Raw genomic sequence first — 461,373 nt, 5'->3', positions numbered from 1 at the left:
ATAAGAAAATGGCAACAATTTATGCACGTGTATTTCTGTTTCTACAATTGACTTGCAACTTTCCGTACTATGAAATGCTGTATGCTCAAGGTATAATGCTGCAATTGTTTCTAATTCTTGTATATCCACATTTGTTTTTGAATTTTTCAAATCCTCAATTTCCCTGCGTACACTTTCCACTCCATATTCTGGAACATATACGCCTTTATCTGTATAAAGTTGATAATATAAACCATTCTCTTCAAGATATTCTACTATTTTAAGTGCCTGCATATTTTGAATTGGATATCTTTTCATCATTTTTTTATCTTTATATATAAGTGCACCATTTTCTGCAATGATCGGACACTCTAAATCAGCTTCTAACAATAATCGTTCAATATCGACAATAGAACGTCCTGTACAAATCGCTACAACATGGCCCGCTTCTTGACATGCTCGAATTGCTTTTGCATTCTCTGTACTAATCATTTTATTCCCTGAAAGAAGGGTTCCATCTAAATCAATTGCTATTAATTTCATTATTTCTTCACCACTTTCTAAAATACACGAGTTCTACCTATATTCAAGGTATCGTTTTCACACTGATCTCGTGAGGTTCTCTTTAGTTATAATTTATGAAAAGCGTTTCAGGTCAAGAAATAATTAAAAATAAAATCAGAAGCTTTTCTTTTTAAAGAAAAGCTTCTGATTTTAAACTATGAACTATAACTAATATATTTCGTCTCACACATGTACACATTCTTTTCTTCAGTTGGGACATATATTTTAAACTTTTCTAAACGTTTTCCGTAAACATGAATAGTGACAACGCTTTCATTTTCTGCTATTTCAAGAATATGACAATCAGCTGGTGGAATGACTTTATCTGTTTCTCCTTCTCCCAAATAAAGATTTCCTGTATGAGTTAAATAAACAAGTGAATTTTCAAGCTGCTGCGTTTGTATAAAGTTCTGCACCATTATTCTTCCTGTAAATACGCCTTCTACTCCCCATGTGCCATCATGATCATGTAAAGGAGTCGATTGTCCATCTTTCCATACAAGAGCTACTACTTCAAAACGATTTAAAGGATCTTCATAAAGCAAGTGTCGTGCATATTGAGCCGAATTCGCCTTCTGTTTTTCTAACGGAAGCCATGTTTTCTTTTCTAAAAGTTCTTCTAATAATTTTTCAATCCCACAAACAATTTGATCTTCTAACAAATTACTATTTATTAAATCCGTTACAGCTTTAATAAATGTTTGGAACGTCTTACTTCCATTACACGTTAACATAAGCATCCTCCTCTACTCTTATTCACACACTTCCATACTAAATAACCAACTAAAATTTTACAATTGAGAAATAAAAAAACAAGGTACAGTAAATTTGTACCTTGCTGAACAGTTTATTGAGTTTTAAGCGAATAGGTAAGAATTTTGAATTAAATCATAATATGCTTTATCCTTCTCTTCGACGTTTTGAGAATATGGGGGCTATAACGAAAAAAGTACATACACAAGTCGGTAAGCCAAATCGAAATATGTACGACATAACTGAAACAGGAGAAGAAATCTTTTCTGAAATGTTGCGCGAGTTTCCCGAAAAACTCGCGACAAACAATATAGAATTTCTTGTTCGTATCGCGCTTTTTGAAAAGCTTGATTATGAAGCTAGAAAAGAAGTTTTAACAATACGCCAAGACATACTACATAAACAACTTACTGCTATTCAATCTTTAGATACTAGTTCACCTTTTATTACAGAAGTAATTGAATTTAGTAAATCACGTATCGAACATGAATTGCTCTGGATTACATCACTTATGAAGAAAATATGAAAAAATAACAATAAAAGTTAAAAACAATGAATGAAAATGAGATTTATTATCAATACTATAATTAATAAAAGGGCAACCACGATTTGGCTACCCTTCAAAAATTTATACTTCCGGATCGAAAGTTTTGCAATCTGTTTCTTCTGTAGTCGATGCTTGTTTTCCTTTATGACTTACTACATAAATTGCGTCTGCGCTACATTTATTGCCGTTAGCCCAAAATTTACAGTTGTTTACTTCACATAAAACGTCTTGTGCCATAGTATCACACCTCCTCGTTCTATTATCATTAACAAAATTCGGAGGTATGATACTTTTAGTTATGCATTTTTTATTACCTTTTTAGCTTTCTTAATGGCTCTATATCTCCTTGTACAATAGCACCTATATTTTCAGTTATTTTTTCAATATGAAAATGCCACCATTGAATTTGCAATAACTCCTCTATTATTGTATTTGTAAATCGTTCCTTTATTTTATTTGCAGGGTTTCCACCAACAATTGTATATGGTGCAACGTCTCTAGTCACAACCGATTTAGCTGCTATTATTGCACCATCCCCTATTTTTATTCCAGGCATAATTGTTGTATCCATACCGATCCAAACGTCATTTCCTATAACTGTATCACCTTTGTAAGGTAAATCAGACAAATTAGGTGTATACTTCTCCCACCCATTTCCAAATATATTAAATGGATATGCCGAAAATCCATCCATCCGATGATTCGCTCCATTCATAATAAAGGTAACTCCATTTGCAATACAACAAAACTTTCCAATGATAAGGCGATCTCCAAGAAATTCATAATGATGTAATACTCGATCTTCAAATGTTTCTCCATCTTTCGCATCATAATATGAATAATCTCCGGCGAGTATATTAGCTTTCGTTATTGTATTTTTTATAAAGTGAACATTTTTATTTCCTTCAATAGGGTATTTAACATTTGGATTAGGATTCATGTTGCACAGCACTTCCTTTCCTATTCATTTCACTCTCTACTGCTATAACTGGCTTTAAATTGTATATAGGTAAAATAAATAATAATCCAATTATAAATAGTAAAGCTGTGCCTTCGTACATCGTACTTAATGAGAACATTTCTTTTAATGAACCAGCAATACTCATCGTTACTACCATTGAACCGGTGAATAGCGGACTTAAAATGCCATTTACACGACCAATAAAATCAGTATCACTATTTTGAATAATGAGCGTATTAATACCTATTTGAATACAAGGAAGAGCTAAACCGCTAAAAAGTTGTGCTATGAGTGTTACCCATAAATTGGTGGAATAACCTATAATACCGATGCCAATTGCCTGACCAAGCATACCGATAATTAACATCTTTTGCGGCGCAACATTTTTTGCAAACACCATCGCTAAAGCACCGCCAACAATCATTCCTGCACCATTTACTGTTAGTAACCATTGTAAACTCTCTTTTGATAATCCTAACTGCTCAGTCACAATAAAAATACCTAACGGCTGAATTAAACCAATTCCTAGTCCTGCTGCCATAAAACAAAGCCCTAGCAAAGTTAATGCTTTTTTCTTTTTCACATATTTAATACCATCAAGCATTTCCTGTAATATAGTGATTTCTTTCTTCTCATTATCATTCTCAAGATCTTTCGGAAGAAATAACAACACAGCTGCTGCAAGTAAAAAAGCGATACCTGTAATAATGATTGAAATATAAATTCCAAAACTATGAAAAATAAATGTTCCAAGAATCGGTCCTAACACCATAAATATCGCAAATATTGTTTGATAAATAGACATTGCTAATTGAATTTGTTCTGCCGATAAATGCTGTTTAAACAATTTCATGCCAGATGGCTGAGAAAATTGCGAAAGGATTGCAGAAATAAGTGTGACAAAAAACACGATTTTCCACGTTCCAAACATTAGAGTAATTAATACTGCAAATACTGATAAAGAACTTAAAGTCTCACACCATATCATAGTCCTCTTCGGCTTCCACCTATCAGCAAACGTTCCACCAATAAAGGAAAAGATGAAAATTGGAGCAAACTCCGCCACTGAAATCATCGAAATAGCAAAAGCATCACCTTTTGTCATTTCCATTACATATAGTAATACCGCAAAGTTCCGAACCCATATTCCAATTTGTAAAAATAATGCTGATGCTAGAATCCCCTGTACAAACCGGTTTTTTAATACTTGTGATACCCCATTATTTTGTTTCATTTCTACATTTGTCGACATAAAAAAGCCCCCTATTTCATGTTCTGAACAGGAGGCAGCACAAATCATATGAAAAGACTATATTTTCGCAGAGCGAAATACATCCCTTTTCTATAAATGTACAGACTAATCCTATTCAGAAGAATATTTCGTTTTTTAACGAAGATCTCTTACAAATAGAATTAGTTGATCATTGGGATGTTTTCACCCTTCCGTTTCGAATTTAAATAACACATACATACTCTATGTAAAACATTTTCAATGTATGCATGTCTTATAATAAATATTCTAGAATGTTAATGGTAATTCCTCTAAAGAACGCATTAAATAATTACCTTGCCATTTAATGTCTTCACGATTCCCTTTTATTTGTAGTTTTGGCATTCTCTCAAACAAAGTAGTAATAGCAATTTTTGCTTCCAACCTAGCAAGTGGAGCGCCTAGGCAAAAATGGCTACCATGTCCAAAGGCAATATGGCGATTGTTCTCGCGAGTAATATCGTATACTTCCGGATTCTCAAATACTGTTTCATCACGGTTTGCAGAAGCTAAGGCAATGACAACCATATCTCCTTTTTCAATTATTTGGTCATGAATTTGAAAAGGTTCATCTGCCCATCTTGAAGTTGTAACCTCAACCGGGGAATAATATCGTAATCCTTCCTCAATTGCTGCATCAATTAACTTTGGATTTTCTTTTAATAACTGTAATTGATCCGGATTTTCAAGAAGTGCTAATACCGTATTTGTTATTAAATTTACCGTTGTCTCATGCCCTGCAACAATTAGTAACATTATCATTGAATATAGTTCCCGAGCGTTAAGTTTATGTCCTTCACTTTCTGCAAGTATTAAAGCACTAACCAAGTCCTCTTTCGGTTCTTTTCGTTTCATATCAACTAAATATTGAAGGTATGTAATAAACTCAGATAGTTGCTTTTCAGTTTCTTTTATTTCTTCTGGTGTTTCTGGATAAGCAATGACAGCATGCGACCAAATTCTAAATTTCGCTTGATCTTCTTTTGGAATGCCGAGCATTTCACTTATTACAATGATTGGTAAAGGAAATGAATAATCATCCACAAGGTTTAATGAACCTTTCCGCTCAACTTCGTTCAATAAATCATCTGCAATATCCTGAATTCTTCCTTCCAGTTGTGCAATCATCTTCGGTGTGAAAACTTTTTGCACAAGTGATCGCAGACGATTGTGGTTAGGTGGATCTGAATTTAACATGTGCGTCGTTAAATGATCACTATTGTCAACAGTAAGAAACACATTTAATGTATCTTGAGAAAATACATTGGCCGGATCTTTTTTTAAGCGACTGTCTTTTAAAAGCGGCAAAGCATCTTCATATCTTGTAATAAGCCACTCTGCACCTAATTCAGTTTTATTCACAAATAAGATAGGTTGCATTTTACGAGATTCTTTATAAATTTCATATGCATCTTCTTTAAACTGAGCTGAAGCTAAATTGATGCCATCCTCTATTCTTAGCCCAACTTTATTTTTCATTGACATTGTATTCCCTCACTCTCATTTGTTTTAAAAAAACAACCAACATATGCATTATACGCTAATAAAAACGTGAAAATTGTAACTTTTTAATCAAAACCTTACTTCGTATATTGAAAAATAAAAAAGTGAGGGAGTAAAATCTTTCTACTCTCTCACTTTTCTTTATGCGAAGCACATGAAATTACTAATTTGTTGATAGCGATAACTTATTTTACGACGACGACCACCTTGCCACGTGTAACCTGATACTCCATTTCTTCTCACTTCGGTCGGGAAGAACCATAAATCCCTTCCGAAAGGACCAGGACGATGTAAGCGTAAATAGCCCCATCTTCCTAGACAGTTACACATCCAAGATTTCATATTACCTGGTTGTGCAGGAGAAGCAAATGTAGACGGTAACGACGGCGCTTGTGACGGAGGTGGTGACGTTGGAGCATCTTCCGCATCATCTGGTCTGTAATCTTCTTGTTCAATATCTCTCACTTCATTTGTAGGTTCATACCCGTAGTTTTGTGGATTATAATACATCGCTTGATCATATGGATAATTTTGTTGGTTATACATATTAATAAATCACCTTCTTTTCATTACCTTTACCATTCATATGTGATATGCCCTCTCTGGGAAGCTTATGTATAGCCTAAATTCAACAAAAAATAAAGCTCGTATTTTAAAAATACGAGCTTCTTCATAAACGGAATAGATGTATTATTTTCTTAATTTCACACTATAGAAACGCATTTCATCTAATGAACCTTCAAATTCAAATACTTCTTGTTTAATTAATTCCTTTAAGCGATATTCTAAAAACGTATCGCCAACTGATTGCTCTACAAGACCAAGTGCTTCACCAATTACTCTAGGAGCTTTTAGGAATTCTTGATCAGCACCTATACTTTTCGCGCATTCAATAATAAATTGATCAAAATAATTTTCTTGTACAGAACGCACTTCATTGTCTGTCCAAACTCTTAAAAATCCCGTACTTTTCGAGAGACTATCCCACTCATGTTCAAACTGCAGACGATTCTCTACAGTTAAATACGGCAATTTTACAAAACTTTTTTGAATTAGAGCTAAACTTTCAGGTGGTAACTCTCCTGTTCCACGAATAACATACTCTAGTTTTAATATTTCTTTACTTGCTTCAGATGTATTCATAACGCGAATACTTTTCTTATTTTTTAATTGCGCCATTACAAAACATAGACCTACATGTTCATGTGCGTTATCGGCTTTCCAAATTGTAATAGGCGTTTCACTAGGAATAGCGTATAGTTCTTTCATAGTTTCTAAAAACCTTGGTAAATACTCTTCTTCAAAATAATTTTCATAAGCATTTAAGTTGTTTACTAACCATTCCTGTCTTGCTAGTTGCCCTTCATTCATATGTAACTTATTTATTGGCCCAATTGAAAAGAATTCAGAAAAAGCAACAACCATCTCTTCCAATCGTTCTTCTTGACCAAGCATATGCTTTAAACATCCAGCTGTTGAATCATCAAATGCAATATGTACGTGTGAGACTTCTTTTACATTTCTTTTATAAGATGTATTACTCGTTAGTTGCTTAGGAATATCCATCAAATTTTTAATAGTATCTTCACTATAGTTTTCTTTTAATAAATTTAATTGGATTAGAATACTTTGAAGTAAATGTTTTGCTTCATCTTCGTGCATATCCTCTACAGCATTTTTGATTTTATCTATCATATAATTCCCTCTATTCATTTCATAAATAACGTAGATTATAGTGTATCACTTTATAATCATTCTTTAAAAGCTTTTTGGTCAAATCATGTATTACACAGATTGCTACGGCTAAAATTACTAAACATTTTGTAAATCCTTTAATTTAAATGTATAATTATATAGAAAATAAAAAATATAGGAGCTATATGTATGGAAAAAGTATTTACTAATTATAAATATTATCTAAAAAATTGGAGATTTATATTTATTTGTATATTACCTGCTGCTGCTTTATTATATACACTTGATGTTACCTTTGAACTACTGTTTCATCAAAATTTCTATTTGTCTAATTTAATAATTGCTGTCATTTTATTTTTAATATTTATTAACGTAAAAGATAAATTTAAAATCAAAAGTTAAAGAAAGCTATAATTGAAATGAAACCGTTGTAGAGCTACATTTTTCATAAAAAATAAGGGCACCCTGCTATTGGAAGCCCTAAAGTGATTAGAGGTTTTTTCTGAGTATTGATTCGGACACGAAGATCTTGTCCTACTATTTACTATATGCTTGTACTTATTTTATTGTGCATATATTAAATATCATATCTAGCTACTTCATATATCCATTGTACAATTATCATATACATAAAAAAACATCCTCCTGGATGTTTTTTATGTACACATTTTTAAGCTTCCATAAATTTAGCCGGTACACCGATTTTTTCAACTACAGAAGATATATTAGTAGGATTAATCATTACATTTTCAATACTAACTAATTTATTTTCTAGTAGCCCATTCTCTGTAGTAATAAGTTCTTCAAACCGAGCTAAAGTCATCGAGAATTTGTGTTCACTTCCACCATTCATACTGACTTTTACGTACTTCATAGTGTCACCCGCCTTTCATAATAATCTATAATTCGGTAAAAAGGCACTTACATCCTTTTATTTACTCCTAGATTTTTCACTTTTACATTTGCCAATTCACGTTTATATTATTTTGAAGAAAACAACCACTATTTTATGTTCACGCTATAATTGCTAATAAGAATGATAAAGATAAAAATACACAAAGTGGTATATAAAGCAGTATCCATTCTAGCAAATTGGGTATCTTTTTTTCGCTTAAAAATACCAAAATAATGAAACTCACCAATTACTCTTATGAAAAATACAATCATACACACCCAGGATGCCACTTGAACAATACTATTAGGAAATGCAAAATGAACAATATTAGTTTGTTGTAATAAAATTATTGCTGCCATACTTAATAATAACGCAATGATCAATGTCATTCCTGCACCTGGTGTAAACGCCTTTTCTCCATCTTTAGTCGGAATAACACTATTTGTCGCCCACTTACCTCCGAAAGCCCAGTAAACATGTAAAAAGCTAACTAAAAATAATATACTGACGGCAATATATATAATAATAAGCATTTTATCCTCCCATTATTTTATTGGAGTCCTCAGTTTTAAATTATGCTATAAATTTCTCATTAGCAATCTATATGTAATTACAAAAAAGCCTTTAATGATAAATCATTAAAGGCTTACTAATATTTCTTATGCATTATACCTATTTCTACGACGTTCCATCCTTGTTTGTCCTTGAACAGTACCTTCTTTATATTGATGTATTTGCTCTTTCATTTCATATGTTGCAGCTGGAGCCGGTTCTTCGTAATTATGCTCATGTAGTTTTTCTGGTGTTTTTCGTTTTGATACTTTTTTACCAAACTTAAATAATTTCATCCTAAATTTAGGTAATCTTGGAAGTGGAATCTTAAAGGATAATTTTTTGCGTTTCTTTTTTTGTTTAAATAGATTTATATTTTCTTTATTATCATCTTTCTCTTTGCGGTGAATTAACATCGCAAGTAATCCACCAAATATAAGTCCACCAACTAAAAGCATGATATATTTGAAATTGCTTGTCATTAAGCTAGACATACGTTCAAGTATGACTAACGACTGTACTTCTTTCATATCCCAAAGTAAAGCGGACCATAATGCAAATAAACCGAAAGTAAGTCCATATGTACGAAAACGGAATAAACATGGGACTAAAGCGATACAAGAGGCAATTTTCGCATTCGCTATTATTGAACTAGTTGAAATATCTTGATGCCAAATGATTAACAATAATGTAATAAATGGCGCATACGCTATCCAACTACATATACGTGAATATATTTTTTTCGCAAAATAACTACCGAAACTAGTAAAAAATAAAAGACCTCCAATATATAAAGATTGTTCTAGTGGGATTTGCTTTAAAATTCCTGCAACTGGAAAGAGGCCGCTCAATAGCATTAATAGCACATCTAATTTCTTCACAATTCCTCATTCCTTTCAAATTTCTTTTGAGTTAATACATATTGCTTTTCCATATGATGTAGTTTTTTATTTCTAAAAAACATCTTAATCCTGTATGGAAATAAAGTAAATATGTAAAAGAGAAGATACATGACAAAAGATATCCTTATTTACATGAAAAAATGACAAATCCTGACCTATATAATGAACAGGATTTGTCTATTATTATTTAAATTAGAATAATTGAATCTTTCTTTTCTATTTTTATAATATCTACATCCAATTCATCATCAAACTCTTTAAACTCTCTTGCATCTATATCCGTCATATCACGAATGATTTTATAAGCATTTCGCATAAGTGTGATTTCATTAACTAAAGCTATTTTCAAAGACGACATATCAGCGATAATTTATGTCTATTCCGAATAGGTGTTAGCAAGTTCGTTTGCAAACTTGTTAGCACTTTTTTATATTTCTTCTATTACATACACCTTCGCAAGAACATCATATTTAGCAGCTAACTCTTCCAATTTCTTTTCTCTATATTTCGTCACTGTAAAAAAATGAATCACTGGCATTTTCCCGTTATGCTTCTGTTTATAAATTTGGGTAAACTCTTCATATTTTTTTATCTTCTCTTCATTCACTTTCATTTTCTGCGAGCGATCTACCTCAACTGCATGAAGTATATTTTCTTCATCCCGAAACTTCACATCCGGAACTATTTTCTTTTTCTCTTTATTCTTTATATAACGTATATCCGTTTCAATCTGCCAGTTATCTGGACAAAATAAATGTAACCACGCTTCATTCCGTAATAACGCATGCGCAAGCTTCCCTCTCGAAACAACCTTACCATCATCACCAAACATCGCGTGCCCTTCGTTATTGAGATAATACACATATTCTTTCCCTTGCATGGTTTTACTCACGTATGGTTTTAAATCCCCCAAAATACGGTTTGCATTACGTATACCACCCATATTATGCACACTCATTAAATGTCTTCTCGTTGCAAACTGAAGCTTCCTAATCGTCGCAAGTATCGCCATCTGACGGTTGATTTTCATATGGCTCTGGATGTTCATGTTTTTCCACCTCATATTCTTTTAGATGTTTCCACATAACTATGTCATCGATATACGGCACTTGCAGTACGGTGAAGCTTTCCTTCATATATATAGCTCTTCCTGGAATAGATGGTAGTTGTTCTAATCCGGACTGATCGATTACAACCTCTGATGCGGTACGAGTCGGTAAACGGAAGCCGAGTTTCGCGTTCGCCATCTGTTTTACTACCCTTGGCAATGTATCTCCTGTAGGATATTGCGTACAGAAGACAATACGAAACCCAAGTGCCCCTCCAACACGCGCAATATGACTAATCATGTATTGGCACTCTTCCAGCATTTTATTATGAGCTCTCGGTAGCCCTTTTGCAGGTGCAAGTACTGCTCCTTCATCCACTACAATGAAATACCGGTCCTTTTCTTTCGTGTGAACAATATTCTTGATACCACGTTCTTTCATGTACTTCCCACGTTCATGCATTTTTTCCATCACTTTCAGCAGCATGCCGTGTGCTTGCTCTGAAGTTTCTACGATTTGTTCGACTTGTTTCAGTTTTTTATATTCACTAAATTCAAGTCCTTCTTCTTTTAAATCAATCAAATAAAAATGAGCATGATCAGGATTTGCTAATGATAAGGAAGCGAACATATTTTTAAGGAAGACTGTTTTCCCCATACGAATTAATCCCCCTACAGCCATATGCGGTGTTTCATCGAAATCATGATAAACAATTGTTTCTAAACTCTGGCCAACTGGAATACGCCATTTCCCTTTCGTTACTAAATCCATTGACCATGACCAGTTCTTCGGTATTTCTCTACGGAACACACGGATGTTCAATTTATAATTATCGTACTGGATACGTACTGGTTTATTTAACCCTTCTGAAACTACATCCTCAACCTTCTGTATGATTTTACTCGGCATACCAAGCGGTAAAGTATATACATAAGTCGTACTACGATCATCATCAATTTGTTTTTGGAACTTTGGATATTGCAATTTGTCTTCATTATTTCTTTTAATCGCAATTCCAGCCACCTCAAAAAACACCTGTATTTTTCTCTTATCATCATTTTTACTTTTGAACTTTTCACCGAATAATGCCACTGTCAAACCTGCAGCTGGAACGAGTAATAATTCAATCAATTACCACCGTTTGATCTCCCAAGCTCTATGATTACAAGTGAATTTCATTACGACAGTAGTAGCTGGATAAACAGTTCACCGTTGCTACTAAAATCTGTATCTAAAGAAGCTCAAAATCTAATTACTAAAATAAACAAGAATTATAATGAAGATTTCAAATACGAAAGCGTATATATCAGCGGCGGCCAGATGGGCGATGGTGAAAGGGTAGAATTACTTTCCTCTAATCCTAATTTAGGAAAGATTTATGATTATGGACAAGGGCAACTCTATTTAGTAGGTGAGAATGAAAATGATTTCATGATTACATTTATAATTGATAAAGCTACTGTAGAGTTAGCAAAAAATTGGATTACTTTAATAAATCCAGATTTAAATCTAGATAAAGAAATTAACGATATTGTTGCATTGCCTTTCAAAAATTCAGGGGAGCGAGATTATCACGCATATTTAGATAAGGGTAACTACAAAATGGAGTTAGGCACAATGCCTGCATCAAATGGTTATGAAAGAATAGACATAAGTGTTAAAAGAAAATAATTGATAGAAATAAAAAAGAGCCGCCCAACAGGACGGCTCTTTTTTATTTCACATACACATACGCTTTATTTACAATTAAGCAGATTTTAGTTCACATAAATATTATTATACTAATCTAAAATTTCCGTATTTACATTTTTTTCTTTTTATCTCATAATTTTAATTGGGAAAGGGAGGAAAAAAATGGTTCAAATCAAAGTAACACCTGAAATGCTAGAAGAAGTGGCTAATCGTGCAAATAATACCAGAATCGCATTAGAATCTATACATAATAATTTATGTAACGAAATAGATCAATTGTGTTTTCAGTGGATTGGTGCCTCTAATCAACAGTTCATTCAAATGTTCAATGATGCGAGACCAAAAGCTTTTACATCTATCAATTCACTTGTAAAAGTAGAAGAAGACTTGAAACGGATTGCTGAAAAATTCCGCAATGCAGATAATCAAGATGTTACAATGGAAGAAGGTGCAATGTGTGGTAAACCTTCCTCTGAAGAAAAAGGTTTTGATGGCGGTAAACTAGCTCGAGATATAGCCGGTGAAATAAGTGGTGAGTATGATATTAAAAGAGCGTGGGATGGTGTTGATCCATCTACTGGTGAAAAACTATCAACCTGGGATAGAATCTTTGCGGGTGGGATGGCAGTAGCTGGTCTTACACCAGTCGGGAAACTTGCTAAAGTGGGAAAAGGCGTTAAGATGACGCATGCTGCAATAGAAAGTAAAAACCTTTTACGAGGAGAAGATTACTTAAAAGCAGCAACAAGACCAAATGGTATCGGTAAACCACATATTGGTGAGAACGGAAACCTAATCCCAGCAAATAAAGAAGGGATGTATAAAGGCCGACAAGTAACTGTAACTGAACATATCTTAGGTGGATATCGCAGAGGAGCAAAACATAATAGTCCTTATACTAGTTTCTCGATAAAACCTGAGGTTGCAAGTAATTATGGTAAAAATATTATTGATATTGATTTACCTGCTCTAAGAAAGGGGATTAGGGACGGTGAAGTAAAAGATGTTGCTATTTTAAGCCCTAAGCAAATAGAGCGTTTAATAAAGCAAGATTCCGCCACTACAGATCACTGGAAAAATCTCGCTTTAAATTGGACTAAAAGAGATACTGAATACCTTATTAGAGGAGAAATTCCTAGTAAATATTTTAACATTAAGAAATGAGAGGGATATTCGCTATGAAACTATACTTTAAAGATATACATTTAGGAGACATTTCAAATGTAAATGGTGATGGTTTTTGGATGTATGGAAATATTAATTTCACTAATAACATTTCTGATTTCAAAGAGTTTCTTAACAAAATGGTAGATGAAAATAATCCGCCTTTAGATGATGTAAATCCAATCCTATTGGATGAAAATAATTGGTTTGTATCTAAAAATAATCAATTAGAGGGAATTGGAATACCTGCCGTCTACTTTGATTCAAATGAAATAGAATGGCGTTGGAGATAAATAAAAAGGTTCTCAGTTAAGAGAACCTTTTTCACTTCACATATACATAGGTTTCATTTGCTATTACATAGTAAATCTCACTTAACTTCATACCACCCAAGAGTATGAAAGGATTGATCATTAATGAATATTCTAGAAAAATTAAACGATTCCTTCACTTTAGAAGCTCAGGAATCACCAGCGAGTAAAGAGACCATTCAAGAATTACAAAAGTTCTCATCAATAGATGTACCATTAGATTATTTAGAAGTAATCCAAAATTGTACAAACGCAGAGATTAATGTACAAAATGAACTTTACATACGTATTTGGGGCCCTACTGATTGCATAGAGATGAATAAAGCACATGATATTCAAAAATATATACCAAATTCACTGGCAATCGGTGATGATGAAGGCGGAAAAGCATTATTATATGGAGATGGAAAAGAAGGATTCGGATTATATACAGTGGATTTTGGAGATTTAGATAATGAAGAAGCAATTAAAATAGCTCCTTCATTAAAAGCATTGTTAATAGATGGTGTCGGAGTAGAGGAATTGTTGTCATAGTTAATAAAATAACAACCGAATCATTTATATCGAGTCGGCTGTTATTTTTGATTAAGCTATCCTTTTGTTTTACTTCAAATACTCATACCACCAATCTCTACGATCAAGGTACTCCTTCATCGCATTTAATTGAGCATCTGAAGTTGGATCAGAAATAAAATATGCTAATCCATCAGGTTGTAAAATGAACTTAGCTGTCATTTTTAACGATGTCAATGCTCCCATAACATCTTCAATATACTCTCTTGAAAATGCTCCTGATTGGATGATATTTAGTTTAGTTGTTTGAACTTGCTCTTGCACTGCTCCAGTAAACCAAGAAAGCAGCTTTCCTCCTATCAATTGATTTAAATCACAATTACCGATACCAGGTACATTTCCTGTTTCCATGTACGCCAAAAATCGCAAGGATATGCTGGCTTATTACCAACATATTACCAACTTTCTTAGCACCTCAACAGTATAACTCATCGATAAAGGCTTATATGCCGGCTCTCATATCCTCCATGGATTTGTCTATTATTATTTAAAGTAGAATAATTGAATCTTTCTTTTCTATTTTTATAATATCTACATCCAATTCATCATCAAACTCTTTAAACTCTCTTGCATCTATATCCGTCATATAGCTCTTTATTACTTTCGCCATATGCATGGAATATGGCATGTGTATATTCTTTTCCAAAAGCATACTTGAATTACAGCACATGTAATGTACCATTTTGGCAATATAGTTCCTTTCAACAGCTTTTACACCTAGAGGTAATATTTCAAGTATATATCGATGCAATGTTTCACTATCATTACACAGATACTCACCAGTGCTATAATACATTCCCTTTTGATCTATATATAAACTCGTACTATCTAATACGTCATCACATTCTATCACACCGTATTTGGGTACATCAAAAGATATATTTATTCTTACAGCATTTAAGTTTGGAACCTTTAGCACATCTGGAACAATGTCAGGGAAAGTATCTATATCAATTTTTTCATTTTGTAACTCTTTTATCCAATGTTTTCTTACATTCGCATCTATAATGAAGTATACTTGCTCATTTTGCTCTTTTGCAGGTTGTAAAATTTCCGCTAATGTTTCAGAAACAAATTGTTTAAATTGAATGCCCATATCATTTCTTTTTGAAGGCTGCGGTAAAAAGGTGTTATGTTTATCTACATTTAATAATAAACGATCAATCGTTTGCCACTCTATATTCCCATATAATTTATATGAAATTTCTTTTCCTTTTATTTTTGAAAAAATGGGTAAGAAATCAAATTTCGAGATTCGTTCAATTGATAAATTAACATATGTACAAGGTAAATTTATCTTATTCCAACTACGTTTTAAAAATCCTTTTTGTTCTAATAAACTCAAAATACCATTTATAATCGTTTTACGAGACACACTTTGGCCTATAAATAAATTAATAAATGCTGAAATACGGTTTGTTCGTGCAAATCCTTCTCTAACAATTTGCTTTGGATCAATTTTTTCACGTCCATCACAATTTTTCATTGCAATTAACGCCAATGTCGCATCATTACGCTTACCTGCAGTAGCATAAACCGCTTTCATAACATCCTCTACTAAATTCGTTTTATACTTCTGGCAATATTGCATCTTATATGGATTTTGCAATACTTTTTCAATATTACATCTTACTATTTTTAACAACACTGGAGAATCTGCATTTAATATATATGATGACTCACTGATTTGAGCTAACACCATTTCACTTTCAAATAATGCTTGTTCTACTTCCAGCGATATTTTTTCAGACCATATTTCTAGCGTTATAGTCTCTAATCCTTTTGGTGCAATTAAAGGGAATACTTCTTTCCTATTGCCTGTTTCAATCTTTTTACATTCTGGTAGTAATGTGAAATAAGAAAATTTTTGCTGAAACCCTTTAAATAGATACTCTCTTTCTTTTGCTTTTATACCAGATCTTATTTTAGTACCTTGAACTTTATATATTCTCTCATTGTATGGAAGAAGTACCCTAAGATTTGCTCCTAGCATATAATCTTTCGGATATTGAAGAATATGATCTAATTCAACTTCTCCACCTATACGAAAATCATCTTTTAAATTTCTAAATATCTTAATCCATTTGATGCCGTTTGTAGCCTGCTGAACTTTTAGTTTTACAAATCGTAATTTCTTATTATTCAATGCAAATTCTGGAGTAGAAATTAATATCATGCCCCGTTTTCGTCTTAATAGCAAAGGGATGTCTGGATGGTTATATTCTTGATAAAATCTCCGAATTCCTATTGAAACATTTAATAATGGAATGTTCTCTCCTCCGCGCGTTATATATTCGAACCGAAATACATAGGCGAAATAGTCTTGTGTTTTTTCATCTTTAATAGGCTCTGACATCGCCTCACAAATATTTTGTGATCTAAGAGGAGAAAAATATATATCTTCTTCATTTATATTTTCTAATTGTACAGGACGTTCACAAAAAATATGTGAAATTAAAGCGGGCACCCATTTAGAATATACTTCCTTATCATGTAGTACTGTTAAATTAGAAATTAAATCGTAATGCCATTCATATTTTGGCGATTCTATTAATTTATTAGGTTTCCAATCATGAATAATCTCATACCAACTTTGAAAAATATAATCAAGTTGTTCTTTTCTAATAGGTTCTTTACATACAATCCATGGTGTATTTTCATTTAGTACATATGGATTATGCTGAATAAATAATATATCAGAAAACATATCATATAATCTTTCATTTAATCGTTTCAACTTACTCGTTAATAAAAATGTCTTATAATGTATCTCTACAATATCGAGCCATTCAATAGGAAAATATATAAATGATACGCTTTCGTTTAAAAGAGGTTCTATTATATTTTCAAATGTTAACAACTTTAATTTTCCCATAAAATGATTACTTCCTTTCTTCATTTTTCTTGATCTCAAAAAAAACTAAAGTATCATCACATAATTTAATTATTTAAAAGAGAAGCAACTACTGCTTATCCGACTTATATATTAATGACATGACTCTGATAAAAGTTAAAAGAAATTTTCATACATATCCCTCCTTTTATATAATAAACACAATATATTAAAATTATACAATATTAGTAACGTATTGTATTTGGGATTTACAATAATTTTACAAAAGATTATAAAAGAGGTATTGACCATACATATGTATATCAAATCCTCTTTTCACTATCCTATTACCTTTTTCGCTTCTTTATTCACTGACCACTGCTCTAATGTATAAGTCATTTCCCAAAATGAATATTCATATTGGCTGCTAATAATAAAATGCTGTTTCACTGCGGTACGTACCATCTTTCTGTACGTTTCTTTTTAATTCTCGTGCAATAGAGGAGTGATGTCGCTTCAGAATGGCACCAATTTCTCTCGTTGAATGAACTAATTTATGAAGTGCTTCTAGTTATCCACATTCAAACGTAGTAACATGGGAATAGCTCATACTCGTCCTCCGTGTAAGTAAGTGGGGTGGTAACTTCTACTTTACACGAAGCGAGGTGAGTTTTTTGTTTTTTTAGGTGTCGCACTTAATAATACAATTCGTCAAATTAAAAAAAGACGCACTTAGATTGATGCGTCTTTTTACGATACTTCTTTTGTTAAATCATATACATAAGTATGATTCATACCTGTAAATAGCAATACCTCTTCTCTTTACCCTATTACGTTTTTCTCTTCTGTACTTATCGGCCACTTTTCTAAAGTATAAGCCATTTCCCAAAATGAATATTCATATTGACTGCTAATAATAAAATGTTGTTTCATTCGTTTACGGTCTGCCTCTGTTACTTGTTCAGCGATAGTATCTAACCTTGTAATTTGCTCTTCAACTAATGTTCGGAACCAATCAGATCCATAAGCAGAAATCCATTCGTTATAAATCGGCTCTTCTGGCTTACACTCTTTTAAACGCTCACCAATTTCATAATACAACCAATAACAAGGTAAAATGGCTGCAATAATATCGCCTAAATGTCCTTCATACGCAGCACGGTACATATGTGAAGTATATGCATATGCAGTTGGAGCAGGGATAAAATTATCTTTTTCTTCTTGTGTAATCCCTAGTTTCTTCGCAAAATTCTCATGTAAAGATAATTCCGCCTCATATGTATTTTGAGCATGATGTGCCATGCGAGCAGTCGTTTCTAATTCAAGCGCTTTTGCAGCTCCTAATGTTTGTACTCTAGCAAAATGACTTAAATAATAGGAATCTTGAAGCACGTAATAGCGAAAACTAGCTAAATCTAACGTTCCTTCACCAAGTTTTTTTACAAAAGGATGATGAAAACTAGCTTCCCAAATTGAGTCTACTTCTTTACGTAATGATTGTGAAAAAGTCATGTAAATCCCTCCAATTATGTATGAAATTTAAGTATTTACCCACCATTATTAAATCTGTAAAACAAAAAAACTTTCTTTACAGACGTAAAGAAAGTGAAATTGACAATATTTATACATGAAACAGCAATGTCTTTCCCACTTCCCTACGCTGGCATTAACCAGATCAGGTACTAAGAGTCTCAAATTCCAATTTGATCTCAGCCTATAATAGGCCCCCCTAGTGGATAAAATATTTAATTTTCGTATTGTATTCATCATAACATACTTCATGTAACTGTCAAAAGTTATTCATGATACCACTACTTAAAATCCTTCGTCTTTTCTTACTCTTAATGAAGTTTCAATAATCATATCTAATAGTTTACTATATTCAATTCCCGCTGCAGCTGCACTTTTTGGTAGTAAACTCGCTTGCGTCATCCCTGGTAATGTATTAATCTCCATTACATATGGAATACCATCCTTCACCATCATATCCACCCTTGCATAAACGCTGCATTTTAATGCTTTATAGCAAGCCAGTGACGCTTTGTTTACACGTTCCTTAAGTTCAGCTGGAAGTTCAATAACTTCTTCAATTGTACTAGTATCATCATATTTCGCATTGTAATCAAAGAACTCAGCCGCATGTCGAATTGAAATGATAGGTAACTGTTTTCCATCAAAAATGGAACATGTAATCTCATCACCTTTAATGTACTTTTCTATTACTACTTCAGAATCCCATTCGAACACAGTTTCCAGCATTGAAATTAATTCGTCTTTATCATAGACAATCTTTACCCCCACACTCGAACCACCAGAGTTTGGTTTTACCACTAATGGAAATCCTAACTTATCTAATTCATCAACATTTAGATCCTCCATTTTTGTAAGTTCAATCCAATCAGGTGTTTCTATTCCTTCATAACGTAGAATCTTTTTCGAAACATTTTTGTCCATACATATACCGCTAGATAACATATTGCTCCCGCTATAAGGAATACCTAAACTTTCAAGCGTTCCTTGAACTGTCCCATCTTCTCCATATTTCCCGTGTAATGCGAGCAGCGCAAAATCAATGTCTTTCGCTTTTTCGATTAAATCCATTTTTTCATTTAACGTAATTGGTACTATTTCATATTTATTTTTATCTAAATGTGCAATCATTTCATTTCCAGTCATAATTGATACTTGTTTTTCAGAGGATACTCCTCCCATAATAACGCCAACTCTCATTTCCTCAACTCCAAATTTCATTTTTTATTGTATCACCAATTATTTTAATTCCCCGAACTATTTCTTCTTCTTTCAAACGTGAAAATCCTAATCGAAACGTGTTCGCTCCTCCTCCATCAGAATAAAACACATCTCCAGGAGAAAAAGTAACCCCTTGCTCATAACACTTTTGCAAAAGTGTGCGGGCATGAATTTTTTCTTCTAACTCTATAAATAAATGAAGTCCACCATCACCGGTCATTCTTTGAAACGGAATGTACTCGTTACACGCCCCAACAGCTAACTCATATTTTTTCTTATAAACAGATCTTGCCTTTTTTAAATATTTTTCAAAATATCCTTCATGTAAATATTGAAAAAGAACAGCTTGATCTAAAGTAGATGTGTGAATAGTTCTTGCTCTTTTCACACTTTCTAAATAATGAATTAGTTCTTTATCTGCAATGATCCAGCCTACACGTAAGCCAGGGAAAAGTACCTTTGAAAAGCTACTAATATAAATCACATTATTACCAGCACCAGCAAAAGTTAATAATGGTGCTAAATGTGAACCTGAATAACGTAACTCTTCATTAAATCCATCTTCTATAATAGGAATCTTATATTTTGAAAATAATCTCATCAGTTCCGTTCTTTTCTCTGAACTCGTCACAATGCCGGTTGGATTATGATAGGAAGGAATTAAATACGCAAAATCAAACTCTTTTTCACGCAAGCTTTTTTCAACTTGATTCGTATCAATACCATCTTCATTCATATCAATACCATGAACTTCAAGGCCATGTAAGCGGAATAGCTTCAGCGCAGCATGGTGAGTTGGATTCTCACAAATAACTCGACCTGATTTCTTTGATAACGAGGATAGAACAATATCTAACCCTTCAGTAAATCCATTTGTAATTAAAATATCTTTGTTCGAAATATCTACACCTTTCATTTCCATATAATGAAGTAGATATTTCATTAACGGTCTATAGCCTTTTGCGTATCCGTAATTTAATACGACATCACCTTCAATGGACATACGAGTAAGAAAAGCTCTTTTGAAATTTTCCACATCAAATAGCTTTTCGTCCGGAGCAATACTGTTAAAAACAATCATTCCTTTTTCCCAACGAACACCATGTTTCATTAAATCTAATTCATCCGCTAATAAAGTAACTGTATTAAGTTTATTTTTCCAATCTATTTCAACAGACGAAGTGTTCGATATATCAACCTTCGCAACAAAATTCCCTTTTCCTTTAACTGCATAAATGAGCCCTTCTTGCTCTAAATCTGCATAAGCAGCGAGTACAGTGTTTCTGCTTACACTAAGTAATTCACTTAGTTCCCTTGTTGAAGGAATTTTTTGATCCCCGAGCAAATGCCCTTTCATAATCATCTTCTTTAAATAATCTTTTAATTGAATATAAACGGGACGATCTTTCACAACTTTAAAATCTTTAAACAATTCCTTACCCCCTGCAATCATTTTTGCATAATTATTTCATTCTTAAAAGGTCCACTACATATGTATTTTTTATAAAGGGCGGTACGGTTTTATAAAGTGAAACTTTAATCAATTAGTAACTTTACTCCCCGTTAATACGTGACAAATCTTTACGATATAAATTAATTATATCTTTTAAAGCTGCTGCTGCGGCTCCGCGTGGATTTGATGCACCACCAATTGTAGTAACTTGGCCCATCGTATCTGTAAAGAACGTAATCCCTTTTTCTGTCCCATTTACATTTGCTAGCGGATGATCTTTATCTATTTTGCACGGTTCAACATTTAAATTTACATTGCCATCCTCATCTTTATATGCTGATGCAATTAATTTAATAAATTTATTTTGTTCCTTAGCATTTCGAATTTGTTGTTTTGTAACATGTTCAATTCCTTTTATATGTATATCTGTAAGCATATGCTCTGTTCCCATTAAACTGTTTGTCAAAAGTAACAATTTACACGCACTATCAGAACCACTTACATCTAATATTGGGTTCGTTTCAGCAATTCCTTTACGTTGCGCTTCTTTCAGTGCTTCTTCAAACGTAATATTTTCCTCATTCATTTTCGTCAGAATATAATTTGTTGTCCCGTTTAATATTCCTTCTATTTTTTCAATATGGCAACCAGCTAAACTAAATTGACCAATATCAAGTGTAGGTAATGCGGCCGCAGTTGCACCACTATATCGAATTCGTACATTCGCAATTTTTGCTGCTTCATTTATTTCTCTCCAGTTTGTAACAAGCGCACCTTTTGAAATTGCTACTATGTCCATTTGTTTTTCAATCGCTTGTTTTATATATTGTTTTCCTGGATTTCCATCTTTAAGGTTTGTAACTGTTGATTCTACCAGCACTGTACCACTTATGTTATCTGTTGCACGTTCCTCCGGATGATATTCTATATACTTCTCAATTGCTGCGCTACTGCTACCATACGTTAATAAGTCCTGAATAGATAACCCATCCTCATTATGTATTGCAACATTTCTACCTAATAAGCCACTTACAACTAACTCTATACCATATGTTTCATATATATATGAACATTTTTCATGTAGTAATTTTATAAACTCTCTTCCTACTGTTCCATATCCTGATAATACAACTTTAATTTTCATAATATCCCCCCATATTTTTCTACCAAAGCCCTCTTTCAATATAATATAAAGCGCCCTCGAATTCCATCGAGAGCGCTTTATTACTATCTATTTCGGTAAACGTGATAACTTTTCAGCAATTGCTCTATAAAACTCTTGAATGCTAGAAAAACCTAACGTGTCCGAAACACTTAATCCTACCATGTCGAAATGGTCCCAATTTGCTTTCGTTTCGATATGATTCCATTTCCCAATCTGTAATGACTCGCTATTATTTACAGTAGCATGAGATGATGGTGCAATCATAGAATTTGTATTTACTACACCATCATTTTGCCACCAAGAAGTATTAATTAATGGACGATTTTCTTCATACCTTGCATAGGAACCTAAGAAAAATGCATTCCCCATTAACACCTTATTCATTGTTATATGAGGCAAATGTAAACCTGTTATAGGTGCTGCTTGTGATGCATGTCCACTATAGGATAAGTAATACACATTTGGTTGCGTCTTTACCCAATTATTTAACTCCTTTGCACCATCTGTACTTAAATCCCATTGACTTATATCTTTTGTATTTTTCCAAATTGAACTATTTAGAATACGATCAGTATATTGTAAAGAGGACTCTCCAGCAGTCTTCTTTAACCCCCATTGATCCAATTTAAAATCATATAGTGATAAATTATCGTTTCCTCCAAAACTTGCAGCTGTAATGAGTAAATCTTTAACGAACGGTAGTAGAAGACTACCATCCGCAAGTGTTGTACCGTTGTGAGGAGTTGCTAATGTTGTAACACTATGAACATATGATTTCTCGCCCTCAAATAGTGGTGATATTTTGGTGTTTGGGTGATTTTTTACATAATTTTTTTCTTCATAACTGCCTTCTTTTAATATCTGTACCAATGTTCTAATTGTTTGTCCACCCATGCTATGTCCAACTAAATGTACTTTATTTGTTTCACTCCAACTCTGCGTGAAACCACTATAAGTTCTTCCAAAACGATTATGTCCATGTTTCTCAGCATGTGCGGCACCGTAGTCTACTGTTCCACCGTTAATTTGGGCATATAATTCACATGCACGATCCCAGTTACTAGAAACTGGCCCAACGGCTGCAGTATGAACTGTATAACCATTGCGTTTCAAATCTTCCTGTATATCATGAACACCACCCCAATATTTAACCCCTAGCATTTCCTCTCTACCCCATCCGGCAAACCCGTTTACTAAAATGATCGGATAATTATTTTGTTGACTCTCTTCAGCGTATATTACTTTCGTGGCGAATGAACATACAGTCATCAATGCAAAAAAACATATTTTTAAAAATAACTTCCCCATACTTCCTCCCCCTAATAAAACGTTTACATTTTTAAATTTACAGCATGCTTTAATAACTTAAACATAATGTAAAGTATTTTATATACGTTGTATATATAGAAAACATATACAAATGTTGATAAATATTTACTTTTTACAATACATCTTGTAAATCTGTTTATTTGAATTTATAATTAGATATAGTTTCCTCATGTTAAAAAGATTTAAAAACCATAAGAAAACTAATCTCATTGCTTCAAAAGGAGGAAAAATCATGCAAATCGGATCAAATATTCATACATTGTCTCAACCTACTAAAATAACTCCATCTAATCTTGAGCATAATACTATCTCTTCTACTAAACTTGAAAGTAAGAAAGTAAATGATCCCATCAAGTTCGATATTCGTTCATCCGAAAAAGAAATGAAACAGCCAGAGCATAAATTTAATGAATTAGATTTATGGAAGATGCTAAAAGATAAAGGTGTTCCTTTATGGATCATCCTTGAAATGCTACAAAAAGTTCGTAAAGAAAAAGAAGCTCAAAATAATTCGACTCAAAATACTAATGCGATTGAGGAAACAAACGAGACTCGATTAAATGAAGTAATGTAATCTTTTTTATATAAATAGTCTATAAACTAAAAAGAGTTCAAGCTTGATAAAGTTTCTATCAAGCTCGAACTCTTTTTTAAGATTTTTCTCCAATCGTTACAAACTGAAAAGATACTTCTCCTTCCAAACCTTTAATTAGCTTTTTTACTTTGACATTTTCATTAATCATTGTATTATCTGTCGACATTTTAGGTTTTTCGTCACCTATAGATTTTTTAAATTGAAGAAGATGCATTTTTGTTTCATTTGCTTTTATTTCCTTATATACGCTATTTTTTGCTACAATCACATACCATTGTGTTGGATAAATACGCTTGTTACCTATCCAAGCGTCACTATTGTATATGACAGGAATCTCTTTCCCTTCTAGTTTAATACTTTTCAAAGTCTTTTCGTCGTCTTGCGCAAACAGTAGCGAACCCTCTTTTGGGAATTTCGGTAACGTATTTACAGGTATATAATTAGAGCCATTGTCTCGTTCACGAAAAACTTTAGCTTTAATCAATGCTTGTGCTGTAGACTCATTTAAAATTAATACCTGTCCGTTTCCAACTTTACCTTTTTTTACAGAAAATACTTCATTTTCTTTCGTAATTTCCTGATAACGATTAATAATTGGTGAAATTTTATTTTCATCTCCAATGATTAATATACCGTTTGCAGGAAATAGATTCTCCTTTTTAGAACATGCACTAAAACTTATTAATAGTAGTATCGTTAACATAAAAATAGTTAGAGTTCTTTTCATCGCGTTTCCTTTCATCATACAGTTGATTTTTCACATACTTTCATATAGTCTTACAAGCTAATAAACTCTATTGTTCCATAACCTTATAAAGCTTTTGCAGGTAACGCCAACGGGTTATAAAGAAATATAAAACTTGTATACAAATAAATGAAATTAAAATTACGATAGAACTATTCATAATAGAAAAATCGAGTAATTGTTGTAATGCCATATAAGCGACTACGGTATGTATCACTGCAATGATAATCGGTAAGAAGAACATTAATAATAACTGTCTCGTTACAACTTTCTTTAGCTCGCGTTTACCTAATCCCATTTTCGAAATCATTTTATATTGCTGTTGATCACGATCCAAATCCGTATATAATCGGAAATAGATAAAACTAGCAGCGAATGTAAAGAAGACGATTCCGACTAAAACACTTGCCATAAGTAATAGTCCATTCGTTTGCTTCGCACTTAACAAATCTAGAGTTAAAGCTCGAAATTGAAAACTACCTTCTTCTTTCGCGAATGTACTAATTAATTCGTTTGAAATTCTCTTCGTTTTTATCCAATCGTCTACAACAAATCCGTAAGTACGATATGGAATATGAATATTATTTGGATCACTAGTAATAGGTATTTCATCATATACTTGATCCTGAACAGCGATATATATTTTTCTAGTATCATGTGGTAAAACTAAATTTTCTACAGCTTTTTCCACTTGAAATGTCTTTGTCCATTCACCTTGAATGACTTCTATACTTTTTTTATAGTCGCCATTTTTAAATTCGTGTTTTTGTGATACGACTCCAGGAATTAATAAAGTTTCACCTTCATTTTCAATTGTTTCTTGTTGATATCCAAGTGCTTTAGCAAGATCGTTATATTCGCTTAACTTCATTACAATTACATTACTTTCTGTGTATATATATGAAGCTGAAGCCATTCGATATGGAATATTAGCATCAGCAAGATGTTTTTTTATAATAGAAAGATTTTTATTTAATGCTTTATTGTTTTCAAAATCCTCATATAAAAATGTATACGGATTTGTCATCCTTACTAAATCTTTACTTCCAATTGCAGCTGTTGTACCAATCGCTGTAAATGCAACTGCTGAAACAATAGAAACTATAAAAAACATTGTTGCATTATCTTTCATACGGTAAATTAATTCAGAAATCGTTAATATATTTGTTCTCTTTAAAAAGAAAGATTCTCTCCTTTTAGCAAGATGTAATATATACACGCTACACTGTGTATATAAAAAGTACGTTCCTATAATTACTAGTAGGACACCCATTCCGAGCGTAGTAAAACTGGAACTTGAAATGAAACGAAATACTAAGAAATATCCATATCCTATACTAATTAAAGAAAGTAGTGATAATAAAATTGAAGATTTCGGTTCAGGTTTTGGTTTTTCCTCTGCTCGAATAAGTTCCACAAGTTCCGTTATTTTTACCATTTTAAATGTAAATAGTGAAACAATGAAAAATAAGAAAAGAAAAGTGATAATCGTTAATAATACAGCCTTCACTGGTGTATAAAAAGGCAAACCATTATTAATCATTAATACACTTGCGCTTATCAATAAGACTAGTTTAGAAAATATGAGTCCAATGAAAATCCCTATACAAATTGAACCAAATCCAATCAACATATTTTCAATTAATAATAATTTCTTAAATTGTCTCATTGACATACCTTGCATCATTAATATGCCAAATTCTTTCTTACGAGTTTTTAAAAATGAACTAACTGAATATAGGATAAAGAAAAATGAAAATACAAAAATCAAACCTTGCGAAATTGTAAATCCCATCGTACCATATGCACTTATTGTTGCACTTGTTGATTTTAATTCCCCTTGTAAATCAGGATGAAATAATAAAAGGGCATATGTAAAGAAAATCATAATAGAAAATGCACTACTTAAAAAATGAGCAGCATATGTACGCTTATTCCGAAAAATATTATTAAATGCGAACTGACGAAAAGTCATGCCTTTTCCCTCCTAACAAAGAAAGGACATCCATAATCTTTTGATAAAAAGTTTGCCGACTTTCACCACGATAAATTTCGTTATACAGTTGACCATCTTTTATGAAGATTACTCGGCTGCAAAAACTAGCTGCATACGGATCATGTGTAACTAACATCATCGTTGCCTTTTCTTCCTTATTAAGCGTATCCAGCATCTCCATTACATCATTTGAAGATTTAGAATCTAAATTCCCGGTCGGTTCATCAGCAAGTAATAATTGCGGCTTATGAACAATTGCACGAGCAATTGCTGTTCTTTGAGCTTGTCCCCCTGAAATTTCAAACGTTCTTTTATTCAAGATATCTGTAATATTTAATTTCTCTGCAATTTCTTCTACTCGTTTGTTCATTTCTTGCACAGAAACACCATCTAATGTCATCGGCAATACGATATTTTCCTTCACTGTAAGCGTACTAAGTAAATTAAATGATTGGAATACAAATCCTAATTGTTTTCTACGGAATAAAGCCAAATCTTCAGATGATAACTGGAAAGGATTCGTACCATTTATTACTATTTCTCCCGATGTTGGAGAGTCAATAGTAGATACCATATTTAATAACGTTGTTTTCCCGCTACCAGATGGCCCCATGATCCCTATAAATTCACCTTCTTGAATTGATAAATCAATATCTACTAATGCTTTAAAAGGTATTTTCCCTTTATATACTTTACTAATATTTTTCGCATGTAAAATTCCCATTTCTATTCTCCCTTCATTTGCACGTCTCATAACAGAGTGTAAATGAATTGTCTTACAGTTCATATTGATTCTTCTTTCATTTATCTTACACGCTTGTAAGATTTCTGAAAAAACTGATAATAACATTATTTACAAATTAAAATTAACGCATAACTATCTTATAATAATTGTATAGTGGTAGGAAATACAATCTCCTATCTTTATTATACGAAAAAGAAAAGACCGATAATGGTCTTTTCCTTCCCGAAGTTATATTTTTAACTTACGCCTTTAATTGAAATGTATTTGATAAATACTCTCTGCATCACTGATCGTAAACTCTTGTAGGTATAGATCTCCACAATCTATTTTAAATAACTTAGTGAATCTATCTTCTTCCATGTTAATCCCCCTTACTTATATTAAAGCTCCTTAATCTGCTTCGTAAGTTCCATAAATCGTTCATCCAGAGCTTTATATTCTTTATCTTTAGAAGTTAAAAAGCTTAATTTCCCTAATACTTCTTGTCTTTCTGTTTCTAATGTTAAACGTAGCTCTTCGATTTCGTCTCTTGTTTTCGTAGGTTCTTCGAGCTGCTTTTGTATTGTATTGTTTACAAACACAAGCTTTGTATTAGTTGTTTTCTCCAGAAAATATCGATCGTGAGAAACGATAACGAGCGTTCCGTTATACTCAGCTAATGTATTTTCAAGCTGTTCACGTGAAGGAAGATCAAGGTGATTCGTAGGTTCATCTAAAATAAGTACATCTTTTTCATCTAAAATATAAGCCATTAGCTTACATTTTACTCGTTCACCCATACTCATATATCGAATCGGCTCTTTCCATTGGGAAGATTCAAACCCTAAATGTTTCATTAAATTTTGGACTTTTCCTCTTTCTTCAAATGTCTCTTTATAAAATAAATCTTCTGGTGTTTTATTAAGTGGTAAATCAAATACTTCTTGTGTTAAATAACCGATGTTTGCTGATGGTGAAATCCATACTTCTCCTTCAGCAGTTTCGTTTCCCATGATCATCTTCAATAAAGTTGTTTTCCCGCTACCATTAGGCCCAATAATCGCAACCTTCTCACCGTGCTGAATGGTAAAATTAACGTTTTCAAATAATGTCCGATTATTAAATTCTTTCCGCAATTGTTTTACTTCTAAGAAACGTTTCCCTACTTTTTTACTCGCTTGAATAGAGAATTCAACTGAATACTCCTCTTTCACACGTTCTACCTTCGTTTTCTCTAGCTCTTTTTCGAGACGTTTTCGTTTCGACTTCACTTGTGCATCCATGCGCTTCGCTTTTACACGATAAAATTCTTTAACTCCTTCTTGTTTTGTAGACTGCGCATGTGCCTTTTGTGACCATGAACTTAGTTCTTTTATATGAGTTTCTACTTGTTCTATCTTTTTTTGTTGTTTTTCATATTCACGTTGCTGCGCCATTCTTTTATGTTCACGCGCTTTCATATAACTCGTATAATTCCCGCTATGATCAATTAATTTCTTATCCTCAATTGACCATATTCTAGTCGCGACAACATCTAAAAAATATCGATCATGCGATACGACGATAACTGTACCTTTCATATTTTTTATTTGTTTAATAAGAAATTCCGTACTCATCTCATCTAGATGATTTGTCGGTTCGTCTAATATTAAGACATTAGGATTTTCAGCAAATCCTTTTGCTAATCGAACTTTTAGCTTTTCACCACCACTTAAAGTAAGAAAATCATTCGTTGGCACGCCCCATTTCGCAAGAAGTTCTGCTTCTTTTGCAATTATATCCTTACTAACAAAAGATTCTTTTTCTTGTTCAACATATGCTGTTGTCATGTTCATTTGCATCCATTCAACAGTACCTTTTGAAGGCTCAATCTTCCCATTTATTAATTGAAGTAACGTTGATTTACCGGCACCATTTTTACCAATTAATCCGATAACATCCCCTTGTTTTACTGTCACATTCATTTTCTCTAACAACATATTTTCCTTTATTTCAACATAAACATCATTTAATTTTAATAGTTCTTTCATAATACCGATCCCTTTCATTAAGGGAGAATAAAAAAATCCTCCCAAATAAATTTGGCAGGATTAGTCGTTAAAATATTTATACCCAAATAAGCTATTGCGCAACATAAATAGCAATACCGTTGTATGGAAATTGGGCAGACTAATCCTATTTTTTAGAAATTGAAATGTATTGAATTTCAACATTTAAAAATAAGATTAGTTAATCATCGTCCACCCATCATTCCTTTCTGTCGTTAATAACCATATTGTACCATACTAGTACTGTATGAGTAAATGTAATTATATGTGCTGTTAAAAAGATTGCTTTCTTTTAGATTTATTTATCATTCCTTAACTTCATGTTGAATAAGCACAAATTACATTGATTGTAATACATCCTTTAGGTTTCCCCAGTAATAAATTTTATATAAAAACAAAATCTTATTCGTTATCCAATAACCACTTATTGTTTTTCGATAAATTTTTATTGATTATTCCCTTGTAATAAGCTATTATATCTTTACAGAAAATATTAATGTAAGGATTGAATTTATGGACAGGACATTAGAAATCACAAAGTTAAATATGTTTGTAAGGATTTTTATCCTCCCGATTATAGTAGGGATACTTGTTGGTATACTAACGAAATTGGGGCAAGGTATACTTCCAGGAAATTGGCATTCATTAGCTAACTTAGGAAGCGTTTGGTTAGTTCCATCCTTTTTCGTGGCTAGCTTTAGTTATTCTAAGCGTACAGCTATGCTTTCTGGTATCCTTGCACTACTCGGTATGGTATTAGGCTATTATGGTTATGCAATAGTTATTAAAAATGTAGCTCACTCTATTTATTTTATATCTGTATGGATTGTATGTGCATGTATAGGAGGAACGATCTTTGGAATTGCAGGTTTTCTATGGAAAGATACTACAAATCCACTTCATAAATTCGGAAGCGCACTTTTAAGTGGAGTTTTTGTAACGGACGGACTTCACATTCTATTAAACTTTGAAGATTACAGTCACATGTTACCTGTTGGATATACGGAAGTGATAGTCGGAATTATCTTGATTCTTGTATTAGAACGCTCTAATGCTTATCGTGTGTCTTCTTTCTTAATGATGATTCCTATCACTATTTTAGGATTAATTGGGTATAAATTATTAAGTTTGTTTACTTAATTACAATACTGTATCATGAAAAAACAAAAGACTAATTGTATTATAGTCCACAAAACATATCACGTATTCGAACATTACACTTATACATAGGATAGATCCATGAAGCTATCTCTTTCAAAGGGGTGGCTTTTTTCTTACAAAAATATTTATCAGCTTTTTATTAAATCCTTCAAATTTAACAATCGTATTTATTAGTGTGTCATTATACATACTAATATAACGTTTTACCATTTCATATAACCGCTATAAAAAAAGGCTAAAAAACTTATTTCCAAAGCTCTTTAGCCTAGATCACTTATTTATACATTATAAAATTTAATTCGTACAACCGTACCTTTACCAACTTCTGAATGGATTTCTACACTATGTCCTAATTGCTTCGTAATTTCATATACGAGATATAGCCCCATTCCAGTTGATTCTTTAAAATCTCTACCATTTTCTCCTGTAAAGAAAGGTTTAAACACTCTTGGCAAATCTTGCTTCGGTATGCCTACACCATTATCAGCAATTTCAAGTATAACATTATTACCTTCCTTACAAGCTTTCACTTTAATCTTCTCTCGACTACCAGATGAATATTTAATCGCATTTGATAGTATTTGTCCAATTAAAAATTGTAACCATTTCGCATCACTTTCTACTGTAATGTCCTTATCAATTTTAAGCTCTGGATATACAAAATTCCGGATAAAGAAGCGTTTATGTTCATGCACAGAATCATTCACTATTTTATGTAATTGTACTCTTTCCACATAAAAATCTTGTGTAAATGCTTCTAAACGTGCGACATACAGTGCCATCTCTAACCCCTTTTTCAGCCTATCTGTTTCCTCATTTATACTTTCAAAACGCGAATCGACTTCATCCTGTGTAATTAATTCTATTACAGATAAAGGTGTTTTCATTTGATGAATCCACTGATTCATAAAAGTTAAATGATCATTATTTTTTCTTTCTTGTATGTGGAGCTGATTTTGATAATGGCGATATTGTACCTCAAGCAAGTCTTGAAGCGCAGCAGATATAGCTGCAAAATCAGATTTTTGAACAGATTCATCTAAAGATTGCATCGGGTTTGCTAATCGTTCATAGAAAGTACGATGAGTAAAGTAACGAAATACTAAATAGCCTACCATAAAAAAGGCACCTAAAAACATTGCATACAATGCCGTCGCGATATGCTTATGCCCATCAAACCAATATACGAGAAATATGGATAATAGTTGGATGACTGTAAAACAAATAAGAGGTATATGATCACGTATAAACAGCCTTATCATTTTTCCATACCAGTATCCCAAGTAATATGTAGTCTATATCCAACACTACGAATCGTTTCAATCGCATCCTCAATCTGTAACGTTTTCAACTTTTTTCGCACACGTGTTGTATTTACACTCAATGTATTATCATCAACATAGGATTCGCTATCCCATAATTTATTTAATAGTACTTCTCTACTCACAACACGCGGATAATTTTTCATTAACATTTCTAATAAAATAGCTTCATTTCTCGTTACATCAATTTCTTGATTCTTAAGCTTCAATACAAGCCTTTCAGGATATAAACAAAGACCATGTTGCTCAACCATCCGTTCTTCTACTTTCGGTGCATAATCTCCGTAAGCACGCCTTAAATGACTTCGAATTTTAGCCATTACAACTTCGTAATGGAATGGCTTTGAAATGAAATCATCGCCACCGTTTTCTAGCGCCATAACTTGATCCATCGTACCTTCACGAGCTGAAATAAATAATATCGGACATGTAGAAACTCCGCGAATTTGACGACACCAATAGTAACCATCAAAACTCGGTAAATTAATATCTAATAAAACTAACTCTGGTTGTTCTTCTAAAAAAATATTTAATACATTATGAAAATCCGATACAATAATCCCTTCATACCCATATTTCGCAACATGTGTTGATAATAGTTCTGCAATTTTCATATCGTCTTCTACAATCATAATTTTAACCATGTGTTTACTCCTTTTTCGATCCACAATCTTATATTCAATTATATAAAATAAATACTACCTTTTTTTATATAATCCGTAAATCAAAAAAGATACTTTTATACAAAATCATCCTTCTTCTATCATTTCTTATTTAATATGGAATTCACTCATAGTAAACCCCAATTTCTCCACATAATTCATCCCTAATTCCATTCGAGCAGTCTTCAGCGGGTCCACAACTTGACAAACTTTTAAATCGCCGGCTGCTGATAATAAAAGCGTGGCATCAGCTTTAGACATTTCTAATTCTTCATGTAAAAATGTCACCATATTACGTACAGCTCGATTCGCTGCATCATCTAGCAATTTTTCTGAAGCTATCGTCATTACTTTTTCTTTTTGAATAGCCATTGGCAATGGCCATTTCTTTCCTTTTATAATCTGAACTGTTACCGTCACCTCACCAGCAACCTCTACTCCACTAACCCCAATTTCACCATCGCCCATCGCTGCGTGTAAATCACCTAATGCTAATAGAGCACCAGGAACATTTACAGGTAATAATAATGTTGTCCCTTCTTTTATCTCTTTACAGTCCATATTCCCGCCGTGATCATGTGGTGTGCCACATGAAATGCTCGCTTCTTTCGGCGCTGTTCCAATTACACCGATCATTGGATTAATCGGGATTTGTAGTTCATTTGAAAACAAAACATATTCATTATGTACTGAGACAATTTTCACTGTATTTTCATGTAGCTCTTCACCCATTACACCAAGATTTGCACCTGTAGTTAAAACGCCTTTCTCTGCAATTTTTATCTTTTCAATGGTAACAACTAATATATCACCAGGTTCTGCACCATTAATATATACCGGACCAGTCGCTGGATTAATCCGGTTCCAATCTAACTCTTGAAACACAACATCTTCAGAATCAATTTGATTTTCAAAGCAATCATATGTTTCGAATATAAGGCGACTCCCAATTTCCACTTCCATACATGGTTTATTTTCTGGTGACATTGCGTAAATGATATGTTCTTTCTGAATTCGATACATATTATCTCTCCTCTTTATATTTGTCTACAATTACTAATTAGCTTTTTTCATAAAAGCTCCTTTTAATAATTAAGAAATTTACATATAGAAAAGCACTTAGCTTATTTTCATACATACACTCTTTACTATAACAGGTAAAGAAAGGTGGTATCACTATGCCCCTTATTCCATATAACGAAAGCGATGTTGATTTACTAGCTCGTTTAATGCGTGCTGAAGCTGAAGGCGAAGGTCGACAAGGTGAACAACTTGTTGGCTGCGTAGTAGTAAATCGTGTACTTTGTGATTGCTTAGATTTTAAACAACTCCGTACCGTACGTGATGCTGTATATCAAAGCCCTGGTGGATTCGAAGCAGTGCAATACGGATATTTTTATCAACGCGCTCGTGAATCAGAAAAAGAAATCGCACGAAAAGTTTTACAAGGTGAGTGGCGCTGGCCTGCACGATGGGCTCTTTGGTATTTCCGTCCAGTTGGAGCTTGTCCGCCCGAATGGTATAATCAGCCGTTTGTAGGACAGTTTAAAAGTCATTGTTTTTATGAACCTAGTGGTGATGAATGTCCGAAATTGTATTCACGGTAGTAAAATTTGGAACGCAAGTACTTAGCTGAGTACTTGCGTTGCTTTTTTAGAAATCTAATAATTCGATAAATTTTTCGATACCTACAACATGTATTAATAACGGTATACGAGGGCCACTGGACTGATTCATAATAAGCCTATAAATTATAATAAATAATTGTTTTTGATTTTCTTTCATTATTTTTTTATTTTCATGATGACAAATCGAATAAAATTGCTCCATTATGTTTGAATAATTTTTATTTGAACGCAATATTTTACAAACTTCTACTAACCATTTTTTCTGCTTTCCCTCTAATGTGTTATAAAACTCTGTATTTTTCTCCTGATTTACCGCCATTAATTTTTCGGATTGAAAGTTTCTTATCCAATGCTCTGCACGATTACTTATCGCTCTCATTTCATCTAACGCATAGCTCCTATCTATTTTCTCTAATATCTCCTGTAAAATAAATGAGTCAAAATTTAATAACGGCAACGTTCCTGCTACTTGATTAAATTTCGGATATTCTTTAAATCCGCTATCAACTCTAGAAAGTTTAATTGCATCAAATAAATCTTCATTTTTGAGCGTTTTATTTTTATAACTATCTTTTAATCGTTCATACTCTGTATAATTGCGAATCACATCTTCATCAAGACCGATATGAAAAGATGCGCTTGGTCTATATTTTACAAACATAAATAGAATCACTTCTGGTAAATACACTTTTAACAACTCGCTAGGTGTAATACTATTCCCTGAGGAACTAGACATTTTTTCATGATGCCCTTTAATTCCAATAAAATCGTAAGCAATGTAATGAGGCGCTTCACGATTGAATATTTTTCTCGCAATTTCTTTTGATACATTATAACTACCCGTTTCTGATGAATGATCTCTTCCGCCCGGCTCAAAAACAATATCCTCTATCATCCATCTCATCGGCCAATCGATTTTCCAATTCAGTTTCATTTCATTTGTATTTAATACCGATAATTCAGTTTGATTTCCGCATTCACATTCATACCGAACTGTTTTTAATACTTCATCAAAGTGTGTAATCGTTGTCGCATCTTTCCCGCATTTCTCACAATATAATGTAACCGGATAAAAGCCCTCTCGCTCTTCTTCACTACACTCTCCCGTTTTAAAACTCATTAAAATATCATATATTTCTTTTCTTTTATATAAAGCCTCCAATATGTTTTTGTTATATCTTCCACTTCTATATTCAGCATGTTGATATATGAATTCCACTTCAATCCCAAATACTTGAAGCGATTCCTCAAACTCTTTTTCAAAATGCTCGGCATATGAATTATGACATCCATACGGATCTGGTATATCACAGTATGGCATTCCGATATACTTTACAAAAGATGAATCAACATTTTTAGGGACTTTTCTAAATCTGTCGTAATCATCCCATGAAAATATAAAACGAGTCTTTTTCCCTAAATCTTGAAGCGCCCTTACAACAAAATAAGTCGTTACGATTTCACGAAAGTTCCCAATATGAACAGAACCAGATGGACTAATTCCAGATGCGCAAACAAAAGTTTCTTTGTTTGGATGTTTTCTAATTAATTCGTGTGCTACTTCATACGCCCAATGCATATGTTACTCACCTCAATTGTTTTTTGTTTTCAGATTTTCAGTTTTATACAATAAAAAAACTCCCACCCCCAAGATTATTCATCTTGAGGACGAGAGTTATTAGCTTCGCGGTACCACCTCAGTTTGTCAATATGTCGCCATATTAACCTCTTCAGGTACGGCAAAATATGCTTATACCCTATCTCTATAACGGGAGATCCCGTCGCACCATCCCTAAATAAATTAGTTCCTTGCGCAGCTCCAAGTCTTTTTTCATTAAGATGTATACTACTCTTTCTCAGCTACCAGAGCTCTCTGTACGTATTCTTTCTTAACTACTCTTCTCTTCCATGCCATTTTACATATTAGTTTTTTCATATGATAATTTAAAATAGTTTCATTGTCAAACTTTTCCGAAATAAAACAGTATAATTATCTAAAAAAATTCTTTATCGCTTCTAATTGAATTTTGTGGCTACACTCATCACAACAATATACCCCTTTTGGTTTCTCTTTAAATCGCTTATATTTTTCACTGCCTTCATAAACACGAAATATATTTTTACAAGAAAAACAAACAATTTCATAAAACATCATATGCATTTTCCTCTCAATATTTATACATTGTTTTAATCACTCGAGAAAATCAGTTTTTCCATGGTACAAATCTTAATATTTTCTGATTAAAAGGTTTGCCTCTATTCTTATCGAATTATATAAATATCTTATAAAGCGAGGTGAACATCTTGGACAGTAATATAGAATTAGTTTTAGATGCGAAAGCAAGTTTAGCTGAAGGACCATCTTGGAATGAAAAAAGCAACTTTTATACTGGGTTGATATTGTGGAGAAACAATTATGCATATTTAGTCCTACCGATAATACAAACCGAGTAATTGCTCTCAATCAACAAATTGGCTGTGTTGTTCCATATTTAGATGACGTACTACTCCTAGCTATGGAAAATGGCTTTTATTCTATTAATCTAGGAACAAAAAAACTGACACATATTTTTGACCCTGAACCACATTTATTTAAAAATCGTTTTAATGATGGAAAATGCGATCCGGCAGGACGTTTTTGGGCAGGTACTACAGATACATACGGTATTAATGCTGCTGGCTCCTTGTATTGTTTAAATAATAATTTAAAGGTAGAGAAAAAAGTTTCAAATGTAAATACATCAAATGGAATTGCTTGGTCACCTGATTATACATACCTTTACTTTATTGATACACCTACTAAAAAAGTAGTTCGTTTTCATTATGATATAAGTACTGGAGAAATTTGCAATCCAAGCGATGTAATCCTTTTCTCTGAGAATGAAGGTCTACCTGATGGTATGACAATTGACAAGGAAGGTTGCTTATGGATTGTTCATTGGGGAGGTTCAAAGATTACTAGATGGAACCCTTCAACTGGTGAACAAATATTAAGTATCCCGATTCCAGCGCTATATGTAACATCTTGTACATTTGGAGGGCCTAATTTAACCGACCTATATGTTACAACAGCCAGAACAAGAATGACGGATGACGAATTAAAGCAATATCCACATGCTGGTGGTATTTTTCGAATTCAAACAAATGTAAAAGGTTGTCCTACCCATTCATTTTACAATAATAATATTGGAGCTGAAACACTATGAATCGCATTAATTTTATAAGACAAGAAGAAAAGAAATATCACGACCTTTGTTATGAACAATACAAACTATTTGAAACTGGTTCTTGGCTGTACAAACCGGTTAAAACGGTTATGGATTTGATGGATTATTTTGAAGGAAAAAACAACTTGCAAGTACTTGATCTCGGCTCTGGCGTTGGAAGAAATAGTATTCCCATTGCCCAAAAGATTCAAAATGCGAGTGGTACTGTTACATGTGTGGATTTACTTGATTCTGCTTTAACAAAATTACAAACTTATAGTAAAGAATATGGTGTAATTAATAATATTAAAATAGAACAAGTAGCAATTGAAAACTACTACATTCAACCTAATACTTATGATTATATCGTTGCAGTATCCAGTTTAGAGCATGTTCAATCAGAAGAAGATTTAAAAAACGTGCTCCATTCTATGAAAGAAGGTACAAAAAGCGGCGGTATGAATTGTTTAATTATTAATTCGAACATACAAGAAATTGACTTACATACAAATGAAGAGTTAGATGCTTTAATTGAAATTAACCTTCCTACTGAAGATATGATATATCTATTAAAAAGCATTTATAAGGAATGGAAAGAAATTAAAGTTGAAATAAAAGAATTAGTCTATGATATTGTTCGCGATGAAAGGCATATTCAATTAAAAACAAATGCTATTACGTTTGTAGTTCAGAAATAATCGTATAATAAAGATATGATTATTTCTCTCAGATTTATTTTTATTGCACGAAATTTGCAACTTTAAATATTTATGAAACAAAAAATAAAAGAGCACTTGTTTCCGCAAGTGCTCTTTTGGGGATTTTGAGATACCCTATTAACGAAAGTTAAGGTTACTTAAAGTTAAAAGGTATTTCTATTATATGCTTGTCCTCTTTATTTGTGCATAATTAATATATAAATATATTCAATCATTCTTAATAACTTTTAGTTATAGTTCTTTCTTACATTTTATCGTTAAAAAGTTGATTGAAGGTTTATTTGCCATGTTCTTATTTGGTTCATCAATTTCCGAAACTTGTACTAGTCCATATTTTTTAAAATCCTGTTTTATAGATTCAGAATCATAGAAGAACATTTTTACACCTTCCATTATCTCATAATAATCTTTATCCAACTGTTTTCCTTTGCCATACATTGGAGCTTTTTTAGAAACAGTTGTAAAAACCATATATCCACCAGGTTTTAACTGATTATAACAATCTTTAATAAATTTCTCTCTTTCCTGTTCATTCAACAAATGAAGAAGTGCATGACTAAATATACCATCATACAGTTTATTATCAAAAGGCATTTCATTTACTGAACCGTGATAGATACTAACATCTTCTAGTCCGTTTTCTCTTGCTAAATCGATCGCTGTTTTCGAAATTTCAATACCTGTTACATTTATACTATTTTCGATAAATACCTTTGCGTTTCTTCCATAGCCAATACCCGGAACTAATATGTCTTTAACATTGTTTTCCACAAAAAAATCTTTTGTCAAAATTGCAGATTCTGTAGGTTCAAACCCCCACATCGTTTGTTTCTCAATAAAACTTGATTCCCAAAATTCCATTATATTTCTATCTCCTTATTTTTATCTCATGTTTAATATCACATGAAAGACCTATTCCATTTTAACGCTGCTTTTTTCACCACAGTCACTATAGGTCCATTGAATATAGCATATTAATAAGCCTATATCTAATTTAAAGATTGGCTGAATATCTATTCTAAATATTAGCTTTTACAATTAGAAAAAATAAAAAATGCCAATACTTCAATTGTATATTGGCATTTCACATAAGAAATTATCTTTTTATATTGTACTGATCTATTACTTTTTCTAACACTTCTAAAGTGATTGGCTGAGCTTTCTCTATTAATTGGTAACCAATCCGCCCATTTGGTTCAGCTGTAACTTGCTGTAAACTTTTTAAATCATGAATCCCTTTTTCTCTTAATTGCATATATAGTTGTTGTTCCGACATTTTCGCCTTCATCAAATTCTCTTTTACAATCTCTCCATTTTCTACTATTATAATGCTACTGCCATTTAGGAATTGTTCCATCTTCTTTGATTTCAATTCAAAGAAATGAATGATAAGAAGTACGCACGCAAATATTGCAGCTGCAAATATAGATGGGACTACTTTCCTACTTAATACCGGTTCTACAATAATACGTGCAATTGATACTACTATAATGATTTCAGCTCTTGTCATTTGGCTAACAGATTTACTACCTGTCATTTTTAATGCAATAATCCCAGTCAGAATTAAAATAATGCTTTCAAAAATCATATTCATAATAGCCCAATCCTTTAATGGTGAATGTTACTAGCATTCCCATTTCATATAGCATTCTAAATGTATTTTAATTAAACTTTTTTGTAAAAATTAAACTTACATATACTGAAAAAGAATCTATTTTGACCAACCTTTTTTCAATAAGGATTTGATAATCCATCTTCCATTATCAAAAAAATAAAAAGCACCCGAATGGATGCATATAGATTAAACTTATTCATTATTACTTTCTTCACTTTCATCATCAACTGATTTGGAGTCTAACATGCTGCCTATATCAGGCGGTAAAGTTAACTCTATTCCAGCTATTGGTTGATTATCTTCATTAAACCATTGTTTCTTAAATTTAATCAATTCTTCATTTTTCTTATTTTCATTCATATTATCCCCCCTTTTATGTTTGATATTAAACTCTTTACTTAATATGTACACTGAGAAAGATAATATACTATTTGTACATAATGAAAGAGCAAAAACCATTCTCTGTTTTCACAACCCGTTGTACCTATTAAAGAATCCCCGTACATGTTACTCCGCGCTCTGCTATCATATTAGTGTCTAAACATATGTGGGCTATGTGACAAGTACCTGGTCATTTTGTCCATTATTCATATGAGACAAATACTTTTAAAAGGGTAATTATTCCTTGACTTAATTCCTCAAAACATTGAATGAGTCCTGTATGTTGTATTTCATGTTGAAAAATCTCTTCTATCCATGGTGTTTTTTCTATTTGACTAAAAAACCAATCTGCATGTTGTTGATAATTATATCCGTCACTTGAACCAATGATCCGCAGTTCTTTCTCATAAAAATCAGCGGTTAATGTTAGTTCTTCAATATTACCATCAGAAAGTATACATATTTGTCCATTAGTTTTAAGTGCTTTTTGTAATGTATGAAATCCGCTATTTGTAGCAGAACATTCGAAACCGTAATTATATGTTTCTATTATTTGTTCTTCTGAAGCATATATGTTTTTCGCACCAAACTTCTTTGCAAAATCTCTTCTATTTTTATTAGGTTCAACAACATCTACATGCTTAACACCTACATAGTATTTTAAGAAATAAAAAGCAAGTAAACCGATAACTCCCATTCCAGTTATAAGTACCTTTTCATCTTGTCGCGGATTTAGTTTCAATATACCTTTAGCAGCATCACACGAAAGAATAGATAATAAAGCTACTTTAGGTTTTATATAACTAGGTACTCGAATTACTTTATACCCCTTAACTACTCCTATCGTTTCATGTCCATAAAAAGAAACTACTTTATCTCCTATGTTTAAATTCTTTACTTTATTACCAACTTGAATCACTTCACCGTAACTTTCATATCCAGTTTTTCTTGGATAAATAGGATGTGTATCTGTAACATCGGATCCATTATACTGAGGTAACTCTGCTCCAATGCTTATTGCACCTGCAATTGTTTTAACGATAATTTCATCATCCTGTATAGACTTTATTTTACACGTTTTCCACTTAAGGTATTTTGGTCCTTCTAAAACTATTTTATTTTGTTCCATTTATAACCCTCTCATTTTATAAAATTTATTCTCACTAAATTTCAAACAATGTATAATAGATTCATCAAAAATTTAAGCTATAACGTTGGCTAGCACCCAACAGTGATAACATGATAATTGAATTTGATGGATATGGTATAAATGAGTATGTAGCTGGACAATGCGTTTCCATTACGAAATTAAAAAGGATGTATTTGAATGTAAAACATGAGGGGATTTCTAACGGTGGTGTCATCGATTTGTTTTGTGTTCGACATAATTATGACCGTATTCCCTGCTCTTTTTGTAAAGACTTTATAAGTGAGATTGTAATCAATCTAGATACCGACTATATTTATTTACCTAATTCTATAAGCCTATCTTTGTCCTTTGCCTTTGTTTACCGTACATTTCTGCCCAGCACCTAATAAACAATTAGCCCTACATTAACTATTCTGACAACATTTTAAGAAAAGTTGTTGCCGCCCAAATGAAATACGCAAGTTGCGTCATGATATACATCGTAATTTCAAAACCTGTAAGCTTTCTTTCCCTTTTGATTTTCTTTAAATATCTATAAAAACAAAATGAACATAGAAGTAATAAAACAATAGACATTTGAAATAGATTTTCCACTAAAAGAACTGCCATTTATTTCATCACCTTTCCAATAAAAAAGTATATAGTTCAAGCATATCATGTTAATGGAAGTAATTACCTTAATTTTCAAATTAAATAATCTTCCTAAGTAAAAGAAGTCACTTTTTTTTAATGTTTCAATACAATATTATGTAATTCACTACGCTCTATATAATATTAGATTACTTTTTCTTTTAATGTACATGCTTAGGAGGAAGTTTTACATGCAATTGATTCATAACATAAAAAAAGCGTTTCATAACTTATGTGACTACGATACGGCAAATCTAATATCCGCTATTCAATCATTAAATATTACACTTCATAAAATATCTCCTTTTATTACTTCACCACTTAACCTTGAATACGGAAGAAATGTTATCTATAAGTCTGAATTTGTGGAGATTTTAGTATTAAATTTCCCTAGAAAAGCAAAGACTCTTATTCATGATCACGGAATATCTATAGGATGTATATTAATAGTCAATGGTACGCTACAAAATATTACGTACGAAAAAAATAGAGAATGGATTGAAGAGTTTACAGAGGGAAATATTTTCACCGTAAAAAAAGATACTGTGCATAAAATGTATAATGCTACAGATTCAACAGCAATAACATTCCATGTATATTCACCACCATTAAAAGATGTACAAATATATGAGTAGTCTTTAAAAGGAGGAAATATGCAAAATTTAAAGGATCACTATATAAAGAGCTTACAAGATGGTCGAAATGTTTGGCTCTATGGAAAAAAAGTAGATGTAACTACAGACAACAATTTTTCGGGGACACTATGTACCATTTCTAATTTATTTTCGTTATTTGATGATCCCAAACATAGAGATTCTATTGGATATGTGAGCCCAAAAACGAAAGACTTTGTTCATAAATCATTTTTAGTTCCGAATTCCTATAATGAATTATTAATGAGAAGAACTGCATTTGAAACATGGGGTTATGCTACAGACGGTGTAATGAGTAGACTATCTGATTACGCAAGATCGAGACTTACTGGCTGGTACGTATCAAGAGATTTTTATAAAAAGTTCGATGCACAGTTTCCAGATAAAATCGCATCTTATTACGAAAAAGCTAGGGATAATCACTTGTTTTTAAGTGTAGTCCAACGTGATCCACAAATAAATCGCTCAACAGAATCAATGTTAAATGCAAATGACTTAGGGTTGCTAAGAGTTACAAAGGAAACTTCTGATGGAATTTATTTAAGTGGTGCGAAAATGATAGGAACTGCTTCTCCTTATTCAAATGATTTATTAATCTACCCATTAACAAAACTGACTGACGCTCAAAAAGATTTAGCTCACTTTCTTATCGTGGCAGCCAATTCTCCAGGATTACATATGGTTTGTAGAGAACCATATGCAAATACAACTTCAAGCACAGTTGATTCCCCTATTAGCTCACAGTATGATGAAATGGATGCACTATTAATCTTCGATAATGTATTTGTCCCTTGGGAACGTGTTTTACTTTATAACAATCCAGAAGCAATTTGGGCTATAAAATCAGATACAGCTTCTAGTAGTTTAGCTTATCATCAAGCTATAGTACGATTACTAATAAAGCTAGAATTTATAACTGCGATTGCTTTTGAAATTGCTGAAGCAATTGGAGCTCACACTTATTTGCATGTTCAAGAAAAACTTGGAGAATTAATTATGCAAATCGAAACAATTCGCGCACTTTTAATTGCTGCGGAAGTTGAAGGTACTACAAATGAAACAAAAACTTATTTACCAAACTTTAAATATATCGAAACTGCAAGGAATCTTGGTTCTAAATATTATCCCCGCGCAATAGAAATTTTACAATTAATTGGAGCAGGTGGCTTCATTCAACTTCCTTCAAGCTCGATTGATTTCCAGAGTCCAATAGCTGATTTATTAAAAAAGCACTTTAAAGGAACAAATATAGATGCCGAACAACGCACAAAATTATTTAAGTTAGCCTGGGATATTATTGGAAGCCCATTAGGATCAAGACACGAATTATACGAAAGATTTTACGCGGGAGATCCAATACGAAATACAGCTACACAATATGTAAATTATGATAAAAATCACTTTAAAAAGATGCTAAGTAAATATTTATGATGAAAAAGAGCACCCTTTGCTAAGAGTGCTCTTAAAAAATATATAATTATCCAGTTACATATATAGTTGCTCCGACCACAACTGCTACTTTTTCCGTAATGGTTTCATCTTATTCACCTTTATGTTTCTAATTAAGCTTTATAACTTTTGGTATATGCTTCCTATCATATTTCCTCGTATAGATTTCTCCATCTGGAGTAACGAATTGTAAAACAATCTCACCACATACCCCATCTAGTATTTCAAATTCACCTTCTGCATTTGAAATACTGCGTTCCTTACCTTTAATAGAATCTTCATAAATTTTCACATTAAATATAGGTTCGTTATTTTGACCTATGATAATACCTCTTGAATACTTACCAACGACAATGCATTTCTTTTTTATAATAATTAGTCACAACTATAGCTCAAATTATTACAACGGTACACACAAACAAGAGAATTATTTTACGCCTCACAACAAACCTCCTTATTCATTTTATTCTTTTTTTAAATTGAAAATTTAGACGTTCCACTTGTTTGATTTCTTCCACTACTTTACGAATTCCTTCCTCAATCCTATCTTCCTTTACATTCGATACGTTTAACTTTAATAGTCTTTGTTTCGGAAAACTTTTCACATAATTTTTATCAATCGTATCGATACTGATTTGCATTTCACTTAGTCTTTGTATCAACATGTCCGAAATACTTGTTTTATGTACTTCTAAACAAGTATGGATTCCAATTGTATTTTGCTTTTTATATGTGAATAGAAGCGGGTTTTCACTATGCATCCTTTCTAATGCTTCTGCTAGTTTTTTAGATCTATTATTATAGGAAGATTTAATTTTATTTTTATGGCGTTCGAACATGCCACTCTTTATATAAATTTCTAAAGCAGCTTGGGATATCATTGGGCTATCGATATCTAAAATCTTTTTATATGTATGGAAAGCACTCGAAATAATCGGTGGAATAACTGCTACACCAACTCGTAAACCTGGAAAAATAATTTTCGAATAACTCTTTAAATATATGACATGATTACCATGATCCAGGCTATATAATGGATCGGCTTTTGAATCTGTTTCTAAATCTGCTAAATAATCATCTTCCACTATAAATACATTATATTTCTTAGCCAATAACACGATCTTTTCTTTCTCGTCTTTAGAATAAGAAGTTCCAAGCGGATGATGATATCTTGGTATTGTATAAAAGAATTTTATTTTACCTGTTCGAAAAATACGTTCCAATTCATTTAAGTCAATACCTTCATTCGTACGTTTAATACCAATTACTGGAACTTTATTTATTTCTAGATATTCTATATATAAATGATACGTTGGCTGTTCAACTAATATTGTTTCATTTTCATTTGGAAATGAGATAGAAGTTAATATTGCAAGTGCCTGTTGCACGCCTGACGTTATAAAAATATTGTCTTCTTTCGTGAACACTTGATAATTTGCCAACTGTTTTTGAATGACTGGAATTAAAGATGGTAACCCTTTCGGTGTTCCGTATACGAACAAATCATTTTTATAAGTATCAATAGCCTTATTAATGCAATGCTGAAAATCTAAATACGGGAAAACATCTGGATCTGGTGCTGAAGAAGCGAAATCAATTATCTCTTTATTTTCTATAGTACTCCCCGATTTTTTAACAACGTAGTATCCACTTTGAGGGACAGAATATATAATGTGACGCTTTTCTAATTCATGAAGCGCACGTATAACTGTTGCCTTATTACATTCATATTGCGCAACGAGTGACCGTATTGATGGTAATTTCTGTCCTTCTTTTATCCCTCCATGTTGAATCATTTTTTCTATATCATTTAAAATATGTAAATACTTATACATTCTTTCACTCCCTTATAGAAGTATTTAAAAGGTCCCTCATTCTCACAGTCATTATAAAGTAAAAAGAAATACATCCTTTCTATCATTTTTAATTTTAACATTATTTCACATTTCCTCCTCTTAACAAGGAAATTACAATTAATAAATAGAATATCTCTATGAATAAATAAAAAGTGAGGGATATGTAATGCAACGTGTAAATACAATTGATATTAGTAATGTACTACAATTAGAAAAAACTCTTTCGTCTTTATTAAATAAAATGATTTCTTCAAAACTAGACCTAGAAAACTGGTTAAAAGAGCAGTCAAAAGTGATTTGGGAAATCGAAGAACAATTAAGATCACATTATATTGCCTTTCAATGTAATACGGATGATGAAGAAATAAAAGATACTTTTGAACATGATCAACAATTTGTAAAGCCACTTTTAAAGCGGTACCAAAATTTATTGGATAATAAATATTTAAAGTCACCTTTTCGAATGGAATTAGATTCTAACGTATATGGTTTGTTGGATGCAAAAATAAAAAATGCTCAAAAGTTATTTTGTGAGGAAAATATTGAATTAGAAGTAAAGGAAGACAAATTAGTCACAGAGTACTTTGAAATCACTGGAGGATTAATTGGAATTTGGGACGGAGAAGAAAAAACGATAACAGAATTACAATCCTATTTACAAGATTCGAATCGTGACATCCGTAAAAAGGCCAAAACCATTATTTCTGAACAATTTTTATCTGTTGAAAAAGAACTCCAAAACATATTAAATCAATTAATTGAAATTCGCCATCAAAAAGCAAAAAATATTCAACTAGAGAATTATCGCGATTATATGTTCAAAAAATACGAGCGTTTTGATTATTCAGCGAAAGATTGCTATGAACTAGCTGAATCCATACGTAAGTATGTTGTACCTCTTAAAGATAAAATATTACTAGAGAAAAAAGAGAAACTGCAAGTGGATACGCTTCGCCCGTGGGATGTATCAGCTGTAACTCCAGATCAAAAAGTACTTAAACCAATTGCAAATGAAAATGATTTAATTGAAAAGAGCACTCATATCTTTAATAAACTAGATCTTGAATTTTCAACACTATTAAACCGAATGTATAAACACGATTGTCTTGATTTAACAAGCCGCAAAGGAAAAGCAGCTGGAGGCTTTTGTGAGTACTTACCAGCTTCACAATTATCATTTATTTTTATGAACTTAAATTATACACAAGATGATATTATCACTTTTATACATGAAATGGGTCATAGTATTCATAACGAACTTATAAAACCATTAAAATTACGACAATATATAGAAATTCCAGCTGAAACAGCTGAACTAGCTAGTATGACAATGGAGTTATTCTCGCTTAATTATTGGAATAGCTTCTATACAGACAAAAAAGATTTAAAACAAGCAAAAATTAACTTCTTTAAAGATGTTATTTCATATTTACCTGTTATGCTTATTGTCGATCAATTTCAACACTGGCTGTATGAAAATCCAACTCATACTTCTGAAGAAAGAAATAAAAAATACTTACAACTTCAAAAACATTATCAGTCTAACGTCATACATATTGATGGCTACGAAAACTGGATAGCAACGAGTTGGTTACCTGTACTCCATATTTTTGAAGTACCATTTTATTATATTGAATATGCGATCGCCCAACTTGGTGCATTACAAATGTATAAACAATATAAAGAGGATCCCAAGCAAGCACTAGAAAATTATAAAAAGGCATTATCACTAGGAAGCTCGCAATCTATAAAAGAAGTATATGAAGCTGCTGGAATTCGTTTTGATTTTTCTAACGAAACAATTAAGGAACTAATGGCATTTGTAGAAAAAGAATTAGAATTACTTGAGCAATTATAAGAAGAAAGCTGCACCTATATTTTTGGTGTAGCTTTCTTCTTTATTTTATTAATCACCTCTATATACTGAGAATCACCATATCCGATTGTTGGAAATAGTTGAAACAACTTTGTTAATAATTCTTGAGTTGATAAATCTTTATTTTTAGAGATAAATTTCATTACAGCATTATCTTCTTTTAGCATTTTTAAATATAGATCTATAGCCTGATACATTACAGGTGGTACCTTATAGAAAGTCTTTTTATGATTTACTAATACTTCATTGTATACCGAAGAATAATTTCCTAATTCAAGTTCAATTTGATTTACTTTAAATTCATCTTCTCTGAAGCTATTTAAGTATACCTTCCCCTCATAACGAGACTGTTCAAGGTATGAAAGTATTGTAAGTAAGTTCATTTGACAAAACATATCTTCACCAAACCATAAAACAATACATTTATACTCTTTCGTAAAAAGTTTCTTTAATGGATCTATAACCTTTTTTGTGTAACTTTCTACTGAACTGTTATGTCCTGCTGCCCTTGTCTTAATAAATTCTTTATCAAAAACTAGTGTAGTAACTTGGTTTACACACATCGCTTCATTAAATGGTGCGTAATCAGAATCACCCATTAGCTTTTCATTTTTAAATTCTTCATACATCATTTGACCATTCAATATGTTTAATACATCTTTATCAAACAGCTCGCTCTTCGCATTTCGTAATTGCTCAACCTCTATTTTTCTAGAAATATTCATATTAAACTCTCCTTCCTTATTTATATTGAGTTTAACATATGTAATGCTCTGCTTTATTTAAATTATTAAGCAGGAGATTACCAATACTATCCCCTTTTATGTATTCCATAATAATTGCCTGTCTATTTTGTATCTTTATCACTTCAAATACGTTTGGAACTGGCAGCCCGCATGAATAAGCATATTTTTGTTTTTTTGCTTCATTCATAGACTCTGTATCTGGAAGATATTCTTTAAATAATTTCACAATCTTATTATCATATAGATAAATTTCCGCTGTATTCCCTTTTGCAATTGGATTACCTAAAACCACTTCATTTCTCCCCTTAACATAAATTAGAATAACATCTTATACTTCTCTTTACATTCACTATAACCCTAGCTAAAACCTTCTTCACGACTATACAAAAAAACTTACCGCTTTCCATCCTTAAATAGAAAGCGGTAAGTTTAATTTACTTGGAATATCAGCATGGAGATTTGGTGTATGCAAGATAGTAAATGAATACCCTTGCTGAATAAATGATACTTCATTATGTTTACATTCATATGGAACACTATTTTTCTTCAAGTTATTTTGTATGCGTTGTAAAAATGCTTGATCTGGTGTTCCAAAAGAAACATGTACTTTCGGTGGTAAAGCTTTCATCGCAATCGGAATCCATGGTCGCTGCCACCAAGTTGCGACAATGTATGCAGTGCCACCTATAACAAAGTTAAAAATATCCCCATCTTCCATCGTTTTCATATCTAGATTTGATTTTAACCATTTCGTAAATACAGGTACACTTTTAACGGGAAGACCGATTTCCCTTACATATAAAACGTTTAATGGTGAATGCGGTATTAATACATCTTCTTTAACATAACTATGTGCAATAATTTCGAGAAGATTTCCATCTCCGTCTTTAAAGTATAAATTGAATAGATTATTCTCCTCACCAATTATATTTCCATCTTTCCATTTCACAATGAGTAACCCAGACTTTTCAAGCCATTTTGCTGTTTCATGAAATTTTGAATATGAAATTTCAAAGGCGAAGTGCGCAGGTGCAATTGGCTCATACACTTCTTGAAAACTAATTGTTGTATATGGTGTTACTTCAAATTGAATGTAGGATGCTGTTTCTTTTTTTATTGGAAAAGATAATACGTCCCTATAAACTTGTTTTACCCCTTCTATGGAAACAGTTTGTAGTTTTATATCAGAAATATGTGTAATCATTTTACGTCCCCCTATTTCATACTATCTATTCGTATTGTATTACAATTATAAATAGATAAAATCAAACGGAAGGATGGATTTTTCATATAAAAACTACAACTTTAGTATGAATATGTTAGCTTCTTTCATTGCTAGTACAGTAACATTTCAACACCATTATCCTCCATATTTCATTTTTTTGATTAACACTTTACTTATTTTTATTTTTTCAAGTTTCCCCTGCATTGTTCCTATATAAAAAAGCTGCCTTTCCTTAAACGAAAAGCTGCTTTTACAATAAAATACATTAAGATTTTACAGCAATAATCATAAATCTTTTTGAATTCGTACGAATCCCTTTTTCAGAACTATTAACATCAATGAAACTTTGTAAAATAGTAAAATCTTCTGCCTCTTCTCCAAAATTAGGAATAATAGGCGTATGTTTTAATAAGAAAATAAGATCTTCAGGCGTTCTGTAATAATCAGTCACATCATATTCACGTACTTGCACGAGTTCAAATCCTGCACTAATAAGTTCACTCATATACTTTTCTTTTAATATGCCATCTCTTTCACCTAAGCATTGTCCTCGCCCAAATGCTTCCTTAAGATTTAATTTATCATGTTCGCTTACTTGTTGTGTTAAGAAAAAAGCACCTTGTTTCATTACTTTTGCTAACTCAGATGCTATAAACGGTGCGTGACAACTAGAAGCGATATCAAAATGGGCAGGCGGAAACGTTAACGCTTCAGAATTCATTTGAAAAAACTCAACATTTTGTACACCTGATTTTTTAAAATTGGAATGTGCCGTTTCAATCATGCCGTTAGAATTATCAATTCCAATTAACAGTTTAGCTGAAGATGCTATATTAAGTACATTTTCTCCTCCACCTGTACCAACATCAAGTAGGGTGTCTGAAAGTTTACATCTTTCTTTCACTTCCCCGTAAAAGTCCCATGAATCTCCTACAGTTTCACATTTTATTTTACTAAAATCCCATCCATTTACTCTTCCTACTTTATCATAAAAGTTTTTGTACTCTAATTCGTTCATTTTGTATTTTCCCCTCTATTAACGCTTATGCTATTGATTCTTTGTGAAAAAGATCCACCAATTTCCCCTATATATGCCAGCCAATCTTCATAAAACGCTTGAACAGTGCGATATCTTTTATTTTTTTCTTTATGTAGAGCTTTTTTACACATATTATATAATTCTAGTGTGCTCTCCCATTTCTCATAGCTTTTATCATTTTTCCCGCCAATAAAAGCAAAAGCAATTCCGGCTAACACATACACATTCGTTTCGCTTGTAATTTGTGCATGCAGTTCATATTCTTCAGGTGCTTTGAAACGACCTGCTCCCCAAAAATCCTCCCCAACTTTATTGAATACAGGTTTTTTTTGAAAGAAATCAATATCACAGATCGTAAGTTTTGATTGCTCAAAATTATATAAAATACTACCGTCATAAAAATCAACCATGACATATCCTAATGACTCCACATAGGCTGCAAACTCAAAAATTTGTGTCAATATGTTAAGTCTCTCCGTCACTGATAATTGTCTTAGCTTAACAAAAGGCGAATTTGGTGCATGGTGCTTTTCAAACGGTGTAAAGTCCCAATGATTGTGCATGCATTCCCCATCAATCCAATGAAACCTTAAACAAAATCCGTTTTGCATTTGAATAGGATTAATATATGGAACTAGTAAAGGATGTTGAATTTGTTCATACACTTCTTTTGCCTTCATTAATCGTTGGATCGCGTCCTCTATCTTGCCTTTGTATTCTAAATTGCGTGCACCTGCATACTTCAAAAAATAACGTTTTCCATTTTCAATAATACCAAAGCTAATATTTCCTGAATCTTGCTGATCAAACACAGTAAACACTTCTACATCCTTTAACCAATCAAAATTATGCTCCTCAGCCAATGTTAATGGGTATTGATTTTTTCCAATTTTAATATTTATCATGTGCTGCTCCTAGCTTTGAGCGAACGTAGTTGATAGAGGTATGATACGCATACTCAATTTATTTTTACCTCATGCTTGATTTTCTTCTGTTTGTTCATAAAACATCACTCCTTTCAAATAACCGCCCTTAATTACTTTCTATTATATATTATAAAATACAAATTATAAGGAAAATATATTCCATATGCACAAATAGTTTACATAACATTTTTATGGTTTATTTATGTGTGTAATCTACATCTCTCCCCAACCACACATACTATTTAAAACAGTACAGACTGCTTTTACATTCTTCATTTTTATTTCCTCCTTAAAATACATGTAAAAAGTAGGATTAACCAAAAAATTAAAGAATTCTATATATGACAAGTATTGGACGAATTATTTTCAAATTTCTCTATAATAAAGGTGGTATAAACAGTGTGAAACTTACGCAAGAACGTAGCCTTACCGTAAAGACAACTTTTACTAAAGAATACAAGATTTTTATTTTGGGTTTACTCATTTCACGAATTGGGGATTCACTATATACTTTTGCGTTACCTTGGATTGCCTATCAATTAACCGGTTCAGCTGTAATTATGAGTTCTTTATTTGCTATTAACGTATTGCCAATCGTTTTATTTGGCCCTTTAGTTGGTGTAATAATTGATCGTTATGATCGAAAAAAGTTACTTTTGGTAGCGGATATTACTAATATTATTTTAGTAAGTCTTGTTCCAATACTACATTCATTACATCTATTACAAATCTGGCATTTATACATAATTACTTTTATGTTAGCAGTTATGTCCATGCTTTTTGATGTAACAACTGTTACAGTCATTCCGCAAATTGCTGGAGCATCCTTAACGAAAGCCAATTCTTTCTATCAAATGGTCAATCAATTAGCCAGTTTATTTGGTCCAATGATAGCTGGAGTTTTCGTTTCTTTTATTGGTAGCTTTCAGATGCTTTGGATTAATGTTCTTTCATTTATTGCAACATTAATTGCTGTGATATTATTACCGTCTATGAAAACCGTAAACAAGAAATGCCAAGATAAAAATACACTTCAAAATGTACTAGCTGATTTGGTTAATGGATGTAAATGGCTCAAAAATGACCGTTTAAATTTAGCTTTATCTTTTCAAGCTATGATTGGAAACTTTGGAGCAAGTGCGGTTTTAGGTGTGTTCATGTATTATTTACTATCCACATTGCAACTTACGCCGGAACAAAGTGGCTTTAATTATTTACTAATTGGAATAGGCGGGCTCTTAGGAAGCTTGATTGCAGTTCCTTTAGAAAAGAGATTGCAACGCGGTCTTCTAATTCCATTACTCCTATTTGTTGGAGCAATTGGCTTAACTTTTGCGCTTTGGAGTACATATTGGCTTGCTCCCGGAATTGCTTTCGGTATTGCAATGACTTGCAATATTGCATGGAATACAATTGTAGCCACCGTTCGCCAGGAAACCGTTCCATCAAATATGCAAGGGAGAGTTTTAGGATTTTCACGTGTACTTACACGATTAGCTATGCCACTCGGAGCATTAGCGGGAGGCATTATTTCAGCTTATAATCCAGTGTTTATATTTGCTTTAGCTGCTTTTACTAAATTAATTGAAGTCTTTATTGCTTTATATAGTCCGATACGAAAACTATAATAGAAGGAAAGATAACTATGATTGGTTAATTGCAATTACGGATAAGTTTATAAAGAAAAAAGGCATTATAATATGCCTTTTTTCTTTATAATCATTTAACTGGATAACAAACTTCTGTAACCCACTTATTAGGATCCGACTCCATTCCCGGACTCACATGATAAATATTAAACATCGGGCCTGCTAATTCGTAACCTTCTGTCTCAATCCATTTTGCCGCTGCTTCATTTACGTTTGTCATTTGTTCATAACTTCCGCTTACTGTTACAGAAGCTACTTTGATCGGCTCTATTTTAGGATAAATTTAACAGAAATATATACTTCATTCAAGTATATATTTCTGTTAAATGCAAAAAAACAGACAATAAAACAAAAAAATTAACAAACAACAATACCACTCATCAACCGTTTTTAATCTCAACAATTATTTTTATAATATAATAATTACATAATTAATATAAGCTTTAACGTTATTATCCTCTTAATTCAAAAACCTTGTATCTTTATATATTTCAAACCATTGTTGCCATTTATCTTTAGAAAATTCTTTTTCTTCTCCTTCTAAAACGGCAGAAAAAAGATCTAAACAAATATGCCAACCTGCTATATCTTTCGGTGTATGATCAGTTAATTCGTGAATATATTCTTGGAGAAGTAAAAGGGTTCCATTATCCTCTTTATGTATTTCAAATCGGACCCGATCTTTATCCCAAGTAAATTCAAGCACTGAGTTTTGTTGACACTCTATAATATCAATATTTATAAATGAACCATCCATCATGTCGAACTTTATTACACCATTTGTTTTAAGGCTTTCAATCTGCAAATTGGACATCCATTTTTTTAACTTACTATTTTCTGTTAAAACTGACCAAACTTCTTCTATCGAATATGAAAAATGACGTTCAAATTTTACAATATATCCATTAGTTAGTTTCCCGATTTCAGCTATCATATTGATTGCCTCCCTATATAGAATGTATGTTCTTAATTTATTTTACACGAATATAAATATAAAATAAATCTTTATATAAACGAAGTAGTAATTTAAAGTTAAACGTGATGAGAAAAATTTTAATCTTTTCTAAATCAATTTAAATAATCTTGAAAAATAAATATCATTTATGCACGTTTCTTCCCAAAATATAGACTCACGCTCAAATAAAAAGAGCCGCATTTGCGACTCATAAATTTATAGAATTACTCCTGTTTTTGTTGAATGATTTACCGCTTAATCGCATCAACAATTAACGATGGAAAACCAAGTTTATCACCTTTATTTCTAGAATCATACCTTTTCGAACGGAAAATAACACCGTCGTTTGCATCCCATTCATTATAATAAAACTGACCATTTTCATCACAATATTCAAGCAAAACTACCTCAAATCCAGCAGTTTCAAACATTTTCGTTAAAGTTTTATAATTATGAACAATTTTATGACTTGCTGCTGGGTGATCTTTTGGGCCAGGTCCACCTATTTGAACTACATTTTGGTACGCCTCATCTCGAAAAAATGCATCAGGAACACCGCACCGAATATGCCCCTCTTGCTTTAAAAATTCATAGCAAATTTCAGCAGCTCTTACACCTTCTTCAAACGAATAAGCTGTACTATCTACTTTTATATTTTTCTAAATTTGCGAACTAAAGTGAACACTATACCTGCAAAAACCATCCATAAGCCCATTGTTGTACTATTAGTTGTACTGCCCCCCGTGTTTGGAAGCTCTTTATATGTAGACTCTTTTTTATCGGAATTACTGTTGTTTTGGATATTACCGTTATTACTGTTATTAGTACTACCTTTAGCTTTGCTAGCGTCTGTATCCTTCACTAATACTTTTTGTATGGCATGTACCTTATTACCTACAGAATCTGTGACACTATATATTATTTCAAAAGTACCAACTTTAGTGGTATCTCTAATATCTTTATATACTACTTTAGAATTAAGATCACCATCTTCTTTATCCGTAGCTGATACACCTACCATTGGATTGAATTCATCTCCCTTAGTAATTGTAGTTGTAGAAGGTACTTTTAGTATTGGTATGTCATTCTTAACTTCTTCTCTACCTGTGACTGTTACAGTTTGTTTCGCAATTTCTTCATGGCCTTTAGAATTTGTAACTGTATACGTTACTATGTAAGTACCGACTTTAGAGGTATCTACTTCCCCCTCAACTTTTACTTTAGAAGTAAGGTCGCCGTCTTCTTTATCAATAGCTTTTACTTTTGCCATCGGATCGAATGATTCTCCTACAGTAATTGTCGTTGCAATAGGAACTGTTAATGTAGGTTTTAGATCTGATGTTTCTCCATCTCCCTCTACAATTACAGTCTGTGTTACCGTTGCTTTCCCACCTTGAGAATCAACGACAGAGTACTCCACAATGTATTTGCCTGGTTTCGAAGTGTCTACATCACCTTTATGTTCTACTCGATTTGTTAAATCACCATCTTCTTTATCAATAGCTTTTATATTGCTCATTGGGTCAAACTTATCACCGACACGTAGTGTAATTGTTGGCGGTACTGTTAGCTCTGGGACTTGGTTTGCCTCAGTTTTTTCGTTTTCTTTCACGGTTCCTTTAATTTTTGCTGCATCAAAAGCTTTTTGGACCGTTTCAACCTCAATGGAATTTGCCCCATATTTATTTGTTGCAACTTTAAGACAAGCTAATCTTAATTCAGAGAAATTAGAAGTCATGTTCAATTCATCAGTATTTGCATAATAGAAAATATCAAACATTTTATCTTCACCAATACCATTTACAGTTACACCGTTATGAGTACCACCTTGTGCAATTAAATATGCGACTTTATTAATAATACTTGAATTAAAATGAACGCCCTCATTATCCTCTCCGTTTAAATCACTGAATTTACTATAATCATCCGGATACGGTACTCCATCAAAAAATTTGACTGAAGATGGATCTTTCATATTACGGAGAACGGATCCACTTTGTTCTCCTATTGTCCAATTAAATTCTCCATTATTTACATATTTCTCAATAGCCGTTCCCATAATATCAGATAATGCCTCGTTAATTGCCCCGGATTCTCCAAAAAATTCAAGATTAGATTCACTAGATGTAACCGCATGTGTAAATTCATGGCCCGCTATGTCAAACGCTCTAACCATTGGATCACCATATATAAGCATACTAACATTGTTAATATTAGCGCTAAATGCATTCCCCCAATTTTTAGGATCATTTGTTTCTCCAGAATCCCATGCATGTACAACTGAAACTACTTTTTTCCCTTTATTATCAAAACTATTACGCTTATATTTGTCTTTATAAAAATCATATACGTTTGTCGCTAAGAAATGAGCACTTACCGCTTTTGGGTCATTAAATGTTGTTGATGTGCTAGTTGTTAATATACCAGGATAATATTTATCTTCAAAAGTAATATCTCTATAATTTACATCGTACGTCTCAATTCCTTGCCCTCTTGTGTAATCGGCAAGCGCATACTTCCCGTTACTTTGTTCAGAAATACCAAATGTACGAGTTATTCCTAAATCATCTTTTCCAGTCCCGGTTAATGATTTAAAATTACTTTTTTTACTCTCCTGAATAGCTTCAACACGCTCTTCACTTACTTTTAAATCTGACTCTTGCACCATATTTTTCAACATATCACCACTATGAGCATCCACTAAATAAGTTCCAGATACATAGTTTGGTGTGGCAGCTGCAAATGTAACTTGATATGCATTTGTAGCCTGCCCACGATTTTCATCAACAAAAATAACTTCCTTAACTTCTGGCTCAGAAATAAATTGAATATCATTTCCGTACTTCGTATAAATAAATTCCTTTGCTTCTTCTTTTGATAAATTAATAGGATTCTTTAAATCTTCTTTTTCTAAGTTTTGTGCACTTTCCCCTGAAACACTTTTAATAATACCCTTTTTATCTACATGAGCAGTCAATTGGTGTCCATATACTTCTTTTCCTTCATATATTTGTTGCATACGAACAAGTGTAGTCCCATCATATGAACCACGTTTTTGAAGAACCTTGTAATCTACCCCTTTGTCTCCACTAACTTGTTTTGGAGATAAAGCATGTTCCGTCTTTTCCTTAAGTGCATCTTTCACTACGTTCTCTGGCGTTTTTTGTGATGATTTTGTAAGTTCACCTGTACGGAACGAATCCTCTTGAATATCAACTTGCATTTGATCCGTTTCCTCCGCATAACCTATCTCGTATGGTACTATGTTTGTTAAAGCTAATCCTGTTGTTAATGCAACTATAGCTATTTCTTTTTTATTTTTCATGTTATTTTCCTCTTATGATTTCCTAAAATATGAAATTACTAAAATTTATACAATCTATTTCTAATGTAAAAAGATGACTTCTGTAATCAACAAAAGTCACCTCTTCAATATGTAATACCCCTAATATATTTTTAATGCATAATTTCTATATAAAACAGAAAAAGCATTCATTAACGAGCATTTTGCATTACTTTTATTAGGTCATTTATATTTTCAACTTTCTGCTGAAACTGATCAAATCTACTATGTAACAATGAAGGATTCTTATCTTCAGTTGAAATAACTTTTTTTAACTCCTGTTCTAATATATCATATGTATCAAAGAAATTATCAAATTCTACACTTACAAGCTCTTCATTTTCACGATAAAATCTTTTTGTTTCTATATAAGTCATGTATGATTTATTTAAAAAACCTAATGAAATTAAATATTTAGAAGTGTTTTCTTGATAAATAGCAATATCACATGCTATTTTCATATCAGAATAAGTTCTTTGAACGAAAGAATGCAATTCAAAAATCTTAAACTTTAATCCATTATTCATTTCATCCCCTCCATCCTATCTATTCTACATAAAAAAAGAATATTATACAAAATATAATATCATCATAAAAGTAATAATTTAAAAATCAACTTAAGAATAAACAAAACCAAAGCTCTTTCATTAATAGAAAGTTCAATATGTCCACGAGAGGAAAACATATCAAACAAAACGGCAGTCTAGATGCATATACACTCCTTTCAAATTTGATAGGTATTTTACTTTTTATACATAAAAAAGAACGAATCTACATTCGCTCTTCTCCACATATTTATGGTGCAAAGTTTATCATCCGACTTAACATAAATCTCAATATAGTAAACAGTAGTATAAAAATAAATAAACTGCATGCCTACGACTAAGCAGAATACTTCAGCCTCAACTATTTATAAAAAACTTCCTCCATAGTTAAAATATTTAAGATATACAATAATAGTAAATTGTTTATTTTTTCCTTTTAGTTTTCATTCGATGCTGGAACGACAGAGTCGCCATAAATACAGTTATCCCCCACAAGAATAATCCGCCATATGTCACCACATATACCCAAATAGCCAATCCTTCGGTGTATCCTTTAGGAAGTATTCCTAAAAATTGAAACACTGTTAAGAAACTAACTATAACTGTGAATACTCCAACTGCCCATCCTGATATGATTAATAACCATCTCGGTAGCTTCTCTCCCCATGAAGTAACGAGCGCTATAGCAAATAAAGATGCAAGTACTGCTAAGAGAGCTGTGAAGTCTATTCCAATGGTATATAGCGTATATAAAAAGGAGGATCCTTCCTGTAATGTTTCACCAAATCCTGTCACACTTTGAACAGCTTGCTTTGTTGTAAGTCCTACCGTTGATCCCCATGCCCAAAGAGATTTTAAAATTGCATATGGTAACAGGGAAACAGCTGCAACATAACCCCATCCTTTACTCAAATAAACTTTATCATTTATTTCTGAGCCCATACCCTTCTCATATTTTAAGTTCAAAATCCCCTCTCCCTTCTCATATAAGAAATGAATCTCCTTTTAAAAACTATACAACGATTGTACATTTCAGAAGTTATTTATTTGCTTCTTTATTCAAGAATATGGTCCTTTCTTTCAATAAAGCAAGTTGCATTTTTTACAATTTTATTTTACTTTAAAAATTTTATTATCTTTGCACACATTTTTAATGTGATTCTTATATTATTTAAAATAAAAAAATAATAAGCGAAAAGAATATCTCCTTTCGCTTATTATAATAAAAAGTACATTTCATATTGTTCTAATGAACTCTTTTCGAAATCCATTTTTTTCAAATATCCTTCTAGCAAACTATTATTAGGAAAGCCAATAGTTAACGTGGACAACTTCAATTCTTCAATTGCTACTTGTAATAAATTCGTCCCAACACCAATATTTCTATAATCTTTGTCTACAAAAATAAAACTGATTTTACCTTGTTCATTCATACATATAGAACCTTTTAAATCATTATCGACATATGCACCATAAAATGTATGATTTGTTTTTTCGATATAATCCATATCATTTTGCCAGTTTATATGGAAGTGTAACCATTTCTGAATTTCAACTTTAAAAGCTGCAAATTCTAATTGTTTTACTTCAATTCCTTTACATTCTTTAAGCATTATTTTAGTCATATCTTTTAAATTATAATAAGATAGATCGTACACTTTTTCATAGCCTAATTTATTATAAAAACGAATCGCCCGGTCATTACCTACAATGACTTCAAGAAAAAGTTGCTTACACCCGTTTTGAATCGCTTCATCTTTATGCAGTTCAAATAACTTTTGACTCACACCAATACCGCGATACTTAGGGTGAATAGCTAATGTTCCACAACGCATTGTTTTTATACTTTCATAAATCTTAATACCACCAAGTATTACACCAACTGGTTTGTCACCGTCTAAAGAAAGAAACGAGTGTTCTAACGAATTCCCTTCAGCTCCAAAAAACCTTTTTATAAAATCTTCTTTTGAAACTTCCATCTTAATAATATAATCTGAAAACCCATCCCTAAAAGCTTCATACACTAAATCTATATTTATTTCACTGCATCTTTTATATTGAATCATATAAAATTATCCCCCACTTACTCGTGTTAAACTTAACGTTCAAATACATAAGATCTACTAGTCACATCATACTTTAATTTTGAATTCTACTGCTTAATTTGAAATGAACGGACACTTCCCTACATATCTATCACTATTAATTTGTTTTATAACAAACGGTGCAATATCGCCATTTTGTATTTTAATTCCTGGCATATCAACTAAACTCTCTTTTATACTTCCAATACCATTTCCCTCTATAACAAATGGTAATCTAACAATTGTCCAATCTACCTCACTATTTTGGATAATTTGTAATTCTTTATATTTATCTTGCATCATTTTTGGTAAAAACAATTTAAACAAAGTAGCTCCTATTTTATTTACAATTCCCTTCTGATCTCCCGTAACATTTAAAGAACCTCCGGAAATTAGAATATATCTTTTTATTTTAGACTCCTTCATCGCTTCTAAAATATGCTTCGTTACTGTACTAAAAATGTAAGATTCATTTTTCGGTTGACCTACTGCATTAATTACAGCACTACAACCTTGAAGTAAGTCTTGTATCGTTGAAAAGTTACGTGCATCCCCAATAATAGTCTCTATATTTTCATTTATTTTCTCTGTATTTGTAGAGTTTCTCGTTAATATTTTTACTTGATATCCCTTTTCTAACGCTTCATTTACAAGAATTTTTCCAGCTTTTCCGTTTGCACCCAAAATAGCTATTTTATTTGTACTTTCCAATATTAACCCCTCTTACTATCTATGATTTACTACATTAATCTCATATACACGTAAAAAAGCAATTAAATGCTCACACGCTCGTTCACATGCTAACATTTTAAATATTTTTTGTTCCTCTTTCGTTTTATCATTTGCTTGATCTGAAGCAGCTTTTAAACATAAAAAAGGTTTTTTATTGATTTGACATACATAAGCAAAAGCTGCCACTTCTTGATCAACTGCCAATGCCCCATATACAGTATGGAGTAAATATCTCATTTCCGAACTACGGATACGTTGATCTCCAGATAAAAATGTCCCGAAATGAATCGGATCATACGATCGTATTTTTTTTATTCTTCTTACAAGTGATTTTGTTGTTTCAATAGGTGCTGTTCTACCATTATATAAGTTAAAAACATCTTCACCCGAACCAGCAGCAGTGACATCGTGTTGTATTGCGTTCAGTGCCACTACAATATGACCATTTTTCACCTTATTTGATAAACTCCCGCATATCCCTGTCATAAACAACTCATCCGGCTGAAACTCACTAATTAATAATTGTACACAACTAGCACAACTTACCTTCCCAACACCAGTTATAACTGAAATAATTTCCAGATCATTTATAGTATGAAAATGAAATTCCCAAGCGGCTTTTTTTTCAATGCGTTCACTTGGATAAGATTGATGCAAATACGTAAGTTCAGGTTCCCAAGCGGCTACGATTGCAATACGTTTCATTACACACTTCACTTCCCTCACTGTCATTTAAATAATTTATCTATGCTTTCTCTTTTATAATCTGGAATCCACTCTTTATATTTCTCATATAAATTTCGTATTGTTTCTTTATTCTTCGGAATTACTTCACTTCCTCTATCATCATGCATAAACATGATAATATCTTTTGTTGCATTTATGAGAAATACATCTGGATAAGAAATTTCTTTTTTTGCGTCCTAAACGAGGATAAAGATCTGGTAAATCTTCATGATTCGCCGCTTTAATAAGTCGTTTATACTTTATATCACCAGCGAAATATTTTAATGAAAATTGATATGTATAATACAAGTCAGTTTCTTCATCTTCAAATAAAAAAGTATTGTTTCTTGTCTTGTATGATATTTTAAATCTCTTTTTGAATAAATAGACTATATATTTATTTTCTGTGGATTTTTTATATTTCCCTTTTTAAGTCAATAAACATTTGCTATTAAAAACACTTTATCTTCTTTTGAAAATATATCTTCAAATAAGTGTTTATTATATGTATGGTACTAATGTAACCCCAGTAAATATTTCATTCATATATTCTTTTAACTGTATTTTATATTCTTTCTATTCTACAATTTCTTTTAACTGCCAATATGCATCTTCTAGCCAAGGGTGTAAAACTTTCAACGTATCTTTTCTATCCCACAAATATGAAATATATGCAAAAGCTGCATGTTCTAAAGATTTTTCTAACCCCTTTTTTACTTCTACTAAGTATGGTGGTGTCCCATTTTGATCCCATTCTATTTTATCAGCAACAAATAACACTAAATCCATCTTCGTTGCATGTTTACGCAGTGTGGTATGGCAACAAATTGCATCTAAAGTCTCTTCATCATGCACTTTAAATATCTCTTTTGCGATTACTCTCGAAAGTTTTTGATGAATAATCATTGGGAATTTTCGTTCTTCTTCTAATATCTCTATTCCAAATTCTTCAGCAACTACAATCCGTACTTCATTTGGAAAAATTGCACTAATATCATGTAAATATCCCGCAATCGCTGCTTTTTCTTCATCTTCATAAAACATTTTTGCAATTTTCCTCGCCTCATTTGCTACACGAATTGAATGTTTATATGTAGGCTTCTGATTATATTTTAATAAAAAATCTTTAATATCATTTTCTATTTTTCCAGTTGGAGAAAATGAATATATCTCCTTATATAACATAGTAAATCCTCCTTAAAACTAACTTTCAATATAATATATAATCTTAATATCCTTGTGTTTTGTATTCGTTATAAATGTTGTAATCCCTTTTTTAATACGTTACATGAAATTTTATACAGAATCATCGCTACAAGTACATAAATGTTTGATATTATAGTAATGTTAATGATTTGTAAGGAAAGGAACTACATAATGAATAAAAATATATTAATTATTGATGACGATAAAGAAATTGTTGAATTACTTGCTGTTTATTTGCGAAATGAAGGCTATAACATTTATAAAGCATATGATGGCGATGAAGCATTACAAATGATTTCTACATATGAAGTTGACCTTATGATTTTGGATATTATGATGCCAAAACGAAATGGATTGGAAGTTTGCCAAGAAGTTCGTGAAAATAATACTGTACCTATTCTTATGCTGAGTGCAAAAGCAGAAGATATGGATAAAATATTAGGGCTTATGACAGGCGCTGATGATTATATGATTAAACCATTTAATCCATTAGAATTAGTAGCTAGAGTGAAAGCTTTGCTTCGACGATCATCTTTCCAAAATGCCACTTCCCAAAAGAATGAAGATGGTATGATTCGCATTCGTTCTGCTGAAATACACAAACATAATCATACTGTTAAAGTAAATGGCGAATATATTAAGCTTACATCTATTGAATTTGATATTTTATATTTACTTGCGAGTAATACAGGAAGAGTATTTAGTTCTGAAGAAATATTTGAACGTGTTTGGAATGAAGATGGTTATGGTTCAAATAAAACTGTAATGGTCCACATTAGTAATTTACGAGATAAGCTTGAAACAGGAATGAATGGAGAAAAATTTATTCATACTGTTTGGGGAGTAGGCTACAAAATTGAGAAATGAAGCATTTGATATATTAAAAGATATCCCGAAATGGAAACTTATTTTTTGGCTCTTATTAGCTATCACACTCACTCCTATTACTGAATTAATTATATATCGCCTCGTTACGAGTGTAATTGAGAGTTCGCTTACGTTAAGCGAACTTGGTAAAGAATTCATTAGAATTTTTGGTTATGAAAAATATAAAGGAATAAAAGAATCTCTATGGATGATGATTGTCTCTTATTTATTTTTATTTTCTATTTTCTCATCCTACCTATACATTTTTTATCGTCATGAAAGAAAGCTTTACTATGAAACTTGTATAAAAAAAATGATAGAAGAGATTCGCTATATTGCAAATGGAAACTTCAATCATAAAGTTTCTATCGTAAACCATAATTATCTAGAAGAGTTAGCAAGCGGGGTTAATCAAATTGTTGAACAATTGAAAGTCTCGATTGATGAAGAAAGACAGGCAGAACAAGCAAAAAGCGAACTTATTACAAATGTATCGCATGATTTACGTACTCCACTTACCTCCATAGTTGGATACGTGAATTTAATCCACCATGATAATTATAGAGATGAAGTAGAATTACGTCATTATATACAAGTCATTTACGATAAAGTAACTCGTCTTAACGCATTAATGAATGATTTGTTTGAATATACGCGTGTTCAAAATAAAGAATTAAGTTTATATTCTGTCCCTATTGATATTGTGGAGCTTCTTGGACAATTAACAGTTCAATTTCGAATACAGCTGCAAGAGGCTAATATTGATTGTCGCCCCTTTTTCCCATCAAAGAAGCTAATGGTATTAGCTGATGGAGACAAATTAGTACGCGTATTTGAAAATCTAATTATTAATGCTATCGCTTACGGTAACGATGGTGATTATATTGATATTACTGCTTATGAAAGTAATAATATGATCGCAATCGATATAACCAATTACGGCCAACCTATTCCAAGTACCGATTTACCTCATATTTTTGAACGTTTTTATCGCGTTGAGAAATCGCGCTCTACAAACACTGGTGGATCTGGACTCGGATTGGCAATTGCAAAAAGTATTGTAGAATTGCATAAAGGAACAATCGAAGTGTATAGTGATGACAAAAAAACAACATTCACTGTAAAACTACAACCATATAAATGTTAATACAGCTTAATTTTAGGTCCAATTTCTTACGATATAAGAAATTGGACCTTTTATTTTCCAGTAACATCCAAAATTTAATAATCCTTTATAATTCTTTAGAAATTCTTTACCTTTTCTTTCTTCCTAATTAAGCATTCCTTTTTACAATATTATTATCGATGTCATAATAGGAGGATCGCTTATGCAATTCTTAAAAAAATTCACAATTTTATTATTATCTTTTGTTATTACTGCACTTATCGTTTTATATTTTTATCTTTATGTAAATGGCCCAATTATTCAAGCTAAATCAGCTATTTTAATAGATGCTCATTCAGGTGAAGTTGTTTATACAAAAAATGAAGAAACTCCTATACAATCGGCTACTTTATCTAAATTAATGACTGAATATATCACACTAGAACAACTGAATGAAGGAAATATACAGTTAGATGAAGTAGTAAAAATAAGTAACGAAGTTTTCCGAGCAGAAACGAGTCCTATACAAGTAACTTCGAAAGATAAAACGACGGTTCGTGATTTACTTCATACACTGTTATTGACAGGAAATAATCGTTCCGCACTTGCCCTTGCAGAACACATCGCTGGAAACGAAGATAAATTCACACAGTTAATGAATGAAAAAGCAAAACACCTAAAGTTATCACAATCATCTCCGTTTCTAAACGCTACTGGAATGAATAACGATACAAATAAACTTTCAACTACAACAGCAATTGAAGTTGCTAAACTAGCAACACAATTAGTAACAGACTTTCCAGATGTACTGAACGTTACAAAACTAACCTCTTACCAGTTCACCTTCAAAGATACGAAAGTTTTCAACACCAATAAAATGATATATTCCCTTAATAAAAACATTAAACACCAAGGTGTTGATGGCTTACAAACTAGTTTTTCAACTAATGGTAATTATAGTTTTGTCAGTACAGCAAAACGAGGAGATACTAGGCTTATTTCAGTAATATTAGACGCCGAAAATGAAAACAGCACTTTTATTGAAACAAAAAAGTTACTTCAGTACGGCTTTGATCCTTCTTCATACTCTGCACTCCAAGCTTTTAAAGATGCTGTTACATCTTGGGCAGTTTTGCTTCAGTTTAAAAATTTGATTATACAAACATTGTTGATTTTCTTCATTATAACAATTTTAATGTTCTTACATATACGTCAGAAAAAATCCGAGGATTTTAATTAAGAAATCTTCTTATATATATAAAAACGGCTTGCATTTACAGTGCAAGCCGTTTTTTAAATTTATAGTCCTCTCCCAATTAAATTTGCTGAAACAGGCCGAAGATTTAACTCCCTTGCCCATATAGATAGCTGACCGATATGGTGAATTTCATGTACAATTACGTGCCTTAAGATCTCACCATATGTATATGTTTTATCTGTCCACGAAGCTTTTAATATTTTACATTCTAAGTTAGCTGACCATACTTGTAAAAAATCTTCTAATTCTCTTTTATATAAATCAGATAACGCTTTCACTTTTTGGATAGATTGATACTCTTTAAACTGCGGTGCACCATCTTCTTTTTCTTGAAGGGCATTAATCCAACTATACTCAACATCTACAATATGAAATAATGTTTCTAAAATACTTCCAACACCACCAATACGCTTACGGAGTAATTCTTCCTTTGAAAGTTGCTCACACCACTTAAACCAATCATCTCTTACTTGCCAATTGTATTGAAATAAATTATACACATTTATCTCTCCTCTACCTCAATTATCCATTTAACAGCATCTATAATATAATGAGGCTCATCTTTTTGAATATAGTGACCACTTTGTTCTGCAATTACAAATGTATGATTGTTTGATAAGCGTAATAATTCCTCTTGCAATTGTAACCACTTCATTTGTGCTTCTTGCGAATAATAGGCTTTTTTTACCAGCAACTAATACGGCAAGTGGAATATTTCTCATTGACTGACAATGTTTATTTGCTTCACTTAGACTAAACATAAACTCTTCATAAGAACTTTCATATACAAACTGTTTATAGTAAGCTTCCTGAAATTCCAGTGACATGATTGGCAAAAAATCTTCTTTATAATTTTCCGGTGTCGAATCAACCAAAACGATTCCAGACATATCTTCGGGATAAAAATTCGCAAATAAACGTGCATTTATACCACCAAAAGAATGTCCTACAAAAATATAAGGTGGTTTCAATTGTAATTGCTCTAAACAACTTCTCAAATCTTTTACCATTTCAGAACTAATACGTCGCTTGGAACTCTTGCCACTCTTGCCACTTTTCCCTACTCCCGCTCGATCATAAGTGAGTACCGTCCCATATTCCGTCAATTCTTCAGCAATAAGGTCCCATGCCTTTGAATAATCGCCATAACCTGCTTCCATTATAATAACTGGCTGCAACTTCTTTCCTTGAAATACTTTTGAATACATTTTAAAATCATCAACTTGTACATATTCCTCTATACATTTAACCATGGACGATCACTTCTCTCCGATAAAGTTCTTCTTCAATTTGATTAATTATTTCATCTACAGATAAAGATCCATCCAAAACAATATCTGAATTTGGCTTTACAGTATGAAGCGCCTCCAAATAGCCTTTTCTAGCATATGTTATATAATGCTTTAAATCATTATGTATTTCACTCATTGTTTCTTCCTTAAAATCTCGCAAAATTCTTCTAGCCATCGCAATATCTAAAGGCGTATCGATAAATATAGTTACATCAATGAACTGTCGCATTTCACTATTTAAGTATGCAAAAGGATAATCTACAATAATATAATCTACATTACTATCTCGTATAAGATGCTGAATATCCTTAATTAATGGTGTGAGTACCCATTCATTATAATTTGCTCCATCATCAATCCATTTACAAATATCTGCAGGACAGTTATCAAAGTGATAACTATCAAAATATAGCGCTTTTGAATTTATTAACTTATGAGTTAATCTTTCTGTAACAGTAGTTTTACCTCCTCCTGAAACAGCTGCAATTGTAATAATTTTCGTTTTTTTATTCATAAATTCCCACCATACCCCTTTTAATCGACATAACATAATTATAAACAACTATTGTTTTTTATCGCCCCATTCATATTCTAACATACTCATTTCCCATAAATTCCAATATGTCTCCCCTACTTTTTTCGACTCTCTTAATAAGCCTTCTTTTACAAATCCTATTTTTTCGTAACATGAAATAGCCGATGTATTAAAATCATAAACACCAAGCGTTACTCTATGTAGTTTTAATTCATCAAATGCAATATGAAGTACTGCTTTCATCATATTCTTCCCTATGGAACGTCCTCTCATTCTCGTATCACCAACTAGTACTTTACCAATCCTTGCAGATTTATTTATATTATCTATTTGCCCAAGTGAAATATGACCAATTACTTCTTTAGTCTCTTCATCTATTACTTTGAATGCAAGCGTATTTTCACTTTCTATATATTTTTCTAATTGTTGTTCATGTAGGGGATATGTAAATGCATTTCCTGACCATTGTATTAAAAAACCTTCGGAATCAATCCAATTTATTAATTGTTTGAAATCGGATCGTTTAAAGGGTTCTAGTTTAATCAACTTCATTCTCCTTTCATACACCATTCTATATTTACTCAAACTTATTTCTATATATAGAATATATTCTCCTTTTATACGAAATGAAAATAAAGCCATTCATAAGAATGGCTTTACAAAAAACATAGCCCAATTATGCCATGTTTCTTATGTTAACAGTGGTTCAATCGCTTCAATTTTACAAACTGAAATAATTACTGTAACTACCCCAGCACTATTAGCAAGCTTTACAACATCACAAGTAACTGAAGAAACAGTTCCTGCATAATTATTACTTCCTGTTGTAATACGCACTGATCTGTTTACTAACTTTCTCAGCTCATCTCTAATTCCTTGTACACAGCAACAGTCACATGCCTTATTTTGCTCTTCATGTTCTTTTTTACACTCTTCAAAAACATCCCAACAATCATCCTGTTTGCCTGAACACTGTTTACATGAACACTTTTTTCTAGAATTACTATAACGAGATCCCAAAATCTCACCCCCTAGTCATTTCTATTAATATAGTATGTCCACTAGCTTCAAAGTGTATGAGGCAAAAACATAGAAAAGAAAAAACAAACTTTTGTACTAAATCTTTTTATTTTAATTAAAAACTAATCCATTACCGTTTCTACCTTTAATTTAAACCCTTCATTTATGTACAATTCCCAAAAAAATCTCTTTAGTAATTGTATTTAAAAATTTTAAACTGGCCTCCAATAATTTGACGCCAGTATGTATCTATAGAAAATATGAGTTAAAGCTATTTTTTAGAAAGATCTATCAAATTACTATTTAAATCTACTTCAAAACTTTCTTTCTATTACCAAAAAATATTCTATCTATTTGTTGTAATTTTTCCGCATTTACCGTTTCAAAAGTTATCCTATTTACATTTACTATTATTAATAAGTAGCATAGGAGGTGTAAATAGAATATCTTGTATTGTTACAGGTTTAACACAGCCTCTTTGTTTAACGCTTGTTTATAATGTTTCATCGGGTATACTAATATCTTCTACTGTTGATTGTGGAAGTTGTACTCTAGAAACGGAATTCGATTATACTAGTAAGAATCTAGTTATTAGAGTGCCATTTACTGGTGAAGGTACTCTTATATTCAATGACAAATTCCAGGCAAGTTGCGTTACAACGAATTTAACTCAACCTTAGTCCAAGTAATTTTTCAGAGGAAATAGAAGTATAACTTCTACTTCCTCTCTCACCCTCCTAAATTAATAAACAAAACCTAAACTTTTTTCCCATATTAAATTTACAATTTAAAACATGTTGTACAATATTTTTTATTTCTACACTTTAACCTAATTTATTAACTCTTCCCCAAAATCGAACCCCCCTACATTTCATTTCCTATTAATAGAAAAGGAGGTTAAAATACAATGCCTTGTGTTTTACCAGGATTAACTCAGCCAGTTTGCTTAACCATTGTTTACAATATTTTATCTGGCACACTAATATCTTCTTCGATCAATTGCGGCGAATGTGAACAGGAAATTGGATTTGATTATATGAGTAAGAACCTAACAATTAAAATGCCATTCACCGTTGAAGGCTCAATTACATTTAATGATAAGTTTTTAGCTAGTTGCATTACAATGAACATAACTCAACCTTAATTAGATTTATAAATTTTTAAGAGAAGTGGAATTCCCTTTATATTAGTCATTTTAGACATACAAAATACTTAAAAAGTTAGATATATAAACCGTCTCATTGTTTAACTTCCATCTTCCGTTTCCTCACTTTTCTACCTTAATATTTCCACTCTTCTTTTTATCTTCTACTCTTCACTTATATTAGTAAATACAAAAATGAGCTCTAATTAAATAGAGCTCATTCCGAGTTTTATAATTTACTAGACTGCAACCCCTGAATAAACGGAACTACCTCAGGATTCACAAGTGACGATAAATCACCTAATTCTTTCCCTAAATAAGCAGCTTTAATGACACGTCGCATTACTTTAGAATTACGCGTTTTCGGTAAATCTTCTACAATGTGAATATCTTTTGGACATAATGCTTTTCCAATATGAGAGTTTACTAAACTCATTAATTCTTTCTTTAATTCACCTGAGAATGTTACATTGTCTCTTAATACTACAAAACAATGACAAACTTCACCTTTTACATCATCTGGTACACCAATCGCAGCAGCTTCTATGACATCATTATGCTTCACAAGAATAGATTCATATTCAGCAGGTCCAATGCGTTTTCCAGCAATGTTTAGCGTATCATCTGAGCGTCCTGTAATAATATATTGTTCACCATCATAAACAACCCAGTCACCATGAACCCACTTATTTTCAAAACGTGACCAATATGTGTTCACATAACGCTCATCATCTTCCCAGAAACTTTTCGTCATACCAACCCAAGGTTTCTCTAAACATAATTCTCCAACTTCATCACGAATCGGATTGCCCTGATCATCGAGCACAACCGCTGCCATTCCTGGTAAAGAAGCGTTAAAGCTAATCGGTGCAATTGGTTTAATAAGGACGTTTCCGAAAATCCCACCAGAAATTTCAGTCCCGCCTGAATAGTTACAAATTGGTACATTACTTTTTCCAACCGTTTCAAATAGCCACATCCAAGGATCTGGATTCCAAGGCTCACCTGTTGAGGCGAATACTTCTAAACTCTTAAGCGAATGTTTATTTACATACTCATCACCTTTTGCCATTAACGCACGAATTAATGTTGGTGATATACCGAGATGTGTAATTTTATATTTATCAACTGTCTCCCATAAACGATCTGCCTCTGGGAAGTCCGGAACACCTTCATACATAACCATCGTTGCTCCATTAATAAGAGAACCGAATAGTAAAAATGGTCCCATCATCCATCCCATATCTGTTACCCATAATACGCGGTCACCTTGTTTAATATTCATTCCGAACCCCGCATCAAAAGCTGCCTTTAATGGAAATCCAGCATGAGTATGTACTGTCCCTTTCGGTTTTCCAGTTGTACCTGATGTATAAATGAGCATTAATGGATCATCACTATGCATTTCTTCAGCATGTACAAATGGCTTTTCTTTTTCTAACGTACTCCATGAGAAATCATAATTATGCGGTGTAAAATCATTTCCTGCATGACGCACGATAACAACTTTTTCAACAGTTGGACAATGCTCACAAGCCTTATCTACTTCGTCTTTTAATGAAACAACTTTACCTCGTCGTGAAAAACCATCTGCAGTAATAATCATTTTAGATCCTGCCGCTTGCACGCGTGTCATGACTGCATCAGACGCAAATCCTGAGAATATTGGTGAAATAATTGCTCCGATTTTCATTACAGCTAGCATCGCAACAACTGTTTCTGGAATCATCGGCATATAAATTGTGACACGGTCACCTTTTTCAATACCCGCATGTTTCAAACCGTTTGCAACGCGACTTACCCAGCTATCAAGCTCTTCATATGTAAATGATTTTGAAGTTCCATTTTCCCCTTCATACTGAAGTGCTGGTTGTGTTCTTGTTTCATCGTCTGCAAGCCAGCGTGATAAAACCGATTCTACAACATTACATGTTCCGCCATTATACCACTGTGCAAACGGCGTACCATTTTCTAAATCTAGCACTTCTGTATAAGGTTTCATCCATTGATAGCCAACTGCTTTCTCAGCTTCTCCCCAAAACCAAGCTGTTTCTTCGATTGACTTTTTATAAAACGTTTCATAATCTTCATAGCCCAATGATTTCATCCAACCATATAAACGCGTTTTTTCTTTATACTCTTCTGTTGGAAACCAAACTGCTTGTTTCAATGTTTTCCCCTCCTTGACTTTTTGAGCAAGAAAGCCCTAAATAGGGCTTTTAAACTGGATAAACCGGATGTTTACGATCCGTAAATACTTGATATTTACTCATATACATTTCGAATCGTCCTTTTAACTCTTCTCTTAAATTGTTTGGATGAACAATACCATCAATGACCATCTCTGATGCTAAATGGTAAATATCAATATCCTTCTTATACTCTTCGCGTTTTTCAGCAATGAAGCTATCACGCTCTTCTTCTGGTAAAGCTGCAATCTTATTTGCATATACAGCATTGACCGCGGCTTCTGGACCCATTACCGCAATAGAAGCTGTCGGTAATGCTAGGCAGCAATCTGGCTCAAAGGCTGGACCTGCCATCGCATATAAACCAGCACCATATGCTTTACGAACAACGATAGAAATTTTCGGTACAGTTGCTTCACTCATTGCGGAAATCATTTTTGCACCGTGACGAATAATACCAGCACGTTCTACTTTTGTACCAATCATAAATCCAGGTACATCTGCAAGGAACAATAACGGAATATGATATGCATCGCATAAATTAATAAACTTCGCTGCTTTATCAGCTGAATCGTGGAATAATACGCCGCCTTTCATTCGCGGTTGATTTGCAATAATACCTACTGGCTTACCATCAATACGTGCTAAACCTGTAATGAGTTCTTGAGCAAATAATTTTTTCACTTCATAGAAAGAACCTTCATCAATAACTCTATTAATAAGATCTTTCATATTGAAAGGAGCATTTTGATTTTCTGGAATGATTTCTTCTAACGTTTTATCGAATTGTTTCGGTTCTTGAGGTGTAACCAATGGAGTCTTTTCTAAGTAGTTATTTGGAAAATATGAAATGTATTGTCTTGCTTGTGTAATCGCATCTTCTTCTGTCTTACATAAAACATCTCCGCATCCTGATACAGAGCAATGCATACGAGCTCCGCCCATCTCTTCTAAAGTTACCTTCTCACCGATAACCATCTCAGCCATACGAGGAGATCCTAAATACATAGATGCATTTCCTTCTACCATCATTACAACGTCACAAAAGGCTGGAATATAAGCACCACCAGCTGCAGAAGGTCCAAATAATAAGCATACTTGCGGGACTTTACCTGATAATTTCACTTGATTATAGAAGATTCTTCCTGCCCCGCGGCGCCCTGGGAACATTTCAACTTGATCAGTAATACGCGCCCCAGCAGAGTCAACTAAATAAAATAACGGAACACGTAATTTTTCTGCCGTTTCTTGAATACGTAAAATCTTTTCAACTGTACGTGCGCCCCATGAACCAGCCTTTACCGTAGAATCATTTGCCATTACGCATGCAGTACGACCATGTATTTTACCCGTTGCAGTTATAACACCATCAGCAGGTAATCCTGTTTGTTCACAATTTGCAAATAATGCATCTTCTACATATTCACCATTATCAAATAAAAGAGCTAAGCGATCTCGAACGAATAGTTTACCTTTCGCTTTGTTTTGTTCATGATATTTTGGTGCGCCGCCTTGTTTAATCGTTTCAACTCGTTCTTCAAATGTATTCGATTGTTCTTTTTGATCTATCATATTTACTCCCCCTTATACATTGGTGTGCGTTTTTCCTTGAATGCCTGTAATCCTTCTAATCTATCTTTCGTATGGATTACACCTTCATACGCTTGTTTTTCCATTTGTAATCCGGTATGTAAATCAACTTGAATACCGTTTGAAATTGCTTCTTTCGCTAATCGAACAGCAATAGGACCATTACTAGCAATTTTCTCTGCTATTTCAATCGCTTTCTCTTCAAGTAAATGAGGTGGTACAACAAATTCTACTAGACCATATTCTTTTGCTTCTTGTGCTGAAATACGTCTACCTGTATAAATTAATTCTTTCGCTCTACCAACACCAATTAATCTTGGCAAACGCTGCGTGCCACCTGCTCCTGGTATAATTGCAAGTGTAGTTTCAGTAAGACCAAGACTTGCAGATTCAGCCGCAATTCTAAAATCACAAGCTAAACTTAATTCCGTACCACCACCAAGTGCGATTCCATTTATAGCAGCAATAACTGGCTGTGGTAATTGTTCAACCATTTCCATAGTAGTGCGAATCATACTAACAGCATGGCGAACTTGTTCTTCATTCATGCCAGCACGTTCTTTTAAATCAGCACCAGCACAAAACGCTTTTTCACCAGCACCTGTTAGAATAACTACACGAGTATTTGACTCTTCATTTATTTGAGTTAAAATGTTTTGTAACTCTTCTAATAAAGCTAAAGATAATGAGTTTGCTTGTCTTTCACGATCTAAGGAAATCTTTACAACGTGCGGTGTTACATAATCAACTGAAATGTTTTGTAATTGTAGCATCTTCTCACCTACTTATCGTTTTATGTTGAAGCGCTCTATACACATGACTCGGTAATTGGATATTTAATTTACTCTGAATAAATTGACTCGCTCTCAATAACTTCTCTTCATCAATATTCGTTTGGACACCTAACTTATGGAGCATATGAACTAAGTCATCAGTTGCAACATTACCTGATGCTCCTGGTGCATATGGACATCCCCCAAGGCCACCACAAGAACTATCAAATGTTGTAATACCATATTCTAAAGACTTTACTACATTCGCAAGAGCCATTCCGTACGTATTATGGAAGTGCATTGCAAACTGCGAAGCATCATATTTCTTTAATAAATGCTCTAAAACTTGCTCTACTTGTAGTGGATTTGCTACTCCGATTGTGTCGCCAAGAGATACTTCATAAATGCCGTATGAAAATAGTTGATCACATAATTCGTCAACTGCTGTAGCACTTATATCCCCTTCATAAGGACATCCAAATACAGTAGAAACATAGCCTCTTACTTTTTTCCCTTCGAATAATGCCTGTTTTGTTATATCTTCAATTACAACTAATGCTTCTTTAATTGATTTATTAATATTACTTTTATTATGAGATTCACTTGCTGATAAAAAAACATTCACCTCATCTACATTTTGCAAAAAAGCTCGTTCCAAACCATTTTGATTTGGAACAAGCGCTGCATATATAACATTCGGATCCCTTTTCAGCTCAGAAAACACATCATTTGCATCTGCTAATGCAGGGACCCATTTAGGGTGAACGAATGAGGAAACTTCAACGTACGATAATCCCGCCTCTGTAAGTAGTTGGATCCATTTTACTTTATCTTTTGTGCCAACAATCTTTTTTTCATTTTGTAAGCCATCACGTGGCCCGACTTCTTTAATGACAGCAAAATTAGGTAGTTTCAATTCGCTTCCCCCTATATCTCCCTATTCAATTTCTAGTAATACATCTCCTTCATTTACAAAATCGCCTTCTTGCACATTAATTTTCATAACTGTGCCAGCTTCTTCTGAAACGATTGGAATTTCCATTTTCATAGATTCCAAAATGACGACATCTTGCTCTTCCTCTACTGTATCTCCTACTCCTACAACAATCTTCCATACATTTCCTGCCATCGATGCATATACTTTCGTCATCATTTTTTCCCCCTTAGTATTGTTAAATCTTATTTTTTAACAAGTTGTTTCGTTACAAAACCCGTTGTATAAATACCACTTTTGAACACATCATCTTCCAATACTTGAAGCAGCATTGGCGTGTTCGTTTTAATACCTTCTACTTTTAATTCTTCTAGAGCATCATGTAATTTCGAAATTGCTTCTTCACGCGTTTCACCATGAGCAATGACTTTCGCAATCATTGGATCATAGAAAGGTGTAATCGTTACTTGATTCTCCAAAAAGTGATCAATACGTACATTTGTTGGAAGCGTTAAATTTGTAATTTTCCCAGGTGATGGGAAGAAAGTTTTTGGATCTTCTGCATAAATACGTGCCTCAATGGCATGACCACTACGTTTTACATCATCTTGTGTAAACGATAATTTTTCACCACATGCAATTAGAAGTTGTTGTTCTACAAGATCTAAACCAGTAATTTCTTCTGTAACCGGGTGCTCTACTTGTAATCTCGTATTCATCTCTAAGAAATAGAAGTTCTTCTGATCATCTACTAGAAATTCAACTGTACCAGCATTTGTGTATCCTAGAGCTTTGGCAGCTTGTACAGCAACTTCACCCATCGCTTTTCGTGTACCTTCATCTAAAAATGGTGAAGGTGCTTCTTCAATTACTTTTTGATTTCGGCGCTGTACTGAACATTCACGCTCCCATAAATACACTGTGTTACCATGTGTATCTGCTAAAAGCTGAATTTCAATATGATGTGCATCTGCAATATAGCGCTCTAAATACATTTCTCCGTTACCGAAGAAGTTTTGTGCTCTCGTTTTGTTGCTTTCAAATGCTTTGGTGAGCGTTTGCTCAGTTTCCATCAACTGCATTCCAATGCCTCCGCCGCCTGCGGATGCCTTCAACATTAATGGGTAACCAATTTGTTTAGCAATTTCAATTGCTTCTTCAGCAGTTTCAATATTTGTAGTAATACCCGGAACTACTGGCACATCTGCAGCTTGCATCGCAATACGTGATTCGATTTTACTTCCCATCTTCGTAATGATTTCTTCTGATGGACCGATAAATACGATTCCTTCTTCTTTACAACGAACCGGAAAAGATGGATTCTCAGATAATAATCCATACCCCGGATGGATTGCTTCAGCATTTGTCTTCTTAGCTATTTCAATAATTTTTTCAAGGTTTAAATAGCTTTCTTGGACACGCGGCCCACCTACTAAGTAAGCTTCATTTGCCATTTTTACATGCAAGGCATTTTCATCTGCCTCAGAATAAATAGCAACAGTGCGAATGCCAAGTTTTTGACAAGTTTTCATAATACGAACTGCAATTTCCCCGCGATTAGCAATTAATATTTTTTGAAACATAGTGATTCCTCCTTTTTATCTACATCCTAAATGTCTAGCAATTACGAGACGTTGAATTTCAGAAGTTCCTTCACCAATTTCTAATAGTTTTGCATCACGAATATGTCGTTCTACTTCATATTCACGCATATAGCCATATCCACCGTGAATTTGTACTGCTTGATTTGCAATACGGCTTGCTGCTTCAGATGCGAAAAGTTTTGCCATAGCCGCTTCTTTACCGAAAGATTTATCGTTATCTTTTAACCAAGCTGCTTTATGTACTAAATTACGCGCTAGCTCTACTTCAGTTGCCATATCAGCTAATTTAAATTGAATCGCTTGGAAATTAGAAATTGATTTTCCAAATTGTTGACGTTCTTTCGCATATTGCAATGCACGTTCAAATGCAGATTGTGCAATACCAACAGCTAATGCTGCGATTGAAATACGTCCTCCATCAAGTGTATATAAGAATTGTTTAAATCCTTTATTTACATCACCAAGTATATTTTCTTTCGGTACACGTACACCATCAAGTACGATTTCACAAGTATTAGAAGCACGTACGCCCATCTTATCGTAAGGGCTTGAAATCGTTAACCCTTCACTAGTAGACGGTACGATAAATGCAGAAATACGTTTTCTACCATTCTCTTCAACACCGTTGACAGCGGTTACAATAATTGTATTTGCATACTCTGCATTTGTAATCCAACACTTCTCACCACTAATAACATACTCGTCTCCGTCTAATATAGCTTTCGTTTGTGTGCCACCTGCATCAGATCCAGCATTCGGCTCAGTTAATCCGAAAGCACCTAAAGTTTTGCCTGATGCCATTGGAACTAAATATTTCTGTTTTTGTTCTTCTGTACCGAAATAATAAATTGGAGAAGCACCTAATGAAATTGTTGCAGCGTAACTTAATCCTGTCCCACCACAAGCACGACCAATTTCTTCAACTGCTAACGCGTACGATACTGTATCGCCACCTGAACCTCCATACTCTTCTGGGAATGGGATGCCTAATAATCCTAGTTCGCCCATTTTTTGAAATGTTTCATATGGAAACTCTGCAGTTTTGTCATAATACACAGCTTTCGGTGCGATTTCCTTTTCAGCAAAGTCACGTACCATTTCTTTAATCATTTGTTTTTCGCGAGTTAGAGTAAATTCCATTCCGCTACACACCCCTTATCGAATATTGAGTTTCGACAGCGTGCGAGTTTCTACTACAAACATTACGAATGAAAAGACAAGAACATTAGTTAGATAATTGTTATAATTCTGTCATAATTTAATTTTAAAACAGATTCTGTACTAATGCACAAAAAAATTCCTACATTGTTCTACAACAACATAGGAGTTTTCTTGTCGAATTATGTAATTTTATGTTTAATAATCTCTACCTTTACCTGAATCTGAAATCTCTACTAAAGCTTCAGGATATGGTTCGAAATATGTTTGTCTTAATAAATACTTTTCATCAAATCGAAGAGCCCATGATTTTAAAATTGCAAGTAAGCTACTAAGCGGAATTTTCTTTTCTATATACTTTTGTATTAAATTCAAAAAATGCTCTTTTTCTTGTTTTTTCAGCTTTGTTTTAAAGTATCCAAAAATATGCTCACATACATTTACATTTGATGTATAGCGGGGTGTGCGCATAAATAATTCATATAAAGTCTTCTCATAGTTTTCAAATACAACTTCGATCGTTTCATTTTTTTGATTTGCAATAATACGCCCTAATTCCTTTTGTTTCACCTGATTATATGCCATAAATAAATATTTATTATCCGACTGAAACGATACAAGATCTTTCATATTTTTATTATGTTTAATCATCTTGTAATATGCGATTGTAAATAGCCTTGTAAAGAAATGCTCTCTAATAATAAAATTCGACAATCTGCCTTCCTCTTCAATAGGAAGATGCGAAAATTTTTTTATTACTGCTCCGCCAAATAAGCCTGGTCCCTTTCCTTTTGCTGGCGCTTTTTCAAAACTAGAATAAATTTTCACATCACGCGTACCACAACTTGGCGAACGATTTTTTAAAATAAAGCCATCCACATCTGATAACGTTTGTAAAAAGTCATTTGAAAACTGCTCCATTTTTTCAGTTACATCTTCTCGTGTCGACGGTTGCACAAGTCTATTCAAACCGTTTTCTTCTACAATTCGTATCGTTTCACGAGGAGTCCCCAATCCAATCTCGACTTCTGGACAAACAGGTATAAATGTAACAAATGGCTGCAAATTTCGTATAGTTACATCCGGAATCATCTCTCCATTATAACGACAAGCATCAAACTCTAAACATTTACTTACAACGATTGTAGGTTTTGCAAATTGTCGCATTTCATTACCTCCTTAATGCTAGTCCGTATAATATAAATTGTACTAATATTAACATTTTAAGCAAAGTTTGATTCCTTTAATTTTATAATTGCAAATATAGCAAATGATATATTTGCAATCATTCAACTCTATTTTCTATAAATGCGCCCTCTATAATGACGGTTTAAATACTGTGAAACGAATAATATACACATACTCTGGAGAAATTAACACGTAAGAAAGGAGGGATCGTTTTGAAGAAGAAATTATCATCTATTGTAAGTGTTTTAGCACTTTCTATTATGTTTTTAGGTACATCTGCCCATGCTGAATACGATGGAACTAATATGAATAGAGTTAATAACACTGACATTTCAACTCGTGTGAATGACAATAACTTAGACAGAGTTAATAATGATGTAAGAACTCGAAATGTAAATACAACAAATGATTTAAATGATAATCGTGATAGAAATAATAATTGGGCTTGGCTCGGTTTATTAGGACTAGCAGGATTATTAGGTCTTAGAAGAAGAGACAAAGAAGTACGTTAATTTAGAATGTTTTTAGTAAACAAGTACTTATTTATCAAAAATATAACAAATATAAATCGCCTTTTTAAAGGCGATTTATTATTTTACTTAAATGTAACATATGTAATTCATACTTCGACGATTAATTTCGTGGCGTTAATCCGTACAATATAAACTGAATCGTATTTTCAATTTCAGTTTCATCATCCCATTTTTCTTCAGGCAATAATAAAAACCGTGTTAATAATAAACCTAATACAGCTGATAAAGTAAGTCGTAAAACAGAAGATGGGGGCATTTCAATAATCTCCCCTTCTACTTGAAACTTTGCAATTAACTTTTTAAAATGGGAAAGCAACTCTGTTTCTACTAGTTGTTGTATCTCATTTTTCAGTTCTGGCTGAAATGGCACTTCTTGAATTAATATTTTTATCATTGGAAAATGCTTTTTTGCAAATTCAAATCTATTATGAATAATAACTCTTAGAAGCCCTTCATACGATTCATACTCCGATTTAAATATTTCCTTTGCGAAGGCTTGTACGAAAAATGGTGCAGCAAACTTTGTTAATGTCGGCATGACGACTGCTAATAATAAATCTTTTTTCGTTTTATAGTAGCGGAAGATTGTTCCTTCCGCTACACCAGCACGCTTTGCAATTTCACTTGTTGAAGTTGAAGCATATCCTTTTTCTCCAAACATATCAACAGCCGCCTCTAATATACGCATTTGACGTTCATTTCGTTTATCTGTGTTAGTTGCAGCTATTAATTCCTCCAGCCAATCTTTCTGCATTTATAAAGCCCCTTTTTGTCATTTTTATATTTTGCGATGTTTCTTTAAAGCAAATACATTTCCTACTGCAAATAATATTGAAAAAAGTAATAATACGGTAAGATCTAATGCAATCTCTGTAAATCCTTGATTTCGAATCATCACCTGTCTCATTGCGTCAGCGCCATATGTGAGTGGAAATAATTTCCCTAACATTTGAAGCCACTTATTCATCGATTCAATTGGAAACAAACCCGAAAAGAAAATTTGTGGCACAATGACAAGCGGTATAAACTGGATCATTTGAAATTCATTATTTGCGTATGCCGATAAAAACGTCCCTAAAGTTAATGCCGTTAAAGAAAGCATACATGTAATAAGTAGCGTTAGCCATATGGAGCCAGCTACATACAAGTCTAAAATGTAAACTGAAAAACTTACGATAATAATGGATTGTATAAATGCAAAGATCCCAAAACCAATAATATATCCTACAACTATTTCCCATCTTTTAATTGGAGTTGATAATAACCTTTCTAAAGTACCACTTAAACGTTCTCTTACGAAAGATACCCCTGATAAAATGAATACAAAGAAAAAGGTAAAGAAACCGATTAATACAGGACCAAGTCCATCAAACATTGTAAAGTTTTTAGAGCCATGTAAATAATTCACTTCAGGTTTCATAATCGATATATCGTTCTTCTCTGTACTTTTTTGTAATATTTGAAGTACAGCACGATTTTTTGACGAATCGCTACCTTCTAATACAATATTCATTTTTCCATTTTCTAAACGAATGACTGCATCTACCTTTTGATTTTCCAGCTCAGACATTGCCTTTTCTATATTATATTCATAAATTGACGCTTCCTGATTTTTCATCACTTTTACTAACTGAGCGGGCATATCAACAACAGCAATATGCGGTACATAGTCTTTTTGTGTAAACACTAGCGACAATAACCAAAGTAATAACATAGGTGCCCCAAACATCATCGCTAACGAACGTTTATCTCGAAAAAATTGGCGAATAATACGAATGATTACACCGGTAACTCTCATAATTCAGCCACCTCTTCCAACAAAAAGACATCTTCAATCCTTCCTGATGATACCCGCTTTTTCAATTCTTCAGTTGTACCAGTCGCAACTAGCTTTCCTTCTCTAATTAACCCTAGACGTTCACAAAATTCAGCTTCGTCCATAATGTGTGTCGTTACAATTATCGTTGTGCCTTTCTTTTTCAAATCATAAAATTTTGCCCAGATTGTTTTTCTAAGAAGCGGATCTATCCCCACTGTTGGCTCATCTAAAATTAATATTTCTGGTTCATGAAGGAGTGCTATTGCTAATGATAAACGCTTCTTCATCCCGCCTGAAAAATGCTGCACTTGCTTTTTCATATGTTGTGATAATTGTACAAGGTCAAAAACTTCTTCAATTCTTTCTTTTTTATGCTTTCCCTTTAATCCGTACATCGTTGCCATAAAATCTGCATTTTCATATGCTGATAGTTCTTCGTATAATGCATCAGCTTGAGCCATATAACCAATTCTTTTCATTTCATTTAAATTAGGCATGTTCGTGTTGTAAACAAGCACTTCACCTTCCGTTGCTTCGTTAATACCTGCAATCAATTTAATAAGAGTCGTTTTCCCAGAACCTGAAGGCCCAACTAAACCAAATATCTCTGCTTTTTCAACTTGTAATGAAAGATTGTGTAAAACTTCTTTTTTCCCAAAACTTTTTGATACAGTCCGTAAAATAATGGCAGGCTGCTTCACGTATTCTTCCCCCTTCTCTAAAATGAGTGAGTACTCACTTTTATTTTACTCTTGCGTAATTATATGTCAAACTTCATTGATTAGTATGTATTTTCACTCGACGACATTAAACAATGAAACAGAGTCGACATTAGAATTTTATTTCCTAAAGTCGACTCTGTTTCATTTAAACTATAAATTTTACTTTACGTTTTTAAATTCATATACTTCCTAATTCTAGCAACATCTAAAGAATATTCGATAACTAATTGCTGTAACGGTAATATAACTGTGTCGGGATATAAATGTGCATATTGTAATGTTTCTGCATATTTTTCTAATCTTTTTTCTAAATACTTTATAATTTGATCAGGATGAGTTACTAATAAACATTTACAATAATAATGTATTTGTTCCTCAATCGCCGTATACTCTTCAATTTCGTATTCTTTATGCATGTGTACACCCCTTTAAGTTTTTTACATGAATTACTTATCACACTTTTCACTCGACAAATTTTAAGTTTTTTGATTATTTACACTATAACAAACACTGAGGGTCAAATTTTGTTACTTTATGTAACGTAGAAAATTTTTAACAAAATTGTAATGTTTACTCCTGCAAAATACAGAAAGCCCCTTTACTCATTTTTGTATAAAAAAAATCGTACAGCTTAATTTAGCTGCACGACTACAAGTTCTGGCCTATTCAAAATCCTTTGCGGAATGATACTATTACCTAATCCTCTACTTACTACCATAGACGTATTTTGTTCTTCATATAAACCAGCTGTATATGTAGGGAATACCCCTTGATTCGGAGCAACTAACCCGCCAATAAATGGCAATCTAACTTGCCCTCCATGAGCATGACCCGATAATACTAAATCTAGTTGCTCATCAGCGTATTCTGTCAAAAATTCAGGCCTATGGGATAATAATACATCAAATGTATTTGGAGGCATTTCAAATTTCGCTTTTAAAATTGCATCTTTTACAATATTTCCTTCATCACGGTTTCCAGTTACAAACTCCGGATCATCAATACCTAGCAAGTTTATTTCTTGCTCACCCTTTCGAATGCCTACATGTTCATTCCTTAAAACATTGACATCATATTTCTTCAACTCTTTTTCTAAACGGTTATACTTTCCAGACCATTGTTCATGGTTTCCTGTCACAAAATATACAGGATACTTCTTTACAATTTCTCGTATTAATTGCATACTAACTTCTGCATCGTATGATTTACTGTCAATTAAATCACCCGTAATCGCAATAATATCTGGGTCTATGCTTTCAATTTTTTGAATTAATACACCTTGCTTATTGCCAAATTGTTTATTGTGTAAGTCTGAAATTTGTAGAATTTTATACCCTTTAAAAGAGGAGGGTATTTTACTAGAGGTTATTTTAACCTCAGTTATACCTATTAAATTGTTCTGTAAATATAAAAAAGTAATAAAAGCTACTAATATGCCAATAAACAATATGATTCTATTAATATTTCTCTTCATATTCTCTCCTTTTATTTTTATAAAACACTTATTTTATGTTAACAGAATTATATGATACATTTTTGATTTTTATTGAATATAGTACAGTACATGAAATTTCACATCGGATACGTCATATATATTTATTTTACCTTTATCCTCTTAATAATAAAAACACAAAAACGATTCTTTTCATACGAAAAAGAATCGTTTTCTAATTTTATACATCCAATAACATATGGTAAAGAACTGAAATAACTAAGAGATTATTATTTAATAGCATCGATTACAACTTCAGCCGCCTCTTTAATTAGTTGATTATCATAGGTAGCCTCTTTCTCATCTTTACTAGATAAAATTGCGATGATAATAGGTGATCTATTTGGTGGCCAAACGATAGCAATATCATTTCTTGTCCCGTAACTTCCAGCTCCTGATTTATCTGCAACTACCCAATCAGTTGGCACGCCTGCCCGAATAAGTTTGTCTCCTGTAGCATTCCCTTTCATCCAATCTGTAAGAATGTTACGCTTTTGATGCGGAAGCGCATTTCCGACCGTAAAATCTTTAAGATTCCTAGCAATTGCTTTTGCTGTACTAGTATCACGAATGTCTCCTGGAATAGCCTCGTTTAACTCTGTTTCAAAGCGATCAGACATAGTAACCCGATCCCCCATCTTTCTAAGCGCTTTTTCATATCCTTTCGGTCCGCCTATTTTATGAAATAAAATGTTCCCTGCAGTATTATCACTATAACGAACAGCAGCCTCCGCAATTTCTCCTAGTGTCATTCCAGTATCTACATGTTTCTCTGTAACAGGTGAATAATCCACTAAGTCTTCTTTCGTATAAGTAATAACTTCATCTAATTTCTTAGTAGAGTTCTGTTGCAGTAATACCCCTGCCGCTAAAGCCTTGTAAGTTGATGCAAAGGCAAACCTTTCGTTAGGTCGATAAGCGATTGTTTGATTTGTACCAGTATCAATTGCATATACACCTAATCGAGCATCATATTTTTTCTCAAGTTGAGAGAACTCTTTATGCGTCGCCTGGTTTTTATGTTTTATTTTCCCTTTCTTTTCTTTCGCTTCAACTTGCAATGGTCCTCCTGTAAAAGCTTCTAGGCTTGTAATACTTAAACCTAATATACCAACGCATATTCCTATTTTTAGCAGCATCTTGTTTTTCAAAATCATCATTCCTTTCAAATTCTTAACACTTTTTTTACTTACATATAATAGACAATCACTAAAATAAATTTGTTCCATAATCTAAAAAAATTTTATAACTAATATCGGTGTTATTAACAAACTAAAGAGTAGCAACTATGATCGACGCTACCCCTTATTTCACACCTCATCTTTTTACTTATAAATGCTTTATATAAAATAGGGTCTCTTCCCCTGAGAAAAGTACACAAATTTTACTAATTTTGATTAGGACTCTCTGTACTAGCACCCTCACCATGTATACGTTGCTGTTTTAAATCAAAATATGCATCTAAAACTTCCTTTCCAATTATAGAATTAATTCCACTTTTATCATTATGAAGCCACGGAACTACTACTGAGAATGCTACTTCTGGATTATCATATGGAGCATATCCAACTAACGTTAAGTTGTAACATTCCATACGTTCTCCTTTTGCATTTCTACCAATTGGATCATCTCCACCATACACAGTTTGGGCTGTCCCTGTCTTTCCTGCTGGTTTATATGGAGCATTTTTGAAATGCTTTACGCCAGTTCCATCCCCTTCTTGGAATACCCATCTAAACCCTTCTTTTATTCGATCAATATATTCTGTCTTCATATCAATCCGATTTAATACGACAGGCTCTATAGAACGAATAACTTTACCAACCTCTTCTTTAATTGATTGTTCTCGTATTTCTTGTACAATTTGAGGTTGCATTCTATAACCACCATTCGCAATCGTTGAAATATATTGAGCTAATTGCAATGGCGTATACGTATCATACTGACCGATGGAAAAGTCTAGTAAAAAACCAGGTTGACTATCTACTTTTCTCGTTTGTCCAATTATTTCATTCGGTAAATCGATACCTGTTGGGACACCTAAACCAAATTGCTTGAAATAATAACGCATCGTATCAAATGCTCCTTGTTTAATATCCAATGAGCCATTTGGTACGTAATTAACTCCCGCAATTTTTAAAGCTGTCTGGAACATGTATACATTCGAAGATACTTGCAAAGCACGTAAATCATTAATATTACCAAATCCAGATACATTCCATGATTTCTTGGCTTGTGTACCTTTAAATTTCATCGGTGCATCATAAAATTGATCTCCTGGATGTATTGCCCCCGTCTCATATCCAGTTAATAAAGTTGCACCTTTTACAGCTGATCCTAGTTCATACGAAGTTGTCATGTTACCTAATGCCAAATCCTCAATCTCTAGTACTCCTTCTTTTTCTACAATCTTTTTGCCTGCCATAGATAAAACCTGTCCGTTTTTTGGATTCGTCATGACGACAAAAGCTCGATCGAGCAGCGGCTCTGAACTCTTAAAAGCTCTCAAATTTTTCTCTATACCTTCTTCCACTTTCTTTTGTAATTCCATATCAATCGTTAATGTTAAACTTTTACCACTTTTTCCTTTAGCGATTACTTCTGTATTTATAATGTTTCCTGATTTATCAGTTATGTTTTTCACTTCTTCTTTTGTACCATGTAATACATCTTCATATCGTTGTTCAATATAACTTTTTCCGACACGATCATTACGGTTATATCCACGTACCAAATAAGAATCTAAGTTTTCTTTCGGCAGACCTTCTTCACTACTCGTAATATTACCTAATACGGAACGAAACAAATTACCATTTACATAATTACGTTCCCAATCAACCGTTGCATCTACTCCTGGAAAATCCGCAAGATTTTCACTTATCCGCGCATACTCCTCATCTGTTACATCTTTTTTAATAATTTGTGGTGTTAGTTGATAACCTGAACTCATTTTACTTTTAATAGCTAACACCTTTAAATCTTGTTCTGTTAACTCACCCAATTCTACTTCTGTAACGCGACTTCGTCTTAAATCTTCTATTTTTTTATCTAACTCTTTTCCCTCTATTCCCTCTTCTTTAAACGTTTCTATATCTTTCTTAGTAATCTTTGTCTCCGCACGTTTCGTATTCAACTGCATCCAAAAATCTTTTTTATCGATATCAGTTAATTTATTAATATCTTGTTCAGACATTTCAAGTACTTTCGCCAAGTCTTTTGCTGTTTTTAAAATATCGTCACTCGTAATCCCCTTCACCCTGGTATACGTAATTGTACGAAGAGACTTATTATTAACGACCGTTTTCCCTTCTCGATCTAAAATCTGTCCACGCGGAACTGGAATGCTAGTTGTTGCATTTTGACTGTTTTCCACTTGATTCTTATAAGCCTCTCCCTCAACGATTTGTACTTTTCCTAGCTGCATAATAATAGCTGAGAATAGTAAAAATATGCAAAGGAACATGATATTTAATCGAATAGATATATATGTCTTCTGCTTCTTTCCTTTTTGTTCTTTCATAAATCCTCCATATAATTCTTCTGGAACTTCTCACTAATACTTAAACGTTCCCTATATATTACAAACCATTATTCGGTTATAAATAATGTCTTATCTTTTTTTCTAAATCCTTGTAAGTATCAATTTCTTTTGGTATAGCCGCGTAATTGATAAACCTCCCTTCCTTTTTTCTCTCTAGTTTTTTGTCGCTTGCAATGTGACTCATACTATATTTACACATAGGCTGGCTAGTAACTTTTCATACTGATTATTCCTTTCTTCATGCTGTAATACTTAATAGACAATCTAAATAATAAAGTTGTTCCACATTTACAAAAAAAATAATTAACTATAAGATGAAATAGGCTACAAAAGGGAGGATTTTATGTTACATAGAAAAATAAAAAAATGGAGATTTTTTGCGGTTCTTTCTATTGTAGGTTTGATTTTACTAATTTTATTTAAAATCAACTTCATTTCAATTACTATCGCAACTTCTTCAGCTGAAAGAGGAAAAATCTTTGATCAAAATGGTGTAATACTAGCTACAAATAAGAAAGTTAAGTCTCTATATTGCACTTCTAATGATGAAAAGTTATCGAAACAAGATACATCAAACACATTAGCTTTTTTCGATCAATTTTCAAGTAAGTTTCAACATGATATTTCTTCAGAGAGCATAAAATCTCAATTACAACAATCTTGTAAAAAACAGACTATGCATGATATACCGTTATACTCTGATATAGCTGAGAATGAACTTGCATTCATAGACAAAAACAAACCGAATAATGTAATAATTAAAGATGAATGGATTCGATATTATCCTAAACATGAAATTGGTTCACAGGTAATTGGGTATGTAGAAAATAACCTTAATTCAAAGCATATGCCGGTTGGAAAAAGTGGGATTGAGCTGCAATATGAAGATGATTTAAAAGGAAAACCGGGTAAAACTCTTATTTTTAAAATGAATAACAAAGAGTTCTTATGGAACATTCAAAAAGTACAAAAAGGTAAGGATATCAGGCTAGCTTTAGATTCTAAATTGCAACAAAAATCAGAGGAAGCATTACGATCACAAATTAAGAAATTACCTGATGCTAAAGCTGGTTATGCTGTAGTGAGCGATACAAAAACTGGCGCGATTTTAACTATGGCCAACTCAACAGTTTTTGATCCAAATATATTACATACACATGTAACAACTAAAATAAATAACATAAAATCACTTTCGCAAAATAAAGCAATTCAAAAATTAAAATATGGTGAATCTTATGTAAATATGGCTTCTACTATAAAGCCACTTACTATTTTAATTGGATTAAACGAAAAGCTTTTTCAACCTGAAGATACGTATTTAGATAACGGTACTTTTGAGTATGATAATCAAAATAACATTACAAATGCACCCGGAACACCAACAGGTGAGATTACACCGAGGCAGGCTATCATTAATTCATCTAACACATTTATGACAGCAAAAGTAGCTCTTCCATTATTTAACCAACATAATGGCAATATAGAAAAAGTGGCACATATATGGACAGATTATTTAATGCAATTCGGCCTACGTTCTAAAACCGGGATTGATTTACCCTTTGAAGAAGACGGTCAGTATGAATTCCATCCTTCTAATAAGTTTGAAAATGGAATCTCCGCTTTATTAAATGCCTCGTGGGGCGGAAATGAAGTGCATACTCCTCTTCAACTCGCTCAATATGCAGCAACTTTAGCAAGTAAAGGTGATAAATATAAACCACAAATGGCAAGTGCTATTATTGGTCAAGATGGTAAAGAAACAAAAAAGTTTAAACCAATTTTAGAAAGTTCAAATCGTTACCCAATGAACTTTTGGAGTGTCGTACAAGGTGGAATGAGTCAAAATATAGAGGAGATTAAAAAGTTGCCCTTCGACGTCGCTGGTAAAACAGGTATTACAGGTTTTCCGAATGAGCAAGCAAGAATGATCAATCATTCTCTATTCATTGCATATGCTCCTACCGAAGATCCACAGATTGCCGTTTCTGTCGTTATTCCTGGTAGTAATTCAGAAAAAAACATTGCTGCTCTCGTTACATCAGAAATTTTAGATTCCTGGAATACTCTTCAAAAAGAAAATAAAGAGGAAGGTTCATTAAAATGAACCTTCCTCTTTTACCATATAGAATCTATATTTATAATTTTCCATAAACCTTCATTATTCTTTTCGAGCATAAATGAATATTTAATATCAGTTAAAACATACTCTTTTTGTACATATCCAGTATTACCGTTAATTGTCGATATTTTTATATATCCATCATTCTGCACTTTTTCTGGAATCCAAGCTTTTACCATTTCATTAGATACTTCATATAAAACTTGTGATTCTCGCTTTGGTTCAGCTAAAATTTCCGTTTTATTTCCAGTAACAGTTGCATATATAAAATGCACTTGTTTTGATTGATTACTTTCTGTTAATCCACTTGGTACTTTGTATACTTGCTTTGTATCATTTACAAATTCTCCTCCCATTGTAAGGGCGACTTGCAACTCATGAAAAATATCTTCATCAAACTTCAGTTCATCCTTCTTATAACTCTTCCCTTTAAATAGAACTTCATCATTTAACGCTTTGTACAGGTCATTTTCATTTTTTGAGTTCGTACTTTGATATAGTTCATTCATAAATTGTTTTAATGATGGATCTTGAGCAGACTCATCTTTTGTTTTAGGCTTAATTTGAGTACTACTTTGTACTGGTGATTTATTATCATCAAGCCAAGGTTGTTGAACAATGAAAAATAACATTGTACAAACTAAAACAACTACAATAGGTAATGCTTTTTTATGAAATGGTCTTTTATGTTTTACAAAATCCACTTCATTATTTTCGTATATAGACTGCTTTATTTTAGAAATAAATTCTTCTTCATCTTTACGATTCTCCATTGGGCCTTTTTTTATTTTTCTATACCAGTCAGGATTTTGTTTATTGTTCATCACTACTACCCTCCCCTATTAATTTTGAAACCTTACTTCTCGCTCTACTTAATCTCGATTTTACAGTTCCAATGGATACTCCTAATGTTTCAGCCATTTCTTCATATGATAATTCATATTTTGCGTCCAATATAATTATTTCACGGTGCTTTTTAGGTAGTTTTAATACAACCTTCCACACCTCATTCATCTCTTCTTGGTTAAAAAATTCTTGTTCTGCTGACAGGGATTGCTTATCGTCACTAAAAAATCCTATTAAAGATATCCTTTTAAAATAGGAGGATTTCAAATAGTTTATTGCCGTATTTCTTGTGATTTTTAAAATCCACGTTTTAATAGATGACTCCTTTCGAAATGAATTCCAATTTTTAAACACCTTTATAAATACATCTTGCGTGATATCATCTGATAAGTGTGGATCTTTCGTAATAATAAATGAATAATTCCATACATCTTGCCAATAGTCTTTTATAACATAGTCCAGCTCATCATGATTACACTTTTCAATAAACGTCTGTTCCATTTCCACACCTCAAACTTATTTGAATAAACATAAAAACTGCCCTCACTTTTATTATGGTTTCAATATATAGACAAGATACAAGTTTCATTTGTTCCATTTAGTTCGAGTTCTCCAATTGTATCTTTTTTAGATTTTTGATACAAAAAAGAACCCTTATACTAAGGGTTCTGCAACAGAAAATATGAAAAGCCCCCTGCGCAAGGGATTAGTTCATTCAAAAGCTTATTTAGAAGCATCATGTACAGGCAAACTACTAAAGATCAGTTCAGCAACTTTTACATATCCTTTTGAGTTTGGATGAATGAAATCCTTAGACCAAAGCGTATTGTCATTAACTAACTGATGATTCCAAAAGTCAATATGATGAAGCTGATGCTCTCTACTCAATGAAAGTATAACTTCATTTGCCTCTAATAATTGTTCTTTTAACACTTGTTTTTTTTCTGTAGAAAATGGAAGTCTGACTGTAAAATCTGGAAGGTTTGCTATCATAATATCAGCACCTGTTTTACTTAATGTATCTATCATACATTTCATATCTTCCTTATATGCATAATGATTCCAACGTCCTTTTAATACATCGTTTGCACCCGCAATTAGACTAACCAAATCTGGTTTAAAAGCTAATGCTTTTTCCAATTGCTGCGAGCGAATTTCTTTCGTTACTAACCCACGCTTTGCAAAATTGGCATATTCTATATCGTTTACACTCAGTTGAACAAAATGATCTACCCAGCTTTTTAATGCAATTCCCTCAACTTCATCCCCTATCCCCTCTGTAAAACTATCACCAATCGCTACAAATCGCTTCCACATATGTATTCCCCCTTTATTATGAACCATATCTCTACTATAAATATTAATATGATTATAGAAGATATTATCATCCTTTAGATTTCACAGCTAGTTTTTTACAAAAACGATTTCTAAATTCTTTATTAATTAGGAGGTCTAAAAGATGAAATTTTTAAGGCAATCAACCATTATTGGCGCATTGACTGTTGGAGGATTTTTATATTCAAATACAATTGGTACGCTCCCACCTGCCTCTGCTGGATCGCAACCTACACAAAAAGAATCACGATTTTTAGATACTTGGCGGTGGCAAAACTATTTTTTATTACATCATAATGCAGCTTTTATAGAAGAGTTAGCAGTTGGTGACTTAAAGCATGGAGATACATTCGATGTTACTATATATAATGGTATTGTAATAATGTCATTTACAGCATGGAGTGCAATTTTTACGACTTTAATCGGAGCAATATCCGGAGCAATCTTTGGTACAATCTCTTTTAGAAATAAAAGCAAAAATGAAATACTTACATAAAAACGAATTTCTAATAAAACTCTATACAAAAAAATAGCCTATAAAATTTTATAGGCTATTTTTCATTTCATCATTATTACTTAGCTAATTCTTTCGTACCTTTCATTACATCAACGAAGAATCCCCAGTTATTCACAACAGAAGAAATACTAATATGTTCATCTGGAGTATGGACGTTGAATATATCTGGACCGAATGAAATCGCATCTAATTCAGGCATCTTTTGAACGAATACACTACATTCAATCCCAGCGTGTACAGCGAAGATTTCAACATCTTTATTGTATTTTTCTTGATGTACTTTTTCAAATAAATTACGAATTTGTGAATTCGGATTGTATGGCCATTCTGGATACTCTGACTCTATTTCAAATGTTGCGCCAACTAATTCCGCAATACATTTAATCTCATCTGTAATATGTTGTTTTAAACTACTTACAGAACTTCTCACTTCGTTACGTAATTTAATTTCATCTTGCAACGTTTCAATAACACCTAAATTTGTTGAGCTTTCTACTAGACCTTTAATATCCATGCTCATACTTTGAATGCCGTTCGGAATTAAGAATAATGATGAAATAAGTTGCTTTTTTGTTTCTTTAGCAAATACTTTTTCTACTTTCTCATCCAATTTTGTAAGTGTAACATGAACATCTGGATCAACAGCACGCATTTCTTCTTGTAATACTCGTGTCCATGATTCTAGTTTTTCTTCTACTTTCTCTACATCTTCTGTACGTAATACGATTGTAGCTACACTTTCACGCGGAATTGCATTCGTTTTTAATCCACCGTGAACTTCACTTATATCAAATTGAATATTTACTGATAAATCATGTAATACTCTTGCTAATACTTTGTTCGCATTACCGCGTTGTTTATCAATTTCCATACCAGAATGTCCGCCTTTTAGACCACCGACATATAGACGGTATGCATCCATATTCGCTGGTGCTTCATCCCAAATTACTGGAATCGTTTCAACAGCTTTTGCACCACCTGCGCTACTTACAAGCAATTTATGATCTTCTTCAGAATCAATATTAATAAAAATCTTTCCTTCAAAATGATTTGAATCAACAGCGAAAGCTCCGCCCATTGTCGTTTCTTCTTCAGTAGTAATAACTACTTCTAGTGCTGGATGTGGAATGTCTTTTGAATCTAATAAAGCTAATGCATATGCAACTGCAATACCATTATCAGCTCCTAAAGTCGTTTGATTTGCATATAACATGTCCCCGATAATTCTTAATTCAATTGGATCTTTTTCAAAATCATGTACGGTTGCTTGGTTTTTTTCACAAACCATATCCATATGCCCTTGAATAATAATAGCTGGTACATTTTCATAACCAGCAGTCGCTTCTTTTTTAATAATGACATTTAATGCCTCATCTTGAATCACTTCTAAATTACGCTCTTTCGCAAAGCCAACTAAAAAATCACTAATTTCCTTTTCATTACCTGATCCTCTAGGAATCTTTGAAATTTCTGCAAAATGATAAAACACAGGGTGCTTTGTTAATTGTTCTAAAGTAGAATACATTTTTAAGCTCCTCTCAAAATAACAAAATAATATGTAAGTCTTTTATCATTATACCATGATTCATTATTTTCACTTTCTATTTCATACTTTAATATCTGCTTGTTAAACATTTAAATTGCATATAAAAAGAGAAAGAAAATGCACTATGCATTTTCTTTCTCTTTTTTTGCTCTCATATATTTTGAAGTACCATTATTCATTAATTTCTCTAACCGATTTATATTTTCCGTCAATGCACCTTTCACAAGAGAGAAATCTGTATTTGGTTCTTCTTTTTTCTCTTTAAAAAATGAAGACTTTTTTACACTAATTTCAGCCATCTCTTCTCCCCCTTTTCAAAAAAGATACAATCTTTTATTTATATTATATAGCAAATGTAAACAGCATGTACAAGTATCATTTTCTTTTTAATTCATCTTCTAAATCTTCTACTTGCTGTAATGTATCTCCTTTTATTAACGAGAAATCTGTTGTATCTTCAACTCCTACCTGGCATTCTCTCTTTTTCATTTTTGTTAATTATCATAAAATTACCAATATTAATCTACTATTTAATAATAATATTTGATATTATAAAAAAGTAGATTTTATTGGAATTATAATCTAATATATTTTTGGTTAAAATAATTTTTCACACATAATAAATTTAAAAACAACACACTCTATTTACACTATTATACGTCTAGATACAACAGAAAAGAATGAGGTTATTTCTAACAATGGATTCTTTGTTATTGAATCAACAAACACCCAATGGCTATTAACTCGAAATATAATAAATGATTCCTTTGATATAACCTATTTAACCAAAAATCTTTTCGAAAATGAAATAGCAAAACTAATAAAACATTAATCCTTTAAGACGGGAGTATATTTATATTGAATAAACAACAGCATTCTAGCAAAAAAAAGGAAGGTTTTTTCGAAAATAGGATATTACCTATCATCACTGTTCTTTCAGGTGTCATTCTACTAGTGTACAAAGGGTTAGAATTTATTTCAAAGTATGTATTAATTTTAATCTTATTTACACTAATTATTGCTTCGTTATACTTATTGTTTATGAAAGAAATAGTTGGTGCTGTTATTGGATTCATTTTTGCAGCCCTTGGGTATTATATGTATAAAGTCATTTTTAAACAAAAAAAGAAATAACGCATAAACAAATCATAAAGAGGTAATGTAAAAGAGAATGTTTTTACGCATTCTCTTTTACATTACCCTCTTTTATATACTTATATGGAATTGCCTCTACAAATTTTTCTAATCGATCTACATTTTGAGTCAATGCACCTTTCACAAGAGAGAAATCTGTATTCGGTTCTTCTTTTTTTTCTTAAAAAAACGAAGACTTTTGTACATTTACTTCAGCCATCTCTTCTCCCCCTCTTCAAAAATATACATTCTTCTATTTATATTATATCGTAAATGTAAACAGCATGTACAAGTATCATTTTCTTTTTAATTCATCTTCTAAATCTTCTACTTGCTGCATCGTATCCCCTTTAATTAACGAGAAATCCGTTGTATCTTCATTATCTTCTTTAAAAAAATCATTGTCATTATTTTTTATCACTACAATCACCTCTACGTGCTAGTGTAGGAATGATTGTCCGATTTTATACAAGTTTGTCTAAATTCGCTTTACCTTTATGTATAAGTGAAAAGGACAGAAAAAATTTCTGTCCTTATTTACTAAAATAACTATGATGTATTGTTAAATTATATACATTTTCAAAATCTCGATCTTGCAGGTTATTTTTCTTCCCGTCAATAACAATGAAAACATCACTCACTATTTTTGCTGGTATAATTCCGACATTTTCTACTTGTACTGCTCTCTGCTCATTCAATTGCTCAATGTACTCTAACGGAATCATAGTACTAAATTGAGAACGGATACCACGAAAGTTTGTATTTAATTCCTTTGCCGCTTCAAATACAACAATTTTTGCTCCAATCTTTTCCCCATACGAATCTAAAAATGCGTTTAAGCTTTTTGTGTATTCTTCCTCCGTATGCCATTCCATCGTACCGAACACTGCTGGATTGACATTTTGAATGATTGTTGTGTATATTTCTCCCCTTGCTTTAGAAGCAATTAATGACCGTTTTATCGATTGAACCGTCTTGCCGATATCGCTAAATTTCGCTCCCCATATTTCTGAAATATTAGGTGTTAAAATAAATGCAATATCAACGAAAATAACCATTGCAGTGAACATTAAAAGATTTTTCCAGAGGGTTAAATCAATTCCTTTTATCATGAAATACACGGTGACTGATATTATAAACAACCCATACCAAGTCTTTCTAATACGTTGCTTCTTCTCCTCGTACAACTCTTCGTTTTTCCAATAAAAGAAAACAAGTACTAGAAAAACGATTGCTAAAATAAATAAGCCGATTCGAATGTTAGAGATCACCAATGACATCACCCTCCATTCAAAAACTACTCACGATATCATTACATGCACAAGCAACTCTCTTTATGACAAAAGACGTGGACAAGCTTCTAAATTTAGTTACATCGCATATACATTAGAAGGTACCACGTCTTTTATCTTGAATCTACATTGTATATGTAGACAAGCATGTGTTTCAAATTTTCATGTTAAAAAGAAATATGTTTCGGAATTTCCCCTTCAGGTACTTCTCCATCCATACTTAAGTAATAATGACGAATTGGACGTAAATCATCGTCTAATTCATACACGAGTGGTATGCTCGTTGGAATATTTAATGAAACGACACCATCGCTTGAAAGATTATCTAAATATTTTACTAGCGAGCGAATTGTGTTACCATGTGATGAAATGATTACTTTGTTACCATTCTTTAATTTCGGCGCAATTTCTGAATGCCAATAAGCAAGTACTCTTTTCTCCGTATCCACTAAACATTCTGTCAATGGAAACTCACCTTTTTTCAGTGCTTTATATCTTGGATCATTCATTTCATACCTGGGATCATCCTCAGTAAGAGCAGGTGGTCTTACATCAATACTTCTTCTCCAAATATGAACTTGCTCCTCACCATATTTTTGCGCGGTTTCATCTTTATTCAAACCTTGCAATGCACCATAATGTCTTTCATTTAGCTTCCAACATTTATGTACTGGCACCCAGGTAAGATCCATCTCATGAAGTACAATCCATAACGTCCGAATTGCTCGTTTTAATACAGATGTATAAGCTACATCAAAAGTATATCCGTTTTTCTTTAATATCGCTCCTGCTTCTCTCGCTTCACTTAATCCTTTCTCTGATAAATCTACATCTGTCCATCCAGTAAAGCGATTTTCAAGATTCCATAAACTCTGTCCGTGACGAATAAGTACAAGTTTTATCATAATAATTCCCCTTTCGGAAATGTGAATTTTATTGTTCCATTGCGTACACGTATAAAGTATCTAGTAATGTATCTTTTTATCCATTCACTCTATGACCAAATCATAGTTGCCAAATGTATGGATAAAATTTGTTCTTTTTCAAACTATAAAAACAGATATATTTCTTTTTATTTTTGATCGATTGCAACTTCCCTTTTCGATATCCAAGCATCAAAACCTGATCGGCTATGTGCCATTTCATTCATAACTTGATGCCAATTTTCTTCACATGATTCACCAAATTTTGAAAAAATAGCACCCATTTGTTGTCTTTGTACATCGCTCAGTTTTTTCTCTAAATCGGCACCTTGTTCTGTTAAAGATAACTGTTTCACACGGCGATCATGTATAGCTTCATTACTCTCAATTAAGCCCTTTTCCACAAGTTGTCGTAATGGTCCGTGTAGAGCCTGTTTACTTATTTCTAACAGTGATAATAACTCATTTACGCTTATACCTGGAAAGCGTGCGATAAAAAATAAAATTCGGTGATGTACTCGTTGTATGCCATACTCTTTTATAATTTCATCTGGCTTTTCAGTAAATGTTTTATATGCAAAGTAAAATAAGGCTAATGCTTCATTCATCTGTTCTTCTTTATGTTGTGTCATCTACTTTCCCCCTGTATGTAAATTATACCACATTCTCGTAATGAATTTTTAAATCCATACTCTACGTTTATTACAAGACAGCAAAACAATGAGGAGATGATTCACTTGAAAACGCAATATACTGTTAGTACTTATTTATTAGACCGACTAAGCGAATTAGGAATTGAACATATTTTTGGTGTCCCTGGTGATTATAATTTGGCTTTTTTAGATGATGTAATAGCACATGAAAATGTAGAGTGGATTGGCAATTGTAATGAATTAAATGCGGCATATGCAGCAGATGGGTACGCTCGCATAAAAGGAATCGGAGCTCTTATTACCACCTTTGGCGTTGGAGAATTAAGCGCCATAAACGGCATTGCCGGCTCATATGCCGAAAACGTACCAGTTATAAAAATCACGGGCACACCAACAACAAAAGTAATGGAAAATGGAGCACTCGTTCATCATACGTTAGGTGATGGAAAGTTCGATCATTTTTCCAAAATGTATCGAGAAATCACTGTTGCACAAACAAATTTGACCCCTGAACATGCTGCTGAGGAAATTGACCGTGTGTTACGTGCATGTTGGAATGAAAAACGCCCTGTTCATATTAATTTGCCGATTGATGTGTATAATAAACCAATTAATAAACCTACAGAACCAATTTTACATAAACCGATTTTAAGTAATAAAGAAACACTGGATAAAATGCTTCTACATACCATTTCAAAAATAAATAGCGCAAAGAAACCTATTATTTTAGCTGATTTTGAAGTGGATCGTTTTCATGCTAAAGAATATTTATATCAATTTGTAGAAAAAACAGGGTTTCCTATTGCAACGTTAAGTATGGGAAAAGGAATATTTCCAGAAAAACACCCTCAATTTATAGGGATTTATACTGGTGATGTAAGTTCTCCATACTTGCGTAAACGAATTGATGAATCTGATTGTATTATTAGTATTGGTGTGAAGTTAACTGATACTATTACAGGTGGCTTCACACAAGGTTTTACGAAAGAACAAGTTATTGAAATTCATCCCTACACTGTGAAAATTACAGATAAAAAATATGGGCCAGTTGTAATGAAAGATGTTTTACAACAGTTAAGTGATGTAATTGAACATCGAAATGAAGAAACGCTTGATATTAAGCCATTTATTTCAGAATCAATATTAATTACTGAAAAGTTTAATCCAAAGCTACAAATGGTTACACAAAAACGCTTTTGGCAGCAAATGTACCATTTCTTACAAGAAAACGACGTCTTACTTGCAGAGCAAGGAACACCTTTCTTTGGTAGTGCCGCTATCCCTTTACCAAACGACACTACATATGTAGCGCAACCATTATGGGGATCGATCGGCTATACGTTACCTGCTCTACTTGGTACACAGCTCGCTAATTTATCGCGGCGCAACATTTTAATTATTGGTGATGGTTCTTTTCAATTAACTGTCCAAGAATTATCAACTATACTATGTCAAAATTTAAACCCAATTATATTTTTAATTAACAACAATGGTTATACTGTTGAACGTGCAATTCATGGTCAAAACGAACCGTATAATGACATACAAATGTGGGATTACACAAAACTAGCGAACGTATTCGGAACAGAAGAAAAAAGCCTAACATGTAAAGTGGAAAATGAAATAGAGTTACAAGAAGTCTTAACTAAAATAAGTAATGATAAGGATCAACTTACCTTTGTTGAAGTTGTAATGAGCCAAGGGGATCAGCCTGAACTGCTAGCTAAACTTGGGAAAAGATTCGGCCAACAAAATTCTTAATATAAAAAGCATAACCTAATTATATAAAAGGAAAAGGATGGAAAGTTCCACCCTTTTCCTTTTATATATACTATTTTAAGAACCTTCTTCGACTAACGTCTCGTGTGACAAGTCAAAATTCTTAATCAACCTTTAACTTTATAGCTTTTGTAGCAATAAATGTTTTAATATGCTTATCTAATATCCTTGTTCCACCAAAATCATCCTCATAAAAAGGCATTACAAACCTGTTGACAGTTGGAATACCTTTATTAATGTTATTTAATTTCTCAAGCTCTTAACCGAACCCATTAAACAAATAAGCTACAATTTTTCTTTTTTATTCAGCAAGTGTTAACTGCCAAGACACACCATACTTATCATTTAACCAACCAAATCTTTTGCTAAACGGATAGGCACCTAAAGGCATAAGTACTGCTCCATCCTCCGCTAGTTTATTAAAAGCTGTTTCAATTTCTTCTTCCGTATCACAAGTTACATAAAGAGACATAGCTGGCGTAAATGTAAAATTATGATTTACATAACTATCTATGCACATGAACTCTTGCCCGTGTAATGTAAACGTTGCATGAATGACAGTACCCTCTTTACCAGGTCCGTTTTCATCGTAACGAGAGATACTTACAATTTCTGATTGATCAAATAGCGACGTGTAAAAATTCATCGCTTCCTCAGCTTTTCCTTCAAACATTAAAAACGTAGTAATTTTTTGATTTGTGTTACTCATTTAGAGACAACCCCTTGTTATGTATTTATGCAAAATATACATCGGTTAACAAAAACGAACATACATTCTCATTATTATATTGTCTATAAAAACGATGAGTTTGTCAATTATCTACATTCTTATTTCTTCTTAAATAATGCTGTCCAAAGAAATGATTCTCCAAACATAGTATTTGGTTGTTCAATCTGTTCCATCTTTCTAATTTCAATCACTTCAAATCCTTTAAATATCTCTCTTAGTTTTTCTTCCGAATAAGCAAGACCTCCTTGTAAACTCCATCCTCTATATACGTCCCAATCTGTTATTTCTGATCCATTTCGCTCATCTAAATCACCTGCCGCGAAACACGTTAATCCGAAATAACCACCTGATTTCAATGCGTTTTTAATTAAATCCACATAATTGACTCTTCTATGTGGTGGAATATGATGCAAACAGCCCGAATCGTATACAAAATCAAATTCATTTTGAACCTCTAAATTGAAAATTGAATCACAAATAAATTCAATTTCTACTCCTTTTGCTAACGCCCTCTCTTTCGCCCAGCTAATGCCTTCTATAGATAAATCTACTGCTGTTACATCAAACCCTTCATTTGCTAGATAAATTGCGTTTCTACCCGGACCACATCCAAGTTCCAGTACTTTTCCTTTTGAAACCCGCTTTTTTTGTATATACGAAACTAGATTCTCATCTGGAACATTTTCAAAAAACGGAACATCTTTTTCTCTATTCGCATAAAATTCATTCCAAAATGGTTCTGCTGGTCTTAATAATGAATCCAGCATTTTAATAATATCTTCTTGCGTGTGCAACGTTTCATTTTTCATTTGCACCCCTCCAATTTTAATATTCAGAAAATTATTATATATCTTTTAGAACTTTAAGACAAAGAAAAACTCCTACATTCAATAGGAGTTTTTCTCTTTAAAATCCAAGTACAGCTAACCAGTTTAACAACTTCTCTTCTCGCGCTTTTAAATCATCGTTCCTAAGCTTACCTAACTGTATTTCACTAACAATTTCTCCGTCCGCCATAAAAAGAATTCTTTCTGTTTTTGCTGCTACTTTCACATCATGAGTGACTAACATAATGGTCGTTCCACCACGATTAATATTTAATAATATTTGCATTACTTCTTCTGTTGATTTTAAATTTAAAGCACCAGTCGGCTCATCTGCAAAAATAATATTTGGATTATTAATGAGCGCTCTACAAATAGAGACTCTTTGTAATTGCCCCCCAGATGCTTCGGTTATATAATGAGACGCTATATCACTTATCCCCATATTCTCCATTAGCTCTAGAGCACGTTTATTTACTATTTTCTTACTCTCACATTTCGCTAAATATGCTGACAAGATGATATTATCAAATAGGTTCAAGTTTCTAAGAAGGTTGCTCTGCTGAAAAATAAATCCTATTTCAGTAAGACGTAATTTCGCTAACGCTTCTTCTTTCATACATGATAATTCTTTACTATCAATTTTTACACTTCCTGATGACATTTGATCCATTCCACTAATATTATATAGTAATGTCGATTTCCCAGAACCAGAAGGCCCCATGACCGATACAAATTCTCCCTCATAAATCTCTAAATCTATATTTTTTAACACGTGATAATTTGTATTTCCATCCATTGAATATGTTTTGTTTACTTGCTTTACTTCTAAAATTTTTTTCAAGTGATACACCCCTACTCCCCATTTGGCTTTACATCGTTTGTTTGTTTCATAGTAAAACTACTGAAAAGCGTTGTTGCAGTCACACATATACATAATATAGCTGGACATATTACATAAGAAACGATAGGATTCACGACAAACTTTATATGAGCAGCTCCCATAAAAGACCCTAACCAACTTACTAACATTTCACCAAACGTAGCAGCTATACATGTCCCTATCACAATGCCTAATAATACAATGAAGATAGAACGTGTTATATACTGTATACGAATATCTTTACTAGAAAAACCGATATTTTTCATAATTAAAATTTGCGAAGAATCTTTTGCTAATAACATTTTAAAAAACATTGCAGTAATTAAAACTGATATCAATATCGCAATCAAAATAGCCACTTGTGTCACGAGTCTTAATTGTTTAATTGTTTCTCCTAAAGTTTGCGTTACATAATCATTTGTATCTGTTATTTTTACAGAACTAAATTTTTGTTTATACTCCTTCACTTTTTCTTGCAAATCCACTTTAGGCTTCATATCTACATTTACTACATACCATAATATATTTTCATTATTATTAGAAAAACTAGCTTTAGCTGTTTTCCCACCATTCGTTACATCTTGATACATACCACTAATCGTTAGTGTTTTCTCTTTCCCGTCAACAAATAAAACGATATGATCCCCTACATTCTTTTTTAATTCATTTGCGTTCATATAAGAAAGAGAAATTTCATTTTCATTTTTTGGTGCCCTACCTTGGATATAGTCTAATGGAAATTTAGTGAAGTCTCCCATTTCTACATTTAAGTTTTCATGTGTACCATCAGCGTTTACCATTTTAAATGTACTCGTAACAAATGTTGCATATTTTTCTACTTCTTTATCATTTTTTACATATGAAATAACACCCTTAAAACGTTTCTCTATATTTTCAGTTTGCTGTAAATCTATTCGAATATCACTTTTTCCTGTTCCCATATAATTTACAAAATCCGGTGACTGAATCGTATACAAAAAGTTAACAGGTACAACAATCATGAACACAGCTATTATTAATACGATACTTAACACACGATATAACTTGAATCTTTTTATAACATCTTGTATACCAATAAATATATTTACATTTGTAAATTTAGTTTGTTTGAGTGAAAAGGATTTTCTAATCTTTCTTTTTCCTAGTTTATCTCTTGATTGTAAAGCGTCTATTGCTGTAATTCCCCTAAAATTCCGCAAAATAATACGACAGAACAGGATAACGACTAAAAATAACAATGTTGTAATTATGAATGGCACAATATTGTGTAAAATGCTTTTATTTGCCGCCCCCATATAAAGGGTGATATTTGAAGTGAAGATTTTTGTAACAAATAGTGAGAGTATATATCCACATATACATCCACCAGCTGAAATCACAATATATTTTGTTATATATAATTTTTGAATATCTTTGTTATGAATCCCAATTGCTTTCATAACACCAATTTCTCGATAATCTTCTTCCATCGAAGTAATGATCGTAAATCTAATACATAACATTGCAATTAACATTAATAATCCACTTATTATGATAAGTACGGCAGCTATTATTCCGTCTGTTAATGAATTGAGTGTTTTAAATAGTGAGTACGTAATAGAGGGACCTTTTTGAGGTAAGTTCGATGACTTATATAGATTTTCAAATTCATTTATTTTATATTCGTCTGTTAGCTGGAATTCAATAAGATATTCGCTTTCTCCAAAATTTCTTTTTATTCTTTCAAAATCCTTATTGCTTATTACAAATCGTTTTGAACTAACGATTGATGGGTTCATTTGAACATCACGAACAAATGCTGAAATCGTAAATTCTAGTTCATTATTATCTTTAATAACCCATATTTTATCTCCCATACGCAAATTATATTTTTGCATATAATAAATGGGTACACCTATTTCCCCTTTCCTAACATCGACCACTTCATTATTTAAATTTAATAAAAAATCAAACTTACTATTTTGTTTCACGAAACTAATGTCCATTACACTATTATGTTCTGCTTGATTTTTCTTTTTAATAAAAATGTTAGATCCATTTATTTGAACCATCTCAGCCGTTTGCTGTTTTTTTACAAACGGATTTTTTTCTACAAAGGAATCAATTGACTTTTGATTTACTTCTCCGGCATGCATTTGTACGAAGTGCGGTGCGTTTGATACTTTAACCAATTGATCCATTGAGTTCAATAGATTTATAACATTACTTGAAGCACTAGCCATTAAAAGACTTGATAACATGATAAACATAAATAAAATGGTAATTATCATTTTATTTTGAGAGAAATCTCTTTTTAACATTCTCCTAATCATATTAAGCTAGTTCCCTTCATTCGATAGTATTTTCTTCGTCACAACCGCTATTAATAACATTATGAAACTAATAACTAATATAGGTAAATAAATTTTCATGCTGAATTCTTCAAACATAAAACCGTAAATGACTTGCCCAATCGGTACCATACATTGGGATACCGCTGTTATAATTGCCATTACTTTTCCTAAGTTCTCATTTGGTGTTTTCTTTTGAACTACAGTAATCACATAGATGGATACAATTGTCATAATCATTGCAATTAGAATAGAAGAAAGTATAAAGAGAATAAATGGTGGATAGTATCCTAAATTAAGAATAACTGGTGTAACTGATAGTGCCATCGGTATTACTAATAGAGCTATTAAAATCATCCAATAATACAATGTTTTCATCTGTAGCTTTTTCGCAAAAAAACCTATTGATAATGCACCTATTATAGTAGCAAAATCGATCAATCCCATTCCAATGCCATATAACGTGTGGCTACTCTCCATTGTTACTCGTATAATAATTGGAGCACCAACAACAAATAGCGGCGTCAGTATTAAATTTAGTAATGCGGCTAAAAGCATAGATTTCAAAATAAATGACTGTTTTAAAACGTATATAAACCCTTCTTTCATATCCTTTACAATTGTCGGTATGATATGGCTTTCTTGCACTCTCTTTATAAAAGGTATTGTAATAAACATTTCTAAAATCGCAGATAAAAAGAAAGCAAAGCAACTTATTATTACGAGCATTTTCAAACCAATTATGCCGTACAATATTCCTCCTAATACAGGAGCAACTATATTAGATAATGCTTGCACACCATTTACGATACCGTTCGCTTGTTCTAACTTTTTCTCTGGAACTAATTGCGGAATACTCGCCATTACAACTGGTGCGTACATTGCATTAACGATTGCTAGTAAAAACATAATTGTTCCGATCAATAGAATAGATACAGATCCAGTAAATAGCAAAACTATAAAGCTTAATACAATCGCAGCATTTATAAAATCAAAAATAACCATTACATTACGGCGATTGAAACGATCTGCTATCGCTCCACCAAGAGGAGCTAGCAAAAACGGAATACTTGTTACCGCATATAATCCTGCAAATATATCAGCACGCCCTGTTATATCAAGTACATATAATGACAGAGCAAAACGTAAAAGTGTTGAACCTAAAATAGTAATAATTTGCCCACTCACCATTAAATAAAAATCTTTCATCGAAGGTTTTATACTAATAGACATCATAATCACACCCTTTCTTTAATTTAGACCGACTGTCGGTCTATAATAAACAAACAGAAAAAATATTATTTCTGTTTCATTAAAACCTCCAGCATATAATTAAACGATCCTTCTTTCGCTCCAACAGATACTTCCATCATTTTAATATAAGCTTTCACTCTCCTCATCATTTCTTCCGGCTTCCATTGGAATAACCCATCATCAAATATAACTTGCGCTGAAGATAGTAATAGTTCAATCGTTTCTTGTGGATATGAAGTCGAAAATATCCCTTCTTCAATTCCTTGTTCTAAAATTTCTGTTAATACAGGAGATAAATGAATAATGGATTGTACTAAACTTTTTTGATGCATTTCTGCATTATTTGGTTGATGAAATTGCTCAATCATTTTATCTTTTACATCCCCTGATTTTGGCGATTGCTCCATTAAAACTCGAAATAACTTTTCTAATACTGGTATATTTGGATTAGAGACGATTACTTTCGCTTTAGCAACATCTTCTTTAATAATCCTCATAATAATCTCATCCATTACTTCTTCTTTCGATTTAAAATAATGATAAAACGTCCCCTTTGCTATCCCTATCTCTTTTAAAATGTCATTTACTGTTGTTTTTGTATAACCTTTCGTAAGAAATAATCGTTCAGCTGTTTCTAAAATTTCTTTTCTACGCTCCTCATATTCCTTTACTATTCGCATTCAAGTTCCCCATCCCATCAGACCGACTGTCGGTCTATTTAAATTATATGCTTAGTTAGTAAAAAGTTTCCTATTATCGTATATATACAACTCCCTACTTTCTATTTCCTTTATAAATTTTTATTTTTTAACTTCCGTTTAATTTGTTTAAAATGTATCTCATGTTTCTTACCGTCACCTTTCATTTGAGGAAAAGAACGATGCCCCCGCTTGATCCTATTTTTCTTGATTCTTCATTCAAACGCACAATACTTTATAGTTTTTCAGCTCCTTTACCACAAATCTACGCATCTCCTTTTCATCGATGACTTCAAAAAATGACAATTGATTCATACGAAACGGTTTCCCTCTGTTCGATCTATTTACTTATGAATGGATTATTTTGTTAAGTTCCAATATGTAATTTTGCATATTTCATACTTTTAATTTTTGCACATGCGATAATTTATTTATAAAAATATAAATTATTAATAAGGGTGATTTATATGAGCAAGTTCCGAAATAAGATGATTAAATATTTGCAAACATTTTGGGGATGTTTAGCATTTGGTGTATTAATGTTTGCTATCTTCTTAATTATGAATTTAATAGATGCATCTTTAAACACATTAAGCTGGAGAGACTGGCTAGGTTCTGTAGCAGGCGCAGCCATTTTATCTGTTGGGATGTTTACTTTAAATAAATTGGATTTAAAATAAATATTCGGTCAATACTGAATGTAGGCTGTATGCCAACATTCATGTAAAGTAGTCTTCTCTGTATCTCCTTGTATTGAGCAGTTAGCTTTTGCTAGCTGCTCTTTTATTTCGTTCCAGTTCTTACCTCTTAAAGAACTCTTTAACTACGTTTTCCCAATAAATACACATATCTATTCCCCTTTACTATAAAATGAAATCTTTATTTTGTTATACGCTTCCATTCGTTCCATATGCATTCTCCCTTTCTCAACTATTAACCGGACAAGCATATATTATTGTATGGAGGAATCCACTCATAAAAATCTACCTTTCTTGTCAAAGAGCATGCTTATATGTATGTTCCTTTTTATTATGTTTCCTTTCATTTCTAAATAGCATTTTCAACTCTATTCATACTATTTTTTCAACTTTAGGTTACAAACTATTTCTGTAAGCGTAGTATCTCCTTTGTACAATAGGCAATTAGTGTTACCCATAACAGTACATTTCTGCACTATTCACTATAAATTTTCATATATTGTATTGTGCTTGTCCAAAACGTGAGGTTGTTACTCACGCAATCTAAATGAAAGAAAGGAGTGAAAATATGCGATCATCTAGTCGTAAGCTCACGAACTTTAATTGTAGAGCACAAGCCCCCAGTACACTACCAGCTCTCGGTTTTGCTTTTAATGCTACTTCACCTCAATTTGCCACACTATTCACGCCACTACTACTACCTAGTACGGGCCCAAATCCAAACATTACTGTCCCTGTAATCAATGATACAATTAGTACAGGAACTGGTATTAGAATTCAAGTAGCTGGTATTTATCAAATCAGTTATACATTAACAATCAGCCTCGATAATGTTCCAGTAGCCCCGGAAGCAGCGCGCTTTTTCTTAACACTAAACTCATCAACTAATATTATTGCAGGATCAGGAACCGCAGTCCGTTCTAATATCATTGGCACTGGTGAAGTAGATGTATCCAGCGGTGTCATTCTAATAAACTTAAACCCTGGTGATTTAATTCAAATTGTACCCGTTGAAGTAATTGGTACAGTAGATATTCGTTCTGCCGCTTTAACAGTTGCACAAATTCGTTAATAAAAACAATATGCTTGGCTAATTAACATTTAATATTCCTTATACACCCCAAAATATATGTTATAGATTTGACACACATTTATATCAAACAAGCATATTTTATTGTATGGTGACTATGTAGTCACACAAATCTAAAGCGTTCATAAGAGCACACTTATATGTGTGCTTTATTTTTTATGAAAATCAAGCTTTAATATAGCTATTTTGTTTTACTTTATACTCATCACTCTTTTGAACATTTACCTTTTTATTGTTATATTTGCTCATTCTTTTTCTACTTTGTTTTACTAATTAGTTGATTAATTTCGCAAACACCATTTATTAAACATTCCATGTTTCTTCACCCCCTGAATATTTTCCAAATAAAAATACATACTATTTTCAAGCCGCCGTGTCCACGGCTAATACTTCTTTCTTTTGTTACAGCAGAAGCAGATAGATTTTTCACTTATCTGCTTTCTCTGTATATTTTTTAGGGAATCGAAAATAATACGAACAAGCTGTTTGAACTAGCAGCTTCACTCTTCTCGTAATGGGGATGCAAATTATCACAATTAGCTAACTCATTGAGCTCACTGGCAGACAACCAAAATCGTTGTCTGCTTTTTGTATGAGATTTTTTGTTTTACATATACTACTTTTGAACCTGCAGACCAATACGAGCCATTTTGGTGCTTGGGATTTCCCTTCCGGGGATAAGTATTTTTTACTTATCCCTTTTTTTGTATAGACACTTATATTTAGGGTAAAACTAATCACAAGCAGATTTTCTGTTTATGCGTAGTTCTAAACAAGATTACTTTTTCTCCTATTAAAGGACAGCAGGTACGACTGCTAGTCCTTTTTCTTATTTCGCATACTATCCCTTCTGTTAACTTCACACTACATTACCTTCATCGCCGTAGTAAGTAACTTCCCAATAAGGGTGGTAGTTGTGCATCTCAAGTTCCCATCAAACAAAACTAACAAAGTTACAAATTTCTTTCACCAAATCGGCCAATTCTTTGTTTGCAAAAGATGTTTTTATATCGTTATACCAATTGATTTTTTCATAATTCGTATCATCATCAGAGGGGCTAGTACGAATTGCTTTCTCTCGATTTTTTTCGATTAAATATTGTTCATACGTAAGTTGCACTTGTTCTTGAATTACGACATGGTTGTAATACCCTTGTTCTACTGGTTTTGGACTATAAACTTTCCTTTGTAAGTTTTAAATACGGTGAATGAAATTTCCGTTTTTTTCTTGCTATCATCCTTGTTCTATACAAACAAAAAAAGAGCCACAATATTTTGCGACTCTTTACAATTATAATTATTTAACGGCCACGTCTTTGCTGACCTTGCTTTGTACTACCTTTTTTATTACTTGGCTTATTAAATGATCGGTTGTTTTCATTTCTTGAACTATTTCTTGCATCACTTCTTGAGCCATTTCTCGAACCACGTCTTGAATCACTTCTTGAACCTTCACGGCTATCTCTTTGACGATACTCGCCTGATTTCTTCGGAGCCGGCCTTGGTACCGGTTTTCCATTTTCATCTACACGTTTTATCTTCGGTTGTTCGATTATTTCTCTTTGTATTGGTGCACCAAGCGTTTTTTCAATTTCTTCTAAATGTTTTTCATCTTTCGCTGCAACGAACGTAATTGCAATACCTGATCCACCTGCACGTCCTGTCCGGCCAATGCGGTGAATATAACTTTCTACATCTTCAGGGATATCATAGTTAAATACGTGCGTTACACCATCTACATCAAGTCCACGAGCTGCTACATCCGTTGCGATTAAGTACTGAATTTTTGCTTCGCGGAAACTCTTCATAACTCTTTCACGTTTCGCTTGAGGTATATCACCATGAAGTTCAGCACAATTATAACCTAGTCCTTTTAAATTATCATAAAGCTTACTCGCTCTAACCTTTGTACGACAGAAAATAACTGCTAAAAATGGCTGATCACGGTCCATAACAAAACGAAGTGCATCTGGCTTTGCACGATCTGTCGTCTCAATGACACGTTGCTCTATTGTATTTACCGTTACTTCTTCACTTTGTACTTGAACCATTTGCGGTTCATCCATATAACGCTTCGCCAATTTTTTAATATCTTTTGGCATCGTTGCTGAGAATAACATCGTTTGTTTACTACCAGGTGTCTCATCTAAAATATCTTCAATATCATATAAGAAACCGAAATAAAGCATTTGATCCGCTTCATCTAATACAATCGTTGTAAGATTACTCAAATCAATTGTTTCACGTCGTATATGATCTAATAATCGTCCTGGTGTCGCAACAACAATATGTGTATTACCTTTTAACTTTCTCAATTGTTGTGCTACATCTTGACCGCCATAAATCGCTAATACATTAATATCTTCTCTTTGCACAAGCATTTTTTTAATTTCAGTTGTAATTTGCAGTGCTAGTTCCCTTGTTGGTGCAACAATTAAAGCCTGAACATCGCTACATTCTGGATCGATTTTTTCTAAAATTGGTAACACAAATGCTAACGTTTTACCCGTTCCTGTTTTCGCCTGCCCAATAATATCTTTACCTGACAGTATAACAGGAATTGCTTCCTCCTGAATTGGTGTTGCTTCTGTTATTCCATTTTCACGTAATGTATGATTAAAAGTTTCACTAATTCCTAATTCTAAAAAGTTTTTCAAATTGACCACTTCTTTTCCTTATTTTTCACATTAGCTTTCATTGTACCATTTGTTTCGCCAAATATGAAAAATAAAAAAATTCTTATCTTCTTTTTTTATATTCATTATGTACTAGTTGGACAAATTCTTTTTGTTTTATCTCAGAATTTATTAATGCTTTCATATTTGCAGAATTCAAAATGAACTTCTTAATTTTTCTATTACTCCAAATTAATTTTGTATACTTTGTATCTTCGTGTAGCTTTCGAAACCACTCAAATTCGCTTAATTTGGCAATATGATGTTTTAATTTCATGTCATTTTGAGGGAAAAATAAAATGATATCTGCTATTACATCAAATAATAAACTCATCTTCTCCCCTCCTGTACATATATATTTCAATGTTACGGAAATATAGTTATAGGGTGATAAAATTGACAACTACATTCATAAGGATCTTTTGCATATTTTACTTACTATATTTTCAATCCACCACAATTATAACGGCAAAATCTCAAACAGATGTAATCAGTGAATTCAAACATGCTTTGCTCAAAAATGATAAAGAATTAATGCAGTCATATGTAACAGAAGGAGTTAAACTACCTACTTTCCAAAAGGAAAAACCTATTCATGAAATTAAAACCGTACTATCTCCAAAAGAAGATACTACAATTCTTATTTCTTATTTCAAAGGCACTAATGATGAATTTACTATCGGTTTCATTTTGGAAATAGTAACAAAGAATAATAAAATATCTCGAATTAATCAAATTTATGATGGAACGAATCCATTTATGAAAGAAGCTACTATCGTAAAAGAATATGAAATGAAGTGTAAGAAACATATACTTACTCCTACAAAATTCCCGTTCGAAATTCACGAATTTCAAGGATACATCTATAACGATTACTTAAACCTCCAATACTACAATGAAGATATTAATGGGATTTTTAAAATCACTGTTTCACCAGTTCAAAACAAATTAAATTTCTATGTACATAGGGGCGCTAAGTTCTATAGCTTAAAAAATAATATAAAAGCATTATACAATCCTCATTTCGATTCAGCATATGAGCTCCTTTTTCAGAAAAATGGTTTTCAATACACAATTGCAATTGGTAACAAACGCTATATACAAGGAAAATATAACATCAAGGATTTAATTCAAATTGCAGAATCTATGAATTAAAAAACGATCTTTTCTATATAAGAAAGATCGGTTTTTTATTATTTTATATATTGAATTCCCCTCCATGATAGCAATAATACTTTACAGCTTTAAGGTCTTTAATCCTCTTTAAAGACTCTTCCGCTTTTTCTATATCTAAACAAAAATTCGGATTAGCTATTACTAATTCACCATTATCTTGAACGGCTGCATCTCCTGTAATTACACTGTGTAAGTCCGGAAAATATAATGAAATATGTCCCGAAGTATGTCCTGGGGTCGCTACTATTTGACATTCACCATTCAAAATCATTTGGCCATCATGTACTTTTTCATCGACGAAAATATGTCTTATATTTTTTAACTGTTGTATAAACCATTTACCAAATTCTTTTTCTTCATTTGGCATACGTTCTAACATTTCTTCTGCTTGAACTAATCTCTCTGATTTTATATCACCATTAATGTAGTTAGATTCAATTTCACTAGCAATAATATTAACTTGAGGATATTTCACTTTAAAATCATATAAAGATCCTATATGATCGTCATCATAATGAGTAATAATTATATTTTTTAAGTTTTTCATCTTGTATCCATGTTTTAAAATTGCCTCTTCAATTAAAGGTAAAAAATTCATATACCCTGTATCTACTAAAGTTAATTCATCGTTTACTATTATTAAACTTGGATAAATACATTGTTTTTGCTCGTTAAATTCGAATTCAATTGGTAGTTCTATTATCTTCATTTTTCTTCCCCCATACCACTTAATAAATGTTTAATAAAAACTAAATCATTTACATACATTTCGTTCAAATTTACGTTTAATGTGTACTTTCTATATAGCAAAGAAAAAAGCATCCGTTATGAATGCTTTCTTTATCTTACCTGTTCAACTACATAAATCAACTTTGGCCTATCCGAAACCTGATATGTATAGTCTTCATTTTTATGCATATATGTTTCTATCCTATTTATCACTTTAAACATTCTGTCTGAATTCGCACTGAACCGAGATACTGAATCACATAAAACTATTGACCCTTTCTTGTAAAAATTTACAATTTCATAAATATCTCGTTCTAAACAAACTTCTCCTACTTGCAAATCCTCTTTCGCTTCATAGTTATAAATTCCCATTCTGATTCCCCCAAAAAATTGTATTTTTTCTTACAACATCCCCTCGTTACATAAATAATACCACGATAAAATTCTAAAACTCAAACTCATCGGCTTCATCTGAGAAAATAAAAAAACATCACCGAAGTGACTACTTTCAAGAAGATGGGAGAAAAGAGAGGAAAAAATAATTCAAAACAAAGTAACACCTGAAATGCTAGATGAAGCAGCTAATCGATTAATAACAGAATCACATTAGAAGCCTATGAATCACCAGCGAGGAAAGGGGCTATTCAAGAATTACTAAATTTCTCATCAATAGATTATTTAGAAGTAATTCAACATTGTACGAATGCAGAGATTAATGTGAAAAATTAACTTTAATACGCATTACCACAAAACGTTATCTACGTAGTACCTTTACTTGGAACGAACATATACACTGTGAGTCGTTACATAACCAACATTCTATTATTTTGAACAGGTAATTCCCTATTTTTATTGAAATATACATTAAGAAAAACTATAAAATTGATTAGTCTCTCACTTCTTTGTCTATCCTTTTAAAAAATCTATTTTTTTGTAAAAGGAGTGTTTATATGGAGAAACAGAAACTTTGGAAAAAATTCAAGAAAAGCTCAGCAGATCTCGGTAAATCTAGCGTATATGAAAGTATTATTTTATATTACACAATGAGAAAAAAAGGGTTACCTACTAAAGCGAAATTCATCATATTAGCCGCTCTATCCTATTACGTATTAACAATCGACTTTATTCCAGATATAGCTGCTATTATTGGGATTGGCTTATTAGATGATGTTTTGGCGATCGCTGTAGCTCATAAATACGTGATGCGCCATGCAGACGCCGAAATTCGAGAAAAGAGCAAAGTAAAAATGGAGTCATTATTTACTCCCGCACAAACATAATGAAAAAGGAGCTAATATAATGTTACTTAGCTCCTCTTTTATTACACAATGTTTAAATGTACTATTTCATTTCACTTCATTCGCCACAAAAAATTGTTCACAAACACTCGATATGCGCTGTAAGTCTACGTTCCCACCAGATATAACCGCTACTACTTTTTTCCCCTTAATATATGTATCCACTTTCCCTGCAAGTAGAGCAGCAGTAGCTAATGCGCCTGCACCTTCTACAACAGCTTTCCCGCGTTGTAATAAGTCTTTCATCGCTAATTCCAGCTCTTTTTCTGATACTGTTACAATATCATCTACTAATTCTTTTACAACTTCAAAAGTTAAATTGCCTGGTATTTTTACCGCGCAACCATCTGCTATCGTAGGTGCCTCATAATGTTCTATAATTGTACCTTTGTCATAAGATGCCTTCATCCCATGAACATTTTCTGCTTGGACACCAATTATATGAATCGACGGATTAAAAGATTTTAATGCAACAGCAATTCCAGAAATAATTCCTCCTCCACCAATTGGTACAATGACCGTATCAACATCCCACATATCATCAAGAATATCTAATCCTATTGTACCTTGACCAGCCATTACTTCTACATCGTCATATGGATGTAAGTATGTTTCACCTGTTTCTCTAATAATCTCCTCACATTTTGCCTTCGCATCATCAAAGGTTTCACCATGTAAAACCACTTTAGATCCATATCCTTTCGTTGCATCAACTTTCGCTTGAGGGGCAGAAATCGGCATTACAATTTTACTTTTAATACCGAGTAAATGAGCAGATAAAGCAATTCCTTGCGCATGATTACCAGCAGAACAAGCAATTACTCCTCTCTCTTTTTCTTGATCTGTCAGCTGTGACATTTTATTAAACGCACCACGGAATTTAAACGAACCTGTTAATTGCATATTTTCTAATTTCAAGTGAATTTCTCCACCTGTTTTACTAGTCAAATAAAATGATTTTACTAATGGAGTTTTACGAGCATTTCTGTCCAAAATAGTTTGAGCTTTTTTAATATCGTCTATATGCAATGGTAGTTTTTTAGTTATCATACTAACACCTCTTCCAATGTTCTATTCCTAAGTTTTCGTAAGTCGCAACTCCTTTATACGAAATGAAAAAGTCTTTATATATGTACCCCACTCTGTAATACATACATCTGCAAACAATTCAACATCCTCTTCATATCACGTTCTTTATAATGATTTAAGCATGCAATTTGGATCCAATTATTCTTTCGTAAATACGCTGATTCATAATGAACAATATATCCTTGTAACGCTAACGCATCACCGACCGCTTTAGAAGAAAGACCTCCATTTAATTGAATCGTAAGTATAATTGGCGCGGCATATTCTTTAGGTGAAACAAGTTTTAACCCTATACTAGTAATAGCTTCTTCCATATAATCATATGTCTCTTTAATTTTTACAAATGCTTTTTCATCTTCAAATCTCTTCAACGCTTCTTGCAAAGCATTAATTAAATTCCATGAATGGGAATATGGAATACTTTCATTTTCTTCGTACATACCAATATCCATATAGGCTGGTAATGTCTCGTTTACTTTCACATTATGATTATGAAAAATGAAAGATAATCCAGTCAACGATTTAATTGCCTTTCCGCTCACGCCACTCGCAAAATATACATCCTTTAAATCTATCGGTATCGCTCCAATTGAGCTAATACAATCTACACATAGTTTCACTTTATACTTTTCACATAAAACATTTAGCTCGTCTAAATCATTTAACATTCCAGTTGATGTTTCGTGGTGAACAAACCAAAGCCATTCATAATGTCCAGCTCCCATTATTTTTTCCAATTCTGTATAAATAAACGGTTCTCCCATTTCTTTTTTATACGTATCAAAATGTAACTCTGCACGTGTTGCATGCCCGACTAATCTATTACCAAATTCCCCATTTGTTAATACGAGCCCCTTTCCTTTTAAAGAACGTAACTGTAAAGCAATGGCATCATTCGCTAATGTCCCTGTTCCTAACATGATTTGCACACGTTTTGCTTTTGTCATTTGAAGTAATCGTTTCTTTACATTATCCATCGTCACTTGAAATGACTTAGAACGGTGTGAAATAGGCTTAGTAGAAAATGCCTTTCGAACATTCTCTTCAATATCTACTGGTCCGGGTAAAAACGTATACTCTTTCGTCATAATTCCCCCAACACTCGACGCTTCAAACATAGCAGGGGTAACATACATAGGCTGGAATGCTGCTGCTTCTGTACCAACTAACGAATGGAAAGATTTGAATCCCATTTGCTCATATAAAGGTAGTTCACGTGTTGTTGCAGAAATGAGTGCCAATTCATATCCATTTAGAAGTAAATAACGATGTAAAAAGCGAATTAAACCTAATAACGCTCTTCCATTTCGATATTCACTTTCTACTGAAAGTAAACGAATTTCATATACGTTTTCTCCATGTTCTTGCAAATAGAAATCTAGATTTGAAATTTTATAATCTAACGAGAATGGTCGTTTTCCTCGCAACGCAACCATACCTACTAACTTATCGTCATCTAAACAAATTAAATATGTATTTTCTTCATGAAAACAATCTATACGAACACGATCTTTCGTTTCTTCATGTTGCGGAATTTCTTCTACAAATGTTTTATAATTCAATTTATGTATACTTTCAAATTCCCAAACTTGATCAGCAACTTTATAAATTAACCCCATGCCCTATCTCCTTTATCTATTTAATAAAAAATGATAAGTGGAGATTAACCCCACTTATTAAATGTTTATTTCATTCGCGATTTACATATAAAATAAGTACAATGATGAGTGCACTTAAAATAGTCGTAACAATTGAGTAAGAATACAAAATCATGCAAAGTGGTAAACAAGCAATTGTAATTAGTCCTGGCTTCGTAAATCCTTTAAAGATTAAATAAAATATAATGAAAACTGCAACGAGGGTAAGCGCTATCAAATAATCAAATGCGATTAGTCCTCCGATAAATGTTGAAATACCTTTACCGCCCTTACCTTTAAATAAAACTGGATAAATATGTCCAATTATTACAGCCAATAATGTTAGCATTACAAATGTAGAATCTTCAAAAAGGTATTTTGCAATAGAAACTACGATTGCCCCTTTGATCGCATCGCCTAAAAATGTAGCGACGAAATACCCTTTTCCATACACACGGCCCATGTTTCTTGCACCAGGATTACCACTTCCTTCATCCCGAATATCAACGTTATGTCTCCATTTCGTTACTATATAAGCAGTCAATATGTTTCCAAATAAATAAGAAGCCACCAAATACAAAAATTGCATACTATTAATCATATAATCATTCACTTTCTACGTAGGAGTACTTATACAATATTCAAGAACAATGTATATTGTACGTTTCTATCCGCATCCCTTTATACATTTTAACATCATATATTTACAAATCATACAAAAATTCTCATACAGCTATTTTTTAAAATATATATTTTTCATTAAATAATATGTTCCTTTCACTGCTGATTGTGATTGTGATATAAATGTAACTTTTCCTATGCTTTTCTCACAGCATTTCTTAAATTCATCATATATTTCAGGAACGAAACGCAATATACTGCCACTTACTGCAATGGAAGCTGATAAATCAAACTGCATCTTGTTATAAACATCTATTGTAATCCTTGCTAATTCCTTTCCAGCTTGCATCATAATTTCATGTGCAGCATCATTCCCATTTCTAGCTTCCCGAATAACTAATGGTGTGATTGCTGCAACTTTATCTTTTGCAGATCTATAAACTAGACTTTTTATATGAGACGATGTCAAAAGTTGAAACTCATCTTGAATTCTTAAGCTTAATGGACAAAGTGTAACTCCTTGATCCAATTGATTTACCATTCTCTTTAAAGCTTGTAATGCAATCCAATATCCGCTTCCTTCATCTCCTAAAATATGTCCCCATCCACCGCTATACTCATGTACTTCTCCTTTTCTCCCTAGACAAATCGCACCTGTGCCACCAATCGTTAAAATTCCATCCTTTCCTTCTAAAGCGGCTGCATGTGCTATCATTGCGTCATTAAAAACTTCAATTTGTATTCCATACTTCTTTTTTAGACGTAATGTTAATTCATTTATATTTGCTCCGCTTATACCTGCTAATCCTAAACAAATACAAACACAATGCTCTTTCACTACACTTATCTGGCAATGATCAATCGCTTCCATAATATGCACAAGAGCTTCTTCAAAATCTATTAATATGTTTCCAAATCCACTAGTAGCTCTTACAAGTTCATTTCCGTCTTTATCAAATGCAATTGCTTCTGTCTTCGTTCCCCCGCCATCTATTCCAATCATATACTTCATATACGTTCTCCTCATTTTCTTCATATTGAAGGGTACGTTACATTCCCTAAAACTACAGATTTCTTTGCACCTGTTGCACTCGGCACATTACTCGGATTACGATGATACGTTTCGTTTGCTAAAATGGCAAAGGCGATTGCTTCTTTCGCCTCTGAAGAATAGCCTATATCTTCTTGAATGAATATTGTACATTTTTCATCCTTCAATCCATACCGTATCATTTCAACAAGTGTGTTATTATAACTGCCGCCACCGCCTAAAATTACCTCATCAATTTCATAATACGGCAGAATAAACTCCTTATAATGATGAACAATTGAACTTGCTGTAAACATCGTGACAGTCGTTAATATATTTTCTTTACTATACTTTTCATACCGCTTCAATAACTGACTTACAAACTCTTCACCAAACTGTTCTCTACCTGTTGATTTCGGTGGATTCATTTTCAAAAATGAATGATTCATACAATATGTCAAAATTTCTTCTACAACTACCCCTTGTTTTGCAATGTTACCATTTTGATCATATGGCAACTGAAATAACCTTTGACATACTTCATCAATTATCATATTACCCGGACCAGTATCAAAAGCTATAACGTTCTGATCACTTTTTTGACTTGGTATTACGGTAACATTACCAATCCCGCCGATATTTTGTAGTAGTCTATTTTTAGTTGGATGACGATATAAAATAATCTCTGAATATGGTACAAGTGGTGCACCTTGTCCTCCTGCTGCCATGTCCATCGTTCGGAAATTTGAGATAACCGTCGTGTTCGTGTCATATGCTATTACTGCAGGCTCCCCAATTTGTAATGTGGAAGCTATCATATTCCCTTCTGGCTTTGGCTGATGGTAAATCGTTTGTCCGTGAGAACCTATCAAATCTAATTGTTCCAAAGAAAAATTGGCCTCTTTACAAACTTCTTTTACAGCGTTGGCGAAACATAAACCTAACTTAAAATTCAAACTACATATGAGTTGGACATTTGAATTTTCTATTGATAATGCTTGTTGTATTTCACTTTTTATATCATTACGAAATGGAACTGTAGTAAAATGGATGAGTTTAACCTTAGAATCTACACCACTCCCTTCTATACGAACGAGCGCTACATCTATTCCATCTAATGAAGTACCGGACATTACCCCTGCAATATACATAACATGCATGACCTCCTATTTACTAAAAAACAATCATGTAAGTTACAAATGTACAACCGATTGAAAACAATATAAATCTAAAAAACAACTGAGCTTTCGATGCAAACGATCCATCAATGAAAGAAACAACTACTGTAAGCAAAATGCTTGCCGCAATGCTTGTAACAAGCCATATACTATGCATTTGTGATAGATGTAGCATTCTTAATAAAGGCACAAAAAGTAAATTCGCACATATCACTCCAAATAATAATAAAAATACACCTTTATAACTAAATTTTATATTCATTCCATTTCATCCTCTCTGGACTTCATGTGAAAGAAGTGATAGGCAAAATACCTATCACTCATAAATTAAAGCATAAAGATTATGGATTAACAGATTCGCCTTCACCACTCTTCTCAATTTCAAGCATATTTTTGTCGTACATTTTAAAGAATGGTAAATATATAAGGAACGATATTGCTATATTTATAAAAACTAATACAATCGCACGCCAATCCCCACCTGTTGCTAAATAAGCACCAATTGGAGCAGGTAATGTCCATGGCGGCATAATATGCGTTGGTGTTACAAATCCCATTGCAGTTGCAGAATATGCAACAGTTGCCGTTACAAGTGGTGTAATGATAAATGGGATAATTAAAATTGGATTTAGTACAATCGGTAATCCGAATATGACTGGCTCATTTATATTAAAAATACCCGGAACAATACAAGTTCTTGATAATGCTTTCGAATATTTTGATCGACCAAATACAATCATAGCTAATACAAGCCCTAATGTCGCACCAGAACCGCCAATCCATATAAACCATTGATATAACGGCTCTGGTGAAATAAATGGCAACTGATCTGCTCCACTAGCAACTGCTTCTCCATTTTTCCCTAGATATACTTCCCATAATGGCCGAGCAACAGTTCCAACAACCGACACACCATGGATTCCGAATGACCAAAAAAACGTAATTAAAAACACTGGAATCATTACACCGAAGTAACTATCGCCAGCTTTTACTAATGGTGCTGCTAGTTTATCAACAACATGGTGTAAATCAATGCTAAAAACGACAGTTACTAGACTCATAATAATAATAACGAATGCAGCAGGTATAAGTGCTTCAAACGAACGCGATACTGACGGCGGTACTTGTTCTGGCATTTTAATCATTACATTTTTCTTCTTACAAAACCTTAAAATCTCTACGGATAAAATAGAAACAATCATCGTCACGAATAATCCATGACCTCCAAGATTTGTCATCGGAAGCATAAATCCTTTTTTATCAATTAATTCAGGAGTTAATGTTAATAGCAGTGAACATACTGCAAGCTGTGCTCCTGATAAAGCATCTAGTTTATAACTTTTCGCCAAATTATATCCTATTCCAAATGCTATATATAAAGACATAATAAACATCGTTAACCGATATGGTATTAATATACTTGTTTGATTTTTTAATGCCCAAACGGATATGAAACTATCTTTCGGTAAAGGTGGAAATGCTACGATTAAAAAGAAACTTCCTACGATGATAAATGGTAATGCTGAAATCACTCCATCACGGATTGCTTGTAAATGTCTCTGTTCAGAAAGTCTTGCCATCGGTCCAGATAAGTTTTTATCGAGAAACGTGACAAACTTATTCATAACGGTTCCCCCTAACGAATTAAATCATTTACAGTCTTTAATAAAGTCGGTCCACCAAGAGGTGTATATGCTTGCGGCGGTATAATACCACACGGGATAGATTCCTCTTCTGCGAATTTTTTAACAGAATCAAATCGATGTCTAACTTGAGGTGCAACCATTACAACGTCCCAGCCATTCTTTACTTCTTCCTCTACCTCATTTGTTCCAATCGCATGCACTTCCATGTTCATACCCTTTTTCTCCGCCTCCTTTTTTAAAGCGTTTACAACAATTGCGCTGGACATTCCTCCAGAACAAACGAACAAAACCTTCATTTATGAATCCTCCTATACTTATAATTTATTCCCCTTCAAATGAAAGGAAGTTTCACTTTACTAACAAGCATATGAAGTAGTAAATGAATTTAGTTATACTGAAAGTAAATTTCATTAAAAATATTTTTCCTATTAAATTAATGTTTCAATATACAATTTTCTCTATTGCAAGGCCAACCTTGCCTCGTATATTATCTTAGATAATCATATGATAAGGAGGCGTATACATGATCGTTAAACGTTTATTTATGATATGTTGCATCGTCATCTTGTTCATCCCTTTCTCTTTCATTTCCCCTCACTTTACTTATGCTGAAGTAACTACTACGTACAAAAAACACGAATTACGTGCTGTATGGATCGCATCTGTTCTTAATATTGATTGGCCCTCAAAAACTGGCTTACCAATTGAAAATCAAAAACAAGAATTTATTAAATTATTAGACGATGTAAAAAACACTGGTATGAATGCAGTCATTGTACAAATAAAACCAACTGCTGATGCCTTTTATCCTTCCAATTACGGCCCTTGGTCTGAATATATTACCGGTACACAAGGAAAAGATCCCGGATACGACCCACTAGCATTTATGATTGAAGAAGCACATAAAAGAAATATAGAATTTCACGCATGGATTAATCCATACCGAATAACGATGAATCACACTGATATAAATCGATTATCAAATAATCACCCTGCAAGACAGCACCCGGATTGGGTTGTACCTTATGGCGGAAAATTATATTACAATCCCGGTATTCCAGAAGTAAAAAGGTTTATAACTGAAGGTGCTTTAGAAATCGTACAAAATTACGATGTTGATGCATTACATATGGATGATTATTTTTATCCATATAAAGTGGCGGGTGAACAATTCCCCGATCAAAAAACGTACGAATTATATAATAACGGTAGATTTAAAAATATAGAAGATTGGCGACGTGACAATGTAAATGAACTTGTAAGAGATTTAAATACTGCTATTAAACAAGAAAAGTCATATGTAAAATTTGGCATTAGCCCATTTGGCGTATGGCGAAATATAGCTGATGATCCGACTGGCTCTAACACAACTGCCGGCCAAAGAAACTTTGATGATCTTTATGCTGATACACGTGAGTGGATACAAAAAGGTTACATTGACTACATCACACCGCAAATATATTGGAATATAGGTTTCACTCCTGCTGCGTATGACATATTAGTAGATTGGTGGGTAAAAGAAACAAATAATAAACCGATCCACCTATACATCGGTCAGGCGGCCTATAAAATTAATAATAATTCTGTCCCAGCTTGGTCTGATCCAGAAGAATACCCAAGACAAATTGAATTAAATCGGTTATATCCTGAAATAAAAGGTAGTATGCATTTTAGCTTGAAAGATATTAATAACAATCCACTAGGAATTAAAGATAGACTCTCAAAAGACATATATAAATATCCTGCATTAATCCCCTCTATGCCTTGGCTTGATCATGATCCACCAAAACAACCGACTTTAAAAGGTGCTATTCCAAGAGATGAAGGTATTGCTGTAGGTATCATTGATAATAGAGAGAATGATTCTGCTTATTACGCTATTTACCGCGTGAATGGAAAAAGTGAAGTGAATATAGAAAATCCGAAAAATTTACTTACTACTGTAAGAAAGACAAAGCCTGGAGAAATTTATTTAGATAAAACCGTTATTTCTGGAGAAACATATACGTATGTAGTAACTGCAGTTGATCGATTGCATAATGAAAGTGTTGCTTCTAGTCATACTACCGTTAAAGCAAAATAACAACTAATAAAAAAAACGCCTTAAAGCTAAGTATTATAGCTTTAAGGCGTCTTTTTTATTTATTCTTAAACTTCTCAGTCGCTGCTCTCATCTTCACATTCAAATCGTGATCAATCGAGTCACGAATATCCCGCTCTACTACTTCCATTTCTTTTTGGAAATTTTGTAAGTAGATTTTCAATTCTTCTTCTTTTTCGGGACGTTGTGATGGTGGTAGTTGCACCACTAAAGATAACATTGCTATTAAATCTTTCATTAAGAACGTTTCAAGTTTATGTTGTTGTTCAAACATACGTTGCTCTTGATAGTATGGCAGTGCATTTAATACTGAAATTGTAATATCATCAACTGTTTTTTGTAATGAAGGATTTATTGAACGTTTATACGCTTGAATTGTATTTAATGCATCTGGATATCGATCATAAAAATACAATTTATAAAACGATAAATCTGTCGGTTTTACTGTTTGCTGCGTTTCTTGTCTTAAAAAATCTTTTACTTTCATCGCTGCTACATCAATATCTTCATTAGTAAGCTTTTTCGTCGTTTTTGCCATTACATGTACTTTTTTCTGTTTTTCTTTCGGTAACATTGAGAATACTTGCTCTCTCGTACGTTGACCCGATGCACAGAAAAGCGTGTTTAATATATGTTGTTCTTTCTTTCCTTCCGTACGAATCCAACGATAAAAGAGTGGATGTTGTGTAAATTCTTGTAGAAACGGTAATGATTTATTCGATAACTTATCTAAAGAATCGTGTGCTCTTTTATATGGCTTCGTCCACGAAAAATACAGTTTACGTCCGAAATATACAACTAAAACAACGACAGTAAATGCGATTAAAAACAATGTACCGAGTAGTAATAATACAGTTTGAATAAAACTCATTTTTTCACCTCCTCTAAAAGTCTGCTATTTTCTTGGGCGCTGAATGAGTTTTTGTTTCATTTCATCATTAAATGTGTCTAGTTCAATAACAAACTTCTTACTTGACTCGATAATACGTTCTGACGATTTTTCAGAAGCTTCAATTGCAGCAAATACATTTTGGAATGATTCGCGTAATTTATCCATGCTAATTGCAGGATTTTCAAGAAGTTTTGTTGTTTCTTCTGTATTTTGTTTTAATGCCTGAGAATTACTTAATACCATAGACTCAATTGCTTCATTTGTTGCATTCACTGCATCAATTGTTTTACGCTGATTTGTTAATGCTAACTGGATAGCAGCAGAAACTGTTACAACGTTTTGCGTCATCGTAATTGCATTACGAATTGCCTCTGTTAACTTTTCATTATTTTTCTTAATAATGTCTACTGATGCGATAGATTGTAATAACACACTTTTCGCTTGTTGCATATTGCGCGTACGTACGAGTATCTTTTCTAATGCATCATTAATTAATGGAATATCCCTTTGACGTTCTGGATTTTGTTTCTCAGCTTCCAGCATGCCAGCAAGTTTTTTCCCTAAGTATACTTGCTTATCAAGCGCGTGAATTTTATCGTGTGATTGTTCCTTAAGCATCTCTAGGCCAACAGTATCTTCTTGTAAGTTGTCACGGCCAATTAGAAGCGATCTTATAATCTCCTCAATTTGCTTATCTATAGATTGGTATTTATGCACGTATGTTTCAAGTGGATTTTTCTTGAATACTTTAAACATAATTTTCTTCATGCCACTTGCTTTTAATGAGTTCGGATCAAGCTCTGATACTACTTTACGTAATTCTAACAATGTATTCGGGATTTCTTCATTTTTCCCGTTCATCATCGCTGTGACAGGACGTTTTAATGCTGATAACGTTTGTCCTGCTGCTTGTTGTTCTTTATCCCCTAAATCTCCTAGCTGAGACAATACTTTCGATAAATCTGTATTTTGCTCGCTATTTAATTTTTGTACATAAAGATCGGCTTCTTTATTTAATTCATCAAGTTCTTCATCTTTTATAACTGTATCAACTACTACTTCTACATTATTATCTTTCACAATTGATACGGGTTCTTTTTTCTCGAGTTCAGTCAACAAAATCGCTCCTTTATTTATATGTGCGAATTTATGTGCACTATATTTCATCTAATATATTGTATTTCATGTGCAAACAGCCTATATGAAATCAATTTTCAAGAAATACCTGCTTATGCAGTCATTCCCTGTTTCTTACTATAAGTATACCTGTAAACAACATAATTTTCCTCAGACTTAAGACCTAGAGACCGACATGCTGAAGGCGGATTCTTCGTATGTTACGTATATAAATTACGACCTTCCCATCCTACTGTACTCAATCTTTTGACATACACCCTTTTTCAATGTGATAATTATATTGCGTTCAATCCTATTGCTTCTTACGCGCTACAAATGCACCATTTTGAAATGCCAATAACACTGTTTCAAACATTTTATCTTCTTCAATCATTTTTATAAACTCAGCTAATTCACTCGCATGAGAAGTAGCATTATCGACAACAAGAAGACCTTGTGGTTGTAAAATGCGTTTTATATGTTCAAGCCACCACATGTATTGCGTACGCTCTGAATCTAGGAAAATAAAATCAAATGAATGATCTAGTTGTGAATCTAAAAATGCCCCTGCTTCTTGATTGTGAACATCAATCCTTTGCAACAAGTTTGCCTTTTCAAAATTGACAAGTGCCTCTCCAACTCGTTCTGAAGAAAGCTCCACAGTTGTTACATTTCCATTTGTTTCTTCTACCGCATTAGCTAACCACAATGTAGAATAACCATTAGAAGTTCCAATTTCTAAAATGTTTATTGCGCTACACCCTTTTACTAAAATTGATAAAAATTGCCCCATCTCACGAGAAATATTCCGTAATTTTTCTTCCCGTGTTTTTTTATTTCGATCATGCTCTTCTCCATATTGTTCAAGTTGAAATAATAATGAATTTAATGTATCCATTTTTTTCATCGCCTTTCTAAAGCAATATGATGAAAAAGCTCTTGTTGCTCGTCTACTTTCATTATATGCGAAACAAAAACCTTTTTCTCGTTATATGACAAAGATTTATAATTTTTTATAGCATATTGTTTCGTTTTTTGGTAAAGTTAATTTCTACGTGCAATTATTCCATTCATACTATTTTTAATTCAATTGCAGTTGTTAAATCATATAAACCCCATTTAAATGAATCGGTATTTCAAATTCAATTAAGCGCCCTTTCCGGACGCATTTTCTTTGTTTATATATTTCTAGAAGAAAGGATGCTTACAAATGAACGTGATTAGCTTAGATGCTGCTCGAAAACGAAAGCAGCACAAAAAATTAATGATTACTATACCGATTATTACACGTATTTATGAAGAAGACGGGGAAATTAAATTTGAGGTAGCTGGCGAAAAAGATGTACCTCTTGAAATGTTAGAAAAATAATAAAAAGACGCACTTCTAAAGAAATGCGTCTTTTTTATACTATTCTATTTAAGTGCATAAGTTTTTCAGGATTAACCATCATATAAATATTTGAGATTTTCTCATTCTCAAATGTGAATGAAAGTACATAAGTCACTTTGTTTTTCACTTTAACAATAACACCTGGGGCACCATTTACTATCTTATAATCAACATTGTACGCTGATGGGAACTTACTTCTAATTCCAGAGAATAAACGAATAATTCTATCTGCAGAATAGATTGGATGAATCGCAGTTGTAACTTTACCACCACCATCTGCTTTCAATATCGCATCTGTTTTTAATACTTCTAACATACCTTGCGCATCACCACATTGTAGTGATGATACAAACTTTTCAACATAATCAGCCATTTTCTTCGTACTTAATGTTGATTGCTTCGGCTTATCCAATATACTATTTCGTGCCCGTTGAAAGATCTTTCTACAGTTCACACTACTCTTATCAACAATTGAAGCTATTTCTTCGTATTCATAACTGAAAACCTCTCTTAATATGAAAACAATCCTTTCTACCTCAGACAGTTGTTGTAAAAGTAATAAATATGCTGTGGAAAGGGATTCTTTCATAACAAATGACTCTGATGGCTCATTACTTTCTTCTACAAGTGGCTCTGGTAACCACATCCCTACGTACACGTTACGTTTATGCGCTGCCGAACGTAATTTATCAATTGAACGATTTGTCGCCATCTTACACAAATATGCTTTCATATTTTCTATAGACTGAAGATCCTCTATATTATTTAACGAGATAAATACATCCTGAACGATATCCTCAGCATCCATAACACTCCCAAGGATTCTATATGCTAACGAAAATAATAATGGTTGATACGCTTCATATAATTGCTCCGTTTCCATGATGAACTCCCTCACTTTCTAATTGCTTTAAAATGTGTAACGCTGCACGTTTTCCACTTGCTACTGCAGCATCAGCTAATATTTCATCATGCCCAGTCCAATCACCTGCAACGTAAACACCTGGCATTTCAGGGATATTAGGACCTGATTTTTCAACTCGGTTTATATGAGGAAAATCATATACTACTGTTATTTTCGGTAAATATTGTTGCGCAACAACTTCTCTTTTCCAATTTGGATGTAGCAAATCCATTGTACTTTCTAACTGTTCTTTATCTTCATGAGTATGTTTCATCTCTAGTACAGGATTATGGTACTTAATTAAACTCACTGCAATTGATCCATCATCACTTAATTTAGCTGCTCTTGATTGATTCGTGAAAAATATAGGCTGATCTAACCCTAACGCAAATTGATGTGTCGGATTAGGTAATCGTCTCAAACCAATATCTAATGCAGCAACAGTAACCGGTACCGATTGTTCACTCCATCTATACAAACTTGTTCCTTCCACACCTTTAATTATGTTACAAGCTTCTTTCGGTGGAGTCGTCACAATGACTGTACCTACTTCAAATACCTCATCATCAAAACAATATATTCTTTGTTTATCTTCGTAATGCTCTATTTCCAAAACATGCTTTTTATCCAAAAATTGCACCCCGGCATGATTCGCAATGTCTCTTAATTTTGTTATTATCGTCTCCCAGCCACCATCTACATAAAATACCCCATCTTTTATCGAAAGCTGTATTTGCTTTAGTACAGATGATGCTAATTGTATTGTAGGAGCAAACGTATATGTTGTTGTTCGGCATAGCGCATAAAATATATTGCGAACCATTGGATCTTTTATTTCATTTTCTGCCCATGTAGTTAGGCTCACTTTTTGAACTTTTCTTACATCTAAATTCCCTAAACGAATCATAAGACGTGAGAATTGTACTTTTGCAGACCACGAAAGTAGTGGTGTTGATAAAATTGAACGGAAATCTGTTGGTATGGTGAAAATATCCCCTTTCCATATTCCATGTGCTTTTGTAGATGGAATTCCACCCGGTAGATTCATACCGAGCTCATTAAAAGTTAAAAATGCGGCTCCTCCTCTATATAAGGCGTGTGCACCAAGATTCATACAGATCCCATTTTTATTAATAGTCATCCCTCGACCACCAAAGCGATTGGACTTTTCTAAAACAATCACTTTTCTTCCAGCTTTCGCTAAATATATAGACGCTGTTAATCCAGCAAGGCCACCACCAACAATTGCTACATCAAATTTCTTCATAATAAAATCCCTCCTTATCGTTCTACATACAAGACGAACGATTAAGGAGGGATGTGACATGAAAATATATTTTTACTCATCTATTTTATTACATTATTTTTTTATTCGGTCATATTGCATACGAAATAACTCAATTGCAAATGGTATATCCTCTTCACTCTTTATATAATAACTTATCCATCCTGATTCAGGTAATACGTGATGTGGTTTGACAAATCCTTGGTTTACTAATTCATCCCGCTTTAACTTTGGAAATGGTAAATCAACTAACTTATCTCCATGCAGATGACCAAGTTCTTTCTTGCCATAATTTATTTCAATGCCGCCAAATCGATGCGGTTTTTCAGAGACACCTGCCCAGCTGAGCACTTCATTTCTAATCATTTCACTAAATGACATGAACCTTCACCCCTTATTAATGATTGATGTAATATTAAATTAACACGTTCTTTACTTTTTTCCATCAATCCAAAGTATGAATGGATATACGAATATAGTTTCATCTCAACACCTTTATTTTTTACATAATTAAAATAATTTCAAAGGGGATTTATTCTATTATATAGAATTACTATTAAAAATAATTTTAAGGGACGGATTTATATGAGCGAGGTATTATTACAAAAGGCAAATTATCTACAATCTAATGAATTAAAACTCTTGAAAAAAGCTATATATTTTGCAGAGCAAGCACATGATGGACAATACCGTCAAACTGGGGAACCATATATTATTCATCCTTTCGCAATTACAGAAATACTGCTAAATTATAAAGCTGACATTACAACATTGATTGCTGCTTTATTACACGATGTTGTAGAAGATACCGAATATTCTCTAGAAGAAATCGAATCACATTTCGGTGCGACTATTCGATATATTGTAAATGGATTAACAAAAGGGAAAAAACAACAAGATCAAAACAAAGTATTATACGAAGCAATTAATTTTAAAAAATTACTATTATCCTCTCAACATGATATACGTGTTGGCATTATTAAAGTTATAGATCGCCTTCATAATATAAAAACTTTGAATGTTAAAAAACCCGCGAAACAAGTAGCATATGCGAATGAAACATTAACACTTTTTGCGCCACTTGCAAAGCGACTTGGATTATATACAATCCAGTATGAATTAGAAAATCTTGCTTTTCAATATTTACATAAAGAAAGATATAGCAAGGTACTTAAATTCTTAACGGGATATGTTCCACATCTTCAAAAAAATATAACTGATTTAAGAAGAGCAATTCATTCTTTTTATGATACTAACCTTTCATTTGAAATAAACTATGAGTTCCCTCCGATTTATACTACTTACTCACAATTACAAGAAATACAAAACGTATCAGAGGTTTCACAAATTTGTATTACAACTACAAGTGTACTAGATTGCTATAAAATTCTTGGAATGATACATCAATTATACAATCCAACTATAAACTATTTCGAAGACAATATGGCACTTGAAAACAGCCATTTTAATAGCAATTTAAAAACTAAAATCAATATGAATGATACTGAACAAACAATTATCATTCAAACAAAACTTGCAAAAAGATTAAAAAATAATGGTATTTTTTCTTTATTGAATAATGAAACTATGGATATTCAATCCATATCTTATAAAATAATGAATGATACAATTGTGCATAACAATTTATTAACTACAGATCCAATTGCGTTCCACAATCTAGTATCGTACGAACTATTTGAAAATACCATAACGGCTTATACTTCAGATTTACAACCTATTTATTTACCAGATGGTGCTACAATTATTGATTTTACTTTCTCTGCATTTCCAAAAATTGCACATAACATGAAAAATGCAAAAGTAAACGGTATACCTGTTCCACTTAAAACAAAGGTATCCCATTTTGACGTCATAGAAATCTACTTTGATTTAAAACAAAACTTGGTATTAGATTGGCTCAATTATGCCAATACCGCTAAAGCACAATTAATTATTCAGCAAAAACTATCATAAAAAATAGACCAATGCTTCTTATAAAAAGTATTGGTCTGTTTTTTATGATACGAAATACACCCCATATTCTTTATGAAATAAGCAAATTTAATAAGATACCAACAACTGCACACAACCAACAATAGACACATATCCTAATTTTGTAACCTTACTTACTAATAGAAAGGCAGGTAATACAATTGAGTTCCAATATCGACTACACTTCCCCCTCAATTAATTTCACTTATGATTTAAATAAAAGTAATTTTTTTCAAAAAGATGCTCAAAACTATATAAACGTACTTGGCGAGAAACAATTAAATACGTTAGAAAACACTTCTTTATTAGATATCTATTTAAGTACAGGAAATGTTGTAGAGCCGCACATACATCAAAATGCAGCTGAACTTGTTTACTGCATTTCAGGCTCTGCAGTTGTTTCTTTACTTAATCCTTTTACAAATCAAATATTAAACTTACCAATAAAACCGGGGCAAGTTGCCAACATTCCACAAGCTTGGTGGCATTATGAAATTGCTACAGCAGATAACACTCATTTATTAGCAATCTTCGACGCACCAACACCAGAAGTTATTTTTGGTTCTGACATGTTAAGATTAACTCCCACTAATATAATGGCCCATACTTACTGTCTCGATGAGCAACAATGGAAACAAGCGGTATCCCCTATTCAATCCACTACAGTAATCGGTCCTCCAGCAAATTGTAATCAGAACCGCGGAACGATACCCCCTGCAACTCATCCTCCTAATCCACAACAAAACTTATATTACCAAGATTCATATTATTTTCCTCTTTACTGGGGATATTAATTTATATTATGAAAGGACAATTATTTATCTCCTCGGAAAATACGTAGGAGATTTTTTTATTATATACCCATTCCTATTTATTATCGTAACAATTAATAGAATAGCTACATATAATAGTTATATATTTAATTGGAGGTGATAGTACTATGAGTAATTATAACTATCGAAAAAACTACTCTCATAATAAAAATAGTAGTTCATCAACATCCTCTCAGTCTTCGAATTCTCAATCTTCCAATTCCCAATCACAAAGAGACTTAGCCAATCAAGGCTATGTAAAGAAAAAAGGATGTAACTGTAATAAAAACAAATAGTTGATTACTAATTTGTACAATAACATTTTAACACTCACGATAAATAAATTACTTCCCTTTTATTTAAAAGATGAATTCTATTTCTAATAGAATTCATCTTTTTTATTTATAGATAATTTTTCATATCCTATAACTTATTCCATAAACAATAGATTATAAATCATAAATTTTGATTTTTTAACAAAGAGTACTTTCTCAATTGATTTATCGCCTATCTTTCCATAAAATATAGCCCTTCCTAATACAATTAGGAAGGGCTATATACAAATGCCAGTTCAAATTTCTAACAGACATTACAGCAAACTAGACGATATTAATACCTGCACTTACAAATCCAGCTACTGCAGCTATTGGACTTGCTGCTGTTAAGGAAACATATAATAATACTTTATCCCCAGCTGCTACTGGAATAGCTTCAGGTATGATCCCTGATGCTGTAGAACCAATTGCGATTGCAGCAAATGCTGGTGTTAATAATAGAGGTGCGCCTTGTACTGTAAACGTATTACTTGCAGCTGGTGCAGTTAATATTTGTATCTGCACTTGAACAGGTGATAATGGAGATAATGCAGCTGTTGCACTAAAGAAACCTGCTAATGACGTAATAACACCTGCGCGTGGTGCTACAAATGCATAATCACCTACACCTAACGCTAACGTGATACTTGTTCCACCCGTTAAAGCTATACCAGGCTGACTAAAACCAAACCCAAGGAGAGTTCCTGTATTAGCTATTAACGCGTTAACTAACGCAGCTGGTGTTGTACCCGAAGCGAATGGAATAATAGCTCCGCCACCAGTTGCTCCAGTTGCTCCCGTTGCTCCCGTTAGGCCTGTTGCTCCTGCTAGACCTGTTGCTCCTGTCGGGCCTGTTGCTCCTGTTAGACCTGTTGCTCCTGTCGGGCCTGTTGCTCCTGCTAGACCTGTTGCTCCCGTTGGGCCTGTTGCTCCTGTTAAACCTGTTGCACCACCAGTACCTGCTGGACCCGTCGCTCCTGTTGGACCTGTTGGACCTGTCGCTCCTGTTGGACCTGTTGCTCCTCCTCCTGGACCTGTTGGACCTGTTGGACCTGTTGCTCCTCCTCCTGGACCTGTTGGACCTGTTGGACCTGTTGCTCCTCCTCCTGGAGTAGCACCAATTAGTTGAACTAATAAGTTTAATAGAAGTTGTAAGCTTGCAGGATCAAGAATTAAAGAGAAGAAGAATGGTGCAAGAGCACTGAAGAATTGTTGTAATAAAGAAAGTAATTGACTTAGATTTGGATTAGGGGATTGAAGTAAGTTAATAATACTTTGAATTAATTGTTTTAAGAAATTTCCTTCTGGAGAAGGTGCTAATTCATTTAGCAAGTTCAATAGCTGAGTAAACAAATTGAGTAAAGCTAATCTGTTTGCATCACTTGGATTTGCAAAAAACGCTGCAATAGCCGCAATTAAAGAGTTTAGTAAAGTTATTAATCTTCCTAATTGTTCGCTAGTAATTGGAACTGTTTGTGGATTGTTACAACAATCTGGTGTGAAAACAATCGGATTATTGCAGTTGTTATGACCAAAACAATCATTATGTTTCATTTATTTCCTCCTTACCTTTCTTTTATTTGAGTATTTTCCTATTATAAGAACTATAAAATTGTGCATAGATTTAATTCACTTAAAATAGGAAACATGAATAATAATTAAACTTTAAAACGTTATTTAATTATGTTCATGACTCACATATTAATTATATGTTTTTAATAATTGACTGCTTAGATTAAACACCTAAACTTAGAAGTTTATTTTATTTTTCCACGTTTATCTCTTAGGTTTAAAAGCACATTTTAATTTAAATATTAAAACTAAGCATTAGCATATAACCAATAACTTACAAATAATAAGTAATAACACCACCTTTTCAAATAAATAACAATAATATCTTTACTTAAATTATGTTCCTTCTATTATCATAAAGCCGTTTCTATTATCAAAAACTCTCATACAATATAGTGGACAAGTTATTGTATACTTCGTTCCAAAAAACAATATAGGGAGTGAGAATTAATTGCCAATTATTCAACCATTTATGGCATCTAGAAGATTTACATCTACACTAGGAGCTGGTACAGGAACAGGTGCAGCTTTTGCAATTGCTGCTACAGCTTGTTTAAACGATGCTGGCACTACTGCAACTGCTTTTCCGACTTTTACGTATTACAACTTATATGTAAACGGCATTCTTCAACCTAGTGTGAACTCCAGTGTTACTACTGGACCTACTGGTGCTATTACAATTCCTGGCGGAGATGCATTAGACGGTGGAATTCCAATTACAATCGAATTTATCGTCACTTAGTTTTAACTATTTTAATGTAGAGCAAAAAGACAGATCCTTCTTATTTAAGAATCTGTCTTTTTTAATTAATAATGATAAATTGTAAAATAATTGAAGAACCTTGTGATGGTGGTTGATTATCTAATAAAGTTAGCTGGCCAGTACTAACCTGATATAATGGCTGTGGTTGAAGTATTCCATTAATAAACAAATTAATGTAAGAAACCTCATCAGGAGATAATATGTGAGTTGTACCATATTGAGCTAGCCCATCTGAATCTATATATGTAAGTTTTTCTCCATCTGAAAAAGTGTAAAATAATAAATTAGTTGTTGTTATGGGGCCAATAACTCCAGTTGGACCTGTTGTTCCTGTTGTTCCTGTTACTCCCGTTGCTCCTGTTGCTCCCGTTGCTCCTGTTGTCCCTGTTGCCCCTGTTGCTCCCGTTGCTCCTGTTGTCCCTGTTACTCCTGTTGCCCCTGTTGCTCCCGTTGCTCCTGTTGCTCCCGTTGCTCCTGTTGCTCCTGTTACTCCTGTTGCTCCTGTTGTCCCTGTTACTCCTGTTACTCCTGTTGCTCCCGTTACTCCTGTTGCTCCCGTTACTCCTGTTGCTCCTGTTGCTCCCGTTGTTCCCGCTGATCCTGTTGCTCCCGTTGACCCTGTTGCTCCTGTTGCTCCCGTTGTTCCCCTTGATCCTGTTGCTCCCGTTACTCCTGTTGCTCCCGTTGCTCCCGTTGACCCTGTTGCTCCCGTTACTCCTGTTGCTCCCGTTGACCCTGTTGCTCCCGTTGACCCTGTTGCTCCTGTTGACCCTGTTGCTCCTGTTGCTCCCGTTGCTCCCGTTGGAATATAAATTGGCGGAAGAACCGGAAAAGTAGGTCCAATATTTTCTGGTCTTACCATACCTTTATTCAAAGATAATTTTTCATCGCTGTTCAATTTTCTACCTCATTTCACATTTTGTTTACTAATTAACAAAATAAAACCTCTATCATTTTAGAAAAATTCCATAACTACTTTTTCATACTCAAATGATTTTACATAAAGTAAACTTTTTACCGTTACTATAACTAGTAGTATTAATATAATAAAATGATAGTTCCATTCCAAAATACTAAATCGCTACTATTAAACTCTTCGACTCCACTTTCCGGATCTATCTTTTCACCCGCATTATCAACTTCAAATTATAATAATAATTTAATAATTAATTTAATTGCTGGTAATACAATTTCACTTCAACTATTCGGCGTATTATCCATAGTTAATTTAGTTGGGGGTGGTTCAACAGGTGCCTCTTTAACAATTATACGAATCGATTAAAAAATGATTCGTTCTTTTTTATAATAACCATTCTTAAATGCTAAAATAGTAACTATTACATCATTCCTTAAGCTTATATATTAATAACTTCACGACAGTGATTTTGCAATAAGAAACACTTTGTACTATATTCATAGTACAAAGTATCTATACTAAATTTTCCGTATATACATTATCAATTTACACTGCTCTCTGCCAATGTTACATTAAAGGTGAAGGTAGTTTCTCAAATGCGAACCATCTCAATACGTATATGAGAAACAAACTCCAATCCTATACGCGAGAGCAATACTATGTTGACACTCAAACGAGTGTCCTTTTTTATGAATTTCAAAAATAAAACCATCTTTTATAGATGGTTTATCAACGCACTTTTCTTTATATTCTTCGTATAATAGTAAATTTATATAACCGGATAATGTATGGTCATACTTAACCTAGTTAGCGTTCTTCCGAAATTATGATAAGAGTGTGGTCTATCCGCCTTAAAGCGAATTGAATCCCCACTATTTAATTTATATTGACAATCATTTATTTCAATTGTCAATTCCCCTTCAAATACCGTTATAAATTCTTCGGTCCCTTCTTTATGACCTTCCGAACTTAATTTTCCTTCAGTTTCAATTTCAACTGTATAGATTTCAAAGTTCCTATTATCTTGAAAAGGAAAAGATGGATACACTTTATATCTCCCATTGTCTTCTAATAATGCTTGAACATCACTTCGTAAAACGACTTTCGTATCCGGTTGCGGATTATTAATTAAAGAAGTAAAAGACACTTTCAACCCATTAGCTATTTTCCATATCGTTGTTAATGTTGGACTTGACTCTCCACGTTCAATTTGTCCAATCATTGTTTTACTCACACCTGTTAATTGGGCAACTTTTTCTAAACTTAATTTTTCTTTCTCTCGTATTGTTTTTAAATTTTTTGCCAGAATAAGTTGAATTTCTTCCATAAGAAACACTCCTAAACTATATACAATATAACGACCGTTATGTATAATAAAAAGCACACTTTATATTGTTATTTTCGGTCATTATAACATACACCAAATAATTAGGGGGTTTTGAAATGCCTATATTCTCTTTTTTGTTATTTGTTATTATAAGTAGCTTCACACCCGGTCCTAACAATTTCTTAGCTATGACATACGCCAATCAACATGGTTTAAAAAAGAGTATGCAATTTTGCTTTGGAGTAGCTTTCGGTTTTTTCATCCTCACTTCCTTATGTAGCTTCTTTAATATTGTACTAATTAATATCCTACCTATAATTGAATTCCCTTTAAAAATTTTAGGTGTAGCATACATGCTATATTTAGCCTTTAAAATACTCACTAGTAAAACTAGTGCAGATCCAGATGAAAAACATAATAAAAACTTATTTACAGTCGGGATTTTTCTTCAATTTGTTAATCCTAAAGGGATACTATTCGGGCTGACTGTAGTGTCAACTTTTATTCTCCCTTACTATAATTCATATTCAAGTTTTCTACTCTTCTCATTATTTCTAGGTGTAGTCGGGTTAATGAGTACATTCAGTTGGAGCTTATTTGGTTCTATGTTCCAAAAACTTTTATTAAAACATACTACATCATTTAACATCATTATGGCTGTCTTATTAGTTTTTAGTGCTATTTCAATAGTAATTAATTAAATTCAAATTCTCATTTTTTTCTTTTTAAATATATGTTTTGTAAATATACTTGAAATTTCCGGTGAACCTCTGACTTACATGTATTACTTATTATGTATTAAAACAGAAATCTTCTATATCTAATCATATTTATACGAGGTAACATTATAAAAAGAGGAATACTCATAATAAGTAATCCTCTTTTTATGTCCTATCGTTTTTAAAAATTTCTGTTCTACTAAACTAGAATTTCACTTAATTTCATACCACCAACCTTTCCAATCAAGGTAATCCGCCATCCCTTTAAGTTGCAGTATTTATGACTTTAAACTACTCATTTCAAAATCTTTTTATTATAATACAGAAAAATGCGTTATAATATAAGTTACTGGTCTCAAGGAGGAGTTTAATGACTGATAAATATAAATTTTTGATACTCATTGTTACAGCATTTTTTTCTTTCTTTTCCTTAATAAAAGATTTCCGTAACACTTCAAAAAGTTTCTTTTGGGGAAGCTTTGCAATTCTAACAAGCTTTATATTATTATTAACACACGCTTTAGAGTTAACTCCAATACTTCTCCATTCAGCCCAGATGGCTCTTGAGATTATTACAATACCTCGTAAATTATTGTTCCCGTCTGGCACTGAAGTTGCTAGTATTTGCTAACAATTCGTGTATCTAAAAAAATTCAAGTCTATATTTCTAATTATCTTTATAAATATAAAAATGCGGTTTCTCCTTTCTAGAGAAACCGCACCATATCAAAATTCTTATTAAATTTTAAACTGACTCGTATACAGATCAAAGTAAAACCCTCTATCTTCCATGAGAGATTCATGATTCCCTTTTTCTATAATACTTCCATCTTTTATAACAAGGATTTGATCTGCTTTTTCAATCGTTTTCAGTCGATGAGCGATTACGAAACTTGTTCGACCTCTCATTAAATTGTTTAGTCCTTCTTGTATTTGTAATTCTGTTCTCGTATCAATATTAGATGTTGCTTCGTCGAGAATTAATATATCTGCATCTGCTAAAATTGCCCGTGCAATCGCAAGAAGTTGTTTTTGTCCTTGACTTAAATTCGATCCTTCTGAAGCAATTTTCGTTTCATATTGATTCGGTAAATGTTTTATAAAAGAATGTGCAGATGCTGCCTTAGCTGCATTGATTACCTCTTCATCACTAGCATCTAATCGACCATAACGTATGTTATCCATAATCGTCCCAGCAAATAAATACGTATCTTGTAAAACTACTCCTATTTTACTTCGCAACGAATTCATATCATATTCTTTTATGTTTTTTCCATCAATATGAATTTGTCCTTGCTGTATATCGTAAAAGCGCGTTAGCAAATTAATGATTGTTGTTTTGCCCGATCCAGTTGGACCTACTAAAGCAATTGTCTCCCCTGGCCGCGCTTTAAGACTCACTTCTTTTAAAATCGTTTTATTTTCCTCATACCCAAATGAAACATTCTCGAGTGCAACATGTCCTTGTAAATTTTGTACAACGAATGCATCTTTTTTATTTTTGATTTCCGGTACTTCATCCATAATTTCAAAGACACGTTCCCCACCAGCCACTGCCGCTTGAATCGTATTCATTAAAGTTGCGAATTGACTGAGTGGTCTTGAGAATTGACGAGAATAATTAATAAAAGCTGCAATGACACCTACTGTTGTCATTCCATTTAAAGCCATTACTGACCCAGTCCCAATTACAAGTCCCATACCTAAGTTGTTAATAAAGTTCATACTCGGAAAAATAAAAGCTGAAAATGTATCCGCCTTCGTTGCAGAAACTCTTAGCTGTTCATTAATTTTATTGAAATTTTGTACGGTTTCTTTTTCTTTCCCATATAACGTTGTAACATCCGCACCTGTTATAGCTTCCTCAATAAATCCATTTAATTCTCCTAAATCTTTTTGACGCTTTGCAAAGTTTTTACCACTATAAGCAACTAGTTTTTTTGTAACGAAAAACATAATAGGTACTGTAATTAAAGTAACAATCGCTAAAATCCAATCTAATGCGAACATCGCAATCGTCACACCTATAAAAGTTAGCGCTGATGAAATAATTTGTACAACACTTTGTGTCAACGCTTGATTCAAATTATCTATATCATTTGTTACACGACTCATTAAATCCCCTTGAGAACGTACATCAAAGAACCGTAAAGAAAGCGTTTGGATTTTCTCAAAAATATCTTGTCTTATTTTTTGTATCGTTTTTAATGCAACGTTAACCATGACAAATGTTTGTAACCAAGTTAAAAACACTGTAATACCATAAATTGCGATAAGTAACATGCACATTCTTGCTGTGCCATTTAAATCTTTCGGTACAATATATTGATCTATAATTACTCCCATTAAATAAGGACCTAATAATCCAAGTAACGTTGTAGCAAATACTAAAAATATAACGAACGTAAGAGCAGCCTTTTGATAGCCCATATAGTTCCATACTCTCATCACAGTTCCTTTCGTATTTTTAGCCTTCCCCATCTTTGTTGCGTTACGCCCACCTTTATTAGCAAATTGCCCTTGAAAATTACGCATGTTCTTTCCCACCTTCCTTATACAAATTGCCACCTTGGGAAAGATAGATTTCTTGATAAACCTCGCATTGTTCTAACAGTTCTTTATGTGTACCATCACCAACTAATTCACCATTATCTAACACGAGAATTTTATCAGCATCTATTATTGATGAGATTTTAGAAGCAATTAATAATGTTGTTGTTCCTTTATATTCTCTCCTTAATGCTGATTGAATGTTAGATTCTGATTTAGCATCAACTGCTGATGTAGAATCATCTAATACAAGAATAGATGGCTTTCTCACAAGCGCCCTTGCAATGGATACACGTTGTTTTTGTCCACCTGATAAATTCGTCGCACCTTGTGTTACATGATATTGATAAGAATCTTCCAGTTTGTTAATAAACTCAGTCGCACAAGCTGATGAAGCCGCCACTTCCAGCTCTTCCTTCGTTGCATCTTCTTTTCCATAACGTAAGTTCTCTTCTATACTACCTGAAAACAACAATGCCTTTTGAGGTACAAACCCGATTGAACCACGAAGTTTTTGTAAATCGTATGCCTTAACATTTATTCCATCAATACATATTTCACCTTGATCAACATCGTATAAGCGTGGTAACAATTTTGCTAAAGTAGATTTACCACTTCCTGTAGAACCGATAACCCCTACTTTTTCACCTTTACATATGCGAAATGAAATATCTTTTAAAACATATTCATTATTTTTCGTATAACTATAACTAACATTTTTAAAATCAATATTCCCCTCAATTTCCTTAGGTACAAGCGCATTTGTTTCGCTCGTAATATCAACCTCAGTATTTAAAACTTGCTGTACTCGATCCGCAGACGGAAATGCTCGCGCGATTTGCATAAATACCATACTGATAGACATAAGTGACATTAAAATGATATTCAAATAATTTATAAACGCTAATATAGCTCCTACTTGAAGAGTCCCGTTAAATACTTTTTCTCCACCAATCCATAATGTTGCGACAATCCCTCCGCTTACAACTAACATTATGATTGGCATCATTAAGGAAATAAGCTGCACCGCTCTAATATTTATCTTCGTTAAATTTGTATTAACATTTCCAAACTGATTAATTTCATATTTTTGTCTTACATACGCTTTAATAACACGTACTCCAGATAAATTTTCTTGTAACTTTGTATTCACTTTATCTAATGCTTCTTGCACCTTTTTGAACGTCCCGCTCGCTTTACTCGCAATGAATATAATCGCAAGTAATAAAATTGGAACGACTACGAGTAATATAGGAAATAACTCGCGTGCTGTTACAAAAACAATTATGATACTTCCGATAAATAACAAAGGACCACGAACAAGAACACGTAATGTCATCGTCATCGCCGATTGAATAGATGTAATATCATTTGTCACTATCGTTAATAACTTTCCAGTTCCAAACGAATCACGATTTTCACTAGAAAATGTTTCTATTTTCGCAAACACATTTTTTCGTATGTCAGTAGCGAAATTAACAGCTGCTTTTGTAGAATACATCATACACCCAAGCCCTCCAACTAAACCGAGTGCTGCAGCTCCTATCATAAGAAGCCCCATTTTTATTACATAATTCATATCCCGATTTGCTATCCCAACATCAATAATATGTTGCATAATAGTCGGTTGAATTAAGTCCATCGCAACCTCAAGTACCATAAATAGTGGTCCAATAATAGCGAAGAACATGTATGGTTTTAAATACTGTAATAATTTACGAAATGATTTCATACATAATCTCCTTTTCCCATGAAATTACCCCCGAATAACTCATATCCCTCCTTATTTAAGCGCTGTAGTTTGTAATTTCTTTCTTATTCCTATTATATTATGTAAATTAATATTTAACATTATTAAATGATAAGCATTAATGACTTTACGGTCAATAAATGTGCTTTTTATTATATACATATAAAAACCGCATTCCTAATGAAAAGAATACGGTTTTTCATCTATATTTTTTCAGTTGTAAACTCTAAAAACTCAGTCTCAAATCCATTATTTTTAGACGGACTACACGTGTAAAAACCTATTTTAATAGGCTTATTTCCTATATCCTCCATCAAATGAGCGATTCTTATTTGTTCCCATTGGTGGATCTTCTTCACATATATTGTATAATCACCACGTTTACGAACAATTCGAAAACGCAGTTGCTCGTTAGCTAATTCTGTCGGAAAGTCTTGCGTGGACCAATCGGAATATCCATTATTCGTTACGACAGCTCCTAAATGAGATGGACCATCTGGAATATATTCTAATGAAGTTTTCAGCCAACACTTTTCCGAAACCATAACAAAAAGACCAGCTTGATCGAATTTTGAATTTGGATTCATACGCAATTGAACTTCAGCTTGAAAGTCTGTCATCGTCTCTGTATAAAATACATGACCATTCATTACTTCGAATCCATAATGTGTTTTAAGCCAAAAATCTGTTTCGGCTTTCGAGCGGACAATAAGCGCATGATTGTTATTAAGCTTATAATATTCAGGTACATTCATTATAGTAAGTTGCTCAATATGTTCTGGTATATGTGATATTTTCATAGTTCCTCCTTAATAAAGCATCTATATACACATTTAAAATTCTACTAATACTGGGAATTTATAACCTTTCAAATCCAACTCTCTATTACTTCGAACCATTAAATACTTACTTGATTGTAATTCTGTAAACTGTACATCCTCAACCCCTAATTGATCTGGAGAGAAGTAAAATTCGATTTCTGTAAATCTTTCAGCGATCTCCCCACATATTTCATCTAAAACTGGAATTACTGGTGCAAACACTCCATATAATTTCAACTTTTCATTATCTACTTCATACACAATTAGAGCATCTAGTTTCTCTGAATAATACAATCTCTCATTCCATTCCGAATTGTACATATTCAAATAAAACGAAGGATGGAAGTTTAATGTTGAAAAATTATTTGAAAGTCTTTGGCTACTATCTATAGTTTCATGTATTAATTTTCTATCCTCTTCCATATAATAATCTAGCTCTCTAAGTAAGGAATCATTATTATTCTTTTTATCATATGGAATAGTCATCAAATACTCCTGCACAACTTTAAAACCATATGATGTATATAGTTCAGGTTTTTCCGTAAACAATAATGTGCATTCACATTTCTTATCGATTTCTTCTATCATTTTACTCATTAATTGCGTCATGAGTCCTTGTCTTCGAAAATTAGGGTGTGTCATTACCGATTGAATGCCTGCTGCATTTATTCTTTCACCATTCACTAGCAATGGTAACGAGAATACCGCAACGTTTGCAATCGCTTTATCTTCTTGTAAAAATGATAAAGCTTTATATGTATCATCCCAATAACCTCTCTCTGAAAAATCATGCAATGTTTGACTTGGAATCCCAAACACTTCTTCAAATAAAGGAAATAACTGCTCTCTTTTCGGTTCTTCTAAAAGAAGTTTTTCAAAACTTTCAACATTCCCCATGTTGTCCCTCCATATGTTAATTCCATCAAATTAGATATAGTTGTAGAACCTGCTCTTAAAGTAATAGGTCTTACCAATCAATATACTATCATAAAATATAAAAAAAAAGTCTAATTAATTTTATGTTTCGACTATTCGAAAACAAGTCGAATAAAACAATATTAGGATTTTTGGATATTAATGAGTTTATTATATAAAAATAGCGCTTTCTAATTCGTTTTTACTAATAGAAATATACTATTTATAATAAAAGATTTTTATTCTTTTATCCCTTCAAGTCTTTCCTTCGTATTAATTTCTTCTCCACTTATACGCTTTTCAAAAGACTTTCTCCAACTACTTGAAAGTGCATTTACTTCTAATATCCTTTTTATCCCTTCAATATTTTGCTTTTCCTTGTGCATGATACGGTTAGCAAACGCTACTGAAACACCCTTTGGATCAGACTGTAGTCTTTTTAAAGTATCGACTGATGATACCCATCCTTCTTTTAATACGCGAAAATAAAATCCTGTATATCCTGTTTCTTGAAAATATAGTGGTAACTTCGGGATATTGTATTTCTTAGCTAATTTAAAACAAGGTTGCCTTGGCTGCGTTACTTGTACAATTGCTTCTCCAATTTGAAATGTATCACCAATACAAACATCCTCTTCGCGCATATCACTAACTGTTATATTTTCTCCGAAAGCCCCATATACAAGATCTTGATTCAACTCTTTTTCCCAGTATGGATAGTGATCACCAGTATAAACACAAACTGCTTTATCTACTCCTCCATGATGAACTAAGTCAGCTTGTCCATCCCCATTAAATTTTACAAAAGATAAATATACCGGTTCCTTTACTTGTTTCTTATTTATGCCTGTATGAATTACTTTTCCGCCGTATGTAACCTCTTTTGGTAATCCTATATTTAAAGATAATAATTGATATTCATTAGCCATTCTATTTCCTCCTTTAAAGGTGTTACATGTATTTTCTCTCGGTTAATTTTTACAATCCTCTCTGTTATATAAAGATGATTATAAAACCTCTAAAATCATTGTTCAATTCAATTATTTATATAATAATGATAGGTATATCCTATTATTATACTTGAGGTGATTCCAATCGAATTACGACAACTTGAATACTTTTTAGCTGTTTCAAAAGAATTACATTTCACAAAAGCAGCTGAGAAATTAAATATTTCACAGCCTTCACTAAGTCAACAAATACGTGCATTAGAGCATGAAGTTGGAATGCCCCTTTTCGATCGAATTGGTAAAAAAATATCTTTAACCGAAGCTGGGAGGATTTTATTATTACATAGTAAAACAATTTTTCATGAAGTTGAACAAGCCCGTTCTGCTATTCAAGATTTAAACGGATTACAACAAGGTTCCTTAACAATTGGATCATTATTAACCGTCGTAAATTACTTACTACCACCAGCTATTTTAAATTTTAATAATTTATATCCCAATATAGAACTTTCTGTATTAGGACTTCGCACAGGAGATATTCGTGAAAAATTATTACAAAACGAACTAAATATTGGCATTACATTTCTACCGGTGCAAGATAAAGAAATTATTTCTATCCCTCTCTACAAAAGTGAACTTATAATAGTCGTACCAACTGGTCATCAATTAGCTGAACATAATCATGTATCTATTGCTGAATTGCAGAATTACCCTTTAATTCTTTTACCTAAAAATTTCTTTTTAACCGAATTAATTACATCCCATTGTCAAAAATTCAACTTTAAACCAAAACCAATTTTAGAAATTAGTACAATGGAATCTTTAATCCAAATGGTTTCAAAAGGCATGGGGATTACAGTTTTACCAAAACCGTATATAGACTTTTTACAAAATAAAAACATTCAAGCTATTAAAATAGAAAATCCTACTCCAATAATAGAAATAGGGCTTATTTATAGAAAAGATAAATATATGTGTGCTGCAACTCGAGAATTTATTAAACAATTGAAACTAACCGTACATTCTTTACAAAATTAAACGAACAAAAGAGATTATCCTATGAAGTCATTTCATAACGACCTAGTAGAATAATCTCTTTTCATAATGAAATAAAGTATTAACTATAAATTTTAGTGTACCTTTTTGGAAATTGGAATATATTTTGTAAAATAAGCCCCAACTAACAATAATACGATTGAAAATAGCACTGTCAACATACCGCCGAACTGAAACCAATATGCGAACAAATTAAAAATTGCAAGTGAAAAGAAACAAATTGAAGTTAATGCACTCTTCAATCCTTTTATTTCTGCTTTTTTTCTTTTTTGATACGCAATATACATGGAAACGGCTAAAAAAATGATAAAAACAATCATTAATAAAATGTTTAGCATCGGTAATCCCTCCAGTATAAATAACCTCCTTCGGTGCTACCATATTACCCCATTTACCCTTTTGGAATCAATTTATTATTCTCTTCTCTCCAAAAATCAGTATAAGTTTTATTTTCAAAGTTCACATTCACCTCAGAAAAAGGAAGACTCCCTCCAACCTCCAACGAGTACCAGTCATTTAAAAGTGGAGACCCGAAACAAATATTCATTGTGCATTCATGCAAATCAAATAATACGGAATGTAAAGTTCCAAACCATTCTTCATAATTATGCACCGTCAGCCCGGCAGGATATTCTTTTTGTACTAATCCTTTTAAAGACTCTATACTCACTTGTTCATTTCGATTTAAATGTTCATACAATGTGTGATATCGGTTTGTAGATTGTTCTAATCTTCTACTATTCAGTTTTTGAATAGGTAAACTAATTGCGTGGTTTGTTGATACGATAAAATCTTGGCTTTCCTCAACAATTGTGATTATTGATTTATATCCATCAAATATTTCAATACATACTGCATCTACAGGGTCGGCTACTATTAGATTCATATTACTAGCAATTGGTATTTCTTCTATTAGTGACTTAGCCTCCTGCACATTTTTGCATTTCTCCAATAATACTCTAATGACCGCAAAACATTGTAAACCACTTACCGCTGGCTTTCTTAAACCCGCAATATTTCCAACCGGTTGACCACATGCTGAAAATGTAACAGATAATCCATGCTCGTTAACTCCTTCCGTTCGGCCAAAATATTGAGTAGAAAAGCCACTATGTGCATATGCACCTTCAACATGAGTCGAACAAAAACGCATATCATCTATTACTGGTGACAAATCATAGTTTCTTAATACATAAGTATGCTTTAAATCTGTCTTTTTAGGTAAAACAGCACAATGGCTACAACCTGCTTTTAATAGTGTTTGATAATAATACATCATATTTTCAGATGAAATTTTTAATACTTCACAAAACCCTTCAATCTCTTCATTAATTCCTGGACAATAATTATGTAATATGTTCCTAGATTCTGTCCAATGCTGATGCGATATTACATTTTCTTTCTGTATAAATTGCGGAATAAGGTAAGGATGTTGTTTTACAAATTCCCCTTGTTGCTTACCGATTTCATAATGACTTCCTTTTAGCGATGAAAAATACCCCTTTACTTGATACATCTAATTCCCCCTTATTGAATTTATCCATATCGTACCAAATAAATTGTATTCATTCTTGATGTTTTTTACTGTCTTTCAAATCAAATACGGCTGGAATAAAGCGAACAGTTATAAAATAAAAACTAGGAAACTGTAATCTTTAACAGTTCCCTAGTTTCCTTCATACTAAATGATTCCCTCTTCCACCATCGTTTCTGCAATTTGCACCGAGTTCCACGCCGCACCTTTTAATAAATTATCGGAAACGATCCAAAGATGGAATCCGTTTGGTGTATCAGGATCTTTTCTAATTCTACCGACAAATGTATCTATTTTCCCTTCTGCGTATAATGGCATTGGATACAGCTGTTCACTAGGGTTATCCTGCAAAATAACACCTGGTGCATCAAACAATACTTCTTTAATTTCTGCAACAGTTGCTTCTTTTTCAAGCTCTATATAAACCGATTCTGAGTGACCTGATATAACTGGAACACGCACACAAGTAGCTGCCATTTTCAAGTTTGGGTCTTCTAAAATTTTCTTCGTTTCTTGTATCATCTTTACTTCTTCAAAGGTGAAATCATTATCCGTGAATATATCTACTTGAGGAAGTACATTAAATGCAATTGGATAATGTTTTTTATCTTTTTTCGCTGGTAATATAGTACTCTCCACTTCTTCACCTGCAAGTATTGACTTAGCCTGTTCTTTTAATTCTTGAATTGCATGAATACCAGAACCCGATACAGCCTGATAAGTGGAAACGATAATTCGTTCTAATCCGAATACTTTTCGTATTGGCTGAAGAGCTGTTACCATCTGTAATGCTGAACAATTCGGAACTGCTATTATCCCTTTATGTTCCTTTAAAGTGTGCGCATTTACTTCCGGAACAACAAGAGGTACATCACGTGCCATTCGATATTCACTTGTGTTGTCAATTACGATGGCACCGCTAGAGACAGCTTGATTTACAAATTGTCTAGAAACTTCTCCTCCAGCGCTAAAAAAGGCAATATCTACCCCTTCAAAGCTATTTATTTTTGCTTCTTGTATAATGATCTCTCGCCCTTTAAATTGTACTGTCTTACCAGCCGATCTTTTTGACGAAAGTAACGTAACTTCAGTTATATTAAACTTTGTTTCTTTTTCTAACAGTTCAATAATTTTCTGACCTACTGCACCCGTAGCCCCAACAACAGCTACATGATAGCCCTTTTCACTCATCTTTTCTCCTCCAATGTTAAATGAATAAATATTTCTACAATTTCATTTTATAAGGAATTTAATCATTTGGAAAATTGAAATACGTGATATAATCATTCACAAATCATGATAATAAAAGAGGGATTGTTTATGGAAATGAGACACGTTAAAACATTTTGTGCGATTGTTAAGTATGGTGGTTTTTCTAAAGCTGCTCATGCATTAGGTTATGTGCAATCTACAGTTACAGCGCATATGAAAGCATTAGAGAACGATTTACATATTCCTCTTTTCGATCGGTTAGGAAAAAAAGTACTTCTTACAAAAGCAGGTCATCAATTTCATCCTTATGCTTTAGAATTACTTGCAATTTATGAAAAAGCGCAAGAAATCCCTCAAAATACCGATCAATTAGAAGGTACATTGAGTATTACATCAAACGAATCATTAGCAGTATATCGTTTACCACAATTATTACGTACTTACAAACAGAAAAATCCGAAAGTAAATATCGTACTTGAAACAAACACAAATGAACAAGCATTACAAAAATTACATGAAGGAGAAACAGACGTTGTCTTCATAATTGGAGAAAGTATAGAACATAATGATTTTATTACGTGTACTTTTAGTAATGAAACATTTGGATGGATTTTACCACCCCATTACTGTACACACTCTAATCCATTTTATTTACTAAACGATACCCAGTTTATCTTTACGGAACAAAGCTGCGGCTATAGACCGATGGTAGATCGTTTTTTACGTCAAAGCGGGAATATTCCAGCTAAAACATTTGAAACTTCCAACGTTGAAGTCATTAAACAATCCGTCATGTGTGAATTAGGAATTTCAATTCTTCCTTACATCGTTGTACAAGAAAGTTGTCAAAAAGAGCAACTCTGTTTTCAGCCTATTGAAACTCCAACAGTTATTCAAAGCCATGTAATCTATCATAAATCTAGATGGATTTCCCCTGTAGTACAGTCGTTTCTTTCACTATTAAAGGTTATGAAAGTATAAAATAATATGAAAGAAAACATGAGTTGAAATCCTTTAAAGAATATCAACCCACGTTTTCTTTACTACCACTTATATAGTCATCTTCTTTTTATTAGGTGATGTTTTTTCTTTAACTAGAACAAATATGATTGGAAGGACAAGTAAACTAGCAATTGCACAGATTGTTCCTAAAGAAAAAAACGGAAATCCATTACTTATGGCAAGTGACGCTACGCCAGAAGCAATAGTCATCCCAATATACATGGCAGAGCTATTTAATGCCATTACAGTCCCTCGCACAGCTGGTTTTAATTCTGAAATTAGTGCCGTTAATGATGCTTGTCCAAATCCAATAAATAAACTCCAAATAATATGTACAATAATTGCAATTACTAGATTTTCTGTGGAAAGCGAGAATAACATTACACTAATTGAGGATACAATGCTCGCAATGACTATAACACTCTTCTTTCCTATTTTATCAGCTAATTTTCCACCTAAAATATTACCAGCTACACTACCAACTCCTGCCAAAAAAATTACTATACCTATTTTACCAACAGAAATTCCAAAATTATTCTCATAATAAACACCTATGTATGAAAACATGCCATGTAATCCAATTGTCCATAGAAACGTTGCTAATAATGCAAATAAAACTGATATATTTACTACAGTCATTTTCAATGGTGCATCCACCATTTCCGTTAAAGAAACATGCACATCCTCTCTCTCTTTTTCATTTCTTAATATGTGATTAATTAGTAATGTCAGAAATAAAGTTAAAAGTCCTATACTATAAAATGTCCATTGCCAATTTCCTATTTCAGATAAAAATGCGCCTATAGGTACTCCAATGACTGTTGAACCTATCATTGCTCCCATAATTGTTCCCATCGCTTTTCCTCTTGACTCATATGTAACTTTATCTCCTACTAATGCAAAAATACTTGGCATAATCATTGCACCAGATAAACCTGTTAGACCGCGAAATAATAAAAGAATTTCAAAATTCTTCGCTAATCCCGTACAAAATGTAGAAATAGAAAAAATAATAAACCCTATTATAATCATACGTTTCCTTCCAACTCTATCAGACATCATTCCAAATACGGGTGCAGTTATTCCATAACAAAGTGCATAAATAGTAATTAATAACCCTCCACTCCCATCAGGGATACTAATTGTTTCTGTAATTACTGGTAATAAAGGTGCCACTAATAATGAATCTAATCCAACAAAAAAAGCTACAATTGCCAAAATACGTATCATTGACTTTAACTCCATATATAACTCCCCTTTATTTCACATATGAAATAATTATTTATTATTATCCCTTCTTTAATTTTCACTGTACTAGTTTTTATTTCACATATGAAGTATTTATATAAATAAAAATGTAACAGAATGTTACATTTTTACTATATTTAATTCAAGTGCTTCTTCCACTTTAATAATAAAGCCTCTAAAAGTCCTTCTTCTTCTTTCGTAAAACAACCACAATTCTCTTTTAAAAAATCACTATATTGCACATCTACTTGCTTTTTCGTCTCTTCACCTTTTTTAGTTAAATAAACGAGCGTTTCACGTTGGTCATTCGGGTTCTTCTCTGTCATTACGTAACCATCTCGCTTCATCCGTTGAATCATTGTTGTCATATTACTTGGAACACATCCCATGTTTTCAATTAACTTTGACATAGATACTTTCCCAGATTTTGCGAGTACTTGAATCACTCCAAATTGTACATAACTTATATCATATTGTTCAATTGCCTTATCTAGATTTTTTTGGAGTAAATGATAAACATCACGAATATTACCGTAAAGCTCTCTGTTATTCATATGTAAGCCCCTCTATTTTATTTCATATATGAATCATATTCCCATTTATTTCTTGTGTCAACAAAAACACCTTTGTAATTATGATGACAAAGGTGTTTCAACATATCTCTTATTTATTAGTCTGTCCCCCACCTGCAATTAATTTACTACCTGAATATGTACCTTTTTGCATAAACACCTGATTAATCAACTCTTTTTGTTCCGCTTCTGACATTACTCCTGTTCCTTCGCCTAAATTCCCGCTTTGTAATTTCCAAATCTGATTGTGATCCGCATCCATTTTTTCATATTTTCCTTGTTTCCATCTCTCTAAAATATCTGCATATATTTTTCCTTGTACTAGATCATTGTTCTTTACAATATCAAGTAAACTTTCAATACGTTCTTGTGTAATAAAAATATAGCCCCACTTTTGATCAGCTTTCGTTTTTTGATGTGCCATTTCATGTAACGCTGTCTGTATTTTCTCATCTGTCCATTTAAAATTTTTATTAAAGCCGCTATTTGGTAATGAATGATTGCCATTTTCTAAAACCTTTGCATCTTCAGCTTTTACATTACTATCAGCCAGCACTTCTGCTGCCGGAGCAGCGGGTGATGCCTTTTTCGCAGCTGGTTTACTATTATTCAAATAATACAGCATACCATATGTTAAACCTACTCCGATTACCGCCATGCCAGCTATAATTCCAATTATTTTAAAGAATGTTTTCATCTTGCTCGTTTCCTCCCGCATATCTCATTCATAATATCTATTTATCAAAAACAGATGCAGCATCTCTTTTTTCGCTGCTTACTACAATTTTTTCATACTAGTCAACATAAACATAACTTTTACTTTCTAGAAATGTAGCAACTTCATCCTCATCGTTACTTTTAGCAATAACTTTAGCGACTGCCTTTAATTCCTCAATAGCGTTGCTCATCGCTACACCAATCCCACACTTCTCTATCATTTCCATATCATTGTAGTCATCTCCAAAAGCAATAACTTCAGATACGTCTCGATTTAAGTGCTGTAGAACATATTAAATACTATTCCATTTTGAAACTTCTGCATGCATAATTTGACACAATGTCCCATCATCTGTAATGACTCCCCTGCATTCATCAGGCAATTCTTTAATGAATTCCTTGTTTATTGAACCTTTAGTACAAATAATTGCTTTAGAAGCTTTTTCAAAGTTCAAATCTCTTACATCCATAATTTCACATGGTACATTACCAAAATAATCAGTTACATCAAAATTGGAATACCACTTATCACCTATTTCAAGACAAATCTGATGAAGATTATACTTTGTTGCTATTTCCATTTGTTATATATTTTTTATTTCCTGAAGTACATACATATTTCCTTATATTGTATTTCTTTTCTTTAAAAATTGAAAGATTATTCTGTCAAAAACACTATCTTTTCTAAATACTAATTCCACTCAAAGCATTTCATTTTAATTTTATAAAAATAAATGATAGCCTTATATTTAAAGGAGATGAATAAATATGAGTTTATTGCATAACGGTTTAACTTTTTTAAACTTTGATGATACGTATTTATTACAAAATAAACTACATTCTTATTCACATGAAGATATTGATTTTACTCATTTAGAACACGCAAATCTATATTGCGAAAACACTTCTTTAATGCATATAAAAAGAGCATTAAATCGCAGAAAGAATAAAGGAATTACTTTTATAGGTTCTGGAAATTATCATTATGTATCTCATTTATTATTAGAAGAAATAAACAAGCCTTTTACCCTTATACTATTTGATCATCATACTGATATGAACTTACAGGGAGCGAATGAACAGACTCTTATTTCCTGTGGATCTTGGGTATCATTTTCTCTTCGAAATAATGATAATTTAAAGAAGGTAATCATTATTGGGCCTTCTTCTCTTACAATTCATTCTAATGATTGTCCATACGTAGAAATTTTTCCAATTGATATATCACATGAAGTATCCATACATACAATACTTTCACATATTCATACAGAAACAATATATGTAAGCATTGATAAAGATGTTTTAGATCCAAAAGTTACTATTACCAATTGGGATCAAGGGCACATGAAATTATCTAGACTTTTACAATTTATTCATTCTCTAATTATGAATAAATCTATTTATGGTATTGATATTTGTGGTGAACTCCCAGTTTATCCTTCTCAACTTTTCTTACCTAAATATAAAAATGCTATTCATAAAAATGAACAAGCAAACTTACAAATTTTAAAAACAATTTATGAAACGAACTTACATATTCAATATGCATAAAAAGAACGAGTACCTTATAAGGTACTCGTTCTTTTTATGCGCGATTTTCTTTTAACCACTTCGTAATCGCATCTAATCTCGAAACATCAAAACGACTCTCTTCACACACATGTAAACTGTTTAAGTTATTTACAATTTCTAGTTCATTCGTTTTTACACTTTTCGCTTCAATTATTTTGCAGTACCCGTCTGTAATGGCATTTAAATTTTCATAATAACGTTGAAACGATTTTGATATATGTAAATGTTTTTCAAAGTTTCTTCTTCTTTTTGTCTCGTCAAATTCTTTCCGTTTTCTAAGTTCTTCATCATTCGTATATAAATAAAAATATTGATCAGGAAAACCAATTTCCCTATGTATCAGCTTTTCTTTATAAAAGTTTTCTATTAAAGATAATGGCTGATCAAATATTTCAAAATGGAAACACCAATTATAACTAAGCGGCTGATAAATGTCTCCATCAAGTATTACTAATTTATATTGCTCTGACTTCTGCATTGCTATTTTCCAGCGCTCTACTTGTTTTTCAAAATACCATGTTCTATGTTCATTTTTTGGTCTTTCAAATAATAAATTCACTTCAGGTATAATATAAGCACCATAATTCTTTTCTAACTCACGACACGTTGTGCTCTTACCAACCGCACTTGCTCCCTCAAACGCTATAATCCCCATAGTTTCTCCCTCTTTCATTAACTAAAATCTCTTTGTTTCGCTTTTCTCCCCCATAACTGTTTCCATAAAACAATTGAAGCGATGGAGAGCATTATTGTTGTAATGATACTGCCTTCAATACCAAATGTGCCTCCATGCAATATTTCTGGTCCATTTGTTATAGACTTAAAAATCGGAGTGGAATACACATTTGTACCACTAACGGCGAAACCATATACATTATATTGCGCCCAATTCCAAATTGAGTGCCATGCACATATTCCCCATAGACCATCTTCTTTCAATACGTATAAAGCTGCGTATACTCCAACTAATATTATATTCGATATAGATAATATTGTAATTCCCGGATTAAGGAGATGAAGAAATCCAAATAAAAAAGAAGTAACAATTATTCCAACCCATATACGACCTCTAGTAGAAAGAACCGGGAATAACCAACCTCGTACAATAATTTCTTCAGTTGCCCCTTGTATTAAAAATGCAACTAAGGATCCTAATATACCTACTATTACTGTTGAGGTAATATGTTGTACTTGTAATTTTACACTTCCCATTAGTAACAGCAAAATAACTGGTATTGAAATAAATACAAATCCTATTAATGCACCTTTTAAATACTTTCTCATCCATTTCTCTTTCCAAAAACCAATGGATGAAAATGGCCTTTTTTCTACAAAACGAATCCATATAAATAAAATGAGTATAGCTCCTCCAAATGTTAACAGCATTCTAATATTATCATAAATCCCTTTCATGAATGTTGTTTCAACTTTCGGTAAAAATAACATAAACAACATAAATAGTTCACCTAAAGTCAAAAATATAATGGCTAATATTACAGCAAAGATTGGATGGACTTTTTTTCTCCCTGTTTTTGCTGCTTCAATTATTTTAAATGAATTATTTTTCACTCTCTTTCCTCCTTTTCCTTTATTAATATTTAATTCCCACCAGTTAACAACCATATTTTACCACAAGTGACCTATTAATAATATTTCACTCCATTTTTTACATGATTTTGCATAAACCAAAATTAGGAATAATATATAAATAAAAGAGATGTTTTTGTGTCTTTTACCATCCGATTTCACACTGGTATTACCAGCACTTGCTATTTCCCACCATTTGTTGTAAGATAGTAATTAAGGTCAATTTAACAGTATATTTTCTTTGCATATTATCAAGTATCAATCAGGAACATTTTATATTCCTTATGGGTTTTTGATAATATGTGAAATTTTATTTTTCATTCAAATAAGGCCGAACATATTGTAATCTTTTTAATTTTTAGGAGGCATTACCATGACATTAACAGGTAAAGTAAAATGGTTTAACAGCGAAAAAGGTTTCGGTTTCATCGAAGTTGAAGGTGGCAACGACGTATTCGTTCACTTCTCAGCTATCACTGGCGACGGCTTCAAATCTCTTGACGAAGGTCAAGAAGTTAGCTTCGAAGTTGAAGACGGTAACCGTGGACCTCAAGCTAAAAACGTTGTAAAGCTATAATTCAAACAATAAAAAGGTTGTTACCAGCACGGTTAACAACCTTTTTAATATATAACTAAAATTTTTTACATAAAAGGAGTGGTTACATGTATCGCAATCGAAAGAACGATGTAGCAGAAGTACCACCAGAACAAACCCCTGTCTGGGAATGTGAAGCAGAGGATTGTTTAGGATGGATGAGAAAGAACTTTTCATTTGAAGAAGAGCCTAAATGCCCTTTATGTAAAAGTAGCATGAAAAGCGGAGAACGTTTATTACCTAAGTTAGGTTAATTTTTACTTAACCCCTCTTATTTAAGAGGGGTTTTTTATTATAAATTTAAATCTTCAACATCCGTTCGAACTATAGAATACAATAATGCATCATGTTGCTTATTTCCTTGATGAATATATCCACGTAATAATCCTTCTTTATGAAAACCTATTTTACATAACATTTTACAAGAAGTAACATTTTCAGGGTATGTAATAGCACCAATTCTAAATAAGCCTAAATCTTGAAATCCATAACGAATAATTTCCCTGGCTGCTTCTGACGCATAACCATTCCCCCAATAACGAGGATGTAAGTCATATCCAATTTCAGATCGTTTACTCCATAATTGTAAATTATTTAATCCAATTGTACCTATTAAAGTATTTGTTTCTTTTAATACAATCCCCCATCGTATTGCCTTTTTCTCAAAGTAATTTTTTGAAAAAGATTCAATCATACGTGAAGCTTGTCCAAATTCTGTAAAAGAATTCATACCGTAATAACACGTTACCTCATCCAATGAAAAGATTTCATATATTTTTTGACAATAAGATTGTTCTATTTCAACTAAACGCAAACGTTCTGTTTCTAATATAGGAAATGCCATAGGATCACTCCTTTCTTTCTACTTATTCATTATAGCAGAAAACATATTTATAATTAGGAAAGCCCTCAATGTCCCATTAATCAAATATTTCAAGAGTAGCCTCCCCTCTTAATTCAATACGAACTAAGAGTAACCCTTCTTGCATTTACATGATGCGAAAAATAAAGAGATGATCATAGTACATTGATCATCTCTTTATTCCATACTCACTTTTCCCTTCTAAAACAACACCCTACCCCATACATTTATGGTAAAATATAGTCAATACATTATTTTATTGTGGAGGTGTAAATTTCCTTTGTATATATTCATCAGCTTATCCCTCTTACTCATATTACTCATATTTTTATTCGCAAAAAAGTTCACTCCAAACTCATTCATGATGACTAGTTTTAAAGGCAATAGCTTTAAGACATTTTCAATCAGCATTTTAATCGCCGCTACTCTTTCTCTTTCATATGGAATCTATCACGCAGCAACATATCAACCTAAACATTTAGATATCACATTACAAAATCAAAACTTTACTGTTTTCGGTAACGTTGGAGAGCTTGGATATTTCTCAGAAGAATTATTAAAAAAAGATACAGAAGTTAAGCTACATTTTGCCTCTTGGAAACCAATGCAATTAAATAATCCAGAAATAATAGTAAACTATCCTTCAGGTAAACAGGAAACATGGAAACCGAACATAACATTACTTCCTGCCAATAAATTAAAAGAGAAACATGGTATAAAAGAGCTTTATCAACTCTCATCATATTCATTTAAAGAATCCGGTAATATAACATTAACGATTACTGAGAATCATACAACGAATAAAAAGATCTCAATTCAAGTAAAATAAATAAAATGTCCCTCCGTTATATTGGAGGGACATTTTATTTATATATGTATGCTATATTAATTTGTCGGTTCATTTAATGTTGCAATTATCTTATTTGCAGTGTTCTTTCCATTTCCAATACACGCACCAATACCGACACCGTAATATGAGGCACCTGCTAAGTATACATTAGGATATAGATCCGTCATTTTTTCTTGTAATGTTTGAACTGCTTGATTATGTTCTAAATGATATTTCGGCATTAAATCTTTCCATTTTGTCACTTCAACTACTTCTGGTTCACCTTTAATTCCGAGACTCTTTTCAATATCATATAAAGCGACTCGTACTAGTTCTTCTTCATTATAATTTTTAATCGTTTCATATACCGGATTCGTACTCTTATAAAACATTCTCACTAATAGCTTTTGGTTTCCAGATGTATGTTTCCACTTCCGGCTTGTCCATGTACAAGCATCACAATGTAAATCACTGTTTTCTGTTACGATAAATCCTGTGCCGTCCGCTGGTAATTGTTCATCTAGTATGTCAAATCCTAAGTAAATACTTATAAGTGATGAATTTTTAAATGTATGAAACTGCTCGTTTAACTCATTAGACTGTAATAAACTTTCTGCGATATCATGCGGAGTTGCTAAAACAACATAATCAGCTTGGATTGATTCGTGATTTGCAAAGGAGACTTCATAGCGATTACCTTGTTTACTTACAGCTGTCGTTACAACACCCTTCTTAACAACCGTCTCAGTCAGCACTTCTTCTAAACGATCAATAATCGTAGATAATCCACCTTTAAATGATACGAACTTTTTGTTTCCTGCTGATTGAAACTGCTTTTTATTCTCTTCAAAACCTTTAATAATACTTCCATATTTATTTTTATAATCCAGTAAATACGGTAGTGTAGACGCCATAGTAAGCTCATTCAATTTACCAGAATATACACCTGAAAGCACCGGAGCAATTTGTCTTTCTACTAACTCTTTTCCTAAAAAGCTTTCTAAAAATACAGCAAGAGAAGTATCTTTTGTAAACTCTTTATTTTTCGTTATGAAATCTTTTAAAGCAACAATTTTCCCTTTCGTTGATACTAGCGTACTGCTAAACAACGATCGGGCACTCATCGGTATCCCAAATATAGTATCAGAAGGAATTGGATGTAAAATATTATCCGAATATATGTAAGAAATACCCGTTTCATTATATACCATTTCTTCTTCTAAATTTAAATCTTTTATAAGCGGCATGACATGTTCATTACGAGCAACGATAGAATCTGCTCCGGATTCCATAATAAAATCCTTTTCTTCTACACTATGGATTTTCCCACCTAAGTACTCTTCTTTTTCTACAAGGATTAAATTTAAATCTATATTATAATCCTTTTTTAATTTTTCTAAATAAAACATAGTAGAAAGTCCCGTTATACCTCCACCGATGACAACAACTGTTTTCATATGTATTGCGCTCCTAACCGATACAATTAATAATTCCTTTATTATTATACCCAAAAGTCCTTATATTCGACTAGCAACTTGCGCATTCTGTAAGAAATTAGACAATATATCCGAATAAATTTTTGGTTGATCATTATGTACTAAATGACCGGCAAACGGAATAACGGCAATATGAATATTTCCGTTTAATTGTTTGAACGTTGTAACAGCTGTAACTTCATCTTCTGAATCTCCCCCAGCAATACAGAGTGTAGGTATTTGAAGATTCGCTACATCACCAGTTTCATCGAAAGGATACCAATCTTTAACTTGCCACGATTCAAGCAATGCTTTCCAATCACTTTTTTCATGAATTTGATTCATATACGTTATAACTTCTTCATTTTTCATCAATTGCTCGTGACACTTCGCTTCATACTCCAGAGACTCTTCCCAATTATCCCTCTTAACCGGAAAGATTCCTGAAAAAGTTAATGTTCTCACTTTCTCTGGATACTTTTTTGCAAATAATAAAGCGATTAATCCCCCTAGTGAAACACCCGCTATATGACATCTATCAATTTGTAGATGCTCTAACGTATCATATAAATCCTTTGCAGAACGTAGGAAATAATTCTCCAATGTCCCCCCTGATTTTCCATGCCCTCTTAAATCAGGGCGAATGACTTGATAATTTTGTTCTCGAAAAAATGCTACCTGCTCTTCATATTCTACTAAACCTGTCATACCACCAGAATGTAAAAGTACGATTGGTTCCCCTTCTCCTGAAATGTACGTATGTAATATCATGTATCCGCCTCCTCTAAAACAGAATATTCCATCTATTATTAGTATATAGAATATACATCTGAATTTCCAAATAAAAAAGAACTATAACATTTTCACATCATGTCATAGTTCTTCCTATTTTAAAAACATAAAGTAATTAATCAGTTTGTCTATTTCTTGACTTAATGCCAATACTTTTTCATGTTGAATTCCGTAATCTGATACTAAATATAAAAGTTCTTCTTTCTTTATTTCAATTACTTTTTCCAATTTCACTAATTCCATGTCGTTTTACTTCTCTCTCCAATACTAAAATGTATGTATTTTAGTATAGCCTATTTACATAATTAGTAAAAGTAAAATACTCATGTAAAATCTTACATATTTTAAAATAATATACTAACAACAAATAAATTTATATTTTTGTACCTTAATACAGACCATTAGGCTTCATTACGTATTCATAACAAATCGGAATTTCTCTAAAGTTATATCTTTATATTTTGGAGCCCTCCTAATATGATCAAAGTAACTATATGAGAATTTAAAAACATGTCCAAAATCCCAATCAATTGACAAGCCACCTTTTAAAACAGTTTTATTTTCCATCTTTCTATCCCCCGTAAAAAAATCACTTTATACTCATCCTAAAGATGGCGTCAATACAAATAAAATATGATTGGATTCATCACTCTTATTCAAAAAACGATGTTTCACATTTGGCGGGATACGTACAACATCTCCTTCTTCTAAGAAGTACTCTTTGCCTTCTAACTCCACATAAACTTCTCCTTTCATAACAACAGCAATTTCTTCTTTATCTTCATGTGAATAGTGATTTTCCGTTGTATTTGCTTGTTTATTTAGGTCCATCATTAACATTTCAATACGCGCTTTCATAAAATCTGGTGTTAATACATCGTAAACTATGTGATCGCTATTTTCTCGATATACTTTCTTTCTATCTTTCTTCTTAGAAATGAGTGAATCTGTATCAATCTCATTAATAAATAGTGTAAATAGCGGTACATTTAACGCTTTCGCTATTAATTCCAATACACTTAACGAGGGATTCGCATGTCCTCGTTCAATTTGACTAATTAATGAAGTACTAATTCCTGCATAATCCGCAAATTCGCGAATTGTCATCTTATTTTTCTTACGATAACTTAATACAGTTTGTCCAAGCCTATCATGTATCATAGTAAATCCTTCCTTCTTCCATCATAATATATATTTCATCGCTTTTGTGTTGACTTACTAAACAAAGGCAAATAATCCTTTTCTATCGTCTCCGAGACTTATATACTTACCTTTGTACATTTTATCGTATTTAGTTCATTATAATAGACAATCTATCGGAGGGACAAACTTTGAAATCACCTATTCTTTCATATTGCATCTTATTTTTCGGTGTATTCGCCTTATCAACTTCAGCGATTTTTGTAAAATTGGCAGATGCTCCTGCAACTATCATTGCTTTTTATCGATTATTTTTCGCTGCATTAATTCTGTTGCCATTATTACTTTTTAATCGAAACAATCGAAACGAACTAAAAACAATAACAAGAAGACAATGGGGATTCGGATTCATTTCTGGGCTATTTTTAGCTGCACATTATGTACTATGGTTTGAATCGTTACAATATACTTCTGTAGCAAGCTCTACTGTTATCGTAACGTTACAACCTTTATTCTCAATGATTGGTGGTTATTTTTTATTCAAGGAAAGGTTTACGAGAGGCGCGATTATCGGTTGTCTCATTGCTATTTCAGGAAGTATCATCATTGGCTGGCAAGATTTCCAAATTAGCGTGGAAGCCTTATACGGAGATATTTTAGCATTTATTGCGGCAGGAATTATTACCGCATACTTTTTCATTAGCCAATATGTTCGTAAAGATTTGTCACTTATACCGTATTCGCTCATTAGTTATGGAAGTAGCGCCTGTTTTCTTGGTATATTTGCTTATATGAAACACGAATCTCTTATCCATTACTCTACACAAACTTGGCTATGCTTTATTGGTTTGGCGTTTATTGCTACGATTTTAGGGCAAACGATTTTTAATTGGTTATTAAAATGGATGAGTGCTACTGTAATCTCCATGAGCATTTTAGGAGAAACAATTGGGACTTGTATACTAGCGTACTTTATATTAAATGAGACTATTTCTTTACAACAAGGACTAGGCATTACAGTTATTTTTATTGGTCTTGCATTATTTTTATTACAACCAAATTCTAATAAAAAAGCATGACATTATACTGTCATGCTTTCACTATCCATTATGTACAATTAAACCATCAGGTCTAAAACGACTCATCATAATTTCATTAATAAACTTTCCGTGAGCTTTCAAATTTCCTATCTTTACTCCCTCTTCTACAAATCCGAATTTTTCATATAGAGTTTTCGCTTTAGGATTCGTTTCTAAAACACCTAGTTCTACTCTCTCTAACATTAACCAATTATCAGCCAAATCAAGCATTTTTGTAAGAAGAGCTTTTCCAATGCCTTTATTATGATATTCACTATCTACCCCGATAAACAAATCACCCGAATGAGATCTACGTCCAGGACTTTGGGTTAACCCAACAAATCCTACAACTTCCCCATCATACTCTGCGACAAATTCAAATTGATTTGGTGCTAAATTTCGAATTCTATTTTCCATCGCATCTACACGCATGCTAGGTAAGAAAATCATATAAGGTAAAACGTCATCTTGTATGCATATACGGTGAATCGCTCTGGCATCTTGTATTTCTACTGCTCTTACTTTGATCGTCATATTTTCTTCCCTCCATATTCTTAACAATACATATATTCATTCTAGCCTCCCGCATGAAACCCCTTCTCTCCTTTATTTCTTTATGTTATTTTTATATAATTATTTCGGCATAATATTAGCTTTACGAACAAACTTATCTACATTAACCGGTTAACTTTTTACTTTATTATATAACGCAAGCAGCTTTTCCATTGGAATACCATTTACTTTCATACCGGCTATATCACAATTTTCTATTTCCATATTTTTTAGATTACTACTACTTATCGTACTCCCTTCTAAATCACATCTATTAAATGAAATAGGATATTTATTTTCTCCAAGACTTGTATCTTTAAATTGAACTCCACCTAAAATCACCAAACTAAATTTACTGCCAGAAAGATTTAAATCTGCATATGAAGAACTTCTAAAATTAATATTTCTAAACTTGGATTGACTTACATTACAATTGCTCATATTCATATTCCTTATATTGCTGCCAACAAATGAACTATTTTTTAAATTTACTTGATAATACTCTGTATTTTCCAAGTTGCAGTTTTCGTATTGGCTATTTTTCATGTCTTCATTTTTAAATACACTTTCTTTGTTTGAGCTCGTCCCTATTCTTTTCACGTAACAATACTCATCTTCTGATTCAAAAATTGTTTGGTAACCCATCTTTTTATAAAAATGGTGATTATTAATTTGTCTACTCGATGTTTCGAGATCCCAAATCCTTATGCTTGGATATTCCGCTTCTATTAATTTAATAACATTTGATCCAATTCCTTTCCCTTGATAAACAGGCTCTACAAAAATACGATCAATCCGGCCATATGACTTACCTGAGATCGTAACTATAATTCCCCCGATTATTTTTTCATCCATTATTACTTTATAAGAATCCAATTCTTCGATTGAATATCTCATCATTTCTACTGAAGAATACCCTGGTGGTTGGATGTTATAGTCAATAACATCACCTTGACCACATAACCATCGTTCTGCTTCTTCATCAAATGTTCTTGTCATTATTTCTGTTAATTTTTCAGCATCTAAAATTGTAGCTTTTTCTATAGATATTATTGCCATTTTTGTTTTCCCCTTTATTATTACAAGATAATATTTTTGTAAACAATACAGTTATAAAATAAAGAAAATTAAAATTAATCACTCTACTTATTATTAAACTACAAATCAACCTATATTTTCCACTGTTCTTTAGATGAATAAAAAAGAGACCATGCAATATAAACATGATCTCTTCTATTATTTATTTTCACTTGTATATAATTTAAAATTAGTTTTTATTTCAGCCACTCGTTACAACTATTACTTAACTCCTGTAAATCCTCTATAAATCGACTTGCATGATATCCATCACAAACCGAATGATGTACTTGCAATGAAACTGGTAGCATAATCTTATTTTCTTCATTAAAATATTTCCCACAAGTTATAATCGGTAATAAAAAATCACCATCATTATTAATATTAAGATTAAATCCAGTAAAACTAGTCCAAGGTATACTTGAAATCGGAAATACATTAGGCGGAATATTTTCTTTCGTGAAAAGACCATGAACACTAGCATAACATCTCATATCTTTTTCATAATTTTTATAGAAAATGCGAAAATCACTTGAATAATCCGTCCATATACTTGAAAAAGACTTATCATCTTTATGAAAGATTGTATAACTCGGTATCATTTCCTCCCAATAGCCTAAAGCTCCTTCATCATTAAAAGATGTTCGAAATTCTTTATGATTATTTACTACTTTAGAAACTAAGTATATAAAAACGGGATAAAATTTTATTCCCTTTTGATATACTTCCTCTAATAACATCGTGATATCAACATTAACAGTCATACTAAATGTACATTTCAACTTTAAATAATGCTCAAAATACTGCTCTCTATTCCAATTTTCTCTATCAATTACATGAAACTTCATTTTAATAGCCTCCTAAAATTTTCTTTTTATTTTAGGAGGCTAATTTCCTTGCTTTCACCATAATTGTTCACTCCTAACAGTTTACATTTCACCCTAATTGTTTATTTAATTATATTACATCTATAAGAATCAATTCACATATTTCTGGAAATCCATCCACATACTATAAATAAATCAAATAAAATTTGGAGGATTCATACATGAATAACAAAAATATAAATAAAAAAGAAAATGTTATCGAAAACACTACACCTATTCAAAATAATAATACTGCCAATCTTACTATCGAAGAACAAGCAATGAACGGGTTATATGGAATGCCAGAAACCGATATTGAAGATGCTGATCATGCTGCATCTGATGATTTGACTTCAAAAAATTAATTACATTGAAAAAAGCCAAGGAAAATATCCTTGGCTTTTTCAACTACGCATCCACTTTTTGTATCTCTTCACTCTTCCTTGAAAGTTTTCCTGGCCAAAAAGCAAAGCGGCCTAAAACGACTGTGATTGCCGGTACAAGTAGTGGTCTTACAATAAACGTATCTAGTAATACACCAATTGCTGTTACAATACCAAATTGAACGAGCACTTGAATTGGAAGTGTTCCTAATACAGCAAAAGTTCCGGCTAAAATTAAACCTGCAGATGTAATGACACTACCTGTTTGTATAACACCATTTTTTACTGCATCCAAATGATTTTGTGTCTTTCTGTTTTTCCATATTTCTGAAACCATAAAGATATTATAATCTTCACCTAAAGCAACTAGAAATACAAATGCGTATAACGGTATTGCACCTTGAATAGCCGGTGCCCCCATACCGAAGTGAAGTAATATCCATCCGGCTCCTAATGCAGAGAAAAATGATAAAACAACAGTTACAATTAAATAAATCATCGCGACAATTGATCGTAAGTAAACAAGTAATAATAAAGCTATAATACTAATCATTACTGGAATAATAACCGCTTCATCACGTTCTGTAATTTGCTTTGTATCATATAATGAAGCCGTTTCTCCGCCAATCCATAGTTGATCTTCTGCATTACTAACTCCAGCGTCTTTTAATACTTTTTCTACACGAGTTTTCAATTTAGGGATTTGATCTAATGCTTCAATTGAGTATGGATTTTCAGCTAAAGAAACCTCATACATTTTAATTTGCTTATTTTCTTTCCCCTCTTTTGGGTCTTTCACTGTTTTTACGAAAGAAAATTTCTCTAGTTCTTGTTTAATAGGAAGCTCTTTTCCTTTCGTGTCAACAACAACTTTTACTGGCGCTAGTTCACCAGCTGAAAAATGATCACTAATTAACGTAAACCCTTCGCGTGAAGGCATATCTTTAGGAAACGATTCTAATAAGTCATACGTGTATTGAATACGTGGTACAAATGATGCCAATCCCCCTAATACAAATACAGTAAGCATAATGATTGTCCACGGTCTACGTACTACAACATCTCCAAGTTTTTTACTAAAGGCACCTTTTGATTTTTTAACTTTTACTACTTTCTTTTTCCTTCTTGCTAATTCCTCATTCATCGAAGTTGTTCTCGGTACAAACGGGAAGAATGCAGCTCTACCGAAAATTAATAATAACGCTGGTAAAATTGTTAAAGCAGCGATTCCCATAATAAATACAGCAACACTAAATGGTACTGCAAATCGATGGAAGGCACCATAATGAGCAAGTAATAATATTCCTAATCCAAGTACAACTGTTAACGCACTCATTATTATGGCCCCGCCAGAAGCTTTAATTGCAAGTTGCAGCGCCTTATATTTGTTTTCTTCTTCTAACAAGTACTCCCGATATCTCGAAATTAAAAATAGACAATAATCCGTTCCAGCACCAAACAATAGTACTGTCATAATTGATATCGCTTGGGCATCGACTTTAATCCATCCGTGATCAGCTAAAAATCCAAGTGTAGGACTAATAATGCCGTATGCAAAACCAACAACAAGTAAAGGTAAAATCGCTAATATTGGTGAGCGGTACAATAAGATTAATAAAACCAATACAAGTAATACAGTAGCAACTAACAGTTTTACATCAGCTTGACTAAATAAGCTAACTGCATCCGTTTGAATGCCTACAGGTCCAGATAATCGAACATGTAAACCAGCGTCACTAATTTTTCGTTTGAATGGATCTTCATCGACTTTACTATTCACTATGTTTCTTAAATCTTCAAGATTTCCTTTTAATATATCTGTTCCAGCCGACTTGTTAAAAAATACCGGTGTAACAAATGATGTACCGTCTTTTGAAGCACTTTTTGATAATACTTGTTCCGGGATTGTATCAAATGGTGGTAACGTTGATTGTTCCTTTAAAGGACTAGCTTTTAACTCTTTATAAACGTCTTGTATGAGTTTATAATCTTGTGACTGTAATCCACCATCTCTATACCATACTACTAACAACGGATTCCCCGCATTATTCGGAAACTCTTTTTTCATAAGTGCTTCCGCTTGCTGCGACATAGCTGTTTCGGGTAAATTTTTCGGGTTCGGTTCTTTCGTACTGTTTACTTGTGGTAACGTAAATGAAAGTAATAATGTAATAAGAATCCATACCGATAAAGTGATCCATTGCGTATTTTTCCCTGCTACAAGCCTCCCTAACATATGTAACGGGTGCTTTTTCATAAAAAACCCACCTTCCTTTTTTCCTCCACTATTAATTATATATACTGGTCGGTTAATTAATCAAGAATGAATAAAAATTATGTTATAATTATCTAAACAATACATGTCAGGAGCGAATGGATTTGGAACAAAAACAACGCCCTCTTGGAAGGCCTCGTCAAAATAAAAATACAAAATCTACAAAAGAAACCATTTTAGAAGTTGCAACTCGGTTATTTCTTACTCAAAATTATCAAGTCGTTTCTATGGAGGAAGTAGCAAAAGTTTGTGGTGTTACGAAAGCAACCGTCTACTATTACTATTCAACAAAAGCAGATTTATTTACCGCTACTATGATTCAAATGATGGTACGTATACGTGAGAATATGTCGCAAATACTCTCTACAAACAATACTTTAGAAGAGAGATTATTAAACTTTGCTAAAGTTTACTTACATGCCACAATGGATATCGATATGAAAAATTTTATGAAAGATGCAAAACTGTCGTTATCTGAAGAACAATTGAAAGAATTAAAAAAAGCTGAAGATAGCATGTATGAAGTGTTAGAAAAAGCACTCGCTAAAGCGATGCAATTTGGAGAAATCCAAAAAGGAAACCCTAAATTTGCCGCTCATGCATTCGTATCTTTATTATCAATTGGGAATTTTAAAGATGAAAATGACAATCCTATTCTTACAAATATAGATGAATTAGCACAAGAAATCGTTTCTTTTTATTGGAACGGATTAGGACGTTAAAATTACATGGGTTTCCTTTAATAAAAAAGCATGTTTGTATTTCTTCAAACATGCTTTTTTATCATTTTTTACAAATTTTGAAGTTGAATCTTTATATTCCCCTTACTTAATCCCCCGTGGTAACAAACTACAGATTCAATATCTAGATTTAAATACTTCTTCAAAGACTGCCGTGCTTCCATAATATTTAAAGTTGTTGGAGCATGAACTCCTCCTAACACTCCATTCACACTATACATCGAGTCTCCAGCGACAAGAATTTTGCTTCGTTTCAAATATAAACTAATATGCCCCGGAGTATGCCCTGGAGTATGGAGAATTCGTATTCCACCGCAATACGGAAGTTCTTGCCCGTCAATCACAGTGTCACTCACTTTTCCTTTTGGTGGATTCTCTACATGTACATCTTTCAATAAAGGTAAATCTCCCTCAATATATGGCTTATCTAACTCGTGCGCATATACTTTAATATCGCTTACACCATTCTCAAATACATCAGGAAGGCTACCTATATGATCTATATCCTGGTGTGTCAAAATCACAACTTTTAGCTTATCAACAGATACCCCAACTCTCTCCATCTCTACTTGTATATCTTCGAATTGTCCAGGAAAACCAGTATCTATTAAAACTGCCATTTCATCATTCCATAAAAGAATTGGGTGAATGATAAATTCTTGAAATTTAAGTTGTAACATTTCTACCCCTTTAGCAATCTCCATACAGCAATTCTCCTTTATAACTGAAGTTTGAAAATATGTACGAGTAAACTGAAAATATAAAGCACCGCTATCTCATAATATGTTTTGTCATCCCAATAGAGAATGCTTCAAACCCTATAGATTCATAATAAGATTGCAATTTTCCCACACACATAAGTTGCGGAATAACCTTGTTTTGTTCGCAGTGATGGATTAATCGTTTCACTATGTCTTTTCCAATACCAATATACTGATACTCCGGCATTACACATACACCGCAAATAACACCTGTTATTACACCATCTGATATAACACGCCCCATACCAATTAATTGTTGCTCTTTAAATGCGTATATTGCATACCAACTTTGTTTACACATTTGTTCTAATTCATTCACTGTTAATTTAAGAGAATTCCATCCTAAAGATTCATATAAAGCTAATAATTCATTAAATTTTGTAGGATGTTCACTTGTATAGTGTATACTATTTTTCATGTAAATACTCCCTATTCTATAGTTTGTTAATGTTTCATAAAATTCCCCTTATGAAAATTGCGATTGACGTGAAAATAACTAGAACAAACTTCAATAAGAAAGATAGAATTCCTTCTCAACATAAAATAAAAAGAAGTTATCTCACTTGAGATAACTTCTTTTATGTAAGACTCTCATTATATTATCAACCAAAAAATATACAACTGCATACGATTAGCACAAACAAAACTAATAAACCATTTGAGAAATAACCCATTGAATACTACCCCTTTATTAAATTATGTAAAAGATTTTATCATAAAATGATTTACAACTTAATAACTGAAAAAGACATTGTATTCATTAGTTACGTATATTTAGTAATATTTTAATTTCTATTCATATTCTCCTTACTTTATTGTACTAGAAACTAAAAAGAATTCTCTTTCCCTTTTCATCCCTCAACTAAAATTCAATAATACAAATTTCGAAATGTTAATATATGATAAAATAAATTTAACAACACTTTACTTACAATAATAAGGGGGCCTGCTCATGAAGGCGAATCTAGGAACAATAAAAGAACACTTAAACAGTGAAGAAGATATTCTTTCTACACTCTACTGCGTAATAAATTTTGGTTATATCAGTAGATCTGGCATTTTAGCTGCTACAAATAAAAGATTATTGTTCTGTTCTGATGCTATGTTTGGAAAAGGACTAAAATGGGAATTCAAATATACTGAAATAGAAGATTTCAGTCATACGGATGGGGTTGTATTAGAGATGTCTGCAATTCCCTTTATCAAAAAAATAACCATGAACCATGGAGACGATTTTATTGTCTTTGATAATTTTTCAAGCCCACAAAACGTACAATCCTTTTTTAAGTTGGTTCAATCCAAGCAATAAACCTATCAAGACTCTTACATATACCATATTCTTTGACACGGTAAAGCTTATAGAATGTAAAAAGAGGGTTGCATTTGCACCCCTCTTTTTATATGTCACTGTTTTACTTTAAAATCTCTTTTTCACACATAGCTCTACTTATATTTTTTTGACTCATAATACCTTCTTAATTTTCATAATGTTTTCACCTAACTAAACGTATGATTTAGATTATCTTCATTATGCATGCTACAATCTTTCAATAGACCACATTTAACATTATATAATTTTTATAATTAGATAATACAAATTTATTTACGCTACTTTTACAGCTTTATTCTTCAAAATAAACTTTGCAAATAAGAAACGCACAAGTGGCCCCATAATAATTAATTGTAATGGATAAGCCATAATGAAATTTTTAATAAAAATTGTAAAATATATTGAAACAAATGAATCCCCTTGTAGCCCACCATGTAAATGCATCATAGCCATTCCGAAAAATGACATAAAGAACACCATTCCGATTACCATTGCTGTCGCCATCGCAACTATAATATTTATTTTCTTCGATTTATCAAACGGTAGCATGAATACAATTTTTTTCGCACAAGGTCCAACGATACATATTTCAATTAATAGCGCAATAATAAATCCAATTAGTAGTTCTAATGCAATCTCCTTAATATGAATTGGCCCTCCTGATCCATTCGTTAGTAAATTGTAAAACGTCATTACGATAACCATCCCAAGGCACATCATCATACCAAATTGGAGGTTTTCCTTTCTTGTTGTTGGCAAAATTCATCATCCTTTCTCTTTGAGTCTTTGTCATTATATCGATATTGGAAACCTCTTCGTAAGTGAACATTTTGTGAACAAATTTAAAACGTTTTCATATATTTTCTTTGCTTTCAACTCAAATTCTCACTTTTACTTATAAAGGTTTTATATATTTCAATGTTGAATTACTAAATTGAAACATTACTACTAGGAGGAGAACCATGAATGAACAAGGATTTTTCGTATATCATATCGTAACAAGGAAAAAAATGAAGATTGGACAAAGCATTCAATTTAATAAAAATCAAACTAATACGCTATTCCACTTCTTTTTTGAAAGAAAACATTTAAATTCTAATGGTAAAGATTCTATACAAATTTTAAAAGAACATTATACAAATGAAGAATTACATATAAAGAATGAAAATGCTACAGTCGTTATGAATTACATGGATCAAACAATTAGAGCCATTAGAGAAACGATTGTGGAAATGGTTAGGCTGCAAGAATATCCTGATTATCCATCAAGATTGTCTTGTTTATATGCTGCTAAAAGCTATGAAGATGCTTTAAAATGGAAAGCATTATTTGATTCTTACAATCGAGAAGTTTTGCAGATTGTTAAACTACGAGTAATCGGAAGTTCTTTTGAAGGTGACGGGAATCTTTTACCGAAAGAAGATGCTATTCCTTTTTCTCAAAAAATGGAACAAGCTAGAGAATATTGGAAAGGAAATGTGAATAACGAACTCCCTGAGCTACTCATTAATGGCGAAATTGAAGTAGTCGAAATTATTGATGACTTTTCCTCAATGCATGTTTAATTTCTAACTAAATCAAATAGGATGGAGATTACAATGATGAAAAAAGTGTACTTCAATCATGATGGTGGTGTAGATGATTTAATTTCACTATTTTTATTACTTCAGATGGATAATGTCAAACTTACAGGTGTTTCAGTTATCCCTGCTGATTGCTATTTGGAACCAGCAATATCTGCAAGTCGCAAAATTATTGATCGCTTCAGCAAAGAATATATTGAAGTAGCCGCATCAAATTCCCGTGCGAAAAATCCATTTCCAAAAGACTGGCGGATGCATGCATTTTATGTAGATGCTTTACCAATTTTAAATGAGGCTGGAAAAGTTATAACACCTGTAGCAGCAAAGTCTGCACATCATCACTTAATAGAAACGCTTCTACAAACGGAAGGAAAAACAACTTTATTATTTACGGGACCCCTAACTGACCTTGCTCGTGCATTATATGAAGCTCCCATAGTCGAAGATAAAATTGAACGTCTCGTTTGGATGGGTGGTACATTTCTTACCGCAGGCAATGTACATGAACCAGAGCATGACGGAACAGCTGAGTGGAATTCATTTTGGGACCCTGAAGCAGTGGCTCGTGTATGGGAATCAAAAATTGAAATCGACTTAGTGACACTAGAAAGTACAAACCAAGTTCCATTAACTATAGACATACGTGAACGTTGGGCAAAAGAACGAAATTATATTGGTGTAGATTTCCTTGGCCAATGCTATGCGATGGTTCCTCCCCTCGTTCACTTTTCAACGAACTCTACTTACTACTTGTGGGATGTACTAACAACTGCGCTTGTCGGAAACACTAACCTCGCAAAAACTCAAACGATTAATAGTATCGTTCATACATACGGACCAAGCCAGGGGCGTACAGTGGAATTTGATGGTGGGCGACCTGTAAATGTAGTATATAATGTAAACCACAATGGATTTTTCAACTATATAACTGAATTAGCAAAGAAGGCTTCTACTTGAACCACTATCTATACGAAAAACACATAGAATGACACCCCTCCAGACAATGATTCCCCATTTAGAATTTGGTTGAAACTACATATTTAAGTATTGAAAAGAGTATTGAATTAAATTTCAATACTCTTTTTGTGCAATTTAATTATATTGGATTCATGTCGTGTCTTATTGATTATTCATTTCATAACCATTTACAAAAAACGTTATTGTTTCTAATTCATCTTCATTTAATTCTCTATCTATGTCTCGTTTATACGCTTCCTTTATCTTCCCTTCATCGCCTTTATGTATTTCAGTATAAGTTCCTACTGTTTTTAACATACGAATCTCTTGTAAAAACTCCTCTCGATTTATCGCTTCCCCATGAGAGAGAATATATGTCTCAGCATCAAATTTTTCTAATTCATCTATTAATGCAAACGTTCTTTTCGTCGTATAGTTCCACTTCGAAGAAAAAATATCTGCATATATACAGTCTCCTAAAAACAATATCTTTTCTTCTTTTATGTACATAACAACTGAATCATGTGCATGATCTCCGCCCACATGTTTTAACACGCAGGTCACCTCACCAAGGTCTAATTCAATTTGATCCTGGAACGTTAAGGTTGGAAGAATAATTTTAATATTTCTCGCTTTTTCTTCAAACTCTTTTTTGATGCAATCCGCACAAAATGCAATTTCCGTACCCTCTTTTACGCGTGCGTCCAACGCTTCATCTGTCCATTCATAAGATACTATTGCCTGCATTTCTTTTTTCGTTTCAGCGTGTGAAATAGTTAATGCATTCTGTAATACAGATAATCCAAAAATATGATCCCAATGCCAATGCGTTAGTGCTACAAAATCAGGATTCGATACATTTTTTTCTTTTAACATTTCTAAAAATAATTGTGCATGTTCCTCTGAATTCCCTGCATCGATCATTAACGTTTTTTCTTTTCCAATGACCATTCCTAATATAGGTCTATCTGTTTCAGAAACTGGTGTCATATACCAAAATGAGTTTCCTATTTTTTTAATTTGTTGCATCATTTGTTCCTCCATTTACTATTACTCTCTTGAATTATTATCTGTAGAACCTTTATCAAGCACATAGGGTGAAATTATATTGCTTTCTTTAAAACGTAATAACTTTTTCTATCCATTTAAATATGCATCCCAATCGTAGTCTTCAATTTTATAGAATCTACCTTCATCATTTCTTTCATATGCACATAAAGGTGGTTCCTCAAGAAATTTTAAAATAGAATCATCTATATTCAAAATGACTCCAATTGAAATAATTTGAAAGTTTTTAGGATTATTGACATAGTCATCACTTTCATAACCACTCAGTATTGACCAACCAGAGTCACCTTTTTCTCTTGAATCCTCTTTAAGCATAAAGTTAAATTCTCTTTTTTCAAGTACATCATTACTAACAATTACCTTCGTATCAAAATAAAAATCCCAATCTTTTGAAGATGGATCGTCATATTCCGTATCACATATATTTTCAATCCCAAATGAAATTTTATCACCTATTTTTAAATCTAAGCGATATGGTTCATTGCTCAGTTCCCCTACAAACTTTTCTTCCGGCAGACTACTACCATAGAATAGCAATCTTCTCCCAACTCATTGCCTTCCCAATCATTATATATATGTAATAATTCAAAACCATTCGCTACTAATAATCTTTCTAACTCCTGCGGGTACGTATAACGAAGATCTATCGTTGTTTTTATTTCCTCTACTAGAGTATCCCCCTCATAAAACCTTCTTGTTGTTATGTAGTGCTGTATTTGTTGAATTGAATCGTATGTCATTTCAGTATATAAATCACATTTTCTTCCCTTTTCATCATTAACAGTTGTCCAATATTCTTCTATAGATGGTTGTATTAATTCTTCTTTTGAAGGGAAACGTGTATCGAATATGAATATACCATTCTCAGCTAACACATGATGAATAGATGTTAATAATTGATTTTGATGAATATTTGTAAGGAAATGCTGGAATCCATGCCCCACCATAAATGCTAGCGAAATGGTATCTTCAATGTTCAATTGTAAGCAGTCTTGTTGTAACCATTTTACCTTCTTACAATCCGTAGTTTTTATCTTTGCTTCAGCAAGCATGCCTTCATGTATATCTACACCAATCATTTGATATCCATTTTCTATAAATGGAATTGTAACCCTTCCTGTACCACAGGCAAGATCTAGAATCCATTCATTTTGTATATGTAGTTTTTGTGCCCATGATAGTAAAAACGGAAAATCTGATAAACTTTTATTTTCTATATCATATCGTTTTGGATTTTCGTATTCAGATAAACTCCATTTTGTTTGCAAAATTATTCCTCATTTCATATTTACACTTAAATTTAATATATAAATTATAACGAATTATTAGTTTTTTCTCTATAATCAAACACAATTACTTGGACTAATCTAACTTTCCTTTTCGTAAGCTAAAAATAAGGTGGAAGAATCGGAGTGTGATACGATGGAACGATTATGGATTCCTATGATAGTTACATTTTTTTCATTTGGTGGCTTATTATTAGGCGGTGCTGTTGGCATTGCTACGCGCCAGCTAATTGAAGAAAAAATGCATCGTTTATATGCATTATGTGGCGGAATTTTACTTGGACTCTTACTACTTGAAATTATTCCTGAAACATTTTCAAGTTATGAAATGATTGGACCTATACTTGGTATGGCTATCGGTATTTTAATTATGAGCTTATTAGATAACTATTGTCACCATCCAATGATACATACAAAAGATCAACAAGCATGGCAAACTTTCCTTTTTCTCTCTTTCGCTATATTTATTCATAATTTGCCGAGTGGATTTGCTTTGGGTACTGCTTTTATTAATCATGCTGACTCTGCCATACCTTTTTTAATAGCAATCGTCGTTCACCATATTCCTGAAGGCTTAGCATTAATTATCCCCTTTCTATTTACAAAACATAAATATATTTCCTTTTTATTAACAACTTTATTACTATCTCTTATTCTCGGTACCGGTACAGTTTTTGGAATTTTAATGGAAGGAAAAGCGCTTCATTTACAAGGACTCATTATGGGAAGTGCTATCGGTTCACTTGGCTATGTCACAATTCATGAAATGCTTTGGAAAGCAAAGAAGCAGCTCTCTTTCCTTTCATTTTTAACATGGGCATCTAGTGGATTTTTACTAATAACAGTATTTACACTATTCGCTGGTCATCATTAAAGATAATAATATTATCATTTGTATATTTTTCCTTTTTCTCCAAAACATAATAGTATCTACCTGATTATAAGGAGGAACAATTATGTTTGGAAAAACAGCCGGTGAAGCATTAGTTGATTTATTAATTGACTGGGGCGTAGAACACATATACGGTATGCCTGGAGATTCCATCAATTCTATCATTGAAGCTTTAAGAAAAAAACAAGATAAAATTAAATTCATTCAAGTTCGCCACGAAGAAGCTGGTGCATTAGCAGCGGCTGCCTATGCGAAATTAACAGGAAAACTTGGCGTTTGTATGGCAATTGCAGGACCTGGTGCTATTCATTTATTAAATGGTTTATATGATGCGAAACTCGATAAAGCCCCTGTTCTAGCAATTTCAGGTCAAGTAGAAACCGATTTACTCGGAACGGATTTTTTCCAAGAAGTAAATTTAGAAAGAATGTTTGATGATGTCGCGGTTTATAACCAGCGTATTATGTCAGCAGAGCAACTACCTGCCGTAGTGAATCAAGCAATTCGAATGGCTTATACGAAAAAAGGTGTATCCGTTCTTACAATTCCAGATGATGTCCCGAAATTCGAAGTAAAAAATGGTGCTCGTATTACAAATACTTCTTTTACTTTGCCTGAGTTGTTTCCACAAAAAGAAGATTTAGATGCAGCAAAACTCGCAATAAATACAGCGACAAAACCTGTTATTTTAGCTGGTAAAGGAGCAAAACATGCGAGAGAATCTTTACTTGCATTTGCAGAACATATTGGTGCTCCAATCGTACTTACATTACCAGCTAAAGGCGTTATTCCGGATGAACACCCTCTTTGTATTGGTGGATTAGGATTAATCGGAACGAAACCTTCTTATGAAGCAATGAAGCATGCAGATACTTTAATTATGGTTGGTACTTCTTATCCGTTCACTGGTTTCTTACCTGAAAAAGCTAAGACAATTCATATCGATACAGATCCTGCCCAAATTGGGAAACGTTATGCGACAGATATTGGTTTAGCTGGTGATGCTGAAAAAACTTTACGATGGTTAATTGAAAATGTTGAAGAACACACAGACCATTCCTTCTTAGAACATTACCAAGACATGATGAAAAAGTGGGAAGAAAAATTACACGATCAAGAAGAAGACTCTTCCATTCCAATTAAACCACAACGCGTTATGCATGCTCTGCAGCAAGTAGCACATGATGACGCAATTCTATCAGTCGATGTCGGAAATGTAACAGTATGGACAGCAAGGCACTTCCGTATGACAAATCAACAATTTATCATTTCTAGCTGGCTCGCAACTCTTGGCTGCGGTTTACCTGGTGCTCTTGCTGGAAAAATTGCATTCCCGGATAAACAAGTATTTGCAGTTTGTGGTGACGGTGGTTTTGGAATGACAATGAACGACTTCGTAACAGCTGTTAAATATAAACTACCAATTGTTGTCGTCGTATTAAACAATAATAAAATTGCGATGATTAAATTCGAGCAAGAAGTCATGGGTAATATCGAATTCGAAACAGACTTAACAAACCCTGATTTTGCAAAATATGCAGAGGCGTGTGGAGGTATCGGATACCGCGTTGAACATATAGATGAATTACTCCCAGCTTTTGAAAACGCAGTAAAACAAAACAAACCATGTATTATCGATGTAGTTGTAGATGCTAACGAAGCACCAATGCCAGCAAAAATCACATTTGGTCAAGCTGCTGGTTATACGAAGCATATGATAAAAGAATTATTTGAAGAAGGTAAGATTGATTTACCACCACTATAAACAGAAAAAGATAGCTGAAAACAAGTTGCTTTCAGCTATCTTTTTATTTTTGTATCTCTCTATAAAAAGAAAAGTCATTCGTAGTTGGTTGTACTTGTTTCTCTGCTTGCACTTCTCTACCTTTCCGCTCTGGCCTTCTCGTATTTCCTAACTTAATCGCATCTTGCATACTATTACTAACTAGATTTCCTGCGAGAATTGTCATACTATAAAAAGCAATCGGTATAAGTACAATCCATGTATGTGTAGTTAAATGGCGGAAGTTTTGACCAATTAGGCCAGTCCATTCTTTTGTTACACTATCTGGATCCATTCCACTGAAGGTTATTGTTCCGCCAAAAAATAATTGTAACAAACCAAGATGTAAAAGAAGTAATAACGTACTTACAAATTGTTGTGCTACTAATAAAAGAAATGGTGGTAACATATGAGGCCATATATGGCGCTTCAACCTCTGCCACTTACTACCGCCGAGCACAGTGGCTGCCAACATAAATTCTTCTTTCTTAATACGTTTTACTTCTTGCGCTACATACAACATCACTGTTGGTACAGCGAGACATACAAGAACTATAATTTGAAATGCCACACGCAAATATAACGGCACAACTTCTGCTCCACTATCAAACGTTAATACTTCATTTAACATAAAATAAGAAATCATAACCATCGGTACAATACTAAAAGGATCAAAAAAGGATGAAATAACTGGAAAAGAGCGTTTACCATACATACCAAGAAGTAAACCAATTCCCCCTCCAACTATAACTCGTAAAATCGCTATAATTATACTTGCACCAACTGTCCATTTTGCACCTTCTATTATTAATTGAACAAGGTCACGACCTTTCACATCACTTCCAAACCAAAATTTACTTGATGGTGCAAATGGAGCTGCCTCTAGTTCCCCTTTTTCGTTATACATCATCGTAAGTTCACGAATATTCCCATCAAAAAACAACGTATATCCAATACTAACAATCATTAGTACACTCAAAAAAGTAATACCTATCCAAAATCTCACATCTCTTTTTACAACTTGCCACATGTTACACACGCTCCTTTATAACATTTTGTAAGAACGTATGTAATAAACGAAATAGTATAAAAAGCGGTACGTATAATATTACTAGACTCACTGTAAATATTTCTAATTTCGAATTTTCTTTTACAAAAACAAACATACCGTACGTATTAAATATCCATTCAATAATATATAAATTTGATAACATAAATAAAATATTTGTTTTTGCATAATAGATCGTTGTTAACAAAACATTTCTTGAAATATGATGTGTTAAAATATGTCTTAAACTAAGCCCTTTACTTTTAGCAAATAAACTATAATCTTTCTCTAATTCTTCTTTAAACCGTAATAACAACAGTTTAATAAACAATAATGTTGTTGGTATTGTAAGACATATAATTGGTAACAAACGTATCCTTTCTTCCCCTAATCCAGCCAGTTTGATCGGCATAACTCCTGTTTTTTGAAACATAATTACGACAAGAAGTTGCGATAATAAAATAAGTAATATATCTGGTATACTCTCAAGCGTAAGAAAAATCCCGTTCCACATTTTCTGTTTCATATGAGAACGTTGTAATACCCAAATGACAAGTATATACGCTATAAGCAAAGAGAGTAAAAAAGCTGAAAGAAATACAATCATCGTTTCAATATAATGAATCCATATTTGCGGAAATAATTTTCTTGAATCCCGAAATCCATATGTAATTTCACCCGGTTGAAGTAACTTCCCTCCAAGAAATACAATCGTATTCCAAAAACCGATTAAATCAATTTGTAATCCCTTAAATAAACGTGGTAGCGCTCCTAGGCAGATTATACATAAAATTGCAGCTACTAGTTGTAAACAAGTAATCCCACACCACTTAACCATTCGCATCAACATAACAATTTCCCCTTACCACACGATAGAATATTCAGAAATAAAAAACTAAATATATCACATCTCTTTAGCTACTGTATGTACTTGCTTTTGCCCACTTGGTAAAATAGCTTGATATAAACATGTAACAAACAATAATAAACCAAATAAAATAATATACAATGTATCTGCAAGAATCCATTTTGGGAATAACATCGCTATCGCACCGAGAGATAAAAGCTGGAATCCTGTCGTTAATGGACTAAGCAAGCTTTGTACACGCCCCATGAATGACTCTTCTACAATTTCATACATCCAGCCCGATATTGCAACATTAATAAACGGTAAAAAGAAAGTCGCAAAAGCGATACATACATAAAAAGACCATACGTGATTTACAAAGTAACACATACCGAAGAAGATCCCTGAACCTGCCATACCAAATACAATAATAGGTTTAGGAGCATATTTCTTACCTATACTCGTTGCTACTATACTTCCAATTAATAATGAAATCCCTCCAACTACACCGCCCACCATTGCTAAACTTTCATACGTTGCTGGTGCCAATTTGTATTTTAATATGTAAGTAGTAGATACGCTTAAAATACCATTTAATAAACCAAACACGATAAATCCTAAAAGTAATTTTTTTAAAGTTTCATTTTGGTATATATACTTGATCCCTTCTTTAAACTCTGTTATTAACATCTTCAAATTAACTTCTTTCCATTTTGTTCTCCCATTTGGTAAACGAACTTTTTCTGGAATGGAGATCGTTTGAATCAAAATACCACTCATAATAAAAGTGAGCGTATTTACTAAAATGCTCCCGTAAATTCCAAAAGTCCAGTACACCATCGTTGCAATTCCTACACCAAACAAAGCATACAAACTATTTACCATTTGATTCATACCCGCTGCTGCACCGTATTGGTCTGATTCAACCACTCCCTGTATCATCGACTGTTCTGATGGAGAGAAAAATTGTATACATGCATTTTCCAAAAACAAAAATATAAAGACAAGTATAATCATCCCGTAATAAAGCGAAATTAGGATTCCAATATTACAGAGCGAACAACATATATTACTTATCGTACAAATACGTTGTCTATCAAAACGATCCACTACTGTCCCTACTAATAGAAAAAAGATTAATGCAGGTAACGCAATCATAATTTGCGTCATTGTTGCGTAAACTGGTTGTTTTCCGTATTGATCTAACAAGTAAAACATTAAAGAAATTCCAGCAATCATAGAACCGAGTCGTTCTAAAATATTCGCTAGAAAAAATCGTGCATACACTTTGTTGCGAAATAACTGTAGCATTTCTTTCATATTTCGTATCCTTTCTCTCGACAAAATAGTATTATTTTAGTCATTTCTCGGAAGTTATATTATATTTTTCGACCATTATCCAATCTTTTCCTTCTGTATAGAGAACATTATGAAAAAAGCCCTTGTTTTCAAACAAGGACTCTTTTCATAAACTATTTAGCTACTTCTTCTTTCGGCATTACCATACCTTTATAAAGTTGAACAGTTATCCAGTAATAGATGAAATAAATGACTAAGAAAATCCCAATTGGCACCCACACTTTTACAAACGGGTCAACTAATATAAAACTAAATAAGTTAAGCCCTACTAACACGTGAGAAATACCAATGATTGCTGGGAAGATAAATAAATATGAAATTTCTTTATATATACTTTTCGTTAACATACTACGTCTCACACCGATTTTTCGTAACATTTCATAACGGCGTACATCACGAGAAGCACCTGTTAATATTTTGAACATAAGGGAACTTGCCATCATTGCTAAAAATGCAATTCCGAGGAAAAATCCCATAAACATTGTTCCACTCATGAAGCTGTTCATAAATTGATAAATTGTCATTTTCGTAAATAAGTCTACTTTTGTACCTGTTGTTTTTTCAATTTGTTCTTTTTGTCTCTTATCTATTTCGATCAACAACGGTTTATACTTTTTCATATCATCTACTTTTGCTAATGTTACAGTGTGTTCTGTTCCTTGAATTCCTTTATAATGTGCTTCATCTGCAATTCTTACAGGTTTTCCGTTAAATTGATTATGTGTAATTTGTATTTCTCTTACAATTGCATCTTCCCAATCTCTCGGCATACGAGGGAATTTTGCTGATTCAGGAGCCTCTAAAGCAGAATATACAGGTTCAGTTAAAGGTTCAGTCACACGTTTACGAACAGGCTCTTTTAAAGTTTTTGTATCAAAGTGGTCTGAAACAAGTGGCGGTTTCGCAGTTAAATCGTTACGTAAGTAATAAACCGCTTCTCCATCTACTTTATACTTGTACTGGCTTTCTTCCACAATTTCCATTTCTTTTAATGCAGCTGTATCTTGTTCATTTGGATCATGAATTACGACATCATATACACGTGAGAAGTCTGTCATAATACCTACATTTTTTTGGAATGCCATACCTGCAGTCATCGCACCTGCGCCTAATGCAATTAACATTGCTACAGTACCTAATACTCTCGATAAGCTATTTACTCGAAAGCGTAGCTGTGCATATGTAAAACTATTTAAGCCCGTTTCATTTCGTTTTTTATTCCCTTTAATTTTCATCACAAAAAATGGGAGCAATGAACTAAAGATAAAATATGTTCCAAGTGTTGTAACGATTGTCGCTATTATAAAACCGAGTTCAGCAAACGTTTTTATATTTATCATAAAATAGTATCCTGTACTTACTAGTAATACACCAAGTACAGTCATTATAATAATGCGAGTTTTGCTTTTCTTCACTTCATCTAGTGTTTCATCTTCACGTATTAATTCTAATTCTGTTTTACGTAATAAGCGGATGCTATTCATTAAACCAGTAATAAAAAATAGTACTAAAAAGAAAATAGCTGTAACTATGATTGCTGGTGTATATACAGATGAATAACTACCCTTTGCTGAAATTTCCATACCATTCATTAAAAAGTTTCCTGCTACACTTGCTAGTAACATCCCTACTAAAATCCCGATAATAATACTAACAATACCCATACCGAATGTTTCAATAAATAATAATTGTGCTACTTTTTTCTTTTTCGCACCAAGCATCATGTACATACCGAGTTCTTTTCTTCTTAACGTGAGTAAGAAAGAATTGGCATATATAATATAAAATACAGTGATGAAAGATAATAGTATTGCACCTACCCAGAATACGAGTCTAATACTACTAATAAGACTATTATCCTTCGTAAATTCACTATTCATCGCCATCGTTTGGAACATGTAAAAAATACTAATACTAATAACGAGACCGATAAGTAAAACCATATAATCTTTTAACATCTTTTTCATACTATGACGTGATAATTTGAATAACATAGTCTCGCCCCCTACTTAGACTCAGCAGCTGAGCCCATATGAGCGAGCACACCTAAAATGTCTTGATAGAAACTTTCTCGCGTTCCTTGACGCTTTAATTCTTTATATAGAAGACCATCTTGAATAAATAATATACGCTCACAATAACTCGCACTAAATGCATCGTGTGTAACCATCAAAATACTTACATTGTGATTTTCATGTAAATCTTGCATCGCTTCTAATAAGCTTTTTGCATTTTTACTATCAAGTGCTCCTGTCGGTTCATCTGCTAATACGATTGCTGGATTATGTACTAAAGCTCGTGCTGCCGCTGTTCTTTGCTTTTGTCCACCAGAAACAGCAGTTGGATATTTTGTTAAAATTTCAGTAATTCCTAATTTCTTCGCCACCTCATTTACCTTTCCAGTAATCTCACTTGAAGGTACACCTTGCAGAGAAAGTGGTAAAGCAATATTTTCATAAATTGATAAGTTTTCTAGTAAGTTAAAATCTTGAAAGATGAACCCTAATTTTTGAGATCGAAAATCTGATAATGCATTCCCCTTCATAGAAGTAATATTTGTACCAGCTATTGTCACACTGCCACCTGTCGCTTGATCCAATGTACTAATCACATTCAGTAAAGTCGTCTTTCCAGATCCAGAAGGACCCATAATCCCTACAAATTCCCCTTCTTTAATACTTAATGACACACCCCTTAATGCTTTTGACTGATTCTCATTTCTTTTCCCATACGTTTTTTCTACACTTTCTACAGTAACTACATTTGTTGACATCTCTTTCACTCCATCCCTTTTGTATAAATTTAATTTCTCACACATTTCTTATCTTTTTCTCATGTAAATTCTTAAGAATTTTTTAATTATTCAAACCAAAAAGGTTATACAGGTAACATGAACCTATTTCCTACTTCATATTCTCATCTTTCTACAACTCGTTCCTTCGATTTCGCTTACATTTACCTTACATTTTTGTAAGGTAAAAAAGAAAACACACCATTATGAATTGGTGTGTTTTCTCTTTAAACTCTATTTCCGATTATTTATTTCCTCTTTCATACTTTCCACAAATCCATTTAGTTCAACAACTTCTGATTTTTCTTCCCCATATTTACGTACATTTACAGCTCCGTTCTCCATTTCCTTATCCCCAATAACAAGTACATAAGGAATTTTTTGCATTTGTGCTTCTCTAATTTTATATCCTAATTTTTCATCTCGTACATCTCGTTCGACACGAACACCAACTTGTGCTAATTTATCCGCAATCTCATCTGCGTATTGTACATGGACTGCATTCGAAACTGGAATGACTTTCACTTGAACTGGTGCCACCCATGCCGGGAATGCACCACCAAAGTGCTCAATTAATATTGCTAAAAATCGGTCTAAAGATCCTAATACTGCTCTATGAATGACAACTGGTCTTCTCTTTTCATTCTTCTCATCTATATAATTTAAGTCAAACTTTTCGGGCATTTGGAAATCTAGCTGGATTGTTCCGCACTGATGACTTCTATTTAAAGCATCTTTAATATGGAAGTCAATTTTCGGTCCGTAAAATGCACCGTCACCTTCATTTAGTCTATATTTACAATTCAATGAATGTAATACATTTGCTAACGCCGCTTCTGCTTGTTCCCACAACTTATCATCACCCATTGAATCTTCTGGACGAGTAGAAAGTTCTACTTCATATTCAAATCCAAAAGTTTTATATACATAATCGATTTGCGCCATTACAGATTTGATTTCATCTTCAATTTGTTCTGGAGTTACAAATAAATGTGCATCATCTTGGCAGAAAGTACGTACTCTTAATAATCCGTTTAACGCCCCACTAAATTCATGGCGATGTACTTGACCAAACTCACACATACGAATCGGTAATTCGCGATAAGAATGCAATTTATTTTTGAACATTAACATATGACCTGGGCAGTTCATTGGTTTTAATGCAAAACTTTTATTATCCACTTCTGAGAAATACATATTATCTTTATAATGTCCCCAGTGCCCTGATCTTTCCCATACTTCTTGGTTCATCATGAATGGAGTGCGTACTTCTTGATAATTATATTCTTTTTGAATTTCTCTTAAAAAAGCTTCTAATTCATTACGAATAATTTGACCTTTCGGTAAATAAAACGGCATTCCCGGAGCCTCTTCAGAAAACATAAATAACTCAAGCTCACTCCCTAATTTACGATGATTTCTTTTTGCTGCTTCTTCAACGAAATGTAAATACTCTTCTAATTCTTTCTGGGAAGAGAATGCAACACCATATATACGCTGAAGCACTTGGTTATTACTATCTCCTCGCCAATATGCACCAGAAACGTGAGTTAATTGGAAGGCTTTCAAATAACCTGTAGATGGTAAATGTGGCCCTCTACATAAATCTACAAATTCACCTTGCTTATATAGTGTTACACTTTCCTCACTAGGAATTGCTTCTAAAAGTTCTAATTTCAAGCGATCATTCATTTCTTGAAATAGTTTTGCTGCTTCTTCTCGAGAAACCTCAACTCGTTCTATTTTTAAATTTTCTTTTATAATATTTTTCATTTCTATTTCGATTTTTCGTAAGTCTTCTACATTTACACTACTTGGAAGATCCATATCATAATAAAACCCATTTTCAATAACCGGTCCTACACCAAGGTTTACATTACCATAAATTCTTTTTATAGCTTGCGCTAAAATATGTGCCGCAGAGTGCCTTGCAATTTCTACACCCTCATTTGAATCTATAGTAATGATTTCTACTTCCGCATTTCCTTCAATATTTCGGCGTAAATCATATACCCCATCATTTACTTTCCCTGCGACTGCTTTCTTTTTTAAGCTACTGCTAATGGATCCCGCAATTTCTTCTAAAGTAATTCCTTTTACAAATTCTTTCACGCTACCATCTGGAAATTTAATTTCAATCATTTGTTCTTTCATTTTTCATCTCTCCATTTCATAATAAAAAGCACACTCATCCCTAAAATAGGGACGAGCGTGCTTATACCCGTGGTTCCACCCAGATTCCCATCATAAAAAACATAATGGCTTCATTTACGGTAACGTCGTTTACACGGCACTAGATACTTCATTTCCCCAGTGCAGCTCTAAGGTGGTAAGTTATTTTTCTGCGTTAGGAAGTTCTCAGCTTTCCTTCCTTCTCTGTATAACCGGGGAAAATAACTCGTGTCCTTTTCTTCGCTTATTATGAAATTGAATGCAAAAAAGCATATTCATCCCTAAAATAGGGACGAATATGCTTATATCCGTGGTTCCACCCAGATTCCCATCATAAAAAACATAATGGCTTCTTTTGCGATAACGTCGCTTACACGGCACTAGATACTTCGTTTCCCTAGTGCAGCTCTAAGGTGGTAAGTTATTTTTCTGCGTTAGGAAGTTCTCAGCTTTCCTTCCTTCTCTGTATAACCGGGGAAAATAACTCGTGTCCTTTTCTTTGCTTTTTTAAATACATCCATTAATTGTTATTTACTATATCTTATTCATTTTATTTTTGCAAGTGTTTGGAAAAGATTTTTTATTTAATAAAAAAAGAAACCAAAAAATGTTTTTGGTTTCTCCTTCTCAATTTTACCACTCTTGTGGTTCGTAATTTAAGTCTGCAAATAGACGGCGTTTCTCTTTCTTCGTTAAATCTCTCCACTGTCCAACTGGTAAATTATTTAATTCAATATTCATAATTCTCGTACGTTTTAACGTATATACTTGATATCCTAAAGCTTCACACATACGGCGAATTTGACGATTCAATCCTTGTGTTAAAATAATTTTGAACTCATATTTTGATAACTGTGTGATCTCACAAGGAAGTGTTTTTGTACCTAGAATTTTAACACCCGCTGCCATTTTTTCTAAGAAATCAGGTGTAATTGGCTTATCTACTGAAACGATATATTCTTTCTCATGTTTGTTTTCAGCACGTAAAATTTCATTAACAATATCACCATCATTCGTTAACAAAATTAAACCATCTGAATCTTTATCAAGACGTCCAATGTGACTAATTCGTAATGGATGATTCACTAGATCGATAATATTACCTTTTACTGATTTTTCACTCGTACATGTAATACCTACTGGTTTATTTAAAGCGATATATACGTGATCTCGAGCAATGCGAAGTTGCTCTCCATTTACGCGTACATCATCACCTGGATTCACTTGGTCACCAATTTTTGCAACCTTACCGTTAATAATTACTCTTCTCTCATTAATTAATTTATCTGCTCCGCGTCGAGACGCTTTTCCAGCTTCACTAATAAATTTATTGATACGCAAATTAGGCACATCCTTTTCTAAAAAAATTTCAAGCTCACACTGCTTCTACCGTACAATACAAAAGGGTAAGCCTCCTATTATAACTTAAATATATTAACATGAAAGGGCATATAACGTCTTCTATAAATTACTTATTTATAAGAAAATATCTTTATTATACATTCATTTATGCACTTTTTCCGTGCTTAATATACAAACCATTCTTCCTTACATACAACTTGTTTACCTCTCATATCTTCTATATCTTCATGAATATTAGCTAGTTTATACAACTCAGGGAAAATCTCTTCTACATAATTTTGATGTGCCATTCCATCTTTCCAATAAGTTAACACGATGTAACGATTTTCATTTTGTAAAGACTTCCCAACTACCCCACCTAGCATCCCTTTTATATTTTTCATTCCTTTATTCCAAATTGTTTCTTGTTTATGTAAAAATTGCTTTTCTTTTTCTTCCTTTACATCACATACAGCCGCCCTTACGAAGGATCCTTCTGTAACAACGTCTTTCAAAGGCACTTCTGCTATATCATACAATGTTTGAAATAATTCGATTTCACATGAAAGAAACGTATCCTCTTGATTACTATTTAAATAAATTGTATCGTGAGCACCATTCATAAATGATTGATATGCATTTCTATCTTCCCATAAAGTAAATACACATGCCTCATTTTCATTCCATCCACCAAATTGTCCATAAAAACCATCTAGGTGCTGTATATCACGCCATTTTTCTTGTGCCATTGAAAATAACTCTTTTTTCTCTTCTTCTACTTTACAATAGATTGTTTTTAGTAGCATTTTTAATTTCCCCTTTAGCATATAATTGATCTTCTTCTCACAATAATTAGTTCACATAATATTTTTATAATCACCCTAATACTCTTTATAGATATATAGAACTAATCATATTTAGCAATACATCTATCAAAACATCTATCGAATTTAATTTCAAATAATTCAGAATGAAAAAAAAGATGTAACTCTTAATGAATTACATCTTTAGCTAATCTCCCTTATTCATCTTTTTCTCAAATAAATAATACGTAATTTCTCCCGGATAATGTAATACAGTTACCTTCCGCTCCCCTTTTTTAAAACTAACAGTATGCCCGTTTTCACCTAAGTTCTCCCATCCACTTACCGTTGTAATAGGCATTACACTTATATATTTATAACCCTCTTCCTTATCATCGTTAATATGTATTGCTGACATTGGTACTGGAAAATCTTTAATTTTAGATTCTTTATTCATAAATATGAATGCAATTAAACCAACTAATAACATAGCCATTGAAATATTTGAAACTAGTTTTCTTCTATTCATTTCTACTAAAAATCCTCTTTTCTTACATATTACTTTCATCATTTTACTAACTTTAATTATTTATGTATATAATATATATATATTATATACTTTCTAACCTATTTTCTCTACTTCAAACAACATTATTGTTATATATTATAATTACAAGTTTTTTAATTTTGGAGGCGTTACATATTGCAAAAATTAATTTTTACTAAATGGACAGTTGTTATTTCTATTTTCATCATTTTCGGTACAATTTTCTACGTTACTAATGTTAAAAATAACAAAGAAAAAGCACCTGTAGAAACAACGGATACAAAAACTTTCAAAACGAAATTACAGCCTAAAATTAATGAATTGACTACTAATTATAATGATATCATCGAAAAAGATTGGTTGCCTGCCTGGGAAGAGATTAACACGAACGGTGATTCAGTAGACAGAGATAAACTATTAGTTACAATGAATGCTGTTTCCAAACAATATGAAAACATTATGAATGAAATAGACATTTTGAAAATTAAAGAAGATATATCAGAAGTACAAATACAAGAACAACTTCTTTATTTCACAACTGAATTTAAGGCTGCTTCTAAATTTATGAAAAACGCGGCAGATTTAATTATAGACGGAGCCACTAACTCTACTCCAAACAGTGCAACAATTGAAAATACGAAACATGCTTTAGGGCTTGCAGATCAACATATTGTCATCGCTTTATCTACTTTAACTGAAGTTGAAGAGAAATTAGGACTTTCGAAAAAATAGAATTCTTTACTATTTTAAAATAAAAAATGATTGCATTTCATTAATTGTATATCTATAATGTTTTTATTGATTCTATACACATTCAATTCGTATAGGTTATTAATTTTATAATTCGGATGAACCATTCAGGAGAAGGTCTATTGATCTACCGACGGGGCAAAAAGTTGTTAACCGACTTTGAAACTCTCAGGTCTTGTTTACAAGTAGAACTGCATGGGGACGAATCTCTGGAGAGACTCCCTCCCGCTTTAAATAGCGCGGAGGAAAACGAGCACCGAAGGAGCAAATCCGCTACTATAGCGGATAATCTCTCAGGTAAAAGGACAGAGACAAGCGAAAGAAAATGCCGATTTGTATCGGTTTATTTTTCTATCCCTTGTTTCTCCAGAGACCATTTCATTTACTTGAAGTGGTTTTTATTTTTTCTAAAAAAGGAGAATAAAGATGGAGACAGTAAGTAAAGTATTAGAACAAATCAATCACTATGTGTGGGGATTACCAACGTTGTTGTTACTCGTTGGTACTGGTATTATTCTCACAGTGCGTTTAAAAGGTTTACAGTTTAGTAAACTATTATACGCTCACAAACTAGCTTTTAAAAAATCAGAAGATACATCTTCCTCTGGAGATATTAGCCACTTCCAAGCACTTATGACAGCTATGGCGGCAACGATTGGTATGGGAAATATAGCTGGTGTTGCAACTGCTGTGACGATCGGTGGACCTGGTGCCATCTTTTGGATGTGGATTACTGCTTTGTTTGGTATGGCAACAAAATATGCCGAAGCAATTCTTGCGGTGAAATACCGTGTTAGTAATGAAAATGGTGAATATTCAGGTGGACCAATGTACTATTTAGAACGTGGTTTAGGTAAGAAGTGGCTTGCAGTTTTATTTGCTATATTCGGTACAACTGCTTCTTTCGGTATCGGGAATATGGTGCAATCTAATTCAGTTGCAGAGGCAATGCGAATTAATTTCTCTTTCCCTCCTGCTTTAACTGGTATAGTAATGTCATTTTTAATCGCTATCGTTATTTTAGGCGGTGTAAAAAAAATTGGGAAAGTAACAGGATATGTTGTTCCTATTAAAGCTTTCTTTTATATCATTGCTGGTCTTATCATTATTTTCTATCACTACGATCAAATTCCTGAAGCATTTTCACTTATTTTTTCTGGTGCGTTTAATGGTACTGCAGCTGCTGGTGGTTTTATCGGTGCAACAGTTGCATCAGCTATTCAAATTGGAATGGCGCGCGGCGTATTTGCGAACGAAGCTGGTTTAGGGAGTGCCCCTATTGCCGCGGCGGCTGCAAAAACTGATTCCCCTGCAAAGCAAGCTTTAGTTTCAATGACTGGTACTTTTCTAGATACGTTTATTGTATGTACAATTACAGGGCTAGTATTAATTACTACAGGTGCATGGAAGTCTGGTAAAACTGGGGTTGAAGCTACAACACTTGCGTTTCAATCTGTATTCGGTACTGCTGGTAGTATGATTCTTGGTATCGCAATTATTTTATTCGCCTACTCTACTATTTTAGGCTGGTCGTATTACGGTGAGAAATGCGTGGCTTATTTATTTGGAGAAAGTGCTGTTAAATATTATAAAGCAATCTTTATTGTCATGATTGCTATTGGTGCGAATTTAAAATTAGGCATCGTATGGACATTTGCGGATATTGCAAATGGACTTATGGCGATTCCAAACTTAATTGGTCTTATTGGGTTAAGTGGTATTGTTGTTGCTGAAACGAATCGCTTTTTACAAGCAGAGAAATTGAAAAAAAGTCATAAAAAACAGGCAAGTTAATCTATGAAAAAAGGAATGACTCATACATGATGAGCATTCCTTTTTTCATCCCCTCTTTTACTTTATTACTATCATTAAAAATATATTTATATCAATGTTTACTCCTTTTTATTCCTCCAAAAGTTTTTCACATAAATGTCATAAATCGTATGGTCTAACTATATAGTTGAAAAGGAATGCGACATTAAAGTGTCGCTGAAAAACTCATCCAAGAAAAGGGAGGAAAAATCTTTTGAAAAACAAAATCATTGTTTTCCTATCTGTTTTGTCTTTTATTATTGGTGGTTTCTTCTTTAACACGAATACTTCAAGCGCTGAAACATCATCTACTGATTACGTTCCTAACCAATTAATCGTTAAGTTCAAGCAAAATGCATCTTTAAGTAATGTGCAATCTTTTCATAAATCTGTCGGAGCTAATGTCTTATCTAAAGATGATAAGTTAGGTTTTGAAGTCGTTCAATTTTCAAAAGGTACTGTAAAAGAAAAAATAAAGAGTTATAAAAATAATCCAGATGTGGAATATGCAGAACCGAATTATTACGTTCACGCCTTTTGGACTCCAAACGACCCATATTTTAAAAATCAATATGGATTACAAAAAATTCAAGCTCCACAAGCTTGGGATAGCCAACGAAGTGATCCTGGTGTAAAAGTAGCCATTATTGATACAGGAGTTCAAGGCTCACACCCTGATTTGGCTTCGAAAGTAATTTACGGGCATGATTATGTTGATAACGACAATACATCTGATGATGGGAATGGTCATGGTACACATTGCGCTGGAATTACTGGAGCACTTACGAATAACAGCGTCGGAATTGCTGGTGTTGCCCCACAAACTTCCATTTATGCTGTTCGCGTATTAGATAATCAAGGAAGTGGTACTCTCGATGCTGTAGCGCAAGGTATTCGAGAAGCTGCTGATTCGGGTGCAAAAGTAATTAGTTTAAGTTTAGGAGCTCCAAATGGTGGTACTGCATTACAACAGGCCGTTCAATATGCATGGAATAAAGGCTCTGTTATAGTTGCAGCTGCTGGAAATGCTGGAAATACAAAAGCTAATTACCCTGCTTATTACAGCGAAGTAATTGCAGTTGCTTCTACAGACCAATTAGATAAGAAATCTTCATTTTCTACTTATGGTAGCTGGGTTGATGTTGCAGCACCAGGTTCAAATATATATTCTACTTATAAAGGAAGCACGTATCAATCATTAAGTGGTACATCTATGGCAACACCTCATGTCGCAGGAGTTGCTGCTCTTTTAGCAAATCAAGGATATAGCAATACACAAATTCGCCAAATTATTGAGTCAACTTCTGATAAAATTACTGGTACAGGTACGTACTGGAAAAACGGTAGAGTCAATGCATATAAAGCTGTACAATATGCGAAGCAATTACAAGAAAATAAAGCTTCTTAAGAAATAAAGTAAAACTTTAATCAGTTGATCTACCATTCATGCGGAATAAAATAGAAGGAGAGACTTCTACAACTAAAGCCTCTCCTTCTTATAAACTATATTACTCTCCCTGCTTTTTAACCATATGTAAATACAGAACAAAATCCATCATTGTCGACGAATGACCAAGTTGACGAATCATCGCTGTTATATTTCCTCTATGATATGTACCATGATTTACGACATGTTGTACTAACTCTAAAATTGAAGTTTCTAATTTTCCTACATATGGATTCTCGATAACAAATACAGCATTCACATCTTGTATTGTACTTAAAAAGTCTTTATATTGATCTGCCATGTTTTCAAACATTTTTTCTAATTCATGTAACGATTTGTTTTCCATTTGTTTTCGTAAATCTTCTCGGCCTTGTATTGCTTCATTCATACTTTTACCATGCAATATGTGTAACCACACTTGATCTGTAATATAAATATGGGCAAACGTATCCTTGATTGATGGAAATACACTCTGCATCTGTTCAGTAAAAATCGTCTCATAGTTTGGTAATTCTTTTAGTCGATTGAATAATCGTAGATTAGCCCAAGCATGGTAATCCACTTGTTTTAACATGTACTCTTTCAATCGAAATCGCCTCCTTATTGTATGAAACGAATAGTTTGTTTCTTTATTTCTGATTCTCTATCAGCTTTTGCAATTCCTTTTTCTTCAATTTCTTGTTTATTTATAGTTTTATATTTTACATACGTATGAAATTCCGTTTGAAATGGAAACGGTGTAATCCGAATTGTTTCCTTGTCCACCCATTCAGCTTGTATAGGTTTCTCCTCCTTACTATTAAACATTTCTGTTCCTTCAAAACCATCTTTAAACAAATCAATTTCCTCTTCCTTCTCTACACCCGGTTTATTCATACAGACATATAAAGAAAGTTCATCGCAAAACTTTAATAATCTATAATGCTTATCGAACATCACAAATTGCTCTTTTGTTAGCGTCGTCAATATTCTTTTTTGTCGTTCCAATTCCCCTGTATAAAATGACATCATTTCTTCATCTTCCTCATTTAATGGAAATGATAAAAAATGCTTACTACAAAGTAATGCTCCGTATGGATTGGCATCTTCAATTTCATTCAAACCAATCGTATAAAAGACAAAGCGTAATGAACTTGGACAATCCATAAAAGTATATGGAATATTTTTAGCATCATTTAAAATTGGTACTTTATCAAGTTCTATCCATCCTCTATCATGCTCATATATTGCATCAATTGTCTCTTTTAAATATGTTTCATCTTCAAAAAAATCTTCTTTTATATGCTTCGCAATCTCTCCAGCTAAAAAACCATGATCATGTTGACGAATTAATATACTTTCTTTCTCATCCTTTTCACGAAAAATCATCTGTATACTCCCCCTCATCCTCATATTACAGCGTTTTCTATGCATCAATTCTTAATTAATCCCTAAATATTAGCAGGGATTCAGTTTCTTGCAACGAAATTAACATAACTATATAGCATTCTTTCTAACAATATAAATAGCTTTATCTTTACTATCTATTATACTAAATCATTCATTCCAAAAAATTTTTTTATGAGGTGAAAACATGAACAAAACAGAATTAATTAAAAATGTCGCACAATCAGCTGATATTTCTCAAAAGGATGCTTCTGCAGCTGTACAATCTGTATTTGACACAATTGCTACTGCATTACAGTCTGGCGATAAAGTTCAATTAATCGGCTTTGGAACTTTTGAAGTGCGTGAAAGATCTGCTCGTACAGGACGTAATCCACAAACCGGCGAAGAAATTCAAATCGCTGCTGGTAAAGTTCCTGCATTTAAAGCAGGTAAAGAGTTAAAAGAAGCTGTGAAATAAACAAGAAACCAGCCATTTTATAGGCTGGTTTCTTGTTTTAATTTAGTAATTGCTTTATATTTTCTGCATGATACACCTCGCAAATATAAAATATGCATCTGCAGTTACTTACAATTTGATATTTTCTTGTTGGATACACATGCGCCGAAACAGAGCATCCATCAAATAATTCAATAATATTCCCAGAAGGCTGATATCCTTCATATAATACGTTCCTTCTTACTTCCATCTTTTCTATAAGTTTTTCAACTGGAATGTTTCCACTCTCTAGCTCCCTCTTTATTGTATTTGGTAAAAACGAGGTATCCGCAAAAATGAGATTTTCAGATAATACTTTCCCTTTATAACTAATATTGGATACACGGTAAAGAAATGTTCCGTTTTTATCAAAGAAACTCTTTGCTTCTTTCGGGATATACTGTCTATCCAGCACCTCTTGTTCTAGAACATCAAACTGAACTGTATCATTCAATAACTTTTCTAAAGCATGAATAGATGATGTATCTCCAGAAAATAAAATATTTTTAATTGCTTGTACATTATAAGTGGATTCATTTGTTCTATTTTCCGCTACTAGCATGAGGAACACCTCTTCTATAAAATATTTAATTAAACTTATTTATCATTTAAAAGCGCTACTGCATCCAGCTGTATGATTTCGGTGACTTCTTTACTACATATTGCAATTGAAGCTATATAATCTATACTTGGCCTTAAATCTCTCATCACTGTATTTTCTACTAACTCTTGTCTATCCTGAAAAACTAACAAGTTTGGAGGATCATTTGGAGCTGATATAGTAATATCCACTGGTGGAATCATTAGACCTTCACCTGTCGCTTTGAGCACAGCTTCCTTTCTAGTCCAATATGTTAAAAAACCTTCTATTTTTTGTTCATTTGGCAACTTCATAACTTGCGCTATTTCAATGTCGGTTAATACGCCTTCTACCATTTTCATAACATCAACATCTGGATTCATTTGTTCAACATCAACGCCTACAGGTGCAGACTTTGTAAATGCAACTACAACCCACTCACCCGAATGTGAAACCGATAACTGCGGCATCCCCTCTGGTAATTGTGGTCTACCATGTTGTAACTTACATACTGGGCACAGCCTATCAATTGGCACTTGAACTGGTGACATAGAAAGTATTTTACCTAGAACTAATCTACTAATTACACAACCGATTATAAAACGAGCACGATCTGCCGAATGATGATATGAATTTGCTTTCTCTCGTTCAACATCATTTAGTAAATTGTAATGCCATGATTGTAAATCCGAAATTCTTCCCCACCATATTTGACAATCATTCTCATTCAAAATCGGTATAGAATCTACAACTTTACTTTCTATCATGTAAACTCTCTCCTTCTAAATACCAATATCATTTTATTTCAAAAGACCATTTTCAAACTTATTCATTTACAACTTCTTTCTCTTTTTGTAATACAGGTAACGGTTTTTTCTTCTTTTTTGACATTACCTCTTTATCAGAAATACGTAAAGAAAATAGTAATGCTACGAGTAAAAATATTGCTGATCCAATTAATGCTGCTTGATATGGCAATAAATCTGAATGAGTATTATGTTGCACACTGCTATTTCCAAAACCGGCTAGTATACTAGCTAAAACAGCAACTCCTATCGCTGAACCTAATCGATTTTGCACATTAAATATAGTAGTTGCTCTCCCCATAGAAGGCGGCGTTATATTGTTAAATGCAGAAAATTGAACTGCTCCAACTGATTGGCCTAAGAAAATACCTATGCCAAACAATAATACCCGTATTTGCCAAGGGTTCGTATCGTGATTTACAAAACTTAATAAAATAAAGATAATCGCCGTACAAATTAACCCTATAGAAATTACCTTACGAGCTCCTAATTTCTTATATGACCATGGCACAATCTGTGACGATATCATTAATCCAATGGCCTCTGGGAATGTAGTAAGACCTGATTCCAGTGCGGATGCTCCTATTACATTTTGATACATAAGCGGAAAAACAAATAACATTCCTAGTAAACCAGCTGATGAAAATAATGAAATAAGGCTCATCTTTCTAAAGACTGGTTCTTTTAATAAGCGTAAATCTAACATCGGTTGCTTTACTTTCAGTTCTACGATTATAAACAATGTAATGAATACAACCCCAGCTATCCCAGTACTCATAATTTCTGGAGAAATCCACCCTTTTGACGGTCCCTGGCTGAGTGCATATATGAGCATCGCAAATCCTGGTGCTGATAAAATAAAGCCGAGAGAATCAAAGCGACCAGCTGATTTTTCAACATGCTCTGCTAAAAATAGAAGTCCAAATAGCAATGCAACAATTCCAAATGGTAGATTAATATAAAATGCCCAGCGCCAAGACATTTGATCTACAAAAAAGCCACCAATAATTGGTCCTACTGCCGGTGCGACAGCAATTGGCAACACAATAAACCGAGAAATTTTCGGCCTTTCCTCTGGTGAAAATGTTCGGAATAACATCGCCATCCCAACTGGTGTTAAAAGCCCCCCACCAGCACCTTGAATAATACGAAAAATATTCAAGGATGTAATATCGTTCGCTATCCCACATAACGCAGATGCGGTTGTAAATACGAAAAGAGCAGCTAGAAATACTCTTTTCGTACCGAATCGATCTCCTAACCAACCAGAAATCGGAAGGAAAACAGCTAAGCTAACTAAATATCCAACATTAACTGTCCCCATAGCAGATGGTGGCACTTGCAGTTCCTTACTTATCGTTTGCAGTGCTACATTTACAATCGTTGCGTCCATGGCAGCCATAAACATCGCTGTTATATATACGATGCTTACAACTACTTTTGGATTTATTTTTGCTTTCATTATCGTTTTCCTACTACTATTTTTTCACCAGCTTGATTACTTTTTGGATTCAAATCTGTCCAGGTATTTTCAACATATTGTAAGCAATCGTGCCTGCTAGCTTCTTCATGTACGACATTCCACCCAATAGGTACATCAAGAAAGACAGGCCAGAGAGAATACTGGCCCTCCTCATTTATTAATACTTTATATGTGTAATTATCATTTTCAAATGGATTCGTCATACTCTCCTTACCCCTTTCTTATTCTGCAAATATTTCGCTAATACTTGTCCAATTTCCGTAAGTGGACCTGGCTGACATAGATCTTTATGTCTACAATCAATATCATGCTGCACAATTTTCCCATCTAAATAATTTAGCCATGTATTTGGAGAAATAGGATCAAACCAGTCTGGTATAACAGTAGATCTAAAGAATAAAATATCTCCATTATAAACTTTCGGTACGTATCTCCCTAATAATCCTACCGAATTTACATATGTTTCTTTCAAGTTCAATATAGTCTCTTCTTCAAGACTTGCTAATGCACTTCCATCTGTACGAAGGATTTCAACTGCACTTTCCATCGTAAGTGGTTTACCATCCATGTTATCTGGGTCATATCCGCCTAAAGCAAGTAATGCGATTAACGCTTCCTCTTCAGTAGGCGCTTCCGTATTCGGTAGGAAGTGACCAGGATAAGAATCTAGCATAACGAGTAATTCTACTTCTTCCCCTTCATTTTGTAGTTGCGCTGCCATTGCATGCACAACATTTCCTCCGAGCGACCAACCGAGTAAACGATATGGTCCGTGAGGCTGTACTTCACGAACGTGTTTTAAATAATCCGCTGCCATTTCCTCTAAACTTCTTGGAAGTTCTTCATTTTTAGCGATACCACGTGCTTGCACGCCGTAGATTGGATAATCTGTTCCTAAAGATTTCATAAGTCCTGCATAGCACCAACTTAATCCACCTGCTGGGTGTACACAAAATAGTGGCAATTGGTTTCCGCTTGCTCGTAACGGAAGCAACACATCGAGTGCACTTTGTCCATTTCCCACTTCAAGTCTTTCAGCAAGGCCTGCAACAGTAGGTGCTGCAAATAAAGTTCCGATATTTAATTCGATCCCAAGTGCTTCTTTAATACGGCTCATAAGCTGCACTGCAAGGAGTGAATGACCACCTAAATCAAAGAATCCGTCATCAATTCCAATTTGAGGTACACTTAGCACTTCTGTAAACAAGTCACATAACATTTCTTCTTGCGGTGTTCTTGGTCCACGACTAGAAGATGATACGATAAATTCTGGAGCTGGCAATGCCTTTCTATCTAACTTACCGTTCGGAGTTAAAGGGAACTCATTTACTACTACAAAAGCGTATGGAACCATATAATCTGGTAAACTACCACTAGCAAACTGACGCATTTCATTCATATCAATCGCTTCATTATTTGATGCGACGATATAAGAAACTAATCGTTTATCCCCTGGTTGATCTTCCCGTACAATAACTGCTACTTGCTCAACTGTAGGGTGTTTCATTATGACCGCTTCTATTTCTCCTAATTCAATTCGGAATCCACGAATTTTTATTTGATGATCTGCACGTCCTATATAATCTAGCGTCCCATCTTGACGCCAGCGTGCTAAGTCTCCAGTACGATACATTCTTGTACCTGGCTTGCCAAATGGATCTGCAATAAAACGTTCTGCAGTTAAACCTGCCCTTCCTAAATATCCACGAGCAAGCCCTGCACCTGCAACATACATTTCTCCAACTACTCCAGGTGGCACTGGTTGTAAATAATGATCTAATACGTATACTTTAAGATCAGGTATACTGCACCCAATTAAACTATTTGCTCGTAAAGAAACGGTACTCTCATCTAGCTCAATATAACTAACATGTACTGTCGTCTCAGTAATACCGTACATATTAATAAGCTTCGGTGCGTTATGAGGATGTCGACTATACCAATCTTCTAATCGACTTAGCTCAAGTGCTTCACCTCCAAAAACAACATATCGTAAAGATAATTGTTGGCCAATCTCTTTATTTTCACGATCTGCTTGCATCAATTGATAGAACGCTGATGGAGTTTGGTTTAAAACAGTTACCTTTTCTTTAACAAGAAGCTGTAAAAATTCTTTCGGCGAGCGACTTACAGTATGTGGAACTACAACTAAGCGCCCTCCGTATAATAAAGGTCCCCAAATTTCCCAAACCGAGAAATCAAAAGCATATGAATGGAACATCGTCCACACATCGTTTCCATCAAACTGGAACCAATGATCAGTTGCTCCTAAAAGTCTTACTACATTTTGATGAGGTATCATAACGCCTTTCGGTCTACCTGTTGAACCTGATGTATAAATAACGTAAGCAATATGTGATGGAGTTAATGGCTTCACGCGCTCCATTTCATCAATATTGTCTTCACTATGTTTCTCAATTTCTTCTATTACTTTTACATTATCAACTAAAACTTTTAGTGCCTCATTACATTCAATTTCCACTTCTGAATTCGTTAAAACACATGATGGTTTCGCATCGTGTAGCATAAAAGAAATACGGTCTGCTGGGTAATCTGGATCTAACGGAAGGTATCCAGCACCAGCTTTAAGAACAGCTAATAAGCTTACAACCATGTTTAATGATCTTGGCATCGCTAAAGCAACGAGTTGATCAGGACCAATTCCTTTTGCTATTAGGAATCGAGCTATTTTATTTGCTTTTCTATTTAACTCTTCATAAGTTAATTTCTTATTTTCAAAGACGACAGCAATAGAATTTGGATTTATATGAACCTGCTTTTCAAATAATTGTGGCAATGTCATTTCTGGCGCAATTTGAAAACCACCATTCCACTTTTCTAACACTGTATTTTTCTCTGCTAAAGTTAATATTTCTAATCTGCCAATGGATTGATCTGGATTTGTCGCCGCATCATCTAATAACAAAATGAATCGTTCTATTAGTTTTTGAACCGTTTCATGTTTATATAAATCGGTACTAAACTCTAGTAAACCATGTAAACCGTTCGGAGTACCATCAACCCCGTGACTCTCACTAATTTCAAATGTTAAATCAAACTTCGCAGAGCCAACACTTTGAATTTCAAGGCTCGTTTCTATATCCGGGACATCAAAGATTGCTTCTGGCGTATTTTGGAAAGCTAACATAACTTGAAATAGCGGATGACTATTTCGAGTACGCACCGGGTTTAACACTTCAACGAGTCGTTCAAATGGAACATCTTGATTTTCATAAGCTGCAAGATTTGTCTGCTTCACTCTATTTAATAATTCTTTAAAACTTGGATCTCCTGAAGTATTTGTACGTAACACTAATGTATTTACAAATAAACCAACAATATCTGAAAGTACATCATCATTTCTTCCAGCAATCGGACTTCCAATTGGTATATCAGTGCCTGCACCTAATCTTGTAAATAGCGCACTTAGTCCTGCTTGCAATACCATAAACAAACTAACTCCGTTTTTCCGTGCGAGCTCTACTAACCTACTATGCATACCTGCATCTATATGAAAATGAATTGTTTCTCCTCTGTAACTCGTTTCCATTGGACGCTGATAATCTGTAGGTAACTCCAATTGATCTGGTAATCCCTTTAACTCTTTCTTCCAAAAATCTAATTGTGTTGAAATGAGACTTTCTTGTGTAGTTTCATCCCCTAACAATTGCTGTTGCCAAAGTGCATAATCTGCGTATTGAACTGGAAGTGTCTCCAGCTGTACTTTGTTCCCTTGACATCGCGCTTTATACGCCGCTGTAAAATCTCTCGTCAACGGTTGTAACGACCAGCCATCTCCTACAATATGATGCAATAGAATTAGTAATACATGTTCGTTTTCATTCACTGTAAATAGTTGCAAACGAACTGCTGGTTCAACATCGAGGTTAAAGCTATATCTTACCGCTTCTGCAAGCGCATTTTCTAATTCCTCTTTACATATTTTTGTTTTAATTATTTCTAGATTTAAATCTTCTATATCTAAAATTTTCTGATAGGAACTACCTAATACGTTAGGGAAAATTGTTCTAAGTGTTTCATGTTTCTCGACTACATCATAAAAGGCACCTTGTAATGCTCCCTCGTTCAACTTTCCAGACAAACGAATGACTAACGGAATATTATAAGTAGGACTTGGACCTTCTAAACAATGTAAGAACCATAATCTACGCTGTGCAAATGAAAGTGGAACTTCATTTGGCCTACTTACTTTCTTAATCGCTGGTCTTGCAGTTTTTGCTCGATCCAATTGTTTCACTAATTCAGCAACAGTTGGCGATTCAAATAGTTTTCCAATTCCTAATTCGACACTTAACGTTTCACGAATTCTTGCCATTAAACGCGATGCAAGAAGCGAATGTCCACCCATTTCAAAGAAATTATCATCAATGCTAATGCGAGAAACACCAAGTACTTCTGCAAATAAATCACATAATATTTCTTCTTTCGGATTTCTAGCAACTCTCTCATTGTTCATGCCATTAAAATCAGGAGCAGGTAATTTCTTTCTATCAACCTTTCCATTTGGCGTTAATGGTAATTCTTCTAGCCATACAAATGCTGATGGCACCATATAATTCGCTAAACTTTCTGAAACATAAGAACGAATTTCTGAAAGATGAATCGTTTCCTTCTCTTCGGCAACAATATACGCAATGATTCGTTTATCATTTGGACGATCTTCTCGTACCATAACCACTGCTTGCTTAATATTTTCATGGCGTTGTAATACCATTTCAATTTCAGCTAATTCAATTCGGAAACCACGAATTTTAATTTGATGATCTGCGCGGTTCATGTACTCTAAAACACCATCACTGCGCCATTTTACTAGATCACCTGTACGGTACATGCGCTGCCCTGGTTTTCCATAAGGATTTGCAACAAACCGTTCAGCTGTTAACTCCGGTTTTCCTAAATATCCGCTTGCAAGCCCTTCCCCTGCAATATACAATTCACCAATTACTCCAGGTGGTACTGGTTGTAAACCTGCATCTAATACATACACGTCTGTATTCCAAATTGGCTTTCCAATAGGAGGTATACCACTTTCCCTTTCATCGATGTTCATGACAGTAGACCAAATAGTCGTTTCAGTTGGTCCATATAAATTAGTTAATGAACAACCTAATTCTTTTAATTTATTTGCTAAATGCGCTGGAAGAGCTTCACCACCAACTAGTATGTTTAGCCCTTGTAGCTTCTCTGGATAATCAGTTACTAACGCCTGCCAAAGCGTCGGTGTAGCCTGCATAATGGTCACTCTTTCTTCCTGTAAAAGTGTCGTTAATGCAGAAGGCTCTTGAATGTCTTCCTTTTGCGCAATTGTTAAACTTGCACCACTAATAAGAGGTAAATAAATTTCTAGAGCAGAAATATCAAACGCAAATGTTGTCACTGCTAATAAATGATCATGTTCATGTAACGAAAACTTTTGTTGCATAGCCATTAAAAAGTTACTTAAACCTCTCATAGGAACAATTACACCTTTTGGGTTACCCGTTGAGCCTGAAGTATATATTGTATAGGCTGGGTTTAAAATTGATACATCATTCTTACATTCTATATTCATACGAGAATATGTATGTAATGCTAGTTTCGTTTCTTCGTCATCTAATACAATTTTTTTCATATCATTTTCTATAACTAACTTAGATGAAACAGATGAATGTGTTATGATACAAACTGGTTTTGCATCATTTACTATATAATTTATTCGCTCAGCTGGGTATTCTGGATCTATTGGTAAATACGCTGCACCAGCCTTTAAAACTGCTAGCATACTAGTTACCATTTCTATTGATCTTGGAAATACTAAAGCTACAAACTGATTTGGTCTTATTCCTTCTTCTACTAAATAATGTGCTAGTTCATTCGCTCGTTCATTTAGCTCTTTATACGTAAAGTTTACACCGTCACAAGTAATCGCTAGTTTATTTGGAGTTTTTTGCACTTGTTTTTCAAATGATATAGGTAGACTGATTAACTCATCGTCTTCCTTCGTTTCATTCCATTCCAATAAAACTTTATGATTTTCTTCAGGAAGAGTAATATTTATTTTTCCAATCGACTCGTCTTTTTGATAAGCATTTATCATTAATTCTAATAATTGCATAAATCTTTCTTTATGCAATGCTAGCTCCACACCATTATATACTTCCGGATTCGCATCAAAATGAATCATTAGCTCATTTTGATCAAAACGTTTATATACATTTATTGATAAATCATCGACAGGTCCTGCTGATAAATTATGTGTAATACCACGATTCCCACCAAAGTTAAGCCCGTAATCAAAAGGCATAACATTCACTAACGGTCCAAATAACCTTTGATTTTCACCTAATAACTTTAAGTCTCTTCTTAATTCCTCATGACGGTATTTATGATGGCGACGTACGTCTCGGATTTCTTTAGAAACTTGCTGTAATAATTCTACGAGAGTTATATTTGGGGTTACAGTAAGACGAAGTGGTACTAAATTCATTACCATACTCGGTGTATGAATAGATACAGAACCTAGACGTCCCATCATCTGTAAACCTAAAACAATATCATTTTCACCTGTTAGTTTATGCATATAAATACTTGTTACAGCGACAATGAATTCCGGCCAACTTATTAACGAAATATTGATATCTTCTAGTAAAGTTTTCGTACTAGAACTACATAAATAAGCTGTTTCGCGTAAAAATCCATTTGATGTTCTCGGTGCTCGTTCTGCCAAACTTACAACTTCTGGTTCATCCACAAATTTTTCTAACCAAAAAGTACGATCTTCCTGAAATTGTTTAGACTCACGATACTCCATATCTTCTTGCACAACTTTTGCAAGAGAACCAAATGTCTTTTCATTCTTGTTTGTTTCTTCTATAAGTGATGTATACTCATTCGCTACCTTTTGGCTAAGAAGTGAAAATCCATAGCCATCCATCACAATGTGATGGATGCGCTGATACCAAAAGAAACGATTATTTTCAACTTGAATAAGTGCTTCAGTAAATAAAGTATCTTTTTTCAAATCGACTGGCATAGATAAATCATTTTTCATCCATGCTTTAGCAGCTTCTTCAGGGTTTTCTTCTTTACGTACGTCAATAAAATGCATATGAAACTGTGATTCTTCAATAACTTGCCATGGGCCAATTTCATCCTCTTCGAAGCGAACATGAAGTGCTTCTGCTTCCATTACAACTTTACGTACAGCTAATTCAAAAATGTCTTGATGAATATTTCCGTTTATTTCTACATATTCCCCAGTATTATAAATTGAATTAAGTGGATCTAATTTTTGCGCAAACCACATACCAGACTGCGCAGATGATAACGAATGACGAACCTTTTGACTATTAGGCATTCTTCACTACCCCTTTATTATGTAGTCTATATTAAAGTACACGTTCTGTTTGCAGAGATAATAAGCGATGCCAATCAACAACTGTTGGGTTCTCTGCTAAATCCGCAAAAGTAATCTCCTTTCCTTCGCGACGCCACTTCTCTACTAAACTCATAATTCTGACCGAATCAAGTCCTCTATTTAATAAATCTTCATCAGTCCCAACACTCTCTACTGGTTCACGAAGTAATTGTGCAACTAGTTCATGTACTTTTTGTAAAGTGATTTCATCATCATCTTTTAAACCTTGTAACTCTGTTAACAAACTGTTAGTTGATGTCGTTACTGCACATCTATTTGACGCATACTCCAACGCTTGTTTATGATGTTCTAGTGAAAAATCAGCAACTGCATCCGCTACAAAGAACGGCTGAATTCCATCCATAAATGCTTCACAAGCTGTTAAAAGGCAGCCAATATGCGCATAAATACCGCAAATAATGAGTTGATCTCTTCCTTGTTCGTTTAAAATTTCTAATAGATTTGTCTTTTTAAATGCACTATATCTCCATTTTGTTAAGAATATATCATCCTCATCAGGAGTAAGTTCATCGACAATTTTCTTTTTATCTGGTCCAGCAGGAATACCGTCCCCCCAAAAATCTTGTAATAACCCTCGTTGTTCTAGTGTTTGTCCACCCGGTTGCGCTGTATAAACAACTGGTATACCAAGTTCCTTACATTTTTCTCTTATCACCTTAATATTTGAAATGAGTTCTACTTTCGGTGACTCTTTATCGCTATATGCATCAAGAAAATATTCTTGCATGTCATGGATTAGAAGAACCGCACGTTTCGGATCTGGTTTCCAATCCACTTTATTTTTTGGTAGTTCTGATTCAATTGGCATTTTATATACTGAAATAGATGGGATAGCCATCTAATCACTTCCTTCCGGTTTTTATTATTGTTTTACTGTAATAAGTTTTTCAGCAATGACTTTACGTAGTTCTTTTTTGCTTACCTTTCCAACGCCTGTTTGCGGGAATGATTCAATAAATTCAATTCGATCTGGAATCTTATAAGCTGCTATACCACGCTCTCTTAAAAATTTTTTTAATTCACTTACTGCCGGAGCTTGTCCGCGAGCTATAACAAATGCACAAGTACGTTCTCCTAAATAATCGTCAGGCATAGATACAATCGCTACATCATGTACTGCAACATGTGCTAATAGATGATTTTCAACTTCTTCCGCGGCAACTTTCTCACCACCACGATTAATTTGATCTTTATCTCTTCCTTCTACAATGATGTAACCTTGTTCATTTACTTTCACAAGATCTCCTGTGCGATAAAATCCATCCTTTGTAAACGATTGTGCATTATGCTCTTCTGCTTTATAATAACCACGAATTGTATATGGCCCTCTTGTTAATAAACTACCTACTTCGCCAGGTTTTACATCGTTGTCATTTTCATCAACAACTCGTATTTCATCGAGTGCAGACATTGGTCTACCTTGTGTATAAATAATAATTTCTTCCGGATCATCTAATCTTGTATAGTTCACTAATCCTTCCGCCATACCGAATACTTGCTGTAATGTACATCCAAATGTAGGGCGTATACGTTTTGCAACTTCAGCACTAAATTTCGCGCCACCTACTTGAATCACTTCTAGACTCGATAAATCGTTATTACGTGAAGATGCAGCATCAAGCCATATCATTGCTAATGGTGGTACGAGAGCAGTAATCGTAACTTTTTCTTTTTCAATAAGTGCAAATGCCTCATCTGGACTACCTCCAGTTGCCAGCACTACTTTTCCACCCGCATAGAAAGTTCCAAATGTTCCAGGAGAGCTCATCGGGTAATTATGTGCTACTGGAAGAACGGCCATATAGACACTCTTTGCACTTAAATTACAAATTTCAGCGCTAACACGTAAACTATAAATATAATCATCATGCGTTCGAGGAATTAATTTAGAAAGTCCTGTTGTCCCCCCTGATAATTGGAGAAACGCAACATCACTTGGCTGAACTTCTGGTAATGGAACGGGATCTATATATAAATCACTTATGTTCACAAATTCTTCTTCTTCTCCCACTACAATTACATGTTGTAAAGTTGGCACTTTCTCTTTCACTTCTCTTGCTAGTTTTCGATAATCAAAACCGAGAGCTTTATCTGAAATAACGTAAGCACTCGCCTCACCAAACTCACAAAAATAACTAATTTCACTGCTTCGATGTGAAGGTAATGCAAAAACAGGAAGTGCCCCAATTCGAAATAGTGCAAAACATACTTCGAAAAACTCAATAACGTTAGGTAGCTGGATTACAACTCGATCCTCTTGCTTTATTCCTAAATTCAGTAGCCCTGAAGCTAATCGATCTACTTTTTTATCAAACTCACTATACGTAATATGCGTATTACCACTTACAACTGCAATTTGATCGCCATATTTTTCAGCTCGCTCTCTTAACATCCCGCCAAATGTTTCCCCAAGCCAACACCCTTCCTCTCGATAACGATCAGCAAATTCTTTTGGCCATTTTGTATAACCTGTTAGCATTCTTTCTGCCCCCTACTTTTCATTAAGTGAACTATCATTTAATCCTAATGCTTTCAACATTGTTTGGAACTTAGCTGATGTTTCTGCTAATTCATCTTCTGGTTTTGACTCAGCAACAACGCCCGCTCCTGCATATAAACGGAGTGTATTTTCTTGTACTTCAGCACAACGAATTGTAACAATCCATTCACCGTCTCCATTTAAATCACTCCACCCTAGCATTCCTGTAAAGAATTCACGGTCAAATGGCTCAATTTTTTGAATCGCCTCTCTCGCTTCTTCCATCGGTGTGCCGCAAACTGCTGGCGTCGGATGAAGAGCAATTGCTAATTCCAAAGAAGTAGTATTCGGATCCTTTAGTTCACCTTTCACTTCAGTAGATAAATGCCACATCGCTTCACTATGAATAACGGATGGCTTTTCCGGAACATGTAATGTATGACAGTACGGACGAAGCGCTGCAGCAACTGCTTCTACTACTACCGCATGTTCATGTAAATCTTTTGGAGAAGAAAGTAATTCCTCTGCTCTTCTCTTATCTTCAGCTGAATCCTCACTACGTGGCCTTGAACCAGCTAACGGATTAGAAATAACTTGCATACCATTACGCGAGACGAGTAATTCAGGGCTCGCTCCAATTAACGTCTTACTACTCTCATTTTCATCTTTCGATACATTCACAGCAAATGTATATCCATGCTTATTATGCGCTGCTAATTCTCGAAGAAGTTTTTGCTTATCAATCTTTTCGGAAGAATTAACATCTAACGATCTGGATAGAACGATTTTTTTTAAATCCCCGCCCTTTATTTTTGCAATTCCTTGCTTCACACCATTCATATACACTTCAGGCGCTGGCATTGGCGTCATTTCGAATGTTACGTTTTCATTTGTTTCAAGCTGATTTGTTGTATCCAACTGTAATCGTTCAGAAGTCCTACTATATTCTGGTACGATAAGTTGGACTTCTTTTCTACGATCAAATGGCAAAGCACCGACAACGATAGGATTCAGATTTCCGGCTTGTTTTGCATTACATAATACTGCTTGTACAAGTTCTGGGAAACTTTCAATTTCATGATGCTTTACTGTAGTAAACTCTCCTTCTGCTAATATCGTTCGAGTTGGTGAAGTGAAAAAGAATGAAGATTCAGTCTTATAATCTTCTAGTAATTTTTCTGACAGTTCCTTTACAGCCGTAAATTCCTTCATTGTATAGTAACCCCCTGAATTTTTTATTAAACGCCTAATGTAGCTCCGCCATCAACACATAAATTATGCATTGTAATATGACTAGCTTTATCTGAAGCTAAAAACAATACTGCTTCAGCAATTTCTGAAGGCTGTGCAATTTTTTGTAACGGTATACCGAGTCTATATGTACTTTGAGAACCAGCAATTATATTTTTTTCTCCATTCTCATCAGCCCATAGTAACCTTTGCATTTCAGTTTCAGTAGAACCTGGAGAAACTACGTTACAGCGAATGTTATACGCTGCAAGTTCTAATCCTAAACATTTCATAAACATCGTCGTAGCAGCTTTTGATGCAGCATATGCAGCCATCTCCATTCTCGGCGTATTTGCTGCATTTGAACCAACTGTAACAATTGCCCCTGACTTTCTTTGCATCATATGTTTACTTACTGCTCGGGACATATAGAAAACTCCTGTAGAATTTACAGAAAACGTTTTATTCCAATCTTCATCACTTAACGAGTGAATCGCTCCCATACGTAAAACCCCTGCAACATTTACTAATATATCTATTGGAGCTATTTCATTTTCAATATCATTTACCATCTGTTCAACTGCGGTACTATCACTCACATCTAAGCAAAACGTTTTCAAATGTATTTCATTTAAGAGTTCGTTTAATCCCTCTTCATTTTGATCAACCGCAATAACTGTAGCTCCTCTTTCTAAAAACATTTTAGCAACAACACTACCTATACCTTGAGCTGCACCTGTTACTAAAACAGTTTTCCCATCAAATTCCCCTAAGTTCATTTCCTCTATCCTTTCATTTAAAAATCAATCTAATTAAATAAATAATGATAATGATTATCATTATTGATGTAAAAAATAATACACTTACTAAACTAATTGGTCAAGTGTACTTTTCATTAAAATATTATTCATTGATAATGTTTTTCATTTAATGTTCTTACACCGAAATGATAATCTTTCTCAATAAACTTGTCAACCTATTTTTATTTTTCAGATAAAAACTTTAGTGCTTTTCAATACAATTACATCTAAAAGTATTAATAAACACTTACATTAATACTTTAATTCTTACTCCTCTTTGTAAAAATTGAAGATGATAAACTGAAGGTCTCTTCAGTTACAAAGCCTTAACAAAAAGTCGAGCATTTATTTTCTCAATATTTGTCTGAAAATATATCTTGCAAACATCAATTCATATTTTCTTTATTATTTAAGATTTAATACATATTTCGAATACGATGTATCGATTTATTATATTCCAATATAATCCAAACGGATATTTCACTCACTTTTATATCAAAAAAAATAAAAAGTAATTTAACCTTGTTAAAATAACTCAAAAAAGCACCCTATTTAACAGGATGCTTTTTCGTAACTATAGTGTTATAGAAGATTTATATACTTATGCTACGCTGCGATACTCTTCTTCTTGTTCTTTTTTCTGTTTAGGTGCTCGAATTAAAATTGCGATAATGAATGACACGACACATAGTACGCCAATCACCATAAAGGTTGGTTTGAATCCACCTAGAAGTGCACCGATAAAGGAACCTGCAAGCGCTCCAAATCCAAATCCTTGATACACAATTCCGTAATTCTTACTATGGTTTTTCATACCGAAGAAATCACCAACAATAGCTGGGAAAATAGTAATATTTCCACCAAAACAAAACGCTACACTTGCTACACATACGAAGTAGATACCGTAATTCAAATCTACGAAACTTAGAACTAATACCGAACTCGCCATAACCACAAAAGTACCCGTAACGATTTTTAAACGACCAATTTTATCTGATAACGGTCCTAGAATAATACGACCTAATGTGTTAAATATTGCAACCATAGCCACCGCATTAGCTGCTGTCGCTGCACTAAGCCCTACAAGTTGAACACCAATGTCTTTTACCATACCAATTAAGTATAAGCCACTCATACATGATGTAAATAACATGATGAATAATAAGTATACTTGTTTTGTGCCTAACATTTCTTTCATTGTATATTCATGAGTGTTTGTTTCCTGAACTGCACCTTGATCAGCAGCTTGATGGATTAAACAAGCTCCAAGGACAATCATAGCTGTAACAATTAAACCCCAATATATAAACGCTTGCGATACACCAACGGAATCGATTAACTTTGCATTTATATATTTGAAAATTAAGCTACCTGTACCATATGCAGCTACAGATATACCAGAGATTAAACCTTTACGTTCAGGGAACCACTTAATTAAATTAGATAGTGAAGTAATATAAGCTGTACCATCTGCGTAACCTACAACAACTCCTGCTAGTATATAAAGCAATATTAACGAAGAAGCTTGTGAACTAAGTACTAATCCTAGTCCTAATGCTAGTCCAGCTATCATAATAAGTTTACGAAGTCCCCATTTTTCTTGCAATTTACTTGCAAATAAAGTTGAAAATGCTAAGGAAAGACTAGTAATTGAGAAAGTTATCGCAACCGCGTTAAGACTCCAACCGTATTTACTAACTAAAGGCTGATTGAATAAACTCCATGTATATATCGTTCCAAGTCCCATTTGAACTATTACTGTACCAAGGACAACAAGCCATGGATTAACCTTTGATTTTTTCATACCTTTCCGCCTCCTCTTTCTATTTCAATGCTTTTCGCTAAGTCTTGTTTTTTTATGTTCATTTTGGTCATCTCTTTTGATTTAACACCTTCATTGTATAAGATGTTTTCAGTTATGTAAGCACTTACAAGGCAGGGCGTCAAAAACATGGAATCAGTTACAGAAAACGAAGGATGAAATACAAAAAAATGTTTTTTAAATACGTAATAGTTGTTCATATTGTTTTGTATAAGTTAAATTTACATATGTTTTTGAATCCTTTTTTCAATAGTAAAACAATAAAACCGTCTCTTTAATAAACATTAAAGAGACGGTTTTATTAAATTAATTCATAAGCCTGACTTTCTTTATACATTTATAATTGTTTCTTCAAATGTAATAATTGGCTCTACAAATTCCATCATAATGAAAGCATTTTTAATACGTCTTGTCAAAACTTCTTTTAATTCTGCACACATTTCTTCTGTAAGTGATTTTACAAATACAAAGTTGTGATAATACATCACACTCTTCTCTTTACTTAAAGGATTTAAAAACATCCCCTCTTTTGTAACGAGAGCGTTAGAATGCCCCGCTAAAGTTGAAAGAAATGTCTCTAAAATTTTTATTTCTCTTTTTGAAAATGCTTCTTCACAAACTACTTTAATATTCATTTCTGTTATCATTTATATATTCCCCCAACCATTTTTTCACAAGGGGATACTATTAAATCTTTACACAACTCCCCTTGTCGTTCAAAAAATTCACCAGAAAACTAAGTTGACTAACTTGTTTTTTCCCTTTATTCATATAAATCTCTCCTTTCGTATATATTACTTCTCCATTTGTAATTGATTACCTTTTTTTATATTAAAGTTTTTCTATGTTTTTAATTGGAATTTTACCAAAAGGGATCTTATTCCTAAACATATATTTTTTTGTACTCCTAAAAAACCCTTACTTATTTACTTTACGTTTTGGGCTACATAGTATTTGTCTTTTAAATAATTTGTTTAGCTGCAGTATATATTACATAGAAATATTGTTTCACTGATGCTGAAAACAATTTACTTTGCTTATAATAAAATATAACTTTTAGCATAGGAGTACTTTATACTCTTCTATTAGACTACAAATATTTTTTTGATAAATAAAACTAAATATTCACTAATATACTTATACGTGGTTTAATATATATAATAAAAAATATTTCTGTCTTTAATGAGGAGGTACTATGAAAGCAAACGTAGGGGATACTATACTTTTTCAACGAAACAATTTAAAGATTACAGGATCTGTATTAAAACTTTATACTGAATCGGTCTTAGTTGAAATTACAAATGTAAGCGGTGGTACTTTTGAATTTGATCGAACAATTGTAAATCATAAAAACTATAAAGTTTTAAATGCAAATACATAAAACAACCCAAAATAGCCCCTGCTAAACAGCAGGGGCTATTTTATATAAAAATATTTCACTAGTTTATATACCCTAAAACATTAACAATCTTACTCGCTTTTAAATTGTTAATATGATAATAAATTTCTAAACCTCTTCTCTCTGCTCGTAACACTTTACCCTTCATTTTTGATAAATGTTGTGAAACAGTAGATTGCGGGATGTTCAGTAACTCTGTTAATTGTGTTACATTACAAGTTTTTCTTGTACTTAATTCATTTACAATTTGCAGTCGGATTGGATGCGCCATAATTTTTAAAATATCTACATCTTCTTCTGAAACTAAAGTTTTTTTCATTTCACTCGTATATGTTGTCATAAGACATTCCCCTTTTATATGAATTCCATTTTTATAAGATCTATTTCCAAAATTTTTAAAACCCTCGATTAAAACTTTCATATAGAAATAAAAGGATTTTAAATTTTTGAAAACAGAACTTACATTCACTTTATTTATTTGGTACATATACATAATACAATGTTAATATGTGCTCTATGTGAAGTTCGCATAAATTTGTAATGAAGATTTTTCAAATAATTCACATCTAACTACATATTTCCTCCTAACACTATCCAGTGATTTTAACATATTTTAGGCGTTTGTATATACTATCTACAAAATAAATGTTATTTAGGGGGAATTCAAATGCCTACAATGTTACAAGAAGAAGTTGAAGAAGCGCGCGAAACATATGTCAGTCGTATCATTTTGGTCGGTGGATCGGCTTTATTTTTAGTAGGCGGTGTTATCTCGGCAATTTCGGCTTTTAAAGCTTATAATCGTTTGGAAAATACGCCGTCTTCTACAGATAACTCATAGGTGAATTATCTAATTTTGAATAACAAATAAAGAGGCTGTCCCAAAAGATGCTTTTTAGCCAAAATCGTATAAAAAGTGAAAGGCAGAAATGTTGATTTTATAACATTTCTGCCTTTTCGATTTCATGTGATCTTACTTCGAAAGAGACTTATGAGACAGCCCCTTTATTTTATCAAAAGTTCTATACTAAAGAATCGCAAATAATATGAATTACAATTGAACTTACTTCACCACAAACCGTGTCTGACTACACCCATCCTTCTGCTTCGTTACTTCTAATACAGCTGGCATTGCGTTTTTCAGCTCTTGAACGTGTGAAATGACACCGATAAATCGGCCTGATTTTTGTAAGTCAATTAATGCGTCTACAGCTTTTGTTAATGACTCCTCATCTAATGAACCGAATCCTTCGTCGATAAACATCGTTTCGATGGATATACCACCTTCATATGCTTGAATGACGTCTGCCATTCCGAGCGCTAAGCAAAGCGATGCATTAAATTTCTCGCCGCCAGATAGAGTTTTTACATCGCGTGTTTGGCCTGTGTACGCGTCGTATACATCTAAACCTAATCCACTTTGACGATTTCTCTTTTCAACTCGTTCACTTCGTTTTAAATAAAATTGTCCATTTGATAATTTACGTAATCGTTCGTTTGCAATTTGAACAATTTGTTCTAAATACTCAATTAAGATGTAACGTTCAAATGATATACGGCTTTCGTTATCACCTTTCATTACTTCATATAAGTCAACAAGTTCTTGGAAAGCTTTTTCTTCCTCATGAATTTGCTCATCAATACGCCTAATATTTTCATGTAAATCAGAAATATATGTTACCGCATTTTGCGCACGTTGGCGTTTTTCTTTAATGATATCAAGGTTAATTTCTAGATCTTTTATATGTTCACCTAACGCTGTAATATCCATATACTCTTTATCTTTTAATTCACCCTGTAACTCTTCAATTTGTTTTGCAAGTACTTCAAGAGATGAATAATAGCTTTGAATTTCTTTTTGTAACATATCCATCTCGGCATCACTTAATTTCGCTTCTTTATACGTAATTTGATCTGTAAATCCACTCTGTTCAAGCTCTTTCATAAAGCGCGTGAAAGTCTCTTCTTTCTTCGATTTTGCACTTTCAAATTGATTAGAAGCACCTTCCTGTTCTGCTTGAATACGTATATTTTCATTTTGCCAATGTTGATACGCCTCCTGCACTTTCTTCCATTCGTCCTCCATTAATTTGAGCTCATGCATAGCTTGGTCAAACTGAACTTTCCAAGCTTGGACTGTTTGTAAGTTTTCAGGAATGTTTTTCTTATCATGTTCATATGACGTACGAAGCTGCATACAATCCATTTCTATACGGTGCTGTTCTGTTTCTACCTCATGTTTTTGTTTCTGAAGTGCATCTACTTTTTCTTCTATGCTTTTTATTTTCACAGCTGTTTGCTTACGCGTTTCTTCACTTGCTTTTAACGTATTCACTTCAGTTGCTAATTGTTTTCCTTTTTGAACAAGCGCACTATATGTTTCAGCTAATTCTTCTGAGCGATAACCTCGCTTCTTAACCTCTTCTATTACTTGTTCATATTGAAGATGATAGAAATTCCATTTCTCCTCTACTTGCACATGTAATTTTTCAGCAATGTTCTTCTTGTCTCTTAAATCATTTAACTCTTTTTCATTGATGGCATCACTTTGCTCTGAAGCTTTTTTCGGATGGTTCGTGCTGCCACATACTGGACAAGATTCACCATCATGTAGATGAAGAGCTAATATACCAGCTTGTTCACTTAACCAGCGACGTTCCATATTCTCATATGCACGAACTTTCTCTTGCATCTTAATAAATGCAGTTTCTTTTTCTTGCTCGAATTTTTGTTTTTCTTGCCATACGTCATATGCTTGCTTTAAAACTTTTGCATCTTCTCGCATATTCGTTAGTTCTTCTACTTTATCTACATATCGTTCAAGCGCTCGCTCTAATTGCTGTAATTCACCAGACATTAGCTGTTTTTGATTTGTATTCTCTTCTAATTGTCGATCTAAGTTTTGCATACTTTCTTTTAATTTTCCTAGTTGAATTTCTGCATTTTGTAAATTCAACTGTTTCTCAGCTAATGATGCAATAATCGGTTGTAACTCTTCTAATCTTTGAACAAGTTTTTTTGCATTTTCTCTCTCAGGTTCTTTATTCTTTACTGCTTCATATTTCTCCTGAGCAAGTTCAAAATTATTCATTATATTTTCTTTTTTAGCGATAATTTGTTTTAACAAACTTTCAGCTTTCTGCTCATTTTGCATTGCTTCTTCGTACCACTGTTCAAATGGTAATAAGCGCTTCGTTTGTTCCGCACGCTTAAAAGATATTTCTTTCATTTCAATTACTGAACGTTTTTCTTGTAAAGTATTATATTTCTCATTCTTTTGTTGTAAATCTATAAATTTCTCATTTACAGACTTCGCTGCATGAAAACGTGTTTCAGCATCCTTTAATTGCTTCGTTTGAATATCTTGTTCTACTTGTAATTGCTCCACCTCTGCCTTATACGCAGCTGTCTCTTGTTCTAATGCCTCTACTACTTGATGCGTATTTACATGGTCTTGTTCCACTAATGTCTCTAATAATGCTCCATCACGAATTGGTAATTTAAAAACATTACGGAAATATAACTCTCGCTCTTTCTGTTTTTCTTGTAAGACGTCTTTCCATTGTTTTCGTTTTTGGTCAAGTAACTCACGCATTAACTTATAACGATCTGTTTTAAAAATACGACGCAAAATCTCTTCTTTGTTTTCTGTCTCAGATGTTAATAGTTTTCGGAATTCCCCTTGCGGTAACATAACAATTTGGCTAAATTGATGTTTACTTAAACCAATTAAATCTTCTACTTTTTTATTTACATCCGTTACATGGAAACGATCAACAGCCGGAATCTTCTCTTCATCAATTACTTCATATAATTCTACTGCATGTCCCGTAATCGTCTTGTTCCCTTGTTTTTTATGTCCCAGTTGTCGTTTTATTTCATAACGTTTCCCTTTTAACTGAAAGGTTAATTCTACGCTTGTATACACATTATCATCAGCAAATTGACTGCGGAGCATGCTCGTATCACTTCGTTCTTCTCCGCTTGCCTCACCATATAAAACATAACAAATCGCATCAAAAATCGTTGTCTTTCCGGCGCCCGTGTTTCCAGAAATGGCGAAAATACGATGCTCTCCCAAATCGTCAAAATCAATTACTTCTTTCTGTTTATATGGGCCAAATGCCGTCATAATAAGCTGAATCGGTCTCATCCTCGTTCACCTTCCCGTTCTTGCACTGTTTGTAATACTTCTACAAATAGACGTTCTTTCTCTTCTGATAAATCTAAGCCTTTCATTTCTTTATAAAAAGCCTTTAATAATGATAAATCATCCATTTTATGTCTTGAAACAGTTACTTCATTTGACTCAGTGAACTCTCGTCTTTGAATGGCTCTTTCAACATGCATTGCATTTGGATAAACAGAGCGTATTTTTTCCATTGGCTGCAAGACAGGATTTTCATCTAATAATTTTACAAACACGTAATCTTCACTTACTGGATGTTGTAACAATTCATCTATTTTCGCTTCTACTGTTCGCATTTTACGGCGTGGTGTAAGTAACCTTTTTTCAATTGTTACTTCACCTTGCTCGTCCAATTCCACAATATAATATCCTTTTTTATGTTTTTCTTCAGAAATAGAATATGCAAGTGGAGAACCTGAATATCGAATTGTCTCATTACGTACGAAATGCGCTTGATGTAAATGTCCAAGCGCTGTGTAATGAAACTTATCAAAATAATGACTATTCACGTATTCAGCACCACCAATTGAAAGCGGTCGTTCAGCATCACTTGTATTCTCTTCCGCTTCGCCCGCAGAAGTTACAAATGCATGACCAACAAATACATGTCTAGCTTCTTTATCCATCGTTTCAGAAAGCTCATTCATAAAAATACGCATCGCATCATCATGAGAACGTACGTCTTCGTTTTTCAATACATGTCTCACTATACTTGGATCCGCATAAGGAATGAGATGGAAGTGAACCTCCCCATATTCATCATTTAATATAATTGGCTCATATGGAAATTGAAATTGCCCCACAATAAATAATCCTTGTTTCTTCATTAAACTACTTCCAAAATGAATACGATCTGGACTATCATGGTTTCCTGCGACTGCAATAACTGGTGTTTGTAAATCAATCACTATTTTTTGCAGCACATCATTTAATAAGTCTACTGCTTCCGTAGGTGGAATTGCTCGGTCATATAAATCCCCTGCAATAATTACGGCATCTGGTTTTTCTTCTTCAACAGCTTGTACAAACTGATCTAATACAATCTTTTGATCTTCAGTCATATACACGCCATGAACAAGCTTTCCTAAATGCCAATCGGCTGTATGAAATAACTTCATCGTTTCCTGCTCCTTTTAATTTACTGAATTTAGTGATACAAGTTGATAGTTTATTGTAGTTTTTCCGTTCTCCCATTCTAACTTTTGTATCATTGCACTACCGATTCTTTCTTCATTTGATTTATATAAAGGTAATATTTCTTGAACTGTAAATAAGTGATAACCATCCAATTTTAATTGAAATATGTTTTCTTCTATATGTAATCTTACTTCTTTTTCATTTGAAATAATTTTTGTGTGCATCTCAAATTTCATAATAGATACAACCCCTTTTTCTAATCTCTACACTATTAATAGTATATTGGCTATGCAAGATTGACAAGTAAATACACGGTAAAGTACATACTTTTCTATTGTGATATGTTTTTTTAATTTCACATATAATACGGTATGTGAAATTTTATTCTTTCCAAAAATAAAAATGTCTCATATGACATCTTTATTTTTGGATAAATTCTTTCATTACATAATATAAAACTGTAATGAAAACAATCGCTACAAAAAATGAAAATACTGCAACAATGTACCCATCTTTATTTAATAAAATGCAAAAAGAAATAGATATGATAAAAATCGGAAATACAAGTCGTACTTTATCCTTCACTTCCTCTGTCGTATCTGTATGATGAAAATATTGCGTTATCCCTATCATTAAAGAAGACAAAATAATCACCGACAATAGTAAAGGTACTGGCATTCCGATTTCTCCTTTCTCTATTTCTAATGAAAAGCAATTTTTCTTTCATTATAATCACTTCAAATACTCTTTTCGAAGTGATTATGTACAATTTACACATATATAATAGCGTGTTTATCATGGTAACTTCAAATAATTACAATTACAGTAATGTTGTAATATTCATTTTCAACCTCCAAAATCCTGCAAATATAACTCGTCAAAATATGCAGTGGATAAATTAACATATACCGCCAACTTTAGACAAAATTTATAAAGGACATTTCAGTACGTATAAAGAATTAAGAATAAGAAGATATGTAAGGGAGGATGAATTATGACTGAACACGTTTTATTTTCTGTTAGCGAAAACGGCGTTGCATCAATTACTTTAAACCGCCCAAAAGCACTTAATTCTTTATCTTATGACATGTTGCAACCAATTGGGCAAAAACTGAAAGAGTGGGAACATGATGAGCGAATTGCGCTTATCGTATTAAAAGGAGCTGGCACAAAAGGTTTTTGTGCAGGTGGCGACATTAAAACTCTTTATGAAGCACGTTCAAATGAAGCTGCATTGCAGCATGCGGAACGTTTCTTTGAAGAAGAGTATGAAATTGATACATATATTTATCAATATAAAAAACCGATTATCGCTTGTTTAGATGGAATTGTAATGGGTGGTGGTGTCGGTCTTACAAATGGTGCGAAATACAGAATTGTAACTGAGCGTACGAAATGGGCAATGCCAGAGATGAATATTGGCTTCTTCCCAGACGTCGGTGCTGCTTATTTCTTAAATAAAGCTCCAGGGTATGCCGGCCGCTATGTCGCTTTAACAGCATCTATTTTAAAAGCTTCTGACGTATTATTTATAAACGCTGCTGATTATTTTATTGCATCTGATTCATTACCAAATTTCCTTACTGAACTGGAAAGTGTAAATTGGTCTAAAGAAGATGATGTACATACTCATTTAAAAGAAGTCATTCGTACATTTGCAACTGCTCCAACATTAGAAAGCGAGCTTGCTCCTTCATTAGAAGAAATTAATTCACATTTTGCATTCGATACAATTGAAGAAATTATTCATTCATTAGAGAAAGATCAAAGTTCCTTTTCTTTAAAAGCGAAAGAAACGTTATTATCAAAATCTCCTATTTCACTAAAAGTAACATTAAAACAGTTTATTGATGGACAAAATAAGTCCGTTGAAGAATGTTTCGCTACTGACCTTGTACTTGCTAAAAACTTCATGAGACATGAAGATTTCTTTGAAGGAGTACGATCTGTTGTCGTTGATAAAGACCAAAATCCAAATTATAAATATAAGCAGTTAAGTGATGTTTCAGAAGAAGATGTAAACCGGTTCTTTAACTTACTTAATGCGTAAAGTGAGAATTTAATAAGTAGGGTTTATCTCCCTCTTATTATTAGTAGAAGCAATCGCCCTTTCATACGGGATTAAATTGAGGCTATATAGTCGTATAATTACACGCCTATATAGCCTTTTTCCTATTTAATAAATTTTAATAAAATTTAATTTTATTAAATCAAATTATGTGCTACACTATTTTTAATTAAATATTCTAAAAATAAAAGAAGGAGGAGCGACTATGATTGAAAATTATTTTCTTTTCATCATTATGTCTATTTGTCTTATTATTTTACCTGGTCCTGATACTGCAATGGCTACGAAAAACACATTAGTTGCTGGTAAGGTAGGCGGGGTGAAAACAGTGTTCGGTACATGTGTTGCACTATTGATTCATACTTTAGCAGCAGTAATCGGACTTTCCGCACTTATTGTAAAGTCAGCTCTTTTATTTTCTATTTTCAAGTACGTTGGAGCTCTATATTTAATTTATATTGGTATTAAAGCTCTTTTAGCAGTAAGAAATAAAGAAGGCGTCAATACGAACGATATATCTTTGAATAACGCAAACGAGAATACTTCTTGCTTTCGCCAAGGGTTTCTTACAAATTTATTAAACCCTAAAATCGCAGTCTTCTTTTTAACATTTTTACCGCAATTTTTAAATCCAAATCATAATACGTTTATCCAACTTCTTATAATGGGCCTTACTTACCTAGTTTTAACAGTTATTTGGTTCGCTTTTTATATATTTTTAATTGATAAAATTAGTGCTTTTATGAAAAAACCGAAGACACAACGTTATATTCAAGGGTTAACAGGAATTGTCTTAATTGGTTTTGGTATTAAACTCGCTTTTGAAAAAAGCAATTAACAAGAAGAAAACCACCACTATTCATAGTGGTGGTTTTCTTTTAACAACTGATTTGGCTGTCTACTTTATATTAAAACCAGCGCTCAGTTACAACTTTTTTACGTGTATAGAATTGAACGCCATCTGTACCATTTGTACCTAAATCACCAAAGAATGAAGCTTTATTTCCTGCGAATGCGAAGAATGCCATTGGTGCTGGAACGTTTACGTTTACACCGATCATGCCCGCATCGATGTTATCACGGAATGTTTGTGCATGTTTACCGCTTGATGTATAAATAACCGCTCCATTTGCAAATTTAGATTGATTTGTTAGTTTAATACCTTCTTCTAAATCTTTAACACGTACAATGCTTAATACTGGAGCAAAAATCTCATCTTGCCAAATTTTCATTTCTTGATTTACACCATCAAAGATTGTCGCACCTACAAAGTAACCTTCTCCAACTTCTTCCTTAATTTTACGGCCATCTACTAATAAAGTAGCTCCATCTGCTACACCACTGTTAATATAGCCTAATACACGCTCTTTATGAGATTCACGAATTAATGGTCCAACATAATTATCTTCGTGGAAACCGTCACCTACTTTTAACTTCTTCGTCTCTGCTACTAGTACGTCGATGAATTCATCCGCAATTTCATCAACTACTGCTACTACTGAACATGCCATGCAGCGCTCTCCGCTACTTGCAAATGCAGATCCAATTACACCTTGTACTGTTTTCTCAAGATTGCAATCTGGCATAACAATCGCATGGTTTTTCGCACCAGCTAACGCTTGTACACGTTTTCCGTGTTTCGTACCTGTTTCATATACGTAACGAGCTACCGGCTCAGATCCAACGAACGAAACAGCTTGAATATCTTTATTTTCTAAAATGCTATTTACAACATCTTTTCCGCCTTGCACTAAATTTAATACGCCTTTCGGGAAGCCAGCTTCATAGAATAACTCTACAAGTCGCTCTGCTAAAAGTGGCGTTCTTTCAGATGTTTTTAATACGAATGTATTACCGCAAGCAATTGCAAGTGGGAACATCCATAATGGAATCATCATCGGGAAGTTAAACGGTGTAATACCAGCGACAACTCCGATTGGGTAGCGCCAAATTGATCCATCAATGCCGCTAGCAATATTCGGAAGTGCTTGTCCCATCATTAAATTTGGTGCTGACGTCGCAAGTTCTACTGCTTCAATACCACGCTGCACTTCACCAGTTGCATCCGTTAATGTTTTACCATTTTCTAGCGTAATGATTTTTGCAAGTTCTTCCTTGTTTTCTTGTAAAAGCTGTAAATATTTATACAATTGTCTTGAACGATTCGGAACTGGTACTTTAGACCATGTTTCGTATGCTGCTTTTGCCGCTTCAACAGCTTTTTCAACATCTTCTTTCGGAGATAGCGGAACGTAAGCGATAATTTTTCCAGTCGCCGGATTTGGAACTGCTTCTACTTCTGTACCAGTAGATTCTACCCACTCACCATTAATATGATTTTTTACTCGTTTAATTTCAGTTGTAATCATTATATTCTCTCCTTTTTTATGATGTTTATAAATCTATTATTTTTGATTAGAAATTAATTGTTCACTAACTTTCTTATATAAAGCAGCCATATCGTTTTCACCATACCCAGCTTCACTTGCTTCTTCATATACATTTAATAGCATTTCGCTTACTGGTAAGTGAAGTTCACTTTCTTTCGCTAAATCTACTGCAAACCCCAAATCTTTCTTTAATAAATTTACAGTAAAACCTGGCTCGTAGTTTTCTGATGCAATAAAACTTTTATAATTGCGCTCATAAATTCTACTTTGGCCGTAACTTACATTTAAAATATCAAACATTTTATCCAAATCCATATTGTTCTTTTTCGCTAATGTTAATGCTTCACTTACACCAGCTGTATAAAAACCTATTAATAGGTTATTAATTAATTTAACAGTTGTACCACTATCAATTTGCTCACTAACATGGAAGATGTTTGCACCTAATACACCCATGATAGATTCCGTTTTTTCATATACCTCTTTTGATCCACCGACCATAAACGTTAATGTACGGTTTTCGGCTCCAATTACCCCACCACTTACAGGGGCCGCTAAAAAGTCTACTTTCTTTTCTTTTGCCGCTTCCTCTAACTGTTTGTTTAACTGTGGAGATACAGTACTTGTATCAATTAAAACTACATTCGAATGACTATTTTCAAATAATCCTTCTTGTCCAAAATACACCGCTTCAACAGCACGAGGTGAAGGTAAACTTGTAAAAATCACATCGCATGTCTCTGCTAATTTTGAGATTGATAAGCCAATAATTCCTCCTTCTTTTTCAAAGGAAGCTTCAGCATCTTTATTTAAATCCACTCCATATACTGTGTAACTTGATTTAACTAAATTTTTAGACATCGGAAGACCCATGTTACCTAAGCCGATAAAACCAATCTTTTTCATATCGCTTTCCTCCTATTTACACAATATACTTTCCACGATTTATAATAGCTTTCGCAACTTCTCTCTTTTTTGTAAATACGTTCGTATATAAAGGTACTAATAATTGACGAATTTCAGCTAAAATTACGTGTCTATCTTGTTCTTCTGTAACAGCCGCTGAAAGTATAGAAATCGCCGCTTCTTCTACTTTGCGATAGCCTTCTTCACAAATAACGTCAGTTATCATTTGTTTCGTACGTTCTTTCTCTTCACCATTTTTACTAATTGCTTTACTCGTACGTAAAAATGCTGATTCCATGACGTACACGTCCGTTAACATATTTGATAATACACGTGAATATTCTTGCTCTTGATCAATTTTTAAACCTGGAGTTTTAGAGAGCGTTTTCAAAGATTGTTTCAACAATTTTTTCGCTAATAAAATGTAACGATGGTTTCTTTCGACATTTTCTACATCAATCTCTATTTCAGTATCTTCAATTTGTTCCATTTGCTTCATTAACATTTTGGCAACTGTTAATCTATTAATTTCGTTCGTCCCTTCAAAAATACGACTAATTCTAGCATCACGGTATAATCGTTCTACTTCATACTCTTGCATATAACCGTAACCACCATGAATTTGTACAGCTTCATCTACGATATGACCAAGTGTTTCAGAAGCATTTACTTTATTCAGTGCACATTCAATTGCAAATTGAGACATTTTCTTCATAAGATCTTCATCGCTCTCATGAATTGCTTCATCAATTACACCTGCTGTACGATACGCTGCACTTTCTGCTCCATATGTAGCAATGATCATATTTGCAATTTTCTCTTGAATCATCGTAAAGTCTACTAATTCCGTTTGAAACTGTTTACGTTCTTTTCCATATTGAACGGACAATCCAATTGCTTGCTTTGCTGTTCCAATATTTCCAAAGGCAAGTTTTAATCTAGCAAAGTTAAGAATATTAAGAGCTACATGATGCCCTTTCCCAACTTCCCCTAAAACATTTTCTGCAGGGATGACAACATCTTCTAAAATAAGCGTCGCTGTTGAAGAACCTTTAATCCCCATTTTCTTTTCTTCTAGCCCAATAGATACACCTTCACATGTTCTTTCGACAATAAACGCTGTCATTCCTTTATTTGTCTTCGCAAAAACAACGTATACATCTGCCATATGAGCATTTGTAATCCACTGCTTCTCACCATTTAACTTCCAAGCAGTACCATCTTCATTTAATACTGCACTCGTTTTTGCACTTAAAGCATCAGAACCAGCATTTGGTTCAGTTAAAGCATAAGCCCCAATCCATTCTCCTGATGCAATTTTCGGCAAATATTTTTCTTTTTGTTCTTTCGTTCCGTAATATATGTAAGGCAATGTACCTACACCTGCGTGTATATTAAATGAAACGCTAAATGCACCAGCGTATCCCATTTTTTCTGCTACAAGCCCTGAAACTGCCTTTCCTAATTCAAATCCGCCATATTCTTCTGGAACCTCGATACTTAATAATCCAAGTTCTCCAGCTTTCTCAAACAATTGACGAGAAACTTTATAGTTATGTTGTTCAATATTCTCCATTTGTGGAACAATTTCTTGTTTAACGAATTGTTCAGTCGTTTTTGCGATTAAATCTTCGTCTCCTGAAAAATCTTCTGGCGTAAAGAAAGCATGATTCACATCTTTATTAAGTGAAAAAAATTCATCCCACGGTAACTTCGTTTTCTCCATCTGAATCCCCCTATCATTTCGGCCTTACTTGCTACTACATATGCTCGTCTACGATGAGTGGAATATCTTATTTTTGAAAACAGAAGGCGATGAATTTTCACATCAAGCAGTTTGTCTTGCTAAAGATGTATTCTCATCGCCTTAGTTGTTTTATCTATTGATCCTCTGATAATACTGTTTTTGCAATTCCAGTATCTAGTTCTTCAAAGTCATGATATGAAATTGTTTCATATAACTCACTTCTCGTTTGCATATTAGAAAGTGCATCTTTTTGAGAACCAGTTTCCTTAATTAAAGTAAACACATTCTCATACGCTTTCGCTGCTACGCGAAGTGAAGTTACAGGATAAATAACCATTTGGAAGCCCATATTCGCAAATTCCTCTGCACTATAATACGGCGTTTTCCCGAACTCAGTCATATTGGCAAGTAAAGGTGCATTTACTTTACTATTAAATAGACGGAATTCCTCTTCTGATTGTAGCGCTTCTGGGAAAATTGCGTCTGCACCTGCTTTTACATATGCATTCGCTCTTTCAATTGCTTCATCTAATCCTTCTACACCACGAGCATCTGTGCGCGCTACAATATATAAGCTCGGTGCAACTTCTTTAATCGCTTTAATCTTTTGAACTAATTCTTCTGTCGTAACGAGTTTCTTACCATTTAAATGGCCACATTTCTTTGGTAATTGCTGATCTTCAATTTGGACAGCTGCTACTTTCGCTTCCACCATTTCTACTGCTGTTCTCGCTACATTTAGGACGCCACCGAATCCAGTATCAATATCAACAAGAACTGGTAAGTCTGTAGCTCTTACTAGATCCCTTGCTCTCTCTGCTACTTCAGTAGACGTCACGATTCCTAAATCAGGTAGCCCTTTACTTGCAGTATAAGCAGCTCCTGATAAATAAAGAGCTGAAAAACCTGTATTTTTCGCAACAAGAGCTGCCATTGCGTCATGAGCACCTGGAATTTGCAAAATTTCATTTGCTTCTACTAAAGCTCGGAAGCGATTCGCAAGCTCTTCTTGTGTTGACTGTTTATTCACAACCCAAGCCATTCTAAATTCCCCCTATTATTAAATTAAGAATAGATCTACAAATTCATTTACATTCATATTTTCTAGTTTCTCTTCATTTAAACAAGCTTCATGAATTTGTTCTTGTTGCTTACTAGAATAATGACCTGCCATATTTGCAGTGAATTTTTGAACAACTTTTGGAATCGCTTCGTCTCTACGGAAACGGTGACCAAGTGGATATTCACATTCCACATTTTCTGTTACAGTTCCATCTTTGAAATGAACTTGAACAGCGTTGGCGATTGAGCGCTTGTTCGGGTCAAGGTAATCTAAACTGTACTGTTTATTTTCAACAACAACCATCTTATTACGTAATTCATCTACACGTGGATCATTTGCTACTGCATCCTCATAATCATCCGCAACGATATCCCCTTTTAATAAACCAATTGCCGTAATGTATTGTAAGCAATGATCACGATCCGCTGGGTTATTTAATGGACCTTCTTTATCAATAATACGAATTGCTGATTCGTGCGTTGTAATTGTAATACGGTCAATCTCATCTAATTTCCCTTTAATTTCTGGATGTAATTTCACAGCACATTCTGCAGCTGTTTGTGCATGGAATTCTGCTGGATATGAAACTTTAAATAATACATTTTCCATTACATAAGAATCTAATGGTCTTGCTAATTTTAATTCTTGTTTATTGAATAATACATCTTGGAATCCCCATCCTGGTGCAGATAATGCTGTAGGGTAACCCATTTCACCTTTTAGAGCAGTCATTGCAAGATGAACACCGCGGCTCGTCGCGTCACCTGCTGCCCATGATTTACGTGATCCAGTATTTGGAGCATGACGATATGTACGAAGACTAGAATTATCAATCCACGCATGTGATAATGCATTAAAGATTTCTTCACGTGTTCCGCCAAGCATTTTCGCAACTACAGCAGTTGTTGCTACTTTTACATATAATACGTGGTCAAGACCAACTCTGTTTAAGCTGTTTTCTAAAGCAAGTACACCTTGAATTTCATGTGCTTTAATCATCATTTCTAATACTTCACGTACTTTTAACGGTTCTTTTCCTTCTGAAATACGAACACGGCTAATATAATCTGCCACAGCTAAAATTCCGCCTAAGTTATCAGATGGATGTCCCCACTCTGCTGCAAGCCAAGTATCGTTATAGTCTAACCAACGGATCATACATCCGATATTAAATGCACCTTTCACTGGATCAAGTACATATGACGTACCTGGTACACGTGTACCATTTGGCACGATTGTTCCTGGTACAACTGGTCCTAATAATTTCGTACATTCTGGATATTGTAATGCTAAAATTCCGCATCCAAGTGTATCAAGTAATACGTAACGAGCAGTACTGAATGCTTCTGCACTTGTTACCTCTTTATTTAATACATAATCCGTAATCTCTTCTAATAATGCATCTTTTTGTTTAATTTCATTTGTTTTAATCATGCTATCCTTCCCTTTCTGTCGAAAATTCGTTATTATTAATGATGGGTGTCGGTCAAACACCCATCTGGCGGGCGGTGCTAACAACTCCCCAGTTGTTCTTATTTACTAAGCACATGTCGCTCGCCAATATAATTTACACGTGGACGGAACAAACGATTGTTCGCATGTTGCTCAATAACGTGCGCACATAGTCCTACTGTTCTAGAGCTAAAGAAGATTGGTGTGTACAGTTGAATTGGAATACCAAGCATCCAATATACTGGAGCTGCGTAATAATCAAGGTTCGGATAAATTCCTTTTTCCTTCTCCATAATCTTTTCTCCAGCTTCACACATTTCATATAGTGTATAATCACCTTTCACATCACATAACTGCTTTAAAGCTTCCTTCATCATTAAAGCTCTTGGATCCATCTTCTTCATATATACACGGTGTCCAAAGCCCATAATTTTTTCTTTGTTATATAGTTTCTTCTGTAATAACTCTTCAAACTTTTCAACATTACCAGCTTCTAAAAGCATGTACATAACCGCTTCGTTTGCACCGCCATGTAAGCTACCTTTTAAAGATGCAACCGCACCTGTTAAAGCACCATATAAGTCGGATTGCGTAGATGCAATAACGCGCGCTGTAAATGTAGAGTTTGGCATTTCATGTTCACTATATAAAACAAGGGAACGATCAAAAATCTTCTCCTCAAGTTCAGTTGGTTTTTTACCTGTTAACATATAGAAGAAATTCGCGCTATATGATAATTCCTTAAGTGGTTCGATTGGCTCTTCATTATTTAAAATATGATAGCTATTCGCTACAATGTTTGGTACTTTACTCAATAATTTGTATCCGCGACTTTTGTTTACTTCTAACGAGCGGTTTTCAATATCATTATCGTAACCAGCTAATGCGGACACACCTGTACGCAATCCATCCATAGGGTGTGTTTCTTTCGGTAATGCCTTCAGTACGTTGAATACACCTTCTGGTACCGCGTATTCTTCTTTTAATTTCTTTTCAAGTGTTGCTTTTTCATCTTCATTCGGTAGATGTTCTTCCAATAAAAGGTGCACAATGTCTAAGTACTCTTTTGTTTTTGAGAGTTCGATTAAATCATACCCTTGAATTACAATTTCACCTTTCACTGTGTCAAGAAACGAAATCTTCGTCTCCGCTGCCACTACACCATCTAATCCCGGGGAAAATTTTTCTTCAGCTTTCATCATTATTTCCTCCAATCCTAATAGATCTTCGTGCACATAACTGTAAGCCTTTACAATATTGTGAAACTACATTTCTATTTCAATGTATCAGAGTTTTTAGAAGATTTCAATTTATTTTATAATGATAAGTTTCCTATACTTTTCTTACTGTAACAATACAATTTTTCGAAAATAATTCTTATATTTTATAAAGAAAGAATAGACTTCTTTGCATATTTTTAAAAACAAGATATAAAGATTTTCCATATAACACCGCCAAATATACAATTATTCTAATTTTATTTACGAAATAGAAAAAACGAGCTGTACATAAATACAGCTCGTTACTATATGATATTTATTTCACTATGTCTTAAATATAATTTTTATATAAAACTTATTCATTTTTAATAAAGTTATTATTTTACATAATTAAATTGAATTTCTTCCATTTCCTCATGATAACTTACAAATAAATCATAGTTTTGAAAATACCAAAGATCATCAACATCTACAAAAAATATAATACCTTCCTTCTCAACTGACACGATTTCCCCATCTGGTTTCTCTGCAACAATCCCTAAAGAATATCCAGGCTGAATTGAACTATTCCCTCCGTACCTTACAGTAAAACGTACAGATTCACCGTGCTTTATACGTAATTCTTCCTGGAACCATTGTAGAGCTTTACGATCAATTGAAATTCTCATCTTTATTCCCCCCAGTTTATGCAAACTCTTTTTTTCCTAATCGTTGTTTTACAAAGAAGACGAAAATAATTAAGGCTATTAATGCTGAAATTGCACTCCCTGAAAATAAAATACGATAACCAAACATTTGTGAAACAACTCCAAGTAAAATAGCACCTAACCCGATTCCTAAATCAAACGCTGTAAAAAATGAAGCGTTCGCAACTCCTCTTTTACTCGGATCGACAATTGTAAGCATTGCCGCTTGCAATGCTGGCTGTGCTGAACCGAATCCAACACCATATAATGTAGCTGCGATAACTACACCTATTAAATCATTTGAAATCGTTAATACAACTATTGCAATAATAGTAATGCATAGTGCCGGAAGTATGATAAATACTTCTCCATACTTATCTAATAGTTTTCCTGAAATTGGCCTTACAATCGTTAAAGCAATTGCATATACAAGAAAGAATGTCCCAGGATTCACATCAATTGACGATGCAAATAGCGGTAAAAACGTCGTAATGCCTCCATATGCAAATGATAAAAAGAATACAACTATCGTAATGGATAGAACCGATTTTTCAAACAGTTGTATTTTCCCTTTTTCTTTTTGTGGTGTGAATGGCATTTTCGTCATTAACGATAGTAAGACTGCCATAAAGGATAAAAGAGTTGCTAATAAGAAAAGGCCGTGAAATGAATAATTTTGTACAACCGATAATCCAATCATTGGGCCGATTGCCATTGCAATCGTCATAGCCATTCCATACCAACCCATACCTTCACCACGGCGTGAATCTGGAATAATATCAGTTATCGCTGTTCCAACAGCTGTTGTAGAAACAGCCCATGTTACTCCGTGAATAACACGTAAAACAGCTAAAAGGACAATAGTCGTCGCTAAATGATAAGAGTACATCGTTAACCCAAAAAAGATGAGTCCCAAAATAATAAAGGATCTTCTACCATATTGATCCAACATCCCTCCAATAATCGGTCGTATTACAACTGCCGCTATTGTAAACATTCCCATCATAAGTCCGACTTGTGATTCATTGCCACCTATCTCTTTAATAAAAAGTGGGAGCGTTGGAACAAGTAAATAAAATGCTGTAAATAAGAATAACATTGCGAAAGTCATTTGAATAAATGATTTCGTCCATAATCGTTCCATAAATATTCCTCCATAAAAACGTAAAATCTTACAATTAACACCTCTATTTTACTGTTTCCTTGTTCCTTTTCCCTCCGTAAATAGACGTATCTTTTTATAATAAATAGTCTACCTTCAATTTAAATTGGTCTTACAACTTTATACGTATGTTTTAGCCTAAAGTCCTATCTAACTGTACCTTTATATGTGTGAAAAGAATATACTACTTTATTATCGCAACTTAGGAGTGAATATTTTTATGTGGGTATCATCAAGAGTAACTGCCGTAGTTCCTTCGGCTCCTGGGATACACGTTCCCGCCGTTCATACAGCTAGTTCTGATGTCGGTATTGAACTTCCCGCAACTTGGCAACACTATCAAATTCCCGGTCAAATTACCCCCTCATTTTGGCATCATGGTGCACATCCAAGTAGTACTCCCTTTCAAAGCCACGCTTATCCTCCGTTACCTCAATCTCAAATTTTTTATCATTTTCCTTCAATTTATTTTCAAAACTTCTATGGTACTTTTAATATTTAAAATACATTGTCTCATAGCTACTGCATTTAAAAGAAAAAAGCACTTAAGATTATAATTTTTACAAATCTTAAGTGCTTTTTAATATTTTTTATAAAATTTTCTTATTGTCCATTATTAGCAGGGGCCTCTCCTGCATTACCGCCAGTTTCTGGTTGTGTGGTCGCTGGTGGAGTTGTATTTCCTTGGCCTCCTCCATTATTTGCTGGAGGTGTCGTATTCCCTTGACCTCCACCGTTATTTGCTGGAGGTGTCGTATCTCCTTGGCCTCCTCCATTATTTGCTGGAGGTGTCGTATTCCCTTGGCCTCCACCGTTATTTGCTGGAGGTGTCGTATTCCCTTGGCCTCCTCCGTTATTTGCTGGAGGTGTCGTATCTCCTTGGCCCCCTCCATTATTTTGTTCATTTTGTTTCTTTTCTTCTTGTTTCTTTTGCTCTTCTAGTTTCTTTTGTTCTTCTTGCTTCTTAAGTTCCTCTTGTTTCTTTTCTTCTTCTTGTTTTTTCAGTTCTTCCTGTTTCTTTAATTCTTCTTGCTTTTTCTCTTCTTCAGTTTTTTGCTGTTGATCTTGTTTTGGTTTTTCTGTTGTATCCGGTACGCTCGTATTTGGAGAAGAATCACGTTTTTCACCTTTTATACGCAGCTCACTACCTTCTTGAATTACACTACTTGGCATTTTAAATCTTGATTTGTCAGTAGCAAACTGACTCATCATTGCTTTAAAGATCAACTGTGCAATTTTCGTATTTTTACTACTAATATACTCGTCTTTACCATCTTTCATATATCCAGTCCATACTGCCATCGTATACTGCGGTGTATAACCTGCAAACCAACTATCACGAGTTGCACTTTCTGGAATGTTAAATTTCGCTAATTGTTTTGAATCATAGTTTGTTGTACCCGTTTTACCAGCAACATCTAAAGAACTAATATTTGCCGCTGTACCAGTACCTGATGTCACTACTGAGCGCAGCATATCAGTAATCATATATGCTGTAGAGTCAGCTATAACTTGTTTTGGTTTTTGTCCAAAACTTTGTGACTTTCCGTCTGGATAAACTACTTTCTTAACAAAATGCGGTTTTGCATACTTACCACCATTACCAAATGTCGCATAAGCACCCGCTATTTCAGTTGGTGATACTTCGTTTGTACCAATAGCTGTAGATTCTGTTGGCGCTTTTTTAAATGTAATACCTAATTTCTCAGAGAATTCCTTTGATTTATTAAGTCCTACTTCTTTTGCAGTTTTAACTGCTGGAACGTTACGTGACATTTTTAACGCCTCACGCATAGTAATTGGACCTAAATGACTTCTGTCTGCATTTCGAAGTTCTTGTCCAGTTGAATATTTAAATGGAGAATCATCAATTTGATGATACGTAGCCCATTTTAAGTATTCAATTGCAGGACCGTAATCAAAGATTGGCTTCATCGTCGAACCAGCTGCACGATCTAATTCAATGGCCATATTATGCCCTTTAAATACGGCTTTATTTTCACCGCGCCCACTACCTATAGCACGAACCTCTCCGGTTTTCGTATCCATAAATGTGAAAGCACCTTGGAACTTATCATTTGGATAATTAATAATATTTTCATTTAAAATCTTATCAGCAAAATCCTGTGCTTTCGTGTCTAATGTTGTATAAATTTCTAAACCGTCAGAACCAATATTAGCATCTGGCAATTCTTTTTCAACTTCTTTCACAACCGCATCCATAAATGCAGGATATGGCATTGCTTGTACAGTTGCAGTCCTAAGTCCATCTGTTACTTTAACTTTCGAAGCTTCTTCCATTTCTGCCTTCGTAATATAACCATGTCGATTCATTAATTTTAGTACAACATTTCTTCTTTCTGTTGCTCTTTCAATATTTTCTGTTTTCGTCGGATCATAGTTATTCGGTGCTTTTGGTAAACCTGCAAGCATCGCAACTTCTGGTAATGTTAAATCTTTCAATTCTTTACCATAGTAGTTTTGTGCTGCTGTTGCGATACCATACGAACGGTTTCCTAAGTTAATTTTATTTAAATACATTTCTAAAATTTCATGTTTTGAATATTGTTGTTCTAGTTTATACGCTAAATATATTTCCTGAACTTTACGTTTTGATGTTTTTTCCATCGATAAGAAGTAATTTTTAATAACCTGTTGCGTTATTGTACTTCCACCTTGTGAACCGTAATCTCCTTTAAGACTCACCAAAACAGCACGGGCAGTACCTTTAAAGTCTACTCCGCTATGCTCGTAAAAACGTGCATCCTCTGTTGCTAAAAATGCATTTTCTACTAATTTAGGAATTTGATTATACGTAACATTCGTCCGCTTTTCTTTCCCGTATTCATATACCAAATCGCCATTTTTATCATAAATTTTTGAGGATAACGGATTAACAAGTTTTGCTTTCTCAAGTTTTGGTGCATCCTTAATCATTACGAAGAAGGTAGCAACTCCCCCCACTAAACCAACAATACCAAGTAATAAACAAGTAATTAAAAACTTGCGAAAAAATGATGTTTTACCTTTTGGTTTTTGTGTTTTAGAAGCTGGCTGTTTTTTCTTTTTAACTTGTCGTCGCTCCTCTCGAGAACGATAATTTTCTGACATGTTACTTTCTCCTGCCTTTCAATTCTCCCGTTGATTTACTTAAAAATATTGAGGTCACTTTCTAAAATAAATTTAATTAAGAAAGTATATTGACCTGGAGCATTCAATATTTTCCTAATTCACAGATTATAAATTTTAGAATGCTTGTTACACAAAGTATTTTCACTTCTATTTTTCTAATAATGCTGCCCCTTTAAGCATAGAATGTAAAAAGTGAATTTTTAATACCTCGTATAAATAATATACCTTTTTTTCAAATGGTCAATATTTTCTTATTTATAAATCAAAGGTGAAATAAAAATAGCACAACGATATGTACTTCGTGTGAACTTCCTTATAATTACGTATAACGAACATTTAATATATTGCATATAAGTATAATACCTCTTTAATTATAAAGATTTCAACACCACAACCTCAACATCTATAAGATATTATTAAAAATGAAAAGTGAGGAGTTGCGTAATGATGGAGTTATCTCCCGTGATTTCCAAAACTATAGTTGCTGTTGGCTATAATCCTTTTTCTATGATTTTACGCATTCAATTAAAGCATGGACTGTATGATTTCTTTAACGTTCCTGAAAACATTTACACCGGTTTATTAAACGCACACTCTAAAACGAATTATCACAATACTTATATTAAAAATTCTTACCGCTACACTAAAATTTAAACTTAACTAGAATGAAAAAAGAAAGGAGGTAGTCCCCCCTTTCTTTTTTAAATCATTTCACAACTCAGCTATCTTCTGTTCTTTTTATTTATTTCATCATATGCTTGAATTTGTTTTTTTAAACGCCGATCTGCTTTTTTATCATGTACAACTAATATCGCATGAATAACACCTGGAACCCAAAATATTAATGTTAATATGAAATTAATTACTGCTTGAAATGGTTTTCCGCAAAATAATACGGCTACAGGTGGAAGAAGAATTGCCAACAAATACATCATCTCTTGAAAACTCCTTGTTTTGTATTTTTCTCTCTCCATACACTATAAAAACCAGTAACTTTTACATTTCCGATATTTTTATTACCCACTAATAACTGTTCTACCATATCCTACATCTTAATAAAACTATATTTATGTTTACAGTGAGATTCGTCTAAAAAATTTTCAAACCATTTTTTCAACATAGAACTGTTCACCTCTATGAAAGAATCTTCCTCTTGCCTTATTACATACTTTTACTTAAATACTCAATCTCATGTTGTAACTTTTTAAATTGTTCAAAATGCATAGTGATAGATTGACTGTTTCCATACTCAGCACTATGCTTCACCAATAAAACACCCGTGTCATGAAAAAACGCGTCAAGCTCTTTTCTAATGGATACTTTCATTATATGCGCTGTTTTAATAGCCGATAAAATTGCAATTTCATTAAACTTTAATTTTATTTCCTTTGGACAAAATGCTTCTTCCACCAATATAACTTCATTGCTATAAATAAGTGCAACAAGATTACTTGACTTTGCATCTGTTAAATCTACTTTTTTTATAACATTATTCATTACATTTTGCCTCCTTTGTTTTCATATATGATAATTATACAATTTCCATTTTTAATTACGTAACCTTACATTCAGTGTAACACACTTTTATTATAGGATTAAGCTACACTTCAAACCTTTTATTATTCCGCAATTTTCGTTAGATGAACCCTTTGGACTATAAGACCATATAGTAGTGTTAACAAATGATTGTAAAGTGGGTGAGAACTATGCCCTCAGTTGTAGGGAATTTAGTTGTACAAAATAGTAACGGTTCATTTAATTTAGGTGATTTCTATAACGTTTCTCCAAAAGAAAACACGAAGGCTTATAATGGATCTGGTGCTTCCAACGTTGGTTTTGTTGTTAATACTTTTAATGGTGTGAGTGCGACTAATACGTTTGATTCTGACCTTGCGGATCAAAACCAAGTCGGTACAGCTTAACCCTATTTTTTCATCGTTCTGTTTAAGAATTTTTAATTTGTCCATACTATAATCAGGCTGTTATACAGCTATTGTTGATTTTTGGAGTACCCTATCTTTTTCTCCCTTTCCCTGGGGCTTAGCAGCTAGTATGAAGCTAGCTGCTTTTCCGTTTCATTTTTTCTGTTTCACATCTAACATAGCTTACTTTACGCTATTTCAATAATATCCGTGGTATTAAATACGTAAGTTTTATAAAACGCGTCAGTACACATTACAATGCGCTTTAGCGGATTTATATGTACAACTGTCATGTAGCTTGTAAGTATGTATCCATCTTCAAAATATGTCACCAATATTTCTTTCTCAGACAATAATGACATTAATAATTTATCAGAAATTCCATCTTTTGCTTCTTTTGTTAAAAATGGTTTTTGTACTTTAAATTTCTCCCCAATAACCTTTCGCATACTTAATAACTGTTCCGACATTACTGTAAATGGAACCCATTCTCTTTTTGCTCTTTGCATCTTTACATCATTCATTTCTTTATCTCCTCGATTATTTATCCATTCTATTTCAAACATATTGCGCTTCGATTATTCTTTAATAATTGCTCGGCTCATATTTCCCCTGCATGAACAGGTAAGAAATCTCCCACCTCAAAACTCAAGACATACAAGGAAAGTAAGTCGAAGATCAACTTCCCGTAAACAGCCGATTGGTGAAAATGTAATTAGTGGATGATGAACACCCACTAATTACATTTTCACTTTATTCTAAATCGTATACTATCTACATATACAAGAACGTTCGTTCTAATTATACACGAACCTACGTTCTTTTGAGAAGGAATTTATTTTTTCTTCACCAAATGAGCCTTTTTCCCATTTAATAGGAAGTTCACGTATCAACTAAAAAACGACTTCACTTAAAGAGAAGTCGTTTTTTCTAATCACCTATATTTCTATATTTATTTTTCTATCCTGACAAGTGTTCTTTCTGGAATACGAATCTCATCTATATGAAAATGATTTATTTTTAATTTTAATTCTCCCAATCGTTCCTTATCTTCATTACCAACCCAACAACTGAATAATTCAAAATAGTCCCCATCATTTAAATAACCTTCCATAATCGTGCATAAAGCTATTAGCTTTTTTTTAGCTTCCTTCTTCTCACTTTCTGTTTGCCACTCATCAAGTTCAATACCTCACATTGTTGAAATTTCATACGTGTAACTTGTTTGAAATTGAAACTCTTGTACAATTTCAAGCATACTTTCATCTGAAAAACATGGTCCAAAAACAATTACATCATTAGAATCTGGATCCGTTAACGGAATTTCTACATTGCATCCTATATAACTTGCTAAACTCATTTTTACTCCTCCAATATTCACATAAAAATAACTTATATGAACATTTATCTACCCAAATATAAAATCCCTGCCTAAATTCAAAAAATCTATGAGATTTATAAAGAATCAAAACTCGTTCCTTATAAATTTCTATGAAAAGAGAGCAATTTAAACACTCTCTGTTCGTACATACTGCGTCAAACTATTTATTTATTTATTTATTTATTTATTTATTTATAATTCACTCTAATTACTAAATATATTTTGGTTGTACTATTATATGTAACTCCCTCTCTGTTACTGCTTTTTTCGGGTTTCGAAAATACTCTAATTCGTATTTTAATACCTCATATTCAACCATCCCGATCTTAATCCCTTTCGTTTCTTTTAAAATAGCTAATAGGTTATTTATATCTTCATCATACGATTCAAAAATTTTCCCTCCGTCTTCTCTTTGAAAAATCACTTTCACATTTTCTCCCCCTACATCATTTATTTATCTATCCAATAATTCATTCTTCACCTTAAAATTTCATACGAAAAAGAACATCCATCTTAATAGAATGCTCTGCTTTTCACTTCATTTAACGTCAATATATTTCAATCTTATTGTATGTTTCATTCTGCAAATTATGTTTATCCACTTCTATAAAGTGAAACTTTAATCCACTCAATCTTTGTTCATTCCTGACTAATAATTAGCCTACGCAAATCTTACTGCCTACAAATAATGGGCTAAAATTAATTAATTCATTTTATATTTAATGAGATGAAACAAAACATTATAATATCAACATTCTATGAAGTGATGATTAACCTACTTCAAAATAATTACATAAATTCCCATTGTAATTCTTAATATTTATATGTAATATTGTATTGTCTTACTATCTATTTATAACTCACACACTAACTAGAAAAGGGAACCTTTAAAGGTTCCCTTTTCTAATTACAGTCATTATTTCTTTTCTAGAAATTCAAATGTATTTTTAAACTCTTTATCATTCACCTTAATATCAGCATCTTTCAATAATTCATTGACTACTTGTTGTTTCCATTTACCTGTCGTGTCTTGTAGTCTTTGCTGTTCTATATCTTTACGAATTGAATCTTTTACTTCATCAAATGGCTTTAATTCTTTTTTATCTGTCACTTTAATAATATGGTAACCGTAAGTTGTTTTTACTGGTTCACTTACTTGTCCTGCATCTAATTTATATGCAGCTTCCTCAAATTCTTTTACCGTTTGCCCTGGAGCAAAACCAGTGATTTCCCCGCCCTGTTCTTTTGAACCAGTATCCTCTGAGTATTGCTTCGCTAAAGCCGCAAAATCTTCTCCGTTATTTACTTTCTCTTTCACTTCTTTAGCAGTCTTTTCATCTTTTACTAAAATGTGACTTACCTTCATTTCTGGTTTATAGTTATCTTTTACATCTTTTTCTGTAACAGTCGCTTTAATCGCTTTCTCAAATGCAATTTCTGGCTTCATTTTTTCTTTTAATTCATCTTCATTTTTCAATCCAAGTTGTTCTAAAGTCGCTTTAAAGTTCTCACCCATTTTATCTTTTGCTTCTTCTACTTTCTTTTTTGCTTCCTCATCTGAAACTTTATATTTATCGAGCAACGCCTTACTTAACACCATTTGGTATAAAGTACTTTCCCCATATTTTTGTCTTAATTCTTTACTTAACTCTTTCTCTGTAACATTTCCTACTTTTGATGTTACTACGTTGTCTGAGGAGCCACATGCGGATAATGCCAGTACTACGCATGAAATAATTGTTCCTAAAAATAGCTTTTTCTTTTTCAATTCAAAATACCTCACTTTTATTATTATATAAGAATAACTATACAGTGTTGTTGTGTATACAATGTGTTTTCTAGATGTAATTCATTTCATTTGAATAAACTATGTATCAGTAAAGGGACTCTTTACGTATTCATAACACATGTAACTACCTATAGTTACATGCTCTTCTAGTATCCAATTATTTTATCCAATATGTACCGCATTTTTCGCTCTGCCCACACATGTAAAAATTTTGATTCATTAATATTCCCTTAATAATTTATACATTCAGGCTCTGCATAGTAGTGAACTTTATATCATTATCAACTAAAGATTCATATTATACTAATATGCCTTTATAATCTAAACAAAAAACGCAGTATACAATAATACTGCATCATAGGAGCTGATTTCATGGAGAAAAAACCTATTGTTTTCAAAGTCCCACCAAATTCAAAATTAAAAGTTACATTTTTCGGTCCTTGTAACGAAGTAATTACAAATGTTTCTATAATTAATCAACTTTCCACACCTAAATGTCAAACTATTACACAATATCCAAACTATACGAAATATGAAACTGAAGTACGATTATTATCGAGTTGTTAATCCATTCTATACAAAATCCTTACAATTTGGTTAACTACAAAACCTTATTAATAGACTAAGATTACTCATTTCATGATATTTCATTGATAATTTATTGATTTTTCACACATTTACATCAACCGAACATATATTATCGTATGGAGATTATCCACTCATAAAACCTATCTTTCTTTAGAGCGTACTTTTTATGTATGCTCTTTTTTTATTTATCCCTTATTCTGTACATATAAATCTGATCACTTTTATATTTCACGTCGGGTAAATCGACCTGCCCTTTATAAATAATCTAGTCAAGGTGTCTCCCATAATACTTCTTTATTTATTAGACATTCACTACTCTATTAAATTCGTGTATCCATTCAAGCACCATTTATCTAATATATTTCCCTTCTAAATTCACCAAAGATGTATTAAAATTCTTTATATACTCAAGGAGGTCAAATATGTTCAAGTTGCATCCCATACTACTCATCTTAGGATTTATTTTATTTTTATATAGTGTACTTGCCTTCATGTTATTCCTTTCCATACAATAGTAATACCTGCACAAACCGATGTTAAATATGTAATTTCTATATAGTAATGAAAAAGCCTTTAATTATACGGACATAAATTAAGATGTCTTTTTATACCATTAGGCAACTAGCAAATGTAACGCCAAAGAACTTTTACAACCTAGTTACTTACTCTTTTTATTACCTGCAGAAGATCTAATACTTAAAATAAGATAGCCCTTTCAACATCAAAACTGTAAAAAATAATTTCTAAAATTTACCTTTCATCATTACATCTTTAGCATGTGAAATTCTCATGAAACAAACTATATTTAATCGATTCACTTGTATATTTTAAATAAACAATAATAATCCCCCACCATTCGGTACAGGGGATTAACTAGACCTACTGAAAAGTATTTTATTCTCTTCGTTATTTAATTGGAGAAGGGAATCTTGCTGCTTCAAAATGTGAGCCGTCTTCCGAAGTACTTAAAACTCCATCTATGCTACTTTGTGCATAAACCTCAACTTGATCTCCTGCATGCAATTGAATAATCGTCGAAACACTTACTACATTTCCAAAACCGATTGGACCAAAAAAGTCATTATCTATAGCTATTGCCGCGTTTCCATTCACACGAATTTCTACACGAGCTCTATAATTTAAGCTAGGATCGTTTGGAAAAAAACCAATCGTTCCAATAACAGAGTATACTCCTTTAGTCTTCGGAATAAAAATAGACGTTGTTGGATTATACTCATTTGCTAAATCAAATTGTTCATTTTGGAACAATACTTTTACAAAAGTATTAGCAGGAACAGGTTGATTCACCGTATTTCTAGCTCTAAATGCTGATGCCCTAACAAGACTATCCTTGTTGTCATTACACTTACTATCGTTCTTACAACAGTTATGCTGTTTCTTTTTATATTCTTTACAATACTTACAGTAGTAATAGCAAGACATACTCGTTCCCCTTTCATGCTTATTACTCCATATTATGTAAAAGAGATTCACAATGTTTGGACGAACTATTGTTTTCCCCCTATACTTGTCGCCTATTTATATACACGTAAGCGGAAGACATTTCAATAACACAACAACCTAGTAGTATAGTAATCTCTATTCAAATTTGATAAATCCCTTTCCTTTCTATTTTACTTTTTATGCATAAAAAAGAACGAACTTACATTCGTCCTTTCACACATTTTTATGGTCCAAAGCTTATCATCCAACCTAACATAAATCCAAATATAGAAAACAATAGCATAAAAAGATATAAACTACATGCCCACAATGCATATTTCCGACTTTTTCTTTTTGTGATCATTCCTATGACTGAGCATACCAATCCAATACCAACTATTTGCAGAAAACCTTTACCTATAAATGTTTCTTGTATAAGCAATATAATGTTCAAATATAATAACGCCAGAAAGGCAATAATTAATGAAATAGTCCCCATCCACGTTTCCTGTTTATAAATATGATTCTTTCTTTTTTTTAAGAATGCCAATTCCATAACCTCACTTCACCTACTTTCAATTTTCTAACTTTTTCGTGGCTCATTAATTTTTCAACTTCTGCTTTAGGTCCTGTTACAACTGCCCCATATGTTTTTACCCCATTTTTTTCAAGGAAAGAAATACGCTTTGACAACTCTAATACTTTCGCTCTAGATAGCTTCACTGCTAAATTTTCATGCTTTTGTAATGACTTTAACACATCAATAAATTGTTCCTCATGAGGTGAATCACTCACAAAAGCACCACTTGGTCCTGAAATCATATCTGCTGGAAAGCCAATCGGAGCAACATACATACCCTCGTCATTCGTTTGCTTCTCCTCTAACCCTGTATTAACGGCATACCAGACGATATCAATAGTGGGAAACATATTCGTTACCTCTTGTACACTCAACAATTCTCTAAAAGATATAAATGCTTCTACAACAGATTCTTGCGGAAGACCCTTTAATACTTGCGCTTCTTCACTACTATTATAGGATGAATTATAATTATTAGGATGAAACAATACCTCGTTATCTATATATGGGACTTCCGGAATTTTTTCATCTGTTGTATATTCACGGCTAACTTTCGTTGCTCTACTAAATATATAATCTGTTTTCTCTTCCCCTATTCGAATATCTTTCTTTCCTACCCTTTTATACAAATCAAAATGCAATTGTAAACTAAGCGGTAACAATGTTTGCTCCATGTCCCTATCTTTCAAAAATACATTTGGTTCTGTTACACTTAATGTTTGATTTACTACATTCCGTATCTCCATTGCGTTTGTAGGTGCAAATACATAGTATGCGAGAGTAGATATATATAATATAGGTTGAATAAGTAATAAAAAAGTAAATACAATTAAAACATTCGTAATACGCGCTCTTTTTTTCCCTATTTTCATCACTTGCTCCTGTTTTCCATTAGAAAGTGCATCCGGCCTTTGATGAAGAGCTTCTTGTAACAATTCTTTATAATCATCTTGTTCAGAATGAGGTTTATCATTTGTCATTTTGACTCTTTTCCTCCTTTAACAATTCTTTTAATCTCTTTCTCCCGCGAAATATGTGACTTTTATACGTGTTTAACTTTAAATCTAATACAGAAGCACCCTCTTCGTACGTTAATTGATGTACGTCACATAATAAAATAGCTTGCGCCTCTACCACCGGTAAAGTATGAATAATCTGAATTAATTTTTCATAACTATTTTTTGCGACTACATACTCTTCTGTAGATTCACCTGCTTGAATTGTTTCTAATTCCTCCGTTCCTACAAAAGCTACTTTTTTCTCTTTCCTAACAAAATCAATAAAGGTATGATATGCCACTTTAAAAAGCCATGATTTCACCTTTTGGTTTTCATAGTCTTCTAGATAAAGAAACGCCCGATAAAAAGTCTCCTGCATCAAGTCCTCCGCTACATGATGGCTACGAGAAAGGGAAAATAAATACCGGTACACATCGTTTATATAAACTTTATATATTTCTTCAATCTCCATCCCCCTCCTCCTTTCATATATAACACGAATAAACAAATTAAAAAGTTGCATTATTTTTCCTTTTTATTCATAAAAAATATTTATACATTTCAATAACTATTTACAATTATAAACAAAACATAAGATGTTATGGCTATAAATATACTTCAAAATGGGGAAAAACGGTCCGGATGTTCTCCTGCTCTTGTAAATTGATAGTCATAGGACAATCTTCCTGTACGATATAACCACAGATAGGATTTCGTTGCTACCTCTCGTCCTGGTTCGCGTTAGTAAATGTTCATGTATCTTTTCATATAGTGCCACTATCCATCATTTGTCATGATAAGATAATTCTCATTCTTTCTTCGATCGACGATATTTTCTTACCAAAAAACAACTTGTAGAGTATGTACAAAGATTATCTCATCAGCTATTTACAAATTGTAGATGGAACTATTTGACGCTTACATATACACTCACCCCCCTCAATTATTTCCGCTATTTGCGGATACCTCAAAATTCGGCATCTGTGATAAAGGTAGGTGGGAGCTGGGTTTCCCGTATATATCCAATTGGTAATGGTTAGGTTAATAATCGGTTTGGGATACCTGCTCCTATTCATAAAATTTTCAGCTTATAGATTGAAGACAGTTCCATATGGAATCGTAAGAAAAGAACTTCCATACGGTGTGATTTGATGCACTGGATAAAAATACTCCATGGATGAATAATACGGCTGGATACCTTGTTGTTGCATTTGTATTTGTTGTTGCATTTGTAACGCTTGTTGAACAGCTTGAACTGTACTTTGTGCTCCGCTAAACGTTATTGATGTACCATATGCTGGTCGCATACCCGCTTGAGAATAAAAATACGAATAAAACATTTTTTTCAGCTCACTTTCATATAAGTTATTACAAATTATGTTATGATTCTTTATTTCAGTGGGTGCTGAAAGTTAGTCTATTAGCTTTGATTAGGTTTAAAAATTTCTATTCTCTCTTACACTTTCATATTTCATTTACAAAGTTTATCTCCTAATACTAATTTAATTTTCGGAGGGGCATTTCATTTACAAGTTTTCGATAATTATTTTACAAACTAAAAAGGTAAAAAATTCACTATTTCTAATTCCATTCGATTACCTTCAAAACTATACAAATGAATTTTTAAGATTATTAAAGGTAAATTATCTATCTATACATCCTCCACAAAATAAAAGCACCCTAAACGGATGCTTTATTTTTCACTACTATAATTTCTTAGCAATAATTCAATTGTCCACGAATTTCACCATTAGGATGTTGTACTGTATGAACATTAATATAAATGTTTCCAGATATGATTTCATTTACAAGAGTAGCTAATGTTTGACCCGCTAACGGCCCAACCAAATCTTCTTGAGTAATTATTCCCGTAAGCGTTGCACACTCTATTGAAACCGGATTTGTTATAGGTCCAAATAAAAAAGCTACAACAGGACCATTAGTTCCTTTTGCTCCAATATGCAGATGGGCAACTACTACATCCTCTATATCAAATAAATCCAACTTAAATTTTAGGCTAAGCTCGTCCTGGCTTAATTTAAAGAAAGCCTCCCCTCGAGCGTCTGTTTCTACTGGTGGAACTTCATTTCTACCACGTAGCTTTGCAAAAAACATATCTATCACTCCTATGCTTTTATATACTACTAATATATTCATACCCTTTATATAAGGTGATAAAGAAGCAGTTGTTAGACCAATAAAAATTCATTTTATATGATAGATTAATTTATCAATTTTATAAAATCCATTAATTTAACTATAACGTTTTTTAAATTTGATTCATATATTGTAGTAGATTACTAGAAGGGAGGTGTAAATATGGAAAGTTGTGTTTTGTTCGTTAATGGACAACCTCTTTTAGTGGTATCAGTTGCTGGAATCGAAATTGCTAGATTAGAACTTTCTCTTCAAGTAGCATTGACTTTAATAGCATTAGGAATTCCAATCTGTGCATAAAAGTTAGGCATTTATAAAAAGAGGGCTTAAGCCCTCTTTTTTATTTTCACCTTTCCTTCACAACAAAAAAAGACGCCATTAAAATCACGGCATCACGTACAATAATTGCGATTTGTTTTATCATTACTTCACTAGCAACCCTAATTCATGTAGAATTTCTGAGAACGAATAGCCATATGCAAAACCTATAATACGAATCCCTGGGGTCCATCTATGTTCTAAATTTTCATTGTATGTTTTCTTATAATACTTTAATTCAGAATCTATATTATATTTGTCGTTAATAATTACTTCCTCACTATGAAATCCATCTATTTCAATCTGAACAGCTACGTACTCTGCTCCCTCAATTAAGGCTTTAATATAACACTTTTCTAATTCCTCTAATGTCATCCCCATTATTAACCTCCTATCATAATGGGCGTTTTGTTCGATAAAAAAGAACATCTGGATCAGTAAATACGAAGATATACAAAAGGTAATCTCATTGAGTATTCAATAGTTTATAAGCTGTTTGCTTGTCCCGCAACATATTATATGATTTTTATATAAAAATAGTTCATCCAAAAAAGTAAAAATTACCATTTATTATTTTAAAAGATAGTTACAATCTTATTTTTTAAGCTAGTCTATCAATCGCTCCCTTGTGTTAAAAGAAGCAACTAATTATATTTATGAGTTTAAAAACAGTCACAAATTATCTATATCACGCTCTAATCTTATTTTCTTAACCTCATTAAATTCCTTTAAAAATTAAAAAAGCAGCTGTTACGCTACTTTACATTCATTTTATCCCCAAGAGAAATGATAAATATATTCTCCCGTTACATTTTGATTAATCCCAGTAATTCTAGCAAACCTCATTAAGTCTGCCCCTTGAAGAAAATACATCGCAAGCATTACTGGTACTTGCGACCACATAAATTGATAAAAATCCTCGACTCTTTCGTTTGTTGAAACAATTAAATCATTTACAGGCCCTTGATTCCATACAGAAGTACTAACTAAACGAAACGGAAGATCTTTCCCATTAACTACTATTCTTGCCATGCTTTGAGTTATGTCCACATCAATTCCCTCCATCATTACAAAAATCGGACCTGTGTATTTACTCCTATGGTTATAAATATTCTTGACTTTCATAAATGACTAAGGCAAATCTCTATTTTTCACTTCTATTCAAATGAATTTATTACAGTAAAAAATAAATGAAATTTTAGTATTACTCTCCCTCAACTTCCGTATTATTTAGATTATTTATACCCTTGTTCGCTTTTACAATCCGGTATGCAAAATTACATATCTTATTATCTCAATATTACTTTATTAACTACAATTTGATAGAAATTCATTTGTATCACCTGATAAATCAGCGTTTGTAATTTAATTCCTTATTTGAAATTCCACTCTTTTATTTTTAAACACTATATTCAAATAATTATATTGGAATTTCTTGTTGTATACACATCTATCTTTTTCATGTATTATATACGAGAAGAGTAAGGTAAGAGTTACTCTTTGCCATTTTAGGAAAGGTCCTGTTGGAAACAACAGGACCTTTTTCGTATTAGTAAAAGCAATCTTGATTTACTCATTTAACCCACTCATTACTTCCCCAAATATAGTTTCAACCATTTTTGCTTTAAGCTCTCTGACCTGAAATGCTATATGTTCTCTTCTAAGTAATCGACTACTCGTACTATGCGTGCTTCTCTTTACATACCTAACTTTCCGTACAGCTTGTTTCCCTTTAAAGTATTTCACATAATACAAACAAAAGAGCCGTTCTTGTTCCGTCAACTCTTCATCATCTAGCATCTCGTTCACCTCCTTAAAAATGCAGGATTTCCCTTTCCACTATCGAATTAGTAATGTTCGGAAAGGGGGTGTAACATGGCGGAAATTAAAGTAGGACTTACACAATTTTTAGACTTTACACTGAAAAGTAGTGCAGCTAAAACAAATTTTGTAAAGAATCTTAAATCTCAACCTGAATATCACCCAGTTTTTGATTACTGGAAACAATTACGAGAAACTGTTATTAAATTTCATAAAAACGAACTAGCTTTTGACTGTTTTGAAACATTAGTACAAACTGTTGACCAGAAGAAAAAGCAAAACTACATTGATGTTATAAAGCAGTATAAAAAATTTATTAAAAACAAAGACGTCTCTTGGTTTGATCCAGGTAAATCACATTGGTTATCACATAATTTAATCGTCCGCTCATCACCTGAACTTGGTTTGCTCATTAATGATGAGCCACATCTTATTAAACTGTTTTTCAAAGGAAAAAAAGAGCGAATTGATAAATATAACATCAACTCAACATTAACATTATTAAACGAATCAACATTTTCGAATGAACATAACAATGTGAATTATACGGTCCTTAATATCCAAAAGAACAAAATGTATACGAATAACTCTATTAATAATGATCATGTAATAGCTCTTGAATCAGAAGCTCACCAGCTTTGTTATTTATGGAATAAGATATAAAGGGTGTAGGAATCTCTTTATATGTCTTGTTCATGCGTAATTTAGGAACATTTTTCACAAACTACATTCATTTCGTTTAATTGAAGCTCACCTTCTTGTTTCTCACAAACAATGCAGGGTGGGCATTTTAAAAAAATAGTTTCTTTACCCATTTCACCATCCTAGTTACCCCTTTGAAAGAATAATGTAATACTGTCTTTCTATCACATCTACATTCCCCCTGACTTCTACCGCTAAATACTTCCTAACATGTTCTTACGATTCCTTTCTCGCTCCATATCATGTTTTTCTTTCACTCTATACAGTGCCGCAATTTTCCCTTCTAGTTAGCCTTGCTCTTTTACCTGCATTACTTTATTTAGCTGTAATTGTTGCTGGAACTCCGCTAACGCCACTTAATCTCTTCTCTCACAACACCTCATAAAAATATATGGGGAAAAGAACTTTATAGCAATGGCTATCATGAATACAATTTACCTTACTAATAAATAGTAGCCTTACAATTTCAGAAGTTTGACACAGCTCACGAAAAAGCTTATAAAGAAAAGTGAGGTTCCTAATATTCATTTCTAAATTTAAGATGCATATAAGACTAGGACATAAAAAGTAGAATCACACTGGATATCTACTCATATGTACCAGGACTTCAAGAAACTGCGGTGGATCAATTTGCTAACGAATTTTCCGAAAAGAAAGGTTCTCGTTATAAGTTTTCCTTTCACAGCAAATACACCAACTAAATAACCAAAAATATTGATAGTGAAAAAGGAGAAACTAACATGAAAGAAATCAAATCTGAACAGGAATTTAAAGACATCATCGCAAGCGAGGAGCCAGTAGTTGTTAAGTTCTTTACTACATGGTGCCCAGATTGTGTACGTATGGACAACTTTATCGGAGATGTAATGGAAGAGTTCAATAAGTTTGAATGGTATTCTATTAATAAAGATGAGTTCCCAAATATCGCTGAAGAGTATCAAGTAATGGGTATTCCAAGTTTACTTGTATATCAAAATGGCGAGAAGCTAGGCCACTTACATAGTGCTAACGCAAAAACTGAAGAGCAAGTTACTGAGTTTTTAGAAGCATACTAAGATGAAAACCCTCTGAAAAATATTTTCTAGAGGGTTTTTATTTTTCCTAATCACCTTTGAGCGCTGTAGTATACGGATTCCTCATAATACTTGTATCCTTTCACCTATTTCCTCAATCAAAATCGAGTTCACACTTTAACTTTGCACTTTACAACATATTTTTCCTTCACGAAACTTTGTTATCCACTTCTTAAAAAGCTATAAAACGTCAACAATGTTTGTATAGACCCACACGACTTTCGTTTGATACTCTATTTATAGAAAGAAATTCCTTGTAGAAAGGTGAGTGATTAAAATGGATACTCTTTCTCATAAAGAAGCTGATAAAGGTGCTATTGTCAGCATTTTGGCCTACATATTTTTATCCTCTATGAAAATCATCATCAGTTATATTACCCTCTCTAGCGCATTACGTGCTGACGGTTTAAATAACTTAACCGATATCGGTGCTTCTTTAGCGATATTAATTGGTCTAAAAATCTCTCGGAAACCTCGTGATCCAGATCATCCATATGGGCATTCGCGTGCAGAACAAATTGCATCACTTGTTGCTTCTTTTATTATGGCAACGGTCGGATTAGAAGTTGTTATTAGTGCCATTCAATCTTTTTTAAATCCGAAACAAGCAGCACCTAATGTACTTGCTGCATGGGTAGCTTTATTTTCTGCTGTCGTTATGTACTGTGTGTATTTGTATACGAAAAAGATTGCAGCACGAACAAGAAGTAAATCATTAGAAGCAGCTGCAAAGGATAATTTATCAGATGCCCTCGTAAGTATCGGTACAGTAGTAGGCATTGTCGGTTCACAGTTCCAAATGCCTATTTTAGATCCTATTGCCGCTTTAATTGTCGGTCTTATTATTTGTAAAACTGCATGGGAAATTTTCGTAGAAGCTTCTCATATGTTAACGGATGGAATCGATCCAGATAAGATGGAAGAGTATGCTGATGCGATTGAACATATTGGTGGCGTGGAAAACATCGTTGATATTCGCGCTCGTATGTACGGGAATCAAACGTACGTTGATATTACAATTGAGGTAGATGCTCGTATGGATGTTGGAGAAAGTCATTGTATTACTGACAACATCGAGGCTATGCTTCGGAAAAAGTTTGGCATTTATCATGCGCACATTCATGTTGAGCCAATGGAAAAAGAACCTATTATGACATAGGTTCTTTTTTAATGAACGTTTTATGAAATATTACGCATAAAACGAGCCAGCTACCGCCAGCTGCCCATCCTGCTAATATGTCAGATGGATAGTGAACGCCAAGATATATTCGGCTAACTGAAATAGATAATACAACAAAGCTCGCTATAAAAATAATCAACAATTTTTTATGCAATGTAATACGTTCTTCTGTAATCGTGACGTATGCAATAAATCCTAAAAAAGCAGTAGCATTCATCGTATGACCGCTCGGAAAACTATATCCAGTTGCAGTAACAAGCTGCGACACATCAGGTCTTGCTCGCTCGTACCATAGTTTAAGCATACTGTTTAAATAACGAGATCCATAATAATTAATTGTTAGAAGTAATGCACTAAGCAACTTTTTTCTAACGAGAAAATACATTACAAGAATAATGAGTAACGGAAAATATATTCTTTTGGAACCGATAAACGACACCCAAGTAAAGTAGGCTGTCAAATAATCGTTTCGAAAACTTCGAATAAAATGCGCGACTATATTGTCAAATTTCTCAATACAAGCGGTATGATACGAAAGTGATAATACGACAAAACAAATGAGTAGCGTTGAACTTAACAAGTATAAATGTCGATATCGTTTCACATACATAACCTCACTATGCAAAAAAATGGAGCGGTTGTTTTAGTTTTCCTCTCCATTTCTTTTTTATGCATAGTTTATTAAAAAATATAATTGTTAATTGTTTCTTTCATCATTGGAATATCTTCATTCGTTACTGTAAAGCGCATCACTTTCTCATCAAGATCAAGTGCTTCTGCAAATAAACCTGCTAATCCACGAGATTTTCTGTCTACTTCCATAATAATCTCTAGGCGATCGTAAGCACTTGGTAAAATTAATAATTCTAGTTCATCTAATTTCCCATAATACTGTCCGGAAACAGGAACAAACTCAAATTCTTGTGCAAATGGAACTTGCTTACGTAATCGATACGGTAATTCTTCACATTCTATATGACGCGCTTTAAAACCTAATTGATTCACACTTTCTAACACACTATTTAATAGTGCATTTGGCAACACTTGAATGTAATCACGATCACTTGGATCTATACTACGTTTAATATCAAGGCCTGTGTGAACCCAAACTGTTTTCATTCCAAGAGTAAGCGGTGTTTCAAGCGGCATTTTAAATGAAAATGGAATTTCTCTTTTTTCATTCGGCTCAACAGAAAAAGGTTCTGTTAAACGAACTCGCTCTAAATCATATGTTGTTGTTACTTTTTTATCATCTACTTCTCGTACATACGATGTTGATAGCGTTAAGTAAATGCTTTCAATTTGTTGGCTAACGGAACCTCCAGTTATATGAACCTTTCCGTATATCTCTTCACCAACAATATACTCATCTTTTTCAAGAACTGTATCTACTTTTGCATTACCGATACCAACGCTTGCTAAAAACTTTTGAAACATGGATCCTCCATCCTTTCTAAAGCAAAAGCTACATCTTTTTTTAAATCTCGTACATTCTCATAGTACGGCGTTTTTATTTGTAACATACGCATCAGCATTTCACGGTTGTAATTTTCCAAAGTTAATTCGTCATACCATGGTTTTTCATATTTTTCATTAGATTCATAGCCTGCATATAATAAAAATAATGAGAAATGACCAAGCGCATAAAAATCGCTACGAAAGTGAACTTCTCGCATCAAAGCTTGTTCACCTTCATACGTTGTAGCTCGTTCATCACCCTCACCTTTCAATTTCGCCAACCCAAAATCAATAATACTAATTTGGTTTTCTTTCATTAATATGTTTGGAATGCGTAAATCTCGGTGAATAATACCTTTACTATGAAACACTGATACAATTTCTAATATTTTATATAAAATTTTTAAAACTTCACGTTCTGTATATACATGTCCATCTAAGAAAATATAATCTTCAAAATTTTTACCAGGCATATATTCCATCACAAAAAAGCTTTTTTTCTCCCATACGAAATGATCATATAAACTAGGAATTGCATGATGATTTAATGTTTGTAAAATCATTTTCTCTTGTTCAAATGATTTTCTACCAGACTCATATCTTTGTTTACTTTGTCTTAATTGTTTTAAGACTTTATATCTATTTATTTGTAAATCATTAACGACATATGTAACCCCATAACTACCCATTCCAATTACTGATTCAATTTTATAACGTTCTACAACAATTGTATTTTTTCGCAGTGGTCTATCAAATAAAGCTAGTATACGACGCCATTTCATCAACTACTTGAAAAGAAGCTACGGCTTTTACGTTTTCTTTTATAATGATGATGCCCATAACCAGATGAACGTCGTTTATAATCGCTACTTGAATAAGAGCGACCTCTATGGCGATAATCACTACTAGAATACGAACGATATTTTTTCTTTCCTAATAAAGAATCAATAATTTTTTTGAACATCCCTTCACCTCTTGAGTAAAATTTTCTTTTAATTATACCAAGTATTGCTGGCTACATTTGTGACAAGTTTGTAAAGAGTAAAAAACGACGAGTTAAGCCCGTCGTTACTTTCACTCATCCTCTTCATCAAACACTTCATCAATCATACATTTCTCTAATAAATACTCGAATGTAATATCTGCGAGATCTTCAATTTCTTCTCGTTTTGGGACGTATCCTCTTTCAATTAGTTGCTCATAAAAAAACTCCGCAATCTCTTCCGTATCAATTACGACTTCAATTTCCTTCATGAGCATCACTCCTTTATTTCTGTTTTATGAAAAAATCTCAAAAATATGTATATGAGATTAGAAAAATAGTTTTTCTTTTTTATAGGTCATATCCTTTGGACAAGGTGCATACGATGGTAGTACAAGCTATCAAAAAGGGGGATATAATTATGGAATATCAATACGAGGTAAAGCAAGAAGTAGGACAAACAAAAGAAGAGTTCATGCATGAAGATCAATGGGCAGACTCTCTTATTAAATGGCTTTTTATTTTTTTAATAATTGTAGGCATACCTTATACTGCATATGTTGTTGTTCAATTCATTCTCTCTTTCTAGTTAACTATTTTTTCTCTGTCAATTTAACTAAATAATTATGAACAACATCCATAACAATTTTGTATTCTTCATCTTTAAATGTATCAAATAGCAATTGATAATCGTTATAAATATCAAGTAATCCATCAATGATTTCTTGACGATTTGTCTTAACACTCACTTTTTTCGAGTTGTTAATTGACTTTAATTTTCCTAAATCTAATTTATTCATACCTGCTTTATCTTGTTTCATTTTCTTCAAAATTGCATTTGCCGTTTGAGCATTGGCAAGTAACGTTAAATCTGACTCATCCGCTTCTAACCATTCACCATCCGTAATTCGTGACAGTTCATATATTGTATCTTCCCATGCATCATTTTTATATCTCCATACTTCTGTACGAAAACCAACAATACGAAACACATCTTTATCATATCCTGTTACTTGCACGAGATCACCAAATGTGAAATTATAGTTTAATTCAATCCACTCAGTTTCACCTTTTTTCATATCTTGCTCTGTAACGTGCTGCAATGTTTGCTCTACGTAAAATCCATCGTGATTATTGACTTCGTATACGTAAACTCCATCTAAAACCTTCATATTTGTGATTTTACCAACGGTTCCATATAGCGTAATCACGACTATGTCCCCTACGTTATATTTAGGTTGCTTTTTCCTTGCCATCTATATCTCTCCTTTTTTTGACGTCGTGATTTTGATAACAGTATATGCAACCTACTTAAAAACGCTTATCACAGAAGCGTATATTCATAAATTTTTTCAATAAAAAATATCATCATATAAAAATTTATTTACAACGTAAAAAAAGCTAGCAAATAGACTAGCTTCATGTCGAAAAAAGTTCATATAGTTTTTATCTATCTTGTATGTATAAATCCCACGCTTCATCAAATATAGACATACTTTCTAGCATTCCACTTAGCTCTAAGTATGAACTAATTTCATCGTAATCTTCAGATTGCTTCGGAAAACTTAAATCATCATACATTGCCTCTGCTAAATTCGATATTTCATTACTAAATAAAGCTGCACGATGCTTCATCATATAGTGGTAAAATGTCTTTTTCAAAAATATTCCCTACCTTTCTAGCTTGGGTACATTATACAAGGCAAAAAAGAAAAAAACCAGCATAAAAGCTGGTTAAAAGTCGAAATAATTTCTTTTTAATAGACGTGGTCTTCCCATTAATTCTTCATATGTTAGTTGTTTTGGTAAGTCTTTCGTATAAATTAGAAACAATTGATCTTCTATTTCTTTCACTGTTTGATCTGATTGATAGTCCATACCACATGAGGAACAAGAAATGCATGGTGTCTCTTGGATTTCAATGGCTTTCGTACCATCTGGTAATTCCCAATATACAGTATTTAAGCTTTCTTTTGCTTCTGTACTGTCACACCACATACAATTCATACTGCATCACCCTCAGTTTTTTTGTCGTTTTCTTCTAATTTAGCCATTTGTGCTTGATATTTTTTATCTTTCAATTGGTCGCGCTTATCACGTTTATCTTTTAATGTTGCATGCGTTTCATTATCCTCATAGTCTTTACGACGGTTCATACGCTGTAAATCGTCTGGAACAAGATTAAATTTCTTATCACTCATAAGGCCTGCGATACCAACATCTGAACGTTTTTCTTCGTAGTTTGGATAAATTTCTTTAAAGTACCCTTCTGCTCTTCCTGGAATGTAGCTTTCTGGCTCTGGATACGTTGTAATAACACCTTCAAAGTTACGAAGTACAACTTTATCTGCACTTTGCGAGATTAAATAGTTTGGTTGAAGCGCAATTTTACCGCCTCCTCCTGGTGCATCAACAACGAATGTTGGTACTGCATAACCAGACGTATGTCCGCGTAAACCTTCAATAATTTCAAGACCTTTAGAAACTGGTGCACGGAAATGACCAATACCTTCAGATAAGTCACATTGATAAATATAATATGGACGTACACGGATTTTTACTAAGTCATGCATTAGTTTTTTCATAATTGGAACACTGTCATTAATACCAGCTAAAATTACTGCTTGGTTTCCGACTGGAACACCAGCATTCGCTAACATTTCACATGCTTTTTTCGATTCTTCAGTAATTTCAATAGATGTATTGAAATGTGTATTTAACCATACTGGATGATATTTTTTAATAATGTTACATAAGTTTTCTGTAATACGCTGCGGGAATACTACCGGCGCTCTCGTTCCGATACGAATAATCTCAACATGCGGAATCTCTCGTAAATTTTTTAATACATATTCTAAAATTTTATCGTTAATAAGAAGACCATCACCACCAGAGATTAATACATCTCGTACTTGTGGTGTTTCACGAATGTAAGCAATTGCATCATCTAATTGTTTCTTCGGCACACCCATTCCAATTTGTCCACTAAAACGACGGCGTGTACAGTAACGACAATACATAGAACATTGATTCGTTACTAAGAATAGTACGCGGTCAGGATAACGATGTGTTAACCCTGGAACTGGTGAATCTTCATCTTCATGAAGCGGATCTTCTAAATCATATTTTGTTTTATATAACTCTTCCGAGATCGGTACAGATTGCATCCGAATCGGACAGCGTGGGTCATCAGGATTCATTAACCAAGCATAGTACGGTGTAATATTTAACGGGATCGTTTTCGTTGAAATTTTAACGCCCTCTTCTTCATCAGGTGTTAAGTTAATCACTTTCTTTAAGTCATCTAACGTTTTGATCGTATTCGTTAATTGCCAAACCCAATCATTCCATTGCTCTTCAGTAACATCTTTCCATAATTCGATATCCTTCCAGTGACGATTTGGTTTGTATACATCATGTAACATTGCTATTCCCCCTTTTTATACGCTCATCCTTTATATAAGCAATAGTTATGCCAACTTTACTTTATTGATAAGTAAACGTACGGATAACCCTATTATATAAGCGAAAAAAATATTTTTAAGCACTGTATGAAATCCATACATACTATCATATTCATTACTTTTTATATATGTAAACGCTCTTTTATTGGTGCAAACACACAAAAACCGCCAATTATTCGGCGGTTTTGTCGTACTTACTCAGTTTATATTGAAGCGTCTGACGAGGGATACCTAACATTTTTGCAGCCTGTAATATATTCCCTTCTGTTTCAATTAACGCTTGATCTATTAATTTTTTTTCCGTTTGATGAAGTGCTTCTCTAAGAGGCAATATGCCCTTCTTCTTTGGAAAACTCTCTTTCCGAAATGTACGCGGTAAACAATTGGCTGTTAATGTATTCCCTTCTGCAATAATGACAGCATGTTCAATCGTATGTTTTAACTCTCGAACATTTCCAGGCCATTGGTAAGCTTGTAGTCTTTCTTTCGCTTCCTTATCCATTTGAAGTACACCTTTTTTATAACTTTTATTATATTCTTTCAAAAAATAAGACGCTAACAATAATACATCCTCCGTTCTTTCACGGAGCGGCGGAATATATAATGAAAAGACATTTAATCGATAGTATAAATCAGTGCGAATTTTATTCTCTTTTAAACATATTTCTGGTGGCTGATTCATTGCGGTAATAACGCGAACATCTACTTTTCTCGTCTTATTATCACCAATACGACGAATAACACCATCTTCTAATACACGTAGCATTTTCGCTTGTAAATCGAGTGGCATTGAATTCAGTTCATCTAAAAACAATGTCCCTCCATCTACAAGTTCAAATAATCCCGCTCGTTCAATTGCCCCCGTATAACTACCTTTCGTCGTTCCAAACAATAAACTTTCTAATAGAGACTCTGGCAAAGCTGCACAGTTTTGTGCAATAAACGGCTTGTTCTTCCGCTTAGAGGCTTCATGAATCGCTTGTACAAATAATTCTTTCCCTGTTCCTGTTTCCCCATATATTAAAACATTCGCATCAGTTGGGGCTACTTTTTGTGCTAATTCTTTCGTCTGTTTAAACCGAGCATCATTCGTCACGATCGTCTCAAATGCAACATCCTTTTTGACCGCTTTTTTTCTAGATGACCGCTTTATTTTCGACTGCAAATCGACTATTGTATCGGTAAGTTTTTGTACTGTGGAATAATCTTTTGCAATTTCAACAGCTCCAGCAATATTTCCATCTATGAAAATAGGTAACGTCGTATTTACTGTACAAATGTCTTCCCCATTTAAGTTTTGATAATGCTGCACTTGATGAACGATTGGCTTTTTTGTATCTAATACTTTCATCAACGTACTTGTTTCCCTAGATAAAGAAGGAAACGCTTCTAACAAATGTTTACCTAACACTTTTTCAATTTTTGATCCATCGTGTTTTGCAGCTACAGTATTATAGAAAATTGTAATACCATTTTCATCTACTGCGTGTATAGCCTCATCAATACTGCCCAAAATCGCCTCAATGACTTCTTGTGTCGAAACTGCTAGCAATGTCATCCCCCCTCTTGCCGAAAATCCAGCAAATACTATGCCGAATTTCCGGCATACCTATGTGCGATTATAAGCATGACGATTCCGTTCTATTTTTATAACGTACTATTTAGACAAATCTTTTACCCATATATTCATATCTTCTAGCTTATCAAAAATGTAGCAATTGTTCGCCAATCTTCCTGTATACGTATAGCCTAACTGATGAAAGGCTGCATTCATTCCGAAAGAAAGCGATCGAGCAATTGTATAAGAACAGAAAATCGATTTTTCTTGAAGTTCTTCTTCTAACTTAATTAATAAACTTTTCATAAACCCATGTTTACGATATTCGGGTAAGGTCGCACAATTCGTTAATTCTGCATTTCCTTCTTTTATATTCATTTCTGCAGACGCTGTACTAATTATTTTCCCCTCGAATTCATACACATAGTAAATTGTATCGTCTTCTTTCATCGTTTGTTTTACATAACTCGCTTCGTTTAAAGGAGTTGGATACACTTCAAATACTTCTCCAAAGACAGCTGCTAATTCTTCTGCGTCCTCTTCTGTCGCTTTTCTTAATAGGAATTTTTCCGGAACTATTTTTTCCTTTACTTCTTTTGCTTTTACTCCGCTTAAAATGGTATCTTCCTCAGCCCAATGAATACTATTTCGTCTTTCATCATTATTAAATTTCACGAAGAAGTATGCATCGTGACCTTGAAAATAATGTGGTATTGTTGCTTCTAATAAAAAACCGAAAGAGAGCCATGTTGAAACATGCTCTCCCTTTCCTTTAACAATACATTTAGTGAAAGAATGTTTCTCTGCTAATTCGTCAATTGTTTGGATGATTCTCTCAACATTTCCTGTGTAGTGGTCTACTCGAATACGTTTATTAAAATAGTCCAAAACGCCTTCTACTGTATAGCCATTCGTCTGTTCTCTAAAAGATTCATAGTATTTCATTTTTTCACCTCACACCAATCTAGTAATGTACATGCAATAATTTTCGCGGCAGCTATCATTTTATCAACTTCTATATATTCGTTTGGATAATGCGCTACTTTCGTCTCTCCTGGGCCAAATACTATCGTTGGTACACCTGCGATTTGTGTAAATAAACCTCCATCAGTCCCCCACGGTGATGCTTCAATAATCGGTTTGTTCCCTTCGATTTCAACAAAGTTATGTTCAAGCGTTGTAATTAACTCATGATTTTCTTCTAGTTCACCTGGAACCCATCTTGCTCCAAACCATTCCACTTCTACAGGATTTTCAACAAACCAATTGTCCACATCATTTAATTCAGCAATCCAATTCTCGAACTCTTCTTTTGCTGCCTCTATAGTCTCATTCGGCGCAATACCGCATCTTCCTTCTAAAATTAACGAATCAGGAACAGAACTTGGCCAGCTACCGCCTTCAATTTTCCCAATATTAATTGGAATTGGGATCGGGATTCCTTTAAATAATGGATCTGTAATTCGGTCATTTCTCTTCTCTTCCAACTTTCTCAAATGATCTATAACAAACATACTTTTTTCAATTGCACTTACTCCTTCATAACGCGTCCCACCGTGTGCAGCTTTCCCTTTGACATGTAGACGAAACCACATGGACCCTTGTTGTTTCGGGAAAAACTTCATATTTGTTGGCTCTGGAATAATGACACCATCCGCTTTATATCCTCGTAGTATAGTCGCTAATGTTCCTGCCCCACCGCTTTCTTCTTCTATTACACTTTGAAAATAAATATCTCCTTTTAATTCAATACGAGATTCAATAATTGCTTCCATCGCAAGCATTAGTGCGACATTGCCGCCCTTCATATCTGTCGTTCCACGACCATATATACGATTTCCTATTTTCTCACCACTATAAGGATGATGGTCCCACTGATTCACATCTCCTTCTGGTACGACATCAATATGCCCATTTAATATCATGGATTTCCCGTCGCCGCTTCCTTTAAGAGTTGCCACAATGTTCGGGCTATCTGCAAAACTTGTACGCGGTGATACAAAATAAGGATGATCTTTCATTTTAGAAAATGATGGCTCCCATATATCAAGATCTAAACCTAGCTCACGTAATTTTTCAATCACAATTGCCTGCGCACCACTTTCATCACCAGATACGCTCTTTTCTTGAATTAATCGTTTTAAAAATTTTACACTTTCTTCTTCATGACTCTCAATATAATCACAAACTTGTTTTTTTAATTGCTCCATATATTACATCTCCCCTCATTCAATTACTAGTAAGTTAGAGCCAATTTTAAAATCCGCTTCTGTATGTTGTTTTATATCTTCCACTGTGTATGGGCTCATCAATTCTTGTAAAATAAGTCCATCCTGCGTTACTTCCATTACTGCCATATCCGTAATAATTAAATCTACGCATTTTTTTGAAGTTAATGGTAATGTACACTCCGAAACAATTTTTGCATTTCCGTATTTATCGACATGATTCATCACAACAACGACCCGCTTCGCTTTTTGAGCTAAATCCATTGCTCCTCCAATACCTGGAACACGTTTTCCTGGAACAATCCAGTTTGCTAAATCACCATTCTCGCTTACTTGTAATGAACCAAGAATCGTTATATCTAGTAAACCTTTTCGAATCATCCCAAACGCTGTGCAACTATCAAAATAACTTGCTCCTGTAATAAGAGAAGTTGGCAAACCTGCTGCGTTACATAAATTTTCGTCTTCATTTCCTTTGCTTGGCGTAGGTCCCATACCTACAATTCCATTTTCTGCATGAAACATAACGTTTATATCGTCAGGCAAATGATTCGGTACAAGCGATGGTATACCAATTCCTAAATTTACAATCATACCATTTTGTATTTCTTTCGCTGCACGTCTAGCAATCTTATCTCTCACTTCTACGCCCATACCCATTTCCAATTCACTCCTTCCGACGGTACGATATAATTTACAAATACTCCTGGGACAACAATTTCTTCTGGATCTAAACTTCCCAGTGGAACGATTTCTTCTGCTTCTACAATCGTTATATCCCCGGCCATAGCAACGTGAGGGTTCATGTTACGAGCGCTCTTATCAAACACAAGGTTGCCGAACGGATCTGCCTTTTTCGCATATACAATCGCAACCTCAGCAGTTAATGCTGTTTCAACTAAATATGTTTTACCATTCATTTCAACAGTACGTTTTCCCTCTTCTACAATCGTATCAACACCTACATCAACTAATACGCCACCAAGTCCTACACCACCAGCACGAATACGCTCTGCTAATGTTCCTTGAGGAGAAAACTCAATTTGTAACCTTCCTTCGTTTAGCTGTCTTCCTGCATTTGGATTTGATCCAATATGAGAAGTAATTAATGATTTTACTCTTTCATTCGTAACGAGACGACCGATTCCTACATCAGGAAATCCTGTATCATTTCCAATTAAATTTAAATTTGTAACTCCTTTTTCTAAAATGGCCTGTATTAAAGATGGAGGGGAGCCAATCCCCCCAAATCCCCCAAACATTAATGTCATATCATCGTGGAATAAAGAAATTACCTCCTCTATCTCTTTTAATTTACTGAATGTATTCGTAATAGTTGTCATGCGATACTATGCCCTCCTTTTTGCATCATTTCTTCAACACTTTTTGCAAAAATTGAAAGTAATTCATCTAACTCGGAATATGTAGTTGTCATTGGCGGTGCTACAAGCAGTGCGCTATCTTCTTTTCCTGCTTGCCCTGAAACAGCTTGGTATAAAAGAAGACCATTTTTAGCTGCAACCGAAATAAGTTCCGACGCTTTTGTAAACGGTTGCAATTCTACTCCAATCAGCAATCCTTTTCCACGCACATCAGCAATGATTGTCGATTGTTGCTGAACTTTCTGTAATCCTTTTATTAAATACTCTCCCTTTTCCGCTGTTTTTTCAGGTAGATTATGTTTCTCCATATATTCAATAACAGCTAGAGCTGTTGCTGCAGATAATGGATTTGCACTTAACGTATGTCCACTCATAACAGAACGCGATCCTCGTAAAATTGGCTCCATAACACGGTCACTTACAACCGTCGCTGCCATCGGTGTGTATCCAGCTCCTAAACCTTTACCAAGGGTCATAATATCCGGTTCTACACCCCAATGCTCCATCGCAAACCATGCACCAGTACGCCCAAGCCCAGTCATTACTTCATCAGCAATAAATAAAATATCGTAATGACTACAAATGTCTTTAATAACTTTATAATATTCTTTCGGCGGAACGACTGCACCTCCAGCTGCTCCAATAATCGGTTCAGCAATAAAAGCCGCAATATGTTCTGCCCCAATCCTTTCAATTGATCTTTCTAGTTCAGTCGCACAAGCAAGCTGACAAGTTGGATATACCTTTTGTACCGGACATCTAAAACAATATGGAGCTGGAATAGTTGGATAATCTTCTAAAATTGACACGAAACGTTGTCTACGCAGTGGATGCCCAGACATTGATAAGGCTCCCATCGTAATACCGTGATAACTCATCCATCGTGACAATATTTTATGTTTCCCTTGAATACCTCGCTCTTGAAAATGCTGAATTGCAATTTTCATAGCTGTTTCATTTGCTTCCGTACCACTATTCACAAAAAAGCTCCAGTTCAAATCTCCTACACTTAAATCGCTTAGTTTCTTAGCTAATTTTTCAGCTGGTTCACTCGTAAACTGTGATCTATAAACGAAAGCAATCTCCTCAGCTTGCTTTTTGATAACGTCCGCAATCTCCTTTACGCCATGCCCAATACCTGCCGTAATTGCTCCTGACGAGCCATCAAAATATTTATTTCCGTTTTGATCATACAAATAGACACCTTTTCCATGTGAAATCATTGGATACGGCTGACCAACAAGTGGTTTAATTAAGTAATCGCGCATAGCGCTCCCCCATTTCTCCAATTTGTATATATATATGAAGAAAATTGACGTTTCTTTCATAAAAAAGAACCCTCTGCGAAAGCAGTGAATTTATCAAAAAACTATTATAAAATATACAAATGAGTGCTAAATACCAATTTCAAAAACAGAAAATTCAGAACTTGTTTTAAAGACCAACCCTTATCTATACGCTCAAATACCCCTCCCTTATGTAAAGTTAACGCTTCACTAAATGTTTTTCTAACATAATGTCAGCTTCCCTCAAATGCCGACATTGTGTAAACTTCGACGAAACTCCCTTTAAACTCCTTCCTGTTCTCCTACTTTATATTGCATATTTTTAAACAAAACTCGACAATTAATCCTACTAAATGCATAGCAATTATTTTAAAGAAATCAATATTTCACATACAACTCCATCCGTTTTATACAATAAAAAAAGAACCGATTAACCACATTAATCAGTTCGGCACGACGCTCTTTTATCAGTTAATACCGTCACTTGCTAACATAAATAGAAACAATAGTATTACAAAATCACAATTCATCCTACAGTATAAAGCACAAAACCGTCCATAACTCCATTTACAATTCCTTGCGGGATATCCCCATCCCAAGGTTTCATTCCTTTCCTTAATTTCAAACTACCTTTCCTTTATAATTTATGTAGGACAATTATTACTTTGTATGTGTATTTGCCCATAATTAAAAAAATCCCTAGTTTCCTAAGGGTTTCAGGACATGGTTTCGACATGTCACGTGTTATGCTCTCAAATTTTTCATTTCGAAATACACACTTCCTCTGCCAATATGGATGATATATTTTTGTATCCTCTAGAAAATTATAACTCTCGTTCACCTAAACTTATCTTATCCTTAAAAAATACTTATTATTAATTTTCAACCTTTCCCCTTTAAAAAAAATTTTTTTCGCATAACCTCATTCTTGCTAAGCATATAGTTTTAATGATGACAAAGGAGGAATGTTCATGTCTCAATCTGAAATCGAAAAATATGGACAAGAAGCTGCACGTTACGAACAGCTCGCTCGTTACTATCAATTTCATAATCCAAAAAAATATGTAGAACTATATATGAAATATTATGATGCGCTTACGAATCTTGTACAGGCATACGAAAAAAGAAATTCACAAGAAGCTGCTTTACCATCGCACATAAGATTTTTTCACTCTGCTTCAAATACACCTGCCGTTGACATTTTAGTAAACGGGCAAAAGGTAATTAAAAATATTTCATTTAAACAATTTAGTCCTTATTTAACATTAGTACAAGGTAAGTACCGAATAGATATCGTTCCTGTTGGAAATGAAACGCCCATCTTTTCAGCTTTAGTACCAATAATGGGAAATCACACTTATACTTTTGCCGCAATAAATAGTGATAATCATCTACAATTACAACCTATGCTTGATAATACTCATTTACCAGCAGGTCAGGCAAAAATACGCTTTGCACACTTTTCTCCTGATACCCCTGTTGTAAATGTAAGTTTAAAAGCTGGCGATCATTTATTTGAAAATGTACTCTTTAAACAAATAACAGATTTTTTAGAAGTTAGCCCTGGTACAGCGGATATAGAAGTTTCACTCGCAGATCATCAAAGTGTCTTACTAACTATACCGGATTTCAAAGTCGAACCGAACATTATTTATACAATTTCAATTTTAGGTTATTCAACGAAAGATCCTAAATTAGAAGCCGTTATACTTACGAATTAAAACAGTCTACACCATTCATTTGGTGTAGACTGTTTATTTTTGAAATGCAATTTGAAATTCTGTCCAATCATTATCTGAACGACACATGATGGACCCGTTATGCTTTTCTACAATTTGTTTACATACAAATAACCCAATACCAGTTCCTAACTTTTTAGTAGTTACAAATGGTTCAAAAATCGTTTCTACATTTTCAGCTGGAATCATTGGCCCGTTATTTTTTATTACAATCCGAATCGATTGATCTTCTTCAAATACATCAATGATAATTTTTCGTTCTTCTTTCATTGATTCAAGAGCATCAATTGAGTTCATTAATATATTTAAAAATACTTGTCTCACTTCACTCCGATAACCAGTAAGCGGAATTGGATATGGCAAATTCTTTTCAATAGAAACATTTGCATTGACCAAACTTGGATATAAGAACTGTATAATGTCTTGAAACAAATCATTTAGCCAAAACCGTTCAGATTCAGTCCACATTTCTTTTTTCGATACGAGTAAAAATTGCGAAATGCGAAAATTTAATTGGTCTAATTCATGAGAAATAATATCTAAATACGATAAACTAGGATGGTCTGCCTTTAATAATTTGACAAACCCCATAATGGAAGTAAGCGGATTACGAAATTCATGTACAAAACTAGCTGACATTTGCCCTAAAATCGTCAGCCTTTCTTTATGTGTTTCGTTAATATATTGCTGTTTTTCCTCTAAATTTCTTGATATAATTTCCGAGTATTTTAAAACAGTGTAATAAATTAATTTGTCAAAACAAGTATGTATTTGGGCCATAATTGGTTTCAATTCACGTGCACTAACATCTAATTCACACATCGCTTCGAAAAGCTCATTTCTTCCTACATTTGCATTATAAACAAAATCACCTATATTCGCATCTGCTCCTGCACGTTCAATAGCAATTTTCTCGCATAATGGCTGAAGATAATTTATATCTTTTTCTTCCATAGTAAGTTCAATAATAAACTCTAATAAATCCTCTCCATTTTGAACTGCTTCTAGTCTAAATGGATCTTTATCGGAAATTATCATTTTGTTTTTCCAGTTCTCAACGAATTGGTGCCTGTTGTTTTTCAAGTGCGAACAAAATACTTCTTTAATATCCTTATCGATTGGAAAAACCTCCATTCCTCCATTTCCATGCGACGAACACCCTTTATATTTTGAATATTAACACAAAAAACATGATTCGTTAATAGATTATTGTCACATTTTGTTAATATGTGTTGATAAAATTTTTATAACTTTATTAATTGTTTAGATTGTTACATTCCATTTTCCTTCCTTTCATTCAAATTTTTTATATTCGATGCGACTTTTTTTGCATCCTGCTTCATTCTTTCGTACAATAGAAAAGGAAAGGTGTGAAAAATATGGTAAATAAAAATGTGGAAGATTATCTCCAAGAAGGCATTTACGGCCAAAAGCAAAACAAACCAGAAGAACGTAATATGTATTTAACTACATTACGTGAGCGTGTAGAAATCGCTTTAACTATCGGTCAAGTAATGCAAAGTAATGTATATTCTGAAGTAGCTAGTAGCATGCACTCTTCTCAATCATTACAAATATTCCTAAATGGCGGCATTGCTTACCCACATTTATCAAAATACATTAAATTAGCGAACGAAAAAAATGTTCCTTTTACAATTGTTCAAAATAAAGGTACAGAAACACCAATCGGTTTAGTATTATCTCATAGCACTGCTGTCGACAAAGAACAAATTTATGTAGAAGATGCTATTTTCAAACAAGAAATGAAGTAAAAGGTACACTTGATTAAATGAAATCATTCTAAGAAACGTCAAATAAACAAAAAAAACGAGTATGGAATCGTAAACATTTCCTACTCGTTTTTTTCGATGTTTAAGTTCTAGTTCCTTTATTTTTTAATACACACTAATTTCATTTCTGTCATTTCTTCGATTGCATATTTAATTCCTTCACGCCCCGTACCACTTTCTTTCACACCCCCGTAAGGCATATGGTCTACTCTGAACGTTGGAATATCATTTATCATGACACCACCAACTTCAAGCTCATCAATTGCACGCATAGCTTTAAACAAATTATTTGTAAATACACCTGCCTGTAGACCGTAACGTGAATGATTTACTTGCTCTATAGCCTCATCAAATTCTTTAAATGTATTTACTGTCATAAGTGGACCGAACACTTCTTGGCACTGTACAGATACATGCTCTGGAACATTCGTTAATACAGTTGGTTCAAAAATCCTTTCATCACGTTTGTTACCACCATACAAAACGTTCGCTCCTTCTTTAACTGCTTCTTGCACCCAGTTATCGATACGCTCGACATCTTTTTTCGAAATTAAAGCTGATACATCCGTTTCCTCAAGCAACGGATCACCAACAACAACTGTTTCCATCGCTTTCTGTAACTTAGATAAAAATTCATCCAGTCTCTCTTCATGTACAAAAACGCGTTGTACCGAAATACAAACTTGTCCATTATTAACAAATGCTCCCCATTTTACTCGTTCAATTAATTCATCTGTTAATTCAACATCTTCATCAATAATAACAGCGGCATTCGATCCTAGTTCTAACGTAACTCGCTTTAACCCAGCCTTTGCCTTAATTCCAAGTCCAACTTTCGGACTTCCCGTAAAAGTAATGGAAGCAACATCATCATTTGTAACTATTGCTTCGCCTACAGTTGAACCAGGACCAGAAACAATATTTAAAGCCCCTTTTGGCAATCCTGCTTCTTCAAATAGTTCAACTAATGCATAAGATGATAGAGGCGTTTGATCAGCTGGTTTTAATACAACTGTATTTCCAGCAGCAATTGCGGGGCCCACTTTATGTGCCACTAAATTTAATGGAAAATTAAATGGTGTAATAGCTCCTATAACCCCAATCGGTTTTCGTATTGTGTATGCAATACGCCCATCTGCACCAGGTGCCGCATCAAGTGGCAGTGTCTCACCGTATATACGCTTCGCTTCTTCAGCTGCAAATTTGTATGTCTGAACGGTACGATCTACTTCCCCCCTTGCAGCACGTATTGGTTTTGCAGCCTCTTTTGCAATAATTTCTGCAAATTCTTCTCTTCTTTCATCCATTTTTTGTGCGACTTTCTCTAAAATAGTCGCTCGATCATATGCAGATAATGTATTCATTTCTTTCATTGCATTTTTTGCGGCAGTAACAGCCTCTTTTACATCTTCTTCCGTTCCTTGCGCAATTTCCGCTAATGTTTCTTCAGAGTATGGTGCGTATAATGGTTTATACGTGTTTACAGACTTCCAATCTCCATTTATATATAAATGCTTTTTCATAATTCTTCCCCTTTCAAATATATGTATACAACAATACTTCACCTAGTGAAAGGTCTGACTTATTTCATTGTAACATAGCCCTTATTCTGCCAAAAACATTATGCTCAAAAAAAACTCTGCCATCTAGCAGAGTCTACGAACTAATTTGTTCTTGTAATGAAATTTGTTTTTCATCTTCTAAAATAACAATTGATTCTACAGTTTTTGTAACTTCTAGTCTCTTTATATAGTGTCCATCTAATTCTTTTACGCAAAACTTATAATTTTCGATTTCAATGAAATCCTCTTCGGCTATTTCTATATTCTTCGTTAAAATCCATCCACCTATTGTGTCAACACCATTATCATCAATCGTTAAACCTAATAACGTATTTACTTCACTAACAAGTACTTTTCCCTCTAGTATTGTTTTCGTTTCACTAACTTGTTGAATTTCTGGCTGTTCATCTGTATCAAACTCATCTTGAATATCTCCAACTATTTCTTCTAAAATGTCTTCAACAGTAACAAGTCCAGACGTACCACCATATTCATCTATCAATATAGCAATATGTGTTCTTTCTTTTTGCATTTTTAAAAATAAGTCGTGTATTGGGATAGAGTCGATAACTAAAATAATCGGCCTAATATATTGCTCTACTTTCTTATTACTAACCGCATTATGCTGCACAAAATCTGTGAAAATATCTTTAAAATTCACAAAGCCTATTACGTGATCTTTGTCGCCATCAACAACTGGATATCTCGTATATTTTTCCCGAGACATTTTTTGCAACGCTTCTTCAGCAGGCATTTCTTTACTTATAATATGCATCTCAGTTCGGGGTACCATTATCTCTTTTGCTATACGATCATCAAATTCAAAGATTTTATTTACATATTTATATTCAGACTGATTAATCTCTCCATTTTTGTAACTTTCTGAAACTAATAACCGTAATTCTTCTTCTGAATGAACTTCATCGTGCCCTTTCGGTGGTTTCAGCCCTAGCAACTTCGTAATTATTCGGGCTGATCCATTTAATAGCCAAATAAATGGAAACGCCATACGATAAAAGAAAGTTAACGGTTTAGCAACAAATAAACTCACCTGTTCAGCTTTTTGAATCGCAAATGTTTTTGGAGCCAATTCCCCTATTACAACATGCAAAAATGTAATAAACAAAAACACTAAAATTACAGCAAAAATATCTGCTAGTTGAGTAGAAATGTTCAAATTCACAAAAAATGTGTCAAACATTTGCTTTAACGCAGGTTTACCGAACCACCCAATTCCCAGTGCTGTAACTGTTATTCCTAGCTGACAAGCAGATAAATATTCGTCTAAGTTTGTAATGACTGTTTTGACAGATGTTGCGCGATTATTTCCTTCTGCAATTAAATAGTCAATTCTTGAACTTCGCACTTTAACAATTGCAAATTCTGCTGCAACGAAAAATGCCGTTAAGGCAATTAAAACAATCACTATACTTATACTATATATGTCCAAATACTTTTCCTTACTTACATTGTAAGCAAGGAAGCCACCTCCTACTTAATTTTATTCAAGTGAAGTAAGCATTCTAATACTCTAACAAAATTCTACATTAGCAACCACCTTTTTATATATTATATGCATACATAAAAAAGATATTTATCATTATGATAATCTAATTCATTTCCCTCAGTCAAATGATTCTAAATTTCAAGATAAAAACTTTTATATTCACGATATATTCTTCCTAGCTTCATTTCGTGAAAAAACACTTTCTTTGCCGATTCCACACTTCTTTTGTCACACTGGAAGGGAACTTACTTCATAGATCGAAATCATTCAACAGGATATATATAGGAGGGATTATTTTGGAATATAAAACACCATTTATCGCAAAAAAATTAGGTGTTAGCCCAAAGGCTGTTGTCCGGATTGCACAACAATTAAATCTTACTATAGAAAAAAATAAATATGGTCACTTTATTTTTACACAAGATGATTTAGACCAAATGTTAGAATACCATCTTTCACAAATAGAGAAGTCCCAAAACACTCACCCTACTCAAAAAACATCATCAAATGATGTTGAAGAATTGAAAACTCAAGTAAATACAATTGTTCAAAACATATCATCACATGATTTTGAGCAATTAACCGCTCAATTAAACACAATTACGAGAAGACTAGATCGAATGGAAGAACAAATGCAAGATAAGGCAAATGATGTTGTTACGTACCAACTTTTACAACATCGCCGTGAAATGGAGGAAATGTTAGAGCGAATTCAAAAACTAGAAGCTACCCTCAAGAAAGAAGAACCAATCTATATTACTCCCGATACAAAGCCAATATATGAACGTGAAAAGAAACCGAAGCGCCGTAAAATGATTTTTAGTATATTTGGATTATAATTTTTAGACCCTTATTAAAATAATAAGGGTCTTTTTCATGAAGAATAATTTCATTTTAAAATCGCATTCTCTTTATTATACATATTCATTTCGTTTTATTTGGTTAACATAATATTCTTACTGTATTCTGCGATTAATGCCTGTGCATGGGCATTTCCTTGAATTACATCTCGAAATTCTTTTAAAGAATACAAATGCGTAGCCCCTTTTCGGGCATGAATTCGTACTGGTACACCTTGTAAAGTATCATGAAATTGAAATGGCTTATCTATCGGTTCAATTGGGAAACCGAGTGTTAATAAATACATATACATTCTTTTTGTAACCGCTGCGATATACCATTCTGCTTTTGTTTCTAATGCATGCATAAATAAAATAGCTGTTAGTCTTTTGAAGTGTCCTCTCCCACGAGACGTTTTCGCAATACTTAACTTGCCTATTTCATATACATTTTGCAAATCTTTCACTAAATCATTTTTAGAAAACGGATAGAAAAACTCAGAATTTGATTGTTCTGGTACCGTATACTTCATACATTCTACTGTACCGATATGATGTTCATCTTCTATTAATAAAAATCGTGATGGATTTAAATTACGTTCTACGAACATTAAGTTTCTTTCTTCACAAAAATCTCCCCATAGTTGCTCGAACCAAAAATGTTCTTCCTTTGTTTGAACACGCTGGAACATATTTCCCCGCCTTTCCCATCGCCGCTCTGTTTTTGATAACGCTTTCACTATCTATCATATAAGAACAAATCTTCGTATGCAACTAAAAATATTTATGACTTATTATATTCTGCAAAACGAATTAAATTCCATCATAATCATCTCTTATCCCTCATGTACCATCCTTCTCACAATATATTTATATTACTTGCAAATTTATATCGTATGAAGCCGTCTCCCCTACTGCATATAATTCTTCTTAATCTAAAGAAATCCTTTATAAAAAAGGATTTCTTTTACTTCTTCATGCTTTTTAACCACTTCTCAAAAATTTGTACCATTCCATGTTTTCCAGCTAATTTCTCTTCCCCTTGCTTTGTTTTATATGGATATAATTGTAAGAAAATACCACAACCAGACTCAATTTTTTTACTATGCATATGACTTCCTGGATATACACAAATGACTTCATAAATGGCCCTTCGATGATAGACTCGCTTTCCATCCTGTTCTTCTACAAATTTTATAGACCAGTACTTATACATTTGCTCAGTTGCTTTCGTATTCCCAACGTGCTGAAAAATATTGTACATTGGGCTATACTTCACTTCAATAATAATAGAAGATTGATAGACGTATTTCTCTTCCCCCTTTACATAACAGTCTAAGCGAATATCTGGCTTCTTCGTATCTTCTCCATTATAAAAATTACTCCCTTTACTTAATGCAATAAGAGGATGTGTTTCAATTAAATCATTAAATGCGACATGGACTTTCATATCATCTCGATGTAAAACTACTGTCGTTCCATCTTGTAATCCATCTACATAAAAATGTTCTTGTATTTGTTCACGAATGGAATTTCTAGCTTCAAAACCAATCTGCTCTAACATGGAAATAACGATAAAAAAAGCGTAATATTCATACACTAAAAAAGTTGGTTTATAAACAAATAATAAAGATGGAGATTGATCTGTATATTGTGGGAGTAAATCTAAATGCTGTAGTAATTGTTGATGTGGTATCGGTAAATTATGTGCGTTCATTCTACCCGTTTCAGAAACTTCTCTCCAAAATGGAGAATGCATTAAAGTTTGAAAGTATTGTACACTATCATGTACGAAATGTGCTAAAATTTTATATTCTTGTATCTTCATAGAACTTTTTCGTAAATCCGCCTCTTTTAGTAAATGTATATTTTTATATTTTTGTTTCTCTCTATCGGTCACTGATCCATTACGCTCAATTGTTTGTATAATCGTTTTTACAGCTTGAAATTCTTCTGATTTCTTCTTTTTTTCTCTTTCTAATATTTCAATTGTTTGACGCAAAAAACTTTCGGCTTCAAGTAAATAAAAATAAAATTGCATCGCTTTAAATTTAAGAAATGCATTTTCTATACTATTTTTTTGTTCGATAAACTTACGATTATAATATTTTGCGTACGGTTTTCTTTCCGCCACTACCGCTCCTTTCCTCGTTACTTTCCGCTCCTTTTCTTCCCATTTATATTCATGTATAAATTTTGAACTCGATTCTATTTTCTTAAAAATTTGCTTTATCTTTTTCATTTTTTGCGGCAACTTTCTAAGTAACACTAGATAAGAAGAATCTTCAATATCGCTAAGTGCAGAGAAAGTCTTTTTATAATAACCTCTATCTAAAATCAACTCATTTAAAATTGACTTCACATAGTTTTGAATCATTTCAAATTGATCATCAAAAAAATTTTTTGGAACGACTTGAAAAGCGCCATAATACGTTCGATTTTCTATATTCACCTCAAAATGATATAAACCACAACGCCATGGATAAAAGAATTCCGTTTTTCCATGTTCATATATTAATACCTTTTGTTTTTTTTCATTTATTTCATATTTTGTCTCTTTTATATTTTTCTGTCCCTCATAGACTTTATTCCATATAAAAGTAATATTCATTGGATTTTCATAATGGTATTGCAATCTAATTGGTTTTAATTCTTGCACTTTATAAATACATTGAACTAATGCTGTTGCAGAGGTACAAAGACGATTTAATAAAATATATTCTCCTTTTGACTCCGTTCCAATAATTAACTTTAATACAAAAGGAAGCGTTTCTTTCGTATCAACGATTTCTGTTTCGTATCGCCCATCATTTTGCATAACCATACAACTCCAGTTCTCTACGCTTTTCTCTTATATATGCTAAAGAGTGTTCAAATGTAGATACTCTGTTTGCAAGTGGAGATTGCAAAAGAGGTACTAATGTTGCCCCCCTTTTTACTTCCTCTGAAAGTAAAGACCCAACCATCATTTCAGTCCCTCTTATTTTCGTCAATACACGTTGCTTTATTTGTAAATCAAATCCTTCCTCTCTACTAATCATATAAGAATGATTATTTTGGAACGGTATATTTTGCAAATAAGTAGCAATTGCATTTGCACATCGAAAAGAAATTCCCTTTGACGTATCGTGTGATGACAATACACCATGTAACTTATCTAATAGCTCTAACTCTTCTTCAGAAAACACCTCAATCATCGTTTTATTCCTGACCCAATTTATGCGAAATTCTCCTGCAGTTACTTTCAGAGGTGGTTGTAATACAACTTTCTCTTGCTCCATACACATCTCACAAAACGGAATCTTTCGTAAAGTTATTACATTCGTCCGATCTAATAATCGATCTGAGAGCTCCTTCGTTGTTTCATCAAAATTCACAGTACCAACAAATATAATATTTTCTCCAATTTCAATTGTTGGCGGAATTGAATTTTCTTTTTCTTGCACACCTTCATATAAATTTAAAATACGATTTTGTTTTTCAAGTTGAAGAACAGATAGAAATGGAGTAAACCAATGCTCAATATGTGACATATTCATTTCATCAAAAACGATTATATACAGCTGATTTTGATTTTCTTTTGCCTTCATTAACGCCCTAACTAATTTTGTTTCACTTTCAATAAAAGTACCATTTGGATGAAGGTAACCAAGTAAATCATGTGGTTCTTGATATGATGGTGAAATCGGGATCCAAACCAATTCTTCCCCGTATTGTAATCCAAGTGCTTCTGCATAAGCTTGCACAAAACGGGATTTTCCAGCACCTGGTATCCCCCCCAGAATCGTCAACATATTTGTTTTTGTACTTATATGAAAGTTATAAATATCTGTTTCATCCAAATATAGCCCTTTATTACGTATAAAACTTTTCACATACTGTAAAAAGACGGATTCACGCTCATCCCATTCCCATTCATCCTTTTGCACTTTTATTTCCTCTACCTCTACAAGCTTACCTTCTTCAGTTATTCGTTTTTTTAATTGCTCATACACATGATTGCTTACAAAATATAATTGATCTTCTACCGCTATTTCTACATACTTCATCCAGTCATTAAGTTCTATATACTTACATTCCCGCTGCTGTTCAAAATATGCGATTGAACTAATTGACGATGATTTTAAAGATATATTTCCATATAACCTTCCCTCATGCCACAATAACTCAGGGGGCTCAAAGTCTTTCGGATATTTTGGCATTAGAAATGACAAATAACCATTACTAAGTTTTCTTTCTAAAGACTCTCCCTTTTTATAATCGGAAACTTTAGGTACTGGAATCATTTTATAACCGTTTGCTATTTCTCGCGCTTCTTCTGTACAAATTAACTCCACGTATATATGTCCTCTTTCATAATAGAGACGAAACATAATCAATTGCTTTTCTAGTTTTCTTTTCTTTAATTCCGAAAAGACTTTTTCATTCTTTTTATTGCTACATAAACCTTCAAATACATATGGTTCATTTTTCAATTGCTCTTGCAATGTGAATGGTATTGGCGATAGGCATTGTACAAAGAAATTCTCTCCACTCTTCTCACTCTCTGCTTTTGTAAACTTCCCAATAAACCTCATATAGTACATTCGTTTTATAAAACTTGGCTGAAGAGCTTTATGTAATTTCACCTTCGTCACCTTCTTTTTTTCATACTATTCTTAGTGTATGAAAGAAACGCAAAACTAGAAACAAAAAACCTGACGTTATCCGCCAGGTTCAAAATGAAATCGTATATTAATGAGATGGAAATGCGTTTTTCTCTTGTAAGATGGCATTATGAGCAATTTTCATTTTAGCAAGTACATATCGTAAACGATCTTCAGCGTTTTCATCTTTATGTTGCTGTAATTCCGCCAAATTCTCTACCGCACTCGCTAAATTTTCAATCACTCCTCGCAGTTCAGGATGATGATTAAAAAAAGATTCTTGCACTAACACTTTCCTTACTTCACTCGCTAAATCAACAATTCTGTTCAACTGTTCTTTTCCTTCCATTTTCATCCCTCCTGAATATCTTATGTATTAAATATTCTATAGACAAAGAAAAAAGCCCTTTAAATGAAAAGGACTTTTACATTTTTATATTTCCAGTCAATAACATATAAAGAGATGTAACAGCTGCTACGACAATTGCCCACATTACATATCTCTCTATACGAGTAAAACAACGATTTCCTTTTTCTTTTCTTGCGTACACATAAACAATGATCCCAATTCCGTATACGATTGAAACGAGCAATAAATTCTTCAAACCAGCTGCATAAATAAGCCATATAGAGTAAAGTGAAGCAATTAAAGCTAGCGAACCATTTTTCACTTTTGCATCTTTTAGTTCATTTGTAATCACTAATTTGAATTGGAATAACGCTGATAATAAATATGGTACTAAAATTGATGTTGACGCTATGAAATACATAATTTGATATGTTGACTCTGAAAACAGAACGATTATAAATATAACTTGGGCAACGCCATTTGAGATCCATAATGCCATATGCGGTGTTTGTTTTTTATTTGTTTTCGTAAAGACTTTCGGAAACACGCCATCTTTTCCTGCTACATGGGAAATTTCAGAAACAAGTAAAAACCAACCTATTAATGTACCTACAAGTGAAGCAACTAACCCGATGTTAATCGCTACTGCGCCCCACGTCCCAACAACATGTTCTAATACATGTCCCATTGACGGCGTTTCTAAAACAGAAAGTTCTCCTCTTGTCATCGCTCCCATTGACAAGACAGAAATTAAAATATAAATAGACATTACTAAAATAAGTCCTAATACTGTCGCTTTACCGACGTCTCGACTATTTTTCGCTCTTCCAGATAATACTACCGCTCCTTCAACCCCGATGAAAACCCAAAGAGTTACAAGCATTGTATTCTTCACTTGACCAAGTATAGAGGAAACTGAAATAGTTCCTTCTCCCCAAAAATCATGTGTAAATGTATCCCAGCGAAACGCTGTTACCATTACAACAATAAATAATACGATTGGTACCAATTTCCCTATTGTTGCAATCACATTCATAATAGATGCTTCACGAATGCCAAATAAAATTAGAAAATGAAGTGTCCATAATAAAAGTGATGCTCCTACGATAGACGCAACACTATTTCCACCTTTAAAAATGGGGAAGAAATAACCTAATGTACTAAACAGTAACATGATTGTTGCAACGTTTCCTAAAATTCCTGCTAACCAGTATCCCCAAGCACTGTTAAATCCGATATATTCACCGAAACCAGCACGTGCATAACTATAAATCCCGCCCTCAAGCTCTGGTTTCTTTCTTGCTAACGTTTGATATACGAGCGCGAGTGGAATCATTCCCATCGCTGTAATACACCAGCCAATTATGATAGAGCCGCTATTTGCTCCTACTGCTAAATCATGCGGTAAACTAAAAACACCGCCACCAACCATTGTTCCGACTACTAATGCAATTAATGGAAAAAATCCTAACTTCTTTTCTATTTGTACCACCCCATCTGTCATTCTAGGTGTTATGTTCGTTCAACTATTAAAGTCACCTTTTTCTCTAATAGACGCTTCTCTTATATTTTTTCAGGAAAACATTACTTATTCTAAAAGAAAATGAAGAAAAATGGAATACTTTTTTGAAAAAATGTATAAGTATGCACAAAAAAACCGTTCATTTTATAATGAACGGTCATTTCATACATATGAATTTGTATATTTTTTGTAAATTTAACGAAGTAAATTCTCTTTTTGTAAAAATTGTTTTGCGACTTCTTCACTACTTTTACCATTCACATTTACTTCATAATTCATTTTTCGCATTTCTTCATCTGTAATTTTTCCAGATAATTTATTTAATACTTTTTCAAGTTCAGGATATTTTTGTAATGTCTCTTTTCTTAATAACGGTGCACCTTGATATGGTGGGAATAACCCTTTATCATCTTTTAACACTTTAAGTCCGTACTGTTCCAATTCACTATCTGTTGAATATGCATCGATTACGTTAACATCTCCAGATTCAATTGCGCTATAACGCAGCTTCGGCTCCATCGTTTTAACATTCGAGAACTTATAGTTATATAATTTTTGCATTCCTTTATAACCATCTTCACGATCAGCAAATTCTAATGTGAACCCTACTTTAGCATCCTGTGCAATATTTCCTAAATCAGAAATTGTACTTATATTCTTTTGATCTGCTATTTTTTTCGGCATAGCTAGTGCATATGTATTGTTATACTCCATTGGTTTCAACATAACCATACTATATTTCTTTTCCATTCCAACGCGAGCCTGCTCATATACTTCATCCCGATTTGTACTTTTTGGCTCTTCTTTCACGAATGTAGATAAAGCTGTTCCCGAAAACTCAGGGTATATATCTACTTCCCCTGATTTCAACGCTTCGAATACAAATGATGTTTTTCCAAGACCTGGTTTTAATTGTACATGTAAATCGGTATCTTGTTCAATAAGCTGCTTATACATTTGAATTAAAATTTCAGGTTCTGATCCAAGTTTGCCCGCAATAACAATATCTTTCTTTTCGGTATTCCAAAGAAATGGAGAAGCAACCATTATACAAACAATACATATCGTCAATATAACACGCTTAGACGAACGTTTTGGACTCTCAAGCACCCGAAGTACTACATCAAAGAATAAAGCAAGTAACGCGGCTGGTACGGCCCCTAAAATGATAAGCGCATGATCATTCCGATCGATACCAAGCAATATGAGTTTACCAAGCCCACCAGCACCTATAAGAGCTGCTAATGTAGCCGTTCCAACAATTAATACCATTGCCGTACGAATACCGGCCATAATAATTGGTAACGCAAGAGGAAGCTCTACCTTCCACAGTCTTCTCCAGCTATTCATCCCCATAGCTTTCGCTGCTTCAATTAAAGATTCATCTAACTCCCGTATTCCTGTATATGTATTGCGTAAAATAGGTAATAGTGCATACACAACTAATGCGATAATCGCTGGAAGTTTTCCGATTCCTACTAACGGAATTAATAGTCCGAGCAATGCAAGTGATGGCACTGTCTGCATTACTGCAGAAGTTCCTATTATAAATTCAGCCATTCGCTCTTTTCTCGTTAATAAAATGCCAAGCGGTACCGCAATAATTACTGCAAAAAATAATGAAATAAGCGATATTTGTAAATGCTCACTTAATGCAGTTAGTAATTCTATTTTTCGTTCTTGGAACGTCTGTATAAAATCAGTCACTGTTTAGCCTCTTTCCTTCATTTGTTCAACGATATAATTGACAATATGACGACTTGTTAAAGCTCCAACATATCGACCATTTTCTTCAACTGGAACGACTTCATCAGCTCGCAGGCGAACTAATGCTTCTTGTAAAGAAGAATGTAATGATAGTGCCTCCCCTTCTATCCGCATACTTTCATCATGTGGCAATACATCTTCAATACTTTTCCCCTCATACCAAGGTCTTCCACGATTTCCAATGAATTCTTCTACAAATTCATTTTTCGGGTTATGTATAATTCCTTCTGGCGTATCTAATTGAACAACTTTTCCTTCTTTCATAACACAAATGCGATCTCCAAGTGATAATGCTTCTTGCATATCATGTGTTACGAATACAATTGTTTTTTGAATCTTCTTTTGCAATTGTACGATATCCTTCTGAAGCTGTTCTCTACTTAATGGATCTAGCGCACTAAATGGTTCATCCATAAGAACGATTTTCGGGTTTGCGGCTAATGCCCGCACGACACCTACACGTTGTTTTTGTCCTCCTGATAATTCATCAGGCATGCGATCGCGATATACGTCTGGATCTAGCCCGACCATCTGGAGCAACTCATCGACACGAGCTTTTATTTTTTCTTTGCTCCACTTTCTCATTTCAGGAACAACTGCAACATTTTCAGCAATTGTCATATGAGGGAACAAAGCGATTTGCTGCAACACGTACCCTATATCCCATCGTAATTCATTAATATTGTATTCTTGAATATCTTTTCCATCGATTAAAATTGAGCCTTCTGTCGTTTCAATTAAACGATTAATCATTTTCATTGTCGTTGTTTTCCCGCAACCACTCGGACCAATGAGAACAAAAAATTCTCCCTTTTTAATTTCTAAATGCAATGAATCCACTGCTTTTGTGCCATCTTCATATGATTTTGACACTTGATTAAACTGAATCACAAATACAACTCCTTTATCGTTGTTTCCTTTATTTTGATGGAATATGGAATTCATTTCAAATGATACGCATTATTCAACAAAAAAAGAGCTCACATTTGAGCTCTAACGGTCTAACAATATTGTTTTCATTATAGCGGCGTATTCACGCACATACATTTTTCTCTTAGAGCGCATTGGCGTTTCAGCAGCTAGTGCCTCCATCCTCATGCCTAAACGCTTTGCAATTATTTTCGTTCTATATAAATGATACGTATTGCTTACAACTACCGCATGTTTCACATCATATAAATCTATACTAAACTTTAAATTCTCATACGTATTTGTAGATTGATCTTCTATTAAAATACGACTCTCATCTATACCATGTACCATTAAATAGTTCCTCATACTATGAGCTTCCGGTATATCTTCATCTTCTCCTTGACCACCTGAAACAATTACTTTCGCTTCAGGATGAGAAACTAAATATTCCAATGCTACATCCAAACGGTTTTGAAGAGATAAAGACGGTCTATCTCCAAATAACTTTGCACCTAATATAAGAACGTACGGAGAGTGATGGCTCAGCTTTTCACGAGCAACTTTCTTCATTCGAAAGGTCATATAAAGAATGTATAGTGGTGGTAATAATAAGATTATAAGTAATATCCATTTGTTCATATATATGTTTGCACTCCCTTTCTTTTTATTATATAAAAAAAGATTGGAAGGCAGAAGTGTTTTTTAAACGATTGATTTATTAAAAACTTTCGTCCCTACTTTACGTTGTGAATATACATAATAAAGAGCAATTCCTAATGATAGAATCAATATACAGCTAAGTACGTAAAACGGGAGCATTACCCCAGCTTTAGATACACCAGCTGTAAACAGCATTAATAATACAATTCTTATTCCTGTACCAATTAATCGAAATAAGCTGTCAACACGTCCCATTACTTCGTTTGGGATTTCCTCCATCATCAATACATTTCTCGCCACTCTTGTCCCCGCATTTCCAATCGCATGAAAAATCGCTAGTCCATATAACAACATTACGGAAGGTTCAATAATCATTGCGGTAATTGAAATTACATAAATGCACATCGTCATAACGATTGAAACTTCTGTTTTGACATATTTCATTATGAGTGGAATACAGATTCCTGCAACAACAGCTCCAACACCGTACATCATTCCCTCTATCGCGTATACAGAGGCATTAGCTTTAAGTATATCCGAAATATAAACTGGTATTAAATAATTTGCCATCATGACACCTATAAACGGCATATAAGTAGCAAGTAAGAACCAAAAGAGCTTAGGACGTTTTTTCATAAAGTGAATTCCTTCGAACAATTGCTTCTTAAATGTTATTTTCTTTTTAATCTCTTTTTTCTTGACATACGGTATACATAAAAACAGCAAAAATGCTCCTACAAAAGTTAACATATCTACTAACAATATCCACTTCAAAGACACAACTTCAATTAGAAAGCTCGCGGCTGCTCCTGAAATAACTTGTGTTAACTGTCCTTGTATTTCCATCGTTCCACTTAAACTTTTATAATGTTCTGCTTGAAAAATTTCTTGGTTGAACGCAAAAATTGTAGGATAAAATAATAGATAGTAAAAAGAGCCCGCTATATAAATAAGAATATAATGAATAGAATGATAGGATTGCCCAGCAAATCCCCATATAACCATTATTCCGATTACGGCTATCCCAATACCTTCATTACATAATAATAAAGATTTTCTTGAAAAACGATCAATACTTTGCCCGATAAACGGAGTTAACAAAAACATAATCAGTGTTGAGATGATGGAAACATAACCAAACGTTGTCTCTCCTCCACTCTCTTTAATTAACAACCATGGAATCGTTATCATTACAATACCGGAACCAATAGCTGATAGACTATTGGCCCCTAGAATGAAATACAAGCGTGAATCTTTATAAAGAGATGACATATCACTCAACTCCTAGTTGCTTTTTCACCTCTTTATATACGCTCATATATGCTTTCAATTCTTTAACTACATCATGAATTAATGGTTTTGCATCTTCCCCAAGTTCACCATCTTGCACATGTAATCCATCAAGAACAACTTGTTTTGGAATTGCATTTGCATAAACACCTCTAGCGACCGTTCGCATGCTGTTTAATGCATTTATTCCACCTTTACCGCCACCAGCAACCGCTAACAACGCAACTGGTTTATGAATAAATTCATTACTACTTAAGTAATCTAAAGAGTTTTTCAGCGCACCGCTCATCGCATTATGATATTCTGGTGTACATAATACAACCCCATCCGCAGCTTTCACTAACGTTTTTAATTTTTTCACTGCCTCTAAATCACGTTGTGACTCTTCTCCATTGTATAAAGGTAACTCCTCAATTGCTAAATCATATAATTCCCCTTCAAATTGATCCGCAATATATTTTGCCACCACGCGAGTTCTACCAAATTTTCTTGGTGTACCGTTAATAACAACTAGTTTCATGATTATTTCTCCCCTTTGTTTTCAATTTCTACTTATATATTATCAGAAATTTCTACACAAAACACAATATAAAGAGTTAACTTGTTTCATAAAATAGTATGATAAACAAAAAAGAACTCATACTTTCGTATGAGTTTCGTACAATTACTTTGTTTCATCTCTCATGCTCAATGTACCTAAACTTTCATTTGCTTTAAAATGGTTATATGCTTTTTCCGCTAATCTTTTCCGTTCTTCTGATAATTCTATATATTTCATTACGTTTTCAATTATTTTTTCATACGGAGTAAATACAATACCCGGCCAATCTATTTCGTCCTCTGGGTTGCTATTTTCCGAAATAATAAATTTCTTATTTGCCACTGCATAAGAAACTCGAGGAGTTTCAAGAATACCAGATAAGTAAAAGTGGATATTTAATATAATTTTAGACCTGGCAATTAACTCATTTCTAACAATTCCCCATGCATTATTTTTAAAAACAATATTTAAATTCGGGGCAACGACTTTTAATTGATCCAATATAGCTTGCCGCCTTGGGTTAAGAGCACCTATAAACAGTATATCAATGTCTTCAATTAATTCTTCATCAAATGCATCTTTTTTTATTTCTAAAGTTGGTGCATAGTTCATGCCTACATGTTTTATTTCTTTTCCTACTCCTCTTTGTTTTAACCATTCTATATTTTGTTTACTATAATCCCAAATTTCCTTATCTTTTAATAACATTAAATAAAGAGGATGCGCATAAGGGCTTCCTTCATATAGCTGTTCTAAATTATAAATAATTGCATTTTTCGGAAGGAGATGTGGGCTATGTGCATATGTATGCGCTCCAAAAACAATTGTATTCCCCACATTTTCGAGTATTGTTTCTGATATGATTGCTGTATTTCCCTCTTGCTCCAATCGCCATTTCAAAGCTCGTGCAACATCTATAAAACTACCATACGTCTTTGGGCATATAAACAAACAATAATCATATTCTTTATTCAAATAAGCTTCCATTAGCCTTAAATTATTCTTATATAAATCTACATCCGGATATTTCAGTAAAAGATCCTTTGCATGTTTTTTTGCTACTTTATATAGTCCAGCATAATAAGCAGCAATGCACCTTCTTAATTCAATTCTTTGCTGATGTTCATCTGATACGTCCATGTTTAACAGAAGATTTGCGATACAATACGCTTTTAAATGATCACGATCATAATAATAATCTAGTAGTGGCAACAATTCTTCATACGTATTTCCATGCACAGATTCTCCTAGTTCTAGCGCCCATCGTATTAATTCCATTATTACTCCACTACTCCTTTAACCGAAATTGTATTTAATAAAATTTCGCATTACTTTCTACCATATTTGCTATATGCAACGGTAACTCATCTTTTTTCGATTCCAAAAATTTTTGTGACACTGCACCTAAATGCTTTTTATGTGGTATATAAAAAGCATTTATAGAAATCTCATAGTCAAATAAGTAATCATACACATGATAATCTACAAATAGAAGATCATTTTTCGGAAAAGGAATTTCCTTCCCTTGCAGGGCATACATCAAAGCAATATTATTTTGAGATTTTAATCGATACATTCTTGCAAGTTGATATAATGGCTCAGCCCTAGTTGGTCTATATTCCCACGCTTTTTGAAAATAAAGAACAGCTAATGCTGTATATTGCTCTTCTTGTTTCTTAGCATTTTCTTTTTCATCCACTTCTGTTACTTCAAGTTGTTTATTTGCTGAACGAGTTGCTAATTGTTCATAACAAAATCCTATTCGCAATAACGAATAAAATACCTCTTCAACCCATCCCCCTGCTTCCACTCGTTTTTTATACCATTTAATCGAATCTTCAAATTGACTTAAATGAAAATACGTTTGGGCTAAATAAAATAAATATCTTATATGCAAATCTGGCGTAGTTTCTGGATCACTCAGCCCTTGTAACAACAGCCTCTCATCTCTTTCAAATTTATCCGCTTTACTCCCACCATCACCAGGGTCATTAACGACAAGCGTCTCCAGTCTAGCTACTCTCGTATTGTAATCCTCTCCAACTTTGGAACGATCTATATCCCAATACTCATGAGTAACACCGACTGATTTCCATGGTAAAGACGCTTTTAAAAGCCGTGTAAGCCAATACTTAATATGAATATCATATTGTAATGTAAGATAATGGTCTTCCGTTAAGCTCGTTTTATCGAAATTCGGATCAACCTCTAAAATCATATCCGCATCTAATATTAATAAATAATCTGCTTCTGGGTATGTTTTTTGCGCTAACGAAACAGCTAAGCTTCTGTTATAACCAAAGTTTTTAAACGGCTCATGATGAACCGTCCCAGGTATCTCATTTTCCTTACACCAATTTTCAATAATTTCAGGCGTATGATCAGTTGATCCAGTATCACAAATAGAAACAAAATCTACAATTGATTTCGTAGCATTTAAACATCTTTCCATAATTCTAGACTCGTTTTTAACAATCATACAAAGACATAACTTTTTTTCTTCCCCTACATTCTTCACTTGCTCATTTCCCATTTAACCACCTCATATTTTTTTAACACGCTCTCTCCATATGTAACATCATTTCTTAGCTACACTGATGACATAATCATTCTTTTACTATTTATGAAAACTTCATTTTATTTATTCTTATTTTTATGTTGGGACATATTTCATGCAGCGCTTTATACTTAATACAACCAATACAAAAAACATAATGCGGGAATCCGTACATTTCAAAGTCTAAGAGGAGGTTATATTTTGTTGGATTACATTTGGCTAGATGACAAATCACCAATTTTAGAACAACTACCAAGCACCTTTAAATCTGCAGCTATATTGCTACACCCTTTTGTCCAAATGCCTTTAGAATGGGAAAAGTCTGTGAGAAAAAAACTATATGAGCACATCTATCCTAGCGCTGAAGAAATCATTCATAATGGGAAATCCGTTTCTTGGAAGGAAATGATGTCTTATAGTGGATTACATTCATACGCAGAATTAGCAATGGCCATGTTGACTTCCATTGGTGCTTTTACAGAAGAATATAAAAGAGAGGATTTAGCTGAAAAACTACATTCAAACTTAAAAGAAGATCTTTATTATCCAACAGAAGATTATACGTCTATATTTTTATTACATAAATTACTTAAACTCCTCGGTTCTAAAGGTGCAAAAAATTTATATTTCTCTGAACCAATTCTTGATACAAACGGATTATTAGAAGTAGATAATACTACTCCATTAGATATTTGGGACATTAGCAATAATGAGTTAATTATTACTAGCGAAGACAATGAGTATGCGTTTATGAGTATATTCGATTCCTTTACAACCTTATTATTAGCTAAAGAAGAAAATATAGAATATATTATTCAATCAATGAACGTTGAAGCTGTCATTTGTGACAAAAAAACGATGATTGATTGGTATTTTTAAATTAGTAATTTCTTAAACTATAAAAAAGAGACTTGCGCTTATGCACAAGTTTCTTTTCAAAAATCATCCTCTATTTTTTCACAACTTCATGCCCACCGAACTGATTACGTAATGCTGAAACTACTTTTCCATGGAATGTATCATCTTCCTGAGAACGATAGCGCATAAATAATGACATAGCGATAACTGGTGCTGCAGCTTGCAGTTCAAGTTCCGTTTCAACAGTCCATTTTCCTTCTCCTGAAGAGTTCATTACACCTTTAATGCCATCTAGTTTCGGACCTTCTGCAAATGATTTTTCAGTTAAGTCCATTAACCAACCACGGATAACGGATCCGTTCGGTAAAGTTACATAATATCCGTTTCGAAACAAATTCTTTTTCTAGTTTTTGAGTAACTTGTTATTTAGCTTAATAGGTATGTGGTTTGTTGTACAAACTCAACATTTTTAGTAAGATTTCGTAAGGTGTTAGGGGACAAAAAGTTTTAAATTTCATGAGCAAATTGTAGTAATAGATTAGATCAAAAAACGCCATCCTTTCCTATGATTCTATAGAAAGAATAGCGTTTTTTTCATTTTAGGTAGAATTTTATTTTGTTAACTTGATGATACTGTGCTTCTATCCCACATCGTCTCTAATTTGAAAACATTTATTCCATTTAATAATCCTTTAATGAAAATAACCTAACTGACATATTCAAACAACTCTATTGACACTTAACACTACACTTCATTAAGGTACATTATTCTAAATTTATTGATGTAGTTGAGATGGACTCACTTTTTGAATTTGAACAAGTATATCAAACGCTTTACCTAATGATATATCAACTGTTTTTGGTATATCAGGCCCTTCGGTAGTTACTCCAGCGAAAATTGGATGTTGTTCGTTCAACCAAGTTTTTGTCACACCGTTTGCCTTACGTAAATCAATAAAAAATTGATCTTTTTTAACTTGTCCAAAGATGTAGTTATAACTGTTTGGATCATCCGATTTTAATATTCCATTTGGGCCAAATTCACCATCGCTATTCTTGACATTGTATTGTCCTTCATAAACTGATGTTCCAATAGATACGTACCGTTTTCCGTAATACTCTGCTAAATACTGCCCAGCTACTTTAGGGTATACAAAAGGAAGCATATTTGTTTTCGAAACGTGGCCATTATGCCCCCATACAATAGTTTTTCCTAAATGTTCTTCAGTCCACTTTGCATTTTCATACATTGCGATATCATGTTTCAAATATAAATCAGATGGTTTATCAGGAGGTGACGTTAACATTGTAGTAAACTGTTCAATAATACGAGCATTTTGTTTTATCCATGCGAACTCTTTAGATTTCCCATTTAAATAACTTTTATTTTCCTCTAATAAAGCACTAATTTGTTTAGCATCTGAAATATACTTTTCTTTTTCTTCTTTCGTAAGGCTTTCAAAAGTATTCATATCCTTTGTTACAGGAATAAGACCTTTTATCTTCTCTTCTATCCTCGGCACAAGTTTTGAATTGGTTCTTTTAACATATTCTATTATATTATTATAAACATTCTCGTTTACTGATTGAATGTCCATCCCGATGATACGCACTTTAGATTTATGTTTTGGATTAGCATTATATTGCCGAATCCAATCAAGTAAATCTAACATTTCTTTCGTCTTAAATACAGGTGATAGATGCTGGCTTGGATTTCCCTTACCAGTAAGAACATATCGATCAAGTTCTAAAGCTCTGTCCCACCCCTCTTCTAAAACTAGGTTGGTAAAACCCTTTTCAGATACTAAATAATTTACAATACGGTTTTTCATCGTAAAAACTTCATGAGCCCCATGTGTAGCTTCACCTAAACCTACAATTGAAGCTGAACCCACCATATTCTTAAATGGTTTTAAATCATTAAAAGGTGTATTTGGATTTGTTGTTTTTAAAGGCTTCGCGTGCATTTCTAACCATTCCACTATTTGATTTTTATTGTAGGGAGCTGTAACAGAAACTCCTGTTTTAGAGTCTGCATAAGTACTTCCTACAAAATTAGTCAGTATTATAGCAGAAACACCAAGTGCAGTAATCATTTTCTTTTTCATAAAACCCTCCTGAAATATTTACTTAAAACGATAGCGTTCTTTTATACTTAATTACGATTATTAAATTTTTTTAGAGCAAGTTGTTTTTTGCACCAAAATGATATATTTTAAACTATAAACCTATGACAAAACTTATCCATTTCGCCTTTTTGCCTACTTCCTAAATTCAGCAAGTAAAATACTTTTAAAAGGATCAGGATTACTAAAGTTAAAGCTGTTCAAATTGACGGCCAATGTATGCTTGCCTCCAAGTGTTCCACCAACAAAAGTGGAAAACCCTAGAACGCTACCTCTGTGTCCCCATACCGAGACACCGTTCGGAAGCTTAAATTCAACGATTCCAAGACCATATCCCGCTCCTTCTCTATCTGTAGGAACTGTAGTAAGCATTTGTTTTAGTTGCTGTTCCTTCAGTAATTTACCACTAAGTAAGTAAGAGAAGAATTTATTTAAATCGTCAGCAGTAGAAATTATATCTCCATCCGAGCTACCTGGGTTCATATATGTAACGTCTTTTAGCTCACTTGCTCCGTCTAGTTGGAAATAGCCACGGGCATGCTTAGTGCCTGGAATCACGCTTGAATTACCAGGTAGGAATGTATTTGGCAAATCAAGCGGTTCAATAATCCGATTTTCAACCTCTTCCGCATAGCTGTTGCCAGTTACTTTTTCAATAAGGATCCCCAGTAATACGTATCCTGTGTTTGAATAAGACCAACCCTTTCCCGGGGCAAAGTCTGGGGGAAGAGAAATCCCCATCTTTACAAATTCTTCAGCCGTATACGATTTTTTTATATCCGTAATATCGAAGTCTTTTGAATTTATATAGTCAGCAATACCACTTGTATGATTCAATATTTGCCGGATTGTAATCTGGTTACCATCATATCCGTTTCCTTGAATGACACCAGGCAACCATTTTTCAATGGAGTCATCTAGATTCAAACGGTTCTCTCCAGATAATTGCAGTAGCACTGTTGCAATGAACGTTTTCGTCACACTGCCAATACGAAAGCGAAAATCTGCTTTCATTGGTTTCTTAGTTCTCACATCTGCTACCCCAGCGGTATAACTCCAAATTTTACCACCCTTAGAAATTTGAGCGAGTATTCCTGGGTATCCAAGTTGTAGTGCATCTCGCATTGCTTTCTTAACGGAAGTACGATCGCTTTGCGTACTTGTTTGTAAAGAACTAGATACATTTTGCGACGATTCTGCTTTTACAATTGAGGCTGGTGTTATGTATAACAGGGAATTCCCAGCTATTAATAATGCTAGACTTCCACATATAATTTTACTGCGTGTTTTCATAAAGCATTCCTCTCCTCTATTTAAATTGTATTAATGATTGATAGGTCTAACCACACAGCTATCAACTCTCCCCATGATAAGGGTCAACACTGAATTTGCAATCATCTATAGACCAATTATTTCTTCAAACAACTCTCTGACCTAATAAATGATTAATCCCTCTTCTTCAGATATCTGTTAACTTCTATAATTTCTTCTTTTCTTCCATAGCGTTTTATTAATTAATTTGTTTTTATATAAATAGATAGTAACTACTCCCCCTCCCGTTCTTCTCTATATTTTGATCATACACATTGAAAATCTCTTTTTTCTTACTCCTTCCTTACAAATTCCTTACGTTCCAAACCACTTCTATATTTCGGTGGTTTTTGTTTTAAGAAAACTTAGTTCTATTAACTTGGTAACATTGGAATAACACCAAATGCCAATCAATTGAAGTAAAGTAAATGCTTCAAAAATGGGAATATTAGGAATTTCTCTTGATGGACATAGAAATCCGGTCCTCAATATAGAGATTTCCTTATGTAAGTATATTCCGCATTATAATTATAAAACTTAATTAATTTCTTATTTTTCAGAAAAATATAAAAACATCCCGGAATTTATTGTATAATGTTGTAAAAAGATGTCGGAGGGATTTAATGTTACATAAAATATCTCAATTCACAATGAAGCTTTCATCAATTCTTTTATCACTCTTATTATTATTAAATTTACCTTATTTATTTATCACTCAAAATGGATTTACCTTTCAACCAATTTATTTTTTTGACCAGATCGTTACTATGTTAAAACAGGTTTTCTCCCCTGAATCATTGTTGGTTATAGGATCAGACCCCAAGTATGGTCATTTAAAAACAACACCATTATTTCCAACTGTTTTAGAGCCTTATCTATATTCATTTACTATTTTATTTTTAGCCTTTTTGCTTGCGCTCTTTTTTTCATCTAGCATGGCATTTTTTTATTTTTTAGCAAAAGATTATATAAAAAAATGGATAAACCGAATTGTGTTCATATTAGAAGCTGTCCCTGATATGATGATGATGATTTGTTTGCAAATATTTTTCATATGGGTACTTCAGAAATTCGGAGAAGCTCCTTTCACTATTATTTCCTATAATGAAAATCGAGCTTATTTACTCCCTATTTTATCTTTATCTGTTTTACCTACATTACAAATGTTTCGAATGATGGTGTTATACATAAAAGAAGAACATGGAAAACATTACGTAGAGGTTGCATATGGAAAAGGCCTTTCATCAAGTTATATACTTTGTATTCATTTATTCAAAAATATATCTATCCACTTCTTCCACCATTTAAAAACGATTTTTGTTTTCTTACTGTCTAACTTATTCATTTTAGAATTCGTTTTTAATATGCAAGGCATTATTCAATTTTTATTTAAAAAGGCGTTTATTTCACCACCAGCTGCATTTATCATACTTGTGATGATTATTTTACCGTTTTACACCATTTTTCAAATCATCTCTTTCATGATGAATAAGTGGCAAAAGCAATTGAAAGGAGCAGCTTTATGAAATCTATTTGGAAATCAAAACGCTTTTTAATCGGCTTTACTTATTTATTCATACTTGTTTCAGCTAGTTTTATTTATAGTTGGTTCTTTAAAGATACCATCCCAAAAGCTCCCCAGTTACTTTACAATGACAATAACGAATTACTTGGAAAAGCTCCCTTTCCACCATCATTAATACCGCCTTTTGGATCTGATCGTTTTGGAGAGTCTGTTTTCTTACAAATTATAGAAGGAGCAAAATTTACTATTTTATTAGCCGTGGCAATTAGCTTCTTTCGAATTTTATTCGGAACATGTATAGGAATACTCTTAAGTTTATACGCTTCAAAATTCAAGAGATTTTTCCAAGCATGCTCAGAAGTTTTTTACTATATTCCTACTTTATTTATCGCATTTATACTCATCACACCTGTTAATATTGTAATCGTATCAAATGCTGATAGATTAGATCCAAATATTTCATTTGCGTTTTATCAAGTACTCGTACTTATATTCGTCGCACTGCCTACACTTTCTTTATATATATCCTCAGAGGTTGATGAATTTATGAAACAAGATTACATTTTAAGTTCCCAATTGCTAGGAGCTAGCCATTTTCATATTATCAAAAAACACTTACGAGTCTTGTTACTTGATCGCTTATTTGTGTTATTTATGGAACATATCGTCCAAGCGCTCATACTCGTTATCCATTTAGCGTTGCTTGATATTATAATTGGCGGGATACAAATGCGTGAACTGTATGACGGAGTGCTCAAACCTGTTTCTCTATCTAATGATTGGGCTGGCCTTATTGGATTAAATCGTTATGAAATGAATCTTTCGTGGTGGATTATTTTTTATTCTCTCGCTTCATTCTTTATTACGATTCTATTTATTAAGCTTATGACAATCGGGATTCAAGATGCACTGAAAGCAAGAGATTCGCAAACTGTAGCAATTCAATCTGTTCCTGATCATAAAAAATTTGTTAAACATAAAGATTCTTTTTCTTTTGCAAATAAAGTAAACCTTTAATCATCTCTCATAAATCAAGTATGAATTGGCATTGATATTAGTAGAATATAAAAAGATGATCCCTATTGCATACAGGGATCATCTTTTTATGCAGTCTAACTTTTTTACATGTACTTTGTTAGACTCATATTTTTTATATTTAATGTGAATTATTTGCAATCACAATTATGCTGTTTAAAATTGATTACCATACGTCCTTGAATTCGACCTTGTTCCATTTCTTCGAATACACTTTGTACTTTATCTAGAGAACAAGTTTGAACAACAGGCACTACTTTTCCTTCTGCACCGAATATAAATGCCTCTTCTAGATCCTTACGAGTACCGACTAGAGAGCCAACCACTTCAATTCCATCTAGTACAAGTCGCGGAATGTTTAAATCCATCGTTTCTACTGGTAAACCTACTGCAACGACTTTACCACAAGCACGTACTGCATCAACTGCAGAGTTGAATGCTACTTTTGAAACAGCTGTTACTACAGCAGCATAAGCACCACCAAACTCATCTTGAACAATGTTATCAGCAGGACCTTGAGAAATTGGATTGATTGTCATATCAGCTCCAACCTCTTTTGCTAAGGCTAATTTATCGTCATTAATATCTACTGCAATTACCTTTGCACCAAATACGTTTTTAGCATATTGAATAGCTAGGTTACCTAATCCACCACAACCATAGATGACGATAGGTTGGCCAGGTTTAATATTGGATACTTTTATAGCTTTATATGTAGTTACACCCGCACATGTGATTGATGATGCTTGAGCTGGATCTAACCCTTCTGGTACTTTCACCGCATAATCAGCTGTCACAATACATTGTTCAGCCATACCACCATCTACTGAATAACCAGCATTCTTAACTTCACGGCAAAATGTTTCCCTACCTGTTACGCAATATTCACAACGTCCACAAGATTGGAACATCCATGCAATACTTACACGGTCTCCCACCTTTAGTGACGTAACATCATCAGCGATTTTCGTCACAATACCTATACCCTCATGACCAAGAATACGGCCATCTGTGTTTCCAAAATCATGATTTGCAACGTGTAAATCAGTATGACAAACTCCACAATACTCTACATCTACTAGCGCTTCACCTGAGTGTAACGGACGTAATTCTTTTTCAATAATTTCAATGTTTGCTTTACTATTTTTATTAACTACTACTGCTTTCATATGTGATCTCCCCTTTAGTGTTTTAGAATTTTTCATGAGTTCATCTCACAACTTCTGTCTTCACTAGTTTGGCTAATCATTGTGCCAAGTTTAAATGTTCAATCATCATTACATGTTCATCATAACATGACACTTCAAAAACAAATTGTGAAATTATGAACAATGTTTGAATTGTTGTATAAATCGTTTTATATTTTTTTAAATGAGAGTCATCACTGGCTATAAGTAAGTCTCATATTTCTACAAGAAAATAAATAAATAAACAAACTATTCACTAATAAAAAAGGGGCTGTCTCATAAGTCTCTTTCGAAGTAAGATCACATGAAATTGAAAAGGCAGAAACGTTATAAAATCAACATTTCTGCCTTTCACTTTTTATACGATTTTGGCTAAAAAGCACCTTTTGAGACAGCCTCTTTTTTATATTCGTTTCATCGAAATTGTTTCACGAATACTTTGTAGATTTTGCAACGTTTCTTCTTGGCGTTGTAACGATAACCCAACGTACAAAGTATCTAATAAACTTAACTGCGCTAATCTTGATGAACTTGCTTCTGTGCGGAATTCCGTTTCACGTGTTGAAGTGTATAATGTAATATCAGCCAGTTGAATTAATGCCGATTTCTGATAACTCGTAATCGCAATAATTTTAGCTCCTCTTGCTTTCGCTACTTCTAACGCTTCCAGTAACCCTTTATTGCTACCAGAATGAGAAATGCCGATAACAACTGAATTGTTCGAGAGCAAACCAGCTCCTATAATTTGAAAATGCGAATCAGTATGAGCGATACATGAAATACCCGTTCTCATAAATTTATGATATGCATCCATCGCAATAATACCAGAACCACCATTTCTGTAAAACTCGATTCGATTTGCTTCTTACAAAGCTTTTACAGCTTGCTCTAATGCCGTATCATTTAACAAATGCAATGTATCTTGTAGTCCTGTAATATGCGAATGAAAAACTTTTTAGCAACAGTTACCATACTATCTTCTGCTGATACTTCTTCATGAATATTTTGCATCGGTGTATGGACAATTTCACGAGCTAATGTAATCTTTAAATCTTGGAATCCTTGCAAACCGAGGTGTTTACATAAGCGAAATATCGTAGCCTCAGAACTATTCGTAACTTCTGCTAACTCAGTAATAGATCTATGTACAACATCTTGTGGATGTTTTAAAATATGTTCAGCAATACTTCGCAATTCCGGTGATAAACCGTTTAACGAAGCTTGAATCTTTCCAATCCCACTTCTTGTACCAGGCATAGCATATCTTCCCCTTCCATCGTAGCTTTATCCCGTAAAAAAACAATTGGTGTGGGTTAATAATCAGTGGGTATAGACCCTCCACGGATTAAAATTTCATCTTATTGTACCTAATTATTGAAAGAAGAAAAACCTTTATTAGACTTAACTATAACATTTTAATTGCTCCTATGTATTCTGTCATACTATGCGAAACATTTATTCATACTTATTATTATTTTCCCCATGTTTCACTGCATACAATGCAGCTTGCGTACGATCATCTACTTCTAATTTAGCTAAAACATTTGAAACATGTGTTTTTACAGTTTGTTCTGTAATATGAAGCACTGCTGCAATTTCTTTATTACTTCGCCCTTTCGCAATTTCACGAAGTACTTCTTGTTCTCTTTTCGTTAACATAGAAAAAGGGTTTTCTTTCTTGACTACTGATCGTCCTAATAGTGCTGGTGTTACTTTCGGATGAAAATTCGTATTCCCTTCATGTACTGCAATAATAGAAGCTACAAGTTGCTCAGGTTGTACTTCTTTTAATTGATAACCATCTGCTCCGGCTTCAAGTGCTGGTAAAACATAATCTTGCTCTGAAAAACTGCTTAATATTAGTATCTTTATCGTTTCATCATATTGTTTTATTTGTTTTGTTGCTTCGATGCCATCCATCTTCGGCATTGATAGATCCATTAATACTACATCTGGCCTTTTTGTTTGGACGAATGTTAACGCATCTTCTCCATTTTCTGCTTCCCCAACAATTTCAAATTCTTCTCTCGTTTTCAAAAAGAATACAAGTCCTCTTCGAACGATATGATGATCCTCAACTAGTAGTAATTTAATTTTCAACCTTCTTCTCCCCTTCAAACTGGCAATTGAATTTCAATTTTCGTACCCTTTTTCAGCTCCGTTTTTATTTGAAATGATCCCCTCATTAACTGAATACGTTCCTTCATACTTTTTAAACCGAGTGCTGACTCTCTTACTTGCTCTTGTATAAATCCTATTCCGTTATCCTCTATGTAAAAATACAACTGGTTATCTTCTATTTTTAAAAGAACATGTACCTTTTCACATGAAGCATGTTTTTTACAATTATGTATCGCTTCTTGACTAATACGCCATAAAACTTCTTCTATTTCATCACCAATTGAAACCATTCCATCAATTCGAACTTCCACGTGAATCCCTAACAACTTTCCGTAATTTTTAATTGCTTCAGCTAACCCTTTCTCTAATCCTTCCGGTCTTAATTGCCAAATCAAAAGTGTCATCTCTTGTAATGCTTCCTGTGATAATTCTCCAATATAGCTCAACATCTCTTGCAAGTCTCTATCTTGCGTCATATTTAGAGTACCTTTTGCGGTTAACATGATAGAAAATAACAATTGTTTTACTGAATCGTGTAAATCACGTGCAAGTCGATTTCGCTCAGCTACTACTACATATTTACGTTCTTTTTCCACTAGCTGAATACGTTGGATTGTCGTCCCTATTTGAAATGCAATTGATTCTAATAATGCTAATTCTTCCTCTGAAAAATGTGTTTTTTGAGGCGCGGCCACATTTAAGAGACCAAACTTCTCCGACCCGGACCTTAATGGAATTGTCGCATGGTGCGTAACATCTTCAGTATCTCCCCAATTACACTCAATCGCATCCTCTATTCGCTTGCATTCAATAATATTTGTCGCTTTTTCCAATCTGCCATTTACAAAACGCTCTACACACCAGCAATCTCCTTCACACATCGGCTTCTTCTCTTGCCACGTAAGAGCTGGCGGTAAGTTTTGATCTACAAGCATACGGTGTTTTCCACTTTCATCAATAAAAAAGATCCAGCCTGTTTGTAAATTCATAACTTGTAACAAAGTATGTAACACTTTTTCTAACATGTCTTGTAAATTTGTTGCTTCATTTAATAATTCAGCAATTGCTTTTAATGCCTCTAAACGATGCATCTCTTTTTCTTCAAAGTTCATTTTCATCACCATCTATCATTATAACATTAAGAAATTTCTAAATTCTACAAATTAAAAAGAACTGAATTCCTTCAGCTCTTTTTTATATCAATCATTTTATTATTATTTTTCTATCCAATGCTGAAAGCAGCATTTCCGTTACCAAACTATTCTACTTTAGCTATCCGATAAAGATTGTCCACCTTGGCTATGCTGTAAACTTTCAGTAGTAACAAGCATATTTGCTGCTGGCATTTGCACTTGATTCTTATGGAACATAGACATTAATTCAAATCTTACTTGTCTAGAAGTTTCAAAATAATCTTCTGGCTTTATTAAACCTGTAATACAAAATTCATATCCAACGTATTTCAGATTCGGATTTAAATCTGTAACACCTACATATTTAAAAGGTTCAACAGCTTCATCCTCTACTTTATAAAGACTTGGGGCCAACTTTTCATTACAATTCACACAAACTTCCTCTAACAATTCCTTAACTCTTGTCGGATCTTCCTGATAACTTACCGTAATTCGTTCAATTACGCGCATCCAGCCTTTATTAAAATTTTGTATCGTTCTAATCTCTCCGTGTGGTATGGTAAGGAGTTTTCCTGACCATTCACGAATTTGCATAAAACGAATACTAATTTCCTCAATCGTTCCTGAGTTTGTTCCGTTAAAAGTAACAAAATCGCCAACACGAAACTCTTTGTCCGCTAATCTCGCAAAGCCTAATATAACATCTTTCAGCATCTGTTGTGCAGCAAAACCGATAACAACCCCCGCTATCCCTGCACCTGCAATGATACTTTTTATATCTACAAATTGGCTAATTAAATATATGATTAGACTAATGATAATGATATATCTAAAAATAGATCGAATCACACTTTGAATCGTTTGCTCTACCTCTTCATCAAAAAAGCTTGATTTCCTAAAAAACCAATCAATAATGCGGTTTATGACAAATGAAATAATGATTAGAACGAAAGCAAATAGTAAAAATCTTAAAAGTAAAAACTCTCTTACATAATTAAAAAATTCTTCAGTATACGTTAATAAACTCATCTAACCACTTCCTTACTAATTAAAAAATTCATAATCGTCTCAGTTTATTCTAGGAAAATCTATTATCTTCTCTAAAACGTCGCTACCCTTACTATGTATTTTGACTTTATTACTAATTCACTTTAAACAGTATGTCTAGATGTTCTTTTCCTTTCCCTTTAAATATACCCTTTTTAATAACCTAAAGGGAGCTAATCGTGAAATTTTTTAAGCGTTAAAACTTTATTCTACTCATTACGATTTCAACTAATTTATTCATTAACTAGATAAAAAAGAGCTGAATTTATCAGCTCTTTTATTCGATATTAATTGTTGTTTTACTGTTTTTTTCTTCTTTCAATTTTGGCAATTCAATTGTCAGTACGCCATCTTTATAATTTGCTTTAACATTTTCTTCCTCAACTCGTTGAAAATTAAAGCGTCGAGTTACAGAACCTATAGAACGTTCTTTACGAATATATATGCCATTCTCATTTTTTTCTTCTACTTCATTATGATTAGTTGCTTGAATCGTTAATACATCTTGTTCAAATTCAACTTGAATGTTTTCTTTTTGAAAACCCGGTAAATCTGCTTTTACTGTATATTTATCAGACTGTTCATGAACATCTACTTTAAAAGTATCCATGTTCATCGGTTTAAAGAAAGCATCTGTCATCCCTTCTAATAAAGAAGGCCCAAAATCAAAAATACCATTTTGACGTTTTGTTATCTCTGGAAATAAATTACGCATATTTTTTCCTCCTTATTATTTATGAATGAAAGATTATCTCTTTCTGCCTTTATTATAACACTTGGTCAAAAAAGGTCAAAGATTTTATTTGACCTTTTTTGATGTATATTTTACCAAATAAAACAAATAAGTTATATGACTTCTCTCCCTCTTATAAAGAGGAAAATATTCACATAACAACGAATAGTATATTTGCTCTTATTTTTTCTTACGGAGGTTACATGCAATGGGGTATATTGAAGAACTTAGAAAAGTTGTCGGATCAAAACCACTCAATCTAGCAGGAGTTGCTGTAGCTGTTTTCAATGAACAAGGACAAATATTACTTCAACAAAGGCGAAATGGTATTTGGGGTGTTCCTGGTGGATTCGTTGAACTTGGTGAATCAACAGAAGAAGCTGGGAGACGAGAAGTGTTCGAAGAAACAGGGATTGAAATAGGAACCTTACAGTTAATAAGCGTATTTTCTGGAAAAGAATTTTTTGTAAAATTACCAAACGGGGATGAGTTTTATCCTATAACAATCGCATATCTTTGCAAAGACATTAAAGGCGGCTTGCTAAAAGCTGATAGGATCGAATCATTAAGTGTACAATTTTTTGATTTTGATAAGCTACCAGAAAATATTAGCCCATTTATAAAAAAATTAATTGAGCAAAACCTCGTCTCAATTTAAACGTAAAAAGAGACCTTTTTTAAAGGCCTCTTTTTTTACTTCACTTCTGCGTTTAAACAAGATTTAAAATGTCCAAGTGCAAATTCATGCCCTTGCGCATTAAAAGATGCAACCGCCTTTTCATAAACTACAATTTTAAACCCTTTATTATAAGCATCTACTGCTGTATGAAGAACACAAATATCAGTACATACCCCTACAAGGTGAACCTCTTCAATTCCTCTTTCTCTTAACTTCATCTCTAAGTCTGTTCCTGCAAATGCACTATACCGTGTTTTATCCATGTAATATACATTCTCATCATCTTTATATGTTTCATATACACCTTGTGATTCACCAAACAAATTTCTTCCATTTGTACCTGCTATATTATGAGGCGGGAATAATTTTGATTCAGGATGATATACATCATTCTCTTCATGTTTATCAATAGCAAAGACAACGTAATCTCCATTTTCGATATATCGCTTCGTTATATGTACAAGTTCTTTCTCAATTTCTTGACCGGGTTTTCCGCAAGTTAAAGCACCTTTTTCCGCTACAAAATCATATGTATAATCAATATTTATAAGAGCTCGTTTCATTACTATCTCTCCTTCTCCTGTTTCACAGTAAACAATAGAAAATTTGTTATTACGACATCGTATGTACTATTCGACATTTCAAATGAAATACCTACATTTTTCTTCTGAAACTTACCTTATTCCGAGTTTATCATATAATAGCTAAACAATGGTAAAACAAATAGACCCTATCGATAAGTCATAAATTTGATAATGGAACGTAACTTGCATCATAAACCAAATTACTGACATCATCATATTAATCAAGAAGATACAAATACACCAGTTCACCTCTTCAACCGCTTTTTCTGTCATAGTAGTAACAAGTGGTCTCTTCCTAATTTAATCATATTAGAAAACGAAACAAGTGATTCACTATTACAACCTCTAGTATAAACAAAAAAGTACACTACTTTTTGAGTAATGTACTTTTTATTCTTCTTATGACGCTGGTTTTGTTTCGAATGTTGCTTGATTAAAACTAATAACCTTTCCTTTCGGATCATTGTTTTCATACTGAACTGCCGTAATCGTATGACTACCTGTTTCAAGCGTCTTTTCTTTTAATTGTACTGTTGTCTGTGTTGTACTAGTTACTTGATATTTATCTGCAAACACTCGATCTACAAATACGAATGTTTCTTTATCATTTTGAAAATTAGAGAGCTCTAATTCAACGTGTTGAATTAAAGTATCCTTTTTAATGAATACAGCTGGTATATTACCATTCTCAGAAGTACCGTCTGGAGTAATAACTTTCACTTTTCCTTCTCCAATTGGCATTACGCCTTCAGGAAATACAACTATATTCTCATTACTTGCGTTTACGACTTGTTCTTCAGGCTTTGATTGTGTACCCTCTTTTTCCTTTGGAGCACCGCAACCAACTAATAACAATACAGACAATCCAGTGATTATGAATTTTTTCAAAATTCATCCCCCCTGTCATTTCATTATAATTTATTATACAAAAATAACTTTTAAATTTTAAGACTACTTTCAACACTTTCATGAACAACTAGAATCTTGCTCACGATTAATGTATCATACTTTCCCTAATAGAACATTAATTTTTTTTATGAAATAAATAGTAATTCCCTCTTATCTATCATTTTAGCCTAACAGATTAATTACATACCTATCCAAAATAAAAAGACATTGTTTATTCAATGTCCTTTTATTTTGAGCTTTAAAAAACAAATGTTGTAATCTCATCTACTTCTTTTCTTGGAAGTTTCTTCGGCTTATCTTTCGGAAAACCGAGTGATATAACCATATTTATTTGCTTTTCAGGCTCAATTTGTAAATATTGTCGTAGTTCATCTTGAGCTAACAATACCGGTCCTGTCATTGGGCATGTACCAAGCCCCTTCGCATGTGCAGCTAACATTAAGTTTTGTGCCGCTAAACAGCTGCTCTTAATTCCTTCTTCTTCCCAAACTGAATCTGGAACAAAAGCAATCGGATCAAATATTTTTTCACGAAACTTTGATTCATATGGCGTTGCCAAACATACGATTAATACTGGTGCCTCCGAGAAAGCTGTTGCATATGGTCCAAAAGAACGTGTAAGTAATTTCCCTGCTTTCTCTTCTCCGTTTTCTGCCGCTTTTGCCGCAAGTTTATGTAATGCATCCCATGTCATTTGTTCAATTTCTTTAATTTTCTCTCGATTCATAATGACCAAGAACTCCCAAGTTTGTGAGTTCGTATCACTCGGTGCATAACGAGCACAATCAATAATTTCTTTTATATCACTAGTGGATACTTCTTGTTCTGTGAACTTTCTAACACTTCGTCTACCGTGAATTACTTCTTTAAAATCTTCATAATTCATACATTAAATCCCCTTTTTACAGCGTTTTCAAATCTTGTCCTATGTTTGAATTATATCATGAAAAAAAGCTGGAGTAATACCAGCTTTTTTCTTCAATATTAGTTCGTAACTTTAAACAAACGAATACTTTCTTCATATGCAACTTGGAGTTTCTTTGTGATCGCTCCTCTCTCCCCGTTCCCGAACTGCTCGTCACCAATTTGAACGACTGGGAATATTTCAAGTGGCGTCGCTGTGAAGAAGCATTCATCGGCCTCATATACTTCTTGAAGTGAAAATTCTCTTTCTTCTACTTCAATATGTAACTCTTTCGCTAATGTAATAACATAGTGACGGGTAATGCCGTGTAGAATGAAATTGTCAGCCGGATGTGTAATCAATTTATTATTTTTCACCATAAAGAAATTTGAATGACAACCTTCCGTTACAATTCCATCTCGCACTAATATCGCTTCTTGATAGCCTTGTTCGTTTATTTTATTTTTAATCATAATATTAGGTAGCAGGTTTAAGGATTTTATATGACAGAACTTCCAGCGTATATCCTCTTCTACAGTAACTTTTATTCCTCGTTCCATAGAAGCAATTGGTCGTGGAAAAGAAACAATGTTTGCGAAATATGTTGGTTGCATATTTGACTCATATACATGATTACGTGCTTGAGCCCCTCTTGATATTTGCAAATATACATTCCCATCTTCTTGAAATTTATTTTTTTCAATCATTTGATATAACTCTTCCACTAACTCTTCCTTAGTAAACGGTGGAATTAATTTTATTTCTTCCATAGAATGAAAGAATCGTTCTAAATGTAAATCTAATAAATGTGGCTTCCCATCATATAGTCTGAATACCTCGTATATACCATCACCAAATTGAAAGCCTCTCTCCTCTAATGGAATCATTGGCTGTTCTTCCTTCGTATTTACAATTCTTCCGTTAAATAAAATCCAATCTTTATGAGTAGCTTTCATTTATTCCCACTCCTTTATTACATGATTGTTTTAATTGTACAACTTATGCACGATCAAAAGAAGCAATTTTCTGAAGTAAATATTTTTCAATATCATCTAACATAAGATTTGCAGCTACAATACCACCTGCTGTATTCCAAATCACTTCATCTACTTGGAATACTTTATTCTCTTTAGAAGCCTGCAGTTGCTTAAAGAGTGGATCTTCTGTCCATTCTTTTGCTAATGTATTTCCTTCATTATTCTTATCCGCGTCTTTATCAGATGTGAAATAGAATAAATAATCCCCGTCCATATTTGGAATTTGCTCTTTTGTAATTCCTTTAATTGCAAATTCATCTTTATCTTGTAATGGTGGTCGTTTAAATCCAATATCATTTAATACAACACCTGAGAATGAATTTTTTTGATAAATACGAACGTCACCAGGGACGAAACGAATAATAGAAACTTTAGAGTTAACTTTATCACCTAATTTTTCTTTTATTCCTGCAATACGCTTTTTATAATCATTAAGAGCATTTTGCCCTTCTTTTTCTTTATTTACAGCTTTCGTATAAAGTGTAAAGTTTTCTTTCCAATCACCGCGTAATGTTTCAGCATATACTGTTGGCGCGATTTCTTTTAATTGTTCGTATATTTTTTCGTGACGCATTTTATTTCCGATAATTAAATCCGGCTGAAGCTTCATTACTGCTTCTAAATTAATGTCACGCTCAGTTCCTACTACTTTCGTATTTTTTAACTCTTTCGCTAAATGAGGATACCATTCATCACCAGCTCGTGGTTTTGTAGTTCCAACTGGTGTTACTCCAACAGATAAAAGTGCCTCAGCGCCCTCATTTGTTAAAACAACAACTCTTTTTGGCGTACCATTTACTGTCGTTTCGCCCATTGCATGTTTTATCGTATACGAATCTTTTGCTTTAGCTGATGTCTCATTTTCTTTCTTCTCTTCTTTACTACACCCTGCGATTATGATCGTTAGTAGCATAACGCAAAATATAAGTATATTTTTAGTGCGTGCCATAAGTCCTCCTAGTTGAAATTGATTATCATTTACTTTTTAAAGATTAATGTATATATCATACATTGTCAATAGATATATCAGAAAACTTTTTCAATATATATAATTTAGACCTCATTTTTATTCAAACTATTTTTATATTTATTTGCTACTCACATTTTTTATTCGTAACATGTGAAACATAAATGGACATAAGAAAGTAATTGTAAATCCAGTCAATACATAACGTAAATAATACATATCAGGTATGACTTTTTTTAATAGGAGCTGTACCACTAACAAAATACTAAGACCCAATACTGTTTTTACCACTTGCATTTTAAAATCATTACTTTCATTCATATTAATAAAATGATTCTCTAACATGATACCAATCGTAGAACCTGTCAAAACTCCTAGTAATTTAAGATTATCTACTTGGCTTGTCATAACATACATAATGAGTGAAACAGCCAATATAATTCGTTGTAACAATATAAATTTCCTATCACTTAATCCCATTGTTACCTTCGTATATAAATAAACAACTATGACACTAAATAAAACGGCACCTATTATATCACTGAGCCAATGTACACGTAAATATAGACGAGAAATAGAAACTAATATAATAAAAACAATACCAATGATCCAAATGATTCTCTTTTTACATAAAATCATAAATGAACCCCAAAACGTTGTTGCTAACTGCACGTGTGTACTTGGGAAAGAATAACTTGCAGCTGATTTTTCATATAAAGATTGAATTCCGTCGTATGTATACGGTCGCGGAATTTTCATAAATTCTTTTATCACTATCCCTATATATCCAGAGAAACAAAGCATAACAATCATATGAAATGCTTTTCTTTTAGAAACGCACCAATACGAAATTGAAATAACAATTAAATATAATGTTTCATTTGCAATAATAGATACAAGTTTAAAAAATGCTGTAAGTACACTTCCCTCCAGACTGATCATCCATTCAAGAAATAACATATCAATATTAAACATACAAACACGATACCTCCCTAAAATTTAATTCTGCTATTTTTTAGCACTTCATATAAAGTGAAACTTTAATCAGCCCTAACCAATCGGACTTTTATGGGCAGCCCGATCCCCATCTAACTTCTTTGCTTTCGTTGAATTTTGAGGTGTGGGTCTTACTGCCCATTAAAGCGAGATAAACTAGTTGATTAACATTTCCAATTTATACACCCACTTACGTTACAGATTAAGAATATATAGTACCACATACTAAAAACAGATAATATGTTAAATCCTCTAATCATTTTTATAAATTTCAATGGAATTTTGAGTTTTATATACAAAGCCATTACAATTACAAATTAAAAAACCGCCTTATGTAAGGCGGTTTCTATCATTTTGTTTTAACCAATTTAAAATAAATATATACGATTGATAGTGAATATAACGTATGCAAAATAAAAGAAATAAAAGGGCTATTCCAGTGGTACTATACAGCAAACCAAACTTCAAAAAAATATTTAACAGCGGTGGAAAGTTCGTTATGTTTTGTAATGTAAGTAGCATACAAAACAAAAGGAAAAACACTGGGGCATATTGTAATTCATATGGCTTTCTCTTCTTATTCATTCTTTTTCGAATAAGCATATGGCTTAGCTCCGCTACTAAAAAACATCCTCCAATTAATACAAGACCAGAAGTCATCGTCATACACCCACCTGCCTTATATTTATCCCGCATAACTACTCATCGTTATATTTTCTTCACATATATTCCGTCTTCCACATTAAATCCAAAGCTCTCTATGAAAGATTTCGCTTGTTCTGTTAATTCCGTTTGTAATACCTTTATCTCTTTCACATTTCTTTCTTTCATCATCATTTCAAATGTAAAATACGTATTTGTCCCATAACCGTAACTTTGATAATCAGAGTGAATAATTAACTGAGATAAAACCGCAGTCTCCCCTTGAACACGATAATCTATTACACCAATATATGTATCATCGACTTTCACACAATACTGTACCTGTTTCTCACTTAAACTATGTGAGTAAAACATTTCTTTAACAACGCTTTCATTTTCTACAGTTACTTTTTCAAACGTAATCATATGTTGTCCATCCTTTTACTATTATTGTATCAATAATACGTCCTATTTATGAAAAAAACCTTAAGACCATATGCGATCTTAAGGTTTTTCTAATTAAACTAAGCTATACGCACGTTTCGTTTCTTCGTGGAACTTATTCGTATCGTATTTATGCTCAACATAAATTTGATGCCATACCATAAACGCAAGTACAGTCCAAATTTTACGGCTATAATCGCCTTTATCTGCACAATGTGCTTCCAGTAAGTTTAATACATACTGTTTGTCGATTAAATGCTCTGTTTTACTCTCGTTTATAATATTGATAGCCCAATCATGCATTTCGTCTTTTAACCAGTGACGAATTGGTACTGGGAATCCAAGTTTTTTACGATCTAATACGTGATCTGGAACGATTCCGCGTGCTGCTTCACGTAAAATAGCTTTCGTAGTTCCGTTAGCAATCTTAAATTCAGTTGGAATTTTAGATGCAACATCGAATACTTCTTTATCTAAGAACGGTACGCGAAGTTCTAATGAGTTCGCCATTGTCATTTTATCAGCTTTTAATAAAATGTCACCGCGTAACCAAGTGAACATGTCAATGTATTGCATTTTGCTTACATCATCATAATCTTTAATTTCGTTATACAATGGTTTCGTGATATCCATATAGTTAACACTTTCATTGTAATACTTCATTAATTCAGCTTTCTCTTCTTCACGGAAGATTTTCGCGTTTCCATAGTAACGCTCTTCAATTGGCGTACATCCACGCTCTAGGAAGCTCTTTCCTTTAAAGCCTTCTTTAAGAGCACCACTTAGTGCTTTTAGAACGCTCTTACCTGGGCTAGGAATGTAAGAGAACATTTTCAGTGAGTTTGGCTCACGATAAATGTTATAACCACCAAATAGCTCGTCTGCACCTTCGCCTGAAAGAACAACTGTTACATGCTTACGTGCTTCTTTTGCAACGAAGTACAACGGTACAGCTGCTGGATCTGCTAAAGGATCATCCATATGCCAAATGATTTTTGGGAACTCATCCATAAACTCTTTCGCTGAAATGAATACGTTATGGTTTTTAACACCTAATTTCTCAGCAGTTTCTTTCGCAACATCAACTTCACTGAAACCACGTTGCTCAAAACCAACAGAGAATGTTAAAAGATTTGGATTCATTTCTCTTGCGATAGAAGCGATGATAGATGAATCGATACCACCAGATAAGAATGAACCTACTGGTACATCACTGCGCATATGCACTTTTACTGAATCATATAACACATCACGAATTGCTTGGATATGCTCCTCTTTCGTTGCACTTGAAGCATTGAAATAAGGTTTCCAGTAGCGATGGATTTCCATCTCTTTACCGATTTCTTTTACGAAATAATGACCAGGTTCGATTTTATTAACATCAATTGTTAATGTTTCTGGCTCTGGACCATATTGGTACGTAAAGTAATGTTGTAGAGACGTTGGATTAACGCCTTTATCTTCCATCACATGCATAATACTTTTCTTCTCAGATGCGAAGAATGTAGTATCACCTTGTTGTGCGATGTATAAAGGTTTAATACCGAAGTGGTCACGTGCACCGAAAAGTTTCTTTTCTTCACGATCCCAAATCATAAATGCAAACATACCACGAAGGTAGTCTACACATTTTTCTTTCATATGTGCATACAATGCAATGATAACTTCTGTATCAGATTGCGTTGCAAACGTTGCACCTTTTTCAAGTAACATTTCACGTAATTCTACATAGTTGTAAATTTCACCATTAAAAATAATTACATATCGATCATTTTCATAAGTTAGCGGCTGATGTCCTGCCTCTAAGTCAATGATACTTAAACGGCGGAAGCCAAATTGTACATGCTCATCACGAAAATATCCTTCGTCATCTGGACCACGGTGGAAAATCATCGTGTTCATATTTTCAAATTGATGTTTTTCTGTTTCTGAAAACTCTCTAGGGTTTTCACATAAACATCCTACAAAACCACACATACTTCTTACCCTCTTTCAGTTTTCATTCTGTCTCTATACTACTATATCAACCCTATTTATACTAGCATAATCAACTGAATATGGCGACCAAAAACTATAAAAAAATCACTCCATTTCACATTTTTAACAATTTTTTATGAAAACATGAAAATTAGGCAATCACCTTTCTCCGCTTTTGTCATATGATATTGCAAATTGATTTCTAGGAGGGAATACCATGAGTGAAGAAAAAAAAGACTCTTCTCGCCCACCGGTTCGCAATTATTTAAAGCAAATTGATGATTTCTTCGAGCAAACACCACTTCGCAATGTAATTGCTGATTTAAATCATTTTTTCCAAAAAGGAAATCGTTTATTAACATTCCCTGTAGATTTATATGAAGTTGGTGAAGAACTCGTTGTTACAGCTGAACTACCAGGTATACAAAAAGAACAAATTCAAATTGAAATACAAAGTGAATACTTAAAAGTCTCTGTAAAAGAAGAGATACTTGAAGAGGCTGAAGAAGAAACTTCTCATAACTATTATCGCCGAGAACGTTCTATTTCAGAAGCATCCAGATTAATTAAATTACCGTACTCCATTAATAAAAAAGCAGCAAAAGCTTCGTATCAAAATGGCGTGTTAGAAATTCGGGCTCCAAAACTTCCACAGCAACATGACATTTTATCCATAGATTAATGTAAAAAAGAAGGGTGCTTTAATCTGCACCCTTCTTTTTATTCTGCTAATCGCTTCATATCACGTATAATGTCCTCATACGGCGTATTACTAATGCCACTGTACTTTTTCATTACTTTTCCGTTTTGATCAATTAAATAAAATGACGTACCATGTATCACTTGACCATTTTCAGGTTTATCTACAAGTGATTGGAAATTATCTTTTGAAAACTTTGTAATATCTTCTAACGAATAACCTGTTAACAGGTTCCAGTTACTTGTATCTTCTGTAAACTTTTGAATGAAAGCTTTCAAGTTTTCTGGCTTATCAAGGTCAGGATCTACGCTAAATGATACAAACTGAACATCTAATTTCTCTTCCTTTGCCATTTTCTGCAATTTCGCCATATTAGCAGTCATTGGCGGACAAACTGTTTGACAATTTGTGAACATAAAATCTGCAACCCAAACTTTCCCTTTTAAATCTTTTGTACCAAATGGCTTTCCATCTTGATTAGTAAATTGGAAAGTTTCTAAATCCCAATTCAATGGTTTACGAAGCTTTGAACCTGATCCACTACATCCAGCAAGTACAAAGAGACAAAATACAACCATAAGACCAATTACTTTTTGATAACGCTTCATTTATAAACCTCTTTTCTCTATCCTAAATTTAAATAGGTTATGTTTATCATAACAAAAGTTAACACTACGAGAAAATTGTTTACTACATTTGTTCACGAAATCGTACGAATTTACGTATGTTACTTCTTTATTTCAAGCGAATTACTAGACAAAATAATTTTTTTACTATTATTTCTCTAAATAATCGTCGCAAAACTAATTTTATTGTTATTTTTGTAAATGCACCTTCCTGTTTTTTTACAATTATTTAAACATTCATCCATGTTATACACTGTATTCCTTAACAACATTTCGGTACAATACAATTACAACGATTTTAAATGAGGTGATGTTCATGGCAAAGCGCTATGAAAATATGGATAATGTGAGTACAAAAAAATCAATTCGCTCTTTTATACGCTGGCGTAAAGAACGAAAGCAAAACAAAAAAGATTTTTCTTTCTTAGTAGAACAATCACCCGTTAAACAAAGTGCATTTTTGCAAAGTAATATTGAAAAAACGACTGTCACATGGATTGGGCATTCTACTTTTCTTATCCAAACGAATGGACTTAATATACTAACGGATCCAGTATGGGCCAATAAATTGAAGCTAGTCTCAAGACTTACTGAACCTGGTCTTTCTATACAAGAACTACCTAAAATTGATATTGTCCTCATTTCACATGGTCATTATGATCATTTAGATTTTTCAACACTTCGCCAACTTAATGATGACGTATTATACTTAGTACCCATTGGGCTAAAAAAATTATTTACTCGTAAAAAATTCAATAATGTAGAAGAGTATAAATGGTGGGAAAGTACGACTATTGATGATGTTTCCTTTCACTTCGTACCTGCTCAGCACTGGACGAGAAGATCATTATTTGATATGAACACATCTCACTGGGGTGGATGGATTATTAAAAATGACAATATGGAAGAAACCATTTATTTTTGTGGAGACAGTGGCTATTTCCAAGGTTTCAAAGAAATTGGCAAACGCTTTTCAATTGATGTTGCCCTTATGCCAATTGGAGCTTATGAACCAGAATGGTTTATGAAAATATCTCACGTTTCACCTGAAGAAGCAGTGCAAGCTTATTTAGATTTAAATGCTACACACTTTATACCAATGCATTACGGAGCTTTTGCACTCGCTGATGAAACACCTCGCGAGGCAATAACAAGGCTTCGAAATAATTGGAATTTACGTATGTTACCGTGGGAACAACTGCATGTACTCTTTTTAGGTCAAACTTTCATTTATAATAGTGAAACACATTATAAGAAAGTGAATGAAAAAATTGAAACATTACATGTGTAACGTAACTACTGATTTTCTATATTCAACATATAATATAGAAAATCATAAAGGGTGTTTTTTATGAATGAATATTTACAGACTCGCTATATCATTAGCGGTAGTGCCTGTATAGCCCTTCTTATTTCTTACTTTCTATTCACATAAAAAAGCTACTTGAAATAAATTTCAAGTAGCTTTTTTATTACTCTGCTAAATACATAAATCCGATTGCACCCGGACCTGTATGAGTACTAATAATAGGCGTTGTAAAGAAAATTTCTGATTTAGCAAATCCACTTACTTTTTCAACAGCCGCTTTTACATTTTCAGCTAAAGGAATTGCTTTCGCATGCGGAATTGCCACAGCTTTTACAACTTTGCCAGCTGTATCTTCCTCAAATAACTTAGCTAACGTTTTTACAATTTGACCTTGGCTACGCACTTTCGTTACAGGGTTATAAACACCATCTTCAAGGCTAGCAATTGGCTTTATATTAAGTAGCGAACCGATAAACGCTTTTCCTTTACCGATACGCCCACCCTTCACTAAGTTTTCTAATGTATCTACTACTACATATAATCGAGTATTCTTCCTTACTTCATCTACACGTTTTAAAATTTCTTCTAGTGAGCGTCCTTCATTTGCCATTTTCGCAGCTTCAACTACTTGATATGCTAAAGCATGTGTAATAAATTGCGAATCAACAACTGTTACTTTTGTGTCGGTCATTGATGCAGCACTATTTGCAGTTGCCACAGTACCACTCATTCCACTTGTCATATGAATGGAAAGTACTTCACTTCCATCTTCCCCTAACTTGTCATACATTTCTACAAATGTACCCATTGCTGGTTGTGATGTTTTTGGTAGTTCCTCTGATTTAATCATTTCTTCAATAAATTCATCTGGTTGTAGATCAACGCGATCTAAATATGTTTGTCCATTTACAGAGATTGATAATGGTAGAACATGGATGTCATACTTCTCAATTACCTCTTGTGATAAATCTGCCGTTGAATCTGTTACAATTTTAATTTTTTGCATATTATATTCTTCCCTTTCCAATACGCTCTCCTTGTTATTATACTAGTATTCCCATTGCTTTCAACAATTTGAAACGAAATTTCATTAAATTAATTATATTTTTATATCTAAAATGAAAAAGACAGAGCTCTTAACCCTGTCCCCACTCTATATCATGCATTTTTTTCAAGAGTATTTGTTTTATATACATTTAAATAATCATTCCACTTCAAACAATTTTGTAAATATTCACGGAAAGAATACGAAAATCTTGGGTGTTTTTGTTTTTGAATTTTTGCAATAAATAATTGAAGACGAGACTGTATTAGAAACGATAATGGATGCTGCGCTTGTAGGACAGGGATTTCAAATATTTTAATACACTCCCCTGTTGAATGAGTGAAATAAAAACTTTTCGTAATCACAATATCAATCCTCTTTTTCATTGGATTTTTGAACTTCTTCTACTTTACGCTGTAACACGTTGTTTAAAGTGGCGACTCCCATGAATACAAAAGTATCCTTAGACAATCTCTGTAGTCCTTTTGGTTAGAAGATTTATACTCTATTCATCTTCACCTAATCCATCCCCCACCCTAAATTCCTAATAAGATAAGGACTCGTTATCCGTATATTGCTTAATATATTCAGTATAAACTTATAAAAGCGCAAAGTTTGTCTAAATTTTGGAGATTCTATAATTTTTTTCTTCTCTATATTGTATACGTTTATAACTAGAGTATAACAAATAAATAAAAAAAGTGCCTTTATAACGAGGCACTTTTCGACTGAATTTCTTCTTCTCTTTTCTTTTTTCGCTTACTCACAATCTTTGATAAAGCGATACTAATTTCATAAATACAAATAAGCGGTACCGCAACTAAACTATGTGATAAAAAATCTGGCGGTGATATACACGATGCAATGATAATCAATGCTACGTAAGCATACCTTCTTATTTTTATTAGAAATTCCGCCGTCAATAGTCCAATACTCGTTAAAAACATTACTACTACTGGCAATTCAAAAATTACAGCAAATGGAACTGTTAAATTAAGAACAAAATGAAAATACTTTTCTGTCGTAAACATCGTATTAAACATTTCATTACCTATCGTAGTTAAAAAATGAAATAAAAACGGCATTACAACGAAATACCCAAAGCATAAACCTGCAATAAATAATATAGACAATACCGGTATATACATTACTGTCATCTTTTGTTCATTTGGATGTAAACCCGGTTTTACAAATAACCAAATTTGTATAGCAGCAAAAGGAATTGTACAAACGATAGCAAATACTGTAGCAATCGAGAAAAAAATCCACAATACATCACTTGGACCGAGAACAGTCAATTTCATTGGTAAATCTTTTACAAGCCAAAAATAAATATCCTTCGTAAAAGTAAACCCAATAATTAAAAATAACACAAAGGATAACACTGTATATATTACTCGTTTGCGAAGCTCAACTATATGTTCTACGACGCTCATTTCCCGATCTTCCATCTCGTTCACCACACTTTATTTATCCATTACGAGGAAAATTCTTTACATTTTTTCTTTCTTTTCCTTCTCTTGAAATGCATCATCAGTCAACTCTTTCGTTGATTTTTTGAATTCTTTTAACGTTTCCCCTAAAGCCTTTCCGATTTCCGGCAATTTTTTCGGCCCAAATAAAATAAGTACAGCTACTAAAATTAAAATTAATCCTGGAAAGCCAATATTTGAAAACATTTCTCCATCCCCTTTATTAGTAGATTCCTTGTCCTACTATTACATAATTTTATTTTGTCAAAAAAGTTTGAAAACGTCAACAAATCCATTGTCTTTTGTCAAAAAAATTCAAAAATATAATCAATTATACAAATTTCATTTTCTATTGCCCTTGTGTATGATATGGTAAGGGAAATGACATATTATTTTATAATAGTAGAAAGGATTGGCATTATGACTGAAAAAATGACACGAATGACACAATTTGTGAAAGAAGAAATTGCAAATGCAATTACACATGGTATCGGTGCCATTTTAAGCATCCCTGCCTTAATCATATTGATTATTCATGCCTCTAAACATGGTACCGCATCTGCTGTTGTTGCATTTACGGTTTACGGTGTAAGCATGTTCTTACTGTACTTGTTTTCGACATTGTTACATAGCATTCACCATCCAAAAGTAGAAAAATTATTTACTATACTAGATCACTCAGCCATTTATTTATTAATCGCTGGCACATATACTCCTTTTTTACTTATTACGCTTCGTGGACCATTAGGTTGGACGTTACTCGCAATTATATGGACACTAGCAATCGGGGGTATCATCTTCAAAATTTTCTTTGTACGTCGCTTTATTAAGGCATCGACGCTATGTTATATCATAATGGGATGGCTCATAATCGTTGCTATTAAACCACTTTATGAAAATCTAACTGGACATGGTTTTTCACTACTTTTAGCAGGTGGAATTTTATATTCTGTAGGAGCTATATTCTTCCTTTGGGAAAAGTTACCTTTCAACCATGCCATTTGGCATCTTTTCGTATTAGGTGGTAGTGCGATGATGTTCTTCTGCGTACTCTTTTACGTCTTACCTACAGCATAATAAAAAAGGTTTCAGCTTAATGTAAGCTGAAACCTTTTTTATTACTTATGTAATTGTGATGCGATAACATCCTGTGTATACTTCGTTAACTCTTTAATATCCATAGTCGCATACTCTTCAGGTGTAATCGGCTTAGAAATTGTTACTGTTGCACGAGCTCGCTTCATACGATTTCCATTTGCTTCAAACATTTTATATGTCCCATCTAATGTTACAGGTAAGATTGCTACACCAGATTTTACAGCAAGATGAAAACTACCAGCCTTAAACTCTCCAACTTCCCCACCCTTACTTCTCGTTCCTTCAGGGAAAATTACGATAGAATGTCCATTCTTCAATAGTTCAATCCCATCTTTAATCGCTTGAAGTGACTGGCGGCGATTGCTACGATCCATAAATACACAATTCATAAGTTCCATCCAAGTTGGTACAACTGGGAACTTTTTAATCTCTGCCTTTGAAACGAAGCCAATTGGTTTATTTAAATAACCTAGTAAAACAGGGATATCCATATTACTCTGGTGATTACTTACAACTAGTACCGGCTTGTCTTTCGGAACATTTTCAAGTCCTTTAACTTCTACTGTTCCTCCAGCTACACGTACCATTTTCTTACCAAACCAATTTGTCGTTTTGTACACAGCATTATCTTTTTCTTGTGGCGACATCGTATTTACTTGTCTTTTAAGACGCCACATTCTCGGTGTAATCGCAATTACGATTAAAATTAAATAAAAGATTTTAAAAAACGTTTGAATCATACAGAACCCCCACCTATTATCATTCCGACCTTCATTATACTAGACAAACGAAGGAAAAAGAAGAAAAAATGTCCAAACAACAAGTGTTTGGACATTTTTAAGTATGATAGATTAGAAACGTTTTGCTAATTCACGAGCATTAGCAATTGCTGCTTCTTTAATTTCTTGTGCTTTTTCAGGGTTTGCATTCATACCTTCAACTGCAATATATTCAGTATCATTTACACCGACAAATCCTAATACAGTTTTTAAGTGATTGCGTCCGAAGTCTACAGCTGCGTATGCTCCTTCAGAATATACGCCACCTGTCGCTTGAATGTGAAGTGCTTTTTTACCTTCTAATAAGCCAACTGGACCATTTTCAGTATATTTGAATGTTTTACCTGCGATTGCTACGTTGTCTAAGTATGCTTTTACTACTGGTGGGTAGCTAAAGTTCCACATTGGAGTTACAAATACATAACGATCTGCATTCATAAATGTTTCTAAGTTTGTGTTCATTGCTGCAACTTTTTGTTGTTGAGCTTCAGTTAAAGCTTCAAATCCTTCACCTGCTGCAAATTTACCCCAAGCAGCGAATACATCTGCATCGATTGCCGGTACTGTAGTATTGAATAAATCAATTGTTACAACTTCATCTTGTGGATGTTCGTTTTTATAAGCTTCGATGAATGCTTCCCCTACTGCCATTCCGAAAGAACCTTCTGCTGAATTTGGATTTGCTGTAATAAATAGTACTTTTGTCATTGTATTCTCTCCCTTTTCTACATTTTATCTTTAATTTGAGATTTATAATTTGAAAGTAAATAACTTACCTTATGTAAGTATAATACAAAAAGTTTCATTCGATGTCAATAAAAAATAGCTACTTTTTTTTCGTAAGTTAATGATTTATTTTGTTTCCTTAAAATTCAGTATATAGATATTAAGAATTCTTTCATAGAAAAAGGCTAGCTCTACAAATTATAGAGCTAACCTTTTATTACATATTATTTTTGAAATACATGTTTTACTTTTTCAGCTGGAATATTACTTCCGCCTCTACCTTTTACATCTTCAATCATCATAGTAATAACCATATCTGGTGAATTTAAATCAAATGCAGCGAACCAGCCTAGTTCTTTTCCTTCAGCCTCTTTTGATACTTTTAATTCCGCTGTACCTGTTTTTCCAGCAAGAGTCATGCCATCAATTTTAGCAATTTTCCCAGTACCATCTGGATCATTAATTACTTTCGTCATAGCAGTTTTTAATATATCCTGATTGCCTTTTGAAATTACATTCTCTTTCCAAACTTTTGGTTGCTTATCTGTTTTAATAATATATGGAGAAGGTATGTTTCCATCATTAACAATTGGTGCGTACGTTAATGCTAGATGGAGTGGCGTCATTAATACTTGTCCTTGTCCATAACCTGTGTCTGCCATTTGAATATCATTTTTAATACTATCATTTGCGATTTTAGAAGCTGGGAATCCATATTCAATTGGTAATTTCTCATCGAATCCGAATTTTTTCGCTTCACTCATAAATTTGTCTTTCCCGATCTTCAAAGCTTCTTGTGCGAAATAAATATTATCCGAGTATTTCATCGCCTTATCAAAATCAATCGGATTTGCATCTTTTACACGCGTTACATAATAATTACCCCAAGAAGAATCTTTTGTCCATTTCAATCCTTCAATTTTTAACTCTTCTTTTGGATCAATCGTTTTCGTTTCAAGACCAATTGCTGCTGTAATAGGCTTAAATACAGAACCTGGAACTGATAATTGTGTAAATCGATTCGTCATCGGTTTTTTCGGATCATTATTTACCGCATCACGTTGCGCTTTTGACGCCCCTCTTGTAAGGGTATTTGGGTTATAAGCTGGTGTGCTCACAAGTGCAAGTGTTTCTCCAGTCTTTGGATTAATTGCTGCACTTGATCCTACCTCATTTTTCATTTCATTATAAATTTCGCTTTGAACTGCACTGTCAATCGTTAAAGTTACATTTTCTCCATCAACAGCATCTGTTTTTGCTAAATTTTTAATTTCTTTTCCTTGTGCATCTTCTACGAAGACACGCCCACCTTTTTTACCGCGTAGCTTTTCTTCCAGTACTTGCTCTAAACCAGCTTTACCTACTGGATCATCTGCTTGATAACCTTTCTTTTGTAACGTTTTTAAATCTTCAGCATTCACTTTTCCAATATAGCCAGTAAGATGTGCGGCTTCTTCTCCTAATGGATATGAGCGAACATTTACTGGTTTTGTTGCAACACCAGGTAAATCTATGTACGTATTTTGTGTTGCTCCTTCAGGCAATATTCCAATTGGTACAAGGTAATTTGGTTTTACCCATTTAGCTGCTAGTTTTTGATCAATTTCTTCGACAGACATATTTAGTAACTTCGCTACCGTTTCTTTCGTTTGCGGAGCTGTATCCCCTAATTTTTCAGGAATCAATCCGATTTCAGAAGCTTTACCATTTACCGCAAGATATTTACCGTTACGGTCATATATTTCTCCGCGCTTCGGCTCTGTCGTTTGCATACGCACTTTACTATCTTTCGTCATACCTGGGAATATAAAATCAGGAGTCCAATCTATTTTCCAAGATTCTTTATCTCCATCCTTTTCTTTCACCATTTTTGCTTCATGGGCAAAATTGATTTTACCACCAACAGTATCCATGCTTACTTTAAAAGGAACAGGACCTTCATCTTTTTTATCTTCTTTTACTTCTCCTGCTTCTACTTTTAAGTCTTTCACTTCAATGCCAGAATAAATTTTTTCATATTTCTCAGTGAACTCTTTCTTTGAAATATCTTTTTTTGCCTTTTCTGATAATTGATCATACATTTCTGCAAATTTTTGTTTATTCCATGCTTTTGCATATGTATCAAATGCTTCTTGTGGTTTTTCTTCTTTACCACATCCGACTAACATGAATGTTAAGCAAAGAAAAAGAATCCCCCATATCTTTCTCAATCGATTCTCCTCCTCTTTCTCTCTTAATACTCTTGAAAATTTTAGCATTTTCACATGCTACCTTTCATTATAGCACTATCGAATCTCATCTATAAACCTATATTGATGGATATAAATAAAAAGATTGATGCGAATATTCACATCAATCCTTATTATTATTGTTGCTTTTCATATACATGATAATAGTACGTATACGGATTTTTTTCATCCGTTAAACCTTTTTCAACAAAAACTTCTTTCCAATTTGTCATATCCATTTCTGGGAAGAATGTATCTCCTTCAAATGCATGATGGATTTTTGTTATATATAACTTGTCTACATAAGGTAAAAAGAGATCATAAATTTGTGCTCCGCCAAAAATAAAGATCTCTTCTTCATTTTTGCATAGCTCAAATACTTCTTCTACAGAATTTGCTACTTCACATCCTTCAACATGATACCCTTCATTGCGAGTTACAATAATATTACGTCTTCCAGGCAGTGGTCTACCAATCGCTTCATAGTTCTTTCTTCCCATAATAAGCGGATGACCCATCGTTGTTTTCTTTACATATTGTAATTCACTCGGTAAGCGCCAAGGTAAATTATTATCTTTACCAATTACTCTATTCTCGTCCATTGCGACCATAAATGAAACTATCATCTTTTCATCTCCTCTACAATTACACTGCAACCGGTGCTTTAATTGCTGGGTGTGGATCATATCCTTCAATTGTTAAATCTTCCATTTCAAAATCGAACACAGATTTCACATCTGGATTTAATATAAGTTTCGGGAATGGACGTGGTTCACGTGCCAATTGCTTTTCTACTTGTTCAAAATGATTCGTATAAATGTGTGCATCTCCAATTGTATGAACGAATTCTCCTACTTCAAGTCCACATTCATGTGCAATTAAATGTGTTAGTAACGAGTAACTTGCAATGTTAAATGGAATTCCAAGGAATATGTCACCACTTCTTTGATATAGCTGACAAGAAAGTTTGCCATCTGCTACATAAAATTGGAATAACGTATGACAAGGCGGTAATGCCATACTTGGTACATCTTCAGGATTCCAAGCAGATACAATTAGGCGACGTGAATCTGGCGTTTTTTTAATCATTTCAATTACATCTTTTAATTGATCAAGCGTCTCACCAGCTGTCGTTTTCCAAGCACGCCACTGCTTACCGTATACGTCTCCTAAATAACCATATTTATTTGAGAAGTCATCATCTTCTAAAACGTTCTTTTTAAACAATTCCATTTGCTCATCGTACTGAACTTTAAATTCCTCATCTTGTTGTGAGCGAAGACCGAAATCAGTCATGTCAGGACCCGTATACTCGTCACTTTCTACCCAACTCTTAAATGCCCATTCATTCCAAATGTTGTTATTATGCTGCAATAAATAACGAATATTTGTATCACCTTTCATAAACCAAAGTAGCTCACTTGCTACAAGTCGAAACGGCACTCTCTTTGTTGTTAATAAAGGAAAACCTTTACTTAGATCAAAACGCATTTGATATCCAAATACAGATACAGTGCCTGTCCCTGTACGGTCTTCTTTCTTCGTACCATGCTCCATTACATGGCGGCATAAATTTAAGTATTCATTTTCAGCATGTTTCATATGTAGAAAAACCTTCTTTCAAATCTCTAGTCTATATGGATTTTATCATAAATTTAATGCTAACAGATTGAACAAACTAAATTTATAAAAAAACATTTCTATACTTAACAAAATTCTACTTCTGTATGTTCTTACAAAATCTAAATTCATATGCGCCTGAACCTAATTTCATTTCAGGCATATCACTTGACCTCCAATCATCTTCCACTATTCGTAATGTAGCAGATGTATTTGTTGGCACATCAACGTTTAATACTGCTTGTCCATGTTCTACACGCCAATCAATTTTAATTTCCCCATATGCTGTTTCACGCTTAATACAAACCCAATCTAGATTAGAATTAAAATGAGGCTGAATATAAAAATGTTTATATGCTGGTTTTGTTTCATCCACTTCTAATCCAATAATATATCGGTATATCCATTCAACGATAGAACCATATGCGTAATGATTGTACGAATTCATACTATCATTCCAAAGGGTTCCATCCTCTTTCACACCATCCCAATGTTCCCAGATCGTTGTGGCACCTCGTTTCACTTGGTATAACCATGATGGATAATCTTCATGAAATAGAAGCTTACAAGCAAGGTCATGACGGTTAAACTTGCTTAATATTAAATTTAAATACGGTGTTCCTATAAAACCTGTTGTTAAATGATTTTTATTTGCTTTTAAAAGCTCAATTAATCGATTAAATACTTTCTCCTTCACATTATCTTTCACTAGTTCAAAAAGAAGTACTAATATGTGGGCTGTTTGGGTATTTGAAATTAACCTACCATTCGGTGTAACAAATTCATTTTGAAACGCTTGAACAATATTTCCATGTAGCTCAGCATAAAACTTAGCATCTGTATTTTCACCTAAAATCTCAGCAACCTTTCGTAAAAGCGATGTAGAATACGCGTAATAAGCTGTCGCAATAAAATGCTTGTCTGTTCCGCCTTCATATACATCAGGTTTCGTATCTAATGCGAGCCAATCCCCTAAGTGATAGCCTGTATCCCATAAATACTCATTTTCACCTTGTGAACGTATGTAATCTATATACTTCTTCATACTGTTATATTGCTCTTTTAAAATGGATACATCTCCGTAATGTAAATAGTGAACCCATGGACAAATAATTGCTGCATCGCCCCAACCGCCAGAAGTATGTAAATCAAAATCCGCTCTTTTCCCAAATGCATCTGGAATAACTAATGGCACAGCTCCATTCACATTTTGATCTAATGATAAATCTTGGAGCCATTTTTTAAAGAACAATTGCACATTCATAATTTGCGTAGCTGTCCCAATAAACATTTGTGCATCTCCTGTCCATCCAAGTCGATCATCTCGCTGCGGACAATCTGTTGGCACATCAAAGAAGTTCCCTCTTTGAGACCACTCCACATTATGATGAAGTTGATTGATTAATGGATTAGACGTTTCAAATGCTGTTGCTTTTTCCATATCTGTATGTAATACACACCCTTCAAAATCTGCTATTTGAGGGGGCTGGGTTAATCCACTTATTTTCACATATCTAAAGCCTTGATAAGTAAAATGAGGTTCAAACGTTTCCTCCTCTTCTCCTTTTGCTATATACACTATTTTTTGTTTTGCCTTTCGGAGATTCCCAGTATAAAAGCAACCGTCTTTATTTAATATTTCAGCATGATGCAATTCTATCTTTTGTCCAGTATAAACATGACGGACTTTAAACCGAACCCAACCTACCATATTTTGCCCCATATCAATAAGCCATTCATGATTGGGTAGTTTTGAAATAGCGATTGGTTTTATAATTTTCACTTTACGAATCGCTTCATTTTCCTGTGCAACAATTATTTGTTTGGAATGCTCAATTACTTCACCATCTTCTAGCACTTGTTCACTTTCTTCTAGCCTAGCGTCATAAACTTCTCCTTCATAAATTTCCGAATACAAAATAGGGCTTGGAGTTACTTTCCATGTTTCATCTGTTACAATTTTTTCTTTCGTTCCATCTTCATACGTGATATGTATTTGAGCAATTATCGCACGTCTTTTCCCGTAATAATTACGTACATGCTGCATAGTAATCGGCCCTTTATACCAGCCGTTACCTACCAGAGTAGAAATATCATTATACCCAATCTTTAATACATGCGTTATATCATATGTTTGATACAATATCCTTTTATCATAACTTGTCCATCCAGGGGTAAAATAACAATCTCCAATACGCTCTCCATTTATAGAAGCCTCGTATAATCCTAAACTAGTCATATATAAACGTGCTTTTTTAACTAATTTTTTAATAGAAAAGCTTTTATGAAAAGACATAACTTGCGTGCGTTCTTTTTTCGCAGCAATCCATTTTCCGCTCCAGTTTTGCCCTTGTAATCCAGTCTCCCAAAATGCTACTTCTGACCAAGGTGATTCTTCTCCGTAATTATCCCATACCTTCACTCGGTAAAAATAGCGTGTTTCCGTACTATATGAAAACGAATTAATTGGTATATATAAACTTTGATCTGTTTCTACCTTCTGTGAATCGAATACTATAGTTTGAAACTCTTTATCCTTCGCAACCTGCAATTGATACGCAAGTTGTTTTACATTTCGTTTACTCGACTCGATTTGCCAACTAATTTTAACAATTTTCGAATCTATACCTATCGGATTATTTTTATTATCACAGAGCAATTTTTTTATTGTTAGCACACTTCTTCACCATCTTTTCTAAATATTAATTTAAATTAATTATAATAAAAATAAAATTCTAAATAAATAATAATTTTATTCATCCTTACAAAATTATTAACTTTCCATATTTAAAAAGGTTTTCATTTTCTATTACCGAAAGTATAGTGCGGTAGAACAAAATTTATATTTGGAGGTTAGAAGTATGTCTAAAATTGAAACGCCTGTTATGACTTCTTTACAAACAACGGTTGAAAAAATGATGAAGGATTTAAACGTTCCGGGAGCTGCTGTAGCTATTATAAAAGACGGTGAAGTTATTATTTCAGAAGGATTTGGCTATCGAAATCTAGAGACAAAAGAACTAGTTACACCGCGTACTTTGTTCGCAATTGGTTCCTCAACGAAAGCTTTTGGCACACTTTCATTAAGTTTGTTAGCACAGCAAAAAAAGTTTAATTGGGATACTCCTGTCCAGTCTTATATACCTAACTTCTCTTTATCTGAACTACTTGCTAGCTCACAAGTTACCGGACGAGATTTAGCTTCTCATCGAACTGGCGTAAGCCGCCATGAGGCTCTTTGGTATAGCTCTTCCTTATCTCGAAAAGATCTCGTTGAAAAAATAAAACATTTACCACTTGATGCACCGTTTCGGACTTCCTTTCTATATAACAACTTAATGTATGCGACAATTAGCTATATTGTAGAGAACATCACAAATCAAACGTGGGAGCAATACGCTACAGAACATATTTTAGAACCTTTAAATATGAGACATACAAACTTCTCTGTTATAGATTCACAAACTACAGATGATTATGCTTTACCTTACATCGAAAATGACGGTGAAGTAAAAGAAGTTCCATTCCGCAACATTGATACCGTTGGCGCTGCTGGTTGTATCAATTCTACAATTAAAGATATGGCAAATTGGGTACTTCTCCACTTAAATGAAGGAAAATTTGGAGATCATGAATTAATCTCCTCTGAATTATTACAACAAATGTATACACCACACAATTCCATTCCAGACCAACCGGTTTTATCACTTCCTGAATCTCCATTAAATAGTTACGGCCTTGGTTGGTTTATTAGCGCTTATCGTGGTAATAAGGTGATTCATCATGGTGGTAATATTGATGGATTTTCAGCGCTTGTTTCTTTCATACCAACAGAAAACATAGGCCTTGTCATTTTAACGAATGCTGGAGGAACATTACTTCCTACTTATCTCGCTAATCAAATTTATGACGAACTACTTGAATTAGAATCCATTGATTGGCATAAACGTGCTGTAGAAGATACTGAAAAAATGAAGGAAATGATAAAAGAAGCAACTGAATCCATTCCAGAACAAATTAAAGGAACTACACCTTCTCATAAATTAGAGGATTATACTGGTACTTTCGAACATCCGGCATACGGAACATTACAAGTATACAAGCGAGATGATTCGTTATTTGTACAATTTATGGAGATGGACATTCAATTAACACATCATCATTACGACATCTTTTCTGCAAAAGTTGATTTATTCCAAATGAAGATGAATCTATTATTTGCATATGAAATGAGTGTGAACGGTGAATTCCCTTCCCTTCAGTTACATGTACCAGCTACGCTAAGTACTCAGCCGCTTGCATTTAAGAAAATTAAATAAATTTTTAATAGAGGGATGATAACACTTCCCTCTATTTTTCATTACAATTACCATCCAAATAAAGGATTTTAAGCATTGAGTAAAGAATCCTTTTATTTAACTATTTGAATTACAAGGAGAAAAAGCCGTGTACTCAGAAATTTTTAAAGAAGTTGTTTCAATTACTCATCACGATTATTCAGGTTGTATAGATAAAAAAGGATGGGACGATCCCACTACTTATTTACAGACAATCGAGAAACTAGAGAGACAAGGAGAACTAACACCAGTACGCTTTACTGAAATTGTACGTGATTACTTATTAGACTTTAAAGATAATCATATGTTTTTCAAAATGATCTCTACTAATCAACCCCTTAATAGTGTTGGCTTTCAAGTAAAAAGATACGAAGACCGACTATATATTACATCTACTTCACAGGAGATAAGAGTGAAAAAGGGACAGTCTATTCTAGCATTAGATAATATGAAAGTTCCTGAGTTATTAATAAAATATAAGAAGTATTTAAATGAGAATACATATGAACGTGAAAAATGGGATTATGTTTTATTAAAATCATCAAATTGTACACTTATAGATGAAAACGGAGTAACCGAAACCATTCGTTTACAAAAGTATAAACAAAACGAATACACACCTATTTATTCATTTAAACAACATAACAAAGATACACTCTTAATTACTTTGACGGACTTCGCAAATGCTGAAGCTATCAATACATTATTAGACTCACACAAAGATGAGCTTAATGCTTTTCCGAATTTAATCATAGATGTGCGATTAAATCGTGGCGGAAGTGATGATGCATTTTTCAACCTACTTCCTTACTTATTTGAAGACAAAGAAATTTCTCTTTTCGATTCTTCAGAAACAATGCAATTAAATCATACAGAACGAAACTTTCATTTACGTATGAAAGACATGAAAATGGAAATGGAAGATTATGATTCTTTAGACGAACTTTCCAAGTTATTCACTAATATGTTTATTCAAGATTTAAAAAAGAATTATAAAAAAGGATTCGTTACATTTAATACTTCTAGTTTACCAAAAGAACTTCAATCATTAAAAATACACGGACGAAAATCACCTAGTAGAGTAGTTATATTAACAGATGTTACATGTGGGAGTTCTGGCGATTCTTTTGTAGAAGTTGCAAAAAAATCATTGAAAGTAAAAGTAATAGGTCGTCCTACTGCTGGTGTAAATGATTATTCTAATTTAGCAGTAATGGAATGGGCTGATACATTCGCTCTTTACTACCCTACTTCACGACTTTCCATTATAGATAAAGGTGAAGGAATGTCCGGAATTGGTATACAACCACATATACATATCCCGTGGACTCCGGAACATATACAAGAAGATGTGGATTTAAAATTAGCATTGCAACTACTTCAAAACGAAGAATGGTAAAAAATAAAGGTAGATGTGAATCACACCTACCTTTTTTATTTCATCTTAATCTTTTCTGGTTGAAACCAAGTTGGCTTTAATAGCTCAAAGTCTTTATGATCCTCTAAAACGATAGTAAGACGTTCTAACGTATCATCTAACATATGCGGTGCTGCTCGTAATGTCCAGACAACTGAAGAGAAAACTGTCATGCCAACGTACACTGCATATAATTTCCAGAACTCCTCAGGTATTCTCCCGTTATAATATCCAGTAATTTGCCCAATCGCATATGGGATACTAATGTCTCGTGCAAATAGTGCAATTTTTACGAAATCATGAAGTGGGTCGCCCCAATCATAACCATTAAAATCAACAACACCTACATATTTCCCATCTCGCACAATTATATTTTCTAAATGAAAATCATCGTGTTGAAATCGATTTGGGCGGTTTTGTAAATACATTTCATTTTCATCGATAAACTTAATGATTTTATGATCATTTTTTATTTTTATTCCGCACGTTTTATATGCCTCTACATATTTTTGATGTTTTTTCATTGCTCTTTCATACCATGGAAGTAAATCCTTAGGAGCTTCATATGTATGCATTTTTGCTAAATCTTTTCCTGCCTCTATACCAATTTCATATTGTTCTTTTGGTGAATACGTAGGCAATAGCTTCTTTGCATCTTCCCCTTCTAAATACGAAAAAATACTATAGCATACACTTTCATCTTCCAATATACCTATTTCAATCGGCTTTTGTGCCTGTATGTTACGTTTTTCCATTTCATTTAAAATTTGAAACTCTATTTTTCTTCTTTCATACTCTTGTATATCGCCAATCCGTAACAAATATTTTTCCTCATCAATTGTCGTAACTATATATTTCTTATCCAGTGAAAAACCTTTAGAAATTCCTACAATATTCGTTGCATCTTTTACTATTTGTATATTGTTTTGCCATGTTGTAATTGTTTTCATGTATATTCCTCCTTACAATTCTACATTTGGTGTGTAAGCCACTTCTATAATAAACCCATTCGGATCATAAAAATCAATCGTATAGTACCCTTCCGAATAATGATTCATTTCCATCGGACCACGTATTATCTTTATTTTCGTGCTAGAAAGAAATTCTGCTACCTCATCAACTACTTTTCTATTAATAGCTTGGTAACAAATATGTCTTGGTCCTAAAGTTCTTACGATTTCTTCATCTACTTCTTTAAAATATATTTCACTTTCTCCTGTACTATATGCTACTTCATTTAACTTTCTCCAGCCAATTATAGAAAATAACATATCATAAAAAGAAATGGACTCCTCTAAATTCGCTACCCAAAATTCAATATGATGAATACCTGCTCGAAGTGTATTCATATTAAGAATACGCCCCTTGTACTACTTGTACAATTTCCATAGGTGTATTGACCATATAATCTGGTGCATCTTTTTTCACTGTTTCAATGACATCATATCCCCAAGATACCCAAATTACATTCACCCCTGCCTTTTTACAAGCCGCTACATCTCTCTGTTCATCACCAACGTATAACATATCTTTCTCCGTTATCTTTTTCGATTTTAAAAACCTTTTAATCATTTTATCTTTACCGAACAAATTTTTAGAACAATACACTTCTTGTATATTTTCTATACCATTATTGTGTAAAAACGCACGAATATGCTCCTCTGAGTTCGATGATATGACTGCAATTCCGTAGCCTTCTTTATGTAGTTCGTCTAATACATCTTTCATCCCATGGAACAAAATAAGATCTTTTATGGCAGGTTGATACAATTTATAAAACTCCAGCGCTAATATTGGTAGTTTATACAGCGGTACATCAAGTTGTTTACATCTTTCTGGCATCGTTAATTTACGTAAATACTCAATTTCTTCTTCCCTTACCGTTTTATATCCGTGCTTTTCAGCAAGTTGATTATAAATTGGTACAAATATATTTTGTGAATCTACTAATGTGCCATCAAAGTCAAAAACAATATATTTTTGCATTGTCCTACTCCCTTTACTTCTTTTTCTAAACCTATTTTATTCAACAACATAGTCGTCTTACCCTTCTATAAACATAAAAAAAGAACAAGATTTCTCTTGTTCTTTTTAAGAAAGCCATTTTGGCGGCACATTCGTATTCCAATAAATATTTCCCAACTCATGATGTCCGGAGTACCCATCATCAAAACGGTGATAGTGGAAATTAAAATAATACCCATCTTGCGGTGGATGATCTCTTCTTACGTGGAAACGCAATAAGTCATTTCCTGTTTTCGTATCGTAAACGTGAAAAATCTTTTCATTATTTCCACCAGCTGGTTTTTGAGAAATCGCTAATGATTGTAACGAATCTTCCGGTACATCATTTGCTAGTTCAGCAATTGCCTCTTCAATCTTCGGTAATATTACATCTTTAAACTCATCTTCAATTACTGGACCAATTTTAGTACCAAACTTTTGCATCGACTGTTTCTCTGCTTCTTGCATTGCATAAGTAATAAAAGTATCGGTGGTTAACCTGTCATTCGTTTCTTCATATGTATAGGACGTACTCTCCAAATTTTGTTGCCCAGCTGTGCTCGTAGGCTTGTCCGCAGCTTTGGCATTATCAAGCAATATGGAAGGAGGCGTCACTAAACCAAATGTAAATACGGTAATTAATGCGACTAAGGTTTTTCTAAACCAATTTGGCATGTATGTTTCCTCCCCTTTCACTCATTATATTTTATATAACGGTTGTTTTCTCTATTATACAAAATGATTGTAATTTTTGCACTTTACAATTTTGTTAACGTTCACATATTTTTCACTTGAATATGAAATTGTAAGATTTCATACAATAAAAATACAACAATAATGAGGAGGAGCTCCGATGACTTTAGATGCCATGTATTCCGCCGCAAGCATACTCGTTTTAGTATATTTTATTTATCAATGTGTTACGGATTAGAAAAAAGAGCCATTTTTCGGCTCTTTTTTCTATGGTAAGAATACTATCCAACCAATCCATACTATAAAAATGACTCCAGCAATTAAAGCTGGTAATAAATAAAAATGAGAAAGTATAACTATTCCATATAAAAGTATTACTGGAAGTAATAAATAGCGATCTGCCCTCCATCTTAATAATAGTAATTTTCCTTCATCACAATATAAATGAAGAAACATTTTTTTCGCAAACTCAGTCCAATAATCGCGTGCATAGCGGGAAATTGCAAATAAAGCAAATGCAAGAATAATAGCGGCAATCCATTTCGGACTCATAATAATACTGACAATGCTTATACATACAATTTGAATATAAAATATTCGTGCACTACTTGTACGGAAAAATTCTTTTAAAAAGGATTCAACAATACGATAATCCGTTTTCTTTCCTAAAAACTTTTTAGAACGCGGAAACATCCACGGCTTTTTATTCGAACTACTCGGTTTAGCTGCATGACCACCAACTTGCATAATCCCACTCGTCCAGCGCATACTTTCTTCTTTTTCTCTCTCAACTTCTTTAAAAAAGCAATTTTTATAATTTAATTTTTCTTTTATCAATATGATAATTAGAAACACTGCTAGACCGATACTTAGTATAGAATACAATGGATTTTTATAAATAAGAAACAAACTCAATCCAAAAAAGGATAGACTTATAGAAAATATTACATTTTTTATAATCCATAGTAGCCATCGTTTCCCCACACGTACATGAATAAATCTCGTTAATAACGCCAACAAAAATCGAAATATAGTAAAGAATAGCCAAAATAATACGACTTGTATCTTCGTCACTCCAATACTTTTCATCAACACTGGTAACATCGCAACAACAACTACTACATTCGTTATCGCTATTCGAATAAACGTATATGTCATGCCATACTGGATTAACTTTTTCATGTGAACAGGATACGAAATTAAAAATAAACTATCCGCTTGCTCAAAAAATGAGCGAACTCCTCTTGCATATGTAATCACATAAAATGCGAGTAGGCCTAATCCGAAAAAAACCGTCTCTCCTATCGCTAGTTCTTCCATCCATAGTGAACGATAATAAATTCCCATAAATATAAGTGCCGGAATAATAATATATAGCGCAACCGTCCAATCAGTTATAGAACGTATGGACTTCCATTTGCGCCCCAGTTCATGGCGTAATCTTTTATAAAATTGTTTTTTAATCATGCTGTTCACGCCTTACGATTACATCAAAACAATCTAATAATGAACTTCCTGGCATTTCTGCTAACGTTTGAATTGCCTCTAAATGGCCATCTGCGACTAATGTACCTTGAGAGATGAGTAAAAATCTTTCGCAAATTCTTTCAGCTGTATCTAATACGTGCGTACAAAGTAAAATTCCTGCCCCGCGTTCTTTTTCTTTATATAAATAACTTAAAAACTCTTTCGTAGCTACTGGATCTAGTCCGATAAAAGGTTCGTCAATGATATAAAAATCTGGTTCTGTTAAAAACGCTAATATAAGCATCGATTTTTGTTTCATACCTTTAGAAAACTTTGATAAATACTCATGTTTATGCTTATCCATTCGAAACATATGTAATAACTCTTCAGCTTTCCGTTCCCAGCTTCCGGCTTCGTTCTCGCGAGCTGCCATTAATAATTCAATATGTTCCCAAAGCGTCAAATAATCATAATATGTCGGGTGTTCTGGCACATATGCATACGGATTTTTCTTCTCGCCAAATGATATTTCACCATCCACATTTACAAGTAACCCGAGTATCGTTTTAATCGTCGTACTTTTCCCGGCACCATTTGCACCAATAAGAGCAACTAATTCACCTTTTTCAATAGAAAAAGCGATATCATGAATTGTTTTTTCACCTATTTCATATCCAGCAGAACGGATATTTACTTCTAACATACATTCCCCTTCTTTCCATTTCCAATACAAACAAGGAAAAGAATAATATATAACTATTTATATATCATTATAAAATATTTACTTTCCTAGCAGGAAAAAATATTTTTTAACAGAATAATAAATGTTTGATTACATTTTATTGGAGTGGATAATATGTCTTTTCAAATTCGTGAAGCGACGATAGACGATATAGATGCGCTTTGCTCTTTGACGAAAGAATTAAAAGGTTCCTCTATTTCCTATGAAGATATGAACAACCGATTGCAATTCGTACAAATGAGTCCTTTTGATTTTTTATATGTTTATGAGGAAGAAGAAACTATATTTGGATTACTTGGGTTTCGTATACGTGAAAATTTAGAAGATGTAACTCGTTATGGGGAAATTTCAATTATTAGCGTTGATTCTACAATACGACGAAAAGGCATTGGGCAAGTATTAATGGATTATGCAGAGCAATTAGCAAAGAAGCATAATTGCATTGGCACATGGCTAGTTAGTGGAACAAAAAGAGTAGAGGCTCATCCTTTTTACAAAAAATTAGGATATGAAGTAAATGGTTACCGATTTGTAAAATATTTTTAAACTACTTTTTAACGGAAAGGACTATAACTATGACAAACTTTCAAGCAATTTTCATTGACCGTGACGGTACAATTGGTGGCGATACTACAATACATTACCCAGGATCATTTACATTATTTCCTTTTACAAAAACATCCTTGCAAAAACTAAAAGCTAATCATATAAAAATTTTCTCTTTTACAAACCAGCCAGGTATCGCTGACGGGATAGCAACTGTAACCGATTTTGTACAAGAATTAGAAGGCTTCGGTTTTGATGATATTTATGTATGTCCTCATAAACACGGTGATGGTTGCGAATGTCGTAAACCAAATACAGGCATGCTGCTACAAGCAGCTGAAAGACACGGGCTTGATTTAACACAATGTGCTGTAATTGGTGATCGCTGGACTGATATCGTTGCAGGAGCAAAAGTGAATGCGTCAACGATTTTAGTACGAACAGGCGCTGGATACGACGCTTTACATACGTACCGAGACAAGTGGGCACATATTGAACCAAACTACATTGCAGAAAACTTTGAAGATGCGACAAATTGGCTTTTAAGTCAACTATAATGCAAATGAAAAGAGACGCCTTCAAAATGAAAGCGCCTCTTTTCATCTAATATTTTTTAAAACGTCAATTCATAATGGAAATAACGATTATCTCTCAAATAACCATTTTCAGCGTATAATCGCTGCGCTGATAAATTATCAATCTCCGTTTGTAATTTTACACCTTTTGCACCATTTTCTAAGGCAAATTCTTTCGCAGCTTCTAATAATTTTTTTCCTGTTCCTGCTCCGCGCTTAGCAGCTTGCACAAATAAATCATTTAAAATCCATAATTCTTTCATCGAAATAGAAGAAAATGATGGATATAATTGCGTGAATCCAATATATTCCCCGTCTTCAACTGCCACGAAAATAACTGATTCTTTTTTCTCGATTCGATTTCGTAAAAATACTTTTGCTCCTTCTAAATCGGAATCTTGTCTATAAAACATACGATAGTTATTAAAAACTGATGCTAGTCCATCTAAATCTGCAATTGTTGCCTCATATATTCTCATTTTACTCCATTCCCCTTCCAATACTGTCTCATTATATCCGTGGCCCATTTAGGCTGTACGATTTCTTCTTTCGGCATAAACTCTTTCATTATCGGCTTTATATCCAATATAGGGGTACCATCAATAGCATCTAACCCCTCAACAATAATTGATTTACCTTCTCTTTTCATTACCTTTACAATGGTTGCTCCTATACGATTCGGACGATTTTTCCCGCGCTGTGCAAAAATCCCTACTTTAGGATAATCATGATTATTTCTAGGATGTCTAGCAACATATTGAATTTGTTCATCAGTTACTTTGTGAAAATAAAAAACTACTTCAATATGAGAAAAATCTTCAATCCCTTGTATACTTTCTTCTGTATACATTTCCGTTAAAGTAATATAGGATTTTACTTCTCCCCACTCATCGTCTTTTATTTCCTTTCTTTCATTATGTACAAATGCGATTGGTTGAACTGAAAACATACGCATTCCCCCTTACATGTAACCACTTACATTATAAAATATTTTCTGAATGTTTTCCACATATACAAATCAGGTTACATAATATAATTATAATCTATTTCCTACAGCGAAATTAACTGCTTCAACTGCATGTATATAAGTCGTATCGAATATTGGAATGGATACGTCTTCCTGCTTTATTAATAATCCTATTTCTGTACATCCTAAAATGATACCCTGTGCGCCTTTTTGCACTAAATCTTCTATAACTGTTTTATAATACTCTCTGGATTGAGATACGATTTTTCCTAAACATAATTCTGTATATATGACTTCGTTTATTTTTTCTCTATTTTTTTCTAATGGCACTATGACTTTTATATCATTCTCTTTAATACGTGATTTATAGAAATCTTGCTCCATTGTATATTTTGTTCCAAGTAAACCAACAGTTTGAATACCTTTTCTTTTCATTTCTTTCGCAGTTGCATCTGCGATATGTAAAACTGGAATATGAATATTCTCCTTTATTTTCTCAATTACTTTATGCATTGTATTTGTGCAAATAATAATAAAGTCTGCGCCTCCCATTTGTAATGAATATGCTGCATTCCCTAGAATTTCTCCTGCACTATCCCAATCACCGCTAGACTGGAATCCTTCAATCTCTTCAAAGTCTACACTATTAATTAAACATTTAGCTGAATGTAACCCACCTAATCTACTTTTTATTTCTTCATTTATGATTCGATAATATTCAGCAGTTGATTCCCAACTCATACCACCAATAAGACCTATCGTTTTCATTAAACCCACACCCACCTTATACTATTTATTCAAGATAATTTCGAAATTTTATTATGTATATTATACATAATAAAACAAGACTTTACGTTTGATATATAAAGTCTTGCTTTAACTATTTCCAAGGAAATTTTATAAGAATATTCTGAAATTAATCACCTAATGTTTTTATAGAATCTTCATATCGATAATGAAAACATTCTCGATACAACTGTTTAATTTCATCATATGATGGCACACGTGGGTTATTTGCTGGACTTCCACTTTCAATTGCATCTGACGCCATTTTAGAAATAGCTTTTTCAAATTCAACTTCACCAATTCCGTATTCTTTTAAATTTGGAATACGAAGATCAAAACAAAGTTTTTTTATTTCCCCCAGCGTGTAGTCGGCTACTTCTTCATCACAATAGGAATGCAAATCTTTATTTAAACAGCGGCCAATTTCCGCTAATCTTTTTACCGCACTACCTTTTGTATATTCTAAAACTGTAGGTAATAGTATTGCATTTGATATACCGTGTGGTACATGAAATAATGCCCCAACTGGCCTCGACATTCCATGAACTAACGTAACAGATGCGTTTGAAAATGCAATTCCAGCTTGTAAGGAAGCAATCATCATCGCTTCTCTTGCCTCCATATTCTCCCCATCTTCATAAGCAATACGTAAATATTTCATAATACTTTCAATTGCTGAAAGAGCGAGTACATCTGTAAGTGATTGTGAAACTTTAGAAATATATGCTTCGACTGCATGACATAATGCATCGATCCCTGTTGCTGCTGTAATATGAGGTGGTACAGAACGTGTTAAAATCGGATCAATAATCGCTACTTGCGGGGTAAAACTCGGATGCTTCATCATCATTTTTACATCTGTTCGTTTATTCGTAATTACTGCTACACTTGTTACTTCTGACCCAGTACCCGAAGTTGTTGGAATTGCAATGAGCGGTAGCGGATCATTGTCTATTTCCATATCCTTTTGGACATAATCTTCTACTTCTCCGCCATTTGTATATAACACCGCAACTGCTTTTGCTGCATCAATACAACTTCCACCACCAAGACCAATAATAAAATCACACTTTTCCTCTTTACAAATAGTTAACGCCTCTAACACGTGTATATTTGTAGGCTCAGCATTTACTTTATTATATGTAATAACGGTAATACCTTTTGTATTTAATTGTTGTATACAACTCTCAACATATCCTAAATTCTCCATAATTGTATCCGTAACTATAAACGCTCTTTTCCCGAATTTCTTGGATTGTTCCCCCAGTTTTTCAAGCGAATTTCTTCCATATAATACAGACTTCGGCATACGAAACTCAGCAACTTCTTGCAACCACTCCACCTCTTCTTTCCCTAATTCATGTTTTCGTCTATAAAATATCTATTTAATAAATCCCTGTTAAAGTATAGAACGTGATAACTAAAAATACAGCAAGCGTTTTCAAAACTGTAATTGCAAAAATATCTTTATATGACTGTTTATGAGTTAATCCGGTTACTGTAAGAATAGTAATAATAGCCCCGTTATGTGGTAGTGTATCCATTCCTCCTGATGCCATTGATACGATACGATGCATTACTTCTAACGGAATATCAAATTGATGAGCCGCTGCAATAAACTTATCTCCCATTGCACTTAAAACGATTCCCATTCCTCCTGATGCAGAGCCTGTAATACCGGCTAAAATATTCGTCGTGACTGCTCCATTCACGAGAGGGTTTGTGAATGTGGCAGAAATGCCATCTCTCATGATTGCAAAACCTGGAAGTGCGGCGATGACACCACCAAAACCAAACTCAGCTCCTGTATTCATTGTCGCAAGTAACGCTCCGCCAATACTTGTATTCAATCCAGCTTGAAATCCTGTTACGACTCGTTTCCAATATAATAATAACGTTGTTACAATACCTATTATAAGTGCCAATTCTACCGACCAAATTCCAACTACTGCACTTAATTCTACTTTTCCAAATGCTTTCATACCAATTGTAGAAAAATCAAAACCATTCGGATACCACTTCGGTATCATGATAGTAAAAACTTTATTCATTACACCTACTAAAACAAGTGGTATAAAAGCAATTACTTGCTGTGCTCTTGTAATTTCAAGGCTTTTCAGTAACGGCATATCTTTTTGTTCTACTTGTAAAGAAGCTGCCATTTCCGTATTCCCATCGTTAAAACCAAAATATCCTTCTCCAGCTGCTTTCGCCTTCTTACGTCTACTCTCTAAATATAGTAAACCTAACGTAAGTACAAAAATTGCCCCTACAATACCAAGTACCGGCGCAGCATAAATGTCTGTTTTAAAAAACGTTGTAGGTATTACGTTTTGAATTTGTGGTGATCCAGGTAGCGCATCCATCGTAAACGTGACTGCTCCAAGAACAATCGTTCCAGGGATTAAACGTTTTGGAATATTCGCTTGTCGAAACAGCTTTGCTGCGAATGGATATACAGCAAACACTACTACATACACACTAACACCGCTATATGTTAAAATAGCCCCCATTAATACAATTGCTAATATCGTACGTTTTTCACCAACTAACTCTATAATTGTCTTTGCAATTGAGTCCGCAATTCCTGACATTTCTACTACTTTCCCAAATATTGCTCCAAGTAAAAATACAGGAAAATATAGTTTAATAAAACCTACCATTTTCTCCATAAAAATATTCGAAAAGAAAGGTAATACAAAACTAGGCTCTGTCAAAAACACTGCAAATAAAGCAAAAATCGGTGCAAATAAAATAACAGAAAAGCCTCTATAAGCTACAAACATAAGTAAACTAAGTGCTAATAATATAATAACTAGCTCCAATTATACCCCTCCTTTAACAGAAGATTCAAACTTTTATTGATAAACTTCTACTACTAATCTTTTGATTCTGACATCCCTCCTCTTATTCATACAAATTTTTCATGCTAAAAATGTCTAATTATAAGTATTCGATTACATATGAAAAATCCCTTTAAACAAAAAACGATTTCATCATCATACGTTATAAAGGGATTATTAGTCTCTATATTTACTTCTTTATCAAACTATTTTCTAAACAAAAATGATGTAGTTCTTTTACATCATTTACGATATGAGTCGCACCAACTTCAGTCAATTCCATTTCACTACCATAGCCATATAAAACGCCGATCGATGCAATTTCATTATGATTCGCGCCGATTATATCGTGCTTTCTATCTCCAATCATAACAATTTCTTCTTTATTAAGTTCTTCATTTGTTTGTAAAATATGAGCAATGATTTCTTCTTTTTTTATTCTTGTACCATCTAAATTACTTCCAATGATACCTTCGAAATAATTTGTTAGTTGAAAATACTCTACAACTTGTTCAGCAAATATAGTAGGCTTTGAAGTTGCTATAAATAAACGATTTCCAGTATCTTTTAATTGTTTTAAAAGATTTGGAATACCCTCGTAAACATTATTCTCTAACAATCCACGTTGCTTTAAATATTCTCTGAAATAAAAAACAGCTCGTTCAACTTCTCCTTCATTCATATTATATCTCTCTACAAATGATTGCTGGATGGGTGGACCAATAAATGAATCTAACTCGCTTATATGTAATTCTTCAATGCCAACCTTTTTTAATGCATACAATACTGAATTGACAATCCCTTCTTTCGGATCCGTCAATGTTCCATCTAAATCAAATAAATATGTTGTGTACACGTTTCAATCCCCCACTCATTTTACTTTATAAGTAACCTATAACAGATCTCCCCTCTTTCCCTTCTATTATAATACTATCATTATCTTTTTTTCTGAAAAATTACTTTTCCTATGTCACATACTTTCAGTTACAAAAAAAGATACATATGGTAAAGTGAAAAAGTTACAATTATTTTAATAGAAACTGGTGAAACAAATGTCAATTACGTTAATTTTTATAATGGCTTTCACAATTATTATCCATGCGGTTGAAACTAGCTCTTATAGTATTCGATTAGCTGGTGTACGTTTAAAAAAGATTGCCGTTGCCTTATCCGTCGTAGGAATGGTACTGCTTATTTCTAGAACATCTAACTTACTACAAGCCTTTTTAATCGGTGGTATTGTCGATGAAGCAAAACTAGATTCTTCTATTGATTTAGAGCATATTATACGTCTCGTTCTATTATCTGCTTCTATCGGTACATTACTTGCGATTATACTGTATCCAACTTTGACAAAACTATTTGGATACGTCATTCAAAATTTTGAAACAGATGGTTCATTCATTCGAATGATGAAGACGAATAACATTCAAAAGTTAAAGTACACCAAAAAATATGTACGCTTTCCAAAGTTAGAAATGATTCATAGACTACGCATTGGTGGTATTCCAAAACGTATTATGCTTATTAATATGTTTGCTACTGCCATTTATACAGCAGGTGTTCTTTCTGCCCTTTACGCTTCATTTCTAAATCCAGATTATGCAACAAACGCAAGTACAGCTTCTGGTCTTGTAAATGGTTTTGCTACAATTTTATTAACCGTACTACTCGATCCACGCATCGCTCTTTTAACAGAACGTGCTTTACAATCAGAGAATGGTGCTGAGTCTATGAGTAAAATGTACGGTTGGCTAATGATTTCTAGACTTTTCGGTACATTATTAGCACAACTACTATTTGTACCAGGTGCTTACTGGATTTTATGGATTATTGAACTAATACATTAATTTACTAGAAAGGTGAATATATCAATGAATATCCAAACAGAGCAACATATCATTCGCTTAATAGAAAACGACGAATGGATGATGGACGTATTACAATTAGCAAAATCACTAGAATTACCTGATTGGTGGATTTGTGCCGGGTTTGTTCGTTCTAAAATTTGGGATACTTTACATAACTATGAAGCTAAAACGACTATGCCTGATGTTGATGTGATTTATTATGATAGTCTACATAAAGATGAGATATACGAACAATCATTAGAAACGAAATTAATGAATATGGATGCTACTATCCCTTGGTCTGTAAAGAATCAAGCTCGTATGCACGTAGTAAATAATATGCCACCGTATTCTTCTTCTGTTGATGCTATTTCTAAATTCCCTGAAACAGCAACGTCTTTAGGGGTTACATTAGACGAAAAAAACAATGTTATATTAACAGCTCCGTGCGGCATTGAAGATGTTCTTTCCTTACAAGTGAGACCAACAGCTCATTTTCTGGAATCGAAAGAGCGTATACATATGTACAAAAACAGAGTTATTAAAAAGAACTGGCAAAGTAAGTGGCCTAGCATTACAATCACATATCCAGAAATTTAGAAAGGATGCTTCTTATTTAGAGAAGCACCCTTTTCTTCATTTCAAAAAATGTATGACTGTTTCTGCAAACCTATTTGCTTCCTCATAATGAGGTGAATGACCACTTTCTTCAAATACGATATACTTGCCGTTTCGGGCATCTTTATTAAATATTTCAATTTGTTTTTCACACGTTACAACATCATATTTTCCTACTATTAATAACATTGGATTCTGTACATCTTTTATTTTAGATAATAATGACGTATGACATGCTCCCTCTAATTTTAATCTATCAAAGTGAATTTTGGAGCGATTTGAAAATTCTTCCCACTCTTCATCACTATATAAACTCTCATCTGTCTCATCTTCCTTATTATTGTAAATCTCCATTCTTTTTTCTTCTAATTCATCACTTAATCTTATATAAGCTTCTAACAACTCTTCTGAACAAGCATTGCTAGATGAATAAAATATACACGCTTTTGCTACTTCTTCTTTTCCATATTTTTTTAATAAGTCCGCTGTCTTTTGTAATAAAGCTCTACTTGTTAATGCAAAATCGAAAGTTGGCCCTTCAAATATTATTTTCTCTATTGAACTTGGATATATCGACGCATATAACAATGCTACATATCCACCGAAAGAATGTCCAATTACAGACCACTTCTCAATTTGTAATACTTTTTTTAATTCCTCACAGTCTTCAATTAAATCTTTTAATCCAAAATCTTCGTCCTCAGTAATTTCTTCTGAGCGACAAACACCTCTTTGATCTATCATAATTACATATAAAGAATCTTTTAAACGTTCCGCTTGATGAAATGAAAAATCGTAACAACTTTCTCCTGGTCCACCATGCAAGTATAGAACTGGTTTATTTTTAGGGTTTCCATGCGTTTCAACGTATAGCTTTTTTCCTCTAATATGCATGTATTTCCCTGCTTCTATCAAATTCGCCTTTATGATCATCACCTTCTTTTTTTACTGAATATTATAACATCAACTGTTAAATAATCCCTATTACATTTAAAAAGACGATAATGATTGCGAGTGGTGCTACAAATCGAAGTAAAAACGCCCAACAAGTAAATACTTTCTTTCCATAATTTCCACCTACAAAAAACTCTGCTTCTAATACCTTTTTTTCCATTTTAAATGAAACGAAAATACTAATGAATAGTGCACCAAGTGGCATTAATATATTACTAGATAAGAAGTCTACTGCATCAAAAATATTCTTTCCGAAAATCGTAATATCACTCCATACTCCAAATGATAACGCTGATGGTATACCTACTAAGAAAATGCAGAAACCGATCATCCATGATAACTTTGTTCTTCTTTCTTGTTCGCCATTTGCTACTGCTGAAACAACTGTCTCTAATAGTGAAAATGCCGATGTTAATGTCGCAAATGTAAATAGTGCAAGGAATACTGTTAAGAAAAACCCACCAAATGGAATTTGACTAAATACTGATGGTAATACGATAAATAGTAATCCAGGCCCTTCTGTTGGCTCCATTCCTAATGAAAATACGGCCGGAAAAATTGCAAGTCCTGCAAATAATGAAACAAATAAATTCAATCCAACAATTGTTATTGCTGATTTTGGTAAACTTTCTTTTTTATTTAAATAGGAACTATATGTGACCATAATCGAGATCCCGATACTAATCGCAAAGAAAGATTGCCCCATTGCGAACAAAATACTTTCTGAAGTAATCTTTGAGAAGTCTGGTTGTAAGAAAAACTTCACACCTTCCATTGCATTATCAAGTGTTAATGAGCGAACAATAAGAGCGACAAATAAAACGAACAACGCTGGCAACATATATTTACTTGCTTTTTCAATTCCGTTTTGTACACCTTTTGATACGACCCAAATCGTAATGAACATAAAAGCGAAATGTCCCATAATTGCCCAAACAGGATTTCCAATTGTTTCAGTAAATAATGAACCGTAATTTTGTCCTGGAGTAATAAGTTGTCCCGTTACTCCTCTGAATAAATAAATTAACACCCATCCACCTACAACACTATAAAACGAAAGTAGTATAAAACACGTTCCGACGCCAAGGCGTCCAATCCAGTGCCACCCTGTATTTGGTGCAATACTTTTAAATGCGCCAACTGCTTGTTTCTGCGTACTACGTCCAATCATAAATTCAGCTATAAGTAGTGGTAATCCAATTAATACAGTAAATAATATAAAGATTAAAAAGAATGCTCCTCCCCCGCTCTTGCCGGCGATATAAGGAAACTTCCATATTGCGCCAAGTCCAATTGCCGATCCGGCTGCAGCCATTATAAAACCTAATTTCGAAGTCCATTGCTCCGTCTGTTTCATCTCATTTTCCTCCTAATAAAATCATTTTATATAAATAATTAAATTTTATAGACCAATCCGAATAAACCCTCCATTTCTATTTCCATAAAATAAAAAAATGGCTCAACGTCTCTATATAAAGAGACGCTAAGCCATTTACTTAACGCGGTACCACCCTTATTGATTCCATTATGAATCCACCTTAGTAGTAATCGTTTGATTACAAACCTAATATCGAAGGTTAACCGTTAAGATTTACTAAGAATGTGATTCCGTTCCACCTTACTGCTCCTAGGCGAGTTCAGGATGTCATTTGACTATGTCACACCAACCCATAGCTCTCTGTACAAATATACGACCTTACTACTCCTATTCAACACATTTTAATATTTAGAATATATTTTCTTTTGAAATTAATATGAAGTATATCGGTTATATTTGTAACTGTCAAGCTATATATTAATTTTTTTGTCGAAAAGAATGTTCCATTGTAACTTTGTACAATAAAGCAATGTTATTAATCATCTAGATCATCATGATCCATATCATCTTCATTTTTTATTAATTCAAATTCCTTTTTCGCTATAATATTCCCGTTTTTCTTATTAATATATATTTCTTCCTCACCTACATTTGTTTCTATCTCTATTTCATATACACCATTATCGTCCATACGTTCTACATCAATTCCCTCTACAACTCCATTTACTTTTTCAACTGCAATTTGTTTAGCTGTTTCCGGACTAAGCTCTTTACTTTTATAACTTTTTTCTTTTATCTCTTCAAATCCCGTTTCTTCATGTTCCATTGCATTTACACCATATGTTGTCCCTCCACCAATTAAAAGCACCATTACGATTCCAATCCATAATTTCATTTCATGTTCCTCCTCTTTATTTCTTTCTTCCTTACATACTAAAATGTTAAAATGAAAGAAAACTGTGAGAAACATTAAAATTTGATGAGAATCCGTTTATTGTTGTGATTACCCTTCGTCATCATCTTCTTGATCATCATTGCCTTCTTCTTGATCATCTTCATCTTGTTGTTGTGATGACTCCTTTTGCTGAATAGCGCTATTTACCGATGTAGTAGAAATGACTTCACCTGTTATCGTATGTATCCTTACATCGACCGTTTCTGTCTGTTTTTTTATAATAATTTGGTAGGTAGACGTACCATTTATATCAACTACACTTACCTTCTCTATAAATCCACCTGGTACTTTTTGTAACGCAACTTCTTTCGCCTGCTCTTCTGTTATAACTTTTTGTATTTGTGAAGTACCAATAAAAGCGCCTGTATTTTCTTCAATTTCTACTATCACATTCTCATTTGCACTTTTCTCTATTTCTATTACATATATATTCTTTTCATTTTTTTGCTCAAGCCTAATTCTCTTTACATTTCCTGGCACTTGCTGCACTGCAATTTCTTTTGCCTGCTCTTCTGTAATTTTTGTCATCGGCTTCTCTAACAATTGAATTTGACCAGTTGTTTTTTCAATCTCAACTACCTTACTTTGTTTATCATTTGTTTCTACCGTAATTACAAACACTTCTATCTCATTTCTCTTTTCTAATATAGTAAGTTTAATTTCACCTTGTACTTTCTGTAGCGCCATTTCTTCCGCTTTCTCTTTCGTTATTGTATTACTTTTTAATGATATTTCTTTAGCGCGTTTTATCTCTCCATTTTGAGCATCTACTATTATTTCATATGAGCCTTGTTCATTTGATAGATTTACCTTGTAAAAATCTAGTTCCCCTTTATTTACTAATTTCATGCTTTTAATTTTTCCAGGATATTGTTCCGACACAATATTTTGAATTTGTTTTTCAGATAATATTGTGTCTCCTTGCTTAGAAATGATACGTTGTGATACAAAAGCTACACTAACAAGCACAAAACAAAGTAACAATGCAACCTTCCATTTCTTTTTCATTTTCAAGCTCCCATCTCTTTATAAAAAAAAGGCAAATACACTGTAACTTTCGTCCATTTTCCCTCTTCACTTTCCAGTTGTATATCACCTTCATGAGCATCAATAATTTGTTTCGCAATCGATAAACCTAAACCAGTACCGCCTGTTTCCCTACTCCTCGCTTTATCAACTCGAAAAAAGCGATCAAACACTTTCTGTATATCTTCCTTAGGAATTCCAAAACCGTAATCTTGAATAGAAAAATAGACTTTTTCTTTTTGTATTCCTACTATAATATCTATAGAATCTTTACTGTATTTCATTGCATTATCTAATAAAACTACTAATACTTGTTTTATTTTTTGTTCGTCAATATTTACAACAATCTTTTCTTCCTCTGTAATAACACGAAAATCCCGATTATATGTTTTTTCTAGTTGTTCTGCAGTCATCTTACATAATCGGACCAAATCTGATTCGTTAGTCTCCAAATTCCACTCAGCACTGCTGTTTGCAAGAAGCAACATTTGATTCGTCATACCTTTCATTCTTACTGCCTCAGAATAAATCGCTTCTACAGATTCTTCCAAAACATCTTGTTTTTTCATTCCCCATCTTTTTAATAATTTTGCATAACTTTCAATAACTGTTAACGGTGTTCTTAATTCATGCGAAGCATCTGAAATGAACTGTTGCTGCTTTTCAAAGTTCTGATGTAATAAATCGATCATTTTATTAAATGTCGTTCCCATTTTGTGCAATTCATCTTTTGATTTTTTCTCAAGCGGTATTTTTTTGAATATCCCTCTATCCTGTATATGCTCCATTGTTTGTATTAAAGAATTTACAGGTTTTAAAATGAGTTTACTTAACATTCTTCCCGCAAAAAAAGACGGAATTAAAACGAAAAGTGATGCAATAACTAATACACTTTTTAACATATTCAAATTCTCTTGCAAACTATCTAAACGTTCTGTCATTTCTAACGAAACGATTTTTCCATCATGCCAAATGATTGGTATTTTTATATAAGCAAATTCCCCTCCATTCTTCTCATAAATTCCCGCCGATTCTCTTCTTTCAAATTTCGTATTTACTGCTGGGATTGGTTTTGTACTATCTACTTCTTGTCTAATCATTACCTTTGAATTTTCATTAATAACTCTAATCATACCGTTTGATGGTAAGTACGGTTGCAACAGATTTACTGCGTCTATTTCTTTTGCTGATTCTGCATTCATTCCTTCTATAATATGTACTGCCTCACGTTTTAAACGTTCTAACTCTCCGTTCGTAGTCACTTTATAAAACAAAAAATATATAGAACTATTAATAAGTAACAAAATAAGTAGTAACCATACTGTAGAAAATAAATATATTTTATTTTTAATTTTCATATATTACACCTTTAAGACATAACCAACACCTCTAACAGTGTGAATAAGCGGTACGTCTATATTACAATCTACTTTTTTACGTAAATATCGAATATATACATCGACTACATTTGTATCACCATAATAATCAAATCCCCAAACATTCGTTACGATCTGTTCTCGATTTAACACTTGATTTTCATGTTTCATTAGAAAGTGTAATAAATCAAATTCACGTGGTGTTAAGTCGACTAGATTATTCCCTCTTTTTACCTCACGTGTTTTCTCGTCTAAATATAAATCAGCAACTTGATAACTACTATGCTCCTCTTCTTTTATTACGTTTGAAATTCTTAAACATGCTCTAATTCTCGCTAAAAGTTCTTCGATTTGAAATGGCTTTGTAATATAATCACTTGCCCCTTGATCTAAGCCACTCACTTTATCAACAACTGAGTCACGAGCAGTTAATAAAATAATAGGTATTACAGCATTTTTCAAACGTATTCTTCGAAGAACTTCTAACCCACTTATATTTGGAAGCATTACATCAAGTAATATTAAATCCCAGTTACCATTGCCGAACTTTTCCATTGCCTCTGTACCTGTTTTTGCAATTTTACTTTCATATCCTTCAAATTCTAATTCTAACTGCACGACACGAGCAATTTTTTCTTCATCCTCAACGATTAAAATCCTTTCTCCCATAAAAGCCTCCTATAATATATATTTGCACCATTTTAGTATAACAAGTAATACTTTCCTTCAAAAGAAAAAATACCCAATATATTTTCTCCTTAATGAAAAAAATCAGGAATGAAATATATTCCTGATTTTTAAAGAGACAATCCAACCCATTGCCAATATGCATAGTAAAATATAACCATTACAAATATATAAATAACGCTTAAATAACTACTTAATTTTAATAAATCTTGTGGTTGAAAAGTTTCTCTATCACTTTCTTGAAATAATAGTAGTGCTTTAGAACTGACCGGAAAGGTTAAACAATAATTCATTCCAACAATACCTAAAAATAAGACAGCTACTTCATTTAATTGTAGACTACTTGCAAAGTATAGTAGTGGCGGAATAAAAATTACCGCTCTCGTAGTGTGAGATGTAATATATAAATGTGATGTTACGGAAAGAATAACAATTACTAGTAGCACAATGAAAATTGATTGACCATCAATAAATTTTGTTATAGAAAATAACTTCTGCATAATCCATTGCGCTGCACCACTTTCCATTAATGATTTCCCTAATGCAATTGCTGCTCCAACAAATAAAATTAAGTTCCACGAGACACCTTTTAAACTTTCTTTCCACTGCATTACGCCGAGTTTTGGTAAAGTTAATAAAAATACCCCTATTATAGTTACGGTTGCAATTTCCAAACCGTGTAACCATTCCGTTAGCCAAAATGCTACCATCGCTAATAAAATACTTATTGTATACTTTTCATTTCGCGATAATTCAAACTTAACCTTTTTCTGTTGCAGTTTCATTTTTACTTCCTCTTTGTCTAAAAATAGTACTAATATTACGCGACAACTTATAAAGCTCATTATAATTCCAAATGGTAATCCCCATATTAACCACTCTACAAATGTAATGTTTTTATTATTAAATTCATTTAACATATCTAGAGCGATTAAATGTGAGCCTGCCCCAATAATTGTAGAACTTGTTGAAACTAAAATCACAGTAGGCATTAAAATTGCTAATGCTTTCGCAATTCTTCTACTTCCAATTTCTTTACATATAGCTTGAAAAACAGGTAATACAACCGCTGCGCGTCCCGATGTAGATGGAATAAAAAAGGCAAGTATTTGAATAATCATTGTTAAAATCCAGCATAATCCTGATATATTACGAGCACGATTCACAACAAAGTACGTCATTTTTTCAGCTAGACCGGTAATTTGAAGTGCTCTTCCTAAAATAAACGAACCGATCATAAGCCAAATGACATCCGAAGCTAGCGAATCAAATAAAAGATCTTGCTTTGCTGTTCCTGAAATAATTAGAAATAATACAGAACCGAGTGCAATATAGGCCGAATTTATCGTTGTTGTTGTCCATAATATAATTGCAGAGCAAAACCCAAACAAACTCCATTTTGCTTCCATCGTTAATGATGATGGAAGCAAAAGAACTATTTCTACAATTAATATAAGTGCTACGGGCAGAACCCAGGATGACTTAACTTTCGGAGTATCATTATTATCCACATGTAATTCCACTACATTTTTTTCAATCATGATACGTACCCACTTTTATTTAAACGAGAAGCGATTTGATAGCCAACTAAAACTGTACGCATCGTACTCTCTGTACAATCACGAAGCCATTTCTCCGCATTAGAAAATGCATTTTCTAATGAAGATGGCATTGGTAATATGCTTGTATATGCATCAATTCCGTAATCGTAATTAATACGTGCCCCTTTACCAACTGTCCCTACTAACGCTATTACTGGTAATCCATATCTTTTTGCACATTTAGCCACCTCAGCTGGAATTTTCCCACGTGGTGTTTGAAAATCTATACTTCCTTCCGCGGTAAATACAAGATCACACTTTAACAATAATTTATTTAGATCCATATACTTCATAATAATGTCGTATCTCGGGTGAAGCGTTGCCCCAATTAAAGCTTGCAGTCCAGCACCAAGACCGCCAGATGCACCACCTCCTGGTGTATGATGTACATCTATCCCTATATCTTTTTTTATAATAGAAGCATAGCGTTCCAATGCTTTTTCTAGTTCTATTACTTGTGCTTCGTTAGCACCCTTTTGCGGACCAAACACTCTAGCTACTCCATGCTCACCGCATAATTGATTAAACCAATTACAAGCAACATCGATTTGGACATGTCTTAATCTAGGATCTACTTGTGACGTATCTATTTTTGAAACTTGTAATAAAGAGGTGCCACCTTGAATTTGTATTTCCTTTTCATCTTCATTTAAAAACTTTACACCTAACGCTTCAGCCATACCAGCACCTCCATCAGACGTACCTGAATCACCACATCCTATTAATATACGATCTACTCCTTTGTTTAAAGCTAATTCTATTAACTGTCCAACACCGTGAGTAGTCGTTTTCCTTGGATCACGTAAATCTCTCGGTACAAGGCGTAACCCAGCTGCCGCAGCCATTTCAATAACAGCTGTACGCTCACCGTTTCTCGTTTCAAAAACACCAAAATAAGATTGTATCTCATCTCCAACAGGTCCCGTTACTTGTACTTCATACATTTTCCCACCAGTAATATTTATAATTGCCTCTGTAAACCCTTCCCCGCCATCAACCATCGGTAAAGTCTCTACAGTAGCAAGTGGCATAACTTTTAAAATCCCCTCTTTCATTACATCGGCAGCTTCCTTCGCCCCTAAACTTTCTTTAAACCCTGATGGTACAACTAAAATACGCATGTATTATGTCTCCCTTCACCTTATATATCTTTCGTATCTACGGCTTATATTAAAGGTGAAAAAAGAGAGCACAATTAAGCTTACATTAAAATTTGATGAGAAAGTGCTGAATTTTGCGCACTAAAAAACCCGCTACACTATAAAATAGCGCAACGGATGCATTCCTTTACTCTTTATTTAATTTTATTTCTCTATTACGGGACAATACTTGTACGATTTCGCGTTTGCTATACTCAACAAGCAATTGCTTTAAATTTATATTTTGTAAGTTTTGTAGTAATAGTAAGAAAATTTTCTGTTGAAACTCGTACATAACCAACTACTTTTTCTTCCATATTGAGTCCCTTCTCGTTACAGCAATTAAAGTTCCTGTAACGTTTACCCGTTTTTGCGGATAACGTGTGCATAACGTCCATCCGTTAAAACGTACTTTACGATGACTTCAAAACATAACACAACCCTTTATTTTTTCCTCTACTATCGTCGTATACTGTACATAGCCATTACAGTCTATAAAACAACAATAAAAATTTAACACTTAATGCACTTATAAAATTATAATGCTCTTTTAAATTTCTACGCTAAAACGCAAAAAAGCACTTGTTGCCTTTAATTGACAATCAAGTGCTTTAAGTTCATATGTTTTTAAGTAGCATAAATTTGTAAGTTTTATAGTAACAGTATGACACCTTTTATATGTCGTGACAACTACTATGTTAAAACTTACGAGTTTGTACGAGTTCGTTAATTTAATGTCCATTCCATGTCTTTATATTCGTCGCACAGTAAAATGTCTTCTCGCCTAAGCTCGTACTTCATTTTCTATTCTATCATTGCACACAGTACTCCATGATGGTACAACCATCATGGAGTATATGTTTTCAAACACCCTATTATTTTTTCTGTCTTTTAATTAGTTAAATAGGATTATTCGGAAATTCACTATGATACTTATCAATTAATGTTTTATAATTTTCATCATTTGGTACTTCACCTAAATATTTATTTTTCCATATAATCATTTGGTCACTAAAACTATATTCTGTATCGAACCAATTTGTATAATCGTAATGCATCTTAAATTTCCCACTACTTTCAAGAGACATTGTAAAAGAATACCAAAGTTCCTGCTCATTATCTTTAAAAACATTTCTTAATTCATCGCTCAATTCAAACAGCTTTCTTTTATTTTTTTTAAATTCTTCTTTATCAATAGCATAGTTAAATGGGATTTTCACACTGTAATTAAAGCATTGTCTATTTTCAGGTGTATTATAAAAAAAGTAAGTTCCCCCTCCAGTTTCCGATATCTGAGCATAAAAATAAAATTTCTCCCATTCTTCTGGAATCATTTCATTAACTGTTTCGGCTATTTCTCTATACAACTTATTCATTTCTTTTTCCACTTTAATCAACCCCCTGCGCGATTTCTAATCGTTTTCTCAAATATTCCTTTTCCTTCTATTTCATAAACTATCTCAAAATAATTTGGTCTTAGTGAAGTCCCTTGATAAACTGGTTCAATCTTTACAGATACTTTTTTCGGCGGAATTTCACTTAAAGCATTAGCCCATTCTTTCTCCATGTTATACCATTCTCCACCTGACCGATTAATCTGTTTATTTTGAGCGACTAAATTATCAATGTCACCGGATCCATGGAATTGTGTCCCTATCAAGTGACCACCATCATCATCAGGCAACCTATTTTCTCGTCCTGCTGCTACCTGCATTCCTGTATTTCTTTTTCCTTTTTGAAGTATTAATTCTTCTGCCTCAACATCTACTATTCTACCAAGCTCATCTGTTGTATATTTATAACCATCCTCAGTAATATAACGTACGTTTGGCGCAAGTTCTTTCCTTCCATTTTTCCCTTTAATAATTTGTTTCCCAAGATCCCCCTCTTTTATTTCAGTTATCTTAGGAGTATTACCCGTACCCTTAACAACCTTACTCTCCATATACTGATAAGCCTCTTTCAGAGAATACTGTCCTCCTCCTGAGACCTTTCCTACTCCAGCTATGGTGAAGCCTTTTCCCTCGCCTGGGATCCATTTGTATTCCAGTAATGTTTTTACTGCGTGCTGGATCTTTTCATTCCCCTGCAAGAAAGTTGTTTTTACGGTTGTGGCACCTTTGTTCCATAGATTTCCGATTTTGTCGGCAAATCCTTTTGCTGTCGAGGCTACAAAGTTTACACCCTCTTTTACTTTGTGGCTGGCTGTTTTTATGCCATCGACAGCTGCTTTTTAGTACCTATTTTTCACTTTTTATAATCTCAATCTAATATTAACTTTATCTTTATTATATATCATTTTTATACTGATACGAAAAAAGCACTTGTTGCCTTTAATTGACAAACAAGCGCTTTAAGTTCATATGTTTTTAAGTAGCATAAATTTGTAAATCCTGCAGTAAAAGTATAAAACCTTTTGTATGTCATAAAAACTACTACGTTAAAACTTACGAGTTTGTACGAGTTCATTAGTTTCATATACATTCCATGTGTTTATATTTATCGCCCGGTAAAATGTCATCTCGCCTAAGCTCATACTTTATTTTCTATTCTATCATTGCACATAACACTCTATGATGGTACAACCATCATGAGGTCTTTACTTTTTAACAGCCTATTCTTTTTCGTTCTCATGCCTTACCTGACTGTGTATACAATTTTAGTACCACATGCTTTATCACTCTAGTATATAACCTATAAGTCCTGTAATAAATACTTAGGCAGTTACTATAGCTAATTGTATTAGTTTCCTTCACTAAATCACAAACTATTCATCCCATTCCTCATATACAACTGACCCCATATAAATTAAATTTCCACTTTTAAATTTAACTTCATCTATATCTCCATCGTACTCAAAATCATATAATCTAATAACAGAATCATAGGTTTCTGGCAATTCTTCCCCATAATGTTCCACAAATTGTGATAAAATTTCCGCTTCGTAAGAGGAACCACTTAAAAGGGTAGTCAACGATGTAGTGGAGCCCTCTATCAAGATACTCTCTAATAAATCTTGGTTATAATCAATAAAATCAATATTAAAGTCTCTCATGAATTTAGATTGAATTCTGTCCCCAACTTCATCAAACTTAATTTCAACATATTCTTTTAGACTTTGCTTAGTTCTAAAATTACCTATCCATAAAGACATTACGCCCGGTTTTTCCATAATGAATCCCCCTATATATAAATTATAGTAACATCACTTATCTTAAGCCTTCAGGTAATGAATTTATTCCACCTTTCAATCTATAATGTGCCCAATTTTTTAATCTTCTTTTAAATGTACTATAATCTAAAGAACTATCAATAATTTTTAACAACTCATTATGTGTTGTAGTAGAACCTATATCACCATGTTTACCTATTGGATTAACAAATTGTTCCACTCAAATATTAGCTTATTTAATTTAAACTAAAGTAAAAAAACCTTGAAAGGCAATCAGCCACTCAAGGTTTTTAATACGCTTAATTTAACTCATATACTTTCATAAAGTTAAAAAATTACCATCTATCATCTACAGTAATTGTATATTGTGCCACACCGATAAACTTCAAATCACTATTTTTAAATTTACCTTTTGTTTTTTGAGCATCATATTCCAAATTGTAAATTAGAATAGCAGCATTAAATTCTTCACTATATCTTATAGTATCAAACTGTTCTAAAAATTGATCGGAGTAAGAAAATCCATCTAATAAATCCTTCACACTGTTTGTCGATTTACTAATCCATTTCTTTTCAATTAAATCGCGATCATAATAATCTAAGTTAAAGTCTTTTTCGAAAGTTGAAGAAATACTGTCTCCATCTTCTGTATACTCAATATTTGTATAATTCATTAACTCTTCCTCATTCTCAAAATTCCCAATCCATATTGATACATGGTCATTCATAATTTTACTACCTCCTTAATTCAATTGGTAATCCCATCTTTCCGCTTTCCAATCTATCTTCTGCCCAATTATTTAATCTTTTTACAAAGGTTTCATAATCTTTTGATGTATCTATAATTCTTAGAATTTGATTATGAGCTACTGTAGAACCTTCGCCACCATGAACACCAGGTGGATTAACAAATTTTACATCTTTTGTTAAAGTTCTCATTTCTTTTATATCATTCATTGATATTCCCCACTCTTTAAACTTTGGAGTTCTTGCCACCAAATGCCACTCATGATATCCTCCCGGTCTTCGAATTCTATCTTCAATCCTTTTTCTTAACTTAGGGTTCTCCCACATTTTATTAAACTCTTTTGAAGATAACTCGTCAAACCATTTATTGAACTCTCCATTCCTAATAGAAGGAATATTTATTTTCCCTATAGCTTCACCCGTACCCTTAACAACCTTACTCTCCATATACTGATAAGCCTCTTTCAGAGAATACTGTCCTCCTCCTGAGACATTTCCTACTCCAGCTATGGCGAAGCCTTTTCCCTCACCTGGGATCCATTTGTACTCCATTAATATTTTTACTGCGTGCTGGATCTTTTCATTCCCCTGCAAGAAAGTTGTTTTTACGGTTGTGGCACCTTTGTTCCATAGACTTCCGATTTTGTCGGCAAATCCTTTTGCTGTGGAGGCTACAAAGTTTACACCCTCTTTTACTTTGTGGCTGGCTGTTTTTATGCCATCGACAGCTGCTTTTTAGTACCTATTTTTCACTTTTTATAATCTCAATCTAATATTAACTTTATCTTTATTATATATCATTTTTATACTGAGACGAAAAAAGCACTTGTTGCCTTTAATTGACAAACAAGCGCTTTAAGTTCATATGTTTTTAAGTAGCATAAATTTGTAAATCCTGCAGTAAAAGTATGAAACCTTTTGTATGTCATAAAAACTACTACGTTAAAACTTACGAATTTGTACGAGTTCATTAGTTTCATATACATTCCATGTATTTATATTTATCGCCATATAAAATGTCATCTCGTCTAAGCTCGTACTTCTTTTTCTATTCTATCATTGCACATAGTACTCCATAACATGTTTTAAATTAATTACAGCAATACTTTGTCACTCCTGTATGCAAATGCTATTCTACAAATAGATGCTAAAACTTTCATGAATTATTAATTCAATTTAAATGTATCTATTACTATAAATTTTTTAAAGTTTATTATTTTTCACTTCCTCAAACCACTCATCAGCAATATGGCTAGCTGTTTTAACTTCATCATTCGTATATACTAAATCATACTTATATTGAGCTTTAAACTTGCTACTATGAACATCATATATCAATTTCATCTCAGTTGGCATGTCACGCTCATATTCTTTGCATAATTCTTCAATTTTCTCAATATCTTCACATATAATGCGCAATACCATAGACTGTCTTTTAGTAGACACATCATATCTTTCGTCTTCATCTTCCAGTGCATCATTTACTTTATGACGTTCTACATACTTATTGTTAATGCAATAAAAGAAACTTCCCGAAATAATTCCTTCCTCACGCGAAGCATAAACGTACACTTTATCCGCCCTATCTTCAACATATTCCATACATATAGATATCATATCTGCTTGCAATTCACTAAATTTATCTTCAAATTCTTTCATACTACTTTTTCACTCCTTAAATCAATTTTTAATAACTCTGAATTCCGCCTTACCATCAATCGAGTAATTAACTATAAATTCCTTTGGACGCATATCATTGTCATGATAAATTATTTCAACATCAACTGTTACTTCTTTAGGGGGTTTTTCATTCAAAGCTGCAGCCCATTCATTTTCAATTTTCTTATACTGCTTCATATTAACATCAGATAATTGCGAAACTAGATTGTCAATTTTAGGCGAGCCTCCAAACCTATCACCTGCCAAATGCCCCGCATGGTCTTGTCCTTTTACTTTTCCTGGTGTATTTTTGCTATGTGATAATCTCTTCTCTCTCTCAGTTAATTGTAACTTATCTGTTTCAAATTTTTCAATTCTTCCAAGATTATCTGTTTCATAAAAGTAATCATACTCTCCCGTTTTATATCTAACATTAGGCTTTAATCTATTTTTTCTTCCATTTGTAAAATGTTTACCTTTGTCCACAAATGTTTTAACTTCACTTACAGTACTGCCGCCTTTACCCGTACCCTTAACAACCTTACTTTCCATATACTGATAAGCCTCTTTCAGAGAATACTGTCCTCCTCCTGAGACCTTTCCTACTCCAGCTATGGCGAAGCCTTTTCCCTCGCCTGGGATCCATTTGTACTCCATTAATGTTTTTACTGCGTGCTGGATCTTTTCATTCCCTTGCAAGAAAGTTGTTTTTACGGTTGTGGCACCTTTGTTCCATAGACTTCCGATTTTGTCGGCAAATCCTTTTGCTGTGGAGGCTACAAAGTTTACACCCTCTTTTACTTTGTGGCTGGCTGTTTTTATGCCATCGACAGCTGCTTTTCCAGCTTTTCCGGCTACCATTGTTACGCCTTCGCCTAGTTTTTTTCCTGCTTTTACAATTGTCTTCCCAAAGCTAGAAGCGACATACTTTATTCCTTTTCCAGCAAGACTTGCCACTTTTCCAACAGGAACAAAGTTTAGGAGCGTCCATCCTGCGGCAATGAGTCTTTCTTTTGGTGATAATTCTTTTCCTGTAATAGGGTCTTTACCGGTAACTGCACGAATTGCATCATTTACTCCGATGAATTCAGCTGCTCCTTCTATTCCCTTTTCCCACCATGATTTTTCATGTTTCTTTTCTTTTTGATGGGCTTCTTTCAATTTTTCATTTCGTTTCTTTTGATATTCTTCATCAGCTTGACGAAACTTTTGAGCGATACGCCGTAATTCTTTTTCTGTAACTTGTAAGTTACGTATGTAAGATTCCATGAGTCTCATTGATCTCATATATTCCCCATAAAAATGTTGACTCGTTGCTCCTTGCCATTGCATTTGAATACTAAACATAGATTGATTGAGATTCTGTTGTATATTCTGGCTGTGTGTTTGCATCTCTGATATGTTTTTGGCAATTTGTTCGAGTTGTTCAGGTTTGACCTTAATTTCCAAACCTTCTCCCACCTTCCTCTATTTTATACCAAAAATGAATAGAACTGCATCAAATTTTACTTATCCCCTTTAGAAAAAACATCAAAAATACTATTATCACAAATCGCTTCAATTTCTTCCTTTACAAATAATTTTTGAAATTTTGTTCCTGGGTTTAATATTACATTTGCCTCTAAATCTATCGTCTTTAATAATTCAACTGCATTCATAGAGACATACGGACATTCTTCTGGAATAACCATTTCTAAATGTTTCAAATCAGAATACAGTGGTAACATTAATCCTTCTTCCATTTCAAAATAATGAATTTGCAATTGTGTATTTTCAGTTGAAATCAAATTTCCTTCTTCATCTACAGTTGTATCGCCCTCTACCGAAGCAACAACGTACAAATTTGATTTCTGTAATATCTCATAAAAACGAACTCTTTTTTCTTCATTCTGTAAAGCCTCCACTAACGCCTCATCTAATGGACAAATTTCTAGTAAACTCATTGAACTTCACTCCTTATGCGAAATAATTTCGCCATCTTACTCAAAGTAAGATGGCGAATATTAAATCTAATTATTTTTTAACGTTCATAGATTTAATTGTTTCTACATTCTTTTTTGCTTGTTTCGTTATTTCTCCATTAATAGCATTTGCATATTTATCACGAGTTAAAAATTCAAAACATTTATATGCATTATTCGTATCAGTTGCGGACATATAACCTGCACCTTTATTCAACATTTTTAGAGCTACCGTATTCATCCATTCTTTAGCATCTGCTTCTGGATATCCTAATTCCATAGAACGATAAGTTAATTCAATTGCTGAAGCTAAATCTTCAATTGTATCTTTATTTCCACTTACCTTTGCAGCTTCAAATGTACTCAAATACTCAATTGTCACTTTTACTTCATCTTTAATTCCTAGCTCTTCAATTCCTGGTGTTTTATATAAAATTTGATAGTTGTTTAAAGCATCCTTATTCTCTAACTGTTTTGCTTCTTTAATTACAAGACCAGCTACATTAGAAAATCCTGTTTTGTCAACAACACCTCGGGAAGCTGCTTGACCATAATAATGTAAAGCATTATAAAGGCTCGTTTGACCTTTTTTATTTGCTTCATCACCTGCTAACTGAATAAGTTGAATTCCCTCCATTTTTTTGGATGCATTATCAATCATATTCATACCACTAATTTGGCCAATCGTTTTATCAATATCTTTTAACTGTGCAAGTAATGTGTATGATGGTAATAAGTTTTTACTTACTTCACTTTGCCATCCTGTCGTTCCATTTATTTTATTCCATTCATTTTCTGTATCTATCCATAATTTATTCGCATAATTAACCATTTCTTCTCTTGAGCGTTCCAATGGGTGCTTTGTACGAATTGCATTTGCAATATTTAATACCGCTGTATAATATTCTCCCTTATTTGCAGCATCGTTTGCTTTTCTTTCAAACATTAGCGGCATTAATAATTTATGAGATTCATCTTGAACAGATTTTTCTACTCTTGCCGTATTTGCTAATAAATTCGCTTTATTTATAGCATCTTCGACTTTGAAATTAGAATCTTTAATTTGTCCACGAAGTCCCTCTACAGCCGCACTAAATTGCTGTTCTAATTTTTCTTTTTGTTCTCCTGTTGCACCGTCAATATACTGATTTGCTAATAGTAAAGCATTTTCATATTGTGGATTCGCTGGATTTAAATATACATCAATTTGAGCAATTGCTTCTTCAGCCGGATCAGATTTCACTTTTTCTTTTTGATTACTTGAATCTACATTATTTGTTTTATTGTTATTTGTGGCACCTTCAGTTATTGATTCTTTTAGATTTTTCTCACTTGATGTAGCTGTTTCCTCATTTTCACTTACATTTTCTTCTTTAACTACTTTTCCTTCATTACTGCTAGGAACTTCTTTCACTGCTTTTCCTTCATTACTGCTAGTCTTTTCTTTTACAGGGCTTGCTTTTTCTTTTGTCTCAGTTGCAGACATCACTACTGATGTTTGGATATTAAGGTTCTGTAATTCTTCTTGTAATAGCTTGTTGAAAATATCTTCTACATCTTGATTCGCTTTTTCTACTAATGTAGGATCTACGCTTTCAAATACTGATGTAACTAAATAAAATTTACTTAATGCTTGTTCTAAAGATGCTACATCCCCTGTATTTGACCACTCTCTTTTTTCTTTTGTTGCTGTTTGATAAACTTTTTCTGCTACAGATTTAATATAATCCTTCTTATTTTCACTTAAATATCTTTGTAGCTCTTCTTGAGTGGTAACCGATTCATTTAGTACATTCATTTGATTACGTAAATAGAATAGTGCTCTCTCATTTGAATATTCACCACTTGTAAGAATTTGTTCTACATTATCTAATGCTAGCTTATGTTCAGCTATTGATTTTGATTTTGATGGTGTATTCAATTGGCTAACGAGCGTCCAGTCTTCTTTTTTGCTATAGTAGTTCGTTAAATTATTTAATGCATTTTCATCCAGTTCTTTTTGACTCGTATAAAAATCATTAAAGAAAACAGATGAGTAGTATTTTCCATTGCCAGCGTACCACTCAACTAAAATATCTCCCGTTTTTGGTGATACTGTAATTGTTGGGTGTGTTGGTTCTGGATCTGGATCTGGTTTTGGTTCTGGATCTGGTTTTGGTTCTGGATCTGGTTTTGGTTCTGGATCTGGTTTTGGTTCTGGTTTTGGTTCTGGATCTGGTTTTGGTTCTGGATCTGGTTTTGGTTCTGGATTTGGTTTTGGTTTTGGTTCTGGATCTGGTTTTGGTTCTGGATTTGGTTTTGGTTCTGGTTCCGGTTTTGGTTCTGGGTCTAGTTTTGGTTTTTCTGTTTCAGTTCCTCCTGTTCCAGTATTAGTTTTTGGCGGTTCTACAGTGGATGTAGGTAATTGAGCATTATCATTATTTTTATTTGGCTCCGCCACAGGTCCCCCCATATTAGATGGCAAATCTAACTTTTGTGGAGTTGGTGCATCCGATAATTTGATTTGTGGATCTTTCTTTTCCACCGATACTTCATCTGGTTTATACGTCACTGGTGTAATTGGTGATTTATTATTCCCAATTAAGTCTGCTAAATTAATAGTTGGTTTTTCGCCGGGTTTTTCATCTTTTTTTGCAGGATCAGCGACTAAATTCGGGAACATAGACTGTAAATCGCCCCCTGTAATACGATCATCTTTTTTCTCTTCTGTATTACTTGCTAGTTTTACTTGTTCTTTTCCTGCTGTCTTAAAGCCTTTGTCATACACAAGATATCCTGATGTTCCTAGTAATGCTACCGACATTACTGATATAGCGACTTTTTTCCCTAAGTTATTATTGTTTTCCTCCATGTCCTTTTCCCCTTTTCCTATCTTTATTGAATCCAACCGTTTGTTTTCATTTCTGTTAGTTTTTCTTGCGCAGCTCTTACTTCAGATTCATTTTCATTTGCTTGCACTGTTTTTCTTAAGAAGCGACTTGCTTCCTCATATTTTTTCTGTTTAATTTTAAACATCCCGAATGCAAAATTCACATGCGGATTTTCATCGTTTTGTGAGTATGCTTCTGTGAAAAGCTTCTCTGCTTCATTTCCTTGTCCCACTTTATCGTATAAAATCCCTATATTTACAAGCGTATTTATATCGCGTGTTCCACTGCCGACAACTCTATTGTAAGCTTCTAACGCTTGTTGGTATGCAGCCGTACTCTTTGCGCCATCTCGCGTTTCATAAAATTGGCCCGCTTCGTAATACACAATTCCTAGTTGATTTAACAACTCAATATTTTTCATATCTTTTTGAATTGCAACTTGTAAGATGTGAGATGCTTGTTGATAATTCATTTCTTTCTTCGCACTATCAATTAGGTTTGTTTTATTCCAAAGCACATATAAATTTGAAAGTTCAATTGTATATATGGCATTCTTTGAATCTTGCATAATAGCTTCTTTAAAGAAAGATTCTGCTTTGTCTAACTGTACAGTTGCGGTTGATAGTTGACCTTTTAAATACGAAACAATTGCTTTATCTTCATTTGTTTTCGTACTCATTTTGACAATAACATCTTCTGCCTTTTCAAATTCCTTCATTTTCATATGACTTACAGCTAAATCTCGCATTGCATCTTTTTTGTATGGTTCAATTCCTTTTGCATTATTCGCTAGCGCTTGTTCAAAATTTTGCACTGCTTCTTGATATTTCCCAATGCGGAAATTCGCTGAAGCTAATAAATAAGCAGCTTCATTATTTTCTTTATCTATTTCTCTATCTTTTATTAGTTTTGTAATATAATCGATTGCAATTTTATTTTTTCCTTCAGCAACGTAAATCGTTGCTAATTGGAGATAAGCCTCGTCTTTACCCTTCACAGCAATTGCCTGTCCAACAGCTTCTTCAGCTTTTGTATATTTTTTATCATCATAAGCTTGTCGTGCTTGTTCCATAAACTTTTGATATTTAGCATTTGTTGTGTAGAAATAAAACAACGTCGAACCACCTATTACAACCACTACAGTTGAACCAATAATCAAAATCCGTTTTTTATTCTTTTTCCACCATTTAGAAAAAGGTGACGGTTCACTTTGTTCATGCGCTACTGTAAGTGGTTGATTGGATGCTTTTGCATTTAAAATCTCATCATCTATATCATATTCCACTTGTTTTTTTGTTTGTTTTCGGCTCTGTAGAATGCTATTTGGCACTGTAATTGTAGCTGCTACTTCTTGCTGCGACTCTGTTCCTTGCTCTTCTTCTATCTCTTTAATAATGCTTTCAATTTCCTGTTTTAACGCCTGATCAATGTTTGGAAATTGTACGATTCGTGAATAGACGAAACAAGCAAATGCTGCATTGTTTTCTCGTTCCAATTCAGTAGCTAATTCCAAATAATGTTGTAGGACCATTTTATTATTTATTTCAGGCTCTTGACTCTCCATAGTTTGAATGATATATGCGAGTTCTTTTTGCAGAGCTGTTGATGAATTGAGTGAATTGAAAATTATTTTATATTCATATAATGCCGCTTGTTTAAATCCTCTCTCTTCTAATAATCTTGCAATTTCCAAACATTTTGATACAAAAAGAGAGTGTTCTTCTGCTGACTGCCTTTCCGCATCAATTTTTATTATTTCTCTCGCGCTATTAAATACATCGTACCACTGTGCAAAGCTTGGGCATTCTGCGAAAGAATTACTACTCCATGCCTGCTTAAATAATTTTGCAATTTCCCCGTTCCATTGATTATGTAATACTTGCTGAAGTAACGTATATCTTTCACATTCTGTCTGCATTTCTTCCGTTTTAAAGTAACTTGCATCCGTCCATTTTTTATTTCGAACTTCTTCACTACACCAACTTAATATTTCTCCTATTAAAATAGCACCTGCAAATCGATCGGCTTCTTTTTGCCATACTCCACTTGTCAAATACTTTGGTGCGTAACCCGCTGAACCTGCTGGCAATAATGACGGTCTTTTCGTTTTTGGGCCATACATTTGCTCAACATCAACAAGTTCGATATTGTGTTGGCCTTCAATTGCATTTTCACTTAAGAAAGGTACAAGTACGTTGCTAGACGATAAATCATTATGAGCAACTTCATTTTCTTCCATCATTTTAAGTGTTGTAAGAAATGCTTCTGCAATAAAGAAACATTGTTCTTTTGATAACATTCGTTGTTCTTGTAAAATATCAGCCCAAGTTGGACCTTCAATCCAAGGCATTACAATACTATTAGCAAGATCTTCTGATTTTTCGATAGCAGATGTATGTTCTTCTTTAGTAACGATATAGCGTGAACATACTTTCAGACCTGCTAAGGAAGAAAGTGGTTTCAGAAATGCTAGTTGATGTTTTTCCTCACGATAGCGTTCCTTAAAAACTTTTAATGCAATTCGTTCTACACCATTTTCCTGTTGTAATTGATAAACGGTTCCTTGCCTTCCCTCTTGGCCATAGGGCATTTCAATACCAATTACAGCTGGGTGTTTCTCAAAACGATAAACATCTTTATTAAGATTAATTTTTTCTCCTACTTCTGGTCGGAATCCCATTTTATCCCCTTACTCTCGTATAACAATTTTTCAAAAAAAGACCAGGAACAATAGCTCCTGGTCTTTTGCAATTGTTCTATTCTTAGTATGCGTTATCTGTGTTACGGAATTTATCAGCGATACGTTTTAAATCTGTTGAAATACCTTCTAAAATTGGAATGTATTGTTGCATTGCTTGTTTAGATTGGATAAATTCTCCACGGAACTTCGCTTGTGTTGCCCCAGCCCATTGTCCTTCTAAACTATTAATATCGCCTTCAAGTCTATTAATTTGACTTTGTGCTTCTCCTGCTGCGTTTTTAAAGTTTCCTGCGATTCTTTCAAGTTCTTCTGGTGTGATTTTAATTTCTGCCATTGTAATAATTTCCCCTTTCAAATCATAAATGATACAACAATTAGATTATAAACTATATTCATACAATTTTTAAAGAGCTAAATTACAAAAAAATTCTATTTTCTAGTAATTTAACCCTATTTTAATATTATTTCACTTTTAATTCAGCCCATTTCACACTAATTTTATCTATCATCGTGCGAAGTAAATGTAATGGTGTATATGCACATTTTATTTTTATTGGCTTTCTACGTATACAATATCCATCCCCACTTAATAATTCTTGATCCATTTCAGTATGTGGAAGTTTCATATTAAAGAAATACACATCGTTATTTTGTGTCGTTCCCAATAAATAACCAATACTTCTCTTTCTAATTTCCGCAAACCATTTTTCATGAGAATAGCTATTTAAACTAGACGTTGTAGCCGCTGTCATAAAGTGAATCCCTTTATTTTTACAGTTTTGGACTATTAGTTCCATTTTATTTTTCGCCTCATAATCAGTAGATAATACAGTTAACATTTGATCAATATCATCAATTGCAATGATTATTCTCTTATATGGAAACTCTACTGTTACGTTTGGATCTATAGAAGGCATTATTGGTTCTCTATTATTTATTAGCTCTAACAATTCATCTAACATTTCTTTTAATTGCATACCCTCTGTAACTTTCTTCTTCACATGAGGTAAATCTCCAAGAGCTAATAAGCCTGTAGGTCTTTCACCAAGGTCTACTAAGTATAGCTCAACCTTTTCAGGAGAGTATTGGTATGTAGTAGTGAATAGAAGTGTTTGTAATAACGATGTTTTTCCACCTTCTATTCTTCCCCCAATAAATATATGACTCATTTCATCTAAAGAAAAGCTTTGTAAGCGAATATCCTCTGTTTCTATACCTGCTGAAATTTGGGCTGTTTCTAATTTTTCAACCATATGCTCTACAAATATTTCTTTAGGTACCATTGGAATAGCTTTTGCTTTTTCACCATCCCATTCTCCATTCATTTTTTGAATAATTGTTTTTAATTGTTGAGAATACTCAAGTTCACTTTCCCCAATAAACGGCAATGCTGCTTGGAATAATTCCGGCGGTTGCCCTTTCATTAATCCACGGCCAACAGGAACTTCAATTAATGGGAATTTAGGTCTGCCTACTAAGTTATGGTATTCTGTTCCATCTTGCAATTCAAATGTAAGTGCCATCGGTATATTATTACGAACACGATCGAACATATCAATTGTTTGATTCAGAGAGAAATAGAAATAAACTCCGTATGTACTTGATTCACGCAATAACAATTCTAATACTTCATTTTCTTTCTCGAATTCATTTTTGAATCTTATATAACCATCTACCATTACTACTATAGCTGGTATTTTCTTTTCCACCATTCGGTTATACATAGAGAATGACTTTGCACCGATATTAGAAAAACTCTCTTTTCTATGCGTGATTTCCTTCTTTAAAAATCCAAATAGACGTTTCATTTTCTCATTTTCGCCTTCTTGTATAATCCCGCCTATATGAGGTAAGTCTCTAAAATCTAAGAACATTCGACCAAAATCAATAACATAGAAATTCACTTCTTCTGGTGTGTGCGATACAGCTAAGGACATAATAATTGTTTGCAACATCGTCGTTTTCCCTGTACCTGGCATACCATAAATATTTAAATGCCCTTCTTGTAAATCTAACTTCAGAGGATATTGCGCTTGATTTGCAACATCATCAATTAATCCTACTGTTACTTGTAAATATTCTTTCGGTTTATTCCACTCAGCAATTGTCCAATTTTCCATAGCATAAAATTCTTTTAACAATAATTTTTCCGGTAATGGATCCAGCCAAGGTCCTGGTAATGCTTTAATATTTTCTTTTTCTGATACGCTCTGTACATATTGAATAAAAGCTTGTAATTGCTTTGGACTATTTGTCATTGGTTTTGGACGCTTTTTCACTTTTATTCTTTCACCGGAAAGCTTCACTTCTGTAAAGTCAACAATATCAAGAACTTTCTCTTCATCTGGATTATAAGGTGCTCCGCTCCATGCAGATTGGAATAATTCCAATACTTCATTGCTACCAACTTGAAGATATCCTCGCCCTGGTACATTGATTTTAGATGCATCTGGAATCTTTAACATTTCACGACTATCCGCGTCATCTTGTACACGTAAACAAATTCGAAAACGTGAGTTACTCCAAATCTTGTCATTTACAACCCCTGAAGGTTTTTGAGTTGCTAATAATAAGTGAACTCCTAATGTCCTTCCTATTGCAGCGACACTAATTAGCTCGTCCATAAATTCTGGTTGTTCCTTTTTCATTTGAGCAAACTCATCAATAACAATAAATAAATGTGGTAAAGGTTCTTTTTCACGCCAGCTTGTTTCATAATATTCATCTAGATGCTGAACATTTCCAGCTTGAATGAATAATTTTTGTCTCCGTTCTAGTTCTGCCTTTAATGAAATTCTGGCACGCTCAATTAAGTTCGGGTCCTCTAAGTTCGTAATAGATGCAATAATATGCGGTAATCCCGCAAATGTGTTTGACATCCCACCACCTTTATAATCGATAAGCATAAATGCCATCTCATGAGGGTGATAGGTTGCTGCTAACGCTGCTATTATAGACTGAATTACTTCACTTTTTCCTGATCCTGTTGTGCCAGCCATTAGGCCGTGTGGACCATGCCCTTTTTTCTCTATTTTATCGTGAATATTTAGAAAAACAGGTTTACTTCCTTCTCTTACACCAATTGGAACCGGTAATGAAGTCGGATATCGATTTTCTTTCCATCTCTCTAGCACTTGTAGCTCTTCCATATTTTTAGCTTGAAACAAGTCTAAAAATGTTAATACTTTCGGAATGTTGGCTGCTGTAGAACTTTTCATTCGAATTGGAGCAATGCTTCGCGCTCCTAGTTCACATCGCTCGAATGAAAGTCGATCTACTTTAAAACTAGCACGCGTTGTTCCACTATTTTCAGCTGAACTTGAAAACGTTTCTACTAACTCACCATTTTCTCCATTTAAGCTTATTACAAGATCACATTCCATCGGTAAGCGTTCCTTTTGTTCCGCAAAAATAAATGTAGAAGCTCCTACACTTTCACCTTCTCTAAGTAACATTGGAGTTAAAGGATCATCTTCTAAAAACTCTCTCGCTGATAAGAAAAATACATACATCGGAATTAAAGGAACTTTTGCATCTGCTTGCGCAGAGGAATTATAGATTCTACGCATATTAAGTGGGGTAAATAGTACTTCAGCTAATTTCTGTGCATCTTGTTGATTTTCAGATAAAAAGCGCATACTTCTCTGTTCATCCCATACATGAGGAAGCCACCTCATCCAATCCCACTGCATTTTCTCCTTCTCATGATAAAATGCTGCTATTTTCACTTCATTTGGTGCATGATGCGTCATAATTTGTGTCGTTACAATTCGAATAAAGTTTAGTCTATCTTCTTTATTTCCGACTACACCAATTACATCATTTTTTTTCAAAGAAATTGAAATATGTCCATTCGGTATCGTATTGAAATCTCTTTTCACATTTTGTGCTTCTGTAACTAATGGATTTTCTTCGTAACCTTTCTGTTCAGGCACCTTCAATTCTACAAGGAATGGTCTTTCTCCTGTACCAATACGAATATCTAAAAAGTCTGGACTTTCAGGTGTTCTCTCCCACAAATTACTTTCCCTGTTTTCAATTCTTTGTACACTTTTTAATGGGCTTGGATTTTGTGTAATTAAATATTTTGCTTGTTCAACCTTTAACGTATCTAATTCCACTCGATGCTTTTGAATTTGCTCTAAATATCTTGTTTGTAATTGTTCAACCATTTGACGATGTTCTTTCTTTTTACGGAAATGCCCCATCGTTGTAATTATATATGATCCCAACATCGGAATACTTGAAACCATCATTAATGGCATATAACTTGAATTCATCTTCATAAATTTCATCATTACAAAATATAATACCAATGTTAAAACTGTCATCATTGCAGGCAGTAACATTGTTTCAATTGAAAACTTCGGCTCCTCCGGTATATTCGGTGGATCATGAATAATAACATCCCCTGTTGGTATATCTACTTTCACACGCGGAGAGCGTTGAAAATACGGTGATTTTTGCACAAAACATTTCTCCTTCCCCATCCAAAAACTATTACTCAATGATTTTCCATACATAATCTTCTTCACTAGAAGACATATCTTGTTTAACAGGTTCATTATAAACTTCTTCTGCTGGCATCATTTCAAAAGAAGGGATAATTGCTCCTTTTTTATGTAGCATTACATATTGTCCATCCCACACATCATTATCGCGCAACGTTTCATCATTTCGAATAGAATGCCACTCTTCTTTATCTTTTGCCACTCTAATTTCATAGATCCCGCTCAATGCTTCATCTATTTTTTCATGATGTAAAATCGCTTCAATAATTTGTACCACTTTTACGTCATTTGGAATTGCAATATCAATTTCTTCATTTGACTGTTTTATGTATGTCACAATAATCTCTTCCACGTTAATTCACCTTTTTTCCATCGTGTTTATTACCAAGAAACATCTAAAAATGAAATATCATCGCTTGTCGGAGAGTTCTGTGCCCTCTCAATTTCTTTTAACACTTCCTCAAAGTTATACTGCTTAAGCGGCACAAGTCCGTCTGAGTGAATAACTATCCGATTCGCTTCTTGCCTAGATAATGCCTTTGAAAAAACCGCCAATTCCCCACCAATAATACCTCGCTGTGTAGACCATCTTTTCTCTATATTTCTCTTAAACTTCATTACATTCGAACAATTCTCCTTATCTTGAAACAATTGTACAAATGAATCGCCATGTGTAACTATCGTTATTTGTACTTTATCTTCATTTGGAATGAGTTCTATTTTCCCGCCAATAAACATCGTTTCACTACCTTGTTTTCGCTTTTCCTCCAAGACATCGCGAAGTAACCACGGTGTTTTTTCTGGCAACCGAAATGCACTCACTTCCTCTGAAGCTTCTTCAATCCAATTATTTAACTGTTCATTTAATAATGTAGCAATATCCATTTCACTTTCTTGACATGTTTCAAACAAGTTTACTAACTTCATACCAAGAAATTCCGCAGCAATTTCACCATGAAAAGACAGCCCTACACCGTCACATAACGCAAATATGAAACTAGTTCCATTATCTTGAAATGCTAGGAAGTCCTGTCCACACTCATTTAAATCCTGCGTTTCCTTTGCTCTTACATAGCTATATCGATAAGAAAAATGATTGGTTTTCTTATCTTGCAATACCGTTTCTTTCTTTTGCGATAGGATATATTTCACCATACTTCCCCCTCCTATCGAACCGGCGTTGCAGCCGACATTTGAAATCCAAGTGATACTAAATCCGCATTTGTCCCAGGAAACATCATCACCGCACCATCTGCAATATGAAATCCATGTTCTGTCATCATCTCACGATAGCTTTGAGGGATAGGCGATGAAAGTCTTTGCAACTTTGCACCATATTCATCTGTAATCTCTGTATTTGGCATAATGCCTTCCCACTTCTTTATATTAGTAATGTGTTCTTGCATGATTTCATCTGAAATAAAAATATTTTCAATTAGTACATTTCCATCAGGTACAGACATATTCATAATTCTTCGCACAATTAATTCTGGATCTTCACCAGTAGAAGCACCATCTGTCATATGACAAACAACAGGAGCTGGCCCGTCTTGTAAATTTGGTAATTCCTTTTGCAATAACTTCTCTACTACAGAGAAAGCTTTTGCTGTATCAGTTAAACGATGCGTTTGTATTTTTTCTAGAGGGCGAAGTCTTGCTACCTCGTCTATTGTTTTCACCCCACCCAATAAATCAAAAACATGATCGCTATAGGCTAAAATAGATAACTTATATCTCGGGAGCAAGCGACTACCTTTTGTTGAACGAAATACCATTTGGCGAATCGCTAAAGAAAGAGCATCCGTTACAATATCAATTCTTCTTTTTTCTTCTCCGCCTGCATCCATCATTTGGTTCATTGATGCGCTTACATCAAGAAGATAAATTATATAAGCTGGTGTTTGTTGTGTTGCTTGAGTTTGATATAACATGTTTCATACCCTTCCATACATTATTATATGAACTTTTTTTATATTCATATTTCATTATAACTTATGAATTTTCTTTTTCTCAATTCATTATAAAATGTTCTTAATATAATTTACATATTTTCACACAAAAAAACTATTATTCCTTTTAACATATGTTGAAATACATAAACCCCTTCTGTAATATAGAAGGGGTTTAAAATTATGGTATAAGACGAGTACAATCTCTCGGAAAAGCACTCGCTTCTCGTACATTTGTTAATTCTAATAGTTTATATACAACTCTCTCTAACCCAATTCCAAAACCACCGTGCGGAGGACAACCGTATCGAAATGTATTTAAATACGATTGAAATTTATCGGGATGTAATCCTTTTTCGTGAAACGAAGCGAGTAACATTTCATAATTATGAATTCGTTGTGCTCCTGATGTTATTTCTAATCCTTTATATAGTAAGTCGAACGAATCAGTTATAGCTGGATTCTCTTTATTCGGCATCGTATACATCGGTCTCGCTTCTTTCGGATAATGTGTAATGAAAACAAACTCACTCTTATATGTTTCCCTCACATATTTCCCTAGTAACTTCTCACCTTCTGTATCTAAATCCCCAATTGGCGATTCTTTCCGATACTTACTTTTCAAAATTTCTTGCGCTTCTAACAATGTGATTTTCGGTATTTCTGTAATGACAGGTACTTCTATTTGTAATAGTTGTAGTTCTTTCTCACAGTTTTTTGCTACTTGTTGAAACATATATCGTAATACATCCGTTTCTAATTGCATCACTTCATGAAAATCATTTATAAAGCCAATCTCTACGTCTAACGATATATATTCATTTAAATGACGGGAAGAATTGTGATGTTCCGCTCTATATACAGGTGCAATTTCAAAAACACGTTCTAATCCTCCCGCTACCATCATTTGCTTGTAAAACTGTGGTGATTGAGCTAAATACGCTTCTTTTTGGAAGTATGGAAGCTTAAAAACATTTGCTCCTCCTTCTGCCCCTTGCGAAACAATTTTTGGAGTAAATATACGTGTGAAATCGTTCTCTATAAGGAATTCACTAAAGCTCTGGACGAGCGTAGATTTCACTTTAAATATAGCAGCGGTTCGCTCATGTCTTAATGATAATACCCGTTCATTCAGTAGTTGATCTAAGCCAACTTGTAACTTCTTTTTATTTATTTCAAATGGAAGTGGTTCTGCGCCATTTAATATTTTCGCTTCGTGAGCAAGCACTTCAATCCCTAATTCTGTTTTCGAAGTCTCTACTATTTGGCCTACGACTTGAACAACACTCTCCACATCTACTTTAAATCCAGCTAGCTCGTTTTCTAATACGCATTGCATAACCCCTGATCGATCCCTTATTAATAAAAAACTAACATTACCTAGATGACGAATCTTTTTTACCCATCCTTGAAGTAATACAACCTTTCCGCTTTGCTTCGTACATTCTTTTGTGAGTGAACGCTTCATTATTTGATCCATTATTTTGCCCTCCAATAATTTTATATTTATTTACGTTATTGTTGTCATCGTCATCATCCACGGTCACTCACCTCCCTTAAAAGAATACAAAAATCCGCCCCTATAAATAGGGACGGATTTTTCCGCGGTACCACCCAAATTGTCATAATGACCATCTTAGTCCTGATAACGGTAGGTACCGTTTGCTTTTACTAATTATCACGTTCAAAGCAACACTCACAGGTGTCTTTCCATCATGCGGTATCGCAATCTTCTCAGCAACCGATTGCTCTCTGTAGACCTTTGCATCATGTACTTTTCCTGATCATCACTTTTTATATTTACAGAGTATTCTATCTCTTCGCACTATAAAATGCAAGCACTTTTAAATATATTTTAATTTTTCACATCCACTTTTGTACAATTTCCTCTAAGGCCATTCCGCGTGAACCTTTCAATAAAACAACATCTTTTTTCGTTACTACTTTTAATACTTCCTCTGCTATCTCGGCTTTATTATCAAATGATTGTACTTTTCCTGCATGATAGTTCTTTCTTGCTTCTTCCGCTACAATTTTGGCTAACTCTCCATACGTAAATACATATTGAATGCTCTCCTCATTTAACATTTTACCAATTTCTCTATGATATGTTTCACCTTTCTTCCCTAACTCCAACATATCCCCAATCACTATCATTTTTTTCTTATAGGCATTTAACTTCTGTAACGTTTCAATTGCAGCCTTCATGGAGGAAGGACTGGCATTCCATGCATCGTTAATAATTGTAAAACCTGTTTTAGCGGTTAAAAACTGAAAGCGCATTTGTGTAATATTTATTTGTTGCAATGCTTCTTGTATTTTTTCTGTAGAGACTTTGTAAAATTGCCCTACAGCGATTCCAACGATCGCATTTAAAATATTATGTTTTCCATGTAAGGGAACATCGTACTGTATTTTTGTATGATTTAATTTAAAATGAACACCATATCCATCTAATTGTACGTTCGTTGGAAACAAATCATTTGTATACTTTCGACCAAATGACTTACTTTCTATACCTAGCATATTAATATTTTGAGAAAGTAATGGCTCGTCACCATTATATAGGAACAGTCCATCGTCATGTAATCCGTCTATAATTTCAAATTTAGCCTTCGCAATCTCTTCTCTTGATCCAAGCGTCTTTAGATGTGACTGTCCAATCATTGTAATAATCGCTACATCTGGCTGTGCGATTCGTGATAAATTTCGAATTTGTCCTTTTTCACTCATTCCCATTTCAAGTATTAAGAACTCAGTATTTCGTTCCATTTCTAAAATTGTTAACGGCAAACCGATTTGACTATTAAAATTACCTTTTGTTTTATGCACTCTATAAGTTGAACTTAAAATGCTTCCTATTATATCTTTTACCGTAGTCTTGCCATTACTACCTGTAATTCCTATTACTTTTACATTTATCTCTCTTCGATAAAATTGTGCCAATTGTTGCAAAGCAAACAAAGTGTCATCCACAAATATAATTGGAATCCCTTTTGGCGGAGTACCGTAAGACTTTTTCCACAAGGAAGCGACAGCTCCATTATCCATTGCTTCTTTCACATACTCATGCCCATCTTTCATCCTAATGATTGGAACAAATAAATTTCCTTCTTTCATGTTTTTGGAATCTATACAGACACCATGTATTTCTAAATGATGAAATGATTCGTATAACCCTTCTCCATCTATTACTTCTTCAAGTTTTTTCAAATTCATTTGAATCAAAGTATCACCTTTTTCCATTAAATTACATACTTACTGTTTTATTTACACATATTAATAAAAATTTTATAGCGAGGTGTGTATATGCAAAAAGCGATTAGTTTCTTTCTCCTATTGTTTTGCCTAATTGTAGTAAACGAAACATACGCCTATTCACCAAAATCTTTACCAATCTCTCAAAACTCTGATCAATGGCAAGTGAATATTGCTGAACCGAAAAAAGTAAACAAAAAAAAGCTTCAAGCTAAAAAAGATGAATTCCAAACTTATCAATTTTCAGTAAAAAATGTCGGAAACAGTGAAGTATATAACGTACAAGTCGAAGTATTCCGCAACGAACCAAAAACAAAAACGAAATATGAACTCTTCTCTCTCAAGGAAAGTCGTTTAGCAAGTGGAAAAACTGGATTTGAACACGCTAATTTACCTGTTGCTACAAAAGCAGATGAAGTTGATGTTATTATTACATGGCAAGAACACCCTTTCCGCTCCATGCGAAATGGTCAAAAAGTGGAGTCTAGAAAATTTAAAGAGCATTTTGTTTTTAAAGACGAAAAAAATAAATGAAATGCGAATAAATTCACATTATCATTCATATAGCTTACTTTACTAGTACCAGTTCTAAGGCAAATTAAAAAGTCGTGGCTTATACATGCCACGACTTTTTATATTAATTCGTACTAATTCCTCTCGCTGCCCAAATACGATCGATATCAGCGGCATGTTGTCCGCCATATAAAAGAGCATCTGCTTGCTTAATTGCTTTCGCTCCATCACTGAATTTAGAGTTTGGTGTTAACGACCAGTGCGATTGTAAAATAATTTTCGTTGCTACATCACGACCAAATGCTTGCGCCATCTCATATTGTCCTTGAGCCCAAATTTCTCCATCATCATGTACTTCATTCGTAATATCTTTCGGATACACTTTATTATTATCTAATCGGCGTAAGCACGTTGGATCTGAACTAGAATAAGCAGTCGCATCCCATTCTCCAACACATGCTTTTCCGTAGCCTGTTGTCGATACTGCATCTTCATACGTAGCACCTAAGAAATCACCAAACCCTTCTCCCATCGCTCCACCTTCTGCAGAACTACCGAAGCCAGGAACTTGGTTATCTTGAATTGAATGTCCATATTCATGTGCGATAATACCTGCATCTTCTGCATCATCTACTCCACCAGTACCAAAGGTTAAAGCTTTCGTTGTCGGAGAATAAAACGAGTTGTCCGCCGTCGTTCCATTTACATTCACTTTAATAGAGCGATTATTAATATTTTTAAAACCTAGACTTTGAATGTAACGTTGTAAAGTATCGATATGATAATACGACATCACATCTTCAAAGCTATCATTTGCACGTGTATAGTTAAATTGTAAGTTTGTAGATTTCGTTTTTGCTTTTGAGGAAATCGTTACATACTCTCCAATTAAAAATCCTGTCCCATCTAAACCTTTTAACGTAACAGTCTTTAATTGGTTCGTTAATGCTGTTGAATCTGCATCATTGTTATCTTTTAAACCTACTTTACTACCGCTAGATACGACTGGGTTAGGTAAAAATACTTTTCCTGATCCTTCTGCTTTACGGTTTATATCAACCTTTTTAATTAACTTTCCATTTTCTGCATCAACAAATGTTTCCCATGCACCAAATGGATTATTAGAATGGACTACAACTTTATATACTGGACGAGCAATTCCTTCTTCAACAATATATCCAAATTCTTTCTCTGTAGGAGCCCATAAGTTTTGTTCACTTACTTCTCCAACATACGCCATTGATTTTTGTATTGCATCTTTTTCACTAATTTTTGTAGTAGCTTCCTTCACACCTTTAACAGATTGATAATCAGAAACAGCAAGTACTCCCTTTCCCTCTCCGTTAAGAGTAACTGTAATTTGTTTTGAAAATACAGGCGCACCATTCACAACTTGTTGGAACCTAACATATGAAGCTACTGACGTTTCTGTTGTAGAAATATATTGTAAGTCTGAAAGGTCTGCTTTTAATCCATACTGCGCAGCATTTTCTTTTAAATATTCTGTTGCTTTTTTCTGCGGCGAATAAGCTTCTAGCTTTACTTGCTGTTGTTTTTCCAATGCCGAAACTGTAGAAATTGTCCCCATTACTAACGGCACAGTCATTGCCATTGCCACCATTTTTTTATTAAACATAGAACCACTCCCCCTAATAAAGTAGCTCAACCTTATCCCATTACCACTAGGCAATCATTCCCCATAAAATGGGGGGAATAAAAATTGAATCTACGAGTAATTCTCTATGAACAATTCTATTACCTTTCCATTTAGGGGGAGTGAAATTTTCTCAATATTTATGTGTAAAGCGAAAACAATACTGTAGAAATAAATTTTAACAGCATTTTAATTAGCGTGTTATGGAGAAAGAATTTTTCTAGAGGTCCTATCGAATGTATTATGCAGAAAATAGCCGGATAAATTTCCATCATACAAAAAGGAAGTTGGAATCATTCCAACTTCCTTTTCTTTAATTAACTGAGCTTAATTTAATGCGGACTTTTGTCTCACCTAAAGAAATTTCATCGTCTTTATTCGTTAAGTGACCAAATGTAAATTGTTTAACGAGTAAGTTTTCTTCCAACAACTCTTTATGATTCGTTAACGTTTGCTGTAGTTCTTCCTCTGTATCAAGAATTACATCTACTCGTAAATTAACAGGTAAATTCAACTGCTTACGATATTCTTGAACGGCGCGAATGAATTCACGTGCTACCCCTTCTTGTAGCAATTCTTCCGTTACATTCGTATCTAACATTACTGTATATTGTCCGTTAGTTGTATTAGAGAATCCAGATTTCGCAACTTTCTCTACTAATACATCTTCAGTCGTTACAACTATTTCTTCTCCTGATGCTACTTCGTAAACTGCTCTTTCTGTAGAGACAAAGTTTTGTACCTCGTCTTGTGATAATTGTTTTAGCCAGCCATTTACTGCATTCACATTTTTACCGAACTTCGGCCCAGCCGTTTTAAAATTCAGCTTTAATTGATAAGATGTGTATTTCGTTTCATCGAGTTCAACATGGAACGCCTTCACATTTAACTCATCCATAACGATATCACGGTAAGATTCCCAATCCATATCATTTTCATTATGCTCAAGTAATACAAGTTCCGCTAACGGCTGTTTTACTTTTAAAGAATGTTGATTACGATTACTTCTTCCAAGTTCAACAACTTGTAAAACTGCATCCATTTCCGCTTCTAATTTCGGCTGAAGTAGTGATTCATTTACAACTGGATAATCCTCTAAATGAACGCTACTTCCAGTTAAATTCAAATGAATATCTTCAGCGACAAACGGTGTAAATGGTGCAATTAGTTTACTAATTGTTACAAGCACTTCATGAAGTGTCTCATACGCAGCTGCTTTTTCAGCATTCATACCAGATTCCCAGAAACGATTACGTGATCGTCTTACGTACCAGTTACTTACTTCATCTACAAGCGTCGCGATTTCACGAGCTGCATTCGTAAATTGATAATCATCAAGTGCAGTTCTCACTTTTTTCGTTGTGCTATGCAATCTTGATAATACCCATTCATCCAATTTCGTCCGCTTTACGTCATACGTTTCGTTCGAATTATACTCATCTAAATTTGCATATAAAACGTAGAAGCTATACACATTAACTAATGTATCTACAAATTTAGATTTTGCTTCTAATACTGTTCTTTCAGAAAAACGCTTCGCATTCCACGGAGCACTGTCAACGAGTAAAGCCCATCTTAAAGCATCAGCACCAAACTTCTCTACTAAATCAACTGGATCTAGTGCATTCCCTTTACTTTTAGACATTTTCTGTCCTTCCTCGTCTAGAACATGCCCTAGTGATAGCACTCGTTTATACGGTACTTTTCCAGTATATAGTGCTGATACAGCTAATAAACTATAAAACCAGCCGCGTGTTTGATCAATTCCTTCTGCAATTACATCTGCTGGAAACTGTTCTTCAAATAACTCTTTATTTTCAAACGGATAATGATATTGCGCAAATGGCATCGAACCACTATCAAACCAAACATCAATTACTTCTGGTGTGCGATTCATTGTACTTCCGCATTTTTCGCAGCAAACTTGCACTTCATCTACATATGGCTTATGCAATTCTAAGTCTTCAGGTGTCTCTTTCATACTATGCTTTCTTAAATCAGCAATGCTTTTCGGTGCGAATTGATGATCGCAACTTTCACATTCCCATACGTTTAATGGTGTTCCCCAATATCTATTTCGGCTAATATTCCAGTCCACCATGTTTTCTAAAAACTTACCAAATCGTCCATGTTTCATATGATCTGGATACCAAGTAACAGTATCGTTGTTTTGTAAAAATGTATCTTTAATTGCAGTCGTTCGGATTAACCAACTTTCACCTGCATAATAAAGAAGTGGTGAATCACAGCGCCAACAATGTGGGTAACTATGCTCATACTTTTCTTTATGATAAAGTAAACCTTCCTTCGCTAAATAACGAACGATATCTACGTCACAATCTTTTACAAATTTACCTTTCAAAAATGGTACTGCTTCTGTATATTCACCTTTCTCATCTACAACATGTAAGAATGACAACCCTTCACTTTGAACGACTCTATAATCGTCCTCTCCATATGCTGGAGCAATATGAACGAGTCCTGTACCACTATCTGCCGTTACAAAATCTGCTCCGATAACGCGGTACCCATTTGTAACTTCTTTCATCGGAAACGGTGCTGTATAAGAAGTATTTAATAATTCTTCTCCTTTATGAACAGATAATACTTCATAGTTTTCTTTTAATACATCTCGTACACGTTCTTTCGCAACAATGTATACATGACCTTCTTGTTTCGCTTTCACGTATTCCATATTTGGATGTACAGCGAGTGCAACATTTGCTGGAAGTGTCCAAGGTGTTGTCGTCCAACCTAGGAAGTATTCATTGTCACTATCTTTCACTTTAAACTTAACTGTTGCACTTAAATCTTTTACTGTTTTATACCCTTGGGCAACCTCATGTGAACTTAGTGAAGTTTGACAACTTGGGCAATATGGTGAAACTCTATGCCCTTTATACAATAATCCTTTTTCATGAATCGTCCCTAAAATATGCCATACACTTTCGATATATGGATTCCCTAACGTAACGTATGGATCATCCATATCTACCCAATAACCGATACTTTCAGTGAATTCACGCCACTGCTTCTCATATGTGAATACACTCTCTTTACACTTCTTAATAAATGGTTCAATTCCATACTCTTCGATTTCATGTTTACCAGAAATACCAAGTTGTTTCTCAACACCTAATTCTACAGGTAAACCGTGTGTATCCCATCCCGCTTTTCTTAATACTTTATAACCAGACATCGTTTTATATCTTGCTACTACATCTTTAATTGTTCGTCCAAGTGCATGACCTACATGTGGTAGTCCGTTCGCCGTTGGTGGTCCTTCATAAAACACAAAAGATTGTGCGCCTTCTCGATTCTGAATTGATTGTTCGAAAATGCTCTGCTCGTTCCACTGTTTACGAATACGTGTTTCTCTCCCTACAGCTGACTCTTTTACATCTACTTTCTTCATCTACAATCACTCCTTTTGAATGTTTTAAAGCACACAAAAAACCCGTCCCTATAAAATAGGGACGGGTTTACCCGCGATACCACCCTAATTCTATTAGCTCTTCACTAATAGCACTTAGCAACGTACTATCATACGTGTTCTTTGTAACGGTAGACATCCGTCCGAGCTTACTCATTTTCAGCCTCGGCTCCTCGGAGATGATTTTCAAATAACGTCTGCACACCGGCTTTCAGCAACATACCGGCTCTCTGGGGAACAGTACACTATTTTACTCTTTCTCGTCTTCAGATTTGTATACTTTGTTAAAAGCTATTTTATGCCATTTGGTAATCAATTGTCAACTAATTCGAAATATATATTTAATTATGCCCTTTTTTCACTATTCTTATACAATTACTTTTCAAATTCTCGCAGTGCTGCTAAATTTTCATCATCCTCGATAAGTTCAGCGAAAAATCCCGACTCATCCTCACGAAGTACAATTTCAAGCTCTTCCTTCGCCTCTTCATTCCTGTTTAACTGTGCTAAATAACAAGCACGATCATATCTTGCTAACAAATCACTCGCATCCATTGTTACTACTTCATTTGTTATTTTTTCTGCCTTTATCGTTTGGCCAGCACCATGATATGAAGATGCTAAAGAAAGAAGAATTGCTGTTTCATTCGGATGATGGATAGAAGCATTTTCTAATACGTGAATTGCCTCTTCAAACCTCTCTTGACTTTGATATATTTCTCCTAAAGCAAGAAATGCTCTACTTACAAATGGTGTTTGCTCCGTTAATTGTAAAGTAATCTTTTCTGCTTTTCTTTCTTCTCCTGCTTTAAAGAATACTTGTGCCTGAAGAAGAAGAGTATCGTAATCATCTGGTAACTCTCGAACCATTTGCTTCGTTAATTCCATAGCATCTCTTAACATACCTTCTTCCTCGCACTCAACGAAAAGATTTACAAGTTGCTTCGCTACTTCATAATCCCATTTATTTTCTAGTGACGTGTGCAGAATCTCTATTGCTTCTCTATTCATCTCTACATTCTCATAAAATAGCGCAAATCGCTGAGCTGCCATACTATTTTTCGGATTTAACTGTAACGAAATTTCATATAAATCAATGATTGTAGTAATAATCGAAATTTCTTTCGCACGGTTTTTCATACGATAAAGAGCTCTCGTAAATATGGATTTCTTCGGCTGTTCATTTTGTTGACGTTCAATCCATCTTTCTGTAACTGCAGATGCAGCGTACATAAACGCCATACTTCTTTCTGCCTTTTTGACTTTTAATATGTGAAGAAAATCTCGTATGTTAGACCATTTCTTATGTTGTTCTATCGCTTTTACATATACATCAAATATACGTTCATTATTTACATCTTTTTGTATAACCTTCATTGCAATTTCAATTGCTTTTGCATTTCTATTTTTCACTAATACTTTTGCATAATGATATAAAACTTCTGTATGCTCACTATCTAATCGTAGTGCCTCTTCAATCTGTGCTTGTTCTTTATCTATTTCATCCATCGCTCCATACACATATGCAATCGCATCTAATCGCCATATTTCAGGCACTTCGTCCACTAATTGTTCTAGTTCAGTCAGCAACTCTTTCTGAAGATTCATTTCTACTGAAAGCTGCGCCAAATATTCCATATTAATATGCAGCGGCTCTTCTTTCATCGCCTGAACCATATGACTTTGTTCTTTAGAACGATTTTCTTCTTTTTCATATATTTCCGCAAGCTGTAAATGTACACCGACGAAATTCCCATCAAGCTCTAAACATGTTTCATATGCCTGTTTTGCTTCCGTCAATTGTCCTAATGCCATAAGTGTTTCACCAATTCGGTAATACGGTAATGCCGTTTCCTTTTGTTCTATCGCCCTTTTATATCTTTTCATCGCTTGGCCATACTGTCCGATAGATTCATATAAAATACCTGTATAACAACCATATTCACTTACTTCATTTCTTTCTTTTTGTAACGTTCTTAAGAATGCTATACCTCGCTGCACAAATACCGTTCCTTTAATTCGATTCACATATTCATCTAACGCGCTTGCTACATTATATTCGCTCTGCTTTATACCACTCTCTAACTTAGACAATGCTACTTTAAACCCTTCTTCACTTCCACCAAGTTCAACTTCAGCATCCCATAAAACCATTCCCGCATTCATAAGAAAATCTTGGCTCTTTTCAATTTGTTTTTCAATACCGAGAATATATTCTTTTGCTTCCTTATATTGTTCTCTTGCCATATAAACTTGCGTAAGTCCGAAGTGAGAATAAACATCATCATGATTTTCTTCTAAAGCACGAGTATACAACGATTCTGCTTCTTCCAGGCTATCATTTTGAAAATGATAGTCACCCAGTTTTACATATAGAGGTGCCTTATCATCACAATTCTCAATACCTTTTAATAAAATTTCTTTCGTACTTTCTTCATCCTTCAGACCAGATTCGTATATTTCTGCAAGTTTCGTATAAATGTAAGGTGCATTACTATCCAAATGAATCGCTACTTTAAGCCCTTTTATCGCTAAATGTAATTTCCCTAAATGATGCGCACATCTCGCTCGCTCATACCATACATGTGCCTCATTTTTATACTCTCTTAACAGGTCGTTAAAGATTTCATACGCTTCTTCATATCTTTCTAAATCTATTAATATTAACCCGTGATTCGTTAAAGTAAATCTTTCTGGACTACGTTCTAAAGCAACTTGAGAAAACTGCAATGCCTTATCAGATTGATCGATATACATATAGGATAACGCAAGGAAACTCCAAGCAATCGGCTGATCTGCGTCTAATTGTAATGAGGAACGAAAACTTGAAATCGCTTCTAAATAACTTTCCTGCTCAAAAGCATACCTTCCGTTTATGAAATGATATAAGGCACGACTATTTTTCTTCTCAACACTCGCAAGCATGTGCCCAGATTTTTCTAACTCTTCCAGGCGAATAAAGCACTGTGCACCATGTAATTTAACAAAATCTGAGTTAGGAAATTTCTCCATTAACTTTTCTATACAATATAAAATAAATTCTTTATCTACTTCAACATCTAAATGCTTAACCGTATATAACCACGTATTCGGATTATCACTCGTCCCTTTTAAAAACTGTACTAAGTCATGAATCCCCTCTTTATCTTGTTCATCCAAATGATCTGTTAAAGAAAAAATAGATTTAAAATAATGATGTTCTTCTTCATTTAAAAATGATAGTAGTTCCTTCTTTTCTTGCGGAACAAACGTAATTGCTAAACAACCTGTATAACGATATTTTTCTTGTAACTTACTATATTCCACAATAACTGGCTCTATAAAGTTCGGATCTTGAACATAAAAGGCCTGCAATGTATCATCATATCCAGCTAGTACTTGTACATGTGAAGCATGCTCAATATCTATACTTAATAAAACAGGAATTCCTTCATCAATCAGTCTCTTATAATTCTCTTCATTACCTTTAAAATAACGATATTCATAACCTAATTCTTCTAAATAAGAAACAGTATCTGAAAACTTCGATCCTGTCATATCAAAAATAAACTCTGCTATTTCATCTTGTGTACGTTTTTCTCCCCATAATTGCAACATCATTTCTAAACTTGTCGGCACACAATAATTATCCTTTTGTACAATGGGAACGATCGGCAGGTGAACCTTTTTTCCATCTGGATTTTTTTCTAAATTATGATATAAAGACCCTTTTAAACTTTTTTCTTCTTTTAATAACTGTTGTAAATCTACAAGTTTATTCATTTTGTACAGTGCTTCTGCTCGTAAATGTACGAAATAAGCTTTATACGCATGATAAGGAAGCTGTTTATTTATGTTATCTATTACTGATAACATATCTTCGTACTTCCCTAAATCTAATACATATTTTATCTTTTCAAAATGAAAATATGGTACTTGTGGGAACTTTACAATTGCATCATCAATTAGCTGCAATGCACGTTTTTGTTCTCCTTTATTCGCATATAACTGTGATAATAAATAGGTAGATAACTCTTCACAATCTTTATGCTGCATACCAGCTATAAATTGTTCTTCTGCTTTCTCCCATTCACCTGTATGCATATAGACGTATCCCCATTTATCAAACACGGCACGTTCACTGTACTCCTCTGCTTTTTGCATATAGATTAGCGCTTCTTCATTTCGTTTCATTTCCAACAAACATCGTACTAAAGTAAAATATGTTTTCGCTAAAAGATCAACTTCAATTTCTTCTTTATTTACCTCTTCTAATGAGTCTTTTAACAACTGTTCTGCTTCAAGGATTTTCCGCTCATCAATTAACTCATCACAATATAAAGAGAGCGTTCTCATATTTGGGAATTTTTTATAGGCGTAGCGAATGAGGAATGAACTGTATTGGTGCATAAGCCCTTCATCAGTAAGACGTATTAATATATCAAACTCCTTATGTGAAGGAATATTAGCAAGCCAATTCTTTACATAAGATAAAGTATTCTTTTCTTTTATATATGAAATTTCATTATTTATTTCCTGTAATCCATCTATAAATCTCTTGTCTTTCAAACAAGCATCTAACTGCTTAAAATCTAGCATGTATTCACCTCGAATATTTATTTATACTGCTACTTGCTTAGATTTTACACATCATATTGTATGTATTCAACTAAAATCTCCTATAATGGATAGTATTATTTAATATTATTCGAATTTATAACAAAATATAGTAAAAATGATTGTTTTTCTCTGTATTTTGTTTGATTATATGGAATAACGTAACATGTGGATCTTATTTTTATATAGCTGAAATCAGTACATGAAATTATATCGGCGATAATTCAAATATATCAGCGATTATATGTCGAATATCGACTTATCGACATTCAGCGACATGTTTCATCGTATTACTACCTATTAACATACTATTTCACCAAATGTAATTTTCATATTCGGAGCGTACACTAATGAAGAATGTATATGAAATGCTTTAAAAAATCGTAGTTCAGCTTCATATTGAGCTAGCGCATCATCATATGTTAATCCTCTGTCTATTAAACGTCCTATAAATTGCTGTTTATCACCTGGATTCCCCGCAATCCCCTCTTCCTTTAATGAATGATACAACTTCGCTTTACCATGATGGTGCATATTAGAATCTAAAAAGTTCACTTTATCACTTACTCTACATTCAATATTTTCCACGCCTAATTCACTTAAATATATCGGTATTTTCATACCAATATTTCCATCTTTTCCGCTTCTCTGTGTGTCATTTTCAAATAACTTCTGCAAAGTGCCTAACCTAATAAATTCCGATTGATTCTCCCCATCTAAAAAGTATGAAGACATATTTGATATCCAATGTGGTTCAAAACAGATTATTTTTCCGCCCTTTTTAACTGAATGTATCATTTTTTGTAGCATTGTTTCTGGAGTAGTCATATGTAATAAGAAAGCATGACAGATTGCTATATCGTATTTATCGTTCAGTTCAATTTCTGTAGCATCTCCTTCAAGAAATTCTGAATCATACGGAAGTAAACGAAACAACTCTCTCGCTTCCGCTATTAATGTTCCCCCGCTATCAATGCCTGTATACTTTGATCCTTTTGGAAGTAATGGCATTAATATTAAGCCTAAATAACCATATCCACAACCGTAATCAACGATATGTACTGGCTTAGTGATTCTCCAAACTGTATTTACTAAAAAGCTTACATAATCGTCATTGTAATATAAATCTCTTGTATTTTTTAAATAAGTTAGTTTACTGTTCCAATCATACGTTTCCAACGTCTAACGCCTCCTTTTATATACAAAACTAAAGTTCTCTATATAATAGTCGTATTCCTACACTTTTCTTAAAATTTCAAAGCAAAAAGCTAGTGTATTATTAAAAATACACTAGCTTTTTATTTGGAAGAAAAATTTAACAAGTACAATCACAATCAAAACAATCCGTACAATCCGTACAATCCGTACAATCTAAATCGCCACAATCTGCTTTTCTCTTTCTTTTGTTTCTCTTAAGATAATAATACAGTAGCCCAAACAATAGTATACAAATAGTAAAAGCTATTATTGCTTCTGTATACTTATTTTGAATCATAAAACCAATTCCACTTCCACCTGAAATAAAAATTAGAATTAAGTAAAACCAGAACATCTATGTAAATACCTCCGTTACTATATACCTTAAGATAATATCCAAATAACACTTGATGAAATAAATAACCCCATACCATTACCGCTTAATACACCAGTAGTTACTCTTAGTAAATTTGTGCTACTTCTCCATTTCCACTTTTGGGTAAATCCATCAATAAGTAACGGAATTTGAGCAGAAAATGATAGTATAATTGCAAAAAGAAATGAAAGTGTTATATAAAAATAAATTGGAAACATTAATATACCGATAAGCATGCCTGTACAACGCGCACATAAAGGTATGTATTTTTGTAGTTTAAGAAAACTTCTATCTGATCTTCTATGACAAGGAATTTGTAAAATCATATTTCGAATCAATATAAATCCTCCTCTCTAAAAAGATTTTAATTGATTTTGAAAATTAATTATATATCCAAATAAAAAACAAACCAGGTTTATATACTAAACCCAGTTTGTCAGTTTATTACTATGCTACATCTCCTCAGGTGCCTCCACCCCAAGTAAACGTAATCCCTCTTTTAATACAACCGTCACAGCATACACTAATGCCAGTCTACTGTCTTTCTCTTCACTCTCTTCTAATATACGCACATTCCCGTAATATTTATTAAACGATTGCGCTACATCTAATACGTATTTCGAAATAACTGATGGTTCATTTTTGTTGAAGGCTATTTCAATTACTTGTGGGAATTTATTAAGTAATTTTACAACGCTCCAGCTATGATCATCTTTTAATGCAAACGTACACGTTTCAAATTCTACGCTTTCTTTTCTTAAAATAGAGCAAGCACGTGCATGTGTGTATTGTACGTACGGGCCTGTTTCCCCTTCGAATTTCAGCATATTTTCTAATGAGAATTCAATATTGTGCATACGCTCATTTTTTAAATCGTGGAAGATAACTGCGCCTACACCGACTTGCTTTGCTACTTCTTCTTTTTGTTTTAAGTTTGGATTTTTCTCTTCAATATTTTGTTTTGCAAGTTCGATTGCTTCCTCAAGTACTTCTTCGAGTAAAATAACTCTTCCTTTACGTGTGGACATTTTCTTACCATCTTTTAAAATGAACCCAAACGGTACATGTTCCATTCCATCAACCCAAGTGTAGCCCAACTTTTTTAATACAGTGAAAAATTGATTGAAGTGTAAACTTTGTTCCGGGCCAACTACATATAACGCTTTATCAAAACCAAATGTGTTTTGACGATATAGTGCTGCTGTTAAGTCACGCGTTGCATAAATCGTCGCACCATCTGATTTTCTAATTAAGCAAGGCGGCATTCCCTCTTCTTCTAAATTAACGACTAATGCGCCTTCTGACTCTTCAAGCAAATCATGCTCCTCTAAAATCCCAATAAAGTCTTCCATTAAATTATTATAAAAAGCTTCTCCTTGAAAATTAGTAAATTCCACACCGAGAAGTTCATAAATACGAGAAAATTCTTTTAAGGATTCGTGGCGGAACCAATTCCAAAGCTCAACAGCTTCTTCATCACCTTCTTCTAATTTCTTAAACCAAGCGCGTCCTTCTTCTTCTAATTCTTCGTCGTCTTTTACCTCTTCATGAAATTGAACATATAACTTAAATAATTCACGTATTGGATCCTCTTTCACTACTGCTTCATTTCCCCATTTTTTATAAGCTGTAATTAACTTTCCAAACTGTGTTCCCCAGTCTCCAATATAATTAATTCCTACAACTTCATAGCCACATTTTTCAGCGATATGTTTCAATGAATTTCCTATCATTGTAGAGCGTAAATGCCCCATTGAAAATGGCTTTGCGATATTAGGAGAGGAATAATCGATAACGACCGTTTTTTCATATCCAAAATGATTGTGACCGTACTCTTCTTTCTCCGCTAAAATCGTTTTTAATACTGTATCACTTACCGTTTCACGATTAAAAAAGACATTTACGTAAGGACCAACAGCCTCTACTTTCGCAAAAAACGGATCACTTAATTTCTGTGCAACTTCCTTTGCAATAATAGCCGGTGCTTTTTTATATTGCTTCGCTAATGAAAAGCATGGGAACGCTGCATCTCCGAATTCATCTTGTTTCGGTGTTTCAATTAAATCTAAAATTTGCTGTTGCGTTAATTCATTCGTAAAAATATTAGATAAACTTTCTGCAAACTGCTTTTTATAATCCATGCTACAACCTCCTTCATTTTTAAAATACAAAAAACTCGTCTCTAAAAAAGAGACGAGTTTGAACCCGTGGTACCACCCTTGTTGTTCATTACGAACCACTTTCCCGTTTATAACGAGGACAGGGGGCCTCGGCTTACTCTACTATTCGTTCAAGAAGCATCTCCGAAGTGCGCTTCATCTTTTTCTTCCGCACTAGGCTCACACCATCCCTAGCTCGCTTTCCTTCTAAAAAAGACTACTCTCTTCATCACAGACAGTATATTTAATTAATTATTGCTTATTATACATCTTTTCAAACAATTAGCAAGGGTCAATTACACCAAAGTGAAACTTAGCACTTTTTCTTTTGTATACGTGAAAATTGTGTTTTTCAAATCTAGAACTACGGAAATGATCTTTTAATACAACACGCTTTCTCGCCACTCGCTTCGCCTCCGCAATTGTTTCATCAGTAATATCATGATACAAAGCGAAATGTTTTAATCCTTTAATTCCGTCAGATTCTATGACAGTTTCTTCAAACATCGGATCGAGATAAACGATGTCATAGCTATTATCTTCACATTGTTTTAAAAATGCGAAGTGCTCCGTTTGCTTTACATCAATTCGTTGCATTACTTCATCAATTTCAGAAACAGATGAAGACCATGTTTTCAAACCATTTTCCATAATATAAGCCATATACTCATTGCCTTCAAGTCCTGTTACTTTTCCGCTTTCACCAACAATATAACTAGCTACAATACTATCTGATGCCATCCCGAGCGTACAATCTAACACTGTCATTCCTCTCTCTAATTGCGTGGCTTGTACAAACGGATCATGTTCTCCGCGCATTAACCTTTTCACACGAAACATCGCTGAGTTCGGATGAAAGAAAAACGATTCTTCCGTACCTTTTGGATAAATAGCTAATCGGTTCTTCCCTACGACAAGTACATCTTGTTCATACTGTTCATGCAGCTTATGTACTGGTATGTCATTACGTTTAACGAAAGAAGCATTTAATTCTGCTGCTACCCTGTTTGCATAAGCTGTCATTTCTTTGTTCGTTCTTCCTGCTGTTGTTACTATCATTTTTTCACCTCTATATAAAGAAAAGAGGGAGATTTACTCTCCCCCTTCTTTAGCAATTCTTTTCGAAAGCTTGTTCTAAATTCGTAATAATTTCGTCCATAGTTGCACCTTCAATTTCATGACGGTGAATGAAGTGAACAACTTCTTTTCCTTTTAACAATGCCATAGATGGTGAAGACGGAGGAATTTCTCCGAAGTATTCACGCATTTTTGCAGTAGCATCTTTATCTTGACCTGCGAATACAGTTACAAGATGATCAGGTTGTTTTTCAGCACGAACAACCGCTTGACCTGCTGATGGACGTGCTAAACCAGCTGCACAACCACAAACAGAGTTTACAACTACTAAAGTTGTACCTGTTACATTTTCCATAAATTCTGTTACAGCTTCTTCTGTAGTTAACTCTTCAAACCCAGAACGCACTAACTCTTGGCGCATTGGGATTACCATTTGGCGCATGTATTCTTCATAAGCATTTGACATCTTGTAATCTCTCCTTCAACTTTCATTCCAAATTCATCATATCACGCTCTATTAATAGGTGCAAAAGAAAGATAACGATGATTTCATTTTTTTGTAGGGATTTCACAAATCCCTTCGCGGCAATGTCCAACTGGGACAAGTTTTCTATTGTTAGCGATATAATCGTATACTTTACTTCCAAAACCAAGTACGATAGATAGCTTTATAAAAGGTACGGCAAACCAATAAGATGGAACGACCTTTGCTAATACATATATGCTATGAATGCCGTCATACCACTTATTATTTTTTAAAATATACAATCTTTGTTCCATCTTACTTTGTAGTTCTTGAGAAAGTTCATACTTCTCAACTACATCTTCATCTCGAAATGAAAAAAATTTCACCTTACCCTTTTTATCTAATTTTTTCGTACGTTCTGCAACCGCCGTACACATCGGACACCAACTATCATAGAAAACAATCATACATTATTCCCCTTTACGAGACTCCGTCATTTGTTTCCATACAGAACCTTTTGCTTCTTCTCCGCCTTCAATACGCTCTAACGCTAGACGTGCTTGCATTGCTACTTCAAACTCTGGATCATCTTGCGCTGCTTTTAATGCTGGAATCGCACTTTCGTCTCCTAGTTCAAATAAGAACATCGCTGCACGCCATCGTACTAATTTACTTGGATCTTTCAGAGATTTAATCATAACGAACATCGCTGCTGGGTCACCTACGTCTGATAAGCAATCACCTGCTGTACGACGAACACTTACAGAGCGATCTAATAAGGCTTTATATAATAACGGTAATACTTCATCACCTTTTACCATACCTAAATATGCTGTTGCTAAACGGCGAATCGAAACTTTTTCATCATCTAACGCCATCTTCAACACTGGAATATCTTCTTCAGTAGGATCCATTTGTTCTAAAGCTGCAAAACGTTTTTTCCAGTCAGCATCTTTCATCATCTCTTCTGTTACTTTATATGGCTCACGCTTTTGAATCGTTACTTCAACAGCACCTGCCTGATTTAATAATTCTTTAACCGTTTCATTTACACGTTCTTCCGGATAAGCAGCAACAATCTCTTCTACTACTTCTTTCCCGATTTCTTCAAAATTACCGTAACGTGTACTTTGTTCCACCCATTTACGTTCTTTTACAACGTTTGGTGCAGACATTTGCACTTTCATAATTGATTCTTTAAAACGGTCAGGTAAACCAACACGTTCTTCCGTCGTTCCATCTGTTAACTTTACTTGCATTGGAATTGTAAAGAACATTTGAACAAACACTTTCACTTCCCCAAAATGAGCAAGTTGTTGTTCTTCACTTTCTTCCACTACTTCTTCGCCAAAAACAGCACGAACTTGTTGTAATAACACTTTCCAGTCATACTTTGCATTTCGCTCCACTGCTAAAAAGTCAGCTACATGATATACACCTTTAATGCCTTCAATTTTCAAAATTTCTTGCACTTGCATTGGCGCTTGTTCTTTATTTTCATTTGTATAATTATTACGTGCTCCTGATGGTAATACTTCATTCAAAATAACTTTCATTGTATTTGGACTTGGCGTCGGTTCAATTGCTTTAATCTTCACGTAAATAACTCTCCTTTATTGCATGTTCTTAGCTGTATTGTAACATGTTATCACGCTATACTCCTACTCGGATGCTTAATTTTACTATTTACCTTTCTACATCGCCGGAAAGTTTCATTCATTCTATTTTCACCTAATCATTCCATAACTATAGTTAAAAGTATAATTGACAATTACATAAAAAGGGATTAACCTTAACTCATAAAATGACCGTGGTCATTTTATGAACAAAGTCATTCAAAGGTGGAGTGATAACAAATGAACAATGTCATAATTATTGGTGGCGGTATTGCTGGACTTTGCGCAGCAATTTCCTTACAAAAAATAGGAATAGAAGTAAAAGTATATGATAAAAACAATGAGCCTACTGTTGCTGGTGCAGGTATTATCATTGCCCCAAACGCAATGCAAGCACTTGAACTATACGGCATTTCTAAGAAAATCAAAAAATTCGGCAACGAAAGTGACGGTTTTAACCTTGTATCCGAAAAAGGTACTACTTTCAATAAGTTAATTATTCCAACTTGCTATCCAAAAATGTACTCCATTCATAGAAAAGATTTACACCAATTACTACTTTCTGAACTAAAAGAAGATACTGTCAAGTGGGGAAAAGAATGCGTAAAAATAGAACAGAATGAAGCAAGCGCCTTAAAGATAGTATTTCAAGATGGTAGTGAAGCACTCGGTAATATACTCATTGCGGCTGATGGTATTCATTCTGTCATTCGAAAGCAAGTAACACAAGGCGATAATTATCGTTATGCAGGATATACGTGTTGGCGCGGCGTAACTCCTGCTAATAATCTTTCTTTAACAAATGATTTTATTGAAACTTGGGGAACAAACGGTAGATTTGGTATCGTCCCTCTTCCTAACAACGAAGTATACTGGTATGCGCTCATAAACGCGAAAGCTAGAGATCAAAAATACAAAGCTTACACAACAACAGATTTATATAATCATTTCAAAACTTACCATAATCCAATCCCATCTATTTTAAAGAACGCATCGGACATTGATATGATTCATCGTGATATTATAGACATCACTCCAATGAAACAGTTTTTTGACAAACGCATCGTATTCATTGGGGATGCTGCCCATGCACTTACTCCGAATTTAGGCCAAGGTGCTTGCCAAGCAATTGAAGATGCGATTATTCTGGCTGAATGCATTAAAAATAATGCTCATTATCGTCAAGCATTTTTAGAATACGAACAAAAACGACGAGATAGAATTGAAAAAATCTCAAATACTGCATGGAAAGTTGGAAAAATGGCACAAATAGAAAGTAAACCTTTAACTATAGTAAGAAACGAAGTAATGAAACGTATGCCAAAATGGGTTTCTGAAAAGCAAACACATGAACTATATAGTTTTCATTTATAACATGTAACTATAATGAAAACTATAAACAGAATTATGACGTAAGATTCTATTTGAGATTATCTCTTAAACAGATATAATTGTTTTTGTTAGGAGTAGATAAAATGCTTAGAGAAACGAGAAAAAAAGAGTTAAAGGAACTTATATTCCTAAAAGCAGTACAGCTCTTTCAAGAACGCGGGTACGAAAATGTAACGGTTCAAGATATTACTACTGCATGTGGGATAGCGAAGGGCACTTTCTTCAACTACTTTCCGAAAAAGGAAAACATATTATTATTTTTAGGTGATTCTCAAATTGAGCTATGGAATGAAAGTTTAAAAACTTACGAAAATGTGGAACATCCAAAAGAAAGAATCAAACTTGTTTTAGGCGATTTACTGGATCGATTTACTGGACATGGTGATTTAATGAAGCATGCCGTCTTTGAGATTATAAAGTCAAACTACTTAGTAGAAAATGAATTAAAAAGTATACAACAGCTACAAGAAGGTTTGTCTTCAATTATTACAGAAGCGAAAGAGGCAGGAAAATTAAACAGTCAATGGGATATAAATATTATCACTTCTACTGTTATGAGCACTTATTTTTATACACTAATGTCGCATTCGCTACTACATGGAAATGAAATCATTGCGAAAAATATTCTCAATCAACAATTAGATGTTGTTTGGGAAGGTATTAATCAAAAGTGATAGAGGGCTATGTTACTAGACCCTCTTATTACGATGCCCCCTCCCGCCTTCTCTCCAAAAAGGTTATACTCTCAATCACAACTTCAGTTCTATATATTCTCTTGCCTTGTTCATCATCGTAATTACTCGTCTGAATACGCCCTGTAATCCCAACAAGTGAGCCCTTCTTACAATATTCAGTTACATTCTCAGCCGATTTTCGCCATACGACACAATTAATAAAATCTACTTGTTGTTCACCTAAACTATTTCGAAATCCTCTATTCACCGCAACACATGCTCGTGCATATGCGACGCCTTGCTTTGTGTAGTATAATTCTGGCTCCTTTGTCAATCTACCGATTAATACAACTCGATTCATCATAAGTTATACCACCTCACATATTTTTCTTCATTGTAAATAAAAATGTCTGAAGGGTAAAAAGCGTAAAATAATATATTTTAAAGTAAAAAAGATTATTTTTTATGCTATAAAAGAAAAAAAGAAACCTTACATATTTTAAACATGTAAGGTTTCAAAAATTATACTTCACTGCATGAAATGTAATATCCTCCACGAGCCATCTTTATTTCCGCACGATACAATACTTCTTCTAAGTAAAAAGTTATCGGTTTTACTTTACTCTCAAATTTAAGTTGTTCATTACATTCAGCTGCATAACTTTCAATAGCTGAAGTAATAACTTCTCCCGATGGATACGTTAAAGCATCATCTAGTTCTATGAAAAAACTTTTAGAAAATAATTTTTTCATAATCCCTTTCTTCTCTTTCATCATATTCCATCCACTTCAATTTAAAGTTACCAACATCCATATTATACCACATCATCAATTTATCTTTGAAAATAAAAAAATCCTGCATTTTTCATGCAGGATTTTTTATTAGTCATTTTTCGTAAAGTAAGAAACGAAACGAAGAATTTCTAAGTATAACCAAACTAATGTAAGCATTAGTCCCATTGCAGTGTACCACTCCATATATTTCGGAGCTTGACTACGTACACCATTTTCGATTAAATCGAAATCTAGTAATAAGTTTAGTGCAGCAACTACGATAACAACTGCACTAATAATAATACCGATTGTACCGCCTTGGTGAATGTACGGAACCGTTACACCAAACATGTTTAGTAGAAATACGACTAAGTACATAACCATAATTCCAAGTGTTGCTGCCATCACGCCTGTACGGAATTTATCCGTTACTTTTACTACACGTGTTGCATATAACACTAACATTGCAAATAGAATTGAGATTGTTAGTAAAACAGCATTTAAAACGATAGAATCGCCAAATTTCATTGTATAAACCGCTGAAATACTACCTAACACAACCCCTTCTACTGCTGCATAGATTGGTGCACCAAAAGGTGAAATACGTGGGAAGAACATAGATGCAAATGCGATGATTGCCGCAACGATTAAAGCGCCAATTAATACTGGCATCTTCATCGTACCCTCTATCATCTGTATGTATGAATAGACAGACGTTGCAAGTAGCAAGATAAGCATAATAAACGTTTTGCCTACTGTTCCGCCAATAGTCATCGCAGAAGCACTTGCTCCCTCTTTACGGAATGCCTCTTTTTTCAACATTGGATTAGATGTTCTCATTTTTTCCCTCCTAAAATAGGTTCTACCAATAGTGTAAAGTTTTTCTCTTTACTTTTCAATATATGCAGCTTGTTTTTATTTTAATCCTTCAACAATGTCCGATAGTTCACTCCATCTTTCCATCGTTTTTTCTAGCTCTTCTTCTGTTTTCTGCTGTGCTTCAGACAATTCTTGCGCTTTCGTAAAATCAGAACCAACATTCGCAAGCTCTTCTCCAATTGATTCTAGCTTTTCTTCAAGTTCCGCAATTGTATCTTCAATAGTTTCCCATTCGCGCTGCTCGTTATATGAAAGTTTACGCTTACGTTGTTGTTTCGGTGCTTCTTCCACTACTTTTTTCTCTTTCTGTACTTCCGCTTTCTCAATAAGTTCTCTCGTTTTTTCCATTTCTAAATAATCAGTATAACTACCTAGAAATTCACGCACTTCTCCTTCTCCCGTAAAGATGAATAATTCATCTACTACTTTATCTAAGAAGTAACGGTCATGTGATACAGTTAAAACGACACCTGGGAAATCTTCTAAATAATCTTCTAATACAGTTAATGTTTGTGTATCTAGATCATTCGTAGGCTCATCGAGTAATAGTACGTTCGGTTCTCCCATTAATATACGTAATAAATATAAACGTCTTCTTTCACCGCCAGATAATTTGCCAAGCGGTGTACCATGTGAATGCGGCGGGAATAAGAAACGTTCTAACATTTGAGACGCACCAATTACTTTTCCGTCTGTCGTATGAATGACTTCAGCGATTTCTTTAATGTATTCAATCATACGTTGATTTAAATTCATCTCTTCATTTTCTTGCGTATAGTAAGCGATTTTTACTGTTTGCCCAACTTCAATTTCACCACTATCAGGAGATATTTTACCTGCAAGCATATTTAATAGCGAAGATTTCCCGCTTCCATTCGCTCCAATAATTCCGATACGATCGCCTGGTTTCACGATATGATTGAAGTTGTTTAATACTGTTTTATCGCCAAATTTTTTCGTTACATCTTTTAACTCAAGTACTTTTTTCCCAAGGCGACTACCGCTAAGCGCAATATCAACTGACTGTTTTGCAGCTGGACCTTCTTGACCTTTTAACTCTTCAAATCGTTGAATACGTGCCTTTTGCTTAGTCGAACGAGCTTTTGCACCACGGCGAATCCATGCTAATTCGCGGCGATATAAGTTTTGACGTTTTGATTCTTGTGCAAGTTCTTGTTCTTCACGAAGTGCTTTCGCTTCTAAAAACGTACTGTAATTCCCTTCATAACTATACAGTTTTCCATTGTCTAATTCGAAAATACGATTCGTCACACGATCTAAGAAATAACGATCATGAGTTACAAGTAATACTGCACCTGTGTACCTTGCTAAATATTCCTCTAACCACTCAACTGTCTCATGGTCAAGATGGTTCGTAGGCTCATCTAAAATTAATAGATCCGGTGTTTCAATAAAACACTGCGCCATCGCAATACGTTTTTTCTGCCCACCTGATAAATTTCCAACAGTTGCTGTGAAATCCGTAATTCCTAGTTTCGTTAATAACGATTTTGCATTCGCATTTGCTTCCCACGCACTCATTGCGTCCATACGTTGTTGCACTGCAAATAACTGCTCTTGCACTTTCTCATTACTTGGATCTTTTTCGATATGTAATAGCGCCTTTTCATAATCACGAAGAAGACGAATTAAAGGTGTATCACCATGGAAGACTTGTTCTAATACTGTTAGTTGTTCATCAAACTCTGGTTGCTGTGATAAATAACTAATTGTATACCCACGTGAATGAGTCATATCACCTGTGTCAGGAATTTCTGCCCCTGCAATAATTTTTAATAACGTTGATTTACCAGTACCATTTACACCAATAATTCCGGCACGTTGTCCTTCTGCAATACTAAATGATAATCCATCAAATAACGGTTTCTCTCCATATGATTTTGATAAGTTTTCCACAGTTAACATTTTCATATTTGTGCATTCCACTCTTTCATAAATTGTTCAATAAACTGTTCCATATAACGATGACGAACTTCAGCCTCTTGTTTTGCTGCATTCGTATTCATTAAGTCTTTTAGTTTTAAAAGTTTTTCATAAAAATGATTTAAAGATGGGTCATTATTTTTTCTATATTCATCTTTCGTCATCACTTCACGAGGAGGAATAGTTGGATCATACATTAGTCTCCCTTTCGCCCCGCCATACGCAAATGTGCGAGCTATTCCAATTGCACCAAGAGCGTCTAAGCGATCTGCATCTTGAACAATCTTCCCTTCAATTGACTCCACTTTACCGCCATGACCACCTTTATAAGACATATTGGCGATAATATGAAGAACATGCTTACTTTCCTCTTCTTCAACATGTAACTCTTCTAACCAATCAGAAACTTTTTTCATTCCTGCTTCTTCACTTTCATTTAACTTCTCATCTGCCACATCGTGAAGTAATGCTGCCATTTCAATTATAAAACGATTTCCTCCTTCTTGCTCGGATAAAGAAATCGCCAGTTTATGTACACGCTCAATATGATACCAATCATGCCCACTCGCATCTTTTTCTAAAATATGTTTTACAAAAGTAATTGTTCTTTCTATCTTTTCTTGTTTTGTCATTTTATCTTCACCCAGTTACTTATTGTAACACGCCCGCATTTTTTCATCACATATTTTCTTGTCCGCCCATACACTAGGTGGTAGGCATCATCATGAAGGAGGAATAAATATGTTCTATAATAATCAACCGCCTTACCCACAACAACCATTTTACCCTCAGCAACAAGAACAAAGATATACAGAACAATATGAAGAACAAGAGCAACAATATGAACAAAATCCATATGCAGCGCCACAAACTCAAGAACAACAATTTCAACAAAATCCATATGACACACGTCCAAGTTACGAATATCCTCAAAATCCATATGCAGTACCACAAACTCAAGAGCAACAATTTCAACAAAATCCATATGTAGCACCGCAAACTCAAGAACAACAATTTCAACAAAATCCATATGTAGCACCGCAAACTCAAGAACAACAATTTCAACAAAATCCATATGTAGCAGCACAAACTCAAGAACAACAGTTTCAACAAAACCCATACCCAACTCAGCCACAACAAACTCAAGTACAACAACAAATGTATCAACCAAACTACGACGCACGTGTCTCACCACCTAAACCGCCAACATTAGATATTACACAACCACAAATTTTACCGCCTGGACCAACACTGGATATTACACAGCCTCAAATTTTACCACCTGGACCAATTACAGAACCAACGCAACAACAGATTCAACAAGTTGTCGGTACACAGTTCTTACCTTTAAAGAAACCTGTACTAGATTTCGTAAAACCTTGGGTAGATTACGGTTTAAATGAAGCAAAACATACATCACATAAACACGCTTTAACAGAAGTTGCTGCCATTATGTTTTTAGTTGGGAAAGGCTTTAATCCAACGATTGCACATTATATTGTGGAATCTTGGGAGAAGAATGAGCAGTTTTAGTTTTATGCTATATAAAAAGATAAAAGTGCCACAAATGTCTGCTGTACAAACATTTGTGGCACTTTTTATTTTTCACGTTATATCTTTTCTAAAATAGTATTAAATTAATCTTGTCTTCCGCTCTTCTATCCGAATTACTTTTCCACTTTGATATACAAATGATTGTTCACCAAATCCACTTTTGGGTGGTTCTATTAGCTGAACCTGACCATTTTCAACAATATATATTCCGTTTATTTCTAAATCAATTTCAGCTGTCATTTCAACAAGATTTTCTTTTCTAATTCCCACCAAGATTACTCCCATATGTTATTATTACTTTGTCGAAGTAAGTGGTTTTATTCATCCACTACGTGAGTAAAGGTGTGAAAATTTTTGAGTAATATGAATAAAAGCCGAATTGAAATTCTAAAAATGAAAGCAAAAAGAACTGGTAGTAGAAAAGAACTCGTAGACGAACTTTCTAATATTGTTACAGTTTCTATGGACTCATTTATGGATCCAAAATCTAATGATTTATTTTGTAAAGACTTATTTAACACGCTAACACAAACTTCAAACATAAAAAACTTTGGTAGCACTAATTATGAAGAAAACAGAAGACTATCAATAGTACTGTTAAAAGAAACAGCTAAAACCATTAAATTTCCAGTTGATCAAGGGAGGCTCTTTTTCTCTAAGGGTGGTAAAATTGAAGCAGTTAAACTGAACATTGGTGAAGTATTTGAGAATTTAGAAGAGTTATCAACCATATCAAAATTTCTAACTGGATATGCAGATTTTGTATTAGTTGGGGATGATTTAGAATTCGGGATCGTTATTGAGCGCACTGAATATCACTACGAATTCAGTATGTGGGGCGTATCCACAATATGAAATACGAAAATACAAAAGACCACTTCAAAATGAGAGTGGTCTTTTTATTACTTTATCTATCAACCTTTTCAAATGATTCATATCAACACTTTCTTTTAAGACCTTTTCTTCCTAGGACCTATAATCAATTTAATCGCCGTTCTTTCTTGATCATTAATAGTAACCTCTTGAAATGCTGGAACAAAGGCTAAGTCAATACCACCTGGAGCAACAAATCCTCTTGCGATTGCAATTGCTTTAATCGCTTGGTTTAATGAACCCGCTCCAATCGCTTGAATTTCTACATTTCCACTTGTTCTTAGTACACCTGCAATTGCGCCTGCGACTGAATTGGGGCTTGATTTTGAAGATACTTTTAATATATTTTCCATGTAAGTTGCTCCCTCTATTATTTAATTACTCTTTTGTTACCGTATAAAATATTTCAACGTATCTTTAACTACTATTCACACCAAAAGCAAACAATACTACATATGTACATTCATTCGATACTTTTTCTCTTCTTCCTGCCGTGCTACGTAAATAAAGGTCAACGACTCCAAACCTTATATATACAAATATTTAAAAGATATAAATTCACTTAAACAATCACATCATTGTAACTGAAGATACTCGTTTTACTTTTGCAGGTGCAATTACAATTTAAAAAGCATCCCTGCTACATTTCAAGAATTCTCTACCAAATACTTAACCTTTGTGCCTTCAAAAATTCCCATTATACCTTTCTGTTAATCTAATAAACATGAAAAAAGTACCGAGCTCTTCTATTACAAAAATTCGGTACTTTTTTCTCATTCTTTCTTATTTCTCCACATAAACCGACTTAACGATTGTACGATTATATGGTTGTCCTTCTTTATTCATCCCTTTTATATCCATCGTAACGTTATATACTCCTGGTTGCTTTATGTCCTTCAAAGCACCAGTAAATGTATTGTTATTCACATTTTGTAATTCATTATATTCAGAGACTAGTTTCCCTTCTTTATTCACGACTCTTACTGTTATGGAAAGATTTCCTTTCATTTCAGGTGCCATAGGTGATTTTTTCAGTTTATACTCAGATTTATTTGCTTTTACTTTTGTAGGCATTTGAAGAACAAATGGTGCGCTATTCTTGTAATCGCTTACAACTAAATATGCATCTTCCGACTGCTTCGCCATCATTTTAACTTTCCATTCTCCTACATCCATTTTATCAAATTTAAATGTTTTAATTGTCGCGCCACCAAAGAAAGATTCATCTTCACCAGTAGTTATAACACTATCCTTATTTGTATACACTTTTCCTTTTGGTGATATCATTTGTACTTCTACATCCGACGAAGCAGTTAATATAGAAACAATTCCTTCTGCCTTTTTATCAACCGCAACAGTTTGCTCTATCCACTGATTTTGTGGCAATTCCCCTCCTAAAATGCTTTGATTTGAAGTTGTATTTAATTGTTCTATATTTTCATTTGAACTAGTGCTGGATGCTACTAAAGCTGGAACCGGTACATTTGCTGTACGTAAATACGGTTCAATTCGTGAGAACACAGCAGATCCTTTTCGTATATTATCATGATCAAATCTAGAATCTGTAAATAAATGCGTTCCATACGGCAGCTTAGCACTCCACTCATTTACTAGTCCATCATTTGAACCGTATGATGACAAATATAATCCACCCATTGATAACGCCGAAAATACAGGGCCCCAGCTAGTCCCAGTAACTGTATAATAACGGTTTAATTTAGCTGCTGGATTATTATCAATCGTTGAACGAAATTTTGCCATTTCGCCCATTTGTAATGAATACGTACCATCATCTTTTTGACCTAATATAGAAGCAAGCCATCCTGCCCACCAACTATATGATAAATCCGCTAAGTTTGATCCATGATGTGGCGTCGCAAGTGTAATAACATTTCCGACAAATCGATTTGCCCCATATTCTACTAATGCAGCTTGTGTATCGATACCACCTTTACTATGTGCTACAATATTAACTTTTTTACCGAAATGATTATATATTTCTTCTAATTTTTGTGCTAACAATTTTCCGTTATCCCACTGACTAGCTGACCCTTTCCCAGCAGCATCATATAATTGTATAAATACTGTTTGATAGCCTGCTTTCAAAGCATAGTCATACATATCATTCATATCGTGATATACTGTCTTTCCATACCAACTATCAGCATTCCCATTCCTTCCTTGCACAAAGAGAATTGGAGGCTTACTTTCATCATAATTAGCAGGTTTTTGACCTAAAAACCATTCTCCAGGTGTAAAGACTTCTTGATCTGGAAAGCCTGTTTTAAGCTCTTTTACAACTTCTGCTCGCACATTTGTGCTAATCATTGGAACCATGATAAAAAATACAATTAGTAAGGCAACACATCTTCTCATCAATCGCATGTTACTCCCCCCACATTTTTTGAAAGAAGGCGCTCGTTGTAATATTTTTTATCTTCTCTCTTAATACTAGATAATCTTTGTACTTAAACAAGACCCTGTCCCTATTCTTAAGAGATTACTAGTCCCCCTTCTTCCTTAACACACGTTATTCTCTTTGTTTCTATCTCTTCCTTTTGAGTGAATGCTACAAAAAAGTTTCTCAACAATTGTTAACTTTACTGAATCTAATATCCCCCAATTATTATTGTTTATATAAAGCATACAAATCTTGAAAAAACTTTAGTAAAAAAACACTTTATTACCAGCTAGTTATAAAAAAAGTTAATGAATATATGTGCTTTTATTTAATTAAATACAAACTAAACAAAATAGAAGCTAATATTGTAAGACTTTCCTATCATTAAATATTAAACTGAATTTTATGAATAGATACTAATATTTCCAGAAACATATATTATGATAATTTTCGCAGACTTGAATTAAACTTTTAGAAGTACTAACCTATTGGTGAGCAGAAGAAAATTCTGTAAAAAGAAAGGAGAATGCTTTGTGATGACCGATTTACAAAAGGAGTTTTTTAAACGATTAAAAATTCCTGCAAAAGAAATAACATTTGATGATTTAGATGCAATTCTCTTAAAAATGGGATTGATTCTCCCCTATGAAAATCTCGATATTATGGCTGGTACTATTAAAAACATCTCAAAAAATAACTTAATAGAAAAGTTACTTATTCAAAAACGAGGCGGTCTTTGTTATGAATTAAACTCCTTATTGTATTACTTTTTAATGGATTGTGGATTTCAAGTATATAAAGTAGCTGGTACTGTTTATGACCTTTATGATAATAAATGGAAACCCGATGATGGTCATGTCATTATCATATTACATCATAATAATAAAGATTATGTTATAGACGCCGGTTTTGCCTCTCATCTACCTTTACATCCAGTCCCTTTTAACGGAAAAGTCATCTCTTCTCAAACGGGTGAATATCGAATTCGCAAACGAATTACCCGAAAAGGTACACACATTTTAGAAATGAGAAAAGGAGCTAACGGGGAATCTACAAATTTCTTGCAATCTGAACCTTCAGATGAATGGAAAATAGGCTATGCCTTCACTTTAAATCCAATAGATGAGAAAAAGGTTAATAATATCCAGAAAATCATTGTAGAACATAAAGAATCTCCTTTTAATAAAGGAGCTATCACTTGTAAATTAACTAATTATGGTCACATATCATTAACAAATAAAAATTATACAGAAACCTTTAAAGGCACCAAAAATAAACGTCCAATAGAATTAAAAGATTATGCTCGCATTCTTCGTGAATCTTTTGGAATAACGCAAGTGAAATATGTAGGAAAAACACTAGAAAGAGGTTAGTTGACTAAAAGTATTTCATAATAAAGCAGATTCCATATTTAGAATCTGCTTTATTTTATATTTTGTTATAAAGAAATTTGTTTTGCTCTTATCCTTTAATTTTCAATGATATACTCATCATCATATTTATCGTATTGGAGCCCTGACCCTATTTTTGATTCCGTAACTTGATCTCTTAAAAACGGTGCAGCTTCCATCTTGCTAGTTGCAATTTCAATTCCATATTTCTTCGTTAAATGGGCTAATTCTATTAAAAACCACTCTCTTCGCAATGTAACTGGAATATCAAATGTCCTTCTTTTCATATATAATAGCACCTCTTTAATTTTCATAACTTAAAAAACATTATAGTATATGCATGTCCATTTTAAATGTGCTATTAATAAAATATAATTTTAGTTTACATAAAATTATTATGTAATAGTAGAAAGAGGCTTGTCCTCCTCTTTCTACTGCAGAGATTTAAATTAAGAACATCTTGGTACACCGAAAGCTAAGAATAAACCTGCTACTCCCGCTGTAATCGGTACTTTCAAAGTAATTACATCGTCTACCTTCGTTACTAGAAAGTAAGCATTACCTTCTTGTAACACACAATTCACTAACAATTGAAATTCCATTCAAATCTCCTCCTTTCAATCGATATACTATACTTTATGAATTCTCTTTAAAAACGTAATAGGAAATATATCTATTTTTCCTTATATACAAAATAAATGTTTATAAGTCTATTAAAAATATTAATTTTCTAAATTTATATAAATCGTGTAATATCCAGTAAGTTCCTATATAATCAATAATGAAAATCTTACAAATGGAGGTATAAAAATGGCAATTTTGAGTAATATTGGTGCAGCTTTATTTTTTATTGCTTTTATTCTTTTAATCTTATGTATTATTTCATTTTTCAAGAAAAATGGAAAAGCAACACAGTATGGTCGTCCTACTGTTATTCTTTTTATGATTTCGATTATATTGATGGTAACTGGCTCAACAAATTCAGAACATCCAGTCATCGAATTTTTTACTATTTTAAGTTTCATTTTATTTATTTTCTTCCTTGTACTAGCAATCTTATCTGTAATTAAAAAGACAGGTGTAGCAAAAAAACAATTTATTATCACTGCTATTTTATTTGTTATTTTTGGTGCGTTATCAAGTATTTCAAATCCTACTTCTGAAAAAACGACAGCAACTAGTAAAAAAGTTGCTTCTAACACTACAGAACAAAAAGATAGCGACAAAAAAGAACTAGAAAAAAAAGAAGCAGACGAAAAAGCTCAAAAGCAAGAAGATGAGAAGCGTCAAGCCGAGGAACAAGCTCGTAAGCAAGAGGATGAAAAACGCCAGGCTGATGAACAAGCTCGTAAACAACAAGAAGAACAAAAACGTCTTGCTGATGAACAAGCTCGTAAACAACAAGAAGAACAAAAACGTCTTGCTGATGAACAAACTCGTAAACAACAAGAGGAACAAAAACGCCAGGCTGATGAACAAGCTCGTAAACAACAAGAAGAACAAAAACGCCAGGCTGATGAACAAGCTCGTAAACAACAAGAAGAGCAAAAACGCCAGGCTGATGAACAAGCTCGTAAACAACAAGAAGAGCAAAAACGCCAGGCTGATGAACAAGCTCGTAAACAACAAGAAGAGCAAAAAACACAGCAAACTCAAACACAACCTGCTTCAGGAAATACTAGTAGTGCATATTACAAAAATTGTGCCGCAGTTAGAGCTGCTGGGAAAGCTCCCCTATATAAAGGACAACCAGGTTATGCCTCACATCTTGATCGTGATGGCGATGGAGTCGCATGTGAAAAATAGCAATAAAAAAGAAGCTTCTAGTAAGCTTCTTTTTTATTATTACGTATAAGATCTAATTACTCTTCCATTCTTTTAAGCCCTATATCAATTCAAAATGGCATCTTATTTTTTAAATACTTGTACTATTAACCATTAACTGGAGCAATACTCCAATTAATGATTTCAATATTTTTCACCTCCACTTTTCCTTTGACAAGAACATGTGGAATTAAGTGAAACATCCCAAATCTTCTACCATTTTTGTATTCATCTCTATAATATTCTTTGGTGCAGGTATTTAATTGCTTTAATTCTTTATATTCATTAAAATTGATGAATTCTATTTCACATTCTTTTAATTCGCTATTTGCTCCACCCCAATTGTGCTTTGAGTACTTGTATATTGCCATACACTGACCCTTCAGTGCGCTAATAGGAATTTTATAAAACAATTTATTTGTATGAATGTTTACTCCTATTTCCAACAATACTTTATAAATCTCATAAGGATGCAGTGGTAAAAAATGCACGACATCATTCCATAAACATTCTAGTTTTGGTATTTTACGTGTTAATAAGTTCTCTCTTTGAGTATGATCTTTATATTTTTGTATATACTCACGATATAAATTTGGATATACCCTTTTCAATTCATTTAATGGGATTAAATATTCTCCTTTTAGTTCTTCTGGTACCATATGATAAACATATTCCATAAAAACCTCCTATAAAAGATATACTTCCTATCCCAAAATTCTTCGCCATCTTTTCTATAATGTCCTCTGTTGAAGAATAATCCTATTATTCTCAAATCAGACACATAATAAGTGATTTCAATCACCACGTTGTTTTTCATTTATCGCTATTCTTAATTTAGATATTACATTTAAACTTTATGGAGGCATTCATATGGAACATACATTTACTGAAACTTCTATTGTCGGTGAGATTGTTACACAGTTTCCGAAAGCTAGTGATCTTTTTAAATCCTATAGAATAGATTTTTGTTGTGGCGGTAATAAGCCACTTATTGATGCAATTCATGAAAGAAATTTATCAGCTACTGAAGTAATTACAGAGTTAAATACGCTTTATCATAATACGAAACGATTAAATGAATCTGAAATTGATTGGAAAAATGCTTCTTATCGTGAATTGATTGATTATGTAATTCATAAGCATCATCGTTATTTAAATGAAGAGTTACCACAGTTAAGTCCTTATGTGACGAAAGTATTACGTGTTCATGGAGCAAATCAGCCGCATTTAGCTAAAATTCATAAGCTATTTCATGAACTTAAAATGGAATTAGAACAGCATTTAATTAAAGAAGAAACAGAAGATTTCCCATTAATTTTAGAATTTGAAAAAAATCCAACTGATGAAAACTATGCAAAGTTACGTAAAGTAGTAGATGAACTAGAAAATGAACATAACCACGCTGGCAACATTATTAAAGAGCTTCGTAAAGTTACACATGACTTTACTCCTCCAGAAGGAGCTTGCGGCACTTATCGACTTGTTTACAATCGCCTTGAAGCGTTAGAGTCTGATTTATTTGAGCACATTCATGTAGAAAATAATATTTTATTTCCACGTGCCATTACGAGAGCGTAAATAAAGTGCAGGACATGAGTATACATACTGATGTCCTGCTTTTTCATTTTGCGAAACCTATCCACATCACCCTCACATAAATCAGAATTTTAACAATTTGTGAATCATTATAAAAATGTGATAAATATCACATCTCCCCCTTTCTTGATTTTCTATAATAAAAATATAATCCTTTGTTCAACATTTCACATAAAAAGGGGAAACGAAAATGAAAAAACGTTTAGTTATGATCGGAAATGGTATGGCTGGCATACGTTGTATGGAAGAAATATTAAAACATGATTGTGATTCATATGAGATTACTATTTTTGGAGATGAACCACACCCAAACTATAATCGCATTATGCTCTCTCATGTTTTACAAGGTAAAACAAATATACAAGATATCATTATGAATGAATACAGTTGGTATGAAGAAAACGAAATAACTTTGTATACAAATGAAAGAGTTCAAAGTATTGACCGAGAAGAAAAAGTTATTATTACAGAAAAGAATCGTACTCTTACATATGACAAGCTTATTATTGCAACAGGTTCTAGTGCTTTTATTTTACCGGTTGAAGGTTCCACTCTTCCTGGTGTAACAGGTTTTCGAACTATTGAAGATACACAGTTTATGATGGATACTGCTAAAGAAAAGAAAAAGGCCGTTGTCATTGGTGGTGGATTACTTGGTTTAGAAGCAGCAAGAGGTCTTATTGACTTAGGAATGGACGTACATGTTGTTCATTTAATGCCTAGCTTAATGGAGCAACAACTAGATACGAAAGCAGCTTCTCTACTGCGTGAAGATTTAGAAGCACAAGGCATGAAGTTTTTAATGGAAAAGAAAACTGTAAAAATTCTTGGTACAAACCATGTTGAGGGCATTCAATTTGAAGATGGTGAAGTTGTAGATTGTGATTTAATCGTAATGGCTGTCGGAATCCGACCAAATACGCAAATAGCAAGAGATGCTGGTTTAATTGTCAATCGCGGCATTGTAGTCAATGACTATATGCTAACAAATGATGAGTCCATTTATGCAGTTGGCGAATGTGCAGAACATGACGGTATCGCATATGGACTTGTTGCCCCTCTTTATGAACAAGGTGCAATATTAGCAAAACATATAACAAATTTACAAACTGATGGATATTCGGGCAGTATCGTCGGTACGCAATTAAAAGTTGCTGGTTGTGATTTATTCTCTGCAGGCCAAATTTATGAAGATGATCAAACGAAAGCAATATCCATCTTTAATGAATGCAAACGTTCCTATAAAAAAGTATTAATTCGTGACAATAAAGTCGTCGGTATCGTTTTATATGGTGACACAGCTGATGGTACACGCCTCTTTAGCATGTTAAAGAAAGAAGAAGATATACAAGAATATACACCAGCGTCCATTCTTCACAAAGCTGGTGAAGAAAGTGAATTTGATGTTGCTACAATGAGTGCGGATGACACGATTTGTGGATGTAATGGTGTTACGAAAGGAACAATCGTACATGCCATTTTAGAAAAAGAGTTAACGACTTTTGAAGAAGTTAAAGGCTGTACGAAAGCCGCAGGGTCATGTGGTAAATGTCGTCCACTTGTAGAACAAGTTTTATCTCATACACTCGGAGATGCTTTTGATGCCTCAGCCCAGTCTGCTGGTATGTGCGGATGTACACCTTTATCACGTGATGAAGTCGTAGCGGCAATTCATGAAAAAGGCTTAAAATCACCAAAAGAAGTACGAAATGTTCTTGGTTTTGTACATGAAGATGGCTGTTCGAAATGTCGTCCTGCTTTGAACTACTATTTACGTATGGCGATTCCAGAAGAATATGAAGATGATAAAGCCTCCCGTTTCGTTAATGAAAGAATGAATGGTAACATCCAACACGATGGTACATTCTCTGTTATTCCACGTATGTACGGAGGCGTTACAACAGCAGATGATTTAATGAAAATTGCTGAAGTTGCGAAAAAGTATAATGTTCCACTTGTGAAAATTACCGGTGCAAGTCGAATTGGCTTATACGGTGTTAAGAAACAAGATTTACCTAACGTATGGGCTGACTTAAATATGACTTCTGGATATGCGTATTCAAAATCTCTTCGTAATGTAAAATCATGTGTTGGCTCTCGTTTCTGCCGTTTCGGTACAAAAGATTCATTAGGACTTGGTATGCTCCTTGAACAATCATTAGAAATGGTAGATACACCTCATAAAATGAAGATGGGTGTAACGGGTTGTCCGCGTAACTGTGCGGAAGTACTTACGAAAGATTTTGGCGTTGTTTGTGTCGAAAATGGATACCAACTTTATATTGGTGGAAATGGTGGTACAGAAGTACGTGAAGCTGATTTTGTAATGATTGTACCTACTGAAGATGATGTTCTTCGCATCGCTACAGCTTACATGCAATATTATCGTGAAACTGGTATTTACGGAGAGCGTACTGCCTACTGGACAGAACGATTAGGCTTCGATCACATAAAAGAAATACTGCAAGATGCAAATATGGTCACTAAGTTAAATGAACGTTTCCAAACAGCTCGTGGCACATATAAAGAAGCTTGGGGACAAGCACTAGAAACGAAATCATTAAAAGCGATGTATGAAGTAGAAACTGTGAAATAAGGAGCTGTGATCTATATGATACAAACGAAAGAAAAAATAAAAGTTATGCGTGCAGAAGATCTTCCTATTCAAATCGGTAAAGAGGTACAAATGAAAGGTATGTCTATCGCCCTATTCCGCCTTTCAAATGGTGATATTCGAGCTGTAGAAAATCGTTGTCCTCATAAAAACGGACCGTTAGCAGAAGGAATTGTATCTGGTGAATTCGTCTTTTGTCCACTGCATGATTGGAAGATTTCATTACTAACAGGTGAAGTTCAAAAACCTGATGACGGTTGTATTCAAACGTACGAAGTAGAAGTCATTGATGATGACATTTATATATATATGTAATTTACAAAAGGAAGCCTCCCCCCCTGGCTTCCTTTTAAATAAAACTAGATGAGGTGCAATTATATGAACGGATATGTATATTTAGTTGGTGCAGGACCAGGTGATGAAGGGCTTATTACAAAGAAAGCGATAGAGTGTTTAAAGCGTGCAGATATTGTTTTATATGACCGTTTACTAAACCCTTTCTTTCTTAGCTATACAAAACAAACATGTGAACTTATGTATTGCGGAAAAATGCCAAAGAATCATATTATGCGACAAGAAATGATTAACGCACACCTTCTTCAATTTGCAAAAGAGGGAAAAATTGTTGTCCGATTAAAAGGCGGAGATCCATCTATTTTTGGCCGTGTTGGTGAAGAAGCCGAAACTTTAGCAGCAGCAAATATTCCATATGAAATTGTACCAGGCATTACATCTAGCATCGCCGCTAGTAGCTATGCAGGTATCCCCCTTACCCACCGTAACTACAGTAATAGCGTTACTTTACTAACCGGACATGCAAAAGGTCCTTTAACCGATCATGGAAAATATAATTCATCTCACAATAGCGATACGATTGCCTACTACATGGGTATAAAAAACTTACCTACAATTTGCGAAAACTTACGACAAGCAGGAAAGAAAGAAGATACGCCAGTAGCAGTCATTGAATGGGGTACAACTGGTAAACAGCGCGTTGTCACAGGGACACTATCTACCATTGTTTCTATCGTCAAAAATGAAAATATTTCTAACCCTTCTATGACAATTATTGGTGATGTCGTTTCCTTACGTAATCAAATCGCTTGGAAAGAACGTAAACCATTACATGGTAAAAAAGTTTTATTTACATCCGCAACAAATAAAACAAGTGTAATGAAGCAAAGGTTACAAGAAGCTGGTGCAGAAATATATCAAATTCCAACTTTCAAAAAGGAAGAATATACATTAACCCTTGAACAAATCAATGAAATTTTTAACGTTGATCGTCTTGTTTTTTGTTCAGCTGAAAGTGTAGAAATTTTGATGCAATCATGTAGTAAATACCAGAAAGATATTCGTTCCTTACAGGCAGAGCTGCAACACATGAACGTTGCCACTCAAGAAAAACTTATGCAATATGGCCTACTAAGTAAAGAAGCAAAGTTCTCTTCCGATACAACTGTTTATTTAGGCAGAAATATTAATCGGATTGCATTTATTCAAGAGAAAATTGGTGCCGGCTCCTATATGATGACTCATAAGTATACAATTGATCATCGTTTCGATGAAGTCCATTCTCGTATGCTTTCAGAATTCTTATGGGATAGCATTGTATTTGAAGGACGCGCTTCTATTGATACGTTTCTAGCAGAAGTAAAACGTCTTGGCTTTATCGATATTGTTACTCTCCCATTCTCATATACCGACGTTCCAACTTTACACTATGCAAATAAAGTCGGGTTTCATAACATTGATCATCAATTACAAGAAACTCTTATGCAGAAAGACATGGTAAGACAATGAAAGGAATTGTATATGTTGGACACGGGAGCCGGTTACAAGAAGGGAACGAACAATTCATTCACTTTATTCAATCTGTTATGAAAGAACGTAACGAAAGCATTCAAAAAATAGCTTTTCTAGAACTAACGACACCTACCATTTCGGATGCAGTTACAGAAACGATACTAGAGGGAGCAACTGAAATAATGATTGTACCTGTTTTATTATTTGCAGCAGCTCACTATAAATGTGATATTCCTTTTGAGATAGAACAAATGCAAAAGCAATATCCACATATAACATTTTCAGTTGTACCACCTTTTAGTACGCATCCGCATATGGTTGAACTTGTAGTGAAAAGAATACGTGAAGCTATGCCAATGCAAAATAGTAGTATTTTACTCGTAGGAAGAGGTAGTAGTGACCCCCAGCCCATACATGAGTTACAGCAAATTGGAGTAGCTGTCGAACAAAAACTCAGTATACCAGTATCGTGCTCCTTTTTAACGAAAGGAACACCCTCTTTTACTGCTGAGCTAAAGACAATAACATCAACTGCATCCCATGTATATGTCATGCCCTACCTTCTCTTTACCGGATTATTGCTTCAAAAAATTAAGTTGTATACAAAAAAATACGATCACGTGACGACTTGTAATTGCCTACAGTTTGATACATATATGAAATTAACATTGTTAGAACGAATGGAGGAATGCATATATGTATAACATGTACCCCCTTATGTTTAATCTGCAAAATAAAGTGGTCGTTATCATTGGTGGAGGTAAAATTGCATATCGAAAAGCGTCTGGATTAAAAAATACAGGCGCTTTTGTCACCGTTATCAGCCCAGAAATTTGCGAGGAGATGAAGGAACTTCCTTTTATTACTTGGAAGCAAAAAACTTTTAGTAATGATGATATTAAAGATGCTCACCTTATTTATGCAGCTACAAATCAACATGCTGTAAATATGATGGTCAAGCAGGCCGCCCACGATTTTCAGTGGGTTAACGTTGTAAGTGATGGTACAGAATCATCTTTTCACACACCTGGCGTCATTCGACATGATGAATATGTTGTCACTATTTCAACTTCAGGTAAAGATCCATCGTTTACGAAGCGTTTGAAGCAAGAACTAACATCTATATTGCCTAAACTTATAAAAAAGATTTCTCGTACACATAAATTGTAGTCTATTTCTTAGTTAAAATCGTAATTACCTTTGGACAAACGTTTGTTAGGGGACGTTTGTTCTTTTTGTTGTAGTTCCGTTCTTTTATTCCATAAGCAATCTACGAAGAAAATGAATGGTGTTTGCAACTTGTAAGCAAGTAAATTTCATGACAAGTGCAACATTACGAGCAACTCTTTCTATTCAGTTTTTATATTGGATATTCATTCAACCAATTTAGCGCTTGTTCATAATCGTCAAAAAACTCTACGGATTCTTTTGTATTGGATTGTTGCAAATACTTCAGTATCTCTCCTTCTTCAAGAAGAAATGCAATTGCCTTGCTATGATTCAAAATAGTTTCATTGAAGAACTTCTCTTTCCATACTTTTTGAACAGAAAAATGATTTGGCGTGTATCCTTTTCTATCCACCAACAATTTGTATTTCCGCCCCTCAGAAATAAATTGCTGACAAACCTGCTCAAAGCCATTAAACCATTCATACACATCCTCTGTTTTAATCTGGCCAATTAGATGGGTAACAATCAAATCTCCTGAAATAGTTGTACTAATATTCTGTTTACTCATTTTAGAATCATCTCCCTTAAATACAATTATGAGGAAAAACCTCATAAAATCAATAAAGATAAAATTCTTACTTGACACTCCCGCCCCATCGCTATCATCCTAAGCTCATGTAATCTTAATTATAAGCGAGATTGCGTCTTTTTTCGCAAGTCTATATGTAAATGCTTTAAAGATTTGTATACGAAATAAACCTTAATGAGTTTCCTTTTTTGAATTAAGCCGCTTAATTATCAGACACGATACAATTGTAAACGACACCTAATATATGAAAGACTGCTTTTTCTCATATCGATTCCCTTCCATCACTCGCCACCTCAAATCTATTCGTTTTTGCATGTAAATTCAAAACAAAATATATGACAAATAAATAACGACAGTTACTGTAACAATACTAAAAAGTGTTGAAAATAAAACGATTTGCGCATGTAGTTCAGGCTCTATTTGATACTCCATAGCAATGGTTGCTGTATTTCTTGAAGTAGGAAAAGAACTTGCAATAAATAATGATTGTGCAACAATACCATCAATCTTTAGTAGGTAGATCATGGTAAGTGCTACTAATGGTCCCATCAGTAACCTTCCAATTAAAGCCCATGTTATGACTCGATGGAAAAATTTAAGCTTAATGTTGGATAATTGCGCCCCTAGCAATATGAGTGCTATTGCAACAAAACCATTCGCAAGCTGATTAAGAGGTAGCAAGATAGAATTAGGTAATTGAATTGTAAAAGATTGAAAGAGAATCCCTAATACGAGCGCATGAAATACAGGCAGTCTTAGAAATGATTGAATAATACCTCCGATTGTTTTTGTTGCTGATAGTAAGTTATATATTCCATATGAATAGGTTAAAAGATTCTGGAAAATAACAATGAAAATCTGAATGGAAACCCCCACTGGATTGTGACTAAAAATCAATTGACTTACTGGTAATCCATAATTACCGGAATTCATTAACGAAATGCTATTTTTTAGAGCTGCACTTTCCCCTTTTTCTAACTTTAATATTTTTGAAATAAAATGACTTACTATGATCAGACTTAGACTGTAAAGCATTAAATAGTATATTATCTGGAGCAACAAATCTATTTCTATACGAATATCATATATATTCACAAATACAGCCGCAGGCATCAAGCAATACGTAATAAGTGTAGATAGTTGCTTTAAGTCAAATTGAAACTTTCTTTGTAAGATTGCACCAATTAGCATCAATATTAATATCGGTAATATTACGTCTAATATAATAAAAACAAACATTTACAACCTCATTCTACATATATTTTAGTTGGATTAAACACTTTACTACATATGGATCACATTTAATTCATCGGAAAACACCATTAGTTCTCAATAATCAGAAAAAACACTCGTTTCATTTCCCTCCCCTTTCTTTTCTTTAACATAACAAATATGATCCATAAAGAAAATTATGGATTATTTATAGAAATTTATAATTTTATCTTATCGAACTGAACTGTATTCTTTAGTTTAAGTATACTTTTTCACAATACTCATTAGCCTTATCAAAAAGCTGGTTCTAATAAAATATGAAGTTTTTTCTTGTTATAGATACCGTCATATGTTTTTTAAAATTCCGAGGAATTTCAATTTTTATATTTCTTGATATAGATTGATAGATATTTTTTAGAAAGGAGTGACTATTAATCGATTCATTAGCGATCAATAGTCATATCGTTTAATTCAAAAGTTATTGTTTTCATTCTCGATATATTCCGAATGTTTTATGAGGATGTTTCGTTTATTCATTTCAGTCTTATAACAATCGTACTGTTTCTTTTACTTTGTAAACTTTCAATAGACAAAAAACTGAGTTCTCGATTGTAGAATTAGATTTAAGGTCATACATTTATCCCTTAATTTCTTTATCTGTAGGCAAAACAATTGCAGCTATTATATAAATTAACACTGTAAATCCGCTAGTAAAAAAGGCTGATAATGCAGTTACTATGCGAAGGATACTAACATCAATTCCATACTTGTCACTTAAGCCACCTAACACACCTGATACTTGTTTATCTTGAGTGGACTTATATAACTTTTTCATCTAAACACCCCAATCCAATTAAATATTTGCTTTCTAAAAATTAGTTTAATCTTTATGCTTGAACTAACCTGCCCTTTAATTGAATAACATCTGATATTTATATTTTAACATAAAATCCCATTACTCTTCTGTTTTTCATTTTAAAACCACATTATTTCAGGAAACAAACGTTCGTTAAGATATCAATAGAAAACATGTTGAAGCCTATTACTAAAAGAACCATCCCAAAATACTTTGGGACGGTTCTTTTTCCTTATTAATGATTCTTTAACATCACTAAGAGTTTCTCCTGACTATACATCCAGACTGTAATAATTAAACAAGCAAGTGCGACTTCTGATAACGCCATAAATCCTATTGCATAATGACCTGTTAGTTGGAATAGTAATGTTAAAATTAGAGGCGGGAAGAATCCTCCTAGTCCGCCTAAAGCTGAAACGAGTCCGTTTACAATACCAGCTTGTTCAGAGAAATACATTGGAACGAGTTTGAAGATTGTACCATTACCGATACCTGCGCAAAATGCGACAAGTAGGCAACCAAATGTATATACGTTCATGCTAGGCATAAATGATAAAATAATACCTGAAAGTGTTAAACCGATAAATACGAAGATTAATATTTTAAATGGATTAAACTTATCACCGAGCCAACCACCAATCGGACGCATAATTGTTGCGAGTACGATGAATCCGGCTGTACGTATACCTGCATCTACTTTCTCTAATCCGAAATGAGATACTAAAAAGTTTGGTAAATATACTGTAAATGCAACAAATGATCCGAAAGTTAAAAAGTAAAAGATACATAAAAACCAAAGTTTCTCATTTTTATATACACCTTTTATTTGTTCCATTAGTGGTGTATTCACTTTTTTCTCTTTACGATCACCTAATAAAAAGTTCATAAGTGCAAAAGCTGCAAGTAAAACTAAATAACATTGTACTGTCGTTCTCCAGCCAACTGAAGTTGCGATAACAGGCGCTAAAAATGAAGTAATTGCTGTTCCAGCGTTACCGACACCGTAAATACCATTTACAAAACCGTGACTCTCTTTTGGAAAGTATTTTGGTAAAGAAGTTACTCCTACAGAGAATACAGCACCACCGATTCCTACAAATAATCCACCAATAATTAAATCCATCATAGAATTGGCAACACTAATATAAAAAACAGGAAATAATAATAGAATAAAACTAATAAAGAATAATTTTCTTGCTCCGAAACGATTTGTCCAATAACCAATTGGAATGCGAAGAACAGAACCTAAAATAACGGGTACTGCTGTTACCATAGAAATTTGTCCCGCAGTTAATGGGATATCCACTTTAATATAGGGCATTAATGATGATAAAATAACCCACACCATAAAACCGATAATTAGATTAGAAGTTTGTAAACTTAATTGAAAATTAGGACTTTTCATCCTGTTCCCTCCTATGTATACGTAGTTATATTCATTCCCTCCAGCCTAATCACGTTCTTACATGATTAGGCTGAAAAGAATCAACCACCACTTACTGGCGGAATCATTGCTACGACATCACCAGTTTGAATAATGTCATCCTCATTTGCGTATTCTTCATTTATCGCGACCATAATCTCACTTGAAATCAATACGTTGTATTTCTTAATGAGTACTTCCTTCAGCTTCGCGACTGTAATATTTTCACAATCTATGTGTAATGCTGGCTTACTTACTTCTTCTTGTAAATGTGCAAATAATAGCACTTCAATCATATTCTCATCTCCTTTCTAGGCTCACCATTTGCATATGTTACCCGCTCTAACTGATCACCTATCCATGACTCACCATCTTCCCAAAACTCTTTCTTCCAAATTGGAACGATTTGTTTTATACGCTCCATAATATATTCATTCGCCTCATAAGCAGCTTTCCGATGCGGTGTAGCAACAGCAACGACAACAGCCAAATCAGAAATTTGTAATGTACCAATGCGATGTGTAATTGCCACATATGCCCCAGGCCATTTCTCCCCTACTTCGGTACCAATTCTCTCAAGCTGTTTCTCCGCCATTGTTTTATAAGCTACATACTCTAAATAAAGGGTACGACGGCCTTTCGTAAATTCTCTAACAGTGCCAATAAAAGTAGTAACCGCACCACACTCACGCCGAATTACTTTGTTTGTAACTTCTTCAATTGATATAGGTGTATCTATTACTTCATAATACGTATGTGTCATTTCGCACCTCTTATCTTTGTATAAATTAGCAACCTATTTTTCTATTATTTGTATGAACGAAGCAATTCTTTCCATGGCCATTCACTTCCGTTGGTTGATTCTAATAACAGTACCGAAACAGTAATTCCAGCTTTAAATCCTCTCGTTCCCCCTGGCAAAACGATAAATGCATTCGCTTCTGCAAGTGAAGAAATTGCGCTAGATTTATCTAAACCAACTGGTGTAACTTGTAATTGACCATCTACAATTTCTACTCTCCCTCTTACAAATCGAGTAAACGGATTTGCTTTCGGAAAGTCTTTTTGTAAAATTGCCTCTGCACGAAATACGTGCGAATCTTTTCTATGCAAGTATGTTCCAATGACTGGTCTAACATATAATTCACAACCGACATAACAAGCTGAAGGATTACCAGATAAACCAAATAGTAGTTTTCCTTCTACCTCAGCTACAGTTGTCACACTTCCTGGTCGCATCGCTATTTTGTTAAAAAGTACATTAGCTTGTAATCTCTCATAAATAGCAGGCAAATAGTCATAGTCTCCTACTGAAACGCCACCAGTCGTAATTAAAATATCAACTTCTTTTATCGCCTTTTTCACATTGTTATAACATGTCTCAAAATCGTCAATGAATTGTCCATAATACCGTACAACTCCGCCCGCTCGTTCAATTTGCGCAGCTATCATATAGGAGTTACTATTTCGAATCTTCCCTGGCTTTAATTGTTCATGTACTTCAAGCAGTTCACTACCCGTCGTTACAATTCCAATAATCGGCTGTTTTACAACATGTACGGAACTATAACCAAACGTAGCAAGAAGTGCTGCAACTCCCGGGTTAATAACAGTCCCTTCTTTCACAAGGATAGTATTTTGCTTTACATCTTCACCTTTAAAAGAAATGTTATCACCAGGAGAGAAAGACCGTTTTAATACCATATAAGTCTTTTCGTTTTCTTCAAACCCTTCCGTTATCTCCAACATCACAACCGCATTACACCCTTTCGGAATTGCGGCTCCTGTCATAATACGGACAGCTTGAAATGCTTTCACTTCTTCTGTAAAAACAAACCCTGCTCCAATTTCGCCAATCACTTCAAACTGAATGGGATTACTGCTACTAGCTTCTTTTGTGTCTTCCGCTCGAATCGCAAATCCGTCGTACGGAGAGCGATCAAAATGTGGGACATCATGATCTGCAATAACATCTTCTCCAAGCGTTCTACCGTAACTTTCTATAAGAGAAACCTCTTCTGTTTCACCTTGATGAGCATATTTCATTACTCGTGCAACTGCTTCTGCCACTGGAATCGGTATACGTTTTTCTAACATTCTTTTTCACCTCGTTTTAATAAGGAGAAACTCTCTCTGTTCATCCTATATATTTTGCATATAGTCGTTTTGCCATTTTCACATCATTTGTTCCATGAATAAATGCCCTACCATCTGTAAATAAAACGAAACGATATTCATCAATTAGAAATGATAGTAAGTAAGGTGATTTTTGAACATGTACACTTTTTTGTAATTGTCTTTGAATTTCGGTTAAATTAAGATTTCTCTTTATTCCTGAACGGATTTGAACTGTATTCCGCCCGCATAACACATCCGTTTTCATCTGTGATTCAAATGTTAAACTTGGGTACGTACGTGTATTTCCGCAAGATGGACATGTACTTTTTTTCTGTTTATTTACTTTTAATGAGAGAAATTGATTGTTCCAAATATCAAATGATAACATTGTTCCTCGCAGCGCATCAAAATCATCCACCAATATTTTCATCGCCTCTGTCACTTGGTGAGCAACAACCATCTGTACAGCTGGCTGAATAATTCCCGCTGTATCACATGTTGCACCGCCCATCGGATGATCCATTAAGCAGCGAAAGCATGGTGTTTTTCCTGGAAGAATTGTATACGTTACACCGTAACTTCCAACACATCCACCGTATATCCAAGGTATATTTTCTTTTTGTGAAATATCATTTATAAGTAGGCGCGTATCGAAGTTGTCAGTGGCATCTATAATGAGATCCACTTCTTTTGTTAACTCTTCTATTTCTTGCATTGTGACATCCATTACAACTGGTACAATTTCCACTTCAGAATTAATCTTTCTTACATGTTCTGCCGCTGCAATTGCTTTTGGTTTGCATTGTTTTGCATCTTCTTCTGTATATAACTGTTGCCGTTGTAAATTACTCCATTCGACATAGTCACGATCGGCAATTGTCAATTTCCCAATTCCCATCCGAACGAGCGCTTCTGCATTTGCAGCTCCTAGCGCCCCCGCACCAATTAAGAGCACATGCTTTTCCCTTATTTTCCTTTGTCCCATTTCACCTATTCCAGAAAACAATACTTGTCTTGAATATCGCTCTTGCATAAGGAATCCTCCTTTCGCTATCCACCAATGTAAGACATCTCAACTTTTTGACGTTTATTTGTACTTTCCGCCGTTCTTTCATCTGAATATCGATCTGTTCTATATCGCCATGTATGTTGTAAAATTTTTAATAGTGATGCATCAGAAATATTTTCTCGAAGAAGCGATCGTAAATCCGTTCCTTTTTCTCCAAATAAGCACGTATAAAACTTGCCGTCTGCCGAAATACGGGCTCTCGTACAAGAAGAACAAAATGACTCAGATACTGAAGTAATAAATCCAACTTCGGCATCGCTTCCTACATATCGATACAATTTCGCAACTTCTCCAAAGTAACGAGGTTTAACAGGTTCAATTGGATATACACGATTAATTTTCTCTATTAATTGTTCCTTCGTAACGACTTGTTCAAAGTTCCATCCGTTCGTACTGCCTACATCCATAAACTCAATGAAACGTAACTGTATTTCTTGTTCTTTAAAATACTGAGCCATAGGAAGAATTTGACTATCATTCATCCCTTTTTTTACGACCATATTTACCTTTACTTCTAATCCAGCTTCCTTCGCTGCTTCAATTCCTTTCAGTACAGGTTTCGTACTTACATGTCTTCCATTAATTTTTTGGAAGACACAATCCTCTATTGCATCTAAACTAATATTTACACGCTTTAATCCTGCTTCTTTTAGCGCCTTAGCTTGTTTTGCTAAATGAATTCCGTTTGTTGTGAGCCCAATATCTTTTAAGCCTTCTAGCTTTGCAAGTCTTCCAATTAACTTCGGTAAGTCTTTACGCAATAAAGGTTCACCGCCAGTAAGCCTAATTTTATTAACTCCCATACTTATAAATAATCTCGCTAACCTTTCTATTTCATCAAACGTTAATAAACACTCTTCCTGTAAAAAAGCATAATCAGGTCCGAACACTTCAGCAGGCATACAATATGTGCACCTAAAATTACAACGATCAATAACTGAAATGCGTAAATCTTGAAGTGGTCGCTTTAAAGAATCTTTCATGTTTTCGTGCATCTATATCCCTTCTTTTCTGCTGCAATCCTTAGTAAGCTTTCATTTTTTTATTTGCCTTTATTATAAAAAAGAAGCTACATATTCAATGTGACTTTTCTCACATCACTTTCCCCATTCAAAAACTTTTCACAAATCCGTTCGCATTTTGTTCACATCTTCAGGCCATACTCCTTACGGTCATTGAAATTTTACATTATTTTTAAAATAGCTCTTGCATTTTCATCATATTTACACTCAAAATAGGAAATGTATTGCTTATAAGAAGAAAGGTGATTGCTGTGGCAAACAGTATGACATTATCTCAAGATTTAAAAGAATTACTTGCATCTGTTGAATATAAAATGCAGATAAAAAAAGGTAGTTTTATTTTTCAAGAAGGTATGGAGGCAACCGAACTCTATATCATCCACTCAGGAAAAGTACAAATTAGTAAACTTAGTGCTGACGGACAAGAACTAACACTTCGAATTTGTTCGGCATACGACATTATTGGAGAATTAACATTGTTCACGGATAATGCGAAGTATTTATTAAATTCAAAATGCCTTGAAGATGTTGAAGTAGGCGTTATAAAGCGTGAAGCGTTAGAAAAAGAATTACTCCAAAAACCAGCTCTTGTATTTGAATTTATGAAATGGATTAGTGAACATTTAAGAAGAATGCAAACGAAGTTCCGAGATTTAGTATTACACGGCAAAAAAGGTGCCTTATATTCTACTCTCATACGAATGACAAATAGTTATGGTGTTTTAAAGGAAAATGGTATTCTCATCGATTTACCGTTAACGAATCAAGAACTTGCTAATTTCTGTGCAACTTCACGTGAAAGTGTAAATCGAATGTTAAATGAATTAAAAAAGCAAGGTACAATTTCTATTCATAAAGGAAAGATTACAATACACGATTTACAATTTTTAAAATGTGAAATTGCTTGTGAAGATTGTTCTGCTTCTGTTTGTAGTATTGATTAGCGTCTTATTTAGGTACTTATACCTATAAGGAAAGCCGAGGTCTCCAATTAGATCTCGGCTTTCCTTATAAATTACGAAACATATAAAACTAATTTATTTTTTCAATTCATTTGGAATACGTCTTCTGTAAATTACATAGCTACGGCTTACATATTTAATTGGGGCACTAAATACGTGTACCAGTCTAGTAAATGGCCATACTGCGAAAAGCCCCATTCCCGCAAGAATATGAATTTTAAACCATACAGGTACTTCCTTCATATAATCAACTTTCGGTTGAAAAACGAAGAGGCTTCGGAACCATGGACCGATCGTTGTACGATAATCAAATCCTTTTGAGTCGATATTTAAAAACGTTGAAGAAAGTCCTGCTAGCATTACGATAAGTAATAGAATAAGCGCAATATAATCTCCCTTTGTACTCGTTGCAATGATACGTTTTACCGTTACGCGGCGGTACGTTAATATAATTAAACCGATGATTGAAGCAACCCCTGCTGGAAGCCCAAAACTAATTGCTACTACATGATACATATGCTCAGAAATACCTATGGAACGGTATACAGCTTCTGGAATTAAAATCCCCATAACATGCCCGCCAATTACGAACATAATCCCAAAGTGGAATAATATACTTCCGATTCGGAGCATTTTCTTTTCTAATAGTTCACTAGATTTTGATGTCCAACCAAATTGATCATAGTTGTATCTGAAAATATGTCCACCGATAAAGATTGCAAAAATGATATAGGGAAACAATACCCATAGAAATTGATCCATCATTTTGACAACTCTCCTTTCTAATTTGTCTGTACACCCCATGTATCGATAGCAAGTAAAACAGCCGAAAGAATTGGTTCATACATACTATCTGCTTCTTTTAACTGAACGTGTAATGCTTGTATATTCTCCTTGTATTTACTCATAATTGGTTCACTGTCTTGCTCATTTGCATTTGCAAAAAACTCGAGTAATAGCGGTAAGTAATCAGGTAGTTCTTTATCTGTTACTTCAAAACCAGATTTTTTATAGTGCTGTTTTAACTCTAGTAATTCAATACCTCTTTCTCTTTGTTCACCGGTGTTCATATACGTTAAATACATATTTGTCTTCTTACCAAAATCAAATGTATATACGTAACTATCAATAAGTTGATCGTTCGTTTTATGTAGTGCTTGTTTTATAAATGTTGTAAGTGATGCTTTAACGTCTTCTTGTTCAATCGCTTCAATCTCTTCTAGTAATTCAGTTAAAGCTTCTCTCCACCCAAGTTCCGGGTAAGAGAGAAGGAATGAAGAACAAGAAAAAGCAGTTTGTAAACTTTGTCTCATAATTTTCTGCCCCTTTATTTAAGAAATTGTCATACAAGAGCCTGGACCACCTGTGAATGATAAACCACAGCTTCCTTGTTCGCTATATAAATCTGCCACTTGTTCACGGTGAGATGTCGGGATGACGAAGCGATCTTTATATTTTGCAATGGCAAGAAGACGATACATATCTTCTACATCCTGTTTCGTTAAACCAAGTTCTTTTAATACAGCTTCATTTGGTTCTTTATTAATTTGCAGTGCTCTCATATGCGTTCGCATAACAGCCATTTTTTTCAATGTAAGTCGAATGTGTGATTCATCTCCTGCAGTGAGTAGATTCGCTAAATATTGAATTGGAATACGCATATTATCGATAGCAGGGAAAATCTCTTCTGCTTGCCAGTTACTACCTTTCCCTTCCACCATATTCATAATTGGGCTAAGCGGTGGGATATACCAAACCATTGGCATTGTACGATACTCTGGGTGAAGTGGTAGAGCAATTTTCCAATCGATAATCATTTTATAGATTGGTGACTGTTGTGCCGCTTTAATCCACTCTTCAGGAATGCCTTGTTTTTTCGCTTCAGCTGCTACTTCTGGATCATTTGGATCTAAGAAAACAGTAAGCTGAGATTCGTATAAATCTTTTTCATTTTCAACTGAAGCTGCTTCTTTTACTTTGTCAGCGTCATATAGCATTACCCCAATATATCTGATACGTCCGACACATGTTTCCGAACAAATTGTTGGCATACCAGCTTCAATACGCGGGAAACACATTGTACATTTTTCCGCTTTATTCGTTTGCCAGTTAAAATACACTTTTTTATATGGGCAAGATGATACGCAGAATCTCCATGCACGACATGCATTTTGATCTACAAGAACAATCCCATCTTCTTCCCGTTTATACATCGCACCAGATGGACAAGACGATACGCAAGATGGATTCATACAATGTTCACATATGCGTGGTAAATACATCATAAAAACATTTTCAAAATCTGTTTTAATTTCTTCTTCCATTTTCTTTACGTTCGGGTCTTGCAATCCTGTTATATGTCCGCCCGCTAAATCATCTTCCCAGTTTGGGCCCCATTCAATTTTATCGATAAATTCGCCTGTAATTGCTGATTTCGGACGAGCAACTGGCTGATGCTTACGCTGCGGACTATTTGTTAACGTTTCATAATCATAGTTCCACGGTTCAAAGTAATCATCAATTGTTGGTTGATCTGGATTGTGAAAAATATTCATAAGGCGCTTCATTTTCGAACCGGATTTCAGCTGAATTTCACCATTTTTCAATTCCCAGCCACCTTTATATTTCTCCTGATCTTCCCATTGCTTCGGATAACCAATGCCAGGTTTCGTTTCTACGTTATTGAAATACATATATTCAGCACCTGGACGATTTGTCCAGGTGTTTTTGCACGTTACGCTACAAGTATGGCAGCCGATGCATTTATCTAGGTTCATTACCATTCCGACTTGTGCTTTAATCTTCAAGCCAATCTACCTCCTTCAGCTTGCGAATTACAACGTTTAAATCGCGCTGGTTCCCAGTTGGACCATAATAGTTAAATCCATAACTTAATTGACCGTATCCACCAATCATATGTGTCGGTTTTACGTGAATTCGAGTTGGACTATTATGCGTTCCCCCGCGATTACTTGTTAATTTCGTTCCAGGTACGTTAATGTGGCGATCTTGCGCATGGTGCATAAACGCCATTCCTCTCGGTATACGGTGCGTTACAACTGCACGTGCTACAACAACACCGTTACGGTTAAAGCACTCAATCCAATCATTATCTGCAACACCAGCTTCTTCAGCATCTTCTTTATTCATCCAAACAGTTGGACCACCTCTAAATAGCGTTAACATCGGTAATGAATCAAAGTACATACTATGAATGGACCACTTATTATGCGGTGTTAAATAGTTTAGTGTAATCTCTTTCCCTTCTACTTCAGGTCGTGATTTACGGAACGGTTTATGTTGCAGAATTGGTTTAAATGTTGCCATCGTTTCACCAAATTCTTTCATCATGTCATGATCTAAATAGAAAGATTGTCGTCCAGTGATTGTTCTCCAAGGGATGAGACGTTCTACATTTGTTGTAAATGGTGAGTAACGGCGCCCACCTTTTTCAGAACCTGTAAAGGCTGGAGAAGTAATTACTGTTTTTGGCTGCGCTGTAATTTGTTCAAATGTGAAGCATTCTTCTTCACGTTCTTCTGCTAAATCACGTAATTTTAAATCTGTTTGTTTTTCAAGTGCTTCCCATGCTTTTACAGCCATATGACCATTTGTTGTAGAAGAAAGCGTTAATACCGCTTCAGCAGCATTGATTGCTTCTTTTATGTCTGGACAATCTTTCGCAATAGAATCTGTTCGAACAACTCCTAATCGGCTTTTTAATTGCTCATACTCTTTTTCTGCCGACCAAGAAATTCCTTTCGTACCAATCGGTTGTTTCCCAGCATTTGGTCCAAGTGCTGTCATTTTGTCATAAATCGTTTTATAATCCCTTTCGACAACATGAATTTGCGGCATCGTTTTACCTGGTATTGGTTCACACTCACCTTTGCTCCAATCTTTAATCTTACCAAGTGGTTGTGCTAATTCTTGCGGTGTATCATGAAGAAGTGGTGTTGCAACAACTTCTTTCATTGGTTCAAGATCAATTTTCTCTGCTAAATCTGACACAGCTTTAGAAAGTGAAGTGAAAATATCCCAGTCAGAACGTGCTTCCCATGGCGAACCGATTGCCGGATTAAATGGATGTACAAATGGATGCATATCTGTACTGCTTAAATCGTGTTTTTCATACCAAGTTGAAGCCGGTAAGACGATATCAGAATAAAGCGCTGTTCCAGCCATACGGAAATCTAAATTAATGAGCAAATCAAGCTTCCCTTCTGGCGCTTCTTCATGCCATTTCATTTCTTCTGGTCGTAATGAATCACTATCATCATTCATTAATCCGTTCGTTGTACCTAATAAATGTTTTAAGAAATATTCGTGTCCTTTACCAGAACTTGAAATTAAGTTTGCACGCCAAACGAATAAGTTGCGCGGGAAGTTATTTTTGTTATCTGGATCTTCAATCGCAAATTTTAGTTCTTTTTCTTTTAATTTTTGTGCAACATATTTTCCGATTTCTTCTTGTGTTGTTGCACCAGCAGCAACAGCTTCTTTATATAGTTCAATTCCATTTTTCTCAAATGTCGGATAAGAAGGTAACCAGCCAAGTCGCGCCGCTAATACGTTGTAATCACCGTGATGTTGATAACGAGAGTTGCCTTCGACTGGTGATGCTAAATGTCCCACTGGTGTATCTTCATAGCGCCATTGATCTGTTACGAAATAGAAGAAAGATGTACCGTTTTGTAATTTCGGTGGCCCTTGCCAATCTTTTGCCATTGCGATTGTTTGCCATCCTTCTGCTGGTCGTAATTTTTCTTGCCCAACGTAATGCGCCCAGCCACCGCCGTTTACACCTTGTGCTCCAACGAGAAGTACAAGATTTAAAACGGCGCGATAAATTGTATCAGAGTTAAACCAATGGTTAATACCAGCCCCGACAATAATCATTGAGCGACCATTCGTATCAACAGCATTTTGTGCGAACTCACGAGCGATTTGAATAATAAGCTCACGTTTTACTCCTGTCATTTTCTCTTGCCATGCAGGTGTAAACGGCACGTCATCATTGAAGTCTTTCGGCTCTTGTCCACCAAGCCCTCGGTTCACACCGTAATTTGCTAACGTTAAGTCATATACAGTAGTAACGAACACTTCGCCCTCTTCTGTCATAACCTTTTTCACTGGAATTGTACGTTCTAATACTTTGTTTCCATTATCAGAGAAGTACGGGATTTGTACAGTTCCAACATGATCTTCCATTCCAAGTACAGAAAGACGTGGATCAATCTTTTCGCCTGTTTCTTCATCTTCTAAACGTAAATTCCATTTCTTTTCGTTATCCCAACGTGACCCCATTGTGCCATGAGGTGTTGCAAAATCATTCGTGTTCTCGTTCCAAAGTACAGGTTTCCATTCTCCTAACTTTGTTTCGCGTCCAATATCAGAAGCATTTAAGAATCGATCCGCAACGAATTGGTCTCCTTTTTGTTTCAATGTAACGAAGAAAGGAAAATCAGTATATTGCTTCGCATACTTTGTGAAGTATTCCACTTGATTATCTACGTAAAATTCTTGTAAGATCACGTGCCCCATTGCCATCGCAAGTGCACCGTCTGTACCTTGTTTCACACTAATCCAATCATCCGCAAACTTTGTTGACTCAGCAAAATCAGGACTGACAGAAACGACTTTCGTTCCTTTATATCGAACCTCCGCTAAAAAGTGTGCGTCTGGTGTTCTTGTCATCGGTACATTTGAACCCCATGTCATAATGTAACCAGAGTTATACCAGTCACTACTTTCTGGTACATCTGTTTGATCACCCCAAATTTGCGGAGAAGCTGGTGGTAAATCTGCGTACCAATCATAGAAACTAAGCATCGGTCCACCCATAAGTTGCATAAAGCGGCTGCCTGCAGCATGACTTAACATCGACATAGCTGGAATTGGTGAAAAGCCAACATTTCGGTCTGGACCGTATTTCATTACTGTATATAATAATGAAGCTGAAACGAGTTGTAACACTTCATCCCAATTCGCACGAACGAATCCCCCTTTACCACGTGCCTGCTTATACTTGCGTGCTTTTTCAGGGTTTTCCACAATGCTTTTCCAAGCATCTAATGGTGACCCATTATTTTGTAATTCCTCTAGCCACATACTCCAAAGAACACCACGTACATACGGATATTTCACACGAAGTGGACTATAAATGTACCAAGAAAAACTCGCTCCACGTGGACACCCTCGTGGTTCAAAGTCAGGCATATCTGGACCTGTTGTTGGATAGTTAAGCTCCTGTCCTTCCCAAGTTACAATTCCATCTTTCACATAAATGTTCCAACTACATGAACCAGTACAGTTCACACCATGTGTAGAACGAATTACTTTATCATGCTGCCAACGCTTTCTATACACATTTTCCCATTCACGATCTTCATATGTTTCTTGTGTATGATTATCGTTATAACGATCTATTGGTGAAAAATATTTTAAACGTCTCATTAGTGCTGAAGGTTTCTTCTTCATACTGTTCACTCCTTTAATACGTCTCTCTTACATACCCTTACTATAAGAGAGGTTGTAAAATACAGATGTGACATTTCGCACAGTTCAAGAGATTGTCAAAAATTCCGAAAAAAATATAAAAAGGTGAAAATCTAATCATTGTGGAGGGCTCACATCCTTCACTGACTGTTAAGTTACTTCCTTGCTTCTAGCAAAGTTTAAGATGAAGTACAGATAATAATGAGCTTGTAAAAAAATTTCTTATATAATAGAGGAAGTAATTTGGGAGTAGTTAAATTTGATATACCTAAATCGTTAGATGAGTTAATAAATGAAAATACAATACTTTAAATTCACCATATCAAGGGCAACTATCCTGAAAATAGTTGAACAAAAAACGCCAGGAAATCCATATGAATTGTCAGCAACTTGGATTGAATCAATAGAAGAATACACCAAGAATGTCAGGATTTTAAGATAATAATAAAAGGAGTATATTATGAAATTAGAACCGCTTTATGCAGAAAACATTATCGTAGCCGTCATATATAAAAATGAGTTTAGATGGTATGTAACAGATAAAGAACTATGGTTTTTAGATTATAATAAATTAGATAATGCATATAAAAATTTAGGTATAAGCATTGAAGATAATGACGAAACAGAAGAAAGAAATGGAATAAAAGTATTAGATCATGAAAATGTAGAAGTATTTTTAGTAAGGATTAATAAATATAAAACAACTAAAGAAGAATTAAATTATTTACTACTTGAAAATATTAAAAGGAAAAATGCAGGAGAAGATCTATTAGATTTTAGTCCAATCTTATTAATTAACTTTGATAATAAAATACTATATTCAATGTTTCCAGAACCGGCATCATATGAAAACTATGTACCAAAAGATTGGAGTGGTACATATGAAGATTTCACTGAATTCATACCTACATCAGAGAAATATTGGATAGATAAGTTTAATAATAATTTACTTTTACTATAATTTAAGTAGGAAAATAGAGATGATAGTATAAGAATTTATTACCTTAATAGAGCTTATGAGATTAATAGAGAAGTAAATAGAGTCACTAAAGCCAGAAATAAAGGAGTAAAATAGTCATGAAATATCCATATAGTTTTGAAGTGCTTAACAGTAGTGATTTAGTTATGAGACTTCCTCAAGAAATTAAACTTGTTGAAACTTTTTTAGGAATTGAAGTTACATCTTTTGGAGATTGGATTTTAGAAGAAATACATAATGTTTTAAACGGAGAAAAAAATTATGTAGTAGTAAATGGCAACATTTGCAGTTTAGAAATTCGGAACGACACAACTACTGTGTTAGACAATTTAGCCGAAGATGGTAAAGGAGAATATTGTGAGATTGAAACAATGGAATTGGTAGAATTAATTCATATTTGGTTAAATAAACGAAAAGAATATAAGAAAGATAAAAAATAAAGGAGTGTAATAATTTAAATAACTGGCCTCTTCATGAGAAGTCGACTTTATTTTTTATTCACAAAGGGGTATTAATATATGTTCCAAACTATACGCGTAGGGTTTCCTACGCTATTTATTTTGCTCATTGAGGTCAATCTTTCCTTCCCCTCTTCTACTTTTACCGATGATACTATTCTATATCAAGACATATTTCACATAAAAAGAGAAATCATTATTTACCATATTGCCCTTAGTTACTGAAACAATTATACTAGATGTAATCAGAATAAATAATCTGAATATTCTTAGAATTAAAGGTAATAGTTTTATACTCGCACATAGAGAGGTACGTTCTATTTTCCACTAAATAGATTAGAAAACGATAATAACATTAGGAGGATTACGATGCACCAACTTGATTCATTACATCCCATTATAGAAAAAATAATGAACAATATTGAAAAAATAATGGTCGGAAAAAGAAAAGAAACGATTTTAGCTTTGACAGCTCTCTTAGCTGAAGGTCATGTACTATTAGAAGATGTTCCTGGCGTTGGGAAAACAATGTTAGTACGCGCTCTTTCTAAATCTATTGATGCTGATTACAAGCGAATTCAATTCACACCTGATTTACTACCGTCAGATGTAACAGGTGTTTCTATTTACAATCCGAAAGAGCTCCAATTCGAGTTCAAGCCTGGACCAATCATGGGGAATTTTATACTTGCTGATGAAATTAATCGTACATCTCCCAAAACACAATCTGCCTTACTTGAAAGTATGGAAGAAGGCAATATTACAATAGATGGTATGACAAGACCGTTACCAAAACCATTCTTTGTAATGGCTACACAAAATCCAGTCGAATATGAGGGAACATATCCTTTACCAGAAGCCCAGCTCGATCGTTTCTTATTGAAGCTAAAAATGGGATATCCTTCACCAGAAGAAGAATTTGAAGTTTTAAACCGGATGGAAAAAACAAATCCCCTCTCCCTTTTACAAGCTATTACTACAATAGAAGAATTACTTTATTTGCAACAAAGCGCACGGGAAATAAGCATGGACAAAGCAATCAAGCATTACATTGTAAAGCTTGTTAGTCAAACTCGCTCTTATAGTTCTATACAACTAGGTGCAAGTCCACGTGGCTCGATTGCTTTAATGAAAGCTTCACAAGCTTATGCATTCATCCATGGCAGAAATTATGTTATTCCAGACGATGTTAAATTTTTAGCTCCTTACGTGTTAGCTCACAGACTCATTCTAAAAATGGAAGCAAAATTTGAAGGAATAACAGGGGAACAAGTTATTTCAAAAATCGTTGCGCGAACTACCGTGCCGACTCAAAGGAAGATGAACCTTTGATGAAACGCATGCTACGAACACTATATCACGTTTTGAAGTTATTACTAATCCCTTTATGCCTAGTGTTAACATTTGTGTACGCTATGCTTCAAGGAGGATTTGTAAGTTGGTTTTTATTTTACAGTATGGTTCCTATTGGCCTTTATTCACTATTATTCCCCTTCTACGCTTTACGGGGTGCTGAAGTAAAAAGAATAACAAATCAAAACGATTATGTAGCAGGAGAACGATTTGTAAGCACGATTACAATAAAAAGAAAATTTCCTTTCCCCTTACTTTATTTAGTTATAGAAGATGAACTGCCACCACACCTTACAAGTTGTAGACAAACAAAGATGAATAAAACAATACTCTTTCCAGGATTAAAACGAAATTTTTCGTTTCAATATGCAATTGACACAATCCCTAGAGGAGAGCACACTTTTTCAAGCATACGCGTCAAAACTGGTGATCTATTCGGTATGATGGAGAAAGAAGTAACTTTTTCAGTTCCGGATACATTTTTAGTCTATCCTCAGTATGTAGATATAACGTATCAGCAATTGGAAAACCATTTCGAGCAAGGAGCGCTCTCAGCAAATATAAATTTCACAAAAGACTCTACCATTTCTGTCGGTGTGAGAGACTATAAACCTGGTGACCGCTTTTCATGGATTGATTGGAAAGCAACTGCAAGAACAAACAACATTATGACGAAAGAGTTTGAACAACAGCGCAGCCATAATATTATGATATTCATAGACAGAACTGAGTCTCCTCTATTCGAATCAGTCGTCACATTTACTGCCTCTATTGTCAGGGCTGTATTGAAGCAAAATTCACCAGCGTCATTTGTGTCTGTCGGAAAAGAACGAACTTTTTTCCCTTTAGACAATGGAGATAGTCAGTTGCAGCAAATCTTTTGTCATTTAGCGAAAGTACAAGCGGACAGTGTATTCCCGCTCTCCCGGAGTGTAGAAATGGAATTAAGAAAAGTTTATGAGCCCGTAACAATTATACTCGTGACAAGCGATCTTTCTCCCGATATTCAAAAGGCAGCTGACTATGCCGCTATACAAAATAGAAAATTACTAGTTTTTGTCGTGAAAGAAAAACCGAATCAGCTCTCACATCGAGAACTAAATATATTAGAAACTCTACAAAAACGAAAAATATTTGTAAATGTGGTTTATGAAAACCGATATACAAACGTGTTTTTTGAGGTGAGCAAATGATAACATTACAGACAAAAAAACAATGGGATATGACTAGATTCTTCATGCATGCATGCGCATTTCTACTTTTACTAGAATGGATACGACCCCTTATAGGTATTACAAACGTAGGTAGATTAGATATTTTTGTAATATTTATAGGAATTTGCTTCACACTCTCTTTTTTTCAAACAAAGTGGCAGATTCCGATAAAGATCGTGACGATTTTATTCATCATTCATCTCCTATATTATAAAAATATTTTTATAAATCCATCTTGGCTAACGACATTTTTTACTGATATTTCTCGAAATTCCTCCCTGTTATTCCAGGGGAATTTGCTAGATATTTCTCCTGTTTTTCCAACCGTTTTATTTTTTCTATCATTTTGGTTTTTGAGTGCTTTCATCTCTTTTTGGTTGATTCATAAAAAGCGTGGATTGTTATTTCTTATATTGACTATTATTTATATCACAATTTTTCATAACTTACATTTATACAATGCAAACTACGCTATTATTCGTACTGTTGTCATCGGCTTTTTTATGCTTAGTCTTCTTCGCATAGAACGAATAAAAGAGAGTGAACACTTACAAAATTATGCTAGAGAAATCTCAAAATTACTTAGACCTATTACAATATTTATTGTATTATCAGCAACCATCGCATACCTCGCTCCAAAATTTGGTCCTCAATGGCCAAACCCAATGGATTTTTTACAATTCAACACATCCGAAGCAAGTAAACAGCAAGAAGTTTCTAAAATTGGGTATGGTTTAGATGACTCACGATTAGGTGGTCCTTTTAAAGCAGATCCTACAATTGTTTTTACAGCAGCAACGCAAAACAAACAATATTGGAGAGTAGAAACGAAAGATTTTTATACCGGAAAAGGTTGGGAAGTTTCTGAAAATCAAAAGAAGGTTACTTTTAAAAATAAAAACGACGTCGTGAGTTGGTACGAACAAAATACAAAAACAGAGACAACTAAGGCAACAATCACCATGCAAAAAAGGTATCCGCACCTTACCTATCCAGCAGGGTTAGTATCAGTTGAGGCTTCTTCCGATGTATCATACAGCGTTGACCCATTTTCAGAAAAAATCTATACGATGGACGGAGACTCTTCTACTACTTTACATTCTTATAAAGTAACATATGAGGTCCCGGAGTTTTCCATAGAAAACTTAAAAGCTGTAAAAACGAATGAAGGTCAAGAAACAAATCCTTATTTCATGACAAAGTACACGCAACTTCCCAAATCATTACCGCAGCGAGTAAGAGACTTAGCTAGTAGTCTAACAAAGGATAAAGACACCCGATACGATAAAGTATTAGCTATTGAAAACTATTTCACCGACCATTCTTTTATATATGAAACAACGAATGTCTCATTCCCTGCCAAAAACCAAGATTATGTAGATCAATTTCTTTTCGATACAAAAAGCGGCTACTGTAATAATTTCTCGACATCTATGATCGTGTTACTTCGTTCTGCTGGAATTCCCGCTCGCTGGGTAAAAGGTTATACAGAAGGAACTCTTGATAATACGCTGGTGGGTGCTGAAGGTGAGGATGTTTATAAAATCGCGAACGATAACGCACACTCTTGGGTCGAAGTATATTTCCCTGGATACGGATGGATTCCATTCGAACCGACAAAAGGATTTACGAATCCCTATAATTTTATAAATAATACTCCTGCTCCTACTTTACAAAATAACGAAGTATATAATTCTAATAACGAACCAATACAACAACGAAACAATGAAGCAAAGCTCAAAAGTTTAATAGAAGATACAGAAGAAGCTTCTACTAAAAAGATTCCAAATTCTAAAAATGGATTTTCTTGGTGGTACGTATTCCTTTCTACAATACCGATTAGTATTATAGGCTACATTCTATTCATCACTAGAATGAAATGGATTACGTTTTTTATCATTCATTTCTATAAATATCGAAAAGATGATGCCGTTTATACAAAAGCTTACGATTCTCTCCTAAAACAATTTGCGCGAATTGGTATAAGACGAGATGAGAGTCAAACATTCCGAGAATATGCTCTCCATGTTGATACACTTTACAACTCGAATGATATGCAACAACTTACTTTCAGTTATGAGAATGCTATATATCAAAAAGGACAAGCCGCAGCAGAATGGAAAAAATCCGTACACTTATGGGAAGTGCTTATGAAAAAAGCTGCTTCTCCACCTAAATCAAATGACTTCCATTCAGCGATTTAATATTGACAATGTGAATGTAAATAAAATGCCTCAAAGAACAAAATAGTTCTTTGAGGCATTTTTTAATAAAGTGAAACTCCTAGTTATTCGCCAAGTACCTTCTCAATCTCAACCTCTAAATCCACCGGCTTCGTTTGCGGTGCAAAACGCCCTACTACTTTTCCGTCTTTTCCAATTAGAAATTTTGTAAAGTTCCATTTTACTGCTTTCATACCGAGTAAACCTGGTGCTTGTTCTGTCATGTATGTATACAGAGGATGAGCCTTATCACCTTTTACATCAATTTTTGCAAACATTGGGAAGTTTACACCGTAGTTTAATTCACAAAAACTAGTAATATCTGCTTCTGTTCCTGGTTCTTGCCCTCCGAATTGGTTACAAGGGAAACCGAGTATTTCTAGCCCTTGTTCTTTATATTTATCATATACTTCTTGTAATCCTTTATATTGCGGTGTAAACCCGCATTTACTAGCTACATTTACAATAAGAAGTGCTTTTCCTTCGTAATCTTTTAACGATTTTTCTTCACCTGTAATTGTTTTAGCTGAAAAGTCATAAACTGTCATTGTCCTTACCCCTCTCTTCACTATCATTCCATGTTTATACTATACTACATTCGTGAATTTACAGCTCTTATTACGTATTTCTCTCTACAATTGAAAACGCTTTATTTTCGTTCGAAAATTCGACACAAATTACTAGACTTTTATGATGGAAAGTTTTACAATTGAATTGTGAACAAAATGTGACAGTTTATATTCTATTATTATAGAAAAGGATGGTGTTCAATATGAAAACTGCACAACATGAAACGATTTCAAATCGCGAGTTTTATTTCGTACTATATATGATGTTATTGTATGTGATTGGCTGGGTAATCGATGTAAATGGTTTATTTTTAAGCTCCTACTTTAATTTAGCGGGAGAGATTATGCTTCCATTAGTTGGCGGCATTGTTGGACTATTCGTTATGTCTATTAATAAACAACAAAGACAATAAGAACATTACAAAAAGGCAGAAGACGAAACTTTCGTTTTCTGCCTTTTTGTATTTTTAGCGTATAATAGTTACATACCGTATATAAGGAGTGGTAAAGATGAAAAAAGTAGAACAATTATCTTCTCACCTATATCTGATTGATGATTTTGATTTACAACATAATGAACGAACTGGTACGTACGTTTTATTAGGTGATGATATTACTTTAATTGAAACTTGTGCAGCCCCTTCTCTTCCGTATATTTTAGACGGCTTACAACAATTACATATTGATTTAAACGAAGTTAAAAACATTATCGTTACACATGTTCATTTAGATCACGCCGGTGCTGCTGGTTTAATGATGGAAAAATGTCCAAATGCTACTTTATATGTGCATTCTCGCGGTGCTCGTCATATGATTGACCCAACAAAACTCATTTTAGGTGCAAAAGCTGTGTACAAAGAAGATTTCGATAAACTTTTTGATCCAATTCTTCCAATTGAAGAAGAACGTGTTCATATTGTACAACATGGTGATACGTTACAAATTGCAGAAGACCGCATCCTTACATTTTATGATACACCGGGACATGCAAAGCACCATATTAGCATTCACGATTCATTAACAAACGGCATTTTTACTGGCGATACAATTGGAATTTATTATAGAGAACTCGCAGACCTTGGTGTAGAACTGTATTTACCATCAACGTCCCCTTCACAATTCCAACCAGATGCGATGATTGCTTCTAAAAATCATATTCAAAGTATGAATGTAGATACTATTTATTTCGGCCATTACGGCGCATCATCCAATGTTACAGAAATATATAAGCAACTAGAACATTGGTTACCTATTTTCGTTCATACTGGTAAAGAGGTCTTTGAAAAATATAATGATTTCGATGAAGCTACTAAAGCTTTGCAAACTGTATTAATAGATAAGGTCTCTTCTCACCTTACAAAGTTAAACGTTCCATCAGATCATTCCGTTTATAACATTTTACATCTAGATATAGAAATTAGTGCGATGGGCATTATAGATTATTTCACGAAGCAAGAAAAAGCAAACACCACTATTAAATAACCGTAAAAGAAGAGATATACAACAGTAGTTATTGTATATCTCTTCTTTTTTTGAATATATTTTGAGTAAAGGATGGTGGAATATAATGCAAAAAGTGATGCTATACCTCTGCTTTACATTATTTATCGTCTTATTATTATTTATCGGAGTGAAAATTCAATTTTATTTAGATACAGACGCACAAGTAAACTTTAACGTTTATCCAAGATTATTCTACTTTACACTCTTCCCTCTTATAGTCGGCATTTTATTACGATTCCTTCAATCTATTAATCGTGAAACAAGTAAACAAAACTGGCGCTTTCAACCGGATAAATTTATCGCCATTACTGTGCCTACACTATTCATTTCCTTTTCTCCAGCTCTACTCTTTTCACCAGTTGGTGCGTACCTACCTTATTTAGCTAATATTATTCTTATCAATACAACTTTTGTTACGATAATTAGTTTAGTAGCTGGTTATTCCCTTTTAGATTGTTTTATAAAAAAAGACATTGCAAATATGAAAAAATATAATTGATAACCAATACTTAAATGTCATTGGTTTCGGCGGTTTATTTATAAATGCAATATTACTTGTAATAGTCGCTACACATAAAAAAGGAAATTTATGTTAAACTAAAAGAAATCACGTACTAAGTCAAATTACATTTCAATCAAGGGAGAATTATTATGTATAGATTTTTGGGATTCTCGTGTCTAATGTTTCTCGCAAGCATATTTTCTTTCTTTATTCTAAGAGGGCCTAATGCAAATTTAACTTTAATTATTTCGATACTGGGTATTCTCTCATTACTCGGCATTATTTTTGCGATAGCTTCAAAGAATTGGTTATTCGGAATAGTTGGTACAGCATTAAATGGAATAATACTAGTAGTTGCATATTTCCTATTGCTAGCAAAAGGCATAGGTGGTTAATATATTTACGTTTCAATAAGAAAAGCTCAGAGCTTAGACTCTGAGCTTTTTTACTTATCTCACCTTTTCGTCTACATACTCCATAATCTGCTCTGCTTTCATAAATCTTTCTTTATATGCCTCAGGTATTTCTTCTACTTTTATTGCACCAGTTGATTTTGTCTTCACTCGTACGATTTCATGTGTCATTAAAGCTTCCATATAGCGATCAAACTCTTCTTGCGTTAATACTTCCCTACTTGATTTATGACCATTTAATTTATCAAAGTATGGTTGAAGGCCCATACTTACCTTTTTCATTTCTTCTCTTTTTGCTGATGATAATGCATCATAATCAATATTACCGTTCGAATCTCCATACGCAAGCTTTGCATTCGTTAATTTCTTCAGTTCTTTTGTAAACACTTCATATTCTTTTGTACTCATTTCATCTTTCGCTTTTGATAGCTTTGCACTAAAACGCATGTACGCCTCTAATGTCATCGTTCCAGCATGTTTTTTTAAGTTTTCAAAAGACCCGTATATACCATCTGCCATAATAGATTGATATGCAAAACCAGTTGTCGGGATTAAAAACGCCGCTGCAAGTACTCCTGCGATAAGGCGTTTCTTCTTCTTACTTCCCCCACGCTTCATTTTTATTTGAACGATTACTTTTTCTTTCAACTCCGGCGGCGCAACAATCTCCTTCGCTTCTTCTTGTATAGATTCTCGAACTCTACAATCTAAACTCATTTCACATTCCCTACCTCTCCTAAAAAGATTTCTTCTACTTGCTCTTTTTGACGTAGTTTCTTTAAGGCCGAATGAATTCTAGATTTCACAGTACCAATTGGAATATGTAATATTTCTGCTACTTCTTCTTGTGAGTAGTCGTGCAAGTACCTTAAAATAATAACTTGTTTCAATTTATACGGTAATTTATGAATAAGTTCGATTAGTTTTCGATTTGATATTTTACTTACAACATCGTTAGAAAAATCACTTTGTACCGGTTTTCTTTGCTCTTCTGCTTTTTTTATAATTCGTAGTCGCATCCACCTCTTTCTTCTATAAGAGTGAATTTGTTTAATTACAAGTCCAATTAGCCAAGGACGAAATGGCTTCTCGCTATCATACTTACGAAGCGATTCATATAGCTGTATGTATATTTCTTGAACGACATCATCTACATCCGCTTTATCATTTATTAAAAAATGTGCTGTCTTATATACTTCGTGAATCGTTACATCATATAATTCACTATACGCTTCTTTATTTCCTGATAAAGTTAATTGGATCAAATCTGTATACACTGTTTCATCCTTCATATACCACCCCTCCTTTGTCTTACACTTTATATTGGCAAGTAATCTATATTTCGTTCGATTTTTTCAAAAGTTTTTTATATAAATTAATATAATGATTCAATACGTTCATAAGCTTCACTTATAACCTTGCATAACTATTATATAATTTTCCAATTCCTGATAAAGATTTAAAATGATTTATATAGTCAAATTTAGGGGGATAAATAATGAAAGCTATCATTGTAACATCGTTCGGTGGTCCTGAAGTGATGAAATATACAGATGTGGATATGCCGGTTATTTCAGAAAATCAAGTTTTAATTCGCGTTGTTGCTACAAGTGTAAATTTCGCTGATATTAAATCACGTTATGGCAAAAAAGGAAATAAAGTACTACCTTTTATTCCAGGGATAGATGTCGCTGGTATAGTAGAACGTGTCGGCTCTCATGTGAAAAATATTCACCCTGGCCAACGTGTCATTGCTTTTCCTCAAAATGGATCTTACGCAGAATACGTTGTTTCAAATGAAAATCTTACTTTCGTTTTACCTGATGAAGTCGATTTTCAAACTGCAGCAGCATGCCCTATCGTATCTTTCACAAGCTATAATTTACTCGCAAATGTAGCAAGGCTTCAACAAGGTGAATCTGTACTCATTCATGCGGCGGCTGGCGGAATTGGCACTACTGCTATTCAACTTGCAAAACTATTAGGGGCTGGAAAAGTTATCGGTACTGTCGGAAGTGAAGCAAAAAAAGAAATTGCTTTAGAGGCTGGGGCTGATTATGTATTTTGTCATCAAGATGAAGATTTTGTAGAGAAAGTCAATGAGCTAACATATGGAGAAGGAGTGAATATCATTTTGGACTCTATTTCTGGATCTGTTTCGGAAAGAAGTTTAAAATGTCTTGCTTATTACGGTCGCCTCGTTCATTTCGGTAATGTTAGTGGTGAAATTGGCAATTTCCATACGAAAGATTTACATGCAAGTTGCCGTTCTATACTCGGTTTTAGCTTTGGAACTACACGAAAAAAACGTCCTGAACTACTCCAAGAAACTGCAAATGAAGTATTCCGTTATTTGCGTGACGGACGTTTGCAAATGAAGGCTACAAAATCTTTTCCACTCCAAGATGCAGGGAAAGCACATGAATGGGTCGAAAGTAGAAAAAGTACAGGGAAAGTAATACTAACTGTTCAGTCCTCTTCCTGAAATGAATACTTGAAACCGAGGTGTCATTCATGGGATCACGAATTATGCATGCTATTATCGCTAACGGTATTGCCGAAAAACTATGTATTCAAGATAGAACTTCTTTCATACTCGGAGGTGTAGCACCTGATGCGGTTCATTCAGCAGAAGAAAAAGGAACTTCACACTTTTACGCTGGCACAACGAAAAATTATACGAGAAGGATAGCTTTTAATTCTTTTTTTCAAAAATATAAAGCTCAAATGGATTCCCCTTTTCTCTTAGGCTATTACACTCACCTCATTGCTGATGATAATTGGCTAAGCGGCTTTTTTCTTCCTTGGCTAAAAAATAGAATAGAAAATGACGAGACGATCGCACCTATGTACTATAACGATTTTAAATTGTTAAATGCAAAGTTGCTTCATCATTACGATAAAGAACAACAGCTCTTCTCGCTTCTCAATCAAGATGCTCACATTGTCGATATTGAAGAGGTTTCTAAAGAAAATGTTTTAGAATTTCGAAAATATCTTTTTGAAGATATGTTGTATCCAAAGCAACATTTGCATGAAGACTTACAGGTGTTTACGTTTAATCAAATTGTCGGTTATATGGAAACCGCTATTGAAAAAGGAACATTTTTTATTAAACAACTCTCTCATGATAAATTCATTTCAAAGATTTAATCCCCCTCAATATGTTTGAGGGGGATTTTCACATAACAATATTATTATCGGTTCTTTTCCATAACCGCAAAATAATTCCCTTCACTATCAGCAAAGTTAAATACTTTACCAGAAGGCATAGTTACCATTTCGCCAACAGTAACATTTTTATTTTTTAAATCTGCATATAATTGATCAAGATTTTCTGAGAAGAACATTAAAGACGGTGTACCAAGATTCAATTCTGGGCTCATCTTAGAGATAACTTCTTTATTATGTAATATAATGCTCGTTTCAGCACCGTTAGTTGGAGCGATTTCAATCCATCTCATTCCTTGTTTATTATCTTCCTCTGCAACTACATGAAATCCTACCTTTTCCGTCCAAAAATTTACTGCCTCATCTTGATTATTTACATATAACATAATTTGTCCTACTTTATGGATCATTGCATTTCCCCCTAATGGTTTTTATATTCTATGTAGCTTTCTACAAATACTATCGTTATTCCTTTTGAGTTGGTATGTACTTCTTTGCAAAATTTATCGACTGACTCATCCCATCCAGTTCATCAAAATAATCATTTCTTTCAATCATGTTATATCCATTGAATCCAATTTCATCTAATACCTTGAAGAATATATCGAAATCCACTTCACCATTTCCTACTGCTACTTCAATATACTTACTTGAACTATCGCTTTTCACTTTTGTACAATCTTTAATATGAGTTTGTACTATATAATCTTTTAATAGCAATAAACCTTCTACCGGATTTTCATTTACATCACTAATTAAATTTGCTGGGTCAAAGTTAACCGCTAATCCTTTTGAATTTATATTTTCTATAAATCGCTTTAACACTATCGCTTTTTCAGATCCTGTCTCAATAGCGAAAAATCCTCCAAATCTGAACGCTAAGTCTCCTATTTCATTACAAACACGTATCATTTTATCATAGTACTCACTATTTTCATCATCAGGGATTTTCCCAATATGGGCAGTTACTATGTTAGCTCCTAACCTTAACCCTTTATCAGTAATATATTTAAGACTCTCTATTGCACATCCAGCTTCAGTTCCTATCATTCCATTTTCTCCGAAGCTAATTGCTAATGACGGGACTTGAATCTCATTAAAAGATAAGTTTTCTTTTAATGTGTTCCATTGTACCTTTGAAATGTTAGCTAAGTTGAAAGTCGAATTCATAGCATATAATTGAATATATTCTAACCCCCATTCTCTCGCCTTCTTTATTCCTTCGTTTACTTCAATATGTTTCGTATTTAAAAACATTCCTAATTTCCTATCCATATGTGTACCTTCTTTTTATTATTTCGTATCAGTTTAATATTCGACTTTTTTTATATTATTTCCTCGTATAAACGAAATAAATAAACTACCCTTTTTTCGATACTCCCAGTAAAAGCATATATATGATAGGCACATAAAAAACACTAATACAATTCCCATTATCACTTGATTACAAATAAAAAAGACGTAACTACAAATAGTTACGCCTTCCTCATCATTTATCTAGGCTTTTTCTTCCCAGTAAATGCTGGTTTCTTTTTCTTTGGTGCTTTCGGTTTTGTTTCTACAAATGATCCTTTGAACATTTCTTGCTTCGTAAATACGATACCTAGTTTTTTCGCAAATTGTAGTAATTTACGCTCTTCTTGCGGTGTTACAAGAGATACAACAGTTCCTTCTTTACCCATACGTCCAGTACGTCCAGAGCGGTGAATATATTGGTCTACTGTGTCTGGTAATTCCAAGTGAATTACATGTGTTAAATCGTCAATATCGATACCGCGTGCTGCAATATCAGTAGCAAGTAAAATTTCTAATTTTCCTCCGCGGAAAGCACGCATCGTCGCTTCACGCTCTTGTTTACTTGCTTCTGCATGAAGAGCCGCTGCTTTCATTTTACGGAATTTCAATTTCTCTGTAATTTCGTCTAAACGGAATGGGTCGTTTAAGAAAGCAACTGCTTTTACATCGCCCATATGCATAATTCTTCTTACGTAATCATTTTTCTCGCGTCGCTCACAAATGATATACGTATGCTCAACTAAGCTTTTTGACTCTGCTCGTGTTACACGTACTAATTGTGGTTCAACTGCTAAGTCACGTGCCGCATCTTCTGCAGCTTTTGTCATTGTAGCCGAGAAGAATACTAATTGACGATCGCGCATCGTAGATTTAATTACATCTTGTACAGCGCCCATCATCTTTTGTTTTACAATTTGATCAAACTCATCAAATACAATTGTTTTCACTTCATGCATTTTTAGCTTTTTCATACGAATTAATTCTAAAATACGTCCTGGTGAACCGACAATCACTCTTGGGTGTTTCTTTAATTTTTCAACTTGGCGCTTAATATCTGCACCACCAATTAAAGATGCACCTGAGATCTCAGTTCCTGCTGTAAACTTTTGAACCTCTTCATGAATTTGCATGACAAGTTCACGTGTTGGTGCTAAAACAACAACTTGTGGCTGTTTTACTTCAGGATTAATTTTATGTAAAAGGGGTAATAAGTACGCTAATGTTTTTCCTGTTCCAGTTGGAGATTCAGCTATAACGTCTTGTCCTTCTAAAATAGTTGGAATCGCTTGTTTTTGAATTTCAGTTAACTCTTTAAAACCAGCCTTCTCCCAAGCTTGTTGTAAAAATGGTTGCATATCTTTTATCATTTGTTTTTCTCCTTTATCTCTATTTTTGAAGAAAATGTTGTATTGTTCGCACCGTTTCTATCATGTGTGAAATAACAGCTATTAAATCATCAACATGGTCTTCTGTAATCGCTTTTTGAAATAGAACCTCTACCTTATTATGATATGAAATCGCTTGCTTATTATATTCGTATGAAAGTTTTTGCGTAATCATTCTTTCTTTTCCCCATATAGAATGCATGAAAGTTTCAATTTCTTCGCACATTACTTCTGGTTTTTCTATCGGGAATGAAAATGCTAATTTCATTTCACAACCTGGTGTAAATTGTGGTACTTCTAATATTTCACCAGACAAGTTCTTTGCATCTACAGATAGTGAAAATGTTGCTTCTACTAACGGTTCGAATGGTTCTGTTAATTGAAATGAAATATGATATATACGACTTAATGAAGCAAGGTCCATCATATCTTTTCGATCAGTTACAAGAATATCTCCATGTAAATCAAAATCATAAACAGCGCCTTCTACGATTACTTTTAAATTATCAAAAGCAGTTGGATCAAACATAATTTCCTCCAAAAAACAGGCGCCTTTCGATGGAAAGGCGCCACTTGATGTATATATAGTTTACAGATAAACGAGATGAATTACAACCTTTTAGAATAAACCTACTGCTTTTCCATCTTCATTTACATCCATTTGTAGTGCTGCTGGTTGTTTTGGAAGGCCTGGCATTGTTAACATTGTTCCTGTTAACGCAACGATAAAGCCTGCACCAATGGATGGTTTTAGCTCACGAATTGTAACGATAAAGTCAGATGGACGACCTAATTTCGTTGCATCGTCAGAAAGAGAGTATTGTGTTTTCGCCATACAAATTGGTAGGTTACTCCAACCTTCGCCTTCATATTGAGCTAATTGCTTACGTGCTTTCGGAGCAAATTCAATATCTTTTGCGCCGTACACTTTTTGAGCAATTGTACGAATTTTCTCTTCTAATGGTAATTCTAATTCATAAAGTGGTGCGTAGTTGTTTTCACCTTTTTCAATTTCTTTTAACACTTTTTCAGCAAGGTCAACTCCGCCTTGGCCACCTTTCTCCCAAACTTCTGTTAAGGATACCGCATAGCCACGCTCATTACACCATTCTTGTAAGTATGCAACTTCTGCATCTGTATCTGTAATGAATTTATTAATTGCAATTACGAAAGGCACACCGAAGCTTTGAATTGTTTCAACGTGCTTCTGTAAGTTCTCCATACCTTTTGCTAATGCATCTACATTTTCTTCTTTTAATTGATCTTTTGCTACGCCACCATGCATTTTAAGCGCACGAATCGTCGCAACAATAACAACTGCTTCTGGTTTAATGCCAGCTGCACGAGCTTTAATATCTAAAAACTTCTCAGCACCTAAATCTGCACCAAATCCAGCTTCTGTAATAACATAATCACCTAATTTTGCTGCCATTGTAGTAGCGATAACACTGTTACAACCGTGAGCGATATTCGCAAATGGTCCGCCGTGAATGATAGCTGGTGTATTTTCTAACGTTTGCACTAAGTTTGGCTTTAATGCATCTTTTAATAATAATGTTAACGCACCTTCTACCCCTAAATCTTTAACCGTTACAGGTTGATTTGCAAAATTATAAGCAACTACGATGCGTGATAGACGTGCTTTTAAATCTTGAATATCTGTTGCAAGGCAGAATACGGCCATAATTTCAGATGCTACTGTAATATCAAAACCGTCTTCACGTGGTACACCTTGAACCGGTCCACCAAGACCAATTACTACGTTACGAAGGGCACGATCATTTAAGTCAACACAACGTTTCCAAACGATTTTACGCGTATCAATTCCAAGTGTATTTCCTTGTTGGATATGATTATCAATAAACGCCGCTAACGCGTTATTAGCAGTTGTGATCGCATGGATATCTCCAGTAAAGTGAAGGTTAATGTCTTCCATTGGTACAACCTGTGAAAAACCACCACCTGCTGCTCCGCCTTTTAGCCCCATCGTTGGTCCAAGAGATGGTTCGCGAAGTGCAATTACTGTTTTCTTACCAATTTTATTAAAAGCTTGACCTAAACCAACTGTTACTGTTGATTTACCTTCTCCAGCTGGAGTTGGGTTAATCGCTGTTACTAAAACAACTTTACCGTCTTTCTCATTCTGTAAGCGCTTAAAAATATCAAGAGATAACTTACCTTTATAATGACCGTATGGCTCTAATTCATCTTCTAAAATATTTAATTCAGCTGCAATTTCTTGAATCTTCTTCATACTTGCTTCTTGTGCGATTTCAATGTCGGATTTAACTGTTGTAGTAGTTGTCATATACCCTAGTCCCCCTTTAATTGGTTCTGATGATATTGTATCAGTTTTTTGTATTTTCTGCACTTATTTACCTCCTAAAAATTCTTTCATTTCTTTATGCTTTTTTAACATAAATACCCATAAGAATGTTAACGATTGTTGTAACTCTATAGGAAGTTGACCTAACATCTTCTCATTTACTCCGCGCTTATATACACCGATTCCATCTACAACTTCAAAACCTTGTTCTTTCGCTAACTGTTCAAATTCCCAAGGCATCATCGTATTACAAACAACGTCTTTGCCGTATAAACGAGGATAACTGTTCTCTCTTGGCTTTGCTGTCGGCCCTAAAATTGCAATACATGCATACCCATCACTTTTTAGAACACGCTTTATCTCATTTAATGCTCGTAATGGCTCCTCGGTCCATTCTAAAGAATTAATTGCCATAATTGCTTCAAATTGTTCATTTTCGAACGGTAAGGAAGAAAGATCTCCTTTTATAAAGGATAAATCCGGTCCCTCTCCGCGCTCCTTACCTTTTTGAATCATCACTTCTGATAAATCTACTCCAACTGCTTTATAGCCCGCGCGACTTAATTTATATGTACCGTATCCATCTCCACAACCAACGTCAAGCACCTTGGCTTCTTTCTTCACATATTGTTCAAAAAATGGAATAATCGTACTCCTACTCCCACTATCCCACATCTCCTGACTATTTTGATTCCAAAACTCTGCACTACTATCCCATTTCTTCTCTGCTGATTCATGCCAATTAAATTTCGTCATACATTCCCCTACCTTCACGCTTTATCACTCATTTCATTCTACATCATTTTCCAAAATTCCTGTTTTATCTTCATTAGGAAATGTACATGCTAATAAAGGAATCTTTATTCTCCAATTTTTGCTTTACTTGGGTTTAACTCATACTCATGTTCTTCTCTTTATGAAAGATAATATAAGTACACCCAATTGAAAGAGAGGGATGTACATGCGAAGAAAGAGAAATCATCATTTTAAAAGTGGTGAAAAAAACGAAGAGTATGCAGCTGAAATATCACCAGCTGGCATTCCAATTAGACATAAACGTAAAGAAATTGCAAATGAAATAGAAGGTACAAATACCGGTGCAATGATAGGCTATGTCGCTTTATTTCTTTCGCTTTTCTCCATTGCATTTTATCCGGTTACACTCGGTTCTCTTGCGATTTTAGTTGGCTTATTAGCTGTCAATTTTGGAGCAAGAACACTTGGATATACAGCAATTGGTTTTGGTAGTTTTTCTGTTTTATTTACTTTACTTTATCCGCTTGCTTTGTCAGCGTTTTAAAAAAACACACCAAGTTATACTTGGTGTGTTCATTCGTGATACAACATAATATGACCGCATCCACAACAATGCTTCGCTGTAATTTCTTGAAACACTGGATAATTTTCTTCATCCCGATGCTCAATAAATACCTTTTCAAATCGATACATATTTGGCGCATATGCCCAATCTTGTTTCGTACGTGCGTATAATGTAGAAGAGAAAAACTCCTCACCGCCACAAACAATACATTCCTTCTTCATCAATATCCCTCCTATGCTTGTCTTACTTCATCTATATGAACATAAGCATAAAAAAAAGACCTTCTATTACTAGAAAGTCTTCTCTGAAACAAAAAGAAATGTACCAAACATTCCTACCCCGCTATATTCTTTTGTAACATCAGCTTCTGTTTTAAATGTTTGCTTTACAGTCATAAAGAATACACCATTTCGTGCATCTGTACTTTCAAATTTTAGTTTTTCTTTTTTACCATCTACATTTTGTGTGCATTCAAAACTACCCTCGTCACATTTCAATGCATACTTATCTTCTAGATACAATTTAAAATCTGATTCTTTCGGACAAGTGATAAGTAAAATTGCCACAAGAATAATACTTACAATACCCACAATTGTATAATATTTCTTCATTTGTACTCCTTTCAAAAGACAAGAAAACTTGACTGCATGCGCCAAGTTTTCTTAGTCCACAACCCATTGCCACTCTTGTTCTTTCTTATCAAAAATAAGCCAACCAGTCTCTGTTGCTTCTTCTTTCAATTCATCGATATTATCTAGTACCTCATCCGTACTTTCATACGAACCGACTACATAAACTGGAATTTCAAGACCCCTTCTTGACTCAATTTTCCCTGCCAGATCAATATAAAGACCATCTTCCATTAATGGAATAAGCCCCATAATCACTTCTTTTGAAATTGCTGGGAAAATTTTTGATTTTTGGAAGAAAGAAAAACGTTTCTTACCGAAAGCACCGAGTTTATAAGGAATAACTTTACTTAACATTCCTACAAAATCAGCAATTCTACGATAATACACTTTGTTGTACCATCCGTCATCATGTGAAAAATAAACAAATCTATTTTTCAATAACGGAAAGAACGTTCTTGCAAGTGGTTCTTTTTTGTGAGCCAAATATAAAAGCTCTGCAATTTCTTTTGGCTCTAGTTCATCTAAATCGCTTGCATCATCAAAATCTACCCAACAAAATTCATCAAATTCATCAATCTCTGCTTGAATTAACTTATGTATATTTTCTTCCTCAACATATTCAAATAAAGTATGATAATGAAAATCTGTCCATTCAAAATTATGCTTTAAAAGCAACACTTGATGAAGCGGTGAAGGGATGTTACTTGCAAACTCTTTAAACGTAATTCCTGATGTAATAAAACAATGACCTCGACGATTACCATTAATATATATCATATTCTTTACTTGGTCAGATCCTCCAGACAAAGCACCTAGCCACCTTCGTTTTATATGTTTCAATTCTATAGCATATTTTAACATGAAAAATTTTAGAAACATAGAAAAAACTTCAAAAACTATTTACAATTTCATGTGTTTTATTACATAGTGATTACAAGAAAAAACACCTGCTTGTAAGCAGGCGTTTTTAAAGGATTTCATCTGGGTTTTGAGGATGATGATTTCCCTCTTTCTTTTCATCTTTTTGGAACATCGATTGAATTTTATCAATTGTTTGTGGAGCTAATTCAATCATTTTCTCTGCTAAATGTGTCGCATTTTGCAAATGAAGAATATTTACTCCATCTTTATTCACCACAAGAAATGCTACTGGTGTAATAGAAACACCACCCGCGCTACCGCCACCAAATGCAGGGTTACCGTTCGCTCTTTGTCCATCATTCGTTTGGAAATCAGAACCTCCTGCTCCAAAACCGAACGCTACTTTAGAAACCGTTAACACTACACCACCGTCAGCCGTTTGAACAGGCTCTCCAACAATCGTATTTACATCGACCATTTCTTTTAAATTTTCCATTGCCGCTTTCATTAATCCTTGAATTGGATGATCCACCGTTCATAACCTCCTTTGTCATATCTTTCCTAGTTTTTCCGAAAGTTTGTGAACTAAACATAAAATTTTATATTGATTTCAAAAAACTTAAGTTGTAATATTTAGAAAAATAAAAAAAGAGGTCGATTCGTTATGATGCGAAAATTAACAAAGAAAGATCATGAACAAGTATTCGCTTACCTAAAAGAAGAAGCAGCCCTTAACTTGTTTATTATTGGAGATATTGAAGCTTTCGGTTATGACACAGATTTTCAAGAATTATGGGGCGTATTTAAAGAGAATGGAACATTAAAATCAATTCTACTCCGATTCCACGATTCATTTATACCCTATAGTAAAGAAGAACTTGTTACCACTGATTATGAGACAATTCTTTCCGCATATAAGCCGCTTAAACTCTCTGGTAAGTCAACTATTGTAGAAAGGTTTGAAACTGCTTCCAGTCTACAATTAGGCTCCAAAAATGAAATGTATTTTTGCGAATGTATAGATGCCGACAACTTGCCTAGTACGCCTGCCCAAGAAACAATTAAACTTGCCAAACTAGATGATGTAGAGCGAATTATGCAATTAAGAAGTAGCATCGATGAATTCCCGACTGCTCATGAATCAGAAAAAATTTTAAGGCAAGCTCTCGAAACAAATACAGGACGTACATATTATATTGAAAAAGACGGTGCAATCATCGCATCCGCCTCTACTTCCGCTGAAAATTCATTATCTGCAATGGTTGTTGGCGTATGTACACACCAGAATTACCGCGGAAATGGATTTGCTTCACTCATATTACAAAAAATGATTCAAGACTTTACGAAAGAAAGCCGAACACTTTGCCTGTTTTATAACAATCCAACTGCTGGACGAATTTATAAACGACTAGGGTTTAAAGACATTGGGATGTGGACGATGTATCGATAATAATAAAAAGCCGATTTAAAATCGGCTTTTATACATATTGTGCTATTCCAGCTTCAAAAGCTTTCTTATCATTATTTTGACCTATTTCATTTATATAAACAGAATTTATTTGTAATTCAGGATACAACCTTTGTAAATACGCAACATACTCATTTTCTTTTCTCATTCTTTCTCTTCTCCCGTTCAAACTATTATTCTCACTTCAAAGTCATAATGATCTGTCTTTCAACAAAACCAAACTGTTCGTACATCTCTTTTGCAAAATTTCCAGCAAATACATTCAAACGAATTTCTGAATAATTCTTTTGTAATTCCTTAATACCAGCCTCCATTAACTTTCTTGACAATCCTTTCCCGCGGTACTCTGGAAAAACATACAATTCGTATATAAACCCTAGTTTTTCATGAGAAAAATAGTCCGTATTTTCCCCTATTAATATCCAACCCATTACAACGTTTTCTTCTTTAACGACTAAATAATACGCTCCCTTTTCTACAATCGGCCTTGTAATTTCAATCGCTTTCTCTGTATTTAAACGACAATTTCCCCTCGTACCTTCAAAAAGCGATTGAGCTGCATATTGTATTATTTCGTCCGTTTCTTCCCGATTTGCCTTTTCTATCATTTTTTACAACTCTCCTCTTTAATAGGCATTAATATCGCTCGTTCAAGATCCTCCGCTTCCATAACAATTGCCATCAATCCCTTTTCTGTACTCGTTTCATGAAATTCACCCTTCTCCCAAAACACAGCTTGTCCCGCTTCCACCTTCACTTTTTCTTTATTTGCCCCGCATACATATCCTTCTCCGTCCACAATAAGAAGCAGTTGCGATACAACTGCTTCATGATATCCAATTATTCCATTCTCTTTTAAATGCATAGCACCGATATGTATATTCCCTTGATGGTTTACTATTTTCGACATTATGAAATTAGATTGAAATGCTGTAATTTACTTTCCTACTTTTTCACTAAAATCAAAGATTTTCACTTCTAGTCCTCCTTATATGTATAAAACCATCCTTACTGTCTGCATCATATGTCCTTCAAAATCTTCTTCAAATTCTTCTAATTGTGCAAAACCTTTCGCTTCATAAAAACGTTTTCCTTTTTCATTCGCTGCTTCTACATGAATGTATAGTTTCCGAATTCCTTTTAATACTGTTAACCCTTTTTGTAATAAAGCACTTCCTATCCCTTTCCCTTGTTGATCTGGTAACAAATAAATTGCTCCTAATTCTGCTTCGTTTTGCAGTCTAACAGGTGAAAAATTTGCAAAGCCAATGACTTCTCCCTCTTCTTCTGCAACGAATAAATGTGTATTCTCAAGACGATATTTCATTTTTTCATCAGAATAAGCCTCGTCTAAAAAACTGTCTTGAATCTCTCTCGGAATAATGCCTTCGTATGTATCATGCCAAGCTATTTTCGCTACTGATTGTACAGCATGAATATCTTCCTGCTTCATTTCTCTAATTACATATGTCATCTCGATGTCTCCATTCTCTTTAAATTATATTCTGCTAATATACGAGAAGAAATGGCAGAACCATTTTCATAATTCACCTTTATTAATTTTAATTTCTAAATTGAAGCTGTTGCATGATCAAATTTTTCATAAATATATTCCATTACGCTTAAAAACTGATTTGTATGTAATCTATTTGCAATCGTACAATGCGGAACCCACTTTCCCGGTACGTAATATGAATTTGGGTTGTCATGAAAATTGTTAAAATAATCATGATAAGAATGATGAAATTTTAACAATGCATCAGTAACAGTCGGTGCTAGAAAGACCGTTCCGTTAGTAGGAAAAGTTCCAATAGAAGGAAAAGTTACTGGATCCATATTTTCTTGAATAGCTACAAACTCCCCTAATTTCTCCTTATACAAATGAACATTTAACTCATTATAATCAGCTAACGTAATATGAGGTTCTGCTCCGGCTAATTGATTTGTGCCAATGATATTTGTTAATTCATTTTGCAATTCTGTAATTTTATTAGTAAATACACGATCAAATGTAGCAATAATAGCGTACATATCCCTTCACCCCTTTGTTACACATAGCGCTTCCCATTCTTCACGAATCATTCCCATTCGAATAGAGTCATAGTACGTTCCGTTATAATAACGGCATTTTCGCATTCTACCTTCTAAGCTCATTCCTATTTTCTCCGCTACTTTCATCATACGTTCATTACCAGACCAAGTCGTGAGCCCTACTCTACCAATCTCCATCTTTTCAAATAGTAAATCCCGATATAACGTTAACGCTTCTGTACCGTAACCGCCATTCCAGTAAGCCGGATTATAAATGACAATTCCCATCTCCAACCAACGCGTCGGTTTATACTCCCAATAAAATCCGACCGTCCCTATAACTTGACCGTTATGTTCTATAATTAAATTGGATAGCGGTTCTTCTTTTAAACGAGTTTGCATCTTTTCCTTATAGGCTGAGTATTCTTGCATCGAAAACGGAAAATACGGTGCATCCCATTTTTTCCATTCTGGATTTTCTTCTTTAAACACGAGATTCCATAATGTTTTTATATCTGATTCTTCAATTGTACGAATTGTTACTCTATCCCCTTTTATGATTACGCTTTTCATAATTTCCTCCTACACTCCTCTTTATTTCATATATAATTATAATGTTTTTTCTGAAAAATCAAAACAGATATCGTTTATTATATTGTATAATTTTGTTATAAGATACCAATTATTCATGTAGAAAGCTGGTGATTCAATGAATAATCGATTTAGTATTACTTTATTTCTCACTATTGTTACGACAAATATTATTCTCTATTTCTTCTTACCATCAAATATTGTTACGAAATGGGACTTCAATGGAACGCCTACATCAACAATGGATAAAGCTACTTTTGTTATCGTAAATATAATTATATGTTCTTTCGTATTCTTTTTATTTTTAGCTTTATCTAAAGCAGCGAGTAATCAGAAATTTCTCCTTTGGATCGGCAATACTATTTTACTATTCTTATTTTTTGTCGATATTGTCATTGCCCTTATCGCTCTTGGCTTTTCACTTCCTCTTGATCATTTTATATTTTTAGGATTAGGGCTTTTATTTATATTAATAGGTTATTTCAGTTCCAAAATTGATACGACTGAATCAACTGTTTCATTGGAATGGAATGATAAGCACCTCGAAAAAAGAGCTTCAAATATTTGTAGTATTTCAATGATAATAGCAGGTATTTTACTAGCGGGGCTTCCATTTATCGTTTCTACTCCTTATAGAGGTTATGCTATACTAACAATTATTTTAGGAATGACGCTTGTCATTTTACCGAGTACGATTTATTTACTTATTAAAGATAGCAAGCAATCTACTTCTTAAAAAAAATAGGAGGTTACATCCCTCCTATTTCAGCTAAATATTTTCTTTTTCGTCTTTTCTATCTCAACTAAAATCCCTTTCTCTATCCAGCCTTCTACTCCATCTTTTTTAATTAAATCATATCCTGAGCAGCTACCATCAATGAGAGAAACAATATCCCCTTTTTTTACGCTTATTTGCGCACAAGATATATCCGTTTTCACTGTGTATTCACCTGAATCAAGTTGCTTAATATATTCATCTTTCACATAAAGTAATGTATTCGTTTCCCTTTGCCTGCATATTGTGTAATCTTGCTTCTTCTCCATAGGCTCTATGTAATAATGTGGATAGGTAACCCCGCCCTGCATTGTTGCATCGGCATGAAAATCTGCTATTACTTCATATTCTGGAAAATAGTCTACATATGTATAAGAAAACTTATCACTTGCACTTGTCCTCTGAATGATAAATGCATTTAATTGTCCTGCCTCTTTAATCGTATTTCCACCGTCAATTGCAATAATCTTTTTTTCCTTATCAATAACAGGATTGTTAGATGGTGCCTTCTCTGAATAGTTTACAACAGGCCAATGACCGACAACTACATACTTATTTGCTTTATGTGATTGATTGAAAAACTCCGGCATTGCTATCGCATTTTTTCGTTCTGTCTCTTTCCAATCTTCTCTATCTTCAAGGCCAGCATGTACAAAGATATAATCCTCCGTTTCAATCGCTGTTGGTAATTCTGTTAGCCACTTTATTTCTTTTGAGAAATGGCTCATTAATTTTGTTTTCAATTCACGGATATCACTTTCTTTATGAACGTTAATATTCAATTGCGCTAGCCATTCATTAAAAATTGTATTTTTTCGCGTACACAAATAATTTATTAAAGCAGGATTTTCATTTACAAGTGCTTCAACTACAACTTCACAATTCCCTTCTATTACATACACATTTGGCTTACTAACTACTAGATCCATCACATAGTTTACGACGCCAATACTATTTCTTCCTTTCTCACAAAGATCGCCATTAATAATTAAATAATCTTCATCTTGAAAATTAACTTTATGTAGTAGTTCCTTAAAAAGGTCTAATTCTCCATGAATATCAGAAATAATGATGACTCTTACATCATTTGGTATAGATAATTTCTTTATTTTTTCCAAGTATAAACGCCCCTAACATTCTCTAAATTCAAGATTCCATTTTAAATTTCTAATATTCGACAAATCATATCGCTAGACCTATCCCTAGCTCAAATCTGAAAAAGAAAATAGGTTCCATATATTTTTACACACGGAACCTACTTAGTATTATAACTCTTTATAAAAAGAATAGCTTACCTTATTAAAGCCCTCTCTTTCATAAAAACGATGTGCATCAATTCTTGGAAATGCAGATGTAAGTACGATAGAACTGCACCCTTCTTCTTTCCCCCATTTTTCTACATATGACAGCAGAACATTACCATACCCTTTTGATCTATGAGCTTCCGCGGTTACAAGGTCATATACATAAACATGTTTCTCATTATAAAAATTCGTACAAATTGCTACACCAGCTAGACTAACAACTTCATTCTCTTCGTTACGCAGCGAAAATAGTTTATAATTTTCTTCTTTCATTTTTTGAAATAAAGAACTTGCTTCTTCTCTTGAAAGTTTTGTTCGTAATTGCTGTAATACGGGAAATACTTCATGTAAATCAGCTTCTGTTACTACTTCTTTAATATTCATTATGATTCTCCCCTTACTATTTATAAAATTTTCTAAATGTTATATCATCATTATAGAAAGTAACTGCCCTTAACTTAAGTGACAGTTCTATTCTTTTTTATAAGGCCAGTATAAAAAGGAGCGTCTACAAATGGATCTGACTATCCCATTAGTGTTACAAAATAAAACACCTATTTACTTACAAATTTACGAATATATGAAACGAGAAATCTCTCATGGATCACTACGTGCCGGTACACGTCTTCCTTCTCACAGAAATTTAGCTATGCAACTTAATGTGAGTCGTATTACAGTTGAATCCGCTTATCAACAATTACTAGCTGAAGGTTACGTAGAAAGCAAACCGAAACGCGGGATTTTTGTTGCGGAAGTAGATATTGATGTCATTCAAAAGAAACAACAAATTGCGTCAAGCAGTACTAACAATAAAGAAAAAGAACAATATGATTATGATTGTAGTCAAGGACTTATTGATCAAAAAGCTTTTCCCATAACAAACTGGAAAAGAGCGTTACACGAAACTTTATTGCAGTATGAAAATGAATTATTTGCTAAAGAAGATCCACAAGGTGAGCTCGTTCTACGAGAACATATTTCAAAGTATTTATATCATGCTCGCGGGGTACATTCTTCACCTGATCAAATTATTATTGGAGCAGGTACGCAGCCTCTTCTTTGGCTACTCCTTCAACTACTTGGTTCAAAAAAAGAATACGGAATCGAAAATCCTGGATTTCACCGTATACCTGCTATGATTCAAAGTTGTGGCCTTCCTGTTCACCCGATCCCTTTAGACGATAAAGGGATTCATATTTCCGCTTTACGTGAATCCGGTTCCAATGTGGCATATGTCACTCCATCTCATCAATTTCCACTCGGAATCATTATGCCATTATCTAGAAGACTCGAGTTATTAAAATGGGCGAATGATTGTAATGGTTATATTATTGAAGATGATTACGACGGGGAATTTCGCTATATAGGAAAACCTATTCCTTCTTTACAAGGGCTAGATTCAAATGAACGTGTTATTTATATGGGAACTTTCTCGAAATCTTTTTTACCTTCTTTACGAATGGGATATATCGTTTTACCACCTCATCTTTTAAAAGTCTATAAAGAACTTGGTGGTATGTTTAAACAAACTGTCTCTACAATGCAACAACTTACCTTCGCCACCTTTATTCAAAATGGGGATTGGGAACGTCATCTTAACCGAAGTCGTACGTTATATAAAAGAAAACATATTTCTTTAATTAAATCTATTAAAAGCGAAATGGGAAATAACGTGCATATACTCGGTGAACAATCCGGGCTTCATATTGTACTTCACGTTCATAACGGGATGAATGAACAAGAACTTATTCATGCAGCTGCAAAAGAACGTATTAAGTTATACCCTCTCTCCACATACGATTCTGTTTATAATGTAAGGGAGGAGTCATATGTATTGCTCGGTTTTGGCAGTATTCGAGAGGAATGTATTGAAACTGTTGTCAAATTACTGAAAAAAGCGTGGTTCCCTAAATAAAAATAGCTCCACGCAAGTTATACTTACGTGGAGCTATTTTTATGCACTATTTTTCTGATCTCATTGCCCTTCCCGGACGTTTGACACCAGTTGTTTCTGTTGAATAGGAAGCTTCAATAATAGCAGTTGGATCTACAGAGAGAACGAGATCTTTCATTTTCGGATAAATGAAACGGTTTGTAATACAATAAATGATTCTCTTATGTTCTCCTAAAAAACCACCTTCTCCATGTAGATACGTAACGGATAATTGCAATTCTTTCATAAGTAGATCGCCTATTTCTTTATTTTTACCAGAAATAATCATAACGCTCTTTCCTTGATTAATGCCATCTAATATGAAATCAATCATCTTCGTAACAATATAGAAAATTGCTAATGAGAACATCGCTTGTTCAATTGAAAACAAAATGGCAACAAAGATGAAAATAACCGCATTTACAGCAAGTAAAAATGTACTAATCGGCACTTTAAAATGTTTATTCATCCAAACAGCTAACATTTCTGATCCATCAATTGCTCCGCCCATTTTTACTACAATTCCTACACCAACACCAAATAGAACTCCTCCATAAAGAACAATTAACAATTCAGAAGTTGTAATTGCTGGAAATGGTTTCAAATAAATCAATCCGAGTGTTGTCACAACATTTGCATAGGACGTACGGATAAAGAACTTCTTTCCCATTACTTTTGCAGTAAATAATAAAATCGGGATATTAATCCCCAAGAACACTCCATAAAGCGGCAATCCTGCAACTTTATTCGCCATAATAGCAATGGCTGTTACCCCGCCATCTACTAATCCATTAGGCGCTAAAATAAGCTCTAATGAACCTGCTACAATAATTGAGCCAATTGTTAATAATACGTATTCAAATACTTTCTTCATTCATTACCCCCAAAACTTATATATTTTCTTAGTATTATTTTAACGTAATTTCTCTACTAATACAAAGATATCAGTTTATATACACAAAAGTTTCACCTTTATAGTGATTTTTATGTAATTTTTTATTGAAACACACTTACCCATTGTAGTAAGTGTGCCTCAAACATTTATTTAAGTTTCAAGTACGAATTCATTTTCATTTTAAATATTTCATCAACTGCCCTTTTATATCCACCAGCCTTTCGAAGTGACTCTCCAACTTTACGACTATTTTCCTTAAACGTTACATCATTCATCACTTTCTTTACAGACTCTCGTAACAATTCAGAAGTGAGTTCTTTACGATTTAGCCTTATTCCAGCCCCTACTTCATTTACTCGTTTCGCAACTAAAGGCTGATCTCCTGTTACCGGAATTACAACTAACGGGACACCGTAATACAGTGCTTCACTCGAACTATTCATACCACCGTGTGTCACGAATACATCAGCATGCTGTAATACTTCTAATTGTGGCACATAATTATACAACTTAAAGTTATCCGGAATGTTTTCAAATTGACTTATATTTATCTTCTTACCAACAACTAATACGACTGTCGCTTCTACATCTTTAAAAGCTTCAAAACATTTTTCATATAGCTCAGGTTGTTCATTGAAAACTGTTCCCATAGAAATGAAAATCACTTTTTCATCTTTTAAATGTTCAATAGGAAAGCTACCTATTTCTTTTCGAGTAGCAATTGATGGACCGACAAACTTATATGATTCATCAAATACATCTGAACGCGGCTGATATTCTTTTGAAGTATACACAATCGTAATATCACCAGGATGGTTCATAATATCATACATACTAGTACACTTCATTCCATACTGCTTATTCCATTTTTCCATTCCCGCTAAACAAGATTGATACAATGGATTCATTTCATCTACTTCTCTTGATTCATGTTCATCGTTAAAAGTAATGTACTGATTAAAAGCAAACGTTGTACAAGAAGAAACACTAGGTAATTTTAAAACATTGGCTATAATACGTCCTACTGGAAAATGATTATCATATATCAAATAATCGTACTTTTCCCCTTTTGTTTCTTCTACAATTTGAGTAACAATACGTTCTGATGCTTCCATCATATGAGACAGCATCGTCAAAGGACTCCCACCTTCATTTACTCGCTCCATAATATTAATTTGAGAGAGAAAATTCTCAAACTCTCGGAATTCTGCACCTGTTGCTTCAATCTTCTTTCTAAAATCTTCAATACAATACGAAACAACTGTCTCCCCTCGCCGAATTAACTCACTTACAATAGCTAAAGTCGGATTTATATGACCTTCTCCAGGGAAATTTATTACGAGTACGTTTGCCATCATATTCTCTCCTATCTAATATTATTAATAATTAATTATATTAATTAATTTAAAACTATTATAAAGGAATCTATTCTATTTCTTCACATTTTTCTCTTCATTTTATTATTGAGAAATATTTTTCATAACCTACCTTATCCCCCTATTGAAAGTGCGCTTAACTCTTCATTTACTGAAAAATATGAGATTTATATTTGGATATTTTTACAGATTTATCATCAAAAACATTATTTTGATAATTCATACAAAAGTAGAAAAATATAATTTCCAAACTGATTTCTCACCTTAAATTTATTTAAATTCTATGTTGTCCCTATCATTATCCACTTGCAACATATTCTGTTATATAATAAATTTATCGAATTTACAGAAAAAGGAGCAATTTCATGCTACAACAACTATTCGCTTCACCTATTTTATCTATTCAAACTTTACACCCAGGTTATGAAGAACATGCAAGCGATGTGTTTCTTGTTAAAACAGCATTTGAAGAAGTTATTGTTCGTTCCTCAAAAATGACTGAAGAACCAAATAATGATTTTTGGTGGGGATGTAAAAACCTTTTTGGAATCGATCCAAGGAACGTACATCATTTAGAGCATATACACGAATTATTGAAAAAGCATACTAACTTGCCCATCCCCACTATTTTGCAAAAACATGTTTTAAATGGCCGGAAGTTTGTTAGTGTCGAAAAACTAACAGGAAATACGCTACAATCCTTTATCGGACAATCTGATTCAATTTTATTCAGCCTTGGAAAAGGACTAGCAGAAATTCATTCGTTTCAAGCAAAGTTTATAGGAAACCCATCAGGTACTTTCCAAGTTCCACTAGAAGAATGTAAGTCTCACATATTAAAAGTCAGTAAAGAACTTGTAAATAGATTTTATTCCAATAATGCGAGCATCCGTAACGCATTTCCTACTTTTGAACAACAACTTTCTTCCTTACCGGTACCAAAGGAAGCTACGCTCGTTTTAATTGATATGGACCCTACTCAGTTTTTATCAGATGGTACAACTATTACAGGTTTAGTAGATACAGAAGCTTATGCAGTTGCTCTCCGAGAATTTGATTTTATCGGCTTAGAATATGTATTTACAGAAAAGGAAGCTCATGCTTTTAAACAAGGTTATGAAACCATCATGCCTATTCCTAATCTTGTAGAATGTAGACGTCCCTATCGATATTTGTACCGTTTATTATCTGTTCAGGGCAGTGTGGAATTAGAAAAGTGGCTAAATCATCCATCCTATTTTTAAATACGAAGGTGAGGGGTTATGAAATGGAAATTCAGAAAAAGTGTTCTTTAACAGAATGTGAAATACAACAAATGAAAGATTTAGCTCATATTTGCGGGCAACACGATCAAATTGATTACTCTTCAGATTTACATGTAAACTTTTTAACTGCTCGTAATAAAGAAGAGATACATGACTTTTTACTCTATGACGATACTCAATTAGTCGGTGCATTAAGTATGTATGACTTTGAAAGACCTACCAAACTTGAGTTAATAGGCTTTGTTCATCCGAACTATAGGAAACAACATATAGGTACTACTCTTTTACAAACCGCAATGAAAGAAATACGATTAAGAGAGGCAGACGAAGCTCTTCTTATTATGAATGGGGAGTCTGCTTCTGGGAAAGCATTTGCAATACATATGAAGCTGCCTTATTTATATAGTGAATATAGTATGGAGTTCAAAGCAAATGAAGCGCAAAAAAGAACGAAGAATGCTATACAACTTACTCTTGCATCTTCAAAATCACTGCTTGATCTGATTGAAATTTCTAGTAAAGCGTTTGGAGATTCAGTAGAAAACACCGCTACATGGTTACAAAAGATGATGGATTCATCTTCCCATCAAGTTTACAGTGCTCTTATCGATAAAAAAGTGATAGGAACAATTACAGTTTCTAAAGAAGACCAATCTACTACACTATCAGGATTCGCCGTTCACCCTTCTTATCAAGGGAAAGGATACGGTAAAGATATTCTTACGTCCATGATACATACCCTTATTACAAAAGGAGTTTCAACAATTAAATTAGACGTCGAAACGAAAAATAACCATGCTTTAAAATTGTATACACAATGTGGTTTTGAAATGAAAACGAAGTATGATTATTATAATGTAATGAATTTCGAGGTGAATGCATGTGTCTAAAAAACTAATTTATTCTGATTATGATATTTTCGCATCCATTTATAATAAACATTGGGGGCATTATGCTGAACACTCCTATCTACTTTTGGAAAAACTCATTTTACAATATGCACCACCACATTCTCATATTTTAGATCTTTGCTGCGGGACTGGTCACCTTACTAAGAAATTAATTGAGAATCATTTTGTAGTAACTGGTATAGATGGTTCTGCTCAAATGATTGAATACGCACGTCAAAACGCTCCAGACGCAGCCTTTATCGTCGATGATGCTCGCTATTTCAATATAAATGAGCAATTTCAATATGTTATCTCTACTGGCGATAGCTTAAACCATATTTTAAAATTAGATGAATTAAAAAGTGTTTTTCGTAATGTTTATTCTATATTACATAGTGAAGGTACATTCGTATTTGATATGAATATGGAAAAAGGTTTTCTTGAAAACTGGAGCGCTTCCTTTCACATTTCAGAAACGGAATATGTTTGTACAATCGATTCTACATATGATAATGACAATAAAAAAGCAGTCATGAACTTTATACTATTTCAACATGACATAGATAATAATTGGACAAGAAGTGACTTTTCTTTTGAAGAAGCTTGTTATTCCAATGAAGAAATAATTTCTTTGCTAGAATCCGTAGGTTTTAAGGACATTCAATCACACGGTACAAATAGAACATTTTTCATTTGTCAAAAATAAAAAAACTGAATCATAACGATTCAGTTTTTTCTTAGTATATTTACAATAGCAGTCGTTTCATTATTTTCTTTATATACACGTGGAATTCTTCTGTCTAACATACATGTAACTTCATAGTTAATTGTACCTAACATATCCGCTATTTCTTCTACTGCAATGTTTTCTTCGCCTTGTTTACCGTAGAATACTACTTCGTCTCCCACTTGTACTGGCATTGCTTTTGAAACGTCTAACATGAGCTGATCCATACAAACACGACCAATAACAGGTACTCGAACTCCATTTATTAATGCATGCCCTTTATTAGATAACTGACGGTTATAGCCATCAGCATAACCAATCGGTATAGTGGCAATCCATTCTTCACCAGTCGTTACATACGTATTCCCATAACTTACACCGCGATTTTTCTTTGCATGCTTAATATGAGCTACTTTTGATTTTAACGACAACGCAGGCTGCAGAGAAACAACTGAATGATCTACCTCTTTTGAAGGATACATTCCATAAATTCCAATACCTACACGAACCATATTTTGAAATGTATTGCTAAGTTCCATTGAACCCGCACTATTTGAACTATGAATATATGGAATATGAATTCCTAATTCTTTTGCTGTATTGACAGCTTTCTCAAATAAACTTGTTTGCATATTCGTATATGATTTATCGATTTCATCTGCCGTAGAGTAATGTGTAAACATTCCTACTACCTCTACATACTCCATACGTTTTAATTCCTCTAAAAATGGTTTAACCTCTTCTTCCTGTAAACCAATGCGACTCATTCCTGTATCAATTTTCACCTGAATTTGCGCCTTCTTTTGTAGACGGTTTGCGATTTCATTTATACCTTGTAAATCTTCACTTCTATAAACAGTCATCATAACGTCATATTGAATTGCTTCTTCCGCAGATGCTACTGACGTATAGCCTAAAATTAAAATCGGCACGTTAATTCCTGCTTCTCTTAACTCTATCGCTTCATCTACAAACGCAACTGCAAGCTGATTTATTCCTGCTTCAATAGCAGCTTTTGCAACTTCAACTGCCCCATGACCATACCCATTCGCTTTTACAGCAGCCATCATTGCAATATTTTCATCATTCACTCTTTTTTTAAATTCTTTTACATTATGTTTTACTGCATTTAAGTCAACTTCAACAATTGTATCTCTTCCATATTTCAAACTCATTGGTCTAACTCCTAACTCAATAATTGCATTCCATTCTATTTCACGTTTCATATGACCTTTTACAATATAATACTTTTCAATATGCTAGTCAAACTACTAGAATTTTCGGAATTTTGAGTACGATATAATACCCTCAAGAAACTATTATATACGTAGAAGAGGAGAATTACAATGTTTGTACAATCTGCATTACACCAACTACAAGTTGCTGTTAATACTTCTATTCAAATGCTTAACCGATATAAAGAAGACGAATTAAAAATACAACCAATTCACTCGAAGCGATCATTATTTGAAATGTGTGCACATCTTTCTCTTATTTGCCATGCTGATTTACTCATTTTAAATGGTAGTACGGAAAAAGAGTTACGTACCTTTTATTTAGAACATACACCAGAAACAATTGCGTACATGCAACAAATAATGCTTGAAGGATACAACCTTCTCTCTAAAACATTTCTTTCCTATTCCCATGAAGAATTAGCGGCAGTTATGACTGCCTATTGGGGTGTTTCTTATTCTCGGTTTGAATGGTTACTTGAAATTGTTGCACACTTTTATCATCATCGTGGACAAATACATATTTTATTATGCGAGCACATTAAAGATCCTAACATACCTTTATTTCAATAAAGGTATGTTAGACGATATGAAACTTCTCTAAGGCAAATAAAATACCACCTTCACTCGCCTTCTTTGTAACGAAATCAGCTCTTGTTTTTAACTCTTCTCCAGCATTCCCCATCGCAATACCTAATTCTACATACTCTAACATCTCAATATCATTTCTACCATCGCCGAAAGCAATGGCTTCTGATTTGCAAATGTTTAGGTGTTCTAATACCTTTTGAATTGCAGTTACCTTTGATACTTTATTATCTTCCAACACATTCATAACGTAACCGTGAAAACGTTCAAACGTAAGTGCTGGATATCTTTCAAGAAATTTTTGAGCTTCTATTTCATCTGCATACAGACATAAACAATAGATTTCTTCTGACAAATCTCTGCTTTTTTCTGGATACTCCTCTAAATTCAACGTCTCGCTAAGCGCTTGCATTACACGCTCATTATCCGAGGCTATTCCGTTCATTGCAAAATCCTCGGTAAAATAAGAAATACCGTGACCATGTAATTCTGCAAACTCTGAGATATCATGTACAATTTCACTTGAAAGTACTGATTTATGTATAACTGATTCCCCACACTTGATATGTGCACCATTTGCAGAAATAATTGTATGTATGCCCAGCTCTTTAAATTGCGAACATAAGCTATATGGTCTCCCTGTAGTAACAACTACGTGAATCCCTTTTTCTATTAATCTTTGTATTGCTTCTTTTGTGCTCTCATGCATACTTCTATCAATTTCGCTTAAAAGCGTACCGTCAACATCAAAAAATACTACTTTGTACATAGATCTTTACATCCCGTCCAAATGATTCGTATCATTAATGAAATGTACTGTTTTTTGTTCGCCATCAATTTCAATTAAGCTTATTCCCGTATCTCCCATTTTAAAATAATATTCCATTGAAATGGGCATTTTGAAAAACGCACGTAATAGACTATTTATTACACCACCATGTGCAACAATTGCAATTCGGTCATACGTATTCTCTGTCACGATTTTAGAAAAGATGCCTTCTATTCTCATTCGAAACTCAATAAATGACTCCCCATTTTCAAATCGATCATGAAGAAACTTTGGCTCGGGATATTTCTTTGCTTCTTCAAATGAAAGACCTGCTTGCACTCCATTATTGAACTCCATTAATTCCTCTTCTAATTGAATTGGACACCCAATTCCCTCTGCTAACGTTTCACCAGTTTCACGAGCACGTTTTAATGTACTTGCCCAAATGAAATCTGGCGGGAAATCTGCTTTCACTTTCTGTACAAGTCTTTGCACCTGCTCTCTTCCCTTTTCTGTTAATTCAAAGTCAGCTCGTCCTTCATGTACGTTTAAAATATCAGCTTCTGATTCTCCGTGGCGTATTAGTAGTATTTGCATGTTTCTTCACTCCCCTTTTCTCCTTAAAACCAAGAATAAATTTTAACATATTATTAGAAATTTTCAAAACAACAAAAGCAACCCCCATTCATAAGAGAATGAAAATTGCTTTTATTACTAACTAAATTTCTTTTAAACACTCTTTAGACTTTCCTCCTACTCCCCAATGCGAACTTGGGATTTCATTCACTAAAACACGGACTCGTCCAACATCTACATCCAAGTTTTTCGCGACTACTTCTGTAACATCAAATATTAGATTTTGAATTTGCTCTTGCTTTCTACCTTCTATTATTTGAATTTGTATAATGGGCATTTTTATCTCTCGCTTTACTATTTATTCACAAAACATCGCTACACTTCCCAAATCATCAAATTGTGCAATGATAGAATCTCCAGATTTAAATGCAATCGCTTCAGATAATGCTCCACTTAATACAATATCACCTTTTTTTAATCCTTCATTTTGTAAATCAAGTTTATTTACCGCCCAAGCGATTGCCTCTGCTGGATGTCCCAGCACAGCTGCTCCTGTCCCAGTCGTAGCAATCTTACCGTTCTTTGACATAACCATTCCTACATTTGCTAAATCTATATTCTTAACATCAATCCATTTGCTTCCTAACAAAAATTTTGAAGAGGAACAATTATCTGCTATTACATCAGGTAATGTAAATTTAAAATTCAAATATCTACTATCAATCACCTCTAAAGCTGGCGCAACATATTTTGTTGCCTTTAATACATCATCAGCTGTCACATTCGTTCCTTGTAAATCCTCACCTATTAAAAAAGCAATCTCTGGCTCTACTTTCGGATGAATCAACGTTTCATATTGCAATGGCTCCCATTCGAATGCAAGCATATCATGCAACAAATATCCGTAAATCGCTTCATCAATCCCCATCATTTGTTGTTTTGCCTTACTCGTTAATCCAAGTTTCACACCAACTCTTTTAGAACCTTCGCTCATTTTTTGTTCAATTAAACGTTTTTGCAGTTTATAAGCATCCTCTACTGTTAAATCAGGATGCTTATCCGTTACTTTTACTACTTCTTTTCTTTCCTTTTCAGCTTGAAGTAAATAGTCAATAATTTCTAAATCTGCCCCTTTCACTAAAGCCATATGTTACACCTCCATTTTTATCTTTGCTAATTCTGCAGCTACATCTAAAATCATATCCTCTTGTCCTCCAACTACTTTTCTTTTCCCCAGTTCTATTAAAATATCACGTGTGTCTACCTTAAAGCGTTGTGCCGCCCTTTCAGCATGTAATAAAAAACTAGAGTATACCCCTGCATATCCCATTACTAGACTACTTTTTTGAATTTCTTGTGGTACTGGTAATAAAGGGGCAACTATCTCCTCTGCGACATCCATCATCTTATATAAATCTATATCTAGCTTATATCCCATACGATCCAAAACAGCGAGTAATACTTCTGTTTGGGCATTTCCAGCTCCTGCGCCAAGACATCGTACACTTCCATCAATACGTGTCGCTCCTTCTTCAATTGCAGTAATTGTATTTGCTACTGCAACCGAAAGATTATTATGACCATGGAAACCAATTTCAATATTTAAAGATTGACGCAAAGCACGGATACGTTCACGTACTTCATGAGGCAATAAAGCTCCTGCAGAATCTGTTACATAAACTGCTTCTGCACCATAACTTTCCATAAGCTTTGCTTGTTCTACTAACTTTTCAACCGATGCAGAATGTGCCATCATTAAAAAACCGCACACTTCCATACCTAACTCACGCGCAAATTGAATATGCTGAGCGGAAACATCCGCTTCTGTTACATGTGTTGCTACACGAACTAGTTTCGCACCAATATTTGCAGCTTGCTTTAATTCATGAATCGTTCCAATACCAGGAATTAACAAGACAGCTATTTGAGCTTGCTTACACTCATCTACCGCAGCTTCAATGAGCTTCATTTCATTAACTAATGACTTCCCATATTGTAAAGTAGAGCCACCTAAACCATCTCCATGGCTCACTTCGATATAATGCATACCTGCCTCATCTAATGCCCTTGTTACAGATCGAACTTGCTCTTCTGTAAATTGCTGTTTCATTACATGACTTCCATCACGTAAACAAACTTCCGTTATTCTCACTGGTCTTTCACTATTTCGCCTCATTCATTACACCTCTTTTCTTCTCTGAAATGATTTGCGTTGCAAATTCTTCACCTACTTTTAATGCTGCAGCTGTCATAATATCTAAATTACCGGCATAAGGAGGAAAATAATCTCCAGCTCCTTCAACTTCTAAAAATACAGTTACACGATTCCCATCAAACATTGGTTCTTGTTTCAAAGAGTAAGCAGGAACATACGTCCTAACCCGTTCTACCATTTTATGAATTGCTTCATAGATAGAAACCTCATTCATATCCTTAACTTCACAATAAATCGTATCTCTCATTAATATAGGTGGCTCTGCAGGGTTTAATATAATTATCGCCTTCCCCTTATCAGCCCCACCAACTTCTTCAATTCCACGCTTTGTCGTAATTGTAAATTCATCAATA

Annotated in this window: 454 protein-coding genes, 26 pseudogenes, 2 riboswitches and 7 other annotated features (2 of these 489 running past the window's edge); of the genes and pseudogenes, 119 read left to right on the top strand and 361 right to left on the bottom strand. The window is 33.6% G+C overall.

The features are described from left to right. On the bottom strand, window positions 1-522 hold the 5' portion of the coding sequence (locus PDQ40_RS05665) for a Cof-type HAD-IIB family hydrolase (protein WP_000766401.1). 330 nt of this gene lie to the left of the window's left edge; only the first 522 of its 852 coding nucleotides appear in the window; it begins with the start codon at window positions 520-522; its stop codon lies beyond the left edge, outside the window. A gap of 176 nt (window positions 523-698) precedes the next feature. Continuing rightward, window positions 699-1,277 (bottom strand): cysteine dioxygenase family protein, encoded by a 579-nt coding sequence (locus PDQ40_RS05660; RefSeq protein ID WP_270691279.1) that lies wholly within the window; start codon window positions 1,275-1,277, stop codon window positions 699-701. 116 nt (window positions 1,278-1,393) lie between these two features. On the opposite strand from PDQ40_RS05660, the gene PDQ40_RS05655 reads away from it, so the two are divergent. After that, window positions 1,394-1,822 carry a PadR family transcriptional regulator gene (locus tag PDQ40_RS05655; protein ID WP_270691278.1) on the top strand — a complete coding sequence of 143 codons (429 nt, stop codon included), beginning with the start codon at window positions 1,394-1,396 and terminating at the stop codon, window positions 1,820-1,822. A gap of 102 nt (window positions 1,823-1,924) precedes the next feature. Here the strand turns inward: PDQ40_RS05655 and PDQ40_RS05650 are convergent, their stop codons facing one another. The 6 genes from PDQ40_RS05650 to PDQ40_RS05625 all read right to left on the bottom strand — a co-directional run bounded on the left by PDQ40_RS05650 (window position 1,925) and on the right by PDQ40_RS05625 (window position 7,272). Continuing rightward, window positions 1,925-2,080 (bottom strand): DUF1540 domain-containing protein, encoded by a 156-nt coding sequence (locus PDQ40_RS05650; protein WP_000046091.1) that lies wholly within the window; start codon window positions 2,078-2,080, stop codon window positions 1,925-1,927. A gap of 73 nt (window positions 2,081-2,153) precedes the next feature. Then, window positions 2,154-2,783, bottom strand: a complete 630-nt coding sequence (locus tag PDQ40_RS05645; protein ID WP_270691277.1) for a Vat family streptogramin A O-acetyltransferase — start codon at window positions 2,781-2,783, stop codon at window positions 2,154-2,156. Beyond that, a complete protein-coding gene (locus PDQ40_RS05640; RefSeq protein ID WP_076856760.1) occupies window positions 2,773-4,056 on the bottom strand; it encodes an MFS transporter in 1,284 nt (427 codons plus the stop codon). The genes PDQ40_RS05645 and PDQ40_RS05640 overlap by 11 nt, the downstream gene beginning before the upstream one ends. Window positions 4,057-4,323: 267 nt before the next feature. Beyond that, the gene (cypA, locus tag PDQ40_RS05635; protein WP_270691276.1) at window positions 4,324-5,559 is read right to left on the bottom strand and encodes a cytochrome P450; all 1,236 of its coding nucleotides are present in this window, start codon (window positions 5,557-5,559) and stop codon (window positions 4,324-4,326) included. A gap of 159 nt (window positions 5,560-5,718) precedes the next feature. After that, entirely contained in the window at window positions 5,719-6,123 is a 405-nt protein-coding gene (locus PDQ40_RS05630) for a hypothetical protein (RefSeq protein ID WP_000282686.1), read from the bottom strand. Between the two features lie 144 nt (window positions 6,124-6,267). Next, entirely contained in the window at window positions 6,268-7,272 is a 1,005-nt protein-coding gene (locus PDQ40_RS05625) for a DUF1835 domain-containing protein (RefSeq protein WP_270691275.1), read from the bottom strand. Window positions 7,273-7,461: 189 nt separating this feature from the next. On the opposite strand from PDQ40_RS05625, the gene PDQ40_RS05620 reads away from it, so the two are divergent. Next, window positions 7,462-7,674, top strand: a complete 213-nt coding sequence (locus PDQ40_RS05620) for a hypothetical protein (RefSeq protein ID WP_000416572.1) — start codon at window positions 7,462-7,464, stop codon at window positions 7,672-7,674. Window positions 7,675-7,942: 268 nt separating this feature from the next. Here PDQ40_RS05620 and PDQ40_RS05615 read toward each other — a convergent pair whose 3' ends face one another. The 6 genes and pseudogenes from PDQ40_RS05615 to PDQ40_RS05590 all read right to left on the bottom strand — a co-directional run bounded on the left by PDQ40_RS05615 (window position 7,943) and on the right by PDQ40_RS05590 (window position 11,801). Then, a complete protein-coding gene (locus PDQ40_RS05615; protein WP_000878365.1) occupies window positions 7,943-8,146 on the bottom strand; it encodes a hypothetical protein in 204 nt (67 codons plus the stop codon). A 139-nt stretch (window positions 8,147-8,285) separates the two neighbouring features. Continuing rightward, window positions 8,286-8,700 (bottom strand): annotated as a pseudogene (locus PDQ40_RS05610) (DUF3995 domain-containing protein). Window positions 8,701-8,826: 126 nt separating this feature from the next. Continuing rightward, the gene (locus tag PDQ40_RS05605; protein WP_000732205.1) at window positions 8,827-9,600 is read right to left on the bottom strand and encodes a DUF3959 family protein; all 774 of its coding nucleotides are present in this window, start codon (window positions 9,598-9,600) and stop codon (window positions 8,827-8,829) included. Between the two features lie 208 nt (window positions 9,601-9,808). Next, window positions 9,809-9,979 carry a hypothetical protein gene (locus PDQ40_RS05600; RefSeq protein WP_157829352.1) on the bottom strand — a complete coding sequence of 57 codons (171 nt, stop codon included), beginning with the start codon at window positions 9,977-9,979 and terminating at the stop codon, window positions 9,809-9,811. Window positions 9,980-10,048: 69 nt separating this feature from the next. Continuing rightward, on the bottom strand, window positions 10,049-10,579 hold the full coding sequence (locus PDQ40_RS05595; RefSeq protein ID WP_230673931.1) for a replication-relaxation family protein: 531 nt from the start codon (window positions 10,577-10,579) through the stop codon (window positions 10,049-10,051). 31 nt (window positions 10,580-10,610) lie between these two features. Then, entirely contained in the window at window positions 10,611-11,801 is a 1,191-nt protein-coding gene (locus tag PDQ40_RS05590; protein WP_000571535.1) for an FtsK/SpoIIIE domain-containing protein, read from the bottom strand. 27 nt (window positions 11,802-11,828) lie between these two features. On the opposite strand from PDQ40_RS05590, the gene PDQ40_RS05585 reads away from it, so the two are divergent. From PDQ40_RS05585 to PDQ40_RS05570, 4 genes are all read left to right on the top strand, one after another. After that, window positions 11,829-12,341, top strand: a complete 513-nt coding sequence (locus tag PDQ40_RS05585; protein WP_227494869.1) for a hypothetical protein — start codon at window positions 11,829-11,831, stop codon at window positions 12,339-12,341. Between the two features lie 183 nt (window positions 12,342-12,524). Continuing rightward, window positions 12,525-13,526 (top strand): WXG100 family type VII secretion target, encoded by a 1,002-nt coding sequence (locus tag PDQ40_RS05580; RefSeq protein WP_000249924.1) that lies wholly within the window; start codon window positions 12,525-12,527, stop codon window positions 13,524-13,526. Window positions 13,527-13,540: 14 nt separating this feature from the next. After that, window positions 13,541-13,819 carry a hypothetical protein gene (locus PDQ40_RS05575; protein WP_001997557.1) on the top strand — a complete coding sequence of 93 codons (279 nt, stop codon included), beginning with the start codon at window positions 13,541-13,543 and terminating at the stop codon, window positions 13,817-13,819. 123 nt (window positions 13,820-13,942) lie between these two features. Further along, entirely contained in the window at window positions 13,943-14,371 is a 429-nt protein-coding gene (locus tag PDQ40_RS05570) for an SMI1/KNR4 family protein (protein ID WP_270691274.1), read from the top strand. Window positions 14,372-14,440: 69 nt separating this feature from the next. On the opposite strand, the pseudogene PDQ40_RS05565 reads toward PDQ40_RS05570, so the two are convergent. The 9 genes and pseudogenes from PDQ40_RS05565 to PDQ40_RS05525 form a co-directional block, all read right to left on the bottom strand. Then, window positions 14,441-14,805 (bottom strand): annotated as a pseudogene (locus PDQ40_RS05565) (N-acetylmuramoyl-L-alanine amidase C-terminal domain-containing protein); the annotation flags it as partial. Window positions 14,806-14,897: 92 nt separating this feature from the next. Beyond that, window positions 14,898-17,285 carry an RNaseH domain-containing protein gene (locus tag PDQ40_RS05560; RefSeq protein ID WP_270691273.1) on the bottom strand — a complete coding sequence of 796 codons (2,388 nt, stop codon included), beginning with the start codon at window positions 17,283-17,285 and terminating at the stop codon, window positions 14,898-14,900. A 297-nt stretch (window positions 17,286-17,582) separates the two neighbouring features. Continuing rightward, a pseudogene (locus PDQ40_RS05555) lies at window positions 17,583-17,702 on the bottom strand (TenA family transcriptional regulator); the annotation flags it as partial. Further along, window positions 17,683-17,853: pseudogene (locus PDQ40_RS05550) on the bottom strand (helix-turn-helix domain-containing protein); the annotation flags it as partial. The pseudogenes PDQ40_RS05555 and PDQ40_RS05550, both read right to left, overlap by 20 nt. A 212-nt stretch (window positions 17,854-18,065) precedes the next feature. Then, the gene (tenA, locus tag PDQ40_RS05545) at window positions 18,066-18,755 is read right to left on the bottom strand and encodes a thiaminase II (RefSeq protein ID WP_270691272.1); all 690 of its coding nucleotides are present in this window, start codon (window positions 18,753-18,755) and stop codon (window positions 18,066-18,068) included. A 123-nt stretch (window positions 18,756-18,878) separates the two neighbouring features. Further along, window positions 18,879-18,984: riboswitch (TPP riboswitch) on the bottom strand. A 74-nt stretch (window positions 18,985-19,058) separates the two neighbouring features. Further along, the gene (gene ddlB / locus PDQ40_RS05540) at window positions 19,059-19,973 is read right to left on the bottom strand and encodes a D-alanine--D-alanine ligase (protein ID WP_001997545.1); all 915 of its coding nucleotides are present in this window, start codon (window positions 19,971-19,973) and stop codon (window positions 19,059-19,061) included. 4 nt (window positions 19,974-19,977) lie between these two features. Continuing rightward, window positions 19,978-21,426, bottom strand: a complete 1,449-nt coding sequence (gene pdxR / locus PDQ40_RS05535; RefSeq protein ID WP_000471622.1) for a MocR-like pyridoxine biosynthesis transcription factor PdxR — start codon at window positions 21,424-21,426, stop codon at window positions 19,978-19,980. A gap of 121 nt (window positions 21,427-21,547) precedes the next feature. Next, the gene (locus tag PDQ40_RS05530) at window positions 21,548-22,591 is read right to left on the bottom strand and encodes a homoserine dehydrogenase (protein ID WP_229136327.1); all 1,044 of its coding nucleotides are present in this window, start codon (window positions 22,589-22,591) and stop codon (window positions 21,548-21,550) included. Window positions 22,592-22,678: 87 nt separating this feature from the next. Further along, a complete protein-coding gene (locus PDQ40_RS05525) occupies window positions 22,679-23,920 on the bottom strand; it encodes an esterase/lipase family protein (protein WP_000517046.1) in 1,242 nt (413 codons plus the stop codon). 253 nt (window positions 23,921-24,173) lie between these two features. Here PDQ40_RS05525 and PDQ40_RS05520 point away from each other — a divergent pair, with 253 nt between their 5' ends. Next, on the top strand, window positions 24,174-24,515 hold the full coding sequence (locus tag PDQ40_RS05520; RefSeq protein ID WP_001165503.1) for a DUF3914 domain-containing protein: 342 nt from the start codon (window positions 24,174-24,176) through the stop codon (window positions 24,513-24,515). A gap of 76 nt (window positions 24,516-24,591) precedes the next feature. Here PDQ40_RS05520 and PDQ40_RS05515 read toward each other — a convergent pair whose 3' ends face one another. The 5 genes and pseudogenes from PDQ40_RS05515 to abc-f form a co-directional block, all read right to left on the bottom strand. Continuing rightward, complete coding sequence (locus tag PDQ40_RS05515; protein ID WP_002163634.1) at window positions 24,592-25,263, bottom strand: lipoprotein BA_5634 family protein; 672 nt, start codon at window positions 25,261-25,263, stop codon at window positions 24,592-24,594. Between the two features lie 67 nt (window positions 25,264-25,330). Next, on the bottom strand, window positions 25,331-27,256 hold the full coding sequence (locus PDQ40_RS05510; RefSeq protein ID WP_000144167.1) for an ABC transporter permease: 1,926 nt from the start codon (window positions 27,254-27,256) through the stop codon (window positions 25,331-25,333). Beyond that, window positions 27,231-28,001 (bottom strand): ABC transporter ATP-binding protein, encoded by a 771-nt coding sequence (locus tag PDQ40_RS05505; protein ID WP_000511813.1) that lies wholly within the window; start codon window positions 27,999-28,001, stop codon window positions 27,231-27,233. Before PDQ40_RS05505 ends, PDQ40_RS05510 begins: the two co-directional genes overlap by 26 nt. 282 nt (window positions 28,002-28,283) lie before the next feature. Continuing rightward, window positions 28,284-28,382, bottom strand: a pseudogene (locus tag PDQ40_RS05500) (acetyltransferase); the annotation flags it as partial. A gap of 20 nt (window positions 28,383-28,402) precedes the next feature. Next, window positions 28,403-30,031, bottom strand: a complete 1,629-nt coding sequence (gene abc-f, locus PDQ40_RS05495; RefSeq protein ID WP_270691271.1) for a ribosomal protection-like ABC-F family protein — start codon at window positions 30,029-30,031, stop codon at window positions 28,403-28,405. 531 nt (window positions 30,032-30,562) lie between these two features. Between abc-f and PDQ40_RS05490 the strand changes: the two genes are divergently transcribed. After that, window positions 30,563-31,189 carry a DUF6518 family protein gene (locus PDQ40_RS05490; protein WP_000376248.1) on the top strand — a complete coding sequence of 209 codons (627 nt, stop codon included), beginning with the start codon at window positions 30,563-30,565 and terminating at the stop codon, window positions 31,187-31,189. A gap of 299 nt (window positions 31,190-31,488) precedes the next feature. Here the strand turns inward: PDQ40_RS05490 and PDQ40_RS05485 are convergent, their stop codons facing one another. From PDQ40_RS05485 to PDQ40_RS05475, 3 genes are all read right to left on the bottom strand, one after another. Further along, window positions 31,489-32,472: a sensor histidine kinase gene (locus PDQ40_RS05485; RefSeq protein WP_002163637.1), complete on the bottom strand. Its 984-nt coding sequence runs from the start codon at window positions 32,470-32,472 to the stop codon at window positions 31,489-31,491. After that, window positions 32,469-33,176, bottom strand: a complete 708-nt coding sequence (locus PDQ40_RS05480; RefSeq protein ID WP_000238972.1) for a response regulator transcription factor — start codon at window positions 33,174-33,176, stop codon at window positions 32,469-32,471. Before PDQ40_RS05480 ends, PDQ40_RS05485 begins: the two co-directional genes overlap by 4 nt. Window positions 33,177-33,302: 126 nt before the next feature. Next, complete coding sequence (locus tag PDQ40_RS05475; RefSeq protein ID WP_061130404.1) at window positions 33,303-34,217, bottom strand: acetamidase/formamidase family protein; 915 nt, start codon at window positions 34,215-34,217, stop codon at window positions 33,303-33,305. Between the two features lie 155 nt (window positions 34,218-34,372). Between PDQ40_RS05475 and PDQ40_RS05470 the strand changes: the two genes are divergently transcribed. After that, window positions 34,373-34,801, top strand: a complete 429-nt coding sequence (locus PDQ40_RS05470; protein ID WP_076873910.1) for a cell wall hydrolase — start codon at window positions 34,373-34,375, stop codon at window positions 34,799-34,801. A gap of 46 nt (window positions 34,802-34,847) precedes the next feature. Here the strand turns inward: PDQ40_RS05470 and lysS are convergent, their stop codons facing one another. Both lysS and PDQ40_RS05460 read right to left on the bottom strand, forming a co-directional pair. Then, complete coding sequence (gene lysS / locus PDQ40_RS05465; protein ID WP_270691270.1) at window positions 34,848-36,401, bottom strand: lysine--tRNA ligase; 1,554 nt, start codon at window positions 36,399-36,401, stop codon at window positions 34,848-34,850. An 82-nt stretch (window positions 36,402-36,483) separates the two neighbouring features. Then, window positions 36,484-36,740, bottom strand: a binding site (T-box leader). A 72-nt stretch (window positions 36,741-36,812) separates the two neighbouring features. Next, window positions 36,813-36,983: a DUF2197 domain-containing protein gene (locus tag PDQ40_RS05460; RefSeq protein ID WP_000551046.1), complete on the bottom strand. Its 171-nt coding sequence runs from the start codon at window positions 36,981-36,983 to the stop codon at window positions 36,813-36,815. A gap of 143 nt (window positions 36,984-37,126) precedes the next feature. Here PDQ40_RS05460 and PDQ40_RS05455 point away from each other — a divergent pair. Together PDQ40_RS05455 and PDQ40_RS05450 are read left to right on the top strand one after the other, a co-directional pair. Beyond that, a pseudogene (locus PDQ40_RS05455) lies at window positions 37,127-38,028 on the top strand (SMP-30/gluconolactonase/LRE family protein). Further along, complete coding sequence (locus tag PDQ40_RS05450) at window positions 38,025-38,726, top strand: class I SAM-dependent methyltransferase (protein ID WP_001079922.1); 702 nt, start codon at window positions 38,025-38,027, stop codon at window positions 38,724-38,726. The pseudogene PDQ40_RS05455 and the gene PDQ40_RS05450 overlap by 4 nt, the downstream one beginning before the upstream one ends. A 252-nt stretch (window positions 38,727-38,978) precedes the next feature. On the opposite strand, the gene PDQ40_RS05445 is transcribed toward PDQ40_RS05450, so the two are convergent. The 4 genes from PDQ40_RS05445 to PDQ40_RS05430 form a co-directional block, all read right to left on the bottom strand. Next, complete coding sequence (locus PDQ40_RS05445; RefSeq protein WP_000397616.1) at window positions 38,979-39,608, bottom strand: class I SAM-dependent methyltransferase; 630 nt, start codon at window positions 39,606-39,608, stop codon at window positions 38,979-38,981. A 235-nt stretch (window positions 39,609-39,843) separates the two neighbouring features. After that, window positions 39,844-40,341, bottom strand: a complete 498-nt coding sequence (locus PDQ40_RS05440; RefSeq protein ID WP_001055961.1) for a DUF421 domain-containing protein — start codon at window positions 40,339-40,341, stop codon at window positions 39,844-39,846. A 213-nt stretch (window positions 40,342-40,554) separates the two neighbouring features. After that, window positions 40,555-40,722 (bottom strand): hypothetical protein, encoded by a 168-nt coding sequence (locus PDQ40_RS05435; RefSeq protein ID WP_046197366.1) that lies wholly within the window; start codon window positions 40,720-40,722, stop codon window positions 40,555-40,557. A 223-nt stretch (window positions 40,723-40,945) separates the two neighbouring features. Further along, window positions 40,946-41,872, bottom strand: a complete 927-nt coding sequence (locus tag PDQ40_RS05430; RefSeq protein WP_000437243.1) for a zinc-binding dehydrogenase — start codon at window positions 41,870-41,872, stop codon at window positions 40,946-40,948. Between the two features lie 110 nt (window positions 41,873-41,982). On the opposite strand from PDQ40_RS05430, the gene PDQ40_RS05425 reads away from it, so the two are divergent. After that, window positions 41,983-42,279 (top strand): hypothetical protein, encoded by a 297-nt coding sequence (locus tag PDQ40_RS05425; protein ID WP_050552160.1) that lies wholly within the window; start codon window positions 41,983-41,985, stop codon window positions 42,277-42,279. A 22-nt stretch (window positions 42,280-42,301) separates the two neighbouring features. Here PDQ40_RS05425 and PDQ40_RS05420 read toward each other — a convergent pair whose 3' ends face one another. Next, window positions 42,302-42,502 carry a hypothetical protein gene (locus PDQ40_RS05420; RefSeq protein ID WP_000279690.1) on the bottom strand — a complete coding sequence of 67 codons (201 nt, stop codon included), beginning with the start codon at window positions 42,500-42,502 and terminating at the stop codon, window positions 42,302-42,304. A 212-nt stretch (window positions 42,503-42,714) separates the two neighbouring features. Here PDQ40_RS05420 and PDQ40_RS05415 point away from each other — a divergent pair, with 212 nt between their 5' ends. Beyond that, window positions 42,715-43,158: a cysteine dioxygenase gene (locus PDQ40_RS05415; RefSeq protein WP_001175997.1), complete on the top strand. Its 444-nt coding sequence runs from the start codon at window positions 42,715-42,717 to the stop codon at window positions 43,156-43,158. A gap of 18 nt (window positions 43,159-43,176) precedes the next feature. After that, window positions 43,177-44,607: a 4-hydroxyphenylacetate 3-hydroxylase family protein gene (locus tag PDQ40_RS05410; protein ID WP_061184397.1), complete on the top strand. Its 1,431-nt coding sequence runs from the start codon at window positions 43,177-43,179 to the stop codon at window positions 44,605-44,607. Between the two features lie 127 nt (window positions 44,608-44,734). Here the strand turns inward: PDQ40_RS05410 and PDQ40_RS05405 are convergent. Continuing rightward, window positions 44,735-45,014 (bottom strand): annotated as a pseudogene (locus PDQ40_RS05405) (carboxypeptidase regulatory-like domain-containing protein). Between the two features lie 69 nt (window positions 45,015-45,083). Beyond that, the gene (locus PDQ40_RS05400) at window positions 45,084-46,460 is read right to left on the bottom strand and encodes an aminotransferase-like domain-containing protein (RefSeq protein WP_098947454.1); all 1,377 of its coding nucleotides are present in this window, start codon (window positions 46,458-46,460) and stop codon (window positions 45,084-45,086) included. Window positions 46,461-46,647: 187 nt separating this feature from the next. Here PDQ40_RS05400 and PDQ40_RS05395 point away from each other — a divergent pair, with 187 nt between their 5' ends. Further along, window positions 46,648-48,339, top strand: coding sequence for a M3 family oligoendopeptidase (locus PDQ40_RS05395; protein ID WP_098947452.1), 1,692 nt, complete (start codon window positions 46,648-46,650; stop codon window positions 48,337-48,339). Between the two features lie 14 nt (window positions 48,340-48,353). Here the strand turns inward: PDQ40_RS05395 and PDQ40_RS05390 are convergent. From PDQ40_RS05390 to PDQ40_RS05370, 5 genes and pseudogenes are all read right to left on the bottom strand, one after another. Further along, window positions 48,354-49,124, bottom strand: a pseudogene (locus PDQ40_RS05390) (AraC family transcriptional regulator); the annotation flags it as partial. Beyond that, window positions 49,120-49,395: pseudogene (locus PDQ40_RS05385) on the bottom strand (aminoglycoside phosphotransferase); the annotation flags it as partial. The pseudogenes PDQ40_RS05385 and PDQ40_RS05390, both read right to left, overlap by 5 nt. A 117-nt stretch (window positions 49,396-49,512) precedes the next feature. Continuing rightward, window positions 49,513-50,307, bottom strand: a complete 795-nt coding sequence (locus PDQ40_RS05380; RefSeq protein WP_000627958.1) for a VOC family protein — start codon at window positions 50,305-50,307, stop codon at window positions 49,513-49,515. Between the two features lie 286 nt (window positions 50,308-50,593). Beyond that, on the bottom strand, window positions 50,594-51,346 hold the full coding sequence (locus PDQ40_RS05375; RefSeq protein ID WP_071741692.1) for a class I SAM-dependent methyltransferase: 753 nt from the start codon (window positions 51,344-51,346) through the stop codon (window positions 50,594-50,596). Further along, entirely contained in the window at window positions 51,343-52,272 is a 930-nt protein-coding gene (locus tag PDQ40_RS05370; protein ID WP_048557845.1) for a serine/threonine protein kinase, read from the bottom strand. Before PDQ40_RS05370 ends, PDQ40_RS05375 begins: the two co-directional genes overlap by 4 nt. Window positions 52,273-52,694: 422 nt before the next feature. Between PDQ40_RS05370 and PDQ40_RS05365 the strand changes: the two genes are divergently transcribed. Further along, a complete protein-coding gene (locus PDQ40_RS05365) occupies window positions 52,695-53,921 on the top strand; it encodes an MFS transporter (RefSeq protein WP_214328878.1) in 1,227 nt (408 codons plus the stop codon). A gap of 91 nt (window positions 53,922-54,012) precedes the next feature. Here PDQ40_RS05365 and PDQ40_RS05360 read toward each other — a convergent pair. From PDQ40_RS05360 to yqeK, 11 genes and pseudogenes are all read right to left on the bottom strand, one after another. Beyond that, window positions 54,013-54,222, bottom strand: a pseudogene (locus PDQ40_RS05360) (GyrI-like domain-containing protein); the annotation flags it as partial. A 172-nt stretch (window positions 54,223-54,394) separates the two neighbouring features. Continuing rightward, window positions 54,395-54,876 (bottom strand): annotated as a pseudogene (locus PDQ40_RS05355) (SRPBCC family protein). 269 nt (window positions 54,877-55,145) lie between these two features. Continuing rightward, a pseudogene (locus PDQ40_RS05350) lies at window positions 55,146-55,526 on the bottom strand (class I SAM-dependent methyltransferase); the annotation flags it as partial. Window positions 55,527-55,546: 20 nt separating this feature from the next. Then, a complete protein-coding gene (locus PDQ40_RS05345) occupies window positions 55,547-58,222 on the bottom strand; it encodes a M4 family metallopeptidase (RefSeq protein WP_270691269.1) in 2,676 nt (891 codons plus the stop codon). Window positions 58,223-58,392: 170 nt separating this feature from the next. After that, entirely contained in the window at window positions 58,393-58,767 is a 375-nt protein-coding gene (locus PDQ40_RS05340; RefSeq protein ID WP_001059029.1) for a hypothetical protein, read from the bottom strand. Window positions 58,768-59,208: 441 nt separating this feature from the next. Continuing rightward, window positions 59,209-59,751 (bottom strand): hypothetical protein, encoded by a 543-nt coding sequence (locus tag PDQ40_RS05335; protein WP_002163643.1) that lies wholly within the window; start codon window positions 59,749-59,751, stop codon window positions 59,209-59,211. Between the two features lie 251 nt (window positions 59,752-60,002). Further along, window positions 60,003-60,851, bottom strand: a complete 849-nt coding sequence (locus tag PDQ40_RS05330) for a GNAT family N-acetyltransferase (protein ID WP_000617044.1) — start codon at window positions 60,849-60,851, stop codon at window positions 60,003-60,005. Between the two features lie 93 nt (window positions 60,852-60,944). Then, window positions 60,945-61,580 (bottom strand): SDR family oxidoreductase, encoded by a 636-nt coding sequence (locus PDQ40_RS05325; RefSeq protein WP_000446321.1) that lies wholly within the window; start codon window positions 61,578-61,580, stop codon window positions 60,945-60,947. A 15-nt stretch (window positions 61,581-61,595) separates the two neighbouring features. Beyond that, a complete protein-coding gene (locus PDQ40_RS05320) occupies window positions 61,596-62,333 on the bottom strand; it encodes a phosphorylase family protein (protein WP_000218295.1) in 738 nt (245 codons plus the stop codon). Beyond that, window positions 62,330-62,891 (bottom strand): annotated as a pseudogene (locus PDQ40_RS05315) (DUF3885 domain-containing protein). The gene PDQ40_RS05320 and the pseudogene PDQ40_RS05315 overlap by 4 nt, the downstream one beginning before the upstream one ends. Window positions 62,892-62,903: 12 nt before the next feature. Then, window positions 62,904-63,512, bottom strand: a complete 609-nt coding sequence (gene yqeK, locus PDQ40_RS05310; RefSeq protein WP_000965880.1) for a bis(5'-nucleosyl)-tetraphosphatase (symmetrical) YqeK — start codon at window positions 63,510-63,512, stop codon at window positions 62,904-62,906. A gap of 192 nt (window positions 63,513-63,704) precedes the next feature. Here yqeK and PDQ40_RS05305 point away from each other — a divergent pair, with 192 nt between their 5' ends. The 3 genes from PDQ40_RS05305 to PDQ40_RS05295 all read left to right on the top strand — a co-directional run bounded on the left by PDQ40_RS05305 (window position 63,705) and on the right by PDQ40_RS05295 (window position 66,745). Continuing rightward, window positions 63,705-64,400 (top strand): response regulator transcription factor, encoded by a 696-nt coding sequence (locus PDQ40_RS05305; protein WP_001038815.1) that lies wholly within the window; start codon window positions 63,705-63,707, stop codon window positions 64,398-64,400. Next, a complete protein-coding gene (locus PDQ40_RS05300) occupies window positions 64,390-65,547 on the top strand; it encodes a sensor histidine kinase (RefSeq protein WP_001243301.1) in 1,158 nt (385 codons plus the stop codon). The genes PDQ40_RS05305 and PDQ40_RS05300 overlap by 11 nt, the downstream gene beginning before the upstream one ends. A gap of 181 nt (window positions 65,548-65,728) precedes the next feature. Next, window positions 65,729-66,745 (top strand): D-alanyl-D-alanine carboxypeptidase family protein, encoded by a 1,017-nt coding sequence (locus tag PDQ40_RS05295; protein ID WP_270691268.1) that lies wholly within the window; start codon window positions 65,729-65,731, stop codon window positions 66,743-66,745. Window positions 66,746-66,804: 59 nt separating this feature from the next. On the opposite strand, the gene PDQ40_RS05290 is transcribed toward PDQ40_RS05295, so the two are convergent. The 5 genes and pseudogenes from PDQ40_RS05290 to exsK form a co-directional block, all read right to left on the bottom strand. Further along, the gene (locus PDQ40_RS05290; protein ID WP_000282499.1) at window positions 66,805-67,263 is read right to left on the bottom strand and encodes a DinB family protein; all 459 of its coding nucleotides are present in this window, start codon (window positions 67,261-67,263) and stop codon (window positions 66,805-66,807) included. A gap of 2 nt (window positions 67,264-67,265) precedes the next feature. Further along, window positions 67,266-68,016, bottom strand: a pseudogene (locus tag PDQ40_RS05285) (alpha/beta fold hydrolase). Further along, window positions 68,009-68,569: a hypothetical protein gene (locus tag PDQ40_RS05280; RefSeq protein ID WP_001036632.1), complete on the bottom strand. Its 561-nt coding sequence runs from the start codon at window positions 68,567-68,569 to the stop codon at window positions 68,009-68,011. Before PDQ40_RS05280 ends, PDQ40_RS05285 begins: the two are co-directional and overlap by 8 nt. 48 nt (window positions 68,570-68,617) lie before the next feature. Further along, complete coding sequence (locus PDQ40_RS05275; RefSeq protein ID WP_033674197.1) at window positions 68,618-69,160, bottom strand: GNAT family N-acetyltransferase; 543 nt, start codon at window positions 69,158-69,160, stop codon at window positions 68,618-68,620. A 120-nt stretch (window positions 69,161-69,280) separates the two neighbouring features. Further along, window positions 69,281-69,610 carry an exosporium protein ExsK gene (gene exsK, locus PDQ40_RS05270; RefSeq protein WP_000535710.1) on the bottom strand — a complete coding sequence of 110 codons (330 nt, stop codon included), beginning with the start codon at window positions 69,608-69,610 and terminating at the stop codon, window positions 69,281-69,283. A gap of 907 nt (window positions 69,611-70,517) precedes the next feature. Between exsK and PDQ40_RS05265 the strand changes: the two genes are divergently transcribed. After that, on the top strand, window positions 70,518-70,754 hold the full coding sequence (locus PDQ40_RS05265) for a hypothetical protein (RefSeq protein ID WP_270691267.1): 237 nt from the start codon (window positions 70,518-70,520) through the stop codon (window positions 70,752-70,754). A 229-nt stretch (window positions 70,755-70,983) separates the two neighbouring features. On the opposite strand, the gene PDQ40_RS05260 is transcribed toward PDQ40_RS05265, so the two are convergent. From PDQ40_RS05260 to PDQ40_RS05225, 8 genes are all read right to left on the bottom strand, one after another. After that, the gene (locus tag PDQ40_RS05260) at window positions 70,984-72,924 is read right to left on the bottom strand and encodes an AMP-binding protein (protein ID WP_000806465.1); all 1,941 of its coding nucleotides are present in this window, start codon (window positions 72,922-72,924) and stop codon (window positions 70,984-70,986) included. A gap of 49 nt (window positions 72,925-72,973) precedes the next feature. Next, window positions 72,974-74,515: an acyl-CoA carboxylase subunit beta gene (locus PDQ40_RS05255; protein WP_000566937.1), complete on the bottom strand. Its 1,542-nt coding sequence runs from the start codon at window positions 74,513-74,515 to the stop codon at window positions 72,974-72,976. 2 nt (window positions 74,516-74,517) lie between these two features. Further along, a complete protein-coding gene (locus tag PDQ40_RS05250; protein WP_000939789.1) occupies window positions 74,518-75,306 on the bottom strand; it encodes an enoyl-CoA hydratase in 789 nt (262 codons plus the stop codon). A 4-nt stretch (window positions 75,307-75,310) separates the two neighbouring features. Continuing rightward, a complete protein-coding gene (mvaB, locus tag PDQ40_RS05245) occupies window positions 75,311-76,222 on the bottom strand; it encodes a hydroxymethylglutaryl-CoA lyase (protein ID WP_000775418.1) in 912 nt (303 codons plus the stop codon). Window positions 76,223-76,243: 21 nt separating this feature from the next. Next, on the bottom strand, window positions 76,244-76,459 hold the full coding sequence (locus PDQ40_RS05240) for an acetyl-CoA carboxylase biotin carboxyl carrier protein subunit (protein ID WP_001985297.1): 216 nt from the start codon (window positions 76,457-76,459) through the stop codon (window positions 76,244-76,246). A 26-nt stretch (window positions 76,460-76,485) separates the two neighbouring features. Beyond that, complete coding sequence (locus PDQ40_RS05235; protein WP_000486740.1) at window positions 76,486-77,823, bottom strand: acetyl-CoA carboxylase biotin carboxylase subunit; 1,338 nt, start codon at window positions 77,821-77,823, stop codon at window positions 76,486-76,488. Between the two features lie 15 nt (window positions 77,824-77,838). Continuing rightward, complete coding sequence (locus tag PDQ40_RS05230) at window positions 77,839-78,984, bottom strand: acyl-CoA dehydrogenase (RefSeq protein ID WP_270691266.1); 1,146 nt, start codon at window positions 78,982-78,984, stop codon at window positions 77,839-77,841. A gap of 216 nt (window positions 78,985-79,200) precedes the next feature. Continuing rightward, window positions 79,201-80,169, bottom strand: coding sequence for a YbgA family protein (locus PDQ40_RS05225; RefSeq protein ID WP_001248649.1), 969 nt, complete (start codon window positions 80,167-80,169; stop codon window positions 79,201-79,203). Between the two features lie 233 nt (window positions 80,170-80,402). Here PDQ40_RS05225 and PDQ40_RS05220 point away from each other — a divergent pair, with 233 nt between their 5' ends. After that, the gene (locus tag PDQ40_RS05220; protein WP_000728162.1) at window positions 80,403-80,702 is read left to right on the top strand and encodes a WGxxGxxG family protein; all 300 of its coding nucleotides are present in this window, start codon (window positions 80,403-80,405) and stop codon (window positions 80,700-80,702) included. Between the two features lie 121 nt (window positions 80,703-80,823). Here the strand turns inward: PDQ40_RS05220 and PDQ40_RS05215 are convergent, their stop codons facing one another. From PDQ40_RS05215 to PDQ40_RS05185, 7 genes are all read right to left on the bottom strand, one after another. Next, a complete protein-coding gene (locus PDQ40_RS05215; protein ID WP_001168182.1) occupies window positions 80,824-81,477 on the bottom strand; it encodes a TetR/AcrR family transcriptional regulator in 654 nt (217 codons plus the stop codon). A gap of 24 nt (window positions 81,478-81,501) precedes the next feature. Continuing rightward, window positions 81,502-82,521, bottom strand: a complete 1,020-nt coding sequence (locus PDQ40_RS05210) for an ABC transporter permease (protein WP_001266741.1) — start codon at window positions 82,519-82,521, stop codon at window positions 81,502-81,504. After that, window positions 82,518-83,243, bottom strand: a complete 726-nt coding sequence (locus tag PDQ40_RS05205; protein ID WP_000812699.1) for an ABC transporter ATP-binding protein — start codon at window positions 83,241-83,243, stop codon at window positions 82,518-82,520. Before PDQ40_RS05205 ends, PDQ40_RS05210 begins: the two co-directional genes overlap by 4 nt. A gap of 185 nt (window positions 83,244-83,428) precedes the next feature. Further along, complete coding sequence (locus PDQ40_RS05200; RefSeq protein WP_000548624.1) at window positions 83,429-83,680, bottom strand: hypothetical protein; 252 nt, start codon at window positions 83,678-83,680, stop codon at window positions 83,429-83,431. A gap of 215 nt (window positions 83,681-83,895) precedes the next feature. Continuing rightward, window positions 83,896-84,738, bottom strand: coding sequence for a metallophosphoesterase (locus tag PDQ40_RS05195; protein ID WP_000827833.1), 843 nt, complete (start codon window positions 84,736-84,738; stop codon window positions 83,896-83,898). A 248-nt stretch (window positions 84,739-84,986) separates the two neighbouring features. Beyond that, complete coding sequence (gene bla / locus PDQ40_RS05190; RefSeq protein WP_442866573.1) at window positions 84,987-85,913, bottom strand: class A beta-lactamase Bla1; 927 nt, start codon at window positions 85,911-85,913, stop codon at window positions 84,987-84,989. A 230-nt stretch (window positions 85,914-86,143) separates the two neighbouring features. Further along, window positions 86,144-88,276 (bottom strand): peptidoglycan D,D-transpeptidase FtsI family protein, encoded by a 2,133-nt coding sequence (locus tag PDQ40_RS05185; protein ID WP_270691265.1) that lies wholly within the window; start codon window positions 88,274-88,276, stop codon window positions 86,144-86,146. Between the two features lie 364 nt (window positions 88,277-88,640). Here PDQ40_RS05185 and PDQ40_RS05180 point away from each other — a divergent pair, with 364 nt between their 5' ends. Next, window positions 88,641-90,401, top strand: coding sequence for a peptidoglycan D,D-transpeptidase FtsI family protein (locus PDQ40_RS05180; RefSeq protein WP_270691264.1), 1,761 nt, complete (start codon window positions 88,641-88,643; stop codon window positions 90,399-90,401). A gap of 11 nt (window positions 90,402-90,412) precedes the next feature. Here PDQ40_RS05180 and PDQ40_RS05175 read toward each other — a convergent pair whose 3' ends face one another. The 3 genes from PDQ40_RS05175 to PDQ40_RS05165 all read right to left on the bottom strand — a co-directional run bounded on the left by PDQ40_RS05175 (window position 90,413) and on the right by PDQ40_RS05165 (window position 92,579). Next, complete coding sequence (locus PDQ40_RS05175; RefSeq protein ID WP_001060755.1) at window positions 90,413-91,240, bottom strand: SH3 domain-containing protein; 828 nt, start codon at window positions 91,238-91,240, stop codon at window positions 90,413-90,415. Then, window positions 91,230-91,763 (bottom strand): RNA polymerase sigma factor, encoded by a 534-nt coding sequence (locus PDQ40_RS05170; protein ID WP_000438330.1) that lies wholly within the window; start codon window positions 91,761-91,763, stop codon window positions 91,230-91,232. Before PDQ40_RS05170 ends, PDQ40_RS05175 begins: the two co-directional genes overlap by 11 nt. Before the next feature lie 222 nt (window positions 91,764-91,985). Next, on the bottom strand, window positions 91,986-92,579 hold the full coding sequence (locus PDQ40_RS05165; protein ID WP_000265898.1) for an SGNH/GDSL hydrolase family protein: 594 nt from the start codon (window positions 92,577-92,579) through the stop codon (window positions 91,986-91,988). A gap of 142 nt (window positions 92,580-92,721) precedes the next feature. Between PDQ40_RS05165 and PDQ40_RS05160 the strand changes: the two genes are divergently transcribed. Beyond that, window positions 92,722-93,093, top strand: a complete 372-nt coding sequence (locus PDQ40_RS05160) for a DUF5065 family protein (protein ID WP_270691263.1) — start codon at window positions 92,722-92,724, stop codon at window positions 93,091-93,093. A 76-nt stretch (window positions 93,094-93,169) separates the two neighbouring features. Here the strand turns inward: PDQ40_RS05160 and pepD are convergent, their stop codons facing one another. Both pepD and spoIISB (PDQ40_RS05150) read right to left on the bottom strand, forming a co-directional pair. After that, a complete protein-coding gene (gene pepD, locus PDQ40_RS05155) occupies window positions 93,170-94,639 on the bottom strand; it encodes a beta-Ala-His dipeptidase (protein WP_000287526.1) in 1,470 nt (489 codons plus the stop codon). A gap of 143 nt (window positions 94,640-94,782) precedes the next feature. After that, window positions 94,783-94,959 (bottom strand): stage II sporulation protein SB, encoded by a 177-nt coding sequence (gene spoIISB, locus PDQ40_RS05150; RefSeq protein WP_000808045.1) that lies wholly within the window; start codon window positions 94,957-94,959, stop codon window positions 94,783-94,785. Between the two features lie 559 nt (window positions 94,960-95,518). On the opposite strand from spoIISB (PDQ40_RS05150), the gene PDQ40_RS05145 reads away from it, so the two are divergent. Further along, window positions 95,519-95,794, top strand: coding sequence for a hypothetical protein (locus PDQ40_RS05145; protein ID WP_001041552.1), 276 nt, complete (start codon window positions 95,519-95,521; stop codon window positions 95,792-95,794). Between the two features lie 43 nt (window positions 95,795-95,837). Here the strand turns inward: PDQ40_RS05145 and spoIISB (PDQ40_RS28110) are convergent. From spoIISB (PDQ40_RS28110) to PDQ40_RS05125, 5 genes and pseudogenes are all read right to left on the bottom strand, one after another. Next, window positions 95,838-96,014: pseudogene (gene spoIISB, locus PDQ40_RS28110) on the bottom strand (stage II sporulation protein SB). 75 nt (window positions 96,015-96,089) lie between these two features. Beyond that, a complete protein-coding gene (locus PDQ40_RS05140) occupies window positions 96,090-96,215 on the bottom strand; it encodes a hypothetical protein (RefSeq protein WP_000594608.1) in 126 nt (41 codons plus the stop codon). Window positions 96,216-96,327: 112 nt separating this feature from the next. Further along, on the bottom strand, window positions 96,328-97,065 hold the full coding sequence (locus tag PDQ40_RS05135) for a type II toxin-antitoxin system SpoIISA family toxin (RefSeq protein ID WP_001997496.1): 738 nt from the start codon (window positions 97,063-97,065) through the stop codon (window positions 96,328-96,330). A gap of 188 nt (window positions 97,066-97,253) precedes the next feature. Next, complete coding sequence (gene gpmA, locus PDQ40_RS05130) at window positions 97,254-97,991, bottom strand: 2,3-diphosphoglycerate-dependent phosphoglycerate mutase (protein ID WP_000594124.1); 738 nt, start codon at window positions 97,989-97,991, stop codon at window positions 97,254-97,256. A 167-nt stretch (window positions 97,992-98,158) separates the two neighbouring features. Beyond that, entirely contained in the window at window positions 98,159-98,641 is a 483-nt protein-coding gene (locus PDQ40_RS05125) for a MarR family winged helix-turn-helix transcriptional regulator (protein WP_000191884.1), read from the bottom strand. Between the two features lie 96 nt (window positions 98,642-98,737). Between PDQ40_RS05125 and PDQ40_RS05120 the strand changes: the two genes are divergently transcribed. Next, entirely contained in the window at window positions 98,738-100,423 is a 1,686-nt protein-coding gene (locus tag PDQ40_RS05120) for an alpha-keto acid decarboxylase family protein (protein ID WP_270691262.1), read from the top strand. A 319-nt stretch (window positions 100,424-100,742) separates the two neighbouring features. On the opposite strand, the gene PDQ40_RS05110 is transcribed toward PDQ40_RS05120, so the two are convergent. The 6 genes from PDQ40_RS05110 to PDQ40_RS05085 all read right to left on the bottom strand — a co-directional run bounded on the left by PDQ40_RS05110 (window position 100,743) and on the right by PDQ40_RS05085 (window position 107,142). Beyond that, the gene (locus tag PDQ40_RS05110; RefSeq protein WP_000072485.1) at window positions 100,743-101,150 is read right to left on the bottom strand and encodes a VOC family protein; all 408 of its coding nucleotides are present in this window, start codon (window positions 101,148-101,150) and stop codon (window positions 100,743-100,745) included. Window positions 101,151-101,269: 119 nt separating this feature from the next. Then, window positions 101,270-101,980, bottom strand: coding sequence for a class I SAM-dependent methyltransferase (locus PDQ40_RS05105; protein WP_000787480.1), 711 nt, complete (start codon window positions 101,978-101,980; stop codon window positions 101,270-101,272). Window positions 101,981-102,077: 97 nt separating this feature from the next. After that, a complete protein-coding gene (locus PDQ40_RS05100; protein ID WP_000721687.1) occupies window positions 102,078-102,839 on the bottom strand; it encodes an ABC transporter ATP-binding protein in 762 nt (253 codons plus the stop codon). 11 nt (window positions 102,840-102,850) lie between these two features. Beyond that, complete coding sequence (locus PDQ40_RS05095; RefSeq protein WP_002170240.1) at window positions 102,851-105,190, bottom strand: FtsX-like permease family protein; 2,340 nt, start codon at window positions 105,188-105,190, stop codon at window positions 102,851-102,853. 6 nt (window positions 105,191-105,196) lie between these two features. Continuing rightward, window positions 105,197-106,444 carry an MFS transporter gene (locus tag PDQ40_RS05090; RefSeq protein ID WP_002170241.1) on the bottom strand — a complete coding sequence of 416 codons (1,248 nt, stop codon included), beginning with the start codon at window positions 106,442-106,444 and terminating at the stop codon, window positions 105,197-105,199. 62 nt (window positions 106,445-106,506) lie between these two features. Then, window positions 106,507-107,142, bottom strand: coding sequence for a TetR/AcrR family transcriptional regulator (locus PDQ40_RS05085; RefSeq protein WP_001223577.1), 636 nt, complete (start codon window positions 107,140-107,142; stop codon window positions 106,507-106,509). Window positions 107,143-107,627: 485 nt separating this feature from the next. Between PDQ40_RS05085 and PDQ40_RS05080 the strand changes: the two genes are divergently transcribed. Together PDQ40_RS05080 and exsF are read left to right on the top strand one after the other, a co-directional pair. Beyond that, the gene (locus tag PDQ40_RS05080) at window positions 107,628-107,840 is read left to right on the top strand and encodes a hypothetical protein (RefSeq protein WP_000033169.1); all 213 of its coding nucleotides are present in this window, start codon (window positions 107,628-107,630) and stop codon (window positions 107,838-107,840) included. A 586-nt stretch (window positions 107,841-108,426) separates the two neighbouring features. Continuing rightward, window positions 108,427-108,930: an exosporium protein ExsF gene (gene exsF / locus PDQ40_RS05075; RefSeq protein ID WP_001257912.1), complete on the top strand. Its 504-nt coding sequence runs from the start codon at window positions 108,427-108,429 to the stop codon at window positions 108,928-108,930. 877 nt (window positions 108,931-109,807) lie between these two features. On the opposite strand, the pseudogene PDQ40_RS05070 reads toward exsF, so the two are convergent. The 3 genes and pseudogenes from PDQ40_RS05070 to PDQ40_RS05060 form a co-directional block, all read right to left on the bottom strand. Next, a pseudogene (locus PDQ40_RS05070) lies at window positions 109,808-110,068 on the bottom strand (hypothetical protein). A gap of 181 nt (window positions 110,069-110,249) precedes the next feature. Next, a complete protein-coding gene (locus tag PDQ40_RS05065) occupies window positions 110,250-111,614 on the bottom strand; it encodes a DEAD/DEAH box helicase (RefSeq protein ID WP_076855771.1) in 1,365 nt (454 codons plus the stop codon). A 73-nt stretch (window positions 111,615-111,687) separates the two neighbouring features. Further along, entirely contained in the window at window positions 111,688-111,957 is a 270-nt protein-coding gene (locus PDQ40_RS05060) for a hypothetical protein (protein ID WP_061536410.1), read from the bottom strand. A gap of 29 nt (window positions 111,958-111,986) precedes the next feature. On the opposite strand from PDQ40_RS05060, the gene PDQ40_RS05055 reads away from it, so the two are divergent. Then, complete coding sequence (locus PDQ40_RS05055) at window positions 111,987-112,778, top strand: hypothetical protein (RefSeq protein WP_025991664.1); 792 nt, start codon at window positions 111,987-111,989, stop codon at window positions 112,776-112,778. Window positions 112,779-112,821: 43 nt separating this feature from the next. Here PDQ40_RS05055 and PDQ40_RS05050 read toward each other — a convergent pair whose 3' ends face one another. Together PDQ40_RS05050 and PDQ40_RS05045 are read right to left on the bottom strand one after the other, a co-directional pair. Next, a complete protein-coding gene (locus tag PDQ40_RS05050; RefSeq protein ID WP_076855769.1) occupies window positions 112,822-113,508 on the bottom strand; it encodes an MBL fold metallo-hydrolase in 687 nt (228 codons plus the stop codon). Window positions 113,509-113,639: 131 nt separating this feature from the next. After that, on the bottom strand, window positions 113,640-113,900 hold the full coding sequence (locus tag PDQ40_RS05045) for a hypothetical protein (protein ID WP_000513520.1): 261 nt from the start codon (window positions 113,898-113,900) through the stop codon (window positions 113,640-113,642). A 216-nt stretch (window positions 113,901-114,116) separates the two neighbouring features. Between PDQ40_RS05045 and PDQ40_RS28105 the strand changes: the two are divergent. Both PDQ40_RS28105 and PDQ40_RS05040 read left to right on the top strand, forming a co-directional pair. After that, window positions 114,117-114,254 (top strand): annotated as a pseudogene (locus tag PDQ40_RS28105) (SMI1/KNR4 family protein); the annotation flags it as partial. Window positions 114,255-114,478: 224 nt separating this feature from the next. Continuing rightward, the gene (locus tag PDQ40_RS05040; protein ID WP_000414828.1) at window positions 114,479-114,808 is read left to right on the top strand and encodes a YkvA family protein; all 330 of its coding nucleotides are present in this window, start codon (window positions 114,479-114,481) and stop codon (window positions 114,806-114,808) included. A 66-nt stretch (window positions 114,809-114,874) separates the two neighbouring features. Here the strand turns inward: PDQ40_RS05040 and tdcB are convergent, their stop codons facing one another. The 8 genes from tdcB to PDQ40_RS05000 form a co-directional block, all read right to left on the bottom strand. Then, complete coding sequence (gene tdcB, locus PDQ40_RS05035) at window positions 114,875-115,876, bottom strand: bifunctional threonine ammonia-lyase/L-serine ammonia-lyase TdcB (RefSeq protein WP_000628911.1); 1,002 nt, start codon at window positions 115,874-115,876, stop codon at window positions 114,875-114,877. A 74-nt stretch (window positions 115,877-115,950) separates the two neighbouring features. Then, window positions 115,951-117,534, bottom strand: coding sequence for an aminotransferase class V-fold PLP-dependent enzyme (locus tag PDQ40_RS05030; protein ID WP_076855768.1), 1,584 nt, complete (start codon window positions 117,532-117,534; stop codon window positions 115,951-115,953). Between the two features lie 70 nt (window positions 117,535-117,604). Further along, window positions 117,605-118,153, bottom strand: a complete 549-nt coding sequence (plsY, locus tag PDQ40_RS05025; RefSeq protein WP_000610858.1) for a glycerol-3-phosphate 1-O-acyltransferase PlsY — start codon at window positions 118,151-118,153, stop codon at window positions 117,605-117,607. Between the two features lie 132 nt (window positions 118,154-118,285). Further along, window positions 118,286-119,185, bottom strand: coding sequence for a BadF/BadG/BcrA/BcrD ATPase family protein (locus PDQ40_RS05020; RefSeq protein ID WP_071741720.1), 900 nt, complete (start codon window positions 119,183-119,185; stop codon window positions 118,286-118,288). Between the two features lie 20 nt (window positions 119,186-119,205). Continuing rightward, window positions 119,206-120,354, bottom strand: coding sequence for an anhydro-N-acetylmuramic acid kinase AnmK (anmK, locus tag PDQ40_RS05015; protein WP_073541667.1), 1,149 nt, complete (start codon window positions 120,352-120,354; stop codon window positions 119,206-119,208). 22 nt (window positions 120,355-120,376) lie between these two features. Beyond that, window positions 120,377-120,643, bottom strand: coding sequence for a hypothetical protein (locus PDQ40_RS05010; RefSeq protein WP_001021973.1), 267 nt, complete (start codon window positions 120,641-120,643; stop codon window positions 120,377-120,379). A gap of 79 nt (window positions 120,644-120,722) precedes the next feature. After that, window positions 120,723-122,006: a PTS sugar transporter subunit IIC gene (locus PDQ40_RS05005; RefSeq protein ID WP_001032282.1), complete on the bottom strand. Its 1,284-nt coding sequence runs from the start codon at window positions 122,004-122,006 to the stop codon at window positions 120,723-120,725. A gap of 11 nt (window positions 122,007-122,017) precedes the next feature. Further along, the gene (locus tag PDQ40_RS05000; RefSeq protein WP_000865887.1) at window positions 122,018-122,323 is read right to left on the bottom strand and encodes a PTS sugar transporter subunit IIB; all 306 of its coding nucleotides are present in this window, start codon (window positions 122,321-122,323) and stop codon (window positions 122,018-122,020) included. A gap of 227 nt (window positions 122,324-122,550) precedes the next feature. On the opposite strand from PDQ40_RS05000, the gene PDQ40_RS04995 reads away from it, so the two are divergent. After that, window positions 122,551-124,110: a glycoside hydrolase family 10 protein gene (locus PDQ40_RS04995; protein WP_000635973.1), complete on the top strand. Its 1,560-nt coding sequence runs from the start codon at window positions 122,551-122,553 to the stop codon at window positions 124,108-124,110. Window positions 124,111-124,165: 55 nt separating this feature from the next. Here the strand turns inward: PDQ40_RS04995 and PDQ40_RS04990 are convergent, their stop codons facing one another. From PDQ40_RS04990 to PDQ40_RS04980, 3 genes are all read right to left on the bottom strand, one after another. Beyond that, window positions 124,166-124,999 carry a DUF3974 domain-containing protein gene (locus PDQ40_RS04990; RefSeq protein ID WP_000008358.1) on the bottom strand — a complete coding sequence of 278 codons (834 nt, stop codon included), beginning with the start codon at window positions 124,997-124,999 and terminating at the stop codon, window positions 124,166-124,168. Window positions 125,000-125,023: 24 nt separating this feature from the next. After that, complete coding sequence (locus PDQ40_RS04985) at window positions 125,024-126,136, bottom strand: toxic anion resistance protein (RefSeq protein ID WP_000137402.1); 1,113 nt, start codon at window positions 126,134-126,136, stop codon at window positions 125,024-125,026. A 313-nt stretch (window positions 126,137-126,449) separates the two neighbouring features. Next, window positions 126,450-127,043: an O-methyltransferase gene (locus tag PDQ40_RS04980; RefSeq protein WP_001997477.1), complete on the bottom strand. Its 594-nt coding sequence runs from the start codon at window positions 127,041-127,043 to the stop codon at window positions 126,450-126,452. A gap of 303 nt (window positions 127,044-127,346) precedes the next feature. Here PDQ40_RS04980 and PDQ40_RS04975 point away from each other — a divergent pair, with 303 nt between their 5' ends. Next, window positions 127,347-127,505, top strand: coding sequence for a hypothetical protein (locus PDQ40_RS04975; RefSeq protein ID WP_001100984.1), 159 nt, complete (start codon window positions 127,347-127,349; stop codon window positions 127,503-127,505). A 34-nt stretch (window positions 127,506-127,539) separates the two neighbouring features. Here the strand turns inward: PDQ40_RS04975 and PDQ40_RS04970 are convergent, their stop codons facing one another. The 3 genes from PDQ40_RS04970 to PDQ40_RS04960 all read right to left on the bottom strand — a co-directional run bounded on the left by PDQ40_RS04970 (window position 127,540) and on the right by PDQ40_RS04960 (window position 130,096). Next, window positions 127,540-128,409 (bottom strand): RNA polymerase sigma-70 factor, encoded by an 870-nt coding sequence (locus PDQ40_RS04970; protein ID WP_000447135.1) that lies wholly within the window; start codon window positions 128,407-128,409, stop codon window positions 127,540-127,542. After that, window positions 128,387-129,697: a phytoene desaturase family protein gene (locus PDQ40_RS04965; protein WP_000712990.1), complete on the bottom strand. Its 1,311-nt coding sequence runs from the start codon at window positions 129,695-129,697 to the stop codon at window positions 128,387-128,389. Before PDQ40_RS04965 ends, PDQ40_RS04970 begins: the two co-directional genes overlap by 23 nt. Window positions 129,698-129,790: 93 nt before the next feature. After that, a complete protein-coding gene (locus tag PDQ40_RS04960) occupies window positions 129,791-130,096 on the bottom strand; it encodes a luciferase domain-containing protein (RefSeq protein ID WP_270691261.1) in 306 nt (101 codons plus the stop codon). Between the two features lie 204 nt (window positions 130,097-130,300). Here PDQ40_RS04960 and PDQ40_RS04955 point away from each other — a divergent pair, with 204 nt between their 5' ends. Next, window positions 130,301-131,689 carry an HD domain-containing protein gene (locus tag PDQ40_RS04955; RefSeq protein WP_000005706.1) on the top strand — a complete coding sequence of 463 codons (1,389 nt, stop codon included), beginning with the start codon at window positions 130,301-130,303 and terminating at the stop codon, window positions 131,687-131,689. A gap of 179 nt (window positions 131,690-131,868) precedes the next feature. After that, complete coding sequence (locus tag PDQ40_RS04950; protein ID WP_000097590.1) at window positions 131,869-132,501, top strand: cupin domain-containing protein; 633 nt, start codon at window positions 131,869-131,871, stop codon at window positions 132,499-132,501. A 617-nt stretch (window positions 132,502-133,118) separates the two neighbouring features. Here PDQ40_RS04950 and PDQ40_RS04945 read toward each other — a convergent pair. Beyond that, window positions 133,119-134,387, bottom strand: a complete 1,269-nt coding sequence (locus tag PDQ40_RS04945) for an exosporium glycoprotein BclB-related protein (RefSeq protein ID WP_270691260.1) — start codon at window positions 134,385-134,387, stop codon at window positions 133,119-133,121. A 469-nt stretch (window positions 134,388-134,856) separates the two neighbouring features. Here PDQ40_RS04945 and PDQ40_RS04940 point away from each other — a divergent pair, with 469 nt between their 5' ends. Next, window positions 134,857-135,147, top strand: coding sequence for a DUF4183 domain-containing protein (locus PDQ40_RS04940; RefSeq protein WP_001121647.1), 291 nt, complete (start codon window positions 134,857-134,859; stop codon window positions 135,145-135,147). 61 nt (window positions 135,148-135,208) lie between these two features. Here PDQ40_RS04940 and PDQ40_RS04935 read toward each other — a convergent pair whose 3' ends face one another. Next, on the bottom strand, window positions 135,209-136,066 hold the full coding sequence (locus tag PDQ40_RS04935) for a DUF4183 domain-containing protein (RefSeq protein WP_270691259.1): 858 nt from the start codon (window positions 136,064-136,066) through the stop codon (window positions 135,209-135,211). A 183-nt stretch (window positions 136,067-136,249) separates the two neighbouring features. Here PDQ40_RS04935 and PDQ40_RS04930 point away from each other — a divergent pair. Next, window positions 136,250-136,450: pseudogene (locus PDQ40_RS04930) on the top strand (BclA C-terminal domain-containing protein); the annotation flags it as partial. A 403-nt stretch (window positions 136,451-136,853) separates the two neighbouring features. Here PDQ40_RS04930 and PDQ40_RS04925 read toward each other — a convergent pair. Further along, a complete protein-coding gene (locus tag PDQ40_RS04925) occupies window positions 136,854-137,468 on the bottom strand; it encodes a helix-turn-helix domain-containing protein (protein WP_117611404.1) in 615 nt (204 codons plus the stop codon). A 59-nt stretch (window positions 137,469-137,527) separates the two neighbouring features. Here PDQ40_RS04925 and PDQ40_RS04920 point away from each other — a divergent pair, with 59 nt between their 5' ends. Further along, window positions 137,528-138,112 carry a LysE family transporter gene (locus PDQ40_RS04920; RefSeq protein ID WP_049122404.1) on the top strand — a complete coding sequence of 195 codons (585 nt, stop codon included), beginning with the start codon at window positions 137,528-137,530 and terminating at the stop codon, window positions 138,110-138,112. Between the two features lie 388 nt (window positions 138,113-138,500). Further along, window positions 138,501-138,761, top strand: coding sequence for a hypothetical protein (locus tag PDQ40_RS04915; RefSeq protein WP_000130517.1), 261 nt, complete (start codon window positions 138,501-138,503; stop codon window positions 138,759-138,761). A gap of 107 nt (window positions 138,762-138,868) precedes the next feature. Here PDQ40_RS04915 and PDQ40_RS04910 read toward each other — a convergent pair whose 3' ends face one another. The 5 genes from PDQ40_RS04910 to PDQ40_RS04890 form a co-directional block, all read right to left on the bottom strand. Further along, a complete protein-coding gene (locus PDQ40_RS04910; protein WP_001243538.1) occupies window positions 138,869-140,665 on the bottom strand; it encodes an ABC transporter ATP-binding protein in 1,797 nt (598 codons plus the stop codon). Beyond that, window positions 140,658-142,412: an ABC transporter ATP-binding protein gene (locus PDQ40_RS04905; protein WP_000834809.1), complete on the bottom strand. Its 1,755-nt coding sequence runs from the start codon at window positions 142,410-142,412 to the stop codon at window positions 140,658-140,660. The genes PDQ40_RS04910 and PDQ40_RS04905 overlap by 8 nt, the downstream gene beginning before the upstream one ends. 221 nt (window positions 142,413-142,633) lie before the next feature. Then, window positions 142,634-143,230: a DUF1349 domain-containing protein gene (locus PDQ40_RS04900; protein ID WP_000703153.1), complete on the bottom strand. Its 597-nt coding sequence runs from the start codon at window positions 143,228-143,230 to the stop codon at window positions 142,634-142,636. A gap of 33 nt (window positions 143,231-143,263) precedes the next feature. Beyond that, the gene (locus PDQ40_RS04895) at window positions 143,264-144,148 is read right to left on the bottom strand and encodes a GNAT family N-acetyltransferase (RefSeq protein ID WP_270691258.1); all 885 of its coding nucleotides are present in this window, start codon (window positions 144,146-144,148) and stop codon (window positions 143,264-143,266) included. A gap of 257 nt (window positions 144,149-144,405) precedes the next feature. Beyond that, window positions 144,406-145,095: an MOSC domain-containing protein gene (locus PDQ40_RS04890; RefSeq protein WP_073541496.1), complete on the bottom strand. Its 690-nt coding sequence runs from the start codon at window positions 145,093-145,095 to the stop codon at window positions 144,406-144,408. Window positions 145,096-145,251: 156 nt separating this feature from the next. Here PDQ40_RS04890 and PDQ40_RS04885 point away from each other — a divergent pair, with 156 nt between their 5' ends. Next, entirely contained in the window at window positions 145,252-146,154 is a 903-nt protein-coding gene (locus PDQ40_RS04885; protein ID WP_000612253.1) for a LysR family transcriptional regulator, read from the top strand. Between the two features lie 92 nt (window positions 146,155-146,246). Here the strand turns inward: PDQ40_RS04885 and PDQ40_RS04880 are convergent, their stop codons facing one another. The 3 genes from PDQ40_RS04880 to PDQ40_RS04870 form a co-directional block, all read right to left on the bottom strand. Next, window positions 146,247-146,510, bottom strand: a complete 264-nt coding sequence (locus PDQ40_RS04880) for a hypothetical protein (protein ID WP_000932119.1) — start codon at window positions 146,508-146,510, stop codon at window positions 146,247-146,249. 53 nt (window positions 146,511-146,563) lie between these two features. Further along, a complete protein-coding gene (locus PDQ40_RS04875; protein WP_000285218.1) occupies window positions 146,564-147,688 on the bottom strand; it encodes a C45 family autoproteolytic acyltransferase/hydolase in 1,125 nt (374 codons plus the stop codon). Between the two features lie 165 nt (window positions 147,689-147,853). Then, window positions 147,854-148,897, bottom strand: a complete 1,044-nt coding sequence (locus PDQ40_RS04870) for an aspartate-semialdehyde dehydrogenase (RefSeq protein WP_001290626.1) — start codon at window positions 148,895-148,897, stop codon at window positions 147,854-147,856. A 129-nt stretch (window positions 148,898-149,026) separates the two neighbouring features. Here PDQ40_RS04870 and PDQ40_RS04865 point away from each other — a divergent pair, with 129 nt between their 5' ends. After that, entirely contained in the window at window positions 149,027-149,899 is an 873-nt protein-coding gene (locus tag PDQ40_RS04865; protein WP_000425885.1) for a LysR family transcriptional regulator, read from the top strand. A gap of 69 nt (window positions 149,900-149,968) precedes the next feature. On the opposite strand, the gene PDQ40_RS04860 is transcribed toward PDQ40_RS04865, so the two are convergent. The 4 genes and pseudogenes from PDQ40_RS04860 to PDQ40_RS04845 all read right to left on the bottom strand — a co-directional run. After that, a complete protein-coding gene (locus PDQ40_RS04860) occupies window positions 149,969-151,165 on the bottom strand; it encodes an MFS transporter (protein WP_000421208.1) in 1,197 nt (398 codons plus the stop codon). 140 nt (window positions 151,166-151,305) lie between these two features. Beyond that, entirely contained in the window at window positions 151,306-151,722 is a 417-nt protein-coding gene (locus PDQ40_RS04855) for a MarR family winged helix-turn-helix transcriptional regulator (protein ID WP_001065034.1), read from the bottom strand. A 109-nt stretch (window positions 151,723-151,831) separates the two neighbouring features. Beyond that, window positions 151,832-152,437: a PRK06770 family protein gene (locus PDQ40_RS04850; protein WP_000846580.1), complete on the bottom strand. Its 606-nt coding sequence runs from the start codon at window positions 152,435-152,437 to the stop codon at window positions 151,832-151,834. 97 nt (window positions 152,438-152,534) lie between these two features. Beyond that, window positions 152,535-153,038 (bottom strand): annotated as a pseudogene (locus PDQ40_RS04845) (HAD hydrolase family protein); the annotation flags it as partial. A gap of 187 nt (window positions 153,039-153,225) precedes the next feature. On the opposite strand from PDQ40_RS04845, the gene PDQ40_RS04840 reads away from it, so the two are divergent. Further along, window positions 153,226-154,008, top strand: coding sequence for an arginase family protein (locus tag PDQ40_RS04840; RefSeq protein WP_000054634.1), 783 nt, complete (start codon window positions 153,226-153,228; stop codon window positions 154,006-154,008). Between the two features lie 34 nt (window positions 154,009-154,042). On the opposite strand, the gene PDQ40_RS04835 is transcribed toward PDQ40_RS04840, so the two are convergent. Both PDQ40_RS04835 and PDQ40_RS04830 read right to left on the bottom strand, forming a co-directional pair. Further along, window positions 154,043-154,702 carry an AAA family ATPase gene (locus PDQ40_RS04835; protein WP_000657887.1) on the bottom strand — a complete coding sequence of 220 codons (660 nt, stop codon included), beginning with the start codon at window positions 154,700-154,702 and terminating at the stop codon, window positions 154,043-154,045. After that, window positions 154,702-155,598, bottom strand: coding sequence for a CPBP family intramembrane glutamic endopeptidase (locus tag PDQ40_RS04830; protein WP_000794828.1), 897 nt, complete (start codon window positions 155,596-155,598; stop codon window positions 154,702-154,704). Before PDQ40_RS04830 ends, PDQ40_RS04835 begins: the two co-directional genes overlap by 1 nt. A gap of 391 nt (window positions 155,599-155,989) precedes the next feature. Here PDQ40_RS04830 and cspD point away from each other — a divergent pair, with 391 nt between their 5' ends. Further along, window positions 155,990-156,193, top strand: a complete 204-nt coding sequence (gene cspD / locus PDQ40_RS04825; RefSeq protein ID WP_000176368.1) for a cold-shock protein CspD — start codon at window positions 155,990-155,992, stop codon at window positions 156,191-156,193. 86 nt (window positions 156,194-156,279) lie between these two features. Further along, window positions 156,280-156,465, top strand: coding sequence for a cold-shock protein (locus PDQ40_RS04820; protein WP_000286198.1), 186 nt, complete (start codon window positions 156,280-156,282; stop codon window positions 156,463-156,465). A 38-nt stretch (window positions 156,466-156,503) separates the two neighbouring features. Here PDQ40_RS04820 and PDQ40_RS04815 read toward each other — a convergent pair whose 3' ends face one another. After that, on the bottom strand, window positions 156,504-157,055 hold the full coding sequence (locus tag PDQ40_RS04815; protein ID WP_000885380.1) for a GNAT family N-acetyltransferase: 552 nt from the start codon (window positions 157,053-157,055) through the stop codon (window positions 156,504-156,506). A 298-nt stretch (window positions 157,056-157,353) separates the two neighbouring features. Here PDQ40_RS04815 and PDQ40_RS04810 point away from each other — a divergent pair, with 298 nt between their 5' ends. After that, complete coding sequence (locus PDQ40_RS04810) at window positions 157,354-157,902, top strand: hypothetical protein (RefSeq protein ID WP_000275268.1); 549 nt, start codon at window positions 157,354-157,356, stop codon at window positions 157,900-157,902. A gap of 56 nt (window positions 157,903-157,958) precedes the next feature. Here PDQ40_RS04810 and PDQ40_RS04805 read toward each other — a convergent pair whose 3' ends face one another. The 5 genes from PDQ40_RS04805 to PDQ40_RS04785 form a co-directional block, all read right to left on the bottom strand. After that, window positions 157,959-159,359 carry a protoporphyrinogen oxidase gene (locus PDQ40_RS04805; RefSeq protein ID WP_000860368.1) on the bottom strand — a complete coding sequence of 467 codons (1,401 nt, stop codon included), beginning with the start codon at window positions 159,357-159,359 and terminating at the stop codon, window positions 157,959-157,961. Window positions 159,360-159,419: 60 nt separating this feature from the next. After that, window positions 159,420-160,148, bottom strand: coding sequence for an alpha/beta fold hydrolase (locus tag PDQ40_RS04800; protein WP_000600658.1), 729 nt, complete (start codon window positions 160,146-160,148; stop codon window positions 159,420-159,422). Window positions 160,149-160,262: 114 nt separating this feature from the next. After that, the gene (locus PDQ40_RS04795; RefSeq protein WP_000424361.1) at window positions 160,263-160,412 is read right to left on the bottom strand and encodes an aspartyl-phosphate phosphatase Spo0E family protein; all 150 of its coding nucleotides are present in this window, start codon (window positions 160,410-160,412) and stop codon (window positions 160,263-160,265) included. A 168-nt stretch (window positions 160,413-160,580) separates the two neighbouring features. Next, window positions 160,581-160,736, bottom strand: coding sequence for a hypothetical protein (locus tag PDQ40_RS04790; RefSeq protein WP_000428945.1), 156 nt, complete (start codon window positions 160,734-160,736; stop codon window positions 160,581-160,583). A 33-nt stretch (window positions 160,737-160,769) separates the two neighbouring features. After that, window positions 160,770-161,330 carry a helix-turn-helix domain-containing protein gene (locus tag PDQ40_RS04785; RefSeq protein ID WP_000581024.1) on the bottom strand — a complete coding sequence of 187 codons (561 nt, stop codon included), beginning with the start codon at window positions 161,328-161,330 and terminating at the stop codon, window positions 160,770-160,772. A gap of 170 nt (window positions 161,331-161,500) precedes the next feature. Here PDQ40_RS04785 and PDQ40_RS04780 point away from each other — a divergent pair, with 170 nt between their 5' ends. Then, window positions 161,501-162,388, top strand: a complete 888-nt coding sequence (locus PDQ40_RS04780; RefSeq protein WP_000841792.1) for a DMT family transporter — start codon at window positions 161,501-161,503, stop codon at window positions 162,386-162,388. A gap of 21 nt (window positions 162,389-162,409) precedes the next feature. On the opposite strand, the gene PDQ40_RS04775 is transcribed toward PDQ40_RS04780, so the two are convergent. The 3 genes from PDQ40_RS04775 to catA form a co-directional block, all read right to left on the bottom strand. Continuing rightward, the gene (locus PDQ40_RS04775) at window positions 162,410-162,922 is read right to left on the bottom strand and encodes a GNAT family N-acetyltransferase (protein WP_000153560.1); all 513 of its coding nucleotides are present in this window, start codon (window positions 162,920-162,922) and stop codon (window positions 162,410-162,412) included. 150 nt (window positions 162,923-163,072) lie between these two features. Then, entirely contained in the window at window positions 163,073-163,999 is a 927-nt protein-coding gene (locus PDQ40_RS04770; protein WP_000974857.1) for a GNAT family N-acetyltransferase, read from the bottom strand. A gap of 215 nt (window positions 164,000-164,214) precedes the next feature. After that, a complete protein-coding gene (gene catA, locus PDQ40_RS04765; RefSeq protein ID WP_000668564.1) occupies window positions 164,215-164,865 on the bottom strand; it encodes a type A chloramphenicol O-acetyltransferase in 651 nt (216 codons plus the stop codon). A gap of 200 nt (window positions 164,866-165,065) precedes the next feature. Here catA and PDQ40_RS04760 point away from each other — a divergent pair, with 200 nt between their 5' ends. Then, window positions 165,066-165,248 carry a DUF4021 domain-containing protein gene (locus PDQ40_RS04760; protein ID WP_270691257.1) on the top strand — a complete coding sequence of 61 codons (183 nt, stop codon included), beginning with the start codon at window positions 165,066-165,068 and terminating at the stop codon, window positions 165,246-165,248. A gap of 43 nt (window positions 165,249-165,291) precedes the next feature. Here PDQ40_RS04760 and PDQ40_RS04755 read toward each other — a convergent pair whose 3' ends face one another. After that, window positions 165,292-167,523 carry an MMPL family transporter gene (locus PDQ40_RS04755; RefSeq protein WP_073541504.1) on the bottom strand — a complete coding sequence of 744 codons (2,232 nt, stop codon included), beginning with the start codon at window positions 167,521-167,523 and terminating at the stop codon, window positions 165,292-165,294. A gap of 122 nt (window positions 167,524-167,645) precedes the next feature. Here PDQ40_RS04755 and PDQ40_RS04750 point away from each other — a divergent pair, with 122 nt between their 5' ends. After that, on the top strand, window positions 167,646-168,263 hold the full coding sequence (locus PDQ40_RS04750; RefSeq protein ID WP_000436042.1) for a TetR/AcrR family transcriptional regulator: 618 nt from the start codon (window positions 167,646-167,648) through the stop codon (window positions 168,261-168,263). A gap of 68 nt (window positions 168,264-168,331) precedes the next feature. Here the strand turns inward: PDQ40_RS04750 and PDQ40_RS04745 are convergent, their stop codons facing one another. After that, on the bottom strand, window positions 168,332-168,985 hold the full coding sequence (locus tag PDQ40_RS04745) for an MBL fold metallo-hydrolase (protein ID WP_000401513.1): 654 nt from the start codon (window positions 168,983-168,985) through the stop codon (window positions 168,332-168,334). A gap of 67 nt (window positions 168,986-169,052) precedes the next feature. Further along, window positions 169,053-169,460, bottom strand: a complete 408-nt coding sequence (locus tag PDQ40_RS04740) for a GNAT family N-acetyltransferase (protein ID WP_000797951.1) — start codon at window positions 169,458-169,460, stop codon at window positions 169,053-169,055. A gap of 534 nt (window positions 169,461-169,994) precedes the next feature. Between PDQ40_RS04740 and PDQ40_RS04735 the strand changes: the two genes are divergently transcribed. Beyond that, a complete protein-coding gene (locus PDQ40_RS04735) occupies window positions 169,995-170,351 on the top strand; it encodes a PH domain-containing protein (protein ID WP_000646618.1) in 357 nt (118 codons plus the stop codon). Between the two features lie 294 nt (window positions 170,352-170,645). Here the strand turns inward: PDQ40_RS04735 and PDQ40_RS04730 are convergent, their stop codons facing one another. Continuing rightward, window positions 170,646-171,131, bottom strand: a complete 486-nt coding sequence (locus PDQ40_RS04730) for a DUF2798 domain-containing protein (protein ID WP_270691256.1) — start codon at window positions 171,129-171,131, stop codon at window positions 170,646-170,648. A gap of 203 nt (window positions 171,132-171,334) precedes the next feature. On the opposite strand from PDQ40_RS04730, the gene PDQ40_RS04725 reads away from it, so the two are divergent. Both PDQ40_RS04725 and PDQ40_RS04720 read left to right on the top strand, forming a co-directional pair. After that, entirely contained in the window at window positions 171,335-171,937 is a 603-nt protein-coding gene (locus PDQ40_RS04725; protein WP_001005240.1) for a DUF2441 domain-containing protein, read from the top strand. A gap of 33 nt (window positions 171,938-171,970) precedes the next feature. Continuing rightward, window positions 171,971-172,912: a nucleoside hydrolase gene (locus tag PDQ40_RS04720; RefSeq protein WP_270691255.1), complete on the top strand. Its 942-nt coding sequence runs from the start codon at window positions 171,971-171,973 to the stop codon at window positions 172,910-172,912. A gap of 162 nt (window positions 172,913-173,074) precedes the next feature. On the opposite strand, the gene PDQ40_RS04715 is transcribed toward PDQ40_RS04720, so the two are convergent. From PDQ40_RS04715 to PDQ40_RS04705, 3 genes and pseudogenes are all read right to left on the bottom strand, one after another. Continuing rightward, window positions 173,075-173,941, bottom strand: a complete 867-nt coding sequence (locus PDQ40_RS04715; RefSeq protein ID WP_001184077.1) for an MBL fold metallo-hydrolase — start codon at window positions 173,939-173,941, stop codon at window positions 173,075-173,077. A gap of 108 nt (window positions 173,942-174,049) precedes the next feature. Further along, window positions 174,050-174,490, bottom strand: a pseudogene (locus PDQ40_RS04710) (immunity protein Imm33 domain-containing protein); the annotation flags it as partial. Next, window positions 174,475-175,248, bottom strand: a complete 774-nt coding sequence (locus PDQ40_RS04705) for a class I SAM-dependent methyltransferase (protein ID WP_270691254.1) — start codon at window positions 175,246-175,248, stop codon at window positions 174,475-174,477. The gene PDQ40_RS04705 and the pseudogene PDQ40_RS04710, both read right to left, overlap by 16 nt. A 154-nt stretch (window positions 175,249-175,402) precedes the next feature. Between PDQ40_RS04705 and PDQ40_RS04700 the strand changes: the two genes are divergently transcribed. After that, a complete protein-coding gene (locus tag PDQ40_RS04700; RefSeq protein WP_000440593.1) occupies window positions 175,403-176,140 on the top strand; it encodes a ZIP family metal transporter in 738 nt (245 codons plus the stop codon). Window positions 176,141-176,222: 82 nt separating this feature from the next. Continuing rightward, entirely contained in the window at window positions 176,223-177,923 is a 1,701-nt protein-coding gene (locus PDQ40_RS04695; protein WP_076868065.1) for a pyruvate oxidase, read from the top strand. Window positions 177,924-177,966: 43 nt separating this feature from the next. Here PDQ40_RS04695 and PDQ40_RS04690 read toward each other — a convergent pair whose 3' ends face one another. From PDQ40_RS04690 to PDQ40_RS04650, 9 genes are all read right to left on the bottom strand, one after another. Then, window positions 177,967-178,971 (bottom strand): ABC transporter permease subunit, encoded by a 1,005-nt coding sequence (locus tag PDQ40_RS04690; protein ID WP_000267884.1) that lies wholly within the window; start codon window positions 178,969-178,971, stop codon window positions 177,967-177,969. Between the two features lies 1 nt (window position 178,972). After that, entirely contained in the window at window positions 178,973-179,839 is an 867-nt protein-coding gene (locus PDQ40_RS04685; RefSeq protein ID WP_000929038.1) for an ABC transporter permease subunit, read from the bottom strand. A gap of 54 nt (window positions 179,840-179,893) precedes the next feature. Further along, window positions 179,894-181,165, bottom strand: coding sequence for an MFS transporter (locus tag PDQ40_RS04680; RefSeq protein ID WP_255254330.1), 1,272 nt, complete (start codon window positions 181,163-181,165; stop codon window positions 179,894-179,896). 143 nt (window positions 181,166-181,308) lie between these two features. Next, window positions 181,309-183,189, bottom strand: coding sequence for an FtsX-like permease family protein (locus PDQ40_RS04675; RefSeq protein ID WP_001992351.1), 1,881 nt, complete (start codon window positions 183,187-183,189; stop codon window positions 181,309-181,311). A gap of 11 nt (window positions 183,190-183,200) precedes the next feature. Further along, a complete protein-coding gene (locus tag PDQ40_RS04670) occupies window positions 183,201-183,968 on the bottom strand; it encodes an ABC transporter ATP-binding protein (protein WP_000106430.1) in 768 nt (255 codons plus the stop codon). A 252-nt stretch (window positions 183,969-184,220) separates the two neighbouring features. Further along, window positions 184,221-186,140, bottom strand: coding sequence for a threonine--tRNA ligase (gene thrS, locus PDQ40_RS04665; protein WP_270691253.1), 1,920 nt, complete (start codon window positions 186,138-186,140; stop codon window positions 184,221-184,223). Between the two features lie 44 nt (window positions 186,141-186,184). Beyond that, window positions 186,185-186,408: a binding site (T-box leader), on the bottom strand. A 35-nt stretch (window positions 186,409-186,443) separates the two neighbouring features. Then, window positions 186,444-186,667: a binding site (T-box leader), on the bottom strand. A 124-nt stretch (window positions 186,668-186,791) separates the two neighbouring features. Continuing rightward, entirely contained in the window at window positions 186,792-187,499 is a 708-nt protein-coding gene (rluF, locus tag PDQ40_RS04660; protein WP_001222168.1) for a 23S rRNA pseudouridine(2604) synthase RluF, read from the bottom strand. A 185-nt stretch (window positions 187,500-187,684) separates the two neighbouring features. Then, a complete protein-coding gene (locus tag PDQ40_RS04655; RefSeq protein WP_074540002.1) occupies window positions 187,685-188,305 on the bottom strand; it encodes a YdbC family protein in 621 nt (206 codons plus the stop codon). Window positions 188,306-188,510: 205 nt separating this feature from the next. Next, window positions 188,511-188,873: a hypothetical protein gene (locus PDQ40_RS04650; protein ID WP_270691252.1), complete on the bottom strand. Its 363-nt coding sequence runs from the start codon at window positions 188,871-188,873 to the stop codon at window positions 188,511-188,513. Between the two features lie 132 nt (window positions 188,874-189,005). Between PDQ40_RS04650 and PDQ40_RS04645 the strand changes: the two genes are divergently transcribed. The 3 genes from PDQ40_RS04645 (at window position 189,006) to PDQ40_RS04635 (ending at window position 192,819) form a co-directional block, all read left to right on the top strand. Then, window positions 189,006-189,581, top strand: a complete 576-nt coding sequence (locus tag PDQ40_RS04645; RefSeq protein ID WP_270691251.1) for a hypothetical protein — start codon at window positions 189,006-189,008, stop codon at window positions 189,579-189,581. Between the two features lie 217 nt (window positions 189,582-189,798). Beyond that, a riboswitch (glycine riboswitch) is annotated at window positions 189,799-189,918 on the top strand. 107 nt (window positions 189,919-190,025) lie between these two features. Next, a complete protein-coding gene (locus PDQ40_RS04640) occupies window positions 190,026-191,393 on the top strand; it encodes an alanine/glycine:cation symporter family protein (protein WP_000451020.1) in 1,368 nt (455 codons plus the stop codon). Between the two features lie 232 nt (window positions 191,394-191,625). Next, the gene (locus tag PDQ40_RS04635) at window positions 191,626-192,819 is read left to right on the top strand and encodes a S8 family peptidase (protein ID WP_000790931.1); all 1,194 of its coding nucleotides are present in this window, start codon (window positions 191,626-191,628) and stop codon (window positions 192,817-192,819) included. A 100-nt stretch (window positions 192,820-192,919) separates the two neighbouring features. On the opposite strand, the gene PDQ40_RS04630 is transcribed toward PDQ40_RS04635, so the two are convergent. Both PDQ40_RS04630 and PDQ40_RS04625 read right to left on the bottom strand, forming a co-directional pair. Then, window positions 192,920-193,444: a DinB family protein gene (locus tag PDQ40_RS04630; protein ID WP_000666447.1), complete on the bottom strand. Its 525-nt coding sequence runs from the start codon at window positions 193,442-193,444 to the stop codon at window positions 192,920-192,922. 14 nt (window positions 193,445-193,458) lie between these two features. Next, window positions 193,459-194,226 (bottom strand): DUF3891 family protein, encoded by a 768-nt coding sequence (locus PDQ40_RS04625; RefSeq protein WP_000577265.1) that lies wholly within the window; start codon window positions 194,224-194,226, stop codon window positions 193,459-193,461. A gap of 205 nt (window positions 194,227-194,431) precedes the next feature. Here PDQ40_RS04625 and PDQ40_RS04620 point away from each other — a divergent pair, with 205 nt between their 5' ends. Continuing rightward, window positions 194,432-194,704: an HU family DNA-binding protein gene (locus PDQ40_RS04620; protein WP_001043907.1), complete on the top strand. Its 273-nt coding sequence runs from the start codon at window positions 194,432-194,434 to the stop codon at window positions 194,702-194,704. Between the two features lie 37 nt (window positions 194,705-194,741). Here the strand turns inward: PDQ40_RS04620 and PDQ40_RS04615 are convergent, their stop codons facing one another. The 11 genes from PDQ40_RS04615 to PDQ40_RS04565 all read right to left on the bottom strand — a co-directional run bounded on the left by PDQ40_RS04615 (window position 194,742) and on the right by PDQ40_RS04565 (window position 212,007). Further along, window positions 194,742-195,284, bottom strand: coding sequence for a hypothetical protein (locus PDQ40_RS04615; protein WP_000959145.1), 543 nt, complete (start codon window positions 195,282-195,284; stop codon window positions 194,742-194,744). A gap of 35 nt (window positions 195,285-195,319) precedes the next feature. Next, entirely contained in the window at window positions 195,320-196,069 is a 750-nt protein-coding gene (sfp, locus tag PDQ40_RS04610; protein WP_000572990.1) for a 4'-phosphopantetheinyl transferase Sfp, read from the bottom strand. A gap of 58 nt (window positions 196,070-196,127) precedes the next feature. After that, the gene (locus PDQ40_RS04605; RefSeq protein WP_000644781.1) at window positions 196,128-197,570 is read right to left on the bottom strand and encodes an MDR family MFS transporter; all 1,443 of its coding nucleotides are present in this window, start codon (window positions 197,568-197,570) and stop codon (window positions 196,128-196,130) included. Beyond that, window positions 197,570-197,794, bottom strand: a complete 225-nt coding sequence (locus PDQ40_RS04600) for an MbtH family protein (protein WP_000184064.1) — start codon at window positions 197,792-197,794, stop codon at window positions 197,570-197,572. Before PDQ40_RS04600 ends, PDQ40_RS04605 begins: the two co-directional genes overlap by 1 nt. Continuing rightward, on the bottom strand, window positions 197,791-204,948 hold the full coding sequence (locus tag PDQ40_RS04595; protein WP_270691250.1) for an amino acid adenylation domain-containing protein: 7,158 nt from the start codon (window positions 204,946-204,948) through the stop codon (window positions 197,791-197,793). The genes PDQ40_RS04600 and PDQ40_RS04595 overlap by 4 nt, the downstream gene beginning before the upstream one ends. Window positions 204,949-204,979: 31 nt before the next feature. Continuing rightward, window positions 204,980-205,867 carry an isochorismatase gene (gene dhbB, locus PDQ40_RS04590; RefSeq protein ID WP_001007245.1) on the bottom strand — a complete coding sequence of 296 codons (888 nt, stop codon included), beginning with the start codon at window positions 205,865-205,867 and terminating at the stop codon, window positions 204,980-204,982. Window positions 205,868-205,891: 24 nt separating this feature from the next. Next, on the bottom strand, window positions 205,892-207,508 hold the full coding sequence (locus PDQ40_RS04585; RefSeq protein WP_270691249.1) for a (2,3-dihydroxybenzoyl)adenylate synthase: 1,617 nt from the start codon (window positions 207,506-207,508) through the stop codon (window positions 205,892-205,894). Between the two features lie 12 nt (window positions 207,509-207,520). Beyond that, the gene (gene dhbC / locus PDQ40_RS04580) at window positions 207,521-208,720 is read right to left on the bottom strand and encodes an isochorismate synthase DhbC (RefSeq protein WP_000657805.1); all 1,200 of its coding nucleotides are present in this window, start codon (window positions 208,718-208,720) and stop codon (window positions 207,521-207,523) included. A gap of 26 nt (window positions 208,721-208,746) precedes the next feature. Continuing rightward, window positions 208,747-209,517: a 2,3-dihydro-2,3-dihydroxybenzoate dehydrogenase gene (gene dhbA / locus PDQ40_RS04575; protein ID WP_001048422.1), complete on the bottom strand. Its 771-nt coding sequence runs from the start codon at window positions 209,515-209,517 to the stop codon at window positions 208,747-208,749. Window positions 209,518-210,139: 622 nt separating this feature from the next. Then, window positions 210,140-211,342 (bottom strand): L-lactate MFS transporter, encoded by a 1,203-nt coding sequence (locus tag PDQ40_RS04570; protein WP_000748917.1) that lies wholly within the window; start codon window positions 211,340-211,342, stop codon window positions 210,140-210,142. A 347-nt stretch (window positions 211,343-211,689) separates the two neighbouring features. Then, window positions 211,690-212,007 carry a hypothetical protein gene (locus PDQ40_RS04565; RefSeq protein WP_000627294.1) on the bottom strand — a complete coding sequence of 106 codons (318 nt, stop codon included), beginning with the start codon at window positions 212,005-212,007 and terminating at the stop codon, window positions 211,690-211,692. 548 nt (window positions 212,008-212,555) lie between these two features. On the opposite strand from PDQ40_RS04565, the gene PDQ40_RS04560 reads away from it, so the two are divergent. Continuing rightward, window positions 212,556-212,741: a YkvS family protein gene (locus tag PDQ40_RS04560; protein ID WP_000646792.1), complete on the top strand. Its 186-nt coding sequence runs from the start codon at window positions 212,556-212,558 to the stop codon at window positions 212,739-212,741. Window positions 212,742-212,799: 58 nt separating this feature from the next. Here the strand turns inward: PDQ40_RS04560 and PDQ40_RS04555 are convergent, their stop codons facing one another. After that, window positions 212,800-213,099 carry an ArsR/SmtB family transcription factor gene (locus tag PDQ40_RS04555; protein WP_000214794.1) on the bottom strand — a complete coding sequence of 100 codons (300 nt, stop codon included), beginning with the start codon at window positions 213,097-213,099 and terminating at the stop codon, window positions 212,800-212,802. 327 nt (window positions 213,100-213,426) lie between these two features. Here PDQ40_RS04555 and PDQ40_RS04550 point away from each other — a divergent pair, with 327 nt between their 5' ends. Continuing rightward, window positions 213,427-213,600 (top strand): hypothetical protein, encoded by a 174-nt coding sequence (locus tag PDQ40_RS04550; protein ID WP_001142747.1) that lies wholly within the window; start codon window positions 213,427-213,429, stop codon window positions 213,598-213,600. A 222-nt stretch (window positions 213,601-213,822) separates the two neighbouring features. Here the strand turns inward: PDQ40_RS04550 and PDQ40_RS04545 are convergent, their stop codons facing one another. The 4 genes from PDQ40_RS04545 to PDQ40_RS04530 form a co-directional block, all read right to left on the bottom strand. Continuing rightward, window positions 213,823-216,912: an AAA family ATPase gene (locus PDQ40_RS04545; protein WP_001247430.1), complete on the bottom strand. Its 3,090-nt coding sequence runs from the start codon at window positions 216,910-216,912 to the stop codon at window positions 213,823-213,825. Further along, window positions 216,909-218,066: an exonuclease SbcCD subunit D gene (locus tag PDQ40_RS04540; protein ID WP_000765138.1), complete on the bottom strand. Its 1,158-nt coding sequence runs from the start codon at window positions 218,064-218,066 to the stop codon at window positions 216,909-216,911. The genes PDQ40_RS04545 and PDQ40_RS04540 overlap by 4 nt, the downstream gene beginning before the upstream one ends. Window positions 218,067-218,081: 15 nt before the next feature. Further along, window positions 218,082-218,321, bottom strand: coding sequence for a DUF2584 domain-containing protein (locus tag PDQ40_RS04535; protein WP_000667348.1), 240 nt, complete (start codon window positions 218,319-218,321; stop codon window positions 218,082-218,084). Window positions 218,322-218,505: 184 nt separating this feature from the next. Then, entirely contained in the window at window positions 218,506-218,763 is a 258-nt protein-coding gene (locus PDQ40_RS04530; RefSeq protein ID WP_001145041.1) for a hypothetical protein, read from the bottom strand. A gap of 316 nt (window positions 218,764-219,079) precedes the next feature. Here PDQ40_RS04530 and PDQ40_RS04525 point away from each other — a divergent pair, with 316 nt between their 5' ends. Together PDQ40_RS04525 and PDQ40_RS04520 are read left to right on the top strand one after the other, a co-directional pair. Continuing rightward, entirely contained in the window at window positions 219,080-220,135 is a 1,056-nt protein-coding gene (locus tag PDQ40_RS04525) for an enoyl-CoA hydratase/isomerase family protein (protein WP_000134902.1), read from the top strand. A gap of 223 nt (window positions 220,136-220,358) precedes the next feature. Further along, a complete protein-coding gene (locus PDQ40_RS04520; RefSeq protein WP_000572339.1) occupies window positions 220,359-220,991 on the top strand; it encodes a LysE family translocator in 633 nt (210 codons plus the stop codon). Window positions 220,992-221,061: 70 nt separating this feature from the next. Here PDQ40_RS04520 and PDQ40_RS04515 read toward each other — a convergent pair whose 3' ends face one another. The 8 genes from PDQ40_RS04515 to PDQ40_RS04480 form a co-directional block, all read right to left on the bottom strand. Further along, window positions 221,062-222,522: a CoA-acylating methylmalonate-semialdehyde dehydrogenase gene (locus tag PDQ40_RS04515; protein WP_000633352.1), complete on the bottom strand. Its 1,461-nt coding sequence runs from the start codon at window positions 222,520-222,522 to the stop codon at window positions 221,062-221,064. Between the two features lie 36 nt (window positions 222,523-222,558). After that, the gene (locus PDQ40_RS04510; RefSeq protein WP_000719422.1) at window positions 222,559-223,449 is read right to left on the bottom strand and encodes an NAD(P)-dependent oxidoreductase; all 891 of its coding nucleotides are present in this window, start codon (window positions 223,447-223,449) and stop codon (window positions 222,559-222,561) included. A gap of 16 nt (window positions 223,450-223,465) precedes the next feature. Further along, window positions 223,466-225,175 (bottom strand): acyl-CoA dehydrogenase family protein, encoded by a 1,710-nt coding sequence (locus tag PDQ40_RS04505; RefSeq protein WP_000416020.1) that lies wholly within the window; start codon window positions 225,173-225,175, stop codon window positions 223,466-223,468. A gap of 154 nt (window positions 225,176-225,329) precedes the next feature. Continuing rightward, window positions 225,330-226,238: a methylisocitrate lyase gene (prpB, locus tag PDQ40_RS04500; RefSeq protein ID WP_000312650.1), complete on the bottom strand. Its 909-nt coding sequence runs from the start codon at window positions 226,236-226,238 to the stop codon at window positions 225,330-225,332. An 18-nt stretch (window positions 226,239-226,256) separates the two neighbouring features. Further along, on the bottom strand, window positions 226,257-227,693 hold the full coding sequence (gene prpD / locus PDQ40_RS04495; protein ID WP_000598131.1) for a 2-methylcitrate dehydratase: 1,437 nt from the start codon (window positions 227,691-227,693) through the stop codon (window positions 226,257-226,259). 98 nt (window positions 227,694-227,791) lie between these two features. Further along, window positions 227,792-228,913 carry a citrate synthase gene (gene mmgD, locus PDQ40_RS04490; RefSeq protein ID WP_002170253.1) on the bottom strand — a complete coding sequence of 374 codons (1,122 nt, stop codon included), beginning with the start codon at window positions 228,911-228,913 and terminating at the stop codon, window positions 227,792-227,794. A 395-nt stretch (window positions 228,914-229,308) separates the two neighbouring features. Continuing rightward, window positions 229,309-229,599, bottom strand: coding sequence for a HesB/YadR/YfhF family protein (locus tag PDQ40_RS04485; protein ID WP_001222846.1), 291 nt, complete (start codon window positions 229,597-229,599; stop codon window positions 229,309-229,311). A 16-nt stretch (window positions 229,600-229,615) separates the two neighbouring features. Next, a complete protein-coding gene (locus PDQ40_RS04480; protein WP_000440647.1) occupies window positions 229,616-230,761 on the bottom strand; it encodes an MFS transporter in 1,146 nt (381 codons plus the stop codon). Between the two features lie 238 nt (window positions 230,762-230,999). Here PDQ40_RS04480 and PDQ40_RS04475 point away from each other — a divergent pair, with 238 nt between their 5' ends. Further along, complete coding sequence (locus tag PDQ40_RS04475; RefSeq protein WP_000270175.1) at window positions 231,000-231,281, top strand: hypothetical protein; 282 nt, start codon at window positions 231,000-231,002, stop codon at window positions 231,279-231,281. Window positions 231,282-231,382: 101 nt separating this feature from the next. Here the strand turns inward: PDQ40_RS04475 and PDQ40_RS04470 are convergent, their stop codons facing one another. Next, entirely contained in the window at window positions 231,383-233,890 is a 2,508-nt protein-coding gene (locus PDQ40_RS04470) for a PBP1A family penicillin-binding protein (protein ID WP_048556981.1), read from the bottom strand. A gap of 465 nt (window positions 233,891-234,355) precedes the next feature. On the opposite strand from PDQ40_RS04470, the gene PDQ40_RS04465 reads away from it, so the two are divergent. After that, the gene (locus tag PDQ40_RS04465) at window positions 234,356-234,565 is read left to right on the top strand and encodes a KTSC domain-containing protein (RefSeq protein WP_002163658.1); all 210 of its coding nucleotides are present in this window, start codon (window positions 234,356-234,358) and stop codon (window positions 234,563-234,565) included. Window positions 234,566-234,633: 68 nt separating this feature from the next. Here PDQ40_RS04465 and PDQ40_RS04460 read toward each other — a convergent pair whose 3' ends face one another. Both PDQ40_RS04460 and PDQ40_RS04455 read right to left on the bottom strand, forming a co-directional pair. After that, the gene (locus PDQ40_RS04460; protein ID WP_000990231.1) at window positions 234,634-234,846 is read right to left on the bottom strand and encodes a YqaE/Pmp3 family membrane protein; all 213 of its coding nucleotides are present in this window, start codon (window positions 234,844-234,846) and stop codon (window positions 234,634-234,636) included. 226 nt (window positions 234,847-235,072) lie between these two features. Beyond that, window positions 235,073-235,408 (bottom strand): hypothetical protein, encoded by a 336-nt coding sequence (locus PDQ40_RS04455; RefSeq protein WP_001066866.1) that lies wholly within the window; start codon window positions 235,406-235,408, stop codon window positions 235,073-235,075. Window positions 235,409-235,617: 209 nt separating this feature from the next. Between PDQ40_RS04455 and gerPF the strand changes: the two genes are divergently transcribed. Then, a complete protein-coding gene (gerPF, locus tag PDQ40_RS04450; RefSeq protein ID WP_001141565.1) occupies window positions 235,618-235,833 on the top strand; it encodes a spore germination protein GerPF in 216 nt (71 codons plus the stop codon). A gap of 188 nt (window positions 235,834-236,021) precedes the next feature. Here the strand turns inward: gerPF and PDQ40_RS04445 are convergent, their stop codons facing one another. The 5 genes from PDQ40_RS04445 to PDQ40_RS04425 all read right to left on the bottom strand — a co-directional run bounded on the left by PDQ40_RS04445 (window position 236,022) and on the right by PDQ40_RS04425 (window position 238,982). Next, complete coding sequence (locus PDQ40_RS04445) at window positions 236,022-236,357, bottom strand: YolD-like family protein (RefSeq protein ID WP_048556980.1); 336 nt, start codon at window positions 236,355-236,357, stop codon at window positions 236,022-236,024. Window positions 236,358-236,785: 428 nt separating this feature from the next. Continuing rightward, window positions 236,786-236,947, bottom strand: coding sequence for a hypothetical protein (locus tag PDQ40_RS04440; protein ID WP_000399424.1), 162 nt, complete (start codon window positions 236,945-236,947; stop codon window positions 236,786-236,788). Window positions 236,948-237,025: 78 nt separating this feature from the next. After that, window positions 237,026-237,193, bottom strand: coding sequence for a hypothetical protein (locus PDQ40_RS04435; RefSeq protein ID WP_000050509.1), 168 nt, complete (start codon window positions 237,191-237,193; stop codon window positions 237,026-237,028). 232 nt (window positions 237,194-237,425) lie between these two features. After that, window positions 237,426-237,644 carry a hypothetical protein gene (locus tag PDQ40_RS04430; protein ID WP_000864286.1) on the bottom strand — a complete coding sequence of 73 codons (219 nt, stop codon included), beginning with the start codon at window positions 237,642-237,644 and terminating at the stop codon, window positions 237,426-237,428. Window positions 237,645-238,130: 486 nt separating this feature from the next. Further along, complete coding sequence (locus PDQ40_RS04425; protein ID WP_000727481.1) at window positions 238,131-238,982, bottom strand: peptidylprolyl isomerase PrsA; 852 nt, start codon at window positions 238,980-238,982, stop codon at window positions 238,131-238,133. 393 nt (window positions 238,983-239,375) lie between these two features. Here PDQ40_RS04425 and PDQ40_RS04420 point away from each other — a divergent pair, with 393 nt between their 5' ends. Continuing rightward, complete coding sequence (locus tag PDQ40_RS04420) at window positions 239,376-239,570, top strand: hypothetical protein (protein WP_000412567.1); 195 nt, start codon at window positions 239,376-239,378, stop codon at window positions 239,568-239,570. Between the two features lie 927 nt (window positions 239,571-240,497). Here PDQ40_RS04420 and PDQ40_RS04415 read toward each other — a convergent pair. The 6 genes from PDQ40_RS04415 to PDQ40_RS04385 all read right to left on the bottom strand — a co-directional run bounded on the left by PDQ40_RS04415 (window position 240,498) and on the right by PDQ40_RS04385 (window position 244,727). Further along, window positions 240,498-241,034, bottom strand: coding sequence for a C1q-like domain-containing protein (locus tag PDQ40_RS04415; protein WP_002170254.1), 537 nt, complete (start codon window positions 241,032-241,034; stop codon window positions 240,498-240,500). Between the two features lie 244 nt (window positions 241,035-241,278). After that, entirely contained in the window at window positions 241,279-241,590 is a 312-nt protein-coding gene (locus PDQ40_RS04410) for a hypothetical protein (RefSeq protein WP_000417668.1), read from the bottom strand. Beyond that, window positions 241,572-242,594 (bottom strand): anti-sigma factor, encoded by a 1,023-nt coding sequence (locus tag PDQ40_RS04405; RefSeq protein ID WP_000180317.1) that lies wholly within the window; start codon window positions 242,592-242,594, stop codon window positions 241,572-241,574. Before PDQ40_RS04405 ends, PDQ40_RS04410 begins: the two co-directional genes overlap by 19 nt. Continuing rightward, on the bottom strand, window positions 242,584-243,084 hold the full coding sequence (locus PDQ40_RS04400) for a sigma-70 family RNA polymerase sigma factor (protein ID WP_000401919.1): 501 nt from the start codon (window positions 243,082-243,084) through the stop codon (window positions 242,584-242,586). The genes PDQ40_RS04405 and PDQ40_RS04400 overlap by 11 nt, the downstream gene beginning before the upstream one ends. A gap of 616 nt (window positions 243,085-243,700) precedes the next feature. Next, window positions 243,701-243,952: a DUF3947 family protein gene (locus tag PDQ40_RS04390; RefSeq protein ID WP_000500110.1), complete on the bottom strand. Its 252-nt coding sequence runs from the start codon at window positions 243,950-243,952 to the stop codon at window positions 243,701-243,703. Window positions 243,953-244,328: 376 nt separating this feature from the next. After that, the gene (locus PDQ40_RS04385; RefSeq protein WP_000464534.1) at window positions 244,329-244,727 is read right to left on the bottom strand and encodes a CHRD domain-containing protein; all 399 of its coding nucleotides are present in this window, start codon (window positions 244,725-244,727) and stop codon (window positions 244,329-244,331) included. A gap of 204 nt (window positions 244,728-244,931) precedes the next feature. Between PDQ40_RS04385 and PDQ40_RS04380 the strand changes: the two genes are divergently transcribed. Further along, the gene (locus PDQ40_RS04380; RefSeq protein ID WP_000443219.1) at window positions 244,932-245,069 is read left to right on the top strand and encodes a DUF3956 family protein; all 138 of its coding nucleotides are present in this window, start codon (window positions 244,932-244,934) and stop codon (window positions 245,067-245,069) included. Window positions 245,070-245,192: 123 nt separating this feature from the next. On the opposite strand, the gene PDQ40_RS04375 is transcribed toward PDQ40_RS04380, so the two are convergent. The 3 genes from PDQ40_RS04375 to PDQ40_RS04365 all read right to left on the bottom strand — a co-directional run bounded on the left by PDQ40_RS04375 (window position 245,193) and on the right by PDQ40_RS04365 (window position 246,887). Next, window positions 245,193-245,468 (bottom strand): hypothetical protein, encoded by a 276-nt coding sequence (locus PDQ40_RS04375; RefSeq protein ID WP_000525900.1) that lies wholly within the window; start codon window positions 245,466-245,468, stop codon window positions 245,193-245,195. Between the two features lie 390 nt (window positions 245,469-245,858). After that, window positions 245,859-246,212, bottom strand: a complete 354-nt coding sequence (locus tag PDQ40_RS04370; protein ID WP_033670822.1) for a hypothetical protein — start codon at window positions 246,210-246,212, stop codon at window positions 245,859-245,861. Between the two features lie 444 nt (window positions 246,213-246,656). Then, complete coding sequence (locus tag PDQ40_RS04365) at window positions 246,657-246,887, bottom strand: terminase small subunit (RefSeq protein ID WP_000883188.1); 231 nt, start codon at window positions 246,885-246,887, stop codon at window positions 246,657-246,659. Window positions 246,888-246,962: 75 nt separating this feature from the next. On the opposite strand from PDQ40_RS04365, the gene PDQ40_RS04360 reads away from it, so the two are divergent. The 4 genes and pseudogenes from PDQ40_RS04360 to PDQ40_RS04345 all read left to right on the top strand — a co-directional run bounded on the left by PDQ40_RS04360 (window position 246,963) and on the right by PDQ40_RS04345 (window position 249,842). Continuing rightward, entirely contained in the window at window positions 246,963-247,571 is a 609-nt protein-coding gene (locus PDQ40_RS04360; RefSeq protein WP_000807968.1) for a hypothetical protein, read from the top strand. Between the two features lie 504 nt (window positions 247,572-248,075). Continuing rightward, window positions 248,076-248,311, top strand: a pseudogene (locus PDQ40_RS04355) (hypothetical protein); the annotation flags it as partial. 12 nt (window positions 248,312-248,323) lie between these two features. Then, window positions 248,324-248,665: a thioredoxin family protein gene (locus tag PDQ40_RS04350; RefSeq protein WP_255256062.1), complete on the top strand. Its 342-nt coding sequence runs from the start codon at window positions 248,324-248,326 to the stop codon at window positions 248,663-248,665. 295 nt (window positions 248,666-248,960) lie between these two features. After that, the gene (locus tag PDQ40_RS04345; RefSeq protein WP_000380376.1) at window positions 248,961-249,842 is read left to right on the top strand and encodes a cation diffusion facilitator family transporter; all 882 of its coding nucleotides are present in this window, start codon (window positions 248,961-248,963) and stop codon (window positions 249,840-249,842) included. Here PDQ40_RS04345 and PDQ40_RS04340 read toward each other — a convergent pair. From PDQ40_RS04340 to PDQ40_RS04320, 5 genes are all read right to left on the bottom strand, one after another. Continuing rightward, window positions 249,832-250,467 (bottom strand): phosphatase PAP2 family protein, encoded by a 636-nt coding sequence (locus tag PDQ40_RS04340; protein WP_002163663.1) that lies wholly within the window; start codon window positions 250,465-250,467, stop codon window positions 249,832-249,834. The genes PDQ40_RS04345 and PDQ40_RS04340 overlap by 11 nt on opposite strands. Window positions 250,468-250,544: 77 nt before the next feature. Then, on the bottom strand, window positions 250,545-251,300 hold the full coding sequence (locus tag PDQ40_RS04335) for a sporulation protein (RefSeq protein ID WP_000486605.1): 756 nt from the start codon (window positions 251,298-251,300) through the stop codon (window positions 250,545-250,547). Continuing rightward, window positions 251,282-252,103, bottom strand: coding sequence for a serine/threonine protein kinase (locus tag PDQ40_RS04330; protein WP_000872046.1), 822 nt, complete (start codon window positions 252,101-252,103; stop codon window positions 251,282-251,284). Before PDQ40_RS04330 ends, PDQ40_RS04335 begins: the two co-directional genes overlap by 19 nt. Then, window positions 252,103-252,285 (bottom strand): hypothetical protein, encoded by a 183-nt coding sequence (locus PDQ40_RS04325; protein ID WP_000473370.1) that lies wholly within the window; start codon window positions 252,283-252,285, stop codon window positions 252,103-252,105. The genes PDQ40_RS04330 and PDQ40_RS04325 overlap by 1 nt, the downstream gene beginning before the upstream one ends. Before the next feature lie 110 nt (window positions 252,286-252,395). Continuing rightward, on the bottom strand, window positions 252,396-252,575 hold the full coding sequence (locus PDQ40_RS04320; protein WP_000658451.1) for a YozD family protein: 180 nt from the start codon (window positions 252,573-252,575) through the stop codon (window positions 252,396-252,398). Between the two features lie 149 nt (window positions 252,576-252,724). Between PDQ40_RS04320 and PDQ40_RS04315 the strand changes: the two genes are divergently transcribed. Then, window positions 252,725-252,892: a DUF3930 family protein gene (locus PDQ40_RS04315; protein WP_000456537.1), complete on the top strand. Its 168-nt coding sequence runs from the start codon at window positions 252,725-252,727 to the stop codon at window positions 252,890-252,892. A 4-nt stretch (window positions 252,893-252,896) separates the two neighbouring features. Here the strand turns inward: PDQ40_RS04315 and PDQ40_RS04310 are convergent, their stop codons facing one another. From PDQ40_RS04310 to PDQ40_RS04265, 10 genes are all read right to left on the bottom strand, one after another. Next, a complete protein-coding gene (locus PDQ40_RS04310) occupies window positions 252,897-253,559 on the bottom strand; it encodes a hypothetical protein (RefSeq protein WP_000101501.1) in 663 nt (220 codons plus the stop codon). Between the two features lie 190 nt (window positions 253,560-253,749). Beyond that, on the bottom strand, window positions 253,750-253,965 hold the full coding sequence (locus PDQ40_RS04305) for a YozE family protein (RefSeq protein WP_000750724.1): 216 nt from the start codon (window positions 253,963-253,965) through the stop codon (window positions 253,750-253,752). A 72-nt stretch (window positions 253,966-254,037) separates the two neighbouring features. Next, on the bottom strand, window positions 254,038-254,310 hold the full coding sequence (locus PDQ40_RS04300) for a YokU family protein (RefSeq protein WP_000995764.1): 273 nt from the start codon (window positions 254,308-254,310) through the stop codon (window positions 254,038-254,040). Then, window positions 254,307-255,728, bottom strand: a complete 1,422-nt coding sequence (gene ablA, locus PDQ40_RS04295) for a lysine 2,3-aminomutase (RefSeq protein ID WP_000902136.1) — start codon at window positions 255,726-255,728, stop codon at window positions 254,307-254,309. The genes PDQ40_RS04300 and ablA overlap by 4 nt, the downstream gene beginning before the upstream one ends. A gap of 211 nt (window positions 255,729-255,939) precedes the next feature. Beyond that, window positions 255,940-257,325 (bottom strand): arginine utilization transcriptional regulator RocR, encoded by a 1,386-nt coding sequence (gene rocR / locus PDQ40_RS04290; RefSeq protein ID WP_001997445.1) that lies wholly within the window; start codon window positions 257,323-257,325, stop codon window positions 255,940-255,942. A gap of 99 nt (window positions 257,326-257,424) precedes the next feature. Then, window positions 257,425-258,270 (bottom strand): putative beta-lysine N-acetyltransferase, encoded by an 846-nt coding sequence (ablB, locus tag PDQ40_RS04285; protein WP_048556978.1) that lies wholly within the window; start codon window positions 258,268-258,270, stop codon window positions 257,425-257,427. Then, window positions 258,267-259,535: a peptidase gene (locus PDQ40_RS04280; protein ID WP_000436681.1), complete on the bottom strand. Its 1,269-nt coding sequence runs from the start codon at window positions 259,533-259,535 to the stop codon at window positions 258,267-258,269. Before PDQ40_RS04280 ends, ablB begins: the two co-directional genes overlap by 4 nt. A 15-nt stretch (window positions 259,536-259,550) precedes the next feature. After that, entirely contained in the window at window positions 259,551-260,213 is a 663-nt protein-coding gene (locus tag PDQ40_RS04275; RefSeq protein WP_000525280.1) for a CoA transferase subunit B, read from the bottom strand. Next, window positions 260,198-260,896 (bottom strand): acetate CoA-transferase subunit alpha, encoded by a 699-nt coding sequence (gene atoD, locus PDQ40_RS04270; RefSeq protein ID WP_000208119.1) that lies wholly within the window; start codon window positions 260,894-260,896, stop codon window positions 260,198-260,200. The genes PDQ40_RS04275 and atoD overlap by 16 nt, the downstream gene beginning before the upstream one ends. After that, complete coding sequence (locus PDQ40_RS04265; RefSeq protein WP_001205894.1) at window positions 260,893-262,203, bottom strand: aspartate aminotransferase family protein; 1,311 nt, start codon at window positions 262,201-262,203, stop codon at window positions 260,893-260,895. The genes atoD and PDQ40_RS04265 overlap by 4 nt, the downstream gene beginning before the upstream one ends. A 989-nt stretch (window positions 262,204-263,192) precedes the next feature. Here PDQ40_RS04265 and PDQ40_RS04260 point away from each other — a divergent pair. Next, window positions 263,193-263,942 carry a DUF4397 domain-containing protein gene (locus PDQ40_RS04260; RefSeq protein WP_000083263.1) on the top strand — a complete coding sequence of 250 codons (750 nt, stop codon included), beginning with the start codon at window positions 263,193-263,195 and terminating at the stop codon, window positions 263,940-263,942. A gap of 33 nt (window positions 263,943-263,975) precedes the next feature. Here PDQ40_RS04260 and PDQ40_RS04255 read toward each other — a convergent pair whose 3' ends face one another. Further along, the gene (locus tag PDQ40_RS04255; protein ID WP_000451748.1) at window positions 263,976-265,094 is read right to left on the bottom strand and encodes a BA2291 family sporulation histidine kinase; all 1,119 of its coding nucleotides are present in this window, start codon (window positions 265,092-265,094) and stop codon (window positions 263,976-263,978) included. Window positions 265,095-265,339: 245 nt separating this feature from the next. On the opposite strand from PDQ40_RS04255, the gene PDQ40_RS04250 reads away from it, so the two are divergent. Beyond that, window positions 265,340-265,732, top strand: a complete 393-nt coding sequence (locus PDQ40_RS04250; RefSeq protein ID WP_214328850.1) for a YueI family protein — start codon at window positions 265,340-265,342, stop codon at window positions 265,730-265,732. Between the two features lie 116 nt (window positions 265,733-265,848). Here PDQ40_RS04250 and PDQ40_RS04245 read toward each other — a convergent pair whose 3' ends face one another. Both PDQ40_RS04245 and PDQ40_RS04240 read right to left on the bottom strand, forming a co-directional pair. Then, entirely contained in the window at window positions 265,849-267,273 is a 1,425-nt protein-coding gene (locus tag PDQ40_RS04245) for an aldehyde dehydrogenase family protein (protein WP_000716452.1), read from the bottom strand. A 133-nt stretch (window positions 267,274-267,406) separates the two neighbouring features. Next, entirely contained in the window at window positions 267,407-268,762 is a 1,356-nt protein-coding gene (locus PDQ40_RS04240; RefSeq protein WP_002163665.1) for a hemolysin family protein, read from the bottom strand. 353 nt (window positions 268,763-269,115) lie between these two features. On the opposite strand from PDQ40_RS04240, the gene racA reads away from it, so the two are divergent. Then, window positions 269,116-269,658 (top strand): chromosome-anchoring protein RacA, encoded by a 543-nt coding sequence (gene racA / locus PDQ40_RS04235; protein ID WP_000456007.1) that lies wholly within the window; start codon window positions 269,116-269,118, stop codon window positions 269,656-269,658. Window positions 269,659-269,753: 95 nt separating this feature from the next. Here the strand turns inward: racA and PDQ40_RS04230 are convergent, their stop codons facing one another. From PDQ40_RS04230 to PDQ40_RS04175, 12 genes are all read right to left on the bottom strand, one after another. Then, window positions 269,754-270,350 carry a hypothetical protein gene (locus PDQ40_RS04230; RefSeq protein ID WP_000487805.1) on the bottom strand — a complete coding sequence of 199 codons (597 nt, stop codon included), beginning with the start codon at window positions 270,348-270,350 and terminating at the stop codon, window positions 269,754-269,756. A 275-nt stretch (window positions 270,351-270,625) separates the two neighbouring features. Continuing rightward, window positions 270,626-272,476 carry a hypothetical protein gene (locus tag PDQ40_RS04225; protein ID WP_001178635.1) on the bottom strand — a complete coding sequence of 617 codons (1,851 nt, stop codon included), beginning with the start codon at window positions 272,474-272,476 and terminating at the stop codon, window positions 270,626-270,628. Beyond that, window positions 272,466-274,286, bottom strand: coding sequence for an AAA family ATPase (locus PDQ40_RS04220; protein ID WP_000766181.1), 1,821 nt, complete (start codon window positions 274,284-274,286; stop codon window positions 272,466-272,468). Before PDQ40_RS04220 ends, PDQ40_RS04225 begins: the two co-directional genes overlap by 11 nt. Before the next feature lie 106 nt (window positions 274,287-274,392). After that, a complete protein-coding gene (locus PDQ40_RS04215; protein ID WP_000398576.1) occupies window positions 274,393-274,653 on the bottom strand; it encodes a hypothetical protein in 261 nt (86 codons plus the stop codon). A gap of 76 nt (window positions 274,654-274,729) precedes the next feature. Next, on the bottom strand, window positions 274,730-276,157 hold the full coding sequence (arcD, locus tag PDQ40_RS04210) for an arginine-ornithine antiporter (RefSeq protein WP_000129462.1): 1,428 nt from the start codon (window positions 276,155-276,157) through the stop codon (window positions 274,730-274,732). 213 nt (window positions 276,158-276,370) lie between these two features. Beyond that, complete coding sequence (locus tag PDQ40_RS04205; RefSeq protein WP_000129131.1) at window positions 276,371-277,882, bottom strand: ABC transporter permease/substrate-binding protein; 1,512 nt, start codon at window positions 277,880-277,882, stop codon at window positions 276,371-276,373. 3 nt (window positions 277,883-277,885) lie between these two features. Beyond that, a complete protein-coding gene (locus PDQ40_RS04200; RefSeq protein WP_000614093.1) occupies window positions 277,886-278,833 on the bottom strand; it encodes an ABC transporter ATP-binding protein in 948 nt (315 codons plus the stop codon). Window positions 278,834-278,935: 102 nt separating this feature from the next. Beyond that, window positions 278,936-279,493, bottom strand: a complete 558-nt coding sequence (locus PDQ40_RS04195) for a YdcF family protein (RefSeq protein ID WP_001045793.1) — start codon at window positions 279,491-279,493, stop codon at window positions 278,936-278,938. Window positions 279,494-279,556: 63 nt separating this feature from the next. Beyond that, window positions 279,557-280,786, bottom strand: coding sequence for an MFS transporter (locus tag PDQ40_RS04190; RefSeq protein WP_000097178.1), 1,230 nt, complete (start codon window positions 280,784-280,786; stop codon window positions 279,557-279,559). A gap of 1 nt (window position 280,787) precedes the next feature. Further along, complete coding sequence (locus tag PDQ40_RS04185; protein WP_000780354.1) at window positions 280,788-281,324, bottom strand: NADPH-dependent FMN reductase; 537 nt, start codon at window positions 281,322-281,324, stop codon at window positions 280,788-280,790. Window positions 281,325-281,468: 144 nt separating this feature from the next. After that, a complete protein-coding gene (locus PDQ40_RS04180; protein WP_000420435.1) occupies window positions 281,469-282,623 on the bottom strand; it encodes a hypothetical protein in 1,155 nt (384 codons plus the stop codon). 34 nt (window positions 282,624-282,657) lie between these two features. Next, complete coding sequence (locus PDQ40_RS04175) at window positions 282,658-283,878, bottom strand: tetratricopeptide repeat-containing glycosyltransferase (RefSeq protein ID WP_000526212.1); 1,221 nt, start codon at window positions 283,876-283,878, stop codon at window positions 282,658-282,660. 139 nt (window positions 283,879-284,017) lie between these two features. Between PDQ40_RS04175 and PDQ40_RS04170 the strand changes: the two are divergent. After that, window positions 284,018-284,781 (top strand): annotated as a pseudogene (locus PDQ40_RS04170) (DUF2711 family protein). Window positions 284,782-284,851: 70 nt separating this feature from the next. Here the strand turns inward: PDQ40_RS04170 and PDQ40_RS04165 are convergent. The 3 genes and pseudogenes from PDQ40_RS04165 to PDQ40_RS04155 all read right to left on the bottom strand — a co-directional run. After that, window positions 284,852-285,121, bottom strand: a pseudogene (locus PDQ40_RS04165) (hypothetical protein); the annotation flags it as partial. Window positions 285,122-285,536: 415 nt separating this feature from the next. Then, window positions 285,537-286,868 carry an erythromycin esterase family protein gene (locus PDQ40_RS04160; RefSeq protein WP_214328853.1) on the bottom strand — a complete coding sequence of 444 codons (1,332 nt, stop codon included), beginning with the start codon at window positions 286,866-286,868 and terminating at the stop codon, window positions 285,537-285,539. Window positions 286,869-287,021: 153 nt separating this feature from the next. Then, entirely contained in the window at window positions 287,022-288,179 is a 1,158-nt protein-coding gene (locus PDQ40_RS04155; protein ID WP_214328854.1) for a serine hydrolase domain-containing protein, read from the bottom strand. A 641-nt stretch (window positions 288,180-288,820) separates the two neighbouring features. Between PDQ40_RS04155 and PDQ40_RS04150 the strand changes: the two genes are divergently transcribed. Together PDQ40_RS04150 and PDQ40_RS04145 are read left to right on the top strand one after the other, a co-directional pair. Beyond that, a complete protein-coding gene (locus PDQ40_RS04150) occupies window positions 288,821-289,723 on the top strand; it encodes an ABC transporter permease subunit (protein WP_048556969.1) in 903 nt (300 codons plus the stop codon). Then, a complete protein-coding gene (locus PDQ40_RS04145) occupies window positions 289,720-290,739 on the top strand; it encodes an ABC transporter permease (RefSeq protein ID WP_270691248.1) in 1,020 nt (339 codons plus the stop codon). The genes PDQ40_RS04150 and PDQ40_RS04145 overlap by 4 nt, the downstream gene beginning before the upstream one ends. Window positions 290,740-290,888: 149 nt before the next feature. On the opposite strand, the gene adhP is transcribed toward PDQ40_RS04145, so the two are convergent. From adhP to PDQ40_RS04115, 6 genes and pseudogenes are all read right to left on the bottom strand, one after another. Continuing rightward, the gene (gene adhP, locus PDQ40_RS04140) at window positions 290,889-291,926 is read right to left on the bottom strand and encodes an alcohol dehydrogenase AdhP (RefSeq protein WP_000649107.1); all 1,038 of its coding nucleotides are present in this window, start codon (window positions 291,924-291,926) and stop codon (window positions 290,889-290,891) included. A gap of 421 nt (window positions 291,927-292,347) precedes the next feature. Continuing rightward, window positions 292,348-293,201: pseudogene (locus PDQ40_RS04135) on the bottom strand (MurR/RpiR family transcriptional regulator). 198 nt (window positions 293,202-293,399) lie between these two features. After that, entirely contained in the window at window positions 293,400-294,044 is a 645-nt protein-coding gene (locus PDQ40_RS04130; RefSeq protein ID WP_000694640.1) for a response regulator, read from the bottom strand. A 14-nt stretch (window positions 294,045-294,058) separates the two neighbouring features. Continuing rightward, a complete protein-coding gene (locus tag PDQ40_RS04125) occupies window positions 294,059-295,156 on the bottom strand; it encodes a sensor histidine kinase (protein ID WP_142385787.1) in 1,098 nt (365 codons plus the stop codon). A 177-nt stretch (window positions 295,157-295,333) separates the two neighbouring features. Next, on the bottom strand, window positions 295,334-296,227 hold the full coding sequence (locus PDQ40_RS04120) for a mechanosensitive ion channel family protein (RefSeq protein WP_074541327.1): 894 nt from the start codon (window positions 296,225-296,227) through the stop codon (window positions 295,334-295,336). 295 nt (window positions 296,228-296,522) lie between these two features. Next, complete coding sequence (locus PDQ40_RS04115) at window positions 296,523-296,960, bottom strand: Hsp20/alpha crystallin family protein (RefSeq protein ID WP_001245061.1); 438 nt, start codon at window positions 296,958-296,960, stop codon at window positions 296,523-296,525. Window positions 296,961-297,186: 226 nt separating this feature from the next. Between PDQ40_RS04115 and PDQ40_RS04110 the strand changes: the two genes are divergently transcribed. Further along, a complete protein-coding gene (locus PDQ40_RS04110; protein WP_103141584.1) occupies window positions 297,187-297,636 on the top strand; it encodes an NUDIX hydrolase in 450 nt (149 codons plus the stop codon). A 35-nt stretch (window positions 297,637-297,671) separates the two neighbouring features. Here the strand turns inward: PDQ40_RS04110 and PDQ40_RS04105 are convergent, their stop codons facing one another. From PDQ40_RS04105 to asnB, 10 genes are all read right to left on the bottom strand, one after another. Further along, window positions 297,672-298,220, bottom strand: coding sequence for a cysteine hydrolase family protein (locus PDQ40_RS04105; RefSeq protein WP_214328856.1), 549 nt, complete (start codon window positions 298,218-298,220; stop codon window positions 297,672-297,674). 141 nt (window positions 298,221-298,361) lie between these two features. Continuing rightward, window positions 298,362-298,514 (bottom strand): hypothetical protein, encoded by a 153-nt coding sequence (locus tag PDQ40_RS04100; protein WP_168770395.1) that lies wholly within the window; start codon window positions 298,512-298,514, stop codon window positions 298,362-298,364. Window positions 298,515-298,640: 126 nt separating this feature from the next. Then, complete coding sequence (locus tag PDQ40_RS04095; RefSeq protein ID WP_000713490.1) at window positions 298,641-299,129, bottom strand: hypothetical protein; 489 nt, start codon at window positions 299,127-299,129, stop codon at window positions 298,641-298,643. Window positions 299,130-299,388: 259 nt separating this feature from the next. Continuing rightward, on the bottom strand, window positions 299,389-300,036 hold the full coding sequence (locus PDQ40_RS04090) for a nitroreductase family protein (RefSeq protein WP_001105300.1): 648 nt from the start codon (window positions 300,034-300,036) through the stop codon (window positions 299,389-299,391). A 98-nt stretch (window positions 300,037-300,134) separates the two neighbouring features. After that, window positions 300,135-301,010 (bottom strand): D-amino-acid transaminase, encoded by an 876-nt coding sequence (dat, locus tag PDQ40_RS04085; protein WP_046197516.1) that lies wholly within the window; start codon window positions 301,008-301,010, stop codon window positions 300,135-300,137. Between the two features lie 43 nt (window positions 301,011-301,053). Next, a complete protein-coding gene (locus PDQ40_RS04080; RefSeq protein WP_270691247.1) occupies window positions 301,054-302,040 on the bottom strand; it encodes an ABC transporter substrate-binding protein in 987 nt (328 codons plus the stop codon). Window positions 302,041-302,178: 138 nt separating this feature from the next. Continuing rightward, window positions 302,179-303,033, bottom strand: a complete 855-nt coding sequence (locus tag PDQ40_RS04075) for a phosphatase PAP2 family protein (RefSeq protein ID WP_076856587.1) — start codon at window positions 303,031-303,033, stop codon at window positions 302,179-302,181. A 351-nt stretch (window positions 303,034-303,384) separates the two neighbouring features. Continuing rightward, window positions 303,385-303,714: a hypothetical protein gene (locus PDQ40_RS04070; protein ID WP_000200476.1), complete on the bottom strand. Its 330-nt coding sequence runs from the start codon at window positions 303,712-303,714 to the stop codon at window positions 303,385-303,387. Window positions 303,715-303,762: 48 nt separating this feature from the next. Next, on the bottom strand, window positions 303,763-304,122 hold the full coding sequence (locus tag PDQ40_RS04065) for a GNAT family N-acetyltransferase (protein ID WP_000627529.1): 360 nt from the start codon (window positions 304,120-304,122) through the stop codon (window positions 303,763-303,765). A 93-nt stretch (window positions 304,123-304,215) separates the two neighbouring features. Continuing rightward, window positions 304,216-306,117, bottom strand: coding sequence for an asparagine synthase (glutamine-hydrolyzing) (gene asnB, locus PDQ40_RS04060; RefSeq protein ID WP_000333816.1), 1,902 nt, complete (start codon window positions 306,115-306,117; stop codon window positions 304,216-304,218). A 217-nt stretch (window positions 306,118-306,334) separates the two neighbouring features. Between asnB and PDQ40_RS04055 the strand changes: the two genes are divergently transcribed. Continuing rightward, complete coding sequence (locus PDQ40_RS04055; protein ID WP_001288083.1) at window positions 306,335-306,799, top strand: Hsp20/alpha crystallin family protein; 465 nt, start codon at window positions 306,335-306,337, stop codon at window positions 306,797-306,799. Between the two features lie 38 nt (window positions 306,800-306,837). Here PDQ40_RS04055 and PDQ40_RS04050 read toward each other — a convergent pair whose 3' ends face one another. Further along, window positions 306,838-307,425 carry an SCO family protein gene (locus PDQ40_RS04050; protein WP_000833353.1) on the bottom strand — a complete coding sequence of 196 codons (588 nt, stop codon included), beginning with the start codon at window positions 307,423-307,425 and terminating at the stop codon, window positions 306,838-306,840. 334 nt (window positions 307,426-307,759) lie between these two features. Here PDQ40_RS04050 and PDQ40_RS04045 point away from each other — a divergent pair, with 334 nt between their 5' ends. Further along, window positions 307,760-308,734, top strand: a complete 975-nt coding sequence (locus PDQ40_RS04045) for an MBL fold metallo-hydrolase (RefSeq protein ID WP_001129618.1) — start codon at window positions 307,760-307,762, stop codon at window positions 308,732-308,734. Window positions 308,735-308,915: 181 nt separating this feature from the next. Here the strand turns inward: PDQ40_RS04045 and PDQ40_RS04040 are convergent, their stop codons facing one another. From PDQ40_RS04040 to PDQ40_RS04025, 4 genes are all read right to left on the bottom strand, one after another. Then, on the bottom strand, window positions 308,916-309,758 hold the full coding sequence (locus PDQ40_RS04040; protein WP_025991670.1) for a DegV family protein: 843 nt from the start codon (window positions 309,756-309,758) through the stop codon (window positions 308,916-308,918). A 152-nt stretch (window positions 309,759-309,910) separates the two neighbouring features. Then, window positions 309,911-310,162, bottom strand: a complete 252-nt coding sequence (locus PDQ40_RS04035) for a DUF2535 family protein (protein ID WP_000629015.1) — start codon at window positions 310,160-310,162, stop codon at window positions 309,911-309,913. A 342-nt stretch (window positions 310,163-310,504) separates the two neighbouring features. After that, window positions 310,505-311,248, bottom strand: a complete 744-nt coding sequence (gene tatC, locus PDQ40_RS04030) for a twin-arginine translocase subunit TatC (RefSeq protein WP_000390127.1) — start codon at window positions 311,246-311,248, stop codon at window positions 310,505-310,507. Window positions 311,249-311,290: 42 nt separating this feature from the next. After that, a complete protein-coding gene (locus PDQ40_RS04025; RefSeq protein WP_000492443.1) occupies window positions 311,291-311,476 on the bottom strand; it encodes a twin-arginine translocase TatA/TatE family subunit in 186 nt (61 codons plus the stop codon). Between the two features lie 213 nt (window positions 311,477-311,689). Here PDQ40_RS04025 and trhA point away from each other — a divergent pair, with 213 nt between their 5' ends. Next, on the top strand, window positions 311,690-312,346 hold the full coding sequence (trhA, locus tag PDQ40_RS04020) for a PAQR family membrane homeostasis protein TrhA (RefSeq protein WP_000136894.1): 657 nt from the start codon (window positions 311,690-311,692) through the stop codon (window positions 312,344-312,346). A gap of 41 nt (window positions 312,347-312,387) precedes the next feature. Here the strand turns inward: trhA and PDQ40_RS04015 are convergent, their stop codons facing one another. From PDQ40_RS04015 to PDQ40_RS03990, 6 genes are all read right to left on the bottom strand, one after another. Further along, window positions 312,388-313,107 (bottom strand): lysophospholipid acyltransferase family protein, encoded by a 720-nt coding sequence (locus tag PDQ40_RS04015; protein ID WP_000616592.1) that lies wholly within the window; start codon window positions 313,105-313,107, stop codon window positions 312,388-312,390. 111 nt (window positions 313,108-313,218) lie between these two features. Beyond that, complete coding sequence (locus PDQ40_RS04010) at window positions 313,219-313,854, bottom strand: FMN-dependent NADH-azoreductase (protein ID WP_000170021.1); 636 nt, start codon at window positions 313,852-313,854, stop codon at window positions 313,219-313,221. Between the two features lie 242 nt (window positions 313,855-314,096). Then, window positions 314,097-316,082, bottom strand: a complete 1,986-nt coding sequence (gene pbpC / locus PDQ40_RS04005; protein WP_001227208.1) for a penicillin-binding protein 3 — start codon at window positions 316,080-316,082, stop codon at window positions 314,097-314,099. A gap of 155 nt (window positions 316,083-316,237) precedes the next feature. Then, window positions 316,238-316,726: a dihydrofolate reductase gene (locus PDQ40_RS04000; protein ID WP_270691246.1), complete on the bottom strand. Its 489-nt coding sequence runs from the start codon at window positions 316,724-316,726 to the stop codon at window positions 316,238-316,240. A gap of 19 nt (window positions 316,727-316,745) precedes the next feature. Continuing rightward, complete coding sequence (locus PDQ40_RS03995; protein WP_000679598.1) at window positions 316,746-317,702, bottom strand: thymidylate synthase; 957 nt, start codon at window positions 317,700-317,702, stop codon at window positions 316,746-316,748. Window positions 317,703-317,817: 115 nt separating this feature from the next. Then, a complete protein-coding gene (locus PDQ40_RS03990; RefSeq protein WP_000955694.1) occupies window positions 317,818-320,397 on the bottom strand; it encodes an alpha-L-rhamnosidase in 2,580 nt (859 codons plus the stop codon). Window positions 320,398-320,581: 184 nt separating this feature from the next. Here PDQ40_RS03990 and PDQ40_RS03985 point away from each other — a divergent pair, with 184 nt between their 5' ends. Next, complete coding sequence (locus tag PDQ40_RS03985) at window positions 320,582-322,039, top strand: serine hydrolase (protein WP_270691245.1); 1,458 nt, start codon at window positions 320,582-320,584, stop codon at window positions 322,037-322,039. A 127-nt stretch (window positions 322,040-322,166) separates the two neighbouring features. After that, window positions 322,167-323,456 carry a S41 family peptidase gene (locus PDQ40_RS03980; protein ID WP_000286712.1) on the top strand — a complete coding sequence of 430 codons (1,290 nt, stop codon included), beginning with the start codon at window positions 322,167-322,169 and terminating at the stop codon, window positions 323,454-323,456. A gap of 35 nt (window positions 323,457-323,491) precedes the next feature. Here PDQ40_RS03980 and PDQ40_RS03975 read toward each other — a convergent pair whose 3' ends face one another. The 6 genes from PDQ40_RS03975 to PDQ40_RS03950 form a co-directional block, all read right to left on the bottom strand. Next, a complete protein-coding gene (locus PDQ40_RS03975; protein WP_000849691.1) occupies window positions 323,492-324,424 on the bottom strand; it encodes an aminoglycoside phosphotransferase family protein in 933 nt (310 codons plus the stop codon). Between the two features lie 12 nt (window positions 324,425-324,436). Further along, the gene (locus tag PDQ40_RS03970; RefSeq protein ID WP_001094655.1) at window positions 324,437-324,823 is read right to left on the bottom strand and encodes a VOC family protein; all 387 of its coding nucleotides are present in this window, start codon (window positions 324,821-324,823) and stop codon (window positions 324,437-324,439) included. A gap of 1 nt (window position 324,824) precedes the next feature. Continuing rightward, the gene (locus tag PDQ40_RS03965; protein WP_001174997.1) at window positions 324,825-325,460 is read right to left on the bottom strand and encodes an HAD family hydrolase; all 636 of its coding nucleotides are present in this window, start codon (window positions 325,458-325,460) and stop codon (window positions 324,825-324,827) included. A 105-nt stretch (window positions 325,461-325,565) separates the two neighbouring features. Then, complete coding sequence (locus tag PDQ40_RS03960; RefSeq protein WP_001134413.1) at window positions 325,566-326,153, bottom strand: YpjP family protein; 588 nt, start codon at window positions 326,151-326,153, stop codon at window positions 325,566-325,568. Window positions 326,154-326,438: 285 nt separating this feature from the next. After that, window positions 326,439-327,638: an ABC transporter permease gene (locus PDQ40_RS03955; RefSeq protein ID WP_000592558.1), complete on the bottom strand. Its 1,200-nt coding sequence runs from the start codon at window positions 327,636-327,638 to the stop codon at window positions 326,439-326,441. Beyond that, window positions 327,631-328,341: an ABC transporter ATP-binding protein gene (locus PDQ40_RS03950; RefSeq protein ID WP_000895233.1), complete on the bottom strand. Its 711-nt coding sequence runs from the start codon at window positions 328,339-328,341 to the stop codon at window positions 327,631-327,633. The genes PDQ40_RS03955 and PDQ40_RS03950 overlap by 8 nt, the downstream gene beginning before the upstream one ends. Before the next feature lie 153 nt (window positions 328,342-328,494). On the opposite strand from PDQ40_RS03950, the gene PDQ40_RS03945 reads away from it, so the two are divergent. Together PDQ40_RS03945 and PDQ40_RS03940 are read left to right on the top strand one after the other, a co-directional pair. After that, complete coding sequence (locus PDQ40_RS03945; protein WP_000009783.1) at window positions 328,495-328,926, top strand: GNAT family N-acetyltransferase; 432 nt, start codon at window positions 328,495-328,497, stop codon at window positions 328,924-328,926. A 29-nt stretch (window positions 328,927-328,955) separates the two neighbouring features. Then, entirely contained in the window at window positions 328,956-329,483 is a 528-nt protein-coding gene (locus PDQ40_RS03940; RefSeq protein ID WP_000181094.1) for an HAD-IIIA family hydrolase, read from the top strand. A 56-nt stretch (window positions 329,484-329,539) separates the two neighbouring features. On the opposite strand, the gene PDQ40_RS03935 is transcribed toward PDQ40_RS03940, so the two are convergent. From PDQ40_RS03935 to PDQ40_RS03910, 6 genes are all read right to left on the bottom strand, one after another. Then, window positions 329,540-329,980, bottom strand: a complete 441-nt coding sequence (locus PDQ40_RS03935; protein WP_001223863.1) for a GNAT family N-acetyltransferase — start codon at window positions 329,978-329,980, stop codon at window positions 329,540-329,542. Continuing rightward, window positions 329,977-330,450: a tRNA (N6-threonylcarbamoyladenosine(37)-N6)-methyltransferase TrmO gene (gene tsaA / locus PDQ40_RS03930; protein ID WP_000493235.1), complete on the bottom strand. Its 474-nt coding sequence runs from the start codon at window positions 330,448-330,450 to the stop codon at window positions 329,977-329,979. Before tsaA ends, PDQ40_RS03935 begins: the two co-directional genes overlap by 4 nt. A gap of 87 nt (window positions 330,451-330,537) precedes the next feature. Continuing rightward, window positions 330,538-331,236 carry an aspartate/glutamate racemase family protein gene (locus PDQ40_RS03925; RefSeq protein ID WP_000848549.1) on the bottom strand — a complete coding sequence of 233 codons (699 nt, stop codon included), beginning with the start codon at window positions 331,234-331,236 and terminating at the stop codon, window positions 330,538-330,540. A 148-nt stretch (window positions 331,237-331,384) separates the two neighbouring features. Next, on the bottom strand, window positions 331,385-332,587 hold the full coding sequence (gene eutG / locus PDQ40_RS03920; RefSeq protein WP_270691399.1) for an alcohol dehydrogenase EutG: 1,203 nt from the start codon (window positions 332,585-332,587) through the stop codon (window positions 331,385-331,387). A gap of 52 nt (window positions 332,588-332,639) precedes the next feature. Beyond that, window positions 332,640-334,079, bottom strand: a complete 1,440-nt coding sequence (locus PDQ40_RS03915; protein WP_000424317.1) for a GntP family permease — start codon at window positions 334,077-334,079, stop codon at window positions 332,640-332,642. 208 nt (window positions 334,080-334,287) lie between these two features. After that, complete coding sequence (locus tag PDQ40_RS03910; protein WP_000288834.1) at window positions 334,288-334,953, bottom strand: HAD family hydrolase; 666 nt, start codon at window positions 334,951-334,953, stop codon at window positions 334,288-334,290. 196 nt (window positions 334,954-335,149) lie between these two features. On the opposite strand from PDQ40_RS03910, the gene PDQ40_RS03905 reads away from it, so the two are divergent. After that, window positions 335,150-335,947 (top strand): lipid II flippase Amj family protein, encoded by a 798-nt coding sequence (locus PDQ40_RS03905; protein WP_000028910.1) that lies wholly within the window; start codon window positions 335,150-335,152, stop codon window positions 335,945-335,947. A 24-nt stretch (window positions 335,948-335,971) separates the two neighbouring features. Then, complete coding sequence (locus PDQ40_RS03900; protein WP_001025798.1) at window positions 335,972-336,547, top strand: nucleotidyltransferase family protein; 576 nt, start codon at window positions 335,972-335,974, stop codon at window positions 336,545-336,547. 36 nt (window positions 336,548-336,583) lie between these two features. Here PDQ40_RS03900 and PDQ40_RS03895 read toward each other — a convergent pair whose 3' ends face one another. The 28 genes and pseudogenes from PDQ40_RS03895 to PDQ40_RS03765 all read right to left on the bottom strand — a co-directional run bounded on the left by PDQ40_RS03895 (window position 336,584) and on the right by PDQ40_RS03765 (window position 368,437). Further along, window positions 336,584-337,498 (bottom strand): alpha/beta fold hydrolase, encoded by a 915-nt coding sequence (locus tag PDQ40_RS03895; protein ID WP_214328960.1) that lies wholly within the window; start codon window positions 337,496-337,498, stop codon window positions 336,584-336,586. 37 nt (window positions 337,499-337,535) lie between these two features. After that, window positions 337,536-338,876, bottom strand: a complete 1,341-nt coding sequence (locus tag PDQ40_RS03890) for a sodium-dependent transporter (protein ID WP_000814557.1) — start codon at window positions 338,874-338,876, stop codon at window positions 337,536-337,538. Window positions 338,877-338,992: 116 nt separating this feature from the next. Continuing rightward, window positions 338,993-339,241: a binding site (T-box leader), on the bottom strand. 131 nt (window positions 339,242-339,372) lie between these two features. Next, window positions 339,373-339,732: a PepSY domain-containing protein gene (locus tag PDQ40_RS03885; RefSeq protein WP_000780504.1), complete on the bottom strand. Its 360-nt coding sequence runs from the start codon at window positions 339,730-339,732 to the stop codon at window positions 339,373-339,375. A 108-nt stretch (window positions 339,733-339,840) separates the two neighbouring features. Continuing rightward, the gene (locus PDQ40_RS03880; RefSeq protein WP_002170261.1) at window positions 339,841-340,800 is read right to left on the bottom strand and encodes a PepSY domain-containing protein; all 960 of its coding nucleotides are present in this window, start codon (window positions 340,798-340,800) and stop codon (window positions 339,841-339,843) included. A gap of 2 nt (window positions 340,801-340,802) precedes the next feature. Continuing rightward, window positions 340,803-342,176, bottom strand: coding sequence for a sensor histidine kinase (locus PDQ40_RS03875; RefSeq protein ID WP_000694910.1), 1,374 nt, complete (start codon window positions 342,174-342,176; stop codon window positions 340,803-340,805). A 3-nt stretch (window positions 342,177-342,179) separates the two neighbouring features. Continuing rightward, on the bottom strand, window positions 342,180-342,863 hold the full coding sequence (locus tag PDQ40_RS03870) for a response regulator transcription factor (RefSeq protein WP_000504583.1): 684 nt from the start codon (window positions 342,861-342,863) through the stop codon (window positions 342,180-342,182). Window positions 342,864-342,991: 128 nt separating this feature from the next. Continuing rightward, window positions 342,992-344,422, bottom strand: coding sequence for an SLC13 family permease (locus tag PDQ40_RS03865; protein ID WP_000570743.1), 1,431 nt, complete (start codon window positions 344,420-344,422; stop codon window positions 342,992-342,994). Continuing rightward, complete coding sequence (locus tag PDQ40_RS03860) at window positions 344,419-345,603, bottom strand: glycerate kinase family protein (protein ID WP_001221973.1); 1,185 nt, start codon at window positions 345,601-345,603, stop codon at window positions 344,419-344,421. Before PDQ40_RS03860 ends, PDQ40_RS03865 begins: the two co-directional genes overlap by 4 nt. A gap of 166 nt (window positions 345,604-345,769) precedes the next feature. Next, window positions 345,770-345,916, bottom strand: a complete 147-nt coding sequence (locus PDQ40_RS03855; protein WP_192808217.1) for a hypothetical protein — start codon at window positions 345,914-345,916, stop codon at window positions 345,770-345,772. Between the two features lie 604 nt (window positions 345,917-346,520). After that, complete coding sequence (locus tag PDQ40_RS03850; RefSeq protein WP_000410096.1) at window positions 346,521-347,009, bottom strand: antitoxin YezG family protein; 489 nt, start codon at window positions 347,007-347,009, stop codon at window positions 346,521-346,523. A 5-nt stretch (window positions 347,010-347,014) separates the two neighbouring features. Further along, window positions 347,015-347,713 carry a DNA/RNA non-specific endonuclease gene (locus tag PDQ40_RS03845; RefSeq protein ID WP_001161863.1) on the bottom strand — a complete coding sequence of 233 codons (699 nt, stop codon included), beginning with the start codon at window positions 347,711-347,713 and terminating at the stop codon, window positions 347,015-347,017. Between the two features lie 675 nt (window positions 347,714-348,388). Then, on the bottom strand, window positions 348,389-348,793 hold the full coding sequence (locus PDQ40_RS03840; RefSeq protein ID WP_000414658.1) for an immunity 22 family protein: 405 nt from the start codon (window positions 348,791-348,793) through the stop codon (window positions 348,389-348,391). Between the two features lie 37 nt (window positions 348,794-348,830). Further along, a complete protein-coding gene (locus PDQ40_RS03835; protein WP_082187568.1) occupies window positions 348,831-349,013 on the bottom strand; it encodes a hypothetical protein in 183 nt (60 codons plus the stop codon). 115 nt (window positions 349,014-349,128) lie between these two features. After that, a complete protein-coding gene (locus tag PDQ40_RS03830) occupies window positions 349,129-349,521 on the bottom strand; it encodes an immunity 22 family protein (protein ID WP_000997785.1) in 393 nt (130 codons plus the stop codon). Between the two features lie 7 nt (window positions 349,522-349,528). Beyond that, window positions 349,529-349,927: a hypothetical protein gene (locus PDQ40_RS28185; RefSeq protein WP_396021589.1), complete on the bottom strand. Its 399-nt coding sequence runs from the start codon at window positions 349,925-349,927 to the stop codon at window positions 349,529-349,531. Beyond that, window positions 349,925-350,275, bottom strand: a pseudogene (locus tag PDQ40_RS28180) (WXG100 family type VII secretion target); the annotation flags it as partial. The pseudogene PDQ40_RS28180 and the gene PDQ40_RS28185, both read right to left, overlap by 3 nt. Before the next feature lie 468 nt (window positions 350,276-350,743). Further along, window positions 350,744-351,199, bottom strand: a complete 456-nt coding sequence (locus PDQ40_RS03820) for an immunity protein YezG family protein (protein ID WP_000657431.1) — start codon at window positions 351,197-351,199, stop codon at window positions 350,744-350,746. Window positions 351,200-351,220: 21 nt separating this feature from the next. Continuing rightward, window positions 351,221-352,648, bottom strand: a complete 1,428-nt coding sequence (locus PDQ40_RS03815) for a WXG100 family type VII secretion target (protein ID WP_086405042.1) — start codon at window positions 352,646-352,648, stop codon at window positions 351,221-351,223. Between the two features lie 56 nt (window positions 352,649-352,704). After that, on the bottom strand, window positions 352,705-353,142 hold the full coding sequence (locus PDQ40_RS03810) for an SseB family protein (RefSeq protein WP_000054422.1): 438 nt from the start codon (window positions 353,140-353,142) through the stop codon (window positions 352,705-352,707). 70 nt (window positions 353,143-353,212) lie between these two features. Continuing rightward, on the bottom strand, window positions 353,213-356,011 hold the full coding sequence (locus PDQ40_RS03805) for a hypothetical protein (RefSeq protein ID WP_270691244.1): 2,799 nt from the start codon (window positions 356,009-356,011) through the stop codon (window positions 353,213-353,215). 23 nt (window positions 356,012-356,034) lie between these two features. Then, window positions 356,035-358,710, bottom strand: a complete 2,676-nt coding sequence (locus PDQ40_RS03800; protein ID WP_048556841.1) for a tetratricopeptide repeat protein — start codon at window positions 358,708-358,710, stop codon at window positions 356,035-356,037. Window positions 358,711-358,792: 82 nt separating this feature from the next. Continuing rightward, a complete protein-coding gene (locus PDQ40_RS03795) occupies window positions 358,793-359,065 on the bottom strand; it encodes a WXG100 family type VII secretion target (RefSeq protein WP_000807831.1) in 273 nt (90 codons plus the stop codon). Between the two features lie 127 nt (window positions 359,066-359,192). Beyond that, on the bottom strand, window positions 359,193-363,200 hold the full coding sequence (gene essC, locus PDQ40_RS03790; RefSeq protein WP_270691243.1) for a type VII secretion protein EssC: 4,008 nt from the start codon (window positions 363,198-363,200) through the stop codon (window positions 359,193-359,195). Between the two features lie 31 nt (window positions 363,201-363,231). Then, window positions 363,232-363,594 (bottom strand): EsaB/YukD family protein, encoded by a 363-nt coding sequence (locus tag PDQ40_RS03785; protein ID WP_000391141.1) that lies wholly within the window; start codon window positions 363,592-363,594, stop codon window positions 363,232-363,234. A 29-nt stretch (window positions 363,595-363,623) separates the two neighbouring features. After that, window positions 363,624-364,397, bottom strand: a complete 774-nt coding sequence (locus tag PDQ40_RS03780; protein WP_000241759.1) for a protein phosphatase 2C domain-containing protein — start codon at window positions 364,395-364,397, stop codon at window positions 363,624-363,626. 11 nt (window positions 364,398-364,408) lie between these two features. Further along, on the bottom strand, window positions 364,409-365,173 hold the full coding sequence (locus PDQ40_RS03775; protein ID WP_000966842.1) for a vWA domain-containing protein: 765 nt from the start codon (window positions 365,171-365,173) through the stop codon (window positions 364,409-364,411). A 199-nt stretch (window positions 365,174-365,372) separates the two neighbouring features. Beyond that, window positions 365,373-366,671: an aspartate--tRNA(Asn) ligase gene (gene aspS, locus PDQ40_RS03770; RefSeq protein ID WP_257808062.1), complete on the bottom strand. Its 1,299-nt coding sequence runs from the start codon at window positions 366,669-366,671 to the stop codon at window positions 365,373-365,375. A gap of 105 nt (window positions 366,672-366,776) precedes the next feature. Further along, window positions 366,777-366,988 (bottom strand) — a binding site (T-box leader). 66 nt (window positions 366,989-367,054) lie between these two features. Beyond that, window positions 367,055-368,437, bottom strand: coding sequence for a UDP-N-acetylmuramoyl-tripeptide--D-alanyl-D-alanine ligase (locus tag PDQ40_RS03765; protein WP_270691242.1), 1,383 nt, complete (start codon window positions 368,435-368,437; stop codon window positions 367,055-367,057). A 63-nt stretch (window positions 368,438-368,500) separates the two neighbouring features. On the opposite strand from PDQ40_RS03765, the gene PDQ40_RS03760 reads away from it, so the two are divergent. After that, a complete protein-coding gene (locus tag PDQ40_RS03760) occupies window positions 368,501-368,983 on the top strand; it encodes a hypothetical protein (protein WP_144532287.1) in 483 nt (160 codons plus the stop codon). 103 nt (window positions 368,984-369,086) lie between these two features. On the opposite strand, the gene PDQ40_RS03755 is transcribed toward PDQ40_RS03760, so the two are convergent. The 11 genes from PDQ40_RS03755 to PDQ40_RS03705 all read right to left on the bottom strand — a co-directional run bounded on the left by PDQ40_RS03755 (window position 369,087) and on the right by PDQ40_RS03705 (window position 385,518). Beyond that, entirely contained in the window at window positions 369,087-370,598 is a 1,512-nt protein-coding gene (locus PDQ40_RS03755) for a M36 family metallopeptidase (protein WP_000482267.1), read from the bottom strand. 331 nt (window positions 370,599-370,929) lie between these two features. Beyond that, window positions 370,930-374,031 carry an isoleucine--tRNA ligase gene (gene ileS / locus PDQ40_RS03750; protein WP_270691241.1) on the bottom strand — a complete coding sequence of 1,034 codons (3,102 nt, stop codon included), beginning with the start codon at window positions 374,029-374,031 and terminating at the stop codon, window positions 370,930-370,932. 54 nt (window positions 374,032-374,085) lie between these two features. Continuing rightward, window positions 374,086-374,325, bottom strand: a binding site (T-box leader). Window positions 374,326-374,424: 99 nt separating this feature from the next. Further along, window positions 374,425-378,627: a bacteriocin-processing peptidase family protein gene (locus tag PDQ40_RS03745; RefSeq protein WP_076856200.1), complete on the bottom strand. Its 4,203-nt coding sequence runs from the start codon at window positions 378,625-378,627 to the stop codon at window positions 374,425-374,427. A 318-nt stretch (window positions 378,628-378,945) separates the two neighbouring features. Continuing rightward, window positions 378,946-379,824 carry a class I SAM-dependent methyltransferase gene (locus tag PDQ40_RS03740; RefSeq protein WP_000451288.1) on the bottom strand — a complete coding sequence of 293 codons (879 nt, stop codon included), beginning with the start codon at window positions 379,822-379,824 and terminating at the stop codon, window positions 378,946-378,948. A 136-nt stretch (window positions 379,825-379,960) separates the two neighbouring features. Continuing rightward, on the bottom strand, window positions 379,961-380,197 hold the full coding sequence (locus PDQ40_RS03735) for a hypothetical protein (protein WP_270691240.1): 237 nt from the start codon (window positions 380,195-380,197) through the stop codon (window positions 379,961-379,963). Between the two features lie 29 nt (window positions 380,198-380,226). After that, window positions 380,227-380,556 (bottom strand): DUF2085 domain-containing protein, encoded by a 330-nt coding sequence (locus PDQ40_RS03730; protein WP_000620803.1) that lies wholly within the window; start codon window positions 380,554-380,556, stop codon window positions 380,227-380,229. Window positions 380,557-380,670: 114 nt separating this feature from the next. Then, complete coding sequence (argS, locus tag PDQ40_RS03725; RefSeq protein ID WP_000384853.1) at window positions 380,671-382,359, bottom strand: arginine--tRNA ligase; 1,689 nt, start codon at window positions 382,357-382,359, stop codon at window positions 380,671-380,673. A 45-nt stretch (window positions 382,360-382,404) separates the two neighbouring features. Continuing rightward, window positions 382,405-382,619 (bottom strand) — a binding site (T-box leader). A gap of 40 nt (window positions 382,620-382,659) precedes the next feature. Then, on the bottom strand, window positions 382,660-383,436 hold the full coding sequence (locus tag PDQ40_RS03720) for a class I SAM-dependent methyltransferase (RefSeq protein WP_270691239.1): 777 nt from the start codon (window positions 383,434-383,436) through the stop codon (window positions 382,660-382,662). Between the two features lie 49 nt (window positions 383,437-383,485). Next, on the bottom strand, window positions 383,486-383,920 hold the full coding sequence (locus PDQ40_RS03715) for a BrxA/BrxB family bacilliredoxin (protein ID WP_000063713.1): 435 nt from the start codon (window positions 383,918-383,920) through the stop codon (window positions 383,486-383,488). A gap of 83 nt (window positions 383,921-384,003) precedes the next feature. Next, entirely contained in the window at window positions 384,004-384,387 is a 384-nt protein-coding gene (locus PDQ40_RS03710; protein ID WP_000634897.1) for a thiol-disulfide oxidoreductase DCC family protein, read from the bottom strand. 3 nt (window positions 384,388-384,390) lie between these two features. Next, a complete protein-coding gene (locus PDQ40_RS03705) occupies window positions 384,391-385,518 on the bottom strand; it encodes a conserved virulence factor C family protein (RefSeq protein ID WP_000692572.1) in 1,128 nt (375 codons plus the stop codon). Between the two features lie 258 nt (window positions 385,519-385,776). Between PDQ40_RS03705 and PDQ40_RS03700 the strand changes: the two genes are divergently transcribed. Next, window positions 385,777-386,910, top strand: a complete 1,134-nt coding sequence (locus PDQ40_RS03700; protein ID WP_001066845.1) for an FAD-dependent monooxygenase — start codon at window positions 385,777-385,779, stop codon at window positions 386,908-386,910. 101 nt (window positions 386,911-387,011) lie between these two features. After that, complete coding sequence (locus tag PDQ40_RS03695; RefSeq protein WP_000943173.1) at window positions 387,012-387,602, top strand: TetR/AcrR family transcriptional regulator; 591 nt, start codon at window positions 387,012-387,014, stop codon at window positions 387,600-387,602. A gap of 28 nt (window positions 387,603-387,630) precedes the next feature. On the opposite strand, the gene PDQ40_RS03690 is transcribed toward PDQ40_RS03695, so the two are convergent. The 5 genes from PDQ40_RS03690 to PDQ40_RS03670 all read right to left on the bottom strand — a co-directional run bounded on the left by PDQ40_RS03690 (window position 387,631) and on the right by PDQ40_RS03670 (window position 391,831). Then, a complete protein-coding gene (locus PDQ40_RS03690) occupies window positions 387,631-387,966 on the bottom strand; it encodes a single-stranded DNA-binding protein (protein WP_000982010.1) in 336 nt (111 codons plus the stop codon). 158 nt (window positions 387,967-388,124) lie between these two features. Next, complete coding sequence (locus PDQ40_RS03685) at window positions 388,125-388,379, bottom strand: DUF4318 domain-containing protein (RefSeq protein ID WP_000975123.1); 255 nt, start codon at window positions 388,377-388,379, stop codon at window positions 388,125-388,127. 105 nt (window positions 388,380-388,484) lie between these two features. Further along, the gene (locus tag PDQ40_RS03680) at window positions 388,485-389,216 is read right to left on the bottom strand and encodes a Bax inhibitor-1/YccA family protein (RefSeq protein WP_001260642.1); all 732 of its coding nucleotides are present in this window, start codon (window positions 389,214-389,216) and stop codon (window positions 388,485-388,487) included. 75 nt (window positions 389,217-389,291) lie between these two features. Beyond that, window positions 389,292-391,187 (bottom strand): ABC-F family ATP-binding cassette domain-containing protein, encoded by a 1,896-nt coding sequence (locus tag PDQ40_RS03675; protein WP_000783207.1) that lies wholly within the window; start codon window positions 391,185-391,187, stop codon window positions 389,292-389,294. After that, window positions 391,184-391,831 (bottom strand): HD domain-containing protein, encoded by a 648-nt coding sequence (locus tag PDQ40_RS03670; protein ID WP_000165948.1) that lies wholly within the window; start codon window positions 391,829-391,831, stop codon window positions 391,184-391,186. Before PDQ40_RS03670 ends, PDQ40_RS03675 begins: the two co-directional genes overlap by 4 nt. Window positions 391,832-391,940: 109 nt before the next feature. Here PDQ40_RS03670 and PDQ40_RS03665 point away from each other — a divergent pair, with 109 nt between their 5' ends. Next, entirely contained in the window at window positions 391,941-392,732 is a 792-nt protein-coding gene (locus PDQ40_RS03665; RefSeq protein ID WP_048556866.1) for a hypothetical protein, read from the top strand. 99 nt (window positions 392,733-392,831) lie between these two features. On the opposite strand, the gene PDQ40_RS03660 is transcribed toward PDQ40_RS03665, so the two are convergent. Further along, entirely contained in the window at window positions 392,832-393,023 is a 192-nt protein-coding gene (locus PDQ40_RS03660; RefSeq protein ID WP_000512846.1) for a DUF3954 domain-containing protein, read from the bottom strand. A gap of 84 nt (window positions 393,024-393,107) precedes the next feature. On the opposite strand from PDQ40_RS03660, the gene PDQ40_RS03655 reads away from it, so the two are divergent. Beyond that, the gene (locus PDQ40_RS03655; RefSeq protein ID WP_000069081.1) at window positions 393,108-393,608 is read left to right on the top strand and encodes a YxiF family protein; all 501 of its coding nucleotides are present in this window, start codon (window positions 393,108-393,110) and stop codon (window positions 393,606-393,608) included. Between the two features lie 95 nt (window positions 393,609-393,703). Here the strand turns inward: PDQ40_RS03655 and spoVS are convergent, their stop codons facing one another. Then, a complete protein-coding gene (gene spoVS / locus PDQ40_RS03650; protein WP_000427804.1) occupies window positions 393,704-393,979 on the bottom strand; it encodes a stage V sporulation protein SpoVS in 276 nt (91 codons plus the stop codon). Between the two features lie 430 nt (window positions 393,980-394,409). Next, window positions 394,410-396,011, bottom strand: a complete 1,602-nt coding sequence (locus tag PDQ40_RS03645; protein WP_001238723.1) for a lipase family alpha/beta hydrolase — start codon at window positions 396,009-396,011, stop codon at window positions 394,410-394,412. A 549-nt stretch (window positions 396,012-396,560) separates the two neighbouring features. Here PDQ40_RS03645 and PDQ40_RS03640 point away from each other — a divergent pair. After that, window positions 396,561-397,400, top strand: a complete 840-nt coding sequence (locus PDQ40_RS03640; RefSeq protein WP_000988051.1) for an arylamine N-acetyltransferase family protein — start codon at window positions 396,561-396,563, stop codon at window positions 397,398-397,400. Between the two features lie 95 nt (window positions 397,401-397,495). On the opposite strand, the gene PDQ40_RS03635 is transcribed toward PDQ40_RS03640, so the two are convergent. After that, window positions 397,496-397,705, bottom strand: a complete 210-nt coding sequence (locus PDQ40_RS03635; RefSeq protein WP_000830253.1) for a hypothetical protein — start codon at window positions 397,703-397,705, stop codon at window positions 397,496-397,498. Window positions 397,706-397,867: 162 nt separating this feature from the next. Next, a complete protein-coding gene (gene exsG / locus PDQ40_RS03630; RefSeq protein ID WP_000395675.1) occupies window positions 397,868-398,020 on the bottom strand; it encodes an exosporium protein ExsG in 153 nt (50 codons plus the stop codon). Between the two features lie 208 nt (window positions 398,021-398,228). Here exsG and PDQ40_RS03625 point away from each other — a divergent pair, with 208 nt between their 5' ends. Beyond that, window positions 398,229-399,224, top strand: coding sequence for an excalibur calcium-binding domain-containing protein (locus tag PDQ40_RS03625; protein WP_270691238.1), 996 nt, complete (start codon window positions 398,229-398,231; stop codon window positions 399,222-399,224). A gap of 125 nt (window positions 399,225-399,349) precedes the next feature. Here PDQ40_RS03625 and PDQ40_RS03620 read toward each other — a convergent pair whose 3' ends face one another. Further along, window positions 399,350-399,919, bottom strand: coding sequence for a hypothetical protein (locus PDQ40_RS03620; protein ID WP_000456963.1), 570 nt, complete (start codon window positions 399,917-399,919; stop codon window positions 399,350-399,352). A 193-nt stretch (window positions 399,920-400,112) separates the two neighbouring features. Between PDQ40_RS03620 and ric the strand changes: the two genes are divergently transcribed. From ric to PDQ40_RS03590, 6 genes are all read left to right on the top strand, one after another. After that, window positions 400,113-400,820, top strand: coding sequence for an iron-sulfur cluster repair di-iron protein (gene ric, locus PDQ40_RS03615; protein WP_000401354.1), 708 nt, complete (start codon window positions 400,113-400,115; stop codon window positions 400,818-400,820). A gap of 208 nt (window positions 400,821-401,028) precedes the next feature. Continuing rightward, the gene (nirB, locus tag PDQ40_RS03610; protein WP_270691237.1) at window positions 401,029-403,434 is read left to right on the top strand and encodes an NADPH-nitrite reductase large subunit; all 2,406 of its coding nucleotides are present in this window, start codon (window positions 401,029-401,031) and stop codon (window positions 403,432-403,434) included. A 15-nt stretch (window positions 403,435-403,449) separates the two neighbouring features. Continuing rightward, entirely contained in the window at window positions 403,450-403,767 is a 318-nt protein-coding gene (gene nirD, locus PDQ40_RS03605; RefSeq protein WP_000616691.1) for a nitrite reductase small subunit NirD, read from the top strand. Window positions 403,768-403,830: 63 nt separating this feature from the next. Next, window positions 403,831-405,255 carry a uroporphyrin-III C-methyltransferase gene (locus PDQ40_RS03600; RefSeq protein ID WP_270691236.1) on the top strand — a complete coding sequence of 475 codons (1,425 nt, stop codon included), beginning with the start codon at window positions 403,831-403,833 and terminating at the stop codon, window positions 405,253-405,255. Further along, entirely contained in the window at window positions 405,252-405,962 is a 711-nt protein-coding gene (locus tag PDQ40_RS03595) for a sirohydrochlorin chelatase (protein ID WP_000676466.1), read from the top strand. Before PDQ40_RS03600 ends, PDQ40_RS03595 begins: the two co-directional genes overlap by 4 nt. Then, window positions 405,955-406,428, top strand: a complete 474-nt coding sequence (locus tag PDQ40_RS03590; RefSeq protein WP_000282597.1) for a precorrin-2 dehydrogenase — start codon at window positions 405,955-405,957, stop codon at window positions 406,426-406,428. Before PDQ40_RS03595 ends, PDQ40_RS03590 begins: the two co-directional genes overlap by 8 nt. A gap of 190 nt (window positions 406,429-406,618) precedes the next feature. On the opposite strand, the gene PDQ40_RS03585 is transcribed toward PDQ40_RS03590, so the two are convergent. From PDQ40_RS03585 to moaA, 9 genes are all read right to left on the bottom strand, one after another. After that, window positions 406,619-407,041 carry an STAS/SEC14 domain-containing protein gene (locus PDQ40_RS03585; RefSeq protein WP_073535995.1) on the bottom strand — a complete coding sequence of 141 codons (423 nt, stop codon included), beginning with the start codon at window positions 407,039-407,041 and terminating at the stop codon, window positions 406,619-406,621. A gap of 297 nt (window positions 407,042-407,338) precedes the next feature. Further along, window positions 407,339-408,256 carry an AEC family transporter gene (locus PDQ40_RS03580; RefSeq protein WP_000497478.1) on the bottom strand — a complete coding sequence of 306 codons (918 nt, stop codon included), beginning with the start codon at window positions 408,254-408,256 and terminating at the stop codon, window positions 407,339-407,341. A 610-nt stretch (window positions 408,257-408,866) separates the two neighbouring features. Further along, window positions 408,867-409,064 (bottom strand): PspC domain-containing protein, encoded by a 198-nt coding sequence (locus PDQ40_RS03575; protein ID WP_000737852.1) that lies wholly within the window; start codon window positions 409,062-409,064, stop codon window positions 408,867-408,869. 256 nt (window positions 409,065-409,320) lie between these two features. Beyond that, complete coding sequence (gene narK / locus PDQ40_RS03570; RefSeq protein ID WP_000841850.1) at window positions 409,321-410,490, bottom strand: nitrate transporter NarK; 1,170 nt, start codon at window positions 410,488-410,490, stop codon at window positions 409,321-409,323. 80 nt (window positions 410,491-410,570) lie between these two features. After that, window positions 410,571-410,804: a molybdopterin converting factor subunit 1 gene (moaD, locus tag PDQ40_RS03565; protein WP_000573678.1), complete on the bottom strand. Its 234-nt coding sequence runs from the start codon at window positions 410,802-410,804 to the stop codon at window positions 410,571-410,573. Further along, entirely contained in the window at window positions 410,801-411,271 is a 471-nt protein-coding gene (gene moaE, locus PDQ40_RS03560) for a molybdopterin synthase catalytic subunit MoaE (protein ID WP_074541286.1), read from the bottom strand. Before moaE ends, moaD begins: the two co-directional genes overlap by 4 nt. Window positions 411,272-411,315: 44 nt before the next feature. Continuing rightward, window positions 411,316-412,605: a molybdopterin molybdotransferase MoeA gene (locus PDQ40_RS03555; protein ID WP_270691235.1), complete on the bottom strand. Its 1,290-nt coding sequence runs from the start codon at window positions 412,603-412,605 to the stop codon at window positions 411,316-411,318. Window positions 412,606-412,645: 40 nt separating this feature from the next. After that, window positions 412,646-413,659, bottom strand: coding sequence for a molybdopterin-synthase adenylyltransferase MoeB (locus tag PDQ40_RS03550; protein WP_270691234.1), 1,014 nt, complete (start codon window positions 413,657-413,659; stop codon window positions 412,646-412,648). 17 nt (window positions 413,660-413,676) lie between these two features. Next, on the bottom strand, window positions 413,677-414,690 hold the full coding sequence (gene moaA, locus PDQ40_RS03545) for a GTP 3',8-cyclase MoaA (RefSeq protein ID WP_000545027.1): 1,014 nt from the start codon (window positions 414,688-414,690) through the stop codon (window positions 413,677-413,679). Between the two features lie 278 nt (window positions 414,691-414,968). Between moaA and PDQ40_RS03540 the strand changes: the two genes are divergently transcribed. Then, window positions 414,969-415,661 carry a Crp/Fnr family transcriptional regulator gene (locus PDQ40_RS03540; RefSeq protein WP_000013859.1) on the top strand — a complete coding sequence of 231 codons (693 nt, stop codon included), beginning with the start codon at window positions 414,969-414,971 and terminating at the stop codon, window positions 415,659-415,661. Window positions 415,662-415,754: 93 nt separating this feature from the next. Here PDQ40_RS03540 and narI read toward each other — a convergent pair whose 3' ends face one another. The 4 genes from narI to PDQ40_RS03520 are packed head-to-tail and all read right to left on the bottom strand — an operon-like array spanning window position 415,755 to window position 422,159. Further along, window positions 415,755-416,444: a respiratory nitrate reductase subunit gamma gene (gene narI, locus PDQ40_RS03535; RefSeq protein WP_000969201.1), complete on the bottom strand. Its 690-nt coding sequence runs from the start codon at window positions 416,442-416,444 to the stop codon at window positions 415,755-415,757. Between the two features lie 17 nt (window positions 416,445-416,461). Further along, a complete protein-coding gene (narJ, locus tag PDQ40_RS03530) occupies window positions 416,462-416,992 on the bottom strand; it encodes a nitrate reductase molybdenum cofactor assembly chaperone (protein WP_001249920.1) in 531 nt (176 codons plus the stop codon). A gap of 18 nt (window positions 416,993-417,010) precedes the next feature. Beyond that, window positions 417,011-418,486 (bottom strand): nitrate reductase subunit beta, encoded by a 1,476-nt coding sequence (gene narH, locus PDQ40_RS03525; RefSeq protein ID WP_000692687.1) that lies wholly within the window; start codon window positions 418,484-418,486, stop codon window positions 417,011-417,013. Then, window positions 418,476-422,159, bottom strand: a complete 3,684-nt coding sequence (locus tag PDQ40_RS03520) for a nitrate reductase subunit alpha (RefSeq protein ID WP_000729078.1) — start codon at window positions 422,157-422,159, stop codon at window positions 418,476-418,478. The genes narH and PDQ40_RS03520 overlap by 11 nt, the downstream gene beginning before the upstream one ends. Window positions 422,160-422,637: 478 nt before the next feature. Here PDQ40_RS03520 and PDQ40_RS03515 point away from each other — a divergent pair, with 478 nt between their 5' ends. The 5 genes from PDQ40_RS03515 (at window position 422,638) to PDQ40_RS03495 (ending at window position 428,385) form a co-directional block, all read left to right on the top strand. Further along, a complete protein-coding gene (locus PDQ40_RS03515) occupies window positions 422,638-423,138 on the top strand; it encodes a hypothetical protein (RefSeq protein ID WP_000764323.1) in 501 nt (166 codons plus the stop codon). Window positions 423,139-423,254: 116 nt separating this feature from the next. Next, window positions 423,255-423,596, top strand: coding sequence for a hypothetical protein (locus PDQ40_RS03510; protein ID WP_000877041.1), 342 nt, complete (start codon window positions 423,255-423,257; stop codon window positions 423,594-423,596). A 387-nt stretch (window positions 423,597-423,983) separates the two neighbouring features. Next, window positions 423,984-424,946, top strand: coding sequence for an AAA family ATPase (locus PDQ40_RS03505; protein ID WP_071742409.1), 963 nt, complete (start codon window positions 423,984-423,986; stop codon window positions 424,944-424,946). After that, a complete protein-coding gene (locus tag PDQ40_RS03500) occupies window positions 424,946-426,160 on the top strand; it encodes a DUF58 domain-containing protein (RefSeq protein WP_229136375.1) in 1,215 nt (404 codons plus the stop codon). Before PDQ40_RS03505 ends, PDQ40_RS03500 begins: the two co-directional genes overlap by 1 nt. Then, the gene (locus PDQ40_RS03495) at window positions 426,157-428,385 is read left to right on the top strand and encodes a transglutaminase TgpA family protein (RefSeq protein ID WP_229136376.1); all 2,229 of its coding nucleotides are present in this window, start codon (window positions 426,157-426,159) and stop codon (window positions 428,383-428,385) included. Before PDQ40_RS03500 ends, PDQ40_RS03495 begins: the two co-directional genes overlap by 4 nt. An 83-nt stretch (window positions 428,386-428,468) precedes the next feature. On the opposite strand, the gene bsaA is transcribed toward PDQ40_RS03495, so the two are convergent. Next, window positions 428,469-428,951 carry a glutathione peroxidase gene (gene bsaA / locus PDQ40_RS03490; RefSeq protein WP_000219435.1) on the bottom strand — a complete coding sequence of 161 codons (483 nt, stop codon included), beginning with the start codon at window positions 428,949-428,951 and terminating at the stop codon, window positions 428,469-428,471. Window positions 428,952-429,175: 224 nt separating this feature from the next. On the opposite strand from bsaA, the gene PDQ40_RS03485 reads away from it, so the two are divergent. The 4 genes from PDQ40_RS03485 to PDQ40_RS03470 all read left to right on the top strand — a co-directional run bounded on the left by PDQ40_RS03485 (window position 429,176) and on the right by PDQ40_RS03470 (window position 431,372). Then, entirely contained in the window at window positions 429,176-429,385 is a 210-nt protein-coding gene (locus PDQ40_RS03485; RefSeq protein ID WP_000844978.1) for a DUF3925 family protein, read from the top strand. 97 nt (window positions 429,386-429,482) lie between these two features. After that, window positions 429,483-430,454, top strand: coding sequence for an MBL fold metallo-hydrolase (locus PDQ40_RS03480; RefSeq protein ID WP_270691233.1), 972 nt, complete (start codon window positions 429,483-429,485; stop codon window positions 430,452-430,454). 85 nt (window positions 430,455-430,539) lie between these two features. Then, window positions 430,540-430,974 (top strand): hypothetical protein, encoded by a 435-nt coding sequence (locus tag PDQ40_RS03475; protein ID WP_270691232.1) that lies wholly within the window; start codon window positions 430,540-430,542, stop codon window positions 430,972-430,974. Window positions 430,975-431,126: 152 nt separating this feature from the next. Next, a complete protein-coding gene (locus PDQ40_RS03470; protein WP_000285551.1) occupies window positions 431,127-431,372 on the top strand; it encodes a hypothetical protein in 246 nt (81 codons plus the stop codon). Between the two features lie 54 nt (window positions 431,373-431,426). Here the strand turns inward: PDQ40_RS03470 and PDQ40_RS03465 are convergent, their stop codons facing one another. Together PDQ40_RS03465 and PDQ40_RS03460 are read right to left on the bottom strand one after the other, a co-directional pair. Continuing rightward, entirely contained in the window at window positions 431,427-432,107 is a 681-nt protein-coding gene (locus tag PDQ40_RS03465) for a DUF3600 domain-containing protein (RefSeq protein WP_000050664.1), read from the bottom strand. Next, entirely contained in the window at window positions 432,104-432,682 is a 579-nt protein-coding gene (locus PDQ40_RS03460) for a sigma-70 family RNA polymerase sigma factor (RefSeq protein ID WP_000651121.1), read from the bottom strand. Before PDQ40_RS03460 ends, PDQ40_RS03465 begins: the two co-directional genes overlap by 4 nt. A gap of 206 nt (window positions 432,683-432,888) precedes the next feature. Here PDQ40_RS03460 and PDQ40_RS03455 point away from each other — a divergent pair, with 206 nt between their 5' ends. Both PDQ40_RS03455 and PDQ40_RS03450 read left to right on the top strand, forming a co-directional pair. Continuing rightward, the gene (locus PDQ40_RS03455; RefSeq protein ID WP_000644143.1) at window positions 432,889-433,875 is read left to right on the top strand and encodes a quinone oxidoreductase family protein; all 987 of its coding nucleotides are present in this window, start codon (window positions 432,889-432,891) and stop codon (window positions 433,873-433,875) included. Window positions 433,876-433,904: 29 nt separating this feature from the next. Beyond that, on the top strand, window positions 433,905-434,543 hold the full coding sequence (locus tag PDQ40_RS03450; RefSeq protein ID WP_000535596.1) for a zinc dependent phospholipase C family protein: 639 nt from the start codon (window positions 433,905-433,907) through the stop codon (window positions 434,541-434,543). Window positions 434,544-434,587: 44 nt separating this feature from the next. Here the strand turns inward: PDQ40_RS03450 and PDQ40_RS03445 are convergent, their stop codons facing one another. The 6 genes from PDQ40_RS03445 to PDQ40_RS03420 all read right to left on the bottom strand — a co-directional run bounded on the left by PDQ40_RS03445 (window position 434,588) and on the right by PDQ40_RS03420 (window position 440,324). After that, the gene (locus PDQ40_RS03445; protein ID WP_000581474.1) at window positions 434,588-434,971 is read right to left on the bottom strand and encodes a VOC family protein; all 384 of its coding nucleotides are present in this window, start codon (window positions 434,969-434,971) and stop codon (window positions 434,588-434,590) included. A gap of 55 nt (window positions 434,972-435,026) precedes the next feature. Then, the gene (locus tag PDQ40_RS03440) at window positions 435,027-435,836 is read right to left on the bottom strand and encodes a sugar phosphate isomerase/epimerase family protein (protein WP_000375197.1); all 810 of its coding nucleotides are present in this window, start codon (window positions 435,834-435,836) and stop codon (window positions 435,027-435,029) included. 218 nt (window positions 435,837-436,054) lie between these two features. Beyond that, window positions 436,055-437,224 (bottom strand): DEAD/DEAH box helicase, encoded by a 1,170-nt coding sequence (locus PDQ40_RS03435; RefSeq protein ID WP_000588613.1) that lies wholly within the window; start codon window positions 437,222-437,224, stop codon window positions 436,055-436,057. Between the two features lie 19 nt (window positions 437,225-437,243). Beyond that, entirely contained in the window at window positions 437,244-437,771 is a 528-nt protein-coding gene (locus tag PDQ40_RS03430; protein ID WP_000460208.1) for a hypothetical protein, read from the bottom strand. A 90-nt stretch (window positions 437,772-437,861) separates the two neighbouring features. Further along, window positions 437,862-439,550, bottom strand: coding sequence for a formate--tetrahydrofolate ligase (locus tag PDQ40_RS03425; RefSeq protein ID WP_012644371.1), 1,689 nt, complete (start codon window positions 439,548-439,550; stop codon window positions 437,862-437,864). Window positions 439,551-439,613: 63 nt separating this feature from the next. Then, window positions 439,614-440,324 (bottom strand): class I SAM-dependent methyltransferase, encoded by a 711-nt coding sequence (locus tag PDQ40_RS03420; protein WP_000160037.1) that lies wholly within the window; start codon window positions 440,322-440,324, stop codon window positions 439,614-439,616. A gap of 205 nt (window positions 440,325-440,529) precedes the next feature. Here PDQ40_RS03420 and PDQ40_RS03415 point away from each other — a divergent pair, with 205 nt between their 5' ends. Continuing rightward, a complete protein-coding gene (locus PDQ40_RS03415; protein WP_001253199.1) occupies window positions 440,530-440,868 on the top strand; it encodes a hypothetical protein in 339 nt (112 codons plus the stop codon). A 29-nt stretch (window positions 440,869-440,897) separates the two neighbouring features. On the opposite strand, the gene PDQ40_RS03410 is transcribed toward PDQ40_RS03415, so the two are convergent. The 4 genes from PDQ40_RS03410 to ytfJ all read right to left on the bottom strand — a co-directional run bounded on the left by PDQ40_RS03410 (window position 440,898) and on the right by ytfJ (window position 442,914). After that, the gene (locus PDQ40_RS03410) at window positions 440,898-441,110 is read right to left on the bottom strand and encodes a hypothetical protein (RefSeq protein ID WP_000711202.1); all 213 of its coding nucleotides are present in this window, start codon (window positions 441,108-441,110) and stop codon (window positions 440,898-440,900) included. 69 nt (window positions 441,111-441,179) lie between these two features. Next, window positions 441,180-441,500 carry a hypothetical protein gene (locus tag PDQ40_RS03405; RefSeq protein ID WP_000761177.1) on the bottom strand — a complete coding sequence of 107 codons (321 nt, stop codon included), beginning with the start codon at window positions 441,498-441,500 and terminating at the stop codon, window positions 441,180-441,182. Between the two features lie 51 nt (window positions 441,501-441,551). Further along, on the bottom strand, window positions 441,552-442,328 hold the full coding sequence (locus PDQ40_RS03400; protein ID WP_000014090.1) for an oxalate:formate antiporter: 777 nt from the start codon (window positions 442,326-442,328) through the stop codon (window positions 441,552-441,554). Between the two features lie 160 nt (window positions 442,329-442,488). Further along, window positions 442,489-442,914, bottom strand: coding sequence for a GerW family sporulation protein (ytfJ, locus tag PDQ40_RS03395; protein ID WP_000349987.1), 426 nt, complete (start codon window positions 442,912-442,914; stop codon window positions 442,489-442,491). Window positions 442,915-443,046: 132 nt separating this feature from the next. Between ytfJ and PDQ40_RS03390 the strand changes: the two genes are divergently transcribed. Beyond that, window positions 443,047-443,832: a GNAT family N-acetyltransferase gene (locus PDQ40_RS03390; RefSeq protein WP_000984764.1), complete on the top strand. Its 786-nt coding sequence runs from the start codon at window positions 443,047-443,049 to the stop codon at window positions 443,830-443,832. Between the two features lie 28 nt (window positions 443,833-443,860). Here the strand turns inward: PDQ40_RS03390 and PDQ40_RS03385 are convergent, their stop codons facing one another. From PDQ40_RS03385 to PDQ40_RS03360, 6 genes and pseudogenes are all read right to left on the bottom strand, one after another. Further along, window positions 443,861-443,998: a hypothetical protein gene (locus PDQ40_RS03385; RefSeq protein WP_001224478.1), complete on the bottom strand. Its 138-nt coding sequence runs from the start codon at window positions 443,996-443,998 to the stop codon at window positions 443,861-443,863. A 31-nt stretch (window positions 443,999-444,029) separates the two neighbouring features. Beyond that, window positions 444,030-444,458, bottom strand: coding sequence for a GNAT family N-acetyltransferase (locus PDQ40_RS03380; RefSeq protein WP_076856555.1), 429 nt, complete (start codon window positions 444,456-444,458; stop codon window positions 444,030-444,032). Continuing rightward, window positions 444,455-444,787, bottom strand: coding sequence for a cupin (locus tag PDQ40_RS03375; protein ID WP_270691398.1), 333 nt, complete (start codon window positions 444,785-444,787; stop codon window positions 444,455-444,457). Before PDQ40_RS03375 ends, PDQ40_RS03380 begins: the two co-directional genes overlap by 4 nt. Window positions 444,788-444,838: 51 nt before the next feature. Next, window positions 444,839-445,324 carry a GNAT family N-acetyltransferase gene (locus PDQ40_RS03370; protein ID WP_000222822.1) on the bottom strand — a complete coding sequence of 162 codons (486 nt, stop codon included), beginning with the start codon at window positions 445,322-445,324 and terminating at the stop codon, window positions 444,839-444,841. Then, window positions 445,321-445,881: pseudogene (locus PDQ40_RS03365) on the bottom strand (2'-5' RNA ligase family protein). The gene PDQ40_RS03370 and the pseudogene PDQ40_RS03365 overlap by 4 nt, the downstream one beginning before the upstream one ends. A 6-nt stretch (window positions 445,882-445,887) precedes the next feature. Further along, on the bottom strand, window positions 445,888-446,454 hold the full coding sequence (locus PDQ40_RS03360; RefSeq protein ID WP_000843679.1) for a GNAT family N-acetyltransferase: 567 nt from the start codon (window positions 446,452-446,454) through the stop codon (window positions 445,888-445,890). Between the two features lie 136 nt (window positions 446,455-446,590). Here PDQ40_RS03360 and PDQ40_RS03355 point away from each other — a divergent pair, with 136 nt between their 5' ends. After that, window positions 446,591-447,208 carry a DUF1648 domain-containing protein gene (locus PDQ40_RS03355; RefSeq protein ID WP_001065185.1) on the top strand — a complete coding sequence of 206 codons (618 nt, stop codon included), beginning with the start codon at window positions 446,591-446,593 and terminating at the stop codon, window positions 447,206-447,208. A gap of 29 nt (window positions 447,209-447,237) precedes the next feature. On the opposite strand, the gene PDQ40_RS03350 is transcribed toward PDQ40_RS03355, so the two are convergent. Together PDQ40_RS03350 and PDQ40_RS03345 are read right to left on the bottom strand one after the other, a co-directional pair. Further along, window positions 447,238-448,365: a metallophosphoesterase gene (locus tag PDQ40_RS03350; RefSeq protein WP_000411328.1), complete on the bottom strand. Its 1,128-nt coding sequence runs from the start codon at window positions 448,363-448,365 to the stop codon at window positions 447,238-447,240. 147 nt (window positions 448,366-448,512) lie between these two features. Continuing rightward, complete coding sequence (locus PDQ40_RS03345; RefSeq protein ID WP_001021919.1) at window positions 448,513-448,935, bottom strand: GNAT family N-acetyltransferase; 423 nt, start codon at window positions 448,933-448,935, stop codon at window positions 448,513-448,515. A 130-nt stretch (window positions 448,936-449,065) separates the two neighbouring features. Here PDQ40_RS03345 and pdxR (PDQ40_RS03340) point away from each other — a divergent pair, with 130 nt between their 5' ends. After that, window positions 449,066-450,466 (top strand): MocR-like pyridoxine biosynthesis transcription factor PdxR, encoded by a 1,401-nt coding sequence (pdxR, locus tag PDQ40_RS03340; protein ID WP_000366296.1) that lies wholly within the window; start codon window positions 449,066-449,068, stop codon window positions 450,464-450,466. A 46-nt stretch (window positions 450,467-450,512) separates the two neighbouring features. Here pdxR (PDQ40_RS03340) and PDQ40_RS03335 read toward each other — a convergent pair whose 3' ends face one another. Both PDQ40_RS03335 and PDQ40_RS03330 read right to left on the bottom strand, forming a co-directional pair. Continuing rightward, a complete protein-coding gene (locus PDQ40_RS03335) occupies window positions 450,513-451,358 on the bottom strand; it encodes a YitT family protein (RefSeq protein WP_000755132.1) in 846 nt (281 codons plus the stop codon). A gap of 167 nt (window positions 451,359-451,525) precedes the next feature. Then, a complete protein-coding gene (locus PDQ40_RS03330) occupies window positions 451,526-452,734 on the bottom strand; it encodes a macrolide family glycosyltransferase (protein WP_000024475.1) in 1,209 nt (402 codons plus the stop codon). Between the two features lie 386 nt (window positions 452,735-453,120). Between PDQ40_RS03330 and PDQ40_RS03325 the strand changes: the two genes are divergently transcribed. Genes PDQ40_RS03325 through PDQ40_RS03315 form a run of 3 tightly spaced genes read left to right on the top strand, consistent with a single transcriptional unit; the run spans window position 453,121 to window position 455,616 of the window. Beyond that, the gene (locus PDQ40_RS03325; RefSeq protein WP_095842989.1) at window positions 453,121-453,999 is read left to right on the top strand and encodes a nitrate reductase; all 879 of its coding nucleotides are present in this window, start codon (window positions 453,121-453,123) and stop codon (window positions 453,997-453,999) included. 23 nt (window positions 454,000-454,022) lie between these two features. Next, window positions 454,023-454,910, top strand: coding sequence for a GNAT family N-acetyltransferase (locus PDQ40_RS03320; RefSeq protein ID WP_000405441.1), 888 nt, complete (start codon window positions 454,023-454,025; stop codon window positions 454,908-454,910). Further along, window positions 454,903-455,616 (top strand): class I SAM-dependent DNA methyltransferase, encoded by a 714-nt coding sequence (locus PDQ40_RS03315; RefSeq protein ID WP_000038489.1) that lies wholly within the window; start codon window positions 454,903-454,905, stop codon window positions 455,614-455,616. The genes PDQ40_RS03320 and PDQ40_RS03315 overlap by 8 nt, the downstream gene beginning before the upstream one ends. A gap of 20 nt (window positions 455,617-455,636) precedes the next feature. Here PDQ40_RS03315 and alr read toward each other — a convergent pair whose 3' ends face one another. Continuing rightward, window positions 455,637-456,812 (bottom strand): alanine racemase, encoded by a 1,176-nt coding sequence (alr, locus tag PDQ40_RS03310; protein WP_000054188.1) that lies wholly within the window; start codon window positions 456,810-456,812, stop codon window positions 455,637-455,639. A gap of 171 nt (window positions 456,813-456,983) precedes the next feature. Between alr and PDQ40_RS03305 the strand changes: the two genes are divergently transcribed. Further along, the gene (locus PDQ40_RS03305) at window positions 456,984-457,445 is read left to right on the top strand and encodes a DinB family protein (RefSeq protein ID WP_270691231.1); all 462 of its coding nucleotides are present in this window, start codon (window positions 456,984-456,986) and stop codon (window positions 457,443-457,445) included. 7 nt (window positions 457,446-457,452) lie between these two features. Here PDQ40_RS03305 and PDQ40_RS03300 read toward each other — a convergent pair whose 3' ends face one another. From PDQ40_RS03300 to PDQ40_RS03275, 6 genes are all read right to left on the bottom strand, one after another. Continuing rightward, window positions 457,453-458,229, bottom strand: coding sequence for a Cof-type HAD-IIB family hydrolase (locus PDQ40_RS03300; RefSeq protein WP_270691230.1), 777 nt, complete (start codon window positions 458,227-458,229; stop codon window positions 457,453-457,455). Between the two features lie 6 nt (window positions 458,230-458,235). Then, window positions 458,236-458,826 carry a histidine phosphatase family protein gene (locus PDQ40_RS03295; protein WP_001166457.1) on the bottom strand — a complete coding sequence of 197 codons (591 nt, stop codon included), beginning with the start codon at window positions 458,824-458,826 and terminating at the stop codon, window positions 458,236-458,238. A 121-nt stretch (window positions 458,827-458,947) separates the two neighbouring features. Then, complete coding sequence (locus PDQ40_RS03290; protein ID WP_254916606.1) at window positions 458,948-459,148, bottom strand: 4-oxalocrotonate tautomerase; 201 nt, start codon at window positions 459,146-459,148, stop codon at window positions 458,948-458,950. Between the two features lie 15 nt (window positions 459,149-459,163). Continuing rightward, complete coding sequence (locus PDQ40_RS03285) at window positions 459,164-459,952, bottom strand: 2-keto-4-pentenoate hydratase (protein WP_001229803.1); 789 nt, start codon at window positions 459,950-459,952, stop codon at window positions 459,164-459,166. A gap of 3 nt (window positions 459,953-459,955) precedes the next feature. After that, window positions 459,956-460,981, bottom strand: a complete 1,026-nt coding sequence (dmpG, locus tag PDQ40_RS03280) for a 4-hydroxy-2-oxovalerate aldolase (protein ID WP_270691229.1) — start codon at window positions 460,979-460,981, stop codon at window positions 459,956-459,958. After that, window positions 460,968-461,373 carry the 3' portion of an acetaldehyde dehydrogenase (acetylating) gene (locus tag PDQ40_RS03275; protein ID WP_001174432.1) on the bottom strand. 494 nt of this gene lie beyond the right edge of the window, so the window shows 406 of its 900 coding nt (coding positions 495-900); the start codon falls outside the window, past its right edge; its stop codon occupies window positions 460,968-460,970. The genes dmpG and PDQ40_RS03275 overlap by 14 nt, the downstream gene beginning before the upstream one ends.

Origin of the sequence: Bacillus cereus group sp. Bc061, assembly GCF_027715825.1 — a bacterium.
Lineage (GTDB): Bacteria > Bacillota > Bacilli > Bacillales > Bacillaceae_G > Bacillus_A > Bacillus_A paranthracis.
This window is presented reverse-complemented; position numbering and strand designations above follow the sequence as displayed.

Excerpts from the sequence above, each read along its gene's own strand:
- PDQ40_RS05660 (WP_270691279.1), bottom strand. The coding sequence starts at position 1,277 with ATGTTAACGTGTAATGGAAGTAAGACGTTCCAAACATTTATTAAAGCT.
- PDQ40_RS05650 (WP_000046091.1), bottom strand. The coding sequence starts at position 2,080 with ATGGCACAAGACGTTTTATGTGAAGTAAACAACTGTAAATTTTGGGCT.
- PDQ40_RS05645 (WP_270691277.1), bottom strand. The coding sequence starts at position 2,783 with ATGAATCCTAATCCAAATGTTAAATACCCTATTGAAGGAAATAAAAAT.
- PDQ40_RS05640 (WP_076856760.1), bottom strand. The coding sequence starts at position 4,056 with ATGTCGACAAATGTAGAAATGAAACAAAATAATGGGGTATCACAAGTA.
- cypA (WP_270691276.1), bottom strand. The coding sequence starts at position 5,559 with ATGTCAATGAAAAATAAAGTTGGGCTAAGAATAGAGGATGGCATCAAT.
- PDQ40_RS05630 (WP_000282686.1), bottom strand. The coding sequence starts at position 6,123 with ATGTATAACCAACAAAATTATCCATATGATCAAGCGATGTATTATAAT.
- PDQ40_RS05625 (WP_270691275.1), bottom strand. The coding sequence starts at position 7,272 with ATGATAGATAAAATCAAAAATGCTGTAGAGGATATGCACGAAGATGAA.
- PDQ40_RS05620 (WP_000416572.1), top strand. The coding sequence starts at position 7,462 with ATGGAAAAAGTATTTACTAATTATAAATATTATCTAAAAAATTGGAGA.
- PDQ40_RS05615 (WP_000878365.1), bottom strand. The coding sequence starts at position 8,146 with ATGAAGTACGTAAAAGTCAGTATGAATGGTGGAAGTGAACACAAATTC.
- PDQ40_RS05600 (WP_157829352.1), bottom strand. The coding sequence starts at position 9,979 with ATGTCGTCTTTGAAAATAGCTTTAGTTAATGAAATCACACTTATGCGA.
- PDQ40_RS05595 (WP_230673931.1), bottom strand. The coding sequence starts at position 10,579 with ATGAGTGTGCATAATATGGGTGGTATACGTAATGCAAACCGTATTTTG.
- PDQ40_RS05585 (WP_227494869.1), top strand. The coding sequence starts at position 11,829 with ATGATTACAAGTGAATTTCATTACGACAGTAGTAGCTGGATAAACAGT.
- PDQ40_RS05580 (WP_000249924.1), top strand. The coding sequence starts at position 12,525 with ATGGTTCAAATCAAAGTAACACCTGAAATGCTAGAAGAAGTGGCTAAT.
- PDQ40_RS05575 (WP_001997557.1), top strand. The coding sequence starts at position 13,541 with ATGAAACTATACTTTAAAGATATACATTTAGGAGACATTTCAAATGTA.
- PDQ40_RS05570 (WP_270691274.1), top strand. The coding sequence starts at position 13,943 with ATGAATATTCTAGAAAAATTAAACGATTCCTTCACTTTAGAAGCTCAG.
- PDQ40_RS05560 (WP_270691273.1), bottom strand. The coding sequence starts at position 17,285 with ATGGGAAAATTAAAGTTGTTAACATTTGAAAATATAATAGAACCTCTT.
- tenA (WP_270691272.1), bottom strand. The coding sequence starts at position 18,755 with ATGACTTTTTCACAATCATTACGTAAAGAAGTAGACTCAATTTGGGAA.
- ddlB (WP_001997545.1), bottom strand. The coding sequence starts at position 19,973 with ATGAGAGTTGGCGTTATTATGGGAGGAGTATCCTCTGAAAAACAAGTA.
- PDQ40_RS05530 (WP_229136327.1), bottom strand. The coding sequence starts at position 22,591 with ATGAAAATTAAAGTTGTATTATCAGGATATGGAACAGTAGGAAGAGAG.
- PDQ40_RS05525 (WP_000517046.1), bottom strand. The coding sequence starts at position 23,920 with ATGGGGAAGTTATTTTTAAAAATATGTTTTTTTGCATTGATGACTGTA.
- PDQ40_RS05520 (WP_001165503.1), top strand. The coding sequence starts at position 24,174 with ATGCAAATCGGATCAAATATTCATACATTGTCTCAACCTACTAAAATA.
- PDQ40_RS05515 (WP_002163634.1), bottom strand. The coding sequence starts at position 25,263 with ATGAAAAGAACTCTAACTATTTTTATGTTAACGATACTACTATTAATA.
- PDQ40_RS05510 (WP_000144167.1), bottom strand. The coding sequence starts at position 27,256 with ATGACTTTTCGTCAGTTCGCATTTAATAATATTTTTCGGAATAAGCGT.
- PDQ40_RS05505 (WP_000511813.1), bottom strand. The coding sequence starts at position 28,001 with ATGGGAATTTTACATGCGAAAAATATTAGTAAAGTATATAAAGGGAAA.
- abc-f (WP_270691271.1), bottom strand. The coding sequence starts at position 30,031 with ATGAAAGAACTATTAAAATTAAATGATGTTTATGTTGAAATAAAGGAA.
- PDQ40_RS05490 (WP_000376248.1), top strand. The coding sequence starts at position 30,563 with ATGGACAGGACATTAGAAATCACAAAGTTAAATATGTTTGTAAGGATT.
- PDQ40_RS05485 (WP_002163637.1), bottom strand. The coding sequence starts at position 32,472 with ATGATAAGGCTGTTTATACGTGATCATATACCTCTTATTTGTTTTACA.
- PDQ40_RS05480 (WP_000238972.1), bottom strand. The coding sequence starts at position 33,176 with ATGGTTAAAATTATGATTGTAGAAGACGATATGAAAATTGCAGAACTA.
- PDQ40_RS05475 (WP_061130404.1), bottom strand. The coding sequence starts at position 34,217 with ATGTATCGAATTCAGAAAGAACATATCATTTACGCAATGTCACCAGAA.
- PDQ40_RS05470 (WP_076873910.1), top strand. The coding sequence starts at position 34,373 with ATGCCCCTTATTCCATATAACGAAAGCGATGTTGATTTACTAGCTCGT.
- lysS (WP_270691270.1), bottom strand. The coding sequence starts at position 36,401 with ATGCATTGGGCGTATGAAGTAGCACACGAATTAATTAGAAAACATCCA.
- PDQ40_RS05460 (WP_000551046.1), bottom strand. The coding sequence starts at position 36,983 with ATGCATATGATGTTTTATGAAATTGTTTGTTTTTCTTGTAAAAATATA.
- PDQ40_RS05450 (WP_001079922.1), top strand. The coding sequence starts at position 38,025 with ATGAATCGCATTAATTTTATAAGACAAGAAGAAAAGAAATATCACGAC.
- PDQ40_RS05445 (WP_000397616.1), bottom strand. The coding sequence starts at position 39,608 with ATGGAATTTTGGGAATCAAGTTTTATTGAGAAACAAACGATGTGGGGG.
- PDQ40_RS05440 (WP_001055961.1), bottom strand. The coding sequence starts at position 40,341 with ATGAATATGATTTTTGAAAGCATTATTTTAATTCTGACTGGGATTATT.
- PDQ40_RS05435 (WP_046197366.1), bottom strand. The coding sequence starts at position 40,722 with ATGAATGAAAATAAGAAAAATGAAGAATTGATTAAATTTAAGAAACAA.
- PDQ40_RS05430 (WP_000437243.1), bottom strand. The coding sequence starts at position 41,872 with ATGGAACAAAATAAAATAGTTTTAGAAGGACCAAAATACCTTAAGTGG.
- PDQ40_RS05425 (WP_050552160.1), top strand. The coding sequence starts at position 41,983 with ATGATAATTGAATTTGATGGATATGGTATAAATGAGTATGTAGCTGGA.
- PDQ40_RS05420 (WP_000279690.1), bottom strand. The coding sequence starts at position 42,502 with ATGGCAGTTCTTTTAGTGGAAAATCTATTTCAAATGTCTATTGTTTTA.
- PDQ40_RS05415 (WP_001175997.1), top strand. The coding sequence starts at position 42,715 with ATGCAATTGATTCATAACATAAAAAAAGCGTTTCATAACTTATGTGAC.
- PDQ40_RS05410 (WP_061184397.1), top strand. The coding sequence starts at position 43,177 with ATGCAAAATTTAAAGGATCACTATATAAAGAGCTTACAAGATGGTCGA.
- PDQ40_RS05400 (WP_098947454.1), bottom strand. The coding sequence starts at position 46,460 with ATGTATAAGTATTTACATATTTTAAATGATATAGAAAAAATGATTCAA.
- PDQ40_RS05395 (WP_098947452.1), top strand. The coding sequence starts at position 46,648 with ATGCAACGTGTAAATACAATTGATATTAGTAATGTACTACAATTAGAA.
- PDQ40_RS05380 (WP_000627958.1), bottom strand. The coding sequence starts at position 50,307 with ATGATTACACATATTTCTGATATAAAACTACAAACTGTTTCCATAGAA.
- PDQ40_RS05375 (WP_071741692.1), bottom strand. The coding sequence starts at position 51,346 with ATGAACGAATTAGAGTACAAAAACTTTTATGATAAAGTAGGAAGAGTA.
- PDQ40_RS05370 (WP_048557845.1), bottom strand. The coding sequence starts at position 52,272 with ATGATAAATATTAAAATTGGAAAAAATCAATACCCATTAACATTGGCT.
- PDQ40_RS05345 (WP_270691269.1), bottom strand. The coding sequence starts at position 58,222 with ATGAAAAATAAAAAAGAAATAGCTATAGTTGCATTAACAACAGGATTA.
- PDQ40_RS05340 (WP_001059029.1), bottom strand. The coding sequence starts at position 58,767 with ATGAATAATGGATTAAAGTTTAAGATTTTTGAATTGCATTCTTTCGTT.
- PDQ40_RS05330 (WP_000617044.1), bottom strand. The coding sequence starts at position 60,851 with ATGATTCAATATAAAAGATGCAGTGAAATAAATATAGATTTAGTGTAT.
- PDQ40_RS05320 (WP_000218295.1), bottom strand. The coding sequence starts at position 62,333 with ATGACAGTGAGGGAAGTGAAGTGTGTAATGAAACGTATTGCAATCGTA.
- yqeK (WP_000965880.1), bottom strand. The coding sequence starts at position 63,512 with ATGTTATATAAGGAGATATATTCATTTTCTCCAACTGGAAAAATAGAA.
- PDQ40_RS05305 (WP_001038815.1), top strand. The coding sequence starts at position 63,705 with ATGAATAAAAATATATTAATTATTGATGACGATAAAGAAATTGTTGAA.
- PDQ40_RS05295 (WP_270691268.1), top strand. The coding sequence starts at position 65,729 with ATGCAATTCTTAAAAAAATTCACAATTTTATTATTATCTTTTGTTATT.
- PDQ40_RS05280 (WP_001036632.1), bottom strand. The coding sequence starts at position 68,569 with ATGAATAAAAAAACGAAAATTATTACAATTGCAGCTGTTTCAGGAGGA.
- PDQ40_RS05275 (WP_033674197.1), bottom strand. The coding sequence starts at position 69,160 with ATGGTGTATGAAAGGAGAATGAAGTTGATTAAACTAGAACCCTTTAAA.
- PDQ40_RS05265 (WP_270691267.1), top strand. The coding sequence starts at position 70,518 with ATGCCTTGTGTTTTACCAGGATTAACTCAGCCAGTTTGCTTAACCATT.
- PDQ40_RS05255 (WP_000566937.1), bottom strand. The coding sequence starts at position 74,515 with ATGATAGATCAAAAAGAACAATCGAATACATTTGAAGAACGAGTTGAA.
- PDQ40_RS05250 (WP_000939789.1), bottom strand. The coding sequence starts at position 75,306 with ATGCTACAATTACAAAACATTTCAGTTGATTATGTAACACCGCACGTT.
- PDQ40_RS05240 (WP_001985297.1), bottom strand. The coding sequence starts at position 76,459 with ATGATGACGAAAGTATATGCATCGATGGCAGGAAATGTATGGAAGATT.
- PDQ40_RS05235 (WP_000486740.1), bottom strand. The coding sequence starts at position 77,823 with ATGTTTCAAAAAATATTAATTGCTAATCGCGGGGAAATTGCAGTTCGT.
- PDQ40_RS05230 (WP_270691266.1), bottom strand. The coding sequence starts at position 78,984 with ATGGAATTTACTCTAACTCGCGAAAAACAAATGATTAAAGAAATGGTA.
- PDQ40_RS05225 (WP_001248649.1), bottom strand. The coding sequence starts at position 80,169 with ATGCGACAATTTGCAAAACCTACAATCGTTGTAAGTAAATGTTTAGAG.
- PDQ40_RS05215 (WP_001168182.1), bottom strand. The coding sequence starts at position 81,477 with ATGCAGAAAGATTGGCTGGAGGAATTAATAGCTGCAACTAACACAGAT.
- PDQ40_RS05210 (WP_001266741.1), bottom strand. The coding sequence starts at position 82,521 with ATGAGAGTTACCGGTGTAATCATTCGTATTATTCGCCAATTTTTTCGA.
- PDQ40_RS05200 (WP_000548624.1), bottom strand. The coding sequence starts at position 83,680 with ATGCATAAAGAATACGAAATTGAAGAGTATACGGCGATTGAGGAACAA.
- PDQ40_RS05195 (WP_000827833.1), bottom strand. The coding sequence starts at position 84,738 with ATGAAGAGAAATATTAATAGAATCATATTGTTTATTGGCATATTAGTA.
- bla (WP_442866573.1), bottom strand. The coding sequence starts at position 85,913 with ATGATTTTGAAAAACAAGATGCTGCTAAAAATAGGAATATGCGTTGGT.
- PDQ40_RS05185 (WP_270691265.1), bottom strand. The coding sequence starts at position 88,276 with ATGAAAGAACAAAAAGGAAAGAAGCAGAAGACATATATATCTATTCGA.
- PDQ40_RS05180 (WP_270691264.1), top strand. The coding sequence starts at position 88,641 with ATGTTACATAGAAAAATAAAAAAATGGAGATTTTTTGCGGTTCTTTCT.
- PDQ40_RS05175 (WP_001060755.1), bottom strand. The coding sequence starts at position 91,240 with ATGAACAATAAACAAAATCCTGACTGGTATAGAAAAATAAAAAAAGGC.
- PDQ40_RS05170 (WP_000438330.1), bottom strand. The coding sequence starts at position 91,763 with ATGGAACAGACGTTTATTGAAAAGTGTAATCATGATGAGCTGGACTAT.
- PDQ40_RS05165 (WP_000265898.1), bottom strand. The coding sequence starts at position 92,579 with ATGTGGAAGCGATTTGTAGCGATTGGTGATAGTTTTACAGAGGGGATA.
- PDQ40_RS05160 (WP_270691263.1), top strand. The coding sequence starts at position 92,722 with ATGAAATTTTTAAGGCAATCAACCATTATTGGCGCATTGACTGTTGGA.
- pepD (WP_000287526.1), bottom strand. The coding sequence starts at position 94,639 with ATGTATTCTACTTTAGAACAATTAACAAAGCACCCTGTGTTTTATCAT.
- spoIISB (WP_000808045.1), bottom strand. The coding sequence starts at position 94,959 with ATGGCTGAAATTAGTGTAAAAAAGTCTTCATTTTTTAAAGAGAAAAAA.
- gpmA (WP_000594124.1), bottom strand. The coding sequence starts at position 97,991 with ATGATAAAACTTGTACTTATTCGTCACGGACAGAGTTTATGGAATCTT.
- PDQ40_RS05125 (WP_000191884.1), bottom strand. The coding sequence starts at position 98,641 with ATGACACAACATAAAGAAGAACAGATGAATGAAGCATTAGCCTTATTT.
- PDQ40_RS05120 (WP_270691262.1), top strand. The coding sequence starts at position 98,738 with ATGATTCACTTGAAAACGCAATATACTGTTAGTACTTATTTATTAGAC.
- PDQ40_RS05110 (WP_000072485.1), bottom strand. The coding sequence starts at position 101,150 with ATGAGTAACACAAATCAAAAAATTACTACGTTTTTAATGTTTGAAGGA.
- PDQ40_RS05105 (WP_000787480.1), bottom strand. The coding sequence starts at position 101,980 with ATGAAAAATGAAACGTTGCACACGCAAGAAGATATTATTAAAATGCTG.
- PDQ40_RS05095 (WP_002170240.1), bottom strand. The coding sequence starts at position 105,190 with ATGATTAGGAGAATGTTAAAAAGAGATTTCTCTCAAAATAAAATGATA.
- PDQ40_RS05090 (WP_002170241.1), bottom strand. The coding sequence starts at position 106,444 with ATGATGTCTATTAGTATAAAACCTTCGATGAAAGATTTTTATTTAATG.
- PDQ40_RS05085 (WP_001223577.1), bottom strand. The coding sequence starts at position 107,142 with ATGCGAATAGTAAAGGAATATGAGGAGCGTAGAAAAGAAATTTTAGAA.
- PDQ40_RS05080 (WP_000033169.1), top strand. The coding sequence starts at position 107,628 with ATGAGCAAGTTCCGAAATAAGATGATTAAATATTTGCAAACATTTTGG.
- exsF (WP_001257912.1), top strand. The coding sequence starts at position 108,427 with ATGCGATCATCTAGTCGTAAGCTCACGAACTTTAATTGTAGAGCACAA.
- PDQ40_RS05060 (WP_061536410.1), bottom strand. The coding sequence starts at position 111,957 with ATGAGTTTATTATTTGATGTAATAGCAGATATCATTTTATTTTTCCCT.
- PDQ40_RS05055 (WP_025991664.1), top strand. The coding sequence starts at position 111,987 with ATGTTACGGAAATATAGTTATAGGGTGATAAAATTGACAACTACATTC.
- PDQ40_RS05050 (WP_076855769.1), bottom strand. The coding sequence starts at position 113,508 with ATGAAGATAATAGAACTACCAATTGAATTCGAATTTAACGAGCAAAAA.
- PDQ40_RS05045 (WP_000513520.1), bottom strand. The coding sequence starts at position 113,900 with ATGGGAATTTATAACTATGAAGCGAAAGAGGATTTGCAAGTAGGAGAA.
- PDQ40_RS05040 (WP_000414828.1), top strand. The coding sequence starts at position 114,479 with ATGGAGAAACAGAAACTTTGGAAAAAATTCAAGAAAAGCTCAGCAGAT.
- tdcB (WP_000628911.1), bottom strand. The coding sequence starts at position 115,876 with ATGATAACTAAAAAACTACCATTGCATATAGACGATATTAAAAAAGCT.
- PDQ40_RS05030 (WP_076855768.1), bottom strand. The coding sequence starts at position 117,534 with ATGGGGTTAATTTATAAAGTTGCTGATCAAGTTTGGGAATTTGAAAGT.
- plsY (WP_000610858.1), bottom strand. The coding sequence starts at position 118,153 with ATGATTAATAGTATGCAATTTTTGTATTTGGTGGCTTCTTATTTATTT.
- PDQ40_RS05020 (WP_071741720.1), bottom strand. The coding sequence starts at position 119,185 with ATGAAGTATATGATTGGAATAGATGGCGGGGGAACGAAGACAGAAGCA.
- anmK (WP_073541667.1), bottom strand. The coding sequence starts at position 120,354 with ATGTATATTGCAGGGGTAATGTCCGGTACTTCATTAGATGGAATAGAT.
- PDQ40_RS05010 (WP_001021973.1), bottom strand. The coding sequence starts at position 120,643 with ATGAATATAAAATTTAGTTATAAAGGTGTATTTTTATTATTATTTGGA.
- PDQ40_RS05005 (WP_001032282.1), bottom strand. The coding sequence starts at position 122,006 with ATGAATAAGTTTGTCACGTTTCTCGATAAAAACTTATCTGGACCGATG.
- PDQ40_RS05000 (WP_000865887.1), bottom strand. The coding sequence starts at position 122,323 with ATGAAGGTTTTGTTCGTTTGTTCTGGAGGAATGTCCAGCGCAATTGTT.
- PDQ40_RS04995 (WP_000635973.1), top strand. The coding sequence starts at position 122,551 with ATGATCGTTAAACGTTTATTTATGATATGTTGCATCGTCATCTTGTTC.
- PDQ40_RS04990 (WP_000008358.1), bottom strand. The coding sequence starts at position 124,999 with ATGAGTTTTATTCAAACTGTATTATTACTACTCGGTACATTGTTTTTA.
- PDQ40_RS04980 (WP_001997477.1), bottom strand. The coding sequence starts at position 127,043 with ATGAAAAAAATGGATACATTAAATTCATTATTATTTCAACTTGAACAA.
- PDQ40_RS04975 (WP_001100984.1), top strand. The coding sequence starts at position 127,347 with ATGAACGTGATTAGCTTAGATGCTGCTCGAAAACGAAAGCAGCACAAA.
- PDQ40_RS04970 (WP_000447135.1), bottom strand. The coding sequence starts at position 128,409 with ATGGAAACGGAGCAATTATATGAAGCGTATCAACCATTATTATTTTCG.
- PDQ40_RS04965 (WP_000712990.1), bottom strand. The coding sequence starts at position 129,697 with ATGAAGAAATTTGATGTAGCAATTGTTGGTGGTGGCCTTGCTGGATTA.
- PDQ40_RS04960 (WP_270691261.1), bottom strand. The coding sequence starts at position 130,096 with ATGTCATTTAGTGAAATGATTAGAAATGAAGTGCTCAGCTGGGCAGGT.
- PDQ40_RS04955 (WP_000005706.1), top strand. The coding sequence starts at position 130,301 with ATGAGCGAGGTATTATTACAAAAGGCAAATTATCTACAATCTAATGAA.
- PDQ40_RS04945 (WP_270691260.1), bottom strand. The coding sequence starts at position 134,387 with ATGAAACATAATGATTGTTTTGGTCATAACAACTGCAATAATCCGATT.
- PDQ40_RS04920 (WP_049122404.1), top strand. The coding sequence starts at position 137,528 with ATGCCTATATTCTCTTTTTTGTTATTTGTTATTATAAGTAGCTTCACA.
- PDQ40_RS04915 (WP_000130517.1), top strand. The coding sequence starts at position 138,501 with ATGACTGATAAATATAAATTTTTGATACTCATTGTTACAGCATTTTTT.
- PDQ40_RS04910 (WP_001243538.1), bottom strand. The coding sequence starts at position 140,665 with ATGCGTAATTTTCAAGGGCAATTTGCTAATAAAGGTGGGCGTAACGCA.
- PDQ40_RS04905 (WP_000834809.1), bottom strand. The coding sequence starts at position 142,412 with ATGAAATCATTTCGTAAATTATTACAGTATTTAAAACCATACATGTTC.
- PDQ40_RS04900 (WP_000703153.1), bottom strand. The coding sequence starts at position 143,230 with ATGAAAATATCACATATACCAGAACATATTGAGCAACTTACTATAATG.
- PDQ40_RS04895 (WP_270691258.1), bottom strand. The coding sequence starts at position 144,148 with ATGGGGAATGTTGAAAGTTTTGAAAAACTTCTTTTAGAAGAACCGAAA.
- PDQ40_RS04890 (WP_073541496.1), bottom strand. The coding sequence starts at position 145,095 with ATGGCTAATGAATATCAATTATTATCTTTAAATATAGGATTACCAAAA.
- PDQ40_RS04880 (WP_000932119.1), bottom strand. The coding sequence starts at position 146,510 with ATGCTAAACATTTTATTAATGATTGTTTTTATCATTTTTTTAGCCGTT.
- PDQ40_RS04875 (WP_000285218.1), bottom strand. The coding sequence starts at position 147,688 with ATGTATCAAGTAAAGGGGTATTTTTCATCGCTAAAAGGAAGTCATTAT.
- PDQ40_RS04870 (WP_001290626.1), bottom strand. The coding sequence starts at position 148,897 with ATGAGTGAAAAGGGCTATCATGTAGCTGTTGTTGGGGCTACGGGTGCA.
- PDQ40_RS04865 (WP_000425885.1), top strand. The coding sequence starts at position 149,027 with ATGGAAATGAGACACGTTAAAACATTTTGTGCGATTGTTAAGTATGGT.
- PDQ40_RS04860 (WP_000421208.1), bottom strand. The coding sequence starts at position 151,165 with ATGGAGTTAAAGTCAATGATACGTATTTTGGCAATTGTAGCTTTTTTT.
- PDQ40_RS04855 (WP_001065034.1), bottom strand. The coding sequence starts at position 151,722 with ATGAATAACAGAGAGCTTTACGGTAATATTCGTGATGTTTATCATTTA.
- PDQ40_RS04850 (WP_000846580.1), bottom strand. The coding sequence starts at position 152,437 with ATGAAAACATTCTTTAAAATAATTGGAATTATAGCTGGCATGGCGGTA.
- PDQ40_RS04840 (WP_000054634.1), top strand. The coding sequence starts at position 153,226 with ATGAGTTTATTGCATAACGGTTTAACTTTTTTAAACTTTGATGATACG.
- PDQ40_RS04835 (WP_000657887.1), bottom strand. The coding sequence starts at position 154,702 with ATGAAAGAGGGAGAAACTATGGGGATTATAGCGTTTGAGGGAGCAAGT.
- cspD (WP_000176368.1), top strand. The coding sequence starts at position 155,990 with ATGACATTAACAGGTAAAGTAAAATGGTTTAACAGCGAAAAAGGTTTC.
- PDQ40_RS04820 (WP_000286198.1), top strand. The coding sequence starts at position 156,280 with ATGTATCGCAATCGAAAGAACGATGTAGCAGAAGTACCACCAGAACAA.
- PDQ40_RS04815 (WP_000885380.1), bottom strand. The coding sequence starts at position 157,055 with ATGGCATTTCCTATATTAGAAACAGAACGTTTGCGTTTAGTTGAAATA.
- PDQ40_RS04805 (WP_000860368.1), bottom strand. The coding sequence starts at position 159,359 with ATGAAAACAGTTGTTGTCATCGGTGGAGGTATAACGGGACTTTCTACT.
- PDQ40_RS04800 (WP_000600658.1), bottom strand. The coding sequence starts at position 160,148 with ATGATATTACATACGTACATTTCAGGAGAAGGGGAACCAATCGTACTT.
- PDQ40_RS04795 (WP_000424361.1), bottom strand. The coding sequence starts at position 160,412 with ATGGAATTAGTGAAATTGGAAAAAGTAATTGAAATAAAGAAAGAAGAA.
- PDQ40_RS04790 (WP_000428945.1), bottom strand. The coding sequence starts at position 160,736 with ATGGAAAATAAAACTGTTTTAAAAGGTGGCTTGTCAATTGATTGGGAT.
- PDQ40_RS04785 (WP_000581024.1), bottom strand. The coding sequence starts at position 161,330 with ATGATACATGATAGGCTTGGACAAACTGTATTAAGTTATCGTAAGAAA.
- PDQ40_RS04775 (WP_000153560.1), bottom strand. The coding sequence starts at position 162,922 with ATGACGATCAAAGTAAGAGCAGTAGAAATACAAGATGCCAGAGCGATT.
- PDQ40_RS04770 (WP_000974857.1), bottom strand. The coding sequence starts at position 163,999 with ATGGCAATAATATCTATAGAAAAAGCTACAATTTTAGATGCTGAAAAA.
- catA (WP_000668564.1), bottom strand. The coding sequence starts at position 164,865 with ATGAAGTTTCATGTAATTGATAGAGAAAATTGGAATAGAGAGCAGTAT.
- PDQ40_RS04760 (WP_270691257.1), top strand. The coding sequence starts at position 165,066 with ATGAATAACAAAAATATAAATAAAAAAGAAAATGTTATCGAAAACACT.
- PDQ40_RS04755 (WP_073541504.1), bottom strand. The coding sequence starts at position 167,523 with ATGAAAAAGCACCCGTTACATATGTTAGGGAGGCTTGTAGCAGGGAAA.
- PDQ40_RS04745 (WP_000401513.1), bottom strand. The coding sequence starts at position 168,985 with ATGGAGATTGCTAAAGGGGTAGAAATGTTACAACTTAAATTTCAAGAA.
- PDQ40_RS04740 (WP_000797951.1), bottom strand. The coding sequence starts at position 169,460 with ATGAAAAATAGTATACACTATACAAGTGAACATCCTACAAAATTTAAT.
- PDQ40_RS04735 (WP_000646618.1), top strand. The coding sequence starts at position 169,995 with ATGAAGGCGAATCTAGGAACAATAAAAGAACACTTAAACAGTGAAGAA.
- PDQ40_RS04725 (WP_001005240.1), top strand. The coding sequence starts at position 171,335 with ATGAATGAACAAGGATTTTTCGTATATCATATCGTAACAAGGAAAAAA.
- PDQ40_RS04720 (WP_270691255.1), top strand. The coding sequence starts at position 171,971 with ATGATGAAAAAAGTGTACTTCAATCATGATGGTGGTGTAGATGATTTA.
- PDQ40_RS04715 (WP_001184077.1), bottom strand. The coding sequence starts at position 173,941 with ATGCAACAAATTAAAAAAATAGGAAACTCATTTTGGTATATGACACCA.
- PDQ40_RS04700 (WP_000440593.1), top strand. The coding sequence starts at position 175,403 with ATGGAACGATTATGGATTCCTATGATAGTTACATTTTTTTCATTTGGT.
- PDQ40_RS04695 (WP_076868065.1), top strand. The coding sequence starts at position 176,223 with ATGTTTGGAAAAACAGCCGGTGAAGCATTAGTTGATTTATTAATTGAC.
- PDQ40_RS04690 (WP_000267884.1), bottom strand. The coding sequence starts at position 178,971 with ATGTGGCAAGTTGTAAAAAGAGATGTGAGATTTTGGATAGGTATTACT.
- PDQ40_RS04685 (WP_000929038.1), bottom strand. The coding sequence starts at position 179,839 with ATGTTGATGCGAATGGTTAAGTGGTGTGGGATTACTTGTTTACAACTA.
- PDQ40_RS04675 (WP_001992351.1), bottom strand. The coding sequence starts at position 183,189 with ATGTTATTCAAATTATCACGTCATAGTATGAAAAAGATGTTAAAAGAT.
- PDQ40_RS04670 (WP_000106430.1), bottom strand. The coding sequence starts at position 183,968 with ATGTCAACAAATGTAGTTACTGTAGAAAGTGTAGAAAAAACGTATGGG.
- thrS (WP_270691253.1), bottom strand. The coding sequence starts at position 186,140 with ATGAAAGAACAAATGATTGAAATTAAATTTCCAGATGGTAGCGTGAAA.
- PDQ40_RS04655 (WP_074540002.1), bottom strand. The coding sequence starts at position 188,305 with ATGCTACTAAAAACAATCTATTGTAAAGTAGAAGAAGAGAAAAAAGAG.
- PDQ40_RS04650 (WP_270691252.1), bottom strand. The coding sequence starts at position 188,873 with ATGATGAAAGTAATATGTAAGAAAAGAGGATTTTTAGTAGAAATGAAT.
- PDQ40_RS04640 (WP_000451020.1), top strand. The coding sequence starts at position 190,026 with ATGGAGACAGTAAGTAAAGTATTAGAACAAATCAATCACTATGTGTGG.
- PDQ40_RS04625 (WP_000577265.1), bottom strand. The coding sequence starts at position 194,226 with ATGATTTTTCGTGAAAAGGATGAGAAAGAAAGTATATTAATTCGTCAA.
- PDQ40_RS04620 (WP_001043907.1), top strand. The coding sequence starts at position 194,432 with ATGAACAAAACAGAATTAATTAAAAATGTCGCACAATCAGCTGATATT.
- PDQ40_RS04615 (WP_000959145.1), bottom strand. The coding sequence starts at position 195,284 with ATGCTAGTAGCGGAAAATAGAACAAATGAATCCACTTATAATGTACAA.
- sfp (WP_000572990.1), bottom strand. The coding sequence starts at position 196,069 with ATGATAGAAAGTAAAGTTGTAGATTCTATACCGATTTTGAATGAGAAT.
- PDQ40_RS04605 (WP_000644781.1), bottom strand. The coding sequence starts at position 197,570 with ATGAAAGCAAAAATAAATCCAAAAGTAGTTGTAAGCATCGTATATATA.
- PDQ40_RS04600 (WP_000184064.1), bottom strand. The coding sequence starts at position 197,794 with ATGACGAATCCATTTGAAAATGATAATTACACATATAAAGTATTAATA.
- PDQ40_RS04595 (WP_270691250.1), bottom strand. The coding sequence starts at position 204,948 with ATGCCTAATAGTCAAAAGGTTCGTCATTCGTTATCATCTGCGCAGTCT.
- dhbB (WP_001007245.1), bottom strand. The coding sequence starts at position 205,867 with ATGGCTATCCCATCTATTTCAGTATATAAAATGCCAATTGAATCAGAA.
- PDQ40_RS04585 (WP_270691249.1), bottom strand. The coding sequence starts at position 207,508 with ATGCTAACAGGTTATACAAAATGGCCAAAAGAATTTGCTGATCGTTAT.
- dhbC (WP_000657805.1), bottom strand. The coding sequence starts at position 208,720 with ATGAAGGAATTTACGGCTGTAAAGGAACTGTCAGAAAAATTACTAGAA.
- dhbA (WP_001048422.1), bottom strand. The coding sequence starts at position 209,517 with ATGAACTTAGGGGAATTTGATGGGAAAACTGTTTTAGTAACAGGTGCA.
- PDQ40_RS04570 (WP_000748917.1), bottom strand. The coding sequence starts at position 211,342 with ATGAAAAAATCAAAGGTTAATCCATGGCTTGTTGTCCTTGGTACAGTA.
- PDQ40_RS04565 (WP_000627294.1), bottom strand. The coding sequence starts at position 212,007 with ATGATAACAGAAATGAATATTAAAGTAGTTTGTGAAGAAGCATTTTCA.
- PDQ40_RS04560 (WP_000646792.1), top strand. The coding sequence starts at position 212,556 with ATGAAAGCAAACGTAGGGGATACTATACTTTTTCAACGAAACAATTTA.
- PDQ40_RS04555 (WP_000214794.1), bottom strand. The coding sequence starts at position 213,099 with ATGACAACATATACGAGTGAAATGAAAAAAACTTTAGTTTCAGAAGAA.
- PDQ40_RS04550 (WP_001142747.1), top strand. The coding sequence starts at position 213,427 with ATGCCTACAATGTTACAAGAAGAAGTTGAAGAAGCGCGCGAAACATAT.
- PDQ40_RS04545 (WP_001247430.1), bottom strand. The coding sequence starts at position 216,912 with ATGAGACCGATTCAGCTTATTATGACGGCATTTGGCCCATATAAACAG.
- PDQ40_RS04540 (WP_000765138.1), bottom strand. The coding sequence starts at position 218,066 with ATGAAGTTATTTCATACAGCCGATTGGCATTTAGGAAAGCTTGTTCAT.
- PDQ40_RS04535 (WP_000667348.1), bottom strand. The coding sequence starts at position 218,321 with ATGAAATTTGAGATGCACACAAAAATTATTTCAAATGAAAAAGAAGTA.
- PDQ40_RS04530 (WP_001145041.1), bottom strand. The coding sequence starts at position 218,763 with ATGCCAGTACCTTTACTATTGTCGGTGATTATTTTGTCTTCTTTAATG.
- PDQ40_RS04525 (WP_000134902.1), top strand. The coding sequence starts at position 219,080 with ATGACTGAACACGTTTTATTTTCTGTTAGCGAAAACGGCGTTGCATCA.
- PDQ40_RS04520 (WP_000572339.1), top strand. The coding sequence starts at position 220,359 with ATGATTGAAAATTATTTTCTTTTCATCATTATGTCTATTTGTCTTATT.
- PDQ40_RS04515 (WP_000633352.1), bottom strand. The coding sequence starts at position 222,522 with ATGATTACAACTGAAATTAAACGAGTAAAAAATCATATTAATGGTGAG.
- PDQ40_RS04510 (WP_000719422.1), bottom strand. The coding sequence starts at position 223,449 with ATGAAAAAGATTGGTTTTATCGGCTTAGGTAACATGGGTCTTCCGATG.
- PDQ40_RS04505 (WP_000416020.1), bottom strand. The coding sequence starts at position 225,175 with ATGGAGAAAACGAAGTTACCGTGGGATGAATTTTTTTCACTTAATAAA.
- prpB (WP_000312650.1), bottom strand. The coding sequence starts at position 226,238 with ATGGCTTGGGTTGTGAATAAACAGTCAACACAAGAAGAGCTTGCGAAT.
- prpD (WP_000598131.1), bottom strand. The coding sequence starts at position 227,693 with ATGATTAAAACAAATGAAATTAAACAAAAAGATGCATTATTAGAAGAG.
- mmgD (WP_002170253.1), bottom strand. The coding sequence starts at position 228,913 with ATGATGAAAGCTGAAGAAAAATTTTCCCCGGGATTAGATGGTGTAGTG.
- PDQ40_RS04485 (WP_001222846.1), bottom strand. The coding sequence starts at position 229,599 with ATGAGAATTTCAATTGATCGTAAAGCTCTACAATGGTTCCAGGAAGAA.
- PDQ40_RS04480 (WP_000440647.1), bottom strand. The coding sequence starts at position 230,761 with ATGGAACGATTATGGACGAAATCATTTATTCAAATGACTTTCGCAATG.
- PDQ40_RS04475 (WP_000270175.1), top strand. The coding sequence starts at position 231,000 with ATGTGGGTATCATCAAGAGTAACTGCCGTAGTTCCTTCGGCTCCTGGG.
- PDQ40_RS04470 (WP_048556981.1), bottom strand. The coding sequence starts at position 233,890 with ATGTCAGAAAATTATCGTTCTCGAGAGGAGCGACGACAAGTTAAAAAG.
- PDQ40_RS04465 (WP_002163658.1), top strand. The coding sequence starts at position 234,356 with ATGATGGAGTTATCTCCCGTGATTTCCAAAACTATAGTTGCTGTTGGC.
- PDQ40_RS04460 (WP_000990231.1), bottom strand. The coding sequence starts at position 234,846 with ATGATGTATTTGTTGGCAATTCTTCTTCCACCTGTAGCCGTATTATTT.
- PDQ40_RS04455 (WP_001066866.1), bottom strand. The coding sequence starts at position 235,408 with ATGAATAATGTTATAAAAAAAGTAGATTTAACAGATGCAAAGTCAAGT.
- gerPF (WP_001141565.1), top strand. The coding sequence starts at position 235,618 with ATGCCCTCAGTTGTAGGGAATTTAGTTGTACAAAATAGTAACGGTTCA.
- PDQ40_RS04445 (WP_048556980.1), bottom strand. The coding sequence starts at position 236,357 with ATGAATGATGTAAAGATGCAAAGAGCAAAAAGAGAATGGGTTCCATTT.
- PDQ40_RS04440 (WP_000399424.1), bottom strand. The coding sequence starts at position 236,947 with ATGGAAGGTTATTTAAATGATGGGGACTATTTTGAATTATTCAGTTGT.
- PDQ40_RS04435 (WP_000050509.1), bottom strand. The coding sequence starts at position 237,193 with ATGAGTTTAGCAAGTTATATAGGATGCAATGTAGAAATTCCGTTAACG.
- PDQ40_RS04420 (WP_000412567.1), top strand. The coding sequence starts at position 239,376 with ATGGAGAAAAAACCTATTGTTTTCAAAGTCCCACCAAATTCAAAATTA.
- PDQ40_RS04415 (WP_002170254.1), bottom strand. The coding sequence starts at position 241,034 with ATGTCTTGCTATTACTACTGTAAGTATTGTAAAGAATATAAAAAGAAA.
- PDQ40_RS04410 (WP_000417668.1), bottom strand. The coding sequence starts at position 241,590 with ATGGAATTGGCATTCTTAAAAAAAAGAAAGAATCATATTTATAAACAG.
- PDQ40_RS04405 (WP_000180317.1), bottom strand. The coding sequence starts at position 242,594 with ATGACAAATGATAAACCTCATTCTGAACAAGATGATTATAAAGAATTG.
- PDQ40_RS04400 (WP_000401919.1), bottom strand. The coding sequence starts at position 243,084 with ATGGAGATTGAAGAAATATATAAAGTTTATATAAACGATGTGTACCGG.
- PDQ40_RS04390 (WP_000500110.1), bottom strand. The coding sequence starts at position 243,952 with ATGTTTTATTCGTATTTTTATTCTCAAGCGGGTATGCGACCAGCATAT.
- PDQ40_RS04385 (WP_000464534.1), bottom strand. The coding sequence starts at position 244,727 with ATGTTTTTTGCAAAGCTACGTGGTAGAAATGAAGTTCCACCAGTAGAA.
- PDQ40_RS04380 (WP_000443219.1), top strand. The coding sequence starts at position 244,932 with ATGGAAAGTTGTGTTTTGTTCGTTAATGGACAACCTCTTTTAGTGGTA.
- PDQ40_RS04375 (WP_000525900.1), bottom strand. The coding sequence starts at position 245,468 with ATGGGGATGACATTAGAGGAATTAGAAAAGTGTTATATTAAAGCCTTA.
- PDQ40_RS04370 (WP_033670822.1), bottom strand. The coding sequence starts at position 246,212 with ATGAAAGTCAAGAATATTTATAACCATAGGAGTAAATACACAGGTCCG.
- PDQ40_RS04365 (WP_000883188.1), bottom strand. The coding sequence starts at position 246,887 with ATGCTAGATGATGAAGAGTTGACGGAACAAGAACGGCTCTTTTGTTTG.
- PDQ40_RS04360 (WP_000807968.1), top strand. The coding sequence starts at position 246,963 with ATGGCGGAAATTAAAGTAGGACTTACACAATTTTTAGACTTTACACTG.
- PDQ40_RS04345 (WP_000380376.1), top strand. The coding sequence starts at position 248,961 with ATGGATACTCTTTCTCATAAAGAAGCTGATAAAGGTGCTATTGTCAGC.
- PDQ40_RS04335 (WP_000486605.1), bottom strand. The coding sequence starts at position 251,300 with ATGTTTCAAAAGTTTTTAGCAAGCGTTGGTATCGGTAATGCAAAAGTA.
- PDQ40_RS04330 (WP_000872046.1), bottom strand. The coding sequence starts at position 252,103 with ATGAAATGGCGTCGTATACTAGCTTTATTTGATAGACCACTGCGAAAA.
- PDQ40_RS04325 (WP_000473370.1), bottom strand. The coding sequence starts at position 252,285 with ATGTTCAAAAAAATTATTGATTCTTTATTAGGAAAGAAAAAATATCGT.
- PDQ40_RS04320 (WP_000658451.1), bottom strand. The coding sequence starts at position 252,575 with ATGAAGGAAATTGAAGTCGTAATTGATACGGAAGAGATTGCGGAGTTT.
- PDQ40_RS04315 (WP_000456537.1), top strand. The coding sequence starts at position 252,725 with ATGGAATATCAATACGAGGTAAAGCAAGAAGTAGGACAAACAAAAGAA.
- PDQ40_RS04310 (WP_000101501.1), bottom strand. The coding sequence starts at position 253,559 with ATGGCAAGGAAAAAGCAACCTAAATATAACGTAGGGGACATAGTCGTG.
- PDQ40_RS04300 (WP_000995764.1), bottom strand. The coding sequence starts at position 254,310 with ATGAATTGTATGTGGTGTGACAGTACAGAAGCAAAAGAAAGCTTAAAT.
- ablA (WP_000902136.1), bottom strand. The coding sequence starts at position 255,728 with ATGTTACATGATGTATACAAACCAAATCGTCACTGGAAGGATATCGAA.
- rocR (WP_001997445.1), bottom strand. The coding sequence starts at position 257,325 with ATGACATTGCTAGCAGTTTCGACACAAGAAGTCATTGAGGCGATTTTG.
- ablB (WP_048556978.1), bottom strand. The coding sequence starts at position 258,270 with ATGAAATACTATGAATCTTTTAGAGAACAGACGAATGGCTATACAGTA.
- PDQ40_RS04280 (WP_000436681.1), bottom strand. The coding sequence starts at position 259,535 with ATGGAGCAATTAAAAAAACAAGTTTGTGATTATATTGAGAGTCATGAA.
- PDQ40_RS04275 (WP_000525280.1), bottom strand. The coding sequence starts at position 260,213 with ATGGGTATGGGCGTAGAAGTGAGAGATAAGATTGCTAGACGTGCAGCG.
- atoD (WP_000208119.1), bottom strand. The coding sequence starts at position 260,896 with ATGACAACTATTACGAATACATTCAGTAAATTAAAAGAGATAGAGGAG.
- PDQ40_RS04265 (WP_001205894.1), bottom strand. The coding sequence starts at position 262,203 with ATGCGCGATTACTTAATTAAACCACTTGTTGGTCAGCCGTATCCAATG.
- PDQ40_RS04260 (WP_000083263.1), top strand. The coding sequence starts at position 263,193 with ATGTCTCAATCTGAAATCGAAAAATATGGACAAGAAGCTGCACGTTAC.
- PDQ40_RS04255 (WP_000451748.1), bottom strand. The coding sequence starts at position 265,094 with ATGGAGGTTTTTCCAATCGATAAGGATATTAAAGAAGTATTTTGTTCG.
- PDQ40_RS04250 (WP_214328850.1), top strand. The coding sequence starts at position 265,340 with ATGGTAAATAAAAATGTGGAAGATTATCTCCAAGAAGGCATTTACGGC.
- PDQ40_RS04245 (WP_000716452.1), bottom strand. The coding sequence starts at position 267,273 with ATGAAAAAGCATTTATATATAAATGGAGATTGGAAGTCTGTAAACACG.
- PDQ40_RS04230 (WP_000487805.1), bottom strand. The coding sequence starts at position 270,350 with ATGTTCCAGCGTGTTCAAACAAAGGAAGAACATTTTTGGTTCGAGCAA.
- PDQ40_RS04225 (WP_001178635.1), bottom strand. The coding sequence starts at position 272,476 with ATGCAAAATGATGGGCGATACGAAACAGAAATCGTTGATACGAAAGAA.
- PDQ40_RS04215 (WP_000398576.1), bottom strand. The coding sequence starts at position 274,653 with ATGGAAGGAAAAGAACAGTTGAACAGAATTGTTGATTTAGCGAGTGAA.
- arcD (WP_000129462.1), bottom strand. The coding sequence starts at position 276,157 with ATGACAGATGGGGTGGTACAAATAGAAAAGAAGTTAGGATTTTTTCCA.
- PDQ40_RS04195 (WP_001045793.1), bottom strand. The coding sequence starts at position 279,493 with ATGAACAAATGGATATTACTTATAATCTTATTATTACCACCACTATAC.
- PDQ40_RS04190 (WP_000097178.1), bottom strand. The coding sequence starts at position 280,786 with ATGTCATCTCTTTATAAAGATTCACGCTTGTATTTCATTCTAGGGGCC.
- PDQ40_RS04185 (WP_000780354.1), bottom strand. The coding sequence starts at position 281,324 with ATGAAACTAGTTGTTATTAACGGTACACCAAGAAAATTTGGTAGAACT.
- PDQ40_RS04180 (WP_000420435.1), bottom strand. The coding sequence starts at position 282,623 with ATGGAATTAATACGATGGGCGCTAGAACTAGGAGAATCTGTGCATGGA.
- PDQ40_RS04175 (WP_000526212.1), bottom strand. The coding sequence starts at position 283,878 with ATGGGAAATGAGCAAGTGAAGAATGTAGGGGAAGAAAAAAAGTTATGT.
- PDQ40_RS04160 (WP_214328853.1), bottom strand. The coding sequence starts at position 286,868 with ATGAAAAAGAAAATGATTACTGCACTTGGTGTTTCTGCTATAATACTG.
- PDQ40_RS04155 (WP_214328854.1), bottom strand. The coding sequence starts at position 288,179 with ATGAAAACACGCAGTAAAATTATATGTGGAAGTCTAGCATTATTAATA.
- PDQ40_RS04150 (WP_048556969.1), top strand. The coding sequence starts at position 288,821 with ATGTTACATAAAATATCTCAATTCACAATGAAGCTTTCATCAATTCTT.
- PDQ40_RS04145 (WP_270691248.1), top strand. The coding sequence starts at position 289,720 with ATGAAATCTATTTGGAAATCAAAACGCTTTTTAATCGGCTTTACTTAT.
- adhP (WP_000649107.1), bottom strand. The coding sequence starts at position 291,926 with ATGAAAGCAGTAGTAGTTAATAAAAATAGTAAAGCAAACATTGAAATT.
- PDQ40_RS04125 (WP_142385787.1), bottom strand. The coding sequence starts at position 295,156 with ATGCATCGTTTAGAGGCATTAAAAGCAATTGCTGAATTATTAAATGAA.
- PDQ40_RS04120 (WP_074541327.1), bottom strand. The coding sequence starts at position 296,227 with ATGAGTTTATTAACGTATACTGAAGAATTTTTTAATTATGTAAGAGAG.
- PDQ40_RS04115 (WP_001245061.1), bottom strand. The coding sequence starts at position 296,960 with ATGCGTAATTTATTTCCAGAGATAACAAAACGTCAAAATGGTATTTTT.
- PDQ40_RS04110 (WP_103141584.1), top strand. The coding sequence starts at position 297,187 with ATGGGGTATATTGAAGAACTTAGAAAAGTTGTCGGATCAAAACCACTC.
- PDQ40_RS04105 (WP_214328856.1), bottom strand. The coding sequence starts at position 298,220 with ATGAAACGAGCTCTTATAAATATTGATTATACATATGATTTTGTAGCG.
- PDQ40_RS04100 (WP_168770395.1), bottom strand. The coding sequence starts at position 298,514 with ATGACAGAAAAAGCGGTTGAAGAGGTGAACTGGTGTATTTGTATCTTC.
- PDQ40_RS04090 (WP_001105300.1), bottom strand. The coding sequence starts at position 300,036 with ATGAATTATGAAGATTTTAAAGAAGTAATTCACGGTAGACGAAGTGTT.
- dat (WP_046197516.1), bottom strand. The coding sequence starts at position 301,010 with ATGAAAGCTACTCATAAAGATTGGATTTTATTTAACGGAAGAATTGTA.
- PDQ40_RS04080 (WP_270691247.1), bottom strand. The coding sequence starts at position 302,040 with ATGGCACGCACTAAAAATATACTTATATTTTGCGTTATGCTACTAACG.
- PDQ40_RS04075 (WP_076856587.1), bottom strand. The coding sequence starts at position 303,033 with ATGTTTAATATTGATATGTTATTTCTTGAATGGATGATCAGTCTGGAG.
- PDQ40_RS04070 (WP_000200476.1), bottom strand. The coding sequence starts at position 303,714 with ATGACTTCTGGTCTTGTATTAATTGGAGGATGTTTTTTAGTAGCGGAG.
- PDQ40_RS04065 (WP_000627529.1), bottom strand. The coding sequence starts at position 304,122 with ATGATTACGTTTGAAAAAGTAACTGTAGAAAATGAAAGCGTTGTTAAA.
- asnB (WP_000333816.1), bottom strand. The coding sequence starts at position 306,117 with ATGTGTGGTTTTGTAGGATGTTTATGTGAAAACCCTAGAGAGTTTTCA.
- PDQ40_RS04055 (WP_001288083.1), top strand. The coding sequence starts at position 306,335 with ATGAGTGAAGAAAAAAAAGACTCTTCTCGCCCACCGGTTCGCAATTAT.
- PDQ40_RS04050 (WP_000833353.1), bottom strand. The coding sequence starts at position 307,425 with ATGAAGCGTTATCAAAAAGTAATTGGTCTTATGGTTGTATTTTGTCTC.
- PDQ40_RS04045 (WP_001129618.1), top strand. The coding sequence starts at position 307,760 with ATGGCAAAGCGCTATGAAAATATGGATAATGTGAGTACAAAAAAATCA.
- PDQ40_RS04040 (WP_025991670.1), bottom strand. The coding sequence starts at position 309,758 with ATGCAAAAAATTAAAATTGTAACAGATTCAACGGCAGATTTATCACAA.
- tatC (WP_000390127.1), bottom strand. The coding sequence starts at position 311,248 with ATGGAAGATCGGGAAATGAGCGTCGTAGAACATATAGTTGAGCTTCGC.
- PDQ40_RS04025 (WP_000492443.1), bottom strand. The coding sequence starts at position 311,476 with ATGTTTTCAAATATTGGCTTTCCAGGATTAATTTTAATTTTAGTAGCT.
- trhA (WP_000136894.1), top strand. The coding sequence starts at position 311,690 with ATGACTGAAAAAATGACACGAATGACACAATTTGTGAAAGAAGAAATT.
- PDQ40_RS04015 (WP_000616592.1), bottom strand. The coding sequence starts at position 313,107 with ATGATTCAAACGTTTTTTAAAATCTTTTATTTAATTTTAATCGTAATT.
- PDQ40_RS04010 (WP_000170021.1), bottom strand. The coding sequence starts at position 313,854 with ATGACAAAAGTACTATTTATTACAGCAAATCCAAATTCAGCAGAAGGT.
- PDQ40_RS04000 (WP_270691246.1), bottom strand. The coding sequence starts at position 316,726 with ATGATAGTTTCATTTATGGTCGCAATGGACGAGAATAGAGTAATTGGT.
- PDQ40_RS03995 (WP_000679598.1), bottom strand. The coding sequence starts at position 317,702 with ATGAAACATGCTGAAAATGAATACTTAAATTTATGCCGCCATGTAATG.
- PDQ40_RS03985 (WP_270691245.1), top strand. The coding sequence starts at position 320,582 with ATGTCTAAAATTGAAACGCCTGTTATGACTTCTTTACAAACAACGGTT.
- PDQ40_RS03975 (WP_000849691.1), bottom strand. The coding sequence starts at position 324,424 with ATGAAAACAATTACAACATGGCAAAACAATATACAAATAGTAAAAGAT.
- PDQ40_RS03970 (WP_001094655.1), bottom strand. The coding sequence starts at position 324,823 with ATGAATACACTTCGAGCAGGTATTCATCATATTGAATTTTGGGTAGCG.
- PDQ40_RS03965 (WP_001174997.1), bottom strand. The coding sequence starts at position 325,460 with ATGCAAAAATATATTGTTTTTGACTTTGATGGCACATTAGTAGATTCA.
- PDQ40_RS03960 (WP_001134413.1), bottom strand. The coding sequence starts at position 326,153 with ATGCCAAATTGGTTTAGAAAAACCTTAGTCGCATTAATTACCGTATTT.
- PDQ40_RS03955 (WP_000592558.1), bottom strand. The coding sequence starts at position 327,638 with ATGATTAAAAAACAATTTTATAAAAGATTACGCCATGAACTGGGGCGC.
- PDQ40_RS03950 (WP_000895233.1), bottom strand. The coding sequence starts at position 328,341 with ATGTTAGAAGTAAATATCCGTTCTGCTGGATATGAAATAGGTGAAAAA.
- PDQ40_RS03945 (WP_000009783.1), top strand. The coding sequence starts at position 328,495 with ATGTCTTTTCAAATTCGTGAAGCGACGATAGACGATATAGATGCGCTT.
- PDQ40_RS03940 (WP_000181094.1), top strand. The coding sequence starts at position 328,956 with ATGACAAACTTTCAAGCAATTTTCATTGACCGTGACGGTACAATTGGT.
- PDQ40_RS03935 (WP_001223863.1), bottom strand. The coding sequence starts at position 329,980 with ATGAGAATATATGAGGCAACAATTGCAGATTTAGATGGACTAGCATCA.
- tsaA (WP_000493235.1), bottom strand. The coding sequence starts at position 330,450 with ATGTTTTCAGTTCAACCAATCGCATTTGTACATAATGAAAGAAAGGAA.
- PDQ40_RS03925 (WP_000848549.1), bottom strand. The coding sequence starts at position 331,236 with ATGAAAACGATAGGTCTTATTGGTGGTATGAGTTGGGAATCAACTGCT.
- PDQ40_RS03905 (WP_000028910.1), top strand. The coding sequence starts at position 335,150 with ATGTCAATTACGTTAATTTTTATAATGGCTTTCACAATTATTATCCAT.
- PDQ40_RS03900 (WP_001025798.1), top strand. The coding sequence starts at position 335,972 with ATGAATATCCAAACAGAGCAACATATCATTCGCTTAATAGAAAACGAC.
- PDQ40_RS03895 (WP_214328960.1), bottom strand. The coding sequence starts at position 337,498 with ATGATCATAAAGGCGAATTTGATAGAAGCAGGGAAATACATGCATATT.
- PDQ40_RS03890 (WP_000814557.1), bottom strand. The coding sequence starts at position 338,876 with ATGAAACAGACGGAGCAATGGACTTCGAAATTAGGTTTTATAATGGCT.
- PDQ40_RS03885 (WP_000780504.1), bottom strand. The coding sequence starts at position 339,732 with ATGAAATTATGGATTGGAATCGTAATGGTGCTTTTAATTGGTGGAGGG.
- PDQ40_RS03880 (WP_002170261.1), bottom strand. The coding sequence starts at position 340,800 with ATGAAAAAGAAATGGAAGGTTGCATTGTTACTTTGTTTTGTGCTTGTT.
- PDQ40_RS03875 (WP_000694910.1), bottom strand. The coding sequence starts at position 342,176 with ATGAAAATTAAAAATAAAATATATTTATTTTCTACAGTATGGTTACTA.
- PDQ40_RS03870 (WP_000504583.1), bottom strand. The coding sequence starts at position 342,863 with ATGGGAGAAAGGATTTTAATCGTTGAGGATGAAGAAAAAATTGCTCGT.
- PDQ40_RS03865 (WP_000570743.1), bottom strand. The coding sequence starts at position 344,422 with ATGATTGAAAAAAATGTAGTGGAATTACATGTGGATAATAATGATACT.
- PDQ40_RS03860 (WP_001221973.1), bottom strand. The coding sequence starts at position 345,603 with ATGCGTATTTTAGTTGTACCATCAGGGTTTAAAGAAAGTTTAGGGGCG.
- PDQ40_RS03855 (WP_192808217.1), bottom strand. The coding sequence starts at position 345,916 with ATGTACGAGTTTCAACAGAAAATTTTCTTACTATTACTACAAAACTTA.
- PDQ40_RS03840 (WP_000414658.1), bottom strand. The coding sequence starts at position 348,793 with ATGGAAAAACCGGGCGTAATGTCTTTATGGATAGGTAATTTTAGAACT.
- PDQ40_RS03830 (WP_000997785.1), bottom strand. The coding sequence starts at position 349,521 with ATGAATGACCATGTATCAATATGGATTGGGAATTTTGAGAATGAGGAA.
- PDQ40_RS03820 (WP_000657431.1), bottom strand. The coding sequence starts at position 351,199 with ATGAAAGAATTTGAAGATAAATTTAGTGAATTGCAAGCAGATATGATA.
- PDQ40_RS03810 (WP_000054422.1), bottom strand. The coding sequence starts at position 353,142 with ATGAGTTTACTAGAAATTTGTCCATTAGATGAGGCGTTAGTGGAGGCT.
- PDQ40_RS03805 (WP_270691244.1), bottom strand. The coding sequence starts at position 356,011 with ATGGAGGAAAACAATAATAACTTAGGGAAAAAAGTCGCTATATCAGTA.
- PDQ40_RS03800 (WP_048556841.1), bottom strand. The coding sequence starts at position 358,710 with ATGGGATTCCGACCAGAAGTAGGAGAAAAAATTAATCTTAATAAAGAT.
- PDQ40_RS03795 (WP_000807831.1), bottom strand. The coding sequence starts at position 359,065 with ATGGCAGAAATTAAAATCACACCAGAAGAACTTGAAAGAATCGCAGGA.
- PDQ40_RS03780 (WP_000241759.1), bottom strand. The coding sequence starts at position 364,397 with ATGGTGAAATATATCCTATCGCAAAAGAAAGAAACGGTATTGCAAGAT.
- PDQ40_RS03775 (WP_000966842.1), bottom strand. The coding sequence starts at position 365,173 with ATGTTATATCAAACTCAAGCAACACAACAAACACCAGCTTATATAATT.
- aspS (WP_257808062.1), bottom strand. The coding sequence starts at position 366,671 with ATGGATCAAATAATGAAGCGTTCACTCACAAAAGAATGTACGAAGCAA.
- PDQ40_RS03765 (WP_270691242.1), bottom strand. The coding sequence starts at position 368,437 with ATGGAAAAAGGTGATACTTTGATTCAAATGAATTTGAAAAAACTTGAA.
- PDQ40_RS03760 (WP_144532287.1), top strand. The coding sequence starts at position 368,501 with ATGCAAAAAGCGATTAGTTTCTTTCTCCTATTGTTTTGCCTAATTGTA.
- PDQ40_RS03755 (WP_000482267.1), bottom strand. The coding sequence starts at position 370,598 with ATGTTTAATAAAAAAATGGTGGCAATGGCAATGACTGTGCCGTTAGTA.
- ileS (WP_270691241.1), bottom strand. The coding sequence starts at position 374,031 with ATGAAGAAAGTAGATGTAAAAGAGTCAGCTGTAGGGAGAGAAACACGT.
- PDQ40_RS03745 (WP_076856200.1), bottom strand. The coding sequence starts at position 378,627 with ATGCTAGATTTTAAGCAGTTAGATGCTTGTTTGAAAGACAAGAGATTT.
- PDQ40_RS03735 (WP_270691240.1), bottom strand. The coding sequence starts at position 380,197 with ATGTTCTGGTTTTACTTAATTCTAATTTTTATTTCAGGTGGAAGTGGA.
- argS (WP_000384853.1), bottom strand. The coding sequence starts at position 382,359 with ATGGATTATAAAAAGCAGTTTGCAGAAAGTTTATCTAATATTTTTACG.
- PDQ40_RS03720 (WP_270691239.1), bottom strand. The coding sequence starts at position 383,436 with ATGATAGTAACAACAGCAGGAAGAACGAACAAAGAAATGACAGCTTAT.
- PDQ40_RS03715 (WP_000063713.1), bottom strand. The coding sequence starts at position 383,920 with ATGTCAAATGCTTATGAAGAATACATGCGCCAAATGGTAATCCCAATG.
- PDQ40_RS03710 (WP_000634897.1), bottom strand. The coding sequence starts at position 384,387 with ATGATTGTTTTCTATGATAGTTGGTGTCCGATGTGTACGGCGGTTGCA.
- PDQ40_RS03700 (WP_001066845.1), top strand. The coding sequence starts at position 385,777 with ATGAACAATGTCATAATTATTGGTGGCGGTATTGCTGGACTTTGCGCA.
- PDQ40_RS03695 (WP_000943173.1), top strand. The coding sequence starts at position 387,012 with ATGCTTAGAGAAACGAGAAAAAAAGAGTTAAAGGAACTTATATTCCTA.
- PDQ40_RS03690 (WP_000982010.1), bottom strand. The coding sequence starts at position 387,966 with ATGATGAATCGAGTTGTATTAATCGGTAGATTGACAAAGGAGCCAGAA.
- PDQ40_RS03685 (WP_000975123.1), bottom strand. The coding sequence starts at position 388,379 with ATGATGAAAGAGAAGAAAGGGATTATGAAAAAATTATTTTCTAAAAGT.
- PDQ40_RS03680 (WP_001260642.1), bottom strand. The coding sequence starts at position 389,216 with ATGAGAACATCTAATCCAATGTTGAAAAAAGAGGCATTCCGTAAAGAG.
- PDQ40_RS03675 (WP_000783207.1), bottom strand. The coding sequence starts at position 391,187 with ATGAAAATGTTAACTGTGGAAAACTTATCAAAATCATATGGAGAGAAA.
- PDQ40_RS03670 (WP_000165948.1), bottom strand. The coding sequence starts at position 391,831 with ATGACAAAACAAGAAAAGATAGAAAGAACAATTACTTTTGTAAAACAT.
- PDQ40_RS03665 (WP_048556866.1), top strand. The coding sequence starts at position 391,941 with ATGTTCTATAATAATCAACCGCCTTACCCACAACAACCATTTTACCCT.
- spoVS (WP_000427804.1), bottom strand. The coding sequence starts at position 393,979 with ATGGAAAATATATTAAAAGTATCTTCAAAATCAAGCCCCAATTCAGTC.
- PDQ40_RS03645 (WP_001238723.1), bottom strand. The coding sequence starts at position 396,011 with ATGCGATTGATGAGAAGATGTGTTGCCTTACTAATTGTATTTTTTATC.
- PDQ40_RS03635 (WP_000830253.1), bottom strand. The coding sequence starts at position 397,705 with ATGAAAAGAAGGACATTTGATATTCCAGTTACATTGCGAAGAGAGTGG.
- exsG (WP_000395675.1), bottom strand. The coding sequence starts at position 398,020 with ATGGAATTTCAATTGTTAGTGAATTGTGTGTTACAAGAAGGTAATGCT.
- PDQ40_RS03625 (WP_270691238.1), top strand. The coding sequence starts at position 398,229 with ATGGCAATTTTGAGTAATATTGGTGCAGCTTTATTTTTTATTGCTTTT.
- PDQ40_RS03620 (WP_000456963.1), bottom strand. The coding sequence starts at position 399,919 with ATGGAATATGTTTATCATATGGTACCAGAAGAACTAAAAGGAGAATAT.
- ric (WP_000401354.1), top strand. The coding sequence starts at position 400,113 with ATGGAACATACATTTACTGAAACTTCTATTGTCGGTGAGATTGTTACA.
- nirB (WP_270691237.1), top strand. The coding sequence starts at position 401,029 with ATGAAAAAACGTTTAGTTATGATCGGAAATGGTATGGCTGGCATACGT.
- nirD (WP_000616691.1), top strand. The coding sequence starts at position 403,450 with ATGATACAAACGAAAGAAAAAATAAAAGTTATGCGTGCAGAAGATCTT.
- PDQ40_RS03600 (WP_270691236.1), top strand. The coding sequence starts at position 403,831 with ATGAACGGATATGTATATTTAGTTGGTGCAGGACCAGGTGATGAAGGG.
- PDQ40_RS03595 (WP_000676466.1), top strand. The coding sequence starts at position 405,252 with ATGAAAGGAATTGTATATGTTGGACACGGGAGCCGGTTACAAGAAGGG.
- PDQ40_RS03590 (WP_000282597.1), top strand. The coding sequence starts at position 405,955 with ATGTATAACATGTACCCCCTTATGTTTAATCTGCAAAATAAAGTGGTC.
- PDQ40_RS03585 (WP_073535995.1), bottom strand. The coding sequence starts at position 407,041 with ATGAGGTTTTTCCTCATAATTGTATTTAAGGGAGATGATTCTAAAATG.
- PDQ40_RS03580 (WP_000497478.1), bottom strand. The coding sequence starts at position 408,256 with ATGTTTGTTTTTATTATATTAGACGTAATATTACCGATATTAATATTG.
- PDQ40_RS03575 (WP_000737852.1), bottom strand. The coding sequence starts at position 409,064 with ATGAAAAAGTTATATAAGTCCACTCAAGATAAACAAGTATCAGGTGTG.
- narK (WP_000841850.1), bottom strand. The coding sequence starts at position 410,490 with ATGAAAAGTCCTAATTTTCAATTAAGTTTACAAACTTCTAATCTAATT.
- moaD (WP_000573678.1), bottom strand. The coding sequence starts at position 410,804 with ATGATTGAAGTGCTATTATTTGCACATTTACAAGAAGAAGTAAGTAAG.
- moaE (WP_074541286.1), bottom strand. The coding sequence starts at position 411,271 with ATGACACATACGTATTATGAAGTAATAGATACACCTATATCAATTGAA.
- PDQ40_RS03555 (WP_270691235.1), bottom strand. The coding sequence starts at position 412,605 with ATGTTAGAAAAACGTATACCGATTCCAGTGGCAGAAGCAGTTGCACGA.
- PDQ40_RS03550 (WP_270691234.1), bottom strand. The coding sequence starts at position 413,659 with ATGCAAGAGCGATATTCAAGACAAGTATTGTTTTCTGGAATAGGTGAA.
- moaA (WP_000545027.1), bottom strand. The coding sequence starts at position 414,690 with ATGCACGAAAACATGAAAGATTCTTTAAAGCGACCACTTCAAGATTTA.
- narI (WP_000969201.1), bottom strand. The coding sequence starts at position 416,444 with ATGATGGATCAATTTCTATGGGTATTGTTTCCCTATATCATTTTTGCA.
- narJ (WP_001249920.1), bottom strand. The coding sequence starts at position 416,992 with ATGAGACAAAGTTTACAAACTGCTTTTTCTTGTTCTTCATTCCTTCTC.
- PDQ40_RS03520 (WP_000729078.1), bottom strand. The coding sequence starts at position 422,159 with ATGAAGAAGAAACCTTCAGCACTAATGAGACGTTTAAAATATTTTTCA.
- PDQ40_RS03515 (WP_000764323.1), top strand. The coding sequence starts at position 422,638 with ATGAAATTAGAACCGCTTTATGCAGAAAACATTATCGTAGCCGTCATA.
- PDQ40_RS03510 (WP_000877041.1), top strand. The coding sequence starts at position 423,255 with ATGAAATATCCATATAGTTTTGAAGTGCTTAACAGTAGTGATTTAGTT.
- PDQ40_RS03505 (WP_071742409.1), top strand. The coding sequence starts at position 423,984 with ATGCACCAACTTGATTCATTACATCCCATTATAGAAAAAATAATGAAC.
- PDQ40_RS03500 (WP_229136375.1), top strand. The coding sequence starts at position 424,946 with ATGAAACGCATGCTACGAACACTATATCACGTTTTGAAGTTATTACTA.
- PDQ40_RS03495 (WP_229136376.1), top strand. The coding sequence starts at position 426,157 with ATGATAACATTACAGACAAAAAAACAATGGGATATGACTAGATTCTTC.
- bsaA (WP_000219435.1), bottom strand. The coding sequence starts at position 428,951 with ATGACAGTTTATGACTTTTCAGCTAAAACAATTACAGGTGAAGAAAAA.
- PDQ40_RS03485 (WP_000844978.1), top strand. The coding sequence starts at position 429,176 with ATGAAAACTGCACAACATGAAACGATTTCAAATCGCGAGTTTTATTTC.
- PDQ40_RS03480 (WP_270691233.1), top strand. The coding sequence starts at position 429,483 with ATGAAAAAAGTAGAACAATTATCTTCTCACCTATATCTGATTGATGAT.
- PDQ40_RS03475 (WP_270691232.1), top strand. The coding sequence starts at position 430,540 with ATGCAAAAAGTGATGCTATACCTCTGCTTTACATTATTTATCGTCTTA.
- PDQ40_RS03470 (WP_000285551.1), top strand. The coding sequence starts at position 431,127 with ATGTATAGATTTTTGGGATTCTCGTGTCTAATGTTTCTCGCAAGCATA.
- PDQ40_RS03465 (WP_000050664.1), bottom strand. The coding sequence starts at position 432,107 with ATGAGTTTAGATTGTAGAGTTCGAGAATCTATACAAGAAGAAGCGAAG.
- PDQ40_RS03460 (WP_000651121.1), bottom strand. The coding sequence starts at position 432,682 with ATGAAGGATGAAACAGTGTATACAGATTTGATCCAATTAACTTTATCA.
- PDQ40_RS03455 (WP_000644143.1), top strand. The coding sequence starts at position 432,889 with ATGAAAGCTATCATTGTAACATCGTTCGGTGGTCCTGAAGTGATGAAA.
- PDQ40_RS03450 (WP_000535596.1), top strand. The coding sequence starts at position 433,905 with ATGGGATCACGAATTATGCATGCTATTATCGCTAACGGTATTGCCGAA.
- PDQ40_RS03445 (WP_000581474.1), bottom strand. The coding sequence starts at position 434,971 with ATGATCCATAAAGTAGGACAAATTATGTTATATGTAAATAATCAAGAT.
- PDQ40_RS03440 (WP_000375197.1), bottom strand. The coding sequence starts at position 435,836 with ATGGATAGGAAATTAGGAATGTTTTTAAATACGAAACATATTGAAGTA.
- PDQ40_RS03435 (WP_000588613.1), bottom strand. The coding sequence starts at position 437,224 with ATGATAAAAGATATGCAACCATTTTTACAACAAGCTTGGGAGAAGGCT.
- PDQ40_RS03430 (WP_000460208.1), bottom strand. The coding sequence starts at position 437,771 with ATGTTTGATCCAACTGCTTTTGATAATTTAAAAGTAATCGTAGAAGGC.
- PDQ40_RS03425 (WP_012644371.1), bottom strand. The coding sequence starts at position 439,550 with ATGACAACTACTACAACAGTTAAATCCGACATTGAAATCGCACAAGAA.
- PDQ40_RS03420 (WP_000160037.1), bottom strand. The coding sequence starts at position 440,324 with ATGACGAAATTTAATTGGCATGAATCAGCAGAGAAGAAATGGGATAGT.
- PDQ40_RS03415 (WP_001253199.1), top strand. The coding sequence starts at position 440,530 with ATGCGAAGAAAGAGAAATCATCATTTTAAAAGTGGTGAAAAAAACGAA.
- PDQ40_RS03410 (WP_000711202.1), bottom strand. The coding sequence starts at position 441,110 with ATGAAGAAGGAATGTATTGTTTGTGGCGGTGAGGAGTTTTTCTCTTCT.
- PDQ40_RS03405 (WP_000761177.1), bottom strand. The coding sequence starts at position 441,500 with ATGAAGAAATATTATACAATTGTGGGTATTGTAAGTATTATTCTTGTG.
- PDQ40_RS03390 (WP_000984764.1), top strand. The coding sequence starts at position 443,047 with ATGATGCGAAAATTAACAAAGAAAGATCATGAACAAGTATTCGCTTAC.
- PDQ40_RS03385 (WP_001224478.1), bottom strand. The coding sequence starts at position 443,998 with ATGAGAAAAGAAAATGAGTATGTTGCGTATTTACAAAGGTTGTATCCT.
- PDQ40_RS03380 (WP_076856555.1), bottom strand. The coding sequence starts at position 444,458 with ATGATAGAAAAGGCAAATCGGGAAGAAACGGACGAAATAATACAATAT.
- PDQ40_RS03370 (WP_000222822.1), bottom strand. The coding sequence starts at position 445,324 with ATGACATATGTAATTAGAGAAATGAAGCAGGAAGATATTCATGCTGTA.
- PDQ40_RS03360 (WP_000843679.1), bottom strand. The coding sequence starts at position 446,454 with ATGAAAAGCGTAATCATAAAAGGGGATAGAGTAACAATTCGTACAATT.
- PDQ40_RS03355 (WP_001065185.1), top strand. The coding sequence starts at position 446,591 with ATGAATAATCGATTTAGTATTACTTTATTTCTCACTATTGTTACGACA.
- PDQ40_RS03345 (WP_001021919.1), bottom strand. The coding sequence starts at position 448,935 with ATGAATATTAAAGAAGTAGTAACAGAAGCTGATTTACATGAAGTATTT.
- pdxR (WP_000366296.1), top strand. The coding sequence starts at position 449,066 with ATGGATCTGACTATCCCATTAGTGTTACAAAATAAAACACCTATTTAC.
- PDQ40_RS03335 (WP_000755132.1), bottom strand. The coding sequence starts at position 451,358 with ATGAAGAAAGTATTTGAATACGTATTATTAACAATTGGCTCAATTATT.
- PDQ40_RS03330 (WP_000024475.1), bottom strand. The coding sequence starts at position 452,734 with ATGGCAAACGTACTCGTAATAAATTTCCCTGGAGAAGGTCATATAAAT.
- PDQ40_RS03325 (WP_095842989.1), top strand. The coding sequence starts at position 453,121 with ATGCTACAACAACTATTCGCTTCACCTATTTTATCTATTCAAACTTTA.
- PDQ40_RS03320 (WP_000405441.1), top strand. The coding sequence starts at position 454,023 with ATGGAAATTCAGAAAAAGTGTTCTTTAACAGAATGTGAAATACAACAA.
- alr (WP_000054188.1), bottom strand. The coding sequence starts at position 456,812 with ATGAGTTTGAAATATGGAAGAGATACAATTGTTGAAGTTGACTTAAAT.
- PDQ40_RS03305 (WP_270691231.1), top strand. The coding sequence starts at position 456,984 with ATGTTTGTACAATCTGCATTACACCAACTACAAGTTGCTGTTAATACT.
- PDQ40_RS03300 (WP_270691230.1), bottom strand. The coding sequence starts at position 458,229 with ATGTACAAAGTAGTATTTTTTGATGTTGACGGTACGCTTTTAAGCGAA.
- PDQ40_RS03295 (WP_001166457.1), bottom strand. The coding sequence starts at position 458,826 with ATGCAAATACTACTAATACGCCACGGAGAATCAGAAGCTGATATTTTA.
- PDQ40_RS03285 (WP_001229803.1), bottom strand. The coding sequence starts at position 459,952 with ATGGCTTTAGTGAAAGGGGCAGATTTAGAAATTATTGACTATTTACTT.
- dmpG (WP_270691229.1), bottom strand. The coding sequence starts at position 460,981 with ATGAGGCGAAATAGTGAAAGACCAGTGAGAATAACGGAAGTTTGTTTA.